Below are 458638 nucleotides of genomic sequence, written 5' to 3' on the forward strand. Positions count from 1 at the left end.
GCCGCGCCAGCGCCTTGGACAGGCTCGACCAGGACAGGCCGACCCGCACCGTGGCATCGGCAAAGTGCTTCGCAAGCAGCCGGGCGGTGCCGAGCGCCCTGTCCTGCTCCTGCGGATGCTGGAGGATCAGGAGCGAGAGCCGGTTCTTGATGGGCGTGACACTGTCGCAGATGCACAGCGGCATCGGCTTCTGGCAGTGCGGGCATTCGGGGATCGGATCGGCCGGCGCGGCGGCTGTGGGGTTCGACATGGTCGCCGCTATACGCTTGAAGCGGCGGTTCAACAACCCGGCCTCGCGTGGACTCGGCAGTGGCTGCCGCCGAATATTCGTCGTCCTCGGCAGACAAAAAGACCGCCCGAAGGCGGTCGTTTCGCGTGCGTGTCGGAGCAATCCGACTACTTCACTGAGGAGCAATGGACACAACAACTGCTCCGGCGGCGTTCTTCCACAGGTAGTTGCCTTCACTGTCCTTACCGGCGTACCAGATCGGAATTCCGAGGCTGGTGTCATAGAACTGATCGCCGATCATGAGATGGCCCGTCGGAGGAGTACCGCCCCGGCCAGTCGCAAACGTATTGGTTGCACCCAATCGAACGCGCCCCGTGTTCGACGTGATGAAGCCCGCGTTTGGCCCGTCGAGGTCGAGGTAGAGTCGGTAACCGGTGACATTGCGGTTGGAATCGAGCTCGGCAGCGAACGCGATTTTGCCGAACGACACCGAGCGGTCCGCATCAACCGGAAACTGCAGGACCTGGCTGATCTGGTTGTAGATCACCGTGTACGACATCTTGGAAGGCGCGGCACACTGTACGATCGCCCCAGCGGCAGCTTGAGCCCGGCGTAACTTGGCTGTCGGGCTCACGGCACGGGGCGTTTGCGCATGAACGCCGTCAACACCGTCTTGAACGGAGCCGGCGTGCAGTGCTGAACCGCAAGCAACAGCGAATAGAGCAGCTTCGATCCGAAATAATAGGCCGGCTCCGCGTCCCACGGGATCACATACAGATCGTATCGGGAGGCGGGAAAATGCCGTTTGAACGCGCCGGCAGTGTTCAGCCGATAGACGGCCGGGAAGACATCCTCGCCCTTGCGGTCGTCCTGGGCCGACTGGATGATGCGGGCATGCAACCGGTCGGGGATCATCCGGTTGGCGAGTGCGATGTATCCATAGCGGTTGGGCGTTCGCGCGCAGATCCAGCCGCCCGGCTTGAGCACGCGGTCGAGTTCACGGGCGGCTCTGGCAGGATCCTGGAGATGCTCGAACACGAAATCCGATACGATCACGTCGATGGATTGATCGGCGATCGGAAGCTCTCCGTCGGGTGTGATCACGAACGCCCGATCCAGCGCCTTGTTGGTCGTGACAGCCGGGTCGACATCCACCCCGACGAGCTCGCGCACCCGTCCCTTCAACGACCGCAGACTGCGCCGGTAGGCAACCGAATCCTCGCTCTGGCCGGCGCCTCGTCCGGCGCCAAAGTCCAGCACGATGGAATCCTGGCCAACCAAGGCCCCGACCCGCTGCCAGAACTGAATCGTGCCATCGACCCGAGAGAATCTGGAGGGTTCTGTGAGGTCGCGCTCACGCGAGGGCGCGGCAGGCGCTTATGACGCGACCTCATTGAAGCCGGATTGAACGAAGGCGCGGGAGGCTATTCGCGGTTTTGCAGCTATGGGGATTGTTCGAGATCGCCATGCCCGATCTGCTGGCTCGGCGCGTGAGGCAGAGACACAGGAGTGCGCATCCTGGAAGAGTTGAGATCAGACGCGCTTCGCCTGAGATCGCGATAGGCCTTTTGCTGCATCGGACGGTTGTTGTCGCGCAGTGTGACAGCACGGATTCGACATCGTCCGCGATGATCGAGACGCTGGGAGCGAAATGACGAATGATGATCGTCGTGCACGACATGACTTGGCTCACGATGTGTCGCATCGGAACGGTGATGTTCGAGGGCTGGGGCGTCTGAAGCTATGTCGAAAGCGCTCAATGATGCGCATGACGCCACCACAATCGGGACAGGCAGGAACCTCGGCCCAGGTTTGAGCCTCCGAATCCACAGGCGACGGCTGGCCATCGTTTGGGGCTGTTCGCTCATGATCGAGAAGTTCGCGGCAAAGGGCGAGCTTGGCAGCGCGATGGCGGTTGGCCATGAAGCCGAAGTGGCGGATGCGGTGGAAGCCGTCAGGCGGCGTATGAAGCAGGAAACGGCGAATGAACTCATCGGGCTTGAGATTCATGATCTTTGTCGCGCTGTTTTGGCGATAGTCCTTCCATGAGAAGGCGACATGATCGTCGTCGAGTGCGACGAGCCGGCTGTTGGCGATCGCGACGCGATGGGTGTAGCGGCCGAGATAGGCCAGGACCTGTGCGGGTCCGCCGAAGGGCCGCTTGGCGTAAACAACCCAGTTGATGCGTCGCATGGCGTCGAGGTGGGCCGCAAAGGCAGCCGGCTCGGCCAGAGCTCCGAGATCGCCGAAGAAACGCAAGGCACCGGAGTTGAAGGCTGCCGACAGACGTTTGAGAAAAAGTGTGCGAAATAGTCTGGACAACGGTTTGACGGCCAGGAAGAAGTTCGGTCGGCAAGCGGTCCAGCGCGCGCCATCGGGCGAGAGGCCGCCACCCGGAACGACGCAATGGACGTGGGGATGATGCATCAGCGTCTGTCCCCAGGTGTGGAGGACGGCGACGCCGCCGATCGCACCGCCGATCGCACCGCCGAGCCGGCGTGGATTGGCGGCGAGCGTCGTCATCGCCTCGGCGGCAGCCTTGAACAGGATGGCATAGACGACGGCCTTGTTCTGGAAAGCGATCGCGGCGATCGGTGCGGGAAGTGTAAAGACGACGTGGAAATAGGGAACCGGAAGCAGGTCGGCTTGACGCGCGGCGAGCCACGCGGCTCGGGCTCTCCCCTGACACTTCGGACAGTGCCGATTGCGGCAGGAATTATAGGCAACGCGTGTCGTGCCGCAGTCGTCGCAAGCCTGCATGTGGCCGCCGAGCGCCTCGGTCCGGCACGCAACGATCGCGCTCATCACGCGCCGCTCGACCCGCCCCAGATGACCGGCATGTACACGGCGATAGGCGTCGCCATGCCGGCGCAGAATATCGGCAATCTCGATGGCGGGCCTGTTGGAGCGGATGTCGGAGCGGGTCATGACCCGCATCCCGCTGCGGGTCATCCAGGTGGCGTCACCTCCAGCGACAGGCGATCGAGCGGGCTCTGCGTCGCTCGGATCGTATCGGTGGCGACCTGCGTGTAGCGCGCTGTCGACGACAAATTATTGTGCCCGAGCAAGACCTGGATGATCCGGATATCGGTTCCGTTCTCGAGAAGATGTGTCGCGAAGCTGTGGCGCAGCGTGTGCAGCGTGACGCGCTTGGTCAGGCCCGCAGCCTTCACCGCCGACCGGCAGGCGGCATGCAGCACGGTCTGATCGATCGGATGATCTTCGTCACGACCAGGGAACAGATAAAGCCGCGGCCGGGCGAGCCGCCAGTAGGTGCGCAGGATGCCCAGCAGCTGGGGCGACAGCATCACGTTGCGATCCTTCGCGCCCTTGCCGTGGCGCACCTGGATGACGCCGCGGGCGCTGTCGATGTCTTCGATCCGCAGTCCCGCAACCTCCGAGGCCCTGAGCCCGGCCGCATAGGCGGTGGTGAGCGCGGCGCGGCTCTTCAGGCTCGATACCGCTTCAAGAAACTGAACCACTTCGTCGGCGCTGAGAACGACCGGCAGCTTGCGCGGTTCTCGCGCATAGGGAATGCGCTCTGGGATGAGCGCCTCGCCGAGCGTGACGCCGTAGAAAAACCGTAGCGCACAGACGATCTGGTTCAGCGCCGGCCATGAGATGCCGGTCGAGACCAAATGCACCTGGAAGGCGCGGACGTCTTCCAGCTCTAACCGGTCAGGCGATCGGCCAAAATAGCGGCTGAACTTCGAAACCGCGCTGATGTAGGATCTTTGCGTCGCCGGCGACAGATTGCGGACGGTCATGTCTTCGATCATGCGGCGGCGAAGAGGGCTCAAATCGGCCATCTCGATACTCCTGTCTGAGGGGGTGGGCTCCAACACCCACATCCTCTCAGCCAGGAGGCGATCTATGCCACCTTGCCCCCTACGCCGCGGCAGCGGCTTCGTTCAATCCACCCGCCGCAATCTCCGGGAAAAAGTGCGATCCGACGGTATTAGCCATTTGGCCAATCACTCCAAAGCAACACGAGCCAGCCGATTTCCGCTCGCCCACAAGGTTTCCCAAGCACGTCACACATTCTCGGGGCGGGATTCCGTTCGAATGCAACAGCTTCGGGCGGCGCGACGAGCGAAGGCCGCGCCCGTCTCCGTTCTGTAACGAGCTTTGTTGACAGAAATGAGAAGTAACAGCCTTTATGAGAACAGATGTTAAGTTGACAACATCAAATGTTAGGGGATTGAGCCGAATGACGGTGTCGGAAGGTGCGCGATACTTGGCCTATTCCGCCGGTGCGGCCAGCGGGCGCGGCTCGGAGCGGCGGCGCAGGCGGTCGATCAGCAGGTAGATCACGGGCGTCGTGTAGAGCGTCAGGATCTGCGAGACGAACAGGCCGCCGATGATGGTGATGCCGAGCGGACGGCGGAGCTCCGTGCCCGGACCGGTCGCGATGACCAGCGGAATGCCGGCGAACAGCGCCGCCATGGTCGTCATCAGGATGGGGCGGAAGCGCGCCTGGCAGGCCTCGAAGATCGCCTCCGCCGAGGACAGGCCGCGCTGGCGTTCGGCATCGAGCGCGAAGTCCACCATCATGATGCCGTTCTTCTTGACGATGCCGATCAACAGGATGATGCCGACGAAGGCGATCACCGTCAGCGGCGTGTTGGTGAGCTGCAAGGCGAGCAGCGCGCCGAGCCCGGCGGATGGCAGCGTCGAGATGATCGTCAGCGGATGGGCGAGGCTCTCATAGAGCACGCCGAGCACGATATACATCGCCACCAGCGCGCCGAGGATCAGCAGCGGCTGGCGGCCGCTGGTCCTGGCGAAATCGCCCGCGTTGCCGTCAAAACTGCCGCGAATGCCTTCCGGCATGTGCAGCTCCTCGATCGCGCGCTGCACGTTCTGGGTCGCGGTCTGGAGCGGCACGTCCGGCATCAGGTTGAACGACACCGTGGTCGAGGGAAACCCCTGCGAATGATAGACCGCCAGCGCAGCGAGCCCGCGCGTCGCATGTACCACGGCCGACAGCGGCACCTGCGCGTCATTGGCACCGGCGACATAGATGCGATCGAGGTTGGATGGGTCGACCTGGAATTTCGGGTCGATCTCCAGCACGGTCATATACTGGTTGCGTTGGGTGTAGATGATCCCGATCTGCCGCTGCGAAAACGCGTTGTTGAGCGCGTTGTCGATGTCCTGGACCCTGACGCCGAGCGCCGAGGCCTTCTGGCGGTCGATCGAGAGCGTGAGCTGAAGCCCGCCGGGATCGCGGTCGCTGGAAATATCTGTGATGCCCTCGACGCTCTCCATGCGCTTGGCCACGATCGGCGCCCACTTCTGGAGCAGGCCGAGGTCGGTGCTGGTCAGCGTGTACTGGTAGTCGGAATCGCTCTGCCGTCCGCCGGCGCGGACGTCCTGGGCGGCGAACATGAACAGACGGATTCCGGGCACCGGGTACAGGGCGCGCCTGAGACGGTCGATCACGACCTGCGTCGAGACGTGGTCACGCTCCTCCGGCGGCTTCAGGCTGATGAACATGGTGCCGCGGTTCGAGGTCGCCCCCCCCGGGCCGCCTCCGCTGCCGACCGTCGAGCCGATGCCGGCCACGGCCGGATCCTGCATCACGATGTCGGCGAGCCGCTGCTGCAGGCCGAGCATGGACTGGAACGAGATGTCGGCCGAGGCGCGCGTCGCGCCGATGACGAAGCCGGAATCGTCGGTCGGGAAATAGCCCTTGGGGACCTTGATGTAGAGCGTCACCGTGAGGCCGATGGTGGCGAAGAACACCAGCAGCGTCAGCAGCGGATATTGCAGCACGGTGCGCAAGCTGCGGGCGTAAAACGTGACGACGCGCGACAGCGAGCCTTCGATCAGCCGATCGAACAGCGTCGCGGTGCCGGACGTGGTCTGCCGGATGTAATGGGCGCAGATCATCGGCGTGACCGTCAGCGACACCAGCGTCGAGACCAGGATCGCAAAGGTCAGCGTCAGCGAGAACTCGCGCAGCAGGCGGCCGACGATGCCGTCCATGAAGATCAGCGGCGTGAAAGCCGCGATCAGCGACAGGCTGATCGAGACCACGGTGAACCCGATCTGCCGGGCGCCAACGAGCGCGGCCTGGAGCGGCCGCATGCCATGCTCGAGATTGCGGTACATGTTCTCGATCATGACGATGGCGTCGTCGACCACGAAGCCGACCGAGATCGCCAGCGCCATCAGCGACAGATTGTCGATCGAGAAGCCCGCGACCCACATCCCGGCACAGGTCCCGGCCAGCGCCAGCGGCACCGAGATGCCAGCCGCGATCGTCGGCGTCAGCCGCCGTAGGAACACGAACACCACGACCATCACGAGGACAGCGGTTGCCAGCAGCGTCCACTGCATGTCGAGCACGCTGGCGCGGATCGTGCTGGTGCGATCGACCAGCGTGGAAATATCGACGCCCGCCGGGATCCATTGTTTTAGCGCCGGGATCAGGGCCTTCACCCGGTCGACGGTGTCGATGACGTTGGCGTCGCCCTGCTTGGTAATCTGGATCAGCACGGCCGGCTGCTTGTTGAACCAGGCGATGGAGCGAGCGTTGCGGACGGAGTCCTCGATGTCGGCGACGTCGGACAGCCGGACGAAATTGCCGTTCGAGCTCTTGATGATGATGTCGCGGAACTCTTTCGCCGTCCGCATCTGCTTGTTCAGCGACAGCGTCTCGCTCTGGCGCTCGCCGTTGAAGATACCGACGGGACCAAGCGGGTTGGCGTTGATGATCGCGGTCCTGACGTCGTCGGTGGCGATGCCGGCGTTGGACAATGCGACGGGGTTGAGCTGCACGCGCACCGCCGGCTGGTCGGCGCCGCTCACCGTCACGTCACCGACACCAGGCACCTGCGAGATGCGCTGCGCGAGCACGGTATCGGCGACGTCGTAGATCGCGCTGGCCGACAGCGTCTTCGAGGTCAGCGCCAGCACGAAAACAGGCGCGCCGGCCGTGTTCGCCTTGCGGAAGCGCGGCAGCGTCGGCAGGTCGCTCGGCAGGTCGATCAGCGCGGCGTTGATCGCCGCCTGCACGTCGCGCGCGGCCTTGTCGATGTTGCGGCCGATGTCGAACTGCAGCTGGATGCTGGTCGTGCCGAGCGACGACGTCGAGGTGATCTGGTTGATGCCCGCGATCTCGCCGAGCCGGCGCTCCAGTGGCGAGGCCACCGTCGCCGCCATCACGGACGGATCGGCGCCGGGCCGGCTGGCCGACACGAAGATGGCGGGGAAGTCGACGTTCGGGACCGAGGCGACGGGAAGGAACTCGTAGGCGACGACACCCAGCAGGAACAACCCGATCGACAGCAGCGTGGTCGCGACCGGCCGGCGGATGAACGGCTCCGAGATCGATGCCATCACTGCATCCCCTCGGTCGCGCCCGCGACCGGCGGGCCGCCGGATTCAGCCGGCGGCAGCGCCTGCTCGAGGCGGCGGTTGATGCGGTCGAGCGCCAGGTAGATCACGGGCGTGGTGTAGAGCGTCAGCAGTTGGCTCAGCAGCAGGCCGCCGATGATGGAGATGCCGAGCGGAAAGCGCAGCTCGGCGCCGGTGCCGCTCTCGATTGCGAGCGGCAGCGCGCCGAACAGCGCCGCCAGCGTCGTCATCATGATCGGACGGAAGCGCAAGAGACAGGCCTGCACGATCGCCTCGTTCGGCGACATCCCCTGCCGGCGCTCGGCCTCGAGCGCGAAGTCGATCATCATGATCGCGTTCTTCTTGACGATGCCCATCAGCAGGATAATGCCGATCAGGCCGATCACCGAGAGGTCCTGCCCGCACAGCATCAGCGCCAGGATCGCGCCGACGCCGGCCGAGGGCAGCGTCGACAGGATGGTGATCGGGTGGATGTAGCTCTCATAGAGCACGCCCAGCACGATGTAGATCGTGATCACGGCGGCGAGCAGCAGCCATGGCTGGCCGGCGAGCGCCTTGGCAAATTCGGCGGCATCGCCGGCATAGACGCCGACGATGCTGTTGGGCATCTCGATCCGGGTCTCGATCGTCTTCACCGCCTCGACGGCGTCGCCGAGCGCTGCGCCCGGGGCGAGGTTGAAGCTGAGCGAGATCGACGGGAATTGCGCCTGATGCGAGATCGCGAGCGGCGCGGTGGTGCGCTTCAGCGTCGCCACGGCGGAGAGCGGCACCTGGGCGTTGGGCGCGCCCACGATGCTGCTCGCCGCGCCCGGCAGATACAGCTTCGACAGGATCGAGGGATCGCGCTGGTACATCGGCAGCGCCTCCAGCACCACGCGGTACTGGTTGGCCTGGCCGTAGATGGTCGAGATCTGCCGCTGCGCGAACGCATCGTTGAGCGTGTCGGTGATTCCTTGCAGGCTCACGCCGAGCTGTCCGGCCCGGGTCCGATCCACGTCGAGCTGCGCCCGCAGGCCGCCCTCCTGCGCCTCCGAGGAGACGTCCCGGAACAGCGGATCGCGCCGCATCTCGGCAACGAGCTTGCGCGCCCATTCCGACACCAGCGTCGCGTCGGTCCCGGTCAGCGTGTACTGGTACTGCGAACGGCTCGACTGGGTCGAGATCTGCACGTCCTGTACCGGCTGGAAATAGACGGTCATGCCGGGGATACCCGATACCCGTTCCTTCAGCCGGGTCACGACCGCGCTGACGTCGTCGCGCCGCTCGCCGCGCGGCTTCAAGGTCATGACCAGGCGCCCGACATTGGTGGTCGGGTTGACCGAGCCCGCCCCGATCACCGAGACCACGCCGACCACGTCAGGGTCGGCCTTGATGGCATCGGCCGCCTCGGCTTGGCGCTTCTGCATCTCGGTGAACGACACGTCGGGTCCCGCCTCCGTCACCGCCGTGATCGAGGCGGTGTCCTGAAGCGGCAAAAAGCCCTTTGGCGCAACGACATAGAGGACGAGGGTCGCGACCAGGGTCGCAAACGTCACGAGCAGCGTGGCGCGCTGGCGTTCCAGGACCCAGAGCAGCGTCCGGTGATAGAACTCGACGGTGCTATCGATGAAGCGGCTGATCGCGGCCAATCCCGGCACCGCCAGTTCCTCATGGGCGTGCTTGAGCAGCCGCGAGCACATCATCGGCGTCAGCGTCAGCGAGACCACGGCCGAGGTCACGACCGCGATCGTCAGCGTTAGCGCGAATTCGCGGAACATGCGCCCGACGAGGCCGGACATGAACAGCAGCGGGATGAACACCGCGATCAACGACACCGTCAGCGAGATCACGGTGAAGCCGATTTCGCTGGCCCCCTTCAGCGAGGCCTCCATCGCGCTATCGCCGTTCTCCATGTGGCGGACGATGTTCTCGATCATGACGATGGCGTCGTCGACGACGAAGCCGGTGCCGATGGTGAGCGCCATCAGCGACAGATTGTCGAGGCTGAAGCCGGCGAAATACATGATGCCGAAGCTGGTGATCAGCGACAGCGGCAGCGCGACGCCGGCGATCAGCGTGGCCCGCAGCGAGCGCAGGAACAACAGCACCACCAGCGTCACCAAGACGACGCTGAGGATCAGGGTGAACTGCACGTCGCGGACCGAGGCGCGGATGGTGACGGTGCGGTCGGAGACGATGGTGAGGTTCACGCCGGCCGGAATGGCGCGCTGGACCTTTGGGATTTCCGCCCGGATCTGGCTGACGACATCGATGACGTTGGCGCCGGGCTGGCGCTGGATGTCGATGATGACCGCCGGCGTGCCCTGGTACCAGCCGCCGGTGCGATCGTTCTCGAGGCCATCCACGATCTGCGCGACGTCGCCGATCGTGACCGGGGAGCCGTTGCGGTAGGCGATGATAACAGGCTTGTAGGCGTCGGCAGCGGTGATCTGGTCGTTGGCGGCGATGAGGTAGGATTGCTGCGCGCCGTCGAGCGAGCCTTTTGGCCCGGAGACGTTGGCATTGGAGATCGCAGTGCGCAGATCCTCCATGGCGATGCCATAGGCGGCAAGGCGCGCCAGATCCGCCTGGATGCGCACGGCCGGCTTCAGCCCACCTAGCACCGAGACCCGGCCGACGCCGGAGATCTGGCTCAGCCGCTGCGCCAGAAGCGTGTCGGCGATGTCGCTCATCGCCCGCAGCGAGATCGTGTCGGAGCGAAGCGCCAGGGTCATCACCGGTGCGTCCGCCGGGTTCACCTTGGCGTAGGTCGGCGGATAGGGCAGCGTCTTGGGCAGCACGCCGGCCGCCGCGTTGATCGCGGCCTGCACGTCCTGAGTCGCGCCGTCGATGTCGCGGTTGAGATCGAACTGGAGCGAGATCTGGCTGACGCCGAACGAGCTCGTCGAGTTCATCGCCGTCAGCGACGGGATCTGGCCGAGCTGCCGTTCCAGCGGCGCGGTGATCAGCGAGGCGATCACGTCGGGGCTGGCGCCCGGCAGCTGCGTCGTCACCTGCACGGTCGGGAAGTCGACCTGCGGCAGCGCCGAGACCGGCAGCGAGAAATAGCCGAGCGCGCCCCCGATCAGCAGGGCGATGCCGAGCAGCGAGGTCGCGATCGGGCGGCGGATGAAGGGTTCGGAGACGCCCATGGGATGTGCCTGCCGCTCAGGCGGCTGTTGTCGAGATCATGGCTGCTTGGCTCCAGGTCCCGATGCCCCCGGCCCCGGCCCCGGTGCCGGTCCGGTCTGCCCCTTCTGGTCGCCTTCGCTGCTGCTCCGTTTGGCGCGGTGCTCGCCGTCCTTGCCCTGTCCGTCCTTTTGCCCGTCCTTGGCCTGCCCATCCTTCTTCTGGCCATCCGGGCCGCGCGTGCGCTTGCGCGGGGCGAGATCGGCCGACGGTGTCTGGTCATCGCGGCCGACGACCACCTTGGACCCGTCGGACAGATTGGCAAAGCCCGTCGTGACGACCTTGTCGGTCGGCGACAAGCCGCTGGCAATGACGGCGTCATGCTCGTTCTGCTGGGTCACGGTCACCGGCTTGGCGGAGACGACATTGTCCTCGCCGATGACGTAGCTGAAGGTGCCGATCGGTCCGCGCTGCACCGCCGATGTCGGCACCACCAGCGCCTGCATCAAGGTCTCGACCTTGAGGCGGACATTGACGAACTGGCCCGGCCAGAGCTGGTAATTGGCGTTGGGGAATTCGGCCTTGAGCTTGAGCGTGCCGGTGGTCTGGTCGACCTGGTTGTCGATGCCGGTGAGCTTGCCGGTGTCGATCACGGTGATGCCGTCATTGCCGAACACGTCGACGGCGAGCGTGCCCTTCGACGCCGCCGCGTTGACGCGCATGATCTGCTGCTGCGGCAGGCTGAACCACACCGCGATCGGCTGCAATTGCGTGATCACCAGGAGGCCAGTGGCGTCGGCGGCGTGGATGATGTTGCCCTGGTCGACCTGGCGCAGGCCGGCGCGGCCCGAAAGCGGCGCCACGATCTTGGTGTAGCTCAACGTCGCCGCCGCATTGTCGATCGCGGCCTGGTCGGCTTTGACCAGCGCCTCGGTCTGCGCGACCGCGGCGCGCTGGGTGTCGGCCTGCTGCTTGGAGCCCGCGTTGGAGGCAGCCAACTGCTCGTAGCGCGTGAGATCGATGCGCTGGTTGGCGAGCTGGGCCTCGTCCTGCGCCTTCTTGGCGACGGCCTGGTCGTACGTCGCCTGGTAGAGCGCGGGATCGATCTCGCCGAGCACGTCGCCCTTCTTGACGTCCTGGCCCTCGGTGAATTTCACGGCGATCAGCTTGCCGTCGACCTGCGAGCGCACGGTCACGGTGTTGAGCGCGCGGATCGCACCCACGCCGTCGAGATAGACCGGGACGTCCTGGATGCGGGGTGTCGCCGCCAGCACCGGCACCGGCAGATCGGGCCGCTGGTTGCGGCCATTCGCCTGCTGCGGCTGCTGGTGCCAGACGGTCCAGCCGAAATAGCCGAGCCCGCCAAGGATGGCGAGCGTGATCAGGGTCATGACGAAGCCGCGGCCGCGCGATTTCTTCGCCGTCCCTTCTTTCGCGCCTTCCTTCGTATCCGGCTTAAAGAGCATTGACCGGTTTCTCCATTCGCGGCTCCCAGCCGCCGCCGAGCGCCTGATACAGGCTGACGATGGCGAGAAGCCGTGCGAGTTGGGCCTGCCACAACGCATCTTCGGCCTGAAATAGTGTCTGCTGGACGTTCAGCACAGTCACGATGTCGGCCGTGCCGGCGCGCAATTGCTGCTCGGCGAGATCGAAGGCGCGCTTCGACGAGGTAACGACATCGCGCTGCAATTGTAGCTTGATCGTGGTCTGCTTGATCGAATACAGCGCGTTGTCGACGTCCGCAAACGACTGGATGATGGTCTTGCGGTAGGTCTGGAGTAACTCGTCCTGCCGCGCCTTGGCGAATTCGAAATTGCCGAGGATCTTGCCGCCGTCGAAGATCGGCTGCGTGGCGCTGCCGACGAGCTGGAAGAAGGCCGCATGCGGCTGGAACAGCGAGACCAGCGCCGAGCTCTGATAGCCGCCATTGCCGGTGAGCTGGATCGTCGGAAAGAACTGCGCGCGGGCATTGCCGATGTTCGCGGTCGCCGAGGCGAGCTGTGCCTCCTGGCGGCGGATGTCGGGCCGCTGCGTCAAAAGCTCCGACGGCAGGCCGGGCGTGACGCGCGGGATGGCGATCTTGTTCAGCGAGCCGCCGAGCACGCGGACGCTCTCCGGCGGCCGCGATACCAGCACGGCGAGTGCGTTGACGTTCTGGTCGAGCGTCTGGCGCAGCGGCGGCACCAGCGCCTTCTGGTTGGCGACCACGCTCTCCTGCTGGGCGACGTCGAGATCGGTCCCGGTGCCGGCCTTGCGGCGCTCGCGGATCGCATCGAGGATGCGCTGCGCGCTGGCGATGTTGCTCTGGGCCGTACGCAGGCGATCCTGCGAGGCCAGCACCTGGAAATAGGCGTTGGCGACGCCGGCGAGCGTCGTCAGGGCGACGACGTCACGATCGAAACGGTTGGCATTCGCCGTCTCTTCCGCCGTTTGCAGCGCATCGCGGTTCTGGCCCCAGAAGTCGAGTTGGTAGCTCGCGCTCAGCGACGCCGAATAGTTGACGACCTCGCGGCCGCCGATGGACAGGCCCGAGGCGCTCGAACCCGAGGTGCGTGAATAGGTTTCCGATCCGCCGCCCGACAGGCTCGGCAGCAGCGCCGCGCCTGCCTGCCGCGCCTGGGCGTCGGCCTGGACGATGCGCGCGACGGCGGCGGCGATGTCGAGATTGACAGTCTGCGCCTCCTCCATCAGTTGCGTCAGCTCCGCGGAGCGAAAGCCGCGCCACCAATCCAGCGACGGCGGCGCATCCGGCTTGCCCGCGTATTTGTACTGCGTGGGAACATCGAGTGCGGGATCGGGCAAATCCTGCGTCAGCACGCAGGCGCCTGAACTGGCGGCAAGGCACGCCACGGCAGCCCATCGCGCCGCGCGCGACGTCCGGAACGTAAGGCCGGGAGATCGCCTCATGGCGACCGCAGGACCATCCTGTGTCACATCCACCCCCCGCCGGGCAGATAGATCCGCCACCGCAGAGCCGGATTAACCGATTCGTGGCGGGACGGCCGGGGGCGTTTATGTAACTCGTTCACAGCCGTGATGCTTTCTGCGGAACCTGAAGTTCATACTAGCGGGGCGCGGAACAGGGGGACAGTCCCGCACCTGCGAAATGCGACCTCGAATGCGTCGATGTCGAACTCACGCAAATACAGAATATGCCTGTGTCCCAGGTCTTTTTTGTATTCCAACCTCGGCCCGAGGCGCATTCAAGCTTACCAAGATTTCATGTGATATTGCCGCCACGCCGACGCCAGGGCTACCGGTCCCGCCAGGCGCTCCACCGAAACCTGCGCCGCGGCGCACCGCAGCTTCCGACCTTGGCTGAGCGCACAGCGCGCTATGATCGGGTGCTGGCCCGCAATTGCGCTGTGCACACGGCGGTGGACTGCCGGAGGTACCCCGCCAGCCCCTTGGCGACCGGCGCAGCGCGCACCTATATCATGCGCATGATTCGACGCTGACCGTTTGCGGGGCGCCCTCGGGTCCAGCGATATGAGGCGTATGGGGGCGTCTGGCTCGCGGTCGGACAGTATCCGTTCAGGTGATGGATCTGCCGATGTCGCATACCATCTCGGTGACGTCAGACACCATAGACACAGTGCTCGCCGATCTGCCGCGCATCGTTCGGCTCGCACTCAGTTTTGGCGCGCGGCTGCGGCGAGGAACGCTCGACGTCACCCTGCCCGACGGACGCGTGATCCGCCTCGGCGGCCAGGAGCCGGGCCCGAATGCGGCGATGCGACTGCACAATTACGGCTTCGCGTCGCGCCTCATCAACGGCGGCGACATCGGCATCGCGGAAGCCTATCTCGCCGGCGACTGGGATACGCCGGACCTGACGCAATTCCTCTACCTGTTCTGCGTCAATCACGATCTGATCCAGGCCATGCTGAACGACAAGCCGCTGATGCGGTTCGTCCAGCTGCTGCAGCACTGGTTCAACCGCAACACCCGCCGTCAGGCGCGGCGCAACATCCATGCCCATTACGACATCGGCAACGCGTTCTATTCGGCCTGGCTCGATCCCGGCATGACCTATTCCTCGGCGCTGTTCGAGGAGAGCACCTCCGATCTCACGGCAGCCCAGACCAACAAATACCGCCGGCTCGCCGAGGCGCTCGACCTGAAGCCGGACCAGACGCTGCTCGAGATCGGCTGCGGTTGGGGCGGCTTCGCCGAGTTCGCCGCAAAGACCTTCGGCACGCGCGTGGTGGGCCTCACGATCTCGACCGAGCAGCGCGATTTTGCGCAGAAGCACATTCACGAGGCGGGCCTTGCCGACAAGGTCGAGATCCGTCTTCAGGATTATCGCGACGAATGCGACCGCTACGACCGCATCGCCTCGATCGAGATGATCGAGGCCGTCGGCGAGCAGTTCTGGCCGAAATATTTCGCCCAGTTGCGGGACCGGCTGCTGCCCGGCGGCCTCGCCGGCATCCAGGCGATCACCATCCAGGACAGGCTGTTCCAGAGCTACCGGCGCGAGGTGGACTTCATCCAGCGCTACGTCTTTCCCGGCGGCATGCTGCCCTCGCCCGCCGTGCTCAAGTCGCTCGGTGACAGGTTCGGCCTGCCCGTCATTCGCGAGCGCATCTTCGGGCAGGATTATGCCAAGACGCTGGCCACCTGGCGGAATAACTTCCAGACGGCCTGGCCGGGCCTCGTGCCGCTCGGCTTCGACGACCGGTTCCGGCGGCTGTGGGAGTATTACCTGTCCTATTGCGAGGCCGGATTCCTGTCCGGAAATATCGACGTCCGGCAAGTCATCTTCGCAAAGCAGCAATAAGGGTTTGCGGGGTCGGCTTGCAAGGGTCGCTTGTAAGGCCCGCCACCCTACTTTAGGGTCGCGCCCACCCTATGATCCAGCCGGTAATTGCCTGACATGACCATCAAAAATGACGTTGTCGAAGCCATCGGCAACACCCCGCTCATCAAGCTCAAGCGCGCCTCCGAACTGACCGGCTGCACCATTCTTGGCAAGGCCGAGTTCATGAATCCGGGCCAGTCGGTGAAGGACCGCGCCGGCAAATGGATGATCCTGGAGGCCGAGAAGCGCGGCGAGCTCAAGCCGGGCGGTCTCGTGGTGGAGGCGACCGCCGGCAACACCGGAATCGGCCTCGCGGTCGTGGCGAGCGCGCGCGGCTACCGCACGCTGATCGTGATCCCGGAGACGCAGAGCCAGGAGAAGGACTTTCTGAAGCTGTGCGGCGCCGAGCTGATCGAGGTGCCGGCCCTGCCCTATGCCAATCCCAACAATTATCAGCATGTCGGCCGCAGGCTCGCCGACGAGCTGCGCAAGACCGAGCCCAATGGCGTGCTGTTCGCAGACCAGTGGAACAACCTCGACAATGCGAAGGCGCATTACGAGTCGACGGGCCCCGAGATCTGGGAGCAGACCGGCGGCAAGGTCGACGGCTTCGTCTGCTCGGTCGGCAGCGGCGGCACGCTCGCCGGCGTCAGCCGCTATCTGAAAGAGAAGAACAAGGACGTCCGGATCGCCTGCGCCGATCCGCATGGTGCCGGCATGTTCGAATATTTCCGGAGCGGCGACGCCAAGGCGACGCCGGGCGGCTCGATCACGGAAGGTATCGGCCTCAACCGTGCGACCGCAATCGTCGAGAGCGCGAAGGTCGATGACGCCTATCTCGTTCCCGACGCGGAAGCCGTCACGGTGATCTACGAGCTGCTCCAGCACGAAGGCCTGTGCCTCGGCGGTTCCACCGGCATCAACATCGCCGGCGCGATACGACTCGCGAAACAGCTCGGGCCCGGCAAGACCATCGTCACCGTGCTCTGCGATTCCGGCAGCCGCTATCAGTCGAAGCTGTTCAATGCCGACTTCATGCGCGCCAAGAACCTGCCGGTGCCGGAATGGCTGGAGAAGCGCAGCAACATCAAGCCGCCGTTCGTCTAGGCCGGGAGGGTTGCGGCCGGCCGGATTACGAAGTCCGGCTCAAGTTGAGCTAAGCCGCGGTGCCGTAGCCGTAGGGTGGGCAAAGCGTCAGCGTGCCCACCATGCTTGCCACGATCGCCGAGGGACGGTGAGCACGGCGCGACGCGCCTTTGCCCACCCGGCGGCAGCTCGCTTCACCGCAAGATCTGGCTCAAAAACAGCTTCGTGCGGGCGTGCTGGGGAGCGGCGAAGAACTCGTTCGGCGTGTTGGCCTCGATGATCTGGCCGGCATCCATGAACACGACGCGGTTGGCGACCTCGCGGGCGAAGCCCATTTCGTGGGTGACGACCAGCATGGTCATGCCCTCCTCGGCGAGGTCGACCATGGTGTCGAGCACTTCCTTGACCATTTCGGGGTCGAGCGCCGAGGTCGGCTCGTCGAACAGCATCACCTTGGGGTTCATCGTCAGCGCGCGTGCGATCGCGACGCGCTGCTGCTGGCCGCCGGACATCTGTCCGGGAAACTTGTTGGCCTGATGCGGGATCTTGACCCGCTCCAGGAATTTCATCGCGTTGACCTCGGCGTCCCTCTTCGGGATGTTGCGCACCCAGATCGGCGCCAGCGTGCAGTTCTCCAGGACGGTCAGATGCGGGAACAGGTTGAAGCTCTGGAACACCATGCCGACCTCGCGGCGGACCGCATCGACGTGCTTCAGGTTCGGCCCGAGCTCGATGCCGTCGACGACGATCTCGCCCTCCTGGAATTCCTCGAGCGCGTTGATGCAGCGGATCAAGGTCGACTTGCCCGAGCCTGAGGGGCCGCAGATCACGATGCGCTCGCCCTTCTTGACCTCGAGGTCGATGTCGCGCAGCACGTGGAACTCGCCGTACCATTTGTTGAGGCCGGAAATCTTGACGATGGGGTCGGACATGATGACCTCGATCAGTTGCGACGGTGAGCGTTGAGGCGGTGCTCGACGAAGAGCGAGTAGCGCGACATTCCAAAGCAGAAGATGAAGTAGATGATCCCGGCGAAGGCAAAGCCGGTGAACGCGGTCGACGGCGTCGACCATTTCGGATCCGAGAACGACGCCCTGAGCGAGCCCAGCAGGTCGAACAGCGCCACGATCGAGACCAGCGACGTGTCCTTGAACAGCGAGATGAAGCTGTTGACGAGGTTCGGAATGACGTGGCGCAGCGCCTGCGGCAGCACGATCAGCGAGGTCGTCTTCCACCAGGACAGGCCCAGGGCGGCGGCCGCCTCGCCCTGCCCGCGCGGGATCGCGGCCAGCCCGCCGCGGACGTTCTCGGCCTGATAGGCGCCCGTGAATAGCGAAATGCCGATCAGCGCGCGTACCAGACCGTCGACCGTGAAATTGCCCGGCAGGAACAAAGGCAGCATGTAGGTCGCGAAGAACAGCACGGTGATCAGCGGCACGCCGCGCCAGAACTCGATGAAGGCGATCGAGAAGATCCGGATCAGCGGAATGGTCGAGCGGCGGCCGAGCGCCAGCGCGATGCCGATCGGCAGCGAGGTGACGATGCCGGTCACGGAGACCACCAGCGTCACCAGAAGCCCGCCCCACAGATTCGTGGTCACGACCGGCAGGCCGCCGTGATCGAGCCCCATCAGCTTGATCACGACCGCGATGCCGACAAAGGTGGCGATGCTGGATGTCAGCGCCCGGCCGCCGGTGCGAACGCCGCCACCGACGACGAAGGCGATCAGGGAGACGACCGCCGCCGTGATGGCGAAATCGGCCCAGACCGACTGGCCCGTTCCCTGGAGCTGGTCACGGAGCCAGGTCAGCGGAAAGATCAGCCAGTAGATCGCGCTGCCGACCAGCACGATGAGATTGCCGGCCAGCCAGAAGAGCGGTGCGATGGCTGAGGTCTTGGCGAGACTGAGCAGAGCCTGCCCGGCGCCGATGATGCTGTCGTCGAACAATTGCAGCAGGCCGGCCGTCCAGCTCAGGCCAAACCCGGTGATCCCGCCGCCGTGCAACAGAAAGAATGCAACGACTGGAAAGGCGAAGAAGAACAGACCGGCGTTCAGTCCCTTCGCCGGCAGGCGCGGAATGAGCAGCGGCAGAAGCAGAGCCGCCGCCAGGATCAGCGAAAGGTTGACCCGCCAGCGTTCGGCCTCGGGATAGAAGCCGTAGATCAATTGCGGCAGCTTGGCCTGGATGAAGGGCCAGCAGGCGCCGACCGTAAAGCCGGCATTCTCGGTCAGGCACGCCGTGCGATCCTTGCCGGTCCAGACCGCATCGACCATCAGGAACTTGACGGCAGGAATGACGGTGAACCAGAGCAGCAAGGCGCCGACGATGGTGAGCAAAATGTTGGTCGGCGAATTGAACAGGCGCGTGCGCATCAGGCCGATGAAGCCCGTGGTCTTGACCGGCGCGGGACGCTCGGTGAGCAGGTCCCGGCGGACATAGGCGGACGAGATGATGTCGCTCATGCGCCCAGACTCCGGCTGACGCGCCAACCGTAGACGCTCATGACGGCGCTCGTGAGCAGCGAGATCAGGAGGTAGACGCCCATCGTCATGGCAATGATCTCGATCGCCTGCCCGGTCTGGCTCAGCGACGTGCCGGCGAACACCGAGACGAGGTCGGGATAGCCGATCGCGACCGCCAGCGAAGAGTTCTTGGTGAGGTTGAGATACTGGTTGGTCAGCGGCGGCACGATCACGCGCATCGCCTGCGGCACGACGATCAGGCGCAACGTAGTGCCGCGGCTCAGCCCCAGCGAGGATCCCGCTTCCATCTGACCGGAGTGGACGGACAGGATGCCGGCGCGCACGATCTCGGCGATGAAGGCCGCGGTATAGGTCGACAGCGCCAGCGTCAGCGCCACGAATTCCGGGATGACTCTTGAGCCGCCGGCAAAATTGAACCCCTTGAGCTGCGGCAGCTCGAAGGTGAAGGGCAGGCCGAACACCAGCACGGCCGCGAGCGGCAGCCCGAACAGCAGGCCCAGCACATAGGGCCAGATCCGGATCATCTGACCGCGCTGAAATAGCGCCCGCCGCGCATAGAAGCGCAAAACCAGCGAAGCGACGATGCCGAGGACCAGCATCGCCAGGAACGGCTCGAAGCCGCCCTCGCCGATCGGGCGCGGAATGACGAGCCCACGGTTGCTGATGAAGGCGATGCCCAGCAGCGAAATGCTCTGCCGGGGATTTGGCAGGGCCGCGAGCACCGCCAGATACCAGAACAGGATCTGGAACAGCACCGGCAGATTGCGGCCGATCTCGACATAGATCTCGCCGACGCGCGACAACAGCCAGTTGGGCGACAGCCGGCACAGCGCGACGATGAAGCCGATCACGGTGGCGAAGAAGATGCCTACCACCGAGACCACGAGCGTGTTCAAAAGCCCGACCACGAACACGCGCAGGAACGTGTCCGAGCCGGTGTAGGAGATCAGGGTCTGGTTGACGTCGAAGCCGGCATTGTTCCGGAGGAAGCCGAAGCCGGCGGCAATGTGCTGGTTTTCGAGGTTGGCCCGGGCGTTGGAAACGATCTCATAGCCAATCCAGCCCAGGATCGCCGCGAAGGCAAACTGGACGGCGACGCCGTTCCAGCCTGCCTTGCCGCCCAGAACGCGCCTGATCTTCAGCGCGATCTGGGCCGGCGGTTTTCGAGCCTCGGTGCTCATCGCCGCGGATCAGGCGGGGTCAGCGGATCGGCGGCGCGTACTGAAGACCGCCCTTATTCCAGAGATTGTTGAGGCCACGGCTGATGCCGAGCGGCGAACCGGCGCCGACGTTGCGATCGAACACCTCGCCGTAATTGCCGGTGGCCTTCACGATCCGCACCACCCAGTCCTTGGTCAGGCCGAGCTGTTCGCCGAAATTGCCGTCGCTGCCAAGCACGCGCTTCAGCTCCGGATTTTCCAGTTTCGCCTTCTCGTCGACGTTCTTCGAGGTCACGCCCAGCTCTTCGGCGGTAACCATGGCGAACAGCGTCCATTTCACGATGTCGAACCACTGGTCGTCGCCGTGACGCACCATCGGCCCGAGCGGCTCCTTCGAGATGATTTCGGGGAGCACCATATGGTCGTTGGGATTGGCAAGCTTGAGGCGGTTGGCGTACAGGCCCGACTGGTCGGTGGTGAAGACGTCGCAGCGCCCGGCTTCATAGGCCTTGACGGTCTCGTCGTTGGTGCCGAACGCGATCACCTCGTACTTCATGTTGTTGGCCTTGAAGTAGTCGGCGAGGTTCTGCTCGGTGGTGGTGCCGGTCTGGACGCAGACCGAGGCGCTGTTGAGCTCGAGCGCCGAATTCACCTTGAGCGACTTCTTCACCATGAAGCCCTGCCCGTCATAATAGGTGACGCCGGTGAAGTTGGCGCCGAGCGAGGTGTCGCGCGAGATGGTCCAGGTGGTGTTGCGCGAGAGCACGTCGATTTCGCCGGATTGCAGCGCCGTGAAACGATCCTTGGCGGACAACGGCACGTACTTGACCTTGGTCGGATCGTTGAAGATCGCCCCGGCGATCGCGCGGCAGAGGTCGACGTCGAGCCCGGTCCAGTTGCCCTTGTCGTCGGGCGAGGAGAAGCCGGGCAGGCCTTGGCTGACGCCGCAGGACAGCATGCCCCGGTCCTTGATGGTCTTGAGCGTTTGCGCATCGGCGGCCTGGGCGGAGAGGCCGGCGGCGACAGCGAGAGTGAGAGCCAGAGTTACGCGTTTCATGGGCTGAAGGCCTTTCAAAGTCGTCTCAAGGTCAGGAATGGCGTCTTTGGGATCGTCTCCGCCAGGGCTAGCCGCATCAAGACTAGCCTTGCAAGAGTCATGCTGGAAAACCTTGCCGAACACTCGCCCATCCCGGGAGGCCATACCTTAATCCCCGCCGCAGGCGTCCGCCGTTATGGCTGTGACGCAAGGTCCGGTCAGACGATGGATCGAAGGTCGCGGCAGCCCCTCAACATGCGGCGACTGAATAGCACCCGCGCATCTCAGAACGACTGGCGAGCCGGGTCAAGGGGTTGACGGGACTCTTCTGTGTTCTGTTATTAACGGCAGCGGCCTTCGGCCGGCCCGCGGGCGCGGCGAGCCCGGTGGAAACGCGCTTTTTGAAAGCAGACGCATGGATTCCCCGCATCCCGCCCAACAGCACGCCGAAACCCGGCTGGTGACCTCCGGCCGCGACACCAAGGCGCAGAAGGGGTTCGTCAATCCGCCGGTGTTTCACGGTTCGACCGTGCTCTATCCGACCGCCGAGGACCTGCACGCCCATCGCGGCGAGTTCCAGTACGGCCGCCACGGTACCCCCACCACCAGGGCGTTCCAGGAGACGCTGATGGCACTGGAGGGGCCGCAATGCGCCGGCGTCGGCATCGTGCCGTCAGGCCTGTCGGCGATCTCCACCACCCTGCTCTCGGTGCTGAAGACCGGCGACCATCTGCTCGTCTGCGACAACGTCTATCGGCCCTCGCGCAATTTCTGCAACGGCATGCTCGCGCGCCTCGGCATCGAGACCACTTATTTCGATCCGCTGATCGGCGCGAGCATCGACAAGCTGTTCAAGCCCAACACCCGCGCGGTGCTGGTGGAGGCGCCGGGCTCGCAGTCGTTCGAGATGCCTGACATCCGCGCCATCGCCGAGGTCGCGCATGCACGCGATGCGCTCGTCATCGACGACAACACCTGGGCGACGCCGCTCTATCATCGCTCGCTCGACCAGGGTGTCGACATCAGCATGCAGGCCGCCACTAAGTATATCGGCGGCCATTCCGACATCATGTTCGGCACCATCTCGGCCAACGCCAAGGCGTGGCCGCAGATTGCCGAAGGCATCCGCCTGCTCGGCGTCTGCGCCGGCCCTGACGACGTCTTCCTGGCGCTGCGCGGCCTGCGCACGCTGTCGGTACGATTGGCGCAGCATCACCGCTCGGGGCTCGACATGGCGCGCTGGCTCGCGGCCCGCCCCGAGGTCGCGCGCGTGCTGCATCCGGCGCTCGAGACCGATCCCGGCCATGCCATCTGGAAGCGCGATTTCACCGGCGCGTCGGGCCTGTTCAGCATCGTGTTGAAGCCGGCGCCGCAGAAGGCCGTCGACACCATGCTCGACACGCTCAAGCTGTTCGGCATGGGCTTCTCCTGGGGCGGCTTCGAGAGCCTCGTGATTCCCTTCGATTGCGACGCCTATCGCACCGCCACGAAGTGGTCGCCGGGCGGCCCGACCCTGCGACTGCACATCGGCCTCGAAAGCGTCGACGATCTCAAGTCCGATCTCGATCGCGGCTTCGCTGCCCTCAAGGCGGCAATGTGAGCCTGCTCACAAGGCATCGCGCCTCGGGACGCGGCAATCGCGCGCCGGCGGACGCGCAAAACGCGCGCCGCGGGAACGCGCAACCGCCGCAAACGTTAACGCGGATGCGCCAACAAAGGGTTTGAACCGCTGACGTTTGGCGCTAGCCTCACCAATCGACTCCAATCCGGACGCGGAGCATGGGAACGTTGGTTCTGCTCGATCTGATGGGCGGCGTGGCGCTGTTGCTGTGGGGCCTGCACATGGTCCACAGCGGGATTCTGCGCGCCTTCGGCCCGGACCTGCGGCGGCTGCTCGGCAAGGCGCTCGGCAACCGATTCAACGCGTTCGCCGCCGGGCTAGGCCTTACCGCGCTGCTCCAGAGCAGCACGGCGACGGCGCTGATCACCAGCTCATTCGCGGCAGAAGGCCTCGTCAGCCTGGCCGCCGCGCTCGCCATCATGTTGGGGGCCAATGTCGGCACGACGCTGATCGTGCAGGTGCTGTCGTTCAACATCGCAGCCGTTGCGCCTGTCCTGTTCGTGCTCGGGCTCGTCGCCTTCCGCTCCGGCCCACGGTCGCGGATCAAGGATATCGGGCGCGTATTCATCGGTCTCGGCTTGATGCTGCTGTCGCTGCACATCCTGCTCGACACGCTGGCTCCGGCGGAGAACGCGCCGGGTGTTCGTGTCATGATGTCCGCGATCACGGGCGATCCCGTGCTCTGCATCGTCATCGCCGCGCTCGTCACCTGGGCGGTGCATTCGAGCGTCGCCAGCGTGCTGCTGATCATGTCGCTGGCCTATTCGCAGTTCATCACACCTTACGCGGCCCTCGCGCTGGTGTTGGGGGCCAATCTCGGCAGCGCCATCAATCCCGTGTTCGAGGGCGCCCGGCGCGACGATCCCGCAAGCTACCGCCTGCCGCTCGGCAATCTCGCCAACCGCGTGATCGGGATCGCGCTGGTGCTACCGTTCCTGAATGGGATCGCTGAGCACATGCACGCCTGGCAGCCTGATCTCGCCAGGATGACGGCGGCCTTCCACATCGCCTTCAACGTAGGCACGGCCGTCATCTTCATCGGCCTGCTCGACATCATGTCCCGGCTCCTGACCCGGCTGCTGCCTGATCGCGTCCGGGAAGACGATCCGGCCCGGCCGCGCTATCTCGACGAGAGCGCGCTGGAGACGCCGTCACTGGCGCTCGCCGACGCCGCGCGTGAGACCTTGCGCATGGGCGATCTGGTCGAGGTCATGCTGCGCAAGGTAATGGCGGCGATGATGACCGGCGACCGCGCGCTGGTCGACCAGGTCACGAAGATGGACAATGTCGTTGACAGCCTCGACGAAGCCATCAAGCTCTATGTGACGAAGCTGATGCGGGGCAGCCTCGACGAGAGCGAGGGCCGGCGCGCGATGGAGATCATCTCCTTCGCCATCAACCTCGAGCATATCGGCGACATCATCGACAAGAGCCTGAGCGAGCTCGCGACCAAGAAGATCAAGCGCCGCTTCCAGTTCTCGGCCGAGGGCGCCGAGGAGCTCGCCGCCTTCCACAAGCGCACGATGGACTCGCTGCGGATCGCCTTCGGCGTCTTCATGTCGGGCGATGCCAACGAAGCGCGCAAGCTGCTGGTGGAGAAGACCACGCTGAAGAACACCGAGCTCGCCGCCGTCGAGCGTCATCTCGACCGCTTGCGCGAGGGCCGCCCCGAGACCATCGAGACCACCTCGCTGCATCTCGACGTGCTGCGCGACCTACGCCGCATCCACTCGCATATCTGCTCGGTCGCCTATCCCGTGCTCGATGCCGCCGGCGAGCCTTATCGCAGGAGCGAGGCGGATGCCGCCCTGCCCGCCTCCGGCGCGGCGTCGGCGTTACCGCGCTAGCGGCGCGTCTCAGCGTTCCAGCGTCCTCGAGGCGCGGCCGCGGTTCTTGATGATCAGCATGATGTTGCGGATATAGATGATGGTCGCGAGCGCCTGTCCGAGGATGATGACGGGCTCGCGCTTCACGACGCCGTAGACCAGCGTCATCAGCCCGCCGCCCATCGAGCAGAACCAGAACGCCATCGGCACCACGCTGTTGCCGGCCCGCTCGCTCGCGATCCACTGCACCAGGAAGCGTGCGGTGAAGAACAGCTGCGCGACGAGGCCGAACGCCAGCCAGAAATCGAACTTGGCGACGAAGACGTCGTAGAGATAGTTATTCAACGCCTGACCGTATTGGATGATCATGCCTTCACCTCAGTCACATCTGGTGTCGGCTTCTTGCGGCGGATCAGCCACCACACGCCGACGAGATCCATGATGCCGATCCACAGCCGGTCGAAGAAACCATAGTTTGACACGCCGGAATGGCGCGGCCGGTCGATCACGTCGACATAGGCGATCTCGTAGCCTTCGCGGCGCACCAGCGCCGGCAGGAAGCGATGCAGCCCGTCGAAATAGGGCATCATCAGGAATACGTCGCGCCGGAACGCCTTCAGGCCGCAACCGGTATCGCGCGTTCCGTCCTTCAGAATCGCATTGCGGACGCCGTTCGCCACGCGCGACTGGAATTTCTTGAAGCCGGTATCCTTGCGTCCGACACGCTGACCGGCAGCGAGACCGACGCGCCCCGCCCCCTTCTCGACCGCCGCGATCAGGTCGGGCAGGAAGGCGGGATTGTTCTGCCCGTCGCCGTCGAGCGTCGCCACGATCGTGCTGCGCGCCGCGCGCACGCCACTGCGCACTGCTGCCGACTGGCCGCCTGATCTGGCATGGCGAAGCTGCCGGAGATTGTCCCGCTGCTGCATGATCGCGCCGAGCCGTTCGCCGGTCGCGTCCGTCGAGCCGTCGTTGACGTAGATGATTTCATAGGCCCAGCGGCCGTCGAGCGCCGCGCCGATCTCCTCGATCAGCGGCGCGATGTTGTCGGCTTCGTTGCGCACGGGAACGACGATGGAAACCGAAGGCTGGGACGACGACAAATCGAAAGCTCGTGGTTGGAATTGGCCTGCCCCGGGGAACCGGCGGTCCCGGCAGGCAGCCGCTTTTATGGGGCGGATGCCCCGTGGGCAACCCTTTTGAGACGGCCCGAGACCGCCCCTGCAAGAGGCACAATGGTGCCGTCGGCGCGGATGGCAAAGCCGAGCCTCCGGGCCGCGAACCAGTAGCGCACTGCCATGGCGCCGACCATGCCGACCAGAGCGCCGGCGACGACGTCACTCGGATGATGCGCGAGCAGCACCAGCCGGGTCAGCAGGATCACGATTGCGTAAGTGAACATGAACACGCGCAGGCGCGGCCACAGCGCCGAGACCGCAAACGCCAGCGCAAACGCCGTCACCGCATGACCCGACGGCAGGCTGGCATAAGCCCCCGCTCCCTCGAACGGGATGAAGTTGAACGGATCGGCCTTGCCACTCACGAACGGACGTCCGCGACCGATGAGATATTTCAGGATCTCGGCAACGAACACGGACAGGGCGACAGACAGAAACATGAACTGCAGCCGCGTACCGAGGCCGAGCAGCAGCCCACGACGGGTGCCGTGCAATCCCGCTGCAACGAGCGCCAGGAGCACCAGCGTCCCCCCGAGCACCGAGAGCACATACTCGTCCTTGCCGAAATCGGTAAGGATACGGATCGGCCACAAGCTCGGCGTGCCGCGCGTCGGCATCAGCTGGATCTCGGTCTGATCGAACGCGAGCATCAGCACGATGATCAAGGTCGCACCGGCCTCACTGAGCCACAGCGAATGCCGCGCCAGCTTTCGCGCGGCTTCGGCGCGGCGCGAATGCGAAGGCGTACGGACGAGCTGCACCAGGGCATGGCCCGACACCGCGAGCAATTGCGCGGGATAGCCCGGGCGTGGCGCGCTGTCGGCCGGCGCCGGCATCTACTCAGTGCCTTCCGAGCGGAAGATCGAGATCGAGATCGCGCGCCCTTGCGAGAAATTATAGCCGTCGATGCGGGTACCTACCTTGTAGCGCAGCCCGATCGCCTCGGCCCGCTGGACGAAGCTGCGCTCCGAGCGCTGCTCGATCAGCGCGAAGCGACAGCTCCCCTGCCGCAGGAAATCCGCCGCGCCCGAGCCGTCGGTGAGCAGCGTCTGCGTGCCCGTCAGGAACACGAGGCTCGGCTCGTGATAGCCGGCGGCGGCTGCCTTCGGCCCGACGCAGGTGACGTTGCGAAGCGCGCGTGCGATCTCGATGCTCGGAAACAGCGGGGTCAGCGACGGCAGCACGATGCCGTAGACCACGACCGCGAGCATCAGCGCTGCGACCAGCGCGTTGAGCAGCGAGCGCTCGGCGCGGTTGGTGTCGAACAGCCACCAGGCGAACAGACCGAAAATGAGCGAGGCCGCAATGAACGGCCAGGCCACGAACGCCGGTTGCCGCGTCAGCATGACCGCGCCGACCACGGCGATGATCGAGGCGGCAGCGGGAATCGCGAACCACCACGCCGAGCCGCGCGCGAGCCACGAGCGCGACAGCACGTTGCGCTCCAGCGCACCGACGGTGAGGATCGCGATCGCCGGATACAGTGGCAGCACGTAATGCGGCAGCTTGGTCAGCACCGCCTCGAACACGATCCAGGACGGGATCAGCCAGGCCAGCAAGAACTGCGCGCCGGGCTCGCGCCGCGCCCGCCACACCGCCGGCGCCGCCATCGCCGCAAGCGGCGCGCCGGGCCAGAATGTGATCCAGAACAGCGCCAGATACAGTCCGGGCGGCGCACCATGGGATTCCTGGGCGCCGATTTTGCTCAGCATGTCGCCGCCGACGGAATCGGCGAAGAAGGCATCGCCCGCGCGCCAGAAGATCGCGACGAACCAGGGCAGCACCAGCACCAGCATCCACATCAGGCCCCAGAGCGGACGCAGCTTCCATAGCCACGAGGCATCGCGGTCCTGGATCGCGAGCGCGACGATGGTCAGGCCTGCGAACATCAGGATCAGCGGGCCCTTGATCAGGATGCCGACCGCGAGCGCGGTCCAGAAGATCGCGGGCCAGCTCCAGGGCGGATGCGTCTCATCCTCTGCGCGCTGCCACGACAGATAGGCGCGCGACATCGCGCCCATCGCGGCGGTCACGCAGAACAGCAGCATCGCATCGGTTTTCGCGAGGCGTGCTTCGACGCCGAGCAGCACCGAGGCGCACATCAGGAGCGCGGCGAGCACCGCGGCGCGCCGCGTGACGAAGCCGAGCGCGGCCCAATAGGTCATGAGCACGGCGCCGATTGCGCCGATCAGTGACGGCAGCCGGTACACCCAGATCCGCAATTCGGCCTTCGGCAGCTTGAGCGCGGATGCGGCTTCAACCGCGGCCGACTGCAACCAGTAGATGCCGACTGGCTTCTTGTAGCGGACGTCTTCCTGGAAGCGGATGTCGACATAATCGCCGCTCTCGACCATCTGCTTGGTGGCCTGCGCAAAGCGCGCCTCGTCGCGGTCAACGGGCGGAATCGTGAAGAAGCCCGGCAGGAATAGCGGCAGCGCACACAGCAGCAGGAAGCCGACCGCGCGGGCGTGACTGGCCGTGGCGTAGTCCAGCATAAGCACGAGCCGGCTGCCCGGATTCACGGGCGCTTTCGGCTCGCGGGGTGCTCCAAAACGGGGGCTGGGATAGGTCTCGGCCATTGGTTCCGCTTACGCTGAAACCGTCATTCGGACAACCGGTTAAGGCGGGGTCATTGAATTCGAATGACAACTGTGTCCGCGGCGCCAGTGGCGTCGATCACGGTGAGCCGCGCAAAGCCCGGACCGGGCGGATCGATCAGGCGCTGGCGGCGCCCGTCGATCTCGCCGAGTGATGTTCCATTAACCATGATGGTCATGGGAAGGACGCCGCCAGCGACCTTCACCGGCATGGCTGCGCTCCCCTCGCCGCCGGAACGGTCGACATCGATCCGCGAGCCGTTCAGCGGGAACTGGATGTGCAGCGCCTGCTCGCTGCCGGTCCGCACAAGGTCCCCGACCGGGCGGAACCGCTTCAGCGGCAATGGCAACTTGGCGTTGCTGGCGACCAGGGTTCCCTTCGGCGGCTTCGGCAACGGGGCCAGCGTCTTGCCGGTGCGGGCGAAGGCATCGAACAGGATCGGGGCTGCGGCCACGCGGCCGATCAGGCCGGGAACCGGCGCGCCGTCGGGCCGGCCGACCCAGACGCCGATGGTCATGCGGCCGTCGAAGCCGACCGACCAGGCGTCGCGATAGCCGTACGAGGTGCCGGTCTTGAACGCGATGCGGTTGTGGGCGGCGTTTTCGGGCGGCGGCGTGCCCAGGAGCACGTTGCCGACCTGCCAGGCCGCGACCTGGTCCAGCAGCCGCAGCGGTTCCCGATCGTCCCGGCCGGTCATGAGGTCGCGCAACGGCATGGTGGTGCCGAGCCGGGCGAAACCCGTATAGAGCTGGGTGAGGTCCTGCAGTGTCACGCCGACGCCGCCGAGTCCCATCGCGAGCCCAGGTGCCTCGTCCTTGGGCAGGACCAGATTGCCGCCGGCCTGCCGCAGCCGCGACGACAGCCGGCTCGCGCCGACGCGGTCGAGCAGCACGATCGCCGGCACGTTCAGCGACAATTGCAGCGCCTTCTTCACCGGCACCGTGCCCTGAAACGTCATGTCGAAATTTTCCGGCGCGTAGGAGCCGAAGCGGACGGGCCGGTCGTCGATCAAGCTGTCGGGGTGGACGAAGCCGTCCTCGAAGGCAAGCCCGTAGATGAAGGGTTTTAGCGTCGACCCCGGCGAACGGACGGCGCGGGTCATGTCGACCTGCCCCGCCCGGCTCTCATCGAAATAATCGGCCGAACCGACGCGGGCGAGCACGTCGCCGCTCTCATTGTCGACCACGATGATGCCGACCGAGATGTTGGGCCCGAGCGCAATGGCGCGGTCGCGCGCCAGTGGCTCCAGCACCTTCTGCAGATTGGCGTCGAGCGTCAGCTTGATGACCGGCGTATCTTTGACGGTTGAGAGTGCAGTGTCGGAGGCATGCGGCGCCAGCACCGGCATCGGCTTGCGCAGCTTGAGCACCGGAACGGCCTTGGCCTGCATCGCGTCGTCGGCGCTGACCACGTGCTCCGAAACCATGCGGTCGAGCACGCGGTCACGGGCTTTACGTGCCGCCTCGGGATAGCGATCGAGCCGGCGCGTCTCCGGCGATTGCGGCAGCGCCACCAGCAGCGCGGCCTCGGCCAGCGAGAGCCGCTTCGGCTCCTTGCCGAGATAGGCGATCGAGGCCGAGCGGATGCCTTCGAGATTGCCGCCGTAGGGCGCGAGCGCGAGATAGAGGTCGAGGATCTCGGCCTTGCTCATGCTGCGCTCGATCTCGATCGCCCGCACGATCTGCCGCAGCTTTGCATAGAGCGAGCGCTGCCGCCGCGGCTCCATCAGCCGCGCCAGCTGCATCGAGATGGTCGAGCCGCCCGAGACGATGTGGCCGCGCGTCGAGAGCTGCAGCGCGGCGCGCCCCAGCGCGAGCGGATCGAGACCGTTATGCGCGTAGAAGCGCTGGTCCTCATAGGCGAGCAGCAGCTTGAGATAGGTCGGATCGACATTGGCCCTGGCATCGACCGGCAGCCGCCAGCGGCCGTCGGCCATGGCATATGCGCGCAGCAGCTTTCCGTTGCGATCGACGATGGTGGTGGAGACCTGGCGCGCCTCGTCGAGCGGCAGCGGGCCGAGCGAGTAGACCCAGGCGACGAAGCCGAAGATGGCGAGGATGAAGGCGAAGGCGGCAGCCGAGAGGACACGATGACCCCAGCTCCGCACTCCGTCATGGCCGGGCTTGTCCCGGCCATCCACGTTCTTTTCTTCGGCACGAAAGTCCGTGGATGCCCGGGACAAGCCCGGGCATGACGACTGAGTATGAGGCGTCACCTCGCTCATCACTTCGCCGCCCGCACCTCGACGTTACCCGTCCCGGTCCGGCCGTAGCGCGAGGGATTGTACATGTCCTCGACATAGGCCTGCGGCAGCACGTATTTGCCGGGCGAAACCGCACGCACGACATAGGCGACGGTGAAGACCGACTTGGAGTCTGAGGCGCGATCGACCGCCGCCGTGAAGCGGTCGTCGCGGAACTCGGTATCTTCAGGCTCCTCGCCGTCCTCGATCCAGTCCAGCGTGCCACTGTCGCCCGACGACACCAGCTTCGGATTGTCGATCTCGAGGCCCGCGGGCAGATAGTCGGACACCATGATGTGGCCGTACTCGGGCTTCGCTTCGGTGATCTTCAGCACCACGGCGAAACGCTGGTTCTGCTTGACCTTGCTGATGTCGGCGGGCTTGCCGTCGAGCGTGAAATAATTGCGCTCGATCTTGAAGCCATTCGATGCAGCCGGCTCCGGCGTGACCGGCGAGCCCGACACCGAGACCACCGCCTGGACCGGCGCATCGCCGGTGTTGGTGATCTTCAGCGGCTTGCCCTCCAGCGTCACGGCTTTGTAGCTGCGGTACAGCGCGGTCTTGACCGGCTGGCCGTCGACGTCCATCGACAGGTTCTCCTTGGCGAGCGCGCGCGCCGCCAGCACCAGCCACGCATTCTCCTGCGTCGAGGTGTAGGGCGTCAGCCCGCGCGCGACTTCGACCCGCGACACCGCCTGCGTCAGCGTCGCCTTCGGCGCATTGCCTTCGCTGGCGAGCGAGACCAGCGCTGCGGCATCGCGCAGCTGCGAGCCGTAGTCGGTGCGGCCGAACTCCAGCACCGGCTTCGGCGCGAGGCCGTCGAGGGCGGCACCGTAGACGCGTTCCGCGCGATTGCGGTCGCCGACCAGCGCGAGCGCGGCCGCAAGCTGCGACTTCGCGATCGGGGTCGCGAGGTTGCTCAACTTGGTGTCGGCGAGATAGCGGAGATCGCCGATCGGCGCCGCCCCATTGCGCGCGAGCACGTAGAGGCCGTAGGCGAGATCGCGCCCGCCGTCCTTCTCCGGCTCGTTGCCGTTCACGACCGAGTTGCGGATACGGTCGAGCGCGTTCTTGAACAGCACGTCCGGCACCGCAAAGCCCTTTTCGCGGGCGCGGGTGAGGAAGTCCGTCACGTAGGCGTCGAGCCAGGCGTCGTCGCCTCCGGCCGACCATAGGCCGAACGAGCCGTTGGAGCCCTGGCGCGCCAGCAGCCGCTCGATCGCATCGCGGATGCGCTGGTCGACCTCGGTGTCCATGGCCAGATGCGCGCCGGCGGCGAGCTCATTGACGTAGAGCAACGGCAAGGCACGGCTCGTGATCTGTTCGGAGCAGCCATAGGGGTAGCGGTCGAGCGCCTTCAGGATCGTTGCAGCGTCGAGCGCCGTCGACAGGCTGGCCGAAACCGAGACGCTGCCGGTGCCCGGGACGAGATCGGAGAACATGTCCGAGGTCAGCGTCAGGCTTTCACCCTTCGCCAGCGTCCGGATCGAACGCCGCGCCAGCACCTGTGTCGCCGCCTTGACGTCGAGCGCATAGTGTCGTGCCAGCGCAAGGCCGTTCGGTCCCTTGATGTCGACGTCGAGCGTCGCCTGCCCCGCCGCGGTTGCGTCGATTGCGAGCGTAAACGCGTTGCGCTGCTTGGCGGCGAGCTTGACCGTAGTTGCGGGATTGCCGGTCATCTTCACCGGGCCGCCGGTCTTCACGTTGATGACGTAGTCGCCGGCCTGGCCCTCGACATTGTCGATCTCGAGGTTGACCGTGCCGTGGTCGCCATTGAGCAGGAAGCGCGGCAAGGTCGTGGTCAGCACCACGGGATCGCGGATCACGACATCCGTGTTGGCGCGGCCGAGCTTGGTCGCGGTCCACGCCACCGCCATCACGCGCGCGGTGCCGGCGAACTCGGGGATATCGAAGCTCACTTCGGCGGTGCCGTCGGCGGCGACCGTGACGATGCCCGAGTAGAGCGCGAGCGGCTTTTGCGCGGGCGGAGAGCCCTGCAATTCGCCGGCGCCGGCATCGCCGCCGGACTTGATCTGTCCGCGCGTGCCCGACATGCCGTCGATCAGTTGCCCATAGAGATCGCGGATTTCCGCGCTCAGGCGGCGCTGGCCGAGATAGTAATCGTCCGGCGCCGGCGGCTTGTAATTGGTCAGGTTGAGGATGCCGACATCGACCGCGGCGATCACGACCTTGGCGTCCTCACCCGGATTGAGCCCGTCGAGCTTGACCGGGATCTTCAACGTCGCATTCGGCCGGACCAGTGCCGGCGGCGTCAGCTTCACCTGGAGCGTGCGGGTCTGCTTGTCGATGCCGAACCATTTCAGGCCGATCGCCCGGCCCGGCATGCGTTGCGCAGCCGCATCGAGCGGGCGGCGCAGCGTCGCCACCACATAGGCGCCGGTGCCCCAGTCCTTGCCGACCGGCAGCCTCACCTGCGCGGTACCTTCCTTGACGTCGATGGTCTGCGTCGTCAGCAGGCGGTCGCCGAGCACGTTGACCGTGAGCTTGCCGGCGCTGCGGACGTTCACCGACACTGTCATGGTGTCGCCGGAGGCGTATTGCGGCTTGTCGATCGAGGTCTCCAGCAGGTCCGGCGTGTCGGCGCTGCCGTCGGAATACCAGCCGACGTCGAACTGCACCGAGGTCACCGGACCGTCGGCATCCTTCGACTTCACATCGAGCCGATAGCGGCCGGGCTGCGGTGCCAGCGAAATCCGCGACGGCTTGTCGGCCGCGATCGTCACGTCGCCGTCCGAAACGCGCGAAGTCGATTTGACCGGCTCGTACTCCCAGTAATTGTTCTGGCGATACCACTGGTAGCGCGACTCCATCTTCAGGAGCTCGTAGCGCAGGCCATCGCGGCGCAGTCTCTCACCCTCGGGCGAGACGAACACGACGTCGAACTCCGCCTTGTCGCCCTCGGCGACGTTCTTGTCGCCGAACAGCGGCTTGATGCCGATCATGGCGTTGGCGGGCGCGACCGGCAGCACGATCTTGCGCTCGACGGCGCGGCCGCCGGTCTCGACCATGCGCACGAAGATCTGCGCCTCCTGCGGGCGCGTCGAGGCAGGCTGCTTGTCCAGCGTCACCGGGAAGGTGGCAACGCCATTGGCGTCGGCCTCCGGCAAATTCTCCAGCGGCGTGCGCTCGTTCGAGGTGGTCTCCTCGTCGGCGACGCCGAACTGGTAGCCGGCAAAGCCCGGGCGCTCGCTCGCGGGCGCGACCAGCATGTCGCCTTCGAGCCGGAGGCCCGAAGCCGGCGCGCCATAGAGGAAATGGCCATCCGCCTTGAGTTCCACCGGAGCGTTAGCTTTGATCAGCTTGTCCTTGGCGGACAAGTCGAATTCGATCCTGTCAGGAACGTAGTCCTCGACCATGAAGGTGGTTTCGCCGACCGACGAGCCCTTCGGATCGGTGAAGGCGCGGACCCGCCAGGTCCCGGTCGGGACGGCCGAATTGAGCGGCACGGACAGCGTGCGGCCGCCGGCGCCCTGGTCGGCCAGCACGGCGCGGCGGAATTCGACGCCGTCGGGGCGCTCGATCACCAGCGTCAGCGGCCCGCCGGCAACGGCGTTGCCCTGCCCGTCGCGCAAAAGCGCGGTGAGATAGACCGTCTCGCTGGAGCGATAGACGCCGCGCTCGGCATAGACGAAGGCATCGGCGCCCGATGGCACCGCCCGGCCCGAAACGCCGCGGTCGGACAGGTCGAAAGCCGAGGTCTTCAGGCTCAGGAAGGCGTAGTCGGCCTTCTCGCCCGTGACCGTCAGCATCGCCGGCGACAGGCCGCCTTCGCCGCGCGCGAGCCCCGCCTCGAACAGCACATGGCCGCTGTCGTCGGTCTTACGGGTCGCCAGGATCTCGTTGTTGCGGGCGACCAGCCGGACCTCGGCTTTGCCGACCGGGTCGGTCGACGCCAGCGAATTGACGAAGACGTGGATGCCGTCATTGCCGGAATAGGCCGTGACCCCGAGGTCGGAGACGATGAACCATTGCGTTGCGAGCTGGTAATCGTCGTCCGAGCCCGGCCCCTTGGCCGCGGCGGTCATCACGTAGACGCCGGGCTGGAGCTCGCCGAGCGCCTGGTCGACCGGGAAAGCGGTGGTGACGTCCTGGTTCAGCGTCATCGCGGTCGCGAGCTCGCCGGTCCAGACCTTGACGCCGCGCTCGCCGCCGAGATCGGCGAGCTGGTATTTCGACAGCGTCTTCTGGAAATCGCTGTCGACCACCGTGTTGATCAGGTTGCGGTCGCCGATCCTGAATACGTTGACGTTGACTGCGGGCGTGTTGACGCTGACCACGGGAATGCCGCGCTGGCCGGTCCGCGGCAGCACATAGGCGCGGCTGGTGAAGCGCACGAACGGCTTGCGGTCGCGGACATAGACGTTGAACTCGGCGGATTTCGGCAGGCCCTCCTTCACGGTGGACGGCAGGCCGGCGCGCAGATTGATGTTGTAGCGCTCGCCGTGCTTCAGCCCGTCGACGCAGAGCTGCTTGCCTTCGGCCGACAGCGCCGGCTTGTCCTGGCCCGCCAGCGCGAGGTACGGCGCGAAATCGGTGCGCTTGGCCAGCTCCTCCGAGAACTGGAAGCAGGCGCGCGGGCTCGCCGAATCCGAGTCCACGGTATAGTCGAGCAGCCGGAAGCCGTGCTCGTCGCGCATCTTCTCGTATTGGCCGCGGACGTCGGCGACCTCGCGCATGTCGAGCGACAGCCGCAGCGCGTCCAGCGCCGGCCGCCACAGCTTGCGTTCGGCCAGCGACTTGCCGAGCACGGCGAGCGCATCCGCCTCCTCGCCCGGATTGCCGGCGCGCTGGTAGGCGATGTAGGCGGCGGTCGAGGCCCGCTCCAGCAGGAACGTCTGCTCGCTCGAGCTTTTCGGCGAGATCTGGAAGATCACCTTGGCGAGCCGCAGCCAGTTGCCGGTATCCTCCGGCGTGGTCGCGGCGATCTGGCCGAGCACCGACAGCCCGGTGCGGAAATCATTGCGCCGGAAGGCGGCGTCGGCGTCGGTGCGCAGCGTCGCGCTGGTCTTGGCGACCGGCCCCGCCTCGCTCTTGATCTGGGCCTCCAGCTTGATCGCGGAATCGGCGAGGTCGTCGCGCTTGAACGCCTTGTCGGCGGCCAGCGCTGCGCTAAGGCCGAGCGCCAGCGTGGCGCAGAGTGTGACGGCGCGAACAAGACCGATCATAATGGACTCCCGGAAATCGCGGCGAACGCCGCGTGAGCATGAAATGCGCGGAAATGTGACGGACTCAAGGCGATGGAACCAAAGGTGCAAATCGTCGCATTCGCCATGACAAGGCAAGCCCTGAGGAGACCGATCGAGATATCACCGCGCACGCCGTCCTGATGGCGCAGCCCTACCTGACCGATCGACCGGCGGCCGTATCCCGGAAGCTGGCCAGCGTTCCCGGCGATGTAATCCATCGTCCAGTCCGCTGCCGCTCAACCCGGCACCCTGACACCCCACCGTTCCGCTTAGTCGCGGCGTTCAGGAAAACGGTTCGGTTCAGACTTGGCGGGGTCGAGGATTTTTTATATCTGGCGTGATAGAAGACCGGCAGGCGGCAGCCGAGGCTGGCATCAAGACGGTCCCATAGCTCAACTGGATAGAGTAGCGGATTTCTACTCCGCGGGTTGCAGGTTCGAGTCCTGCTGGGATCGCCATTCATCACTGGATTGACGAGGCCGATGGAGCCGACTTGCGGTATCGGCCGCCCGCTCACCGGAGACGTCTTCAAGAGCCTCGCTGTTCTCGTCGATCCCGTGGACGATTTCGATTCGCGCTGCCGGAATTTCGGTGCCGCTTGATCGACGTGACGGACGCACAGTTACCAATCCTCATTACTTCACGAATACGTGGGTACCCTCGCCCCGGTCTTTGAACCGGACAGACGAACCCTATCTATGCGCCGGGCGACGTGCGCCCGATAGGGAATTCGATGCTGCCAACCGAGTGGACGAGAATGGCTATCGCATCTGCGGTTGCCGTGATCGCGATGTCGTATTTGGCAATCGACGCTGGCGTCGTGAACTCCAGCGTGATCACACGGCGCATCGAGACGGCGCGGGCTTCCATTGCGGACGCGGCGGCCAGTCAGCATCAACTTGCCTTCGCTATTCAGGCCTGGGCGCGTCCAAGCCGCCAGAAGGCGGACTCGGAGCCACATCTGGAGCACTGCCTGGCGATCGATTGAGTCAGGCGCAGCACCAGATCAGCCGACGCCTAAGCGGCCTTTCTTTTGTTCACGGTCCGACTCCGCTTCGTTCCAAAAGCACGAATCGTCATCGCAAAAATCGGCAGCGCGCATTCATTAATGCCGCGTTTCGCTGGCTCGGTTCGTTCATGCATCCGAGGTCACGAGCACGGGCCGCAATCGGTACGCATCGATCGCGGCGTTCGACAGCAGCAGCCTGCGCCGCTCGCCGCGCAGCATCAACCGGTCGATCCTGTTCAGGATGAAGCGGGCTGAATCATTGGGCTCACCGGTGAGCAGGCCGGATTGGTCGAGATATTTCCAGGCGATCTCGAAAGACTGCGCGCGCAATTCGGGGTCTGTCATAGCCGGCCAACGTCGACGGGGAACGGATGTTCCTAACCGCGCAACGTCAGTCGCAGCGAACCACGGCGCGACGAAATGCGTAGCGCCGCGAACGAGATCACGACCAGCACGCTGGCTGCAACGAAATGGAGTGCTGCCGACCCGCCAGCCCCGGTCGGCTTTGAAGGGCCCCGTGCTTGTCCCCCCGAGCACGGGGCTTTCTCATGCAGGCCAACCAGCGTCCCGACCTCGGCCGGCCATTGACGCGAGATCTCGCCGAGGATGCGATTAGTCCGTCTGCTCGTCGCGCCGGTCGCGGGCGAGCTGATGCCAGGCCAGAGCCAGTTGGATCAGTCTCTGCCGGTCGGCGCCGTCGGCGGACGCCGCGGCCCGCTTCATCGCCGCCTCGGCTTCGTGCTGTGGGTCGTACTTGGGGCACATGAGGCCGAACCTAACCGACCGATATGGACGGACCGATGGCAATTTCGTCCGTATGAATGCGGGGTGGCTTCGCGTCGTCCGAACCCACCCTGACGCATCTGTGAACTGCGTCACAGCCTGCAACCGGCGTCTCGGCTAAACAGAACTCAACCGCTCGCACCACCGCGAGAGGGCATGGGTGGTCCATCATGACACAGGAAGCAGCAGCCGAGGCTCACGTCCCGACACGACGCGCAAGGCCCGACCTGTTCGGCGCCACGTTTCTTGCCACCATCGGTATCGTGATGCTGGCCTGGATCGCAGGCCTGGTCTGGGCCGCGATCGCGTTCTTCAACTGGCTGGTGTGACGCGCGAAGCGATCAGTATCGCGTCAGCAAACAATACGTGCCCAGACAAAAGGAGGCGGGCCTGCGCCCGCCTCCTTGTTTCAGACCTTGCCTGAAGCCTCAGTAACACGCGCGAGGATCGGCCTGCACATACTGGCCGCTCGGATAGCGGTAGTAGCAATTGCCCTGGGCGAAATAATAGCCGGGCCGCGAGGCAGCCGTGGCGCCGGCGATCGCGCCGGTGGCGCCGCCGATCACGGCACCCGCGGCCGCGCCCGAGGCGTTGCCCGAGATCAGGCCGCCCAGCACGCCGCCGACGATGGCGCCGCCAAGTGCGCTTGCGCCGGGATCAGCCGGTGGCGGAGGCGGCGGCGGTTCGTAGGCGATGGGAGGCGGCGCCGGAGCATAGGCCACCGGCATGTCGTCGAAGTAATCCTCGGAGATGTAGGCCGGCGGGCCGGCCATCCGCTGCGGATAATAGTACCAGACGCCGCCGACGTCCCACCACCAGCCGGAGCGGCCGTTGCGGACCTCGTGGCGCCAGCGCCCGCCATCCCAGGCGCGATTGCCGCGATAGGCGTGTCCGCCCCAGTCGCGCTCCGGTGCGGGGCCCCTGGCGTAATTGCGTCCGGGCGGCGGGCCGCCTGCTCCGTGCGGGCCGGGACCGGGGCCGCCGGCGTGGGGCTGGCCGCCGGGCTGTTGCGCGGGCCGGGCCGCCTGCTGCGGCGGGGGGCCCTTGCGCATGTTCTGATTGTTCTGGGGCGGCGCGCCCGCGCCGGGCCCCGCAGGCGTCTGGGCCTGGGGTCTTGGCGGCAATGAGTCCTGTGCCTGCGCCGAAAGCGCGACAAGGGACATGGCCGAAACCAAGGGAATAATGATCTTCATGCGACTGGACGCACTCATGCGTGCTTGACCCCCTACTCTCGCGATTGCCGTGGTGCCTAGCGCGATAGACGATTCGCCTCGCGCCTGGCTGATGCCGGCGGACATAACTGACCTGCTTTGGTCAGCTAAGTCCCGTTACAAATGATTAAGATCACGGCAATTTTCGGCCCTGGGGGCGCGGCGGAACCGTTCTAGCGCGCCGGCTCGATCACATTGCAGTTGGTCCGCCCCGACATCAGGCAGTCCTGCATCTTGCTGGCCGCGGTGAGATCGCGGGCGAGCCACCAGCCGACACCGAGGATCACGAGCGCGATGATCAATCCGGCAATCGCGCCGCGACGGTTGTCGCCGGATTGAGGTTTTGCGAGGGATTTGGGCTTTTTGCCCGGTTCGGGCTTGGACTCAGACTTGGACATGACTGGCCGATCGCAGGGGTGAGCCGGCTTTACCACCTCTGCGACGTCGCGTCACATCCCTCGATCGTTCAGCCCCGGGTCTGCCGGATCGCATCCTTGCGCGAGGTTTCGACCGCCGGTGTGGCCCGCGGTGCGCAGGTCGTCAGCAAGAATGCGGTCTGGGTGCATTCCCAATCCGCGCCGAGGACGGCACTTTCGATCGGCTTCGGGCGGGCGAGCAACAGTGCGACGCCAGCCAAGGCGACCACCGCGACGGCGATCGCGAGCGCCTTCGGGCTCAGTCTTGAGATCATCATGCCCGTGCTCCGTCTCGTACCGGGCGGACGCTAGGCGCCGCTCCGTGTGGTCCTCTATGAAGGACATCACAATTCGGCAGTTTTTCCGGGCTACGAGAGATCGTCGGGGCTGGCGATTTTTCGTCTACCTGATCGGCTGCGATTATGGGTGGCTTCGCGACGCGCGCCGATGTACACGCTTCTGCGTCGCGTGGTGCCTGCTATGCCCAGCCGACGTACCAACAGTCACCGATGTAGGATTGAAAGCGAGGAAGGCAAGGCCCGTGAGTGGATTTAGGGAACCCGGGTTTTCAGACCGGCAAAAGGCGGCGCAGGAAGCGCGCAAAAATCTTTTGAACAAATTCAAGTCGCAGCCCGGGCTGGATGATCCGGCGGTGGCGGCACGTCGTGCTGAGCGCGAGGCGCTCGCGGCCAAGCGCGCAGAGGCAAAGGCCGCGCGCGAAGCCGAGAAGGCCGAGCAGAAGCGTATTGCGGAAGAAGCTGCAGCGGCCGAAGCCGCGCGTATCGCCCGCGAAGCGGAAGAAGCGATCGCCAAGCAGGCTGAAGTCGAGGCCGAGCAAAAGGCCAAGCGCGACGCCCGCTACGCTGCCCGAAAGGCCAAGCGGAAGTAACGTTCGCAAGTCACGTTCAACTCACGTCGCGTTCAAGTGAAGTTGAACTGAAACATCGCTGGGGGCGGTCCATGTGACCGCCCTCGGACTTCCAAGCGCGCGTCTGCCTTCGCAGACGCCGCGACGACGGCGGAAGATCAGTTCTTCTTCATCATCCCGTCGTCTTTCTTCATCCCGTCCTTCGACATGTGGTCCTTCTTCATGCCGTCGTCCTTGGACATGGTGTCCTTCTTCATGCCGTCCTTGGACATCGTGTCCTTCTTCATCATGCCGTCGTCCTTGCCCATCTTGTCCTGGGCAAAAGCGGCCGGCGACAGCGCGAGGCCAAGCGACAGAGCGGCAGCCGAGACGCCGAGCACGATGCGGGTGCGAATGGTCATGAGTGATTTCCCTTCGAGATGGTGTTTGTCAGCGACGGACGCCGCTATCTGATCTCGACGGATTGCCCGCTGGCGTTGTTACGCGCCCACTGACAAAATTTCTGCGGGCCGGCTGCGAGGATGTTCCGTGTGCACTGCAGCAAGGCCGGCACTTGCCCCGGCATTCGGTCTCGAACTATCAGATGAGAGAATATTGGGTGAGAGACCGGCTAGGATGGACCTATGCGCTGGTCTCAAGGACCCAGCCCACCTCACACCAAACAAGAACCGGCCAAGGGCCGTCCAAGGGGATACACCATGCTCACGCGCCGTCATCTGATCGCGACCGCCGTCGCCGCACCCGCCATTCTTCGCTTCGGCACTGGTACCGCGCATGCCGCGACCACGCTGAAGATCTCGCATCAATTCCCGGGAGGGACCATCGACAAGGGCGACTTCCGCGACCGGCTCTGCCGCATGTTCGCGGCTGAAGTCGCCAAGCGCAGCAAAGGCGACATCGCCGCGGAAATCTATCCGAACTCCTCGCTGATCAAGACCAACGCGCAGTTCTCCGCGATGCGCAAGGGCGCGCTCGACATCAGCCTCTATCCGATGCCTTACGCCGGTGGCGAGCTGCCGGAGACCAATATCGGCCTGATGCCGGGCCTCGTGACCACCTACGACCAGGGCATGCGCTGGAAGAAGGCGCCGGTCGGCAAGGCGCTGACCGACTTCCTCGCCGACAAGGGCATCATCCTGCTCACCTGGGTGTGGCAGGCCGGCGGCGTCGCCAGCCGCTCCAAGCCGATCGTCGCTCCTGAAGATGCCAAGGGCATGAAGGTGCGCGGCGGCTCGCGCGAAATGGACATGGTGCTCCAGACCGCCGGCGCCTCGGTGCTCTCGGTGCCGTCGAACGAAATCTACGCGGCGATGCAGACCGGCGCCTGCGATGCCGGCATCACCTCCTCGACCAGCCTGATCTCGTTCCGGCTCGAAGAGGTCGCGAAGTCGCTGACCTCCGGTGCGGGTGCCTCCTACTGGTTCATGCTCGAGCCGCTGATGATGTCGAAGGCGATCTTCGACAAGCTGCCGAAGAACCAGCAGGACGTCCTGCTCGCGGTCGGCACCGAGCTCGAAGCCTTCGGCCGCAAGGGCGCGCAGGACGACGACGTCGAGGTCGCCAAGGTCTACGAGAAGGCCGGCGCCAAGGTCAGTGCGCTCGATGCCGCCACCGTCGGCAAATGGCGCGACATCGCCCGCGACACCGCGTGGAAGGATTACGGCGCCAAGACCGCGACCGCCGCCAACCTGCTCAAGCTCGCCTCCGACGTCGGCGCATGAGCCACGGTCCGCTTCCGGATCGTGACGACCAGGCGAACGCTGCCGCAGGGACCGGCCTTGCGGCGGCGATCGATCGCGGTCTCGCCGTCCTCAACACCATCATCGTCGTGTTCGCAGCGATCGCGCTGATCGCGGCCTGCGCCATCCTGAGCTACAGCGTGCTCAGCCGCGCCCTGTTCAAGGCCGCCAATTACTGGCAGGACGAGGCCGCCGTATTCCTCCTGGTCGGCGCCACCTTCATGACGGCGGCCTATGTGCAGCAGAACCGCGGCCATATCGGCATCGAGGCCTTTGTCGGCCTGCTGTCGCCGCTCGCGAACCGGATCAGGCTCTGGCTGGTCGATGCTGCGACGTTCCTGTTCTGCGCCTTTTTCGCCTGGAAGTCCTGGACGCTGACCCATGAAGCCTATGTCGACGGTCAGGTCTCGAACTCGATGTGGTCGCCGCCGCTCGCCATTCCCTATTCGCTGATGGCGCTCGGGATGAGCCTGCTCTGCATCCAGATCCTCGTGCAGCTTGCGCTGCCTTTCGCAGGAGCCAGGCGTCCATGAGCGTTTTCGGTATCGGCCTCGCCTACGGTATCGCGACGCTGGTCGTGATGTTCTCAGGCATGCCGATCGCGTTCGCGCTCGGCGCGGTCGCGGTCGTGTTCATGGGCATCTACATGCCGGCCGCGTCCCTGGATACGGTGACGCAGAACGTCTACGAGGAAATGGCCTCGATCACGCTGCTGTCGATCCCGCTCTTCATCCTGAAGGGCGCCGCGATCGGCAAATCGCGCGCCGGCCAGGATCTCTATTCGGCCCTGCATGCCTGGCTGCATCGCGTCCCCGGCGGCCTCGGCGTCGCCAACGTGTTCGCCTGCGCGCTGTTTGCGGCGATGGCGGGCTCTAGCCCTGCGACCTGCTCGGCGATCGGATCGGCCGGCATCCCCGAGATGCGCAAGCGCGGCTATTCCGGCGGATTTGCTGCCGGCATCATCGCCGCCGGCGGCACGCTCGGCATTCTGCTGCCGCCCTCGATCACCATGATCCTGTTCGCGGTCGCCGCGGAAAAATCGCTCGGCCGTCTCTTCCTCGCCGGCATCGGGCCCGGCCTGCTGCTGGTGTCCCTGTTCGGCGCCTATGCGGTGATCCGCTTCCGCCAGGAATATGCCGCGGCGCAGGCGATCTTTGAGAAAGGCGGGCCTGAGGCTGCGATCCTGGCCCGCGACGAATACACGCTGGCCGAACGCTTCAGCGTGCTGCCGCGTGTAATCCCCTTCGTGCTGCTGCTCACCGGCGTCATGATCGCCCTCTATGGTGGCTACGCGACGCCGTCGGAAACCGCCGGCCTCGGCGGCCTCCTCGCGCTGGCGCTGATCGCGGCGATCTACAGCGTGTGGCGGCCGAGCGACCTCGCCCCGATCTTGAAGTCGACGATCCGGGAATCGACCATGCTGATGATGATCATCGGCATGTCGCTGCTCTATTCCTACGTGATGAGCTATCTGCACATCTCGCAATCGGTCGCCGAATCCATCGTCGCGATGCACCTGCCGCGCTGGGAGCTGCTGTTCGCGATCCTCGTCATGGTCGTCGTGCTCGGCTTCTTCCTGCCGCCGGTCTCCATTATTCTCATGACCGCGCCGATCATCCTGCCGCCGCTCCGCGCCGCCAATTTCGACATCATCTGGTTCGGCGTAGTCATGACCATCGTGATGGAGATGGGGCTGATCCATCCGCCGGTCGGCCTCAACATCTTCGTCATCCGCAACGTCGCGCCGGATATTCCCCTGCGCGAGGTGATCTGGGGCACCCTGCCTTTCGTGCTGCTGATGATGCTCGCGGTGCTGCTGCTGTGCTTCTTCCCGGGAATCTCGACCGGCCTGCCGGACCTGGTGATGGGGCCGGACGGGAGCAGGTAGAGGCGATCGCAATTGCCGTAGGGTGGGCAAAGGCGCGCAGCGCCGTGCCCACCATCTCTCCTCGATCCCGATAAAAGTGGTGGGCACGCTTCGCTTTGCCCACCCTACGAGCTAACCCTAAGATCTCTACGATTTATCCTTCCGCCGTGACTTCGGCGCGATCGTGCTGCCGGCCACAACCTGCAACAGATCCTTGCGCACGGCCTCGATGTGCCGCTCCAGGAACCGGCAGGCCTCCTCGACCTTCTGCGCGCGGCAGAGCGCGATCAGATGGGCGTGCTCCTTTTCGGCGGTCCCCATCGCCTTGGTGTTGGAGAGCTGGAGGCGCGTGTAGCGGTCGCTGGTCTGGAGCAGTGACAGCACGATCGCGCGCGTACGCGGCTGCGGGGCGTGAACGTAGAGTGCCATGTGAAAATCGGCGTTGAGCTGGCCCCATTCGCTGACATTACGCGCCTTGATCGCCTTCTCGAAGCTCTTGTGGATGTCATCGAGCCCGCTGAAATCATCGGCGGTGAAACGCGGCGCCGATTGCGCCAGGAGGCGTGGCTCCAGGATTCCGCGCAGGTCGAACACATCGTTGATCTCGTCCAGCGACAGCTCCGAGACGATCGCGCCCTTCTGCGGGACGATGCGCACCAGGCCTTCGGCTTCGAGCTGGAACAGCGCTTCGCGCACCGGGATGCGACTGACGCCATAGGCCTCGCCAAGTGCGTCCTGCCGTAGCTGCGATCCGGCCGGATAGGTGCCGTCGAGGATCGCCTGCCTGAGCTGGTCGACGATCGCGGCCGACAGCGTGCGATGCTTCAGAGGCTGTTTCATCTGACCTTCTGTTGTCCTTCCCGACTCATCCGGCCGAAGCGGTCTCTCTCTTGCATGTTGAGGGGCCCAACAAAAGTGTGCGGCCCGGCAAAAGCCAGTGCCCAGCAAAAGCGCGTCCTGCCGCCGAAATGACCGCAATCTCCGTTTGACACGCCAAATGTATAAATTATACATTTGCCGATAGCACGAGATTTCTCAGGGGTCGGGGCCTCTTTCATGATCGAGCAGACGATGCCGGCCACGCGCGCACTCAGCGTTCGACACATGGTCGTCCGCGCGTCCAGTGCCCTGCTCGCCGTCGAGCGCGTCGCGCTGATGGGCCTGATGTACCTGCTCACCGGGCTGATCCTGGTGAACGTCGTCACCCGCTACGCGCGTTTCCCGATCTACTGGATCGATGAATCCGCGGTCTATTGCGTTGTCTGGCTGACCTTCGTCGGCGCCTCGGCGATGACGCGGCTGCGGCTCGATTTCGCCGTCACCATGCTGACGGAACGTCTTTCGCCGCGGCACCAGAAGATCGCAAAGGTGATCTCGACCGGCATGGTCGTCGCGTTCGGAATCGCACTGATCGTGACCTGCGTGCTCTGGATGGACCCGATTGGTCTCGCGCGCGCCGGCTTCGACGGGCGCAAGCTCGCGGCTGAGACCTTCAACTTTCTCTACACCGAGCACACCCAGACGCTGAACTGGCCGACCTGGGTGCTCTATTTGACGCTGCCGATCTTCGCGGTCTCGATGACCATCCACGGCCTCGCCAACCTGCTGGAAGATCTCGAACTGGTCCCGCGCACGCCGCCGAAGGGCTTTGCGCTCTCCGAACTCGACGGGGTCAACTGATGATCACGTCAGCCGCCTTCGTCGCGATCATGCTGGTCGGCGTGCCGATCGGCCTCTGCCTATGCCTCGCCGGCCTCGTCTACATCGCAGCATCCGGCAATCCGGTGCTGTTCCAGTCCTATCCGCTCCAGCTGTTCGGCGGCGTCGACAGCTACGGCCTGATCGCCATTCCGCTCTTCATCCTGATCGGCGAGATCATGAACGGCGGCGGCATCACGCGGCGCATCGTCGACATGGCGATGGCCTTCGTCGGCTCGCTCAAGGGCGGGCTCGCCTACGTCAACATCCTCGCCAACATGTTCATCTCCTCGATCCTGGGATCGGCGACCGCGCAGGTCGCGATCATGGCCCAGATCATGGTGCCGGAGATGGAGAAGAAGGGCTACGACAAGACCTTCGCGGCGGGATTGACCGCCTATGGCGGCATGCTCGGCCCGATCATTCCGCCGTCGGTGATGTTCGTGGTCTACAGCGTGCTCGCGCAGGTCTCGGTCAGCGACATGCTGATCGCCGGCATCGTGCCGGGCGTGATCCTCACGGTGATGTTCTGCCTCGTCATCGCGCTGATGGGATACGTCTACAACTATCCGCGCGCCGATTATCAGACGCCGCGCCAGCGCGTCATGACGATCCTGCGGACGTCACCCACCCTGCTGATCCCGATCGTCATCGTCGGCACTATCCTCAGCGGCCTCGCCAATGCGACGGAATCCGCTGCGGTCGGCGCGGTCGCCGCCGCACTCGTCGGGAAATACTGGACCAGGGAATTCGAGTTCTCGCAGCTGCCGCAGATGATGCTGCGCAGCGCCATCTATTCGGCGATCGTGCTGTTCCTGGTGGCGGCCGCGGCGGTGTTCTCCTGGGTCCTGATCTTCGGCAAGGTGCCGCAGGAAACCGCCGGCTGGATCCAGTCCGCCGCCAAGGACCCGGTCAGCTTCATGCTGATCTGCAACGTCATCCTGCTGATCATCGGCACTGTCATCGACGGCATTCCCGGCCTGATCATGACGGTGCCGATCCTGCTGCCGGTTGCAACCGACGTCTACCACATCGATCCCCGGCATTTCGGCGTGGTCGTCGTGATCAACCTCGTGCTCGGCCTGCTGTCGCCGCCGGTCGGGCTCTGCTTCTTCGTCGCGGCCGCCGTCACCGGCGCCAAGCCCGGCAAGATGTTCATGGTGACGCTGCCCTTCTTCGTCATCTCCTGCGTCCTGCTGGTGCTGCTCTCGCTCTACCCCTCGCTCTCGCTGATCCTCATCAAATAGGCCCGTTCAAAAGGAAGCCCGACCATGCCGCTTTCACGCCGCCGCTTTCTCGCCGCCAGTGCCGCCGCCTCGGTGTTCGCACCGTCGCTGGCGCTTGCCCAGGCCAAGGAATTCCGCCTCGGCCTGATCACGCCCAACGGCCATTCCTGGAACAAGGCGGCGCTCAAGTTCGGCGACGATCTCAAGGCGGCCACCAACGGCCGGCTCACCCTGACCGTGTTCCATTCCGGCCAGCTCGGCAACGAGCCCGCGATGATGCAGCAATTGCAGTCCGGCGCGCTCGACATGGGCTTCATCCAGGCCGCCGAGCTCGGCTCGCGCGTGCCGCACATCGCCGCGATCAATGCGCCCTACATCGTCCGCTCGACGCCTGCGGTCGCGAAATTCGTGCGGCATCCGGCGGCCGTGAAGCTGTTCGATGTGCTGCCGCAGGAGACCGGCACCATCGGCCTCGGCTGGGGCATCACCGGCATGCGCGCGGTGTTCTCGTCCAAGGACCTGAACTCGCTCGCCGACATCAAGGGCATGAAGCTGCGCATCAACCCGACGCCGGTCTATCGCGACTTCTATTCCTCGCTCGGTGCCGCACCGACGCCGATCCCGACGCCGCAGGTGTTCGACGCGATGGCCAACGGCCAGGTCGATGGCCTCGAGGCCGATCTCGAATTCTCCTGGAACCAGCGCTTCGACAAGGTCTCCAAAGTGATCCTGCAGATGAACGCCGTCTTCATGCCGATGGCCGCGGTCGTTTCCGGCCGGGTCTGGCAGACGCTCCCCGCAGCCGACCGCGAGCTGATTGCCAAGACGGTGAAGTCGACGCTGGACGCGCAGATCGACGAGTTGGCCTCCAACGAGCCCGCGCTGATCGAGAATTTCAAGAACGCGCCGATCCCGATCCGCCAGGTCCCGCCCGGCGACACCGAGGCTGTCATCGCCGAGTTCGACAAGATCTGGCTGCCCAAGGCACCTGTTCTCGCCGAGCTGCGCAAGGTCGGCGCGACGCTCTGATCCCATTCGCCATCCTCTTCACCACAGCCGGCGGATCCAGCCCCCCGCCGGCAAACTCACTTGGAGTCACATCATGAGCCGCCGCGTTTCCTGGGAAGGCGTCTTCCCGGCCGTCACCACGCAATTCCACGATGATCTCTCGCTCGACATCGACGCCACCGCCAAGGTCATGGACGGGTTGATCCGCGACGGCGTCTCCGGTCTGATCGTCTGCGGCTCGGTCGGCGAGAACACCTCGCTGGAGCGCAAGGAGAAGGTCGCGATCATGGAGACGGCGAAATCCGTCGCGGCCGGCCGCGTGCCCGTGCTATGCGGCATCGCCGAATTCACCACCGCCTTTGCGGTCGAAACCGCCAAGGAAGCCGCGCGCGTCGGCATCGACGGCGTGATGGTGATGCCGGCGCTGGTCTATTCGTCGAAACCGCACGAGACCGCCGCACATTTCCGCGCGGTTGCCAGCGCGACCGACCTGCCGGTGATGCTCTACAACAACCCGCCGATCTACAAGAACGACGTCACCCCCGACATCCTGGCCTCGCTCGTCGACGTCGAGACCGTGGTCTGCTTCAAGGATTCCTCGGGCGACACGCGGCGCTTCATCGACACCAGGAATATGGTCGGCGACCGCTTCGTGCTGTTCGCAGGGCTCGACGACGTCATCGTCGAGAGCATCGCCATGGGCGCGGTGGGCTGGGTCTCCGGCATGTCCAACGCCTTCCCGCGCGAGGGCGAGACGCTGTTTCGCCTTGCCAAGGCCGGCCGCTTCGCCGAGGCCATGCCGATCTACGAATGGTTCATGCCGCTGCTGCACCTCGACGCACGCCCCGACCTCGTCCAGTGCATCAAGCTGTGCGAGCACATCATGGGCCGCGGCACCGCGCTGACCCGCCCGCCCCGCCTCGCGCTGCTGCCGCAGGAAAAGGCCGAGGTCGAGGCGATGATGGCGAAGGCGCTCAAGAACCGGCCGCGCCTGCCGGATGTCGGGCTGAAGGCGGCGTAGGCGAAGGTCTCGTAGGGTGGGCAAAGCGGAAGCGTGCCCACCATTCGCAAATTCGGTCGCGGAGAGATGGTGGGCACGGCGCTACGCGCCTTTGCCCACCATACGAAGCTAGGAGGCAGCCCGCTTCTTCTTCGCGTTCAGCGCGGAGGCTACGCGGCTCACAGGCGGCTTGCCCAGCACGCCGCTCATCTCGTTCGTGGCCGCCAGCAGCTTGTCCATGTCGACACCGGTCCTGACGCCCATGCCTTCGAGCATGTAGACCACGTCCTCGGTCGCGACATTGCCCGTCGCGCCCGGCGCATAGGGGCAGCCGCCGAGGCCGCCGGCGGCGGAATCGATGACGCGGACGCCCTCCTCCAGGCCGGCATAGAGATTGGCGAGCGCCTGGCCGTAGGTGTCGTGGAAATGCATCGCGAGTTTTGTTGGCGGGATATTGGCGCTAACCGCGCGCAGCATGCCTTATCAGGCGTGCCGACACCGATGGTGTCGCCGAGCGAGATCTCGTAGCAGCCGAGCTCCCACAGCGTGTTGGCGAGATCGGCGACCGCCTTTGGCTTGATCTCGCCGTCGAACGGACAGCCCAGCACGCAGGAGATATAGCCGCGGACTCTGACGCCATCAGCCTTGGCGCGCGCCAGCACCGGCTTGAAGCGCTCGATGGACTCCGCGACCGTGCAGTTGATATTGGCGCGCGAAAACCCTTCCGAGGCCGCCGCGAACACGGAGACGACTTGCGCGCCGGCAGTGCGCGCGGCGTCATAGCCCTTCTCGTTCGGCACCAGCACGTGGAATTCGGCACCCTTGACGTGGCGGACGCCGCGCAGCACGGCGTCCGAGCTCGCCATTTGCGGGATCGCCTTGGGCGAGACGAAGGCGCCGACCTCGACCGTGGTGAGGCCAGCGGTGACGAGCGCCTCGATGAAGGCGATGCGGGCCTCGACGCTGACGGGCGTCTTCTCGTTCTGGAGGCCGTCGCGCGGCCCCATTTCGATGATGCGGACGGGATCGCTCATCTCACTCTCCCGATGGCTCGACCACGGCGAGCTCGACGCCCTCTTGGACGATGTCTCCGACCTTGCATTTGATTGATTTCAGCACGCCGGCGTAGGGCGCGCGCAGCGTCTGCTCCATCTTCATCACTTCCAGGGTGAGGATCGGCGCGCCCTTGTCGAGCTTGTCGCCCTCCTCGGCCAGCACGGCGACGACGGTGCCCGGCAGCGGCGCCGCGATCTTGTCCTCTCCGACATGCTCTTCGCTCTCGCCGCCGAACGGATCGACCCAATGCAGGTCGAAGCGGCCGTTGCGTGTGCGCAAATACAGCTCATGACCGTCGATCACGGCGGCGACCGAGGACTTGACGCCATCGAGCGTCAGATCGAAGCCGCCGTCACGCGGCGCGATCGTGAACGCCAACTCGCGGTCGCCGATCACCAGCGTCGACGGACCGCTGCCGTAGTTCAGCGTGATCTTCTGCTCAGGTCCATGGCCGACGCGGAAGGCAAAGTTGCGCTGGCGGCGACCGACCGGCATCCAGCCAAAGGTCTGCCAGGGCGAACTCGCCTCGTCTTGCGCGGCCTGCCGCTCGTCGTTGATAACAGCGGCGACTGCAGCGCACAGCTCGAGCTCGCCGGGCGCCGGCGAGGCCTGCGTCAAGCCCGCCAGCTCACGCTCGATGAAGCCGGTATCGATCGCATTGGTCCGCACCTTCGGATGCGTCATCAGCGCCGACAGGAACGGGATGTTGGTGACGATGCCGCGGACGTCGGAGTCTTGCAGCCCGCGGTTCAGCCGTTCGATCGCGACGTCCCGCGTCGGCGCCCACGCGATCATTTTTGCGAGCATCGCATCGTAATAGGGCGAGACCGTATCGCCTTCGCGATAGCCGGCGTCGATGCGCAGGCCGCCCGTTTCCGCCGGCAAGCGCCAGGTCGAGATCCTCCCGACCGACGGCATGAAGTTCTTGGTCGGGTTTTCCGCGTAGACGCGCGCCTCGACCGCATGGCCATTGAGCCGGAGCTCGTCCTGCTTCAGCGGCAGTGCCTCGCCGAAGGCGACGCGCAGCTGCCACTCGACCAGATCGATGCCGGTGATCAGCTCGGTCACGGGATGCTCGACCTGAAGACGCGTGTTCATCTCGATGAAGAACACGTCCTTGCCGTCGGAGACGAACTCGATCGTGCCGGCGCCGACATAGTTCACGGCTCCGGCCGCCTTTCGCGCGGCGGCGCAGACGGTCTCGCGCTGGGCGGGATTGAGCGTCGGCGACGGCGCCTCCTCGATCACCTTCTGGTGCCGGCGCTGCAGCGTGCATTCGCGCTCGAACAGCGACAGCAGATTGCCGTGGCTGTCGCCGATGATCTGCACCTCGATGTGACGGGGATTGTCGACATATTTTTCGATCAGCATGCGGTCGTCGCCGAACGCGGCCTTGGCCTCGCGCTTGGCGCTGACAATCGCCGGTCCAAGCTCATCCGCCGAGCGAACGATGCGCATGCCGCGGCCGCCGCCGCCGGCGGACGCCTTCACCAGGATGGGAAAGCCGATCTTGTCCGCGGCCTTCGAAAGCGTCGCATCGTCCTGGGCCTCGCCGTGATAGCCGGGCACCAGCGGCACGCCGGCCTTCTCCATCAGCGCCTTGGAGCCGGACTTCGAGCCCATCGCCGTCATCATCGCGGCGGTCGGGCCGACGAACACCAGGCCCGCCTCCAGGCACGCCCGCGCGAACTCGGCATTTTCGGACAGGAAGCCGTAGCCGGGATGCACGGCCTCGGCGCCGGTCTTGCGCGCGGCCTCGATCAGCCGCTCGGCACTGAGGTAGCTGTCGCGCGCCCGCGCCGGACCGAGCAGCACGGCTTCATCCGCGAGCGCGACATGCATCGCGTCGCGGTCGGCCTCGGAATAGACCGCGACCGTGCGCAGGCCCATGGCTCGCGCGGTGCGGATGACGCGGCAGGCGATCTCGCCGCGGTTGGCGATCAGGAGCGTGCGAAAACGCCGGTAGAGCATTGAACGGTCCATCGCATCACATCCTGAACAGGCCGAATTTGGTAGGCTCGATCGGCGCATTCGACGCCGCGGAAAGGCCGAGGCCGAGCACGAGGCGCGTGTCGGCCGGGTCGATCACGCCGTCGTCCCACAGGCGGGCGGTCGCGTAATACGGATGTCCCTGGCTCTCATATTGCGCGCGGATAGGCTCGCGGAACTTGTCTTCCTCTTCCTTCGACCAGCTATCGCCCTTGGCCTCGATGTTGTCGCGCCGGACCTGGCTCAGCACCATCGAGGCTTGCTCGCCGCCCATCACCGAGATGCGCGCGTTCGGCCACATCCAGAGGAAGCGCGGCGAATAGGCGCGGCCGCACATGCCGTAATTGCCGGCGCCGTAGGAGCCGCCGATCACGACGGTGAATTTTGGCACCGAGGCGGTCGCCACCGCCGTGACGAGCTTGGCTCCGTCACGCGCGATGCCGCCGGCCTCGTACTTCTTGCCGACCATGAAGCCCGTGATGTTCTGCAGGAACACCAGGGGAATGCCGCGCTGGCAGCACAACTCGATGAAATGCGCCCCCTTCAGCGAGCTCTCGCTGAAGAGAATGCCGTTGTTGGCGATGATGCCGACCGGATGGCCCCAGACATGGGCGAAGCCGCACACCAGCGTCGTGCCGTAGAGTTTTTTGAACTCGTCGAACTCCGAGCCGTCGACGATGCGGGCGATGATATCGCGCACGTCAAACGGCTTTCGGCCGTCGACGGGCACCACGCCGTAGATCTCTTCCGCCGCAAACAGCGGATCGCGCGGCTTGTGCATGTTGAGGTTCGGCCGCACCGACGGCTTCAGCGTGCTGACGATGCGCCGGGCGATGCCGATCGCATGGGCGTCGTTCTGGGCGTAGTGGTCGGTCACCCCCGATTGCCGCGAATGCACGTCGGCGCCGCCGAGCTCCTCGGCACTCACCACCTCGCCGGTCGCGGCCTTCACCAGCGGCGGGCCTCCGAGAAAGATGGTGCCCTGGTTGCGGACGATGATGCTCTCGTCCGACATCGCGGGGACATAGGCGCCGCCGGCGGTGCAGGAGCCCATCACGATCGCGATCTGCGGGATGCCCTGCGACGACATCTGGGCCTGGTTGTAGAAGATGCGGCCGAAATGGCGCTCGTCCGGAAAGATTTCGTCCTGAAGCGGCAGGAAGGCGCCGCCGGAATCGACCATGTAGACGCAGGGAAGATTGTTCTGCCGCGCCACGTCCTGCGCGCGCAGATGCTTCTTCACCGTCATCGGATAGTAAGTGCCGCCCTTGATGGTGGCGTCGTTGGCGACGATCACGCATTCGCGGCCCGAGATGCGCCCGACGCCGGTGATGACGCTCGCCGAATGCACGTCACCGCCATAGAGGCCGTACGCCGCCAGCGGCGACAGCTCCATGAACGAGGTGCCGGGATCGACCAGCAGGTCGACGCGCTCGCGCGCCAGCATCTTGCCGCGCGAGGTGTGACGGTTGCGCGAGACCTCGCCGCCGCCGCCGGCGACCTGGCTCAGTTTTTCACGCAAGTCCGCGACAAGCCCGCGCATGGCCTCGGAATTGCGCGCAAAGTCTGATGAAGACGTATCGATGCTGGAATGGAGCGGCATGTTGATTCCAATGAGGTGAAGGTTTCAGGCCGTCTCTGACATCAGCTCGCGGCCGATCAGCATGCGACGCACCTCCGAGGTGCCGGCGCCGATCTCGTAGAGTTTTGCGTCGCGCCAGAGACGTCCGACCGGAAATTCGGAGGTATAACCGACGCCGCCCAGCGCCTGGATCGCCTCGCCCGCCATCCACGTCGCCTTCTCCGCGGAATAGAGGATCGCGGCGGCTGCATCCTTGCGCAGCGTGCGGGCGTGGTCGGCCCGGTCGCAGGCGCGCCCGACCGCATAGACATAGGCGCGCGCCGACTGCCAGGTCGCATACATGTCGGCGAGCTTGCCCTGCATCAGCTGGAAGTCGCCGATCGGCTGGCCGAACTGCTTGCGCTCATGCATGTAGGGCACCACGGCGTCCATGCAGGCCGCCATGATGCCGAGCGGGCCGCCCGACAGCACCGTGCGCTCGTAATCGAGGCCGGACATCAGCACCTTGACGCCCTCGCCGATCTTGCCGAGCACGTTCTCCTCGGGCACCTCGCACTCGTCGAAGAACAGCGGATAGGTGTTGGAGCCGCGCATGCCGAGCTTGTCGAGATGCTGGCCGTGGGTGAAACCCTTGAAGCCCTTTTCGATCAGGAAGGCGGTCATGCCGCGCGGGCCCGCCTCCGGATCGGTCTTGGCATAGACGACCAGCACGTCGGCGTCGCCGCCATTGGTGATCCACATCTTCGAGCCGTTGAGCACGTAGCGGTCGCCGCGCTTGTCGGCGCGCAGCTTCATCGAAACGACGTCGGAGCCCGCGCCGGGCTCGGACATCGCGAGCGCGCCGACATATTCGCCGGAGATCAGTTTTGGCAGATAGCGCGCGCGCTGAGCGTCGTTGCCGTTGCGGCGGATCTGGTTGACGCAGAGGTTGGAATGGGCGCCGTAGGACAGCCCGACGGCGGCCGAGCCCCGCGAAATCTCCTCCATGGCGACGATATGGGCGAGATAGCCCATGCTGGAGCCGCCATATTGCTCCGGCGCGGTCATGCCGAGCAGGCCGAGGTCGCCAAAGCGCTTCCAAAGGTCGGCCGGGAACAGATTGGCCTTCTCGATCTCGGCTGCGCGCGGGGCGATCTCCGCCTCCACGAAGGCGCGCAGCGTGTCGCGCAGCATGCTGATGTCTTCGCCCAGATCGAAATCGATGCTCGGGATGTTCAAGGCGATTCCTCCGTATTCTTGTCGGGTCCGAACCTACCCCCGCCCGGGCGTCCCAGCGGTCGAAAAGGTTGCATTTTCCGCCAAGTTTGGCGAGGATTTTTCATGCCCTTTCAAGCCGCGACCGCGACGCCCCGCCGCGCCATGACCCCAGCCGCCTTCGTCCGCGGCGTGGTTGCCGCTTATGCCGTTTACGGACGGGATCCAGCGGAAGCGCTAGGCAAGGGGCAGGTCGCCGAGGACCTTGTTCGATCCCGGGACGGACGGGTGACGGCGGCCCAGTTCGAGGCGCTGGCCGGCCACGCCATGCGCGAGCTCGACGACGAGGCGCTCGGCTGGTTCTCGCGCCGGCTGCCTTGGGGAACCTATGGCATGCTGTGCCGCGCCTCGATCACGGCCCCCAATCTCGAAGTCGCGCTAAAACGCTGGTGCCGGCATCATCGCCTACTGACCGAGGACGTGCTGTTCAAGCTCTCGCTTGGTGATGAGACCGCGACCATCTCCATTCGCGAGCAGCGCGACCTTGGCCCGTTGCGTGAATTCTGCCTGGTCACCCTGCTCCGCTATGTCCTCGGCTTTTCCTGCTGGGCCGTCGATTCCGCGATCGCGCTGCGTGCGGCCGAGTTTCCCTATTCCGAGCCGGGCCACGTCTCGGTCTATCCGACGATCTTCTGCAGGCATTTGAGCTTTGATGCGGACGGCGCCCGCATCGTCTTCGACAAACATTATCTCTCTCTGCCGCTGACCCGCAGCCCCGCCGATCTCGACAGCATGCTCAAGGGCGCGCTGCGGCTCACCGTGCTGCCCTACCGGCGCGACCGGCTGCTGGTCGAGCGCGTCCGCCGCGTGCTGCGCAATGCACGCGGACGCATTCTCGGCGCCGAGGATGTCGCAAGCGAGCTGGCGCTCTCCACCCGCACCATGCATCGGCGCTTGCGCGAGGAAGCGACCTCGCTACGCGATCTCAAGGAAGAGGCAAAGTTCGAGCTCGCCAAGCAGGAGCTGATGCGCGGCCGGGCGCCCATCAAGCGGATCGCGGAGATCGCCGGCTTCCGCAACGAGAAGAGTTTTTCGCGCGCCTTCCGCACCTGGACCGGCGCCTCCCCGCGCGAGTTTCGCGAGCGCTATCGCTGAGGCGCGGCGTCACCTGCTTGTCATAAATTGACGTCCTCCGAGATCACTCTCGGAGGACGCAATCTCTCGGATCAGGTCGCGATCTCAGGCGTTAGTTCTGCGCGCCCTGGCGAGCCTTGGGCTGCTTCGTCTGCTTCGGCTGGAAGGCGAGCGCATCGTTGCTAGTCTTGGCGCCGCCGGCCTGCGAGCACGTGCCGCCGATGCCACCGGCCGCCTGACGGCAGGCTTCCATCGTCGGATAGCCGCAGCCGTGAGCGGCCTGGGCGCCGTTGGTGATGCAATAATCGTCGGCCTTCGCAGCCGGCGCCGACAGAACAAAAAACGCAGACGCAAACAGCAGAGGCTGCGATCGTCTTCGAAGTCGATGTCATGATGTCTTTTCCTGCTTAGGGTCCCACAAAAGCATCCCCGGCGTGCGACGCAGGCCGAGGTTCACACCCTGCATCTAGGCAGCGCAAAGATGCCGACAATCACGGTTGCGCGCATTGCAGTCCTGCCTAAATCACATGTCACAGTTAGGTGAGTTACTAAGCTATTATAACTATCCGAATCGACCGCACCGCGCGCAAACGCCCCGACTTCGGAATTTCAGTAGAGAGACTTGTACGCCTATCCGACGGGTGCCGCCACTACATCCTGTAACGGCAGCGGCACATCCTTCGCGACGCCCAGCACCGGAAAGCTGCGGACGTTCTTCACATCAGGCATCGCGGCGAAATGCAGCAGCTGCTGGCGCATGCTCTCGACGTTCGGCGCGACGCATTTCAGCAGGTAGTCGGTGTCGCCTGAAATCCGCCAGCACTGCTGGATGCGCGGGATCGCGGCAATCGAGCTCTCGAACGCCTCCAGCACCGGCTGGGCCTGGCTCACGAGCTGGATCGAGACGAACGAAACCACCTCATAGCCGAGCAACCGCTCGTCGATGACGGCGCGGACCGCCCGGATCACGCCGCGGCTGAACAGCAGTTTCAGCCGCCGCAGGCAATTGGGCGCGGACACGCCGACCCGCAGTGCCAGCTCGTTGTTGCGCACCCGACCGTCCTGCTGCAGCTCGGATAAGATCTTCAGATCGACGCCGTCGAGCTGGTCACGCCCGGCCATCCCCCACCTCGCCATGATCCCATCATGACGTCAGCGAAGCACGCGGCGGAATCGCTGCCAAGTGGCGGCAGCGCGGCGCAATAGCTGTCCGTCTATCGGGGTCATCGGACGCGACGTCATGTCTGCGGGCGGGGTACCCCGCCGTCATGCCAGGGCTTGTCGCGGCCATCCGCGCTCTTTCACTCGGCCCCAAAGACGTCGATGTCCGGGCCTTCGCCTCGCCGAAGCGGCTTCGGCCGCGCAGGCGGGACAAGGCCCGGGCCTGACGCGTAAATCACGTCGTATGAAGTCGTAGCAGCGAGCCGCCCCTCAATGCGTCCAGGGCTCGCCGCGCCGGAACGAGAAATTGTCGGCATAGGCGACCGGGCGGCGGATCGAATCCTGCGGCTCGATCACCTGGTAGGCGATACCCTTGCGCTCACAATAGGCGACCGCCTCTTCCTTGCTGTGGAAGCGCAGCGTGATCTGCTGCTTCATGTCGCCGGACGAGATCCATCCCATCAGCGGCTCGACCGAACGCGGCTGCTCCGGCTCGTAATCCAGCTGCCATTCCTTGGTCTTGGACCGGCCGGATTGCATCGCGTTCTTGGCGGGCTTGAAAATGCGTGCGGTCATGGGTGGTCCGGGCCTCTTGGTCTTTTCGTTCGATTTCGATGCGTCACGGTAGCAGTTGGTGGAAACCGCGGGCATAGTATAGAGACACCTTTTGGGAACTGATCGGTGATTCCGGTCCCCCCGGGGGTGCGTTGCCGACGGGTATAGTCATTATGCTGCACCGTGACAATTGCGTACCCGCCTTCCGCGCCGGGATCCCGCCCGGCGGCCCTGTCTCGCCGACACCAGCGTATCCGCCCCCTCCGAAAGCTTCCGTCGCATGGCCTTCCTGAACATCAACGCCACGCTTCCCGAAAAGGGCCGTGACCTCAGGCTCGACCTGTTTCGCGGCATCGCGAACTGGGCGATCTTCCTCGACCATATCCCCGACAACGTGGTGAACTGGATCACCACCCGCAACTACGGCTTTTCCGACGCCGCCGACCTGTTCGTCTTCATCTCCGGCTACACCGCTTCCTTCGTCTATGCGCGAATGATGCTCGAGCGCGGCTTCATCGTCGGCGCCACGAGGCTGACCAAGCGGGTCTGGCAGCTCTACGTCGCCCACATCATCCTGTTCGTGATCTACATCGCCTCGATCAGCTATCTGGCGCTGCGCTTCGGCGACTCTGACATGATCAACGAGTTCAACGTCGCCGGCCTCGTCGACAACGCCACCGAGACGCTGCGCCAGGGCCTGTTCCTGCGCTTCAAGCCGCTCAATCTCGACGTGCTGCCGCTCTACATCGTGCTGATGGGGCTGTTTCCGCCGGTGCTGTGGTTCATGCTGCGCAAGCCCGACCTGACGATGGCGCTGTCCATCGTGCTGTGGCTCGCCGCCCGCCATTACGGCCTGAACCTGACCGCCTATCCGGCCGGCCAGTGGTACTTCAACCCGTATGCCTGGCAGGTGCTGTTCGTGTTCGGCGCCTGGTGCGCGATGGGCGGCGCCCGGCGTTCGGGAGCCGTGATCAATTCGCCGATCACGCTGTGGCTTTGCCTCGGCTATCTCGCCTTCGCGCTGGTCATGACCATGGCCGGCCGCTTCCCCACCCTCGGCGGCATGTTCCCGGGATGGCTGTTCTCGGCCTTCAACCCCAACGACAAGACCAATCTCGCGCCCTACCGCTTCCTCCATTTCGTCGTGATCGTGATCCTGGTGATCCGCTTCGTGCCGAAGGACTGGCCTGGTCTGGAGTGGAAGGTGTTCGATCCCTTGATCGTCTGCGGCCAGCAGTCGCTCGCCGTGTTCTGCGTCGGCGTGTTCCTGTCCTTCGTCGGCCATTTCGAGCTGTCGATGAGCTCGGGCTCGCTGTTCGCGCAGATCTTCGTCAGCATCGCCGGCATCGCGATCATGACGACGGTGGCCTATTACATTTCCTGGTCGAAAAAGCAGGACAAGCCGTTGAAGCCGCCGCCGCCCAAACCTGCGGCCGCCGCCTCGCCCGCAAAGGCCGCCTAGAGCCATTTCCGTTCCGATGAAATCGGAACGGGGTGCTAGCTTCTAGTAGCGGCAGCGGAGCCGGCTCAGGCCGCTTCGCTGTCGTACTCGGTGAACTTCTTGTAGATCCAGTCGCGGCCGTCGTGGCGGCGCCAGACCTTTCCATAGACGATCTGCCCGTTGATCGAGCGGCGCGGCACGATCACGGTCCAGAGGTGCCAGATCTCGGTCCAGCTCGACTGCGGATGGACGGTTCGGACGTTGCGATCGAAAGACATGACGCAAAACTCACAAGATATGAGCGCCGCGACGAACTGTGACCTGTGTGACCACCGATTGCAGGCAGCCCATCGCGAGCCTTGCCGACCTGATATCAGCCAGGAATGCGGCCGCAACAACCACTCGGCCTTAACCTAACCGGTCAACCTTACCCCTCGTGGGTACCCGCCAAGACCCGTTGAAAGCCGGCGCCGATCTTTCTATGATGCGTGCACAATTTGAGAATGAGCGCGCCGTTTCGGACGCGTGGCAATTGCGAACTGATTTTCATTTTTCAAATGACTTGCTGACTGGGGCACCACAATGAATATGCAATGTGGACGTTTGCGCCTGGCGGTGTGCTCGGTGCCGCCTGCGCCGCGTGTCAAGGCAGTCAAGACATCTGTCTCTGAACCGCCGAAGGCGGCCAACGACAATCATCTGGCGTGGCCGTTCCTGCCGTTTCCGCTCGGCTGGTACGCGACGAACTGATCCCCGGAATAGCGCGACGCCGCTCAAGCGGAATATCATCGCTTGGCGGCGTCCGTTTAGGCATTGGGCGCTGAAATCCCCAATGCTCATATGTCTATGGCGACAGCCAAAGGTTCGAAGCAATTTTGCGAATTCTGCGTCGGGCCGGCCGGCGCAATGCCTTGAAAAATCGCGCAGAAGTCGCGTTGGGTGAAGAACAAGCGCCAAGGCTTCAGGCAAGGCTTCAAGCAAGGTTCGCGCGCGCTTCCGGTCGCCATAGGCCCGCCTGCCCATCCCCCGCAATCGCGCCGGCTGAGATGCCCTGCGCGTTGTCGGTCTGTCGCGGCGGCCGTGCAGTTCCCGCCTTTGCAGTCGCAACCAATCACCGCGCCATGAGTTGCAGGTTCTTCCCGTCTGTCCGGGGAAGCTGCGTGGCTGCGATCCATGCCCGCGCGATGTACGGACGGTCATCTCGCCTCACGACCGTGTGAGCTGGAGCGCGGCCGGTGAATTTTCACGAGCGAGCAGAGACCAACGAACAGCAGGCCGCAAGCCAAGGGGATGCAGTGAGTCAAATCGATACGACCGAGAAACTCTCGGGCACACCGGAGACTGAAAGTTCGCTGTTCGCGCTGTGCGGGCTTGGCGTCGCCGGGATCGCAATGCTGGGCTGGATCTGCGCCCTCGCCTGGATCGCCTGGCGCCTGGTCGATTGGCTGTGGTTCTGAAATCGAAACGCCGCCGGCACGCCGACGCACGCCCAAGTTGCATCGGACGTAATTTCGCGGAGATCGCCCCGCTGACCTGACGGTCGGCAGCGGCAGCGGGATGAGCGCGGCGCAATATCGAGAGAATTGAAGGAGCTTCAACCTCGGGACTGGTCGGGGCAGCTGGATTCGAACCAACGACCTGCAGTACCCAAAACATATCAGCTAGTCCCTCACCCGCCCTCGGGCACCATCAAGGGCCCTAAGCCCGCTAGGAAAACCTCTCAGGCCATAACCTACCGCTATCCCTCGCCTGCTGTGATTGGCACCGCGGTGCTTCCCCCGTGCTTCCCGGAGGGCAAATGAGCGGTCAAACCATCACAAAGACCCTGGTCGACGGCCTCGAAAAGGAGGCATCTGAATACACGGTGTGGGACGCAAAGCTCCCCGGCTTCGGTGTGCGGGTCCGTCCCACCGGCGCCAAGTCGTTCATCATCGTTTACCGGGCCGGGACCGGCCGTGGAGCGCCAGTACGGCGCTACACCGTGGCCCCCGTCGGCAAGCTGGCCCCTGAGGGCGCCCGAACGCAAGCCAAGATCCTGCTCGGGAACATAGCTAATGGAGCGGACCCGGCCGCGGAGAAGCGAGCGAATCGCCCCAAGCGGGACCGGCTGACATTCGATGAGCTCGCCCAACTCTACCTGGACCAATACGGGAAGGTCCGGAAATCATCCTGGAAGAACGATGACGGTTACCTCAAAAAGCCCCGAGCGAAGTGGAAGCGGCGAATCGCGGCCGAAATCACTGACGACGACGTGGCGGAGCTCCTCGAGGAGATCGGCGCGACCGCACCCGTGGGGGCGAACCGAACGCAGTCAGTCCTGCACACGCTGTTTTCCTGGGCGAAGGAGCCGGGCCGCAAGCACGTCCCGACCAATCCCGTTGCGGATATGCGCCGGCGCTACCAGGAAACGCCACGCGAGCGCATCCTCAACGATGAGGAGATTCGGACCCTGTGGTGGGGCTTAGATGATCCAGAGCTGCCGGCCGGCCGGCCGATTGCGCTCGCCTTGCGGTTCATTCTGGCAACCATGGTCCGGCCAGGTCAGTCGGCGGGCCTGCTCATTCCGGAATTGGTGGGCTTCACCGGCGAAGAACCACAGTACCACATCCCCAAAAATCGGGTGAAGAAGCGCCGCGAAGTTCGATCCCAACGTCGTCGACCGGAAGGCACTCGAAGCCGCCGTCAACGCGTTGTCCGACACAAGGAAGCCGCGGCGACGCGCCACGCGAACAAAATAGGCGTCAAGCGCCATTCAAAAGGGCCGCAGAGCTACGCTTACACTCGACGTCCTCAGGTCCGCAGATGACCACCAGCGCTCGAGGCGCCATTCCATGGAAACTCCTCGACGGGCGATTCCTCGTCTTCGGGGTCGCCAGCGTCGAGCGGCACCGGTTTGGCCGGGCTCTCCCACATGATGCCAAGCGGCCGGACTGGCACATTCTACAGCCCGACCGCCGCTGCAATCGCTCAAGGCAATGCCGCCGCGCAGAACGATGCGATGATTGCGGCAACCGTGGAGACCGGTCAGCGCAATATGGCCGTCCTTGAGCAATCTGTGATCAAAGACAACACCCTGATGCCGGGTGAATGGTACGGCGGTCAACTGCATATCGCGCCTCCGACCGACCAGGGTGGAGCTCAGAAAAGTTATACGATCGTGATCACGGTCGGTGGAGATCGGCACGTGATCGATGTTGCCCAAGGACCGGCGGGGGCTTGAGTCGATGTGCTCAGTCCTTCGTGACCCCAGCCGAAGTCTTCGATGGCGCCAGATTAGATCTCTGACAATCATGCTTGCAGCAGCCGCTGTGATCTGCACGTCTGTTAAGCCGGCCAAGGCCGACTGCAACTCGGCGATCTCGTCCTATAATTCCGCTCTCAGCGATATTGAGAACTATCTGAGGCGCTACACTCGCTGCCTGAATTCAAGTGACGGAGCGGACGATTGCTCTTCCGAGTTTCGCAGGCTGCGTTCAGCTCAAAGCGATTTCGAAAGCGCGGTATCGGAATATCAATTGTACTGCCGCAGGTAAGATCAGAGCGATGTACGTTGCCCGTTCTCTGCCTCCGACGGGGCATAGCGAGTTGATTTGTGGGCCGTGCATCGAGCCCTAACGGAGCTACCGCGTGAGATTTGAAGCAACCGCGGCCGCTGCCTCGCGCTCTGCACGCAACCAGAATTCAAGGTCCCTGCCCTCCGGGCGCCCGGCGTTCTCCCAAAGCTTGTACGCCCGCCGTCTCGTCTCCTCCACCAAGCTTGCGGCTTTCAGTCTGCGGAGCCTATCGCTGATCTCCCGGGCGAATGCTTCGAGACGCTCTACGGTCGCCCCGTCGGAGATAAGCGAGATAGCCCGTTGGGCCAATACGAGCTGATGCTCAAGCCGTCGCAGTTCGGATAGCTGATCCATCTACCCAGCCCACACAGAACGCCACGAACGTCAAAGAGTGTCCGGTGTCTTAAGCTCGTGGCGGATTCGTTCTTCTTTCAATTGTTGCTCCGCCTCGTACCAGAACTCATCTATACGACCTTCAGGCTTCCCGGCTTCCTCCCAAAGCTTGTAGGCGCGGGCGCGTATCTCGTCTGAATCTACTTGGGGCATGATGTCACCCTCGTTAGTGCACCGCCCTCGATGTTGGAGCTACTAGGGGGGCGTGTTGGCTGCCGAAGTAACTCGATTGACGATGGGGAGTTCCAGATTCCCGGAAGGTGCGCCACTCTAGTCAAAGACATAACTGATCGCAGCGATAACCACCTTAACCATCGCCGCACGTCCGGAGCAGCAAACAAGCAAACGGTTGCTTCGCCACAACAGCAATAGCAAAATCAACGCATTGATGATCACCGCTAATGGACGGCTACACGGTCGTCACCAAGGCGACCAAGGAGTTCATCGACGCCTCGGGCCGCCGCAAGGTCAGTGGGTCAAAACGCGAAGATCCCAGAGTGAGCAAAGTCGGTCCGCTCCACCCCACGAAGCGGACCTCAATGAAAGGCGTCGCCACTTCGCTGATGGGCCAATTCCGGAAGTCGCGACGCTCATTCAATGATCTTGTCAGCACGGACCAGGATCGTTGCCGGCACGGTAATGTTCGAGGCCTTGGCCGTCTTGAGATTGATGACAAGCTCGAACGTGGTCGGCTGCTCGACGGGGATGTCTGCCGGCTTCCCGCCTTTGAGGATGAGGTCGATAATTTCCGCGCCGCGCCGCCATTGCTTGCCATGATCGGTGCCGTAGGACCGCCTGCTTCCGCGAACTCGCGGTAGCCGTAGATAGCGGGCAAACGCAGGCGGGAGGCGGCCGCGGCAATTTCGGTCCGCTGACTAAACGTGAAGGGGTCCTCGAGAATCGCAAGGCCACGCCGGCTCCTGCGACCTTGCTGGCCTCGAGCTGCGGCGCGATCTCCTCGGGCGAGCGCACCTCAAAGGCCCGTAACTCTATTTTCGCGACACGCGCTGCGGTCTCGAGTTCCCTGTAAGCGAGGGCCGCGTACGGCGTGCCCGGATTCAAGACCGCGGCAATCAGCGAGGCGGCAGGGACGATCTCGCGCAACAGCTGAAGCCGGGCGCCCTGTATGCCAGCGGCTAGGTCCGACAGTCCGGTGACGTTACCGCCGGGCCGGGCGAGACTTGCAACGACCCCCGCGCCGACAGGATCGCCGACAGCCATGAATACAACCGGGATGCCGTTTCCGGCTGCCTTGCCTGCCTTGGCGGCAACCGTGCCAAATCCGGTGACAAGCACATCAGGCTTCATCCGAATGAGGTCGGACGCAAGACCTGGCAAGAGTTCCGGCCGGCCTTCTGCCGAGCGATAGACGAAGTGCAGGTTTTTTCCGTCAATGTAACCAAGCTGATCGAGACGGCGCAAAAAATTCGGCGCGAAGCTACGATCCTCACCTGCAAGAAGGGCGAGGTAGGCAACGGTGAATGATTTGACTTTTTGTGCGCTAGCCTTGGGCGCGACGCCGAGGAGCGTGGCACCGGCTAGTATTTTCATCAACGACCTCCGGTGCGTCATGCAAATGCCTCTCGCACCAAGTATTCGAGCTGCAGACCAGACGGATCGCCCACGAATCCTGTTGGCTATCAAATGCGCCTTCTATTCCCGAACAAAAATATGTGACTTAACCTTCCATTCACCGTTGGATTGGTGCTCATAAAGTTTAACTGTACTGCCGGACAGCATGGTCGTTTCCTCCCCCTTTACCAATGAGGCTTTGAAGCGGGACGTCACGTAAGCGTAGTCTCCCATCTGCAAAATCTCTACAAGCTCAAGTTTGTGATCTTTGACGCTCGTGCCTCTTTTGGCAAAAAAGTCGCGTATCGCAGTAGGGCCAGAGACGGGTGCTGCGCCGGGCGGCATTAGACTGGCGTCGGCGGCATACATTGGCAGCAAGGCGTCGAAATTCGGATCGTTGATCGCGGCGTCCCATTGCGCATTGAGTTTCGTCATATCTTCAGTGAGCGGGTCTGCACACACATGGCCGATCGTGGCCAACAAAAGCACCAGCACCACTGACCAGGTTTTGCTCATGACTTTGCTTTCTCTGATCTGACCGTGTCCGCCAGCCTGCGGCTAGCCGGCTCGTTACTGATCAGCGGTTCGTGAAAGCGCGCTTGCCGATGGCATAAAGGCTGCAAATTATTAAATACCGGAGAGTTCGGCGCGTCTCCGTTTTGTGGGCGGCTTCCGGCAAGCTAAAGCTTGGCGGTGCAAGCAAGCTATACGATTATCGAAAGAACGCCTATAGCTGCCTTGGGTCAATCGCGTCAGTTTGGCCCTTACCCGCAAACTTCCAGTCTGCCCCTATCAGACGCAGTGCGTCAACGGCGCCGATGGGCCACAAGGCGACATCCTCCGAGCGGCGGCCTCGATCTCGAAGCGGACACGAGATGCTTCAGTCCGCACGTCTGCTTCGGGGTCAAGAGCGTCGGTGTCGCGGTCGGCTGCAAACTTCCGGTCTGCCCCTATGAACTGACATGTAGCTGCACCGCGTCAACGGAAGCGATGGGCCAAAAGGCGACATGACGGACGCTGACGCCGTGGCATGTAAGGGGGCCGGCTTGGCGGCCCGAATGGAGTTCCGCCAAAGCGGACGTGTCGAGCCGGGGTTCTCAAACAGTATTGATCCATATCAACATGCGCCCCTGTGTCGCACGTTGAGTCCGGAAACTACTCAGTAGGACCAGACGGAGGAATTGCCCATGATAGTCGGAAGTAATTTGTTGCGTAGCTTGCTGGCGGGTGTCGCGGCGGTCGCACTGATGAACGTGCCCGCGTCCGCCCAACAGCAGAAGCGACCGAACGTCGTCATGCTGATGACGGACGATACTGGCTGGAACGATTTCGGCGCCTACAGCGGGGGCGGCAAAGCGCTCGGCCATCCAACGCCAAATATCGACCGGATCGCCAAGGAAGGTGCGACGTTTACGAACTGGTACGGTCAAGCAAGCTGCACAGCAGGCCGCGCCTCATTCATAACTGGGCGTATTCCGATCCGTTCGGCACTATCAATCGTGGTCGCTCCGGGCGACGAAAATGCTCTGAAGAAGGAGACGCCGACAATCGCCGAGTATTTCCAGAAGAGCGGCTATTCGACTTACTTCTCTGGCAAGTGGCATCTCGGTGACAAGCCCGAGTCCTACCCAATCGAACATGGCTTCGATGAGATGAAGGCATTTGCGGCATATTACCCCGGCGTCTACACCTATGCCGACACCTCCAAATGGTTTCATCCCTGGTTTCCCTCGTACAACCCGGAGATTGCAAAAGCATATTTTGACATCGTGAACATGTACGAGTGGGAGGGGGTCGCCGGACAACCGGCGAAGAGAGGCGAGTACATAACGTACGACCGCCTTGCCGACTTCGACGTTCGTCAGGCCGACTACGCAATCGACTACATCAAGAAGCACGCCAAGGATACCAAGCCGTTCTTCATGGATGTCAACTTCATGAAGATGCACAATCCAACAAATGCAGCAGCCAAATTCGCCGGGAAGTCCCGGCTGGGCGATTACTCGGACTCTTTGCTAGAACTGGATGACGACATCGGTCGTATCATGGAAACGATCCGCGCCGAGGCGCCGGATACGATTGTCGTCGTGACGGCCGACAACGGGGCGTGGCAGGATGCCTACCCCGATGCGGGAACGACACCCTTCAGAGGCGAAAAAGGCACGGCGTTTGAAGCTGGTTGGCGCGTACCGGGCTTGATGTGGTGGCCTCAACACATTGCAGCTGGCTCAAGCTACGATGAGATGATGTCGCACATCGATTGCTGGGCTACGCTCGCCAAGATGGTTGGCCTGACCCCACCGCCCCACGGCGCATGGGTCGATAACAGTGGCAAGCCAATGTACTTTGATAGCATCGACAACAGCGAATACATCCTCGGTCACGCGCAGCATTCGGCGCGAAGGTCGTGGATCTATATTGACGGCGAAAATTTCATGGGAGCGCGCGCAGATGTCGCCGGTGATCCAAGCAATCCCGAGTTAAGCATCGCGTGGAAATACCTATGGACGGCCAAGGACACTTGGCTTGGCCCAGAGCAGAACTTGGGCGCGATCGGCGCGATTTACAATCTGACCATGGACCCGTTCGAGAAGTACGACATGGTCTTCAACGGAGCGATGTCGGCACGTATGCCAATGCAGTCTCCGGGGAAGTACGCAGGACAGGACAATGGCTGGGTCTTGGCACTTATCAGCCCGGTCGTGATGGATTTCAACAAATCGATCGTTGAATTTCCCAGCATCAAGCGCAAGCCCGGCGGAGCGTCGAATGATTGGCGGCCCGATTTGCAGCACCCGGAAATCCAGTGCCATTGCTGGATATGAAACACCTGCCGAACATTAAAGGAAGCGGCGGCTAATCGAACGGTCAATATAACAGTCGCGAGTCTTTTCGACGTTAGTCATGAAGACGGTGGGTCATTGGCTTGATCCGCCGCCTTCGTACCCTCGACGGCCTCGTGCGAGGTCTTAGTGTCTGTTCCAAAACATGTTGAGTCGAATGAATCGGTTGTGATTCAAGGTGAGCGGCCTGATTCGATGGGGACGCGCCGCCAATGTGGACTACCGAGAACCGTGCACGCTACGACCGCAGCCGCCTGCGCTATCCGAGCGACTTGACCGACGAGGAGTGGGCGCTGATCGCGCCTCGCATCCCGCCGGCCAAGCGCGGCGGCAACAAGCGTACGGTGGACCTGCGCGAGATTGCCAACGGGCTGATGTACATCCTGAGCACAGGTTGCCAGTGGCGCGCGATCCCCAAGGACCTGCCGCCGCGCTCGACGCTGTATGGCTACTTCGATCTGTGGAGCTGGAACGGCACGCTCGATAAAATTCATCACGCCCTCTATGTCGAATGTCGCGAAAGGGCCGAGCGCGAGGCTTCTCCCACCGCCGCCATCATCGATAGCCAGAGCGTGAAAAGCGCTGAAAAAGGGGGCCTCATGATCTCCATGGCTACGACGCGGGCAAGAAGATCAAGGGCAAGAAGCGGCACATTCTCGTCGACACGCAAGGCCTCTTGATGCACGCCATCGTGCATGCGGCGGACATCCAGGATCGCGACGGCGGCGTGCTCCTGATGGCAACGTTGTTCGGCCTCTATCCCTTTCTTCTGAAGCTCTACGCCGACGGCGGATATCAAGGGCCACATTTCCGGGGATGTCCCGATCGCTGTTGAACTACGTCGGGTCGACGTTGCCGGAATGAATATTACGCAGCCCTCGTGACGTGGGCAACGGACTTGATTGTCATGCGATCGTGGTGAGCTTGAAGGGCCGCACGCAGAACCGACAATTGCTTATGCGCCTTCAATCGTCGGAAGCCCTTGTTGGCCTCGATCATACCGGCCGCGACCCATCGCAAGGCCATACCGGCATCCCGCCAGCGTTTAACGTTGCGCGTGACGCGGCGAATGGTGCCCATCATGTTCTCGGCGATATTGGTACAGGCGAGCGATCGGCGAAGCTCCTTCGGCAACTTCAACCGGACGACAGTCAGGATTTCGTCGAGGCCTTCGAGGATACTGGCCGCAACGCCGGGCCATTGCTGGTCGAGTCGACGCGCGAGATTGCGGATCAATTTTTCAGCCTTGTCGGCGTCATCGAGCTCCCAGGCCTGGCGCAGCACCCGGCGGGTGGCCGCATGATGCTCTTTCGGCAGGCGTTCCATGATGTTGCGCGCCTTGTGGATCTGGCAGCGCTGGATCGCAGCGGCCGAACCGAAGGTGCGGCGGATCGCCTTCGACAACGCCTTCGCGCCGTCGGCGATGAACAGTCTTGGCACCGTCGGGTCGAGCCCGCGCGAGACCAGGTTGTCCAGCAGGGCCTGAACCGTTGCTGCATTCTCGGTCGCCCCTTCCACCAGCGCCAGCGGATGCTTGTTGCCTTCGCCGTCAACCCCGATCGCGGCCACCAGCACGAGATCGTCGTCGAGATGCAGCCCGTCGATTTGGACCACCAGAAGGTCGAGCGCGGACAGATCGGCAGCCATGAAGTCGGCCAGCCGCGCCGCCGACAGAGCCACGAACCTCCGCGAGGCCGCCGACTTCGAAATCCCCGATCCGGGCGGTGCCGGCACGTCACCCTCGGGCAGCCGGACGGCGCGGCCGAACCGGCGCGTCGACACATTGATCGTAAGCGCGAATTTCTCCGCACCTTTTGCTTTTGAGTGCCCTGATGCATGAGGTGTCCACCAAAATAAGTGGACACCTTGTGATGAGCGACGATGATCAGAAACTGCGGGTCAGGCTTGTTGGCCGGAACGGTCGGCGGCGCTACGAGGCAGCATCGAAAGAGCGTCTTGTCACGGCCTGTCTTGAGCCTGGGGTTTCGGTATCGAGGCTTGCACTCGAATATGGGGTCAACGCGAACCTCCTTCGGAAATGGATCAAGAAGCACACCGCGACCAGGTCGCTGCCGCCGTCCTCACGCCCGGCGTTCATCCCGGTTCAGCTTGAGGGGTCCGCCGATCGGGCCTTGTCGCGGCAAGGCAGCGTGGCGGCGGTGGAGTTGCCGTCGACTTGCGATGAAGTGCGAGGGTCGGAACCCAAGGGAGCGCCAGCTTTTTGTTCTCCCGCCAAAGTGAGCGTGTCCTTGCCGAACGGCGTGAAACTCGCACTGGAATGCGGCGATGTGGATGCCTTGACGGCGATCATCGGAGCCCTTGGCCATGTTCAGACTGGGCGGTGACCTGCAGGTCTATCTGCACCGTGAGCCGATCGACTTCCGGGCTGGCATCAACAGCCTTGCGGTTCTGGTCCAGGAGACGATGGCACTCGATCCGTTCGCTCCGGCGGTTTTTGCGTTTTGCAATCGCCGTTGCGACCGGATGAAGCTGCTGTTCTTCGATCGGTCCGGCTTTGTGCTGGTCCTGAAGCGGCTGACCGAGGACAAGTTCCGATGGCCGCGCCGCCAAGAGGCGGTTGTCACGCTGACGACCGAGCAATTGCATTGGATTCTTGACGGCATCGATATCGATGCGATGGTCCGCCATCCGGTGCGGCAATATCAGGTTGCCGGCTGAGCTCTCGAGTTGAGCGGTTGACGCGTCGGTACGGTTCAGATTCAAGAATCCGATGAATCGAACCGGCGATCCGAGTGTTGAGGTGCTGTTGGCGCGCATTGCTGCGCTGCAGGCGGAGAACTGTCAGCTCACGGAGCGCGTCGTCAAGCTCGAGGAAGAACTGGCGCTGGCACGCCTGCATCGTTTTGCGCCGCGCAGCGAAAAGCACGTCGATCGTCTCTTCAATGAAGCCGAGCAGGCCGCCGATGAGGATGACGCCGGCAGTGAAACGAACGATATCGCGGAACTTCCGGACACGGGCTTGCCATCCGTCGAAAGCGCGCCGGGAAAGAAGCGCGGCCGCAGGCCGCTGCCGGCGAACCTGCCGCGCGAGCGCGTCGAGTATGACCTGCTCGACGATCAGAAGGCGTGTCCTTGCTGCCGTGGCCAGATGCATCGCATGGGCGAGGCTGTCACCGAGCAACTCCATATCGAGGTGAAGGCGAAGGTTTTACAGAATGTGCGCTTCAAATATGCGTGTCGCCATTGCGATCGCACCGGGATCAACGCACCTGTCGTGACCGCGCCGATGCCGACGCAGCCCTTGCCGGGCAGCGTTGCCACGGCCTCAACGCTGGCGTTTGCGCTGGTTCATAAATATGTCGATGGGACGCCGCTCTACCGCCTGGCGCAGGCCTTCGGACGCGCTGGAGTTCCTGTCAGCCGTGGCGCTTTGGGCCACTGGGTGATCGGCTCGAGCGAGAAGCATCTGCATCGCATCTACGACGCCCTGAAGCTGCGGCTCAGATCACAACCTCTCATCCATGGCGACGAGACGACGGTTCAGGTCCTCAAGGAGAAGGACAAAGAGGCCACCAGCACATCATACATGTGGGCTTATCGCAGCGGCAGGGACAGTCGCGAGCCGATCGTTCTTCTGGATTATCAGCAGGGCCGCGGTCAAATCCACCCGCAGACCTTCCTTGGCGATTACCGCGGCATCGTGATGAGTGACGGCTATACCGCATGGCGCACGCTGGAAGGGGATGTCCCGATCGCTGTTGAACTACGTCGGGTCGACGTTGCCGGAATGAATATTACGCAGCCCTCGTGACGTGGGCAACGGACTTGATTGTCATGCGATCGTGGTGAGCTTGAAGGGCCGCACGCAGAACCGACAATTGCTTATGCGCCTTCAATCGTCGGAAGCCCTTGTTGGCCTCGATCATACCGGCCGCGACCCATCGCAAGGCCATACCGGCATCCCGCCAGCGTTTAACGTTGCGCGTGACGCGGCGAATGGTGCCCATCATGTTCTCGGCGATATTGGTACAGGCGAGCGATCGGCGAAGCTCCTTCGGCAACTTCAACCGGACGACAGTCAGGATTTCGTCGAGGCCTTCGAGGATACTGGCCGCAACGCCGGGCCATTGCTGGTCGAGTCGACGCGCGAGATTGCGGATCAATTTTTCAGCCTTGTCGGCGTCATCGAGCTCCCAGGCCTGGCGCAGCACCCGGCGGGTGGCCGCATGATGCTCTTTCGGCAGGCGTTCCATGATGTTGCGCGCCTTGTGGATCTGGCAGCGCTGGATCGCAGCGGCCGAACCGAAGGTGCGGCGGATCGCCTTCGACAACGCCTTCGCGCCGTCGGCGATGAACAGTCTTGGCACCGTCGGGTCGAGCCCGCGCGAGACCAGGTTGTCCAGCAGGGCCTGAACCGTTGCTGCATTCTCGGTCGCCCCTTCCACCAGCGCCAGCGGATGCTTGTTGCCTTCGCCGTCAACCCCGATCGCGGCCACCAGCACGAGATCGTCGTCGAGATGCAGCCCGTCGATTTGGACCACCAGAAGGTCGAGCGCGGACAGATCGGCAGCCATGAAGTCGGCCAGCCGCGCCGCCGACAGAGCCACGAACCTCCGCGAGGCCGCCGACTTCGAAATCCCCGATCCGGGCGGTGCCGGCACGTCACCCTCGGGCAGCCGGACGGCGCGGCCGAACCGGCGCGTCGACACATTGATCAGCATCAGGTTCATCGCCCAGCGACCGAGCCAGTCCTCCTGCGCCGCCGTTTCCCAGCTCGGGATCGTGACCTCGCGGCCGTCCATGCCCCGGACCCGCGGGCGATCGACCTCGATCTTGCCGCCGTGGAAACCGATCCGCCCCCGCGTTCGGCCCCAACGGTGCGCCCGCCGCGCCGCATCACGACCGTGGCGCGGCCCGCAGGCCGCTGTCACATCCGCCTCCATCATCGTGCCGAGCGCCTCGATTCCTGCCGCAAGGCAGAACCGATCGAAGCTCGCTCGCACTTCCGCAAATGATTTCTCCACAGCCCCGGTCGCCGGCCAACCAGCCGGTGTGATATCTCTCGTCATGGCGTTGCTCTCCTTTGTGGAATCAGCACCCCGAGCCTACCGGCTCAAGGTGGGCAACGCCGACCTCTTCAGAAATTCAACAGAACCCGGGACATCCCCACATTTCCAGAAGGGGCTGCGTAGCGCTCTGAAGCGCGTGAACCTCGAAATCGTCAAACGCTCCGATCAGGCTCACCGTTTCGTCGTCTTGCCCAAACGCTGGATCGTCGAGCGTACCTTTGCCTGGCTCGGGCGATGCCGAAGACTGTCCAAAGATTGGGAATGCTTCAATCACAGGGCCCTCGCCTTTCTCAAGCTGGCCTCCATCCGACTCATGCTGCGAAAGCTATGCAATCCAAGGTAATCTTTCCGGACAGACTCTTAGAAAGCGCATTGGTCCCCCGAGTTGGGTCAAGCTCGGAAGTCGGCGGGTCCATGGTAGATTGTCTGCTCTGCCACTGTGAGCGGACATCACCGGATCCGCGGTTCAGGTCCGCGAAGGGCCGACAAGCGGCATACCCAGACATCGCAATAAGGAGCCACAAGATCCATTCTCAACCGATAATGAAATAGAGAACGTAGAGCGAGTAGCCGATCACAAGGAGGCCCACTACTACTGAAAGCCAGAATAGAAGTTTATCATCTTTCATTGACGATCTACCGGCGGATCAACCTTTGGCGAGATGGCGAAGCCCAATAGAGCTGATTCCTGACGAACAACTGGAGCAGACAGTCAGATCTCCCCGCTTTGGGTCGAAACAAGCCGAATAGCGGCAGGACCTTCTATGTTGACGCTAACATATTTCTGCGCGGCCGAAATGAGACCTTCCACGGCGGATTTATTGTACGAGGAATGCTTCGGATTTAGGTGCAAGCCAGTTTCTAAGATCATCACTTGGGTAACCCCAGAGGGCAGAATCTCGACGGCAAACGATACAAACGATACGTGGGGAGCCTTGAAAGACATTTGAGCTGCTTTCACTGACGTCGAACGTAGGTCGCGCCCCAGCCAAGGCCGAGTGTGGCGGCGACAAGCGAACCGAAGAGTACGCCCAGTTTCGCCGCCCTCAATAATCCTTGATCGGAGAAGGCGAGCATCGAGATGAAGATCGACATTGTAAAACCGATACCAGCCAGCAAGCCGACCAGACAGACGCCACCCCACGTGACTCCAGGAGCAAGGCGGCACCAGCCCAGTCGTACCGCGACCCAAGTCGCACCGACGACGCCAAGCGGTTTCCCAGCGACCAAGGCAAGCGCAGTGCCCATCATCACCAGGTGGCCCCCTGCGGAGAGATCAGCGCCCGTTAAGCTGACGCCGGCATTCGCCAGCGCGAAGATCGGCATGACGCCGTAAGCCACCCACGGATGCATTGCCATCTGCACCCGCGACACCGGCGGCAATATCTCGCGGTGAGCTATGCGAAGGTCTCGCAGCGGTTGCTCTAACAGGTGCGGATCCCTTGCCTTCACCACATCGCTGCTTCGCAACTGCTTGAGCACTCGCGACACGACTTCCAGCGGGGGCTCCGGCATCGGTATGGCGCGTGCCGGAGTTATCAGCCCGAGCACGACACCTGCAAGGGTTGGATGGATGCCGGCTACCATCAACCCAATCCAAACCAAAGAACCGGGCAGTACGTAAAAGGGCGCAGAACCGATCCCAATCCGCTGACATCCCAAAACCGCGAGAACGCCAATTGACGCGATGATGAAACCACCAAGCTGAAGGCTGGCGGTGTAGAAGATGGCAATGATCAATACCGCGATGATGTCGTCGATGATCGCCAGAGCAAGAAGGAAGACCCGCACATTGACCGGGATCGTTCGTCCAAGCAGCGCGAGCACCCCAACGGCAAAGGCGATGTCTGTCGCGGTTGGCACGGCCCAGCCCTGCGCTCTAGCCGGATCGATGTTGGGGCTCAGATAGATGAGCGCCGGGACGATGACGCCACCAGTCGCCGCGACCAGCGGCAGAATGGCTTGGTCGAGTCTGCTCAGTGCGCCTTCATGGACCTCGCGCCTAATCTCCATGCCCACGACCAGGAAGAAGACGGTCATCAGCGCGTCGTTGACCCAGAAATGCAGCGACCGGGAAAAGACGTATTCGCCGACACCGATTGTGAGCGGAAGGTTCCAAAAGGCGTGATAGCTATGAGCGAACGGAGAGTTGGCCCAGATTAGTGCAGCGGCCGCGGCCGCGAGAAGCACGGCACCGCTGACAGCCTCAACATGCAGGAACCTATGTAGGGTGCTGAGGGCCTGTTCCGCCAGCCGCTGGGCTTTCCGCAGATTGTCGAATGAAGAGCTATCGTTCATGGGCGCACGCTTTCTGCGTGGCGGCCCGACCATCGCTTGACCTGTCGCTGCTCAATGCAGCGAGCACCCGTACGCCGTTATACATCGCGATGGCGACAATTCAACCTCGGAGGAGTGATCGGTCACCAATGTCTGTTCTGGGTCGATATTGTTGCAAAAGTCGATTTTCGCCGATGACCAAAATTCTGCGGGCCGTGGGCGCGACTTTCGCGTACAAGATGCGAGGGACCTCACGGCCTCACGCAAAATTCACAGGCGACTTCGGTAACGCGATTGAGGTCATACGAATCAGCGATCGCTCGCTGCTTAGTGTTTTCGCGAAGAATCTTGATTCCTGCAACTTTCGACTTTTGCAACACAATCGGTCAAAAGCGGCGATGCGCTGGCTGAGCAGAGAATTCCGCTTAAATTCCAAAAGCCGACATCGGCGCCTTTTTGAGCACATGCCCTAGCTGAGCTGTTCGGCCGATTAGCCTCAGAGCTTCGTCTATTGAAAGCATCGTTTGGGGCCAAGCGGACTTTTACCAGACGGCTAACGCTTCAGTACCTGAAGCTCGACAGCGAAATCCGGAGTACGCTTATGCGCTGCGTCTGCGGGACCGCGTTCGACAGCTGGAGGCCGGCGGAGAGCTATCCCCACCGCCAGCACATCTATGCCGCGCAGGCGGCCAATGGGATACGACGATGAAGCACACCGAAGAACGCCCCTATGCGGATCCGGAAGCGGCCGCACGCAAGCTCGTCGAGCTCGCAGCCAACGTCGAGGCTGTCCAGGACGGCCGGATCTATATCGAGAGGATCAACGCACCCTTTTTGTTCAAGCTGAAGGGCAGTGGCAGCGAGTTCGGCGCCGGTCTCAAACACGTTGTCGAGCGCGGCTGGCTCCAGTTGCACGAGAGCGGGACTTACGTGCGCTTGCTAGGCCCTGCCCCACTCGCTCAGTAAATCAGCGTAAGGGACAACCAGCCTGAGAGAAGCGCGCAGAAACCAATTCCCACATAAGGCAATGCAAGGCGCATCGGGACTTCCCTCCGAGACGCGAAATATGCGCTAGCCTCGCACTAAACATGTGCCACGGCTACGAATCTGCGGTTGCACTCGCTGTTGGCCCGGGAACTTTCGGCAACGATGGAACCGCTCGTTGTCGGCTGGCTTGTGTGTGCGGTGGCTGCCTCAGTCCTACGAGGCAACGCCTGTCCGGAGGCCCCAGCATCATTAAGCCCGTGCAGGCGCAGCCTGCTGCCTGTTTTACGATTGAGGGCGGGCGGAGCGTCGCCCTTGTTCAACTTCTCGGCCACAACCTCTGCCGTTGAATGAGAGAGTCCAGTTAAAGGCGTCCCGTCCGGCGTGATTGCAGGCTGATCTATTGAAGTGTCCAGCACTGTGAAGCGGCCGTTCGTGGGATGCTCGTACCGAACGACAAAGCGGTCTGCCATGAGGATCGCCCTTCCCTTCATGGTTGTAAACATACATGAGCGAAGGTCGATGACTAATGGCGGCGGCACCACCGAGGCGGCATTAATTCATCTTTCGGCGCAACTTCTGATGATTTCGCGGAAGTACTCCTAAATATCCGGAGCGCCTCGTCCAAGCGCGACGGCTGAGCTTTCGGCAAACGGGCGGTGGCCTAAATCGAAACTAAACGGCTGTTCCAGCATACTTAAAGAAAGGTGATGGAATTGATGCCGTGCAGTCCAAGAACGAACGCGTTGAGCTGGAAATGCGGATACTCCGCTATCGGCAAATAGCCAGACGTTTTGCCCACGACCCAGAGACCCATGAGCGAATCCAGACGCTCGTTCGGGAACTGGAAGACAAGCTCCGCGAGATCGACGAGTAGGCCGCGTAAGTCGGCGGCCTCCTGTCCATTCGACGATCAAGCCTCGGCCACCGACGTCTAGCACCCCCGCTTGGCGGCTTTCTTCGACGTTTTCGGTTTCTTTACGGCCATGAACTCGCCGGACGTTCTGTCGCGCTTTGTATATCCGATAGCTCCGCCAATTGTCGTTTTGGTCTGCGAGCGTTTCTTCACCGCGCCCTTGCGAGCGTTGTCGCCGGTCCTCCGGTGGTTGCCCTCGTTGTAAAAGGCGCAGGGTGACGAGCGGTTCCAACCCGAGGAACGAATCGGCACATATCAAATTGAATCCCGGTTCCGTTGCGTGAGTTGCTTATGCGTCAGTTCCGACGGCTTTTGTCGATTGCCCCGAACAGCGACGAGACTGTCTACCTCGTCCCAGACAACTTCGGCCGCAATGGCAGCTCCTGGTGCGAACCAGACTTGGAGGGGGCGGTGGAAATCGTCATCCAGGATCTGCTTGCCGGAGAATATCGCCAGCCGAGCCGGGTTGTCGCCTTCAACCCAGCTGAGCGGTGGTCGGAAGATGTTTCCGAAGACATCGCTCGAGAGATCCAGCGTCGTTGCAATCTGCAACTGAGCGACGTGCCGTCGTACCTCCAGGAGTTTGTGGATCGCTACTCACCACAAGACCTGCAGCAATTCAGTCTGCGCCTGGTGTAGCGATGGCCTTCCAGCGGAAAAAGCCGGAAGCGCTGGGCGCCAAGGCGCCCTTCCCGGGCTTCACCGAACCGGCCCTGGCATCTTCGGTCGACCGGGTGCCGTCCGGTGAACGCTGGATTCACGAGATCAAATTCGACGGCTACCGCGTCCAGGTGCATCTCGCCAACGAAGCCGTCACCGTATTCACCCGTCGCGGGCACGACTGGACCAAACGCTTCAAGAAGGTCGCCAACGACGCCTGGCACATCAAGGCAAGCTCGGCCATCATCGATGGCGAGATCGTAGTCCCCGCCAAGGATGGCACCACCGATTACGCAGTGCTGATTAAGGAGCTGCGAGGCAACTCGAACAAGATCGTCCTCGTCGCCTTTGATGTGCTCTATCTTAATGGCCAGGACCTGCGGAAAGTCCCTCTGATCAGCGCAAGGCCGCGCTAAAGAAGATCATCGCGGGCAGCGATGTCCAGTTCAGTGAGAGCTTTGAAATCGACGGCCGCGAGATGTTCACGCACGCCTGCAAGGTCGGGCTCGAAGGCGTGGTGTCGAAGGTACGCGACAGCGTCTACGCGAGCGGCCGGGGCAACAATTGGGTCAAGAAGACCTGCGCGCAACGCGAGACCCTGACAATTGCCGGGTTCGCACTCGACGATGGCAAATGGGACGGAATATACCTCGCACGACGCAAGGGTAACGAATTGATCTATGCGGGCAAGGTCGACCACGGATTCGACAAGAGGTCTGCGGCTGAGCTTCGCAAGCGGCTGCAGCCACTCGTGCGAAAGACCCAACCCTACAGCAAGCGCATCGCCCACAAGGGCGTCTGGGTCGAGCCGCAGCTCCTCGCCGAGATCGAGTACCGGGCCAAGTCCGCCGAGGGCAAGGCGCGGCACCCGTTCTTCAAGGGGCTGCGCGAGGACCTGTAACCGCGCGGCGACCGGTTGCACAATTTTTTTCAGCCCCCTCTTGAAACCAAAACCGGCTTTGCTAATTTTTGTGTCGCCATCTGACGATGGCGTCCGGGCGCCTCATGGGCCCGGGCCAAGAGACGGGCACCGGTTGTGTCCGGTGCCGCTCGTAGACATCTTGCTCTTAGGAGGATTTGGCTATGCGCACCTACGATTTTGCCCCCCTCTGGCGCTCGACCATTGGTTTCGACCGCCTCTTCGACCTCGCAGAAACCGCTCAGCGGGCCAGCGAGGACAATTACCCGCCCTACAACATCGAACGGCTGGCGGAGGATCGCTATCAGATCTCGCTGGCGGTGGCGGGTTTCTCGCCCGACGATATCGTCATCACCGCCGAGCAGAACGTGGTGACGGTTGAAGGCAGCAAATCCGACAAGACCGAACGTGATTTCCTCTATCGCGGTATCTCGCACCGCGCCTTCAAGCGCCAATTCAGCCTCGCCGAATATGTCCAGGTGAAAAGCGCCGCATTCGACAACGGCTTGCTGACCATCGAACTCGTCCGCGAGATTCCGGAAGCCATGAAGCCCCGCCGGATTGCGATCGGCGATGCCTCGACCGGCAGCGTGCGGAAGCTGGAAGCCAAAGCCGCCGCCTAGAGGCTGTTAGGAACCAGCGGCGAGTTTAGCGACGTTTTTGAGCATGATGCATGCGAAAGCGATGAGGTGGAGATCGGCGAGGGTCTGAGCGCATCGCTCGTAGTCTTTGACAAGTCTTCGGAAGCGTGTGGCCCACGCGAAGGATCGTTCGACGACCCATCGCCTTGGGAGCAGCACGAAGCCTCGTTTGGCCTGCGACAGCTTTATGACCTCGAGGGCAATGCCGTGTTCTGCAGCCGCCATTGCAGGCTTGTCGCCTGTGTAGCCCTGGTCAACGAAGGCGACTTCGACGCTCTGACCAGTCTCTGCCTGAATCGTCTTGGCGATCCGGCCAATCTCGGCGCGATCGTCGGTGTTGGCGGGCGTGACATGCAGCGCCAGAAGATGGCCGAGCGTATCGACGGCCAGATGCAGCTTCGAACCTTTTTTGCGCTTGGCTCCGTCGTAGGCGCCGCGGGCGCCACTCTCGGGCGTCGAGCGTAGAGTTCGACTGTCGATGATGGCGGCGGTCGGCTGCGCGGGTCGGCCAGCCGCAAGGCGCAGGATGACGCGCAGATCCTCGGCCAGGGCCTCAAAACAACCCGCGCGCAACCACCGCTGCGCCTGTTGATAGGCGATCTCCCACGGCGGCAAATCGTTCGGCATCCAGCGCCAGGGCGCGCCGGTCTTCACGATATAGCGCAGGCCGTTGAACACCTCGCGAAGCGCATGCGTCCGCTGCGAGGCGTCCTCCGGCAAAAGTGTCAGATACGGCGCAACAAGCGCCCATTCGTCATCGGAAACGTCAGAAGGATAAGGCTCGCGGGGAATCGACATCCCGTAAACCTCAACATCTATGGTTAATCAGTCCCTAACAGCCTCTAGTAGAGGCGCCATGGAGCCGCGCTGCAAGTCGTGCGGCTCCCATCCATTCGTCAATGAAAAGGAGAGGACCATGCGGCCGACGACCGCTGACGACAACGTTTTCGACTTCGACGCGCTGCTTCATCCCGGCACGGTCTTTGAGACCCCCAAAGACGTTCTGGATCACCCTGCCCTGACGCTGGCCGAGAAGCGCGCAATCTTGGCATCATGGGCGTCCGACGCGTCCGCGATCGCCTCTTGCCCGTCGATGCGCGCACCTGCCGGCCTCAAGAAGCCGGTATCGATCGACGAAATCTTGGACGCGTTGCGCGCCCTGGACGGTGGCCCCCGGACGCCACCCGGCGGAAAGCCCTACCGTCTCCGTTCGACCGAACGTGCGGCCGCGGCGTGAAGTTCGGAGCCTCAGATGACAACGGACGAAAAACTAGCGCGGCTTCGCGCCCATCGCAACAACGTCCACCGCTACCGCCGCCTGCTGAGCACTCGGCTCTCAGATCTTGAGCGCGAGTTCTTGATGAAGCGACTCTCGGAGGAGCAAATCGCTATTGATGCGCTATCGACGACGACTTTCCCATTTTCCTTGAATCTCGACGGTCCAATCACCGGTGCAGCATCCAAGGTGGCTTAGCTTCAATGCTGGACCTTATATTGATCGATCGCAATCGTCGTGGTTGGGAATGGCGAGTTTGCGACCAGTCTGGCACTGTCCTGGGTAAGGGTGAAAGGGGATGTCCCGATCGCTGTTGAACTACGTCGGGTCGACGTTGCCGGATTGAATATTACGCAGCCCTCGTGACGTGGGCAACGGACTTGATTGTCATGCGATCGTGGTGAGCTTGAAGGGCCGCACGCAGAACCGACAATTGCTTATGCGCCTTCAATTGCATGTTTCGCGGGATCGTGAGCACGGATTTCAGGGGATCGTGAGCAGAGATTTCAGACGATCGTGAGCACGGATTTCGCGGGATCGTGAGCAGCTTTTCAGCAACTCAGCCCGCTTCGGCCGACAACTCAACCGGCTTAGGAACTGCCTCGTCAGTGAACGAGGAAGGCCGATGCCCACCCAGAGATTGTCGATGCGCCGGATCAAAGAGGTTCTCCGCTTAAAACATGTTCAAGGCTTGCCGGAGCGAGCCATCGCGCGCACCTTGGGCATCAGCAACGGCGCCGTGCACAGCTATCTACGCCGAGCCGGGGCTGCCGGGCTGAAGTGGCCGTTGCCGGCCGGAATGAGCGACGAGGACCTGGAGCTGCTGCTTTTCCCGGCGCCGAGGCCTGCGTCGCAGAGCCCCCAGCGGGCCGTTCCCGACTGGGGCTATGTCGACAAGGAGCTGCGCCGACGCAACGTGACCCGTCGGCTGCTGTGGGACGAGTATCGCGCCACCCATCCCGATGGCTTCGGCTACACCTGGTTCTGCACGACGTACGAGGCCTGGAAGGGGCGAGCCCGGCCTTCGATGCGGCAGACGCATCTGGGCGGCGAGAAGGTTTTCGTGGATTTCGCCGGCGACACCATCGACGTCATCGATCCCTCAAACGGGGAAGTGCAGTCGATGAAGCTGTTCGTCGCGGCGATGGGCGCCTCCAACTATACCTATGCCGAGGCCTGTCCAAGCGAGGGGCTCGCCGACTGGATCCGGGTCCACATCAATCTTTTCGCCTTCCTCGGCGGCGTGCCGACATTCGTAGTCTGCGACAATCTCAAGGCCGCCGTCACCAATCCCGACCGCCACGATCCCGGCCTCAACCGAACCTATGCCGAGATGGCGAGCCATTACGGCACGGCCATTCTCGCAGCCCGGCCGCGGCGCCCAAAAGATAAGGCAAAGGTCGAAGTTGCGGTGCAAGTCGCCCAGCGATGGATTCTGGCGCGGCTGCGCAACCAACGCTTCTTTTCGTTGGCGGAGCTGAACGCAGCCATCAAAACACTCGTCGTCGAACTCAATGCAAGGCAGATGCGCGACTTTGGCGCCAGTCGCGCCGAACTGTTCGCCGAGCTCGACAAGCCCAAGCTTACAAAGCTGCCGGACCAGGCTTACGCTTTCGCACGCTGGAAGCGATGCCGGATCGGCCCCGACTATCATATCGAGATCGATGGACACTGGTATTCCGCGCCGTATCGGCTCATCCGTGAGCTTGTCGACGCACGCATCGATGACAGAACGGTCGAGATCTTCCACAACGGCCGCAGGATCGCCAGCCACGCCCGCGCGCCCAACCGGCGGGGCCACACCACCATCGCCGACCATATGCCCAGCGCCCATCGGCGCTACGGTCAATGGACGCCCGCCGGAGTGATCGTCGCCGGCGAGCGGATCGGTCCGTCGACCGCCGCCTTCTTCCAGGCCGTGATCGCGGCCCGGCCGCATCCCGAGCAAGGCTTTCGCACCTGCCTCGGCATTCTGTCACTGGTCAAAAGCTACAGCGCGGAGCGCGTCGAAGCGGCCTGCCGGCGCGGCATTCTGATCAAGGCGCGATCCGTCGCCTCGATCCGCTCCATCCTCCAGAACGGTCTGGATCGTACCTTTCTCGACGAGCCCTCCGAACACCAACCCCTGCGCCACGGCAACATCCGCGGCCGCGATTATTTTCACTGAAGCCAAGGAGACCTGTATGCTCAACCATCCCACCCACGAACGCCTGATCGAGCTCGGCTTGAGCGGCATGGCCAAGGCCTTCGAGGAGCAGCGACGATCGCCTGATCTCGAAGCCTTGCCGTTCGAAGATCGCATCGGCCTGCTGGTCGACCGGGAAGCGGCGGAACGCGACACCAGGCGGCTCACCACGCGCCTCAAGCTGGCCTCGCTCCGCCAGAATGCCTGCGTGGAGGACGTCGATTTGCGCACGCCGCGGGGTATCGACCGGGCCGTCTTCGCCAAGCTCGCCAGCGGCGACTGGATCGATCGCCACGAGAATTTGCTCATAACCGGGGCGACCGGATTGGGCAAAAGTTGGTTAGCCTGTGCCCTCGGCCACAAGGCCTGCCGAGATAATCGCTCGGTCCTCTATCACCGCGTCCCAAGATTGTTCGAAGCGTTGGGGCTCGCGCGGGGCGATGGACGTTATGCCCGCTTGCTCAAAACCCTTGGCCGCGCCCAGGTTCTGATTTTGGATGATTGGGGATTGTCGGTGCTCACCGCTGCCGAGCGGCGCGATCTACTGGAAATCCTTGACGATCGCCATGGCCGCTCCTCCACCATCGTAACCAGCCAACTCCCTGTGGACACATGGCACGAAGTTATCGGAGATCCCACGCTAGGCGACGCGATTCTGGATCGCCTCGTCCACAACGCTCACCGCCTCCAGCTTGCTGGCGAAAGCATGCGAAAACGCAACGCCAAAACCATCACCCTTGACGAGCAGCCAGAACGCTGACCCTATCACCGCCTCGGCCGGAGCGAGGCTGCTCACGATCGTCTGAATTCGGCGCTCATGATCGCGCGAAATCGCTGCTCACGATCACTGAAATATGCATTCAATCGTCGGAAGCCCTTGTTGGCCTCGATCATACCGGCCGCGACCCATCGCAAGGCCATACCGGCATCCCGCCAGCGTTTAACGTTGCGCGTGACGCGGCGAATGGTGCCCATCATGTTCTCGGCGATATTGGTACAGGCGAGCGATCGGCGAAGCTCCTTCGGCAACTTCAACCGGACGACAGTCAGGATTTCGTCGAGGCCTTCGAGGATACTGGCCGCAACGCCGGGCCATTGCTGGTCGAGTCGACGCGCGAGATTGCGGATCAATTTTTCAGCCTTGTCGGCGTCATCGAGCTCCCAGGCCTGGCGCAGCACCCGGCGGGTGGCCGCATGATGCTCTTTCGGCAGGCGTTCCATGATGTTGCGCGCCTTGTGGATCTGGCAGCGCTGGATCGCAGCGGCCGAACCGAAGGTGCGGCGGATCGCCTTCGACAACGCCTTCGCGCCGTCGGCGATGAACAGTCTTGGCACCGTCGGGTCGAGCCCGCGCGAGACCAGGTTGTCCAGCAGGGCCTGAACCGTTGCTGCATTCTCGGTCGCCCCTTCCACCAGCGCCAGCGGATGCTTGTTGCCTTCGCCGTCAACCCCGATCGCGGCCACCAGCACGAGATCGTCGTCGAGATGCAGCCCGTCGATTTGGACCACCAGAAGGTCGAGCGCGGACAGATCGGCAGCCATGAAGTCGGCCAGCCGCGCCGCCGACAGAGCCACGAACCTCCGCGAGGCCGCCGACTTCGAAATCCCCGATCCGGGCGGTGCCGGCACGTCACCCTCGGGCAGCCGGACGGCGCGGCCGAACCGGCGCGTCGACACATTGATCAGCATCAGGTTCATCGCCCAGCGACCGAGCCAGTCCTCCTGCGCCGCCGTTTCCCAGCTCGGGATCGTGACCTCGCGGCCGTCCATGCCCCGGACCCGCGGGCGATCGACCTCGATCTTGCCGCCGTGGAAACCGATCCGCCCCCGCGTTCGGCCCCAACGGTGCGCCCGCCGCGCCGCATCACGACCGTGGCGCGGCCCGCAGGCCGCTGTCACATCCGCCTCCATCATCGTGCCGAGCGCCTCGATTCCTGCCGCAAGGCAGAACCGATCGAAGCTCGCTCGCACTTCCGCAAATGATTTCTCCACAGCCCCGGTCGCCGGCCAACCAGCCGGTGTGATATCTCTCGTCATGGCGTTGCTCTCCTTTGTGGAATCAGCACCCCGAGCCTACCGGCTCAAGGTGGGCAACGCCGACCTCTTCAGAAATTCAACAGAACCCGGGACATCCCCCCGTGAAAGAACGCGAATGGCCGCGAGATATCGCGGTTATCAGGCGTTGTTTCTATTGCTCGCAAGCGGAGCCCGGTTAATCGATCCGGGGCCGTTGGCGCCATAAGATGAGCTTACGGCTCCTCCCCGGCAATGGCCGAAAGCGGCGGGCCTGCAACAATGTCCTTCCTGACCGGCCCCGGGGCCACCGGGTAGGCGCCACTCCCCTGACGGACTCAGTTTCCGTAATTGGGCCGGTAGCGGACATTGGTGCTCGTGGCAGTGATGTCCGCAAGTGCCCCCCAAAGCAGACATCACCCCTCCGGTACTCGCGTCGCCTCCGTGACACAGAGGCTTGGGCCAAGGCTCCGCAGCGCTGCGATGCCGGTGCGCTCATCGCATGCTTCCAAGCCTCACTAACAGCGTTACGCAATCGCAACACTTCGGCGCACGGCCTGCGCTTCGGCCTGAATTTCGAGCCCGAGCAGCACGATTATCGTGAGGGGCTGGCACTCCACTCAACGTCATCGGACTTCTTCCAAGCGTTCGCCCCAAGAGTTTCACTAACTCGGCGGGTGCTGGTATCAGCGCTGACGATGGCAATCGGTCCGCGCACAGTGTCTTCGTTCCATTAAATGGAACCATCGGTATTCTTTGAAAGTGCGCGAAACATTTTCGCATCCCTGTAACTTAAGCTAAACGTGGGGCCTAATCGAAAGGTCGCGATATGGAACCGACCAATCGAATATCGGACCACATCGACCATAAGACTGCCCGGTCGATCTGTGACGAGGTGGGTGACAGATTGCAACAGAACTTATCTCGAGAAACCTCGCCTCTGCCGCCCTACCTCGTACGTCTAGTCGATGAATTGCGCAAACAGGAGCGTCATCCAATTGATGGCGTCGCAGCGCCCGCTAACCGTTTCCTTCATGCGACGCGGCGGGTGGCCGCGGCCATCTGATTGCGTAAAGAAGAACCGTCGCCGTTCCAAACCGGCGGCGGCTTTTCCGCTAATCTTGTTGCTGAGCCATTCCAGGCTCGGCCGCGCCAGACGCCACGAGAACGTGCTTGTTCAGTGAACGGTCAAGCCGCGCTGTTTCCCCTGTTGGCCCTTATCCGACTAGCTAGGGCGAACTAGTCGTGTCCATCTTGAAAGGGCCAGACTGAACGGACACCGCTTTACCTCCGCGCGGGCTAATTGGGTTCACGACAGCCAAGGCAATTTCCGCCGGTTTTGGGACCGCCTCGGACCAGGGGCGTATCCCGCTGCAACGCGACAGAACTTACAATCGGGGCACTCGCCACCAGGTCGTCCCGTCCCACAGCTTGCGATAATGACCGCCGTCGCAGAATCGAACAACGTAACGGACGCCGCCCCATGTGCATGTCAATCCCTGTGCGACACTGGGTCCGTCGAAATAGTCGGCTGTGTTGTTGAGCAAGACGTCCGGCACCGAGAACCGCCGACGCCGATGTAAGGTTGATCACCGCGTTGGCGCCCGATACCTTGCGGCGCACCTACGGAACAGCATTACGTCTGAGAAATTCAGGGAACGAAACGGCTTATCAGTCTTTCACTGACCATTGGGAGGTGCCCATGACTTCTCTGGCCATCGAAGGCGCATGTGCATTCGCTTGGCGGAACTACTTGCTGCTCCATAGCGGTGTCAGCGAGGACGATAACAGGCGTTCCGCCCTCTTTCGTTACATCACCAGTCTTCGCGATACCGGCGAATATGATTTCGATCTCTTGCAAATAGCGGCAGTCGCATATTTGAAAAAGCTGGATGAACTGCATGACGACCGACGTGCGAGACTGGCGGCAGATCAGGCTTTGGCTGAGCGGTTAGAATCTCGCAGCGCAAAACCCGGCGCTTAGCTTTGGGCTTAGGCAAGTCGACGTGGTGTGATGCCAAAGGTTGTTCAGTAATGGACCTAAAGCATATTTATCGCGACTATATCGACTGCCTGAATGAGCAAGCTTGGTTGCGCTTGGGCACGTTCGTCGCCGACGACGTTATCCATAACGACAATCCCCTTGGCCTGTCCGGGTATCGTGAAATGCTGAAACGGGATTACGCGGCAATTCCCGACCTTCGCTTCAACGTGGAAATGATGATTAGCGAGTATCCCTATCTGGGAAGTCGGCTCCGGTTCGATTGCTCTCCAACAGGCGCATTTCTCGGCTTGCCGGTGAACGGCAGGCGCGTTTCATTCCACGAGAACGTCTTCTACCAATTCGGCAACAACAAGATCGTACGTGTTCGATCGATCATCGATAAGGCAACCTTGGAGGCGCAACTGTAGAAAATTGGACCAAATGGTTGGCGCTCAAACCGGCGGGTATCGAGCACGCCGTGCAGTCACCCCAAATACGAAATGTCCTTCGCTCGCGACGCGAGGGGGATGTCCCGGGTTCTGTTGAATTTCTGAAGAGGTCGGCGTTGCCCACCTTGAGCCGGTAGGCTCGGGGTGCTGATTCCACAAAGGAGAGCAACGCCATGACGAGAGATATCACACCGGCTGGTTGGCCGGCGACCGGGGCTGTGGAGAAATCATTTGCGGAAGTGCGAGCGAGCTTCGATCGGTTCTGCCTTGCGGCAGGAATCGAGGCGCTCGGCACGATGATGGAGGCGGATGTGACAGCGGCCTGCGGGCCGCGCCACGGTCGTGATGCGGCGCGGCGGGCGCACCGTTGGGGCCGAACGCGGGGGCGGATCGGTTTCCACGGCGGCAAGATCGAGGTCGATCGCCCGCGGGTCCGGGGCATGGACGGCCGCGAGGTCACGATCCCGAGCTGGGAAACGGCGGCGCAGGAGGACTGGCTCGGTCGCTGGGCGATGAACCTGATGCTGATCAATGTGTCGACGCGCCGGTTCGGCCGCGCCGTCCGGCTGCCCGAGGGTGACGTGCCGGCACCGCCCGGATCGGGGATTTCGAAGTCGGCGGCCTCGCGGAGGTTCGTGGCTCTGTCGGCGGCGCGGCTGGCCGACTTCATGGCTGCCGATCTGTCCGCGCTCGACCTTCTGGTGGTCCAAATCGACGGGCTGCATCTCGACGACGATCTCGTGCTGGTGGCCGCGATCGGGGTTGACGGCGAAGGCAACAAGCATCCGCTGGCGCTGGTGGAAGGGGCGACCGAGAATGCAGCAACGGTTCAGGCCCTGCTGGACAACCTGGTCTCGCGCGGGCTCGACCCGACGGTGCCAAGACTGTTCATCGCCGACGGCGCGAAGGCGTTGTCGAAGGCGATCCGCCGCACCTTCGGTTCGGCCGCTGCGATCCAGCGCTGCCAGATCCACAAGGCGCGCAACATCATGGAACGCCTGCCGAAAGAGCATCATGCGGCCACCCGCCGGGTGCTGCGCCAGGCCTGGGAGCTCGATGACGCCGACAAGGCTGAAAAATTGATCCGCAATCTCGCGCGTCGACTCGACCAGCAATGGCCCGGCGTTGCGGCCAGTATCCTCGAAGGCCTCGACGAAATCCTGACTGTCGTCCGGTTGAAGTTGCCGAAGGAGCTTCGCCGATCGCTCGCCTGTACCAATATCGCCGAGAACATGATGGGCACCATTCGCCGCGTCACGCGCAACGTTAAACGCTGGCGGGATGCCGGTATGGCCTTGCGATGGGTCGCGGCCGGTATGATCGAGGCCAACAAGGGCTTCCGACGATTGAAGGCGCATAAGCAATTGTCGGTTCTGCGTGCGGCCCTTCAAGCTCACCACGATCGCATGACAATCAAGTCCGTTGCCCACGTCACGAGGGCTGCGTAATATTCATTCCGGCAACGTCGACCCGACGTAGTTCAACAGCGATCGGGACATCCCCGACGCGAGCTCACCCTCCACCTTGTCGATCTCAGCTTGGTTGCGCTCGATGAAGGCAGCGAGCTCATCTCGAGACATCTCAGACAGCGCTTTCTGTTGTAACGACGTCTCCTTCCGGGTAGGAGCAATGTGCCCTGCCCGGTCCAACACTTTAATTGAAAGATCCGCCCGCACACGGGCGCTGACACTCGCATCCTGGAGGAGCGACTTGGCCACGCGATAGGCGAGCGGAGCGCCGACCACCGCGAGATCAAGCTGAATCGATTCCGAGATCGCGGCCGCGACAGCGGGCAGTCGCATTGTTTTATAGACCGACTTCGGATGATAACCGGCGAGCTCAGCCGCTTCTTCGGGCTTTTTCCCGTCGTTGACGATTAAGCGCACCAATGTCCGCTGCTGTTCGCTGAGGTCGTAAGCTGCAATCGACGGCATCCTAAGCCCCTTAGTTTTCACGGGATGCGTTGGCGGCCGCGATAAGACGGCGCAAGTCAATGTTGTACTGCGGCACGTTCGGGTTCTTTACAGGCCGCTCCAGCAGGTATGCTGCGACGTTCGGATCGAACCAAGCCATGTGCATGATCTCATCCGCATTCTGCTTGTTCGAAGGAAGCTGCTCGAGAAGCAACTTAAACCGCTTGATCAAGCCTCCGCCGGCGAGATCGCCCTTGAAGTGGCGAACGGCCAGCTGGGCCCAACCGGGAATGTTGAGTTTCTCGGCCGTATCGCTGCCGACGGTAGCCCGCTTTTCAACCTCCTTGAAGTACGACAGGATCTTGTGAGCTTGCCGGAGGTTATTCATCTCCTCCGGAGAGAACGTCTTCGCGAGCAACGCTTCATTGTCCTTGAACTCCTTCGCCAAGCGGGCGAATTGAACCTCGAGGGTCTCTCCGACTTGCCTTGTCCCCTGTACCTTGTCCGCCAGGACTTCCGAGACGGCGGCTTTCCAGCCACGCTGTGCTTGGGCGTCGTTCCGAACCAACGCGTTGATCTCGTCGAGACGGCGCGACGAGTCGTAGCCGCCCCCAAGGATCTTGGTGGCGGCATCGCGCGGGTCCTCGCGGATCAGAGTGCCAATCACCGATCGATCGACCTCAGCCTCCGTCGCGTTCCGCGCGGTGCGAGCCGCTTCAAGGTCGGCCTTGGCTTGCGCTGACAACTGCTCGCCGCGGCGCGCCTGAGTCACGATGTTGTCGAATTCGGATCTGATCGCTGGGAATTGCGCCATGATGTCCGCATGGCTGTTGGCCCATGCGATTGCTCGGATCGGGTTGATCGTTCCGTCGGCATTAAGGGCTGACGTAGCGAAGCTGGAGCGGTAATAGTCACGCAGCGCGGTTTCAGCCGCCGTCATCGCTGGCGAGCCTTGCAGGGCACGCGGCAAAGTCGCAGCGTTCTCCGCACTGTTCAGGAAGCGGCCGGCGGTCTCGCCCGGAGGCGTTAAGCCGCGGTTGAGCTCGCCGTCGGCGTTCTGGCCGCCACGATCGATCGCCTTAGTGAACTTGGCCATCGCGTCGTTCGGTTCGGGGCGGAAGCGATCCGCGAACTGGCCATAGTTGGCGTTGGCCTCGGCGTAGCCGGGCGCTTCTTCGATCGTGCGATTGACCGCGCGCTTGAGCGCTTGGAGGTTGTCGGCCAAGTCGTAGTTGCCGCTTCGCTGCGCGTTCTCGATCGCGGGGCTGATGAACTTCCGGAGGTCGGCCAGATCGCCGCCGTTGGCCGTGCCGGGGCCGCCAATGTTTTCCTGCGCGGCGACGGGAGGCGTCCACCGAATGGGTTCCGAAACTTGAGGTAGGCCCAAAGCCATCCGCATCCGGTTTTCTTCTAGGGCGCGCTCTTCAGCCTGCCTGTAGGCCACGACATTCTCGAAGGGCTCGTTTTGGCCGAGAGGCCTTGTCGTCGGCGCGCCGGCAGCCTGGTCGACCATCTGCGGCCGCAGTGCATCGAGGCGCCGCATGAAGTCCTCCGGCATCGTTCCGGGTGCCAGACCGTTGGCCTGATTGCGAACGCGGTCGATCGCGCCGAAGATGTCGTCGGCCGGCAGCTCGTGCGAGCGCCCCGGAGCATTGTCGAACAATCGATTCTTCTCGGCGCGCGCCGGGATATAGGTGCGATCGACCAGGGCCTCGTCCAGGCGACGTGAGGCGTTCGCCTTGACCTCGCTGTTGGCGAGCGCGCCGAACGGCTCCCCCTGATCGCCCCGAATTTGATCAACGGCTCGGCTAGCGTCTTCCCTTTGCAGGATGTCGTTTTCCGCTGCGCCCATTCGCTCCTCGCGCGCCTGCGCGGCGCGGCGCATGACCGCGCCAAGATCGGCCCCTGGATCCCGCATGGCTTCGACACGCTCGGCTGCGGCGGCTTTCACATTCTGGTCGCGCTTGATGAAGTCCGGCGCTGACTTCAGGCGCGCGCCCTGCTCCGCGGCAAGGAGACCAGGATCGCCCGACAACAGGCCGGACGTCGGCATGGCCGAGCTTTGCAACGGTGACGCTCCTTCCTCTGTTGGCCGAGCCAAGGCGGCCGCGTTCTCACGTATGTCTTGGGCCAGCGCGCGCGGCGCGCCTGATGCGGAGGCTTGGATCTTAGCGGCGGCGCGATCGACATCAGCGGCACTGTACGGCGCCCTGGTGTTCGGGTTGAGCGGGATCGGCGCTGAGGCGGAGCCAAACGACTTCCCTGCGATGTTTCTGATGAGGCCGGCTAGCCCTTCCGCAGTACCTTGGAGGCTGTTCGCACCAATGGCGCCGACGACGGGCGCGAGCGCGTTGGCGATCGCCTTTGGCCATGTGTCGCCAACAACAGCGTGCTCGGGAACGAAATTGTCAGCCGCGTTCACAGCGACGCCTGCCCCCATGCCCCCGATCGTGTCTCCGACGAGCGTTCGCGCTGGCGCCTCAGTGTATGGCCTAGCCATGTGATCGAGGACGCGGCCGACCACCGTATCCGAACGTGTTGCGGCTTCGGCCACCTGCGGGGCGCGCTGGGCCAGCATGGCGCCCGTACCGACCGCCTGGGTGCCGAACCGGTTGACGTCGTAGGCGAGCTTCTCGCTGCGCGACATGGTCGCCGGATCGATGCCCGGGAGCACCGAAGTGGCCTTCTCGACCAGCTTTGACGCCGGGATCGCGGGCGCGATGTTTGTGCCGAGCAGCTTGTTGATGCCGCCCGTGACGAGGTTCTGCGCGCCGGCCGCGAGGTCGAACGGACCGGTTACGATGTCGGTGAGGCCCTTGCCGACGCCCTGGGCGCCGACGGTGAAGTCGCGGACGGCGCCGCCGACGCTGCTCGGGAGGAGCGACGCGGGACGATCGATCGGCTGTGGCGGCGGCTCGGGGGTGACGTAGAGGCGGCCCGCTGCTGCCGCGTTCTGCGCACCGAGGCCAGGCGTGGCCGGAGCAGCGGGCGCAGGAGTCGGAGCGGCTTGCGCCGGGACGCTCGCGAGCGCGCGCTGGATGTCCGCCGGCGTGAAGTCGTCGGGGAATTCGTGCTGCTGACCTTCGAAGTCGATGATCTGCGGCATCGGCTACTTCGTGAACTGCGGTTCGCCGATCATCGCTGCCAGTGACCGGGGCCGAAATAGACGCGCTGCGTGGTGATCGAGATCGCCTGCTGATTGGTGATGACGCCGCCCGTCGTGATAATGCCTTGGAAGAACTGCCACGAGCCAGAGAACGCGGCCATCTGTACCGCCCATGCCTGCGTCAGCGGAACGTGGTAGGCGTGGATGGTCGCCAACGTCGTACCGGCCGCGATCGTGCCGGGCGTGTTCATCGTGATGTACCCCGCGCCGAGGCCCATTCGGCCGACCGCGCAGGTATTCATATCTTCCGCCGCGCCAGGCAGCGCGAAACCGGTAGCTGGCGTCACTTTCTGCGGCCGCGTGGCCGCGTCGATCACACCGCTCGGAATGAGCGCGTCGACAAACTCTCCCCAAATCGCCAGGTTGAAGTCGTCAGCCGGATGCACCTTGTCGGTCGCGTTAAGCCAGCCGGTAATCAGGCCGTATCGCGCTTCACGAAGCGCCGCGTAGGTGTCGAAGAACATCACGCCGTAGTCGCGGCACGCCTGTTTGATCTGCGCGACGATCGTCTCGCGCCAAGTCTCATTGCGGCTGTTAGTGTCGTCGTAAGCCGTGTTCGGCATCATGTAGACGACTGACGTCTTGTTCGCGTCCCAGGTGCCGCGCAGCAACGCAAAACCGGCGCGAAGGTTGGTGATCGTCTGCGACTGCGAGATCGGCCCCACATAAGGGTCGTTCATGCCGTAGTTGAGGATGTACAGACGGGGAATGTTCGTACCCGTGTACGTCGCTAAATCCGATGGTAGATGGGTGTTCAGCCAGTCGGCGGTTGTGGTGCCCCCGACACCGAGGTTCGTCGGCGTGGAGATGCGGACGCCTTTGCCTATTGCAATTGAGGCGAACAGAATGTCAGGCGACGTGTAAGTCGGTTGCGACAGACTGTTACCGACCATGGTGCTGTCGCCACGCATGATAATCGGCCGCGACAATCCTCCCCCGGTGCGCCATGCGTTGTACCATGCGCTGAGATATTCTTTCCCGAACACCACCCGGCTCGAATCGGTATAGCTCTTGATGCGGGGCGACGAACCGCCTGGCGTACCAGACAAGTTTAGATCGGTCGGCGCCAAGTTGCGAACCGCCGTCGGGACGCTCGAGACATCACTCAGGTTGTTGACGGGCAACAGACCGGTGCCGGCCTCTCCAGTGCGCGTGAATTGAACCGACAGCGCGTCCGCCGCCGAGAACGTACCGTTGCCGGCAACGTAGGCAACTGAAAGCTGAAGCCATGTCGTGTTGTTCGTGACGGCCGCCGTAACCGTGAAAGTCGCAAATGTCGCAGGCGAACCGATCTTCCGGATCGTAATGGTGCCGCGGCTGGTGCCGTTGTTGCTCGCGCCCCAGGTCGCAAGAAATGCTGAAATGTTCGGGTTGCCTACATCCCCGCTCTGCGCTGAGAAGGCAAGCGCCGTCACCAAAGCGACGGTCGCGTTGTTAAATCTCACGCCGCCAGCGCTCGGCGCGGCCATGGTCGTCGAGCTGTCGAACGCGTACAAGTTACCGGCCACTACCGATGCACTGGCTGCGGCAGCGGAAGCCGAGCTCGCCGAGTTGGAAGCGTAGGTCGAGGATGATGTCGCCGAATTCGCCGCCGCGGTGGCCGATCCGGCTGCGGCGGTTGCCGACCCCGCCGCTGCAGTCGCCGATGTCGCAGACGCACTTGCAAACGTCGAGGAATCCACGGCGGAATTAGCCGCCGCGATAGCGTAGTCTTGAGCCTCGGCCATGGTTTCGTTGAGCGCGGTTGTATCGCCGACACCGTTCAAAACGTCATTGGTCAGTTGATCGCGGCTAACGGATTTGTTCGCGAGCGCGCCATCGGCGCGGATCGACGTCTTCAGGAATTCGACGATTTCATTCGTCGAAAGCGCGATCTGACTGAAATCAGCATGAAGCTGACCCGCAGGCAACGGCCGGTTGGGGTTGGCGTTCTGATAGCTGACGTAGTCGTACTGCCGCGTGTATTTTGTGGGGTAGGACATTTCGCCGACGGGGTGAGAGGAAGAGCGCGGTATTGCGCGGTGGGTGCCGTCGGCGAAGCGGCGTTGCGTCCGTGAGATCGATTATGACTCTGGAGTGGTTAGCGAAACATTAGGGACACTTCAGGCCCCGTTTTGCCGCTCCACGAGCTGCGGAAGCGGAATTGTTGTCCGTCTCCGCACGCGGCCCAATCTCCAAGAGCTCTCTCGAGCCCAGTGAGGTTAAATGGCCCTTAGCGGACTTGGCCCGATCCGCCTCCAAAGGTCGGCCTTTGGACCCAAGGCGGACCTCACAGCTCTGAGCAGGCTGATGGAACACCGACCTAGGCAATTGTCCGGCTTTCAGAGCGGCTGATAGCGAGCTCCTTCCCGCGATAGGAGGGGTTGGCGCTTCTCAATCTTCACACTTTATGATTGCAATTCGCCCGTACGGAAGCAATGATCGAATGCCTGACCATGGCTATCTCGCAAGGGAGAGCGGCATGCAGCGCTTATTGGCCGTTATCAGCGACCTTCACATCAGTGACGGAGATCTCGATGACTTCGATGACGAGCTGGAGGCGCATCTGGCGGGTTTCTTGACCGATCTCAAGCAACGGTCCGAACACGTCGAGCTGGTCATAAATGGCGACTTTCTGGACTTTGTGCAGGCATCTCCTTGGACGGGATCGTCACTCGAATCCGAGACGCAAGACGGCATCCCTTTATGCTTCACCGAGCAGCAATCGCTGAACAAGCTTGCCAATATTCAGACGCGACATCGCGGGACATTTGTTGCACTGAAGGACTTTCTCGCGGACGGACGCAATCACCTAGTAATCATGCCGGGCAACCACGATCCGGACTTCTTCTGGCCGCGGGTCCGAGAACGCTTCGCGGAGTTTGTTGGCGTCGATCAAGGCTCCAAGAAGCTCACGTTCTGCCTTGAAAGCCACTATCACCCAAACGGAATGAATTGGCTGCACATCGAACATGGTCATCGATACGACAAGGTCAATTCTTTCCATGTGAACGGGCACGATCGCTGGAGCGCGAACGAGCCGCCCATTCTGAAGGGGAAGGACGGGAATGATCGTTTGTACGAGTGCGTCGGCACGCGCTTTCTGATCAAATATCTCAATGGGCTAGACGCGCGTTACCCCTACGTCGACAACGTCAAGCCGTTCTCCCGTTTCTTTCATATCTTCGGCGCGTCTGCGCTGACACCCGGCTGGGCCCCGCTCGACGCGTCGGTCAGCGTGGCAAAAATGCTCGCGTACGCGATCAAGATCGCGGCGACGCGTAAGGAAGATCTCCTGACGATAGAGGCACCCATCGGCTCCGACAGGCTACAACTGTTGGCCAAGTGGGTGGACGAAGCTACCGCCCCCGAGCTCGAAGTCCTGACGCGCGCCTTGCGTGGAAGCGGCTTCGAGCTTCCGATGAAGCTCGTCACGTTCGTAGCCACACCCGAAAATCTTGAGCTGCTCGCCGAATATCTCACCGAGCACCCCGAACTCGTATCCAGTCTCGGCGAGAAGTCCGCGGCGCTGCTCGGCGCTCAGGAAGGCACGCTGAGCCTGAAGGAGGCGTACAAGGTCAACGAAACCGAAGATCTCTACGTCGGCGCCACAGAGGCGGCCATTGGTGGAGTCAATACGGTGATCATGGGCCATACCCACGAACCGCACGACCGGAAGGTGCCTGGTCTTACCTACTTCAACACCGGATCTTGGACGCGCTACTACCGCTTCGCGCCCGAAGAAAAAACTCGGCCATGGCACATTCTGAAGACCGGCTCTTACGAAAACTTCCCCTACTCTCTTCGCTACGTACAGGTCAAACCAGGCGAAGAGCATGCGACCATGGAGGTCTGGCGCGAGAGGATGGTAACGTGAGGACGGTCCACGTCGAAATCCACGAGCATGGGCCCACTCGGTTCAGGGTACAGTGGAACGAGTGGCAACCGTACACGATCAACAGGCAAGCGGTTTTGGATTATGCCGCCGACATCCGCAAAGTACTTCTCGAGCTCGTGAACCATTGCTTAAAGGACAAGGCCGAAACTGCCGCGCCAATTCTCAAGCAGTTGGCGCGCAAAGGAAACGCGCTTTACAAAACGCTGTTCCTGAGAATGGAAGGCGACGAAGACGCAGCAGGCGTCAAAAAATACTACGCTTCGCTCGGCGAGCCCTTCCGCATCGAATTCAGAGTAGCCGATAGCGTATTGGTACCTTGGGGCCTCATGTACTCCGGAGACCCGGAACTCTTGCCGGACGACTGGCGGGGGATTGAGCAAACAGCATGGTGGCACACCTATCATCAATTCTGGTGCTTCGCCCACGATACGACCGTGCGCTACATCGGAATCAAACCTAGCCAGGTCGGCGATGCATCGTCGCTCGGCATGCTTCGCGTCGCTCATCCATCTGTCTTCGGCAAAGCGAAGGACACCATCTCGTCGGAGGTCGAGAAAAGCTTCTCCGCTTGGTTGGACGAGCGCTACGGTATGCCCATCAACACCGAGCAGGCATTAAAGGATTCATGGCAAGAACGCGCGTCGCAAATCGGCCTTCTGTACTTCTACTGCCATGCAACTCCGAATCAGCTCGCTATTGGAACCGACGACACTATCAACGCCAGCGGGCTTTTTCTGATTTTGGCAGATACCAAGCGAGACAACGAGACGGGCTGCCTCGTTTTCATCAACGGGTGCCGTACGGCTGCAGCCGACCCTGGAGGAACATTCCTGCTGCCGGCAAGCGTGACCGGGCATGTTGGATTTGTGGGCACCGAGACGGATGTTCCGGACGTCTTTGCGTTGCGTTTCAGCACCTCGCTGCTCCACTTGCTATTCAAGGACGGTAAAACGCTCGGAGAGGCGATGAGCCGCCTCTATCGCGATCATTTCCCTCTAAGTCTTGTCTACGGGATCTACGCGCACCCGAATTTTCGGATGTGCCAGGATGGAGCACCAAGCCTCTCAAAGCAAACGAACTTCTCTGACGACGTAGTCGGAAGCGGACGGCTGGAGATACCCCATGGCCAGTGAGAGCCAGCAGCCTTACAAGGGCCTCGCCTCATATACAGAGGACGACGCTCATCTCTTCGCAGGCCGCGATGTCGACATCAGACGATGCGCGACGTTCCTTGCGGACTCTAATACTCGGATTCTCGCTCTTCACGGTCTTACCGGCTGCGGAAAGTCCTCGTTTTTGCGAGCGGGCATCATTCCCTATTTGGAAGATGGGGATACGGGGATCGCATTCGCCCGCAGAGGCAAGACTCGAGACGTTTTCATCAGTTCGACGGCAGATCCTTTGGCTAAGCTAGCTAACGCGGTATTCGAATTCACTTCGAACCCGTTAACTATCCAAACGCCGACCGGAGAACGAAAGCTAAACTTGCGAGCCGCCCTACCGGACCCGGCCGCAGTCAAAGCGGCTGCGTTTGTCCGGTCGGCCGGCCGGGATCCTTCCGTGTTGCTCGGCGTGCTCGAACGGTTAAGCCTCATCGTCCCGCACACGCTGGTCTTGATCATCGATCAAGGAGAAGAGGTCCTAACCTTGGCCAATCCCGCCTTTGAATCCAAGGCTCGCGACGCGTTCTTTGATTTCCTGTCCGCATTCTCGATCGCTAGGTTTGCGATGAAGATCGTGGTCTCCCTCCGCACAGAGTATCTTGGCAGATTCGCCTCGCATCTACGAATGGGCTTCCGTGGCACGGGATTGAGCGACTACTATCTCGGCGAATTGACGAAGTCGCAAATCAAGGAAGCGTTGCAGCGACCTGCACAGCAGTTCGGCTTCACGATCGACGAGGACGTAATAGAAAGCGCGATCGAACAACTCGATAAAGTACCGCTTGGTCGGCTCGGTGCTCTGCAGATTGCGTTCAGCGAGCTCTACTCATTGATGCGATCGCGGCAAGCAAACGAAATCACACTCGCCGATCTGGCCGAGCTCGGGAACGTCGAAGGAACGATCGAACGTTTTGTGCACAAGGCATTACATGACCGCGGCACCGCACTTCGACTCCCTCCTCTCAAAGCTGAGCAGGAGGTGACTTTCTGGAAGGAGGCGCTATGCGACTTACTCCGACTTCAGCCTGATGGCACGGTAACGACCGATATAAAGAGCGAAGCCGACTTGGAGGAGAGGCTTGCAGGCACACTACTGGGCTTCGGAGAGACGACGGGAATACTCGTGACGGCGGGTCTCCTGAAACCGATCAAGGTCGTTGATGGGGAAGGCGGCGTGGTACCTTGTTTTGCAATTGGCCACGACACGGTCGGCCTCGTACTTTGGAACTGGAAGCTTCGCCGCGAACAGCGGTCTAGCCTCTCGGCTCAGGCTCAGGTGGTATCTTCCCGCGAGGAGCCCGATGAAGCTCCGAATTCTCCGGGGCGCGAAATAGCCCTTTGTCTCTCGGGCGGCGGCTATCGCGCCATGCTCTTCGATCTCGGTGCAGTGTGGCGCCTTAACGACCTCGGCTATTTATCTCGGCTAGGACGAGTTTCGGGCGTGGCTGGCGGAGCGGTCGTTGCCGGCGTGCTCGGTATGCATTGGAACGAACTCTCCTTCGTTGACGGCATCGCCGTAAACTTCTCAGACGTGATCGCCAAGCCGCTGCTTGAATTCGCCGACCAGAGTATTGACGTAAGGTCGAGTATGCTCGGCCTTTTGCCGGGACGCAATCCTGCCGACGTGATGGCCGGAAAGATGGCGAGCTTTCTGTTTGGTGAAAAGACTTTGCAAGACTTGCCGGACCAACCTGTTTTCGTGTTCAGCTCCACTAATCTGCAGCGTGTCTCGCTCTTCCGATTCTCCAAGTCCTATATCGGCGACGCCGTAACGGGCATCATTCGTGACTACCCAGAGCTTATCGCGATCGCGGTAGCAGCATCGAACGCCCTACCGCCAACCCTTTCCCCCCTTGTCTTGCACTTGGGCACGGCGAAGTGGGAGCCGCCTAACAGCGCGGAATTCCGGTTCCGTGAGAAGGTCTATTTGGCGACAGGAAGCCTGATCGACAACTTGGGGCTAGAGGCAGCGTGGAGGCGGCATAAGACGATCTTCGTTTGCGACGGCGGCGTAGACTCGCCGGACAACCCCGAACCCAAGGGTGGGATCGCTGGATTTGTCGAGCAAGCCGTTCGAACCGTCGAGGTCCTGGATCATCAGCTTCGCCTTCTACGTCGTCGACAGGTCATAGAAGCGCTCGAAACCAACAACAAGAAAGGTGCATATTGGTCGATCCGAAACTTCGAGAAGTACGGATCAAAGATAAGTCCAACGCGGGCATCGGAGCTTGCCGCCCTCGCGACGCGATTTGCGCCTTTGAACGAGGCGGATAAAAGGGACCTCGTCAACTTTGGATATGACGTGTGCCGGGGCGCCATAGCGGCCCGCTTCGAAAACGAGCCGCCAGCCGAAACCCTGCGATTTCCGTTTCCGTGAAACTCGGCGATCGCAGCGAAAGCGCGCTAAGTAGATTATAGATTATCAGGTGCGCATCAGCGGTTGACTGCGCTCAAGCCTAATCTTACTGCGTCACAAACGGTGGTCTGTGAAATGGGCGAACTTGATTGCACAACAAGGACATCTCGACAACGTTCGGACCAGCCCTTGTTCGAGTCGCCGTCGCATCGTCGTGATCGAATTTGGAATGTGACGTTGGGTCCGTAGCGGCAGAACCGCGGGGTCTGTAATCCGCGGAAACGCGAGCGAGCGGGATCGGCCGGGCGCGCCGAGCGCCTGAGGGGGGAAACGCCTCCCGCTCGGAGATCAGGAATCCGAAGGCTGCAATGCACATCGTTGCGTGATGATGAAAGCCGCGCCAGCCGCGTCCCTCGAAGTGGCCAAGCCCGACCTCCTGCTTGAGTTCCTGATAGTCGCGTTCGATGCGCCAGCGCAATTTAGCCGTCTCTACGAGAGTCCGGAATGCCACATCCTCCGGCAATGTCGAGAGCCAGTATTTGGTAGGCTGGTCCTCGCCTTTCGGCCATTCGATCAGCAACCATTCCTCCAACCGCTGGGTGGTTTGCCAATAATCACGGTGCGCGGCACGGACCCGCACGCGGGCAAAGCGCGAGCTCAGCTTTTCGTTCGTTCCTTGCCGCCACGTGATGGTGCGCCAAGCTTTGGCCGGCAGGCCGATCGCGAGCGCTTTAACGGCGGCCGGCCGACGCTGACGGTTGCGGCGCATCAGTTTCGGGGGACGGCCGCGGCCCGACCATGGCTTCGGCGGCAAGGGACCGGTGCCGGGCGCCCATACCGTTGTGCTCGACAGAAGACCCGCCACATAGGTCAATCCCAGCGCCGTGATCTCCGTGCGCAGATCGCTGTTGTTGCCATAGCCCGCGTCCATCAGCACGACACCACGCGGAAGGCCGGTCGCACAGGCCCACCGCAACTGCTCCAGCGCGATCTCCGGCTTGGTCCGGAAGCCGACTTCGGCAGGAATGCCCACCTTGCGCCGCCGATCGCAATCCTCAGTCCATTCCTTCGGAAGATAAAGGCGGTAGGCAACAGGCAGGCTGGCGTGGTGATTGGCAATCGATAATGACACCGCCACCTGGCAATTATCCTGCTTGCCGAGCTGCCCGCAATATTGCCGTGCAACTCCAACCGAATGTCGCCCCTGCTTGGGAAATCCGGTGTCATCGATGATCCAAGCTTCGATCGGGCCCTGGCGTTCGATCGCCGGCAGGACCATCTCTCGTACCTTGCCCAGCACCTTCTCATCCGACCAGGCGCCGCTGCCGACGAAATGCAGCAGCGATTGATGTTGGGCGGCCGTCCGTTCCGGAGCCGTCATCGCCGCCATTGGCTCCACGCTCTTACGACCGCCACAGGCCATGAGGCCGACGCAATAGTCGCGCAGCGGTGCCTTCCGATCAGCATGACCGATGACGCTGGCAAGCCCTTCCAAATACGTCGCAAATCGCATCTCACTGGTCTTGGTGCCACGCCCGCTCATGTAGCCTCCTCGGCTGATGGTCCATGCTTCAACCATCGCTGATTCCGGCCGGATAAAGCCTGCGGTTTTGTGACTCAGTCGTACTAAGAGTCTGTCCGGAAAGATTACCTTGGATTGCATAGCTTTCGCAGCATGAGTCGGATGGAGGCCAGCTTGAGAAAGGCGAGCGCCCTGTGATTGAAGCATTCCCAATCTTTGGACAGTCTTCGGCATCGCCCGAGCCAGGCAAAGGTACGCTCGACGATCCAGCGTTTGGGCAAGACGACGAAACGGTGAGCCTGATCGGAGCGTTTGACGATTTCGAGGTTCACGCGCTTCAGAGCGCTACGCAGCCCCTTCTGGAAATGTGGCCCTTGATATCCGCCGTCGGCGTAGAGCTTCAGAAGAAAGGGATAGAGGCCGAACAACGTTGCCATCAGGAGCACGCCGCCGTCGCGATCCTGGATGTCCGCCGCATGCACGATGGCGTGCATCAAGAGGCCTTGCGTGTCGACGAGAATGTGCCGCTTCTTGCCCTTGATCTTCTTGCCCGCGTCGTAGCCATGGAGATCATGAGGCCCCCTTTTTCAGCGCTTTTCACGCTCTGGCTATCGATGATGGCGGCGGTGGGAGAAGCCTCGCGCTCGGCCCTTTCGCGACATTCGACATAGAGGGCGTGATGAATTTTATCGAGCGTGCCGTTCCAGCTCCACAGATCGAAGTAGCCATACAGCGTCGAGCGCGGCGGCAGGTCCTTGGGGATCGCGCGCCACTGGCAACCTGTGCTCAGGATGTACATCAGCCCGTTGGCAATCTCGCGCAGGTCCACCGTACGCTTGTTGCCGCCGCGCTTGGCCGGCGGGATGCGAGGCGCGATCAGCGCCCACTCCTCGTCGGTCAAGTCGCTCGGATAGCGCAGGCGGCTGCGGTCGTAGCGTGCACGGTTCTCGGTAGTCCACATTGGCGGCGCGTCCCCATCGAATCAGGCCGCTCACCTTGAATCACAACCGATTCATTCGACTCAACATGTTTTGGAACAGACACTAAGAACTGCACTTTAGAGAACGCGCGGCGCTTAGCGTCGATGCCGGTTTATGCGGTTTTTAACCGCTTTTTGCGGACAGCGCGGGCATGCTGAATCGCGCTTCTGCGCCGCTCTAACCTGACGATTACTTCCCGATGCGCACAAAGCTCGTGAGCACCGGCAGTAGCGGGCGCACGCGCCACAATAAACACGCAGAGAATTTTCCCTGAACTTCTCAAATTTACGAAATTAGTGGAGCGGCTTTGCAGCCTTTGGACTGCGGGCCCGCTCCTCCCCCCGAGGGGTAGGAGCGGGCCGGAGGCGGGTGCCGACCCGGGCCCTCCACGTGCGCATGCCTGCGCGCATAACCCGCGCAAGGCTGCCAGCGATTTGGCTGAGCGCAGCGCGCGCCGAATCGCACTTCGCGTGCCAGCTAAGTCATTGGCGCTACTCGACACTTAGAGTCGCAAAAGCCCCTGCAGCGCATGCATTGGGGATGTCCCGATCGCTGTTGAACTACGTCGGGTCGACGTTGCCGGAATGAATATTACGCAGCCCTCGTGACGTGGGCAACGGACTTGATTGTCATGCGATCGTGGTGAGCTTGAAGGGCCGCACGCAGAACCGACAATTGCTTATGCGCCTTCAATCGTCGGAAGCCCTTGTTGGCCTCGATCATACCGGCCGCGACCCATCGCAAGGCCATACCGGCATCCCGCCAGCGTTTAACGTTGCGCGTGACGCGGCGAATGGTGCCCATCATGTTCTCGGCGATATTGGTACAGGCGAGCGATCGGCGAAGCTCCTTCGGCAACTTCAACCGGACGACAGTCAGGATTTCGTCGAGGCCTTCGAGGATACTGGCCGCAACGCCGGGCCATTGCTGGTCGAGTCGACGCGCGAGATTGCGGATCAATTTTTCAGCCTTGTCGGCGTCATCGAGCTCCCAGGCCTGGCGCAGCACCCGGCGGGTGGCCGCATGATGCTCTTTCGGCAGGCGTTCCATGATGTTGCGCGCCTTGTGGATCTGGCAGCGCTGGATCGCAGCGGCCGAACCGAAGGTGCGGCGGATCGCCTTCGACAACGCCTTCGCGCCGTCGGCGATGAACAGTCTTGGCACCGTCGGGTCGAGCCCGCGCGAGACCAGGTTGTCCAGCAGGGCCTGAACCGTTGCTGCATTCTCGGTCGCCCCTTCCACCAGCGCCAGCGGATGCTTGTTGCCTTCGCCGTCAACCCCGATCGCGGCCACCAGCACGAGATCGTCGTCGAGATGCAGCCCGTCGATTTGGACCACCAGAAGGTCGAGCGCGGACAGATCGGCAGCCATGAAGTCGGCCAGCCGCGCCGCCGACAGAGCCACGAACCTCCGCGAGGCCGCCGACTTCGAAATCCCCGATCCGGGCGGTGCCGGCACGTCACCCTCGGGCAGCCGGACGGCGCGGCCGAACCGGCGCGTCGACACATTGATCAGCATCAGGTTCATCGCCCAGCGACCGAGCCAGTCCTCCTGCGCCGCCGTTTCCCAGCTCGGGATCGTGACCTCGCGGCCGTCCATGCCCCGGACCCGCGGGCGATCGACCTCGATCTTGCCGCCGTGGAAACCGATCCGCCCCCGCGTTCGGCCCCAACGGTGCGCCCGCCGCGCCGCATCACGACCGTGGCGCGGCCCGCAGGCCGCTGTCACATCCGCCTCCATCATCGTGCCGAGCGCCTCGATTCCTGCCGCAAGGCAGAACCGATCGAAGCTCGCTCGCACTTCCGCAAATGATTTCTCCACAGCCCCGGTCGCCGGCCAACCAGCCGGTGTGATATCTCTCGTCATGGCGTTGCTCTCCTTTGTGGAATCAGCACCCCGAGCCTACCGGCTCAAGGTGGGCAACGCCGACCTCTTCAGAAATTCAACAGAACCCGGGACATCCCCCATGCATTTCTTGTATGGTCATGCGCGATTGCGAAACCCGACAAAAGCGCTGAAAGCGATTAAATGCGCAAAGCGATCAAGCGCTCAGCTGTCTGGTTTTACGTATTAGACTTTTCCAGACAAAATATTCGTTGCTGATTTTTCTGCAGGCCGCATCCTGATCGCGGGTCGAAAGCCCGAAACACTAGCCGATAGCCAATCCGGTGAGCGGCAATCACAATTCTTGTCCAGGGGCCGCGCGCGTATGTCCAAGGCGCACGCCCAAAGGCGCGCGGGGCCGTCTAGCCCGATCTATTCACGAGAGCACGGTCGTTCTTGACGTCTGACTGGGGCTGGCGGCTGGCGTGGGTGACCGTCCGGCCTTTTGTCACCGGGTTCTACATCAAGCTGTTTTGTACGCGTTGGAGGAGTGGGGCGGGTGAGCGGGCGCAGGCCCGGTCGGTTACGGGCCGAGCGGGAGCAGCGCGCCGGGCAAGCTGCGGAAGAGGTCGGCTTCGGGGCATGCCGCGGCGAACGCAAGGCGAATGCGGCTCGCGGTTTCGACGACCCGGGCTGCGATTTTCAAGAGACGAAGACGCAGCGTCGCGAACTCGGCGGCGGCCAATTCCCGGACTTTGGGAATGGCGCCGCGCACGGTAAGCATCAACCAATAAGCGGCGGTGTGGAGAACGAGACGGACCTGGTTGGCGAGCGCCGAACGGCAACTGGTGCGATCGGAGGCGAGCTGCGTCTTATGCAGCTTGATCAGATTTTCGGCTTGGCCGCGCGCGCAATACAGGCTGTCGTAGATCCACTCGGCCGAGCCGACATCGAGGCTGGTGACGACGAAGCGGATGTCGAGGCCGAGCATCGTCGCCTCAATACGGGCGACAGTGCGCCGTTCGTGATCCCAGGACTTTGCCTTGTGGCGCGTCTCGGTATAGCCGCGCAGAACAGGCAGGTTCTCGATGGCGCGTCGCGTGCGAATGTCGTCGGCGACCTCGTCGACTTTTCTGGCGAGAGGCTTGGTACCGGACAGACCGAAGATGTAGTCGATGCCGTTGTTCTCGCACCAGGTCATGGCCTCCGGCCGAGCATAGTGCCCGTCGCCACGGAACGTAATTCGCGTGTTGTGCCACCGCGTCCGGATATGCCGTATCAGGCGGCGCAGATGGGCACGCACCTCGACGCCGCCCGGCGTCTTGCCGGGCCGCAGCACGACCGCCACGGGCCGGCTCTTCTCCGTGTCGTAGACGTGGATCGGCAGGAAGCAGCGTTCGTCATAATGAGCGTTGAACAGCGAGAGCTGCTGATGGCCGTGGACGACATCGCAGGTATCATCGATGTCGAGCGTGACGGATGCCGGCTCGCGCGGGTAGCTATCCATCCATGCGTCGACCAAAGTGTAGGTCAGTCGGATCACGTCGCGCAGGCGCGGAGCATTCTCCAGACGCGACAGCGTCGGTTGGGAACACAGATCGCGACCGCTGTCCGGCAGCCGTCCGCAGGCCAGCTTGAATGCGGGATCGGACCGCAGATGATCGAGGTCGTCGGCGTCCTCGTAGCTCGTAGCCGCAGCAGATCGCGAACATGCGCGCGCGGAACATATCGACAAGGCTGTGCACGACCCGCGTCGGATCGCGCCGATCCGGGAACACCCGGGCCAAATTGTCGGCCAAACCGAGACGCCGCTCGGCCATCGCCAGAAGCATCACGCCCCCATTCGAGGTTAGGCGTCCACCATCGAAGGCAGCTGTGACTTTCTTGGCGTGAACGGCTGGAAACGAGAAGGGCAGAATCGTATCATCGGTCATGGCGGGCGTGGCGTTCGCGGTTGAGGTGATGGGGTTGGCTTCGCAACCGAATCCTACGCCGCATCAGCGCTTTACACCACGCTCGCCAGCCTCTCAGGCGCCCTCTCGCGAATAAGGCGGGCTAGTGTCGGTCATTTCGCCCCTGGACTCGCATCTTGCTCGAAAGGCAAAACACTATGCGCAGCTCCACCGCCCTCCGCACCTCGACGAACTCTAATGAGCTTGGCAGCCTCCTCGCTCGCCGCGGGACGGACCTGATCCTGGCCATTGAGGACGGAAACGCCCTGATCCGGTGCCACGTGAGCTCGGCAACCGCCGCGGCCATGCTGGCGCCTCTTAAGGGCAAGGCCGCCGGTCAATTCTGGCCCCTCCCCGGCAACCTGGTCGAAATCGACGCCGCCGTGACCTTGGCTGCCGCGGTGAAAATGTTGGAGGCAAAGGCCACCGCGGAAAGGCGGCCGCACCTGAACTGAAAATAACCGGTCCCGGGCGGTGCAAAAGCCGCCCGACCTGCCTAGAATCGGCGCTCGTGCTTCCCCGGTGCTTCCCCGCGGGTGGCACGGGCGCAATCACGTCAAACAGGGAGACAAAATGTATAGGCAGTTTCAATGGGTTGACTGGTCGGGGCAGCTGGATTCGAACCAACGACCTGCAGTACCCAAAACTGCCGCGCTACCAGGCTGCGCTATACCCCGAATGTCCAGCGAGCCCCGTCGATACACGCTTCCCAAAGCGCCATCAAGCTTTCAAGCCGCCAGCAAGGCGGCAATAACCCCGCCGGGACGCCCTACTTGGTACCGAACAGCGGGTGGCCGACGCGGTCGCCGGGACGGATGCCGTATTTCTGCGCCGTTCCCGCCACCACCTCCAGCACGGCCCGCGCGGGACCCTGGGACGAGATGATCTTGGTCGACAGCGGCTCGGTGTTTTCGGCGATGCGCAGGATGCGGCCGTCGGCGCGGATGAAGATCATGTCGAGCGAGACGTAGGTGTTCTTCATCCACATCGACACTTCCTGCTCGGGCTTGAAGTCGAACAGCATGCCTTTGCCGTCGGCCAGCTCCTTGCGGTACATCAGCCCGGTCTGCTTCTCCTCCTCGGTCGTCGCCATTTCCACCGAGAACACCTGCACGCCGTTCCTGGTGACGATCTCGAGCGGCTGGAAGCTGGCGGCGCGCACCGGCGCGCTCGCGACGGCACAGCCGACGACGAGGATGGCGGCCAGCCAGCCCCTCGCAATGGACCAGACGGCCTTTCGGTCAAAATTCATGGGACGGTACTCAAGGGGGCGTGGGACTGGACCAGTCTTACGCGGCGATCGTGACAAAAGCCAGAGGCGCGCCGGACGGCCTGCGCGCCTCTTGTCACGATTGCGGGAGTTGGCGATCGCCGCTAGTGCGACTGCAATCCCGGCGATCCGGTCTCGGGATGGATCTCGGCCGCCATCATGCCCTTGGAGCCGGGCCCGAAGCGGACCAGGACATATTGGCCGGGCCTGAGCTCGGTCATGCCGAAGCGGCGCAGCGTCTCCATGTGCACGAAGATGTCGGGCGTGCCCTCGCCGCAGGTCAGGAAGCCGAAGCCGCGCAGGCGGTTGAACCATTTGACCTGGGCTCGCTCCAGCCCGCTGGTCGCGGTGACCGTGACATGGGTGCGCGGCGGCAGCATCTGCGCCGGATGGATCGCGGTCGACTCGTCCATCGAAACCACGCGGAAGGCCTGGTAGCCCTTGGCGCGCTGGATGCACTCGACGACGATGCGGGCGCCCTCATAGGCGGTCTGGAAGCCGTCGCGCCTGAGCACGGTGACGTGCAGCAGCACGTCCGGCCAGCCATTGTCGGGAACGATGAAGCCGTAGCCCTTTGAAGCGTCGAACCATTTGATGACGCCGTGAACCTCGACGAGGTTGGCACTGCCTTCACCAAGTCCGCTGAACGGGCTTAGCGCGTTATCGCGACCGCCGCCGTGCTCGCCCACAGCGGGAACTCCGATCTTCTTGGACTCAAATCCGTCCGACGACCCCATAACCCCGGACCCCACACTGCCCATTGCAACCCGCCTCAGCGGCGGCGTCGAATCACGCGTCTTAAGAGAATGTTCTCAATTCGACGCGATGCGAATCTTTCGACTCAAAAGATAACACTCCCGGTTGCGGCGCATAGATAAAAAAATGATTGAACGAAGCCGCTGCCGCGGCGTAGGGGGCAAGGTGGCATAGATCGCCTCCTGGCTGAGAGGATGTGGGTGTTGGAGCCCACCCCCTCAGACAGGAGTATCGAGATGGCCGATTTGAGCCCTCTTCGCCGCCGCATGATCGAAGACATGACCGTCCGCAATCTGTCGCCGGCGACGCAAAGATCCTACATCAGCGCGGTTTCGAAGTTCAGCCGCTATTTTGGCCGATCGCCTGACCGGTTAGAGCTGGAAGACGTCCGCGCCTTCCAGGTGCATTTGGTCTCGACCGGCATCTCATGGCCGGCGCTGAACCAGATCGTCTGTGCGCTACGGTTTTTCTACGGCGTCACGCTCGGCGAGGCGCTCATCCCAGAGCGCATTCCCTATGCGCGAGAACCGCGCAAGCTGCCGGTCGTTCTCAGCGCCGACGAAGTGGTTCAGTTTCTTGAAGCGGTATCGAGCCTGAAGAGCCGCGCCGCGCTCACCACCGCCTATGCGGCCGGGCTCAGGGCCTCGGAGGTTGCGGGACTGCGGATCGAAGACATCGACAGCGCCCGCGGCGTCATCCAGGTGCGCCACGGCAAGGGCGCGAAGGATCGCAACGTGATGCTGTCGCCCCAGCTGCTGGGCATCCTGCGCACCTACTGGCGGCTCGCCCGGCCGCGGCTTTATCTGTTCCCTGGTCGTGACGAAGATCATCCGATCGATCAGACCGTGCTGCATGCCGCCTGCCGGTCGGCGGTGAAGGCTGCGGGCCTGACCAAGCGCGTCACGCTGCACACGCTGCGCCACAGCTTCGCGACACATCTTCTCGAGAACGGAACCGATATCCGGATCATCCAGGTCTTGCTCGGGCACAATAATTTGTCGTCGACAGCGCGCTACACGCAGGTCGCCACCGATACGATCCGAGCGACGCAGAGCCCGCTCGATCGCCTGTCGCTGGAGGTGACGCCACCTGGATGACCCGCAGCGGGATGCGGGTCATGACCCGCTCCGACATCCGCTCCAACAGGCCCGCCATCGAGATTGCCGATATTCTGCGCCGGCATGGCGACGCCTATCGCCGTGTACATGCCGGTCATCTGGGGCGGGTCGAGCGGCGCGTGATGAGCGCGATCGTTGCGTGCCGGACCGAGGCGCTCGGCGGCCACATGCAGGCTTGCGACGACTGCGGCACGACACGCGTTGCCTATAATTCCTGCCGCAATCGGCACTGTCCGAAGTGTCAGGGGAGAGCCCGAGCCGCGTGGCTCGCCGCGCGTCAAGCCGACCTGCTTCCGGTTCCCTATTTCCACGTCGTCTTTACACTTCCCGCACCGATCGCCGCGATCGCTTTCCAGAACAAGGCCGTCGTCTATGCCATCCTGTTCAAGGCTGCCGCCGAGGCGATGACGACGCTCGCCGCCAATCCACGCCGGCTCGGCGGTGCGATCGGCGGCGTCGCCGTCCTCCACACCTGGGGACAGACGCTGATGCATCATCCCCACGTCCATTGCGTCGTTCCGGGTGGCGGCCTCTCGCCCGATGGCGCGCGCTGGACCGCTTGCCGACCGAACTTCTTCCTGGCCGTCAAACCGTTGTCCAGACTATTTCGCACACTTTTTCTCAAACGTCTGTCGGCAGCCTTCAACTCCGGTGCCTTGCGTTTCTTCGGCGATCTCGGAGCTCTGGCCGAGCCGGCTGCCTTTGCGGCCCACCTCGACGCCATGCGACGCATCAACTGGGTTGTTTACGCCAAGCGGCCCTTCGGCGGACCCGCACAGGTCCTGGCCTATCTCGGCCGCTACACCCATCGCGTCGCGATCGCCAACAGCCGGCTCGTCGCACTCGACGACGATCATGTCGCCTTCTCATGGAAGGACTATCGCCAAAACAGCGCGACAAAGATCATGAATCTCAAGCCCGATGAGTTCATTCGCCGTTTCCTGCTTCATACGCCGCCTGACGGCTTCCACCGCATCCGCCACTTCGGCTTCATGGCCAACCGCCATCGCGCTGCCAAGCTCGCCCTTTGCCGCGAACTTCTCGATCATGAGCGAACAGCCCCAAACGATGGCCAGCCGTCGCCTGTGGATTCGGAGGCTCAAACCTGGGCCGAGGTTCCTGCCTGTCCCGATTGTGGTGGCGTCATGCGCATCATTGAGCGCTTTCGACATAGCTTCAGACGCCCCAGCCCTCGAACATCACCGTTCCGATGCGACACATCGTGAGCCAAGTCATGTCGTGCACGACGATCATCATTCGTCATTTCGCTCCCAGCGTCTCGATCATCGCGGACGATGTCGAATCCGTGCTGTCACACTGCGCGACAACAACCGTCCGATGCAGCAAAAGGCCTATCGCGATCTCAGGCGAAGCGCGTCTGATCTCAACTCTTCCAGGATGCGCACTCCTGTGTCTCTGCCTCACGCGCCGAGCCAGCAGATCGGGCATGGCGATCTCGAACAATCCCCATAGCTGCAAAACCGCGAATAGCCTCCCGCGCCTTCGTTCAATCCGGCTTCAATGAGGTCGCGTCATAAGCGCCTGCCGCGCCCTCGCGTGAGCGCGACCTCACAGAACCCTCCAGATTCGCCGGAACCTATGAACAGCTTGCACAGCCGCGAATCAAATTGATGCCTCAATTTCCGACAAAGGGCCCGAGAGTCTCGCCTATGTCGTGGCGGATAACGAGGTCGGCGATGTCGTCCTGATCGGTCGGCTCGCGATTGATGATCACCAGACGTGCACCGGCGTTCTTCGCCATCATCGGAAAGCCCGCCGCCGGCCACACCACGAGCGAGGAGCCGATCGCGATGAAGAGGTCGCAGGCTTGCGACAGCGCGGTCGCGCGCTGCATTTCGTCGTCGGGCATCATCTGGCCGAACGAGATCGTCGCGGTCTTCACCGGCTCGTCGCACGCGGTGCAGTTGGGTGCGCCGCCATCATCGTCGAAGCGGCGCTTCACCCAGTCGAGCTGATAGGCCTGCCCGCATCCGATGCAGCGCGCATAGGTGGTGTTGCCGTGAAGCTCGATGACGTGCTCGGCGGCAAAGCCCGAAGCTTGGTGCAGATTGTCGATGTTCTGGGTGATGACGGCAGGAACCTTGCCGGCGCGGTAGAGCGAGGCGAGCGCACGATGGCCGCGGCCGGGCCTGGCCGCGGCAAAGACAGATTCCATCGCAAAGCGGCGGCGCCAGGATTCGTCGCGAGCTTCCTGGCTGGCGACGAATTCGTCGAACGGGATCGGACGGTTGCGCGTCCAGATTCCGCCCGGTGAGCGGAAATCCGGGATGCCGCATTCGGTGGAGATGCCCGCGCCGGTGAACGGCACGATGGTCCTCGACTCGGCGATCATGTCGCCGAGTCGCTCCACGCCGCTGCGAAGATCCGATGCAATCACTCGCGGCCTCCCGTGTTGGCCTTGCGCTGGCCGCACCATGCGCAAGCGACAAGATCGTTGACGCTGTTATCCACTGCCGCGTGAGAATCGCGCAAGCGCGGTCGGCAATTTTTTCCGACCTTCGCTTATCACAATCCTGCAATGCCTCCTCCCCATTGACGCCCCAATCAGAAGCGCCAATGCATGTGTTAACGCGACTCAACGTGATTGCGGCGGCGGTGCGTGAGTTCGGCCGTGCACACATATTGAAGTGCACAGATACTGACGTGTAGAGGGGATTTGACATGACCGAAGACGAACAACGCAAAATCCGCGAACGCGAAGAGATCGCCGCCCGTGTCGCCGCCTTCCGTGCCACCCAGGAAAGATTCCAGCGCGAGCGCGAAGAGTATTTCGTGTCGACGCTCGACAATGCGCGCAAGGTGGAGCGGCCCTCGCTCTGGCCATAAAGGCACCTCCGATCGCCACGCATGAAAAAAGCCCGGAGCATCGCTCCGGGCTTTTCACTTGGTCAGCCGTTACCAGTGGCGGTAGTAGTGGCGCCGGGGGTAGTACGGTCCATCGCCGTAATAGGCATACGGGCCGGGGCTGGAATAGGCGGGCCCGCCATAATAGCCGTAGCCCAGACCATAATAGCCGTACGGATGGGACGCAGCGACAGCGCCCGCGGTGATCGCGCCGGCGGCGAGGCCGAATGCGAGGCCCGGGCCAATGCCGCGACCGCGCGCCTCTGCAGGCGCAGGTGCCGCGACCGCGGTCACGCCGACGGCTGCGACGGTGGCCAGAACTGCCAATGTCTTCTTCATGACTCTCCTCCTTCGCGTCTCGCGGGGACAACGTCGCCGGCCCGCGATGGTTGCGCGCAGGAGTGGAACCCGGGCGGCAGAAAAATATCGGCACGAGCGGAACGAAAGCCGGTTCGGCGGATTGCATCTGCGAGTGCGGAAGCCTCCGCTATCCGGTTGAGGCGACAGCACGATGCCCCGTCAGCATCTCCGCGATGCTGGCGGGGTTTTTGGTTTCGCGGACAGAAAATGGCGGCAGACATCAATGGCTGCCAATGGGACGGATGCCGTGGAGGACACATTGCCGCTATCCGCTTTGCTGGGGCGCATCCGCAGGCTCGTTCCCAAATCGCGCGACCAGCATTACGACGAGATCGTCCGCAACTTCGGTGTCGGCGCGCTGCGCCCGCCGCCGACGCCGATGAGCGACGGCGAGCTGGCGCGGGCCATCGCCGAGTTCCTCAAAAAGCAGCCATCGAGCGCGTCCGTCGCGACCCTCGGCCGGCGGCTGGACCCCTCCTCTCCGTTGTAAGCGGGTTTGTTTCTGGCGAGCACGGAACAAATGTTTCCCGCGCACGTTGAGTCCCCTTCACGCAAGAAGGGACCCGACCGACATGCCCGCGTGGCTTGAAGTTCTGCTCAACCTGTCCGGCTATGCCGGCTTCGTCGCGCTTGCGAGCCGCGGCACCGCGTGCCCGGGCCATTCCGCCGACGACAGCACCTATGGTGACGAGCGCTAATTGGTGTGGGGCGCCTGGCCTGCCGTGCGCACCAACCTGTCGGCCTTGACCGCGACGCGCGTGTCGTCGAGCTGCGGCCGCAGCGAGAAGCTGATCACCACGAAGGCGAGGCAGAACAGCGAGCCGACGACGGCGACGCGCCGGTAGGTGTGGCGGTCGCCCTGATAAAACGATGGTTCTGAAAAAGGTGTCATGCAAGCTTGCTTCTGGGCAAAGTCGTTTCTTGTCCTTGCCAGACACCTATCCCAAGCAGCCGCAAGCGCAACGCGATTGGGGTTTTAACCTAACCGAATAGGGTTATCGGCTTTGCCGCAAATATTCGTTAGGAGTTTGCGCAAGGCTTGAGACATCTGCCCTTGAGATCCCGGCGCGCCGCTTCAAACCGCCTCCGCACCAAAACTCCTGAACGGGTACGGCTTTGTTCCAGCTTCGCCTGCGTTTCGTTCTCGAAGAACGAATCGGAATCGAAGAAATCGGCGCGGAGCAACTCTTAACAAGTGGTGCGGATCGTCGCGAAATCAAACGCGCGATCGCAACGAAAGCCCGATCACTCCGTGTCGTCGGGCTTCAGTGGCGGAGGCATCTGCGGCACCGAGGGCCTGCCTTTGCGCAGTCGCTTGTGCCTGTCGGACCAGAACACTTTGACGATTTCGGCGAGAATCAGCACGCATCCATGTCGCTCTCCCTCGCTCCATTCCGTAACGAGGACACGAGGGCTGGACCGTGCGAAGCATCACGCTCACGCGCGGCGAGAAGGACTGTCCCGCATCGACACAGAAGGCACGCCTTGTTCTGCATCCGACTCCATTTCGTTCGCAAAGAACGAATCGGAGTCGAGCAAATCAGCGCGGCGCGACTCCTAACGATCGATGAAGGCGCGCGCCGTCACGTCTTCATCGGCAAGATTTTCAACGGCAGACGAGATCGCGCTTACTGGGTCGCCGTCGTAGCCCGCCGGCGCGCCTCACGCCGCGCGCTTGGCGTTGGCCTTCTCGGAAAAGCATTCGAGGATCTGGATGCGGAGCTCTTCAGCGGCCGGCCCCTCGACTTTCCTCAGCTGATTCCAGAGCCTGATCACTTCGCGCTGTTTCTCGACGGTCATGAGTCACCTCCAACGTGATGATCAACTAGAACAAAATGAGAACAAAAAGTCCAGCCCCTCGCGCGCGATTTCCCACGCACATCGCCTCAAGCCTTGCTCGCGCTGCGCGGCCCCCCTGAAAGCTGGGGATTTCCGCGCCCGGCCACTGGCAGCGCCGCCTGACGAACATGCTCCGTCGCCACGGCGGGTTGCTTTTTGGATTTTCAACCTTAAGTTCGAGGCGCTGGCGGCCAGGCGCTGAAATCCCAACGCCGCCGGCCAAGAGAGCCCCGTGCGCAAGCGCGGGGTTTTTCTTTTGGGAACGCGCCGTCGTCCTCCTCGTTAGCCATTCCGGAGCGAGGGACCGTGACCAGGAAATTTTACGCCGTCGAAGTGGTTCGTCAGATCGAGGAGACCGTGGAGATCATGGTCGAGGCCCCCGACGAGACCACGGCGCACGATGCGGCGCTTGCGCACCTCAAGGCGCGCGGCTCCGAATATCAGTGACTCAATCCCAAATGCGAATTCATCGTCTGGCGCGAGCGCCAGATCGATCCGCCGGCGATCATCGATGTGTCGGTGTCGACGGAGTAGCGGCCGGAACGAATGTCCCCGCCCCGCGTTATCAGGTCGAATTCAGTGGTGCTGGCGGCTGTGCGACGCGGCCGTCCAGCTTTGAGAAGCCCCGGTCCCCAACGCCGGGGTTTTTCTTTGCCGCGCGCTCGAACAACAGAGCAAACAACAAAGCAGCCACACGGGCGTTACACCGGGTGGCTGCTTTGACGACTGTCAGCTTCGCGCAAGATTCCGTCGCCGTCATCTCAACCGCCGAACGCCGGAGAACGTTCCGGCGCGCGGCAAATTTCCGTGCGGTCTTTGTTACCGTCAGACCGGCAAATTGTCGTTCAGCCCCGGCGGGACTTCGCCTTGCGCGGCCCGCTCGGCGAGGAGCAACTTTTCGGCCTCATACCAGAAGGTGTCCATTCTTCCCGCGGGCTCGCCGGCTTCCCGCCAGAGATGATAGGCGCGGTCCCGGATCTGTTCCTCGCTCAGACTGGCCATGTGACGTCTCCCTTTGGGAAGCAAAGCGTGACGATGCCCGAGAGTTCCTTGTCCGTGTCTGACACACCAGCCGGCGGTCGTTGCGGCGCTCCGAGAGAGGGAGCCGCCGCGACGATGTCGCGGGTCGCTTAGACCGAGTCCTTGGCCACCTTCAGCGGCGAGGCCTTCACCGACTTGCTCGCCGGCTTCGCCGCGAACTGCATCGGCTCCTTGGTGAAGGGATTGACGCCCATGCGGGCTTCGGTCGCCGGCTTGTTCACGACCGACATCTTGACGAAGCCGGGAATGACGAACTCGCCGGACTCGTTGAGCTCCTTGTAGCCGACCGTTGCCATGTACTCGATGACCGACTTCACGTCGTTCTTCGACAGCTGCGTGCCCTCGGCAATTGCATCAATCAATTGAGTTTTCGTCATCTTCGCCATGTCTGAATTCCTTTTGTGCGGGTGAGCAGATCCTGCTCAGGACGCGGCTGAACCACGCAAGTGTGATGCCGATTCACGCCGGAGGTCATGAAGTCACGGGGCTTAGAACCCATTGAAGCCCAAAACACAAGCATGGCTTCGGCTGGGGTTCCACCCTTTCCCGCGAAAGTGTCGCAGCATGCGCCGCGTTGGCTTTGAACCATTCTGCCGCTGGCGCGTCTAACTAATTGAAGTCCCCAAGCTTCACCCCCATCAGAGAGCCCCGCTTCCCCGGCAGCGCCTTGAAGCTCGTGGACGAGGCCTGGGATAACAGGCTTCGCAACGACGAAGCCAAGCGCTAGGCGCGCTGCGCCGAAATGAGCGGACCTTCACCGGTTATCCCCAGCCAACGCGTCACCTCATCGTGAAACCTGCGGCCCGGCACACCTTGTTGAGACTTCGGTAACCTAACCCATCCACTCTCCCCGCCAGTATCGTTGCGTTGGAGTAAACCCACAGTGCTGAATTTTGACGAGCTGCGTGAACTCGCGGCTGATGTTCGCGTGTTTGTTGACATCGCCGAGGACAAGGCCGAAGCGCTCAAGGCCGTCATCGCGGCCTACGACGTGGTGCTGGCGATCTTCCCCTCGCAGGAAGGCATGGGGGGATGTCCCGATCGCTGTTGAACTACGTCGGGTCGACGTTGCCGGAATGAATATTACGCAGCCCTCGTGACGTGGGCAACGGACTTGATTGTCATGCGATCGTGGTGAGCTTGAAGGGCCGCACGCAGAACCGACAATTGCTTATGCGCCTTCAATCGTCGGAAGCCCTTGTTGGCCTCGATCATACCGGCCGCGACCCATCGCAAGGCCATACCGGCATCCCGCCAGCGTTTAACGTTGCGCGTGACGCGGCGAATGGTGCCCATCATGTTCTCGGCGATATTGGTACAGGCGAGCGATCGGCGAAGCTCCTTCGGCAACTTCAACCGGACGACAGTCAGGATTTCGTCGAGGCCTTCGAGGATACTGGCCGCAACGCCGGGCCATTGCTGGTCGAGTCGACGCGCGAGATTGCGGATCAATTTTTCAGCCTTGTCGGCGTCATCGAGCTCCCAGGCCTGGCGCAGCACCCGGCGGGTGGCCGCATGATGCTCTTTCGGCAGGCGTTCCATGATGTTGCGCGCCTTGTGGATCTGGCAGCGCTGGATCGCAGCGGCCGAACCGAAGGTGCGGCGGATCGCCTTCGACAACGCCTTCGCGCCGTCGGCGATGAACAGTCTTGGCACCGTCGGGTCGAGCCCGCGCGAGACCAGGTTGTCCAGCAGGGCCTGAACCGTTGCTGCATTCTCGGTCGCCCCTTCCACCAGCGCCAGCGGATGCTTGTTGCCTTCGCCGTCAACCCCGATCGCGGCCACCAGCACGAGATCGTCGTCGAGATGCAGCCCGTCGATTTGGACCACCAGAAGGTCGAGCGCGGACAGATCGGCAGCCATGAAGTCGGCCAGCCGCGCCGCCGACAGAGCCACGAACCTCCGCGAGGCCGCCGACTTCGAAATCCCCGATCCGGGCGGTGCCGGCACGTCACCCTCGGGCAGCCGGACGGCGCGGCCGAACCGGCGCGTCGACACATTGATCAGCATCAGGTTCATCGCCCAGCGACCGAGCCAGTCCTCCTGCGCCGCCGTTTCCCAGCTCGGGATCGTGACCTCGCGGCCGTCCATGCCCCGGACCCGCGGGCGATCGACCTCGATCTTGCCGCCGTGGAAACCGATCCGCCCCCGCGTTCGGCCCCAACGGTGCGCCCGCCGCGCCGCATCACGACCGTGGCGCGGCCCGCAGGCCGCTGTCACATCCGCCTCCATCATCGTGCCGAGCGCCTCGATTCCTGCCGCAAGGCAGAACCGATCGAAGCTCGCTCGCACTTCCGCAAATGATTTCTCCACAGCCCCGGTCGCCGGCCAACCAGCCGGTGTGATATCTCTCGTCATGGCGTTGCTCTCCTTTGTGGAATCAGCACCCCGAGCCTACCGGCTCAAGGTGGGCAACGCCGACCTCTTCAGAAATTCAACAGAACCCGGGACATCCCCAGGCATGGGCCTCCACGTCATCAAGGGCAAAGAGATCCTGGACAGGATCGCAAACTCACGGACCCATGCGGTCTACAGCCACACGGCGATCGCGGTTCCCGATCTCGAGCATGCGCAGATGCTCAAATATCTGACGGCGCCTGTCGAACGGCGGATTGCTGCGTAATTGCCGACGGCAAGCGCATCCGCACGATGACCGGCGGATAGGAACGGTCGGCTCTCCCGCACATTGACCCATCTCCAGATGAGGAGATTGCAATGAGCGTTGAAGGAAAAGCCAAGGAAGCCGCCGGCTACGTCAAGGAAGAGCTGTACGAGCACGGCAAATCGCCCGAGAGCCAGAAGAAGGCTCAGGAGGGTCGCGACCTCAGGAACGAAGGCCGTGTCGAAGACGGCAAACCGCCGAAGACGACGAAGCCTGGCACCGGTCACTAGACCGACTTTTTTCAAAACCGCCCCTGGCCATGTCAGGGGCGGCTTTTCATGTGCGCTCCTGCCCCCGGACGCAGCGCTCCCGGCGATGCGAAGCATGGTCCAACAGCGACGAACACGCTGCGGCTACGTCCCATCTCGCATGTCCCTGGTCGCGAAGTGACATCCGAACGCCACCAGCACCAGAGCAAACGTCGAGCCGAGCAGAATTCGTAGAGTCGATCCCGTCTCCTGGCTCACATACCGGACATCGTGCCGGTGGCTGTAACGCTCAGGATGTGCGGCATCAGGCGCCTGGGGTGAGACAGTCAAAAGCACCAGCCACGCGACGGTCCCGCAAAGCGCAGCAATCCTCGCAATCTTTCCGAGCCTTTGAAGCCAGCGCTTCATGCCGCCCTCATCATGGCGTGGATCTCCGCTGCGCTCTTGCCCGGATCGGCCTTCATAAGCTCCAGGAGGTCGCCGCGCGTCTCAACTCTTTGGCCTGGCCAGCAGCCTGAGAGCGCTGAGAACGATGAGAATGGCGAAAGCACCGAGAGCGTAGGTGAGTGCATTCACGAGCCAGGAAATGGCAATCCCTGCGAAGCTGGATCCTCCGACCGCTCCCCAGAACAAATACGCTGCGGTGATGCCGGGCCACTCCAGCGAAAGAAAAGCGAAGTCGGTCAGCGGCTCGATGGCGAGGAGCACCGACGAGATGATCGCCCCGATGGCCAATGCGATGATGAGGTTTGCCTTCACGGAGAGCATCAAAACCCCAGCAGCCCGGCGATGACAGGAATCAGGAAATAGGCGGCGAGCCCGAGAAGGCCGCCCACGACAAGGCGTGCAGCGCGGCCGTGAATCTTCGTATCGAGCCACGCACAAACGGTCACCGCAGCCCGTCTCAGCCAGTCACCGACGAGGCTTCTGACGAGATCAAACAGGAGTTCTGCAACGAAAGCGGCCATGGCGTTTAGTCGCCCTAACTCTGGCGGGGTTCAAGTGCCGAGGGTCTGACCATTGCCGGCGCCGGTTCGATAGGTTGCGGGCAAGGTCACTGCTTGACACTCATAAACAGCCATCATCGCCGAGCCAGCCGCAAGCGGGTTCACTTTTGAGAGAATTCCCTGCATAGTGCGGCATGGCCAAAGCAAAAGTGACCTTCAAAACCGTCCGCCTCTCAGACAGCGACTGGAAGATACTGGCGGACTACCCCGACCACGAACAGCGCGAAATCACCGGATTCGCCAGCAAGGCAGATGCCGACGACTGGATCAACGGCGATCGCAAGATCGCATGGCTCCGTTCCCAAGGTTACGCCAAGTGAACTAGCCAAGTGAACTAGCCAAGTGAGCTAGCCAAGTGACGTAGCTGTCGCCCGCACACCGCGGTCCCCCTTTTTGATGTTGCAGCCGCGTCGTGTCATGTCCTCGCGCGGACAGAAGGTCACGCATGCGCGGCCCGTGCGTTGCCTTCACAACCGCCGCCGTCACCTATAAATTGCCGGACCACATCCCCTGGGGCCCGGTTGACGCGCGAATTGCGGTGACAGTGCACTGAATTCATTCGCGATCACCACCTAGCTGGCTCGCGGCTTCGGTCGGTGCTCGGCGGCCGCGCAATTAAGTGCACTGTCACCGAAATTCCGAAGCCGCGATCCGCGCCGAGTCCACCGGCGCCGGTGACGGGGTGGTAGGCCCATAGGTAGAGTCCCGCAGGCTACTTCGCCGCTTGCGACCAGAAGATGCGGTCGTTAAGCTATTCATGTTCCGCAGGGCGCGGCGTTGGGCTGGGGTGGAGAAGGTGTTCCGTACAGGAGCCCGGATCGATGGCGACCCCCAAGGACGATTCTCAGGTTGCGACTGAGAAAGCGCCGGCCCGGAATCGGCAACCGCTCGACACGCTCGAGCAAATCTCGCGCATATCGGTCCCGCTCCTGATCCCGATCGTGGTGGCGCTCATCGGATATTTCGGCAACGAGATCCTCAATAATCGACAGGGCGAGATCGAGAAAAAGAAGATCGACCTGGAGTACGTCAAGATCGCGAAGGACGTCGCGTCCAGCGTAACACCGGATGCCAACATTGTTATTACGAACTGGGCCTACCGGGTGCTGTTCAAGCTCTCGCCGGTCTCCGTTCCCGACGAAGAAGTCGAAATTCTCTCCAAGCAGCGTGCGCCGCTGCCATCGTCCGTTTCGCCGGCGATACTCGGGGGAACCGGCACGTCCGCTGCGGAATGGCCCTGGCTGGTGTCCGTCTTTGAGGACGGCACGTTCATTTGCAACGGGACCATGATTGCTCCGAAGGCGGTGCTGTCGGCCGCCAACTGCATGTCCGGTGAACGGCGCGGCAAGTTCGAGGTGGCCACCGCGACCGATAATGGACCAAACGTCAGAATTGGCCGGCGGATTCCGGTCACCAAGTTCGTCGTTCATCCCACGTTTTCGGAGGACACCGCGCGGGATGACATCGCCATTCTTGAAATCGGCACGGCATTGCCGCCGCCCTTCATCACGATTGCAACCCAGAAATCGGCTGATCCGAGAATTGGCGAACTGACCCTGGTCGCAGGGTTCGACTTCAAATCGCAACCGGCAAGCCTTCTGCAGAGTCCGGTCCCGATCGCCAACGCGGCAATGTGTGCCGCAATGTATCCAGGCAAGGTCATGCCCGAGGGGACCTTTTGCGCTGGCTTCGAACACGGTGGCGCCGTTGCATGTGCGCACCGGGGTGCCGGAGGACCGGCAGTGCTGCTGAACAGCGCGGGCCGGAAATATCAAGTCGGGATCGTCAGTTTGGGCGAGGATTGCAACAGCCCCAAGGCGGGCCTCGGTGTCTACACTCGCGTGTCGTCCTATGCAGACTGGATCCGGAAAGCCGTGCCTAACCTGCCGGGCGAACAGGTGACCGGAGACAAGCGATAGGCGGAATTGCGGTGACAGTGCATCAAATTCATTCGCCATCGGCACCCTGTTGGCTTGCGGCTTCGGACCGCGTTTGGCGGACAGCATCAATTGAGTGCACTGTCACCGTAATTTCCAACGTCGGGACGCCGACTTATCGCGTAGTCACTGGGCGCCCCTAGGTGAATATCTTGGTCAACACTTGTGCAATCGTGCTGCTTGCAGCCTTCATCCCGATATCGGCCGCGAACGTAACGAGGGTCTTGCCCCATCGCTGAAGTTTGCCGGTGTCCGGCTTTGCAGTTGATGCTTCCGCTTTGAGGACATCAGCGATGTCCCGAAAGCCTTGCTGTTGATCGGGGTTCAGGGCGGCGAACTCTGGGGAGTTTATCGCTTGGTCGATGGCCTCAATTAGCTGATGCTGTTGTTGAACAAATGCCGATTGGGAAAACGTCCCCGCTCCCACCTGCGCCACCGCACCTGGACTATTGGACTGATTGATGACCGCGTTGACCACAGGATCTTTCTTCAACCGCTCACTCCCTTGCATCCCGTGTGAGAAATCGTCCAAAGCTTGCTCGGTCCAGTTTACCACGGACCTTTTCGAGATGGTTGGTGCTAACCTCTCCCAATCCCAGTCGTTCGGCCTTTTCAGTGATCTCCGCCCAGATCAGGTGCTGCACCCGGTCAGCGAAGTTCTTGAGATACACTAAGGCTCCGGGCTCGTGGCCCCCAGTGAACTCAAAGGTGAATTTCGACGCATCCGTGATCGTCGATTTGAGCAGGTTCGTCGCGATGTCCTCAAAGGCAATTAGGGTTGCCCCGCTCTTCAACCTTCCCGCAGCGGCGTGCTTGTTCTGCAGCGCCTTCACTTCGCGTGTTACCGCTTCGTGGACATCGGGTAACCGATTGTCGAGAGAGCGGCCGAGATAGTCCGTATCGAACACCATGTTGTTCTCAAAGAAAAAACGCCCCGGAGAGCACTATTCTAACCAACTCCGTGGGTTATGCTACCGGGCGTAGCTGGCTATCAACTGCTCCCGCTTGCTGACAATTGCGGTGACAGCGCATCAAATTCATTCGGCGTCGCCAACCGCCCTGCGGCTTCGGTCCACGCTTAGAGCCGCCCCGGTCAGTCGCTCGAGGCGGGCGATGAAGCGGTCGTCTCCCAGTGGACGACCGGTACTCTCCGCGGCGCGCTCCTGAGTGAACAGACCTACCTCCGGCGAACTGTCGAGCAGGTCGGCGAACACGAGAAGCGGTCCCTGATCAGCGTCAGCAGGCACTTCAATTCGTCGTGGTCTTGCCGCCGCGCATGGACACGAGCTTGTCCTCACCAAATCCGAGAATGAGCCAAGCGGTCTCATCGAAACCGTCTGCGAGCTTTCCCTCGTGAGAATACACGATCTGAGCAGCTTCCAACTTCGACGGCGGTCCCAACGCCGTGATTACCTCCTGACGCGACATACCTAAATGCAGCTTGCTGTCGAGGACGACGGGCGAGAACTTTTCCGGGATGATGGCGCAATCGGCCGAGACCCCGGCGTCTTTCTCGGTGAGCTCTTCAACGATCTCCGTGACGAGATGGTCCGGGCCGCCCATCTCTCCGCTGGACACCACCCATAATCGATGCTGCGCGCGCCGATAACACAGCCAATAGATGCTATCTCCAGCGTCGCCTTGGTGTCGGATGGTCCCTTCGCCCACGGCTTCGCGAACCGCGCCGAGCCGCGTCTCTTCGAAGCGGCCGGCGAATGCGCCTAGCGAAAAGCGGGTCGCCAATCTCTCTTCGCGACTGTCGGCGGCACGCGCTCGAACGCATGTTCGTCGACTGGGGGCGGCGGTGTCTGCGCGGAGCAGTCGTCCGCGGGGATCGCGAAAAGGAGAAGGAGCAAGAAGAGCGTCTTTCGACCATCAACTCCGAATTGCCTATATATTTCTCGCCTCGGCAGGTCGCGCCTAGGCGTCGAGAGTGCGGGCATCAGTTTCTGGGTGTCGGACACGTCAGTCACCCCAGCTTCCCTTCATTGATCTTGTGCGCAACCTCGCCAACAGAGCTGCCAACGATGACGGCGGTCACGATTGGCCAAAAACCCGCCACCATGACGATAGCACCCCAACGCATGTCTTCGCCGGGCCGTCTGTAGCCATCGTTGATGCCGCCGAGGATCAACCAGATCAGGCAGCCAATTGCATATCGCTTGAACCATTTCACGGCGAAATACCTTCCAGATATGGGCATTAGTGACCGTGACATTGAGGATGGTTCATCGGCAGGACCGGGCTTGCTCATTGACGAGAAGCGCTGAATTCCGCTGACAGCGCATTGAACTCATCTGCGTGTCCCGGCTGACGCTACGGCTTGTCCGTCCATGCTGAGTTGGCTGACCGCACCCACCGTCTCTCCCTCACGCACATTTGCCCCCGCCCCCTGCCCCTCGTCCCACTTTCCTGCTATCTCCTGTCCCCGCCGTTCCGGCCCAAACCAAAACACCTCCGTTCAAGGGAGCAACAACCATGCGATACCTTCACACCATGCTGCGCGTGCGCAATCTCGATGTCGCGCTGAAGTTTTACCAGGATGCGCTGGGACTGAAGGAGGTGCGGCGGATCGAGAACGACAAGGGGCGCTTCACGCTCGTCTTCCTGTGCTCGGCGGACGATCTCGAGGCGCTGAAGAAGCAACCGCAAACGCGCGGCGCGCCGCTGGTCGAGCTCACTTACAATTGGGACGAGGAGAAGTATGGCGAGGATCGCTTCTTCGGCCATCTCGCCTATGAGGTCGACGACATCTACGCAACCTGCGCGCAGCTGATGAAGGCCGGCGTCACCATCAACCGTCCGCCGCGCGACGGCAACATGGCCTTCGTCCGCTCGCCGGATCTGCACTCGATCGAGCTGCTGCAGAAGGGCGAGCCGAAGGCGCCGGCCGAGCCGTGGTCGTCGATGCCGAATACCGGCCACTGGTAGGGCCGCGACGCAGGAACTAGCCCTCGCTACCCGTGTTGTCCCTCCGACATAACGATTGGAGGAGGACGCAATGGGACGAGGACTGTTGCTGTGGATGCTTGGCGTGCCGATCCCGGTGATCATTCTGTTGTGGCTGTTCTTCGGCCACTGATCATCGGGCTCGGTTTGCCGGGTTCGATTTGCCAGGCTCAACTTGCTAGGTTCAACTTGCCAAGTTTGGCTTGCAATGAAAGCTCCGCCGACGGCGGAGCTTTTTGCATGAGGGGCGCGCCGCAATCGCCGTCGCTCCCGCCAGGGAATTCCGCTATCACGCGCGCCAAAGCGAAACGCGGGAGGACTTCATGCCGGACACCAAGCGGACGATCTGGGGCCGCGCCAACTCGGTCAACGTGCAGAAGGTGCTGTGGTGCCTCGCCGAGCTCGACCTGCCCTATGAGCGCATCGACGCCGGCATGAGTTTCGGCAAGACCCGAGAGCCCGACTATCTCGCGATGAACCCCAATTCGCGGATCCCGACGCTGGTCGAGGGCGACTTCGTGCTGTGGGAGTCCAACTCCATCATGCGCTATCTCTGCCTCGCGCATGGCCGCGGCACGCCGCTCTATCCCGAAGCCGCGAAGCTGCGCACCAGCGTCGACCGCTGGCTCGACTGGACGCTGTCGATGGTGCAGCCGGTCGACCGCCCGGTGTTCTGGGGCATCGTGCGCACGGCCCCCGCCGAGCGCGACATGATCCAGGTGCAGCGGGATGCCGATGCCGCCGCCGAGGTCTGGGCCATCGCCGACCGCCTGCTCTCGTCGCGCCGCTTTATGGACGGCGACCAGTTCACGCTGGCCGACATCGCGATCGGCGCCTATGCGCGGCGCTGGCTCGGGGTCGAGGGCATCACCCGTCCGGCGCAACCGCATTTGACCCGCTGGCTCGCCGAGCTCGGTAAACGACCCGGGTTTGCACAGTTCGTCGCACCGCCGATGTCGTGAGCCGGTGGCGCGGCCCAAGCTGCGCTGAGCGCGCGATGAATCGTCGTCACGGCGCACGCATCAAGCGTCGCGCCGGGACTTGACGGCTACTGTGCATGGGGTTGTTTTCGCGTTTTTTGTTTCGGGTGGTGCCTAGCGCCAGCCGCGCTCGACCAGCAGCACGCAGATGATCAGCACCAGCGTCACGGCGGCGGTCGCGAGCTTGGCCGTCCAGCTCAGGCCGCGGCCGACCCACAACAGCAGCGCGCAATACATCACGAAGGGGACGATGATGTCGGGCCGCATGAGATCCGGCGGCATCGGCTTCAGCGCCTGACCGTGGTCTCGACGCTGACCGAGCCGCCGATCTTCACGCAGGTGCCCGTGCTCTCGACCATGACAAAGCGCGGGCCATAGGAGGCGCAGGAGCCGGCCTTCGCCGTGCCGCCCGCGCCTTTCAGCGGCAGAGCCTTGCCGGCCTGCGGCCGCTCGGCAGGCGGAAGGCGGAAGGCCTCGGCCGCGGCCGCGGAGGTGGCCAGCAACGGGATGAGGATGAGGAACGGCGCGCGCATGCATCCGTTCTAGCCCGGACCGGCGCCACGCGCCATCCGGGTCGCCTCGGCCAGGATCAGATGAACTTGACGCCGGCCGATTTGCCGCGGCGCCAGATCACCTGGCAGCTCCGCCCGGTGCGGGCGTCCCGCGCGAACGCCATCCGGATCACGCCCGGGAGCTGGCTCGCGTCCTCGTCCAGCATGATCTTCGCGCCGGTATCGGAGATGTCCTGGACCAGGCAATGCCGCGCCGCGAATCCGCCGTCGAGCGTAATCCAGGCGTGCCGCGACAGCGATTTGCGGGCTGCGCGCTTCTTGGGCTGGGGCATGGACAAATTTCTCCGGTTCCAGCGCTAGCTCAGGGCCCCTAAGAAACCGTTGAAATCGCCCCCGAATGTCACGGGGGTGGAGGCTATCCACCGGTGCCAAAAGACCGTTCCCGAACGGCTTGCCCACGGCGCCAAAGGCCACTATACGTTCGCCCGCTGCAGCCGCCGGGCTCGACTCGGGTGGCCGGCGGTCATGCCGTGAAAAGCGGCGGGGCCTTGTGTTTGCTCCCTTCGTCTATCGGTTAGGACGCCACCCTTTCACGGTGGAGAGAGCGGTTCGATTCCGCTAGGGAGCGCCAACAAAATCAATCACTTACTGCCCTGCCCTACCGCCTTGTCCAACACATGGCCAATATACGCGTGTGGACTCGTACACAGCGCCGGGTCGCGGAGCTGCGCGAGATGGAGCGCCTTTGCTCGGATTGGGCGGACGATGACGTTCTCGTTCTCGCTCGCGACGGACTGAACGCGCTGGCGGCCGACTACCGCGCCGCTGCGGACGCGATGGTTCCCTCAGGTGCTGTTTGGGACCTTTAGGGCGCGGTGAGCGTTGAAGCGGTAGCACCGGGGCAGGATCGCGAACCCCGGAGTTCGGATCATGAGCACGATCCCTGTGGACCTCGAAAGAAAGTTCGAACATCGGTGGGCCGCCAGATTGGCGCGGCCCATTCCGCCGGCTCCATTTGCGCGCCCTGCCTGTCCGAGGTGCAAGGCCCAGATGATGCTCGTCAGCATCGAGCCAAAAAGCCTAAGCGTGGACTTGCACATGTTTCGCTGCGCTGTCTGCAATCACGCACTTACGACATTCGCAACGCATGAAGATCCCATGCATTCCAATGGCCGCTGGCTTCAAGGCGATTTGCGCCCACCGAAGTAACCCGCGCTGCAAGTCGTGACCGAAGGCGAGACGCCGCGGCTGCCGGAAGGTTTCAGGGTCGAGCTCGACAAGGACGGTTGGCGGCACTGACTCGCGCGAAGCGGCGATTGACTCAATGCATCTGCCGCTCTGACTGATCTTCACTAATCCGCCAGCCGCGTAGGGCATGACCATGTCCGATGACTGGACCAAACGAGCGACGAACATCCTTCGAGAACTTCATGCTGCCGAGACGGAGCTAATCGGCAGGGGTGTTATCCTGACCGACGGTAAGGCGGGGACGGTTGATCACGTCTTCCTTGACGAGGTGCACGGGCTCCGGATCTCGATCGGTGGCCACGACGGCAAGTGGCCGATTTCGACTCTGAAGCTTCTAGACTCCGGTTTCGCCAGATAGCTTGTCCGCCCGGTCACCGTCCGCGGTGATCACTCGGTGACCGGGCGCCCAGCGCGGACTTCGAAGGCCTGCTCGCCGGTGCCTGGCCGAATAAGCCAGTCACAGTTTACCTGGAGTGGCAGCCATGATGCAGAACGTTGTAGCCGGCTGCGTCGTAGTGGCTTTGATTATCCTGGCCTTGATTGGCTTCGCCCAAACGCACCATGAATGTTGGCACGGGCACGTGCTCCTAACCCATGAGCCCTGCGGATCCGTCAGCCCTTCAATATAGGAACAACCTTTTCCGCTGATCTAGGCGCGGGACCAAAGCCCCGCCGCTCGTGAAGTTCTGCCAGCACAGGTAAGCTTGCGGACGACTCAGCGCGAAAGCCCCCCTACCGCCCGGTAACCGCCTTCTGGCGCGCAGCGTTCAGGCCTGCCTTTGTCTGTGCAGTTGCGGCACTCGCGGGCTCTCGATTTGGGGGCGGCTCATTGAGGTCTCGGGCCCACGGCGCGCCAGATCGAGCAACTGACTTCGGAGCGGCATGTTCTGAGCTGGAGCAGGCAGAGACGAGAGAGACGACAACAAGGGACATCCCCGTGCGGCCCAACGTTTGAGTGATCCTGTTCATCAGGCAATCAACTTCTGGCGCGGCCTTACTGTTGGCGCCTGCGATCCGCTCTAGCATCGAAATAGATGACCACCGCGAATGTGGCGCCTAGAGCCAAAACGCTGACACAGCCGGTAATCAACGCCACCGCCATCATAGCTGGATCAGTATTTCTACGGCGTCAGGGGTGGGCAATTCACGAATGATTAGCGCATGCAACAAGGCTGGGGCGCGGCGAAATCCGCCGCCCCCGCATGAACCTCCCCGCCCCTGACCGACGACCAATGTCCCGTTGGAACCGGTACAGGCCATGGTGCTGCATAAATCCCCCTCGGACCGCCAGACCGGCGCCGCCTCGCCGGCACCGCCGTCCTGGATGCACCGTACCGCGCCCTACGCGCCGGAGCGGCGCGCCAGAATGCTGGAGCACATGGCGCGCGCCCGATCGCTTCCGCAGTCCCAGGCTGCGACGGTGCCGACGCCGTCGCGCATGCGCGGCATGGACATTCTCGGCGATGCCTTCGGCTACATGGTTTTGTTTGGCATCATCGCCCTGCTGTTCCAGTCGCGCGTTCCGCTCTACCTCGGCGCCTTCCTCTTCCTCACCGACGGCGAGCGCATCGAGCACGCGCTTGGAACGATCGGCATCCGGTTCGAGCCCAACACGATCGGACCCGACATCATCAAGGGCTTCGCCTCCCTGTTCGGATGGTTCGCGCTGCTCGCGTCCTTGCAAGGCCCCGTCCCGGCCTGGCTTGCGGCATGGATGCCGCCGGCCGCATCCTGGTCCGCCATTGCCGGCATCGCCGTCGTGTTCGCGACCGTCGAAGCGTCTGCGGGGCTGGCGATGCGGTACGCATTGCCGTGGTTCGGATTCCAGATCAGACCGGACAGCCTGACCGCGACGACGATCAAGCTCCTCATGGCCCTTGGCCTGCTCGCCTCGCTGGTGCTGCTCGGATCCTCCTGAGCGGCGCGCGATGACGATGTCGTGACACGCCATATCCATTTACCGAAAATTTACCCCTGCTATTTGATCGGCGTATCGTTTGCTTAGACGTTGCGCACTACCGTGAATTTACGGAAACACTCCGAAACACGATTGGGCTCATGTCCGTCTCAGAGTTCCTCAGGCAGCGCGCAGTGGAAGTCAGCGTGAGCGGCAGCTACTCGCTGCCGCGCTGGTACGATTGTGAGGGCCAGCTGCGCACCTTCGCCTGCCGCACCAAGCGTGTCTCCCCGTTCCGCATGATCGTCGACGTGCCTGTTGTCGGCAAGGTCGGCGAGCGCGTGACCTCCTATTTTCAGGACTTTGGCGAATTCCAGTGCACCATCAGCGCGACACTGAAGGCGGGCTTCCTGATGGAACTCGATATGACGCGGGAGCGGCGCGCCTGGATGTCGGAAAAGCTGACCTGGCTGGAGAAGAAGCAGAAGGACGCCAGCATTCTGGAACTGCGCAATGACGCGCGCTTCGTTCCCCAAGTCTCGCACAGCTTTCTGACGCTCGCCGACGGCAGCACCCATCCCTGCTTCATCATCGACGTCTCCACGGCCGGCGTCGCAATATCCTGCGAATACGACCCGCAGATCGGAACCCCGCTTGCGGTCGGCGCCTGCGTCGGGCGCGTCATTCGCAAATTCGACAACGGCTTTGCGGTCAAGTTCGCCGAGAAGCAGCAGCGGGACGACCTCGTCCGCCTGGTCGTCCGTACGCCCATGCTGCAATCGGCCTGAAACGGCCCGATCGATTTTAACTCAATTTTAACTAAATACTGGAGGTGCCGATCCCCGCGCGGTAGGGTGTGACCCAGCACGTCCGCAATCACTGCGGGCCTCGAGTTATTGGAAGTCCTGGAATGTCCATCGCTGAGTTCGCCCCGGCAGAGCCCCCCCAAAACGCGCCCGCCGTCGCAAAGCCGCAGCTCCCGCCCGGCGTCATCACTGAAGGCCCGCTCGTCCAGGCCAAGTTGCGCGAAAGCTATCTCCTCCTCGGCATTCTCTACGTCGGCGCTGTCGCGGGCATCATCTGGGCCATCACGCAAGGCGTCGGCAAGGTGGAGCTGTTTACCTTCGCCTGGATGTTCGCGCTGACCACGTTCGGCATCGGTGCCGGCATGCACCGCCTGTTCGTCCATCGCAGCTTCCGCACCGGCCCGATCATGCGCGTCTTCTTCTGCGCCATCGCCCAGATGGCGGTGCAGGGCTCGATCGCGAAATGGGTCGCCAACCACCGCCGCCATCACCTCTATGCCGACGACGTCGGCGATCCCCACAGCCCGCAATTCGACGGCTTCGGCAATCGCTATGTCAGCGCGCTCAAGGGTTTCCTGCACGCCCAGGGCAGCTGGGTGTTCGACCAGGCGACCACCGACAATGAATACTACGCCAAGGACATCCTCGCCGATCCGATCGCGATGTTCTTCGTGCGCACGCGCTGGGTCTGGTACGGGATGTCCGGTGTCTTCATTCCCGGCGTGATCGGCTACACCTTCGGTGGCGTGCACACCATGATCGGCTGCGTGCTGTTCTCGGGCCTGCTCCGCTGCTACCTGCTGATCCTCACCAGCCAGCTCACCGGCTCGGTCTGCCACGCCTACGGCTACCGCCGCTTCGAGGTCGAGGACGCCTCGACCAACGAGTTCGTGACCACGATCCTCACCTTCGGCGAGGGTCTGCACAACAACCATCACCGCTTCCCGCGGGACGCCTATATCTCGCACGCCTGGTGGGAGATCGATCTCAACGGCCTGATCATTCTGGGCATGGAGAAGATCGGCCTCGTCCACGACGTCTTCCACGCCTCGCACCGTCAGCTCGAGCTGGCGTCCGAAGCGGAGGCGCAGGCAGCCACGACGGCGCGCTAAAGGCGGCAGGCGGCGGCCGTTCCTCCGGCCGCCTTGCCTCCGCTCCGCTGCCCTATCGCGGCCCCATTGCGGGATCAGCTTTTGAGGGTCTGTGCCTCGTGCCGGACCTCATTTGCAGACTTGCGATCGGGGGACCGAATGGCAGTCAACAAGATTAGGATTGATAAGATCACTTGGGACCGGGTTGGCCGGGTCACCGAGCCCGGACGCTACATGTACACCTTTGGCTGGCTGACGATTACGGCCGGCGATCTCGATATCTGGAAGCAATATCCGCAAGCCGCCTTCACGCTGCTCGCGCACCACGCCGAGCCGGACGAGGCCGTCGGCGAGGAATTCCATCTCGGCGCCTTCGACATCGCGCCGGACACCCCACCGCCGTTCACCACGCATTGAAGGGCGGGAACGCCGGCCCAAATCGCCTTGCGGGCTGCGCGCGGCGCAGGTGGCTGCGGGAACACATGGCATGCACGTTGCTTAATCAACGTCATGATACACATCCCCGCCGTCGACCAGGCCTTCCTGCTGCTGCTCATCGTCTTCTGCCTTGGCACGTGCCTCGTACGCGCCTTCTGGGAGCTGGAGCAGGTGCGGGCACGCCGGGTCGCTGCGCCGCCACGTGGGCGCACAAGGAAGCGTGACTAGGCCGGTTGGCCGGCCGCGCGTTGTCCAGGCGGCAGCCGCGCCGCCTCTGGACTCGCGGTTCAGCCACGTGCATCGTGAATCGAAGAAACCTGCGCAGTGCCTTGATCTGACTTGCCAATCGCGATCCGGTGACGAGCGCGAACCGCTCCTGTCGATGACGAATTGGTTCTGTCATGCGCTTGATTGCGCTCGTATTCTACACGTTCGGTGCCGATCCCGATGAACGCCGGCTGTCGCGCCTGTTAAGTGACGCGACAGCAAATGCATGACACATGGTCGCATCGGTAGACGTAGATAAGCAGATCAAGGGAACCTATTTTCGGCGCCGATGTACCTGATTGAAGCTTTGCCCACCGTCATCGGAACTGCCGCCATCGCCCCGGCGCTGCTGATGCTGTGGCTCGTCATTGCCGCCGAGGAGCGTCCGGGACCGCCGGCCCAGGTCTGGACCGCGTTCCTGCTCGGCGCGGCCAGCATTTCGCTGCTGGGCCTTGCTCGCGCGCCCTTCGCCAAGATGGTTGCAGCCCCCGACAACCCCTGGGCGGCGCTCGCCATGCATTCGGTCTTCGGGGTCGCGCTGCCCGAGGAAGCGGTCAAGGTGATCGCCATCGTGCTGGTCTCCTCGACCAAGCGGCGGACCTTCGCCAATCCGATGGATACCGTGGTCTATGGCGCCGCCGTCGGCCTCGGCTTCGCCGCCTACGAGAACCTCGCCTACCTCGTCCAGCACGCCGAGATGTGGCGCTCGCTGGCCGCCCTGCGCAGCGTGCTGACCGTGCCGTTCCACGGCGCGCTCGGAATCATCGCCGGCGCCTACCTGACGATCGCGCGCGCCGGCACGGCGCTGGGTGCCAACCGCCACCATCGCGACTGGGCCCGCCTGTCCAGCCGCCTGCTGATCTTCGCAGGCCCGGTCGCGCTGCATTCGGCCTTCGACTTCCCGCTGCTGACACTGCAGCGGATGCCCGATCTCGATCCGACGCTGCGGATGTGGCTGGGCGGAGCGAGCCTGCTGATCGGCTTCAGCTCGATCGCCTTCGCCATCCGCCTGGTGCGGCGGGTCGCGCGCCATCACGCGCCGAGGACCGATATCGCGCGGGAGCGGCTCAGCCAGTTGCGCCGGATGTGGGCGCTGCTGCTCGCCGGCGGCGGCGTCGGCTTCCTCGGCCTCGCCTTCGTGCTGACCTCGATCCATCACTGGCTGATCAACCCCGAGCGCAATCTGACATTGGCCCTGATCCCGATCGGCTTCGTCTCGATCCTGCTCGGCCTCGCGCTCCTGATCGTCACGATCGCGATCTACATTCTCGGCCGCAACCGCGTTCGCACCAGCGGCGAAGGTTTTTCGTCAGCGCACGGCGGCGGTTGAGCCCCGGGATGGCAAGCGCGGTGTGTGCATACTAGATTGAGCACACATCTTTCGATCTGGAGCCTGCCGATGACATCGCCTGAGGATTTTTCCCGGCTGCAATCCGCCATGAGCGAAACGGTCAAGGCGCATTGGAAGGCTTTCCTGTTCGAAGGCATCCTGCTTGCCGTTCTCGGCGTCGCCGCGCTGATCCTGCCGCCGCTCGCGAGCCTTGCGATCACGATCTTTCTCGGCTGGATGTTCCTGATCAGCGGCATCGGCGGACTGATCGTGACCTATTGGGCGCGCAGCTCGCCGGGTTTCTGGTGGTCGCTGATCTCGGCCGCGCTGGCCGTGCTCGCCGGCATGCTCCTGCTGGCCCGGCCGATGCAGGCCGTGCTGACGCTGACCATCGTGCTCGGCGCCTACTTCCTCGCCGAGGGCGTCGCCACCATCATGTATGCGCTGGAGCACCGCCGCGAGCTGAGCAGCCGCTGGTCCTGGCTCTTGATCTCGGGCCTCGTCGACATCGCGATCGCGTTCATGGTGATCACGGGGCTGCCGAGCTCGGCGGAATGGGCGATCGGCATCCTCGTCGGTATCAATTTGCTGTTCGGCGGCGCCACCCTGATCGGAATGGCGCTGGCAGCACGCAAGAGCAACAGTTGAGGCGCCTCGTGGCCCCTCGCGCCGATTGGGGGGTGACAACCCGCCAATCGCGCGCTATATGAGCGGCCATGATCACCCTCGTCACCAGCTATTTTTGGTACTTTAGCTACGACAGCTCGCTGGCGGCAGGAGGATCGCGCTCAATCTGAATATTGAAGCAAACGTCCGAACAAGCCGCCAGACCTGGCGGCTTTTTTATTGCCGGCAGGTTCAAACAAACAGGAGCCCGCCGTGCTGAGCACGACCGACGATCTTCGTATCCGCGAACTGAAAGAGCTGAGCACACCGGAAGAGGTGATGCGGGAAGTCCCGCGCACGCTCACCGCAACGCGTGTGGTGATGGCGGCGCGCAACGCCATCCATGCCATCCTCAACGGCCAGGACGACCGCCTGCTCGTCGTGGTCGGCCCCTGCTCGGTGCACGATCCCAAGGCCGCGCTCGAATATGCCGAGCGTCTCGCGAGCCTGCGCGAAGACCTTGCCGACCAGCTCGAGATCGTGATGCGGGTCTATTTCGAGAAGCCGCGCACCACCGTCGGCTGGAAGGGCCTGATCAACGATCCTGACCTGGACGGCAGCTTCGACATCAACAAGGGCCTGCGGCTGGCGCGCAACGTGCTGTCCGCGGTAAACAATCTCGGCCTGCCCGCCGGCGCAGAATTTTTGGACATGACGACGCCGCAATACATTGCGGACCTCGTGTCCTGGGCCGCGATCGGCGCGCGCACGACCGAGAGCCAGATCCATCGCGAGCTGGCCTCGGGGCTGTCCTGCCCGGTCGGCTTCAAGAACGGCACCGACGGCAATGTGCGCATCGCGGCGGACGCGGTGAAGTCGGCCTCGCATCCGCATCATTTCATGGCGGTGACCAAGCTCGGCCGTTCGGCGATCGCTTCGACCGCGGGCAACGAGGATTGCCACATCATCCTGCGCGGCGGCAGCCAGCCGAACTACAATGCGGGAAGCGTCGCGGCGGCCTGCAACGATCTGGCCAAATCCGGCGTCGCGCCACTGGTGATGGTGGATGCGAGCCACGCCAATTCGAGCAAGAAGCCGGAAAACCAGCCGCTGGTCATGGCCGACATCGCCGGCCAGATCTCGGGCGGCGAGAACCGTATCATGGGCGTGATGATCGAGAGCAATCTCGTCGCCGGCCGCCAGGACGTGGTGCCGGGCAAACCGCTGACCTACGGCCAGAGCATCACGGACGGATGCATCGACTGGGCGACCACGGCAACCGCGCTCGAGCAACTCGCTGACGCGGTCGAGATCCGGCGCAACACGAAGCGCGCGGGGCTGCACGAACGCTCGGCGTAAGGCCAAAGCCAACGCGGGCGGGGCGAGCTGTCGCGCCCTGCCCGCCGCTAGCCACAAGCTAACAGCCGCGGCAGATGCTCTTGATCTTCTTGTCGAGCGCCGCGTCTTCCTTGTTCACGGGATTATTCGGATCGCTCAGATTCTTCTCGTTCGGCACATCGCCGGCGCGCGGCTGGCGATGACCGATGGGTGCCTGCGGCACCGACCCGGACGTGGCGCCGCCGGATGTCGACCCCTTGGAGCCGCTGGGCTGTGCAACCGCCGCGCCGCCAAGCAAGACCACGAGCGACGCTGCCACCACCATGATCTTCTTCATGTCCGTTCCTCCATTCTCAAACCCACGTTCTCTGCATCGCCGCTCACGTCTCGGGCGGATAGAGATGAACGTCGCCGCAATAATCCACGATACGATAGCGCGTTTCCGTTTCCGCTTCACGCGCGTCGGCTGCGGTATTTTGCACCGCCAACACATAATTCGGCCCCACCGGCGATTTGCCGGCGCCGCCGGGAATGTCGATGACATAATCGGGCTGACACAGTCCTGACACCCGTCCGCGCAACTGCCGCATCAAATCCTGCCCCTGGGCCAACGTCGTTCGCAAATGCACGGTGCCCGGCGCGAGATCGCCGTGATGCAGATAGTAGGGCTTGATCCGGCATTCGACGAAAGCTCGCATCAAATCCGACAAAGCGGCAATGCTGTCGTTGACGCCGCGCAAAAGCACGGACTGACTCACCATGGGAATTCCGGCATCGGCAAGCCGTGCGCAGGCCGCGCGCGCAGGCCCCGTCAACTCGCGCGCATGGTTGGCATGCACCGCGACCCAGGTGGTCGCGCCCTCGACCTTCAACGCAGCCACCATCTCGTCGCTGATCCGCGCGGGATCGGCCACCGGCACGCGGGTGTGAAGGCGGACGATCTTGACGTGATCGATTCCCGCGAGATCGGCCATGATCTCGCTCATCCGGCGCGGCGACAGCATCAAGGGGTCGCCGCCGGTCAGGATCACTTCCCAGATCTCGCTGTGCGAACGGATGTAGTCGATCGCCGCGCGATATGCGCCCTCCGAGAGCGCGTTCTCCTTGCCGGGCCCGACCATTTCGCGGCGGAAGCAGAAGCGGCAATAGACCGCGCAGACGTGAACGAGCTTGAACAGCACGCGGTCGGGATAGCGATGCACAATGCCCTGCACCGGCGAGTGCGGATGATCGCCGATCGGATCGGCGCTCTCGCCTGGCTGCATCTCCAGTTCTGCGGCGGTCGGAACGAATTGCCGCGCGATCGGATCGGCGGGATCGGACGTGTCGATCAGCTCGACCAGCGCCGGCGTGATCGCCACCGCGTAGCGCGCGGCGACACGCTCGAGCGCGGGCAGCGCTTCGGCCGGTGCAAGCTGCGCGGCCACAAGCTCGGCCGGCTCGCGCAGGGTGCGTGCAAGGTTGATCTTCGTCATGTCTCACTTAACGTTTCATTTGCAGGCGGTGTCCACACCACCTGATCGATCCGCGCTGCGCCGCTCGCCAGCATCACCAGCCGGTCGAAGCCGAGCGCGACGCCGCTCGCCTCCGGCATTTGGGCGACCGCGGCCAGAAAATCCTCGTCCAGCGGATAGGCCTCGCCATAGCGGCGCTGCTTCTCCGCCATCGACTCCGTGAAGCGCTTGCGCTGTTCCTCGGCGTCGGTCAACTCGCCAAAGCCGTTGGCGAGTTCGACGCCGCAGGCATAGACCTCGAACCGCTCGGCGACCCGCGGGTCATCGGCCTTCACCCGCGCCAGCGCCGCCTCTGGAGATGGGTATTCGAACAGAATGGTCAAACGCCCCTGCCCCAGATGCGGCTCGACATGCTCGACCAGGACCTTGCTGAAGATGTCGGACCAGGTGTCGTCCTCCGCCACGCGGGCCTTGGCGCCGGCCGCCTGCGCGAGCGCGGCACGGTTACCCTCGCCGCCCGAGATTGTCGACAGCAGGTCGATCCCCGCGAACCGCTCGAAGGCGCCCGCGACCGTCACCAGCTCCGGCTCGGCGAAGGGATCCGCGGTCCGGCCGCGGAAGGAGAAATTCCCGATCCCGGTCGCCTGCGCGGCGCGGGCGATGACGACGACGGTGTCCGCCATAATGGCATCATAGGGGGCGCGAGCCCGGTACCATTCCAGCATGGTGAATTCGGGCAGATGCAGGTCGCCGCGCTCGCGATCACGGAACACCCGTGCGAATTCGAAAATCCGCTCCTCGCCCGCCGCCAGCAGCTTCTTGCAGGCGAATTCCGGCGAGGTCCGCAAGTACCGGCTGGCACGGCTGCCATCGGGCCGCATGATCTCGGTCCGGGGGGCGTGCAGATGGGTTTCGTTGCCCGGGGAGACCTGGAGGACCGAGGTTTCGACCTCAAGGAACCCCTGCTCGGCGAAAAAGCCCCTGAGAGACCCGGTAATGGCCCCCCTGGCCTGGAGGAACGGCCGCCGGTCGAGATGCCGCGAGGGCGACCAGAACGGCGAAATCGGCTTGTCCCCAACCATCAACCGGCCGCCCCGCAGGCCAGCAAAATGCTGGCATTCAACGACAAAATGCGTATGTTGCGGCCCGAAACGGGTGCCGCGGTCTGATTTGAGGCCCCAGGTCCCCCATCAATTTGACCACGTCCTGGCCGGAGCCGGGCCAAGCAAGCAGGAAATATAGCTTTGAGAGTCATCGCCAGTTCTATTCGCAAGGGCAACGTGATCGAGCAAGACGGCAAGCTTTATGTCGTTGTGACCGCCGAGAACATCCATCCCGGCAAGGGCACTCCGGTCAGCCAGATCGAAATGCGCCGAATCTCGGACGGGGTAAAGATCTCCGAGCGCTACAAGACCACCGACCAGGTCGAGAAGGCCACGATCGAAGAGCGCAACTTCACCTTCCTCTATGAAGATGGCGACGGCTTCCATTTCATGAACCCGGAAACCTATGACCAGGTCCAGGTGTCCAAGGACGTCATCGGCGATGCGGCCGCTTATCTCCAGGAGAGTATGACGGTCAAGCTGTCGACGCATGACGTCAACGTGGTGTCGATCGCGTTGCCGCAGCGCGTGACGCTGGAAGTGGTCGAGACCGAGCCCGTGACCAAGGGCCAGACCGCCTCCTCCTCCTACAAGCCCGCGGTGCTCTCCAACGGCCTGCGCACCACTGTGCCGCCGCACATCGCCGTCGGCACCCGTATCGTGGTGATGACCGAAGACGGCTCCTACTCCGAGCGCGCCAAGGACTAAGCGAGGAATCAGAGCAGGTGCCGCCGGGGGCCGAGGCAGTGGTTGGGAAAAGTTTCCGCTTCGTCTCGCTGGTTCTGGCGGCGCTTTCGCTCCTCACCGCCACTCCGCTCGCTGCGGACGAAATCCGCAGCCCTTCGCTCACGGCGCTGCGCGTCGATTGGCGCGCAGCGCTCGACCAGCTCCGCACCGAGGTCAACAGCCGTCCCCCGATCGCGGGCGACTTCATCTTCGCACCCCGCCGTTCGGTGCCACGCTACGATCCGCGCGCGATGCCTGCGCTGGTGCAGCTCAACGCGGTCTCATCGCAATTCTTCACCGGTATCGCCCGCAGCTCCGTGCCCGTGCTTCTACCGTTCGATGCTGCCGCCTATCTCGAGGCGCAGCGCAATCGCGCGCCGGGGACACTCGCGCTCTCGCACTATCAGGCCGATTTCAATCCCGTCGACATGTTTGATGCCGGCCCCTCAGGCTACAGTGCCAGCTTCTCGCTCGAACCCGGTGCCGGCGACGGTATGCCGAGCCGCGTCTACACAAGGCCGGTCGAGGTGCAGATCACGGGCTCGGCACTCGTTTACGACGTCGCCGATCCCGCCGGCGGCAAGGGCGAGCAGGTCAAGCCGCTTGCGGCAACCTATCCGGACCTGCGCAGGTTCATCCGGGAAGGCTATGTGCGCTACGCCTTCACCCGCTTCGGCGTTGCCTATGTCGTCTCCATCCAGTGCCTGGACAGCATCGCAAAGCCGCGGAGGCTCGCCTGCAAGGAAGCCTATCCGGTTGCAGAGCGCTTCCTGAAAGGGCTCCGCATCGCCGGCGGCCAGCGCATGCGGCCGCTCACGGACATGGCCTCCAGCATCATCGATCGTCCTTCAGCGCGGTCGCCGGATTTCACCTACCGACCGAGCGGCGACATCATCCCGAACACCGGCTATCGCAACAAGGCCGGCCATCCGGATGTGATGGCCTATGCGCAGATCCGTTTTCCGCTCGAAAAGGCGCCCGCCTTCGTGCGTTCGCAATCCTACGGCAAGCGCGACAAGAGCGACGGCCCGACGGCCTATCCCTGGCGCGACAATTTCTGCGAGTCCCGCAGTTTCGAGGTCTGGCAGTGCGGCGGCGGTTATGGCCACCAGGGCGAGGACATCCGCGCCGCCGAATGCCCACCGCCCGGCGAAGGCCACGAACCCTGCGATCGCAAGCAGCGCGGCGTCGTCGCGGTGCGCGACGCCATCGTGATCCGCGGCGCCAAGGATCAGGCCGCGACGCTCGAGGTCAACAGCCGCACCGAACATATTCGCTTCCGCTATATGCACATGAACCCGCAGGCGCTGACCGCCGACGGCATGCTCAACGGCCGCATCGTCACCGAAGGCGAGAAGATCGGCGTGGTCTCCAACTATCTCGACCATCCCGCCGGCACATCGATGCATTTGCATTTCGACGTGCAGGTGTTTACCCGCGACGGGTGGATCTGGGTCAGTCCTTACGTCACGCTGGTTTCGGCCTATGAACGCCTGATCCACGCCCGCGGCCGCGAAGTCGGCCCGGAGATCGCCGGCACGCCGCAGCCGGTGGCGCATGCGTTGCCGGAGGACGTGATCAAGCCGGACCTGCGCGAGGGATCGAGCGGCGAGGAGAATTGAGGGGCGAGCTCGCTCATGGGGCCGCTACGGACTACTCCAACAGCGTCGTCAGCTGCGCGCCCTCGTCCGCCACGAACACCGCGATCAATTCCGCCGGCTCGGTCGCGCTGGCATTGGCCGAGACCAGATGCGTCGATCCCGGCGGCTCGAAGAAGGACTGGCCGACACCAAATGTCTCGACAGGGCCGCCGCCAAGCTGGGAACGAATTTCACCCTTGGTGATGTAGGCGGTCACCGAACCGGCGTGACGATGCGGCCGCGAGAATCCGCCGGGACCGTAGAACACACGCACGATGGTGACGCGCTTGCCCGGGACGTTCGGCAACGCGTAGGAGCCGATCGGCTCGACCTTGTCGAGCGGCGAGCTCTCCGCCGCGGTCGCGCAGAGCGGCGCCAACGCGCCGGATACGGCATCCATCGTCACCGGCAACGCCTTGCCGATCGCAAACGCGCAGGCGAGCCCGCCGACGACGGCCAGCGCCATCGAGCGCGATGGCACCGGACGCTGCGCATGGGTTAAACTCATTGCAGTCATGATAACCTCCCCTTGTTTTCTCGTTGTTGCAATCAAGATGCCGCGGCGCTCGCTGCGACCGGCCGCTTCGCCGGCGTCCAGCGATACGCGGCGCCAAAGCGGTTCCAGACGTTGATCGAGGCGACCGCCGAGGTCAGGTACATCAGCTCGGCCTCGGAGAATTCGCCGGAAGCGTCCGCATAGACCTCTTCACTGACGCCATCGGGCAGGAAGGTCAGCGCCTCCGCCCAGGCCAGCGCGGCCCGCTCGCGCGCGGAAAAGACCGGCGCCTCGCGCCAGACCGCGACCAGATTGAGCTTGTCCACGGGCACGCCGATCCGCTCCGACAACAGGACGTGGTGCTGCACGCAGAACGCGCAGCCGTTGATCTGCGAGGCGCGCAGCTTGACCAGCTCGAGCAGCTGCTTGTCGAGGCCCGCCTTGGCCGCCACCTGGCCGAGCGCCAGCACCAGCTCATACGCATCGGGCGCGATCTTCTTGAAATCCTCGTACTCGCTGCGGGCGTGTGACATTGGCGTTCACCTCGTGTATTGTAAGACTGCTTACATCTTATAAGAGCTCTTATATGTCACGCAAGACCGCCGCCATCACGAAATCGAAGGCTCCGCGGAAGCCGACCGCACCTGCCGAAATCGTCGCCGTTCGCGTGCCCGCGCCCGGAGAAGGCAAGCGCGGCGAGCAAGGTTATCTCGGCTATCTGCTGCGACAGGCCCATGCCGCGGTCCGCCTGACGATGGAACGGACGCTCGCCGACCTCGGCGTGACGTCGCCGCAATTTGCCGTGCTGACCATGCTGAACGCCTATCCGGGCCTCTCGGGTGCCGACGTCGCCCGGCTCACCTTCCTGACCCCGCAGACGGTCGGCGTGATCATTCGCAACCTCGATCGCGACGGTGCGATCGCGATGACGCCTCATCCGGTCCACGGCCGGATCCAGCAATGGACGCTGACGCAGCGGGGAACGACGCTGTTGAAGGCTTGCAGGGAGCGCGTGATCGCGCTGGAGAAGCGCCTTGCCGCAAGTCTGGACGCCAAGGCAGAGACCGCGATCCGGCGCTGGCTCGCCGGCATCGCCGCCGATTTGCAGGAGGACTAACCGGCTCTAGTCGCCGCCGCCTCCGTCACCACCGCAGCCGCCGTCGCCTCCATCGGCATCCGAGAAATCGCTGACGACGCCGTCGCCCTGGATGCCACGGCCAAAGTTCTCGGCGATGATCATCAGGATCACGACAAACAGCCCGGCGCCGAACGGCCAGGGATTGCTACGGATGATGTCGAACAGCTCCCGCATGCGCGCATTCTGGGCAGACGGAAGCAAACCGACCGTAAAGCGACAGGCTTGAAATTGGGGATATCCGGGCAAGCGCAGGGACGCTCAGCCGCCCTTCAACGCTTTCTTAACCTCGCCGTCGGGCCAGGCATCGCCTGCCGCGCTCACGCGCACGCGGCTCTGATCGGTGGCATTCACCAGCACATGCGAACTCGTCCGATCACCGCTCGGCTCGAGACGCAAATCGGTTTCGGGCTTCCAGCTCAACGTGGTCGCGAGATCGCCGGGATAGATCCGCCATTGCGATCCGTCGTCGAGTTCGACGACATGACTTTCCGCGTGTGCCCGTATCTTCATTCCACCCCGAATTCTCGATGAGCAGATTGCGTGCAGACGGCGGGCCCCGGCGCTCGGCCGGGGCCCAGCTCCGTCAGTCGTTGTCGTGATGAATCACGGTCTTGCTGCGATTGCCGAATTCATCTTCCTTCTTGATCACCGTGGTGCGGTTGGCAGGCTCGCGCTCCCTGATGACCGTGGTGCGGTCGCGATCGCGGTCCCGCTCACGATATTCGTGGGACTGTCCGACCGTCACGCCGGCTCCGACCGGGCCGACGTGAACGCCGACTTCGTCGGCGAATGCAGGAGCGGCGATGGCCGTGACCATGGCGGCGGCAAACAGATATCTTTTCATCTTCATCCTCCAGTGTATGCGGAGGGAATGCGGGACTGCGACACTTTGTTCCGGCGGAACGCAGCGCGATGGCCTGTTCCCGGTGTTCCAGGAACCGGCCCACAGCGGCCGTGATTCCCGCTAGAATGGGTCCATGAAACAAGCTGATTCCTCGGCCAATCACAGCCGCCGCGCCCTGCTTCGATCCACGCTCGGCGCAGCCGCATTCATCACATTCCCCACGCAGCTTCTCGCCGCGCCTCCGGGCTTCGACGAATGGCGCGAGGGTTTTCGTGCACGCGCCATGGCGAAGGGCATTTCGGCTGCGACCTGGCAGCGCGCGATGGCGCGGGTCGAGCCCGACATGAGCGTGTTCAAGCAGATGCGCAACCAGCCCGAATTCCACGAGCAGGTCTGGCAATACATCAACCGCCGCGTCTCGGACTGGCGCATCATCAATGGCAAGATCGCGCTGAAAAACAACGAGGCGCTGCTCGCGCGCATCGAGCGTGATTTCGGCGTCGAGCGCGGCACGCTGCTGGCGCTGTGGGGCGTGGAGTCCGCCTATGGCGATCCGCTGGTGCAACAAAACCACATGACGCCGGTATTCCCCTCGCTCGCCGCGCTCGCCTGGAACGAGCCGCGCCGCAAAGCCTATTGGGAGACCGAGCTGATCAACGCGCTGCGCATCGTCGACAAGGGCTGGAGCACGCCGGAGCAGATGCAGGGATCCTGGGCCGGCGCGATGGGGCATTCGCAATGGATGCCGGAGGTCTGGCTCAATGTCGGCATCGACTATGACGGCGACGGCAAGGTGTCGCCGTTCGGCAAGCCCGACGATGCACTGGGCTCAACGGCAAAGTACCTGGTCAATCGCGGCAAGTGGCGCCGTGGCGAGCACTGGGGCTACGAGGTGCGCGCGTCCGGCGATATGAGCGGCAACCGGACCTACGCGGCGTGGGCATCGGCCGGCGTCACCCGCGCCGACGGCCAGCCGTTTCCGCAACCGAATGCATCCGCGCAGATGTGGACGCCGGTTGCGGGCGGGCCGACATTCCTGCTGGGACCGAATTTCTATTCGGTGAAGAGCTACAATCCCTCGATGAACTATGCGCTCGCAATCTGCCATCTCGGCGACCGCTGCCTCGGCGCGCCACCCTTCATCCAGCCCTTCCCCGGCTCAGAGCGCGCGCTGACGCTCGCCGAGGTGCAGGAGATGCAGACGCGCCTGACCAAGGCCGGGTTCGACACCGGCGGCACCGACGGCCGCGTCGGCAACGACACCATGAAGGCAATCAAGGATTTTCAGCAGCGCGCGGGGATCACGCCCGCCGATGGCTATGGCGGGCTGAAGGTGCTGGCGAAGCTGCGGCAAGGGTCGTAACTTGCCTCAGTGCCTGTACTGCGGCTCTTCCGCGTCGAGCTGGCGGCGGATCGCGGCGAGATGCAATCGCGCGGATTCGGAATCGCCTTCGCGCATCTGCCTGTAGGTTTCCGCCGCGATCGCGGGATCGACCGGCAGCACTTTTCGTCCCGTCGACATCGCCAGCACCTGCACCTCGGCGGCGCGCTCGAGATAATAGAGATCGTCCCAGGCCTCCGCGATGGTCGGCGCCAGCACCATCACGCCATGATGCTTCATGAAGACGATGTCGGCATCGCCGACAGCGGATGCGATCCTCGCGCCCTCGCGGTTGTCGAGCGCGAGGCCGTTGTAATCGCGGTCCACTGCGGTGCGGCCGTAGAATTTCAGCGCGGTCTGCCCGGCCCAGATCAGGGGATCACCCTCGGTCATCGACAAAGCCGTGGCGTAGGGCATGTGGGTGTGGAAGGCGACCTTCGCGCGCGGCAGGCGCTTGTGCATCTCGGCATGGATGTAGAACGCGGTCGCCTCGGGCGCGCCCTCGCCGTCGAGCACGTTGCCGTGGAAATCGCAGATCAGGAGCTTTGACGCCGTCAGCTCGCGGAAGGCGTAGCCGTATGGATTGACCAGGAAGAGATCGTCATGGCCGGGCACCACGGCCGAGAAATGGTTGCAGATGCCCTCCTCAAAACCATTGCGCGCGGCCATGCGGAAGCAGGCCGCGAGGTCCTCGCGCGCGGTGCGGATCGCGTCGGTGGCGAGATCAGGCCGGTTCGAGCGGAACGGCGCAGGTGCGGATGAGGAGGATTGAAGGCTGTGCGCCATGGCGAAGGAAACCTCTTTCGGTCGGAAGAGGCCCGCGTTGTACAGGGCCGACGCCTCTGCGTCAGCCCCCGCCGGCGCCACCCTGCCCTTCGCGTCTTGCGCGGCGGCTTATTGCCGCCGCGGCACGCCGCCGGCGTTCATGCCGCCATCGATGACGAGCTCGCTGCCGGTGACGTAGCGCGACGCATCGGAGGCCAGATACAGCACGCCGGAGGCGATCTCCGCGGCCTGCCCGGCGCGACCGAGCGGCGTCGCGACCTTGGCCCGCTCCTCGGGGTCGATCGGGGCGTTCTGGCCGGCCCCCGTCGCCCCCGTCGGGATCTTGCCCCAGATCGGGGTGTCGATGATGCCGGGGTGCACGGAGTTGACACGAATGCCGTCGCCGGCCGCCGCACACTCCATCGCGATCGATTTGGCAAACAGCCGCACACCGCCTTTGGTCAGCGAATAGGCCGACAGGCCCGGCGCACCGCGCAAGCCCGCGAGCGAGGACATCATGACGATGGAGCCGCCGCCGGTCTTGCGCATCAGCGGCAGGCAATGCTTCACGGACAGAAACACGCCGTCGAGGTTGATCGCGTTCTGCTTGTGCCAGTCAGCGAGCGTCATATCGACGATCGAGGGTACCGCAATGCCGATGCCGGCATTGGAGACCATGATGTCGAGCCGGCCATAGCGCTTGGCGATCTCGGCGACGATCTCGATCCAGGGCTCCTCGCTGGTGACGTCCTGCTCCAGGAAGATCGCCTTGCCGCCGGCTTTGGTCACGCGCTTGGCGAGCTCGGGGCCGCGCAGCTCGTCGATATCGGTGACGACGACAGTGGCGCCTTCGCGGGCGAACAGCTCGACGATCGCCTCGCCAATACCCGACGCACCGCCCGTCACCAGCGCGACCTTGCCCTCAACCTGCCCTGCCATGTTCACTCCCATTTTTTGTTGTTTGAGCGGCTCATTTTTGACGCATGATCTCCGCGCAAACGCGTACCGCGTTTGTCGCGAGGGATCTTGCGTTATCTAATCACGGATGGCCCCTGGTCCGGTAGCGCGACGTCGACGACGCGGAATTGCACGCGCTCGGCGCCCTGGTACCGGTCGACCGACAACGATCCCGCGACATGCAATTGCTGACCGCGATTGGCGAGAAGTGCATTGCCGAGCTTCTGGCCGACCGAACGGAACGCAATGCCGTTGACGATCGAGCCGTCGCCAGACTTGAAGCGTAGCCTCAAATGCGCCTGTCCGACCTCATCGGCATAGACGAGCTGATGCGACGGCAGCGCCAGCACGACTTCCGGATTGCCGCTGCCGAAGGGACCGGCGCGGTTGAGCGTGGTCGCAAGCTCCGTCGTCACGGCGCGCGCGGACACCGCGCCGTCGACATAGAGCTCGTTGACATGGCGCGCCTCGGCAACGTCTTGCGCCAGCGCATTTTCGAGATAGGCGCGGAATTCGGCGAGCTTCTCTTTCCGCAGCGTCACGCCCGCGGCCATCGCGTGGCCGCCGCCCTTCAGCAAGATACCGTCAGTCACCGCCTGCCGCACCGCCTTGCCGAGATCGACGCCTGCGATGGAGCGGCCCGAGCCGGTGCCGATGCCGCCGGGCTCCAGCGCAATCGCAAAGGCCGGCCGTGAAAACTTCTCCTTCAGGCGGGACGCGACGAGGCCGACCACGCCGGGATGCCAGCCTTCGGAGGCCGTGACGATCACGCCAACCTTGTCCTCGAGCCCGATCGAGGCCAGCGCCTCGGCTTCGGCCTGCGCTTCGGCCGCCTGCTCGATGACGCGGCGCTCGCTGTTGAGGCGATCGAGTTCGGCCGCAATCCGCGCCGCCTCGACGCTGTCGCCTTCGAGCAAGAGCCGCACGCCGAGATCGGCGCGGCCGATGCGGCCGCCGGCATTGACGCGCGGCCCCAGCATGAAGCCGAGATGCCAGGCCTCCGGCGGGCCGTTGAGCCGCGCCACGTCCATCAGCGCGGTGTGGCCGACATGGTCGCGCCGCCGCATCGCGATCAGGCCTTTTGCGACGAAAGCACGATTGAGCCCGATCAGCGGCGCCACATCCGCAACCGTGCCGAGCGCGACGTGATGCAGCATGCCGAGCAGATCGGGCTCGGGCATCTCGCTCGTCCAGAAGCCGCGCTGGCGCAGCTCGCGGTTGACGGCGACCAGCGTCACCAGCACGAGGCCGACGGCGGCGAGATGGCCGAGGCCCGACAGATCGTCGAGCCGGTTCGGATTGACCAGCGCATCGACCTCCGGCAGCTCCGTGCCGGCTTGGTGATGATCGATCACGACCACGGACATGCCGAGGCGCTTGGCTTCAGCGAGCGGCTCGATGCTGGTGGTGCCGCAATCGACGGTGACGAGCAGCGTGGCGCCCTTCGCGGCCAGCGCGCGGATCGCTTCGGTGTTCGGGCCGTAACCTTCGAAAATCCGGTCGGGGATATGGATCAGCGGATCGAGCCCACAATGGCGCAGATGCCAGGCGAGCAGCGCCGCAGAGGTCGCGCCATCGACATCGTAGTCGCCGAAGATCGCAACCTTCTCGCCGCGCACCGCCGAGTCCGCGATCCGCTTCGCGGCGGCCTCCATCTCCGTCACGGTGTACGGGTCCGGCAACAGCTTGCGGATGGTCGGATCGAGGAAGTCGGCGACGGCGTCGATATCGACACCGCGGCCCGCCAGCACCCGCGCCAGCAACTCCGGCAGCTGGTGCCGCTGCACGATGGCGAGCGCCTTGGCCGCCCCGCGCGCATCCAGCCGGTCGAGCCAGAGCTTGTCGGTGAGCGAGCGCGCGACGCCCAGAAACGCCTGGGGCACTTCGACGGGCAAGGCGGTTGCGGGCGGCGTCATGAGTCGAGACTGGCTTGAGGAACCCGGGAATCGGACTGGGCGTTGCGGCGATCGGCCGACAATGACGATTGACCTGGAATCCCCCGGGATTTGCAATGTCCACGCCGCACAAAGCGGTGGATTGCCGCTTTGCTGCGCGGACTGACTATCATTTGGGCATTCCGTGGAACAGCAAATTAAGCGGGCGTTAGGCGGAATCTTCGAAAAAGACTCGTATTCGATCTGTAATTAGTTGTTCCGGGTTCGTTGCAGATCAGGCCTCATTGCCAAGGGAAGCTCCCCGATGTCTGCTGCGCTGGGTCTGAAAGCCAAGCCAATCGCCACCGAACCCGCTGATGACGATTCCGATATCTCCGCACTGATCAATCGCCTGACCGCGGAGGTCAACCAGATCGCAGTCGACAAGACCAAGGCGATCCAGCAGATCACCAACCAGATGAAGATGCTGGCGCTGAACGCGCTGATCGAGAGCTCGCGCGCCGGCGCGCAAGGCGCCGGCTTCGCGGTGGTGGCGCAGGAGGTGCGCGGCGTCGGCCAGCAGGTCGAAACCATCGCGCGCGAGCTCGAAACCCAGCTGACGAAGCGCACCGGTGATCTTGTCGCCTCGATCGACCGCATGAGCCAGCGCTCGCGCGGCGAGCGCATGGTCGACCTGTCGCTCAACGCCATCGAGCTGATCGATCGCAACCTCTATGAACGCACCTGCGATGTGCGCTGGTGGGCGACCGACTCCGCCGTGGTCGATTGCGCGGCCTCGCCCAACGCCGCAGCCGTCTCCCATGCCTCGCAGCGCCTCGGCGTGATCCTCGGCGCCTACACCGTCTATCTCGACCTCTGGCTCTGCGACCTCGACGGCAATGTCATCGCCAACGGCCGCGCCGACCGCTTTCGCGTCGTCGGCCAGAACGTCGCCCACACAAAGTGGTTTCGCGAGGCGCGAACCTTGCGCTCCGGCGACGACTATGTCGCCGGTGACGTCGAGAACCAGCCGCTGCTCGGCAATGCCCAAGTCGCGACCTATTGTGCCAGCGTCCGCGCCGGCGGTCAGGCCAACGGCGCGCCGATCGGCGTGCTCGCCATCCATTTCGACTGGGAGGCACAGGCCCGCGCCATCGTGCAGGGGGTGCGCGTCGGCGACAGCGACAAGGCGCGCGTGCTGCTGGTCGATTTCAATCTGCGTGTCATCGCAGCTTCCGATGGCCAGGGTATTTTGAGCGAGCGCATCTCGATCTCGCTGAACGGCCAGCGATCCGGCTTCTATCACGACCGCGCGGGCGCGCTGGTCGCGTTCCATGCGACGCCAGGCTACGAGACTTATCGCGGCCTCGGCTGGTACGGCGTGATCGTCTGCGGAGCGTGACGACATCATCGCGAGATCTGTGAGCGCGGCAGCGTGACCGTCGAACAATGGTCGCGCCGTGATGCGGTGCGACTTGCAGCCTATCCGAGATAGCCAGACACTCCGTCCCACAACAGCTTCAACGCCGTCACGGCCAGCAAGCCATGGCACGCCCGGTAGATCTGCCGCTGGTCCAGCTTTCCGTGCAGCCGCCAGCCGAGCCAGACGCCGCTGGGAATGGCAAAGAGGCACGCCGCCATCACGATCCAGACGTTGCCCGCCGGCCGCACCAGCAACAGCCAAGGTACCGCCTTGATCGCGTTGCCGACGGTGAAGAACAGGCTCGTCGTTCCCGCGTAGACCTCCTTGCTGAGGCCAAGCGGCAGGAGGTACATCGCCAGCGGCGGTCCGCCGGAATGCGCGACCATGGTCGTGACACCCGAGGCAAAACCGGCAGCAACCGCCTTCGGCGAGGAGCGCGGACGAATGACCACCTTCGGATCACTCACGAGCCATATGCCAACGAAGCTCAACGTCACGACCGCCATCACGATCGCGACGGCGCGATGGTCCAATACGCGGAACAAGAGATAGCCGAGGGCAATGCCGATCACGAGCCCGGGCAACAGCAGCACCAGGTCCGGCTTCGACCATGTCGAGGACTTCCAGTAGCGCAACGCGAACAGGTCCATGGCGATGAAGAGCGGCGCGAGCAGGCCGCCCGCGGTGACCGGATCCATCACGCACGACAGCAACGGAATGCCGACGATGGAGAAGCCGCCGCCGAATGCGCCCTTCATGAAGCAGATCAAGAAGACGCCGGAAAAGGCGATGATCACCGTGGCGACCGTCAAATCCATCTGCGCATCTCCATGACCGTCACGCTCGCGGCTCGGCGCGCGTCACGCCGAACCATCGCGGGCGAGACTTGGCTCAGGTCGCCGTGACGTCGTCATCGGTTGCTGTTGGGCCGGCGTCGGTCGACGTCGCTTGCGAGGTTCGAGGCGGCTCGGCCTTCGGCTGGAAAAAGAGACCGGGCAGCACTGAAGGCAGGCCAAAGGTCATTCCGAGGAATGCCAGAAACACATCAAGATAGCTCACGCTCATTCTGTTGCTCCGCTTTGTCGGGCGCGACCACCTCTCGGTGCATTTGAGGGGCGATGCGGCGCAATATGAACCGGTACATTACTCAGTACAATAAGAACATTGATCTCGGTGCAATTATGCCGCCTCCGCATGAGTAGAGCAGATGCAGCAAACTTCTTGCGTTGGGCTTCAATCCGACCGCGGCAGGCGCGGCGCCCACCCCGTCGCAACGAGTCTTCTGAGCATTTTCCGGCAAGGCAGGCCGGTTACAGGCAAGAGCTTGCCGCATTGCTCGGCTACGCTGCGCTTCGCATCACGTTGGGCGACGTGACGTGATCGGCCCACGGATTGGGATCACTCACGCTCGTCACATGCCGAGGAGACATGCCATGAAGATCGTCGTGATCGGCGGGACCGGATTGATCGGATCCAAGCTCGTGACGAAGTTGAAACAACACGGCTACGAGGCCGTTGCGGCCTCGCCGAAATCAGGCGTGAACACCGTCACCGGGGAAGGCCTCGCAGCAGTGCTGGCTGGCGCGGATGTCGTCGTCGACGTCGCCAACGCGCCGTCCTGGGAGCCCGCCGCCGTGCTCGATTTCTTCCAGCGCTCGAGCACAAACCTCGTCGCGGCAGAGGCGGCCGCGGGCGTGAAGCATCACGTGGCGCTGTCGATCGTGGGGACCGAACGGTCGCCCGACAATTCCTATTTTCGGGCCAAGCTCGCCCAGGAGACCATCATCAAATCCTCGTCGGTCCCCTACTCCATCGTTCGTGCCACCCAGTTCTTCGAATTCCTCGGCGCCATTGCCGAAACGGCCGTGGTCGAAGGAAAGATCGTCGTCCCGTCCGCACTGTTTCAGCCGATCGCCGCCGAAGACGTGGCTGATCGCGTCGCGGAGGTCGCCATGGGCCGGCCGCTCAACGGCACCATCGATATCGCAGGACCCGAGAAGGCCCCCTTCAATGAATTCATTGCGCGGCGCCTCAAGGCGTCCGGCGACGCCCGACCGGTGGTAGGAGACCCGAAGGCACCGTACTACGGCGCCGCCATTGACGACACATCACTGAACCCGCTCGGCGAAGCGCGGCTTGGAAAAACGCCGCTCGCAACGTGGCTCGCAAGACTCTGAGGGGCCGCAAGAGCTTCAATCACGACACCCATTGCAATGAAGGAAATCCCATGCGCAGATTGCTGATCGCAACGGCGGTTTATGCCGCATCAATCCTGACGGGTCATGCGGCCGAACCGGCACCTCTGGCCAAAGTGACGGTCGTGTTCGACCAGGCGCTGCCGAACGTCCCAGGCAAGAGCATGAAGGGCGTGCTGGTCGAGTATGGTCCCGGAGGCTCCTCGCCGGCCCACATGCATCCGCGCTCCGCATTCATCTATGCGACCATCCTGGAAGGAGCGATCCGCAGTCAGGTCAATGACGAGCCCGCCAAGGTCTATCGCAAAGGAGAGAATTTCTTCGAAAAGCCCGGCGACCGTCACGCCATAAGCGCGAATGCCAGCGATACCGAACCTGCGAAGCTGCTGGCCGTCTTCGTCGTGGATTCAGCAGACAAGGAGCTGGTCACGCCGATCACGAAGTAGCGCCGCCTCGTCACGCAGCGCGGCGCGCGGCCATCTCCGCGGCCAGCAGCAACGCGGCGCGGCTGGCGCCGATCGACGCGATGCCTTGCCCCGCGATGTCGTAGGCCGTGCCGTGCGCGGGCGTGCAGATCGGGAATGGGAAGCCACCGAAGGTCTGCCAGGGTCTCGAGGCGCTCGCCGGCGAGCGCATCAGCGACGCCGGGATCGGCGAAATCGCCGCCGCACATGACGACATGGTCCGGCATTATCGCAAGGGCGATCTGATCCAGTATTATCGCGGCAACCGCGCCATTCACGAGGCCATCGTCGTCGCAGCCGAAAATCCCGCGCTGACCGGGCTCTATGCTTCCGTGACCGCGCGCATCCGGCGCGCGCGCTACGTCACGCCGATGACACCGCAGCGCTGGGCGTTCGCCGTGAAGGAGCACGAGGCGATCCTGAACGCGCTGCAGCGGCGTGATGGCGCCGGCCTCTCCCACATCCTGCGTGCGCATCTGCGCCACAAGCGCGAAGAGGTCTTGCAGGCGGGCTTTGCCGAGACGGAAGGAAGCGACCTCGCGCTGCGGATCGCGTGAGGCGGGCTCGCCCGGCGAGCATTCGTTCATTCCGCGTCTGGCCTTGGCGCCTCTTCGCTGCGATAACCGCATCGAAGATCGGTCATAAGATCAGGCGACGCCGCAATGAACAAACCGCTGCCCTCAGACCCCGTCGCGCGTGCGACCTCCGACAGCACGGGAAGCGCGCCGCAAGGCGGCTTTGCCGATCTCGTTCCCGAACTCAGCGTTTCCAGCCTTCAAGCCAGCCTGCCGTTCTGGCGCGACTTGCTCGGCTTCGAGCTCGCTTACGATCGCCCCGATGCGCGATTTGCGTATCTCGCCAGGGGGCGTTTGCAGGTCATGCTCTGCGAATTGAATGGACGCTGGGAGACGGCCGATATGCAGCGGCCATTCGGACGCGGCGTCAATTTCCAGATGGTCGTCGATCGCATTGATCCCATGCTGAGAGCTCTCGGCGATGCCAAATGGCCGCTCTACGAGCAGCCGAACGAAGCCTGGTATCGGGTCGGCGACCAGGAATTCGGCCAGCGCGAATTCCTCGTCCAGGATCCGGACGGTTACCTCGTGCGCTTCGTCGAACGCCTGGGCATGCGCACGCCATCCTGACGCAAAGATTCGTCCAGTCCTGCCGCATCGCGCAATCAGGAGACACAATCGCGACGGTGCACGCTGCCCGGACCATTGAACTGATGCACGCTCTCTGTCGTGTGGGACGTAAGCTGCATTCGGCTCACGAGCCGAACTTGCTCAATTTCGCATTCGCCCGATTATCCTTGCGCCCCTCTGTCAGCTGACGTGGTCGCGCGTTAGACGTGAAGCTCCCCCGCTTCACGCTCCGCGAGCACCTCGGCTCGCCGTTGCGCAGCCAACGGAGACCATCTCATGACCAAACCAAGCATCGTTTTCGCGCACGGCCTCTGGGCTGACGGATCGTGCTTCGGCAAGCTGATCCCGGCGCTGCAAGCCGAAGGCCACGAGGTCATGGCAAGCCAGCACGGGCTCGATTCACTCGCAACCGACGTCGCCTGCGTGACGGCGTGTTTTGGCCGTGTTCCCGGACCCGTGGTCCTCGTCGGCCACTCCTATGGCGGCACACTGATCACGCATGCCGGAACCGATCCGCGGGTCGCCGCGCTGGTCTACATCGCCGCGCTCGCGCCCGCTGCCGACGAAACTTCGCAGAGCCAGATTGCAAAATTTCCGACGACGCAGGTGTTCGGCCACATCGACGCGCCGGCGGGCCGTGTCTGGCTCAAGCCAAGCGGCCTGACGCACTTTGCCGGCGACCTGCCCGAAGCCGAGCAAAAGCTGGTCTACGCAACGCAAGGGGCGCCGGTTGCGGATCTCCTGACCCAAAAGGTCGATGGCACAGCGTGGACCTCGAAGCCGAGCTGGTACATCCTCGCCAGCAAGGACGAGACGGTTCACCCCGATCTGCAACACTTCGTCTCGAAGCGCATGAACGCTACCGTGACCGAAGTGCCTTCGTCCCACGTCCCCATGCTGTCGAAGCCGGATGTGGTGCTGGATGTGATCCGGAAGGCAGCGAATGCGGTCACAGCGAAGTAGCATCGACTGACGTACCATACCGAACCAATGCAGATGACGTTGTCATTCTTCAGATCGGTCCGAGCGGCGCGAGACCGCCCGGACCTTTTGTCCATCGCGAAAACGCCATGCCGATTTCTGCTTTTTCTAATATCAATTAATCCGATTGAAACAGTGCATATTATTCGTTTGTCAAAATCCTCCTTCTGCGTAGCCTGATCCCGCGCCATCGCCCGGCTGCCCGTAAAGGCCGCCCCCGAGAACAGCGAGGCACCGGAGGATTGGATGACGACGACGCTCGACGCATCGGGAATGCCTGCACGTTCGCTGCTGCCCTTCCTTGATCGCGAGCACACGATCGCAAGGCCGGGCTACAGCCGATGGATGGTGCCGCCCGCGGCGCTTTGCGTGCATTTGTGCATCGGGCAGGCCTACGCCTTCAGCGTCTTCAACCTGCCGATGACCAAGCTGATCGGCGTCACCCAATCGGCATCCGGCGACTGGAAGCTCACCGAGCTCGGCTGGATTTTCTCCATCGCGATGGTGTTCCTCGGACTGTCCGCCGCAGTGTTCGGACGCTGGGTCGAGGAAGGCGGCCCGCGCAAGGCGATGTTCACCGCCGGCGTTGCCTGGGCGAGCGCGTTCCTGATCTCGGCCCTCGGCGTCTATCTCCACAATCTCTGGATCATCTATCTCGGCTACGGCGTGATCGGCGGCTGCGCGCTCGGCATCGGCTACATCTCCCCGGTTTCGACGCTCATGAAGTGGTTTCCCGACCGACTGGGCATGGCCACCGGCATGGCGATCATGGGCTTTGGCGGCGGGGCGCTGATCGCCTCCCCCCTCTCCGTCTGGCTGATGAGCAAGTTTGCGACCACGAGCGACGTCGGCGTGCTCGGCGCCTTCATCACGCTCGGCTGTGTCTACTTCGTCTTCATGATGGTCGGCTCCGCCATCGTGCGCGTACCGGCGCCGGGCTGGAAGCCGGAGGGTTATGTGCCGCCTGCCGCCGCCACCAGGCTGATGACCAGGAACGACGTGTTCGTCTACCAGGCGGTCAAGACGCCACAGTTCTGGCTGCTCTGGATCGTGCTGTTCTGCAACACCACCGCCGGCATCGGCGTGCTCGGCCAGGCCTCAGCGATGAGCCAGGAGATGTTCCCCGGCCATATCACCGCGGTCGCGGCCGCAGGTCTCGTCGGCCTGATGAGCCTGTTCAACATGGGCGGACGTTTCAGCTGGGCCTCGCTATCCGACTTCATCGGACGCAAGAGCACCTATTTCGTCTACATGGTGCTCGGAATCGCCCTCTACGTGACCGTGCCCTATGCCGGCGCGAGCGGCAATGTCGTGCTGTTCGTGCTGTGCTTCCTGATCATCGTCAGCATGTATGGCGGCGGCTTTTCCACCGTTCCGGCCTACCTGCGCGACATGTTCGGCACGCGCTATGTCGGCGCCATCCACGGCATTCTGTTGACGGCCTGGTCGATGGCCGGAATCGCCGGGCCTGTGCTGATCAACTACATCCGCGAATACAACGTCACGCACGGCGTGCCGAAGGCCCAGGCTTACAACACGACCATGTACATCATGGCCGGACTGCTCGTGGTCGGCTTCCTCGCCAATCTCTGCGTCCGTGCCGTCGACAAGCGTCATCACATGAAAGACGAGGACAGTTCAGGACTCGAGGCGGCGCGCGCTGCCTGACGTTCGGACGAACACAAGGAGGCGACCATGACCACGACATCACGGAGCGAAGCGTCATTCTCCCAATCGCTGCTGAGCTGGATCGCCTGGCGGGTATCCCGGACGATGGCGGCGATGCGGCCGGTGCATCGAGCCACCGAGATCGCGGCCGCAGCCGCGGCGAGCAACAATCCCTCGGGGGCCTGACATCATGCAGACCGCTCAGACGGCAAAGACCACCCCGCTGCAATTGGCATTGGCCTGGAGCTTTGCGGGCATCCCCCTGCTTGCGGGCGTGATCCAGACCCTGCTTAACGCCATGAAGCTGTTTCAGTAGGCGGCGAATACGTCCCACGAACAAGCGTGCAACGCTTCTCAGCGGCGCGCGACGGTTGATAACCGACGAAGGCTTCGCCATCACCGTGCGCTGGCCGCGGTGATCGCCGCTGCAGTTCTCGCCGTCGGCTTCGACGCGACTGCGGACATCGTCGTCGCGACGCTCGCACTTGGCGCGGTGACGGCGCTCGCCGAGACCCACCTGCACCGGCGCGGATAGATCCAGTCAAACGAGCCGTCAGCGGCGCTTGCGCGTGCCACGCGCCGGCGTTTCCGTCACCCGCCGGGTCTGCTCGGCGGCGAGGTCGCGCATGATCGCTATCGCGCTCTGCACGTGGTCGTCGGGCTGGTCGACCGAATAGATGACATAGGCCGGCATCGAGATTTTCGGCGCTCCCACCACCAGGTGCAGCCGGCGCGCCTTCAGCAGCGGCTCGACGATCCGGTGCGCAAAATAGCCGGAGCCGCCGTTGGCGAGGACGTGCTGCAGCCCGAGCCAGCCGATGTTCGCGGTCAGCGCAGGCCCAGCGAAATTGGGAAAGACGGCGCTGTGGCGCGCGTAGAATTCGGGCCCCCAGTCGACATAGACGTAGCCCTCCTGCGGCTCCGGATCGCTCCTGGGATTGGTCGACACCAGCACGAGCTGCTCCTCGATCAGCAACTCGACCTTGAGGCCGGGGCGGCTTTGCGGGGTGTACATCACGCCGATGTCGATGCGTCCCTCGACCAGCCCCTGCATCAACTCGGGCTCAAGGGCGCTCTCGGCCCGGATGGAGATCTGAGGATTGGCCTCCTGCATGCGCGGCACCCAAAGCAGCAGGAACTCCTCCCACAGGCCGATGCGGCCGCCGACCACCAGCGCCCCGCTAAAGCCCTTGGGGAGGCCGACGTCGTGGCGGGCCTGCTCGACGGTGCGAACAAGCGTCGAGGCATGGCGCTGAAATTGCCGCCCTGCCACCGTAAGCGTCGCGCCGGCCTTGTTGCGCACGAACAACGTGCAACCGAGCAGCTCCTCGAGCGAGTGGATCCGCGTGCTGACGGTGGACTGGCTGACGTGAAGCCGGTCGGCGGCGGTGATGAAATTGCCGGTCGCGACCACGGTCAGGAATGTACGCGCGAGCTCGGTATCCAGGGGCGCACCTCACACATCGACATTGTCGATATGAAAGGCGCTGTCTTGAAGGATGTCAAACAGAAGGAGTGCCGCTTAGCAGCCGAGCTTGTCGGCGACCCCGCCAAAATCCTTGGCGACGATGTCCCAATTGCCGGTCGCCTCGAAATCGACCTTCTGAAGCGGGCCATATTCGGTCGGCCGCGCCACGAACGCGGTCTTCAGTCCGTTCTTCTGGGCGGCGGCGAGATCACCGTTGTGGGCGGCGACCATCATCACCTGCTCCGGCTTGAGGCCGAGCAGGCGCGCGGCGCCGAGATAGGTCTCGGGATCGGGCTTGTAGTGCTCGAACAGCTCGGCCGACATGATGAGGTCCCACGGCAGGCCGGCGAACTTCGCCATGTTGGTGAGCAGCGCGACATTGCCGTTCGACAGCGGCGAGATCACGAATTTGGTCTTGAGGCGCGTCAGGCCGGCGACGCTATCGGCCCAGGGATGCAGACGGTGCCAGCCCTTGGTGATGTAGTCGAGGTCGGCCTCGGTCAAACCCTTGATCGCGAACTTCTCGACCAGCTTGTCCAGCGAGCGGCGGTGCAGGACGTCGAGGATGACATAGCCACGTTCGGGGTGCTTGCGCACGTCATCCATGGCGGCCGTGTACATGCCGCGCCAGCCGTCGACCAAAGCGGTCCAGTCGGCGGAGATGCCGCGGCCCTTGCCCCACCACATGAGGTCGGTGATCAGGCTGGTGCGCCAGTCCACGACGGTGCCGAACACGTCGAAGACCAGGGCTTTGACGGAGGAGAGATCGGACATGTGCGCTTCCTCTTTTGTTGTTCTTGTCATTCCGGGGGGCGCGTCAGCACCAACCCGGAATCCAGAAGTTATGGCGCGAGATTCCGGCTTCTCCGGGCCGCGCGCTTTGCGCGGTCCCGTCGCCCCGGAATGACGAAGCGCGTCAGCCCAGGTAAAACTTCTCCAACTGCCGGTGCTCGGCCTTGATGTAACGCACGGTGCCGGTGACGGAGCGCATCACGACCGTCTCGGTCTCGATCACGCCGTCCTTGCGGAACTTGACGCCCGACAGCAACGAGCCCGTGGTGACGCCGGTGGCGGCGAACAGGCAGTCGCCGCGCGCCATGTCCTCGATGCCGTAGATCATCTTGGGATCGTTGACGCCCATCTTGGCGGCGCGCTCGCGCTTCTCGTCGGAATCGAGGATCAGGCGGCACTGCATCTGGCCACCGATGCAGCGCAGCGCCACGGCCGCGAGCACGCCTTCCGGCGCGCCGCCGGTGCCGAGATACATGTCGACGCCGGTGTTATCGGGGTCGGCGCAGTGGATCACGCCGGCCACGTCGCCGTCGGTGATGAGGCGGACGGCGGCGCCGGTCGAGCGCACACTCTCGATGATGCTGGCATGGCGCGGGCGGTCGAGCACGAGAACGGTGATGCCTTCCGGCTGGACACCCTTGGCCTTGGCGAGGCGGCGGACGTTGTCGGCGGGCGAGGCATCAATTTCGACAACACCCTTGTCGTAGCCGGGACCGATCGCGAGCTTCTCCATGTAGACGTCAGGAGCGTGCAGGAGCGTGCCGCCGTCGGCCATCGCCATGGTGGCAATCGAGCCCGGCATGTTCTTGGCGCACAGCGTGGTGCCTTCGAGCGGGTCGACCGCGATGTCGACCTGCGGGCCGGCGTTCATGCCAACCTTCTCGCCGATGAACAGCATCGGCGCCTCGTCGCGCTCGCCCTCGCCGATCACGATGGTGCCCTCGATCGGCAGCTTGTTGAGCTCGCGCCGCATGGCGTCCACCGCGGCCTGGTCGGCCGCCTTCTCGTTGCCGTGCCCGCGCAGCCGCGCCGAAGACACCGCCGCCCGCTCCGTCACCCGCACGATCTCCAGCGTGAGGATGCGCTCGAGCAACGCGTGCGGCGGGACTGAAATATGGGTCGACATCGGCTAACTCCTTCGGAACAGTTTTGGACGGAGATCTCCGTCCGCATTAACTCGTAACACCCACAGTTCGTTCGAACCGTGTCCTATTGTTTGAGCAAGACCTTGCCGGAAAACCTCTTCACACTTTTCCGGGTCATGCTCAGTTCTTCTCGATCCGGATCACCTGCGGCCGTCCGCTGATCACCTTGTCCTTCTGCACGGCCGCGAGCGCACGTCGCACGGCGTCCTCGTGCGTCGCATAGGTGATCAGGATGACGGGCACGGGCACCGCCTTGCCGCTCGCCGGCGCAGCGCCGCCATTGGGATGACGCTGCACGATCGACTCGATCGAAATCTTCTGCTCCGCGAGCCGGGTCGCGATCGCGGCCGCAGTGCCCGGGAAATCGCACGCCAGCAGGCGGATATAGTAGCCGCCCTCGTGCCGCTCCATCGGCGCCTTCTTGGTGTCACGCAGATGCGAGATCGGCCGGCCGAACGGATTGGCGCGGATGCCGCGCGCAACGTCGGCGATGTCGGCGACGACGGCGGATGCGGTCGCAGCACCGCCGGCACCGGGGCCGACCAGCGTGATCGGAGGGATGCCCTCGCCATCGATCGTGACCGCATTGGTGACACCCATCACCTGCGCGATCGAGGAGGATTTTGGAACCATGGTCGGGTGCACGCGCTGCTCGATGCCCTTGGCGGTGCGAACGGCAACACCGAGCAGCTTGAGCCGGTAACCGAGATCGTCGGCCGCGCGCAGATCTTCCGGCGCGATGGATGAGATACCTTCGACATACACCGCGCTTTGAGCAACTTTCGTGCCGAAAGCGAGGCTGGCGAGAATGGCAAGTTTTTGCGCGGTGTCGTGGCCATCGACGTCGAAGGACGGATTGGCCTCGGCGTAGCCGAGCCGCTGCGCATCCTTGAGGCATTCGGCAAAGGACAGGCCCTCCTGCTCCATCCGCGTCAGGATGTAATTGCAGGTGCCGTTGAGGATGCCGTAGACGCGAGTGACGCCGGTTCCGGCAAGCCCTTCGCGTAACGTTTTGATGACAGGGATCGCTGCGCCGACCGCTGCCTCGAAATTCAGCGCGCCGCCGTGCTTTTCAGCGGCCTTGGCAAGCTTCAGGCCGTGCTTGGCGAGCAGCGCCTTGTTGGCGGTGACGACCGACTTGCCCGCATTCAGTGCCGCTTCGACCGCAGAGAGAGCGGGATCACCGGCGCCGCCCATCAGCTCGACGAAGCAGTCGATGCCGGGATGCGTGGCCAGTGCCATGGGGTCCTTGACCCATTCGACGCCACGCAGATCGACGCCGCGCTTCTTCGCCTTCGAGCGCGCGGTGACGGCGACGACGCGAATGCCGCGGCCGCTGCGGCCCGCGAGCACGCGGGCCTGGGTCTCGATCAAACGGACAACTTCGGCGCCCACGGTGCCGAGCCCCGCTATGCCCACTTTCAGGGGTGCAACCATGATGCTTTAGAAAACCTGCCGAAGAGAAACTTAACGCCGATTGGCGAGCGGAACGACGTTGTGCAACGTTTCGATGCCGCTTTCAAGGAAGCGGCGCACGCCGCGCGCGGCCTGCCTGATCCGTTGCTCGTTTTCCACCATGGCGATGCGGACATATCCTTCACCGTGCTCGCCGAAGCCGACACCGGGCGAGACCGCGACGCCGGATTTCTCCACCATCAGGGTTGCGAACTGCATGCTGCCGACGCTGCGGAAGGCCTCCGGCAGCGGCACCCAGGCGAACATCGAGGCTTCCGGCGGCGGGATCTCCCAGCCGGCGCGTCCGAACGATTCCACCAGCGCGTCGCGGCGCTTGCGGTAGGTGTCGCGCATCTCCTTGATGCAATCGTCGGGGCCGTTCAGCGCGGCAGTCGCGGCGACCTGCACCGGCGTGAAGGCGCCGTAGTCGAGGTAGGATTTGACGCGGGCGAGCGCGGCGATCACGCGGTCGTTGCCGACCGCAAAGCCCATGCGCCAGCCGGCCATCGAATAGGTCTTCGACATCGAGGTGAACTCGACGGTGACGTCGATCGCGCCGGGCACCTGGAGCACCGAGGGCGGCGGGTTGTTCTCGTCGAAATAGACTTCGGCATAGGCGAGATCGGACAGGATCAGGATCTCGTGCTTCTTCGCGAACGCGACGAGGTCCTTGTAGAAGTCGAGGCTCGCGACATAGGCGGTTGGGTTCGAGGGGTAGCAGACGACGAGCGCGAGCGGCTTCGGGATCGAATGCACGATCGCCCGTTCCACCGCCTCGAAGAATTGCGGCGTCGGCTCCGAGGGCACCGAACGGATCACGCCGCCCGCCATCAGGAAGCCGAAGGCATGAATCGGGTAGCTCGGATTCGGGCAGAGGATGACGTCGCCGGGCGCGGTGATCGCCTGCGCCACATTGGCAAAGCCCTCCTTCGAACCGAGTGTCGCCACGACCTGGGTGTCGGGGTTGAGCTTCACGCCGAAGCGGCGGGCGTAATAAGCGGCCTGAGCCCGGCGCAGCCCGGGGATGCCGCGGGAGGCCGAGTAGCGGTCGGTGCGCGGCTTGCCCAGCGTCTCCTTCAGCTTCTCCAGCACATGCGCCGGCGCCGGCAGGTCCGGATTGCCCATGCCGAGGTCGATGATGTCGGCGCCGGCATTCCGCGCGGCCGCCTTGGCCCGGTTGACCTGCTCGAACACGTAAGGCGGAAGGCGGCGGATGCGGTAAAACTCTTCCATGGCTCTCTGGGCTCCGGGCAACCGGTCAGGACAGAATCGACCGGCCATGACAGCCGCTCGGGAAAGCTCTCGCCCCCTCGCGAAAATCACTCAAAATCAAACGCTTAGAGTAATATTCGACGGCAGGAGCTGAAGTCGTTCGCCCTGACTCTCGGCTGAACTGAGGTCTTTTAGCACGGCATGGCGGGGGCGCCAGCGATTACGCCGCGTTACTTGGCGTCTTTTGCGGCAACCGATTGGCGTTCGCGCGCGGCGGCCAGCTCGGCTTCAATCTTGGCGCGCTGGTCCGGCGGGATGATCGCCTGATCACGATCCGGCGGCAGATCGTGCACCGGAAGGTAGGAGCCGGGCTCCCTGGGATGGGCCTGCGCGTCGGTGGGCGTATAGTCAGCCAGCTGACTCGAGCAGCCGCCCAAGGCAAGCGCCGCCATCAGCAGCGCGCCACAGATCGGCAGCGACTTTTGCAGGTCCCTCAACGCCAACACTTGGGAAATCCCCTACTCGTCCCAATGCAAGGCTGCCGGAACTTAACCCGACAACCTGCCCAAGCTCAAACCATTGCTGCCCACAAATGGTACGAGCGAGAATACTTCCAAGGCCCACTGCGGAAGAGGTGCACGCTGATTGTGACAAAACCAAGGGGCTTTGTCGCAGTGCAGCACATGTTGGAGCTTGTTTAACGCCAAACATGCGAGCTTCGCGGTGACGAATACGGAATGAATCGTTACTGTTCTGCTCATGAGTAGCGCCACGACCGACACACCCAAATCCGAATCGAAGTTCGATGCGGAAGCCTTCGCGATGAATGTCGCGCAGGCGATGGAGAGCGGCGGCAAGGCGCTCGCCGCGTATCTCAAGCCACGCGAGAGCGGCGAGGTGCAGGATCGCCCGCCGGCCGAGCTGACGGAAGTGGTCAAGGCCTTCACGTCGGTCGCCGAATACTGGCTGTCGGACACATCCCGCGCGTCGGATCTGCAGACCAAGCTCGCCAAGGATTATCTCGACCTCTGGGGCTCGGCGGCGCGCCGCATGGCCGGCCAGGACGCCCCGCCCGCGATCGCGCCCTCGCCGCGTGACAAGCGCTTTGCCGATCCGGAATGGAAGTCGAACCAGTTCTTCGATTTCATGATGCAGCTCTATCTGCTCACGACCAAATGGGCGCAGGAGCTGGTGCGCGACGCCGACGGGCTCGACCCGCAGACCCGCCGCAAGGCGGAGTTCTACATCCAGCAGATCACCAACGCGATCTCGCCGTCCAACTTCGTGCTGACCAATCCGGAAGTGCTGCGCGAGACGGTCGCCAGCAGCGGCGAGAACCTCACGCGCGGCCTGAAGATGCTGGCCGAGGACATCGCGGCCGGCAAGGGCATGCTGAAGATCCGCCAGTCCAATCCGGACAATCTCGTCGTCGGGGTCAATATGGCGACGACGCCGGGCAAGGTGATCTACCAGAACGAGATGATGCAGCTGATCCAGTATTCGCCGACCACGGAGAACGTGCTGCGCACGCCGCTCCTGATCGTGCCGCCCTGGATCAACAAGTTCTACATCCTCGATCTCAAGCCGGAGAAATCCTACATCAAGTGGTGCGTCGACCAGGGCATCACCGTGTTTGTGATCTCATGGGTCAATCCCGACAAGCGGCTCGGCAACAAGAGCTGGGAAGACTACATGAAGGAAGGCCCGCTCACAGCGATGGACGTGATCGAGAAGGTCACCGGCGAGTTGAAGGTGCACACCGCCGGCTATTGCGTCGGCGGCACCATGCTCGCGACCACGCTGGCCTGGCTCGCCGAGAAGCGCCGCCAGCGCGTCGCGTCGGCGACGTTCTTCGCCGCGCAGGTCGACTTCACCCATGCCGGCGATCTCCTCGTGTTCGTCGACGAGGACCAGATCGCGGCCCTCGAGCAGGACATGAAGGCGGCCGGCGTGCTCGAAGGCTCGAAGATGGCGATGGCCTTCAACATGCTGCGCTCCAACGATCTGATCTGGTCCTATGTCGTCAGCAACTATCTGAAGGGCCAGCAGCCGAGCGCGTTCGACCTCCTGCACTGGAATTCGGATGCGACGCGCATGACCGCATCGAACCACTCCTATTACCTGCGCAATTGCTACCTGGAGAACCGGCTCTCCACCGGCACCATGGTGCTCGACAACACGCTGCTCGACCTCTCCAAGGTCAAGGTGCCCGTCTACAACCTCGCCACCCGCGAGGACCACATCGCGCCGGCCGAATCGGTGCTGTACGGCTCGCAGTTCTTCGGCGGCCCGGTGAAATACGTCCTGTCCGGCTCGGGCCACATCGCCGGCGTGGTCAACCCGCCCGCCTCGAACAAGTACCAGTACTGGACCAACGACAACGTCAAGGATGTCAACGTCGCCGAATGGATGAAGGGCGCGGTGGAGCACAAGGGCTCGTGGTGGCCGGACTGGCGGCAATGGCTGGGCGAGCTCGATCCGGAGGAAGTCCCGGCGCGCGTGGTCGGCAGCGAGGCCCTGCCCCCGATCGAGGACGCGCCCGGCAGCTATGTCAGGGTTCGCGCATAGCGGACTCGCCCGCGCTTTCGTATAGACTCGCTCTCAACGCAGCGAAGACACAGGGGACGGACCATGACGCGCGAATTGTTCTGGCTGACACTGACGGTGATCCTGACCGGGATCCTCTGGATTCCCTACACCATCAACCGCTGCCAGGTTCGGGGGCTCAGTGGCGCCTTGGCCAATCCCTCGCGCGCCGACAAGCCGCAGGCGGAGTGGGCGAACCGCCTGATGTTCGCGCATGACAACGCCGTCGAAAACCTCGTGCTCTTCGCGCCGCTGGTGCTGATCCTGAACGCGATCGACTATTCCTCGAAATGGACCGTGCTCGCCTGTGCGGTCTATTTCTGGTCGCGTGTCGCGCATCTGATCGTCTATGCGCTCGGAATCCCGGTGTTCCGGACTCTCGCCTTCACCGTCGGCTTCCTCGCCCAGGCCGTGCTTGCGCTGGCAATCTTCAAGGTGCTCTAGAAATCGGGTCTCTTAGTGTCCGACCGAAAAATAAGTTGAGTGATATCAGCGAGTTCTGATTCCATCGGTGTTGCGAAGCATCAAAGGGATCGAGAATGTGGACTGATATCACCCGGGCACAGTTTGCCCGAGAGGAGCTGCGTTTGCCAAGCGACTTGACGGATGCGGAATGGGGCGTGCTGGAGAGGTTGCTTCCTGTGCGGGCCAAGCGCGGGCGGCGCCCGAAATGGAGCTATCGCGACATCGTCGAGGCAGTACTCTATCTGCTGCGCGGCGGATTGCCGTGGCGCATGCTGCCGCCCACTCTGTTTCCACCAATGACCACGGTGCAGTACTATTTCTACCAATGGCGCGACAGCGGATTGTGGCAATCGATCAACCACGCACTCCTGATGCTGGCGCGCGAGGCGATCGGCCGGGAGGCCTCGCCGACGGCCGGCGTGATCGACAGCCAATCGGTCAAGACCACGGAAAGTGGCGGCCCTCGCGGCTACGACGCGGGAAAGAAGATCAAGGGTCGAAAGCGCCACATCGTCACCGACACCCAAGGGCTCCTGGTCGGAGCGATCGTTCACGCTGCCGACGTCCAGGATCGTGACGGCACGCCAGATGTCCTGTGCAGCATTCGCTACCGCTTCCCCTGGCTGCGCCATATCTTCGCCGATGGCGGCTATGCCGGCGAAAAGCTCAAGGCGGTGCTGGAAAAGATCGGCCGGTGGACTGTCGAGATCATCAAGCGCTCCGATGCCGCACAGGGCTTCGAGGTGCTTCCGCGCCGCTGGGTGGTCGAACGAACCTTCGCCTGGCTCGGCCGCAACCGCAGATTGGCCAAGGACTTCGAGCGAACCATCGAAAGCGCAACTGCCTGGCTCTTCCTCGCCTCTGTCCAACTCATGACAAGGCGCATCGCAGCGATAAAAACAGCAATGCAATTTTGAGTCAGGCTCTTAGGGATCAGGCCCTGCGTACGACGAGGTTCAGCATGTTGGCTGGCGTCTCGTCGAAACTCTGGATCACGTTGGTGTCCGACGACAGCGTGATCCACGAACCTGCGCTGGCGTAAGTCATCTCGAGCCACTCCCGCGAGACGTAGCTGTAGTACCGCCCGAGGCTGTCTCGCGCGTCGCCCTCGCCCATCTTGTAGCTGGCGTAGAACACGCCTGATGGCTTGAGTGCACGGTGGATCTTTCCAAGGATGCCGGCGAGCTCGTCGCGTGGCACATGCAGCAGACAGGCGCTCGCCCAGACGCCGTCATAGGCCTCGTGCCCATCCAGCTGGTCGAACCGCATCGCCTCGACGGGATGACCAAGCCGGCGCGAGGCGATCCCGGCCATTTCGGGCGAGCCATCGGTCGCACGCACTGAAAAACCTTCGGCGAGCATCACTGCGGAATGATTGCCGGCACCGCAACCGAGCTCGAGGATCGCGCCTCCCGGCGGCAGCAGGGCGAGAAAGCCCCGCAACCGCGTCGATGCGGCCTTCGCCCAGCCGGCATAGGCCTCGGCGTTCTGCCGGTAGAATTGCAAGGTCGCTTCGTCCACCGCAGTACCTCGTGTCATGGAAACAGCGCGATCTGCTCCAACCCCGCCGTCTCGGGCAGCCCGAACATCAGGTTCATGTTCTGGATCGCCTGCCCGGCCGACCCCTTCACCAGATTGTCGAGCGTGGAAATCACGATCGCCCGGTTCTTGATGCGGTCGGCGACGACGCCGATCTGCACATAGTTGGAGCCGCGCACATTCTGGGTCTGCGGCAGCACGCCCTTCCTGGCGACATGCACGAAGGGCTCGTTGGCATAAGCCTGCTCCAGCGCGCTTCGCAGATCGTCCGGCGTCGCGCCGTTGAGCTTGACGTAGGAGGTGCAGAGTTCGCCGCGCGCCATCGGAACAAGATGCGGCGTGAAGTTGATCGTCACTGCGGAACCGGCGGCGACGCCGACCTCCTGCTCGATCTCGGGCGCGTGCCGGTGGGTGCCGACCGAATAGGGCGACAGCCCCTCGCCCGCCTCGCTGAACAACGTGTTCTGTTTCAGCCCGCGGCCGGCGCCGGTGACGCCCGATTTCGCGTCGATGACGATGTCGTCGACGTCGATCAGCTTGGCTTTCGCAAGCGGCACCAGCGCGAGCAGCGCCGCCGTGGGATAGCAGCCGGGACAGGCGACCAGCCGCGCCGACGTGATCTTCTCGCGATAGAATTCGGTGAGACCGTAGACCGCTTCGCCCTGCAGTTCGAGCGCCCGGTGCTCATGGCCGTACCACTGCGCATAGGTGCTCTTGTCCCGCAGCCTGAAATCGGCGGACATGTCGAGGACCTTGATTTTGGGATTTGCCTTGAGGACCGCGGCGATGATTTCCTGCGTGGTGCCGTGCGGCAGTCCGCAGAACACCGCATCGAGCTTGCTCCAGTCGACCTTTTCCCATTCCACGAGTTTCGGCAGGTCCAGCATGAAACAATGCGGAAACACGTCGCCCATCGACTTGCCGGCATGGGTGTTGGCGGTGAGCGCGACGATCTCGGCATTCGGATGCCGGGCCAACAGGCGCACCGCATCGGCCCCGGTGTAACCGGAGGCGCCGAGAATGCCGATCTTCTTCGAGCTCATCACGCGTACCTTTCAGGCGTCATTTGATCGTCTTGCCGGGGTCGAAAGTCGCAGCGTCGCTTCGTCCACCGGGCTGGCCTCCCGAGCAACGTTCGATCAGCTATTGTCGGCAAGGCCCAGCATCAGCCGCATGTTCTGCACGGCCGCACCCGAGGCGCCCTTGCCGAGATTGTCGAGCCGGGCGACCAGTACCGCCTGGTGATATTTGTCGCTGGCGAAGACGTGGAGCTCGAGCGTGTTGGTCTCGTTGAGCGCCTCCGGCTCGAGCTTGCCGCCCTTGGTCGCCTCGTTCTGGAGCGGCATCACCGAGACATATTTCGAGCCGGCGTAACGCTTGGCCAGCGCGGCCTGGAGGTCCGCACCGCCAAGCTTGCCCGGCAGCGCGTCGAGCTGGAGCGGCACCGAGACCAGCATGCCCTGCCGGTAGTTGGCGACCGAGGGAATGAAGATCGGCCGCCGCGTCAGTTTCGAATAGAGCTGCATCTCCGGAAGATGCTTGTGCTCGAAGCCAAGGCCGTAGAGCTCGAAGGACGGCGCGCTGCCGTCTTCGAAGCTCGCGATCATCGACTTGCCGCCGCCGGAATAGCCGCTCACCGCGTTGACGGTGACGGGATAATCGGGCGGCAACAGACCGGCATCGACGATCGGCCGCAGCAGCGCGATCGCACCGGTCGGATAGCAGCCGGGATTGGAGACCTTCTTCGCGGCCTTGATCTTTGCGGCCTGGTCCGACGTCAGCTCCGGAAAGCCGTAGGCCCAGTCGGGCGCGACCCGGTACGCGGTGGAAGCGTCCAGCACCTTCGGCGCCGAAGCGCCCATGCTGTCGACCAGTGCCACTGTTTCCTTCGCGGCCTCGTCAGGCAGGCAGAGGATGACGAGATCGACCTCCTCCATCAGCGCCTTCTTGGCCGCGGGATCCTTGCGCTTGTCGTCGGAGATCGTCTTCACGGTGACGTCGCTCTGGAGCTTCAGCCGCTCGTTGATGCCGAGCCCGGTGGTGCCGGAGCCGCCGTCGACGAAGACGGTGGCGGGCTCCTTGGCGGCGCCGGTGGTCGGGGCCTTGGTGGTTTCCGTGAGGCTCATGGCGCGCTCCTTTCGAGCATGTTGGTTTCGTTCGCGAAGGCCTCCGGCCTCACGTCCTGCATCAATTGTGCAATCTCTCTGGCGTCGGCTGCGGGTTGCGCCCCGAGCGCGTTGGCGATCGCGGTATAGTCGGCGTCCGATTTGTGCTGGTTGAGCTTGAAGCTGCCTTCGACCTCTTCAACCGTCATGACCAGGCCCACGATCCCCTTCTTCAACGCTTCCAGCCGGCCTGCCGTCATCTTCGCCGATGTCCACGGCGCTTTCGGCAACAGCCAGCTCTCGAACTTGTCGCTCAGCGTGTCGATCTGCACCGCCAGCTGATCGTCCGACAAGAGGCGCACCGGCCCGCTCAGATGCACCGACTGGTAGAGCCAGGTCGGCACCTGATCCGGCGAGACGTACCAGTTGGGCGATACATAGGCATCGGGGCCGTTGACCGCGAGCAGCCAGGAGGTCGTCCCATCCGCCAGCTTTAGCAGCGGATTGTGACGGGCGACATGAAAGGCGGCCTGCGGCGTGCCGTCAGCGGCGTAAGTCAGGTAGAACGGCAGCGGCGAGGCGACCGGCTTGTGGCCGTCGAAGGCGCACATCGTGCCGAAGCCGCGCTCCTCGGCGAATTTCAGGCTCGCGGCGCGGTCCTGCTTGAAAAAGGGTGGCGTGTACATCGTGGTCTCCTGCTGGGCCTCCTTGAGAGGCCGCCGGATCAGATCGCGCTGACAGGAGAGAGAATGCCGCGGATAGGATCCAGCGGCAAAGACGATGATCTCAAACGCGATCGACCGCCCAAACCGCTAAAGAGCGGCGGCGGCGACGGGCGAACAGGATGGTCGCGGCGTTGATCATGGCGCGCGGCTATAAGGCCAGAGGGTTTCAGGGTCAAGTCCAAATCGATGGGGCGCGACGGCTGCCGCACCACGTGACGGCAGGATGCCGCACGGATGTCATCGGGTCGCAGCGGAATTTCTCCTAAGCTTGGGGGTTCCCGAGAAAGAAAGGCGCCACAACCCCGCCGGTTCGTGCCTTTCGTTCGCAACCCAGCCCCAGGACATCGCCATGACCGAGATCACCCGTCGCGCAACGCTAGCCGGCGCCGCCGCCTCGGCGCTCCTGCCCTTCGTGAAGACCTCGCCCGCGAGCGCCGCCGCGCCCCAGGCAGCGACCCAGAATGCGAGCTTCTACCGCTACAATGTCGGCACCCACCAGATCACCGTGGTCTGCGACGGCGTCGCGACCGTCAACCTGACGGACAATTACGCGGCCGGCGCCAGCAAGGACGACATCAACAAGATCTTCGCCGAGAACCATCTGCCGACCGACAAGGTCACCCACACCTTCAATCCGGTCGTCGTCAACACCGGGCCGAAGCTCGTCGTGATCGATACCGGTCTCGGGCCCGACCAGTTCACGCAGACCAAGGGCAAGGTCGGCCAGTTCCACAACAACCTTGCGGCGGCCAGCATCGACCGCGCGGCAGTCGACACCGTCATCATCTCGCACTTCCACGGCGACCACATCAACGGCCTGCTCGCGGCCGAGAACAAGCCGGCCTTCCCCAACGCCGAGATCATGGTTCCGGCAGTGGAATGGAAGTTCTGGATGGATGACGGCGAGATGAGCAAGGGTACCGGCAATCCGATCCTTGAGAGCAACTTCAAGAATATCCGCCGCGTGTTCGATGCGCTCGGCCGCAAGGTCACGCAATACGAGTCCGGCAAGGAAGTCGCGCCCGGCATCACGTCGGTGGCGAGCCCGGGCCACACGCCGGGACACAACTCCTTCATCGTCGCGTCAGGCGCGGAAAAGGTACTTGTGCAGGTCGACATCACCGCAGGCGCAGCGTTCCTGTTCGTGAGGCACCCCGAATGGAACATCGCCTCCGACGTCGACAAGCCGCTGGCGCAAGAGACGCGGCGGAAGCTCTACGACATGGCGATTGCAGAGAAGATGCCGATCCAGGCCTTCCATGCCGCCTTCCCCGGTCTCGTCCGCGTCGAGAAGGAGAAGGATGGTTCGGGCTATCGCTGGATTCCGTCGATCTGGAACGCCTCGCTTTAGGCTCTGCCGTATGCGCTGACCGGGCGGCCGAGCTGCCCGGTCAGATCACGCGCCAGATCCATTCCATGATCGTCGCGATCACGTCACCGAACAGCAACAGCGCCGCGGACCAGACCAGCGCCGAGATGAAATTGGCGGCCTGAAAACTCCAATAGGGCATCTCGAAAATGCCGGCTGCGAGCGGCACCGAGGCGCGCAAGGGGCCGAAGAAGCGACCGATGAAGATGCTGGGCACGCCCCAGCTCCGCACGAAGGCTTCGCCCCTGGGCAGCAGTTCCGGGTAACGCGAGAGCGGCCACATCTGCGCGACCTGCTCCTTGTAGCGATAGCCGAACCAGTAGGAGACCCAGTCGCCGAGCGCAGCACCGATGCCGCCGGCGATCCAGACCGGATAGAAGCTGATGCCGCTCGCCCCGATCAGCGCGCCGATCGCAACCAGCGCTCCCCAGGCCGGGATCAGCAGCGAGATGAACGCCAGCGACTCCCCGAAGGCGAGCAGGAACACGATCGGGGCCGCCCAAGCCTGGTGAGCGCGCACGAAATCGGCCAGCGCGTGCGCGTACTGCTCCATTCCAGATTGCCTTCCCGCCCCGTCACGGTCCTGTCAGATAAAAGGACTGGTAAGCCAAGGACTTGTGTGACATCAAGTCACAAAGCCGGGCCTGAGCCGGGCCCAGGTGTCAAATTGCCGGGAATTGGTGGGGCCTGCGGCGTAAAATCGCCGGGATTGGCTCCCACCCACACCCACGCGGCGGACCTGCGGTGACCTTTGCAGGCCAGCCGTGGCATAGTCGGCCGAACCGATTCGCCGCCATCGCGGCCATCAAAGTGCATCAAAATATATGTCCAAGCAGTTGAAGCCAAAAGCAAAAGACGATTTTTTCGGCGGCGATGAGCCGAAGTCGCGCGCGCCCGCCAAGGCGGCTTCGCGCGGAACGGGCGGCGAAGCCGACTACACTGCGGCCGATATCGAGGTGCTCGAAGGCCTGGAACCGGTGCGCCGCCGGCCCGGCATGTATATCGGCGGCACCGATGAGAAGGCGCTGCATCACCTCTTCGCCGAAGTCATCGACAACTCGATGGACGAGGCTCTGGCCGGGCACGCAACCTTCATCGGAGTCGAGCTCAGCGCCGACGGGTTCCTGACCGTCACCGACAACGGCCGCGGCATCCCGATCGATCCGCATCCCAAATTCCCGAAGAAGTCTGCGCTCGAAGTCATCATGTGCACGCTGCATTCGGGCGGCAAGTTCGACTCCAAGGTCTACGAGACTTCCGGCGGTCTGCACGGTGTCGGCATCTCCGTGGTGAACGCCCTATCCTCGCTGCTCGAGGTCGAGGTCGCACGCAGCCAGAAACTCTACCGCATGACGTTCGAGCGCGGGCACCCGAAGGGCAAGCTAGAGGATCTCGGCAAGATCAACAACCGCCGCGGCACCCGCGTGCGCTTCAAGCCCGACACCGACATCTTCGGCGCCAAGGCCGCATTCAAGCCGCAGCGCCTGTTCAAGATGACGCGCTCGAAGGCGTATCTGTTCGGCGGCGTCGAGATCCGCTGGAACTGCGCGCCTGAGCTCCTGAAGGGCGTCGAGGACGTGCCGGCGGAAGCAACGTTCCATTTCCCCGGCGGCCTCAAGGATTACCTCGCCGCTGCGATCCACGCCGACACGCTGGTGCATCCCGACATCTTCTCGGGCAAATCGGGCCGCAACGGCGCGCATGGCGCCTGCGAATGGGCTGTCGCCTGGACCGCGGATGCCGACGGCTTCCTGTCCTCCTATACCAACACGGTGCCGACGCCCGATGGCGGCACGCACGAATCCGGCCTGCGCAGCGCGCTGCTGCGCGGCCTGAAGGATCACGCCGAGCGCGTCGGCCAGGGCAAGCGCGCGTCATCCATTACGTCGGAAGACGTCATGGTGGGCGCGGCCGTGATGCTGTCGGTGTTCGTGCGCGAGCCTGAATTCCAGGGCCAGACCAAGGATCGTCTCGCCACCGCCGAAGCGCAGCGCATCGTCGAACAGGCGATGAAGGATCCGTTCGACCACTGGCTGTCGGGCAATCCGAACATGGCCAATCGGCTGCTCGACTTCGTGATCGACCGCGCCGAGGAGCGGCTGCGCCGTCGCCAAGAAAAGGAAACGGCACGCAAGACCGCCGGCAAGAAGCTTCGCCTGCCCGGCAAGCTCGCCGACTGCACCGATGCCGGCACCGACGGCTCCGAGCTCTTCATCGTCGAGGGTGACTCGGCAGGCGGCAGCGCCAAGCAGGCCCGTGATCGCAAGACGCAAGCGGTGCTGCCGCTGCGCGGCAAGATCCTCAACGTCGCCTCGGCCGGCAAGGACAAGCTGACGGCGAACGCGCAGCTCTCCGACCTCGTGCAGGCGATCGGCTGCGGCCAGCTTTTGCAATATCGCGAAGAGGATCTGCGCTATCAGCGCATCATCATCATGACCGACGCCGACGTCGACGGCGCCCACATCGCCTCGCTCCTGATCACCTTCTTCTACCGGCAGACGCCGCGGCTGATCGACGAGGGCCACCTCTTCCTCGCGGTGCCGCCGCTCTACAAGCTGACCCATGGCTCGAAGTCCGTCTACGCACGCGACGACAAGCACAAGGAGACGCTGCTCAAGAGCGAGTTCAACGCCAACGCCAAGGTCGAGGTGAACCGCTTCAAAGGTCTCGGTGAGATGATGCCGGCGCAGCTCAAGGAAACCACCATGGATCCGCGCAAGCGGACGCTGCTCAAGGTGGTGCTGCTCGCCGACGACCGCGACACCACGGCGGATTCGGTGGAGCGCCTGATGGGCACCAAGGCCGAGGCGCGCTTCGCGTTCATCTCGGACAAGGCGGAGTTCGCGAGCGAGGAGCTGCTGGACGTCTGAGGCAGTCTTCTGACGTCACGCACAAAGCCCCGGCCGACACCGGGGCTTTTTTTGTTTGCGGCTGCTCGCGGAGGCGCCCGACCCAGACCGCGTCCGCTACCCGACTCATCTTGGGGCGGAACGACTCGGCCAACGACTCACCGGCGCCAAGGCTGAGGCAGGATTGCTACCATTTCGGACAGAGCCGGATTTGCTAACGAGAAGTTACCGGAATTCGATCTTCGGAAAATGGCGCAGCATATTGTAATAATAGAGCTATTTTTGATTTCGGCGATCCCGCCCGGATTCCTCGCCGAGCGGCGTTTCCCGGCGACTGTGCCTGTCCGGCAACAGCATTTCGGCGGAAAGCAGCTATAGTCCGGGCATCAGATCAATCGGACTTCAGTGCGCTCGCGCCTGCCGGACAGACCAAAGCTTGGGGATTTTGAAATGAAGAAGATTTTGCTCGCACTGACCGCGGTTGCCGCGATGACCGGTTCGGCGTCGGCGGCCGATCTGGCTGCCCGTCCCTACGTGAAGGCCCCGCTTCCGGCGCCCGTCGCCAACTGGACCGGCTTCTACATCTTCGGCGGTGGTGGTGGTGGCCTCTCGAACTCCGATCAGTCCGTCCAGACCACGGTCGGCGCGGTTCCGCTGACGATCGGCCAGCGCCAGGGTGGCTCGGGCTGGTTCGGCACCGTCGGTCTCGGCTACGACTGGCAGTTCAACAGCACTTGGGTCGCCGGCGTGTTCGCTGACGGTCAGTTCGGCAGCATCCGTGGCACGGTTCAGGATCCCTTCTTCGGCATCACCGGCTCGCTCAAGCTGGAAGACTCCTGGGCCGCTGGTGTGCGCCTCGGCTATCTGGTTGCTCCGAACGTTCTCTCCTACGTCAATGGCGGTTATTCCGGCGCTCACTTCGGCCAGACCAACTTCATGACGCTGGCCGGCGTTCCCGCTGGTGCCCACCTCAACAGCTACAACCGCAATGGCTGGTTCGTTGGCGGCGGCGTCGAGAACAGCCTGAACATCTTCGGCATCTCTTCGCCCGGCTGGTTCATGAAGACCGAATATCGTTCGGCCTTCTACAACGCCAAGACCCAGGACGAACTGATCGACGGCACCAACCTCCCGACCGGCAACAGCATCCGCGCCAACAGCTGGAACCAGACGATCTCGACCTCGCTGGTCTACCGCTTCAACTGGACCGGTCCGGTCGTCGCGAAGTACTGATCTGATCTGATCTGATCTGAAATTCAGACGTCAAAGCCCCGGCATTGTCCGGGGCTTTTTCGTTGCGGCTTCTGTTTTGCGGAGTTCAAGGCTCGATACATCGAGAGCTCCGGTGCGCGGTGCCCCAGCGGGTCGTGCCAGTCCGGAGGCGTCGCTTCAAGCTCTGCGTTCCCAATTCATATGTACCTGACCGGCAACAGCTTTTTGGCTGGAACCGCCTATAGCTTGGTCATCCGATGACTCGAAGTTCAGCGCGCGCGCCGAACAGACCAAGGTTGGGATTTAATCATGAAGAAGTTTTTGCTCGCTCTGACGGCATTGGCGGCGATGACCGGTTCGGCCGCGGCGGCTGACCTTGGGGCCCGCCCCTATGTGAAGGCTCTGGCGCCCGCGCCCGTCCAAAGCTGGACCGGCTTCTACATCTTCGGCGGCGGCGGCGGCGGTCTGTGGTCCGCTGACAGCAACATCCAGAGCACTGGTGTTGCTGGAGGGTTCGGTGCCTTCGGACCGGCGGGCACCGCTATAACCCGCGATACGCGCCTGGGCGGCAGCGGCTGGTTTGGAACCGTCGGCGCCGGTTACGATTGGCAATTCAACGGCCGTTGGGTGGCCGGCGTCTTTGCCGACGGACAGTTCGGTGACATCAGTGGCTCGCTGACCGACCCCGCCTTCTGGCAAACGGAAGGCCGCCAAAAGCTTCGCACCAGCTACACGGCCGGCGCGCGGTTAGGCTATCTCGTTGCGCCCAATGTCCTGTCTTACGTCAACGCCGGTTACTCGGGTTCGGAATGGTCAGGCACGTCTCAGACGTTTCTGGGTGTGGGACCGGGCGCCAGTACCGCGACGCAGACGACCACTGGCTCCTTCCACCGCGATGGCTTTTTCGTTGGCGGTGGCGTCGATGAACAACCTCGACATTTTCGGAATTGCTGCGCCCGGCTGGTTCATGAAAACCGAATACCGTTCGGCGTACTATGACCGCATTTCCCGGCCCACGACGTTTGCTCCGGGCAATAATTTCGGCGCGCCGGCGGTGGGTCTGACGGGCACCGCAATTACCTTCAAGCCCTGGGTCCAGACCATCAGCACGTCGCTGGTCTACCGCTTCAACTGAAGCGCCCCAACTCCTGAGACAGGTCCTGATCCAGTCTGGTTAGACGTCAAAGCCCCGGCATCGTCCGGGGCTTTTTCGTTGCCGGACTGTCAGCGGCCGACGCTCGCCTTCAGAGATCGGTACGCCTCTCCAAGCCGGTTCTCGATCCCCGCCCAGTCGGCCTCAGCGATCGCCTCGCCCCGCGCATCGCGAAACGCCATGGCCTCTGCCGGCGCGATGCCGAACTGCCTGATGCCGGAATCGTCCGCGCTCTTGCCGTAGGTCAGCGCCGTCACGCGTGCGATGGTGAGGCCATAGTCGCGCGGGTCCGCCGCCTCGCGCCGCGCCTGCCACCAGTCAAGCTCGAGACGGGCGGCCTCGTGCGCGTCGAATGCCACAGGCGCGGCCGATGCAAAATCCCGGTAGTATCCAACGAGCGCTGGCAGGGCCGCATCGGCCTCCGGTCGTGACCGCGTCGGCTGGAACGTCCTGGCGGCCCCGGCGGCGCCGAGCGCGATCTGCAAGCTTCTTAGCGGCGAAAAGCCGAACTGCGTCCGCGTCGATTCGTAGAGATGATAGAACAGCGCGGCATAGCGCTTGTCGTAATAGTCGCGCCACATCGCGGTCTCGAGCCGCGCCATCTCGGCCGGATCGAACGCCCGCAGATCCGCACGCCGTGGAATGACGGCATAGGCCGCCACCAGTGCGGCCGCAGCCGCGATGCCAAGGGTGCTACCAAGGATCATCTTCCGCACGGACATGGATCCTCCCAGCGGCCCTGCATCCGCAGCCATTGTATCCAAACCGAAGCTACGGCTAGTCTGGCGGGAAGTTTTCGTGACAAGCGGCGATCGTTGATGCCGTAGGCCACGACAGAAGCAAACCAACGGGGAGGAATGCATGCGCAGATTTCTGCTGATCGCAGGCCTGTTTGCCCTCGCCGTCGGGCTGCTCTGGATCGGACAGGGAACGGGCACCGTCGCCTGGCCGCGGTCGAGCTTCATGGTCAACCAGTTGCAATGGGCCGGCTATGGCGCAGCCATGGCCGGCTTCGGACTGGTCCTGATCTGGCAGAGCAACCAATAGAAGAAACCAGGGAATACAAATATGACATCCAACCGGTTCGATCTCCGCGGCAAAGTCGCGATCGTCACAGGGGGCAATGGCGGCATCGGTCTTGGCCTCGCCCACGGACTCGCCGATGCCGGCACCGATATCGCCGTGGTCGCACGTAACGAAACCAAGTCGGCCGCTGCCGTTGCCGATCTCAAAAAGCGCGGCGTGAAGGCGATTGCCGTCACCACCGACGTCACCGACAAGGCGGCGGTCGCGGCCATGATCGACCGCGTCGTCAAGGAGCTCGGCCGCATCGACATCCTCATCAACAATGCCGGCATGAGCATCCGCAAGCCGCCGCACGAGCTCGAGCTCGACGAGTGGAACAAGGTGATCGACACCAACCTCACCAGCGCTTTCGTGTGCTCGAAGCTGGCCTATCCGGCACTGAAGGCGTCGGGCAACGGCAAGGTGATCAATATCGGCTCGATGATGTCGATCTTCGGCGCGAGCTTCGCCACCGCCTATGCAGCCAGCAAGGGCGGCATCGTGCAGTACACGCGCGCGTGCGCCAATGCGTGGGCGCCCGACAACATCCAGGTCAACGCCATCCTGCCGGGCTGGATCGACACCGACCTCACCCGCGGCGCGCGGCAGCAGGTGTCTGGCTTGCATGAGCGCGTGCTGGCGCGCACGCCCGCGGGACGTTGGGGCGATATCGACGACTTCGCCGGCATCGCCGTGTTCCTCGCCTCGCCCGCCTCGAACTTCGTCACGGGCACTGCGATCCCCGTCGACGGTGGATTCTCCGTGATGGCGTAAGCTTGGCCGCGGCCGACGAAAAAGCCCCGGCAGATGCCGGGGCTTTGAAAGCTCTCACGTTCGAAGAGATCAGTACCTTGCGACAACCGCCGAGGGACCGAAGCGGTAGTTCACGCCGACGCGCACCGCATCAACGACATGGCTGAAACGATACGTCGCGGAGTCCGTGGGGGCAGAAATAGGCAAGCGCTATTTACCTACTGCACCCTTATGCACCGTCACGGCAAGTTTCCAGAGATGATCATCCGCCAGGCCGACCCGCCCGTGGCGGCACCTACACGCGAATCGGCAGAAAAAAGCCCCGGACGAAGCCGGGGCTTTCAGTTGTTGGCAGTACTTTTTTAGCTTCGGTCGTTTGTTGACGTGCTCAGTAGCGCGCGATGACCGGTGCGTCGAACTTGTAGCTCGCGCGCACGACGGCCCACTGGATGTCGCGCGGCTTGGCATCGAAGGTGTAGTTACCCGAGGTGCCGCCGAGCTGATAGGTCTGGCTGCCGAAGGCCGCGTAGTTGTATTCGAGGCCGACGATCCAGTTGCGGGTGATGCCGTATTCCCAGCCGGCGCCGACGGTCCAGCCGTTGGCCCAGTGGGTCTGACCGCCCGAGCCGGTCGAGGGCGCAACGGTGTCGCTGACGTTGAGGCGGTTGTTCACGCCGGCATAGCCGCCCTTGATGTAGAACAAATTGTTCTGCACGGCGAAGCCAGCGCGGCCGACGACGGTCGCGAGCACGTTGGCGCGCCAGGTGAAGATGTCGTCAGCGGCGCCGAAGGCGGTGTTGACGACCGTACCCTTGTTGTCGAGGCCGGAGATCGTGCCTTCCATGCCGAACACGTAGTTGTTGGCCTGCCAGTTGTAGCCGATCTGGGCGCCGCCCATGATGCCGGCGCCACGCTGGCGATAGCCCTGGCCCGGAACGAGATCGCCGAACGGCGCGCCGGTCCCGTTGTTGATGAACTGCTCGTTGGTCCATGCACCACCGATGTGGCCGCCGACATAGAAACCGGTCCAGTTGAACAGCGGCTCCGCATAGGCGGGCGCCTTCATGTAGCGCGCACCGAGATCGGCGGCTGAAGCGGCGCCGGTCGAAACCAGAGCGGTCGTGCAGGCGAAGGCGGCAATCAATTTGTTACGCATGGTACACCCCGTGTCCTTTGATGGGTGCACGGTCACACGCAGGTCTTACTCAAATTTGAATCAAGAAAGTTAAGACGCCGGATTGGCAAGCGGCGCGACGTGAATCCGTTTGCGCTGTTGCGCGCACGCAACGCGCGGCGCGCGATTTAACGCTGCGTTATCCCTACCGACCTCCTGCACTACGATGCCGGCGCGGCCTTGGACTGCACGTGCTCGGGCCGCACGCCGAGCGCAATCAAGCGCGCCGGAATACCCTGGAGCCATGGCAGCGCAGTGATCAGGCGCACGACCAGCGGCACCTTCAGCGGCCGATCGCCGCCCTGCAGGGCGCCGCTGATGATGTTGTTCTGCACGATCATCTGCATGCGCTGAGTCATCTTCACCGGGAATTCGCGGCGTCGGCGCACGGCATCGAGTTCATTCTCGGTTGGGCAGCCCTGCCGAAGCTTGTCGGCCAGCAAATTGGCGGTCGCGACCGCGTCCTGCACGGCGAGATTGACGCCGACGCCGCCGACCGGCGACATCGCATGCGCCGCATCGCCGATGAGAAGCAGGCCCGGCCGCGTCCAGCGCGCCAGGCGGTTGATCGCGACGGTGAGCAGCTTGACGTCGTCAAAGCTCTTCACATCGGCAATGCCGGATCGAAGGATCGGCGCCATCCGCACGACGTCGTCGAGCAGCGCCTGCAATCCCCTCGCCTTCACCGCCTCGTATTGTCCCTTCGCGATGACATAAGCGCATTGCCAATAGTCGCCGCGGTCGAACGTGACCATCATCTTTCCGGGCTCGACGCGCGCGAACAGGTTCTCGGTCTCGTCCGCCTTGCGGCCGACGCGGAACCACAGCACGTCCATCGGCGCGCCGATCTCCTCGACGCGGAGCCCCGCACGCTCGCGCACCGTCGAATGCCGGCCATCGCAGGCAATGGTCAGATCGGCTTCGATGTCGATCGGCCCATCCGGTGTCATCGCGCGCACGCCGGCGATGGTCTCGCCGCGACGGATCAGATCGACGGCTTCCGTATTCATCATCACCTTGAGCGAGGCGAAGCGCTGGCCGGCCTCACGCAGGAAATTCAGGAAGTCCCATTGCGGCATGAAGGCAATGAACGGGTACTTGGTGCGGAGCCGGCGGAGATCGGCGATCCGCACGGGCGTGCCGCCAAACAGGCCGTCCATCATCTGCAGGCGCTGGTGCGGCAGCTTCAGGAACCCATCGATCAGGCCGAGCTCGTCCATCACCTGGAGCGTCGAGGGATGCACGGTGTCGCCGCGAAAGTCGCGGAAGAAATCCGCATGCCTCTCCAGCACCACGACGTCGATGCCGGCGCGTCCCAGGAGATAGCCGAGCATCATGCCGGCCGGCCCGCCGCCGACGATGCAACATCGGGCTCTCACGGAGTGACGCACGGTGTGCTCTGGGGTATCAGATTCCGTCATCAACTCCTCGCTTACAACTTTAGTACTCTGTGCGGTGCAACAAGCCGGAATTGGTTTGCCGCAATGCCGAATGGCCGGTAGCGTTGCTGATAATTTCGATTGATTTCAGGATGATCCCGCGTTGCGCACCATACTGATAGTGCTTGGCATCTGGCTGCTGATCAACGTGCTTTTCGTCGTGATCATGCTGCCGCCGCGCAAGCCGCGGAAGCCGGATCCTCAGGAGGCGGGCACGCTCGCGCCGACACGGATCGACCAGAACGGCTATCCGTTCGAGGAACAGGAGAAGGTCCTGCTTCGCCATGTGGTCATCTCGATCGCCATGGGGACGTTCTTCTCGCTTGCGCCGCCCTTGATGGAAGCGATCGACGCTATCAAGCGCTACATCGGGAAGCGTCGCGGCTAGTTTCCCGCGCCAACTGCGCTCGACGCCCAACAATGGAACCACAGACCGCTCAGTTGTTGCTGCGGTTAGCCGCCCGAAAACTCTTGATTTCCGACACGCTGCCATCGCGGTAGGTCAGTTCCACCGAGACGAACTGCGTCGCCGGGGCAAGCTTCATGTAGAGCGGCATGCCGGCGCTGATCGCACTGGGATCGCGCATGTCGCAGCCCGGCATCTTCAACACCTGGTTCGGAACGGCGGTGTCGATACCGATGCGCACCTCGCGGATGGCGCAGCGGTAGGACACGAGGTGCGTGTAGTAGACGAGCAGCCCGTTGAACTCGCGGAACGACAGCCAGCTCGTCGCGGTCATGTCGAGGGTCTTGCGCTGGTCGCGGATCAGCGCGGCCTCGGGATCAAACCGGATCGGGAATGGCCCCTGCATGTCGCCGGACTGATCGACATAGCGGACCTCGATGGTGCCGGCCTGCGCATCCGGCGGCAATTCGATCGACGGGTTCGGCATCCGCTTGCGCGTGCGCGGATCGAGCGTGTCGATGAAGCCGGTCTCGCGGAAATCGCCATTGCCGGCCATGCGCCAGGAAATGCCGAGCGTCGGGTCGGCGAAGGAGAACACCACGCTCCAGCCGCCATTGTGCCGCGAGAAGCTGGCGATCGGCGCGTTGGTGGTTTCTTCCTTCGGCACGCGCGGTACCGACACCGGCGGAAGAGCCGCGAGCTTCTGCGGCGCCGGATCGGCCGGGCGCGCAGCGGTGGTGGCGTCCTTGGCAACACCGCTGAGGAAGACGTCGTCGACCATCTGGTCGAAATAGACCGGCACCTGCCTGTGCTTGACGGTGTCGGCCATCTCGCTGACGAGACGGCGGGTCCGCTGCGCCACCTGCACCAGATTCTCGCCGGGCTGGAGGAGTTCCTTGGCGAAGGTGCGCGTGAACACCGAATTGGGATTGGCGTCGTCGTTGGAGAGACGATCGAGTGCGGTCTGGCGGGGACCTGCGGAGAACACCGAGAACACGCCTTCGGGCAGCTGCACCATCGGCGCGAGGCCGCCGCCGCCGGCGACCGCGCGGGTGCCTGTGCGCTCGAACGGGTTGTTGCGGCAGGCGTCGAACACCAGGATCGACGTGCGCGCCTTCTTGTTCTGAAGGCGCTCGACGATGCGGTCGGCCAGGATGGAAGCGTCGCGCACCAGCTCTTCCTGCCCTTCGGTCGCCGCCGGCACGTCAGTCGGCAGCAGGTAGTTCTGGCCCGCGATCTCGAAGCCGTGGCCGGCGTAGAAGAAGAATGCGGTGTCGCCGGGCTCGATCGTCCTGTCGAACGCGAGCAGCGTCTCGGAGAATTGCTGCCGGCTCTGGTTCTCGGCGACCATCACCGAGAAGCCGAGCTGCTTCAGTGTATCGCCCATGGTACGGGCGTCGTTGACCGCCTTGAGGAGCTTGGGGACGTTCCTGTAGTCGTTGTTGCCGACGACGAGCGCAACGCGTTTCTCGGCTTGTGCGGGCAGCGCGAAGCCGTTCAGGCTCACCGCAAGGCCAAGGGCCGCCAGAATTCTGAAAAGCCGACGCGTCATCGTAAAATTCCCGTTGCAGAACGGCGCTCCGCCGGCCCCCTCGAACAGCGATCCATTGGAACCCTCTGCCGTTGAGGATAGTCGGTCCAGCCATGTCGACGGTTCAACGCCGAGAGCCCACGGGTTCCGTCATCAGGACTATGGCAGATTCCTCCGGAATCTGCTTTTTCTAGGTAGCTGCGCGCTGCAAGCGGGGGCTGCCGTGTATCGATGGTGTACTGACGAGGTCGAGCCGCATGACCGGTTCGACTATTGGCGCGAGGTCCGGTCCAAGGGCCTGTTCGGCGTCACCGCTGAACTCGAGCGCGAACGCCGCGCGGACTTCTACGGCGAATTCTCGCTGCGCCAGCTCGGCGGCGGTGGCCTCGTCGAGCTGAAGGCGTCGCACTACACGGTCGAGCGCAGCAACTCCGACATCGCCTACGCGCCCGGCGACAGCATCTGCGTCTACCAGCAGCTCGGCAGCGGCGGCTGGTTCGGCGGCATGCGCACCGGCGACTTTGCGATCGCCAACGGCAGCTTCGCCACCAGCCATACTGACCAGCCCTATCGCACCGCGCCGCTCGGCGCAGGCGGCTTCCACCTGCGCATCCTGAAGATCCCCGTGAGCAGCCTCTCCACGCAGGACAGGCGCATGCGCGAGCTTGCGCCCCGGACGTTCAACGATCCCGGCCTGGCGCCCCTGCTCGGCGCCTGCTTCGCCGACCTCGATGAGGCCGCCGCAGGCGATAACGGCGCCACTGATGCGACCTCAGTCGCCCAGACCTCCTTGGATCAGGCCTCCTTGGATCAAGCCTCGCTCGTCCAGGCCTTGGCCCATCTGGCGCTGATCGAGCGCGGCATCGTGCGACCCGGCAGCCGCCGTGGGCAGGCCGCGCTGCGGACCGCCCGGCTCTCACAGGCGCGTCGCCTGATCGCGCGCAATCTGCAAGACCCCGGTCTGGCGCCGGCGATGGTGGCCGACCAGCTCGGTGTGTCCGTGCGTCACCTGCACATGCTGTTCGAAGCCGCGGCGAAGAGCTTTTCGCAGACCGTGACGGACGAACGCCTGAAACAGAGCCGCCGCCTGATGCGTGAGGCGCCGGACCGGCTGATCGCCGATATCGCGACCTCCTGCGGCTTCGAGAGCCTGGCGACCTATTACCGGGTCTTCAACGCCGCCTACGGAATGGCCCCCGGCGATTTCCGGGCCCGGGGGCCTGAAGGGCGTTAGTCGTCCCTCCGGCAGCTATCGCCCGGTTAACGGTGGAGGCGGAAAAGCCCAACCGGGCCCGCTATTTGGGCAAAAACCTCAGGTTTTTTAGGGTCTTCCCGCGCCCGCTCCATTGACTTTGGCCGATTCCCGCCTATGTTCCGGGGCGACGCGGCTCAGATCGAAGACCGATTCTTGAGCCTTGCGCTTTGTTCGCGTGAGTCAGCACCCCCAGCTTCTTTGAGAGCGCGCCGTTTCGGGGTGGAACGCGACAGCCTTAATTACCCTCGATTCCGAACGGCGGTTTCGACCAGAGGCTCAATGTCCTTTTCAAATCTCGGACTGTCCGAAAAAGTCCTCGCCGCAGTGGCGGCCACCGGTTACACCACCCCCACCCCCATTCAGGAACAGGCGATCCCCCACGTCCTTGCACGCAAGGATGTGCTCGGCATCGCCCAGACCGGCACCGGCAAGACCGCGGCCTTCGTGCTGCCGATGCTCACCATCCTCGAAAAGGGTCGCGCCCGCGCGCGCATGCCGCGCACGCTGATCCTGGAGCCGACCCGCGAGCTCGCGGCGCAGGTGAAGGAAAACTTCGACCGCTACGGCGCCGGCCAGAAGCTCAACGTCGCCCTGCTGATCGGCGGCGTATCCTTCGGCGACCAGGATGCCAAGCTGACGCGCGGCGTCGACGTGCTGATCGCCACCCCCGGCCGCCTGCTCGACCACACCGAGCGCGGCGGCCTGCTGCTCACCGGCGTCGAGCTGCTCGTCATCGACGAAGCCGACCGCATGCTGGACATGGGCTTCATTCCCGACATCGAGCGCGTCTGCAAGCTCGTCCCGTTCACGCGGCAGACCCTGTTCTTCACCGCGACCATGCCGCCGGAAATCCGGCGCATCACCGAGACCTTCCTGCATAATCCGCAGAAGGTCGAGGTCTCCAAGCCCGCCACCACCGCCGTGACCGTCACGCAGTGTCAGGTCCCGGCCGGGCGCGAGGCGCATGAGAAGCGTGAATTGCTGCGACGCCTGCTGCGCGAGGCCAAGGATCTCCAGAACGCGATCATCTTCTGCAATCGCAAGCGCGAGGTCGCCGTCGTTCACAAATCACTGCAAAAGCATGGTTTCAGCGTCGGCGCCCTGCATGGCGACATGGACCAGTCGGCCCGCACGGCGGCGCTCGAACAGTTCCGCAAGGGCGAACTGCCGCTGCTGGTCGCCTCCGATGTTGCCGCCCGCGGCCTCGACATCCCTGAGGTCAGCCACGTCTTCAATTTCGACGTCCCCCACCACCCCGACGACTATGTTCACCGCGTCGGCCGCACCGGCCGCGCCGGCCGGTCCGGTATGGCGATCTCGCTCGTGACGCCGCTCGACCAGAAGTCGATGGTGGCGATCGAGAAGCTGATCGGCCAGAGCATTCCGCGCGCCGAGGGCGATTTCGAAGTGCCCGCGGACGCAGGCGAGCAGAGCGCACGTTCGCGCGAACCGCGCGGGCGCGACCGTGAACGTTCCCGCGGCGGACGCGGCAAGCCGCAGCGTGGCCGCGATCGTGAGCGCAGCCACGAGCCCCGCGAACCGCGCGGCGAGGCGAGGCCTTCCGCAGAGACACAGCCCGCTCCTGAAGCGAGACCTGCACGTGAGCCGAGGCCCGCACGGGAGGCGAGGCCTCCGCTGAAGCGAAGCAATCATCCGAGCCGCGCGGTGGATCGCGCCAGCAAGCCAATCCATCGCATGTGCCGTCGATCGGCCGCCCCGAGCCGCGCCGCCAGCGCGAGGCCGATACCGAGCCCGGCGATCACTCGCACCTTCCGGCGTTTCTGCTCCGGCCAGTGCGTTCTCCCGCCGGCGCCTGACGCGCCGGCGCGATTCAGCTCCGGTTGAGCAGAGCCGCTTCACACTTATTCTGATGCATTCGCGAACGTCTGTTTACAGAGCGTTCACGATCGTCCGTTAGCCTGCGAACATAATTTAAGTATTGCTGCGGTCGATGGCGCACCGACCGCTGTGGGGTATGTTCAGTGGTCAAGGTGCTCGACGAACACGAACGCACGATGGCGTTCGCCGAAGTGGCTCTCGGTCAGATCCGCTCGCTTCGACAGACTGCAATTCCCCGCAATTACGAGATCTGGTACGTCTACGCCACCGGCTATAACGCTCCGCTCAACAAGATCATCAACGAGACGCTGGCGCGCCGCGGCAAGCTGACCGAAGGCGATCTCGAGCAGATCTACGAGACCTATCTTTCCCACATCAAGACCACCGACCGCATCGACAAGGTCGGCGCACGCGTCATCGGCGAGATCGACGACGTGATGACGGTGCTGAGCGAAGCGCTCGGGATGACCGGCTCCTACGATGCCAGTCTGTCGGGCGCGACCGAGCAACTGTCGTCGGCCAAGAACCGCGACCAGATCAAGTCGATCGTCGAGACGCTGCTGCGTTCGACCAGCGAGATGCGCGAGACCAACAAGGCGCTGGAAGACCGGCTGACCCTGTCCAAGAACGAGATCAGCAATCTCCAGCAGAGCCTGGAGGCGATCCGCGCCGAGAGCCTGACCGATCCGCTGACGGGATTGGGCAATCGCAAATATTTCGATCGCATGATCGGCATGGCCGTGCAGAGCGCGCTCGCCACGGGCGAGCCGCTGTCGCTGCTGCTGTTCGACATCGATCATTTCAAATCGTTCAACGATTCCTACGGCCATCTCACCGGCGACCAGGTGTTGCGGCTGGTCGGCCTGTCCATGAAGCAGACCATCAAGGGACAGGACATCACCGCGCGCTATGGCGGCGAGGAATTCGCGGTCCTGCTGCCCAACACGGCGCTGCGCCAGGCCCTCACCGTTGCAGATCACATCCGCCGCGCCGTGATGGCGAAGGAATTGAAGAAGAAATCGACCGGCGAGATCCTCGGCCGCGTCACCATCTCCGTCGGCGTCTCCATGCTCAAGCAGGGCGACGACCCCGACGCGCTGATCGAGCGTGCGGATGCCTGCCTCTATGCCGCCAAGCGCAACGGGCGCAACCGCGTGATCTGCGAGGCCGATCCGGAGTTCGCGATCGAGTCGCACAGCCGGGTGGCCTGACGCCGAAGCAGCGCGCCGAAGAAACGGCCGGCGCTTGACATTCCAACCCGCCGAACGACATCTTCCCCGCCGCCCGACTACGAGCGTCGAGAGGACTTGTCGTCTTGCCCAATCCCCATGACTTTCACACACCGCAGCCGTCGTACACCAGGGATGAACTGCTGAGATCGAGCGACGGCGGCTATTTCGGCCCGGGCAACGCGCAATTGCCGGCCCCGCCGATGCTCATGATGGATCGCATCACCGAGATCAGCCTGGACGGCGGCGAGTTCGGCAAGGGCCACATCGTCGGCGAGCTCGACATTGTGCCCGGCCACTGGTTCTTCGATTCCCACTATCGCGGTGACGCGATGATGCCGGGAAGTCTCTGCCTGGATGCGATGTGGCAGATGATCGGCTACTGGCTCGGCTGGTCGGGTTCACCGGGCAAGGGCCGCGCCATCGGCGTCGGCGAGGTCGACGTCACGGGATCCATCACACCCGACACGGGCTGCGTGCGCTACGAGGTCGCCATGCGTATGGTCCGGCGCGGCAAGCTGGTGCTCGGAATTGCCGGCGGTCGTGTGCTTGCCGATGGAGTCTGCGTCTTCATGGCCAAGGACATGAGGGTCGGACTGACCAAGGCGGTGGACTGAGGTCTCGTAGGGTGGGCAAAGGCGCGCAGGCGCCGTGCCCACCATCTCTCCAGCACCTTTATCCTGAACGGTGGGCACGCTTCGCTTTGCCCACCCTACGCACCGTCTTCTTGGCCGCCTTCTTTACCTGCCGCTTCCTCGCAGCGGCCTTCTTCGGCTCGGCCGTCGCCGCAGCTTTCGCCTTCGGCCGCTTCTTCACCTTGGCGCGCTGGGCGGCGGCGAGCGCTGCCCTCGCCCATTGCGCAAGCTCCTCGGAATCGTCGAACAGGCGCGCCGGCAATTCCCAATAGGAATTCACCAGCACGGTTTTGGCGCGGGTCGAATACTGAAACGGCTTCGAGCCTTCCGCTTCAAAGTCCGGGATGGTGACCTCGTCGGCGCGGAAGAACAGGCCCGCGCGCAAGGCGAGCGCGAAGTTGATGCCGTCGGCGGAGATGCCGTAGCCGGAGAACATTTTTCGGATGGTGACGGGGCCGAAATCGGCGAACAGGTCGATCAGGAATTCGCGGTCCATGGCCAAGCTATCTCCCCACGGTCGTCCCCGCGAACGCGGGGACCCATAACCACCGGGAGGAGTTTAGCGAAGACTACCAGCCAGGAAAGCTTGGTACTGATACCGAGCGTCATCGCCAGATCACGCGGTATGGGTCCCCTGAGTTCGCGGGGACAACAGCGACTTACCCGTCGATCTTCGCGGGCCGCAGCTCGACCGACTCGCCGCAGCCGCAGGCGGAGACCTGGTTGGGGTTGTTGAAGACGAACTGGCCCTGCATCTTGTCGGCCTTGTAGTCCATCTCGGTGCCGAGCAGGAACAGCACGGCCTTGGGATCGACCAGGATCTTGACGCCCTTGTCCTCGACGACCTCGTCGGTCGGGCGGACATCATGGGCGTATTCGACCGTGTAGGACTGGCCGGCACAGCCGCCGTTCTTCACGCCGACGCGCAGACCCACGATCTCGGAATCGGCGCGGCTCGTCAGCTCGCTGATGCGCTGGGCCGCGGCATCCGTCAGCCGCATCACCTGCGGGCGCGGCCGCCGGGGCTTTGGTGTCGAAGCTGGTGTTACCTGGGTCATGTTATCTATGTGGTCCGTTGCGGAGCGAATTCAATGCGAGCTGAGACCGTCACCACATGTTGAGCACGAGGCGGGCCTCGTCGCTCATGCGTTCCGGCGACCACGGCGGCTCCCAGACGACCTTAACGTCGACCACGCCGACGCCGGGGACGCTGGCGACCGCGTTCTCGACCATGGTCGGGAGCTCGCCGGCAGCCGGGCAGTTCGGCGTCGTCAGCGTCATCTGGACGTCAACCGAGCGGTCGTCCTTGATCTCGACCTTGTAGATCAGGCCGAGTTCGTAGATGTCGGCCGGGATCTCCGGATCGAACACGGTCTTGAGGCCCGCGATGATCTCGGTGGTGAGACGCTCGGTCTCCTCAGGCGGCAGCGCCGACTGGGTCTCCATCGGATTGGCTTTGACTTCGGCCGTGTCACTCATGCGAACAAATCCCGCGCCTTCAACAGCGCCTGTGCCAGATGATCGACTTCTTCCCGCGTATTATACATGCCGAACGACGCCCGGCAGGTGGCGGTTACATTGAACCGCTCTAAAAGCGGCATCACGCAATGGGTGCCGGCGCGCACGGCGATGCCCTGGCGGTCGATCACGGTGGCGACGTCGTGGGCGTGGGCGCCCTTGAGCTCGAAGGAGATCACCGGGCCCTTGCCCCGGGCGGTGCCGATCAGCCGCAGCGAGTTGATCTCGCGCAGCCGGTCCTGGGCATAGGTGGTGAGATCGTGCTCGTGGGCGGCGATGCGCTCCTTGCCAATCGAATTGACGTAGTCGATGGCCGCGCCAAGGCCCACGGCCTCGACGATCGCGGGCGTGCCGGCCTCGAACTTGTGCGGGGGATCGCCATAGGTGACGATGTCGCGCGAGACCTCACGGATCATCTCGCCGCCGCCGTTATAGGGACGCATCGCGACGAGGTGATCGTACTTGGCCCAGAGGATGCCGATGCCGGTCGGCCCGTAGACCTTGTGGCCGGTAAAGACATAGAAATCGCAGCCGAGATCCTGGACGTCGACAGGCAGATGCACTGCACCCTGGCTGCCGTCGACGAGCACGGGAATGCCGCGGGCGTGGGCGATTTTCACGACGTCCTTGATCGGCACAATGGTGCCGAGCGCGTTCGACATCTGCGTGATCGCGACCAGCTTGGTCTTCGACGTCAGCAGCTTCTCGAACTCGTCGATGAGGAAGTTACCCTCGTCGTCGACCGGTGCCCACTTGATCACGGCGCCATGGCGTTCCCTGAGGAAATGCCACGGCACGATGTTGGAGTGGTGCTCCATGATCGAGATGACGATCTCGTCGCCCTCTTTGATGTTCGGTTCGCCCCAGGACGACGCGACGAGGTTGATCGCCTCCGTCGCGTTGCGGGTGAAGATGACCTCTTCGGTCCGCGGCGCGTTGATGAACTGCGCAACCTTGCTGCGACCGCCCTCATAGGCCTCGGTGGCGGCATTTGCGAGGTAATGCAGGCCGCGATGCACGTTGGCGTATTCGGACGTATAGGCCTGCGTCATGCGGTCGAGCACGGCGCTCGGCTTCTGCGCCGAGGCGGCGTTGTCGAGATAGACCAGCGGCTTGCCGTAGACCTGCATGGCGAGCGCCGGAAAATCCTGGCGCACGCGTGCGACGTCGTAGGCACCGTTCTTGACTGCGGGATGCGTGCTCATTGGCGCCGCTCCAGCCAGCGCTCGGCGATACCAATCACGTGCTCGCGCAAACCGTCATCGGCGATCTGCTCGATCGCTTCGCCCACGAAAGCCTGGATCAGTAGCGCCTGGGCCTGCTTCTCCGGCAGACCGCGCGCCTTCAGGTAGAACAGCAGGCTGTCGTCGAGCGCGCCGGCAGTGGCACCGTGGCCGCAGGAGACGTCATCGGCGAAGATCTCGAGCTCCGGCTTGTTGTCGGCCTCGGCTTCGTCCGAAAGCAGCAGCGCGCGGGTCATCATCTTGCCGTCGGTCTTCTGCGCGTCGGGACGGACGATGATGCGGCCCTGGAACACCGAATGGGCGCGATCGTCGATCACCGCGCGGAAGACCTCGCGGCTGACGCAGTTCGGCACGGCATGATCGACCACCAGCGTGGTGTCGCCGTGCTCGGTTTTCTGGAGCAGGTTCACGCCGTTGACGGAGAGGTCGCTGCCCTCGCCCGCCATCGTGATGAAGCCCTGGAGGCGGCTGACGGCAGCGCCAGTCGTCATGTTGAAGAAATTGAGCTTCGTGTTCGCGCCGACCGTGACGAACTGCGAAGTCACATTCACTGCGTCGGGTGCATCGTCCAACAGGCGGATATGCGCGACGTCGGCATTGTCGCCGACCGAGAGGATGACGGCGTCGTTGACCTGGTAGGCCTTGGCACCGGCCGCAACAAAGCTCTCGATGATGGTAGCGCGAGCGCCGTTCCCGACCGCGATCCGCGAACGGCTGAAAGCCGACGCGGACGAAGCGGTCGCGATGTGGATGATCTGGATCGGCGCGGACAGCTGCGCACCGTCGGCGATCGACAACACGACGCCGTCGGTTGCCAGCGCCGCATTCAGCGCGATCACGGCATCGGTGGCCGCGGTCTTCAGGAGACCTGCGTCCTTCTCCAGCGCTTCCCGCAACATCTTGAGGCCCGCCTCAGAGGCAAGCGCCTTGACGTCGGAGAGATCGGCCGCGAACACGCCGTCGACCAGCACCAGCTTGCGGGCGCCTTCGATCGCATGCGCCTTGACGGCATCCGCGGCACGCTTCAGCGCGGCCGCATCGGGGCTGGCTGCAAGCGGCAGCACCTCGCCGACCAGTGCACGCAGGTCGGTGTATTTCCATTCCTCGATCCGGCGATGCGGCAGGCCGAGACGCTCATAGGTCTCGAACGCCTCGCGGCGTACCGCGATCACAGAAGGCGGACCCGGCAGGCGGCCTTCGGCGCTGGCGAAGAGATCGCTCACCGCGCGGCCGTTTCCGGTCTTTGCCACAGCAACGTTCATCCTAAAATTCCTTACGCGGCATCCTCGAACTGGGCGTAGCCGGACGCTTCCAGCTCCAGCGCCAAGTCCTTGCCGCCGCTCTTCACGACACGGCCCTTCGACATCACGTGCACGACGTCGGGCACGATGTAGTTCAGCAGCCGCTGATAATGGGTGATGACGACCATCGCGCGCTTGGGCGAGCGCAGCGCGTTGACGCCGTCGGCCGCAATGCGCAGCGCGTCGATGTCGAGGCCGGAATCCATCTCGTCGAGGATGCACAGGCTCGGCTCGAACAGCGCCATCTGCAGCACCTCGTTGCGCTTCTTCTCACCGCCGGAGAAGCCGACATTGACGCCGCGCTTGAGCATGTCCTGCGGGATGTTCAGCGACTTCGAGACCTCGCGGACCTTCCTCAGGAAGTCCGGGGTCGAATATTCGCTTTCGCCGCGCGCCTTGCGCTGCGCGTTCAGTGCGGTGCGCAGGAAGGTCATGGTGGCGACGCCGGGAATCTCGACCGGATACTGGAACGCCAGGAACACGCCCTTCGCGGCGCGCTCGTTGGGATCCATCTCCAGCAGGTCCTCGCCCTTGAACAGGATCTGGCCGTCGGTAACCTCGTAGCCGGGCTTGCCGGCGATGACGTGGGAGAGCGTCGATTTGCCGGAGCCGTTCGGCCCCATGATCGCGTGAACCTCGCCCTCGTTCACGGTCAGCGTCAGCCCGTGGAGGATCTCACGCTCCTCGACACGAACCTTCAAATCCTTCACTTCAAGCAAAGCCATCTTGGTGTCCAGTCTATTCAAATGATGCATGGAGCGCCGTAGCGCACCGCGAGGGTCGGCGATTAGCCGACCGACCCTTCAAGCGAGATCGAGATCAGCTTCTGCGCTTCCACCGCGAATTCCATCGGCAGCTGCTGAAGCACGTCCTTGACGAAACCGTTGACGACGAGGCCGACGGCTTCTTCCTGGGTGAGGCCGCGCTGGATGCAATAGAACAGCACGTCCTCGGAGATTTTCGAGGTCGTCGCCTCGTGCTCGAACGTCGCCGAGGAGTTTTTGGCCTCGATATACGGCACGGTGTGCGCGCCGCATTTGTCACCGATCAACAGGGAATCGCACGCCGTGAAGTTGCGCGCGCCGGTCGCTTTCCGGTGCGCGGTGACGAGCCCGCGATAGGTGTTCTGCGACTTGCCGGCGGCGATGCCCTTCGAGATGATCCGGCTCGACGTGTTCTTGCCGAGGTGGATCATCTTGGTGCCCGAATCGACCTGCTGGAAACCGTTCGAGATCGCGATCGAGTAGAACTCACCGCTGGAATTGTCGCCACGCAGGATGCAGCTCGGGTACTTCCAGGTGATGGCGGAGCCGGTCTCGACCTGGGTCCAGGAAATCTTGGACCGGTCGCCACGGCAGTCGCCACGCTTGGTGACGAAATTGTAGATGCCGCCCTTGCCTTCCGAATTGCCGGGATACCAGTTCTGCACCGTCGAGTATTTGATCTCGGCATCATCGTGCGCAACGAGCTCGACCACGGCGGCGTGCAGCTGGTTCTCGTCGCGCTGCGGCGCGGTGCAGCCTTCGAGATAGGAGACGTAGGAGCCCTTGTCGGCGATGATCAGCGTGCGCTCAAACTGGCCGGTGTTGCGTTCGTTGATGCGGAAATAGGTCGACAGCTCCATCGGGCAGCGCACGCCCGGCGGCACATAGACGAACGAGCCGTCGGAGAACACCGCCGAGTTCAGTGTCGCGTAGAAATTGTCCGAGGTCGGAACCACCGAGCCGAGATATTTCTGTACCAGCTCGGGATGCTCGCGGATCGCCTCCGAGATCGGCATGAAGATCACGTCGGCCTTCTTCAACTCCGCCTTGAAGGTGGTCGCAACCGAGACCGAATCGAACACCGCATCGACCGCGATCTTGCGCCGGGCCGGATCCTGATCGCCGGGCTTCGGCTCGACGCCCTCGAGCATCGCGACTTCCCGCAGGGGAATGCCGAGCTTCTCGTAGGTCTTCAGAATTTCGGGGTCGATCTCGTCGAGCGAGGTGACCGTCTTCTTCGGCTTCGGCGCCGCGTAATAATAGAGGTCCTGGAAGTCGATCTTGGGATAGTCGACGCGCGCCCAGGTCGGCTCGGTCATGGTCAACCAGCGCCGATAGGCCTCGAGCCGCCACTGGAGCATCCAGGCGGGTTCGTTCTTCTTCTCGGAGATGAACTTGACGGTCTCTTCCGACAGTCCCTTGGGGGCCTTGTCGGACTCGATCAGGGTCTCAAACCCATAACGATACTGATCGACGTCGATGCGCTTCACGCGCTCGACCGTCTCTTGCACGGCTGGCATTCTATCCTCCGCTCGCGGTTTCAAGGACCGCGGTGGATCACAAACTTGGACGAGTATTACGATGTTTTTCGGCAGAAAGCACGCGCTTAGAACCGTTCAAGCCGTGTTTCGTCGCTTAGGCTTTAAGTAGGGTATTACCAAGCTTTCGCCAAGCCTCTAACGCCCTGTTGATGTCATCTGGTTCCGTGGACCAGCCCAGACTGAGACGCACCGCTCCCTGGGCGACGGTGGCATCATACCCCATCGCCGAAAGCACGTGAGACGGCTGCACCTTGCCTGATGAACAGGCCGAGCCCGAGGACACGGCCACGCCTTCGAGATCGAAGCCGATCACGGCGGTTTCGGCCTTCAGGCCGGTGGCAGTGAAGAGGATGGTATTTGGCAACCGCTTAACGTCATCCGCGAAGACCATCGTGCCTGCGATCCCGCGGATTCCATTTTCCAAGGAATTTCTGAGGGTTGCCATCCGCTCCACATCCTCCGGCAGAGCCTGAAGGGCGGCTCTCACCGCTGCCCCGAATCCGGCGATGCCGGCGACATTCTCGGTTCCCGCGCGCCGGCTCAGCTCCTGCCCCCCGCCCCGCAGCACGGGTTCCAGTCCGGCGATCCCCTCCGCCAGGACCAGCGCGCCGACGCCCTTGGGGCCGCCGATCTTGTGCGCGGAAAAGGTCGCAAGGTCTGAGTCCACAGTCTTGATATCGAACGGGATTTTCCCCAGCGCCTGGATCGCATCGACGTGCAGGAGCCCGCCGGCCTCGTGGACGATCCCGGCAGCCTCTGCGATCGGCTGAATCGCGCCGGTCTCGTTGTTCGCAGCCATGATGGAGACCAGCGCCGGCGGGCCGTCGCCGAGCGACGCCTTCAGGCGGTCGAGGTCGATGACGCCGGCGCGTGTGACAGGGATCTGGTTGACCTTGTCCGCTGGGAACCGGCCGCCTGACAGCACCGAGGCATGCTCGACAGCCGAGACCAACAGGCGTTCGACGAGGCGGCCGGACGACCCCCGCAGACCGGGCGACAGCGCCAGCGCATTGGCCTCGGTTCCGGCTGAGGTGAAGACGACGTTTCTCGGCAATGCACCGACGGCCGCCGCGAGCGTGGCACGGGCTTCCTCGACCAGCCGGCGCGCCTCGCGCCCTTCGGCATGGACCGAGGACGGATTGCCGATCAGCTCCCAGGCCGCAAGCATCGCGGTCCGCGCTTCGGCGCGGAGCGGCGTGGTCGCATTCCAGTCGAGATAGACACGACTCGGCATGAGGTATTATATTGCTCCATGGATCGGGTTGGTGTGCCCGTCCTGGAGCCCGACATGGGCCCCCGTGGAGCACTTGGCAACTCGATTCCGAATCCCCACCGCTCAATGACGCCGCCATGACGCGCTAACATCTTGAGCCCATTGCCGGATGTTCAAGATGCTTGCTTTTTGACCCTCGCCTCATGTTAGAACGCCCGCGTCAGTTCACCGCGCGCCGCTCGCGCACCATCCGAGGGCGCCGCTCCACTCTTCCATTCGCGGTTTGATCGGCACAGCAGTCGATGAAGTCCGCACAATCGGTTGATTGCTGAAGAGCGTCTTCAAGGGATCAATCAAGAGATCATCATGCCTGAAGTCATTTTCACCGGCCCTGCTGGCCGTCTCGAAGGCCGCTATCACCCGGCCAAGCAGAAGAACGCGCCGATCGCGATGATCCTGCATCCGCATCCGCAGTTTCACGGCACGATGAACCACCAGATCGTGTACCAGTGCTACTACGCCTTCGCGCATCGCGGCTTCTCGGTGCTGCGCTTCAACTTCCGCGGCGTCGGCCGCAGCCAGGGCTCGTTCGACCACGGCACCGGCGAATTGTCGGATGCGGCCGCAGCGCTCGACTGGGCGCAGACCATCAATCCCGAAGCACGCGCCTGCTGGGTCGCCGGCTTCTCCTTCGGCGCCTGGATCGGCATGCAGCTTTTGATGCGCCGTCCCGAGGTCGAGGGCTTCATCTCGATCGCACCGCCGGCCAACCTCTACGACTTCTCGTTCCTGGCGCCCTGCCCGTCGTCGGGCCTGATCGTGCATGGCGAGAAGGATGCGGTGGTGCCGCCCAAGGACGTCAACACGCTGGTCGAGAAGCTGAAGACGCAGAAGGGCATCGTGATCGACCAGCAGGTCATCCCCGGCGCCAACCACTTCTTCGACGCCAAGCTCGAGCCGCTGATGGAAACCATCACGGCCTATCTCGACATGCGCCTCGCCAACGTGCGCTAAGGCTTCAAATGGGCTGCTTCGTCGCCTTGCTGCGTGCCGTCAATGTCGGCGGCACCGGCAAGCTGCCGATGAGCGAGCTCAAGGCCATGTGCGAGGAGCTCGGCTTCGCCGCCGTGCGCACCTATATTGCGAGCGGCAACGTCGTCTTCACGAGCCGCAAGTCGGAAGCTGCAATCAAGACCGCCCTCGAAAAGCGCCTGCACGCCTACGCCGGCGCGCCGGTCGGGGTGCTCGTGCGTAGCGCCGCCGAGATGACGCAAATCTCGGCCGACAATCCTTTTCCAAAGGCTGCGCCCAATCGCACCGTCGCGATCTTCCTCGACAGGGCGCCACCTGAAGACGCGCTTACCAGCATCCGCGGCCAGAACAACGAAGAGCTCCGCCTCGGCCGCCGCGAGATTTACGTGCACTATGGCGACGGCATGGGGACGTCGAAGCTCGTCATCCCCGCCGCCAAGACCGGCACCGCGCGCAACATGAATACCGTCGCAACGCTCGCGAAGATGGCCGCGGAGATCTAGGCCAGCTTGAGCGCGGCGATCCCCATCAGCACGAGCGCGATGCCGGCAAGCTTCATCGCGCTCAAGGTCTCGCCGAACAGCACGACACCCAGCAGGAAGGTGCCGGCCGCGCCGATGCCGGTCCACACCGAATAGGCGACGCCGACCTCCAGCACCTGCAAAGCGCGCCCGAGCAGGAAGACGAAGGCGGCGAGCAGCACCAGCGAGGCGATGCTCCAGCCTGGCCGCGTATAGCCCTCCGCATATTTCATCGAGATCGCCCAGCCGACATCGAGCGCACCGGCGATCACCAGCATCAGCCAGGCCATGGATTGCGACATTGGCGTGCGCTCAGGCCGCAAGCTTCAGCAGATGCGCGTCGTGGCGCACCAGGAAGGCACGCAGCAATTGCGGATAGTCCGCGCCGACCGCAGTGCGCACGCTCGGACGTTTCGCAAGCTCCGCGCGCCACGCGCGGACCTTCGGCAGATCGCTGAAGATGCCGTGCTCGGTCAATTCGTCGAACAGGTCGAAATAGCGGAAGATCGGGGCGAAGACCGCATCCACGAGGCTGAACGCATCGCCTGCGAAGTAAGGCCCTGCACCGAGCGCTGCCTCCACGCGCGCGAATTTCGCCGCAACCGCCTGGCGCTTGCTTTCGAACGTCGCCGGATCGGTCGTGGTCTCCAGACCCCAGAGGTCACCGAGGATCGCCGAGCCGAACTCCATCCAGGCGCGATGCTCGGCGCGCTTCAACGGATCCGCCGGGTGCAGCTTGAGGCCTGCCTGCGTCTCCTCGATGTATTCGCAGATCACGTTGCTCTCGAACAGCGCGACCTCGCCCTTCTCCGTCGTCACCACCAGGACCGGCACCTTGCCGAGCGGCGAGAGTTTCAGAAACCAGTCGGGCTTGTTGGCGAGATCGATGTCGATCCGCTCGAACGGCACGCCCTTCTCGTTGAGCGCGATCACGGCGCGCTGCACATACGGGCAAAGCTTGTGGCTGATGAGTTTCAGTGAAGCGGTCATGGCAATGATCCCGGCGGTTTGATGCAACTGCATCCAATATAGATGCAATTGCATTCACCCGTCAAGATCGATGCATTTGCATCGACTAGCCTTTGATCTAAATGCCCGGACCTCAGGGCCGCGCCATCACTCCGCCGGTCATCGGCATCGGCACGCCGGTGGTGGCCGGGTAGGACAGCGGCAGACCCTCGAGGCCGCGGGCGGCAAGGAAGCCGAAGGCCTGCGCCTCGATGGCGTCGGAGGCCCAGCCGAGCGTCTCGGCGGCCTCGACTGTGGCCGAGCCCACCCGCTCCCGCAGCATCCGCAGCATGGTGAGGTTGCGGGCGCCGCCGCCGCAGACGATCCAGCTCCGCGGCCGGCGCGGCAGGAGCGAGATGATCCGGGCGATCGCCGCCGCGGTGAAGGCGGTCAGGGTCGCGGCGCCGTCGGCCGGCGGGACGTCGCCGAGCTTCAGCGCGGCAAAGTCGTTGCGGTCGAGCGATTTCGGCGGCGGAGCTGCGAAGAACGGCAGTTCCAGTGCCCGCGCGATCCAGGCTTCGTCCGCCTTGCCGAGCGCTGCGAACTTTCCTTCCGCATCGAAGGCCTGGTTCATGATGCGGTACATGAAATCGTCGAGCAGCGCGTTGCCCGGTCCGGTGTCGCAGGCGATCAGCGTGTCGTTGCCGTCGATATAGGTGATGTTGGAGACGCCGCCGATATTGACGACGACGATCGGCCCTTCGCGCTCCAGCGAATGGACGAGCGCCCGGTGGTAGACCGGCACGAACGGCGCGCCCTGCCCGCCGGCCTCGACGTCGGCGGCGCGGAAGTCGTGCATCACGGGGATATGGATCGCCCTGGCCAGCGCCGGCGCATCGCCGATCTGGACCGTCAGCCGCTTCTCGGGGCGATGCAGCACCGTCTGGCCGTGGAAGCCGACGATGTCGACGTCCTCCGGCTTCATCCGGTTCTGGGCGATGAAGGCTGCCACGGCCTCGGCGTGGGCCAGCGTCACCGCGCGCTCGGCCTCGGCCAGAACGCCCGGGCGGGCGTCGCGTCGCGGCAGGTGCACGGCCTCGCTCAGCGCCTGGCGCAGCAGATTGCGCTCCGCCGGGCTGTAGGCCCGGTAACCGGACGGCCCGAACGCCTTCACTTGCTTTCCGTCGGTTTCGATCAGCGCGACATCCACCCCGTCCAGCGAGGTGCCGCTCATCAAACCGAGTGCCGTCATCATCATGGATCAGCGTCCTCAAGAGACCCCCTCCGGCATGCCGATCTTGTGCCAGAGGGACACATCTTATAATGCCACAGGCAAAGTGGCGGGTGGCAATCGAGTTCCCACGGGAGACCCTTAAATTGCACCCGAAACAGTAAACCAAGAATTGTCAGGCTCGCCGACAGATGACTGCATTTAAATCGGATTTCCTCAATACCCTGCAGGAACGTGGTTTCATCCACCAGTGCTCCGATTTCGAGGGGCTGGACGCGCTCGCCGCCAAGGGCGAAGCGACCACCTATGTCGGCTACGATTGCACCGCCCGCTCGCTGCACATCGGCAACTACCTGACCATGATGATGCTGCACTGGCTCCAGCAGTCCGGCAACAAGCCGATTACGCTGATGGGCGGCGGCACCACCATGGTCGGCGATCCCTCCGGCAAGGACGAGACCCGCGCGATGCGCACCGTCGCCGAGATCGAGGCCAACAAAGAGTCGATCCGCGGCGTGTTCGCAAAGGTGCTGCGCTACGGCGACGGCAAGAGCGACGCAATCATGCTCGACAATGCGGAGTGGCTGACAAAACTCAACTGGATCGAGATGCTGCGCGACGTCGGCCGGCATTTCTCGGTCAACCGCATGCTGACCATGGACTCCGTGCGGCTGCGCCTCGAGCGCGAGCAGGAGATGAGTTTCATCGAGTTCAACTACATGGTCTGCCAGGCCTACGACTTCGTCGAGCTCGCCAAGCGCACCGGTTGCAAATTGCAGATGGGCGGCTCGGACCAGTGGGGCAACATCATCATGGGCGTCGATCTCGGCCGCCGCATGGGCACCCACCAGCTGTTCGCGCTGACGACGCCGCTGCTGACGACCGCATCCGGCGCCAAGATGGGCAAGACCGCGCAGGGCGCGGTCTGGCTGAACGCCGACCAGTTCTCGCCGTATGATTTCTGGCAATACTGGCGCAACACCGAGGACGCCGACGTCGGCAAATTCCTGAAGCTATTCACGACGCTGCCGATGAGCGAGATCAGGAAGCTCGAGGCGCTCGGCGGCTCGGAGATCAACGAGGCCAAGAAGGTGCTTGCGACCGAGGCGACCGCGCTCTTGCACGGCCGCGACGCGGCAAACCAGGCGGCTGAAACCGCGCGCCGCACCTTCGAGGAAGGCGCGCTGGCCGAAAGCCTGCCGACGGTGGAAATTCCGCGCGGCGAGCTGGACGCCGGCCTCGGCGTGCTCAACGCCTTCGTCAAGGCAGGCCTGGTTGCCTCCAATGGCGAGGCACGGCGCCAGATCAAGGGCGGCGGCCTGCGCGTCAACGACGAGTCCGTCAGCGACGAGAAGATGGCGCTGTCTGCGGCCAATCTGACGCCCGAGGGCGTGATCAAGCTGTCCTTCGGCAAGAAGAAGCACGTCCTGATCCGGCCTGCATAGGCGTATGAGCTTTTGATGCTTGTCAGGGCGCGCCGAAGCGCGCTCCCTGACCGGCAATGGATCAGAACACGCCCAGGGAAGCTTCGAGGGAACAAGACGAACGCACGCAGCGAGATGCGGTGCGCACCGCACTCGTCGTGCTCGCGCTGTGCTTCACGCTCGCCGTCCTCGGCCGCGGCCTCAGCGAGAGCTTCACTGTCTTTCTCAAGCCGATCTCCGAAAACTTCGGCTGGGACCGTGCGCAGGTCGTCTCGATCTACTCACTGACCTGGCTGATCAGCGGGCTGACCGCGCCACTGGTCGGGCGCCTGTTCGACCATTCCGGACCGCGCATCGTCTACGCACTCGGGCTTTTCCTGCTCGGCTCGGCCTTCCTGATCGCGGCGCACGCGCAGGCGCTCTGGCAATTTCAGCTCTCGATCGGCCTCTGCGTCGGCATTGGCGTCGCCTTCATCGGCATTGTGCCGAACTCGATCCTGCTCGGCCGCTGGTTCGGGCCACGGCTGCCGACCGCGATGGCGGTGGTCTATTCGGCAATGGGTGGCGGCGTGCTAGCGCTGCTCCCGACTTCGCAGCTCTTGATCGATCATCTCGGCTGGCGTGAAGCCTATCAGGTCTACGGCTTCGCCGCGCTCGGCCTGCTCGTGCCGCTGCTGCTTCTGCCCTGGCGCATGTTCGCGGTCGGCTCGCCGCATGTCAGCAAGAAGACCGATCCTGATTTCATCGACAACGGCTGGACGCTCGTGAGCGCGATGCGCCACCACGCCTTTTGGGCGCTGTTCTCGACCTTCTTCTTCACCGCGGTCGGCATGTATTCGATCGCGGCACAGATCGTGGCCTATCTCATCGACGCCGGCTTTCCGCCGCTCCAGGCCGCGACCGCCTGGGGTTTTTCGGGCGTGGTGCTGGTGTTCGGCATGCTCGGCGTATCCGCGCTCGACGGGCTGATCGGGCGCCGGCCCTCGGTGCTGCTCAGCTACGCGATCTCGATCATCGGCATCGTCCTGCTCTGGCTCTTGCAGTATTATCCGAACATCATCCTGCTCACCGGCTTCGTCGTCTGTTTCGGCAGCATGATGGGCTCGCGCGGCCCGCTGATCACAGCGACCGCCATGAAGATCTTTCGCGGCAAGCGCGTCGGCACGATCTTCGGCACCATCTCGATCGGCAGCGGATTGGGTTCGGCGTTCGGCTCATGGAGCGGCGGCCTCATCCACGACTTCACGCACGGCTACAATCTCCTGCTCGTCTTCGCACTTGCGAGCGTGATCCTCGGAATGATTCCATTTCTGATTGTCCCCGCCTTGCGGGAGTAGGTCTCCCCGACGTAACCTGCATCCCTCCGCGTCACCGGGAAATTACGGGCGACACACGCTGCACCGCGTGCGAAACCGTCGGGCGCAACCGGAGTTAAGGGACGAACTGCGATATTTTGTCCACATGACAAAAATGTCAGCGCCGAATTGACCCCGGGTGGCTTGCGAGGCTGAACTGAATACGGTCCAAGTCGCCCATTGGATGGAGGGCACAAACCAATGAACTTTCCCTATCTCACTCGCTTTGAACCGGTTCTCCTGAGCCTGTTCCGCTTCATCACCGGCCTGCTGCTGTTTCAATTCGGCGTGGCCAAGCTTTTCAAGTTTCCGCCTTTGCCGATGTTCGCGAAAGTCGAACTGATGTCGCTTTACGGCGCGGCCGGCACGCTTGAACTGGTGCTTGGCGCGCTGTTGATCCTCGGCCTGTTCACCCGCCTCGCCGCTTTCATCCTCTCCGGTGAAATGGCCTTCGCCTACTTCATGGGGCATATGCTCAAGGGCGAGACGCCGGTGCTCCTGCCGCTGCTCAACAACGGCACGCTTGCCATCCTGTTCTGCTTCGCCTGCCTCTATCTCTCGGCGGCCGGCGGCGGCCCGATCAGCGTCGATGCGGCGCTGGGCAACGAACGCGCCTCGACCGGCGGCGCATTTGCGCGACGCTGACGCGCGCAATTGACGCGCAAGTCACGGATGGCACCGGCAGCTTTGCCGGTGTCATCTACCGCGAGCCCAGCACGTTCCAGATCAGGACGAGGGCCGCGACGAGCAGCGCGGACATGATGATGCGGTGAACGAATCGGTTCATTGCCGCTCCCGCCAGGCTCGATGACCACCGAAGTCCAGGATCGATCTTCTCCAGCATGCGCGCTGACGTGCGCCGACGCATGTCGCTTTGCCTGCACGGTTGCGCATCAGGCTGCGAACGGTCACGCGCGCGGCCGGCGGCCGCATGCCTATGTTCATGATTGGTAAGAACTTCATGCTACCGATGCGAGCAATAACAACCATTTCGTAGAGGCTGCGATGAAGCTGCTGAGCCATCTGAAGATCCGCACCAAGCTTACCAGCATGGTCTGTCTTGCGGCTCTCACAGTCACAGCCATCATCGCGGTATCGGCCTTCCTCAGCAAGAGCCGCATGATGGAGGACCGGGTCCAGCAGATGAAGACCGCGGTCGACATGCTCTACAATCTCGCCCAGTCGGTCCAGGACGACGTCACCGCCGGCAAGCTGACGCAGGCCGAGGCCAAGGCCCAGTTCCACATGCGCGGACGGCGCATGACCTTCAACGGCAACCAGGGCTATCCGGTCGTCTACAACGCCGACACGTCCCTCCTCGTCAACGGCGCCAACCAGCAGCTCGAAGGCAAGATCACCGGCGCGATCGACGCCAACGGCGTCCTCATTGCCGACGCGATCCTCAAGGCCGGCGAACAGAATGGCGGCGGCGTGGCCTCCTATCTCTATCCCCGCCCCGGCCAGACCGAAGCGGTGCGCAAGACCGTGTTCGCGCGCAAGTTCGCCCCCTGGAACGCGACGATCAGCTACGGCCTCTATGTCGACGACATCGACGCCGATGTGCGCGCGCTGACGCTCGAGCTTGCCGCGGTCGGCTTCGGCCTGATGCTGCTGATGGCGACGTTGTCGTGGCTGATCGCGCGCGACGTGCTCGGCGCACTCGATCGCCAGAAGACCCGCATGCAAGAGATTGCCGACGGTGCCATCGACAAGCCGGTCGAGGAGACCGGCCGCGGTGACGAGATCGGCCGCATGGCCGAGACCCTCGAAATGCTCAGGCAGACCGCTTTGACGGCGCGCACGCTGGAGTCCGAACAGGTCGCCGCCAAGAGCCGCAGCGAGCAGGAGAAGCGTGACGCGCTGATCTCGCTCGCCGACCGCTTCGATGCGTCCGTCGGCCAGCTCGTCGGCCTGATGGCCTCCGGCTCCGGCGAGCTCGAGACCACCGCCAGGTCGATGTCGTCCACGGCCGAGGGCACCAACCGCCGTGCCGCTGTGGTCGGCTCGGCCGCCACCGAAGCCAGCCAGCGCGTCCAGACGGTCGCGGCTGCCGCCGAAGAGCTCTCCTCCTCCATCACCGAGATCAGCCGCCAGGTCGCGCAATCCGCCGAAGTCACCGGCCGCGCCGTGGACAGCGCGCGCCGCACCGACACCATCGTCCGCGCGCTCTCGGACGGCGCCCAGCAGATCGAGCACGTCGCCGAGCTGATCTCCAGCATCGCGGCGCAGACCAATCTGCTCGCGCTCAATGCCACCATCGAGGCCGCGCGCGCCGGTGAAGCCGGCCGCGGCTTTGCCGTCGTCGCCTCCGAGGTGAAGTCGCTAGCCAGCCAGACCGCGGAAGCCACCCGCGAGATCGGCGACAAGATCGCCCAGATCCAGGGTGCGACCAAGGAGGCGGTGGACGCCATCGGCGGCATCACCGCCACCATCGAGGAAGTCAGCCGTATCGCCACCTCGATCGGCGCGGCCATCGAGGAGCAAAGTGCCGCCACCGCCGAGATCGCCCGCAGCGTCTCGCAGACCGCGGAGGCGACCAAGGAAGTCACCACCAATATCGGCGGCGTCAGCACCGCAGCGAACGAGACCGGCAACGCCGCCGGCATGGTGCTCGCGGCCGCCAGCAATCTCTCCAAGCAGGCCGAGCAGCTCTCAGGCGAAGTCGGGACGTTCCTCGCGGGCGTGCGCGCGGCTTAAGCCGCGCAACGCTACGCTGGTTCTGAACGCGACGAAGCATCGGCGAATCGATGCATCGATCGAACCGACACGCGATCGCACGAACACGATCACGATCCGTTTTTTTGGACACGTCGCCGCAGACCTCGGCGTCTCGTCTGCATATGCGTGTCCACGGCTGCGCGAATTGCGCCACGCCTGAATGCACCATGCGGTGCGTTCAGGAATCATAAGAACTTCCTGATACGGCTGCGCGAGAACAAGCATCTTACAACCGTTCCCGAGGCCGTCATGACGCTGCTCAGTCACCTGAAAATCCGCACCAAGCTTGCCAGCATGGTCTGTCTTGCGGCGCTCACCGTGACCGCCCTCATCGTCGCGTCAGCCTATCTCAGCAAGACCCGCATGCTCGAAGATCGCGGGAGCCAGATGCAGACGGCGGTCGATCTGCTGCACGGCTTCGCGCAATCGCTCCAGGACGACGTCACCGCCGGCAAGATGACGCTCGCCGATGCGCAAGACCAGTTCAAGCTGCGCGGCCGGCGAATGAAGTTCAACGGCGGCCAAGGCTATCCCGTCGTCTATACCGCCGATTCAACAGTGATGATGAATGGCGGCGCGCCTCAGCTCGAGGGCAAGAACAACGGCATCAAGGATGCCAATGGCATCGTGATCGGCGATGCCACGGTGGCCGCAGGCAAGCAGACACCGGAAGGCAGTATCCTGTCCTATCTGTTCCCGCGTCCGGGCGAGACGGTTCCGGTTCGCAAACTGGTGTTCGCCCGCCAGTTCGCCCCCTGGAACGTCGCAATTGCCTACGGTCTCTATGTCGACGACATCGACGCCGACGTGCGCGCGCTGACGCTGGAGCTCGCCGCAATCGGCGTTGGCCTGATGCTGCTGATGGCGACGCTGTCCTGGTTGATCGCCCGCGACGTGCTCGGCGCGCTCAACCGCCAGAAGACCCGCATGCAGGAGATTTCCGAAGGCGCTATCGACAGGCCGGTCGAGGAGACCGATCGCGGCGACGAGATCGGCCGCATGGCCGAGACGCTCGAAGTGCTCAGGCAGACCGCTTTGACGGCGCGCACGCTGGAGGCCGAGCAGGTTGCCGCCAGGACCCGCAATGAGCAGGAGAAACGCGACGCCCTGATCTCGCTCGCCGACCACTTCGATGCCTCCGTCGGCCAGCTCGTCGGCCTGATGGCCTCCGGCTCCGGCGAGCTCGAGACCACCGCCAGGTCGATGTCGTCCACGGCCGAGGGCACCAACCGCCGCGCCGCGGTGGTCGGCTCGGCCGCCACCGAGGCCAGCCAGCGCGTTCAGACCGTTGCCGCCGCGGCCGAGGAGCTCTCCTCCTCCATCACCGAGATCAGCCGTCAGGTCGCGCAGTCCGCCGAGGTGACGGGGCGCGCCGTCGACAGCGCACGCCGCACCGACACCATCGTCCGTGCGCTCTCAGACGGCGCCCAGCAGATCGAGCACGTCGCCGAGCTGATCTCCAGCATCGCGGCGCAGACCAATCTGCTCGCGCTGAATGCCACCATCGAGGCCGCACGCGCCGGTGAAGCCGGCCGCGGCTTTGCCGTCGTCGCCTCCGAGGTGAAGTCGCTCGCCAGCCAGACCGCGGAAGCCACCCGCGAGATCGGCGACAAGATTACCCAGATCCAGGGTGCGACCAAGGAGGCGGTGGATGCCATCGGCGGCATCACCGCCACCATCGAGGAAGTCAGCCGGATCGCCACCTCGATCGGCGCGGCCATCGAGGAGCAAGGCGCCGCCACCGCCGAGATCGCCCGCAGCGTCTCGCAGACCGCTGAAGCGACCAAGGAAGTCACCACGAATATCGGCGGTGTCAGCACCGCAGCGAACGAGACCGGCAACGCCGCCGGCATGGTGCTCGCTGCGGCCAGCAATCTCTCCAAGCAGGCCGAGCAGCTCTCAGGCGAAGTCGGCACCTTCCTGGCGGGCGTGCGCGCGGCGTAAGCTTCCCGACGCCAATCCCTCCACATGCGTCATGGCCGGGCTAAACACTTGTCCCGGCCATTCACGTTTTGCCGCGCGGCAGGAAGGACGTGGATACCCAGGCCTTCGCCGCGCCGAAGCGGCTTCGGCCGCGCAGCCGGGACGAGCACCTGCGAATTTTAGTGGGTTATCGCCGCGCGAGGGTGCAGCCGCTCGAGAGCTGGCGCGCCGATCCGGTCGAGCCGTCGTTCGACTGCGACGGGAATTCCTCGAACGGCGTGTTCTGCTTGCCGGTGTTGAATTCGAAGATCTTGCGGAACACACCCGGCACCATGGCCGAAACCGGATTGACGCGCATCACCGGCGCGGCCGGCGTACCGACGACCTCGTAGGTCACGCCGATCAGGCCTTCCTTGTCGCCACCGCCCAGGAACAACCCGAGCACCGGAATCTGTCCGAACATGTTGTTCAAGCCGTACATCGGCACGAAGGTGCCGCTCATGCAGACCTGGTTGCCGGGATAGTCGATCGAGCCCTCGATGGTGGCGCCGATCATCGGGCCCTTGACGACGCCATCGCGGATCGTCAGCGCGCCGTTCTGGCGCGTGAACTCGGCGCGCAGCGCGCTGAAGGAGACGCCGTTCCCGGTGCCGTTGGGCGCGCCGGCGGCAACGCGTTCGAGCTGCGCCTCGCCCTTCACCGTGAAGTCGCGGACGTTGATGAGGCCCTCGCGCGTGGTGTTCGGCTCCGACGTCGGCGGCTCCATCGCCACCACCATCTGGCCGCCGCTCGCCTTGGTGTAGGTGTCGGTGAAGCGCAGCAACGCGCCGGCATCGTTGGTCTGGAGGTAGATCACCTCGCGATTGCCCTGGGCGCGGCCGCCGCGCAAATCGGCTGCCACCGGCGTGTCGCGGCCGATCTTGCCGTTCAGCGTGAAGGCTTTGACGGTGCCGTTGCGCCGCGACATCTTGCCGTCGACGCTGCGCATCGCCTCGCCGTTGAAGCCCGCGACGGCACCGAGCTTCACGTCGATGTCGAAATCGACGTTCTTCATCTTGTTCTTGGCGTCGTCCTTGGAATTGCCCGAGATCGCCGACTTCAGGAAACCGCGGCCGTCGAACACATCCCCGCGCATCGTGCCCCGCACCACCCCGTCCTGGCCACGCTCCACCTTCAACGAGGCCTTGTCGCCGTCGGACGGGGCGTAGGTCGGGAAGTTCGCGTTCATGAGGTCGCCGTTCGGATCGACTTCAAGCGAGCCCTTGATCGAGGCGCCGCCGCCTTCGACGACGATGTCCTCCAGGCGCGTTGATTGCGCCGTCGGCACCACCTTGAAGCTGGCCTTGGCCGATTTGCCCGGCAGCTTGACCCAGCCGGGCAGGATATTGTCGAGCTTGACCGAGGTCAGGTCCGCCTCGACACCGAGCTTCGTTGTCTGGTCGGGACCTCCGGCGATCTTGCCCGACAGCTTGATCGGCAGCGATCCGCTCACGGCAGGGCTGAGGTCGAATCCGAGACGCGCGCGGCTCGCATCGTCGAGCGTGGCCTGCAATTTGACGTCAGCGTCGCCCTCGGTCGGCTTGCGGTAGTCCAGCGAAGCCGTCTGCCCGTTGATCTTGACGTCGCCCTTGACCTGATAGCCCTGGTTGTTGGCTGATATCTTGAGGTTGTTGGCCTCCAGCTTCTGATTCATCACCAGCTTGTCGGCGGCAAAGCCGCTGAGGTCGGCGCTGACGGCGTAGCTGGTGTCGCCCTTGGTCAGCGCGCCCTTGACCGGCAAGCCGAGCTGGATGTTCGCCGAGAACGTTCCCTTGCTGGTGTTGGGATCGACGAACGTCGCCGACAGATCGCTGAGCCGATCATTGGAAAGGATTTCGGCGGCTGCCGCCACGGGGCCGTCGGCGCGGAACCTGGTCCGCGATGGCGACGGCTTGGGCGCCATATCCGGCACCTCGAAGACGAAGTCGGAGATCGTGACCTTGCGGCCCGCCGGCGTATCGGCAATGCCCTGCCCGATATTCACGGTCGCGGTGCGCCCGGTCACACGCGCCTTCAAATCGGCATCGTGCACCACCGGCATGCCATCCACGGGGCGGACCGCGACGCCACTCGCAACGATGTTGACCGACAGGCCATCGTCGGGAATGGGCGGGCCCTTGCGCGGGAGGTTCTTCGTCGGCGAATTGACGCCGATCTCGATGCGCTGGAGCGTGCCGCGCTCGATCCGCTCGATCACCCATTCGCGCAACTCGGGAACGACGAGCGTCGGCCACATCCGCTTGAGCGCGGAGGCCGACATCGGCGTTCCCGCAAAGCCCAGCGTCAACCGCGGCTCGCCCGAATAGTCGATGGCACCGGTGCCGGCGACGCCGATCTCGCCATTGCTGATATCGGCTTGCGTCAGCAGCATGCGCTTGTGGTCGGTATCGAAGCGGAAGCCGATCGCGATGCGGTTGAAGACCAGCGGGGGCTCGTTGTCGATGCCGCCCAGCAGGATCGAGCCGCCGCTGAAGCCAAGCTGCCAGTCGTTGATGGTGCCGTTGGGCGGCTCGAGATGGGCCAGAAGCGTCAGGCGGTTCGCGCCCGAGAGAATCTTGAACGGAGCGACCAATACCCGCCGGTTCGAATCCCACTCGACGTTGATCTCGGCCGAGTCGATCGCCATCGGATAATCTGGCGTGTCGGTGTCGATGATATTGCCCGCGCCGACCGCGATCTTGCCGCGGAAGAAGGTCGGCACGCCGTCGCGGCCGAGCTCGCCCTTGAGCTCGCCGGTCAGCGGCAGGTCGGCGGTGTAGGTGAAGTCCTTCACCCGGAGCGCCAGCAGGATGTTGGCGGTGGAAAGCTTATCGGCGCGGATGTCGACCGAACGCACACCATTCTCGGCAGGGCCGATCGTGGCGCGCAGCGACCACGGGCGCGCGCCCTCCTCGCCTAGGCTGAGCGCGACGCCGCCATGGCTCGGCCGGCGCAGGCTGAGCGTGATGTTCTCAAAGCTCCATTTGCTGCCGCGCTGCTGATCGTCGACGATCAGATTGCCGTTCTTCAGACCGATCTCGTTGAGGTTCTGGCCGTCGAGGCCGGTCATACTCAGACTGTCGAGCCAGTCGAGGCCCTGAAGAATGCCGCTCGGGGCAGCGGCCTGGGGAGCGGCCTGCGATGCGTCCGGGCTTGCAGGTCCGGTGGCGAATGGCGGCGGCGGGACACCGTTGCGCGGGAATGTCGGCGGCAGGCCCGCTTCCTTCTTGGATGCGACGCCGGTTGCCAGCGGCTTGGCGGTGTCGCCGGCGGACACGGTGACGGTGCCGTCGGGCGCGATGCGGATCGCGAGCTCCGCGTCCACGAGATTGAGGCTCTCGGCGCGCAGGTGCCCCATCAGGAGACCTGCCCCCGACAGCTTCACCTCGGCCTTCGGCGCGGTGGCGACGATGGCGTGGTCGTGGTCGCGGACGACGATGTCGCGGATGCGCACGGCGATGCGGATCCGCCCGGCCCGCTCGATCTGGGTGCCGCCGACCTCCACAGTGTTGCCGTGGCCGATATTGTCCTCGATGGCAGCAGCGAGCCAGGGTGTCGCGATATCGAGATTGATGGGACCTGCACCAAGCCGCCACCACAGCGCGCCGAAACAGCCGATGAAAATGACGGCAAGGGCTCCGACCACGATGGCCAGCCGCTTCAGCCAGCGATCAGCCGCCAGCCAGCGGCGCATTGACGCAAACCCGTCACCGAAACGATGGAAGCCTGAATTGGAACGCGACAACAGCCGGCGCGCCCGATAGCCCGCCGCTGCTTCCTGATCCGGATCCCAGTCGGCGTCGTCCCATTCCTGCGGCTGCTGTTGACCGCCGCGCCGATCGAAATCCCGATTGTAATCCTGGGGCGACGTATTCCTTGCCATTGCCTCTCGATACAGGCGCCCATCGTAGGATTGAGCACCGCCGGGACCGCAGCCGTCCGCGGGAAGCGAAGCTCCCCGCGCCGGCATTGCCGCCATACCTCGAATGTTCCTGCTGTTCGTCATTTCGCCCCGGGCGCGCGTTCAACGAGCAGTGGGGTGGTGCGTGGAATTCCTTGTAACCATACCCCGGCGTCGCCAGACTTGCCCAGACGAGGGCGATTCCGGCACACCGGACGAGAGCTGCAATACCGCTTTGGTTGACCCGCCGAAAGCGACGAAAGGAAGGCGTATGTCCAAGAAATCCCGAAAGAAATCGTCCAAAACGCCCTCCGGCATCGCAACGGCTAAAAAGAAGACCCCGACCAAGCGGGCAACGACTCAAACAAAGTCCGCAAAAACACAGCGGACGCAGGCGAGCAAATCAACCAGGACCGTAGCAAAAGCAGGATCACATAAGGCCGCATCGAAACAGTTAAATTCCTCCAAATCGGCCTCCGCGCCCGCGAAGGCGAAGCCGGCCCTGACCGAAGGCCAGAAGGCGCCCGCCTTCCGGCTGCCCCGCGACGGCGGCGATGTGGTCTCGCTCGCCGACTATGCCGGTCGGAAGCTCGTCCTGTTCTTCTACCCCCGCGCCGACACGCCCGGCTGCACCCGGGAGGCGATCGATTTCACGCGGCTGGCGGACGCTTTCAGCGCTGCCGGCACGGCCCTGCTCGGCATCTCCGCCGATCCGTTAAGGGCCCAGGAGAAGTTCCGCGACAAGCACAGCCTCGGCATGCCCCTCATCTCGGATGAGAAACACGAGATGCTGGAGGCGTACGGCGCGTGGGGCGAAAAATCCATGTATGGCAAGAGCTTCCTCGGAGTTCTTCGCACCACGATACTGCTTGGTGCCGACAGCAAGGTAGCCAGGGTCTGGCGCAATGTCCGCGTCGACGGCCACGCCGACGAGGTGCTGGAAGCGGCAAGAGGCCTTTAACCAATCCGTTAAATTCGAGCGGTTCCGCTTCCGGAAAATTAACCATGACCGGCCCAGATTGCTGCGGCAATTAGGCCGTACGGACTCATCCGACCGGCGCGGGAGTGCCGATGTCGAAAAGTTCTGCCCAATATTCGCAGTACCCCCAACATCACGCGCACGACCACGGACGGCCCCTCCATCGCCGTCCTGCCGCCGCCGTGGCTGCAGCCGCGATCCCCCTTCCCTCGACCGACGACGCCTACACCATCGTGCACCACGGCAAGCAGGTCCGCCTCGGACCGGTGGTGTTCTGGATCGTGGTCGGCACCGTCGTGCTGCTCGGACTCTGGTCGGCCGCGACCGCGACCTATTTCGCCTTCCGCGACGACGTCCTGACCCGGCTGATCGCACGTCAGGCCGAGATGCAGTACGCCTACGAGGATCACATCGCCGAGCTCCGTGCCAAGGTCGACCGCACCACCAGCCGGCAGCTGCTCGACCAGGAACAGTTCGACCAGAAGCTCGACCAGATCATGAAGCGCCAGACGGCGCTGGAGTCCCGCGCCACGGCGCTCGGGGCCATGCCCGACGTGACCGGATCAATCCCCCGCACGGCCCCGCAGCGCGGTGATTCGAGCCAGGGCGCGACGCAGGGCACGCCGAAGCCGTCGCCGATCAGCGACACCGTGATCTTCGTGGCACCGCCCGATCGCGAAGCGCGGCTTGAGTCGCGTGCGCCGACCGTCGCGGCACCGCCGACCAGCCAATTCGCCAAGAACCAGGGTTTCGACAACGTCCTGGTCCGGCTCACGACCTCGCTTGACCAGGTCGAGCGTCGCCAGATGGCGACGCTCAGCGCCGTCGAGGAAGGCATGGATTCACGCATGCGCCGGATGCGCGGCGTCGTCAGCGACCTCGGCCTCAATCTCGCCAGCCTCGAAGCCGCCGTGCCGCGCTCCGCGATGGGCGGTCCTTTCGTGCCCGTCAAGCTGACGGCCAATGCCGGGCCGTTCGAGAAGCAGCTCAACCGCATCAATGTCACCCGCGCCGAGATGGATCGGCTCAATCGCACGCTGGCGCTGGTGCCCTACCGCAAGCCCGTCATCGGCGAGGTCGAATTCACCTCCGGTTTCGGCGTGCGCAGCGATCCCTTCCTCGGCCGGCCCGCGATGCATACCGGGCTCGACTTCCGCGCCGCGACCGGCGATCCCGCCCGCGTCACCGCCAACGGCAAGGTGGTCTCGGCCGGCTGGTCCGGTGGTTACGGCCGCATGGTCGAAGTCGATCACGGCAACGGGCTGTCGACCCGCTACGGCCATCTCTCCGAGATCAACGTGAAGGTCGGCGAGATCGTGAAGCTCGGCCAGGTCATCGGCCTCGTCGGCTCGACCGGCCGTTCCACCGGCCCGCATCTGCATTACGAAACCCGCATCGACGGCGAAGCGGTCGATCCGCAGAAGTTCTTGCGCGCCGGCGTGCGGCTCAGCGCGGGCTAACAAGCCCACGCCACGCGCTTCCAGCGTGGCCGCGTCCTACCGCCGGCCGCCGCCCATCCCGCCTCCGGGACCTCCGAAGCCGCCACCGCCCATTCCACCGCCGGGTCCCATGGGCCCACCGCCGGGCGAACCAAATCCGCCGGGGCCTGACGGGCCGCTCGGGCCCGCCGGTGCGGAGCCGGGATTCGCACTTGGGCCAGGTCCTGCGCCAGATCCCGGGGCAGGTCCACCACCTGGCGCGCCGGGCTGGCCACCGCTCGGGGTGGTGGCGCTGCGGTTCGGATGCAGGATCGAGCCGCCGGGCGACCGATTGGGATTGCCGCCACCGGATGGAGGGGCTCCAGGCCCCTGACCGATGGCCTGAGCCGACTCCACCTGGAAGCCGCGCGAGCGATCGAACACGCCGTTGACCACCATGCGGGCCTCGCCGGCGGCCGGGCCGAAGCGCGAACCGTCACGAGCCACGAAGCCTGAGCCGAGCTGGAGGTTCGATCCCACACGCTGCACATAGGCCTCGATCGAGAGGCGGCTTGCGCCGACGAGATCCGAGAAGTCGTCGATGCGCGTGCGCGCGGCCTGCATCGTGCCCTGGCTCGAACGGCCCTCGATCTGGGCGCGCTGGCCAACCAGCAGCGGATCGACCCCGCTCAGCCTCAGCCCGCCAATATGCAAGCCGTCAGGCCCGCGCTCGACGAGACCGGTGACACGCTCGGTCGCCTCGCGCCGCGGCTCGATCAAGCTTGCGACGATCACGCCGTCGGTCCGGCGCAGGCCGTAGACGGCCACCTGCGTGCCGGCACGAAGCTTGCTCTCCTTGTCGCTTGTGACGATCTTCTGGCCGAGCACCGTCAGCTCGTTGCCCTTCACGGTTTCGATCGGACCTGCGACCTCGCTCGCGATCGTGATGTTGCGCGTCACGAGCGTGCCGTCCGTCTGACGGGTCGCGACCACGCGCGCGAGCTGACCGATGCGCAGAGCCTTGGGGCTCGCGGCCTCGCCGTCGATCCGGACCGGCACGTCGCTCGCATAAGTGACGCGCTCGCCGTTGACGTAGATGCTGCCAAACCGCTGGATCACGCCGACGATGCCGGTGCCGCCGATGCCGTGGTCGTCACCGCGCCTGATTCCGGTGCCGCCGATGCCCTGATCGGTGCCGCGCTTGACCTGCGCGTGGGCCATCGCCGTACCGGCGAGCCAAAATCCTGTCAGCAGCAGACGGCGGGAGATCAGCGGCGGCCGGCTCATGAAGAACCACCCTCCTTGCCGCTTTCCTTGCCGCTGTCCTTGCCGCCTTCCTTGGCCTCTGCCTCGCCATCTGCATCTTCGCTGTAGATGTAGATGCCGAAATTCCAGCGGGCGTCACCGCCCTTGTCCTTGCCGAGCGCGCGGTTGGCCTCGCGGTTGGCGGTCTTCAGCGCGTCCATCGCGAGCTCGCGCGAGCGTGCCTCGAGGCGCTTGGCAAGCTTCGGCGAGATGTTGTTGTAGTGCACCGCGCGCTCGAGGAAGCGCGGCGCCGCCCCTGAGACGTTCTGCGCGGCGGCCGCGATATGGTCGTGCAGATTGCGGCCGAGATAGTGCCATTTGCTGTCGTCCTCGCCGCTCGGGACGAAGGCCGCCTCGACCAGCTCGATCTCGTCGGAATCGTTGATGGTGACGAGCTTGCGGTCGACCCATTCGTCGAGCACCGCGCGCGGCCGCACGTCCTTGGTGACCGAGGCGACCAGCTGCTCGAACGACGGCGCATCGCCCTCGGCCGTGCGCGGCAACGCCAGCGGCTCGCCCTTCGCATCGGTGAATTCGGGCGCGGCAAGCCAGCGCGCGATCACGGCGCTCGTCAGCGACACCGCGGCCGGAGCCTCGTGCACCGGCGCGCCGGCACCGCGCAGCCGCGCCACCTCCTTGCGATGGATCCCGGTGAGCAGGCTGACACGGCTGTCGGTCTGCTCCTTCCCCTCCAGCGCAAAATCGTGCTCGGCGACGTTGACGAACAGCTCACGAAGCAATTGCGCCAATGCCGGAAAAGTCATGCCGCTGCGAATGCAGAGCCGAACGAGCGGGCGCAGCAGCCGCGCCAGCGGCGCGTGCAGCTTCGCGGCAGTCGGCTGCGGAGCCGCTGCTTTGGACCCGGACTTGGCATTCATGTCCGAATTGTACCCGCGCCCCACGTGGGACACAATCCCACTTTTTCCCACTTTCTGATTGACGTGGTAAATGTTCCCACGTACACGAGACACCACTGAGGGCGCGACGTAAAGGGACTCACACCCATGACTGACCGCTTGGTCCGCAATTCCAACTCACTGCGTGCTGTGCCGGCTCCCGACTGGGAGCACGGCGCAATCGAGCCTATGCTGCCGGCGCTGTTGCGCGGCGTGATCTTCATCTCGGTGCTGGCCGCACCGTTCGTCGCGGCCCTTCTCGCAGGCTGACACCATCATGCATCACACCAGCGAAACTCCGCGCCGCCCGTCGGTGCTGCACATCTTCAAGATCTATTATCCCGACCTGTTCGGCGGCACACTGACGGTGATCCGCGACATCTGCGCGAGCCTGAAGGACAGCTTCGCCTCCGCCGTGCTGGTCTGCTCGCAATCGGCCGAGCGGCGCGAGATCGTCGTCAATGACGTGCCGGTCGAGCGCGTCCGCTCCTTCGGCAATGTCCTGTCGCTTCCCGCCGCTCCTACCTATCCCTGGCGGCTCTGGCGCAAGATCGCCGAGCACGATTTGCTCGCGCTCCATGCCCCCTTCCCGCTCGCCGACCTCGTTTTCGCCTTCGGCTTCGGCGCCAATCGGCCGCTGGTGGTGCACTGGCATGCCGACATCGTCACCCATGCCGGCCTGCGCTGGTTCATCGAACCGTTGATGCGGCGGACACTGCGCCGGGCGAAAGCGATCATCGTCTCGGACCACGCGCTGATCGAGAACACGCCGTTGCTGCGGGAATTCGTCGACAAATGCCACGTCGTGCCGTTCGGCATCGACACCTCGGGTTACGACTGGCCGAAGATCGAGCCGCACCACGTGAACGATCGCGGCCGGCTCGTGCTCGCCTGCGGCCGGCTCGTGCCCTACAAGGGCTTTGACGTCCTGATCCGCGCCGCCGTCAACCGCAAGTTCGAGGTCTGGATCATCGGCGAAGGCACCGAGCGGCCGCGGCTCGAGCAGCTGATCCGCGAACTCGGCCTCGGTGACCGCGTCCGCCTGCTCGGTTCGGTGAACGACAGCGAGCGCATCAAGCTGATGTGCCTGTCCGACGTCTTCGTCATGCCGTCAGTCACCAATGCCGAGACCTTTGGCCTGGTCCAGCTCGAGGCCATGGCCGCCGGCCGCCCTGTCGTGAACACGGCGCTCGACACCGCGGTGCCGCGCGTCGCCCGCCACGGCATGGAGGCGATCACAGTGCCGCCGGGCGACGCCGAAAAGCTCGGCGATGCCATCGACACGCTGATCAGCGATCCCGAGCGCCGCCGCCGCATGGGACTGTCAGCCCGGACGCGCGCCCTCACCCGCTATTCCGCCCCAGCCTTCAGGGAAGGCATGCAGGCCGTCTACCGCGACGCCGTCACCGCGTCGTGCATGGAACTCGCAACTGCCGCCGAGCCGCCGCAGGCGACCGGCTGGCTGGACACCGTCCGGATTGCGGCCGCACTGGCCTGGTCGGACATGCGCCACCGCTACGTGCGTTCGCTGCTCGGCCCGTTCTGGATGTCGCTTCAGATGGCGATCGTGGTCGCAGTATTGGGCTCGGTGATCGGCCAGATGTCGAACGCCGACATGCTGGCGCGCCTGCCGATGCTGGCGCTGTCGATGACGGCCTGGACCTTCCTCAACAGCGTCGTGCTCGATGCGACCACGGCGCTTCAGAATTCCGCGAGCCTGATCCGCGACCGGGCGCTGCCGCCGGTGATCTTCCTGCTGCAATGCACCTTCCGCCAGGCGCTGTTCGCGCTGCATAACGCCTGCGTGCCGCTGGTGCTGTGGCTGATCCTCTCGCCCCACGACCTCTCGTACGCGCTGGCGGCGCTGCCCGGCCTCCTGCTGTTCATAGCCTGCACCTTCGCCTTGAGCCTCGTCCTCGGCGCGACGGCAACGCGCTATCGTGACCTCAAGCCGATCATCGAATCCACGCTGATGCTCGCCTTCCTCGCCTCGCCCGTGATCTGGTCCGCCGAGATGATCAATCACCGCTCGACGGTGATGCGGCTCAATCCTCTGACGCATCTGTTCGCGGTGTGGCGCGAGCCACTTGCAGGCGGCCATATCGATCCCGCCAGTATCGTCTACGTCCTCATCACGCTGGCGCTGCTGATCTTTGCGAGCGTGCTGACGCTGGTCCACCTGCGCAAAGCCGCATTCTGGATTTGACGCATGGTCTCGATCAGCCTGCACGACGTCTGTCTCGACTATCCACTCTACGGCGCCTACGACTTCTCGCTGAAGCGGCGGCTACTCGGCCACCTCATCCGCGAACCGGGCGAGATGCGGATCATCCGCGCCGTCGACAGCGTCTCGATCGAGGCCGAAGCCGGCGCCCGTATCGGGCTTGCCGGGCCCAACGGCTCCGGCAAGTCGACGCTGCTGCGCCTGATTGCCGGTGTCTATCCGCCGAGCAGTGGCCGCGTCACGGTCCGGGGCAACGTCGTGCCCCTGCTCGGCCTGAACGCCGGGGTCAATCTGGATTTCGTGGCGGAGGACAACATCGCACTGCTGCTGCGGATCAGCGGTCGCAAGCCCACACGCAGCGTGATCGACGAGATCTGGGCCTTCACCGAGCTCGAAGCGCGCATGCAGCGCCTGCCTTTGCGGATGTTCTCCTCGGGCATGCTGATGCGGGTGTTGTTCGCGACCGCCACCGCTTTCCCGGCCGACATCCTGCTGCTCGACGAATGGCTCAGCGTCGTCGACGAGCATTTTGCGGAGAAGGCCGAGAGGCGGCTGCAAAACCTGGTCTCGCAGGCGGCGATCGTGATCATCGCCTCGCACGACCTGCCGCTGCTGCGCCGCACCTGCTCCAGCATCATCAACCTCGATCACGGCCACATCGCCTCGACCATCGCGGTCGAGCCGCCCGCCACGCACGCCTTTGAGCTCCGAGAGAAACGCGCATGAAACAGAACATCCTGGTCGTGTCCGAGTCGCTCGGACAGCCCAATCACAAGCGCGGCATCTTCCACTTCACCCGGGAATTGGTACGGTCGCTCGCCTCGGAAGGCCACGAACTCACCCTGCTGGTGGAAACCTCGAAGCGTTACCGCAAGCTATGTCGGCGCGAGCGACGCACGAAGCTGTTTCCGGCGCAGTCGCGCAACATCGAACTGCTCGCTCTTTATCGCTTCCTCGACGAGGTCAACGTGAGCGGGCCGGTGATGCTCAGCGGCGCGCGTCGCAGGTTCGACTGGCTCCGCCACAAGGCCACCATGCTGCTGTCGCGGGACAATATCCTCTGCCTGCTGCGCGCGATCGGCCTGCTTGGCCTGCACGCCCGGCTGATCGAGAACCGGACCGCCGCGCTCGAATACATTCCGCCGGATATGCGCCATCTCGAACTGTTCGGCGAATTCCAGCTCGAGCCCGGATTCTTCAACTATCAGGACTCCTCGGCCTTCTTCCTGCTGCCGCCGCCGCGGATCGACGCGCGTGACTATGATCTCATCGTTGTGGACACCCCGACACGGGTCGCGATCAGGCGCAAGCCGAACGCCAAGGTGATCTGCGTCGTCCACGATTTGCTGCCGCTCACCGACCTCAAACTCAGTGACATTGCCACGCGCCAGTTCCTGGCGCGGATCGGCACCAGCCTGCGCCAGGCTGACGAGCTCGCCTTCGTTTCAAACTATAGCATGATGCGGTTCAGGGAACTGTTGCCGCAATTTGCGCACCTGCCGGCGCGGGTCGTGTATCCCCGCACCCGGTTCGACGCCCCGGATGTCCTCCACCTCCCAGCCCTGTCGGGGCGTCCGGGGCGGCCGAACTTCGTCATCATCGTGTCGAACGAGCCGCGCAAGAACGTCGCCACCGTCATTCGTGCCTTCCGCAACGTCCCTCAGGCCGATCTCGTGGTGATCGGTCATGCGGGCCAGATCAGCCGGATGCGCAACCTGCCGCCAAATGTCCGCTTCGCCGGCTATGTCGACGAGCATGAAAAGTCCGCCATGATCGCGGAGGCGCACGGGCTGATCATGCCGAGCCTGGCCGAAGGCTTCGGCATACCGATCATCGAGGCGCTGGCCGCGAACACGCCAGTGCTGTGCTCCGATATCGCGGTGTTCCGTGAGGTCGCGGGCGAGCTCGCCGACTATTTCGATCCGTTCTCGACCGAGGCGATCGCAGCCTCAATCACCCGCGTGCTGACGCGGCAGGAGGAATGCCGCGGCCGCATCCGCGCAAGGAGACACGAGCTCGCCGAGCGCTTCGGCTACGAGACCCAGGCGCGCGACTTCCTCGGGCATGAGATGCCCCGGGAAAGCCTGGCCGCCGCGCAATAAGCGTCGTTGCACATGACTGCTGAAACCGCGGTATGGTCCGGCCCGGTCGGTCGACAAGCCTTGCGCGCCCGATGGCAAGCCATGGGCAAATCGCCCGCTCTGATCGGGGCCGCCGATGGGCTCGCCGTGCTGATCGCGGCGTCGCTGCCCTGGTCGACCACGGCGCCTTCGATCTTCGTCGGGCTCTGGCTGCTGCTGGTGACGCCGACCATCGACTGGCGCGACTATGGACGCCAGCTCGCACGGCCTGCGTTCGCCCTGCCCTTTGTCTTCCTGCTGCTCGCGCTTCTCGGCACGCTCTGGTCGGACGGCGCGTGGGCCGACCGGGTGCATGCGATCAAGCCGGTCGCAAAGCTCGTGCTCATTCCAGCACTGCTCTATCACTTCAGCCGATCCGAACGCGGTTTCTGGGTCTTCCTTGGCTTTCTCGCATCCTGCGCGCTGCTTGCGGTCTACTCCTGGATCGTGCTGCACGATCCCGCCTGGAAACTCACCGCGACCGCGTCGGCCGGCGTTCCCGTCAAGAACTACATCGACCAGAGTCAGGAATTCACGCTGTGCGCCTTTGCGCTCGCACTGCCGGCGTTGACCTTCTGGCACCGCGGAAACGTGGTCACGACAGCCGTCTGTTTGGCCTTGACCCTGCTGTTCGTCACCAACATGGTGTTCGTCGCCTCCGCCCGCACGGCGCTGCTGTGCATCGCGGTGCTGCTCGGACTGTTCGCCTGGAGGCATTTGAGCCGGCGCGCGGCGCTGGTCCTGCTCGCGGGCACGATAGCCGCGAGCGCGCTGGCCTGGACGACCTCGCCCTATCTGCGCCACCGCATTGCGGACATCGCCGTCGAATACCGCCACGGCCATGAGGACATCAGCCGAGCCTCGACCGCCCAACGCCTGACCTATTGGCGCAAGGCGCTTCACGCCTTTGCCGAGGCGCCCCTGACCGGTCACGGCACCGGGTCGATCAAGCGCCAGTTCGAGCGCGACGCCACCGGTGGAAGCCGCCTCGATGCGGAGATCGTCAGCAATCCCCACAACCAGACCCTCAATGTCGCGATGCAATGGGGCGTACTCGGCGTCGTCCTGCTCTACGCCATGTGGATCGCCCACCTTCGCCTGTTCCTGGACGAAGGCCTTGCCGCCTGGATCGGGCTCGTCGCCGTGGTGCAGAACATCGCGAGCTCACTTCTGAACTCGCATTTGTTCGATTTCCACGAAGGCTGGATGTATGTGCTCGGCGGCGGCGTCGCCGGCTGCATGGTGCTGAAGGCAAGAGCCGGACCGCATCTGCACTATGAGGCCAGCATCGAGGGTGAAGCGGTCGATCCGCAGAAATTTCTGCGCGCCGGCGTGCGGCTCAGCGCCGACTAGGCCTTTTACTCCGCCGCCACGCAAGCCGCCTGGGGGGAAGCCAGCGCAAAGACGCCAAAATCGGGCACCACCATTTCGAGTTCGCGGCGATAGCTTTCGTAGCTGAGCGCTCCCGGCCGAATGAAGCCGAGTTGAAGCGTGTGATCGACCACACGCCTGAGAACGATCGGAGCGCTCGCCGGCGTAAACTGGGCGCCACCGGGATTGGACAGCGTCGTGATCAGACCGCGTGCGGGCTCGTTTCTCTTATCGGGACGTGACACCATGATCAGACGTATCGCTCCCTTCTCGAGGGTGACGAAGTTCAGGAACGGGCGTCCATCCGGGATGTAGGGGGATGTCCCGGGTTCTGTTGAATTTCTGAAGAGGTCGGCGTTGCCCACCTTGAGCCGGTAGGCTCGGGGTGCTGATTCCACAAAGGAGAGCAACGCCATGACGAGAGATATCACACCGGCTGGTTGGCCGGCGACCGGGGCTGTGGAGAAATCATTTGCGGAAGTGCGAGCGAGCTTCGATCGGTTCTGCCTTGCGGCAGGAATCGAGGCGCTCGGCACGATGATGGAGGCGGATGTGACAGCGGCCTGCGGGCCGCGCCACGGTCGTGATGCGGCGCGGCGGGCGCACCGTTGGGGCCGAACGCGGGGGCGGATCGGTTTCCACGGCGGCAAGATCGAGGTCGATCGCCCGCGGGTCCGGGGCATGGACGGCCGCGAGGTCACGATCCCGAGCTGGGAAACGGCGGCGCAGGAGGACTGGCTCGGTCGCTGGGCGATGAACCTGATGCTGATCAATGTGTCGACGCGCCGGTTCGGCCGCGCCGTCCGGCTGCCCGAGGGTGACGTGCCGGCACCGCCCGGATCGGGGATTTCGAAGTCGGCGGCCTCGCGGAGGTTCGTGGCTCTGTCGGCGGCGCGGCTGGCCGACTTCATGGCTGCCGATCTGTCCGCGCTCGACCTTCTGGTGGTCCAAATCGACGGGCTGCATCTCGACGACGATCTCGTGCTGGTGGCCGCGATCGGGGTTGACGGCGAAGGCAACAAGCATCCGCTGGCGCTGGTGGAAGGGGCGACCGAGAATGCAGCAACGGTTCAGGCCCTGCTGGACAACCTGGTCTCGCGCGGGCTCGACCCGACGGTGCCAAGACTGTTCATCGCCGACGGCGCGAAGGCGTTGTCGAAGGCGATCCGCCGCACCTTCGGTTCGGCCGCTGCGATCCAGCGCTGCCAGATCCACAAGGCGCGCAACATCATGGAACGCCTGCCGAAAGAGCATCATGCGGCCACCCGCCGGGTGCTGCGCCAGGCCTGGGAGCTCGATGACGCCGACAAGGCTGAAAAATTGATCCGCAATCTCGCGCGTCGACTCGACCAGCAATGGCCCGGCGTTGCGGCCAGTATCCTCGAAGGCCTCGACGAAATCCTGACTGTCGTCCGGTTGAAGTTGCCGAAGGAGCTTCGCCGATCGCTCGCCTGTACCAATATCGCCGAGAACATGATGGGCACCATTCGCCGCGTCACGCGCAACGTTAAACGCTGGCGGGATGCCGGTATGGCCTTGCGATGGGTCGCGGCCGGTATGATCGAGGCCAACAAGGGCTTCCGACGATTGAAGGCGCATAAGCAATTGTCGGTTCTGCGTGCGGCCCTTCAAGCTCACCACGATCGCATGACAATCAAGTCCGTTGCCCACGTCACGAGGGCTGCGTAATATTCATTCCGGCAACGTCGACCCGACGTAGTTCAACAGCGATCGGGACATCCCCGGATGTAGACACGGCCCCTCTGCGTGTGCCCAGCATCAACACGTTCGCGTTCCTCGAACATGAGACAGGACTCGGTTTCGTCCCAATGAATGCCGATGATGTAGGCACTGATGATCTCGGGGTTGGAGAACGCGGGCCTGAAGCAGACGTAATCCCCCTCGAAGGTCTCGACTCCTGCGCGATCGCGGTAGCCAAGATCATCGGCGACGTCGAACCTAGACGTCACTGGCGGAGGTTCGAGTCCGCCGGCAATCGACGGCGCATCGTGCAATGGAAACTCCTTGTGCGGACTGGTGGCTATCCGCTCAGCCGTGACGTTGCGTATGCGCTCGGACTCATTGAAGACCGCGAGGACCATGCCGCCGACGATGAAGCCGGTTAAGCCAGTGCTTAACGCCACCAGTTGGATCGCATCCTGCGGATGTACATAGAACAGAGCCAGTACTTGCTGGCCGATCATATGCGCGACCAGCCACCCCGCACAGGTCAGCGCGGCGCCGTTCGCGAGAGCCCCGAGGGCCGCCACGCGGTACCAGCTCATCCGCGAACATCCCATGTAGGAACAAATGAGCCCGAGGGAAATCGTACAGATGAAAGGCGTGATGACGCCGTATAGCCGCTCGATGAACTGCCTAAGAACGTCCTGATATCCTCCTCCCTGCATCAGGGCGGACACTAGTGGAATGCCGATCCGGAGCGCAATCGACAGCCCCACGACGACGAGACCGGCGACAACCAACTCGGCGATAGGCGGATATCCAGGTGTGTTGCCTTCCTTGCGTCCGATGAAGCGTTGCGCCACGACGATTGCGCCCAGGACTGCGAAGCCGATCGAAGCGCCGAACGTGACCGCAATCGTCAGCACCTTGTCGACGTCGATCGGAAGTGTTCCCGGCATGAACACCATCATGCCAATGCTCCAGGCCGTGACGAGGAAGATCGTTGTCGCCCATTGATCCAGCCCAAAGGTCGGCCCCGGACTGTAGGCGAAGCCCATCCTCGCTAGCCGCTGCAATCGGCCGCTATGGGTCCTTTCGCAAAACAGGACATAGCGAGACACGAGACCGCAAGTGAGGTTGGTGACCTCAGCAATGTTGCGGTTCAAAGCGTCCTTCAATTCCGGGGTTGGAAGCGGCGACGTGAAAAAGGCAAGACCGGCGTGCATCATCTCTTCGTAACGGGCATCCGCACGAGCCGCCACCGCGTCGCCCAATTGTATGATCATGGCGTAGGCGGATCGGCCATAGCCATTTCCGGTGAAGTCGAGTGCCGCGGCATTCTGCCGGGGTCCGACGAACAGGTTGTAAAGGCCGATGGCTCTTGTGAAGCGGTCGGGAAGAGTACCGTCCCTGCTGAAACTCAACGCTTGCGGACCGATATTCTCCGAAACGATTTTGGTCACCTTGCTTCGAAGGTCGTCGCGCGGGACGAAACCCGTGGTTTGCGCGAGTTCAAATGCGAGTCGGTCGGCTTCACGCGGAATCGCGGCCAATCTGACACAAAATGCGCGCGCGGCCCGGTCGATCCGTGCCACCTGCCGGAATTGCGAAGCGACGACGATGATGAGCACGGCCACGATCGGAGCATATTGAGCCAGTTGCGCCTGCGCCTTTGGATCTACCGCCTTCACCTGGCCGACGATGATCGAACCCGATGCTGCCCTGGACGAGTCCGATCATGACGACCAGCCAGAGCGGTATCATCAGGGCGTAGTAGAATATCACCCCCCAGAAGAACAGCGCGAAGGTCGTACCGGACCGATTGGTGGGCGGAGAGTTGAAGCGAGCCCAGGCAACGACAAAGAGTGCCAAGATCGCAATAATCCATTGGCTCTTCGTAACGATCGCTTCAATGATGTCCATGTTACGCGCTCCCACATAGCAGGCGACGCTTGCATGAATGGCTCTGCCCTCGCCGAGGCAGGGCACAATTCAGATCAGGGACATCGTGGAGACGCAGCGCGCGTCGACACAGGTGCCCGAACAATAGGGAAGACTACGCTGGGCCGACCCGGCTGCAATGTGAAGTAGAACACACCCGGGAGGACATTTCTTTAGCGGAGTTGGACACCGCGACCGCTGTTGGTCACATACAACCGAACTACGGACTCCGCTCGTGGCCGACCTCGCCGGTGATGACGTCGCCGAACAGCTCCCAGGCCTGCCCGTTGAAGCGCATCAACTGCATCTGCTCGATCGGAAAGTAGTCGTCGGCGGAGGTGTTGACCATGATCCCGGGCAGCATCAGGTCGGTGTGGAAATTCTTCAGGCTAGTGGCCTGCTTCATCACGTTCTCACGGGTGAGATTGTCACCGCACTGCTTCAACACCTGCGCCATCGCCTCGGCCTGCACATAGCCGTAGATGTTGTTGGCGTTGGCCTTGTCGCCATCGGGATAATATTTGTCCATGAATTCGCGCCACTTCACCACCGCCGGGTCCTTGTCCCAGGTCGGGTCGGTCGGATCCTTCAGATAGACGGTCGAGATGATGTCTTTGGAATAGTCGAGCCCGGCGGGCTTGAGCACCGAGGCGACCGAGGTCGCGGTATTGGCGAGGAAGAACTTTGGTTTCCAGCCGAGCTCGCCGACCTTCCGGATTGCCTGCGCCGAGCCCTTCGGGGCGGCCCATGAGAAGAAAATGTCGGCACCCGAGTCATGCAGCGCCACGATCTGCGAGTCGATCGAGGGATCGCTGACCTCATAGGACTTGTCGGCGATGATCATGCCGGCCTTGTCGCCGAGCCCGTCCTTCAGGCCCTTGAACTGGTCCTTGCCGGCGTCGTCGTTCTGCCAGAACACGGCGACCTTGCTGTTGGGGAAATGATCGCGAATGTATTTTGCGTAGATCCGCCCCTCGCTCTGGTAGTTCGGCTGGAAACCCATGGTCCACGGGAAATTCTTGGGGTCCCCGAACTTGGTGCCGCCGGAGGCGACGAACAGCTGCGGCACCTTCTTGGCGTTCATGTATTTCATGATCGCGGAGTTCGAGGGCGTGCCGAGCGGCTGGAAGATCAGCAGCACCTCGTCGCTCTCGACCAGCTTGCGCGCCTGCGCGATCGCCTTCGGCGGTGAGTAAGCGTCGTCATAGCTGATGAAGTTGATCTTGCGGCCGTTGATTCCGCCCTGGTCGTTGATCATCCTGAAATAGGCGGCCTCGGTCTTGCCGATCACGCCATAGGACGACGCCGGCCCGCTATAGGGCATGATGTTGCCGATCTTGACTTCGGTATCGGTGGCGCCGGGATCGTATTTCTTCTGCGCCAAGGCCGGTGCCGTGACGAGCACGCCGGCAGCAAGAATGGCGAGGGCAGCAAGGCTTTCGCGACGACCCGGCATCGTTCTCTCCCCTATGTTTTGTAGTCTTGTTTTGCGGAGAGTGTCGCAAGGCCGTTCGCCGCTGGCAAGCGCCGCGATTTTCCGCGCCGTGAAACGACGGACCCGGAACCTACGCGATGCGCCGCAGCAGTGTCAGCGCGCGCCCGTCGATCACGAGCAGTGCGCTGCCGATGACGATGGCGCCCGCGATCTCGCGCGCGGAGATCGGCTCACCGAGCACCAGCCATCCCAGAAGGATGGCGGTGACGGGAATGAGCAGCGTCACGAGCATCACATTGGTCGCGCCCGAGCGCCGCAGGATCTGAAAGAAGACGATATAGGCGAGCGCCGTCGAGAGGGCGGCTAGGCCAAGCACCGCGAGCCAGGTCGTCAGGCCCGGCATCGAAAGGTACCACGGCTGCTCCACTGCGCCGGCGACGACCGCCATCATCACCGTCGACGCCATCAGTTGAAACGTGGCCGTTCCCAGCGGAGGCGTGTCCTTCAGCAGCCGCCGCGCGGCCAGCGCCGCAAAGCCATAGCTGAACGCGCCGCCCAGGCAGAGCAGGATGCCGAACCCCTGCCCCGGCCTGGTCTCGATGCCCCATCCCCGCAGGATGATCACGCCGGCGAGGCCGAGCGCCACGCCGGCCACCCGACGGATCTGCAGGGCCTCTTCGCCGGCCGCCGCCATCACCATCACCGTGAAGAGCGGCGTGGTCGCGTTCAGGATCGAGGCCAGTCCGCTCGGAATGAAGGTCTGGCCGAGCACGATCAGCGAGAACGGGATGACGTTGTTGAGCAGCCCGATGGCGACGAACGGCTTCCAGCCCGTCACTCCCTTGGGAAGCCCGATGCCCTGCATCCGGAGCAATGGCAGGAGAATGGCCGCGCCTAGTGCGACGCGCAGGAACACGAGCGTCAGCGGCGGCAATTCCCGCAGCGCCGCGCCATTGAAGAAGAACGATCCGCCCCAGAGAACCGAGAGCACCGCGAGCAGCGACCAGTCTCGCGCGTCGATCCTGTTGTCGTTCAGGGACATGTGTTTCACCTCGACGGCCGAGCCTGCCGCCTAGGACGGCGCGAGACAGTCCGCCACCCGATTTCCGACAAATTTGCTCAGGAGGGGCGCCGCGAGCGAGCTTCACCGGCAATATCGGCGATCACCGCTCCAATCACCAGCGCGCCGCCAATGAGCGCGTGAACGGCGGGCAGTTCGCGAAAAGCGACCCAGATCCAGAACGGCATCAGCGGCGTTTCCAGCGTCGCGATCAGCGAGGCCTGCCCTGATGGCAGCAAGCGCGAGCCGAGCATGTAGAAGGTCAGGCCGAGCGCAACCTGAAGGCAGCCGAACATCGCGAGGATGGCAAGGCCGTTGCCGCCGACATGAGCGATGTCGTGGGCGAAGGGAAGGCTGACCAGGCTCCCCAAGAAGTTCGACAGCGCCGCTGCCGCCACCATCGACGTCTCGCGATGGCGCCGGACCACGACCGTCATGGCGGAGATGGCGAGCACCATCAGGCAGCTTAACGCCACGCCGCCGAGATCGGCGCCGGCCTGAACGCCGCCGACCGTGATCACCACGCCGGCAAAGGCAATCAGGCTCGCGGTCAGCGTACGCCACGTCGCGGCTTCGCCGAGCCACAGCCACGCCAGCGCAGCCGCAACGAAGGGCTGGGTGGCGATCAGCACCGCCACATTCATGACCTTGGTCATCTGAAGCGCGGGAATGAACGAGACCATGCCGACCGCGGACAAGGACGCGACGAGCAGGCCGCCCTTCCCCGGCACGACCAATTGCCACAGCGCAGCGCGGCCCTGCATCACGACAAGAAACACGCTGATCAGGCTGCCCGCGAACAGGCCGCGCCAGAACAGGATGGTCCAGGGATCGAACGGCAAGAGGCGCGTGAAGAACGGCGCCGTGCTCCAGGCAACTGCGGCAGCGATGACGAGGGCAATGCCGAGACCGCGATCCGAACGAGGCTGCCCCATGTTGATGCGCCCAGCTAGGTCGGCTTCTTCGGCCGCGACACCAGCTCGATCATCTTGCCTTCATCGTCGTCGGGCATTGCGGCCTTGGCCTGCGCGTAGGACTCGACCGCGGCGCGCGAGACCAGCGGCTTGTCGGCGAGCAGGCTTTCGGCGAGCTTTACCGCATAGGCGGCATCCTTGTGCCGCAGCGCCGCCGTAAAGGTCGCGCCGCTGAAATCGCGGGCGACCATGCGCTTGGAATGACGCTGCACCTGCGGGCTGGCGGCGACGCCGGCCTGGATCGATTCCAGCACCAGGTTCATGTCGAGCCCGGCCTGTTCGGCGATGGCGAGGCCTTCGGCAAGGCCCGCGATCTGGATCGCACCCAGGAGATTGTTGATGAGCTTGTAGACCGTGCCGGAGCCGACCGCGCCGAAATGGCGGATGGTCGAGCCGATCGGTTCGAGGAACGGCCGCGCACGTTCGAGATCAGCTGCGTCGGCGCCGGCGAGCAGCGTCAGCTTTCCGGCCGCGGCCGCATCCGGCAATCCCGTCACGGGGCAGTCGATGTAGATCAGCCCGCGCGCGTTCAGTTCGCGGCCCATCTCGCGGGCGTGGTCATAGGAGACGGTGGAGCACTCGATCGCAATGGTGCCGGCCTTTGCCGTCTTGGCCGCGCCCTCAGGCCCGAGCCAGACCGCGCGCGAGGCGTCGTCATCGGCGACCATGGTCACGACCGCATCGGCATCGATCGCGGCATCCTCAGGCGACGTCGCCCAATGCGCACCGCGCGCGATCAGGTCGTCCGCTTTTGCCTTGCTGCGATTCCACAGCGTCACCGTGAATCCGGCATCGAGATAGCGGCCGGCCATGCCGTGGCCCATCCGCCCCAACCCGATGAAGGCGACGCGGGACATCAGTCGACGTCCTCGATGTCGGCGCCGGTGGTGCCGAAGGCGCGCTGCGCCAGGGTTGCGGCCATGAAGTCGTCGAGCTCGCCGTTCAGCACGCCCGATGTGTCGGACGTCTGCACGCCGGTGCGCAGGTCCTTCACCATCTGGTAGGGCTGCAGCACGTAGGAGCGGATCTGGTGGCCCCAGCCGATATCGGTCTTGGCGGCCTGGTCGGCGGCGGCCTTCTCCTCGCGCTTCTTCAGCTCGATCTCGTAAAGCCGCGCGCGCAGCATGTCCCAGGCCTGCGCCCGGTTCTTGTGCTGGGAGCGGCCGGCCTGGCAGACCACGGCAACGCCGGTCGGAATATGCGTCAGGCGCACCGCGGATTCGGTCTTGTTGACGTGCTGGCCGCCGGCGCCGCCCGAGCGCATGGTGTCGACGCGGACGTCGGCTTCCTTGATGTCGATCTTGATGCTGTCGTCGATGACGGGGAACACCTGCACGCTCGAAAACGAGGTGTGCCGCCGCGCGTTGGAATCGAACGGCGAGATGCGCACCAACCGGTGCACGCCCGCCTCCGTCTTCAGCCAACCATAGGCGTTGTGGCCCGAGACCTGGATCGTCGCGGACTTGATGCCGGCCTCTTCGCCCTCGGACTCTTCGAGGAATTCGACCTTGAAGCCGTGCGTCTCGGCCCAGCGCGTGTACATGCGCAGCAGCATCTGCGCCCAGTCCTGGCTCTCCGTGCCGCCGGCGCCGGCATGGACTTCGAGATAGGAATCGAAACGATCGGCCTCGCCTGACAGCAGCGCCTCGAGCTCGCGCCGTGCGACTTCCTTCTTGAGGTTCTTCAGCGCGGCTTCGGCCTCAGCAACGACACCCGCATCGCCCTCGGCCTCGCCGAGCTCGATCATGCCGATGTCGTCTTCGAGCTCCTGCTCGACCTTGCCGATGCCCGAGAGCGAATCCTCAAGCGAGGTGCGCTCCTGCATCAGCTTCTGGGCTTTCTGGGGATCGTTCCAGAGGTTGGGATCTTCTGCGAGCTTGTTCAGCTCAGCGAGGCGCGCCGTCGATTTCTCGACGTCAAAGATGCCTCCTCAGCAGCCCGACTGACTGCTTGATCTCTTCTACCAACCGTTCGATTTCGGCGCGCATGTTGTTCTCTGATCTCGCGGAATCCCGCGTGCAATTCAGATCGGGATGTAGCGGCGGCGGCTGCAAAGCGCAACCGCCGGAACCGCGATCGTCCGTCTTATCCGCTAGTACAGCCCGCCGGTGCCCGGCCGCATGAAGAAGCCGGAATCCGGCTGCTGCTGCTGCGACGCCGGCACGCCGCCGCGCCCGTCGGCATCAGCAACGCCGATCACCGAATAGTTGTCCGGCGGCGCCGTGCCCGGCTTGAAGGCTTCCAAAATGGTTCCGCCGGTCTCGCCGGGACCGGCGCGCATGCCGGTCTTGGAGACGACGCGCACGAGCTTGATGCCGGCCGGCACCTTGAACGGAACGGCGGGCTTGTCGGCGAGCGCAAGCTTGAGGAAGTCGCGCGCGATGGGTGCGGCCAGATGGCCGCCGGTCGCGGCGTTGCCCCTACCGAGCGCGCGCGGCTTGTCGTAGCCCATATAGATCGCGACGGCGACGTCGGGCGAGAAGCCGACGAACCAGGCGTCCTTGGCCTCGTTGGTGGTGCCGGTCTTGCCGGCGATCGGCTTGCCGACCTCCTTGACCACGGTTGCGGTACCGGCCTGGACCACGCCTTCCATCAGCTCGGTGATCTGATAGGCGGTCATGGAATCCAGCACCTGCTCGCGGCGGTCGATCAGCTGCGGCTCGACCTGATTCTTCCAGCCGCCCGGCGCGTCGCAGCCGCGGCATTCACGCTGGTCGTGCTTGAAGATGGTGCGGCCGTAACGGTCCTGGATGCGGTCGATCAAGGTCGGCTTCACCCGGCGACCGCCATTGGCGAGCATCGAATAGGCCGTGACCATGCGCATCGCCGTGGTCTCGCCGGCGCCGAGCGCGTAGGACAGATAGTTCGGCAGTTCGTCATAGACGCCGAAGCGGCGCGCATATTCGCCGATCAGGGGCATGCCGATGTCCTGCGCGAGGCGCACCGTCACGGTGTTCAGCGACTGCCGCAGCGCGTTGCGCAGCGTGACGGGTCCCTGGAATTTGCCGGACGAGAAGTTTTCGGGCCGCCACACGCCGGCGCCCTGGCCCTGGTCGATTTCGATGGGCGCGTCGAGCACCACGGTCGAGGGCGTATAACCGTTGTCGAGCGCGGCCGAATAGACGATCGGCTTGAACGACGAGCCCGGCTGCCGGTAGGCCTGCGTGGCGCGGTTGAACTGGCTCTGGTCGAACGAGAAGCCGCCGACCATCGCGAGCACGCGGCCGGTCCAGGGATCCATCGCCACCATCGCACCGGACACTTCGGGGATCTGGCGCAGGCGGTACTGGCCTTCGACCGGCTGTCCCTCCTTGGTGTAGAGCGGATCGGCATAGATTACGTCGCCGGGCTGCAACACCTGCGCCACCGACGTCGGGGTCTTGCCCTTGGCATTGCCCTGGGCCGCCCTCGCCCAGCGCACGCCGTCGACCGTGACGATGCCGGTCTCGCGCTGCTTGCTGATGGCGCCGCCGAGCTCGCGGTTCGGCTGGAAGCCGATGCGCGCCGACTGGTCGCTGGTCTCCAGCACCACCGCCATGCGCCATGGCGAGATGTCGGAAAGCGACTTGATCTCGGCGAGCTTCACGCCCCAATCGCCCGAAATATCGAGCTTGCTCATCGCACCGCGATAGCCCTGCTGCTCATCATAGTTCACGAGGCCGGCGACCATGGCCTTGCGCGCCATGACCTGGATCTTCGGATCGAGCGTGGTGCGGACGGACAGACCGCCTTCGTAGAGCTTCTTCTCGCCGTAGCGCTCGAAGATGTCGCGGCGGACTTCCTCGGCGAAATATTCGCCGGCGAAGGTGTGGGCACCGTTGGAACGGTTGGTGACGGCCAGCGGCTCCTTGCGCGCCTTGTCGGCGTCGGCCTGCTTGATCCAGCCGTTCTCCAGCAGACGGTCGATGACGTAGTTGCGGCGCTCGATGGCGCGGTCGCGGTTGCGCACCGGATGCAGCGTCGCGGGCATCTTCGGCAACGCGGCCAGATAGGACGCTTCAGCGACCGTCAGCTCGTTCACCGACTTGTCGAAATACACCAGCGAAGCGGCCGCGATGCCGTAGGCGCCGAGGCCGAGATAGATCTCGTTCAGGTACAGCTCGAGGATCTTGTCCTTCGAGTAGGTCTTCTCGATGCGCATCGCCAGCAAGGCTTCCTTGATCTTGCGGGCGAAGGAGACCTCGTTGGTCAGAAGGAAGTTCTTGGCGACCTGCTGGGTGATCGTGGAGGCGCCCTGCGGACGCCGGTTCGAGCCGTAGTTCTGGATGAAGAGCACGCCGGCGCGCGCCATGCCGGTGTAGTCGATGCCGCCATGCTCGTAGAAATTCTTGTCCTCGGCCGCGAGGAAGGCGTTGATCACGAGCTTCGGCACCGCCTGGATCGGCAGGTACAGCCGGCGCTCCTTGGCGTATTCGCCGAGCAGCGAGCCGTCGACCGCGTGCACGCGGGTCATCACCGGCGGCTCGTAATCCTGAAGCTGAGAGTAGTCCGGCAAGTCCTTGGAGAAATGCCAGATCAGGCCTGCCACGGCCCCGACACCGACAAGGAACACCACCGTTCCCGCGGCGAACAGGAAGCCCATGAACCGCACCAGCAAGCGCATTATATGTTTATCCGTTCAAACTCTGGATCAGCTCAAGGCACCCAAAACAGGCGCCAACTCCACGTCGCGAATTTACCGGCCTACTCAATTACATCAGTGCCGGACCCAAGACGCTTGCCGAACGGGATTCTCGCCGATTCCGGAACCCCCTGCGGCATTTTTATAAAGCGCCCGCTGTGGCCAAACTAGGGCTTTTGCAACGGGACGGAAAATCCCTCTCAATTCGACGCCTCCCGGTCGTCAATTCGACGATCCCCCGGTCGTCAATTTGACGATCCGGCCGTGGCCATCCGCTTGGTCAGAAACCCGTCGATCGCCTGCGCCATCGAGCCCACGGCCTTGGACCGCCAGCCCTCGGAGACCAGATGCTCGAGGTCGCCCTTGTTGGAGACATAGCCGATCTCGACCAGCACCGACGGCACGTCCGGCGCCTTGAGGACCCGGAAGCCGGCCGACTTCAGGGGATGCTTGTGCATCCGCACCGACGACTTCATTTCGCCCATCAACAGGCGGGCAAAACGGCTTGAAAAGGTACGAGTTTCCCGCTGGGTGAGGTCGATCAGGATGTCCGCGACGTCGGTCGGCTCCTCCGCGAGATTGAAACCGGCGATCGCGTCCGCCCGGTTTTCCGCGTCCGCCAGTCGCTGCGCCTCGGCGTCGGAGGCCTTGTCGGACAGCGTATAGATAGTCGCGCCCTGCGCATCGCCCTCGGCCTTCGGCAGCGCGTCGGCGTGGATCGAGACGAACAAGGCGGCCTTGAGCCCGCGAGCGACTTTGACCCGGTCGTTGAGCGGAATGAAGGTATCGTCGTCCCGTGTCATCACCACGCGGAATTTGCCGGCCTTGTCCAGCCGGTCGCGCAGCGCCAGGCCGAAGGCCAGCACCAGGTTCTTCTCGCTCTCGCCGCCCGACTGCGTGCCGTTGTCGATGCCGCCATGGCCGGGATCGATCACGACGATCGGGCGTCCGTCGACCTTTTGCTGCCCGGCTTCCGGAGTTGCGGCGGCCGGAACCGTTGCCGGCGGCGCGTCGGCGATTGCCGGCCGCAGTTCGGGGCGTTTCTCGGGGACGAGCGACTGCACGAAGGCGGTCCGGTCGACCTCCTCCAGCTCAAGCACGAGCCGGGCCGGCTGGCCATTGGCGGCCTCCAGCACGTAGGACTTGGCGATCTTGGCCGGGCCTGTCAGGTCGAACACGATTCGCGAGCCGCCGGGCATGACCAGCCCGTAGCGGAAGGCCTTGACCAGTCCCCGCCCCTCGACCCCGGTGCCCGCAGGCAGTTGAAAATTGACTTGAGGCACATCGACCGCCACCCGATACGGGTCGGCGAGCGTCACGGCGCGGAAGGTGACGGCCTGATCGATGTCGAGGATGAAGCGGGTCTGCTTGCCATCGCCGGCCAGCCGGGCGGCGGAGGCGGTGGGAAAATTCGCTACCGCAACAGAGGGCTGCGGCTGGCTTTCCGCCGCGCTCAGGCGCCAGGAATCAGCGCATACCAATGCTGCGGCGCACAGAAGCGCGCATCCCAGCAAAACCCTTTGATTTGTGCGGCTCGTCACCGATTCAGTGCCTCCGAGCGGCCCTTCTAACGCAATAGAACCACAGGGTTAATCGTCGCTTAATGACAGATATACGAAACTCCCCGACTGTGACCGCCGTGCGACGCTCCCTTGCACGGTTGGTCCATTCCACGTATGTACGGAGTGCTGACGGCCGATATTTCCGGTTGTGTCGCGTTCAGCCTCCCGGTGCAGCGCCGGAACTCTCAAGGTTTGGGAATTCCAGCGTTTTTCCGTTCCCCTCAAAGACCAGCGCGGTGCGCGGCAGCGAGGTGGAGCGGGTCAAGCCCCGGTGGCGGACGGTCCCTGGTTACCACCGCGTTTCCGGGACGGTTTTGACAGCGACGTGACTCGTTACCCGGTCCCTTAATCCCAAGGGAGCGGTTCGTAATCCCCAAGGCGAGCGCGCTCGCGCCATGCCTGGCCAGCAGCAACTGATTGAGGGGCGGCCCCGCCGCCCAATGTTTCATACGGGCCGACGCTTGATGCGCCAGACTGTGCCGACGAATTCTGAAGGACCGTTCGCGACGCTGCGGAGTGACAATCCCGCGCGCCGCTTCGGCCCTCCAGCTTCCGTTTCGGCAAGGCGCGAGAGACGGCGTTTCGGCCTTCCCCTCACCCCCGAATCAGGTGGACCGTCGCGGCACCCGGCAGCGCTAATCGCGCCCACGGTGAATCGCGCCCGCCGCCGCCAAGAGTTAAGACATGCCCAACAAGATGTTGATCGATGCTACCCACCCGGAGGAGACCCGGGTCGTCGTGGTCCGCGGCAATCGCGTCGAAGAGTTTGATTTCGAGACCGCACAACGCAAGCAACTGCGCGGGAATATCTACCTCGCCAAGGTCACGAGGGTCGAACCCTCGCTCCAGGCCGCCTTCGTCGAATATGGCGGCAACCGCCACGGCTTCCTCGCCTTCAGCGAAATCCATCCCGACTACTACCAGATCCCGGTCGCCGACCGGCAGGCACTGATCGAGGCCGAGGAACAGGCCCATCGCGAAGCCGAGGAAGAGAGCGAGAACCGCTCCCACGGCCGCCGCCGTTCGCGCCACCGCAATTCCCGCCGCCGCAGTCAAGGCGAACGCGTCCGCAGCGACGTCGTCGAGGGCCTCGAGGCCGGCGCCGACCCCGCGGCCCAGCCGGTCGAGGGCGAAGCCCTGCACACCGAGGGCGCGCCGCACGAGGGCGAGCATCTGCACGCCGATGCGGAACATCATGGCGAGCACGACGGCCACGAGCATCAAGACCACGAACATGGCGATCATGATCACCACGATCATGACCACGAAGGACATGGTCACGACCATCATCATGCCAATGATGACGATCACCATCACGCCCACGGTCATGACGACCATGGTCATGACGAGCACGATCATCACGACCATGACCATGCCGACGAGGCGCCCGCGCCTGTCGCTGCCTTCGGCGCCGAGCCCGTGGTCGCGACCGAGACCGCTGCCGAACCGCAGGAGGCTGTCGCCTCCGAGGCCCATGCCGAGGCTCTCGCCGAAGCCGTGACCGCCTCCACCGAACCGGCCGACGCCGTCTACGCTGCTGGCGAAAGCACTGATGCTCGTCATCAGGAGTCCGATGAGGAAGACGACGAGGACGAGGACGGCGAGGAAGCCGAAGAGGAACACGTCGAATCCGTCGGCGGCGACGACGTGATGGAGGAAGTGCCGGAGCGCACCTTCCGCCCGCGCCGCCAGTACAAGATCCAGGAAGTCATCAAGCGCCGCCAGGTGATGCTGGTTCAGGTCGTCAAGGAAGAGCGCGGCAACAAGGGCGCGGCGCTGACGACCTACCTCTCGCTCGCCGGCCGCTATGCCGTGTTGATGCCGAACACCGCGCGCGGCGGCGGCATCAGCCGCAAGATCACCAGCGCCCAGGATCGTTCCCGCCTGAAGGAAGTTGTGCAGGATCTCGACGTGCCCGAGGGCATGGGCATCATCCTGCGCACCGCCGGCGCCGCACGTACCAAGCCCGAGATCAAGCGCGACTTCGAATACCTGATCCGGATGTGGGAGACGGTGCGCGACCTGACGCTGAAGTCGCAGGCCCCGACCCTGGTCTACGAGGAAGGCTCGCTGATCAAGCGCTCGCTACGCGACCTCTACAACAAGGAGATGGACGAGATTTCGGTTGCCGGTGAGTCCGGCTACCGCGAAGCGCGCGATTTCATGAAGATGCTGATGCCCGCCAATGTCAGCGCGGTGAAGCAGTATCGCGACGGCCAGCCGCTGTTCTCGCGCATGGGCGTCGAGAGCCAGCTGGACGCGATGTTCTCTCCGACCGTGCAGTTGCGCTCCGGCGGCTACATCGTGATCAACCAGACCGAGGCGCTGGTCTCGATCGACGTCAACTCCGGACGATCGACCCGCGAGCACCATATCGAGGACACTGCACTCAAGACCAATCTGGAAGCGGCCGAAGAGGTTGCGCGCCAGCTCCGTCTGCGCGACCTCGCCGGCCTGATCGTCATCGACTTCATCGACATGGACGAGAAGCGCAACAACCGTGCGGTCGAGCGCAAGCTGTCCGATTGCCTGCGGCAGGACCGCGCCCGCATCCAGGTCGGCCGCATCTCGCATTTCGGCCTGCTCGAGATGTCGCGCCAGCGCATCCGCGCCAGCGTGCTGGAATCCTCGACCGATCCCTGCCCGCATTGCGGCGGCACCGGCCATGTCCGCTCGGTCTCCTCGGTTGCGCTCCAGCTGCTGCGCGGCCTCGAAGAGATCCTGATGAAGGGCGCGACCCACAATCTCGTGGTCCGCACCCGCACCGACGTCGCGCTCTATGTGCTGAACCACAAGCGCGGCCATCTGCGCGACCTCGAGAACGGCTTCAAGGTCACGCTGGCCGTCATCGCCGACCCCAGCGTCAGCGGACCGCAGGCCTATCTCATCGACCGCGGCGAGCAGGTGCATACGCTGGAAGCAGCGAAGGCGCTGCTGGCGGCACAGGCCGCCGCAAGCCCGCCGCCCATAGTCGAAGAAGTCTATGACGACGAGGAATTCGATCCGGAGCTGGAATCCGAGGTCGAGACCGAAGAAACCGAAGGCCTCGCCGAGGAGCAGGCTGGCGGCGAAGCGGCTTCCGACCAGGATGGCCAGCGCCGCAAGCGCCGCCGGCGTCGGCGCGGCCGCGGTGCCCCGCGCGACGGCGAGTTGCGCGAGGATGGCGCTCCGGCGTCTTCCGAAGCGGCCGTGGCGGCCAGCGAAGGTGAAGAGGACACCGAGTCCGAACAGGACGGCGAGGAAGGTGAGGACCAGGCGGCCCGCAGCGAGCAGCAGGGCAACGGCGATCGCCGTCGCCGGCGTGGTCGTCGCGGTGGACGCCGCCGTCGCGGTGGCAACGAGGAAGGTCTCGCCGGCTCCATCGGCGACGAGCTCGCAGCCAATGCGCCGTCGGAAGCGACCGATGCCGTCGCCGATTTCGACAGCTTTGGCGGCGAGGCTGCGCCCTCGATCGCGCAGGCCGAACACACCACCGCCGAGCCTGAGGTCAGCCAGCCCGAGCCGCGCGCCGAGGTGCAGATTGAGGCGCCGGCCCAGCCTGAGCCCGCTCCTGCCGCCGCGGACGAAGAGCCGGCCGACGACAAGGCTGCCCGTCGCCGCTCCACGGTCCGGGAAAAGGTGAGCTTCCTGTCGAGCAGCGCGAGCGAGCCGGCAACACCGGTTGCGGCAGCGCCGGAGCCGGTTGCCCCGTCCGCACCAGCCGCTGAACCCACGCCGGAGGCGGCAACCGAAACCCCGGCCGCCCCGCGTCGCGCCGGCTGGTGGTCTCGCCGGTTCGGCGGCGGCGAGTAGAGCGAACAAAGCAGTTGAAACCGCCCGGCCAAGCCGGGCGGTTTTGATTTAGCGAGGTCAGTTTCGATGCAAAGCGCAATTGTTCTCGGCGGCGGCATGATCGGCGTGAGCGCGGCGCTGCACCTCCGGCAGCGCGGCTGGTCGGTCACGCTCGTCGACCGCAGGGAACCTGGCCGCGAGACCAGCTACGGCAATGCCGGGATGATCCAGGCCGAAGCCGTGCGCCCCTATCCGATGCCGCGCGACCTCGCTTCGCTCCTGAAGATCGCGACCGGCCGCACCAATGACGTGCGCTACAGCCTGTCGTCGCTTCATCTCCATATCGAGCCCCTGCTCCGCTACTGGTGGCATTCGGCGCCGAAGCGGCATCGCGAGGCGATCGACGCCTGGGCGCGGCTGATCGCCTACGCGACGGCGGAGCACGACATTCTCATTCGCGAAGCCCATGCCGACAATCTGATCCGCCGCGCGGGCTACCGGCATCTGCATCGCGACGCAGCCTCCTTCGATCTCGCCGTCAAGGCGGCGGAAGAAGACCAGCGCGAATTCGGCGTGAGGTTTCGCGCGCTCTCGGGGGCCGAGCTCGCCAAGGCCGAACCGATTCTGCGCGACGACCTGCCCGGCGCGATCCATTGGCTCGACACCTGGACCGTGTCCGATCCCGGCGCACTGGTCACGGCCTATGCCGAGCTGTTCGAGCGCCTCGGCGGCACCATCGTGCTCGGTGATGCCCAGACCTTGCGGCAGACCGCGACCGGCTGGTCGGTCGACACGGACCAGGGAGCCATCGACGCCGCGGCCGCCGTCGTGACGCTCGGGCCCTGGTCGCCCAATCTCCTGCACAAATTCGGCTACCGTATTCCGCTGGTGCGCAAGCGCGGCTACCACATGCATTACAGCGGCGGCGCATCACTCGATCTGCCGCTGGTCGACAAGGCCGGCGGCTATGCCATGGGTCCGATGGCCAAGGGCATCCGCATCACCACAGGCGCGGAATTGACCGGCATGGACGCGCTCGCCACGCCCGTGCAGCTCGCCAGTGCCGAAGCTTCCGCGCGAGAGCTGATCGACCTCGGCAAGCGGGTCGAGCCCGACCCGTGGTTCGGCACCCGCCCCTGCACGCCCGACATGCTGCCGGTGCTCGGGCAAGCTCCGCGTCATCCCGGCCTCTGGATGAATTTCGGCCACGGCCACCAGGGCTTTACGCTTGGACCTGCGACCGGCCGCCTGCTCGCCGAGATGATGAGCGGCGAGACGCCGGCGATCGATCCGACGCCATACCGGCCTGAGCGATTCTAGCTGTCGGCGTCCGCGGCGCGCACCGCGAGCGCGACTGAGATGCGCGAGCCGGCAAATTCCGTCAGTCGGCGCGCTCGGCCAGCAGCTTCCTGATGCGGTCGGCATCTTCGGGCGTCGCCGGATTGTAGACGATCATGCTGAGATCGGAGCGGCCCTCGACATTGAAGCTCGAATATTCGAACGACATCGTGCCGTGAACGGGATGCCGCAGCCGCTTGGTGCCGTCGCCATGATGGCGCACGTCATTGTCGCGCCAGAGCGCCGCGAATTCCGGACTTGTCCGGCAGAGCTCGTCGACGAAATCGGCGACATGCGAGACGGCACCTGCTCGCGCCGCATCTGCCCTGAATGCGGCCACCACGAAGCGTGCCACACTGTCCCAGTCATATTGCGCGGCGCGCACGCGCGGATCGCAGAAGATGAAGCGCAGGATGTTGCGCTGTCCCGGCGGGATCGCGCCGTAGTCGGTCAGCACGACGCTTGCGGCGCGATTCCAGGCGACGACGTCCCAGGTCGCGGTGCGTACCAGCGCCGGGCTGAATGAGAGCGCATCGAGCACGCGTTGCAGCCGCGGCGAGACGCCTTCGCTCGCCTGGTAGTGCACCTCGGGCGGGCGGCCGAGGCCGATCAGGAACAGGTGCTCGCGCTCGACATCGGTCAGCATCAACGCGCGCGCGATCCGGTCGAGCGCGTCGGCCGATGGCGCCCCGCCGCGGCCCTGCTCCAGCCAGGTGTACCAGGTCGAGCTGATATTGGCGCGCTGGGCCACTTCCTCCCGGCGCAGGCCCGGCGTGCGCCTGCGGCTGCCGGAGAAGCCGAACGCGGCTGCATCGAGCCGGGTGCGACGGTCCTTCAGATAGGCCCCAAGCAGGTTCTCGGCGGCAGTGCTCTCGCTCATCCTGTTAGCGATTATACCCTGATAACGCTACTACTTTACCCGGATAACTCTAACGTAGATGGTTCTCTCCACCAACCCCAGGAGAATTCGCATGCGTGTTTTCGTTACCGGTGCCACCGGCTTCGTCGGCTCCGCCGTCGTTCGAGATTTGATGGCCGCCGGCCATAGCGTGCTCGGCCTCGCCCGCTCCGATGCCGGCGCCGCAGCACTCACCGCGATGGGCGCCGAGGTCCATCGTGGGTCGCTGGAGGATCATGCCTCCTTACGCGGCGGCGCCGCCGCTTCGGACGGTGTGCTGCATCTCGGCTTCAACCACGACTTCTCGAAATTCGCCGACAATTGCGAGCTCGACCGCCGCGCGATCCTCGCGCTCGGCGAGGAACTCAAAGGCTCCGACCGCCCTCTCATCGTCACATCCGGTGTAGCGCTGCTGGCGCCCGGACGGCTCGCGACCGAAGACGATGCCGCGGCCCGCCACTTTCCGCGCGTCTCGGAAGCCACTGCCGAAGACCTCGCGGAGCGCGGCGTCCGCACCGGCATCGTGCGGCTGCCGCCCACGACCCACGGTAAGGGCGACCACGGCTTCGTGCCGCGCCTGATCGCGCTCGCCCGGGAGAAAGGCGCCGCTGCCTATATCGGCGAAGGCCAAAACCGCTGGCCGGCCGCGCACCGCCTCGACGCCGCGCGCGTCTATCGTCTCGCGCTGGAGCAAGGCGCGACCGCGCGGCGCTATCATGCGATCGCCGAGGAAGGCGTGCCATTCAAGGCGATTGCAGAGGCGATCGGCCGACGGCTCGGCGTCCCCGTCGTGTCCAAATCGCCTGAGGAAGCGGCCGCGCATTTCGGCTGGTTCGCACAGTTCGCCGGCATCGACGTTCCGACCTCAAGCGCCAAGACGCGCGCTTCGCTCAGCTGGGCGCCGAAAGAAAAAGGGCTGATCGACGATCTCGACCAGCCCCATTATTTCGAGGTCTGACGGCGCCGCCCGCGCCGTCAGATTCCGCTTGCAGATCAGTCCGTCGTGACGGCCGTTTCCATGTCGGTCGGATCGATCTGTCTGGCGAGGTTGGCGTTGAGCTTGTCGCGGTCGAGCTCACCCTCCCACCAGGCGACGATCACGCAGGCCACGCCGTTGCCACAGAGGTTGGTCAGCGCGCGGCACTCGCTCATGAACTTGTCGATGCCGAGCACGATCGCCATGCCCGGCACGAGGCGCGGATCGACCACGGCGAGCGTCGCGGCCAGCGTGATGAAGCCCGCGCCGGTGATGCCGGAGGCACCCTTCGAGGTCAGCATCGCCACCACCAGGATGGTGAGCTGCTGGCCGAAGGTGAGATCGAAGCCAAGCGCCTGCGCGATGAACAGCGTCGCCAGCGTCATGTAGATGTTGGTGCCGTCGAGATTGAACGAATAGCCCGTGGGCACCACGAGGCCGACCACCGACTTCGAGCAGCCGAGGCGCTCGAGTTTCTCCATCAAGGACGGCAGCGCGCTTTCCGAGGACGAGGTGCCGAGCACGATCAGCAGCTCGTCCTTGATGTAGGCGAGGAACTTGAAGATGGAGAAGCCGGCGAGGCGCGCGATGGTTCCGAGCACGACGAATACGAACAGCGCCGCGGTGACGTAGAACGTCGCGATCAGGCCGACCAGGTTGAGGATCGCCCCGGTGCCGAACTTGCCGATGGTGTAGGCCATTGCGCCGAAGGCGCCGATCGGCGCCGCGCGCATCACGATGGAGATAACTCCGAACACCGCATGCGCGGCGTCATCGATGAAGCTGCGGATGGTATGGCCGCGCTCGCCGAGGCCCATGATGGCGAAGCCGAACAGCACCGAGAACAGCAACACCTGCAGGATCTCGCCTTGCGCGAAGGCGCCGACCACGGTGTCGGGGATGATGTGCAGGATGAAGTCGACCGACCTCTGGCCCTCGGCCTGCTTGGCGTAGTTGGCGACGGCCTGCGCGTTGGCGGCGGCGCTGCCGAAGCCCGCACCCGGCCTCACCAGGTTGCCGATGATGAGTCCGATCACCAGCGCGAAGGTCGAGACGACCTCGAAATAGACCAGCGCCTTGACGCCGATGCGGCCGACCTTCTTTGCGTCCTGGATATGCGCGATGCCGGAGACCACGGTGCAGAAGATGATCGGCGCAATCACCATCTTGATCAGCTTGATGAAGCCGTCGCCCATCGCCTTGATCCACTCGTTGGTGGCGAGCGACGGCCACAGCCAGCCGACCAAGGCGCCGAGCACGATGGCGATCAGCACCTGGACGTAGAGAACCTTGTACCAAGGCTTGGCGGCGGCCGGCGCGACCGGCGCCCCCGCCATCGTTGTCGTCGTCATTGTTTCACTCCCCCTCAAACTCAGAGCCAGCCAAGATCAACTTGGCCGGCTCTGTCAATCGGAACTGCTCGGAATGGTGCGCTTTACCCGCGTCGATCGACGATCCGGCGGGCCGCCGGCATCAGCGCGGCGCCCAGCGCGTTCTTGACCACCGATGCCGCAATGAACGGCGCGACGCCGACCGCCCAAGCCTTGGTTGCGCCAAGGCCGATGACGTAGGCCAGCCAGCCGAAGCCGGCGATGAAGATGACGACATGGGCGAGCGCCATTGCTCCAAACAGGAACACGACGTTGCGATCCCAGCCGCGCTCGGCCAGCCAGCCGGTGATGAAGGCAGCCAGCACGAAGCCATACAGGTAGCCGGCAGTCGGGCCGACCAGCGGTGCAATTCCACCGACCGGGCCGGCGAACACCGGCAGCCCCATCGCGCCTTCGGCGAGGTAGGCGATCATGGTTGCGCTGCCAAGGCGCCAGCCATAGGCGGCGCCGATCATCAGCACGACCAGCGTCTGCAGGGTCATGGGCACGTAAGGCAGTGGCAGATTCACCTTGGCTGATAGCGCCATCAAGGCGGTGCCGAGCGCAATCAGCACGACGGCGCGAAGTGCGCCGACGGTTTCACCCGGACGGGTCGGCCACATCAATGCGGCGAGAGGAGAATGCGGCGTGGCGACGGACGGGAGGGAACGGTCAGACAAAGTTGAACTCCGCGGGGCTGGTGTCGAAACGGCTGTCGAAAACTCGCGGCTATTTAAGCCAGTGAGCGATCCGGTCAACTGCCTCCCGCATCTCCGCTGCCGAACGCGCATAGGAGAGCCGTATGAACGAACGACCATGGATCGGATCGAAATCGAGACCCGGCGTGGCCGCAACGTGCGCCTGCTCCAGCATCTGCTTGGCAAACTCGAAACTGTCCGAGGTGAAGTCCGAGACGTCGGCATAGAGATAGAAGGCGCCGTCGGCAGGCAGGAACTTGCTGAGGCCCGCCTTGGGCAATCCCTCGATCAGGATGCGCCGGTTTTCCTGATAGCCGTGCTTGATCTCCTCCATCTCGGCCGCGCCGTCGAAGGCCGCTTCGGCCGCGATTTGCGACAATGACGGCACCGAGATCGACAGGTTCTGCTGCAGCCGCTCGATCGGCCGCACCAGGATCTCGGGCACGACCATCCAGCCGACGCGCCAGCCCGTCATGCAAAAATATTTCGAGAACGAGTTGATCACGAGTGCGTGCTCCGACAGCGCCGCCGCCGTTGCCGCCGGAAACGCGTAGTCGAGCCCGTGATAGATTTCGTCCGAGATGAAGCGGATGCCGGCGTCTTCCGCCGCAGCGATCAGGCCGGCGAGCGCCTCGCGGGACATCATCGTCCCGGTCGGATTGGCCGGGCTGCCGACCAGCACGCCCTTCAGCGGCGCCTTGCGATGCGCGGCCAGCAGCGCCTCGCCGGTCAGCGCATGGCGCGTGTCATTGGTGGTCTCGATCAGCACCGGCTCGCAACCAAGCGCGGTGAGGATGTGACGGTAGGGCGGATAGCCCGGCACCGTCACGGCCACCCGGTCGCCGGGCGCGAACATCGACAGGAAGGCCAGGATGAAACCGCCGGAGGAGCCTGTCGTCACCACGATCCGCTCGGGGCTGACATCGCAGCCATAGGCATCCCGATAGTGGCGCGCGATGCGTTCGCGCAATGAGGGGATGCCGAGCGCGGAGGTGTAATCGATCCGCCCCGCCTCGAGCGCCGCATGGGCGGCCGCGATCGCGGTCTTTGGGGCGCCGGTTGCGGGCTGGCCGACCTCCATGTGGATGACATGGCCGCCTGCCGCCTCGATTCGGGCCGCGGCGGCCATCACGTCCATCACCATGAACGGGGGAACATCGCTGCGGCGGGAGGGCTCGAGCCACTGCCCCACCCGGTTCCTCAATGTCGCATCGTGCATCGAATTCTGCTATTTCGCTGGCGAACCGGTCGGTTCGGTCCGGGAAACGGGGCGCTTGCGCCCCAGACTGGCCGCATTGTACGGCTCATAAGGGCATATCTCGTATCCGGTCCGCCGCCAATCGCCAAAAACCAATCACGAAACTGCTTGATCAAGACCGTTTGACCCAGACCGCCTGATGTTGCTCCAGATCGCATTGCGCAAGAAGGCCTCCACCCTCACCGCCCTCGTCACTGCAGCGGCGATCGCGCTGTTGCCGACGCCGGCCGCGCATGCGCAGGCCAAGGGGCCGCCGATCCTGCGCGACACCGAGACCGAGCAGCTGCTGCGCGAATACACGCGCCCGATCCTGCGCGTTGCCGGTCTGGAAAAGCAGAACATCCAGATGGTGATCATCAACGAAAGCTCGTTCAACGCGTTCGTCGCGGACGGCCGCCGCATCTTTGTCAATTACGGCGCGATCATGCAGTCGGAGACGCCGAACCAGATCATCGGCGTGCTCGCGCACGAGACCGGGCATCTGGCCGGCGGCCATCTGTCCAAGCTGCGCGAACAGCTCGCCAACGCACAGACCCAGATGATCATCGCCATGCTGCTCGGGGCCGGCGCGATTGCCGTGGGTAGCACCCGAGGCAGCAACAGCGCCGGCAACAACGGCCTCGCCAATGCCGGTGCCGCCGCCATCGCTGGACCGCAGGAGATGATCCGCCGCACGCTGCTGTCCTATCAGCGCCAGCAGGAGGAGAACGCCGACCGCGCCGGCGTGAAATTCCTGACCGCGACCCAGCAGTCGCCGAAGGGCATGTACGAGACCTTCAAGCGCTTCACCAGCGAGAGCCTGTTCGCGTCCCGCGGCGCCGATCCCTATCTCCAGTCGCATCCGATGCCCGCCGAGCGTGTCGCATCGCTTCAGGAATTCGCCAGTTCCAGCCCCTATTGGGACAAGAAGGACGATCCCGCGCTCCAGCTCCGCCACGACATGGCGCGCGCCAAGATTTCCGCGTTCATGGAGCGGCCGGAGACGGTCTACCGCCGCTATCCCCAGACGAACGACAGCATGCCGGCGCGCTATGCCCGCGCCATCAGCACCTATCTGCACGGCGATTTACGCAGCGCCCTGGCCCAGATCGACGCGCTGATCCAGGTCCAGCCGAACAACCCGTATTTCTACGAGGTGCGCGGCCAGGCCCTGCTGGAGGGCGGCAAGCCGGCCGAAGCGATCCCTGCCCTGCGCAAGGCGGTGCAGCTGTCCAACAACGCCCCCCTCATCGAGATGTTACTTGGGCAGGCTCTGGTTGGATCGGATAATAAGGCCTACACCGATGATGCTGTTCGGATTCTCCGGGCCGCTGTGGCACGGGAACCGGAGGCCGCGCTCGGCTATATGCAGCTCGCGATGGCCTATGGCCGGAAGGGCGATTATGCCGAGGCGGATCTGGCGTCGGCGCAGGCCGCTTATCTGCGCGGCGACAACAAGACCGCCCGCGAACTCGCCACGCGCGCGAAAACCCGTTTCGCCGTCGGCACGCCCGGATGGGTCAAGGCCGACGACATCGTGGCGGCCAAGCCGCCGCGCAACTAACGCGACCAAGACGACGCCTGACACCACGACGTCACGACACCGAGCTTAAGTCCGCCGGGACGTTTTCCGAAACCAGCTTTCGATAAGAGGATTTGCCTATGCCTTCGCTGCGCCTGCTTGCTCCCGCGCTGTTCGCGCTCGCCATGTTCGGCGCAGCCGTTCCCGCGTCGGCCGACAGCTTCTCGGATGCCCAGCGCACCGACATCGAGGCGATCATCAAGAATTATCTCGTCACCCATCCCGAGGTGCTCGAGGAAGCGATGACCGAACTCACCAAGCGCCAGGCCGCGGCCGAAACGCAGAAGCATGAAGCCAGCATCGCGCAGAACTCCGATGCGATCTTCAACTCGCCGCGCCAGGTCGTGCTCGGCAACAAGGACGGCGATGTCACCTTCGTCGAGTTCTTCGATTACAATTGCGGCTACTGCAAGCGCGCGATGGGCGACATGCTCGACCTCATGAAGGCCGATCCGAAGCTGAAGGTCGTGCTGAAGGAGTTTCCGGTGCTGAGCCAGGGCTCGGTCGAAGCGGCGCAGGTCGCGGTCGCCGTGCGCATGCAGGATCCCACCGGCAAGAAGTATCTCGACTTCCACCAGAAGCTGCTCGGCGGCCGTGGCGCCGCCGACAAGGCGCGCGCGCTGCAGGCGGCCAAGGAAGCCGGCCTCGATACCGCGAAGATCGAGAAGGACATCGGCAGCCCCGAGGTGCGCGCCACCATCGAGGAGAATTTCAAGCTCGCCGAAGCGATGGGCATGAACGGCACGCCGAGCTACGTGATCGGCAAGCAGATCGTGATCGGCGCCGTCGGCCTCGAAGGCCTGAAGGAAAAGATCGGCGTTGCCCGTTGCGGCAAGGCGACTTGCTAACAAGGCGACCTGCTGATCCCGCATTTCACAATCTGCGCATGCGACGAGGCCGGCTGAACAGCCGGCCTTTTTCGTTGACCGCAGCTTTGCGCGAATTCTGGCGCGAATCCGGCGCGCGCATTCATCTCGCGTTTAAGAAACAAATACCCCGGAACCGCCGATGTTCCGGAACAACTCAAATCTCCTTTCGTTGGTGGCGCGGGCAATGACGCAAAGAAACACGTGAGGAGAAATTTGATGTCTAACCGCTTTATGATCTCGGTCGCCGCGCTCGCGCTCGTCGCAGGCACCGGGCTGGCGAACGCACAGGGCACCATGAACCGCGATAGCGGTGGCGGGGCCGGCGCGCAGCCGACGCAACATTCGCAACCCGCCGGTGGCGCAGCTGAACGTGGCGCGATGGGCAAGGAAGCCGCTCCCGAGAGGGGCACCGTCGGCCAGGCTGGCGGCGCCATGAAGCCCGGCGGAGCAGCCGAGGAGAAGTCGTCTGGCGCGACGGAGAAATCCGGTGCGATGGAAAAGTCAGGCGGGATGGAAAAATCCGGCACGATGAACAAGAACGCGGCTGACGAGAAGGCCGGCGCGACGAAGGGTGAGCACGCCCAGGGCGCGCAGGACAAGTCCAAGAGCACGATGGACGAGTCCCAGATGGACAAGTCCAAGAGCACCGAGACTGACACCAAGAGCGGCAACATGAACGCCCAGACCAAGGGCGCGGACAGCAAGGCTGCCGACACCAAGTCTCAGACCACGACCGGCGCCGCGCCTGCGACCGCTGCGGCACCGCCTGCCGAGAAGCGGACCGAGATCTCAACGGCGATCAAGTCGACCAAGATCGAAGAGACCACGAACGTCAACTTCAACATCTCGGTCGGCGCCGCGATCCCGGCATCCGTTCGCTTCCATCCGCTGCCGCCCCGGATCGTGGAAATCTATCCGGAGTGGCGCGGCTATGACGTGATCTACGTCCGCGGACAGTACATCATCGTCCGTCCGCAGACGCGCGAGATCGTGTACATCATCGAAGGCTAAGCCGCTTGGCTGACGCCCGATAAGCCCTTGCCGAGAGATCGGCAGGGGCTTTTGGCCTATTGGGCGGCCTCCCCTGCCTATCCCGCCCGGCAGCCACGATTAGAACTGGTTAACAAGCAATTTCCGTAGCTTCCGCACAGGTTTTTGCCCCCCGGATGAGCTGTTTGAAGCCCCCTGGGAGGTCCTTCAAGGCTTCCCCTAGGGCGCTTTGTTACCTATAACCCCCGCCACGCCGAAGCACCTCTTGCGGGATTGGAATGGCCGAACCAGCAACCGACACGATCCTCGTTCTCAACGGGCCGAACCTCAACATGTTGGGGACGCGCGAGCCCGAGAAGTATGGCCACGCGACGCTGGCCGACGTCGAAACGCTGTGCCGCGAAGCGGCGGCGGCGTACGGCCTCAAGGCCGACTGCCGGCAGTCCAACCGCGAAGGCGAGTTGATCGACTTCATCCACGAGGCGCATGCCCGCAAGATGAAGGGCATCATCATCAATGCCGGCGGCTATTCGCACACCTCGATCGCGCTGCACGACGCGCTGCTCGCGGTGCAGATCCCGACCGTCGAAGTGCACGTGACCAACATCTACGCCCGCGAGAGCTTCCGTCACCATTCCTACACCGCGCGCGCGGCCTTCGCCTCGCTCTGCGGTTTCGGCATCGAGGGCTACCGCCTCGCGATCCAGGGCCTTGCCGCCAAGCTCGGCATCAAGCCCAAAGCCTGACGCTCCCTCTTCACACAGAACATTCGGATCAGAACATGGCGCGCCAGCCAGACGACAAACAGCCGTAAAGTTTTCCAGCGAGGATTCCGCGCTCGTCCGCGAGCTCGCACTTCTGCTCGATGAGACCAGCCTCACCGAGATCGAGATCGAACGGGCCGGCCTTCGCCTGCGCGTCGCCCGCAACATCAGCGTAGCCGCCACCATGCCGATGCAGATGGCGGCCGGTCCCGCCGTCCTGCCGGCGGCCGCAGCTGCCGCCGCGCCAGCCGCGGCCGACCTGTCGAAGCATCCGGGCGCGGTGATCTCGCCGATGGTCGGCACCGCCTATTGGGCGCCGGAGCCCGGCGCCAAGCCGTTCATCGAGGTCGGCAGCAAGGTCTCGGTCGGCCAGACGCTGCTGATCATCGAAGCCATGAAGACCATGAACCAGATCCCCTCGCCGCGCGCCGGCACGGTGACGCAGATTCTGGTCGAAGACGGCCAGCCGGTCGAGTACGGCGAGCCGCTCGTCATCATAGAGTAATGGTCGTGGGCGGTCAGCCGCCCTAGCCGCCTCCCGCGCGCCAGTCCCTTAAGGACACCATGTTCGACAAGATCCTCATAGCCAATCGCGGCGAGATCGCCCTTCGCATCCTGCGCGCCTGCAAGGAGCTCGGGATCGCGACCGTCGCCGTGCACTCCACTGCCGATGCCGACGCCATGCATGTGCGCCTGTCGGACGAGAGCGTCTGCATCGGGCCGCCGCCGTCCAAGGACAGCTATCTCAACGTGCCCGCGCTGCTCGCGGCCTGCGAGATCACCGGCGCGGATGCCGTGCATCCCGGCTACGGCTTCCTCTCCGAGAACGCGCGCTTCGCCGAAATCCTTGGCGAGCACAATCTGCATTTCATCGGCCCCAAGGCCGAGCACATCCGCCTGATGGGCGACAAGATCGAGGCCAAGAAGACGGCCAGGAAGCTCGGCATTCCCGTGGTGCCCGGCTCGGACGGCGCGGTCGGCCTCGAGGACGACGCGATGGCGATCGCCAGGAAGATCGGCTTCCCCGTGCTGGTCAAGGCAGCCGCCGGCGGCGGCGGCCGCGGCATGAAGGTCGCGCAGAGCGAGGCCGACCTCCAGGTGGCGCTGTCGACGGCAGCCAACGAGGCCAAGTCCGCCTTCGGTGACGCGTCCGTCTATCTCGAAAAATACCTCCAGAAGCCGCGCCACATCGAGATCCAGATCCTCGGTGACGGCCGCGGCGGCGCGATCCATCTCGGCGAGCGCGATTGCTCGCTGCAGCGCCGCCACCAGAAGGTCTGGGAGGAAGGTCCCTCGCCCGTCCTTGCCGCCGCTGCACGCGCCAAGATCGGCGAAACCTGCGCCAAGGCGATGCGCGAGATGAAATATCTCGGCGTCGGCACCATCGAATTCCTGTTCGAGGACGGCGAGTTCTACTTCATCGAGATGAATACCCGCATCCAGGTCGAGCATCCCGTCACCGAGAGCATCACCGACATCGACCTCGTGCTGGAGCAGATCCGCATCGCTGCCGGCGGCGATCTGCCGGCCAAGCAAAGCGAGATTCAGATCATCGGCCACGCGATCGAGTGCCGTATCAACGCCGAGAACCCGCAGAGCTTCCGTCCCTCGCCGGGCCGCATCACGCAATATCACCAGCCCGGCGGGCTCGGCGTGCGCATCGATTCCGCGGTCTATCAGGGCTACACCATCCCGCCCTATTACGACTCCCTCGTCGGCAAGCTCATCGTCCACGGCAAGACCCGCGCCGAATGCCTGATGCGGCTGCGCCGGGCACTGGACGAGATGGTGGTCGAGGGTATCGAGACGACGCTGCCGCTGTTCCGCGACCTGGTGCGCCAGGACGACATCATCAACGGCGACTATCACATCCACTGGCTGGAACAGTACCTCGCGGGCAAGGAACCGGTCGCGGGGTGACCCCTCTCCTCCCGTGGAACCCTTTGGCCCCCATCGCGTTCTGGACGGGGACAGTTCCGAGGGGGCCTTTTGAGTTCCGTTGACGTGACGAAGCGAGACCGTCGTGACGACTGAAGCGCAACGACGGCGCTCCATGTGGCAGATCCTGCTGTTCTCGGCGGGTCTTCTGGTGTTGACCGTGATCAGCGCCGGCTCCGTCTACCTGGTCAACAAGGCCAGAGACGATAGCAAATGGGTGATCCACACCATCGAGGCGGAGAACCAGATCAACGCTCTGCTGCTGGAAATCCGGCGTGCCGAGAGCGCCGCCCGCGGCTATCTCCTGACCCAAGGGGCGGATTTCAAGGCCGACCATGAGAAAGCCGTGGCAGCGATCATACCTGCCCTCGACAAGCTCACGCGCCTGACCCGCGATAATCCGGACCAACGCGGCAACATCGAGAAGCTGAGCGCGGCGATCGAAATCCGGCTGGGGCAATTCAAGCAGGAGTTGGACTTCATCGGCCAGAATCGGCCGGACAAGGCCATAGCGCAGGTCCGCGAGGCCGCCTCCACCGACACCACGGCCGAGATCAGCAAAGTCGCCGTCTCCATGATCCAGGAGGAGGAGCGTCTGTTCCGGCTCCGATCGGCCAATTCCGACCGCAGCCAGACGCTGGCGGCCTCGATGACCGGCATCGGTTCGGGCCTCGTGGTGCTGCTGACCCTGATCTCGATCTGGCTGGTGCGGCGCTCGGTGCTGGCCCGCGACGAGGCCGAGACGCGCCTGCGCGACGCCTACGCCAACCTCGAGACCGTGGTCGACGAACGCACGGCAGACCTGCGCGAGGCCAACAACGAGATTCAGCGCTTTGCCTATATCGTCAGCCACGACCTTCGTTCGCCACTCGTCAACATCATGGGCTTCACCAGCGAACTCGAAGAGCTCAGCGGCGACATTTTCCGCCGTATCGGCGGCCTTACCCATGTCCCGGCCGATGGCCCGCCGCTAGCTGACGGCGAGGTCACGCTCGAAGGCCCCGACAAGCAGCTTTCAACGGATTTTTCCGAAGCGCTCGGCTTCATCAAGTCGTCGATCGCCAAGATGGACCGCCTGATCTCGGCGATCCTCAACCTCACCCGCGAGGGCCGGCGCGAATTCGTGCCCGAAAAGATCGACACCCGCGAGTTGATCGAAGCCATCGTCTCGACGCTGGCGCATCAGTCCGCCGAAGCGCAGGCCGAGATCCATGTCGCGCCGCTGCCGGATCTCGTCAGCGACCGCCTTGCGCTGGAGCAGATCTTCTCCAATCTGATCGACAATGCCATCAAATATCTCAAGGCCGGCGCCCCCGGCGAGATCAGAATCCGCGGGCGCACCAAGCTTGGCTACGCTATCTTCGAGATCAGCGATAACGGCCGCGGGATCGATCCGAAAGATCACCAGCGGATTTTCGACCTGTTTCGCCGGGCGGGAACCCAGGACAAGCCTGGTCAGGGCATCGGTCTTGCGCATGTGCGTGCACTTGTGCGCCGCCTCGGCGGTACCATGTCGGTATCATCGGAACTGAATACCGGCAGCACCTTCACAATCACGCTGCCCATCACCTGGAACACGAGCAACCGGAACGCCGACCAATGACTCAACCCGTCACCATCATCATGATCGAGGACGACGAGGGCCACGCCCGGCTGATCGAGCGCAACATCCGCCGATCCGGCGTCAACAACGAGATCATTCCCTTCGCCAACGGCACGGACGCGATGAAGCACCTGTTCGGCGCCGACGGCAGCGGGCTCGTGCAGAAGGGCAATGCGCTCCTGATCCTGCTCGATCTCAATCTCCCCGACATGACCGGGATCGACATCCTGAAGCAGATCAAGGAGAACAAATATCTGAAGGCCTCGCCCGTGGTGGTGCTGACCACCACCGACGACAGCCAGGAAATCAAGCGCTGCTACGAGCTCGGCTGCAACGTCTACATCACCAAGCCCGTGAACTACGAGAATTTCGCCAATGCCATCCGGCAGCTCGGCCTGTTCTTCTCGGTCATCCAGGTCCCGCCCGCCGCCTCATGAACCAGCACCCGCCTACACTGCTCTACATCGACGACGACGCGGCGCTGGCCCGCCTGGTCGAGCGCGGCCTGACGCGGCGCGGCTACAAGGTCATTCATGCCGCGAGCGGCGAGGAAGGCCTGGAGCGTATCCGTCGCGCGGGGACCCAAAACAGCGCCGACGGCTGCATCGACGTCGTGGCGCTCGACCAGTACATGCCCGGCCTCGACGGGCTGGAGACGCTCGAGCAGATCATGGCGATCGCAGGCGCTCCGCCCGTGGTGTTCGTCACCGCATCGCAGGATTCCAGCATCGCGGTCACCGCGCTGAAGGCGGGCGCGGCCGATTATCTCGTCAAGGACGTCAAGGGCGACTTCATCCCCCTGCTCCACGTCGCCGCCGACGGCGCGCTACGCTAGGCCGAATTGCAGAAGGCGCGCGAGGAAGCCGAGGCCGAGATCCACGCATCGCGCGACCGCTACGCCGCGCTCGCTGCCGAACGTGAGCTGCTGCTGCGCGAGGTCAATCACCGCGTCGGCAACTCGCTCCAGATCATCGCCTCGCTGCTGCATCTCCAGGCGAACTCCGCAGGCCAGGAAGAGGTCAAGGCGGCGCTGACCAACGCGATGGGCCGCGTCGCCGCGGTCGCGCAGGTGCACCGCCGGCTCTACACCTCGCAGGACCTGAAGAGCGTGGTGCTCAACCAGTATCTGGATTCGCTGCTCGAGGATCTCAGGCGCTCGGCCGAAGGCAACCGGATGTCGCGGCTGACGGTGAAGGTCGAGCCGATCGAGATCGATCCGGACCGCGCCGTCGCCGTCGGCATCATCGTCAACGAGCTGGTGATGAACGCGGTGAAATACGCCTATCCCGACGGCGCCGGCCCCATCCATGTCGAGCTGACCTCGCAGGGCGAGGATCTGCTGCTGGCGATCACCGACAACGGCGTCGGCGACAAGGTCAAGGCGGATCCACGCTCGACCGGCATGGGCCAGCGCATCGTCGCGGCGATGGCCACCAAGCTCGACGCCACCGTCGAGCGCGACCCCGCCCATTCCGGAACTCGCGTCATGCTGAGGTTCCGCCGCACGCCCGCGGCCCCCGACAAGACCAACAACGCCGCCGCAGGCTGACCCTCGCCCCCTTCGCAACACCTCCACGATCCTGCTATTGTTGCGCCATGACTTCGCGCGACTCCGCTTCGTCTGAAATCACGCCGGCCGTGCTGTTGCGTGCCTATGCCTGCGGCATTTTTCCGATGGCCGAGAGCGCCGACGATCCGACACTGTTCTGGGTCGAGCCGGAATTGCGCGGCGTGATCCCGCTCGAGGGATTTCGCGTGGCCTCGCGGCTCGCGCGCACCGTCCGTACGGACGCCTTTCGCGTCACCGTCAACACCGCGTTCAAGGCAACGATCGCCGGCTGCGCGGCGCCGCAGGCGGGACGCGAGGACACCTGGATCAACAAGCGGATCCGCGACCTCTATGGCGGCCTCTACGAGCTCGGCCATTGCCACAGCGTCGAGGCCTGGCAGGGCGACGACCTCGTCGGCGGGCTCTACGGCGTGAGCCTCGGACGCGCCTTCTTCGGCGAGAGCATGTTTCACACCGCGCGCGATGCCTCGAAGGTCGCGCTGGTGCATCTGGTCGCGCGGCTGATCCATGGCGGCTTCGAGCTGCTCGACACGCAATACGTCACCGAGCACTTGAAGAGTTTTGGCGCGGTCGAGATTTCGCGTCGGCGCTACACCGCACTGCTCGACAAGGCCCTCGCCGGCGACCCCGGCGATTTCCTGAGGCTGTCAGCCGGTGACGCGATCCCGGGCGCGCGCGCGCTCGACATCGTCGCCTCCCGGCCATAATCGGTGATGGGGCCTAGCGCCCGAACCCGGGGATTTGGTCTAACGCCCAAACCCCGGGATACCGAACAGGCCCGGCCGCTGCTCCGGCGGCGGCGGGGGTGGCGGCGCCGGCTGCTGCTGCTGGATCGGCGGCAAGGGCTGCGGCGGGCGCTGCTGCACGGCCTGCTTGGGTGGCGCCGCCTTCTTCTGCGCGGGCGGCGGAGCCGGCGGCTTTGCCGCGGCCGGATCGGGCGCCGCGGTTGCAATGGTCTGCTGCGGCTCTTTGCAGTCGGTGAGCCAGATGTCGTAGATCGGATGCTCGACGCCGTGCAGGCCGGGGCTTGCCGCATACATCCAGCCCGAGAAGATGCGCTTCACCTCGCCCTGCAAGGTGATCTCGTCGACCTCGACGAAGGCGTCGGTATTGGTGGCCTCCGTCGCCGGCCGCGTGTAGCAGGCGTCGGTCTTGACCCGCAGCGCGCCGAACTGGACGGTCTCGCCGATGTCCTCGTCGAAATTGATGATGCGCCCGGTGATCTTGTCGAGGCCGGAGAAGGTCGCCTTCTTGTTCACGATCTTCTGGGCCGGCGGCTCGGTCACGACCTCGTCGCCCGGCTGGAGGCTAGCCGGGGTCTGCGGGACAGTGCCGCCCGGCCCGCCCTTCTGCTGGGGCTGGCGCTGACCGGGCGCACCCGGGGCGGCTTGCGGATTGGGCGGAGCGACCGCCACGGACGGCGGCTGGTTCGGCGGAGCGACGGTTGAGCCCGGCGGCGGCGCCAGGGGCTGGGACTCGACCGGCCCCGGCATCACGTTACCTTGCCGGCCCGGCGGCGGCGCCATCGGGCGCGACGGCAGCACGCGGCCCTGCGGCGGCAGCTCGGGGACCTCTTCGTCGTCATCGGGGATCTGAGGCTGCGGCTGACCACGCGGAATCGAACCCGGCGGCCGCGGCGGCGGGTCGGAGAAGATCGTGCCGATCTGCGCCTGCGCGGGCGTCGCAACCGTCAATGCGGTGGCGGCCAGAAGCGCCGCAAGACCTGGCAGGGCAAGTCTTGTAAGGGTAAAGGTTCGAACCATCTTCTCGCGCGGCTTCAACAGCGAATCGGGCTTGCTGGACATTCTACAGGGGATACCGCCGCTCGCAGGCCATCCGGTTAACACGGCGAATACGGCGGGGGAAGGGCGGCATCCCTGCCCTGCCCGCCGCCGGCTGGCCAGACCGGCGACCGGATGGGATAGTTCACCGGCCCCTCCCCGGGGCTGAGGCGGGCAGCGCCCCCGGAAACGACGTCCAACGACAACAGAAAGCCCAAGGTCGCTCCCATGCCCGTCGTGCTCGATCCCGATGCCGCCGCTGTCTACAAGGCGTTCCAGGACGCCGGCCGCCCCGCCTACGAGACCCTGACCGCACCGGAAGCCCGCGCCTATTACGGGCAGGCCCGCTTCGCCACCAACCCCGAGCCGCCGGAACTGGCGCGCGTCGCCGCGCTGGCGATCCCGGCGACGCACGGCGAAATCCCCGCCCGCATCTACGTGCCGAAGGATCCGCGCCTTCAGGACGGGTTGTCGCCGGCGCTGGTGTTCTTCCATGGCGGCGGCTGGGTGATCGGCGATCTCGGCTCCCACGACGTCGTCTGCCGCCAGCTCGCCGTTTCAGGCGCGCTGATCGTGATCTCGGTCGATTACCGCCTCGCGCCCGAGCACAAGTTTCCCGCCGCCGCCGATGACGCGATCGCCGCCACAAAATGGATCGCCGCGAATGCGCGCGAACTCGGCATCGATGCCTCGCGCCTTTCGATCGGCGGCGACAGCGCCGGCGGCAATCTCGCCGCCGTGGTCGCACTCACCGCACGCGACGGCAATGGTCCGAAGATCGCGGGCCAGGTCCTGATCTACCCCGCGACCGATTTCGCCATGACGCACGGCTCCCACAGCGAGCCCGAGACCAGCGTGCTGCTGACGCATTCGGTGATCCGCTGGTTCCGCGATCACTATCTCAACGGCACAGCCGACATCCACGACTGGCGCGCCTCGCCGGCACGCGCGAAAAGCCTCGCCGGTTTGCCGCCGACCTATGTGCTCACGGCCGGCGCCGATCCGCTGCGCGACGAAGGCGACGACTATGCCGAGCGCCTCAGGCAAGCCGGCGTGCCCGTCGCCTACAAGCATTATCCCGGCCAATTCCACGGCTTCTTCACCATGGGCAAGCTGCTGCCGCTGGCCAATGTCGCGGTGCGCGAGATCGGCGCCTGGTTGAAGGAGCTGGGCTGACGCCTCGGGGATGTCCCGATCGCTGTTGAACTACGTCGGGTCGACGTTGCCGGAATGAATATTACGCAGCCCTCGTGACGTGGGCAACGGACTTGATTGTCATGCGATCGTGGTGAGCTTGAAGGGCCGCACGCAGAACCGACAATTGCTTATGCGCCTTCAATCGTCGGAAGCCCTTGTTGGCCTCGATCATACCGGCCGCGACCCATCGCAAGGCCATACCGGCATCCCGCCAGCGTTTAACGTTGCGCGTGACGCGGCGAATGGTGCCCATCATGTTCTCGGCGATATTGGTACAGGCGAGCGATCGGCGAAGCTCCTTCGGCAACTTCAACCGGACGACAGTCAGGATTTCGTCGAGGCCTTCGAGGATACTGGCCGCAACGCCGGGCCATTGCTGGTCGAGTCGACGCGCGAGATTGCGGATCAATTTTTCAGCCTTGTCGGCGTCATCGAGCTCCCAGGCCTGGCGCAGCACCCGGCGGGTGGCCGCATGATGCTCTTTCGGCAGGCGTTCCATGATGTTGCGCGCCTTGTGGATCTGGCAGCGCTGGATCGCAGCGGCCGAACCGAAGGTGCGGCGGATCGCCTTCGACAACGCCTTCGCGCCGTCGGCGATGAACAGTCTTGGCACCGTCGGGTCGAGCCCGCGCGAGACCAGGTTGTCCAGCAGGGCCTGAACCGTTGCTGCATTCTCGGTCGCCCCTTCCACCAGCGCCAGCGGATGCTTGTTGCCTTCGCCGTCAACCCCGATCGCGGCCACCAGCACGAGATCGTCGTCGAGATGCAGCCCGTCGATTTGGACCACCAGAAGGTCGAGCGCGGACAGATCGGCAGCCATGAAGTCGGCCAGCCGCGCCGCCGACAGAGCCACGAACCTCCGCGAGGCCGCCGACTTCGAAATCCCCGATCCGGGCGGTGCCGGCACGTCACCCTCGGGCAGCCGGACGGCGCGGCCGAACCGGCGCGTCGACACATTGATCAGCATCAGGTTCATCGCCCAGCGACCGAGCCAGTCCTCCTGCGCCGCCGTTTCCCAGCTCGGGATCGTGACCTCGCGGCCGTCCATGCCCCGGACCCGCGGGCGATCGACCTCGATCTTGCCGCCGTGGAAACCGATCCGCCCCCGCGTTCGGCCCCAACGGTGCGCCCGCCGCGCCGCATCACGACCGTGGCGCGGCCCGCAGGCCGCTGTCACATCCGCCTCCATCATCGTGCCGAGCGCCTCGATTCCTGCCGCAAGGCAGAACCGATCGAAGCTCGCTCGCACTTCCGCAAATGATTTCTCCACAGCCCCGGTCGCCGGCCAACCAGCCGGTGTGATATCTCTCGTCATGGCGTTGCTCTCCTTTGTGGAATCAGCACCCCGAGCCTACCGGCTCAAGGTGGGCAACGCCGACCTCTTCAGAAATTCAACAGAACCCGGGACATCCCCGACGCCTCCCATGCCCTTCGTTCTTCAAACCGTCTTCGCCCTCCCCCTGCGCGCGCTGACATGGCTCGGCAGCCAGGGCACCCGCGGGGTCGCGGCGGTCGTGTTCGTCGCCGCCGCCGTGCCGCCGCTCGGCGCGCTGCTGCGGCCCTACATCACCGAAGCGATCCTCGTCCTGCTCTGCATCTCCTTCATGCGAGTCGATCTCGCGGCGCTGTACGGTCACCTACGCCGCCCGGCGCTGATTGCGACCGCAACCGCCTGGACTACGATGGGCGTGCCGCTGATCGTCGGACTGATCATCTATGCAACAGGGCTCAACGACCGCTCGCCCGGCCTTTCCGTTGCCCTGATGCTCCAGAGCATGGCCTCGCCCATGATGGCGTCTCCGGCGCTCGCCGCGCTGATGGGCCTCGATGCCACGCTCGTGCTGGTCACGCTGGTGACCTCCACCGCGCTGGTCCCCTTCACAGCGTCGCTGTTCGCAAGCCTGTTCCTCGACGGCATGCTCAGCGTCACGCCGGCGACGCTCGGCCTGAAGCTGCTCGGCATCCTCGCGGCGTCGCTGCTGGCCGCAACCATCATCCGTTGGGTGTTCGGCGCAAAAGCGATCCAGCGCCACAGGAAGCCGATCGACGGCTTCAACATCATCATCCTCCTGATCTTCGCCGCCGCGATCATGGGCGATGTTGTGAACGATCTGGTGGCGCAGCCGGTGTTCACCATCAGCCTGGCGGCTCTGTCCTTCGCGATCTATTTCACGCTGCTCGCCGTCACCACGCTGCTGTTCCGCCGCATCGGCTATGAGCGCGCGCTGGCGCTCGGGCTGATGGTGTCACAGCGCAATCTGGGCCTGATGCTGGCCGCGACCGCCGGCGCGCTGCCGCCAACCACCTGGCTCTATTTCGCGATGACGCAGTTTCCGATCCATCTTGCGCCCTACATGCTGACGCCGATTGCACGCCGCCTGGTGGCCCGCGCGGATGGCAACGGCGAGGCCGCTGCAGGCAAGGCGACCTAGGCCGCAGTCATAGCGGCGTCGCAGCCGGCTTTGAGGCCCTGAAGAGATAGCGGTTGGTGCTGAAGAAGTATTGTCCCGCCCCGCTGAGATGCTCGAACTCGCTGTGCCATGCTTCGAGATCACCGGCTGAAACGTCGTTCCTGCGGGCGACGAAGTCCCGAATGCCCTGGGCCAGCCCCTTGCTGTAGCTATCGTCATCGTACTGCAAATTCAGGATTGGAAAGACCGACGCACCGTCCAGGTGAAGTCGTGCATTCACCAATCTGTGGGCCATCGACCTCGGGAGGCGCGGGTGAGCGCAGTGCGCTTCCCATGATTTCATCACCGCGGCCATACGTTCCGGGCTTTCGGAATGCCACACCACCGCGTCCCAATCCGTTGCGACAAAAATCGTGCGGCCCCCCGGCTTGAGCACGCGAAACGTCTCTGCGAGGACGCGGTCAACATCAGGCACGTACTCGGCAACCTGCGTGCACACGACGACATCGAACGACGCATCAGGTTGACCCAATTCCGTGGCGTTGCCGATCGCATATGAAATCCAGGCGGAAGCCTTCTGCCGGTTGCAGACCTCGATCAGGTCAGTCGACACATCGATACCGAGGACAGCACCATCAGGCCCAACGATCTGCGCCATGCTTTCGCAGAGATAGCCGGGACCACATCCGATATCGAGAACGCTCTCGCCGGCGGACAGATTGAGCTGCCGAATGGTCTCCGCGCGCTGGGCGGTCACGTCCCCCGTGAGATAGATTCTCTGGAGCCGTTTCGCGTTCTCGTTGCTGTACTCCATCCCGCCCATCTTCGCCTCCACGCTCGAGTGCCAGGTGAGATTCCCTAACCCGCCCGCGCCGCGCGCCGCAGCGCCTGCGGCGGCTGGCCGAAGGCGCGGATGAAGGCGCGCCGCATGCGCTCGGGGTCGCCAAATCCGGTCGCCTCCGCGACGAGCTCGATCGCCTCGCGCGAGGACTGCACGCGCTCGCGCGCGACCTCGATCCGTAAGCGCTCGATCGCCTTCGACGGCGTCGTGCCGGTCTCGGCGGCAAAGGCGCGGGCAAAATGCCGTGCGCTCATGCCGGCACGATCGGCGAGATCTTCGACCGTCAGCCGGGCATCGAGGTTCTCGCGCGCCCAGGACAGCAGCGCGCCGAACCGGCCGTTCGGTGTCTTCAATTCCAGCAGTGAGGAGAACTGCGACTGGCCGCCGCTGCGGCGATGATACAGCACGAGCTGGCGGGCGGCCTGTTGCGCGATCTCCTCGCCATGGTCCTCGGTGACCATCGCGAGCGCGAGGTCGATGCCCGCCGTGATGCCCGCCGACGTCCACACATTGCCGTCATGCGTGAAGATCTGGTCCGGCTCGAACTTCACCTTGGGATAGCGCGCGACGAAATCCCGTGTGCGGCCCCAATGCGTGGTGGCGCGTCGTCCATCGAGCAGGCCCGCCTCGGCCAGCACATAGGCGCCCGAGCAGACGCTGGCGACCCGCACACCGCGTCGCGCCAGCCGCTGCACGAAGGCGCGCGTGACCTCGCAGCGTGCGGCGTCCGTTACGCCTGCGCCACCTGCGATGACCAGGGTGGTGATCGCGTTCGCCGACTTGAAGTCGCGCGCCATCATTTCCACGCCGGACGAGCTGCGCACGGGCCCCGCGTTCAGTGCCAGCACGCGGATTCCGGTGCTCGTCTTGCCGGTGGCGCGCGCCGCGATCTCGAACACCGAGATCGGGCCGGCCGCATCGAGCAACTGGAAATCGGGGAAGATCAGGATGCCGATCATGGTTATGTCCGAAAGCGAGGGAATTACGCCATTTTGGACAGAAGGGCATCATGAGAGGCTGCGTCCGTCAAGCTCATCTTTGGAGGACCTGCCCATGTCGTCACCGCTCCAGATCGGTCTTTTGGTGTTTCCGCGCGTCACCCAGCTCGACTTCACCGGTCCCTTGCAGGTGTTCTCCTCCGTCCCCGGCGCGAAGCTGCACCTGATCTGGAAACGGATCGAGCCGGTGCCGAGCGATTCCGTGCTGACGCTGACGCCGACCACGACATTCGCCGACTGTCCGCAGCTCGACGTGATCTGCGTGCCCGGCGGCGGCGGCACCAACGACCTGCTCAATGACGAAGAGGTGCTGGATTTCCTGCGCAGGCAGGCCGAAGGCGCCAAGTACGTCACCTCGGTCTGCACGGGGGCGCTGGCGCTCGGCGCTGCCGGCCTGCTCAAGGGCTACCGCGCTGCCACCCATTGGAGCGCGATGGAGATGCTCGGCCAGTTCGGCGCGACGCCGACCAAGACGCGCGTCTGCATCGACCGCAACCGCGTCACCGGCGGCGGCGTCACCGCCGGGATCGATTTCGCGCTGACGCTGGTGTCGATCCTGGTCGACCGCACCACGGCGGAAGCGATCCAGCTCCAGATCGAATACAACCCGGCCCCGCCGTTCAATTCAGGCTCGCCCGACACCGCGCCGGCCGAAGTGCTGGCCTTGCTGAGAGAGCGCGGCGCCGCAAACCAGGCCCGCCGCCTCGAGGCGGTCAAGCGCGCGGCTGAGCGGGTGTAGAGCAGAGGTTTTGCTCACGCGCCCCGAACGCAGCGCAGCACTTCCCGGGCAATGCAAAGCATCGTCCGGAAGCTCCGCACTGCTGACATGACGCTGTCAGGAGCCTGTCGCGACAATCTGGATCGCGCCCAACGCCCACGGACGCTTCCCGGTCGCGTGCGCACAGGAGGATCTGACCATGGCGCGATACCGGCTGCACTGCATCGGAGCTTCGGGCAATTCGTTCAAGGTCGCGCTATTCCTCAACTGCGCCGGGCTCGACTGGGAGCCGGTCGGCCTCGACTTCGCCGGCGGCGAGACCCGCACGCCTGACTGGCGGGCCGCCACCAATGTCATGGGCGAAGTCCCTGTCCTCGAGGTCGATGGCCGGCACATGAGCCAGTCCGGTGCGATCCTGCTGTGGCTCGCCGGGACCCACGGCGTGTTCGGTCCGACGCCCGAGGAGACGTTCGAAGCCACGCGCTGGCTGCTGTTCGACAACCACAAGTTCACCGCGAACTTTGCCCAGCACCGGTTTCAACGCTGCTTCATGCCGGAGCCCGCCCATCCCGCTGTGCTCGCTTACTTGCGCGCGCGGACCGACAGCGCCTTCTCGATCGTCGACAGACACCTCTCCCACCGCAGCTTCATGCTGGGCGATCGGCCGACGATCGTCGATTTCTCAATGTTGGGCTATCTGTACTATCCGACCGAGGAGACGGGCTTTGATCTTGCCGCGACTTTCCCGGCGATTGATGCCTGGCGCCGGCGTGTCGCCGAACTGCCGGGCTGGAAGCCGCCCTATGAGATGATGCCGGTCGGCAACTCACCGACGCTCCATCTCTGAGAAGCGAGCAGAGCAACAGATCAAAGAAAAAGGCCGCTCGGTTTCCCAAGCGGCTTTTCCTGTCTTACGGTGGCTGCACATTCCATCGGGCGATTTCGAACTTCCAGACCGGGGGCCTATCTCCCGATCGAGTCCTCGTCGGCGGCCGCTGCATCTCGGGACAGTCGCGAACTGTTGCCCGAACCGAACGCGATGGTCTCCCATCTCCGTAAGATGGGACCATTGAGCCGCATCGCTCGCGTAGCTGCAACGCCCGCGCAGGCGCTGTCCCCGCTGTTCCCGTTGTCCACAGCAAGGTGAGGCGGATGCTGATGCATCCGCCCCCACGGCAAGGATTCGGACGGAGATCGGAAAGCTAGCCGGGCGTCCAGGGCTGGTAGTCGCCGGTCGCCTTGGGACGCTTGCCGCTGGCAAGCGTCGAGCCGGAGGGCCGATAGGCGTTCGGCGTGCCGGTGGGGTTCGGCTGGTGCGGTTTTTGCCACTCGCGCGGCTGGTAGTTCTCTTCGGTCGGCGGCACATCGACGACGTGATGCATCCAGCCGTGCCAACCCGTCGGGATGCGGCTTGCCTCGGCGTAGCCGTTATAAATGACCCAGCGCCGCTCGAATCCGAGCGTCGGATCAATCGCCCCGCCGCGGGTCCGATAATAGCGGTTTCCCTGCTCGTCCTGGCCGACCAGCTCGCCGTACCGCTTGGTCCAGAGCTGGGTGCCAAAGGTCTGGCCACTCCACCAGGTGAAGAACTTGAGGAAGAACTGTTTCATACGGCTAGGGCCCTGCTTCGTGAGGCCCTGATGCCATCCGGGCGGCGAAATGTCCAGTTCCGCGGGGGCGGCGGTGCCCCCCGCAAAATGTGGTGCCCGGCGCAAGCACTGCCGCAAATCGGACGCGATCCGTTCATGCCGGGTACAGCGGCCGCATGGAAACCTGCGCCACACGCGCACACCGGCGTGAACCCTGGAACCGCGGGCCCTTCAAGAGGTTTGCTTCAGGGAATAAGGAGTTTGAACATGAAAAGTCTGAGAATTTTGAGCGTCGCGGCAGCGGTCGCGTTGGTCCTTCCGTTGGCGACGCCGAGCTTCGCCCAGGGCCGTGGCGGCCACGGCGGTGGCGGCGGTGGTCATTTTGGCGGTGGTGGCGGCGCCCATTTCGGCGGTGGCGGCGCCCGCATGGGCGGCGGCAGCTTTGGCGGCGCGCGGTTCGGTGGCGGCGGCGGCAATTTCGCTGCCGGAGCCATGCGCCCGAGCGCCGGCCTAGCCATGCGTCCGACCGCAGGAGCCACGTTTAGTGGTGGCGGCGGCCGTCCCCTCGCAGTCGCGGGTAACAACTGGCGCGGCGGCGGTGGCAACTGGCACGGTGGCGGCTGGCGTCGTCATGGTGGCGGTTTCTGGCCGGGCGTCGCAGCCGGTGCTGCGATCGGCGGGCTCGGCTCCTACGCCTACTACGGTGGCGGGTACTACAACGATCCCTACTACTATGGCGACGACAGCTATTATGACGAACCGTCGGTCGCGGTGGTGCCGGATAGCGGTGGTGACTCGTCGGCTTATTGCGCGCAGCGATACAGATCATACGATCCGGGTTCGGGCACGTATCTTGGCTATGACGGCCAGCGTCATCCCTGCCCGTAAGCAGATCGACAACGCTTGATGGAAGAGGCGTCGCATCGGTGCGGCGCCTCTTTCGTTTGTCGCGCGCTCATCGCCAGTTTCGCGCGCAGCCCGCGCATCGCGTGCGACGATCTATACATGCGAGGCGCGAGGGACCTCTATTCACCGCACCGTGCATATCTACAATGATCCAATCCCAAATTGACCCGTCCCGCGATTCGCCTATATCACCGATGAATGTTGGGACTTCGATCTACTGGGAAATGTCATGCCGCGTATCCTCGTGGTAGATGACGATCCGATGGTCGGCGCGACCATCGAGGTCCTGCTCCAACGTCAGGGCTTCGATGTCACGATGGCTGACGGCGGCGAAACGGGACTGGCTGCGCTCGAAGCGCAGACGTTTGACGTGATGCTGGTCGACATCTTCATGCCGCACATGCGCGGCTTCGAATCCATCCGCATCTTTCACGAGCGCGCGCCGGCGATCCCTCTGATCGCGATGTCCGGCTACGCCTTCGCCTCGTCCGCCTCGCCCTCCCCCGATTTCCTCCGCATGGCACTGGAACTCGGCGCGACACGCTGCCTGCGCAAGCCGTTCACGCCGGACGCACTCCTGACCACGATCCGAGAATGCCTTGGCGAGGCCGCGCAGCCGAAGGACAAGAAAGAAGCCCCTTGATCCCAACGCAGCGCGTCATTCTCGGTGCTGGACTTGCAATCCTCCTGATCATCACCGCCGCCTCGATCGGACTCGACGTCAAGTCGCGGTACGATGCCGCCTGGGTCAATCACACCATCGAGACGCAGAAGAAGATCTCCGATCTGCGCGTGCTGATGCGGCGCGCCGAGAGCGCCGCGCGCGGCTACGAGATCTATCGCAACCCGAGCTTCAGCGACGAGTTTCAGGCGGTGCACGCCCAGATCGCGCCGGCGCTCGCTGATCTCAAGCGCAGCCTGCGTGACAATCCCGATCAGGTCGCGCTCATCGAGGGCACCGAGCCGCTGGCGCTGCGCCGGGTCGAGATCGCCGCAGAGGTGATGCGCCTCCGCGCCGAGAACGACCAGGCCGGCGTTGCCGCGCTCCAGGGCAAGGGCGAGGGTCGCGGCCTGATGGACACGGTGATGGGCAATCTCGATCAGCTGAGCGCGGAGGAAGAGCGATTGCTCGCCGCCCGCGCCCAGAGTTCCCGGCGCACCGGCATCGTCCTGCTCGGCATCGACGTGATCGGCGCGCTGGTGATCCTGCTGCTGGTCGCAATGCTGATGCGCGAGAGCCAGCGCACCACGGTCGCGCTGAAGAGCACGCTGCTGGAGACCACGGCGGCGAAGGAGCAACTCGAGGCGGCCGTCGCCGAGCGCACCGAGCATCTCGTCAACGCGCATGACGAGCTGCGGCTGTCGGTCAACGTGCTCCAGAGCACGTTCCACAGCATGGCCGAGGCTGTGCTGGTGATCGACGCCGAGGGCACTGTCCTTCTGTCCAATCCGGCCGCGGAGCGCATCTTGCTGCATCGCGCCGGCATGAGCCTGCGCAATCTGCGCGCCCTGTCCGACGTGTTTCACGGCGACGGCGTCACGCCGCTCAGGGCGGACGAACTGCCCTCGACGCGCGTGCTGCGCGGCGAGCAGTTCGAGAATCTGGAGATGATCGTCCGCCCGCATAACGGCAACGATCCCCGCCATCTGATGATCAGCGGCCGGCCGATGCGCGACGGACAAGGCAACGTCTCCGGCGCCGTGCTGGTCTATCACGACGCGACCACGTCGCGCGAAACCGAGCGGCAGCTGCACCAGTCGCAGAAGCTGGATGCGATCGGCAAGCTGACCGGCGGCGTCGCGCACGACTTCAACAACATGCTCACGGTGATATCAGGCAATACCGAGACGCTGGTGGCGAGCCTGAAGCAGCAGCCCGAGCTCCAGCGCGTGGCCCGCCTGATCGACGATGCCGCCGAGCGCTGCGCCGAGCTGATCCAGCATCTGCTCGCCTTTGCACGAAGGCAGCCGCTCCAACCGCGCAATGTCGAGATCAACGGCGCGATCGCCGATATCGCCAAGCTGCTGCGCCCCACCCTCGGCGAGCAGATCCAGATCGAGACCGTGCTGGAACAGGGACCGATGACCGCGCACATCGATCCGTCCCGCCTCACCAATGCCGTGCTCAACATGGCGATCAACGCCCGCGACGCCATGCCGAACGGCGGCAAGCTGCTGCTCGAGACCCACCACGTCGTGCTCGACGAGGCCTATGCGCAGGCCCACGCGGAGGTGCAGCCCGGCCCCTACGTGATGCTCGCGGTCAGCGACACCGGCACCGGCATGTCAGCGGACATCCAGCAGAAGGCCTTCGAGCCGTTCTTCACCACCAAGGAGGTCGGCAAGGGCTCGGGCCTCGGCCTCTCCATGGTCTACGGCTTCGTCAAGCAGTCCGGCGGCCACATCAAGATCTACAGCGAGGAAGGCCACGGCACCACGATCAAGCTCTATCTGCCGCCGGGCGACGGCATGACGGACGCGGCGGCCCCAGTGGCGCCGCAGGCCGAAGGCGGCGCCGAGACCATTTTCGTGGTCGAGGACGACACGCTGGTGCGCAACTTCGTCACCGCGCAGCTGCAGAGCCTCGGCTACGACACGGTCGCCGCGCCCGACAGCCGGGCCGCGCTGGACATGATCGAGGCCGGCCAGGACTTCGACCTCCTGTTCACCGACGTCGTCATCCCCGGCGGTATGAGCGGGCGCGAGCTCGCCGAAGAGGTGGCCAAGCGCCGGCCGGGCGTGAGGGTGCTGTACACCTCCGGCTACACCGACAACGCCATCGTCCACCACGGCAAGCTCGACGACGGCGTGCTGCTGCTGACAAAACCCTACCGCCGCAACCAGCTCGCCGAGATGATCAGGAAGGCGCTGAACGGCGGCGGGATGACGGCGGGCTAGAGCATTTTCTCACGGCTTCGAAAGCGCGCGGATTGTCTGTGCGCTGACTGAGAACTGCACTGAATTACGAATGCTCGCTGACGTCATCCGCGGTCTCGCGGCGGGTGTCGATGTTGTTTCCGGGTGACAGGCGACCGAAATCAAACGGTATTCCTGGCAGGCAAGACCATTCTCGTTGAGCCGCTTCGGCGAGCGAATATGTTGCGGTCTGTTTCTGAGGATTTCACCTCGGAATGGCCTGCGGGTCGGTGCCAAGGCTGCCGGTAATACAATTGATAATTGAATCGAGAATTGGTTCTTGTCCGACCCGGCGCCGTTTCAGGCTCCCTACATTGTTGGCGAGCACGGCTGTCGCACTGGCGCTGACGATCGTGTCGGTGCGCGCCGACGGCGGCGCTGGCGGAGCCGGTGGCAATGGCACGGGCGGCGGCGGTGGCGCGGCCGGTACCAGCGCCTCTCCTAACGGTGGGAATGGCGGTGACAACGCGACCGGACAAGGCGCGGGCGGCGGCGGCGGCGCTGCCGCAGGCGGCACCGGAGGCTCCGGGGGCACGGCGACCTCGGGCGGCGACGGCGGACTTGGCGGTGACGGCGGCAGCGTTGCCGGTGGCAACGGCGGCAATGGCGGCAACGGCAACTCAGCCCTGACTGCGGGTAGTGGCGGTGGCGGCGGCGGTGGCGGCGAAGGTGCACTCGGTGCCGGCTCCGGTGGAGCGGGTGGCGCCGGCGGTCACGGCGGCGCCAGCGCGAGCGGCGCCGATGGTTCTGCTGTCATTGGTGGCCTTGATGCCAGCGCGGGAACGGGCAGCGGCGGCGTCGGTGGCGGCGGTGGTGCGGGTGGCGCCGGCGTGCAGGTCAGCGTCGGCGGCAGCACCCTTTCGATAGCGGCGACCGGCGGCGCGGGTGGGGTTGGTGGCAGTGGCGGCGCCGGCGGGAGCGGCGGCAATGGAGCCAGTGCTCTCTCCCTGGGCGTCGCTGGTGTGACCGGCGGGACCGGTGGCAACGTCCTCGGCAGCGGGGGCGCTGCCGGCGGCGGCGGCAATGGCGGCACCGCCGTGCAGGTCACCAGCGCAGGCACCACGACGGTCCAGCAAACGGTCGCCGGCGGCGATGGCGGCAGCGGCGGGCGCGGCGGTACAGCGGGTCACGGCGGGAGCGGTGGTGCGGGCGCTTCCGGCGCCAATGTTCTCGGCGCGCTCGATGGCGGGACCGGTGGAAACGGCGGCAATAGCGGGGTTGGTGCCGGCGGCAATGGTGCGATCGGCGGCAGCGGTGGCGACGGCATCCAGGTCACGGGTGGCGGCACCGTGACGATTTTGCAAAGCGTCACGGCAGGTACCGGCGGCAGCGGTGGCGCTGGCGGTGCAGGCAGCGCCGGCGGCATGGCCGGCAACGGCGGCAACGCGGGATCCAGCATCGGGCTCGGCGTAGCCGGCGGGCGCGGTGGCAATGGTGGCACCGGCGGCAGCGCCAGCGCCCACGCAGGCGATGGCGCCAATGGTGCCGACAGTGGCGTTGGTCTGCAGGTGACGAGCGGTGGCACGCTCTCAATTTCCCAAACGATCATGGGAGGCGCCGGTGGCAATGGCGGCGCTGGCGGCAACGGCGCCAATGGCGGCGCAAGCGGGATCGGCGGCGCCGGCGGCACAGGCGACAATGGCGCCAACGGGTCCTCCGGCTCCGGCTTTCTCAATGGCAACAACGGTCTGGTTGGTGGCGCTGGCGGCAACGGCGGGAATGGTGGCGCCGGCGGAAATGGCGGCATTGGCGGTAGCGGATCCAGCGGCGGCGATGGTGTCCAGCTCACGAACGGCGGGACCGTTACAGTTTCGGGCAACATCGCTGGTGGCGCCGGCGGGATTGGCGGCTCCGGCGGCAATGCCGGCAACGGCGCCGCCGGGGGCAACGGCAGTGACGCCGGCACAGCGGGCACCGGCGGTGCTGGCGCGAGTGCCCTTCTCCCGGCCGTCGCTGGCGGCAGCGGCGGCAGCGGCGCCGCCGGCGGAATGGGTGGCAACGGCGGGAGCGGAGGAAGCGCCGGCGATGCCGGCGTAGGTGGTCATGGCGGCGCCGGCGGCGCCGGCGTGACCATTTCAAACGGTGGCACGCTGACCAATCAAGGCATCATCACCGGCGGCGATGGCGGCCGCGGCGGCACCGCAGGCAGTGGCGGCAACGGCGGCGCCGGTGGCAATGCGGGCAACGGCGGTGTCGGCGGCGTTGGCGGCGTTGGCGGCGTTGGCGGCGCTGGCGGCAACGGCACCGCTGGCGTCAACGTGGTCGGCTCGACCGATGGCGGCAATGGCGGCTATGGTGGCACCGGCGGCGTTGGCGCCGCCTTCTCCAACGGCGGCACGCTGATCAATCGCGGCACGATCACCGGCGGCAATGGCGGCATCGCCGGGGCCGCGGGCATGGGTGGCCTCGGCGGCACCGCGGGCAGCGCCGGCAGCGGTGGTGTCGGCGGCTCCGGCGGCGTCGGCGGTGCCGGGGCCTTGGCCGCCAGCGGCGGCACGAACGGCACCACGGGGACGAACGGCTTCTCCGGCGTGAGCGGCAGCGCCGGCGCGAGCGGTAGCTCCGGCAGCAGCACCGTCACCGCCGGGGTCTCCGGCGCGGTCGGTGCAGGCGGCGCCGGCGTCATCGGCACCAATCTCAGCATCATCAACAGCGGATCGATTTCAGGCGGTCTCGCCGGCGACGGCGTCACGCGTGCCAACGCCATCACCTTCACCGGCGGCGCGAACACGCTGCAGCTTCAGGCCGGCTACAGCTTCAGCGGCAACGTCGTCGATCAGACGGGCAACGGCGCCTTGCAGTTCGGCGGCAACACCAACCCCACTGCTTCTTTCGACGTTTCGCTGATCGGCGCCGCTGCGCAGTATCGGGGCTTCGCGAGCTTCGAGAAGACGGGCGCTTCGACCTGGACGCTAAGCGGCACCAATAGCGCTGCATTGCCGTGGTCGATCGCCGCCGGCACGCTGCTGGTGAACGGCTCGCTGGCCAATTCGACCATGACCGTGAACGCCGGCGGCACGCTTGGCGGCACGGGCACTATCGGCGCAGCGACGATCAATGCCGGTGGCACGTTCATGCCTGGAGCCGTCAACACGCCCGGGACGTCGACGATGGTCGCCGGCAATCTGGCCTTCCAATCGGGCGCGCTCTACGTCGTTGCGGTCAATCCATCGACGTCGAGCTTCGCCAATGTCACGGGCGCGGCGACGTTGACGGGCGCGACCGTGGTCGCGAATTTCCTGCCCGGCAGCTATGTCTCGAAGACATACACGATCCTGACCGCAGCCGGCGGACGTGGCGGCACGACGTTCGCGGGCATCACCAATGTCGGACTGCCGACGGGCGCGAGCGATACGCTGAGCTATGACGCCAACAACGCCTATCTGAACCTGACGGCCGCCTTCACCAATTACACCGGCCTCAACGTCAACCAGCAGAACGTCGCCAACGCGCTGACCTACGCCTTCAACAACAACGGCGGCCTTCCGATGGGCTTCTTTGGGCTCAGTCCTGCCGGCTTGACCCAGGTCTCCGGCGAGAGCGCCACCGGCTCCCAGCAGACGACGTTCAACGCGATGAACCAGTTCATCGGCGTGATAACGGATCCATTCATCTCCGGTCGCGGAGGTCCCGTCAGCGCCGGCGGCCCGCCGAATGCGTATGCCGAGGACAGCTCGGCCTACGCGGCACGCGGTCGAACTGTTGGCGAGCGCGACGCTTATGCGGCGATGTCCACCAAGGCGCTGGCAGCTCCGACCTTCGAACAACGTTGGAGCGTGTGGGCCGCCGGCTTCGGCGGGTCGCAGACCACGGCCGGCAACACCATCATCGGCTCGAACAACAGCGCGAGCAGCATCTACGGCATCGCGGTCGGTGCGGACTATCGGGTCTCGCCGGACACGCTCGCGGGATTTGCGCTGGCGGGCGGCCGCACCGGCTTCAACGTCAACGGCCTCGGCTATGGCAGCTCCGACCTGTTCCAGGCCGGCGCCTTCGTTCGCCATAATATCGGTGCGGCCTACATCACTGCTGCGCTGGCTTATGGCTGGCAGGACATCACGACCAACCGCATCGTCACGGTCGCCGGCATCGACCACCTGCGCGCCGAGTTCAATGCGAACGCGTATTCGGGTCGCGTGGAGAGTGGCTACCGCTTCGTCATGCCGACCTTGGGTGGTCTCGGCATCACTCCCTACACCGCAGGACAATTCACCACATTCGACCTGCCGGCCTATGCCGAAACTGTCGTCGCCGGTTCGCCGTTGTTTGCACAGAACTATGCCGCCAAGCGCGTGACCGACACGCGCAGCGAGCTCGGCATTCGCACCGACAAATATTCGCCATGCAGAACGGCATCGTCACGCTGCGCGGCCGCCTTGCATGGGCGCATGATTTTAATCCGGATCGTTCGATTGCCCCGACCTTCCAGTCGCTGCCGGGTGCAAGCTTCGTCGTCAACGGTGCGGCGCAGGCGCCCGACTCCGCGCTGACCACAGCCTCGGCCGAATGGCAATGGACCAACGGCTGGTCTGCCGCCGCGACGTTCGAGGGCGAGTTCTCGAATGTCACGCAAAGCTATGCCGGCAAGGGCGCGATCCGCTACGCATGGTGATGCTTGGTTCTCGAGCTAGCGCGTCGCCAGCACCACGGCCGCCAGCGTAAAGATCAGCGCGGCGATCTGGCCCGGCCCCAGCGGCTCGCCCAGCGCCAGCGCGGAGGCGACCACGCCAATCACCGGCACGGCCATGGTGCCGATCGCGGCGACCGAGGCCGGCAGCCGCGCCAGTGCCGCGAACCAGCTGACATAGGCAATGCAGAACTGCACCACGGTGGAATAGACCAGCAGCCACCAGCCGACCGGCGTCACCAGCGAAAGATGCGTGGTCTCGACCAAGAGGCCGATGATCGAGATCGGCAGGCAGCCGATCCCGATCTGCCAGGCCGCGGCCGTGATCGGCGGCAGATGGATCGGGTACTTCTTCGAGAACACCGTGCCGACGGCGAAGCCGAGCGCGCCGGCCAGCGCCATGATGATGCCAGGCAGCTTCTCCACGCTCGCGGCAAAGCCGTTGCCGCCCATGATCGAGGCCAGGCCGACGAAAGCCATCACCAGCCCCAGCGTGCGCAGCAGGGTCGGCCGCTCGCCCAGCACCGGCCAGGCGATCAGCGAGGCCCAGACCGGCATGGTGTAGGCGATCAGCGCCGCCTCGCTCGCCGGCAGCCAGAGCAGCGCCAGGCCCATCAGCACCATCCAGCCGGTGACGTTGAGGACGGCGGCGGTCAGTAAGCGCGGCCAGATCCCCGGCCCCACCTTGAGGCTCTGCCGGCGGATCAGCGCGAGGGCGGCGAGCAGCACCGCGCCCAGCACGCCGGTCACCCCGCGCAGCGTCAGCGGCGGCAGCTCGGACAGCAGGAACTTCGTCACCGGCCAGTTGAAGCCCCAGCCGATCGAGGTGATGGCGAGGAACATCAGGCCGGCCGGGGCGATGCGCGGTCGCGCATCCCGGCGAGTCGAATCAAGCATGTGGGGTACCCGGCAAAATCGCGGTCAGCTTGGCGCGGATTCGCACGCGCCACCACCACCCCGACGGGCATGCCTGCCCTCACCTTCCGTAGCCCTACGTGAGTCCCGCCGAGGCAACCCCGGTCCCGAAAAATATACCTGCCCTGTGAACAGTGGGGTGAAGGGTCCGTATCGTCACGGGATGCAAATTTTTTTGGTTGGGAATCCCTGAGGACTCACTGATACTTGGCTCAACAAAAGGCGCGGGCTTGCCCCCTGTTATCCCCCGCAATCCACCATATTTAGTATTTGATTCAGGAACTCGCACTAGCTCTTGACGGGCGCAACGGAGAGTCCTAGCTTTCGGTCCGTTCGGCGCGAGTGAGTTTGCGTCCCGCCGGCACTCCCCCAAAGGGTCTCGCAAATCGTCACTCCGCCAAGCCAGCCAAAGGCCGCGGATGAGGGCTTGTCTGCCCTCGAAATGCAGACCTTCGGGCGCCAGAACGGGCCGGCAACAGGCTCGGATGGCATTGGTTGAAGTGGCGTGTGGGGCGTTGAACGCATGTCGCGCACATCCCCTTGGGGCGGATGGGTGTGGACATGCCGGCGGATGAGAACCATCGCGCCGGGAGAAACTGGGCCGGATCCACCGGCTGAACTGCGAAGCCTTTGGGTCGATGAGGCCCTCGGAGGAATCGCGAACCGAAATAGCGACCCGGGCGCCTTGCGGAGGCAGTCCGGCAGATAAAAGGACGGGGCAAGACCATGCGGATTGAGCGGCGCCACACCACTTCGGGACAGTCACCTTACGCCGGGATCGATTTCCGGCTGACCACGTCGGAGATCCGGAATCCCGACGGCTCGGTCGTGTTCAAGCTTGAGAACGTCGAGGTGCCGACCGACTGGTCGCAGGTCGCCTCCGACGTGCTCGCCCAGAAGTACTTTCGCAAAGCCGGCGTCGCCGCGCGCCTGAAGAAGGTCGAGGAGGAGTCCGTCCCCTCCTTCCTGTGGCGCTCCGTGCCCGACACCGAGGCGCTCGCCGCTCTCCCCGAGAAAGAGCGCTTCGTCAGCGAGCTCTCGGCCAAGCAGGTGTTCGATCGTCTGGCCGGCTGCTGGACCTATTGGGGCTGGAAGGGCAACTACTTCTCCTCCGACGAGGACGCCCAGACCTTCTATGACGAGATCCGCTACATGCTCGCCATGCAGATGGTCGCGCCGAACTCGCCGCAATGGTTCAACACCGGCCTGCACTGGGCCTATGGCATCGACGGCCCCGGCCAGGGCCATTATTACGTCGACCCCTTCACCGGCAAGCTGACCAAGTCCAAGTCCGCCTACGAGCACCCGCAGCCGCACGCCTGCTTCATCCAGGGCGTCGGTGACGACCTCGTCAACGAGGGCGGCATCATGGACCTCTGGGTCCGCGAAGCCCGCCTGTTCAAGTATGGCTCCGGCACCGGCTCCAACTTCTCGCGCCTGCGCGGCGAAGGCGAGAAGCTCTCCGGCGGCGGCCGCTCGAGCGGCCTGATGAGCTTCCTCAAGATCGGCGACCGCGCAGCCGGCGCGATCAAGTCGGGCGGCACCACGCGCCGCGCGGCCAAGATGGTCGTCGTCGACGTCGATCACCCCGACATCGAGACCTATATCGACTGGAAGGTGAAGGAGGAGCAGAAGGTCGCCGCTCTCGTCACCGGCTCCAAGATCAACCAGAAGCACCTCAAGGCGGTGCTGAAGGCCTGCGTGAACTGCGAAGGCTCGGGCGACGATTGCTTCGATCCCGAGAAGAACCCGGCGCTCCGCCGCGAGATCAAGCTCGCGCGCCGCAGCCTCGTGCCTGACAATTACATCAAGCGCGTGATGCAGTTCGCCAAGCAGGGCTACAAGGACATCCAGTTCGACGTCTATGACACCGACTGGGATTCGGAAGCCTACCTCACGGTGTCGGGCCAGAACTCCAACAACTCGGTCTCGCTGAAGGACGACTTCCTCCGCGCCGTGGAAACGGATGGCGACTGGAATCTCGTCGGACGCACCACCAAGAAGATCACCAAGACGCTGAAGGCGCGCGACCTCTGGGAGAAGATCGGCTACGCCGCCTGGGCGTCGGCCGACCCGGGCCTGCACTTCAACACCACCATGAACGACTGGCACACCTGCAAGGCGTCCGGCGACATCCGCGCGTCCAATCCGTGCTCGGAATACATGTTCCTGGACGACACGGCGTGCAACCTCGCCTCCGCCAACCTGCTGACCTTCTACAACACCGAGACCAAGCAGTTCGACGTCGCCGGGTACGAGCACCTCTGCCAGCTCTGGACCATCGTGCTCGAAATCTCCGTGATGATGGCGCAGTTCCCGTCGCGCGCGATCGCCGAACTCTCCTACGAGTTCCGCACGCTCGGCCTCGGCTACGCCAACATCGGCGGCCTGCTGATGACCATGGGCCTGTCCTATGACAGCAAGGAAGGCCGCGCGCTCTGCGGCGCCCTCACCGCTGTGATGACCGGCATCACCTACAAGACCTCGGCGGAGATGGCTGCTGAACTGGGCACCTTCCCCGGTTACAAGAAGAACGCCGCGCACATGCTGCGCGTGATCCGCAATCACCGCCGCGCCGCCCACGGCCAGTCCAACGGCTACGAGGCGCTCTCAGTGAACCCGGTGCCGATGGACCTCGTGTCCTGCCCGCAGGCTGACATCGTCACGCGTGCCCAGGCCGCCTGGGATGCGGCGCTCGAGCTCGGCGAGAAGCACGGCTATCGCAACGCCCAGACCACGGTGATCGCGCCGACCGGCACCATCGGCCTCGTCATGGATTGCGACACCACCGGCATCGAGCCCGACTTCGCGCTGGTGAAATTCAAGAAGCTCGCCGGCGGCGGCTACTTCAAGATCATCAACCGCGCGGTCCCCGCGGCGCTGCGCGCGCTCGGCTATCGCGAGAGCGAGATCGCGGAGATCGAGGCCTACGCCGTCGGCCACGGCTCGCTCTCCAACGCGCCGGCCATCAACGCCTCGACGCTGAAGGCCAAGGGCTTTACCGATGAAGCCATCGCCAAGGTCGAGAAGGCCCTGCCGACCGCCTTCGACATCAAGTTCGCCTTCAACAAGTGGACCTTTGGCGAGGACTTCATCCGCGACCAGCTCGGCATCGGTGCCGAGGCGATCGCGGCCCCCGGCTTCGACCTGCTCCAGGCCGTCGGCTTCACCAAGCGTGAGATCGAGGCGGCCAACGTCCACATCTGCGGCGCGATGACGGTGGAAGGTGCCCCGCACCTGAAGGCCGAGCACTATTCGGTGTTCGACTGCGCCAATCCCTGCGGCAAGATCGGCAAGCGCTATCTGTCGGTCGAGAGCCACATCCGCATGATGGCGGCGGCGCAGCCCTTCATCTCGGGTGCGATCTCCAAGACCATCAACATGCCGAACGACGCGACGGTGGAGGACTGCAAGTCCGCCTACATGCTGTCGTGGAAGCTCGCGCTGAAGGCCAACGCGCTCTATCGCGACGGCTCCAAGCTCTCCCAGCCGCTCAACTCGCAGCTCATCGCCGACGATGAGGACGAGGAGGATGCGGTCGAGAGCCTCTACGAGAAGCCGATGGCGGCGCGTGCCACCCAGGTCTCGGAAAAGATCGTCGAGAAGCTGGTCGAGCGCATCATCGTGATGCGCGAGCGCGAGAAGATGCCGGATCGCCGCAAGGGCTACACCCAGAAGGCGGTCGTCGGTGGCCACAAGGTCTACTTGCGCACCGGCGAATACGATGACGGCCGTCTCGGCGAGATCTTCATCGACATGCACAAGGAAGGCGCAGCACTCCGCTCCTTCATCAACAACTTCGCCATCGCGGTGTCGCTGGGCCTCCAGTACGGCGTGCCGCTCGACGAATATGTCGACGCCTTCACCTTCACCCGTTTCGAGCCGGCGGGCCCCGTGCAGGGCAACGACAGCATCAAGTACGCGACCTCGATCCTCGACTACGTCTTCCGCGAACTCGCGGTGAGCTACATGTCGCGCTTCGATCTCGCCCATGTCGATCCGACCGAGTCGAACTTCGACGCGCTCGGCAAGGGCGTCGAGGAAGGCAAGGAGCCGGACGAGACCCAGCACGCGACCAAGCTGGTCTCGCGCGGCCTCACCCGCTCCCGCACCGACAACCTCGTCGTGATGCGCGGCGGCTCGGCCGCGATCGCCCCGGGCAACGACAGTGCCCCGACCGGCGGCAGCAAGGTCACCGCTCTCGCCTCCCACGGCGCGTCGGCCCGCGCCGGCGACGCCATCGAAGGCGCCGTCGCCCTGAAGCAGGAAACCAGCCACGACCTGTCGCCTACCGAGAAGCTCGAGGCGCTCCAGTGGAGCAAGGCCGGCAGCACCGCACAGACGCTCGTCCCCTCCAAGGCAGAGCGCCGCGCGGAAGCCAAGGCCAAGGGCTACGAAGGCGAGATGTGCAGCGAGTGCGGCAACTTCACGCTGGTGCGGAATGGGACGTGCATGAAGTGCGATACTTGCGGAAGCACGACGGGGTGCAGCTGATACTCAGCTGCTGCCATTGAAGACGACCCTCGTCCCTGTGACTTTTAATCATGGGGTCGAGGGTTCGAGTCCCTCCGCGCTAACCAAGCAAAACAAGATTTTTTGCGATTTTTACTGCCGGACTATTTGGCGCTGAGGGCACGATAGGGGTCCTGGCCCGCCCTTGGTATTTCGGGCTGCATGGTATGGGTGAAGCCAAGCGAAAGCTAAGAACGTTGCGAGCCCTGTTGACCGGGAATCCCGGCTGCATTTACTGCGCTGGAGCCCGACTTGCGACCACAATCGAACACATGCCCCCGATCCAGATTTTCGAAGGGCGCCAACGACCGAGAGGGTTGGAATTCCCGGCCTGCGACGTGTGCAACAGCCAGACCGGTCATGCGGACCTTGTTGCGTCTTTGCTCGCCCGTAGCTTCCCGGTGGCGGATACGTCAGTGCAGCGCCGCGATTTCCTAAAAATACTTTCAGCGATCTCCAACAACATGCCGGCTCTCTTGACAGAAATGCACATTCCGCGCGCAGCGGAAAAACTGGCACGGAAACGGCACGGCCTCCCCGACGATATGCACCCTCTCCGCGCGAGCGGCCCGCTGTTGAACCGGTACATTCTGACCTTTGCGGCCAAGCTCGGTTTTGCGTTGCATTTCGAGGTCATGAACGAAGCGGTTCCGGTCGCCGGCGGCGTGCAGGTTATGTGGTTCTCGAATCTGCAAGCGATGAAAGATGATATCCCGCGAGAATTGTTTGACCTGCTGCCGGGCCCGAAAAGCTTGCAGCAAGGCCGCAAGGGCGTTGGCGATCAATTCAAATATTCGATCGCGACAGGCGAGCAAGGCCATATGCTCTACTTCGCTTCCTTCAATTTCTCTTTTGCGGTTGCCGGACTAACCGCAGTCGATCGGTCGATTTGGCTTGAAGGGTATGCGGACAAATTTCCGGTTTATGTTCCTGGCGACTTCAGCCCGCAGAATTAATTCCGAATTAGAATTACGGCGACCGTGCGCTAAATTTATCGCCATCGCCCCCTGCCGGTCTTGCCTCGTCGCTTCACGTTTGGTGGACCGTGTCAGTTAAGTGCACTGTCATCGTATTTAAAGCTCGTACTTCAGCGGTGGCTGCGGTCGGTACAGTACAACGGCTAAGTAAGCCAATGCGGTAAGTTGTGCGGCCGCAAGCAGGACAAGGAGACCATCAGTATAAAAGGGAAGGTATTGCATCACATCGCGCACAGAACCACTACTGCTCACCCTCTTCCCGATCGCGAAACAAGAGCGTTCGGAACAGGGGACTTGGAATTACGGTGACAGTGCACTCAACTTTTAGCTCGCAGGATGGGTAGAGCACTTGCGAAACCCATCGTGCCATGACGGCTATTGATGGGTTTCGCTTCGCCCAGAGACCTCACGGCTCATCATTCGCCGGAGCGTTGCGGCGTGATTGCCTTGCCGCTTGCCTTGCGTCTTTTCTGGCAACCCAGTGCGCGCGAAATCGCTTCGCGGCATGAAACGCCCGCGGCGCCACGACCTGAAACGCCATGGAGGCAACGCCGGCGACAAATCCCTTCACCACGTCAAAAGCGAAATCGGGTCCAAAATACTCCCACATGACCCTGCATCCTTCTTCGCGAAGGCACCGCCGGGCAGTCGTGGGCTGACATGAAAAATGGAAAGGCCCCGTCCGTCACCGGCGGGGCCTCAAGAAAATCCCTGCACGCGCCGTTGCGCGCACGCGAAATCTCTCGGTTCACCCGCTCATGGTGGACACGATGAAAGAGCTGCAAAGCATGGCCGTGCGATTGAAAACGCCCATAGCGATCATCCCGAAATTGCCAGATGCCGACCCGCCGGTGCGCATCGCCGAGCAAGCGCACGAGGGTATAGTGTCGGCGCTAAAGAAGCAGACCCGAGGGCTGCCGTCTGTGTGCCATTTCACAATTGGCGGAAGACTTTTATAAGGCATGATGAGCAAGCGTGGCCCGCAGGAAGGACCGCCATGAACGGCAATCGCTACTACGGGGTTCGGGTCGAGGGCGCCAAATACGGCGTGGGTTTTGGCTCCGCACTCGCCATCGCAATCTCCTACACCAACAATCATTCGATCCTGTGGGCGATCATCCACGGCATCTTGGGCTGGCTCTACGTGGTCTATGTCGCCCTGTTCGGGTGACGACGAACGCGCGAGGACCAGGACGCCCGCTATTGCGAGCCACCGGGTCCGCGCGGAGCGCGGCCCGATGACAGGCTCTGCGACGCAGTCCAGGCCGTCACCCGCGAATTGCGCCTTGCCGATGCCCGGCAAAATCTCACCACATGGCCGCCACGCAAGCGACAACCCACAATCGCGATTTCAGCGCAAACACGACGGAGGCTTGCGGCTTCAGCGATATTCAGGAGTTATTTGCAATGTTGAGTGCGGGCGAAAATAAGACAACGGGAAAATCCGGCCGGCGCGGCGCGAAGAAGAAGGCCGGGCAACGGACCAGGGCCGGCGAGCAACACGCAGCTGCAGCCCATCAACTGCCGGATGCCTCGGCGGAGATCAGCCAAGAGACTAAGCAAGAGAACAGGCAAGAGGCCGAGCAAGAGATAAGGCAAGAGACGAGCCGAGAGATCAGTGCTCAGGTACCCTCGGCTGCAGCCTTGCCAGGCGAGGCTTCCGGGATGGAGATCGCTGCAAGCGCGCCCGTCGCACCGGTGGAACCCTCCCAGGCCAGCCCGCAGGCGATTGCCGATGCCTATAGCGACTACACGAGGACGTCGCTTGAGCACGCCTGGACCTTCCTGGGAAAGCTCGCGGCGGCGCGCTCACCCGTCGAGGCCTTTGAGCTTCAGATGGAGTACGCGAAACAGGTGTGCGGATCGTTGATCGCCGAATCCCAGAAGATCGCCGAGTTGCATGGACAATTGACCAGACAAAGGGTCATGCATTTTGAGGGATTCGTGGCCAAGCTCACCCAGACGACGCTCGAAATTCGCGCGACACGTCACTAACGACAACTGCGTATTCCGACACAGCGGGGGGGAGCGAGCGTAGCCCGGATGGAGCGACTTGTCCGCCGTAGCTCGAAGAGCGAAGGCGGAAGCGAAATCCGGGCTACCTGCCGCGGTCTCGGCATCGGCTAACGCATGATCCGGAAAAGTGCGAAGCGGTTTTCCGAAAAGATCATGCTCAAACAACAACCTAAAGCGCGATGACGATTCATCCCAATCTCATCGCGCTTTAGCCGGTTGTCTTGGCCCGCTGCACTTCGTGCGGGTGGCGACGATCGCCGCGCCGATTTGACTTGCGAACGTAGGTGACGAGTGCCTCGGGGTTCTCGAGCTTGATCTTCAGCGCCGCGACCAATGCGTCCTCGGCTTCGATCGTGAGCACCTTGGCACGCACCCCGAGCTTCAACCCGACAGTATATGACGTCATGGCAGACTCCACGGGTCCAGGCTTCCACCGTACCTCAATCGGCGTCTCTTCGGAACAGCCCTGCTCAACACATCCCCTTTCGCCGCCGAATAAAGCCGGATCACGACCGCTCTATCAGGATCGGTGAACCGAGCTCTTCGAAATGAAAGAGCTGAAAGACCCGCTGGCCGTTGAAGTCGAGCACTCTCAAATCATCGGTTTCGTGCAGATTGCTTTCGACTGCGTGAAAGTGCCCGCCGTAGCGCTCTCTGGCGAGCGACAAGGGAACCTCGAACGCGACGAACTTGCCGATGCCTTTTTGCCTGAGCACCCCAAGGAGCTTCTGGTCGTCCAGGGACTGGTGCGAGGTGAGAATGAGCAGCGGACCGCTCGCCGTGAGCAGCAGAAGCGATTTCATTGGATCCTCCTTTGCGCCCCTCCCTACCTGATCTTCGCCGGGACTCCTTCAGGCGCTCCAGCTCCGTACGAACCTGCGCCTCCATGGCGTCTTGCAATGCGAGTATGCCCCTGCTGGACAATTCTGCGGAGGCCTTTCTGTCCAGATTCTGCTTCCAATCCCGGATGGCTTGCTTGGTGGCCTTTTGGGCCTCCGACGTCGTCTTAACGTACTCCGTCAATGGGAGTGCGGCAGTCCGATCGTCGGAAGGATAGGCCTCACCGTTGTCCAACACAACGCGCGAGCGAAGGAGAAATTATGGCGGGCTACGGTTGCTGAAGCAGCCGGGCGCTGCTCCCCGGGGCATCCCTGCGACGTGCTGTGCTATCGCGGGAGGAAGCGCCATGAGGGTCTCCACCGCGACACTCGCCCTGCTTCTTTCAGGTCCGGCCGCGGCCCCAGGAGTGCCAGACATGCTCAATGGCCGACGCCTGCATGACGCCCGACTGGATGGAGCGCGCATCGGTGCCTGAAGCGAACGACCCCAAGCCTGATACCGACAAGCCTGAGGCCCAAAAGCCTGAGGCCGCCAAGCCGGACGAGGTGCGCGCCGATGGCGGGCTGGCGCGGGCCTATGACCAGATCAAGAGCGCAGAGCAAGACCTTGCGCGGCTGGACCGGCTGGTTTCCGGAATGGAACGCGGCAACGAAGTCCCGCGGGCCTCGCAGGCCAGCGCCGGAGCGAAGGCAGCCGAGGGTCCCAAGGACAAGGTGCCGGCACCGGTTAGCAAGGTGGGCAATCAAGGCCTGAAGGGAGATCGGACCATGCTGCGTGCCCTGGTTGGCCTCGTGTTGGCGATCGGCCTTCTCGGCGCCGCCTTCGCTTCGCAATATCGCGATGAGGCCAAGTCGATGACCAGGTCCATCATGGCGCGATGGGCTCCGCCGGCCGCGAGCGAACCCGCGCGAGCGTCCGTGGTCGAAAGTCCGGCGCAACCGCCGGCCGTGCAACTGGCTGCTGCGGATGGGCCCAGTCCGGTGCCCGCGCCGCCGCTCGGCAAGGAAACGGAAAGCGCTCCAAGAGCTGAGGCTCCAAAACCTGACGCTGCAAGACCTGACGCGCCAAGAACCGGCGCCACGGCGCCTGATCCGTCATCGTCCGATCTCGCGCAATCGCTCAAGACCATCACCAGCGAGCTTGCGAGCATCAACGGAAAGCTCGAGCAACTGAAAAGCCGCAACGAGCAGACGCTGCGCGAGCAGGCCGACACCATTCAACAGCTCAAGGCGGCGCAGGAGAAGGATGCCGCGGACAATGCGCGCCTCGCCGCACAGGTCCAGGCGCTGCAAACGCAACTGACGACGTCAGCCGCGCCTGCACCCGCGAAACCGGTCGTGCGGAGCGCGACGAGCAACGAGACGGCTGCGCCTGCACGGCCGCACGTGCAAGCGACCGCCCCCCGGCGGCCCAGGCCGCCGCGAGGACGCTGGATGCCCCCGCCCTATATGGCCGACCCCTACGATCCGGATTGGTAAGCCGTCAGCGTTCTCGGCCAAGAGGCTTGGTGCCAAGAGCCTTGGTGCTATGCTGCGCGGTGATCGGCCGGCAGGCCCTCGGCCAGATCTGTGCGACGTCACGACGGGCCTCGGCATGAAGGAGCGAGCCCATGACCAGGCACCTTTCACGCGTCCTGTTGACCCCAATGATGCTTTTGTTTGCAGTCTGCGCGGCCAGCGCCGCAGACGGCTGCGGCACCGGTTGCCACGCCACCGTTTCCGGCGCGTGCGTGGTCGATGGCTGGGCAACGGGTGCGCGGGTCTGGAATCAATGTCCGGCCACGTCGCGTGCGCGTCCGCCTTGCGGCGGTTCGGATTACGTCTGGGACTCTCGCAAACGGGCTTGTTTCCCGTCGACGCGCGATTGGCTTTGAAGCCCAGCCCGCAGGATCGGGGCGCGCGAGCGCTCACCCCATCCTGCGAACGACGCTCTACGCCCGCCTCACCGTACCTCGCACACCGACACCTTGGCTTCGATCCCGGTCGGCTCGAGCTCTTCCGTCGCAAGCTCCTCGCTGCAGTACTCGCCGACCGAGACGTCCTTCATCCTGCGCTTGACCTGCTCGCACGTCTTGCGGACGTCTTCCGTGAAGAGCGCGCATTCCTCGATGCGCTTGAAGATCTTCCGCCCCTCGTCGCGATACCCCGCTGCCGTCTCGCGCATGAAGGCGATCGCATCATGGACCTGGGCTGTCAGCGCCTCGCATTTTCGCGCGGCATCGATCAGCTCGGCGCCCATGGCCTCGATCTCCTTTGCAGCGGACTCATAGTCACGAATGACCGCCTCTGCACTGAGCGCGCCCACCCGCGTGACCCCCTCGGTGTGCTCGACGTAATCGGGCAGCGCAATTGAAGCAATCGAGCTTCCCGTGCGCACCGATGCAATGTCCGCCTCGAGCTGGACCAGGTTTACGCCTTCACGTCTGCGCAATTGTTCGACACTTGCCATGATCGACCCTCCCAATACGCTCCCCGTACCCCAAACGGCACTGAGTGTATTACGTGGATAAGCGACCTTCTAATCAGATATGCAGTTGACAGTCGCAGCTTTGCCATTTTTGTGCAGTTGCCGCCGCGGCACGCAGCGATGATGGATGTCATCCCCATCAACTTCGTCAGGTGATGGATTTCGCAAAGCCTCAACTCATCCACGCGCTTCCACCAGACCCATGCCAAGGAAAAGCAAGAGCCGCCTCCCCCGCCTTCGCAGCGTCCGGCGGGGCGCCCGGTGGGTGCGAAAGAGGTTCGCGCGCGCACCGAGCGTGGTTCGGATCGCGGGTAGCGTGGCGATCCTGCTTGCGGTCGCAGCGCTTGTGAACATCGTCTATCACGTCATCCGCAAGCCGACCGAGCTGTTCGTCCTTGTCGGCAACGCGCTGGACAAGGAACCGGCCGAGAACTGGCGGCAATACGGGCCGCTGTTCCGAAGCTTTTCCACCGCGACGATCACGCCGGAATTGCTGGCGGCGCTGGCGCAGGTCGAGAGTTCGGGCAATCCGGTGGCGCGCACCTACTGGCGCTGGCGATTGAGCCTCAATCCGCTCGCGATCTACCGGCCCGCCTCCAGCGCCGTCGGCCTCTACCAGATGACCGATCCAGCCTTCGCCGACGCCGCACGGTTCTGTGTCCGCGGCAACGCGGTCACGGAGACCGGCTGCGGGTTCACTGGCCTCTATAGCCGCGCGATCCCGAGCCACGCCATCGAGCTTGCATCGGTGTACCTGGACCGCAACGTGGCTGACGTTCTCGCCCGCGCGGGCGATGTGAAGGCAAGCCGCGAGCAGAAGCAGGATCTGGCCGCCTTCATCCATCTCTGCGGCGCAGGCCCCGCCACAGCCTACGCGCGCCGCAAGTTTCAGATGATCGCCGACGAACGCTGCGGCGATCACTCGGTTGCAAGCTATATCGCCAGGGTCAACGCGATGAAGCGGCAGTTCCTGCGACTATCGGCGGATGACCCGTAGGGTGGGTTTGCCTGCAGCGCGAAGCGCAGTGCATCAGCCTAGACATTCATTGTCGCGAGGGCGCGCGCTTCAGCGGGCTGGCCGGCGCTTTGAGGCGCGTTGATATCCTTCCAACACTCATCGCTTTCCCAACGCGCGCTTATGCGAGGCTTGCCGCGAAGAAGGCGCAACCAGTGCCTTGCCAGCCACGAATATCATGCGTTTTGGCAAAGGCTCAACCCGTCCCTATATGCGGGTGCTTTCCGCCGCGCGCTTCGCCCTACCTGATCTTCGCCAGGCACTCCTTCAGCCGCTCCAGCTCGGAACGAACCTGCGCCTCCATCGCGTCCTGCAATGCGAGTATGCCCCTGCTGGACAATTCGGCGGAGGCCTTTCGGTCCAGATTCTGCTTCCAGTCCCGGATTGCTTGCTTCGTGGCCCTTTGGGCCTCCAACGTTGCCTTAGAGTACTCCTTCATGCAGGCGTCGGCCATTGAGCATGTCTGGCACTCCTGGGCGGCGGCCGGGCTTGAAAGAAGCAGGGCGAGTATCGCGGTAGGGACTCTCATGCTGATTCCTCCCGCCCAGGAGCATAGCACGTCTCGGGGATGCCTCGAGGAGCAGCGCGCAGGATGGGTGGAGCGCTTGCGAAACCCATCGTGCCGCGACAGCTATCGATGGGCTTCGCTTCTCGTCTATTCCGCTCCGCGTCCGTCGATGGCCTTTACCACCAGTACGGCCACCGCCATCCCTCATAGCGGACCCATGACGACACATAGGGCGGGCCGTTCGGATCGACCCGGTCGTCTTCAGGGCGATAACGATATCGTGGAACAATGTAGTAATCCCACGGCGTCGGCCTGAGCACGGGCGCCGTGACGATAAGCCTCTGCTGTGGTTCGCGAACCACTTGGGCCTTCCGCGTCCGGGCCTCAGCGCCCGATATCCCGAGGTTGCACAGCACCAGGGCCGTTCCGAGCGCACACGCGGCGGTGATGATCTTCATGCGTTGGTCTCCTTCCCTGGAAGAGTGCAAAAGGACGCAAGGCAAGGCAAGCTAAATTCGCTCGCGCTACGTGCGCGCGCGGCGCAGAGCCTCCTCCAGCTTTTTCCTTTGCTTGTCCCACCGGCCCTGCTCGGCCTCGGCGCGTTCGTCGAGCGCGGCACGCTCGGCTTCGATCGCCTCCGCCTTCGCGGCGTGCTCCCGCCTCGCCGCGTCCAGCGCCGCCTGGGCCATGGCGACCGCCTTGTCGCGGCGCGCGCGCTCCTTGGCGAGGGCGACCTCTTCCTTGCGTCGCTCGGCGTCTCGCCGCCGCTCTTCCTTCTCGAACGCCGCGGCGGCTTTGCGCGCGTCTTGATCGTCAATCTTGCGTGACTGTTTTGTTACGCCCTCGGCCGGACGCTGCTTCGACTTGGATTTGGACTCGGGCTTGGACTTGGAGTTGGGTTTGGGTTTTCGCTTGGCCTCATCGTCGGCGAGATCGGTCGGCAGCGCGGCGCTCTCGGTGAACGGGCCGCCGGAGCCGACCGGGCGCCGGAGCACGACGCCCGGGCTTGCCATGGTCGCCGCGACGATGTCGGGGTCGTCGGTCTCCTTCGCGGCGCCCTGATGGAAGAGGTTGGAGCTGGCGCCCCAGGCCTCCAGCGCCGCCTTCATCGAGGGTGCGGCGACCGCCTGGTCGTAGAAGCCGAGCGAGGTCTGGTAGGTCTTCAGTTTTCTTTGCGGTTTTCTTGTCGCTTCGCTTTTCGGTTTTTTCGGCATGTCGCCCCGCGGCCCCGGCGACGCACCTGTCCGTCGCACCGGCGCCACCATGCCATAGTGCCCCTGTTTCGCCCGACGAGTCAAATTTTATTCGGGATCACCGAAATCGATGCGAGGCAAGCAACGACCGGGATTGCCGACGGAGCAGCACAATATTCGGTCCCGCAGACCCCTGAAATCACGCGAGTTTTCTACGGTGCGTGGGGTTGTTTTCGACATTTTTGTTGGCCGCGCAGTTCCGCGAGTGTCTCCCTACGCCGCGTCGACGTCCTCAGGCGCCGGACCTGCCACGAGCCCGTCGAGGCCGACCATCAGCAAATCGGCAATGTGCATCAGCTGGTAGAGCGGAATGTCGGCCTCGCCGTTTTCGGCCAGCGCCAGGAAGGCGGGCGTGACGCCGATGCGCTCGGCGAGCTGGACTTCGGTGTAGCCGCGGGTCTCGCGCGCCGCTCTGACGCGCGCACCGATCCCGAGCCGATGCCGGGACTGCTCGTCCGCGGTCATCATGACGGCCTGCTCGTCCGGGCTCGCATAACCCTCGGCGAACGCGGTGCCGATCAGTCTGCCCTTGCGCCAGGCGACGCGGCAGTCCTTGCGCAATCCGCTGCTGAAGACCAACGTGAACTGCTCGGCGACCCAGAGCGACGAGTTGAGCTGCAGGCGGGCGCCGGTGCCGGAGACATCGCGGATCGTGCAGGGCACGCTGATGAGGCTGCCGCTGCCGTTGTCGAACTCGACAATCCCGGTTCGCAACGTCTGATGTCTGGCAGCGGCACGATGCTCGCTCATGACCTGGACTCCCAAAGCTTGCGGCAGCGTCGAACGGCGGATCCGACGTATCCGTATGATCAGGACATGGATACCGCGGAATTTTTCCCGAACTCCTAATCTTACTGCGTCACAAACGGTGGTCTGTGAAATGGGCGAACTTGATTGCACAACAAGGACATCTCGACAACGTTCGGACCAGCCCTTGTTCGAGTCGCCGTCGCATCGTCGTGATCGAATTTGGAATGTGACGTTGGGTCCGTAGCGGCAGAACCGCGGGGTCTGTAATCCGCGGAAACGCGAGCGAGCGGGATCGGCCGGGCGCGCCGAGCGCCTGAGGGGGGAAACGCCTCCCGCTCGGAGATCAGGAATCCGAAGGCTGCAATGCACATCGTTGCGTGATGATGAAAGCCGCGCCAGCCGCGTCCCTCGAAGTGGCCAAGCCCGACCTCCTGCTTGAGTTCCTGATAGTCGCGTTCGATGCGCCAGCGCAATTTAGCCGTCTCTACGAGAGTCCGGAATGCCACATCCTCCGGCAATGTCGAGAGCCAGTATTTGGTAGGCTGGTCCTCGCCTTTCGGCCATTCGATCAGCAACCATTCCTCCAACCGCTGGGTGGTTTGCCAATAATCACGGTGCGCGGCACGGACCCGCACGCGGGCAAAGCGCGAGCTCAGCTTTTCGTTCGTTCCTTGCCGCCACGTGATGGTGCGCCAAGCTTTGGCCGGCAGGCCGATCGCGAGCGCTTTAACGGCGGCCGGCCGACGCTGACGGTTGCGGCGCATCAGTTTCGGGGGACGGCCGCGGCCCGACCATGGCTTCGGCGGCAAGGGACCGGTGCCGGGCGCCCATACCGTTGTGCTCGACAGAAGACCCGCCACATAGGTCAATCCCAGCGCCGTGATCTCCGTGCGCAGATCGCTGTTGTTGCCATAGCCCGCGTCCATCAGCACGACACCACGCGGAAGGCCGGTCGCACAGGCCCACCGCAACTGCTCCAGCGCGATCTCCGGCTTGGTCCGGAAGCCGACTTCGGCAGGAATGCCCACCTTGCGCCGCCGATCGCAATCCTCAGTCCATTCCTTCGGAAGATAAAGGCGGTAGGCAACAGGCAGGCTGGCGTGGTGATTGGCAATCGATAATGACACCGCCACCTGGCAATTATCCTGCTTGCCGAGCTGCCCGCAATATTGCCGTGCAACTCCAACCGAATGTCGCCCCTGCTTGGGAAATCCGGTGTCATCGATGATCCAAGCTTCGATCGGGCCCTGGCGTTCGATCGCCGGCAGGACCATCTCTCGTACCTTGCCCAGCACCTTCTCATCCGACCAGGCGCCGCTGCCGACGAAATGCAGCAGCGATTGATGTTGGGCGGCCGTCCGTTCCGGAGCCGTCATCGCCGCCATTGGCTCCACGCTCTTACGACCGCCACAGGCCATGAGGCCGACGCAATAGTCGCGCAGCGGTGCCTTCCGATCAGCATGACCGATGACGCTGGCAAGCCCTTCCAAATACGTCGCAAATCGCATCTCACTGGTCTTGGTGCCACGCCCGCTCATGTAGCCTCCTCGGCTGATGGTCCATGCTTCAACCATCGCTGATTCCGGCCGGATAAAGCCTGCGGTTTTGTGACTCAGTCGTACTAATCTTACTGCGTCATAAATTTCGATAGCCACTTTGACTTGAGAGTGCCCTGATGCAACAAGGGCATCGAGATAGTGTGACGACGAGCGCAGCGCTCAATCTTCGTCGGACGGTCGCAATCGAATTCGGAACGTGTCGTTCAGGCCGCAATGGCGGATCCCCTCGGCCGATAGGTTGCGGGAATAGCAGCTTCCTTGAAGATTTTGGTGGAGGCTGCTTCTGAGGGGGGAATCGTCTCTCGCTCGGAGACTAGAAAACCGTAGGCGGCAATGCACAATGTTGCGTGGTGGTGGAAGCCACGCCAGCTTCGTCCCTCGAAGTGACCAAGGCCAACCTCCTGTTTGAGTTCGTGGTAGTCGCGCTCGATGCGCCAGCGCAGCTTGGCAATATCGACCAGCTGACGAAATCCAATGTTGGCTGCAAGCGTTGAAAACCAATATTTGGTTGGTGCTGCCTCGCCCTCTGGCCACTCGATCAGCAGCCATTCCTCGGGCCGGCTTTCGGCGAGCCAGTAATCTCGATGTGCCGGACGGACGCGCACACGGGCAAACCGCGAAGACAACGGTTCTGCCGTACCCTCACGCCACGTGATCTTGTGCCAAGCATGTGCTGGCAGACCGATCGCAAGCTTCTTGACCGAAATCGGTCGGTGTTTGCTGTCACGCCGTAGCAGTTTCGGAGGTCGTCCGTTCCCCGACCATGCCTTCGGCGGCCGCGGTCCGGTTCCGGGCGCCCATACCGAGGTTTGTGGCAAGATGCCGGCCACGTAGCTCAGGCCCAGTTCGGTAATACTCCCACGCAGAGCGGTGTCGGTGCCGTAGCCGGCGTCCATCAGGACCACGCCGCGCGGCAAGCCCACCGCACAGGCCCAGCGCAAATGATCAAGTGCAATTGCCGGCTTGGTCTTGAAGGTGATTTCCTTGGGGACTCCGGCTTTGCGCCGACGTGTACGGTCCGTCACCCACTCCTTTGGGAGATAGAGCCGATAGGCCACCGGCAAGCTCGCATGATGGTTCGCAAGCGAAAGAGATACGGCCACCTGACAATTGTCTTGCTTGCCCAACTGGCCGCAATATTGCCGCGCAACGCCGACTGAATGCCGCCCCTTCTTGGGAAAGCCCGTATCATCAATGATCCACGCTTCGATCGGCCCGCAGCGTTCGATGCCCGGCAGCACTAACTCACGGACCTTGGCCAACACCTGCTGATCCGACCAGTCACCTTGACCGACTAAATGCAACAACGACTGATGTTGCGCTGCTGTCCGCTCAGGTGCCGTGATTGCCGCCATCGGCTCGACGCTCTTGCGATCGCATGGCATCATCAGCCCGGTACAGTAGTCGCGCAGCGGTTTGGCGCGTCCTGCATGGCCGATCACACTCGCAAGGCCCTCAATATATGCCGAAAACCGCGACGCTACGTCTCCCGATTTTGTCAGACTCATCTCAGCCCCCGCATGACGAAAAGTGAGTCTTCTCAAATATATGATTCCTGTCGACAAGGGCCGCGACACTCTGACTCAGTAAGACTAGAACGACTGAGTCACAAAACCGCAGGCTTTATCCGGCCGGAATCAGCGATGGTTGAAGCATGGACCATCAGCCGAGGAGGCTACATGAGCGGGCGTGGCACCAAGACCAGTGAGATGCGATTTGCGACGTATTTGGAAGGGCTTGCCAGCGTCATCGGTCATGCTGATCGGAAGGCACCGCTGCGCGACTATTGCGTCGGCCTCATGGCCTGTGGCGGTCGTAAGAGCGTGGAGCCAATGGCGGCGATGACGGCTCCGGAACGGACGGCCGCCCAACATCAATCGCTGCTGCATTTCGTCGGCAGCGGCGCCTGGTCGGATGAGAAGGTGCTGGGCAAGGTACGAGAGATGGTCCTGCCGGCGATCGAACGCCAGGGCCCGATCGAAGCTTGGATCATCGATGACACCGGATTTCCCAAGCAGGGGCGACATTCGGTTGGAGTTGCACGGCAATATTGCGGGCAGCTCGGCAAGCAGGATAATTGCCAGGTGGCGGTGTCATTATCGATTGCCAATCACCACGCCAGCCTGCCTGTTGCCTACCGCCTTTATCTTCCGAAGGAATGGACTGAGGATTGCGATCGGCGGCGCAAGGTGGGCATTCCTGCCGAAGTCGGCTTCCGGACCAAGCCGGAGATCGCGCTGGAGCAGTTGCGGTGGGCCTGTGCGACCGGCCTTCCGCGTGGTGTCGTGCTGATGGACGCGGGCTATGGCAACAACAGCGATCTGCGCACGGAGATCACGGCGCTGGGATTGACCTATGTGGCGGGTCTTCTGTCGAGCACAACGGTATGGGCGCCCGGCACCGGTCCCTTGCCGCCGAAGCCATGGTCGGGCCGCGGCCGTCCCCCGAAACTGATGCGCCGCAACCGTCAGCGTCGGCCGGCCGCCGTTAAAGCGCTCGCGATCGGCCTGCCGGCCAAAGCTTGGCGCACCATCACGTGGCGGCAAGGAACGAACGAAAAGCTGAGCTCGCGCTTTGCCCGCGTGCGGGTCCGTGCCGCGCACCGTGATTATTGGCAAACCACCCAGCGGTTGGAGGAATGGTTGCTGATCGAATGGCCGAAAGGCGAGGACCAGCCTACCAAATACTGGCTCTCGACATTGCCGGAGGATGTGGCATTCCGGACTCTCGTAGAGACGGCTAAATTGCGCTGGCGCATCGAACGCGACTATCAGGAACTCAAGCAGGAGGTCGGGCTTGGCCACTTCGAGGGACGCGGCTGGCGCGGCTTTCATCATCACGCAACGATGTGCATTGCAGCCTTCGGATTCCTGATCTCCGAGCGGGAGGCGTTTCCCCCCTCAGGCGCTCGGCGCGCCCGGCCGATCCCGCTCGCTCGCGTTTCCGCGGATTACAGACCCCGCGGTTCTGCCGCTACGGACCCAACGTCACATTCCAAATTCGATCACGACGATGCGACGGCGACTCGAACAAGGGCTGGTCCGAACGTTGTCGAGATGTCCTTGTTGTGCAATCAAGTTCGCCCATTTCACAGACCACCGTTTGTGACGCAGTAAGACTAAGAGTCTGTCCGGAAAGATTACCTTGGATTGCATAGCTTTCGCAGCATGAGTCGGATGGAGGCCAGCTTGAGAAAGGCGAGCGCCCTGTGATTGAAGCATTCCCAATCTTTGGACAGTCTTCGGCATCGCCCGAGCCAGGCAAAGGTACGCTCGACGATCCAGCGTTTGGGCAAGACGACGAAACGGTGAGCCTGATCGGAGCGTTTGACGATTTCGAGGTTCACGCGCTTCAGAGCGCTACGCAGCCCCTTCTGGAAATGTGGCCCTTGATATCCGCCGTCGGCGTAGAGCTTCAGAAGAAAGGGATAGAGGCCGAACAACGTTGCCATCAGGAGCACGCCGCCGTCGCGATCCTGGATGTCCGCCGCATGCACGATGGCGTGCATCAAGAGGCCTTGCGTGTCGACGAGAATGTGCCGCTTCTTGCCCTTGATCTTCTTGCCCGCGTCGTAGCCATGGAGATCATGAGGCCCCCTTTTTCAGCGCTTTTCACGCTCTGGCTATCGATGATGGCGGCGGTGGGAGAAGCCTCGCGCTCGGCCCTTTCGCGACATTCGACATAGAGGGCGTGATGAATTTTATCGAGCGTGCCGTTCCAGCTCCACAGATCGAAGTAGCCATACAGCGTCGAGCGCGGCGGCAGGTCCTTGGGGATCGCGCGCCACTGGCAACCTGTGCTCAGGATGTACATCAGCCCGTTGGCAATCTCGCGCAGGTCCACCGTACGCTTGTTGCCGCCGCGCTTGGCCGGCGGGATGCGAGGCGCGATCAGCGCCCACTCCTCGTCGGTCAAGTCGCTCGGATAGCGCAGGCGGCTGCGGTCGTAGCGTGCACGGTTCTCGGTAGTCCACATTGGCGGCGCGTCCCCATCGAATCAGGCCGCTCACCTTGAATCACAACCGATTCATTCGACTCAACATGTTTTGGAACAGACACTAAGGCTCCGGCACTTCAACCGGGACCGGACGCCATGGTAAAGGATTTGCTCCCAATCCATCTTTTCCGGCGGAATGCGTGCGGCGCGCCCGTGAGAGCGTTTTCGAGCGAAGTGGATACCGGTTCGCGTAAAGAAAACGCGCCAAAACAAAAACCTGGAGCCTTTCCCGTTCCGATTCCATCGGAACGGGAAAGGCTCTAGGGGGTGACGAGGCAAGCAATGACCGAATCGATGAAATGCCCGAACTGTAAGTCGGAGCACGCCTATCAGGACCGCGATCTCTGGGTCTGTCCGGAATGCGCCCATGAATGGCGCGCTGGGGGCGATGCGGCCGCGCCGGCTCCGCAGGAGGCCGGGGTGCGCGATGCGCATGGCAATGCGCTCGCCGATGGCGACAGCGTCATCGTGATGAAGGACCTCAAGGTCAAGGGGTCGTCGTCGGTCGTCAAGGGCGGCACGAAGGTCAGGAACATCCGCCTCCAGGACGCCACCGACGGCCACAACATCGCCTGCAAGATCGACGGCATCGGCGCGATGAATTTGAAATCGGAGTTCGTGAAGAAGGCCTGAGCCGCCCGCGTCCGCTCGCGCTATTCCTCCAGCAGCGCGTCATACCCCTTCGCGCTGAACGCCAGAAGACAAAACCCGTGCCCGAACGGATCGGCCAGCATGGCGATCCGGCCATAGGGCGCATCGCACGCGGGCGCCTCGAGGATCGCACCGGCGGCAAGTGCGCGCGCGACGGCGGCATCGACGTCGTCAACGACGACGTCGATATGCAGCGGCGTCCAGTGCCGCTCGTAGCGGCGGCGGTCGCTGCCCGCGCCCGGTGTGCCGGCCTGCTTGGTCAGAAGATACAGCGGCGCGGGCCAGCCCAGCAGCTCGACGAAGTCGGTGCCGAAACGGCGGCCGACCGTGAGGCCGAAGGCGGCGGTGTAGAAGGTGGTCGCTTGCGCTGCGTCGGGAACGTCGATGTTGAGCAGGATGGTCATGACGGGCAGCGTAACCCGGACGGAGCGGACGCATAATCCGGAATCTTGCCGCACCTCCGGTCGCGCTATGCGATCACCGCTGCCGCTGCGCCAGATAGAACCCGCACAGCACCGTGACCAGACCCGCCACCTGCAACATCGTCGGCGGCTCGCCGAGCAGCAGCCAACCGACCAGGAGCGTCAGCGCCGGCACGCAGGCCGGGATCACGGCGGCGCGGGCGACGCCGAGGCGCTGGACCGAGACGGCGAACAGATAAAGCGCGGCGGGGCCGGCGAGCACGCCCTGCGCCAGCGCCTGAATGGCATTCTCGGTCACACCGATCGCCGCGACATGGGCGAGACCGACGGTGGCGAGATAGATCGGCAACAGCAGCAGCGACAGCACGTTGATGACGAGCGCGGCCGACACGGCGGAGACGCGCCAGTGCCGCAGCAGCGCGCCAAAACCGGCGAACATGAATCCGGTGAGCACGAAGGTCAGATCGCCGAGCACACCATCAGACCCGATATGGCCGATCGATTCCGCGCCGATCACGCAGAGGCCGCCGACGATGACCAGGGCGCCGGCAAGGCGCGACGCGGAGATGTGCTCCTTCAGCACGACTGCCGCGAGCAGGAGGCCGCCGAGCGTCGCGCAGGAGGGCTGGATCACGCTGCCGTGGCCGAGCGGCACGAACAGGAATCCAGTGTAGGAGATCAGCGACATCACGGGACCGCCGAGCACCATCAGCACAAGGCCCCTGCCCCAGCCGATGCCGCAGAGATCACCGATGCCGGCGCGCGCGACCAGCGGCAGGAACGCGATGCCCGACCAGACATAGCGATGCACGAGCAGATCGACCGGGGTGAAACCGACCTTGAGGCCGTGCCGCGTGCCGGCAAAGCCCAGCGCCCAGAACAGCGCAGCCGACAGGCCGCAGATGACGCCGAGTAACGCCGGCGCCGCATCGTTCTTCTGAATGAGAGCGTCAGCGCCGCTCGTTCGCTGATCCATCGACAAGCCTTATGTCAGCGCGTGAGCCGCCTCAACCCACGCCGTTGCAGGTCTGGCACGCAGCGTAGCCCAACCATCATGCCTCCTCGCCGAACACCATCTGCCATCCGTTGCGCGTGTCCATGTATTCCCGCACTTCGCGAATACGGTCCCCGGCCACCGTGAACACGAAGCAATAGTCGTTCTCGTAGGGCTTGCCGCCCGCAAGCGTGGCACGCATCCGCTCCTCCACGATCACGACATCGCCGTCGGCGTAGACGCCGCGGAAGGCGATATCGATCTCGGAAAACATCCTGTGCATCTCCTGCGCGATGAAGCGCGCGATCGCTTGCGCGCCCACCATGTGATCGGTGTGATCGAGCGCGACGGCGGTGGCGTTGCCCTTCGGCGCGATCCATTCGGCATCGTCGGTGAACAGTGCGGCGATGCGGCCGGCATCGCGCGACGAGAAGGTCTTCCAGGCGTTGAGAACGATGTCTTTCGGGCTGGTCACGGCGCGCTCCAGAACTGGCATTGAGGGGGCTTGCATCGAGGGCCGCCTTCTAGGCCACCATGCGCGTTGCGGCTCGCCACAATCGGACTCGGTCATCCCGCGGCCCTTCCGCCCGCGCGGGCATGCGCTATCATCCGGCCATGCTGAGTTTTGACGACTGCAACGCCGCGCGCCTGCGCAGGGATCCCCGCTATGACGGCCGCTTCTTCACCGCAGTGAAGACCACGGGCATCTATTGCCGCCCGGTCTGTCCGGCCAAGCAGCCGCTGACGCGCAACGTCGTCTATTACCCCACGGCGGCCGCGGCCGAAGCCTCGGGATTCCGGCCCTGCCTGCGCTGCCGTCCCGAAACCGCGCCGTTCTGCCCGGCCTGGAACGGCACGCGTTCGACGGTCGCGCGCGCGGTGAAGCTGATCAACGAGGGCGCGCTCGATGAAGATTCGGTGGTGACGCTCGCGATGCGGCTCGGCATCTCCTCGCGTCACCTGGCGCGCTTGTTCGAGCGCCATGTCGGCGCGACGCCGCAGCAGCTTGCCAAGACGCTGCGCGTCCAGCGCGCAAAACGCCTGCTCGATGCTGGTGAACACACCATGACCGACATCGCGTTTCAGGCCGGCTTCGGCAGCTTGCGCAGATTCAACGCCGCGTTCGCCGAGCTCTATGGAAGATCGCCGTCCAGCCTGCGCTCATCGAAGCATGCGTAGCCCGCATCGAGCTGCGCAAGTTCGCTCAGAAAAATCCGGGGCTGAGATCGAGCCCATAGGTCAGGCTCAGCACGAACACGAACAGCGCGGCGGCTGCGAACAATGCAATATGTCTGAGAATAAACGCGCGCGGCGAGGTGGTGGCAATAACTGCTTTTTGCGCAACGGGCATGACGGCTCCATTATGAAAACGGTTTTTGGCCGCCACTAAGCGGCGCCCGCATCAGGCGCCGCGATCTGCAAAGCAACTATTAAAGAGATCACACTCGTCTTGAACGGCCGTCCACAATCGGCGCGCGACGGCGGTTTTTCTTGCCGCGACTTTCTCAACCCGCGCACGGCCGCGCCAGAACGTGGCTCGCTTCTCAAAAAAAAGACCGCGCTCCTGAAAGGGAACGCGGTCCATGCAGGCTCGGGAGGAGACGAGCCTGTTTCATGTCTTCAAGCGATTGAGATCAGCGGGCCGTGCCCGTCGTGACGTCCGCGGTCTTGACCTTGCGCGGCGTCAGCACGCGGGCCTGGTGGACCGAAGCGACCGTGGTCGGCACGGTTGCCTGCTGCTCGACATGCGCGGCACCAAGCACGCGCACCTGCAGGGGGGAGACCGGGAAACCGTTGGCCTCATAGGTCGGCAGCTCGGCGGCGAAGGCCGCAGTGCTGCCCGCGATCGTCAGGATGGCGGCGGCGATCGACAGAGTCTTCTTGTTCATTGGTGATGCTCCTGAGTGGAAGGTTCGGAGCACATTTAAGCGCGTTTTGCTGCATTGCGACATGCTCTGTTGCATTGCAATAGCGCGCCCTCTGCATGGCAATATGTTTAATGCGCACAAGCGCTTGGTCGAATCCCCGCCGGACGCGACATGACGCTTTTATGGGCGGCGGTCAGGCACCGAGCACATGCCCCGCGTCCACGCGGCTTATTTCAACGCCGTCGCCAGCGATTGCAGCTTTGCGACGAGATTGGTGCCGAGCGCATAGATGATCTCGATGATCGCCAGCGCGATACCGGCTGCAATCAGACCGTATTCGATCGCGGTGGCGCCGGATTCATCGGCGGCAAATTCGATCAACAGGCATTTCAATTTCACAACTCGCATCCTTCCAACTCTACCGCACGTTGCCGGCACGGGAGAGATACCAAGTCGCAATCCAAGATTGAGTAAATTCAATCCCTTCAATTTGATGACAATGAATGGCTGCCGCTTTTCAGCCACTTGCCGCCCCTGAAACCGCAGGGAATTCGCGTTGCGCCTCTGCAACACCCGCCCGAAAAGACCCATTTCGCCCATTTGCGCCATTGCGCCGCCACACCATCCTCCGAACAATTGACGCGTCGCGTGCCTGGCTGTGCAAGATTGGTTCGAACAGAACCGTTTGGAGGCAGGGATCATGAATGATCGGCGGTCTCTTCTGGTGGCGGTCTCGTGCCCCTCGGCCGTTCTCGCCGGCTGGCTGGTGCTCTCCCTGTCCGCCTACGCTCCGGCCCTCATCGAGAAAAGCAGCGCCAATGCTGCCGCCGTGTCGCGCGCGAAAGATCTTGGCCGGCTCGAGCTCGCCGACGTCCCGCATGCCGCGGCCATCGAGGATGGCATCGCCCTGACCGCCGATATCGCGGCCGCTGTCGCTGCGACGCCGAATCCGGATCCGGCCCCCGAGGCCGCAACAGCCGAGACGCCCGCCGCCGTCATCAAGCTCGCCTCGGCCGATCCGGCCCTGATCTTGCCGGCGGAAGCGCCGCCGGCGCTACAGATTTCGCCTGGACCGGCGCCCGTCCTCAGCGAGGCTGCACCAGCAGAGGCCGCACCGGCGCCGGAGCCCGTGGTCAAACTCGCCTCCGCCGATCCCACCGAGATCGTGACGACAGATGAGCTGTCGCCCGCGGCGATCGCGACCGGCCCAGCGCCTGCCGCGAGCAAGCCGTCGCCGCCGGCCGACACCGTCGCCGTGCTCGATGAGTGCTTTGTCATGGACGCCTGCATCGACCGCTATCTGTGGACGCTCTATCAGCGCACCGCGAAGGAGGATTCGATCAAGGTCGAGGACCGCCGCCCCGTCACCATCAAGCGCAGGGGCAAGATGGTCACGGTGATGCGCAGCTTCACAAAGCTGGTCGATCAGGATTTTGGCTGGAAGGATCCGAAAGCGGCCGATCGCGCCAGCATGCCGATGATGGATTACGTCATCGGCGGCATGGACAAGAGCTTCAAGCGAAAGCTGTTTCGCATGCTGCTCGCAGCCGAGGCCGCCGGCCTGTCGCCGGGCATCACCAGCGCGTTCCGCGACGACTACCGCCAGTCGATCGCGAGCGGCCTGAAGGCCGCCTCCGACCGCTCCTATCATGGCGGCAGCACGCGCGGTGGCTACGGCCACGGCATGGCGGCCGACATCGTCAGCACCCAGGGCAACAACCGCGCGCAGCGCTGGGTCTCGACCGAAATCCTGTGGAAGTGGGTTGACGCCAACGGCAAGGCATTCGGCATTGGCCGGCCCTATCTCGGCCGCGATCCGCCGCATGTCGGCCCGGTCGACGGCCAGGAATACATCTCGAAGCGTGGCACGGGAGATCGCAAGGAAGCGACCAACGTGAGGTCCAAGAAGGTGATGCGGGCCGCGGCCCACGCAAAGCTGCGAAAGACACACGCCGCGCGCGAGCAGAAGAGTTTGGCCAAGCCGCAGAAGTCGGCGCAATCGGCCGGCAAGCGCGCGACCTGACCCTGTTACGGCTTCCGCCCGGGGATCGGCAGCGGTACGAGGCGCATCTCGGCGGTGCCTGCGTCTTGCGTGCGCACCAGCACCGCAAAGATGGTTTCGACCGCAAGCCGCACCGCCGCCTGCATCGCCTTGCCCTTGGCCAGATGCGCCGCAATCAGGCCGGTAAGGAGATCGCCGGTGCCTGAGGGGCGGATCGGCAACCGCGGCGTCGCAAAGCGCGACAGCTGGCCGTCGGCGCACAGGATCGTCTCCACCTGCCCTTCTGCCGTGTCGGCGAGCGTGCAGCCAGTAGCGACGACATCGATGCGACGTTGCCCCGCCAGCGCCGCGCAGGCCGTGCGCAGGCTCTGAGTGTCCGCGATCGTGACGCCCGACAGCAGCTCGAGCTCGAACTGGTTCGGCGTGGTCAGGTTGGCGGCCGGCAGCAGCCGGTGCTGCACCACGTCCAGAATGCCGTCGGCAACATAGACGCGGCCGTCATCGCCGATCACGGGATCGCAGAGATAGACCAGCTTCGAATTCCGCGTCAGCGCCCGCTCGACGAAGTCGGCGGTCACAGCCGCGTTGCCAGGCGAGCCGAGATAGCCGGTGACGAGCACCGCGGCCTCATCGACGAGGTCGCGCTCCTCGACGCCTTTGAGGAGATCGGCGACGAGCTCGGTCTCCAGCACCCGCCCGCGCAACGTCGGATAACGCGGATGGTTCGACAGCAGCGTCGTCGGCACCGCCGCGACGTTCACGCCCTCCGCCTGCATGGCAAAGGCCGCCGCGCTGTTGCCGACATGGCCGTGAACCACCTGGCTTTGAATGGAGATGACGAGCATTGAGAGGTCCGTAGGGTCAAATACTGGATGACGCAAGGTAGCCCGGATCGAGCGAAGCGTAAGCCGGGGTCTGAGATTCCAGCATGATTCCCGGATTGCGCGGAGCCTGTCATCGGGCGGCCGCTTCGCGCCGACCCGTTGGCTCCATCCGGGCTACGGGACAACGCCATACCCCAGCCCCGGCCGCAGCGCCTGCATCTTCCGCGCCAGCCGCCGGTGCCCCGTCTCCTCCGACCGCGCCAGCCGGTCGGCGACCGCGATATGGTCCGCATCGCTCTTGTGCTGATTGAGCTTGGCCTGCCCCTCGACGGTGTCGACCACGAGATCGACGACCCGGATCGCAGCCAGCATGCTCTCGCGCTTGCCCGGCTCCATTTGCGCGAGGTCCCAGGGCTGCTTCGGCAACCGTGCCTCGGACACCGCAAGCAGCGCATCGCCATGCCCGCGGTTCTCGTCCAGTTCGCGCAGATGCGCCACGCCCGACAGGTGCACGGCCTCGTAGAGCCAGGTCGAGACATTGTCGCGCGAAGAGTACCAGTCGTTGGAGATGTAGGCGTCGTCGCCGGCAACGATCAGCAGGAAGCGCCGCGTGCCGTCTGCGAGCGACACGAGCGGATTCTTGGCGGTGAAATGGATCTGCACGATCACCTGCCCGTTGCGCTCGACCAGCACGAACGGCACATGCGAGGCCCGCGGACCGTGCTCGTCCGCCGCGACGATCATGCCGAAGCCGCGTTGCCCGGCAAATTCCAGCGCACGCTGCTCCTCGATGCGAAACTGGGGGCGAAGCACATGCATGGCACGGGTCTCAATGGCTCGAATAGGGAATGGCGAGCGAAGGCTAACCCACCAGCCGGCAAGATCTGAAGAATAATCGGCCCGCAAACGCCGATGTCAGCAATGCCTCAGCGCCGCGCCAGCGTCGCAAGATAGGCGCAGAACATGTCGGCCATGGCATCGGCATAGGCTGCGATCTCCGTCTCGCTCCGCGTCTCTTCCGAAAAACTCTTGCCGACCTCGCTCAGCGTCGCCGTGATCAGCTCGCCGGCAAGGATACGCGTCGTATCCGAGGCTTTCGGCAGCGCCTCCCGCATGAACCCGGCGACGATCCCCTCGCCGGCTGCCCGGGCGTCCTGCGCCTCGGGCGCGTCGCGATACAGCGGTGCAGCGTCACTGAGCGCGACGCGGATGGCGGCCTCCTCGCACTCGGAACGAATAAAGGCATGGACCAGCGCGCGCAGCCGCGTCGGCGGCGGCTTCGTCGGGTCCGCCAAAATGCCGCGCAGAAGCTCGCTTGTGCTCCGCCACTCATCGCTCTGGAGACGGAACAGAATCGCCGCCTTGTTCGGAAAGTATTGGTAGAGCGATCCGACGCTCACACCGGCCCGCTCGGCCACCCGTGCCGTGGTGAAACGCTGCGCCCCTTCCTTTGCCAGGACCTGAACAGCGGCATCCAGAATGGCGGCCACCAGCCCGCTCGATCGGGCCTGTTGCGGCTGTTTTCGTGAGGAAATTGAACGGCTTCGGCGATCGGCCATGGCGTGCTCGGGCAATGCGAATAGGAAATGCGACGAATTAGTCGTATCTCAATCCCTGCGCAAGCACGCGCTTCTTCGCGAACTCCGGAGACATCAAATGACCACCCCGACCATCACAACGCTTGCGCCGCTGCTGGATCGCCTGTTTGACGAGGCTGAAGCGGCCAGGGGCGCAACACATGCCGCCGTCGCCGATTTGTCCGACGCAGACCGGGCGCGGATGATGCGGAGCAAGACCGATTACCGCGACCTCTACGGACGCTTGAAGGACGCACCGCTCGCGGTCTCGCGCGAGACAGGTCACCTGCTCTACATGCTGGCGCGCAGTTCGCGCGCCAAGGCGATCGTCGAGTTCGGGACCTCCTTCGGCATCTCGACCCTGCACCTTGCCGCAGGCTTGCGCGACAATGGCGGCGGCCGCCTCATCACCAGCGAGTTCGAGCCGTCCAAGGCGGCGCGGGCGCGGGACAATCTTTCGGCTGGTGGGCTGATCGATCTCGTCGAAATCCGCGAGGGCGATGCGCTGAAGACGCTCAGCGCCGATCTGCCCGACACGATCGACCTCGTGCTGCTCGACGGCGCCAAGGCGCTCTACCCGGAGATCCTCGATCTGGTCGAAGGCCATCTCGAGCCGGGCGCGATCATCGTCGCCGACAATGCCGACGACAGCCCTGACTACCTCGCGCGCGTACGCGGGCCCGCAAGCGGCTACATGTCCACGCCCTTCGCCGAAGACGTCGAGCTCTCCGTGCGGATCAGCTGACGTTGCATAAAATCGACACTCTGAGCCGTCGTGCGATCTGTCGCGCGGCGACTTCGTCTTCTCGGCGAAACAGCCAAAACTCCGGCAAACCGCCGCCAACAGGCTCCGCCCTGTCGCAGGCTCGTCACTCACACGTGATACCTCCACCCGCCAAAAGCCATGTTTCGCGTGCTAAACATACCTACCGCGCGGTATCTTTCGCGTCCCCATCCCGAGCCGGCCATGACCTCCGCCTTCAATGCCTACGCAGCGCTTGCCCTCGCCATCGTCTTCGAGGTGACCGCGTCCGCCTTCCTGCAGCAGTCCGCGCAGTTCACGCGGCCATGGCCGACGCTGGCCATGGTGCTGTTCTACGTCGCCTCGTTCTACGCGCTGTCGGTGGCGATCCGGGTCATTCCGCTCAGCATCGCCTATGCGATCTGGGGCGGCGTCGGCATCATCCTGACCGCCACCGTCTCCTTCGTGCTGTTCCGCCAGATGCTGGACGCCGCGGCCTTCGTCGGCATCGGGCTGATCGTGTCAGGGGTCGTGGTCATCAACCTGTTCTCGCAAACGACGGCGCATTGATGCCGGCCAGCGCCTACTCCCGCGCCAAGCAGCCCGAGCAGGTCCGGCGCGCCCTGCTCGACCATGCCGCGGCGATCGCCATGGATCACGGCGTATCGGGGATCACGGTGCAGGCGGTGGCGGCGGCGGCCGGCGTCACCAAGGGCGGGCTGTTTCATCATTTCGGCAGCAAGCAGGCGCTGATCGAGGGCCTGTTCGCCGATCTCCTCGGCCGCGTCGATGCCGAGATCGACGCCGCTATCGAAGCCGACCCGAAGCCGCGCGGCAGCTTTACGCGGGCCTATGTCAATGCGGTCTTCACCGGCAAGGCCTTCGGCTTTGCGACGCCCTGGGCGGCGCTGAGCATGGTCGTGGTCACAGATCCGTCCCTGCGCCGGCTCTGGAACGACTGGATGAAGGCGCGCCTGAAGCGTCACGGTACGACCGACACAGCGCCCGAACTCCACGTCGTACGCCTCGCCGCCGACGGCGCCTGGCTGTCCTACATCACGACGGGACAGACGCGCATGGGCGCGGACTTGCGTGCCGTGCACGACCGCCTGATCGCACAGACCTATCGGCGCGGATAACCGGAACGACGGCTATTGGCTCTGCACTGCCTTGGGCGGACGCGGCGCGGATTTGGCCGGCTTTGCACCGGACTTGGCCGCCGCGCGCGGCGGCGGTTCGTCGACGGACACCAGATAGGCGGCGAGCGCCTTGGCGGAGTCGGCGCTGGTTACGTAATGGTCCTTCAGGAACCAGGCGAGCGTCAGGCTAAAGCGCCCTTTCGCCAATCCCCGCGGGCTGCGATGGCAGGTCGCGCAGCCGTCCGCGAAGAGCTTTGCGGCCGGCTTGCCGGCATCGAGGTTTTGCGCGGACGCGACCGTCACCGTCAGCGCCGCGGCTGCGAGAGTCACCAAAGGCGCGATCACGTCGCGCCCCGGTCGAAACAGCGAAATCAATGTCGTCCCCTAGAGCGTTTTCGAGCGAAGTGGATTCCGGTTCGCGTAAAGAAAACGCGTCAAAAGAAGAATCGGCCCCGTCGCGCGGTCACGCCGCCGATAGCTGATCGAATTCGGGCGGAGTGTAGGCCTTGCCGTCCGGGTCGGTGATGACGACCTTCCATCCCTCGCTCGCCCATACTTTTGCCTTCGCCACGATGAGCAACCGGCTCTCGCGGGCAAAACTGCACTTCTCATTGTCGCGTTCTGCGACCATCTTATAGGCCAATGCGCATCCCCTTGCGTCGTCCTGCACCCGCTCCCTCGTGGCAGCGGGCTTTGGCGGCAATTCGCCGGGAGCGTGGCAATTTGGTGCCATCGACGGCAGCATTGTGCCCTGATTCCAACTGAGCGACGGAGATTGATCGTGCGCAGCATCAGAAATGCGATTCTGCTTGTCGCGGGCTTGCCTGGCGTGGCGCTGCTTGCCACCGCACCTGCGCGGGCGCAGACCTACGATCCGCGCTATCCCGTCTGCATCGAGATCTACACCATCGACGGCAGCAGCATCGATTGCAGCTTCACGTCGATCGCGCAGTGCGCCGCGACTGCTTCCGGGCAGTCCGCCCAGTGCTACGCCAACCCTTATGCCCTGCGGAGCCGGCCACCGGGCCCGGGTCCATCGCCGCCGCGACGGAACCGTTAAGGGTATCGCGATCCGCTTAGTGGACGCGAATGATATGGGGACGCCCGAGATCGATCAGCCCCTGCACCGCCGAGAGACGGTCGTCCAGCGCTGCGATGGTCAGCAACAGGTTGTTGCGGCGCTCGTCGAGCATGCCCATCTCGGCACCGGTGAGCTTCGTGCTCGTCCGCTCCTTGTGAATCCCGTCGAGGGATTTGCGCAGCCCGGCGATCAGGCTGGACAGTTGTTTGGCCTCCTTGGTCATCGACCGCTTCGCGACATTTTGGCGGCGCGTCTCCGCCTGGCTCTGTCTCATCGTCATCCTCCCGTTGCCCCGCTGCCCCGAGTGGATGCTTACAGCTTTGAGTACACATATTACGATCGATGAAATCTGCCCGCGAAGAACTTTCTTAAATTGGACAAGCCGGGAACCTGACTCGAACCAAACGGAAAGCCCGGCGCGAGGACCGGGCTTTCGTTGGCAACGCCAGGGCTGTTTGAGCGTCAGCTCGCTTGCAGCATGAACGCGTCGAAGTACGCCGCGAGCGCAGAAAAAGCGTCGATCGGAAGAACCTGCGCGACATATTGGTCGGGGCGCACCACGACGATGCAGCCAGCCCTCCGATCGATACCGCGCATGGTGAAAACGTCCTGGCCGCTCTTGAGGTCCGGACAGAACATCTTCTCGTAGTCGATCAAGCCGTGTCGCCCCTTGCGCGGCAGCAGCAGCGCCGGCATCGCCTCCACGGCGAGCGCGCGATGATCCTGCTGGAAGACGGCACGCAGGTCGATCACGCTGTCGATGTCGGCTCCAGCGGGCGTATGGCGACGGACCGGCGATTCACGGGCCTCTGCGAGAAAATCACACAGCGCGCGGATCGCCGATCCCGCGGCGGCGGGATCCTCCGCGGGCGAAAACGCGTAGACGCGGAAGCGGCCATCGGCCTGCGCGGCATGGCCGAGATGCACCGGCTTGGCGTCCGCAAGCCGGATCACCGGCGCGGAATGGAAGCGCGTGCCGATGACGAGGCCTTCGGCAAGATGCTGGTGTGATGTCGCGCCAGTGAGGGGCGACGGCCGGTAATGCGTCGCCGTGCCCGCGGTATAGCGCCCGTGCCTGACGAAATAGTCCTGCGTCCTGGCCGCATCGGCACCACCGGCCTTGGCGGCGGAGGCGAGAATGCCCGCCCATTCGCGGTCGAAATCGATCAGCTCCTTCGCCACCGCCTGGCGCTCGGCCGAATAGGAATGCAAGAGGCCCGGTGCACACTGCCCCCGGAGGACGGCGGCGAGCTTCCAGCCGAGATTGAAAGCGTCCTGCATCGAGACGTTCATGCCCTGCCCCGCCTTCGGGCTGTGGGTATGGCAGGCATCGCCGGCGATGAAGATGCGCGGGAGGCGCGAGGCGATCTCGGCCTCCGGAACGTCGTCGAACTTGTCGGTCAGGCGCTGGCCGATCTCGTAGACCGACCACCAGGCGATCTCCTTCACATCCAACGTGTGCGGCTTCAGGATCCGCCGCGCTTTCGCGATCACGTCATCGGCGGTGATGTTTCGATTGGCGACGCGCTCGCCGACATCGAGCTTTGCGAGCTCGACATAGAGGCGGACCATGTAGCCGCCTTCGCGCGGAATGATCAGCAGGCTGCCGTCCTTCGCCGACTGGATCAGGGCCTTGAAGCGGATGTCGGGAAAATCGGTCACCGCCAGCACGTCCATCACGCCCCAGGCGTGGTTGGCGGAATCGCCATGCAGTTCGCGGCCGATCGATTTGCGCACCGTGCTGCGCGCGCCGTCGCAGCCGACGACGTAGCGCGCCCTGATCGTCTCCACCTTCCCCTCATTGCCGGCATCGCCTCGCTCGAGCCGCACCGTCACGGCATGGTCGGCGGGACCTGCCGCCGGATCGACCTCGAGGTCGAGCAGGCGCCGGTTGTAATAGGGCTCGAGCTTGGCCGGCGAATTGCGCATGACATCGAGAAAGCCGTCATGGATGCGCGCCTGGTTGAGGATGACATGCGGGAATTCAGACAGCCCGTCCTCGACATCCTGCACACGCCCGCTGCGGACGATCGTCTCGGGCTTCCGTTCGTCCGGCTTCCAGAACGTGGTCTCGTTAACCCAATAGGCTTCCTTCAGCACGCGCGCGCTAAACCCATAGGCGTGGAACATCTCCATGGTGCGGCAGGCGATGCCGTCGGCCTGCCCGACCAGCAATTGGCCCGGCTTCTGCTCGACAATGCAGGTCTTGATGTCGCCGAACTGCGCAAGCTGGGCCGCGAGCGTCAGGCCCGCAGGGCCGCAGCCGACGATGAGGACATCGACCTCTTCAGGCACGACCCCGGCTGCGCCCGAAGCCAGAATGCGTTCGGCGGGATCGGCGATTTCAGGATCGCCCGGCTGAAATCCATTGAGATGGAATTGCATGAGCACCTCTCCCGTCAACGTCTTCTTCGATATTGCTCAGTATGCTGACTATCAGTATACTTGTCAACGATCCGCGCCTTCCCTGCCGCAACGGAGAATTCGGTGAAAGACAACAACGACATGCCCGGGCATCTGGCGCGCCGGTTCCAGCAGATCGCGGTGGCGGTGTTTCTGGCCGAGGTTGGGGAAGCCGGTTTCGACCTGACGCCGGTGCAATACGCGGCACTTGCGACCATCAAGGGCAATCCGGGGCTCGACCAGGTGACGCTGGCAGGATTGATCGCCTACGACCGCACCACCATCACCGGCGTCATCGACCGCCTCGTCCAGAAAGGCCTTGCCGAGCGCCGCGCCTCCAGCCGCGACCGCCGCGCCCGCGAGCTTGAGATCACCGACGAGGGCCGACGCACGCTGCGCAAGATCACGCCGGCCGTGGAGTCCGCCCAGCGCGTCATGCTGCGCGGCCTCAGCGCGAAGGAAGGTGAAGAGCTAATGCGGCTGCTGCGCAAGGCCATTGCCGCCGGCAACGAGCTCAGCCGCGCCCCGCTGCGCGAGCTGGAGGCATGAACCCCGTATTTCTATCCGTAATTGTCGCAGTGCCGCGAAACCAGGAACTAACCTTCGGCTGCTACGGTCGGCAATATTCGGCGTTTAACGCGCGATTTACTTTGCCGCCCGGGAGTTTCGGATGTTCAGGTTCCTCATTGCGGCGACGGCCATCGCGCTCTCGGCCGGTCCTGCGCTTGCCAACGGCCATGGCGGCGGCGACCCTGCTCCGCCGAAGCCCGAGGCCACGACCGCACCGGCGAAGGTGGTCCTGACCAAGCAGGGTCCCACGCTCGTCGACCTCAAGGGCATGACGCTCTACACTTACGAGCGCGACACCACCGGCAAGACGTCGAACTGCAACGGCAAGTGCACCGAGAGCTGGGTACCGTTATCCGCTACGGTCGACGCCAAGCCCATCGGCGACTTCACCGTGATCAGTCGCAACGACGGAAGCAAGATGTGGGCGTACCGCTATCGTCCGCTCTACACCTCGCCGGCCGACAAGGCGCCAGGCGACGCCAACGGCAATGCCACGACGTTGCAATGGCGCGTCGCCCGGCCTGAGAACTAGGTCTCAACCCTGCCCACGACGAAAGTCTCGTGAGCAGTGGAATGACCGATCGCACTGCGCCTACCCGCGCCAGCTAGACCCCGCGTCGACCCGTGCATTCTGCCCGGGCGGCAACACCACCACCGTGGCATTCAGCTTCACCCGGTCGAACAGATCGATCACGTCCTCGTTGCGCATCCGAATGCAGCCGGACGAGATCGCCTGCCCGATATATTCCGGCTGGTTGGTGCCGTGGATACGGTAGAGCGTGTCCTTGTTGCCGAGGTAGAGATAGATGCCCCGCGCGCCCAGCGGATTGGCGGGGCCACCGGCGACGCGCGCCGGATACGGTCCTAGCCGCGCCTGGATCTCCGCTGTCGGAACCCAGTCGGGCCATTCCGCCAGACGGCCAACGCGCGCGACGCCGGAGAAGGCCATGGCTTCCTCGCCGACCGCGACGCCGTAGCGGATCGCCTTGCCTTCGGGCAGCACGAAATAGAGGTAGCGCGCATCGGTATCGACCAGGATCGTGCCCGGCTGCTCCTTGCGCGGGTAGTCGACGATATGACGGAGATATTGCTCAGGCACGTTCGCCTGCGCGTAGGGCGTGTGCGCAAGCAACTGCCGGTCGCGCGGCGTCATGCTCGCATCCGTCGATGGAGAAAGCGTCGTCTGCATGCAGCCGGCGAGCGGAAGCATGGCCATGACGAACAATACGATTAGAGATTTTGGCACCACCGGCCCCCCGATAGCGGATAGCAGCGCCCCCAGCCCCACTACATGCTGCCCAAATCGTGCTGAAAAAAAGGCAGTGGCCTGGTTCCATCACCACAAACGGCGGAGAAGCGTCGCACAGTCTCCATCCCCTCGCCTTGCTTTGGTCAAACCCGGCTGGACTCGTGGGTCATCGTGCTGACTCATCGGATTTGGGATGGGTTCACCTCGACAGATCGGCTCGCGCCAATGCGGACGCCCATACATTAAACACTCGGACTTCAAAGGAGCTGCGATGCTCGCGACGCTGAACTCTAGGCAAATCGTCGATGAGATCGTGAAGGACACGGTCAAGGACAACGATCCGCACGACGCCGTTGAGATTTCACCCGACATGGTGCTGGCTTCGCGCCCCATCAGTGGTGCGCCCGCGTTGGCCCCTGAGATCGCGACCCGGCCGGAGCCGAAAATAGATCCGAAGTTCGCGCCGGAGCCCACCATCAATCCGGAGCCGAAATTCAGTCCCGTCCTGGAGCCGCAGACGACAGCGCCCTCGGTCGACACCGCCGTGCGCGTCGCCGCCAGCGATGGTCGCAACCGGCAGAAGCGATCCTCCGCCGGCAAATGGCTGCGCGGCGCGTTCGTCATGATCTTGTTTGCGGGCGGTAGCGCGGCCGCCACTGTCGCCTGGGAGAAACATGGCGACACGGCCAGGCAGATGCTCGCCGAATGGACACCTGCATTGACTGCGTTGACCTCGCTGCTGCCTTCGACATCGCGAACGGCGGCACCGGTGACCGCCGCGCCGGTCACCGCCGCACAACCCGCGCCGCCCGCGGAGCCAGTCGCAACGGATCAAGCGGCGGATCAAGCTGCTCAACCTGCGACGCCGCCTCCGGTTCAGGTTGCAGCAGCAGCACCGGTCGCAACGCAGCCCGATCCCGCGCAGTCGGTCCAATCGATGACGCGCGATCTCGCAGCGATGGCGCAGCAGATCGAAGCGCTCAAGGCCAACATTGCCGAGCTGAAGGCCGGGCAGGAGCAGATGGCGCGCGAGATGGCAAAACCACCCGCGCCAAAGCCGGTGGCTGAGGCCAAGCCGGTCGATCCGCGCGCGCGCGTGTCCACGCTCCCGCCGCGATCTCCGGCGCCTCCGGTTCGCAAGCCGAAGCCGGTCGTGTCGCAAACCTACATGCCGGCCTATTCGCCCGCGCCGCCTGCACCTTCGCAGGCTGCCGCGGTCGCGCCGACGGCAGCACCGGTCGCCACGACGCAAGCCGTTGCTGATGACGACGGACCTGTCGTGCGTCCGCCGATGCCGCTGCGCTAGATCAGGCGCCGACGCAGCGTCGCTGTCGCGACGTCGTCCAAGCTGTCCGAGTCGATGCGACGCGTTGAGTCCGGGCAATTACGGAGACCGATATTTCGATCGTCTTCCGTCAAGAGAAAAGGCCGTCGGGATTTATGCCGCCGGCCTTCTCTTGCCGCTGCCGGTTCCCGGAGCCCGGTTCTGCTGCAATTTCATGCCTTATGATCACGTCGACATATTTAATAAAATCTTAACGCCCGCGATTGCTGCACATGATTTCTGCGCCATAAGCACAGAGATTGCGCGACCTGTTCATTCGAAAATATCGACTCAGTGGTATCGTCGGGGATGTGTTGAGACTTCCACTGAAGCTCACGTCGTCACACCGGGGAAATCGAATGCCCTACTATTCCTTCGATCTCGTGGTTGGTGAAGAGTTCAAGAACCAGGGTGGAATCATCCTCGAAGACATCGAGGTCGCTTCCGATCGCGCCGTTCAATTGGCTACCGAGCTGTCGCAGGTGAAGCCGGAGCTGCAACGGAAGGGTTGCGCGGTGCGCGTCACCGATCGCGATCACAACGAGGTCTATCGCACGCCGCTCGATCCCGTGCCGGCCTGGCGACGCTAGGCCACAGCGTTTTCGAGCGATTTGGAAACCGGTTCGCGCAAAAGGCGCGTCGAACCGTGACTCAAAAGCATCGTTCCGAGTCATCGGAACGGGGCCTTAGTCGTCCAGCTCCGGCGGCTCGAACCAGTTCGTCAGCGACAATCCGCCGTCGACGACGAAGGCTGCGCCGGTGACGTAACCCGAGAGCTTGTTCGACAGCACCGCAAGCGCCATCGGCGCGAGGTCCTTGGCCTCGCCGAGACGCCCGAGCGGAATGTGCTTCGCCAGCGAGGCGTCGGCAACGAACCCGCCCGCTGCGATCGCGCCGGGCACCAGCGCGTTGACGCGGATGTCGTGACGCCCGAGCGTCTTCGCGAGTTCCTTCACCAGCATCGCCATCCCCGCCTTCGCCGTCGAATAATGCGGCAAGTTGCGCGGCGTGCCCGCGTGCAGCGAGGTGAGAAACAGGAACGAGCCGGGCCGTTTCGCCGCGATCAGCCGCTTTGCCAGCCCGCGCGCCAGATGGAATCCGGCATCGAGATTGACGGCATGCATCTCCTGCCAGGTCTTGCGGTCGACCGCGAACGCATGATCGGCCTCCCGCCGCGGCGGCGATGCGCTGTGCACGAAATGCGAGACCTCGCCGAGCGCCTCTGCGGCGGCCAGCAGGGCATCGCAAGCGTCTGACCTGGCGAGATCGCCGACCCACGGCACCGCCAGTTCAGGCCTGCCGCTCGCGCTGATCGCCGCATTCACCCGTTCCAGGCTCATATCGGCGAAGACGGTCCGAACGCCTTCGCCGACCAGCGCCTGCGCAATCGCGCGGCCGATGCCGTTGCCTGCGCCGGTGACGAGCGCCGTGTCGCGTGCGGGGTCGAACGGCGTGCTCAACAGGCTCATGTCGCTCTCCGTGGCCAGGACGGGGTGACGATAGCGCACCGCACCGGGGAGCGACAAATACGTCCCGGCACCATTGCGGAGTGGCTTGCCGGACGCTAGCCTCCCAAAAAAACGGAGGAGATACCAAGGATGCGCACCGGTTTCCTGATCGCAGGTCTGTTACTGCTCGCCGCGCCGGCCCAAGCGGCGGACCGTGCACGCTCGACCTATGTGACGATGGTCTTGCAGGCCTTCGCCGCCAAGGTGGAATGTCCGAACACCGATCTCGTCTATCAGGACCTCGTGCAGAAGGCGCAGCAGATGCAGCTGCCGGACGGCACCACCGAGAAGGTGCGCAAGGCGATCGCCTGGATGCACACCGGCGGCAAGATGGGCGAGAAGCAGGACGACGATTTGATGGCCGAGGTCGCGGTCGCGACGCAGGCGACCGACATGGACCAGCGCCGCCTCGGCATGCCGGGCTGGTGCGAGGCCCAGAAGACCAACCTCGCCGGCCTGATCCGCAGCAAGGGCGGCTAGGCGCTCTCGCGGCGTTAAGCACACCGCGGCGGAACCGTCGCGGCGGCTAACTATCGTCATAATCCTCGACACCATGCGGCCTCTTCGAATTCGAACAGGAGAGCCCACATGCGGAGTATCCATTTCGTTTTCGCCGGCGCATTTGCGGCCGCCACGGTGCTGACCGCGCCCGCCCTGGCGAAGAACTCCGATGCCCAGAAAGGCGAGGAAAAATCCACCTCGTCATCCTGCAGTGCTTACCAGCAGGCACCCGACGGCTCGTGGGAACCGCTGCCCTGCAAAGAGACAGGCGAGCGTCCCCAGCCGCAGACACAAAATCGCACTACGCAGCCGGGCGCCGACCGCGGGGAGCGCTGAGCGCGCTGGCCGCGGATCAGCTCTGGTGCGGGCCGCGGATGATCTTCATGGCGTCCTCGATGTGACGCCACTCCTTGGCCTCATCGGCCTCGCCGCGGCCCTCACAGGCCTGCGCCTGCTCGGCGGCCTTCGCAATCGCAGCGAAACCATGTTTTTCCAGCATCTGGCGCGCGATGGTGTGGACCTGGATCTCGGATATCATGGGCGCTCTCCTGTTCAGGAAACCGCAGCGCCTGGCTTGGCGCTCCGCGGCCTCTGACAACGATTTCGCCGCAGGTCCCGTTCCGCCCACGACCGATCACATCGGCAGGCCTGGAATTTGACGTGACGAGCAAGCAAGACAAAGGCGGTCCGCTATGCCCAGCGGACCGCCTTCTCACCCACCCCAAATTTGCAGTGTACCGGCCAGATCCCCTACCCGACCGCCGCGCGCTTGCGCTCCAAATCGTTCGGCACCTCGATATCGACCTCCAGGGTCGATACCTCGTCGCCGCGCTCGAGCCGGACGATGACCTTGGTCGGGTCCAGCGTGACGTGCCTGGACACGACAGCAAGAATTTCCTCGCGCAGCACGCCGAGCAGATCGGGCTGGCCGCGCAATCCGCGTTCATGGGCAAGCAGGATCTGCAATCGCTCGCGAGCGACCGGGGCAGAGGCCTTCTTGCCGCGGAGAAGCCGAAGCAGACCCATGCTCATGCAGCCCTCCGTCGCAGCAGACGATCCATGAAGCGCCTGCGCTCGGCCGGAACCTGCATCGCCACGGTGTCGCCGCACAGCCGCCGCGCCGCGTCGATATAGGCCCGTGCGGGTGCACCGTCCACGTTCGACAGCGTCACCGGCGTGCCGACATTGGAGGCCTTCAACACGTCCTGGCTCTCGGGGATGATGCCGAGCAAGGGCGTTGCGAGGATTTCGAGGATGTCGTCGATGGTCAGCATCTCGCCGCGCGCGGCGCGCGAGGCATCGTAGCGGGTGATGAGAATGTGCTTCTGGACGTGCTCGCCCTTCTCGGCCCGCACCGTCTTGGAATCGAGCATGCCGATGATGCGGTCGGAATCGCGCACCGAGGAGACTTCCGGATTGGTGACGATCACGGCTTCATCCGCAAAGCGCATCGCCATGGAGGCGCCGCGCTCGATGCCGGCCGGGCTGTCGCAGATCACCCAGTCGAAGCGGTCGCGCAAATCGTCGATGACCTTGCCGACGCCCTCTTCCGTCAACGCGTCCTTGTCGCGGGTTTGCGAGGCCGGCAGCAGCCAGAGATTCTCCAGCCGCTTGTCGCGGATCAGCGCCTGCGGCAGCTTTGCGACACCCTGCACCACGTTGATGAGATCGAACACGACGCGGCGTTCGGCGCCCATGACGAGGTCGAGGTTGCGCAGGCCGACGTCGAAATCGACGACGACGACCTTGTCGCCGCGTTGCGCCAGCGCAGCCCCCAACGCGGCGGTCGTCGTGGTCTTGCCGACCCCGCCCTTGCCTGATGTCACGACCAGTACCTTACTCATCTGAAATGTCTCCTTTGCTGGTCAGTTCAGTGCTGTAATTCGCATGGTATTCCCCTGCAGCCAGGCCTGCGCCGGCTTGCCGCGCAAAGCGGCGTCGATGTCGTCCGCAGTCTGGTAAAATCCATCAATTGCAAGCAGTTCAGCCTCGATCTTCTGACAATAGATGCGGGCGCTCGTGTGCCCATTGACCCCCGCCATGGCACGGCCGCGGAGCGCGCCGTAGATGTGGATGGAACCGCCGGCGACGACTTCGGCGCCGGAGCCGACCGAGCCCAGAATGGTGACGTCGCCCTCCGGGAAGATCACGGTCTGGCCCGAGCGCACCGGGCTATCGAGCAGGAGCGAGGTCGGCTTGGTTACGGCCTTCGCCTCGGCCTTCTTCGGCGCGCTCGGCTCGACCACGCAGCTGCGCCCTCCCGAGAGCAGCGGCGGCATGGTCGGCGTCAGCCGGCCCTCCTCCACCCCCTCGATCCCGAGCACCCGGATGTTGCGATCCTGGAGGCTCGTGAGCAGATGGGCGATGCCGGACTGGCTGAGATCGACCGAGGACAGATCGATCACCACGGGCCGGCCGGCGAAGAAACCCGGCGAGCGCGCAATCGTGGCGTCGATCTCCTGCAGCCAGTCCTGGATCGGAACCGTCGGCACGAACACGAAGGCCACGTAGGAGCGCCCGCGCAGGCGAACCATTTGGCGTTGGACTTTTGCTGCAGCCTCCATAGCGGCCGACTCGATCCCTGTTATTGAATGGTTAACGATGCGGCGGATTTGGTTAACGGCGGGTTAATTTATCCTTGGGCACGTGGGGGTGTGGACGGGCTGGGCCTGCGGAAGGGCTTGGGCGAGCGCTTCCGCGCAACACACCGCTGTCATGCCCCGGCTTGACCGGGGCATCCAGTACGCCGCGGCTTATCCGCATCATGGCACGGCCTCTGGAATACTGGATCGCCCGCCTACGCGGGCGATGACACTGAGAATGTCGAGACAGTGGGCCCTCACGCCGTCCATTTTGATCGCGGGACCGATCATCCGGATTGACACGGTCATGGCATCTGGCTTCGATCCGCCTCCCCCGTGGACGGAGCCGATCATGTCAATTCAGTCTTCCATCAGGCGCAAGACCGCGCCGGACATCCGTGCACGCAAGCGGGGCGAACCGATCGTGATGCTGACGTCCTATCACGCGCATACGGCCGCACTGGTGGATCGGCATTGCGATGTCATTCTGGTCGGCGATTCCCTTGGCAACGTCATGCACGGCTTCGAGACGACGGTGCCTGTTACGCTCGATATGATGATCCTCCAGGGCGCCGCGGTGATGCGCGGCTCGAAGCAGGCGCTGGTCGTGGTCGATATGCCGTTCGGATCGTATGAAGCCTCCAGGGAGCAGGCGTTCGACTCCGCAGTACGGATATTGAAGGAAACGCAATGCGGCGCGGTGAAGCTTGAAGGCGGCGTTCGCATGGCGGAGACGATCGCATTCCTGTCCGGGCGCGGCATCCCGGTGATGGGTCATATTGGCCTCACGCCGCAATCCATCAACACGCTCGGTTCGTTTCGTGCCCAGGGGCGCAACGAGGTGGACTGGGGCCCGATCGAGGACGATGCGAAGGCCGTCGCCGATGCCGGTGCATTCTCGGTCGTCGTCGAAGCCGTGGCCGAACCGTTGGCGCGCAGGATTACCGAGACGATTGCGATCCCCACCATAGGCATCGGCGCGAGCGCTGCCTGCGACGGTCAGGTGCTCGTGCTCGAGGACATGCTCGGGCTGTCGCCACGAACCCCGAAATTCGTCCGGCGCTACGGCAATCTTGGTCCAGCCATCGAAGCGGCGATCGAAGGGTATGCCGCCGACGTGCGGTCACGCGCATTTCCCGGGCCCGAACACGTCTACGAGATGAAGAAGAGCTGAGGATAGCACCGTAGCCCGGATGGAGCGCAGCGAAATCCGGGACAGCGCATCCTCAGCGGCAGGTTTCCCGGATTGCGCTTCGCTCCATCCGGGCTACAAGCGGAAGCGTACGGGTGCCCTACTTCTTCACCTTGCTGGCATCCATCTTGACGGCGGGATCCAGCATCTTCGTCGTGAACGCCGTCGACACGTCGAACGGTTTCTCCATTCCGAGATAGGTCTGGACCAGCTCATAGTCCTTCTTCATCCGCTCGCCGTCGATCCAGCCGAGACCCTTGGTGGTCGTGAACTCGTCGGTCATCAAATACTTGATGCGCTCCCACTGGCGTTCCTGGTTCTCCTTGTCGAGACCGGAGACCTGGTCGAGCAGCGCCTTCAGGCACGGCGTGACGTCGGCGACGCAGGCCGCAAAGGCCTTCTGCGAGATGCGCACGAATTCCTCGACTAGCTTGGGATTCTTCTGCAGATAGGCGCCGTTGACGATCAGCGAATTGCCGTAGGGGTTGAGCCCGATGTCCTTCCAGTTGACGAAGCCGAGATCGGGCCCGAACTCGATCACCTTGAGATCGTGCTCGTTGTAGAAGTCGCTGATGATGTCGACGGTATGGCTCTTCAGCGCGGCGATCTTCGCGGTCGGCCCGATATTGACGAAGCTGACGGCATCAGGCGCGATGCCTGCGGCCTTGGCAAAAGCCGGCCACATCACGCGCGAGGCGTCGCCGGGCGGGTTGCCGATCTTGTGGCTCGGAAAATCCTTGACGCCATTCACGCCGTAGCTCTTCAGCCAATAAAACGTCTGGCCGGTGTTGGCGTAGATGCTCATCAGCGCGACGTCATCGGCGCCCTTGCTCTTGGCGACCAGCATGGTGGCGAGATCGGCGATGCCGAACGGCGAGCCGCCGGAGCCGACCTTGGCGGCGGAGACGCCGGAGCCCTTGCCGACCTCGATGGTGAGGTCGATGCCGGCCTTCTCGTACCAGCCCTGCGCCTTGGCGTAATAGAACGGCGAATGGTCGGCCGTCGGCGTCCAGTTCAGGATCAGGTTGACCGCCTCGCCCGCGCTCGCCGGCACCGCCGGCACGCCGAGCATCAGGGCCAAGGCCAAAGCCGAGCCCGCAGCCTGCAAACGCTTCATCGCATCCCTCCTCATTGCCGCGACCCGGCTTGTCGCTCTCCCCATGTGAGGATACCAATGCAACAAGCCGCCCTCGACTTGTCAACTGTCTGGTTGGAAATGCCCGCAAAACGTTCAGGCGACACCGTGCCGCAGCGGCGCGATCCCGTCGCCACCCGCAAGAAGCTGCTCACCGCGGCGCGCCTGGAGTTCGCCCGGCACGGCTTTGCCGGCGCCCGCGTCGACGAGATCGCGGAGCGCGCCGGCGTCAACAAGCAGCTCGTCTACCACTACTTCGGCGACAAGGACGCGCTCTATCTCGCTGTGCTCGAATGGGTCTACGCCGACATCCGCGAGCAGGAGCGCCAGCTCAACCTCGAAGGCCTGCCGCCGGAAAAGGCGATCCGGAAGCTGATCGAGGCCTCGTTCGATTACCTCGCAACAAACCCCGATTTTATCGTGCTCCTGAACGACGAGAACCGCGGTGGCGCCCGCCACGTCCGGGGCTCGACCCGGCTGGAGGCGATGCATTCGCCGCTGGTGAAGAGCGTCTCCCACATCCTCCACGAGGGCGTTCGCACCGGCGTGTTCCGCAAGGGGATCGATCCGATCCAGCTCTATATCTCCATCGCCGGCCTCAGCTATTTCTATCTCTCCAACACGCCGACGCTGTCGGCGATCTTCGGCAAGGACCTGTCGAGCCGGGCGGCAAGGCGCGCCCGCCGCAGGCATGTCGTGGACCTCTTGCTGCATTCGCTCCGGCCCTAATCAACCAACTGGTTGAAACTTTCCGCAAGGCCGGTTAGGCTGACGAACAGCGGCAAGGTGGCCGCAGTGACAGGGAGCAACCGGTGACCGGAGACGGCGCACGCACCTCGCGCAGCTTTGCGATCATCCTGATCGTGCATCTCGCCGTGCTCGTGCTCTGGCAGGTCGCGGTCGATGCCTTCCACGTGCCGAAATTCATCCTGCCCTCCCCGCTCGCGACGGTGCAGACGCTGGGCACCGCGAGCTATGCCTGGGGCGCCAACACGCTGGTCACGGCGATCGAGATCCTCGGCGGCTTCGCGCTCGGCGCGTTCGTCGGCGTCGCGCTGGCCGTGATCTTCAGCTGGGCACCGCTGCTGAGCCTCGTGCTGCTGCCGCTGTTCGTGACGATGAACATGATCCCGAAGGTCGCGCTCGGCCCGCTCTTCATCGTCTGGTTCTCCTACGGCATCGTGCCGAACATTTTGATCGCCTTCAGCATCTGCTTCTTCCCGATCCTCATGACCACCGCGCGCGGCCTGCGCGAGGTCGAGCCGGACCTGCTCGACCTCGTCAAATCGCTGCGGGGCTCGCGCTGGACGCTGTTCCGCAAGATCCAGTTGCCGGGATCGCTGCCTTACGTGTTCTCCGGCATGAAGGTCGGCGCCATCCTCGCGGTGGCCGGCGCCATCGTCGGCGAGTTCATCGCCTCCGAGCGCGGGCTCGGCTATCTCATGATCCAGGTTCAGTCGTCGCTCGACACGCCCGCGATGGTGATGGCCGTCGTGCTGCTGACCCTGCTCGGCGTCGCTCTCTACGGCCTGGTCCTCGCCCTCGAACGCAGGTTCGTGGTCGGCGATGCCAGGCAAACTTGAAACGGCAGAACTAACGACAAGGACCGATCCATGCTGCTCACCCGCCAGACGCTGCCGAAGACGATCCCGGATATCGCAGCCCTCGACGATCTCCTGTGCCGGCCGACCCAGGCGCTGATCGACGACCTCAAGAAGGTCGAGGGCGACATCATGATCCTCGGCGTCGCCGGCAAGATGGGACCGACGCTGGCGGGGCTCGCGAAAGCCGCCGCCCCCGATCGCCGCGTCATCGGCGTCGCCCGCTTCAGCGATGCGAGCGTCAAGGACTGGCTGCACGCGCGCGGCGTCGAGACGATCAGTTGCGACCTGATGGACGAGAGCGCGATTCAGGCCCTGCCGAAGGCACCCAACATAGTCTTCATGGCCGGCCGCAAGTTCGGCGCCGAGGGTGACCTGTCGCTGACCTGGGCGATGAACGCGCATGTGCCGGCCCTCGTCGCGCAGGCCTTCCCGACGTCGCGCATCGTGGCGTTCTCGACTGGCTGCATCTATCCCTTCGTCCCCGTCGACGGCAAAGGCGCGACCGAGGACATGGCACCGAACCCGCCCGGCGAATACGCCCAGTCCTGCGTCGGCCGCGAGCGCATGTTCGAGTATTTTTCGCGCAAGTTTGAAACGCCGGGCCGCCTGTTCCGGCTCAATTACGCGATCGACATGCGCTATGGCGTGCTGCACGACATCGCGACAAAGGTGCTCACGGGCACCCCGATCGACGTCGGTCTCGGCCACGTCAATTTCATCTGGCAGGGCGATGCGTCCGCGCAGGCGCTGCGGTGCCTTGCGCATTGCACCGCGCCGACCTCGCCGATCAATGTCAGCGGCCACGAGATTTTGGCGGTGCGAGATCTCGCAGCAAAATTCGGCGCGCGCTTCGGCCGCGCGCCGGTGCTGACAGGCAAGGAAGAGCCGACGGCTTGGCTCACCGACACGTCCAGGGCGGTCGAGCTGTTCGGCCTGCCCGTGGTCGACACCGAGCAGTTGATCGCCTGGACCGCGGACTGGGTGTCCCGCGCCATGCCAAGCCTCGGCAAGCCCACCAAATACGAGGTGCGCGATGGACGCTACTGACGGTTCGCCCATCCTCAAGCTCGGCGTCGACGACGCGATCGCCGGGCTGGTGCTGTCGACGGAAGCGCACTGGAACCAGACCGAGGAGGACTGGCGAATCTTCCTGCACGAGGGCGTGGTGTTCGGTATTCGCGACGGCCTACGGCTGGTCGCGACCGCGGCGCTGCTGCCCTATTCCGGCAACAACGCCTGGATCAGCATGGTGCTGGTATCAGGCACGCATCGCCGCCGCGGCCTCGCCACCCGGCTCGTCGATGCCTGCCTGGAAACCGCGCGCAAGAACGGCCTGACGAGCTGGCTCGACGCGACGCCCGACGGGGCCGCCGTCTACGGGCCGCTCGGATTCACGCCGACGCTGCAATTGCGCCGGCTGAAGCTGGTGAAATCCGGGCGAGCCGAAGCCCCACCGCCTTCATCGGCGACCATCGATGCGCTGCGGGCGCGGGACCGGCGCGCCACCGGTTTCGACCGCACCGCGCTCCTCGCCGCCATCGCCCTGCGCTCCGGCTCGCGCATCGTCGCCGCGCATGGCGCTATCGCGCTGGTTCGCGACGGCCGAACCGCGCGCCATATCGGGCCGTTGCTTGCCAACAATGCCGCGCCAGCGCTGGCCCTGGTTCATGCGATCGTGCACTCCGAGACCGGCCCGATTCTGATCGATGCCGTTGCATCGCAAGCCGCATTCCTGGACGGGTTGACCGCCTCGGGCTGGACCATCGAGCGGCCGTTCCAGCGCATGCGGTTCGGCTCCGCCACCACCGCTGCCAAGAAAACGCCATTCGCCGTCGCCGGCCCTGAATTCGGATAGGACATCATGCACCACAGCCAGATCAACAGCGACGTCCGCAAGCTGATCGCCGACGGCACCGTGCTGCCGGCGCATCCCCTCGCGCTCACGGCGGAGCGCCAGCTCGACAAAACGCATCAGCGCGCGCTGACGCGCTACTACATCGACGCCGGCTCGGGCGGCCTTGCGGTCGGCGTCCACACCACGCAATTCGCGATCCGCGACGTCGGTCTCTATCGCCCGGTGCTCGAGCTCGCCGCCGAGACCGCTGCGAACTGGACCAAGCGTCCGCTGGCGATGGTCGCGGGCCTCGCCGGCCCGACCCGGCAGGCAACGGCTGAGGCCCGCACCGCGCGCGATATCGGCTATCACGCAGGGCTCCTCAGCCTCGCCGCGATGAAGAGCGCCTCCGAGGATGAGATCATTGCGCATTGCACGGCGGTCGCCGCCGAGATCCCGCTGGTCGGCTTCTATCTCCAGCCGGCCGTCGGCGGGGTCATCCTGTCGAGCCGGTTCTGGCAACGCTTCGCCGCGATCGACAATGTAGTCGCGATCAAGATCGCGCCGTTCAACCGCTATCGCACACTCGACGTGCTGCGCGGCGTCGCCGCGGCGGGTGCGCTCGACCGCGTCGCGCTCTACACCGGCAATGACGACCACATCCTGCTCGACCTGATGCTGCCGTTCGACCTGCGCGACAAGGGCGTCACCACGCGCACCTATTTTAGGGGCGGCCTGCTCGGCCATTGGTCGGTGTGGACCGCGAGCGCCATCAAACAGTTCGAGCGCTGCAAGGCGGCGCGGCACAAGGAGGCCGTGCCGGCCGATCTGCTCGCCCTCGATGCCCGCGTCACCGACTGCAACAGCGCCTTCTTCGACGTCGCCAATAATTTTCACGGCTGCATCGCCGGTTGCCACGAGGTGCTGCGGCGTCAGGGCCTGATGCAGGGCCTGTGGTGCCTCGACCCGAACGAGGGCCTCAGCCCCGGCCAGAAGGAGGAGATCGACCGCGTCTATCGCGAGCACGCCGACCTCAGCGACGATGCGTTCGTCGCCCCCAATCTGGACAAATGGCTGGCATGAGCGCCGAGCCCTTCATCAGCCTGAGCGGCGTCCGAAAGGTCTATCGCAGCGGCGGCGCCGAGTTCCTGGCGGTGTCCGACGTCACGATGGACGTGCAGGAAGGTGAGCTCGTCTCGCTGGTCGGCCCCTCCGGCTGCGGCAAGACCACGGTGATGAAGATTTTGGCCGGCCTGCACAGCTCCGACGGCGGCACCATCAGAATTGGCAATGCCAAAAGCCCGTTCGATCCGACCCGCGACATCGGCATGGTGTTCCAGCAAGCGCTGCTGCTGAAGTGGCGCACCATCCTGGACAACGTGCTGTTGCCGGCCGAGATCGTTGGCCTGCCGATCAAGGCCGCGCGCGAGCGGGCGCGCGATCTGCTCAACCTGGTCGGGCTTGCCGGCTACGAGCAGAGATATCCGCAGCAGCTCTCAGGCGGCATGCAGCAGCGCACCGCGATCGCGCGGGCCTTCATTCACGATCCAAAACTGATCCTGATGGACGAGCCGTTCGGGGCGCTGGACGCCTTGACGCGCGAGCAGATGAATCTGGAGATGCTGCGGATCTGGCGCGAGAGCGGCAAGACCATCATCTTCGTCACGCACTCGATCCAGGAAGCCGTGTTCCTGTCCTCGCATTGCGCCGTGTTGACGGCGGGCCCGGCGAAGATGGCCGACTACTTCCCGATCGACCTGCCGTTCCCGCGCGACCTGCCGCTGAAGACCACGGATGCGTTCGGCGCTTATGCAAGGCGGATCTACGCGAAGCTGGGGCTGGGTGCGGCATAAGGCGCCACACGACAGGTGCCGTAGGGTGGGCAAAGCGACTTGTCCGCCGTAGCTCGAAGAGCGAAGGCGGAAGCGTGCCCACCATTGCACGTGACGCAAAGAACGTGGGCACGGCGCAAGTGCGCCTTTGCCCACCCTACGAGAGCGGGGCGCGGCGTAACCACCGCGCCCCCTTCACACTCAGGTCTTGTTGCGCATCTTGCTGAGCAGATAGTTGTCGTAGAAGTTTTCCGCGATCTGCGTGTAGAACAGCAGCTCCTTCATATAGGCGTCGTGGCTCTCCTTGGTGCGCTTGAACAGATCGCTCTTGCCGGCGAGCTCGTTCAGGTGCTCCTGGGTCGCGTTGTAGCAGGCTTCCAGCACCGGCTGCGGGAACGCCTTCAGCTCCGCGCCGTTGGCGATCAGGCGCTTCAGCGCCGCCGGATTCACGCTGTCGTATTTCTCCAGCATCCAGGCGCCGGCCGCCGAGGCGGCCTGATTGACGATCGCCTGGTACTGCTTCGGCAAGCTCGCCCACTTCTCGTCATTGACGATCATGTGCAGCATCGCGCCGCCTTCCCACCAGCCGGGGAAGTAATAGTACTTGGCGACCTTCTGGAAACCGAGCTTCTCGTCGTCATAGGGACCGACGAATTCAGCGGCGTCGATCGAGCCCTTCTCCAGCGCCGCATAGACGTCGCCGCCGGCGAGTTGCTGCGGCACGATGCCGAGCCTGGCCAGCACATGGCCGCCCATGCCGGCGATGCGGAATTTGAGGCCCTTGAGATCGTCGACGGTCTTGATCTCCTTGCGGAACCAGCCACCCATCTGGGTGCCGGAATTGCCGCAGAGGATGGCGTGCGTCTTGAACGGCTTCAGCGCCTCGTTGGTGAGTTCGGCGCCGCCGCCGAAATACCACCAGGATTCCTGGTGGCGATGGTTCATGCCGAACGGCGCGCCGGTGGCGTAAGCCAGCGCCGGCTCCTTGCCGATGTAGAAATACAGCGGCGTCTGCGCCATCTCGACGGACGCGACGCTGACGGCATCGAGCGCCTGGAGGCCCGGAACGAGCTCGCCGGCCGCAAAGGTCTGGATCTGGAATTTGTTGTCGGTGGCTTCCGCGACGTATTTCGCAAAGGTCTGCGCTGTGCCGTAGATGGTGTCGAGCGACTTCGGGAAGCTCGAGGTCAAGCGCCATTTGATCTCGGGCGCGCCTTGCGCAATCGCAGGTGCAGCAACCAGCGTCGTCGCGCCGGCGACCGCGCCGCCCTTGAGGAATGTACGGCGTTTCATGTTGGGGTCTCTCCCTGCAAGTAAGTTTCAAACATATCGGGGTCTGGCCACGGTCTTCGCGGACCGTTTGCCCGTTCCTATAGCGGAGTTCAAGCCGGGAGCGGAAGGCCTGCCGGCGTCCGTAGCCCGGATGGAGCGCAGCGCAATCCGGGCTACGAGAGCGCGTTGAAAGGCCGCTCAGAGCAGCTTCGCGCTCACGAACAGCGCGCGCACGGCGTTGGTCGCCTGCACCGCGAGCATGGCGTTGTCGGCGGCGCCTTCGAGCGCCGCGACCGCCTCTTCATGGAGCGAGCGGAATTCCATCCACTCGACCGATTTGAAGTTGGTGAGGAATTGATAGGCCTGGCCAACGGTCGCAATCGCCAGCGTGTCGCCGTTCAGCTTGATCTTGAACGTCGTACGCAGCGGGGTCTCGGAACTCTGGGGATCACTCATGGGCTGCTTCTGGACGAGGTCGGCTTAACGAAGGGGAAACGGCAGCCACGCAGTCCAGCAAATATCAGGAGTCGGTACTCGCGCGCTGCGAGACGGTCGCCGATCCGCGCAGGTTCGGCACGACGACCAGGCGGTTGAACTCGCCATTGTCCCAGGCCTTCAGGAAGCGATCATAGTCCTTGATCGAGACGCAGCCATTGGAGTCGCCGCGTGGCCCGAGCATGTAGTTGTGGGTGAGCAGGCCGACGCGGCCGAGCGCACTGGTGCCGTCAGTGGGCGTCAAGCGCAGGGCACGGACGCCGTGGAACAGCTTTTCGCGCGGCTTCAAATCATAGGTCGCCGGCGGGGTCGCGCCAACCATGCGCTGGTCGACATGGTCGGGGTCGTCCATCAGCGCGCCCATGCCCGAATGCGCTTCCAGCGCGATGCCGCTCGGCAGGTAAAGCGCCTTGGCCTTGATGTCATACACCGCCGTGCGTGAATCGTAGCCGAGCGCGGCGAGATCAGGCGCCCTGCTGAGCAGGCCGTCGCCGGGAGTCAGTGACGCCAGCTTGATCTTGTCGGTGAATTTCTCGAAGAAGTTGCGGTTGTCGACCCTGGGGTTGGTCTCGGCATAGGCCTGGCTCGAGGCGATCTGGGACGCGAGGTCTGCCTGGGCCGGGCGCGAGCGCGGCACCGGGATGGCGTCGGCGCGCTGCGACGGCCTCGTCTCGTCAACCACGTGCCGGTCGTCATCGGTCAGGGTCGAGCCGGTCAGGGTCGAGCGCCAGTCGTCGCCCTGGAGTTTTTGGGCCAGCATCGCCTTGGCGTCGCGCAGCTTGAGCTGGACCACGCTCACCGCGGAGCGCTCCAGCGTCCGCAGGCCGAAGTCACGGGCCGGCGGGCTGCTGGATACTGAAGCGAAACGGTCGTCAAACGAAGGGCCATTGGCCGGAGGCAGTGCGGTGGCCGGAGGCAGTGAGGCAGTGACCAGCGGCGCCGAATCGCCCATGTCCGCGACCCAGGCGGCAGCTCCCAGTGCCAGCGCGACGGCTGCCAAGGACAGCAGTATCGTCTCCGCTCGCCCAATACGGCGGCGCGACAACAGCCTTTCGGCGCTTGCGCGGTCGGAAACCATCAGATCCCCAAATCAACCCCCGGAGGGGCCCAACCCCCGCCCGGAGACTCTATACCAGCTATCGCATTGGGAGCCAAAACTTAGGCATAATCGCGGCCGGCAAGCCCCCCTTGAGGTATCCAATGACCAATCCTTTCGACCTAGAGCGCTTTGTCAGGGCCCAGGACCCGGTTTTTCGCGACGTCCAGGGGGAGCTGGCCCGGGGCCGGAAACAGACTCACTGGATGTGGTTCGTCTTCCCGCAGATCGCCGGCCTCGGCTTCAGCGCCATGTCGCAGCGCTACGCCATCGGCTCGCGCGCGGAGGCCAGAGCCTACCTCGCCCACCCCGTGCTCGGTCCGCGACTCGTTGAATGCACCACGCTCGTGCTTGCCGTCGAGGGACGAACCATCAACGCGATCCTCGGCGCGCCCGATGACGCCAAATTCCGCTCGTCGATGACGTTGTTCGGCGCGGTCTCCGACGAACCCGTCTTCGACCAGGCGCTCGCCCGATATTTCGCAGGCGAGCGCGACAGTGCCACGCTGGAGGTTCTCGCCAGGCTCGATCGGTCGGCGCGCTAGCGCGACCTACGCCTAGACGAATGGACGCATGCAGGCGGGGCATGGCGGCCGGCAGCGTAAACTCCGGATTAACACCGGCTGCCTATCGTTTGCGCAGAATAATTTTCTTCCCCGCGCCAATTGCCGGACAGATCATGAAAATCGGTACGCTGCTGACCACCGCCATCGTCTCGCTCTCGACAGTCGGCGGCGGCCTCGCCGTCTACGTCGCCGTGACGAAGTACCAGACGATGGACAGGATCGCCGAAGCGCAGGGACGCCTCGCGATCGTCCGCGCGGCCAGCGACATCCCGCGCTACCTCAACCCCGAGCGCGGCTTCGCCACCAACATCCTCTACGGGCCCGCGACGGTCGATCCGGCGCAGCTCACCGAGCACGACAAGCTGCGCAAGCAGACCGACGGCGCCCGCGACAGGATGAACGCGCTGCGCAAGGAGCTGCCCGGCCCGTTCGACGACGGCGCCACCATCGGCAGCAACATCGACGCGATCAATTCGAAATTCACCGCGCTCCGCGAGGCCATCGACAAGGCGATCGCGGGACCTGCGGATGCCCGCAAGGACGCCGCCAAAAAGGTCGTCGCCGACAATGCCGTGCTCAATGCCGGCGTCACCGCCCTGCTCAACGAGCAGGTCCGCCGCATGGCGATCCTGAACGGCGACGCCTATCGCCAGTCCAACTACGCCAACATCGCCATGACGCTGCGCGACGTCGGCGGCCTCAATTCCAGCGTGCACAAGAACCTCGTCGGCGCGAAGAAAGTGGCCAACGACGCCGAGAAGGCCGACATGGCCCGCATGCAGGGCCGCAACGACCAGATCGTGATGTCGCTGATGGAATTGCGTGGCAATGCGGCAACTCCGGCTAACGTCGCCGCGGCGCTGGAGACGATGAACGCGAACTATGTCGAGGAATTCGGCCGCGAGATGAAGCTCGTCAAGGACGGCGCCGTCAGCGGCAAATACGAGCACGATGTCGAGACCTTCTACGTGGCGTCCCAGAAGGGCCTCGGGTCCATCATCGGCGTCCGCGACGCCTTTTACGACAACGCCGAGCAGATCCTCGCCGGCGCTTCCTCCGCCGCGCGCACCAGCTTCACCATCGCCCTCGCCGGCCTCCTCGCCGTGCTGATCGCCAGCGCCGGCCTGATCGTGATGGTCCGCCGCCGCGTCTGCGCCCCGATCGTCAGCCTGACGACGCGGATGTCGCGCCTTGCCGACGGCGAGGTTGCGGACGAGATCCCCGGCGCCGAGCGTTCCGACGAGATCGGGGCGATGGCCTCCGCCGTCCAGGTGTTCAAGGACAACATGATCCGGGCCGACCGGCTCGCAGCCGAGAAGCAGGCCGAGAACGACGGCAAGATGCGCCGCGCCCAGGCGCTCGACGGGCTCACCCGCGCATTCGAAGCCAAGGTCACCGAGCTCGTCGGCGGCCTCTCCCGCGCCTCCTCCACCATGGAAAGCACGGCGCAATCGATGACCTCGACGGCGGCCCAGACCAACAGCCAGGCCGCGGTCGTCGCCGCCGCCTCGCAGCAGACCTCGACCAACGTGCAGACGGTCGCGAGCGCGACCGAAGAGCTGACCTCCTCGATCTCCGAGATCGGCCGTCAGGTGGCACAAAGCACCGAGATCGCGGCCCGCGCCGTCGACAATGCCCGCCGCACCGGCGACACCGCGCGCGCTCTCGCCGAGGGTGCCCAGAAGATCGGCGACGTCGTTACGCTGATCCAGAGCATTGCCGAGCAGACCAATCTGCTGGCGCTCAACGCGACCATCGAAGCCGCCCGCGCCGGCGACGCCGGCCGCGGCTTTGCGGTCGTCGCATCCGAGGTGAAGTCGCTGGCGGGCCAAACCGCCAAGGCCACCACCGAAATCTCCGAGCAGATCACCGCGATCCAGTCCGCAAGCGACGAGACCGTGAACGCGATCCGCAACGTCGCCGACGTCATCGCCGAGATCGACCAGATCGGCACCGCGATTGCGGCAGCGATCGAGGAACAGGGCTCGGCAACCCGGGAGATCTCCCGCAGCGTGCAGGAGGCCGCGCGCGGCACCCAGGAGGTCAACACCAACATATCGGGCGTGCAGCGCGCCGCCGACGACACCGGTGCGGCCGCGAGGGAGGTGCTGGGCGCGGCCGAGCAGCTCTCGACCCAGTCGCGCGATCTCGCCGGCCAGTTCGACCGCTTCCTCGGCGAGGTCAGGGCCGCGTAACTACACCCGGATTCGTAGCCCGGATGGAGCGAAGCGTAATCCGGGATTCGCGCCGCCGATGAACCGGCCCCGGATTGCGCTTCGCTCCATCCGGGCTACGGGACGTCAATAAGGCGGCGCCTTGCGCGTCCGCTGCGCCTTGGCGGCCTCGATCCACCACAGCAGGTCATCGGCAAAGCGCGGGAACGAGCGCTCGAGTGCCTTGCCGCCCTCGCCGATCGGCTCGCTCTCGGCCGACAGCGTCTTCGCGATCGGGCCGACGCCGATGGTGCTCGACACCACGACCATGCCCATCTCCGACAGCGTGCCATGCCAGGCGGTCGAGGCGCGTGCGCCGGACAGTCGGCCGGCGGAGTAGCTCACGATCGCGGCCGGGCGCCAGAACCACTCTTCCAGGAAGTGATCGGTGAGGTTCTTCAATCCCGGCTGGATGCCCCAATTGTATTCGCCGGTGACGAAGACAAAACCGTCGGCGCCGCGGATCTGCCCCGCCAGCTTCTCGAGCACCTCGGGTGCCGTCCCCTTGGGATATTCCTTGTACATGCGATCGAGCATCGGCAGGCCGATCGCCTTGGCGTCGATGAACTCGACCTCCTCGCCGCGCTGGCGCAGGCGATCGATGACGAAATTCGCAAGGCGGACACCCATGCGGTCGGAACGGTAGGAGCCGTAGAGGACGAGGATGCGATTGCTCATGGCCGGGACGCTAGCACGAAACGGCGGTACGGCCTCAACCGATTTGCCGCGCTACCGTTGTCGTCCGAGCTCCAGCGTTTGCGACGGCGTCTCGCCGAACTGGTCGCGATAGCTTCTGGAGAAGTCGCTGAGATGCCAGAAGCCGAACGCCAGTGCGACGGCCTTGACGCTGTCGGCACCGGCGAGCAGGCGCTGACGCACCAGCCACAACCGGCGCAGGCGCAAATAGCGATGCAGGCTCATGCCGCGATAGCGGCGGACGACGTCGTGCAGGGTGCGGACGGACAGGTTGAGCTTGCGCGCAATCTCCTCGCTGTAGATCGGCTGCGAGAGGTCGTCGGACAGAAGCGCGCGGATCTCCCGGAATATCCTGAAATTGCGCTCGTCATTGGGACGCAGGGTCCATCGCGCGGCAACGACGCTTTCGAATGCGTCGTCGACGGCGCCAAGCAGGGACTCCTTCATGGCTGCAGCCTTCAGCGGCACGTCCGCGGCTCCGATCGGCTCCGACGCAGCAGCCAGCACCTCCCGGACCAGGCTGCGCAGCCGGTTCAGGCTCGCGGCCGTCGTTTCAAATATCTTGAAGCTGGATGTCGCGTGCGGCCAGCCGCGATCCGTCACCCCCGGCCTGAACACCACCGAGGCAATTTGCCGCTCCACCTCCTCGATGGTGGTGTAGGCGGCGCCGCCGCTGCCGATGACGATGACCGGTCGGGCCCGCTGCGAGCCGTTGAAGCGGATGGGCACGTTGAGCTCATCCATCGTGAATCCGATGGCGGTGCAATTCTCGACGAGCTGCGCGTCGACGACGCGGGGAAACGCCCGCGTGAAATTCACGTCGCAACCGGGCAGCGACAGAATGGTCTGCTCGGCCGAAATCCTCCGTACGAAGGGCGTGAACTCGAAATTCAGGCCTCGTATGGCATTTCGAAATTCATCGACGTCGGAGAAGCGAAATACCCTGGGCGCAATGCTGTTCATGGCAATGTGAAACGTCGCGTCGTAACCAACGCGCGTCCGGCGGCGATGCCGGCCCGAGTTTCCCCCTTTCGGTTGTCCCGTTCGACCGAAAGAATCATCCTAATTCGTCTCGTTCAGTTGGCGAGGGTCCCGTTCAAAGGACAAGTCGCCGCATCGAGTCTCGCCGAATTTCGATAGCGTTTCCAGCGCCGCCAGCGGTGCGCTGATACCCCGTCGATCAAGCTCTAAATTTCAAATTAACGCATGTCAGGCGGAATGAAGGTCATTGGATAGTCGCGATTTTTTTGAATCAGGCCCCTGCCATGATGGCAAATTTGCCTGCTGATATTCTGGTTGAGCTGGAACAGGCGGTCGCTAGTTGCCCGCCGGACCGCTGTGCACGCATCCTCTCGGGCATTGTGCAGTTGCTCACCGGTAGCCTCGACCGGCCTCAGGAATTGCTCGCTGGGGTGGTTGACGGCGTTCTGCTGCGATTGACGGAACGCGTCGAGGCCAAGGCGCTCGTTCAACTCAGCACGGCGCTTGCCGAGTTCAAGGTCGCCCCGCCCGAGACATTGCTGCGCCTTGCCTCACACGCCGATCCGGACGTGGCCTGTCCTGTCCTCGTCAAATCGCAGGCATTCTCCGCCACCGATCTCGCGGCGATCGCGGCCTCGTGCGGCGAGCGGCAGCAACGCGCGATCGCCGCGCGCAACTCGATCGAGCCAGAAGTGGCCGAGGCGCTGATCAAACGCGGCGGCCCGATCTGCCTTGCGCTGATCAAGAACCCGGGAACCCAATTCTCCGAGGCAGCTTACGCCGCGCTGATCGCCAGGGCTGATCCAGACGGCGAGATTGCCAAGGCGCTGGTGCTGCGGCCCGGCACGCCCGACCTGGTCGTCCGGAAGCTGCTCTCCGTGTCACCGGCCCCGAAGGCGCCGGCCAAGGCCAACGCATCTACCACTCCGCCCGCACAACACGCCGCGCCCGTTCCGCCCAAGCTGCCCTGCCCGGCCGACTATGCGAGCGCGAGGCCGGAGATCGTCGCCCTCAGCCGCGTCGGCAAGCTCAACGATTCCACCGTCAACCGCTTCACGATCCGCGGCGAGACGGCCAATCTGTTCACGGCGCTCTCGGTGCTCTCCGGCGCGCCGATCGAGATCGTGGAGCATGTCATGACCGATGACGATTGCGAGGGCCTCGTCATGGCCTGCCGGGCCGCACGGCTGAACTGGGCCACTACGCTCGCGATCCTGAGCAACCGCAGCGGCTCACGGCTCTCTTTCGTCGAACGCGAACGGGCGCAGCAGATTTTCGAAACGCTTCTCTTGTCGACCAGCCAATGGACAGTGCGCTGGGGGGAAATTGCAGCGAGTGCCAACCCAAGCGATGCGGGACATCGCGGCACAAAAATGGGGGTTAGCCGATGAGGTTCGACGGTCGAAAGGCGCTTCGCGTACGGATGGATCACAAGCAGGCCGTCAATCTGATGGGCTCCGACGGCACCTGGCGACGCAGTTGCTTCCTGCTCGACGTGTCGCAAAGTGGCGCCAAGATCGAGGTCGAAGGGACGCTCGACGTGCTCCAGGCCAAGGAATTCTTCATGCTGCTGTCGTCGACGGGGCTTGCCTACCGGCGGTGCGAACTGGTGTGGATCGACGGCACCATGGCCGGCGTGCACTTCATCACCGCAGACGGCAAGAAGAAGCCGGCGAGCGCAAAGGCGGCCGCCGCGCCAAACTCCACGCCGAGCAAATAGGCTCCAGAATTCATCGAGCTCATTCAATGTCATCATAGTCCGGTCCGCCGTGCAGAGTGCCCGAACCATATCCAGCCCCGTCAAAAGCGAAGGCGGCATCCGAACGACGGAAGCGGTTCGCCCGTTTGTGCATGTGCTGGCCGATTCGTCCGACAAACTGGCGGGGGTCTGCTCGGCCCTCGAACGGCAATTTACCGTCGCCGGCGAACGACTCGATGCGGAAGCCAGGCTGTCACAAGTGCCATTCGCGGTCGTCGTTCGCGCGGAGCTGCGTGACGTCGGCACCATCGCGGCCATCAAGAAGCGCGCCGGCAAGCTGGCGAAAGCCACGAAGCGCATCTTCCTCGTCGAGCACTCGTCTCACGTCGGCATCTCGCAGGCCTACGCACTCGGCGCCACCCTCGTTCTTCCCGAGGCTCTCAACAAGAGCAAGCTGCTGGCAGCGCTGGCTGACCCGGCCTCTGCTGGCTCAAGTGACGCACCGCAACCGGACAACGCCGTCGAAGCCGCGGCAACCGCCATCGCTTCGATGTTCACGGCCGTCACGCTCGGCGAGCCCCTCGACGTCGACGGCACGAAGGAAGCGGGCCGCAGGATCGCCGACCGCATCACCGAGCACGGCCTGTCCGAATGGCTTGCCACGGTGCGGCGTCACCATGAGGGAACCTACCAGCATTGCCTGCTCGTGACCGGCGTGGCGATCGACTTCGGACTGAGCCTCGGCGTCGGGCGAACCGATCTCGAGCGGCTGTATTCCGCAGCCATGTTCCACGACATCGGCAAGGCGCAGATTCCGCTTGCGATCCTCGACAAGCCCGGCCGCCTCGACACCGACGAACGCGCCATGATCGAGAAGCATCCGGCGGCGGGTTACGAGTTTCTGAAGGATCACGAGAAAATCTCGCCCGAGATTCTCGACGCCGTGCGGCATCATCACGAATATCTCGACGGAAGCGGTTATCCCGACGCGCTGTGCGGCGAGAGCATCAACGACATCGTCCGCATTCTGACGATCTCGGACATCTTCGCCGCGCTGATCGAACACCGGCACTACAAGCCGACGATGCCGCGCACCGAGGCCTACAACATTCTTTGCGGGATGACCGGAAAACTCGAGAAGGCCCTCGTAACCTCGTTCAAGGAGGTTGCGCTCACGCGATGACCGCGCAGGCTGGGCGATCCCGCAGCGAGGACCTCGTCACGAACCGCGCTTAGTGCGTGGCCCGGTATTTGGCGCGGTGCGGAATCGACCGGGAGGCCAGTCCTTCCGCAAGCAGCTTCATGTCCTCGCGTCTGCCACTCCGGATCAGCTTGCCGAGCTCATCGGGTGTGAAGGGCAGATTTGGATCATCATCAATCGGATACCGCGGTCGCGGACCGAAGAACCGTCGAACCAGGCTAGCCAGCCGCCGCATGTCGATTCCCTCGCGCCAGCAACAAACCTTTCACTCCGCGTATTGTTCCTCCCGCGCGATCGAGATTGCAAGAGGCCACCAACGGCTCAACATCAAAAAACTGAGCGGGCGCTGCGCGCCCCCTGTGGGATATAAACGGGTAATCGCTAGACTGCGGCCGGAAGGGAGCGGCCGATACGATTTTGGTGGCACGTGACCCCGTCAAAAAACATGGTCCATGGGCTGTTGCGCACTTGAGAGTGGTGACGCCATCTCGGCGATCCCGTTTAGGAATTTGAATAAATTGCGCAGCCCAGCCCTTCCGCCGGAGCCAGGAGGAGCTACAGATGAACCCCAAAAGATCGAAGTCGAAGGACGGCGGTAACATGCCGATGGTGCACCCGAACGCGGCTGCCATCGACGTTGGCGCCACCATGCATATGGCGGCCGTTAGGGCAGATCGCGCACCGGAGCCAGTCCACAGTTTCGGTACCTTCACGGCCGATCTGCATCGGCTGGTTGACTGGTTTACGGAATGCGGCGTCGAGACCGTCGCCATGGAATCGACCAGCGTCTACTGGATTCCGATTTTCGAGCTTCTCGATGCCCGGGGATTTACCGTGTTCCTTGTCAACGCGCGCGATGCCAAGCACGTGCCGGGGCGTAAGACCGATGTCAGCGATGCGCAATGGTTGCAGCGACTCCATTCATTCGGGTTGCTGCGGGCCAGCTTTCAGCCCAAAGGGCAGATTGCCGAACTGCGAGCCTACGTGCGTCAGCGCGAGCGTCTGCTGGAGTACGCGGCCGCACACATCCAGCATATGCAGAAGGCCTTGACGGAGATGAATCTTCAGCTCCACCACGTCGTCGCCGACATCACCGGCGCGACCGGCTTGCGTATCATACGCGCGATCCTTGCCGGCGAGCGCGATCCCGAGGCGCTGGCGTGCTTGCGCCACTACAGTTGCCACTCCAGTGCCGAGACGATTGCGAAGGCGCTCACCGGGAGCTACCGCGCCGAGCATCTGTTTGCGCTCGAGCAGGCACTTGCCCTTTACGACACCTACCACGAGAAGGCATCTGCCTGCGACGCCCGGATCGAAGCCGTGTTGAAGGAACTGAGCAACCATCGCGGTCGTGGCCATGGACCAGCACCGCGGGCCTCGCTGCGTCGGAATCGGACCGATCAGGCGAACGCTCTAGCTTTCGACGTCCGCGAGGCGCTGTTCGCGTTGCTGGGAAAAGACATCACCACGATCGACGGCCTCGGTCCTTACCTCTCGCTGAAGCTGATCGCTGAATGCGGGGACGACCTCTCCTCGTGGCCAAGTGCAAAGCATTTTACCTCCTGGCTAGGACTGGCGCCGAGCAACAAGGTCTCCGGCGGCAAAAGGCTCTCGTCCCGAACGCGCCGATCCGGCGGCCGGGCGGCGGCGCTTCTGCGCCTTGCTGCCGTCACCGTCGGACGCACCGATACTGCGCTCGGCGCCTTTTACAGGCGACTTTCATCGCGCATCGGTAAGGCCAAGGCAGTGACCGCCACGGCCCGCAAGATCGCAGTTCTGTTCTACAATGCTGTGCGATACGGAATGGACTATGTCGATCCCGGGGCCTCTTCCTACGAGACGCGCTACCGGACGCGAGTGGTCAACAATTTGCATCGGCGTGCCAAGGCATTCGGCTTCGTTCTCCAGCCCTTGGAGCCGACCGTCGGCGATGCCGTTTCTTAGGAATCGACGAGAGAATAATCTCCCCTCCTCCACCTCAGCCGGCTCTCCGCGTTAGTCGGCTCGCAGCGTCAGCCGGCTGTGCGCATCAGTGACTTCCCGCGCTAGTCGGCAAAGCCGACATAACGCACGAAATCGTCGTTGCCCTCGCGATCGGAGCGCACGGCGTTCGCGGCGAAGCTGTCGTCGGGATACCCCATCGCCACACATGTCATGATGACCTCGTCTTCCGGAATCTTCGCGACCTCGCGCACGATGTCGGAGCGCATGATGCCCTGCCCGTTGATCACCGAACCGAGACCGCGGTCCCAGGCCGCGAGCACGATGCCGTAGCAGAGCGCACCGAGATCGAAATGGCAGACCGCGCCGGGATCCAGCACGCGGTCATAGGTCAGCACCAGCGAGACCGGCGCGTCGAACTGGCGGAAGCCGCGCAGCACCCAGTCCTGCCGCATCGGCTTGTCGTCGCGCTCGATCCCCATCGCGCCGAACAGCTTCTTGGCGATGTCGACCTGCCGGGTGCGATGAATGCCCTGGTATTCGCCATGACTGATGATATCGCGCTTGACCTTGGCGCCGCCGACCATCTCCTCCATGTTGCGGCGGCGCAACTCTTCAAGCGGAGGGCCTGTGAGCACATGCACATGCCAGGGCTGGGTGTTCATCGACGACGGCGCGCGCTTGGCGCTCTCGATGATCGCCTCGATCACCGCGCGCGGCACCGGCCGCTGCTTGAAACCGCGCACGCTGCGGCGCGACTGGACCAGCGTTTCGAATTCCAACTCTTGACCTCCCTGACCGTTCATTCCGCGGCATTGCAATTGTAACGCGTAACCGGTTGCCGATGCGGTACGCCAAATCTATGCTACCCCGCAAGCAAGACCAAGAACCCAGCGAGGACCTGCAAATGCCCGCACCGCTCGATCCCGTCATCGCCCAGATCATTCCGCTGCTGCCGCTGCGCGATCCCACCACGATGACGCCACAGAGCGCGCGCGATGCCTTGCGCGCACTGGCTGCCTCGCGTGCGGATGTGCCGCCGCCCCCCGTCGACACGGTGCAGGATATCAAGGTGAAAGGCGGCGCCGGGCCGCTCGATTCACGTGTCTATCGCGTCGGCCCCAATCCTGCGCCAACCGTAGTCTTCTTCCACGGCGGCGGCTGGGTCGCGGGCGACCTCGAAACCCACGACCGGCAGGCGCGCAATCTCGCGATCGAAACCGGCGCGGTCGTCGTCTCCGTCGATTATCGGCGCCCGCCGGAAACGCGCTTTCCCGGCGCCTTCGAGGACGCGTTCGCCGCCGCAAGTGACATCTTCAACCGCGTCGCGGAATTTGGCGGCGATGCAAAGCGTCTCGGCGTTGCCGGCGACAGCGCCGGCGGCAATCTCGCAGCCGCCACCGCGATCGCCTGCCGCGACGCCGGCATCACGCTGGCCGCACAATTGCTGGTCTATCCCGTGACCGACGTCGTCGGGGGCTATGCGGATGCGCGCGAGAACGCGCCCTATCCGTCACGCACCGAGAATGCCGACGGCTATTTTCTGACACGCGCGACGATGGAATGGTTTTGCGGCCACTATCTCGCCGATCCCAAGGATGCCGCCGACTGGCGGGTCTCGCCGCTCCGCGCCGCTTCGCTCAAAGGGCTCGCGCCCGCGATCGTGACCACCGCATGGTTCGATCCGTTGCGCGACGAAGGCGCGGCCTATGCACGGGCGCTGGAGGCCGCCGGCGTCCGCGTCAAGCACCATGAGGGCCCCGGCCTGATCCACGGCTATTTCGGCCTTGGCGATGCTTCCGCGGCCGCGAAGGCCGAGGCGCAACGCGCACGGGCCGATTTCAAGACACTGCTCGCGCGCGGAATCTGAACCGCAGATGAATGGAAAAATCCGCGACATCGGTCGTGGCGCGCATCGATCCTGCTTGATTGCGCCACGATTCGCGGTTCCAATCCGCTTGGTAATTTTGTCCTAGGGAGACACCCATGATGAAGCGGATTTTTCTCGCAGCGATCGTCGCCACCTTTGCAGCGGGCTCGGCCCTCGCGGACGACACCTGCGAGAGCAAGGCGGTCGGCAAGGACGGCAAGGCGCTCGCCGGCGCCGCCAAGACCTCGTTCATGAAGAAGTGCAAGGCCGACGCTTGCACGCCCAAGGCCGTCAGCGCCGACGGCAAGCCACTCGCCGGTGCCGCCAAGAACAGCTTCATGAAGAAGTGCGAGGTCGGCGCCTGATCGCTGCTGGTTCGCCACTGCTGCACGGACACTCTGCAACTCCGTCGTGCCCGGGCCTGTCCCGGGCATCCACATATGTGTGTCCGTGCGGCACAGATCAGATGGCCGGGCCAAGTCGAAAGCACGAACGTCCTCTGGTAACATCGTCGTCAAGCCGTTCGAATTAACCACCAATTCGATCCAATTTTAATAAGACAACAACGCTGCTTGTTAGCGTGAGCCGCACAGATCAACGTGCGGGAATTGCCGTTTTCCGGATATCGGCGGGACCGGGAAAGTGACTTCGTCGAGTGCGATCGTCTTTCATTGGGAGCATCTCGCCATGATCGAACGTCGTGCAATGAAGCGCATACCGATCAACCGGGCCGCGCGGCTATCGTTTGGTGAAATTCACGGGACTCATCCGTGCCTGGTGCGCGATATCAACGCCTTGGGTGCCCGCATTTCCACGCCGTACTACATATTTGCCGACGAGTTTGTGTTGTCGTTCGACGGCCATTCCGGAATTTTCTACTGCCGCGTCGTATGGAAAAAGGAGACGCTCTGCGGCGTTTTATTCCTCCTGCGTCGTCGCGCGCCAAAGGCAGCGAACGATTCCGGCGCGCCCGCAAATGTGGTGCGACTTGATCGCCGGCTCGTGTGCCGCGGCGGGGTCTTTAGCCCGGAAGTATCGACCTGACTCCTCGCCCGCGCGGGTGCATATTGCAGCGGTAGGGCGTCGCGAGGTGACCGAATGAAACGCCGCAATTTTGTCGCGCTTCTCGGCGCTGCGGTGACCGTCATGCCCCTCGCGGCCCACGCGCAGCAACCCGCGGTGCCGCGGGTTGGCTATGTCTGGGGTGGCGTTCGCGGGACGGACTTGTACTACCAGACCGGCTTCCGTCGGGGACTTGCGGACCTGGGATATGTCGTGGGGCGCAACCTGCTGCTCGAAGAACGCTACGCCGACGGAGAGCCGGAGCGCGTTCCCGCATTGATCGCTGAACTCCTCACACTCAACGTCGATGTTCTCGTGACTCCAGGCACACCAATTTCGCAGGCTGCGCAACGTGCAACGTCCACGGTGCCGATCGTCTGCATGAGCGGAGATCCGGTCAGAGCCGGTCTTGTGGCAAGCCTTGCCCGACCAGGCGGCAATATCACCGGGCTGTCGCAGCTCTCGGGCGAATACGGTGTCAAGTGGGTGGAACTGCTGAAGGAGGCGGCACCGAAAGTGCACCGTGTCGCAGTGTTGTGGAATCCTGACAATCCGACGACCGCCAACCAAGTCGAACTCATGCAGAAAGCGGCGCCCGGTCTCGGTATCGAGCTGACGGCTCTCTCGATACGGCGCGCGGACATCGACAACAGCTTCGCCGCGCTTGGGGAGAGAGGCTTCGATGGTCTCGTCGTCACCGATGATCCATCGCTGATACCCCTCGTTCCCCGCCTGATCGAGTTCACTGCAGAGCGGCGCTTGCCGGCGATCTATCCATTCCGCGACTCGGCTCAGAGAGGAGGACTGATGTCGTACTCGGCCAACCTTTTCAAACTATGGCAACGCGCTGCAGGCTATGTTGATCGCATTCTAAAAGGGGCCCGTCCGGCGGAGCTTCCCGTCCAGCAGACGACGGATGTGACCCTGAATATCAACCTCAAGACCGCCAAGGCCCTCGGTCTCGACATTCCCATGACGCTGTCCGCCCGAGCCGACGAGGTGATCGAATAGCAACGGAAATGCTGCGCGCGAAAATTGCGCTTGGCAGACTGTCGCCGGGCGCATCAGTACGGGGTTGATGAACGCAAGCGGCTGCCTGCCCCCCTCGGCTGCGGTCGCTGCCAATAGGGGTTGTCCACGCACATCGCGGAAAGTCCGATCGCAGACGCTCGGCATTGATCCCATGACGTATAAGCGCATTCGAAATAGGTGCTGCCACCCCACTCCCATCTCTGAAGGCAGACGGGGTGGCTGGGATCGTAAGTTTGGGCTGTAGCCGAGGCGATCGCCAGGATCGCCGCACTGCCCAGGATTAGCCAACGGAGCATCCACATCGCCGCCTCCTCCAAATGGATCATCCAAGCTTTCCGGTTCGACGGCCGCTCATGTGGAGACAGGAGATGCCTTGCGACGCTTCATAGCTCCTGCGTCGTCGCTCGACGAAAGCGGGGAACGATTCCGTCGCGCCCATATCGGCACCTCAGCGCTCGCCCCGGGCCGGCGGACATAACTCATCCGATAAGTGGCCCTGAGCCTTGCTCGGAAAGACCCTGCGGCCGCCATCCTGCAATATCACTGGTCTTTCCGCATTGCTCGCAATTCAGGTGAGAGCATCCCCTAGCTCGTCCCCGCTGAACGTTCTCGCGGGAGGCTTCACATCCGCAGCGCGGGCAAGCTAGCGCCGCGCGCCCGCATCCAGGGCTTGCGAGCAAGAAACTGGCGAAGTTCGATACGCGGTCGACGATCCTTCTGATTAATTTGGATTATCCAAACGACGGCCCCGGACTTGGGTTGAGTGTGAGGTTCCGGGACCGTCATCGAGGCGCGGACCGCAGCCCACCCGCGCACTGCCAGTAACGTGGATGTCCGCGCGACGAACAATTGTCTTCTGGTACAATCCCACTGCGCGTCATCATGCCCGCTAGCGGGCATTGCGGTGCTCGGAGCCGATAGCCAATCCTGGCCCGTCAGCGAAACATCGATGCCTCTCAACCAGGTCCGCCTGATGGGCCGCAGCGCACTGGATATCTCGCGCCGAACTCTTCGCATTTGCCCTGTACCAAAGACCTTTGATCTGGATCAAGGAGTCGAACTATCGATGCAATCTCAACTTGGGCGATAGGCGCCGTTCGGAACCATCGACGCCTGTCACATCAAATTCGCGAATTAGGGGGCAACCAACAGACCTGCAACGTAGTGGAGAGACCGCCATGGCCGTCAATCTCATTTCAGCTGCACAACAGCTCCTGACCCCTGAAGTCATTGCGCAGATTTCCTCCTTTCTTGGGATGGACCGAAGCGCGACGCAGAAGGCCGCAATAGCGGCCATCCCGACCATACTGGCCAGCCTGTCGGATCTGGTCGGAACCCCGGCCGGTGCCAATCAACTGTCAAAACTGCTGTCACAACAGCAAGGCACCAATCCCATGGATATGTTGCGCAACGCCGGCGCCCCGGACCTGGCTCAGACGGGTTCGAGCATGTTGTCCGGACTGCTTGGAGGCCGAACCATGGATACCATGGCCCAGGCGATCGGCGGCTTCGCGGGAATGGGCGATGGCGGCGGCAAGTCGTTACTCGCCGTGGTCGGGCCGCTAGTCCTGGGTATGCTCGGCAAGCAGCAGCATGACGCCGGGATGGATGCAAACGGACTGGCATCGCTTCTGCGCTCGCAGAAAGATCAGATCATGGCGGCGATTCCATCGGGCCTCAGTGATCAACTCGGCGCCGCGGGCCTGATCGACAAGGCACGCAGTGGAATGGCCACTGCCGCCGCCACAGGGAGCCGGATCGCCGGCGTTTCCGGCGCTACTGGCGCGAGCCAGGCCGCCATGGCCGCCGGCCGGACGCAATGGCCATATTGGCTCGCCGCGCTCGTTATCGTTGCCGGACTTGCCATATATGCGCTTCAGCGTCCGACCGAGCAGACGGTCGCTCAGAGTACAAACGTTGCGCGGCCCTCAACCGGAACTGTGGGCATGGCGCCCGCGGATCTGACCGTTGACGGCGTGAATCTGGCGAACCAGGTCAATTCGTCCCTTGGTACGCTGCAGGCTCAACTGCCGACCATCACCGATGAAGCTAGCGCGCAGGCGGCCCTGCCGAAGATCAACGACGCCATCTCACAGCTGGATGGCGTCACGGCGCGAGCTGCCAAGCTTTCTCCGGAAGCACGACGCGCGCTTGCCAAGCTGATCGTCGCGGCGGCGCCGGCCATCAATCAGATGTGCGACAAGGTCTCGGCGACACCGGCCGGCACGATCGCAAAGCCCGTGATCGACAATCTTCGTGCCAAGCTCGACCAGTTGGCGAAAGCCTGAAAGCCACAGACGTCACACGCAATAAACTCGCCACACTTCAGGACGGGACGTGTTTCCCAGCCTCCCGTCCTGCAAGATGAAAGGAGAAGACTCCATGGCCGACAAGACCAATTTCACCAAGGATGAATGGGCGCTCCTCCTGAGAAGCCCGATGAATGCTGGAATGGCCATTACGGCTGCCGAACCGAGCGGATTGTTCGGCCTTCTGAAGGAATCATTTGCCGGCGGCACCGCGCTCGCCCAGGCGGCCACCGATCCCAATGCCAACCCCTTGGTAAAGGCTGTGGTCGCCGACTTCCAGACGAGCGACGGCCGGGCGGCGGCTCATGACGGGTTGAAGGCAGAGCTCGGCAAGAGCACGCCGGCCGAGATCAAGACCAAGACGATCGCATCGTTGCATGAAGTCACGGCGCTGCTTGCTGCGAAAGCACCGGGTGATGCCGCGGCTTTCAAGGGCTGGCTGCGTCAGATTAGTCAAAAGACGGCTGAGGCTGCATCAGAAGGCGGCGGGTGGTTCGGTGGGGGTGTTCAGGTCAGCGACGCCGAGAAAGCAACCCTCGGCGAAATCTCCAGCGCGCTTGGCATCTGATCTCGGTGGGCCGCACGGCCCACCTCTACGCGCCCTGCACCATTGGTTGCTGGATGCCAGAGCTGCTGGCTTCCCCAAGGCCAGCGGCTTTTTCTTCGCGGCGATGTGCGGGCAGTTGGGCAAATTCTCGTTGCGCGTCGGCTGGGCGCTGACCGAAGTAGCAACTCCGCTGCCTTCCACGGCAACGTTGACATATGTCAAAGCCCACAATTCCTGGAACCGAACTACTCCAACCAGCTGACGCGCTGGGGGGCCATCATGAAACGATGGAGCGGTCAACCTGCACTGCTCGCTGCTACCGCGATTGCTGCATCATGCATCGCATTCGATGGTGGAATTGAATCTGCGCATGCGAAGTTCGGTCGAATAACGAAGTCGGCGATTGTCCCTGGCGCAACGCCGCGGGAAGTGCATGACCACACCCGCGACGCAAATGGTTCGCCAAACGCCAACGACCTTCCCTCGCTTGCCACGAAATCACCCCGACGGCGTCAGCGCGCAGCAGGGCAAGGCCCGAAAGCTCACGGCGACATTCGGCGAGCAACGCATCGGAAGAGTAACCATCAGCATGCATTTCATAAAAAGCATCCCAGAAGGGAAACCCCATTGTTCGGGCTTGCGAGTTTCTACTCGGAAGACCAGATGACCGCGAGCGGCGAGAGATTCAACAAGCATGCGCTGCATGCGGCGCATCCGTCCTTGCCGTTCGGAACACGCCTGCGCGTGACCAATGTCTTGAACAAAAAGTCCGTGATCGTGAGAGTCAACGACCGTGGTCCATTTGTTCATGGACGCATCATCGACGGTACATCGGGTGCGGCCCAAGCCCTTGGAATGATCAAGATCGGCGTGGTCAATGTCACCCTTGAAATCGTTCGATAATGGCCGCTCATTTCATATATCGACGGCGGCCGGGCCGTGATCAATACGGCGGGAAAGGACTGATTTGGGCGTACACGGCCTAATCCCGCTTGAACCGATAGTCGAACGCCCCATCCAGCGGCCTGATCAGCCCGACCGTCGGCGCCGGAAAATGGATCGGCAGGATCAGCGTGTCGGTGTCCGCAACGGAGGCGAAGAACTTTCGCCGCGAGACCGCCGACTGCCTGGCATCCCAATCTGGCTTCGCCGACCAGTCCGGCTCGCGGCACTGGATCTGGTGATGCATGAGATCGCCCGCGACCACCGCGCGGCTACCCCTCGAAAAGATGTTCACGCAGCAATGACAGGGTGAGTGCCCCGGCGTCGGCGTCAGCGTGACTGTGTCATCGAGCGCGTAGTCGTCGTCCACCAGCAGCGCCTGCCCGGCCTCGACGATCGGCAGGCAGTTGTCGCGGAAGACGGTGCCGGGCGGGTTACTGCCTTTGGCATTCTCCGCCTCCCAGGCCGCGTACTCGCCCTTGTGAAAGACGTATTTCGCATTCGGAAACGTCGGCACCCAGCGGCCATCGCGCAAGGTCGTATTCCAGCCGGTGTGATCGATGTGCAGATGCGTGCAGAAGACGTAGTCGATCTGCTCGAAAGAGATGCCGAGCGCGAACAATTCGTTGCGCCAGCGCTCCTTGCCGGGAAAGTCGAACGGCGGCGGATGGCCCTTGTCCTCGCCTGTGCAGGTGTCGACCAGAATGGTGTAGCGCGGCGTGCGCACCACAAATGTCTGGTAGGTGATGACCATCATGCCGCGCGCGGCATCGAACACCTCCGGCTCCATCGTCGGCAGATGACGGGCGAACACGCCCTCGTCATAGGCCGGGAAGAAATCCTGCGGCCGCCGCCACGGCCCTTCCCGCTCGATCACCGCATCGATGGTGATGTCGCCGATCCGCAGTTGCTTCATGGTTGCTTCGCTCCTTTTTTGAGGAAGCGTAGCGGGCGACATAGGACCGTTCAAGCCGCGAGGCGTACAGGCCTCCCATGCACCCCGATTGCCGCAAATCAACCTCAAACGCCGCCGACGATAACCCTGGAATGGGGAATATCTGGTGGGCAGGAAACTCAGAGTCGTCACGGCAGTCCTGATTGCCGTGGCCGCGGGCGTCTACATCAACAACACCGATCTGCTGGCGCCGCATCGCGACGGCAAACCGGTGCTGCTCGCGCATCGCGGTATGGCACAACGGTTTGACGAGCGCGATGTGAGGAACGACACCTGCACCGCCGCGCGAATGTTGCCGCCGGCGCATGACTACCTCGAGAACACCCTCCGTTCGATGCATGCGAGCTTCGACGCCGGCGCCGATGCGGTCGAGCTCGACGTGCACCCGACGACCGACGGCGAATTCGCCGTTTTCCATGACTGGACTCTCGGCTGCCGTACCGACGGCCAGGGCGTCACGCGCGCGCAGAGCATGGCTAATCTGAAGATGCTCGATATCGGCTACGGCTACACCGCCGACGGCGGCAAGACCTTCCCGTTTCGCGGCAAGGGCATCGGAATGATGCCGACATTGTCGGAGGTGTTCGCCGCCTTCCCTGACAAGAAACTCCTGATCAACGTGAAGAGCCGAGACCCAAACGAAGGCGAGAAACTTGCCGCCGTGCTGAACGCGCTCCCGGCCGAGCGGCGCCGGACGATCATGGTCTATGGCGGCGACGAGCCCATCGACGTGATCCGTGGCCTCACCCCTGATGTCCGCACCATTTCGCGCGGGGCCATCCGGAGCTGCCTGATCCGCTATATCGGCTATGGCTGGACCGGCCTGATGCCAGCCGCCTGCCGCAACGCGATGGTGCTGGTACCGATCAACGCCGCGCCCTGGCTATGGGGCTGGCCCGATCGCTTCCTCAATCGCATGACCGACGCCAACAGCGCGGTCTTCGTGCTCAGCCCCTACAGCGGCGGCGAGTTCTCCACCGGCATCGATACGCCCGAATTGTTCGCCCGGCTGCCGCAAGCCTATTCCGGCGGGATCTGGACCAACGAGATCGAGGCGATCGCCACGATCTCGCGCAAGAGCAAAAACTAGCTCCGCAGCCCCGGCGCCTCCTGCCCGGTCCGCGCGACATATTCCGTGTAGCCGCCGCCGAACTGGTGGATGCCCTCCGGCGTCAGTTCCAGCACGCGGTTCGACAGCGTCGCCAGGAAGTGGCGGTCATGCGAGACGAACAGCATGGTGCCCTCGAAATCCGCCAGCGCCGTGATCAGCATCTCCTTGGTGGCGAGGTCGAGATGGTTGGTCGGCTCGTCCAGCACCAAAAAGTTCGGCGGATCGAACAGCATCATTGCCATCACCAGGCGCGCCTTCTCGCCGCCCGACAGCACGCGGCAGCGCTTCTCGACATCGTCGCCGGAGAAGCCGAAACAGCCGGCGAGCGCGCGCAACGAGCCCTGCCCCGCGGTCGGAAACTGATCCTCCAGCGACTGAAACACAGTGCGTTCGCCATCGAGCAGGTCCATCGCGTGCTGGGCGAAATAGCCCATCTTGACGCTGCCGCCGACCGCCACCGTGCCCTCGTCCGGCTCGCTCGCACCGGCGATGAGCTTGAGCAGCGTCGACTTGCCGGCGCCGTTGACGCCCATCACACACCAGCGCTCCCTGCGGCGGATCATGAAATCGAGCCCGTCATAGATGCGCTTGCTGCCGTAACCCTTGTGAACGTTCTTGAGCGCCACGACGTCCTCGCCCGAGCGCGGCGCCGGCGGAAAATCGAACGCCACGGTCTGGCGGCGGCGCGGCGGCTCCACCCGTTCGATCTTGTCGAGCTTCTTCACCCGGCTCTGCACCTGGGCCGCATGAGACGCGCGCGCCTTGAAACGCTCGATGAACTTGATCTCCTTGGCGAGCATGGCCTGCTGGCGCTCGAACTGCGCCTGCTGCTGCTTCTCGTTCTGCGCCCGCTGCTGTTCGTAGAACTCGTAGTCGCCGGTATAGGTCGTGAGCGAGCCGGAATCGATCTCGATCACCTTGGAGATCACGCGGTTGATGAACTCGCGATCATGCGAGGTCATCAGCAGCGTGCCTTCGAAATCGTGCAGGAATTTTTCCAGCCAGATCAGGCTTTCGAGATCGAGATGGTTGCTCGGCTCGTCGAGCAGCATGACGTCGGGGCGCATCAAAAGAATACGCGCCAGCGCCACGCGCATCTTCCAGCCGCCGGAAAGCTTGCCGACGTCGCCGTCCATCATCTCCTGGCTGAAGCCGAGGCCGGACAGCGCCTCGCGCGCGCGGCCGTCGAGCGCATAGCCGTCGAGTTCCTCGAACGCGTGCTGCACCTCGCCATAGCGCGCGATGATCTCGTCCATCTGGTCGGCCTTGTCGGGGTCGGCCATCGCGGCCTCGAGCTCGCGCAACTCGGCTGCGACCTCGCTCACGGGACCTGCGCCATCCATCACCTCGGCCACGGCGCTGCGGCCAGACATCTCGCCGACGTCCTGGTTGAAATAGCCGATGGTAATGCCACGATCGGTTGAAACCTGCCCTTCATCGGGCAGTTCCTCACCGGCCATCATCCGGAACAGCGTGGTCTTTCCCGCGCCGTTCGGGCCGACGAGGCCGATCTTCTCGCCCTTGTTGAGGGCGGCGGAAGCTTCGATGAACAGGATCTGGTGGCCGGCTTGCTTGCTGACGTTGTCGAGGCGGATCATGGGGTCTTTTTGGGGGGAATGTTGCGTTGCAGCGTCATAGGCCATACGGGCCGCCAGGGGAAGCCCGGCCGGGCCCGGATTCCACCCCGCCAGACGCCAGCTTCCTGTAATTCATCCCAACGCGACGCTTCGCGCCCGCTGCCTGCCGTCTCGCTGTCCGCTTCCAGCCGAAGCGCGCTGTCCGAGCGGCAAGGCGCGACGTCCGCCAATGTCCCATATAGCGGACTTGCCGCTACCGCCCGTCAGGCGTCGGCTTGTGACCCATAGCGGTCATGGGACCTTCTTTTGCCCGCCTGCATCCGGGAGCCTTTCTCGCAATGATGCTGTTCCCAGCATAGGCGATGCTGTCAACGTGCACGCCGTCGCCAATTGCTCGGGGTGTCCCCGGTCAGCTTCCTGAAGGCGGCGGCGAACGCGGTCTGGGAAGAATAGCCGAGCGCGACCGCGATCGAGATGACCGACGCGTCGGTGCCGCGCAGCATGTTTTTGGCCTCCTCGAGCCGTTGCTGGCGCCGCCAGGCATGTGGGGAAAGCCCGGTGCTTTCCTTGAAGGCGCGGCAGAAGTGGAATCGCGAAAGACCGGCATCAGAAGCGAGCGCCGCGAGCGATACGTCAGCGTCGATGTCCGAGTGCAGGCGCTCGATGGCGCGGCGCAATACGACCGGTGAGAGGCCGCCCCGCGTCGGCTGGAACGTGGACGGCGCGCCGACATGCGCCGCCAGCAGGCGCGTGGCCAAGAGGTCCATCAGCTGATGCCTGAACAGTGTATCCACGACGACATTGCCTACCACGGCGTCGATCGCGGTCAGGAGCAATCGGGATGTAATGGGGTCCGGATGCGCCGTTCGCTCCAGCAGATCGGTCGAGGTGGCGTTGTCGACCTCGCCTGCAACCCGCTCGAGCGTGGCGTGCGGAAGATAGAGTTGGATGACATCGACAGGTTTCGGAATATCCCACCGGGAGCTCGATCCTTCGGGGATGATGATCACGACTCCGGGACGAAACGTACCGATCGCAACCGCGCGTCCCATCCGCCGCTCCATGCGCTGCACCGTGCCGTTGTAAGCCATGATGACGTGATGGCTCATGGGCGCGACGACGTCGTGCAGCGGGTCATGCTTCCAGTGGGCGATTCCGGCGCCGGAGGAATCCAAAGCCATGTGAAATGGCGTGGTCCCGAGCACCCGCGCCATTTCTGCACCGGCGGGAGGGCGCTCGGCATGAGCCGGAGTGACCTGGCACGTCTCAGGCGCAACTGACGCGTCCTCCAGGTAAGCGCACAAGATATGCTTGTTCATGAACGTATCCTCGCACTCGGGAGGCGATGCAGGTGGTAAGCCGTGCCTCGGCTCGGCCAGGTTTGTTGCGTTGATTGCGAACGTCAGTGCGCGTCGAGTGCAGGCGGGCCAACCATTTCTCGAACCCTCGTTCCCGAAGGGTGAGAAAATGTGTACTGTTTCGAACGGAAAAGACCTTGCAGCCGGCCTGAATTGCGATCGAGTTTTCCTTGGCTTCTTGTCCAGGAAGGATCACAAGTGTCGTTTCTATTTGAAGATTATTGTCTCGATGCCAACCGGCGCGAGCTCAAGCGAGGCTCCGAGCTCATCCCCATCGGACCGAAGGTGTTCGACCTGCTGCTCTTCCTGGTCCGAAACCGGGAACAGGTCGTGACAAGGGACGATCTTCTGAAGGCGGTGTGGGAAGGACGGATCGTGTCCGAATCCACGCTGACCAGCCACGTCAATGCCGTGCGCAAGGCAATCGGGGATACCGGCAAGGAGCAACGCCTGATCCGGACGGTTTCTCGCAGAGGCTTCCGGTTTGTTGGCGAGATCACCGAGGAAGAATTGCCCGCGCGAGCCTCGGTCACAGACCCAGGTACGGATCTTGGCGTTCAACATGTAAAGAACATTCAGGAGCCAATCAGGGCCTTTGAGGTCGATGCGCCGACGGAAACGCGAGAGGCTGCGCCAGTTTTTGCTGCCGAGGCCGGAAGTCCGCCTCCGCTGCCCGACAGGCCTTCCATTGCGGTGCTTCCGTTTCAGAATATGTCTGGCGATGTCGAACAGGAATACTTTGCCGATGGAATGGCCGAGGACATCATCACGGCGCTGTCCCGTTTCAAGGCGCCATTTGTCATCGCCCGAAACTCCAGCTTCACCTACAAGGCGCGCGCTGTCGACGTGAAGCAGGTGGGGCGCGAGCTTGGGGTGCGCTACGTGTTGGAAGGGAGCGTTCGCAAGGCGGCAAACCGAGTGCGCATTACGGGACAACTCGTCGATACCGCTACTGGAGCACATATTTGGGCCGATCGGTTTGATGGCGAGCTCGGCGACATCTTCGATTTGCAGGACCAGGTGACTGAAAGCGTTGTCGGGGCGATCGCGCCTGCGGTGGAGAAAGCTGAGATCGAGCGCGCCAAACGCAAGCCGACCGCTAGCCCGCCTTATTCGCGAGAGGGCGCCTGAGAGGCTGGCGAGCGTGGTGTAAAGCGCTGATGCGGCGTAGGATTCGGTTGCGAAGCCAACCCCATCACCTCAACCGCGAACGCCACGCCCGCCATGACCGATGATACGATTCTGCCCTTCTCGTTTCCAGCCGTTCACGCCAAGAAAGTCACAGCTGCCTTCGATGGTGGACGCCTAACCTCGAATGGGGGCGTGATGCTTCTGGCGATGGCCGAGCGGCGTCTCGGTTTGGCCGACAATTTGGCCCGGGTGTTCCCGGATCGGCGCGATCCGACGCGGGTCGTGCACAGCCTTGTCGATATGTTCCGCGCGCGCATGTTCGCGATCTGCTGCGGCTACGAGGACGCCGACGACCTCGATCATCTGCGGTCCGATCCCGCATTCAAGCTGGCCTGCGGACGGCTGCCGGACAGCGGTCGCGATCTGTGTTCCCAACCGACGCTGTCGCGTCTGGAGAATGCTCCGCGCCTGCGCGACGTGATCCGACTGACCTACACTTTGGTCGACGCATGGATGGATAGCTACCCGCGCGAGCCGGCATCCGTCACGCTCGACATCGATGATACCTGCGATGTCGTCCACGGCCATCAGCAGCTCTCGCTGTTCAACGCTCATTATGACGAACGCTGCTTCCTGCCGATCCACGTCTACGACACGGAGAAGAGCCGGCCCGTGGCGGTCGTGCTGCGGCCCGGCAAGACGCCGGGCGGCGTCGAGGTGCGTGCCCATCTGCGCCGCCTGATACGGCATATCCGGACGCGGTGGCACAAGACGCGAATTACGTTCCGTGGCGACGGGCACTATGCTCGGCCGGAGGCCATGACCTGGTGCGAGAACAACGGCATCGACTACATCTTCGGTCTGTCCGGTACCAAGCCTCTCGCCAGAAAAGTCGACGAGGTCGCCGACGACATTCGCACGCGACGCGCCATCGAGAACCTGCCTGTTCTGCGCGGCTATACCGAGACGCGCCACAAGGCAAAGTCCTGGGATCACGAACGGCGCACTGTCGCCCGTATTGAGGCGACGATGCTCGGCCTCGACATCCGCTTCGTCGTCACCAGCCTCGATGTCGGCTCGGCCGAGTGGATCTACGACAGCCTGTATTGCGCGCGCGGCCAAGCCGAAAATCTGATCAAGCTGCATAAGACGCAGCTCGCCTCCGATCGCACCAGTTGCCGTTCGGCGCTCGCCAACCAGGTCCGTCTCGTTCTCCACACCGCCGCTTATTGGTTGATGCTTACCGTGCGCGGCGCCATTCCCAAAGTCCGGGAATTGGCCGCCGCCGAGTTCGCGACGCTGCGTCTTCGTCTCTTGAAAATCGCAGCCCGGGTCGTCGAAACCGCGAGCCGCATTCGCCTTGCGTTCGCCGCGGCATGCCCCGAAGCCGACCTCTTCCGCAGCTTGCCCGGCGCGCTGCTCCCGCTCGGCCCGTAACCGACCGGGCCTGCGCCCGCTCACCCGCCCCACTCCTCCAACGCGTACAAAACAGCTTGATGTAGAACCCGGTGACAAAAGGCCGGACGGTCACCCACGCCAGCCGCCAGCCCCAGTCAGACGTCAAGAACGACCGTGCTCTCGTGAATAGATCGGGCTAGTCTCGACGCCTATGCCCACTATTTGTGCGGTCTGGCCCGGCTTCATCAGTTTGGTAACCGGCAAGCGAACGACGAGGCATTGCGTCTGTTCAACCGCGCGATAGAGCTCGACCCGGAATTTGCCACCGCCTACGGTCGCGCAGCCTTTTGCTACCTCATTGCCAGGATCAATGGCTGGATTCCGGACACGGCGAACGCGATTGCCGAAGTGAAGAAGCTCACCCAACGGGCAGTTGAGTTGGGCAAGGATGACGCGAACGCGCTCTCCGCTGGCGGGAATGCGTTAGCGTTTGTTGTTGGGGATCTCGGGGTAGGTGCCGGCTTAGTTGATCGCGCGATCGCGCTTAATTCCAATTTGGCTGAGGCATGGAATTTCGGCGGCTGGGTAAAACTCTGGCTCGGCGAGCCGGAATCGGCGATCGAGCGCTTCGCACGAGCCATTCGCCTGAGCCCACTTGATCCGTGGCTGATGGGCATGCGAGCCGGGACCGCGTATGCACATTTCTTTTTGGACCGCTATGACGAAGCGGCATCATGGGCGGCAATGGCATTGCAGTGCAGTCCGGACTATCGACCTGGATTACGTATCACCGCCGCAAGCAACGCAATGGCCGGTCGGCCGGAGCAAGCACACAAGGCCGTGGCTCGGCTGAGAGAACTCAGCCCCACGCTGCGCCTTTCCAATCTCAAAGATGTGCTTGGCCCTTATCGACGTGCTGAGGACGTCGCGCGATATGAGGAAGGATTGCGGCAAGCAGGGCTGCCCGAATGACCATCTCGGCCAAGGTACTCGCCTTGGCAACGCGGTGATCGAATAAGCGCAACTTCCGCTAATGGCGCAAAGCGGACGCTTTGTAGTCTTTGCTCAGATGTCGACTTGTGCCCCGGAGCAGACGTCGATCCCTGGCGATCATGACTTGCCGCAGTTACCCCCGTTGACTAGCTTAGCTGCTGGCAAAATGCCCTGTCGTGAAATTTGCAAGACCGATTTGATAGACTCTGTTTGAACAACATGGGTGTCTTCATGGTTCGGCTTCCGGTTATTTTCTTGCTAGGAATTTTCTGTGCGTCACTGAGCAGTTTGAGCGCTTTCGGACAGAGTTGCGGTACAACGCCGCTCGACGTGCAAATCCTCGGTTCTGGTGGCCCCAGAATGAATCCCACTCGGGCATCGACGAGTTATCTGGTCTGGATCGAGGGGCGCGCAAGAATACTCATCGACATGGGCGGTGGTGCTCAACACCGCTTTGGTGAATCGCAAGCCAAACTCGAAGACTTGTGGATGGTCGGAATAAGCCATCTTCATCCAGATCACGTTTCCGACTTGCCAGCGTTCCTTTGGCTGAGCCACGAGGTCCGCAAGGAACCTCTCAAGGTTTTCGGTCCTACAGGCAACGATGCGGCCCCTGACTTTGCGATTTTCCTCAACAGGCTTTTTGACGAGAAGACTGGCGCATTTCCAGTGCTCGGATCGGCGTTAGGCGGCTCATACGGGGGCAGCGGCGTGCGGCCCGATATGGGGCGCGTTGTGGCGGGTGGCGTTCGACTTGATGTCGGAGTGATTGACGCTGTCAAAAGCGATCCATCCGTGGTTTTGCAGCGCGAGGGAACGACAGTCACGGCACGGAAAATCCCGCATGGAAATATGCCAACCTTGGCCTATCGCGTGCAGACCGGAAATGTGTCGATCGTGTTTAGCTCCGACCAAAACGGCACCGATCCAGGCTTCGTCGAATTCGCAAAGGGCGCGAACCTCCTGATCATGCATCTTGCAATCCCGCCCGGTGCGAATGTTCCCTTGCACGCAACACCGGCAGTCGTCGGACGCGTTGCCCAAGAGGCTGCGGTCAAGCAGCTCATCGTCAGTCATTTCGGTCTGTTTGAACTCGATGCGGCCATCGCTGATTTGCGAACTGCCTACAACGGGCCGCTCATCGTCGGAGCAGACATGCAGTGTACGCCAGTGCTGTGAGACCCACGGTCGTTCGCTGGTTGATGTCCGGTTATGGCCCACAGCGGACCTGCCGCTGCCACCCGTCAGGCGTCAGCCTGTGCCCCCTTGGTTGACTTTGCTCAGTGTGTATCCCGCACCGGCAACTGCCCCCTTGAGCAAAACCAGCTGTGGCTCTTCCACCGGTTGTTGAAAATCGCGGGAGCAACCAATTTACGGATTGTTAGCAGATTCTATCTTAGATAGTTCAAGAAGACAACAACAACCATACCGGGTTCCATTACCCGACCAAATCCATGAATGCATCTGCTTTCCTGATCGCGACGGCCTTTGGCCGCAGCATTCCTTGCTGTGGAGTACAAGTGGTACTACCAGCCCGACATGTTCAATCCGGATGTCGTGCTCAGCATCTTCTCTAACGAGCACATGAAAGCTCGCGCAGCAGTTCGGCACGTGCTGATCGATCCGGACTCGGCCAAATTCAGCGCATTGCGTTCAGTCGAAGCCGACGCGGCGCGATATGTCTGCGGCGCCGTCAACGCCAGAGACAAATCCGGCCAATCCATCGATGCCGCTTTCGTCTACACTGTGGCCGTTGACTTTGCCCGCATCGACGACGACGGCCGGATCACGCAGCTGCGCTCGGGATTTCGGCCTTGCCCCACTGAAAATGACAAGGTCGCGCAGCAGAAGCCTGCTCTTTCGCCTGGCATGCTGTCCGTTGCGCAAACCGTTCAGAAGGTTGCTCCGCAGGCCAGCACCTCAACTGTGTCAGGTCTGACGACGCGTGCACCTGCGGCAGGCGCAACGGCGTCCGGCGGGACCATGGAACAGCAGCTCCGCGAGCTGGGCGCACGGACTGTCCCGCCTCAATCGGCCAATGGAGCCCAGGCAAACTTGCCGGGAGAGCGTGGGACCGGCAAGGAGAGTGAGTGGCGAGCCGATCAGCCTCCCGTCGCATGGCCCAAATTCCCTCCGGATCACCCGTTGGCGAGGTCAACCCGGAAACGGAGCCCCTCCGAAGCACTCGCCTTGGCGAAAGGCGTCGAGGAACGCTGGAACCAAGCCAAGTCGTCCGGCAACGTCGCGATGCGTCCCTCGTCGGAAGAAATCAAAGAGGCGTGTCGCGCCTTGCTTGCGATCGATCCCACAGACAGCGAATATCGAAAAGCCTGGGCAACTTTCGTGCACCTGCAAGACATCGACCGCGATGTTGCGATGAAATGAAGCGGGAGTGGTAAGAACTGGCCTCCCCGCCTCTGGCCCAAGGACGACATCCGTCCAGACCACTTCGATGTCACTTTTGGCGCAAGCCGGCGCGGCTACTATGAGTGCACGTCCTAGGCCCGCCGCATCAGCTTGAGCGAGGCTGCAAGGCGCAGGCTGCGCTTGCCGGCGAGCGCGATGCCTTCGAGCTCACCGCTATCCGCCGTGCAGGTTCCGGAGAAGCCGATCCCGACCTCATAGCCGCCAAACACGGGGTTTTCGCCCTTCGCCGGCGTGTGCTCCTGGTTCAGCATCTCGCCCTTCCAGCGGCCGTCCGCCGAGGAATAGGAGCCGAGATAGTAGAAGAACGCATCGCCGCCGAGGATGCGGCCGTCGATCAGGAGCATCACGCCCGATAATCCGGCATCGACACCGTCAAGCGCGCGCAGGCTCATCCCATAGAGTCCGTTGGCGATGCCGCCCGGACCGACCGCACCACTCGGAGGCAACCCCTCGTCGTCGAGCCGGGTGAGATTGGCCCAGAATTTTGCGCCCGGCATGGTGTCCGCGCCACCCTCGAGACGGATCTGGTTGCCGGTGAGCCGCCCGCGCGCACCGATCGAGGCGTTATCGGCTCCCATCAGCGGCTTGTGATTGGGATCCTCGTTGTGCCGTTCGGTGATCACCTCGGCGACGATCTCGCCGTCGCGCTCGACATAGGTTCCAAGGTGCGCGAAGGCCGAATTGCCGCCCAGCATCTTGCCGTCATGCAGGCACATGATGCTGCGGCCGAACGCATCGTTGACGCCGTATTCAACCTTGTAGAGTCCGTCCAGCAATTCAATAAGCCCACAAAATCAGAAAAAGAATCGCGGGCTACCTAGGCCGTGATCCCATAAATCAGCCGATCGGTCAGCTTGCCAGAGTCCGCTATGCCCCGATAGCTACCAAATTCCGCAGCACAGCGAAATGATGCGAAGGGCCAAAACCGGAAATCGTCACCTCACCACGCATACCGCACCACGCCCTTGCCGGCGTAGCTCTTGGTGAGCTGAGAGAACTCGCCCTCGAAGGCGGCAGCGGCGGACCAGCCGTTCAGCCATTTCTTTTCGACGGAGGCGGTGACGAGCGCGGAGTCGCTGGCTTGCGCGGCGCCGCCAACGACAAAGGATGCGCCCGGCAATGTCTGGAACGTCGCTCCGATATTGCGGCCGGGGTTGAAATCATGCGCCCATGCCAGGCGCCCTCGCAGCGTCAAGATACCGTCCGGCATCGCATATGATTTGTCGCTGCGAAGGCCGAGTTCGCTGCGCGTATCAGTGACACTCTTTGACGTGTACGCGAGCGCAAAGGTGTTGGCGCCGGTTACCGCCTGCTCGGCATAGGCCGGCAGATCGAAGGTGGTGAATTGGCCTGCGGCATAAGGCGTGATGCCCACCCCGCCCATCCATGGCGTGACGAAGCGATAACCACCTTCGACGCGACCCGACCACGCATTGGCGTTGAACTGCGCGCGCAACTGGTCGATGCCGGCCACCGTCACGGTGCGGTTGGTGGTGATGTCCTGCCAGCCATAGGCCAGTGCGCCGGAGAGATACGCCGCACCGGCATTGTGCCGGATGAAGGCGCCGGCCTGGAACAGATCAGATCGGCCAGAACCGCCATTGACGACGCTGAAGTTCGTGCCACCGCCCGCCAGTGCAAAGCCTGCCAGCGTATTCGGCGAGATACGGTAATCGGCGCCGACCGCGGTGCCTGCGATGCGGCTGGTCGTGTTGTTGGTGCCGAGTGTCGTGTTGCCGTCCGTGGTCTGCGCGCCGCCATAGCCCGCCGCCCACACGCTCCAGCGCTGCGCGAACGGATCGGCCATGACGGCCGCCTTGGTGAACATCGCATAGGCGTCGCGCGCCGCACCGAAGCGCGGTCTGTCCTGCGAAGCGTAGGCCGATGCGCCCGCCGATGACCCCGCTGAAACGCCATCGCCGCGGCCGTCGATGAAGGGATCGGTCAGCAATCCCATGAACTGGTTCATCGCGTTGAAGGTCGTCTCTGCGAGCCGGTCGCGGTCTCGCCGGAGATCTGGGTCAGTCCCGCCGGCGTCAGCCCGCCGAACGCCAGCGGAATACTGCCGTTGGAGTTGAAGAAATTGACGATCGGGTCGGCGATGTTCCGTTGGTTGTTGTTGAGAGCCGTCCCGGGCGGCGGCACGAAACTGAGAACGAGATTGAGATACGCATTGTTGGCGTCATAGCTCAGGCTCGACGCGAAGCCACCCGGCAAGTTGGTGTTGACGATCGAGCCGAACGTGCTGGTGCCGATACCGCCGGCGGCGTTGAGAATGGTGTATTGCTTTGCGACATAGGCCCCGGCTGCGAAAGATGCCTTGACGGTGGCGCCGCCGAACGTCGCCACGCCGGTGACGTTGGTGCGGTCGGCCGCCGAAGGCGACACCTCGACCATGTAGCTCGATGCGGCCGTCAACACGAGATTGCCCTGCACGGTCAACGTACCGATCGAATTGCCGGGCGCCAGCGTGCCGCCATTGATGGTCGTGTTGCCGACCGTGCCGTTGCCGCCGAGCGTACCGCCGGCATTCACCGTCACCGCGCTGGCCGTGCTCGTGCCGTTGACCGAGAGCAGGCCGCTGTTGACCGTGGTCGCGCCTGTGAAGGTGTTGGTGCCCGTCACATTGGTCGCGCCGCTATTCACCGTCAGCGTCATGCCGCCGCCGAGGCTGTTCAGCGTGCCGCCGCTTGAGGTCACTGCGCCGGTCAACGCGCCGTTGGCCAACGTGCCGCCCGATAGCGAAACGATATTGATCGTTTGTGCCAGCAAACCGAGATCGAGCGTGCCGCCGGTGTTGATTGTCGTCGCGCTCGTAGCGCTGAATGTGTTCGCCGCAGCGCCCCTTAGCGTGCCGGCATTGATCGTCGTAGCTCCGGTATAAGTGTTGGCGCCAGAAAAGCTGAGCGTGCCGATGCCGCTCTTGGTAATGGCGCTCGATCCACCGGTGCCGCCGAGGCCGTCCGAGGCCGCGGCGCCGCCGGAACCGTTCTGATCGGCGATGGCGTCCGACACCGTGTAGCTGCCGCTGCCACCGAAGGTCAGCGTCGAGCCCTGCACGAAGAAGCCCGTGCCTAAGGCCGAGCCCGCACCGCCGCCATTGGAGCCGGTGCCGCCGGCTACGCTGCCGCCCGAGGTCGAGCCGTTGCCGTTGATGGTGAGCGAGCCGCCCTTGACCACGAACACCGCCCCGCCCATGCCGCCGCCGCCGCCGTTCCCGCCACTGGCGCCGTCGCCGCCGCCAAAGCCACCCGCCCCAACGGTCCCGCCGCCTCCGCCGCCACCGCCAAACCCACCCGCGCCGCCGCCGCCACCGCCGCCGCCAAAGCCGCCCGCACCGCCGCCGCCGCCGCCACCGAAGCCACCGGCGCCGCCAGGGCCGCTGAAACCACCACCGCCGCCGCCGAAACCACCGCCGCCGCCGCCGTTCAAGCCGGTGCCGCCGCCGCCGCCGAAACCACCCGCCCCGCCGGTCGAGCCGGAACTGCTTGCGCCGCCGAAGCCGCCACCCCCGCCCGCATTTCCGATACCGCCGCCGCCGCCGCCATTGGCACCACCCGTGGTGCCACCACCAAATCCGGCGCCGCCGGCGCCGTTGAGGCCGGCTATCGACAGGAGGCCCGCGGTGCCGTTCGTGCCGTTTCCGCCGGCGCCGCTATAGCCGCCGCCGCCGGCAGCGGCAACGGAACCGCCGAAAATGCCGCCGCCGCCGGGGCCGCCGCCGCCGAAGATGCCGCCGCCGCCGCTGCCGCCGCCGCTGCCACCGCTGCCACCGAGGCCGCCGCCGCCGCGAAACGTGTTGGTTGTTGCGTTGCCGCCCTTCGCGTTGTTGTTGGCGAAGCTGACATTGCTCAGCGTCACGTCGGCCGACTGGTTGACGAACAGCGCGCCGCCCGCCCCCATGCCGCCGCCGGCGCCGTTGCCGCCGCCCTGGGCGAGGCCCGCGGACAGGATGACGTTGCTGATCGCCACCTGAGGGCGGTCCGCGATGATCGAGCCCGCCACCCCCGCGCTGGTCTGCGTCGCGGTGTCGACGCCGACCATGAAGATGCGCTGCGAATTGTTGCCGCTGATGGTGAACCCGTTGCCGTTGATGGTCACCGAGTTGAAGATCGGCGACAGCGGCCCTGACAGCGTGACATTGGTCTGCAGGTTGATGATGAAGCCGCCGGGGGGCGTGGAAGCATTGATCTGCGCGAGCGCGGCGCTAAGCGTGCCGGCGCCGCCAGTCGAGCCCCCCGAGGTGGTGCCGGTGTCGTTGGCGACCGTGACGTTGATCACCGTCTGGGCCTGCGCTCCGGTCGCGAGCGCGCCGAGCAAGACGCCGGCGAACAGCGCCGCGCGCGTCATCGCCGCGCGCATGGTCGCCGCGCGCATGGTCGCCGCAAAGCGGCTAATCGATCGCTTGCGCCCAACAACGGCCGCGCCGGTTTCCAGCGCGCCTTCAGATGCTACAAAATAAGACAACCCAAATCTCCCCGCAGCCCAGATAGCGACGTTTGAAATTCCGTTGCGCCTTTGCGGCGCCCGTCGCGCATGGACCCATTAAGCGGGGCTCTGCGGTATCAGGTTTAGCGGGGGAACATCGCGGAGTCCGACCAATATCGGTCATCCGACAAAGTGCGCGCCATATTTGGCCGATTGCGTCATTAATATCACAGAAGGAACGCGGACAGGATATGAACGTCACCAGTTGGCTAAGAGGCGAGGTCCGTTGCGGGTCATTCGCGACGGGGTCGAACCAGTTAGCGGCGCCTCGCAGGGCCAATGCGGCTTGATGGTATCACCGCGGACATGATTCAAGCTCCGAAACTGGAGCCTCGAATCATGCACTACGAACTCAGACGCACCGAGGTCATCCGGCTTTTCAGCGCAGGGCCGGGAGCGGAGCCCACTCGCCGCATGATGCCATCATGCCCCTGTTTTGCCCGACGGGTCAATTGATTTTCGTAAAATACGAACTTAGTGATTTCGACGACTTGGCTACTGTGCATGGGGTTGTTTTTGACTTTTTGTTTCGTGCGATCCCGGGCGGTCCTCCTCATGTTGTGGTTCAACGGCCCGTGCCGGAGCTGGTTCATCCTTGAGGCCCCTTCGAACCCGCCGGAGTGAGCGCACGACAAAGCGGCATGAACCAGACAGAGCCTTCAGCCGAAGCGCAGATCGCAGCGATCATCGCCAGCGCTGCAAAGCAGCCGCTGCTCGATGCGGCCTTCGAGCTCAGGTGCCGGCGCTACCGGCTCGACACACTCGACGGACGCCCGACCGACGAAGAGGTGCGCGTCTATCGCACCCTCACCCCGCAGCAGATGGCCGAGAAATACCGCTACGACCGCGACCACGCCCATGAGGGACCGATGTTCGGTTATGTGAAGCGCGCCCATCCACGCGCCGATGGCGCAGCAATCCGGCAGGCCATCATCACCGCCGTGAAGTTCGAAGATGCCACCTTCGAGCACTTCAACTGGATAGGCGATTTCTGGGAGTGCGTCGTGCGCGCCGTCGCGCGCGCGGCCGCTCAATATCCGGACTTTCTCGATACGACTTATCGCGACGCCCGCAACAACGTCGCCTACTACTACAAGTGAGCTAGAAGCACAGCGTGGTGACGAGCTTGCCCTGCTTGTCCTTGATCGCATAGGGGCAGCGCAGCCGCTCCAGCGCCTTCTTGGCATCCTCGTCGCCGAGCGCAGCAGCGCGCTCGTAGTAGGTCTTTGCGGCGTCCTTGTCCTTGGCACCGCCGCGGCCTTCCTGCGCGAAGGCGCCCATCCGCTCCAGCGCGCCGGGATGGTTTTGCGCCGCCGCCTTCTCGAACATCGCGCGCGCCGCGACGTCGTCCTTCTCGCCGCCGTTGCCGTTGGAGAGCATCAGGCCAAGCTGGTACTGCGCCTCCGCGTTGGTCTCGGCCGCCCTGCCGAGCAGCGCGCGCGCCTGTGCGGGATCGGCCGGCGCAGCACCGCCGGCGCCGCCGAGCGCGGCAAGATTGCTGACACCGCGAGGATTGCCGGCCTGCGCCGCCCGCTCGAACAGCTTGCGTGCTTGTGCTTCGTCTTTCGCGACACCGGAGCCGGTGCCGTAGGCGACGCCGAGCTCGACCATCGCCGCGCTCGATCCCTTGTCGGCCGCCTTGCGCCAGGCGGCGATCGCCTCCGCCGTCTGCCGCTTGGCGGCATAGGCGCGGCCGAGCGCGAACATCGCGCGCCGCGACGACGGTGCGGCCTGCTTGCAGAATTTGACGGCGGTCGCAATGTCGGATGCAGCAAGCTCCGTCACGCCCTTCACATCGGCCGGCTTGTCGGGATCGCTGGGATCGGCGGCCACCCGGTCGCACAGGACGAGATCGGCCGATTGCGCGTGCGCCGATAACGGCGCTGCAAGCGTGAGGAGGATGGCAAGGAGACAAGTCCGCATGGGCACCACGTTGCGTCTCTGCTCCGGCAAATTCAAGGCTCGAGTCCCGATTGGCGCAGCACCGGGACGACCTCTGGCGATGCCAGATAGCGCAGCAGACGATCGGCCGCTTCGGCATGTCTGGCATTGGCCATGCGGCCGGCGGAAAACACGGCCGGTGTCTGCAAATCGTGCGGGATCGGGCCGACGACCTCGATGCCCTCGACCTGCTTCAGCTCGCTGATCTGCTGCACGGCGAGGTCAGCCTCGCCGCTGATGAGCCGCTCCGCCGTAAAGCCCTGCTCGACGATGGTGGCCTTGGCGTTGATCTCGGCTGCGATGCCCCATCGCTGGATCAATTGGGCGAAATAGACACCGCTCGCGCCCAGCCGCGAATAGGCGACGGATCGCGCCGCGAGCAGCGACTTGCGGAGCGCGGCTTCGCCGCCGATATCGGGATGCGCCTGCCCTGCCCGCACGGCAATGCCGACGAAGGAGCGCGCCAGATCGGCTGCGCTATCTGCGGCCACGCGGCCCTCGCCGATCATCTCGTCGAGCCCCTCACGGGTGAGGATGATGAGATCGGCGGCCTCGCCGTCGCGTAGCCGTTTCAGCAATGCCAGGGTTGGCGCGAAGTCGGCATCGACATGGATGCCGTGGGCGGCCTCGAAGGCGGAGGACAGGCTGCGCATCGCGCCCATCAGGCCGAGCGTCGAGAGCATGCGAATTTTTTCCATGGGCTATTCCTGTCGCGATCAGGCGCGGTGCATCAGCTTGAGCGCGGCGGTCAGGCGCAGGCTGCGCTTGCCGGCGAGCGCCGTTGCCTCCAGCACCGCCTGCTCCGCGTCATAGGTGCCGGAGAAACCGATGCCGACCTCACGGCCGCCGAAGATCGGATCGTCCTTGGCCGGCGTGTGCTCCTGGTTGAGGATCTGACCCTTCCAGCGCCCCTTGGCCGCGGTGTAGCTGCCGAGATAGTAGAACGAGGCATCGCCGCCGAGGATGCGGCCCTGGTTGAGCAACATCACGCCGGTCAGGCCGCCATCGACGCCGTCGAGCATGCGAAGGTGGATCGAATAGAGCCCGTCGGCGATGCCGGCCTCCCCGACGCCGCCCGCGATCGGCACCTCGTCTTCGGTGATCGGCGTCATCACCGACTGGAAGGGCACGCCGGGCAGCTCTTTCAGCTCGCCCTTGAAGCGATAGAGATCGCCGTCGGCCCAGCCTTTCGCAAGCAAGGTCGCATCGTCGGTGCCGGCCATGGCGCGGTAGTTCGGGTCCGGGTTGTGGCGGACCGTCTTGATGACGATGTCGACGCCGGCTTCGGTCCTCGCATAGGTGCCGATATGAGCGAAGGCCGAATTGCCGCCGAGCATCTTGCCATTGCCGACATGCATCACGCTCCGGCCGACCGCGTCGCCGAGCTGAAATCGCACCTTGTAGAAGCCTTCAAACACCAGCCGTGTCCCCGGCCCCGCGCATCCCGGGGCATTCTATCCCGGTTTCGCCGGCGATGGACAGACTTCAAGCCGGCATGGCCGGCAGACCCACAACAACGGCTGTCATCGGAATGCAAAAATCCGCCGGAGCCTTTTCGGCTCCGACGGATTGAAGACCAACCCGGGCCAGCCCCCCGGCCCGGGCCGGGAGGATCTTAGAGTCTGTCCGGAAAGATTACCTTGGATTGCATAGCTTTCGCAGCATGAGTCGGATGGAGGCCAGCTTGAGAAAGGCGAGCGCCCTGTGATTGAAGCATTCCCAATCTTTGGACAGTCTTCGGCATCGCCCGAGCCAGGCAAAGGTACGCTCGACGATCCAGCGTTTGGGCAAGACGACGAAACGGTGAGCCTGATCGGAGCGTTTGACGATTTCGAGGTTCACGCGCTTCAGAGCGCTACGCAGCCCCTTCTGGAAATGTGGCCCTTGATATCCGCCGTCGGCGTAGAGCTTCAGAAGAAAGGGATAGAGGCCGAACAACGTTGCCATCAGGAGCACGCCGCCGTCGCGATCCTGGATGTCCGCCGCATGCACGATGGCGTGCATCAAGAGGCCTTGCGTGTCGACGAGAATGTGCCGCTTCTTGCCCTTGATCTTCTTGCCCGCGTCGTAGCCATGGAGATCATGAGGCCCCCTTTTTCAGCGCTTTTCACGCTCTGGCTATCGATGATGGCGGCGGTGGGAGAAGCCTCGCGCTCGGCCCTTTCGCGACATTCGACATAGAGGGCGTGATGAATTTTATCGAGCGTGCCGTTCCAGCTCCACAGATCGAAGTAGCCATACAGCGTCGAGCGCGGCGGCAGGTCCTTGGGGATCGCGCGCCACTGGCAACCTGTGCTCAGGATGTACATCAGCCCGTTGGCAATCTCGCGCAGGTCCACCGTACGCTTGTTGCCGCCGCGCTTGGCCGGCGGGATGCGAGGCGCGATCAGCGCCCACTCCTCGTCGGTCAAGTCGCTCGGATAGCGCAGGCGGCTGCGGTCGTAGCGTGCACGGTTCTCGGTAGTCCACATTGGCGGCGCGTCCCCATCGAATCAGGCCGCTCACCTTGAATCACAACCGATTCATTCGACTCAACATGTTTTGGAACAGACACTTAGGCCGCGGCCTTCTTGTCGGCCGGCACGGACGCGATCGTCTTCAGGATCTGCGAAGCGATCTGGTATGGGTCGCCCTGCGAGTTCGGACGGCGGTCTTCCAGATAGCCCTTGTAGCCGTTGTTGACGAAGGAGTGCGGAACGCGGATCGACGCGCCGCGATCGGCAACGCCGTAGCTGAACTTGTTCCACGGCGCGGTCTCGTGCTTGCCGGTCAGACGCTTGTCGTTGTCCGGGCCGTAGACGGCGATGTGGTCCATCAGGTTCTTGTCGAAGGCCGCCATCAGCGCCTCGAAGTACTCCTTGCCGCCGACCGTACGCATGTACTCGGTGGAGAAGTTGGCGTGCATGCCCGAGCCGTTCCAGTCGGTGTCGCCGAGCGGCTTGCAGTGGAACTCGATGTCGATGCCGTACTTTTCGGTCAGGCGCAGCATCAGGTAGCGGGCCATCCACATTTCGTCAGCGGCCTTCTTGGAGCCCTTGCCGAAGATCTGGAATTCCCACTGGCCCTTCGCGACTTCCGCGTTGATGCCTTCATGGTTGATGCCGGCAGCCAGGCAGAGGTCGAGATGCTCTTCGACGATCTTGCGGGCGACGTCGCCGACGTTCGAGAAGCCGACGCCGGTGTAGTACGGGCCCTGCGGCGCCGGATAGCCGGAGGCCGGGAAGCCGAGCGGACGGCCGTCCTTGTAGAAGAAGTATTCCTGCTCGAAGCCGAACCATGCGCCGGCGTCATCGAGGATGGTGGCGCGCTTGTTGGAGGCGTGCGGGGTCTTGCCATCGGGCATCATGACTTCGCACATCACGAGCACGCCGTTGGTGCGCGCGGCGTCCGGGAACACGGCGACCGGCTTCAGCACACAATCGGAGCTGTGGCCTTCGGCCTGCTGCGTGGAGGAGCCATCGAAGCCCCAGAGCGGAAGCTGCTCGAGCGTCGGGAACGACGCGAATTCCTTGATCTGTGTTTTGCCGCGCAAGTTCGGAGTCGGCGTATATCCGTCGAGCCAAATGTACTCGAGCTTATACTTGGTCATTGAGCCTCTCTGTAGATGATGCGAAAGGTGGGGTTGAGAGCCCCCGCACGTTTGTACCCGGCCATCATCGGCCGACCCTCTACAAGCATTTTGCGTGCCAAAAGGCCGCAGCGCGGGAGGTTTTCCACCGCGGCCGGGATCGGCCCCCGACGGCAAACCGTCCCCGGCGGCGTGCGTCATAGCCGCGCACCTTCGCGTGAAGCTGCACTGCAAAAATCCCGCGGAAAACGCCTGATTCTGGAGCAGACGCACCGTTGCCGGAGGTTGCCGATGAAACGCGCATCAACGTCCAGCAACTTTCGCAAAGTCCTGCGCCTCTGCCTAGCAACCTTTGGAATGGCCCAGGCGTTAGCCACCGACACGGTGCCTTAGGGGGGTGCAGAGGGTCACCTGCCTACAGATTGGGCAGCAACTGATTTCCTTTTCAGCACTTTCCAATTCGGGATGCGCGGCCGATATGGGGAATCCAGTAACCACAATCGAACGAGTCGGGCGCACCATGGAGGCCAAGGCGCTTCGACCCAGGAGCAATCGCAATGATGAATAATGGTCTGAATCACGGATCTGCAACGATCTACCAATTCCCTGTCGGGGGCCGCGCGGCTCTCGCCGGACGCCGCTATGGCGACACCCGTCTTCCCGCCGATCATGCTTCGCTTCCTGCGAACGTCTCGATCTGCAGCGACAGCTGGTACCACCAGGATGCGGTCGACGAAGCAAAGCCCAAATGGGAACGCTAATGTTTGTGTTTGGTATGATACCGCCGCGCGCGCGCAAGCGTCCGACGGAAGTTTGAAAAAGGGTCGAAACAACGAGGTTTCGGCCCTTTTTGATTCCTGCTGGACTTCCGGTTAGAGCGCGGGCTTTTCGATCACCGTGCAGGAAGTGACCGGCCGCTTCAGATGCTGGACCGTGGTCGCTCCGGTCTTGCCGATCCTCAGTGTGATCCCTGCCCCCGAATAGCGGGTGCCAGAAAGCGCCAGCCGCTTCTTCAGCGTGACAGGTTCGCCGTCGATCTGGAGGAAGGCGCGTTTGTCATCGTCATAAAATCCCACGATGAACTGCGTACCATCGGCGCAGCGATAGGTCCGGAACGTCTGCGCGTCCGCCTGTCCCGCACCGATAATTCCGCCCGACAGCATGGTGATCGCCAAAACAATGGCCTTGTGCCGGCTCATGATTGCCCCCTTGAATGCACTCAAGGACGCCGTAGTGCGTCCAGTGGAAACATAACCCAAGCTGATCTCATGCCAGATTCCCCTGCCCGCCACCTCGCCCTGCAAGGCGCCAGCAATTTTCGCGACCTCGGCGGCTATCCGACTTCGGATGGCCGCACCACGCGCTGGCGCCACATCTTCCGCTCCAACCATCTCGGCCAGCTCACGCCCGCCGACGTCGAGATCGTCCGTGCGCTGGGCGTGCGCAGCGCCTTCGATTTTCGCGGCGTCGAGGAGCGCGCGGCCGGCGTCTGCGTCGTGAACGAGATCACCGTGCATTCGCTGCCGATCGAGCCGACGGTCGTCGCCGCGCTGCGCGCCGAGCTTGCTGAGGGCAGGCTCACCGCGCCGGTCGCGCTCGAGCTCATGCGGGAGTCCTACCGCAACTATGTCCGCCACAACACGCACAGTTTTCGCGCGCTGTTCGGCCATCTCCTGGAAGACCGCGCGCCGCTGGTGATCCACTGCACCGCCGGCAAGGACCGCACCGGCTTTGCAAGCGCGCTGATCCTGCATGCGCTCGGCGTGACCGACGAGGTCATTGCCGAGGACTACCTGTTGACCAACCAGCACTACAAGCGGGACGCATCGAACGCTTCCGATCTTCCCGCCGACGTCCTCGATACGATCGGCAGCGTCGAAGCCTCATATCTTGGTGCTGCCTTCGAGGCCGTCTCCAACGAATATGGCGATCTCGAAACCTACTTGCGCGACGGCCTCAAGCTCGGCACACCGGAGCAAACGGCGCTGAAGGCGCGCTATCTGCAATCGTAAGCGGCCGTGCCGGGAGAACGACGATGCAAGGCAAGGTTCTGATCGTGACGGGCGCGCTCGGCGCACTTGGCAAGGTTGTCGCCGAGACAGCGTTGGCGCGCGGCGCGCGTGTGGCCGGCATCGATCACGCACCCTCGCAGATGTCGGCAACGCCCGAGCGCATCGAGATCGGCGGCGTCGATCTGTCCGACCCAGCGCAAGCGAAGACGGCGGTCGAGGCGGCGGCAAAGCAGTTCGGCAGGCTGGATGCGCTGATCAACATCGCCGGCGGCTTCGCGTTCGAGACCGTGGGCGACGGCGACATCAAGACGTGGCAGCGCATGCATGCGCTCAACGTGCTGACGGCCCTCAACACCTCGCACGCGGCGCTGCCGCATCTCGCCGCATCCGGGGCCGGCCGCATCGTCAATATCGGCGCCATGGGCGCGCTTCAGGCAGGTTCCGGCATGGGCCCCTATGCGGCGTCGAAAGCCGGCGTGCATCGCCTCACCGAGGCGCTTGCCAACGAGTGGAAGGGCAAGGTGACCGTGAATGCGGTGCTGCCGTCGATCATCGACACCAAGGCCAACCGCGCCGACATGCCGAAAGCGGATTTCTCCAAATGGGTGACACCGCAGGAACTCGCCGAGGTGATCCTCTTCCTCGCCAGCGAGGCCGCGAGCGGCGTCACCGGCGCGCTGATCCCGGTGAGCGGCCGGGTTTAGTCCGGCACCAATAGCCGCAGATCGCCTTTGAAGCGGATGCTCTGCTTGCCGGCGAGCGCGATGCCTTCGCCATAGGCGGTCTCGCCTGTGTAGGTGCCGCTGAAGCCAATAGTCACGACCTTGCGGCCCCACACCGGGCGCTCGTCGAACGAGGGCGAATGCTCCTCGTTGGTCAACTCGCCCTTCCACTTGCCGTCGGCCGAGGTGTAGCTGCCATAGGCGAAGAAAAATGAATCGCCGCCTCGCATGGTGCCGTCGCGCAGGACCATGACGCCCTGATTGCCGCCCTGGACGGCATCCAGCATCTCGATGCGAATGTGATAGAGGCCATTCCTGATCGTCATCTTCGTAAAGCGCCCGACTGTCCCGGTCGCAGGATAACCGCACCATCGGTTCCCGATCAAATGGCGCAGAGCCACAACTGCGTTCCGGGCTAAACTGGCCGCAACTGATTCTCGGATCGGAACGCAAGACCCGGACGCTTTCCTTGGAAACCGCGCTTTATCTGCCCGTCAAACGCTTCCTCGAAGAGCTCGGCTTCACGGTCAAGGGCGAGATCGGCGGCTGCGACCTCGTCGGCCTCAGCGCGGGCGATCCGCCTGTCGTGGTGATTGGTGAGCTCAAGCTCGCCTTCAATCTCGAGCTGATCCTCCAGGCGGTTGACCGCGCACCGGCCGGCGACGAGGTCTGGATCGCTGCAAAGATGTCGATCCGCGGCAAGGGACGCGAGAGCGATGCGCGTTATCGCAATCTGTGCCGCCGCCTCGGCTTCGGTATGCTTGGGGTGACTGAGCGTGGCCAGGTCGAGGTGCTGGTGAAGCCACCGACGGCAGCGCCGCGCCGCGAGCCGAAAAAGCGCTCTCGCCTCGTCGCCGAACATCAGCGCCGCCAGGGCGATCCCGTGCTCGGCGGCAGCACCCGCGCGCCGATCATGACGGCCTATCGCCAGCAGGCGCTGGCCTGTGCGTCGGAACTCGTCGGTGGGCCACGAAAGGTGCGCGAATTGCGCAAGCGCTGTCCCGATGCCGGCAAGATCTTGCTTAACAATGTGTATGGCTGGTTCGAACGTGCAGACCGGGGAATCTACGGGCTCACCGAGGCCGGACACGCGGCGCTGAAACGCTGGCCGCAGGCACCGATGAAAGAAACGCCCCGCGAGGCATCCCTGCCCTAGCGGCAATCACGTCGGGAGACATCGCATGATCGTTGTGACTGGCAGCGTAACGGTCCGCACCGAGACGTTCGACGAGGCGCGCCGCCTGAGCCTCGAGCATGTTCATCGGTCGCGACAGGAACCCGGCTGCATCTCCCATGGAGTGCATGTCGACTGCGAGAATCCGCTCAGGCTGGTGTTCTTCGAGCAATGGGCCGACCGCGCCGCGCTCGCCGCCCACTTTGCGGTACCTGCATCCGGTGAGTTCGTACGCACCTTGCGCTCGCTGGCCACAGGGCCGACCACGCTCGACCTCTAAGAGGCCAGCAGGCTCGAAAAGCTGTGAGCGCATAGCTGTGATGCCACACCAAATTCATATTGCAATGCAACATCTCCGGCACTAGGTATCCCGGCATCAAACCGAGGCCGTTATGAGCGCAGACTGGAACACCAAATATGGCACGCGGCGCGTGCGCCACGATCCGCCGACCCTGGACGAGGCGATCTTCGCCGCCGTCGGCATCACCGACGATCATGAGCAGCAGGCCGAGATCGCGGCAGCGCTGATGGGCATGCCGCTCGAAATCGTGCAGGCCGAGGTGAAGAAGCAGACCCGCACCAACGGCCGCATCACCGCCACGCGCGTGATCGCAGGCGAACAGGGTGCGCAGCGCTCGGTGGTGGTCGAACGCCGTGTCGTCCGCCGCTTCGGCAACGACAAGCGCACCGGTACCTGAGCGCTCAATTCCCCATCCCAAATACGAAAGCGGACCGGTTTTGCCGGTCCGCTTTTTTGATTCCAGTCCGCGTTGGGATTTAGGCGGCGCGATTGCCGTACATGCTGGAGATGATCTTCCAGCAGGTCGAATTGAAGCTGAGAAGAGCGCGACCGGCCGTGAAGGGCGAGGCCGCGAGTTCAGCGAGCTCGGCCTCGGGCGTCTTGGCGAGATCGATCGTGCCGGTCGATTCGCCATGACGGAATTGCAGATTCGCTCCAAATTTCCTGGCGAGCGCCCGCATGGCGTGATTCTCGGCACCGGTGGTGATGCGCAGGCGCTTGTAGCCTTTCCAGCGCGCTTCCGCGATCAGCCGGCTGAACAAGATCGTGCCGACGTTCTGGCGCCGTGCCGAGGCTTCCACGCTGAAGGCGACCTCGGGCAACGAATCGTCCTCCGGCGGATGCAGCTCGGCCGCACCGCGGACTACGCCGTCGACGATGTAGGCGACAATCACGGTGCCGTCCTCGGCGCAGCGGGCGGCGTAACGCTCGATGAAGCTGTCGTCGAGAAAGCCGTTGAAACGGTCGTGCCGGCTTGCGGACTCAAGCCGCAGGAGGTGATCGCGCAGAAGCGGCAATTCTTCCTGCTGGCTCAAGGTCCGCACATAGCCCGGAACGGGCGTCGTGCGGGTCGTGTCTTCAAGTACCACGTCAAAACTCCTCTTGGTGTCCCTCGAGGAGGCGTTCGAATCCCTAGGTCCCCAATATTGTGCGTCGCAGCATATTTTTCAAGACGGGAACCTGCCCAAGTTTCAGGCATCGAAAGCGACCTATTCGTTAATAAAATCAAGCCCCCGTGGTCATACGAGGACCAGCTGAGTCCTGGGTCACCACGGCAACCAGCTTGCCGTCCTCGGTCTCCAGCCGGGTGCTCCAGACCTGGGTCCGCCGTCCCCGATGGACCGGTGTAGCCGTGGCGATAACCGTGGTTCCCTCCTTCGCCCCGCCGATGAAGTTGGTCTTGCTCTCGAGCGTCGTGGTGCCCTTGGCATCCTCCGGCAGATTGATTACGGTCGCGGCGGCACCGACGGAATCGGCGAGCGCCATCACCGCCCCGCGGTGGATGGTGTGGTGGAGCGTGCAGAGGTCGGGCCTGACCGTCATCCGTGCCACCACGCGGTCCTTCTCGGCCTCGACGAACTCGACGCCCTTGAGCTCGGCAAACGGCATCTTCATCGCTTTAAGTTTCTCGAGCGGCGTCATCGGATCTCCTCCCAATTCTTTGTTGTTTCAGCGTGAATTGCTTCGGGCGGCAAAGCAATGACGTCCGAGGTAATGGCCCTGCTGACATCGGCGACGGCATTTGCGCATATGCTCTTCCCATGCGCCACTTCCCGCCCCGCCGCATCGTCTGCCTGACCGAAGAGACGGTCGAAACGCTGTACCTGCTCGGCCAGCAGGACCGCATCGTCGGTGTCTCCGGCTACGCCGTCCGCCCGCCTCAGGTGCGGCGGGAGAAGCCGCGGGTGTCGGCCTTCGTCTCCGCGGACATCCCGAAGATCCTGGCGCTGGAACCGGAGCTGGTGCTGGCCTTCTCCGACCTCCAGGCCGGCATCGTCGCCGATCTCGTGCGCGCGGGCGTGGACGTCCATGTTTTCAATCAGCGCGACATCGCCGGGATTTTGGCGATGATCCGGACACTTGGTGCGCTGGTCGGCGCCGCTGAACGCGCCGAAGGCCTTGCCCGTGATCTCGAACGGCGCCTCGCAGAGATAGCGGCAACGATCCGTTGATCTCCGGCATCGGCTGGGTGTGCGAGTTGATCGAGATCGCCGGCGGCGAGGATGTGTTTCCGGAGTTGCGACATCGGCAGGCGGCAAAGGATCGCATCGTCTCGGCGGAGGCGGTACGCGCGGCAGCGCCCGACGTGATCCTTGCCTCCTGGTGCGGCAAGAAAGTTGTCCCTGCCCGCATCCGCGCGCGCGATTGCTGGAACGAGATCCCCGCCGTGCGCGACGACCGCATCGTCGAGATCAAGTCGCCGATCATCTTGCAGCCGGGGCCGGCGGCGCTGACGGATGGGCTAGATGCGATCGTGACGGCGTTGTGGGGTGGACTCAAATAGCTTGATCGCAGCTTTCGTGTCCCGGACGCGCTGCAACGCGTCAGCGTTGCTGCGCAGAGCCGGGACCCATCTCGATACGGAGTTCAGTGCAGCGTGGGCCCCGGCTCTGCAGCGCACCGCACCGGACGATGCTTCGCATCGCCGGGGGCGCTGCGCCGCGTCCGGGGCACGAGACCTTCTTCAGGTCACCGCGTTCACGACCTGATATTCCGGCCGACGCCAGACCTCGCCTGCAATCACCTCCTCGATGATCTCGGCTGCTCGCATGATCTCGCTCTCCCCAATGTAGAGCGGTGTAATCCCGAACCTCATGATGTCAGGCGCGCGGAAATCGCCGATGAGGCCACGGGCGATCAGGGCCTGCATGGTGGCGTAGCCGCCGTCGAACGCGAAGGAGACTTGTGAGCCGCGGTGCTCGTGCGCGCGCGGGGTGACGAGCTTGAGCTCGGGGCAGCGGCGTTCGACCTCGGCGATCAGGAGATCGCCGAGTGCCAGCGAGCGCGCACGAACCTCACGAATGTCGACCCTGTCCCAGATGTCGAGCGAGGCCTCCAGCGCCGCCATTGCGAGCACCGGCGGAGTGCCGACGCGCATGCGCTCGACCCCGCCGGCCGCCGCGTAGCCAAGCTCGAACGCAAACGGCTTTGCGTGACCCATCCACCCCGACAGCGCGGCGCGCACGCCGTCGGCGTGGCGCGGGGCGACGTAGAGGAAGGCCGGCGCCCCGGGGCCGGCGTTGATGTATTTGTAGGTGCAGCCGGCGGCGAAATCGGCGCCGCAGCCAGCGAGATCGACCGGCAGCGCGCCGGCCGAATGCGCGAGGTCCCAGACCGTGACGATGCCGAGCGCATGCGCCTTCGCCGTCAGCGTCGCCATGTCGTGGCGCCGTCCGGTGCGATAGTCGACCTCGGTGATGTAGAGGACCGCGATCTCCTCCGACAACGCGGCCTCGATCTCCTCCGGCGCCACCAGGCGCAATTGATGGCCGCGGCCGAGCGTCGCGATCAGGCCCTCGGCCATGTAGAGATCGGTGGGAAAATTGCCGGTATCCGACAGGACCACCTTGCGCGATGCGTTCATGTCGAGCGCGGCGGCGAGTGCCTGGTAGACCTTGAGCGACAGCGTGTCTCCGACCATCACGGAGCCGGCTTCCGCACCGACCAATCGCGCGATGCGATCGCCGACATGGCGCGGCTGGGCATACCAGCCCGCACTATTCCAGGCGCGGATCAGCTCGATGCCCCACTCGGCCGTGATGACGTTGCCGACGCGCTCGGCGACGCCCAGCGGCAGCGCGCCGAGCGAATTGCCGTCGAGATAGATCACGCCCTCGGGCAAATGGAACAAGGCCCTGGTGTCGTCATAGACGCGGAGCTTGGTCATGGGATCTCTACAGAATCGTACGGACGCGCCAGAGCTCGGGGAACAGCTCGACCTCCAGCATGCGCTTGAGATAGCTGACGCCACCGGTGCCGCCGGTGCCGCGCTTGAAGCCGATGACGCGCTCGACCGTCGTGACGTGGTTGAAGCGCCAGCGCCGGAAGTAGTCCTCGAAATCGACCAGCTTCTCGGCAAGCTCGTAGAGCATCCAATGCGTCTCCGGCGCTTCGTAGACGATCCGCCAGGCCTGGAGCACGCCCTCGTTGAAGCTGTGGGTCTCGCGAACGTCGCGCGCCAGCACGGACGCGGGCATCTTGAGCCCGCTGCGGTCGGCGAGCCGCAGCGCCTCGTCGTACAGGCTCGGCGTGGCAAGCTCGCCTTCGAGCAGCCTGGTCGTTTCCACATCGTGCGCGTGCGGCTTGAGCATGGCGTGGTTGCGGTTGCCGACCAGAAATTCGATCAGCCGGTACTGACGCGACTGGAAGCCCGAGGACTGGCCAAGCTGCGAGCGGAAACGCGTATACTCGCTGGGAGTCATGGTGCGCAGTACGTCCCAGGCGCCGTTGAGCTGCTCGAAGATGCGCGACATCCGCGCCAGCATCTTCATCGCGGGCTGCACTTCGTCCCTGGCGATGGCGCGGCGCGCGGCGCTGAGCTCGTGGATGGCAAGCCGCATCCACAGCTCCGTGGTCTGATGCTGGATGATGAACAGCATCTCGTCATGGGCCTCCGAGAGCGGATGCTGCGCGCCGAGGATCGCATCCAGCGCCAGATAGTCGCCGTAGGACATGCGCCGGGCGAAATCGGTCTCGGCGCCTTCGCTCGTGGGATCGTAATCGCTGGACGTCATGGCAGGCCCTTTCGATCGATCGATCCTCGCCGCGTCAGTCGAGGCCGATCAGGCGCGCGGTGATCGGGGACGACGGATCCTTCAGTCCGTCGATCACCGTAAAATGGTTGAGCCCGGGATCGACGACGAGGCGCGTCGGCACGTCGAAGCCGGTCCAGACATTGGCGATCAGATCGGACTGACGCATGAATTCGGGCCGCTCGCCGCCGCCGACCCAGGCCGTGACCGGCGAATGTCCCCGCGGCAGGTGCAGCGCCGCGCTTTCAAGCGTCGCCTCCTCCATGGTCATGCGCAGCGTGTCGTTCATCTTCGTCTTCAGCAGCGGTCGCAGATCATGCAGCCCGCTGATCGAGAGCGTGCCGGCGATGCGGTTGTAGACGGCAGGCTCGAGCCGGCTGTCGTTGCACAGCATGCGCGTGACGAGATGGCCGCCGGCGGAATGGCCGGCGAGCCGGATCGGGCCGGAGACGAGCGAAGCCGCCTTGGCGATCGCGGCGGTGATCTCTGCGGTAATGTCGGAGATGCGCGCGGCCGGCGTCAGCGTGTAGCTCGGCAGCGCCACCGTCCAGCCGTGATGCCGCGCGCCTTCGGCCACATCGGTCCAGGTCGACTTGTCGAAGCGCATCCAGTAGCCGCCGTGCACGAAGACGACGAGGCCCTTGCTGTCGCCGTCTGGCAGGATCAGGTCGAGACGCTGGCGCTCGCCCGGGCCGTAGGCGACGTCCGCGCGGAAGTCTTTCAGGCCGGCGCGGTAAGCCGCCGCCCGCTCCGCCCATTGGGCCGGCATCTTGTCCGAGCCCGGGATATGGGCCGAATTGGCATAAGCATCATCCCAATCGCGCATCGTGACACCCTAGGATTCGGCCGTCGAACTGGGCGCCAGTCTGCCACCAGTCAGGACGGCGTCCTAGTCTTTCTTTTAAGCTTAAAGCATTTGGACGCGCCCGTGTTTCGGGCAGCGGCCGTCCCGGCCGAGATGCCGTAGGGTGGGCCAAGCGACTTGTCCGCCGTAGCTCGAAGAGCGAAGGCGGAAGCGTGCCCATCCTTTCGTGCAAGATCGAAGAGAGATGGTGGGCACGGCGCAAGCGCGCCTTTGCCCACCCTACAGGACCGTCCGCCCGTCATTGCGAGCGCAGCGAAGCAATCCAGTCTGCTTCCGCAGCGACGGTCTGGATTGCTTCGTCGCAAGGGCTCCTCGCAATGACGGCGGAGAGACCTACGCCTTCTCCACCCCGCACCAATCCGCGATGAACAGGGCCATCGCCTTGGTCGACTTCTTCAGCGACTCCAGGTCGACGAATTCGTTGAAGCCGTGCATCTCGCCGCCGCTCGCGCCGAAGCAGAGGCTTGGGATACCGTGATTGAGACCGTAGAAGCGGGTGTCGGTGAGTGCGGTGAAGACGAGGTCTTCGATTTCGCCGCCATAGACGGTGCTGAAGGCCTTGCCGAACGCAGCCTCCGGCGCCGCGGAGTCGGTCAGTTCATACCCCTCCGACAGGAAGCCCGACCATTCGACCTCCGGCGGATTGTTGGCAAGGAAGCGGTGGTTGCGCGCAGCAGCCGCAACGCAGGCCATGATCTCCTTCTGGTGATCGGCGATCGACCAGCCCGGCAGGACCGCGATACGGCAATCGACGTCGCACCATGCCGGCACGCTGGAGGCCCAGTCGCCGCCCTTGATGATGCCGGGGTTGAAGTTGATGGGATGGTTCAGCGTCTTGAAGTGCCGATCAGCTTTCGCGCGCTCGTTCCATTCGATCTCGAGTTTCTGCAGCGCCTGGATCAAATGATAGGCCGCCATGATTGCGTTGGCGCCGGAGCCGGCGAAGGCAACGTGGGTCGGATGGCCCTTCACGCGCAGGCGAAACCAGATCACGCCGACCTGCGAGCGCACAATCTTGCCGCCGGTCGGCTCCGGGATGAAGCAGGCGTCGGCACGATAGCCGCGCTGCAATGTCGAGAGCGCGCCGACGCCGGTGCTCTCCTCCTCGATCACGGACTGGAAGTGGATCCGCGCCGTCGGCCTGAAACCCGCAGCCTTGATCGCATCCAGCGCGTAGAGCGCGCCGATCGTACCCGACTTCATGTCGCAGGCGCCGCGGCCGAACATCATCCCGTCCTTGATGACCGGCGAGAATGGCGGCGTGTCCCACAGTTCCAGCGGCCCCGCGGGCACCACGTCGCAGTGCCCCTGGAGGATCAGCGATTTGCCGCCGTTCGTTTGCGGGCGGTAGGTGCCCACTACCGTGCGCGCCTTGGAGAAATCGTGCTCGATCGGACCGAAACCACGCAGATCCCTGAGGTCATCGACATCGATGTGCCAGTCGTCGACCTCGTAGCCGCGTTCGCGCAGGAGGTCGCCGATCATGTCCTGGCACGGCCCCTCGGCCCCGCGGGTCGAAGGGATCGCAACGAAATCGCTTGTGGTCGCAAGCTGGGCTTCGAAGCCGACATCGACGGCGTCAAGAATCCTCTGCTGCGTTTCGGCATTCATCGGGCAACTCCAGGCATCCAATTGGTCAATGGTGCGCGCAAGCTAGCCGATTTCAGCCGTTCGGGTACTCCACAAAATAAGCATCCCGCAATGCATCTTCGAGCAGCCGGCCTTCCGAATAGCCATTCAGCGTCGCAGGCCGGGTTACGCCATCCAGCAGGCGCGGGCACGGCTCCGGCGCGCCCAAGACGGTGCGCACGGGGATGCGCTCGGCATAGATCGGCAATTCGTAGTCCTCGTCGTCGTCAGCCACACCCTTGGCGCGGACTTTGGCCGAGGCCTCCTCGATCTCCATCGCGATGAAGGAGGTCGCCTTGATCTCCTGCGTGTTGCTCTGACGCAGGGTCGCGGTGCGGTCCGGGAAGAAGCGATCGACCATCGCGATCACCGCCCGCTCCTTTTCCTCGGGATCGGTGACGAGATAGGCAGTGCCGAACGCCATCACGGCGCGGTAGTCGGCGGAATGGTTGAAGCCGCAGCGCGCCAGCACGAGGCTGTCGAGATGGGCAACCGTGAGGCAGACGCGCTCGCCCCTGGTCTGGTTGCGCAGCATGCGGCTCGCGCTCGAGCCGTGCCAATAGAGTTTGGTCCCTTCGCGCCAGAAAAAGGTCGGCGTGCAATAGGGCTGGCCGTCGATGACATAGGAGACGTGGCAGAGCATCGAGGAATCCAGGATGCGGTGAACCGTGTCGTGATCGTAGAAGCCGCGGTCGTGACGGCGCTTGACCTGATTGCGCGCTGACGTCGGATAGGAATTCTGGCTTTCAGTCTGGCTCACGGCCGCTCCTGTCGGGCTTGGAACAATTCCAGGAGAGTTGTAGCCGCGGATTTGGTCTGCGATAGTGCCAATTCCATGCGAAAAATTCCGACCAATTTAGTCCCCTCGCCCGCCAAGGCCGAACTGCCGCTCGACCTGACCGGCCCGCACATCACCGCGGGCGCGTCATCGGCGCACCGGCTGTACCAGACGCTGTGCGAGATGATTGTCGGCGGCCTGGTCAAACCCGGTGAGCCGCTGCCGCCGTCGCGGACACTGGCCAAGCAGACCGGCTTCCGCCGCAACGCCGTCGTCACTGCCTATGAACGGCTGATCGCTGACGGCTTTGCCGCTGCGACCGTCGGCTCCGGCACCTTCGTTGCAGCGCGGATACCGGCGCGCGCCGCCGAACCGAAGAAGCCGAAGACCGTGGTCGAAGCGCCGCGACAGGGCGCATTCTCGCTCGGCTGTACCCATATCGACGAGCGCGCGCTGCAGCGCTTCCGTGCCTTCCTCGGGCGGCGCATGCGCGCGTTCGGGTCCGAGCATCTGCACTATGGCGATCCGCGCGGCAGCCGCGAGCTGCGCGCGGCGATCGCCGATCATCTGCTGTCGGCACGTGGACTGCGCTGTGACCCCGATCAGATCATGCTGACCTCGGGCACGCTGCACGCGTTGCGCATCGTGCTGAGCGCGATCCTGAAGCCCAACGATCAGGTCTGGTGCGAGGACCCGGGTTACCCCGCTGCGCGAAACACCATTTCGCATTGCGGTTATCGCGCCGTGCCCGTTCCCGTCGACGAGCACGGGATACGTGTCGCCAAGGGCCGCACCGCCGCATCGTCCGCACGCGCGGCCTATGTGACGCCGTCGCACCAGTTTCCGCTGGGCGTGCAGATGTCGATGCCGCGACGGCTGGAGCTGCTGGATTGGGCGAAGCAGGCCGGCGCCTTCGTGCTGGAGGACGATTACGACAGCGAGTTCCGCTATGACGGCGCGCCGTTGATGTCGCTTGCCGGCATCGATCATCTCCAGCGCGTGATCTATATGGGCACGTTCGCCAAGACGCTGTTTCCGGGCCTGCGCATCGGCTATTGCGCGCTGCCCGAGCGGCTGATCGCGGACGTCACGGCCGCGCGCGCCGCGCTCGACCGCTTTCCCGGCACGCTGATGGAGGGCGCGGTGGCCGACATGCTCAATTCCGGCGCGTTCGCCGCCAACCTGAACCGGGTACGAAAGCTCTATCGCGAGGCGCGCGACGCGCTGGCTGAGACCCTGGAAACAGCATCCGACGGCGCGTTGTCGGTGCCTGTGCCGTCGCAAGGGCTGCACCTCGTCGCCCGGTTCGATCCATCGGTCGAGCTGTCGGCGGCGGCAGAAGCGAAGCAGGCGGCAGGCGCGGAAGGCTGGCTACTGGCCGACACCTATTCGCGCGCGCGTCCCCTGCCCGGGTTCGTGCTGGGATTTTCCGGCCACGCGGTTCCGCAACTCGTGGCCCCCGCCGAACGGCTCGCGCTGGAGTCGCGTGGCGCCTTGCGCGCGAGGAGCAAATCGGCCGGCCCGGCGGGCGTGACGAACGTTCACTATGAGAATCGCCTGCCGCTCCCTACATTGCGGCATCGATGCCGGGACCTCACATCATGCTGCTGCACCGCGCGACCTGCCTCTCGCTGCTGATCTCGGTCGCCCTCGCGACGGCGGCGCATGCCGTCACTGTCGGACGTGAACAGGACATCACCGATCTCAAGCTCGGCCAGCGCGTGCAAGTGGATGACGGAACCTGCCCCGCCGGGCAGGTCAAGGAAGTGCGCGGTGCGAGAATGACCGACAAGGGCGTGGCGCGGACCATCGCCTGCGTTCCGCGCTTCGGTCCGAAATCGAAGTGATGGTTACGACTTCGCCGGGTCGAACATGCACTGCAAGGTCGGTTTGGCGATCTTGGTGAAGGTCGAGCCGATCTCGCCCTGCTTGGACGCGGGCACCCAATCAGTCTCGATCGTTGGCACGCCGGTCTCGCTGATGCCGCGCAACAGCGCCTCGCGCAGATCGCGGTCCTCGACGGCAGCAACGGCGTGATCATGCAGGCAGCCGCAGACCTCCTCGGGATGCTCCCAGCGCCCGAGCATCCGCGGCGCACACTGACGCATGAACTCGCTGCGGGGATCCGGTAGCCTCGAAGGAGCGCGAACCTGCGCGTGGGCAGCGCTGATCGTCAGAAGCGAAACGAACGCTGCGGCGCAGAATCGGACAATCATGATGGCCTTTATCGGCTGGTTTTTCTTGTGATTTTTCGTTTGATTTTCTTGGCTGTCGATCAGAAACGCGCAGCGACCACGATCGGCTGCGGCGCCGTGGTGGTGACCGGCGAGCCGCTGTACTGGAAGGTGCCGACACCCGGGAGATTGCCGTCCGGCGCCCCCGCGAACGAAGAGCCGGCGAGCACGAAAGCGAAGGCAAGGATGAAGCTGAGCGTGCGCATGATCTCGTGTCCCAATTCCTTGGCCGGCGGTGCGTCGTCGTTGTGAAGCTGATAACCATGCGTCGTTTCGCGCGTGATGCGCCAAAAGCGGAAAATGGTTTCGTCTTTGTGAGAATTGTTTCGTCACGCGCCAGGCGACGAAACATTCAGCGGAAAATCCCAGTCTTTTCAAATGGGTCGCGCCGCGCCTGAAAGTGGCCTTGCAGGCTCTGTTCGCGCTTGGAAGCAGGCCCACACTGCGCGCCGTCACACGCGCGCCTTCCGCACTTCACATGCATTTTACGTTTTTCTGCTGAAGAGAAGCCCGAACGAGGGCTGGGTTCCGTCGAACCGGCGGCGATTCGACTGCGACCCAAGCCATCGAAACCGAGAAGTCCGGAACCACCGGGCGCGTTCAGTTGAGGGATGCCATCATGACGGCGCAAGATCGCGCAACGCCGCGCGACGCGGACCTACGGACGGACCGCGCCGACCAACCCAGCCGGGTCGCTTCAATCGGGGCAATGTCGCTGCAGTCGGGCCGCGGCCACGAGGCCGCGCCACAAGCATTCGTGCGGCTGACCGGCTCGCATCTCGCAAAACCGCGCGCCAGCCGCACTCTCGTCACTGGGTGAACGCAAGAGTGTCACTGAGTGAACGCACGCGCGTCACTGAGTGAAGAACTCGCCGCACTTCTGGACGTTGGCGTCAGCCGGTCCCCACGGCATGACCGGTACCGTCGAGGTCGAGTTCTTCGGCGAGCCTTCGATCAGCCGGTCCGAATAGACCATGTAGACCAGCACATTCCGCTTGGCGTCACAGCCGCGCACGATCTGCATCTTCTTGAAGAACAGCGAGCGGCGCTGGCGGAACATGTCGTCGCCCTGCTCCATCTTGTTCTTGAACTTGATCGGACCGACTTGGCGGCAGGCCAGCGAGATATCCGAGGCCTCCTCGGCAAGGCCGAGCCAGCCCTTGAAGCCGCCCTTCTCCGGCACCGTGAAATGACACGCCACGCCCTCGACCTCGGGGTCGTCGAGGCCGTAGGTCGCGAGCTTGTCATTCGGGCTCATCCATTTGAACACCGTCGAGCGGCGGAAGATCAGATCCGGCTCGTCGGCGGCGATTGCAGAACTCGCTGGGACAGCGAGCAACAGGAGGAATAAAGCAAGGCCTTTCAAGCGGATGCCGGAAAGACCGGGGAAACGAGATGACATGAAGTTCTCCGGTAACAAGTCCCCGCAATGTAGGCATGCGACAGCCGGTCAGGAAGACGACCGGCAGCCGTCGCGGCCGCCGTTTACCGCTCCGTGAGGCTTTTTTGCTACGTCATGGACAAAATTCGCTGACGGCAGAACTGCCGTGCTAGTGAACGCGTATCCCCTCTGCGAGACTAATTTCTGAGTTGGATTGTGGATTCGAGGAATGAATAGCGTGAACGGGGCCAGTTTTTCTGCCAGGCCGACCCGGCTGTGGCAGGTCGCCATTTTGACGGCGGCGGGTGCGATTGGCTTGACCAGCCAGGCGGACGCGGCGTTCTACTACTGGAGCGACTACTCCGACGGGTCCTACGCCGCCCGGCAGGAGCGCTATCCCGACATTCCCCGGCAGAAGCCCCAGAAGCGCAGTACGGCTGGCAAGAAAGCGGTCGTCGCCGAGAAGGAAGCCGGCACGAAGCCGCAAGGTCCGCTCGTGATCGTCGTGTCGATCGATCGGCAGAAGGTGACGGTCTACGACACCAACGGCGTGTTCGCGGAATCCGCGGTGTCGACAGGCATGAAGGGCCACTCGACGCCGATGGGCGTCTTCAGCGTGATCCAGAAGCACAAATTCCACCAGTCCAACATCTATAGCGGCGCGCCGATGCCGTACATGCAGCGGATCACCTGGTCCGGCATCGCCATGCATGCCGGCGTGCTGCCGGGCTATCCGGCCTCGCACGGTTGCATCCGCATGCCGATGGCGTTCGCGGTGAAGATGTGGAACTGGACCAGGATGGGCGCGCGCGTGATCGTCTCGCCCGGCCAGATGTCGCCGCAAAGTTTCTCGCATCCCCTGCTCGCCTCGGTGCGCGTGCCGCCGCAGCCTGCCGTCAGCCTGGAGCCGCAGACCAATGTCGGCGACAAGGCCGACAAGGGCGCCGCACCAACCAAAGTCAGCGAAGCAAAACCCGTAGAGACGAAGACCGCCAGCGCGGAGAGCGCGCTCGAGCTGCGTTCGTCGCTCGGCCATACCGTGATGTCGGATGTGACCACCGGCAATGCACCGGTGCGCGCGGAAGCAGCCGCTCCCCCCGACAAGGTTGAGGCCAAGTCTGAAAAGACCGCCGAGGCATCTGCCCCGGTCAAGCCGCAGTCGGAAGAAGCCGCCAAGCCTGCAAGCACCGACGCAAAGCCCGTCGAGGCCGCAGAAGCGCCCAAGGCTGAAGCCGCCGAGCCCGCGAAGAAGCCCGATGCGCCCGCTGCCGCACCGGCGCTCACCGCCTCGCCCGACGCCAAGAAGGACGAGACCCGCGTCGCTGATCCTGCGCCTGCCGCGAAGCCGGAGACGCCCAAACGCGCCGGCCAGATCGCGGTGTTCATCAGCCGCAAGGATTCCAAGCTCTACGTGCGGCAGAACTTTGCGCCGCTGTTCGAGGTTCCCGTCACGATCGCTGCGAGCGACCGGCCGCTCGGCACCCACGTCTTCACCGCCGAGGTCGACAAGACCGACACCAACGCACTGCATTGGTCGGTGGTATCGCTGCCGGTCTCTGCCCGCGCCGCCGCGCGCGAAGATGACAGCCGCGTGACACTCCGCCAGCGTGGCGCCGCCGTGATCCCCGTCGCCGCCAAGCCCGTTACAGCCAAGCCCGTGGTCATGCCGGACAGCCCGGCCGAGGCACTCGACCGTATCTCGATCCCTGCGGACACCATGGCGAAGATCAACGAGATGCTGACATCGGGCGGCTCGATCATCGTCTCCGACCAGGGCATCAACCAGGGCGAGACCGGCGAAGGCACCGACTTCATCGTCCGCCTGTACTAGAGCGCTTTCGAGCGAAGTGGCGCCGCCCCGCGTCCGATAACGCGGTGTTGACCAGGCGCGTCGCGCCGACGCAATAAGGTGCGTCCCGGATCACGTCGGGGGACGTTGCCATGCTGAACCGCAGGACCATGCTCGCCGCGCTGGTCGCGACTACCGCGTCTGCTGGACGCAGCCGTGCCGATGGCGGCATGAGCCGAATCTCGGCCTATGCCTTCTCCTTCCCTGCATTATCAGGCGACGACATCCGCCTTGCCGCGTTCACGGGCAAGCCGCTGCTGGTGGTCAACACTGCTTCGCTCTGCGCGCTACACTCCGCAATACGCCGGCCTGCAAGAGCTCTGGAGCGAGTTTCGCGAGCGCGGGCTCACCGTGATCGGCGTGCCCTCCAACGATTTCGGTGGCCAGGAGCCCGGCGGCACCAGCGAGATCACGGAGACTGCACACCACCAATACGGCGTTACCTTCCCGATCGCGGCCAAGGCCGTGGTGCTCGGCGCCAAGGCGCATCCGTTCTACAAATGGGCGGCCGAGGCGCGCCCCCGCGACGTTCCGCGCTGGAACTTCCACAAATACCTGATCGGGCGCGACGGCTACATTGCCGAGGTGTATCCGTCTGCGGTCGATCCGACGGACACACGGGTCAAGACGGCGATTGCGAAGGCGCTGGCCGACAGCTGACACCCGCAAGCCCGCATCCGGTTGGGCACAATTGTGGCGGGGTGCCAAACAGCCGTTGCAATGACGAGGGCCCACCATCTAGGCTAGGACTATCAAGGGGCAGGATGGTTTTGCCAGAGGCGAAAAGCTGCGGCGGAACAACGGGATCAATCTCGAGGACAACACCATGCGTGTGGCGGCAGGACTGATTTTGGCAAGCGCGATGTCGGTTGCGATGGCAGGCGCAGCGTGGTCGCAGACCCCGGCCGCAAAGCCCGCAGCCGCCACACAGGCGGCACCTGCTGCAGCCCCCGCCGCAGCATCGGCGCCCGCTCCCGCGGCGGCAGCCGCTGCGCCGACGCAAGCGGCCTTCCCGCCCCCGCCCAAACAGGCGCCCCAGCCCGCCCGCGCGGCCTGCAACACGCCCGGCGCGCTCGGCGTCGCCCGCACGGTTGAGATCGACACCACGGGTGGTCCGGGCTTCGGCTTCGAGCATTTCAAGGAGCTCGACTTCCTGCGCGACAAGGAGGTCGTGCTGACCTTCGACGACGGCCCCTGGCCGAAGAACACGCCCGCCGTGTTGAAGGCTCTCGCCGACGAATGCACCACCGGCATCTTCTTCTCGATCGGCAAGCACGCGACCTATGAGCCGGAGATCCTGAAGCAGGTCTATGCGGCCGGCCACACCGTCGGCGCCCACACCTGGTCGCACGCCAACCTCAACAACAAGAAGCTCACGGAAGCGCAGCGCAAGGAAGAGATCGAGAAGGGATTCTCCGCAGTGAAGTGGGCGCTCGGCGGCATCTCGCCCTCGCCGTTCTTCCGCTTCCCGGCGCTCCAGCACCCGCCGGAGATGGTCACCTATCTCGGCAACCGCAACGTCGCGATCTTCTCCTGCGACATCGACTCCTTCGACTTCAAGGCCTCGAAGCCCGAGAAGGTGATCGAGACCGTCATGAAGAAGCTCGACAGCAAGGGCAAGGGCATCATCCTGATGCACGATTTCCAGAAGCACACCGCCGAAGCCCTGCCCGAGTTGCTGAAGCGGCTGAAAGCCGGCGGCTACAAGGTCGTGGCGATGCGCGCCAAGTTCCCGGCCTCGACGCTGCCGGAATACGACCAGGAGCTGCTCAAGGACGTCAAGCTGCCGACGGTGAGCACGCGCCCGGTCAATTCCGTCGTGACGACGGTCTCGGAATAGACCGCAATTGTCTTTCCGGTTTGAAGGTTACGTCATCATATCGGCGGACGGCATGCTTGCCGATCCGTCGCACATCATGCCCTCAACGTTGGTGTTCGAAGGCGACAAGCGCTTTTTCGAGCAAGCGCTCGATCGAGCCGCGGTCGTCGTGCACGGCGGACACTCGCACGAGCAGCAGCCGAATTCGCCGAAGCGCAAGCGGCTGATCCTCACCCGCAAGATCAAGGCACTCACCGTCGACCCGGAGATGCCGAACGCGACGCTGTGGAATCCCGAGCATGCGAGCTTCGAGGAGGCCTGCGCTTTCGCCGATGTCGCCTCCGGCACGGTCGCAATCATCGGCGGCCCCGTCGTGTTCGACATGTTCATGGACCGCTACGACACGTTCTGGCTGTCGGAAGCACCGCATGTGCGGTTGCCCGGCGGCGAAGGCTGCTTTGTCGGCGTGCCGGAGCGGACGCCGCATGAGGTGCTGGCGTCACACGGGATGAAGCCGGGGTCGCCGTATCTGCTCGACGCGGCGCATGACGTCACGGTGACGCCGTGGCGTCGAGTCTAGCGCAGGCGATCTGCGCTACGGCGTCGGAAGGTGATAGGCCAGCACGCCGCGCAGCGTGTGCACCGTGCCGCCCGCGCTCAGGCTGGTCATGAAATCAGACGCCAGATCGTCTCGCGCCCCGAGATGGGTGACGCGATATTCGGCGCGGGCGGAGATGCTGTCGGACGAGCCATCAACTCGCTTTACACGTCGCCGTAGGCCGTCTCGGCTGAGCGCGTAGCGCGGCCGTAGCCCATGATCATGAACAGCGCGCCGATGATCGAGAGATTCTTCAGCGCATCGACCACCATCCTGGCGTTGTCGGGCGCGGCCTGATTCCAGAAATCGGAGAACAGGACGGTCGAAACCGCGATGTAGATGATCATGAGCAATGCGAAAAAGCGCGCGCCGAAGTTCAGCGCAATCATCAGGCCTGCAATGATCTCAAGCCCGCCGCCCGCGATCGCCAGCAGTTGCGGCGTGGTCATGGCGGTCGCCGTCTCGATCTGCTTGGTGTAGGACTCGATGACCTCAGGCACCACCACCTTGGTGGCGATGAAATCGGCCGTAGCCTGGAGGGGAAAGAACTTGGTCGCGCCCGTGTAGATGAACAGCACGGCGAACAGGATTCGCCCGAAAGTCACGAACGCTGGCATGATCGGCCTCTTGGCTCAGGCTTTTTGAAAAAGGCGTCTTGACGAGAGTACCGGGCGATTATGAAGAGTCGTGCGCCGGTTTACAAACGGGGAAATGGCGAACTGCGAGCAATTCAAAGTTGGCGGCACGGGCGGTGCACCTTCTCCCCTTGTGGGGGAAGGTGGCATAGGCGGCCTGCGGCCGCCGTTCTTAAGAACGCCGAAACGAAGCTTCGGCTATGGCGCCGGATGAGGGGTATCTATTCGCGAGCTCAATAGCGGTGGGACTCCTGGATAGAGACCCCTCACCCGTCTCGCCGCTAACGCCGCGATCCACCCTCTCCCACAGGGGGAGAGGGTAAGACGGCATCTTACGTAAACAACGTCGGCTGCTGCCGTGCAGCGCGCTCCTGCGCTTCCACGACCGCAACGGCCGTCATGTTGAGGATGCCGCGCGCGGTCACCGAGGGCGTGAGGATATGGGCGGGGCGCGCCGGGCCGATCAGGATCGGGCCGACAGGGAGCGCATCCGCCAGCGACTTGATCATCTGATAGGCGATGTTGGCGGTGTCGAGGCTCGGCATGATCATGATGTTGGCCTCGCCCTCGAGCTTGGAGTGCGGCAGCACCATTTTCCGCGCAGCAGCTGAAAGTGCCGTGTCGCCCTGCATCTCGCCGTCGGCCTCGATCTCCGGATGCTTCTCCTTCAACAGCTGGGTCGCCCGGCGCATCTTGCGCGAGGACTCGGTGTCGTAGCTGCCGAAATCCGAGTGCGAGACGAAGGCGATCTTCGGCTTGATGTTGAAGCGCTGGACGTGGACCGCCGCCAGCGAGGCTATCTCGGCGAGCTCCTCGGCGCTCGGATTGGGCCGAACCTGCGTGTCGGCGATGAAGAAGGCGCCCTTGCTGGTGATCAGCAGCGCCAGTGCCGCATAGTCGATGATCCCCGCGGAGAAGCCGATGATCTCGCGGACATGGCGGAGGTGGTGCATGTAGCGGCCTTCGACGCCGCAAAGCATGGCATCCGCCTCCCCGCGCATGACCGCGAGCGCGGCGATAACCGTGTTGTTGGTGCGCACCACCGTGCGCGCCGCATCCGGCGTCACGCCGCGGCGGCCGGCGACCTCGACATAGGACTGCACATAGGAGCGATAGCGCGGATCGTCCTCGGGATTGACGAGGTCGAAATCCTTGCCTGCCTTGATCGACAGGCCGAAGCGCTTGATGCGCGCCTCGACGACCGACGGACGCCCGACCAGGATCGGCGTCGCCAGCTTCTCCTCCAGCACCACTTGCGTGGCGCGCAGCACGCGCTCGTCCTCGCCTTCGGCGTAGATCACGCGCACCGGCTGGGTCTTGGCCTTGGCGAACATCGGCTTCATGACGAGGCCGGAGCGGAAGGCGAAGCGCTCGAGCAGCGCGGTGTATTCGTCAAAGTTGGTGATGGGGCGCGTCGCGACGCCCGACTCCATCGCCGCCTTGGCGACGGCGGGCGCGATGCGCAGAATCAACCTGGGATCAAAGGGGCTCGGGATCAGCGAGCCCGGGCCGAAGCCCTGCGTTTCGCCGGTGTCAAAGCCCTGCGCGACCGCATCCGACGGCGCCTCGCGCGCGAGCTGCGCGATGGCCTCGACCGCGGCGTGCTTCATCTCCTCGTTGATGGCGCTGGCGCCGACGTCGAGCGCGCCGCGGAAGATGAAGGGGAAGCAGAGGACGTTGTTGACCTGGTTCGGATAGTCGGAGCGGCCGGTGCAGATCATGGCGTCGGGGCGCACCTTCCGCGCCTCCTCCGGCATGATCTCCGGGGTCGGATTGGCGAGCGCCATGATCAGGGGCTTGTCGCCCATCGCCCTGGCCATCTCCGGCTTGAGCACGCCCGGTGCCGACAGGCCGATGAAGATGTCGGCGCCGCCGATGACGTCGCCCAGCGTGCGCTTGTCGGTCTTCTGCGCATAGACCGCCTTCCAGCGGTCCATCGTGGTGTTGCGGCCCTCATGCACGAGGCCGTCGATGTCGCAGACCCAGATGTTCTTGCGCTGCGCGCCCATCGATACCAGGAGGTTAAGCGTCGCGATCGCGGCGGCCCCCGCCCCCGACGCCACGATCTTGACGTCGGACAGCTTCTTGCCGTTCAGCCTCAGGCCATTGGTGATGGCGGCGGCGACGATGATGGCGGTACCGTGCTGATCGTCATGGAAGACCGGGATCTTCATGCGCTCCTTCAGCTGCGCCTCGATCTCGAAGCATTCCGGTCCGCGGATGTCCTCGAGATTGATGCCGCCGAAGGTCGGCTCGAGCGCCGCCACTGTCTCGACCACGCGCTCGATGGTGTCGGCGGCGATCTCGATGTCGAACACGTCGATACCGGCGAACTTCTTGAACAGAACCGCCTTGCCCTCCATCACCGGCTTGGAGGCCAGCGGGCCGATATTGCCGAGGCCGAGCACCGCGGTGCCGTTCGAGACCACCGCGACCAGATTGGCGCGGGTGGTGAGCGTGGCGGCCTCCGCCGGGTTCTTGGCGATCTCGGTGCAGGCGGCAGCAACGCCCGGAGAATAGGCAAGCGCGAGGTCGCGCTGGTTGGCGAGCGGCTTGCTCGCCTGATCTCGAGCTTTCCGGGGCGCGGCAGACGGTGATAGGCCAGCGCCGCCTGGTGGAGATCATCAGAATAAGACGACATGCGGTGTCTCGCCTCGCGTTACCGGCTTCAAAATGCCTCATCCGGAGCCGCCGCCCAAGCGGACGGTATTTCCGGGTCATGGAAACGGGATGAAGCACGGCGGGCGCCCCGGTGGCAACATCCGATTACGGCCCCGTCAACAGGGCGCATGGTCAAATACCTGATAGCGCTAGCTTTCCCTAGACCGCGCGGCATTTCCCGAATATGGCAGGTTGCGCAGTGCAAAACGGGCAACTGGAGCTGGGAATGAAGCGGATCCTGATCGGCCTGATCGTGGCAGCCGTGCTTGCCGCGGGCGGATGGTTCGGCTTCAACTTCTATGTCCAGCACCGCGCGACCAGCGAGGTCGAGGCGGCGTTCGAGCAGATGCGCCAACAGGGCGGCAAGGCGAGCCACGGCAAGATCACGTTCGAGCTCGCGACCCGGACGCTGACGATCGAGGATATCGCGGTCACTCCCGGCAACCTGCCGCAGGCGCAGATCAAGATCGCCGGCATCAAAGGAACGGGCGTTCGCCTGGTCGACGATATCAGGTTTTCGGCCGACAGCATCGACATCACCGGTGTTGAGGTCGCACTGGGCCATGCTCCCCCGGCAAAACTGAAAGTCTCCTACAAGATCCCGCAATTGACGATGCGCGACTACGCCGGTCCCGTTCACGCCGCAGCTGGGCCAGCGGACAACTCCCCGATCGAGATGTACCGCTATGCGCTCAGCCAGTACACGGGCGTCACGGCCTCGTCGCTTACGGCCCCGACACTGACGATGAGTTTCGATTCCGGCAACGCTGCCGCCGGCAGCGGCGAGTTCACCTATACCGGGCTGGCGATCCAGAACCTCAAGCACGGCAAGATCGATGCGATGAAGGCCGACCGCGCCGTCATCTCGGTCGAGGTGAAGCAGCCAGGCAAGCCGGACAAGCTGACAGGCGAGCTGTCGAACATCATCGTCAACGATTTCGATGCCACCGCGATCCTCGCGGCGCTCGATCCGCAGACGAGCGGCGACGACAACTATCGCCGGGTCTACCGGCAAGTCTCGGCAGGCCCGTACACGCTCAAATCGGCACAGGCGATGCGCGTCGATATCGACGGCTTCGCCATCGAGGACATCGCCGTGCAGCCGTCGAAATTCCGGCTGGCCGACGTGCTCGCCGCGCTGCCGCAGGATCAATCGGCGCCCCAGACGCCAGCGCAGGCGCGCGACCTGCTGGAGAAGATCGCCGGGGTCTACGAGGGTATTCGCATCGGCAAGGCCGAGATGGGCAAGACGTCGATCGGGACGCCGCAGGGAACAGCCAAGATCAATGCGGTCAGGTACCGCGAGGGCGAGTTCGCCGTCGAGGGCGTCGATACGCCGTCGCCGCAAGGGCAGTTCAAGATGGAGCGCTTCGCGCTCAAATCGTTCAGCATTACGAACCTGATGCGCTGGGCCGCTGGCCTCAGCAATCCCGGGCAGGCGCCCTCGCCCGACCAGATGCTGGGCTTGTTCCGGGTGCTCGAAGGTGCCGAGATCAAGGGCGTGGTCTCGCCCTTCAAGAACACGCGGCAGCTCGTCACCATCGACACGATCAGCCTGAATTGGGGCCAGCTGGTCGGATCGATCCCGAGCAAGGCCAATCTGGTCGTGAAGATGGTCACGCCGACCGATCCCTCCAATCCGGCGCAGCGGCCGCTGATCATGGCGGGCGTGGACAAGCTGGCGATCGACCTCGATCTCGGCGCCGCCTGGACGGAGTCCTCGGGCGCGTTTGCGCTTGCGCCCGCCACCATTGATCTCGGCAACCTCGCCAAGGCGCAGGCCCGCTTCGCGCTCGCCAATGTGCCGCGCGGCCTGTTCACCATGACCGACCCGATGGAGGCTATGAGTGAGATGGCGCAGGTCGAGACCGGCACGCTCGAACTCTCCCTGCGTGACAGCGGCGTAGTCGATCTCGTCGTGGCGCAGTTCTCGCGCATGCAAAATGTCAGCCGCGACGCCGCCCGCAGTACCATCGCCGAGATGATCCGCGCGCAGGGCGAGAAGGTCACGGCCGCCAATCTCGATGCCAAAGCGGCGGTCGATGCACTCGCCGGCTTCGTCGAGACCTCAGGTCAGACGCTGACGATCAAGCTGACCCCGCTCGGCAAGGTGCCGGTGCTTCAGCTCATGGACGCACTGAACAGCGAGCCGATCGTCGCGCTGGCGCAGTTCAGGATCGAGGCGTCGACGGGGCTGTAGGCGACGGCGGTGGTCTTGTGTTCCGGACGCGCTGCAGCGTTCTTACGCTGCTGCGCAGAGCCGGGACCCAGAAGCGCCGCTGCTCGCCGAGACGTGGGCCCCGGCTCCGCAGCGCACCGCCGAAGTCGCGCTGCGCTGCGTCCGGGGTACGGGACCGAAAACCGGCTCAGATCACTTCTGCGGCAGATTCACCCGCACATGCAGCTCGCGGAGCTGCTTGGTGCTGGGCTCCGACGGCGCGCCCATCAGCAGATCAATGGCCTGCTGGTTCATCGGGAAAAGCGAGATCTCGCGCAGATTATTGGTGCCGCACAGAAGCATCACGATGCGGTCGACGCCCGCGGCCATGCCGCCATGCGGCGGCGCGCCGTATTGGAAGGCGCGGTACATGCCGCCGAAGCGGTCGACCACTTCCTGCTCGCCGTAACCCGCGATCTCGAACGCCTTCACCATCGCTTCCGGCACGTGGTTGCGGATGCCGCCCGAGGCGATCTCGTAGCCGTTGCAGGTGATGTCGTACTGGAACGCCTTGATGGTCAGCGGGTCCTGGCCCTTCAACGCGTCGAGACCGCCCTGCGGCATCGAGAACGGGTTGTGCGAGAAGTCGACTTTCTTGTCGTCCTCGTTGTACTCGTACATCGGGAAGTCGACGATCCAGGCGAGCTCGAACCGCTCCTTGTCGGTGAGGTTCAATTCCTCGCCGACCTTGTTGCGGGCAAGACCTGAGAATTTCCAGAACTTGTCGGGGTCGCCGGCGACGAAGAAGGCGGCATCGCCTTCCTTGACGCCGATCTGCGCGCGGATCGCAGCCGTACGCTCTGGCCCAATGTTGTTCGCGAGCGGACCCGCGCCCTCGCCGCCCTCGCGCCACATGATGTAGCCGAGACCGGGTTGGCCTTCACCCTGCGCCCACGAGTTCATGCGGTCGCAGAACGCGCGGCTGCCACCGCCCGGCGCCGGGATCGCCCAGACCTGGTTCTTGGGGTCTTCGAGCATGCGCGCAAAGACCTTGAAGCCGGAGCCGCGGAAATGCTCGGAGACGTCCTGCATCTCGATCGGGTTGCGCAGGTCCGGCTTGTCGCTGCCGTATTTGCGTAGCGCTTCGGCGAACGGGATACGGCGCCAGTTCTTGCTCACCGGCTTGCCCTTGGCGAACTCCTCGAACACGCCGGTGATCACGGGCTCCATCGCCGCGAACACGTCCTCCTGCGTGACAAAGCTCATCTCGACGTCGAGCTGGTAGAACTCGCCCGGCAGACGGTCGGCGCGCGGGTCCTCGTCGCGGAAGCAGGGCGCGATCTGGAAATAGCGGTCGAAGCCCGACATCATCAGCAGCTGCTTGTACTGCTGCGGCGCCTGCGGCAGCGCATAGAACTTGCCGGGATGGATGCGCGAGGGCACCAGGAAGTCACGCGCGCCTTCCGGCGAGGACGCAGTCAGGATCGGGGTGTTGAACTCGAAGAACCCCTGCCCCTCCATGCGCCGACGCATCGACTTGATGATTTCGACGCGCGTCATGATGTTCTGGTGCAGCTTCTCGCGGCGCAAATCGAGGAAGCGGTACTTCAGGCGGATGTCCTCAGGGTATTCCTGATCGCCGAACACCGGCAGCGGCAGGTCGCCGGCCGGACCGAGCACCTCAATCTCGCTGACATAGATCTCGATCTTGCCGGTCGGCAGATCGTCATTGTCGGTCCCCTCGGGGCGGCGGCGGACCTTGCCGTCCATCTTGACCACGAATTCCGACCGGAGCTTTTCGGCCAGCGCGAACGCCGGCGAGTCCGGATCGACCACGCACTGGGTCAGGCCGTAATGGTCGCGCAGGTCGATGAACAGCACGCCGCCATGGTCGCGAACGCGATGGACCCAGCCCGAGAGGCGAACTGTTTCGCCGATGTTGCTCTCGCGGAGCGCGCCGCATGTATGTGACCGGTAGCGATGCATGGTCGTCCCAAAATCAATGTCGGAGGGGTCGAATCGGACGGCCTGAAACGACCGGTCCGAAGTTGCGGCAGGGTTTACCCGACGAGGCCGGAGGCGGCAACCAAGGGAACGGGCTGTTTTGGGGCCGAAGCGCCCATTTTTGGCCGATTGGGCCTCAAGCCTTTGCCATCAGGCGTTCCCCGCCTATCTTTACCTCCATGACCGTCCATTTCCCCTTCCAGAACTCGTATTCGGCACTGCCGGACAGCTTCTTTGCCCGGGTCGCGCCGACCCCTGTGGCCGCCCCCCGGCTGATCAAGCTGAACCGGCCGCTGGCGGTCCAGCTCGGGCTCGACCCTGACCTGCTAGAGACCCCTGAGGGTGCCGAAATCCTGGCCGGGAAAACGGTTCCCGCTGGCGCCGACCCAATCGCCATGGCCTATGCCGGCCACCAGTTCGGGCAATTCGTGCCCCAGCTCGGCGACGGCCGAGCGATCCTGCTCGGCGAGGTCATCGACAGAGACGGCATCCGCCGCGACATCCAGCTCAAGGGCTCGGGTCCCACCCCGTTCTCCCGCCGCGGCGACGGCCGTGCTGCGTTGGGTCCGGTGCTGCGTGAATACATCGTCAGCGAAGCCATGTTTGCGCTCGGCATCCCGACCACGCGCTCGCTCGCCGCGGTCGTCACCGGCGAGCACGTCATCCGCGAGACCGCGCTGCCCGGCGCTGTGCTGACGCGCGTCGCCGCGAGCCACATCCGCGTCGGCACCTTCCAGTTCTTCGCCGTCCGCCGCGACACCGGCGCCATCCGCCGGCTCGCCGACCACGTCATCGCCCGCCACTATCCGGATCTGCTCCATGCAGAGCGCCCCTATCACGCCCTGCTCGCCGGCGTCGTCGCGCGTCAGGCCGATCTCATCGCGCGCTGGTTGCTGGTCGGCTTCATCCACGGCGTGATGAACACCGACAACTCTTCGATCTCGGGCGAGACCATCGATTACGGCCCCTGCGCCTTCATGGATGCCTACAACCCCGCGCAGGTGTTTTCGTCGATCGACGAGATGGGCCGCTATGCCTATGCCAACCAGCCGCGCATCGCGCTGTGGAATCTGACCCGGCTCGCCGAATGCCTGCTGCCGCTGTTCTCCGACGATCAGGAGAAGGCGGTCGCGGAAGCCCAGGACATTCTCGGCGCTTTCTCCGAGACGTTCAGCACCGCCTATCAAGCAGGCCTGCGCAAGAAGGTCGGCCTGTTCACGGAACGCGACGGCGACGAGGCGCTGATCCAGGACCTGCTGGACGCCATGGCCAAGAACCAGGCCGACTTCACCCTCACCTTCCGCAAGCTCGGTGACGCCGCAGGCGACGAGGCCGCCGCTGCCGACGTCCGCGCGCAGTTCATGGACCCCTCAGCCCTCGACGACTGGGCCAGACGCTGGCGCGAGCGCACCGCGCTGGAGCCGCAGGCCGCAGCCGAGCGGCAGGCCGCCATGCACGCCGTCAACCCGATCTTCATCCCGCGCAACCACCGCGTCGAGGCCGTGATCCAGGCCGCGGTGAACAACGACGACTACGCGCCGTTCGAAGAGCTGGTGAAGGTGCTGGCCAAGCCGTTCGAGGAGCAGCCGGACTATGCCGCCTACGCCGATCCGCCGCTGCCGGACCAGCGAGTGCTGCAGACGTTCTGCGGGACATAGCAACAAACTCGGTGCGTAGGGTGGATTAGCCGAAGGCGTAATCCACCGCTTCTCTCAACCAGACGAGAGTACAGAGGTGGATTACGCTTCGCTAATCCACCCTACGAGCTAACGCGATCGTCACGCCCGCTCACCGAATTCGCCCGCGATCTTGGCGTCACCGCCCGAATCCTCGGGAAATAATCCAGCCCGCACATCGCGGTGAAATGACGAGTACCGCCAATCGCAAACCTTCGAGACATGACCGTGCTTGACGGGATTGTAATAGCAATATTCGACGTGGCGGGCGTAGTCGGCCTCGTCACGGATCAGATGCTCCCAGAACCGGCGTTGCCAGATGCCGCGTTCGTTCCGCGCCGCACGGACAACGCTCAGCCGCTCATTCGCTGGGAGTGCTTTGGCAAATCGCGTCTTGATCAGCCTCTAGCGGACCGAAAAATTGGCATCGTCCGGTGGCAGCTTCCAGATCGCGTGGAGATGATCCGGTAAAACTACGAAAGCATCGATCTCGAAAGGATGGCTCCGGCGCGTTGCGGCGACCGCGTCCCGTAAGATTTCGATGTGGTGGGTCAAAAGAGCTTTCCGCCGATCGAGCAGGTTCACGGTGAAGAACCAGCCCCCTCCGGGGATGAATGCGCGGCGGTAGTCGGACATATCACCGATAACACAACTTGAAGTTGGCTCACAGTGGTGGATTACGCCTTCGGCTAATCCACCCTACGCACCTTCTTACTTCGTCGCCTTCCTGATCCCGCCGAACGACGCCGCGTCGAACTTCTGCGGATCGACGGGATCGTAGCGGGACCACTCCATGTCGGGCACGTTGGCATACCGCTCGGCCCAGGCCTTGTTCGTCGTCGTCGTGCCGGGCGCGACGGGGCGGATCTCGAAATGCAGCACTTTGTTCGGGCCGATCTCGCCGATCGTGTCCTTTGCCTTGACGCTCGCGCCCACCGCAAGCGCCTCTCCCTTCGGCCCGACAATGCGGCCAAGCTGGACGTAGCGCGTGTAGACGACGCCGCCATTGGGATAGGTGTGCTTGAGCACGACATAGCGGCCGCAACCGCCGATCACGGGCAGGTCGGCCGGCGCCTGCTCGCTGGTCTCGATCTTGACGACGACGCCGTCCGCCATCGCCGCCACCGGGCCGCCTGCCTTGTCGGAGGTGAAATCGACGCCGGGATGCTCGTCCTGGGTCCAGCATCCACAGGAGGTCATCGTCTTGTCTGCAGGCTTGTCGGCGCGCGGAAAGCTGCGCGGGGTGAGGAATTCATTGACCAGCAGTCCCGGCCCTTCGGGGGACGTGAAGGCATGGATCGCATAGAGCGAGAGCTTGTCCCCGACCGGCACCTCCGCCGGCAAGAAGCCGTAGACCACATCCTGGATGAAGACCTTGAGCTCGCGCCCCTTGGCGGACCGGACCGTGATGCAGTTGGTCGCCTGCAAGGCGTCGGCGTCGGTCTTGGGCATGCAGCTCATGATCAGCGATCGCTTGAGCGCGCCACTTGCGCACGGCTCCCCGTGGGAGGCCAGCGTGACGTCGAGCTTCAGCGGCGACATCGGGTAGACGTCGAGGCCGGTGGCCGGTCGGCGCCGCGCCAGGAACTCGTCGAGATCGGTCTCCTTGTAACGGGCGAAATTGAATTCGGCGCGCGCCGCATCGGGGACGGCGCAGAGGACGACAAGCAGCAGGGAGACGGCAAGCAAACCCAGCTTGGGGACGACACGCGGCGGCAACATTCGGAGGTCTCGTGATGCAAATTCGGTGAGCAGCATGAGCAAACCACGACCACATCTTCGCGGCAAGGTAGACCGCATCTTGCGCCTCAATCGTGAGAGGTCATTCGGCCCCAGAGTACGCTCGCCCAGTCGTCCCAAGCATGTCCACATCTTCCACGCGCCGTAGGAACCGCTGTCATCAAACTGAAACACTGGCGCTCTAACGGCCTGTCAGGGACGTCCTGCCGGAGGCGCCCATCCTCCAACAGTCCTGACGCGCCATGCCCTTCAAATTCATCCACATCACCGACACGCATCTCGCGAACCCCGGACTGAAGCTCTATGGCCTCGATCCGCGCGCCCGGCTGGACGCGGCGGTTGCCGACATCAACAAGCACCAGTCCGATGCTGCCTTCGCGGTCGTGACGGGCGATCTCACCCATTGGGGCGAGGCTGAATCCTACGCCAATTTTGCCGACGCGATGGCCGCGCTGAAAATTCCGTACATCGCCATGGTCGGCAATCACGACAAGCGCGTGGCCTGCCTCGACGGCCTGAAGGCCGCGCCGCGCGACCCGGACGGCTTCGTCCAGGGCACCCGCACCACCGAGCACGGCCTGTTCGTGTTCCTGGACACGCTGGACGAGACCAGCCACGCCGGCGAGATGTGCGCCAAGCGCCTCGGCTGGCTCGCGAGCACGCTGGCGGCCGCGCCCGCCGACATGCCGTTCGTCGTCTTCATGCATCATCCGCCCTTCCCGGTCGGCGTCCACGCGATGGACGAGATCGCACTAGCGCAGAGCGCCGAATTCGCCGAGGTGATCGCGCCCTATCGCGCGCGCATCCGCCATCTCTTCTTCGGCCACGTGCACCGGCCGATCTTCGGCAGCTACGGCAAGATCCCGTTCTCGACGCTCCGCGGCACCAACCACCAGGTCTGGTTCGAGCTTGACGCTGCCGCGACCGACCATCTCGCCAGCCATGAGCCGCCAGCCTATGGCGTGGTGCTGATCGACGGCGAGAACCTGGTCGTGCACAGCCACGACTTCCTCGACACCAGTCTGCGCTTCCCCTTCGAGCCACCGGCGGGAATGGACGGCCGCGACTATGCGCTCAAGTTCGCGGCGCGGTGAAATGAGCCTCGCTGAACCCGCGGCTCTTCCGGTCGCGGCATCGGCGGCACCGCGTCTGCGCGTCCTGAAGCGGTTTCTTGGCCGATTCAAAGCCTCGCTGCCCGCCTATCTGCTGCTGTTGCCCTCGCTGGTCTTCCTCGCACTGTTCACCTATGGCGCGATGGGCCGCGTGCTGATCGACGCGCTCTACCAGCGCGCGACGCCGAAGGCACCGGTCCGCTTCGTCGGCCTCGGCAATGTCAGTGCGGTGCTAGCCGACCCCGCCCTCACCGGCGCGGTCGTCAACAATCTCGTCTACGCCATCGGCACAGCGATCCCGAGCATCGGACTTGCACTGCTGTTCGCGCTGGCGCTGTCGCGCACCAATGCGGTGAGCAGCGCGCTGCGCGCCGCGCTGTTCCTTCCGGTGCTGATCCCGATGGTCGCGGCCTCCGCGCTGTTCCTGTTCATCTTCCTGCCCAATGTCGGCCTGCTCGACTACTACATCGGCCGCCTGCTTCCGGTGGTGCCGAACTGGCTCGGCGACCCCGACATCGCGCTCTATGCGATCATGGTGATCACCATCTGGAAGAACGCCGGCTACTACATGTTGTTCTTCCTCGCCGGCCTGCAGGCCGTGCCCGAGGATGTCATGGAAGCCGCGCATCTCGATGGCGCCGGCCCGTTCATGCGGCTGCGCTACATCATCCTGCCCGAGCTGCTACATCATCCTGCCCGAGCTCAAGCCCACCTTCCTGTTCGTCATCGTCATCGCCGCACTCAACGCGGTCACGCAGGTCGACCACGTCTTCGTCATGACCAAGGGCGGTCCGTCGAACTCGACCAATCTCGTGCTGTTCTACATCTACCAGCAGGCGGTCGAGCATTACGACATCGGCAAGGCCTCGGCGGCGACGCTGCTGACGCTTGCCGCGCTGATGGGCCTCACCGCGCTCTCCTTCCGGACGATGGCCAATCGTGAGGGCGGAGCATGACGCTGATCGACTGGCTGCTTAGGGACGCCCCGCTCGCCACCCGCCGCGAGATCACGCCCAAGCTCGGTTTCGTGTTGACGATCTTGCTCGCCATCGTCTGGCTGATCCCGTTCCTGTGGATGGGCGTGGCGACGCTGCGCCCGGCGTCCGACGGCATCAACGTGATGGCCGAGCTGATCCCGAGCCTCAAGCCCACGCTCGACAATGTCAGGGATGCCTGGGAGATCGGCGATTTCCCGCGCTACACCCTCAACACCACGATCATCTGCACCGGCATCCTGCTGGTGCAGTTCGTCACGATCACGCTGGCGGGCTTTGCCTTTGCGCGGCTCGAATTCGCCGGCAAGACGCTGATCTTCTATTTGTTCCTGATGCAGCTGATGCTGGTGCCGGTGCTGCTGATCGTGCCGAATTTGAGCCTGGTGGCGCAGCTCGGGCTCTACGACACGCTCGCCGGCGTGATGATGCCGTTCTTCGCCTCGGCCTTCGGCACCTTCCTGATGCGACAGGCTTTTGAAGCCATTCCGACCGAGCTGGAAGACGCCGCCCTGATCGACGGCGCCAGCCTTCTCCAGCGCATCCGCCACATCTACGTGCCGCTGTCCATGCCGAGCTTCTCGGCCTTCGCCATCATCTCCGTCACCAGCCACTGGAACGACTTCCTTTGGCCGCTGATGGTGATCAATTCGCCGGACAAGCGGCCGCTCACGGTCGGCCTGTCCGTCTTCACCGCAACGGCCGAAGGCACGCAGGCCTGGGGCCCGATCGCCGCCGGCACGCTGATGGTGATCGCACCGCTGCTGATCACCTTCCTGATCTTCCAGAAGCGCTTCATCAGTTCTTTCGTCACCTCAGGCATCAAATAGGAGATTTTTCGATGCTGTTTACCCGCAGGCTCATGCTTGGCCTTGCCATGGCTGGCACTATGGCAGGCGCCCTCGCCGTCCCGGCAATGGCCGAAGGTCCGACCGAGATCGACCTGTTCTTCCCCGTTCCCGTCGACGGCAAGCTCGCCCGCGACATGGGCACCTTGATCAAGGAGTTCAACGAAACCCATCCGGCGATCAAGGCGACCGCGGTCTACACCGGCTCCTATGACGACACGCTGATCAAGACGCGCGCCGCCATCAAGGCCGGCAAGCCGCCGTCAGCCGTGATCATGTCGGCGAACTTCCTGCTCGACATGCAGATCGAGAACGAGCTCACCAATCTCGACGGCCTGATCGCCGCCGACGGCACCACCAAGGAAAAGTTCTTGGGCCAGTTCTTCCCGGCGCTGCAGGGCAACGCGGTGATCGACCGCTCGGTCTACGGCGTGCCGTTCCACAATTCGACGCCGCTGCTCTACATCAACGCCGACAAGGCCAAGGAAGCGGGCCTTGATCCCAACAAGCCGCCGCAGACCTGGGCCGAGCTCACCGACTGGGCCAAGAAGCTCACCAAGCGCGAGGGCGACAAGGTGACCCAATGGGGCATCGCGATCCCCTGCGCCTATGACTATTGCGGCTGGATGATGGAAACGCTCACCATGACCAATGGCGGGCGCTACTACAACGAGGAATTCGGCGGCGAAGTCTATTACGACACGCCCTCGATGCTGGGCGCGCTGACCTGGTGGAACGACCTCGTCTACAAGCACAAGGTCCACGCCCCCGGCGCGACGCCCGGACCTGCCGTCAGCACTTCCTTCATCTCCGGCAATGCCGCGATGATGATGCTGTCCACGGGCTCGCTGACCTATGTGCGCGACAACGCCAAGTTCAACTACAAGGTCGCGTTCATCCCGCGCAACGTCCGCAACGCCGTGCCGATCGGCGGCGCCTCGCTGATCGTTCCGGCCGGCCTCGAAGCCGACAAGCAGAAGGCCGCCTGGACCCTGATCAAGTGGATGACCTCGCCCGAGAAGAGCGCCTGGTGGAGCCGCGCCACCGGCTATTTCGCGCCCAACATGGCCGCCTACAAGACGCCTGACATGGTCGACTTCCTCAACAAGAACCCGGACGCCAAGACCGCCGTCGAGCAGCTCGACGTCGCAAAACCCTGGTTCGCGACCTACAAGACCGTGCCGGTCCGCAAGACGCTGGAGGACGAGGTCATGCTGGTCCTCAACGGCAAGAAGCAGCCGAAGGAAGCGCTGGTCGCCGCCCAGAAGGCCGCCGACGAGACGCTGAAGCCGTACAACGCAGAGACCTCGCGGAGTCCCCGAGAATGAAGGCAAAGCCCTGGAGGATCGCGCGGCCCGGCCCGCTGTTCGCCGGACGCGCATACATGAATTTGCCCGGGTTCGCCTTCACCCAAGTCAGCAATTCCTGCGCGGTCTTCGGCGGGCTCGGCACCTTCGCCGGATTGTAGATCAGCACCGGTCCACCGGCATTGCCGACTGACGGAATGAGGACGCCCTTGCCCTCGTCGTAAAGCGCCTTGCCCGCATCGGTGAGGCCGTCGCGCGGAAAGGCCTTCTGATAATCGGGGATGGCGATGAGCTGGCCGTTCTGGGCCAGCAGTGCGCCGCCATCCTGCCCGGTCAGCACCAGGTTGATATCGAGGCGGCCGGCATCCTGCTGCGCCTTGATCTTGGCCGGAAGCTCCGGCGCGGGCGCGCGCTGGATTCTGATCTCGCTGACCTTGTCCGGATTCGCCTTCTTGTAGTTCTCGATGATGGTCTGCACCGAGGCCAGGTCACCGCCGGTATCGATGATCGAAAGACTGACCGGAGCGGCCAGGGCTCCGCTGCAAAGACACGCCCCCAACAGGGCGGCGACCATTGGGGTTGCTGACCTCGGTTTCATTCTCGCCTCCCACGCGCTTTATTTTTTGCGCAACTTGTTATTTATTTGTAAGGCAAGCATCGACGAAATCTTCGCTGGTTGTCAAGCGGTCTGTTCTGGAGCTGTTTTGAACTGGCGGCCGAGCGCCTTGTGCACGGACTGAACTGTCAAAAACTTGTTTGGAAGCCGAACGCAAAACCGGGCGGAGCCGGACTTGAAAAAGCCTGCGATGAAATCCGTGGAGTTGCCGCTGTCGTCCTCGACGGGTCGATTGAGCGACCGGATCTACGACCATGTGCTGGGTCAGATCGCGATCGGCATCCTTCCCGTGAACTGCCGGCTACCGCCCGAGAATGGCCTTGCCGAACTCCTCGGCGTTTCACGGCCCGTCGTTCGCGAGGCGCTGACGCGATTGCGCGATGACGGGCTGATCGCATCACGCCAGGGTGCGGGCTGGTTCGTGACGCGGCGCCCGGACGCCAATGCCTTCGACTTCGCGCCTGTCAGCAGCATCCCCGACATCCAGCGCTGCTTCGTGTTCCGGATGGCCGTCGAGGGCGATGCCGCGGCCCTCGCCGCACGCAACCGGGACCGGCAAAGCCTGCGCCGCATTCAGCAGGTCCTGACCAGGCTGGATACGATGGTCGCCCAAGGGCGCGAGGGCGGCCTTGGTGTCGAGGAAGATCTCCTCTTCCACCGCACGATTGCGGAGGCGAGCGGCAACCGGTTCTTTGTCGAGACGCTGACCTCGTTGAGGGAGCAGATCGCCATTGGCGTCAATCTCAACCGCAACCTGTCCCTCATTCAACCGCGTGGTCGCATCCTCAGGGGGCAGCAGGAGCATCGCCGCGTGTTCGAGGCCATCGAGGCACAAGACGAGGACGGCGCCCGCCGCGCCATGCGGACGCATGTCGAAAATGCCCGCAAGAGAATATTCGAGGGGGGCTGATCGCCGCGACGTGAGCCACTCGCCGCGCGCGGTTAGATCGTCACCACGATCTTGCCGAACTGATTGTTCGACTCCAGGAAGCGATGCGCCTCGACGATCTCCTCGAACCGGAACGTTCTGGCGATCACCGGCTTCAAGCTGCCGTCTGACAACCCGTCGAGGATGAACGCCTTTGCTTTCGCAAGGCGCACGGGATCGCGGATGATCTCGTGCACGAGGTAGCCGCGCAGGACCAGGCTCTTGGTCAACACGTTGAAGAGCGGGAACGGCGTCGGCGCGGAGCTCAGCCCGCCATACTCGATCAGGATACCGCCCGGTGACATCGCCGCAGTCAGCGGCTCGAATGCGGGACCGCCGACGGCGTCAAACACCACGCGGACGCCGCTTGCACCGGCAATCTCCGCGAGCCTCGCTCCGATGTCCTCCTCGTCCGAGGCGATCACGTGGGCGGCGCCGGCCTCGCGCAAGGCGCGCCGCTTGGCCGAGGTCCGCGTCAGGGCGACCGGGACAGCGCCGATCCGGTTCGCGATCTGGATGGCCGCAAGCCCGACGCTGCTCGATGCCGCCGTGATGGCGACGACATCCCCTCGCCCAGGTCCGGCGATGTCGACCAGCGCACCGTAGGCCGTCAGATACTGCATCCACACCGCAGCCGCCGCCTCGAAGCCAAGCTCGGGCGGATGCTTCACGACGAGCTCGGCTGGAAACGTCGCGAGTTCGGCATAGGCCGGCCATCGCACCATCGACAGCGGCGGCACGATGCTGACCGCGTCGCCCGGCGCAAAGTCGGCCACGCCTTCGCCGACGGCCTCGATGATGCCCGCCGCCTCCAGGCCAAGGCCGGACGGAAATGTCGCGGTCTCGATATAGCTGCCCGTCCGCAACAGCGCCTCCGCACGGTTGAGACCGAGCGCCCTGACCCGGATCTGCACCTCGCCCTTCGCCGGCGGTGGGACGTCAATGGTCTCGATGCACAGCACTTCCGGACCGCCATGCCGGTGAAAGCGAACGACGCGCGCCATGGATAAACTCCAAAACAATTGAACTGAATGGAGCTATGCCGATCCCACCGGAGTGGATAAATGGCCCGAATACGCGAACAGTCGAAACCAGGAGTTTTCAATCATGGACCGCCTGACCAGCATGGCCGTGTTCGTCCGGGCCGTCGATCTCGGCTCGTTCGCAGCCGCGGCCGACGCCCTGGAGATGTCGGGGCCGATGGTCGGCAAGCATGTGCGCTTCCTCGAAGAGCGCCTCGGCGTCCGCCTCCTCAACCGCACCACGCGGCGCCAGAGCCTGACCGAGGCTGGCCAGGCCTATTACGAGCGCTGCCGCGCGGTACTCAGCGAGGCCGAAGCCGCCGACGCCGTCGTGGCCGATGAACTCTCCGCGCCGCGCGGAAGGCTGCGCGTGACCATGCCTGCCCTGCTCGGACGGCACTGCATCGCCCCTCTGTTGATGAAGCTCGCGCGAAAATATCCGCATCTCGAGTTCGACCTCTCCTTCGGCGATCCCATCGCTGACATCATCGAGGCCGGCTACGATCTTGCGATCCGGACCGGCGATCTCGACGACCAGTCCGGTCTGATCACGCGGCGCATCGCAAGCCAGCGCATGGTGGTGTGCGGCGCGCGGTCCTATTTGCGCGCCAACGGCAAACCGAAATCGCTCGACGATCTCGCCGCGCATCAGGCGATCATCTATCGCCGCTCTGGACGCGTCCGGCCGTGGCTATTTCCGCAAGCCGACCAGCCGGCACGCGAGATCATGCCGTCAGGCAGGCTGAGGCTCGACGATATGGAGGCGATCGCGGACGCCGCCGCGCAAGGCATGGGTCTCGCCTGGCTGCCTTGTTGGCTGGTCCGCGAGCGTCTCAACGGCGGCGCGCTGGTCGGCCTCTTCGAAGGCCAGCCCCAATTCCTCTACGAATGCCACGCGCTGTGGCCCCGTTCGCCCCGGATTCCGCCAAAAGTCCGTGCCGCTGTGGACGCGCTCGCCGCCGCTTTGCCGAAGCTCATGACGTGATGGTCGAGCCTGCCCCGTTAACCCCCCGTCCACCATCCGGCTTGCCGGGCGGCCGGTAACCACGAGCATTAACAGACCCTCAACGTACCCCCGACAAATCTATCAATGTTTCTGGAGATTTCGCCGTGGATCTGTTGGTTTTCGAGTTCCTGGGGCTGGCGCTGGTCGCCATGTGCGTGGTCGTGGCGGCGCTGCCCTGCGCGCGCAAATCCTCGCACCGGATCCGTTACGAATAGGAATTTCGTCGGAAAGAGACGATTCCGGCCCGATGCAAGGCTCGAATTCGCTTAGAGCCCCTTGACATCACAGCGCTTTCGGCAGAACGGCTGATACCAAGTGTCATGGGCCGTTCATGGATTTGATTACCACCACCGCTGACCTCGCGGCTGCCTGCAGCCGGCTGGCCAAGCACCCCGTTATTACAGTCGATACCGAGTTCCTGCGCGAAACCACCTACTACCCGCTGCTGTGCGTGGTGCAGATGGCCAGCCCCGAGGAAGCGATCGTCATCGACACCCTGGCCGAGGGCATCGACCTCAAGCCGTTCTTCGACCTGATGGGCAACGAGGGCGTGCTGAAGGTATTCCATGCCGCCCGCCAGGACATCGAGATCATCTGGCACCAGGCCAACATCATCCCGCACCCGGTGTTCGACACCCAGGTCGCGGCCATGGTGCTCGGCTACGGCGACAGCATCGCCTATGACGCGCTGGTCGAGAAGGTCACGGGCCACCGCCCGGACAAGACCCACCGCTTCACCGACTGGTCGCGCCGGCCGCTGACGAAAGAGCAGATGCACTACGCGGTGTCCGACGTCACGCACCTGCGCGACGTGTTCGCCGCGCTCGATGCCGACCTCAAGAAGCGGCGCCGCAGCGAGTGGGTCTCCATCGAGATGGAGGTTTTGACCTCGCCCCGCACTTACGACTTCCACCCCGAGCGCGCCTGGGAACGGCTGAAGACGCGGGTCCGCAAGCCCAAGGACCTCGCGGTCCTGATGGAGGTCGCGGCCTGGCGCGAGCAGGAAGCGCAGAGCCGCGACGTGCCGCGCGGCCGCGTGCTGCGCGATGAAGCCATCAGCGACATCGCGACCCACGCGCCGAACACGCTGGAGAAGCTCGCCCATCTGCGCTCGGTGCCGAAGGGGTTCGAGAAATCCAAATGGGGCGCGGACATCGTCGCCGCGGTCGAGCGCGGGCTGGCGCGGGACTTTGCGACGCTGCCGAAGCTGGAGAAGCCGCGCAACAACAACAATGGCGCCGCCATCGTCGAGCTGTTGAAGGTGCTGCTGCGCATGACCGCGGAGCGCCACGCGGTCGCCAGCAAGGTGATCGCCACTGTCGACGATCTCGAAGAGATCGCAGCGGACGACGAGGCCGACGTGCCGGCCTTGCGCGGCTGGCGCCGCGAGTTGTTCGGCGACGCCGCCTTGAAGCTCAAGCGCGGCGAGCTGGCGCTCGCGATCGAGAAAGGCCGCGTGATCGGGGTCCAACGGGTGGAGCCGGTTAAACCGTCATCCTGAGTCGCGAGGCGTGAGCCTCGAAGGATGAGCGGCCCCCGCTGCGGCCAGTCGGCCGTCGCCCTTCGAGGCTCGCCGAAGAGGCGAGCACCTCAGGGTGACGGTGATAAATCGAGGCTCACTGCATCAACGCCGTCATTGCGAGCGAAGCGAAGCAATCCAGAATCTTTCCGCGGAGACGGTCTGGATTGCTTCGTCGCCCGCGCAAAATTGCTTCGCAATTTTGTTGCGGGCTCCTCGCAATGACGAGGAGAGAGCCTACGCCGGCGTCAGCTTCGCCACTTCCGGCTTCATGTCGTTCAGCACGCCCGTAATGGCCGCGATCAGCTCGTCGATCTGGGCCTTGGTGACGATCAGCGGCGGGCAGATGGCGATGGCATCCAGCATGTTGCGCGAGATCACGCCGCGCTCCTGGAGCATGCGGCTGGCGATGCCGCCGACGGCGCCGGGCGTGCTGGCGGCGGTCTTGCGTCCCTTGTCTAGCACGAGCTCGATCGCCGCGATCATGCCGACGCCGCGGACCTCGCCGACCAGCGGATCGCTGGTGAGCTCGCGCAGCTTGCCCTGCATGTAGCCGCCGAGCTCGGCGGCGTGCGCGACCAGGCCGCGCTCCTCGATGATCTTGAGGTTCTCCAGCGCGATGGCCGAGCCGACGGGATGGCCGCCCGCGGTGAAACCGTGGCCGAGCACGCCGATCTTGTTGCTCTCGTCCGCGATCGGCTCGAACATGCGATCGTTCAGGATGATCGCCGACAGCGGGAAATAGCTCGAGGTGATCTGCTTGGAGACCACCATCACGTCCGGCTTGATGCCATAGGTCTCGCAGCCGAACATCTTGCCGGTACGGCCGAAGCCGCAGATGACCTCATCTGCGACCAGCAGAATGTCGTACTTCTTCAGGACGGCCTGGATCTTGTCCCAATAGGTCGCCGGCGGCACGACGACGCCGCCCGCGCCCATCACCGGCTCGCCGAAGAAGGCCGCGATCGTATCCGGGCCCTCCTTCTGGATCAGCGCGTCGAGCTCCTCGGCCCGGCGCGTCGCGAACGCCTCCTCGCTCTCACCGGGCGCGCCGTCCTTGTAGAAATGCGGCGAGCCCGTGTGCAGGATGTTGGGCAGCGGCAGGTCGAACGAGCGGTGGTTGTTCGGCAGGCCGGTGAGGCTTGCCGAGGCAATGGTGACGCCGTGATAGGCGCGCATCCGGCTGATGATCTTCTTGCGCTGGGGCTGGCCGAGCGCGTTGGAGCGATAGGCGATCAGCTTGAGAACGGTGTCGTTAGCCTCCGACCCGGAATTGGTGAAGAACACCTTGCTCATCGGCACCGGCGCGAGCGCCACCAGCTTCTCGGCGAGGTCGATCGAGGGCCCGTGCGATTTGGCGGAGAACGTATGGTAGAACGGCAGCGCCAGCATCTGCTTGTGCGCCGCCTCGACCAGCCGCTTCTCGTTGAAGCCGAGCCCGACGCTCCACAAGCCGGCCATGGCCTCGAAATAGCGCTTGCCCGACGCGTCGAACACGTAAGGACCCTCGCCGCGCTCGATCACCAGCGGACCGGCCTGCTGATGCGCGCGCGCGTTGGTATAGGAATGGAGCTGGTAGGCCACATCCCGGGCCTCTTGCGAATTGGGCAGCATGGACATTGCGGGATTCCTCAACGGTGCGTCATTGGAGGTCACGACGCAGACCTGTCCAAACGACGAGCTTGTCCAAAGAAAACGTCGACATCTTGGCTATTGCGGCAGGCCGCAACTTGCAACGTCATTTCGTTGGCAACAAGCGCACACGAGCGTTGCAGGAAAGCAGCGCTGGCACTTCGGCAGGATATATCGCCTCGGCTAGCCTCGCCGTGCCAGCACGAAGGCCGCCGCCGCGGCGATCAATGCCGGGACGGCCGCAACGCCAAACAGCGGCTGCGGTCCCATGTCGCGGGCCAGCATCACGCCGCCGATCAGAGGCCCCACGATCGAGCCGATGCGGCCGATGCCCAGCGCCCAGCCCACGCCGGTCGATCTGATCGCCGTCGGATAGAAGGTCGCCGTCAGCGCGTTCGAGGCGATCTGTCCCCCGACGATGCAAAATCCCGACGCGAAGATCGCGATCGTGACCAGCACGATCGAATGGCTGGCCATGCCGACGGCCGCAACCGCGACCGCCGCCGCGAGATAGGTCAGCGACAGCGCGCGAAACGAGAAGCGGTCGATGAATTGGCCGAGCGTGAACGTGCCGACCACGCCGCCGACCTGGAGCATCGCACCAATCGCGGCCGCCCCCGAAACCGACACGCCGAGATCGTTCAGCACGGTGGGCAGCCAGTTCGACAGCAAATACAGGTCGAGCAGGCTCATGAAGAACACGACCCAGAGCAGAACCGTCACCGATGCGCGGCCCTCTGCAAACAAATGCGCGACGCGCAATCCCGACAATTTGGGCTCCTGGACCACGAATTTGGCATTGCCGGCGAAGGATACCCCCGGGGCTATCTTTTGCAGGAGGTTCGCCACCTCGCGGTCGCGGCCACCCATCATCGCCAGGAACCGGATCGACTCGGGCAACGCCTTGAAGAGGAAAGGCAGAAGCAGCAGCGGCACGAGGCCGCCGACGAGGAACACCGAGCGCCAGCCGAAAGCGGGGATCATGGCGGCTGCCAGCAGCCCGCCCAGGGCCGCACCGATCGAAAAGCCTGCGAACATGATCATGACCATGGTGGCGCGGCGGCGATGCGGGCTGAACTCGGAGGTCAGCGCAATCGCATTGGGCATTGCACCGCCGAGACCAAGACCGGTCAGAACGCGCAACGCGATCAGCCAGGTCGTGTCCACCGCGAACACGGTGAGCAGCGTCCCGATGCCGAACACCAGCACGCTTGCGAGGATGATGCGGCGGCGACCGATCCTGTCGGCCATCGGACCGAAGATCAGGGCGCCGATCATGAGACCCAGAAGCCCCGCGCTGAACACCGGTCCGAGGCTCCCGCGTGCCAGCTTCCATTCCTGCGCGACTGCAGGCGCGACATAACCGATGGCCTGGGTGTCGAAGCCGTCGATGAACAGCACCGCGGCGCAGACGAGCAGAACCCGGATCTGAAAGGCGCCAACCGGCTGACGATCGACATAGGCGGGAACGTCGACCGTGCCCGACACGATCTCATCCGTAGCTGTGACGGCCATGCCCAACCCCTCCCCCGGCAGCTCATGCACTATTATTCTTCTTAAAATCTCTTATAGTGAGATTATAGCGAAGGCAAGCCACTACCGTGCCACCGTTTGCGGTCGGCGCGAATGCGGGTATCACGGCCAATACGCGAAGCTGGATCGAATCTCACTTGGTCAAAGCAAACAGTCAGGATCGAGTCCTTGCCGTGCTCGATCTCTTCACCGAGGCACGGCCGCAATGGTCGCCCGAAGAGCTCATGAAGGAGCTCGGCTACACGAGGCCGACGCTGTATCGCTATCTGAAGAGCTTGAAGGACAGCGGCTTCGTGATGCCGACGCGCGGTGGCCGGTTCGCGCTTGGCCCGCGCGTGGTGGAGATGGACTATCTCAGCCGCCGCTCCGATCCGCTGATCGCAGCAGCCACCCCGCATCTGGAGCGGCTGTCGGCCGCGCACCCCTGTACGGCCCTGGTCGTGCGCTGGTATGGGGAAAAGATGCTGTGCGTGGCTTCAATCGCCTCCGTCGTGAATCCCGTGAGCAGCTATCCGCGCGGCCGACCGATGGCGATGGGACGCGGCGCAATCGCGCGCTCGATCATGTCTTTTCTGCCCAAGCAACGCGTGATGCCACTGGTGACGCGCTATGCCGCCGATCTGCGCAGCGTCGGCGTCGGCGACACGTCCGACGAAATCCTGGCAGCGCTGAAGCGCGTGCGGCGCGCCGGCGTCGCCGTTGCCTTTGGCGAAGTGACACCGGGCGCGGTCGGGATCGCCGCGCCGATCCTCGATGCGGGCTACCCGATCGCGAGCCTCTGCATCACGATCGCCGGACCACATGCCAAGGGCGAGTTGATCGATCGCATCAGCGCGGAGGTCCGCGAAGCGGCCCGGCAGATCTCCGAGGCTGCGACATAATAATCTCATTATTTGAGATTTTACTTGACGAGATCTGTACGACATCTCATGAGGACGAGCGATCGCGCCTCGCGCGATGACAATCGTGGGGAAGCGATGTGAGGCAGGCTTCAGCGGATAGCGACGCGCCCGTCGTGATCGTCGGCGGCGGACCGGTCGGGATGGGTCTGGCGATCGGCCTTGGCCAGCGCGGCATCAAGACCATCGTCGTGGAACGCCACGAACAGCCGCAGCCGATCCCCAAGGGACAGAACCTCACGCAGCGGACGATGGAGCATTTCCATTTCTGGGGCGCGGAGGCAGCGCTGCGCGCGGCCCGCACCATTCCTCCGTACGGCATCGGCGGAATGACCAGCTACGGGACGCTGCTCAGCGGCCACAATTACAACTGGCTGCAGCGCGAGCTCGTCCGCCCCTTCTATTTCACCGACAACGAACGCCTGCCGCAATACGCGACCGAAGCCGTGTTGCGGCAACGGGCGGCACAGCTTCCCTCCATTGACCTGCAATACGGCTGGACCTGCCGGGATGTCCGGCCTGACGCCGAGGGCGTGGGCCTCGACATCGAAAATCGCGACGGGATGATACAGAGCCTTCGCGCCGACTACGTGATCGGCTGCGATGGCAGCCGATCGATCGTGCGCGAACGCGCCGGCATCACCCAGACCCGCTCCGACCACGATCGGCTGATGGTGCTGCTGGTGTTTCGCTCCGTCGAATTGCATCGACTGCTCGAGGCCTTTCCAGGCAAGTCGTTCTACAGCGTGTTGCATCCGGACCTCGAGGGCTATTGGAAGTTCTTCGGCCGGGTCGATCTCGGCAGCACCTGGTTCTTCCATGCCCCCGTTCCCGCGGACACCACCGCCGACAATTTCGATTTCCGACGCTTGCTGCACGATGCCGCCGGCGCACAATTCGACATCGAGTTCGAGCACATCGGATTCTGGGATCTTCGCTTCACGGTCGCGGACAGCTACCGCGCCGGCCGCGTCTTCGTCGCCGGAGATGCCGCGCACAGCCATCCGCCCTACGGCGGCTATGGCATCAACACCGGCTTCGAGGACGCCGCAAATCTGGCGTGGAAGCTCGCCGCGACGCTGCAAGGCTGGGCGCCAGCCGGTCTGCTCGACAGCTACGATGCCGAGCGGCGTCCGGTGTTTGCGTCCACTGCGCGCGATTTCATCGAGACGCCGATCTTCCGCGACCGCGATTTTCTTCGCCGGCACGATCCAGCGCGCGATCGGGCGGATTTCGAGGCCGCCTGGCACGAGCGGCACTCCGGCGCGCGCGCCGAGGTCAACGCCTTCGAGCCGAATTACGAGGGGTCACCAATCGTCTTTGGTCCGGCCGGCGCTGTCTGCAGCGCGATCGGCTCGCACGCCTATCCGGCGCGCGCAGGTCATCATCTCACCCCGCAACCTCTGTCGTCAGGCAAAAACGTGTTCGAGGAATTGGGCGACGGCTTCACCTTGATCGATCTGACGGACGGCGCCGCGGCAACAGCTCTCGAGCAAGCCGCCGCGCGGCTTGGCATCCCGCTGACGGTGATCAGGGACACCGCATCAGGCGGACGCGAGAAATACGAGGCGCGGCTGATCCTGGTGCGGCCCGATCAATTCGTCGCCTACGCGGGCGACAACGCTGATGACGCATCCGATATCCTGATGCGCGCCATCGGCCGATCCTGAGAGAAACGCTTTCGCCGCAGGCCCGAAACCCTACGCCGCGCCGTCGTCATCCTCTTCGTCGGCAGCGCGAGCGGCTTCCCTCACCTCCACCAGCGCCATCGAGAGCAGATAGACCGTCGTGGGCAAGCCGACGCTGCGCGCCGTCTCCACAGCACGCGACAAATCGCTTGCCAGCTCCTTGAGCTCGTCCCCCCGTGACAATGTCCCACCCCATCCATCCGCCGACCACGGCCGCCTAGACCGCGATGGCGCCGCTGGTTCTGATCAGTTCGGCGCTGGCATGGACTGTAGCAAAATTCCCGATCACATTCACCACCGACTGTTTGTAGACGGCGGCATCGCCCGTGCCCGGCTGCCGGCAGGCCACGGCGTCAGCGACGATCTGGTAGCGATGGCTGCGGTGAAACCCGTCGACGGCGGTGGCCAGGATGGTTTCGTCCAGGGAAAAGCCGACCAGAATGCAGCGCACATTGCGGATATTGGACATGTAGTCCACGAACCGCGAAGAGCTGTAGGCCGACGGCAACGGGTGCTCGAAAGTCATTTCGCCGGGTCGCGGCTTCGCCTCCGCGATCCAATCGGTCAGCCTGGATGCCGGATTGAACCACGCCGCCTGGGCGATGCGCTTCAGATGCATCACCGGCCAGAGATTGGTGCGCCACAGTGTCAGGAGCTCCAGGCAGCGCACGGTGGCGGCTTCGCCGTCGAGGATGACATGGCGACGCCCGGGGGTCAGATATTCGACCTGGAGATCCGCACAGACCAGGATCGACGGATCATCGGTAATGGAAGCCAGCATTGTCTTGCGCAGAGCTGCACCAATTTCAGTGATCGGCGAGTGCGAGGTCCCGTAGCGGCGAGGTCACCGCCCGCCCCGCGGATGCGTCGAGCACGCCGGGCCGGTCCCAATCGCCCTCGGGGCGAATGATCACATAGGGATCGCTGTCCAGCGTGATGGCGTCCGGCCCCGGCTCGATCTCCAGCAGCATCTCCGTGTAGGAGAAATCCGAGAAGGTGATCTTGCGGTTGTGACCGAGCGGCTTGGCGCCGAAATGAGCCCAGAAATCGACCAGCCGGTCCTGCGCCTGGCCGTAGATCTTGCGAAAGCCCTTGCGCTTCACATAGTCGACGCTCGCCTGGACCAGCTTGAACGAGACGCGCGAGCGCCGATATTGATGACGCACCGCGAGCCGCTCCACCTTGGCGAAATCCCCGAAGAAGCGTACCCGCAGGCAACCCGCAGGCTCGTTGCCGACGTAACCGATGAAGTGCGCTGCGACCATGTCGTTGCCGTCGAACTCCTCGTCGAACGGACAATCCTGCTCGGCGAGATAGACCGCCGCGCGAATGGCGGTGACCAGCATGAGGTCGTTGGGATCGCGCGCGAGGCGAATGGTGATGGCGCGGGAGTCGGGCTTGGCGAGGGGAATCCTAGTGCCGTGCATCTGCAAAACTCCTTGTTTGGATGATCGCGCCCGGCATCCGCATCGGCTGCCGATGCCAGGGCCGCTCGTAACACCAGAGATCGGGCTGGAAGCTCGGGACGGGGTCGAATCCCGTCGCCTTCATGATGTCGCGTCCGGCCACGGTTGACGGCTGCGCATAGCAATCCGCGCCGCGAAACCTTACCTGACGTAGATGAGCCGCGGCCTTGCCGAGACCGGCGATACCGCGGCCCGTCGCCGCGATCGCCCAGATGTAGATCGCTGCAACGTCTTCCTTCGCGGAAGCGAGATAGCGCGTCTCGGGTGCGGTCAGGCAGATCTCGTCGAGCAGCAGCGCATCATGTCCGCGGTCGTTGAGGAACAAGAAGGCCATGCCGCCGACCAGATTGCCCTTGCGACTGAACGTCAGGATGCTCTGAGGATCGAACGTGAAATATCGTGCAAGCTCTGCCGTTCCGATCTGCACACCCGGCACCAGCCGGTGCGCCATGTCGGAAAGCGCAGCAATTTCGGAAGATTGCGCACATCGGACATCGACGTCCGGACTGAGCGGCAATGCATCGAAATCATGCCTTGCGGCAAAGGAGCCCCTTTCCATACTCATGTCACCCCTCTATCGTCCGAGGATTTAGTGCCCCGCTATGACGATGACCTTAGCGGTTGGGGATCTGGCGTATGCAGCAGTTATTGCACCGGGGTGCTGCTTTGATGCAGCACCGTGAAGAAGCCCTGGACGCGTCCTGGGACGATTTGAAACTCTTTTTAGCGTGCGCAAAATATAAAAGTTTCCGCAACGCGGCCGAAGAACTCGGCCTCACCTCCACCACGCTGATGCGCAGGATCGACCGGCTCGAAGAGAGCATCGACTGCAAGCTGTTCCTGCGCGACCAGAGCGGACTGACGCTCAGCGATGAAGGCGCCGCGATGATCGCCGACGTTGCGCATATGGAGCGTCATGCCTTCAACGTCTTCCGGCGTGCCTCGCGATCGTCGAACGACACGTCAGGCACCGTGCGCGTCGCGGTGACGGAAGGCCCCGGCAATTTCTGGATCCTGCCGCGGCTGATCGATTTCCAGAAGACCTATCGCAAGATCACCGTCGATCTGCGCTGCGCGATGGAGCAGGCCGACGTCGCCCGGCTTGAATCCGACATCGCGATCCAGCTCGAGCCGCCGACCAATCCCGACCTGATCGTCGCCAAGCTCGGCCGCCTGCACATCTATCCCTTCGTCTCCAGGGAATACGAGAACCTCTACGGCGTGCCGGCGTCCCTCGCCGAGTTGAAGAACCATCGCATCATCAAGCAGAGCGCGCCGCAGGTCGACGACGGCGCCTACGCCCGCGTGCTTGGACTGAAGTCGCTCGAAGGCATCGTCGGGATCAAGACCAACTCCTCGGTCGGCGTGCTCTATGCGGTGGAGCGCGGCGCCGGCATCGGCTTCCTGCCGACCGTGTCGATCGCGCTCGGCGCACCGCTCGTTGCCGTCGATCTCGGTGTCAGCCACCACGCCGATCTCTGGCTCACCTATCACAAGGAATTCCGCAACTCCGAGCGCCACAAGATCGTGGTCGACTGGCTGAAGAAGATCTTCGATGCCAAGACCTATCCCTGCTTCCGCGACGAGTTCATCCATCCGAATGCGCTGGTGCCAATGATGACGGCCGCGCGCGAGGGCTTTGGGCTAACGGGTTATGTCGCGGCAACGCCAACTTAGGCGAAGGGGGCACTTCGCCCTCACCATCTGTATTCGAAGCCGACCGTGCCTTGGTGCGACGTCAGCTCGTTGCGGAACTTACCATCATAGTTGATGTAGAGCCGCGCGACGCTGGTGAGGCTGAGCGAGGCCGAGGCGCCGGCATCCATGCCGTAACGGCTCTCCCCGATGCCGGGAACGACGATGCTCTGGGTGCCCAGGCTGACCTGCACCGATCCCAGGTTCTGGTAGAAATTGTCGACGAACTTGCCGTAGGCCGACAGGTCCAGGATCTTCTGGTCGTAGATGAAGTAGCGCCCGATCTCCGCGCCGATCATTACGCGTGCGCGTGAGAGTGCCGAGGAGCCGACGTTCAATGGATCGAGCCCTCCGGCCTCCTGGAACGCAGCGCTGGTGGCGCGCACATATTCGAGCGCGCCCTTGGGCACGATGCGCATCTGGTCCTTGGTCCAGTAGTAGCTGATCTCGGTCAGGCCACCGTCGATCGCAGCACGATAACCCGCGGTCGCAAGACCAACGCCGGTGTCCCTGCTGGAACGGACCTTGCCGAAACCGTGCACCACCGCGAACGCCCAGGTCCACGGTCCCTTGTCGACCGAGCCGTTGAAACCGATTTGCGTCAGGTCGAGCGTCGCCGATTGGAGCGCCAGCGGCACGTCGATGTCGGTATGGCTCTGGTCGACGGAGAAGCCGAGATTGACGCCCGGCGCGACCCGCGCGCCGAAGCCGGCGACACCGCCAAACGTCTTGCGCTTGTCGCCAAGGAAATCGCCCTGCGCGTCGGTCCGGACCGAGATGCCATAGCCTTCGAACCAGGTGCGGTAGAGCGGATCCTCCGTGCTCGCCGAGGCGCCGCCCCCACCGGGATTGGTGCGCGATGCACGGTTGACGCCGCTAGAGGCCTGGTTGCCGAGCCGCTCCAGGAAATTGGAGCCAAGATTGAGCGCACTGTTGCCGGCCGACTGGTCGTAATTGGTCGCGGTCGGCATGGGGGTCGGTGACGGCGCGGGTGTCGGGGTCGGGGTCGGCGTGGGCGTCGGGCTCTGCGCAAACGCTGATGTCGCCGACATCATCACGACGAGTCCAAACGCCATGACGAGCGCAGCCGCGATCCGGCGGACACGGCCCAGCCCGACCGTCTGCCGTGTCCCGGAGAGCTGCAGGGCGCAGCGCATAACGACCAATCCCGAAGCAAAGTGGCGGAGCGCAAAAATGCAACACGAACGGCGCGCGCTTGCGGCGATTTGTGCCGAACTGCCACGCAGGGTCAACCGGTTGGCGCGCTGGAGCGGGGCTATTGCCTCGATTGTGGTTCCCTTGCCACAGGTCGCAAATAGCAGACAGCGACACCCGCCGCGATCTTGAAAGCCGTGCACCGCTTGCTAACGCGCGAATTTCATGTTGCAATATTGGACACAATCGGAATTGGCCGCTCGGCTGTGCGTTTCGCGACATTGAGACTCGAACAGACTACCGGAAGCCCGTTTGTGGCGTGGCACGCGAAACTGCGGCCGCGTCTTTTTTGTATCTAGTGGAGGAGATGAGCGATGCCGCAAAAGGGCACCGTCAAATGGTTCAACCCGACCAAGGGCTATGGGTTCATCAAGCCGAACGGCAGCGATAAGGACGTGTTCGTCCATATCTCGGCCGTCGAGCGTGCCGGACTCTCGACCCTTAATGAGAACCAGGTGGTTGAATACGACCTCGTGGAGAACCGCGGCAAAGCATCCGCGGAGAACCTCAAGGTCTCCTGATTTCTCTCAAAGCCTCGCGCGAGAGATCATGACGATGCCCCCGGCTCTGCCGGGGGATTTTGTTTGCGAAGACGAAACACGGTGCGACGGCGCTTCAGCGCACCACCGGCGATACCAGGAAATTCTCCGAGGGCCCGCTTCCGTCCGTCCTGCACACATCGCCCTCGATCCGGACCTTGCCGGTCGCAAGCAGCCGCAGCGCTTCGGGATAGATGCGATGCTCCACCTCGAGAATGCGCTCCGACAGCGTAGCGCCCGTGTCGTGGTCGCTGACGGGAACCGCGCCCTGCATCACGATCGGGCCGGCATCGGTCTCGGGGATGACGAAGTGCACTGTCGCACCAGACAGTTTGACGCCGGCGCGCAAAGCCTGACCGTGCGGGTCCAAACCCGGGAACGACGGCAGCAGCGAGGGATGGATGTTGAGCATCCGACCGTACCAGGCCTTGGTGAACTCGGCCGTGAACAGGCGCATGAAGCCACCGAGACAGATCAGCTCGATGCCGTGCTGGTCGAGCGCGGCCTGCAGCAGCTTTTCGAAGCCGGCCCGGTCCTTGCCGAACGGTTTGCTCTCGATCACCAGCGTGTTCACGCCGCTCGCCTTGGCGCGTTCGAGCCCTAGAGCGTCGGCCTTGTTCGAGATGACGAGCGAGATTTCCGCCGGAAAATCCGGTGCAGCAGCGGCCCTGATCAGCGCGGACATGTTGGAGCCGCGGCCGGAGATCAGGATGGCGACGCGGCGCTTCATCACAGCGCCAGTCATCACTGTGCCAGTCATCACTGTGCCAGTCATCACTGTGCCAGTCATCACTGTGCCAGGTCGAGGTGGCCGTTATAGACGACGCGGTGCTCGCCCTCGACCGGAATCACGGTACCGAGCTGCGCCACCGTCTCACCGGCATCGCTGAAGACCTGCACGACCTGATCGACCTTGTCGGGCTCGACGATCGCGATCATGCCGATGCCGCAGTTGAAGGTGCGCAGCATCTCGAGCTCGGCGATGCCGGCTTGGGCAGCCAGCCATTTGAACACCGGCAGCAGCGGCAGGCGCGCCAGATCGATGCCGACGCCGAGATCTTTCGGCAGGACGCGCGGAATGTTGTCGGTGAAACCGCCGCCGGTGATGTGGGCAAGCCCCTTCACCGCGCCGGTCTCGCGGATCGCACGCAGGCAGGATTTGACGTAGAGCCGCGTCGGCGTCAGCAGCGCGCCGCCGAGCGTCATGACCGGCGCGAACGGGGCCGGCGCCTCGAAGCTGAGGCCGGACTGCTCGACGATCTTGCGCACCAGCGAGAAGCCGTTGGAGTGCACGCCAGACGAGGCAAGGCCGATCACTGCATCGCCCGCGGCGATGTCCTTCCGCGGCAACAAGGTACCGCGCTCGGCGGCGCCGACGGCAAAGCCGCCGAGGTCGTAGTCGCCGTCCTTGTAGAGGCCGGGCATCTCGGCGGTCTCGCCCCCGATCAGGGCGCAGCCGGATTCGCGGCAGCCTTCGGCGACACCGGCGACGATCGAGGCGGTCGCCTCCGGGTCGAGCTTGCCGCAGGCGAAATAGTCGAGGAAGAACAACGGCTCGGCGCCCTGCACCACGAGGTCGTTGACGCTCATGGCGACGAGGTCGATGCCGATCCCGCCATGCAGGCCGGTCTCGATCGCGATCTTGACCTTGGTGCCGACCCCGTCGGTGGCGGCAACCAGGACGGGGTCCTTGAAACCGGCCGCCTTGAGGTCGAACAGGCCGCCGAATCCGCCTATCTCGGCGTCGGCGCCTGGCCGCGCGGTGGCGCGCACCATCGGCTTGATCAGATCGACCAGGCGGTTGCCCGCGTCGATATCGACGCCTGAATCGGCGTAAGTGAGGCCGTTTTTGCGGTCGGTCATGCCCGATTTCCAGTGGGTTTGCGGCTGGTTACGTCGAATTCCGGGGACGCGCAATGGCAAGCGTGGCGCCCCACCCTATACTATGTAGATATCAACCGGTTCAGCCTTCAAACGGGCCGGATTCGAGATCAGGCCGGGTGCCAGGAAGCGCCGCGTGAGTATTCCGAATATCATTACCCTGGGCCGCATCATGCTGGTCCCAATCATCGTCTGGGCCATCGTGTCGAGCCAAATGGAGGTTGCGTTCGCCGTCTTCCTCATTGCCGGCGTGAGCGACGCGGTCGACGGCTTCCTCGCCAAGCGCTTCAACATGACGAGCGAGCTCGGCGCCCTGCTCGATCCGCTCGCGGACAAGGCGCTGCTGGTCTCGATCTATCTGGCACTGGGGATCTGGGGCGACATCCCGCGCTGGATCGTGATCCTGGTGGTGTCGCGCGACATCATGATCGTCGCCGCCGTGATCGTGTCCTGGCTGTTCGACAAGCCGGTCGAGATGAAGCCGTCGAAGGTGTCGAAGCTCAACACCGCCGCCCAGGTGGCCTACGCGGCGCTGGTGCTGGCCTCCCTCGCTTTCGGCTTCAAACCGGCGCCCTATGATATGATCCTGATGGGCCTCGTCACGGTCTTCACGCTCTCTTCCGTGTCGCTCTATCTCGTCGAATGGCTGCGGCACATGAGCACGATCGAGGCCAAGTAGCACGATCGAGGCCAAATGAGCCGGGATGCGGCCCCGCAAAAGGCCAACTCCCGCTCGATGAAGTCGAATCTCTTCAAACGAAGCCGGCGTGCCGGCACGGAGCACAGCAAGCGTGGCAGGCCGCGTTCACCCCCGACAATTGGCATTCTCGCTTCCGCACGCGGAGAGCCTCAGCCGGGATAATTTCCTCGAAGGCCCCGCCAACGAAGCCGGTCTTGCCCTCATCGATGCCTGGCCGGAATGGCCGAACCGGATCATGTGGCTGGCCGGCCCGGAAGGAAGCGGCAAGAGCCATCTCGCCGCGATCTGGGCCGAGGCTTCCGGCGCCCGCTCGACCACAGCCAATGGGCTGACCGCCGAAAACGTCCCGGGCGCGCTCGCCACCGGCGCGCTGGTGGTCGAGGATCTCAAGGCAAAAGAGTTCGACGAGCGGGCCCTGTTTCATCTGATGAACCTCGCCCGCGAGGATGGGGCCTACCTGCTCTTCACCGGCCGCGAGGTACCGGCGTCGCTCGAGATCGAGCTGCGCGACCTGCGCTCGCGGCTGCGCGCGGTGCCTGTGATCTCGCTGCTGCCCCCCGACGACCAGCTCTTCCGCGGCCTGATCGTCAAGTTCTGCGCCGACCGCCAGCTCGCCGTGGATGAGAGCGTGGTCAGCTACCTCGCCACCCGCCTGGAGCGGTCCTCGGCCGCCGCACGGGAGGCCGTGCAGCTGCTCGACAGCGAGGCCCTGCGCCTCGGTCGCCCCGTCACGCGGGCGCTGGCTGCCGAGCTGCTTCGGGACGCCTGACCCCTCCACCCTGGCTCCAAGGCCGCTTGACGCGGCGCAGAGGCGGAACATCAATGTCATCGAAACGTCATCGGACTAACACATGCTCCCGCCGGTTTTGCGCATAAGTCGCAAATTGGGGCGAACTGGATGGATCGACTTCTGATGGACTCTGCGCAAGCTGTTGAAATTAAAGAAAAAGCTCCGGAGACCGAGGGGCTGCCGGCGATTGCCTCAAGTCCCGAGCGCTTCATCAATCGCGAGCTCTCCTGGCTGCACTTCAACCGCCGCGTCCTCGAGGAAGCGGTCAATCCCAGCCACCCCATGCTGGAGCGGGTGCGATTCCTGTCGATTTCAGCGAATAACCTCGACGAATTCTTCATGGTCCGCGTCGCCGGCATCAAGGCCCAGATCCGCGAGGGCATCGCCGAGCGCAGCCCCGACGGCCTGACGCCGTCCGAGCAGCTCGCGCTGATCAACCGCACCGTCTCGCAGCTTGCCTCTGACCAGCAGGCGATCTGGCGCGACCTGCGCGGCACGCTGGCCGACGTCGGCATCGTGCTGGTCGACGGCAAGGACGTCACCAAGGCGGAACGGACCTGGATCGAGGACTACTTCCTCAACAACGTGTTTCCGCTGTTGACCCCGCTCGCCATCGACCCGGCTCACCCCTTCCCGTTCATTCCGAGCCTCGGCTTCACCATCGCGCTCCAGCTCACGCGCGCCGCCGACGGCAAGCAGATGAACGCGCTGATTCGTATGCCCGGCAAGATCGACCGCTTCATCCGGTTGCCGGCCGAGGGCAAGGTCGTGCGGCTGATCTCGCTCGAGCAGGCGACCGGGCTGTTCATCAACCGCCTGTTCCCCGGCTACAATCTCCACGGCCAGGGCGCCTTCCGCATCATCCGCGACTCCGAGCTCGAAATCGAGGAAGAGGCCGAAGACCTCGTCCGCCTGTTCGAGACCGCTCTGAAGCGCCGCCGCCGCGGGTCCGTGATCCGGCTCGAGATCGACGGCAAGATGCCGGAGGAGCTGCGCAGCTTCGTGCAGCATGCGCTGTCGGCCGCCGACGACGAGGTCTTCCTGGTCGACGGCGTGCTCGCCATGAACGAGCTCTCGCAGCTCACCCGCCTCGACCGGCCCGATCTCGAATTCACCCCTTACGTGCCGCGCCATCCCGAGCGCGTGCGCGAGCATGGCGGCGACATCTTTGCTGCGATCCGGCAGAAGGACCTCGTCGTCCACCATCCCTACGAATCCTTCGACGTGGTCGTGCAGTTCCTGCAGCAGGCCGCCCGCGATCCCGATGTCGTCGCGATCAAGCAGACGCTGTACCGCACCTCCAACAACTCGCCGATCGTGCGCACGCTGGCGGAAGCCGCCGAAGCCGGCAAGTCCGTCACCGCGCTGATCGAATTGAAGGCGCGCTTCGACGAGGAGGCCAACATCCGCTGGGCGCGCGACCTCGAACGCGCCGGCGTGCAGGTCGTCTACGGCTTCCTCGAACTGAAGACGCACGCGAAGCTCTCGATGGTGGTGCGCCGCGAGGGCGGCGGCCTCACCACTTACGTCCACACCGGCACCGGCAATTATCACCCCGTCACCGCACGTATCTACACCGACCTCTCCTACTTCACCTCGGATCCGACCATCGGCCGCGACGCGGCGCGCGTGTTCAACTTCATCACCGGTTATGCCGCGCCGAGCGATCTGGAAAAGATGGCGGTGTCGCCGCTGACGTTGCGCAAGCGCATCATCGAGCACATCCAGGGCGAGACCGCGCATGCGCGGCATGGCCGACCCGGCGCGGTCTGGATGAAGATGAATGCGCTGGTCGACCCCGACATCATCGACGCGCTCTACGAGGCCTCACAAGCCGGCGTCCAGGTCGAGCTCGTGGTGCGCGGCATCTGCTGCCTCAGGCCCGGCATTCCAGGCCTGTCGGAGAACATCCGCGTCAAGTCGATCATCGGGCGCTTCCTGGAACACGGCCGAATCTACTGCTTCGGCATGGGCCAGGGCCTGCCGAGCGCGAAAGCGGCTGTGTATATCTCCTCGGCCGACATGATGCCACGCAACCTCGACCGCCGCGTCGAGGTGCTGTGTCCGCTGCAAAATCCCACGGTGCATCAGCAGGTTCTCGAACAGATCATGGTCGCGAATCTGAAGGACAATGAGCAGAGCTGGCAATTGTTGCCCGACGGGTCCTCGACGCGTATGAAGACCGCGAAGGGCGAGGAGCCTTTCAACGTCCACAACTACTTCATGACAAATCCGAGTCTATCTGGCCGTGGAAAGTCGCTCAAGGAATCCTCGCCGCGCCGTCTCACGCGCCGTAATGAACGTCATCAATCTTGATCCGGGATCGAGGACGTGAAGCGGCCGCGTAAGCGCGGCTCGAGCGTCGCGGTCATCGATATCGGTTCCAACTCGGTCCGTCTCGTCGTCTACGAGGGACTGACGCGGAGCCTCATTCCGATCTTCAACGAGAAGACGCTGTGCGGCCTCGGGCGCGAGGTGCAGAGCACGGGCCTGCTTGCGCCCGATGCCGTCGACAAGGCGCTGACCTCGCTGAAGCGGTTCCGGGCCCTGTGCCGCGTCATGCAGGTCGGTCGCGTGTTTGCGATTGCGACCGCAGCCTGCCGCGATGCCTCCAACGGCCCCGACTTCATCGCGAAAGCCGAGCGCATCTGCGCCGTGAAGATCGAAATCCTGTCGGGCCCGCGCGAGGCACGGCTGTCGGCGCTCGGCGTGATCTCCGGCATCCATCATCCCGACGGCATCGTCGGCGATCTCGGCGGCGGCTCGCTCGAGCTGATCGATGTGCGCAAGAACAGCGTGCGCAGCGGCGTGACGCTGCCGCTCGGCGGCCTCGCGCTCCAGGACCTCGCGCACAAATCGCTCAAGCGCGCCGACCGCATCGTGCGCGAGGAGCTCGACGAGGTGCCGCAGCTCACCGCCGGCCGCGGCCGCACCTTCTACGCCGTCGGCGGCACTTGGCGCGCGCTTGCGCGCATCCACATCATCCAGAGCGGCTATCCGCTCCAGGTGATGCACGGCTACTCCATTTCCGCAGCTGAAGCGCTCGACTTTTCGCGTCGTCTCCGCCGGCTTGCGGCCGCCGACATGCTGGCCGACATCGAGATCGTCGCGGATGCCAGGCGCCCGCTCCTCACCTATGCGGCGCTGGTGCTCGAGCACATCATCCGCGTGGCGAAACCCAAGTCCATCGTGTTCTCGACCTTCGGCGTGCGCGAGGGCCTCTTGCACGAGAAACTGTCGGAATCCGAGCGCAACAAGGACGGGCTGATCTGCGCCGCGGAAGAGCTCAATCAGCTGCTGTCGCGTTCGGCAAAGCACGCCCGCGAGCTGATCGCCTGGACCGACCGCCTCGCGCGCGTGGTGAAGCTGCGCGAGACCGAAGAGGACCGCCGCTTGCGCCACACCGCGTGCCTGCTCTCCGACATCGGCTGGCGCGTGCATCCCGACCATCGCGGCGAGCAGACGCTGAGCCTGGTCGTCAACGGCAATTTCGGCGCAATCACCCACACCGAGCGCGCCTTCGTCGGCCTGTCCGTGTTCTACCGCTATGCGGGCCTGAGCGAGGAGAACCAGCCGCCGGTGACCATGCAGGAGCTGCTGACACCGGCCCAGCTCGAACGCGCCCGTCTGCTGGGCGCGGCGTTCCGCGTCGCCCATCTGATCTCGGCGGCACGCCCGGGTGTGCTGCCGGCCACGCATTTCCGCAGCCAGGGCCGCAATCTGATGCTGGTGTTCGAGCACCGGCTCGTCGACCTCGTCGCCGACCGCGTCGGCAGCCGCTTCCGCGCCCTCGCCCGCCTGATCGGCCGCTCCGGCTCGATCGTGCGACGCTAGACCGGCGAGCCGGTCCTGATCCTTCCCGGACGTTTCTTGAGCCACATGATCGCGCCGCTGATGAACAGGGCGAGAGGTGCGAAGCCGGCTGCGAACACCAACAGGCGCCCGATCAGCCCGAACGTCGCGCCGTTATGGATCCAGAGCTGTTCGGCCAGATAGCGATCCCCCATCGACATCGCGGCCGAAGTGCGATCGTGCACCACCGCGCCACTCCATGGATCGAGCCAGATCGCTCCCCGGGCACGTACCGCGGGATCGGCACCCTCCGCCCGGAACTGCACCCGCCAGGTGTTGCGCGTTTCGGTGGGCGGGTTCAGCATGGCAACCGCTATGCCCGGCTTGGCCGATTGCGCGTTCCGCATGATCGCATCAGGTGATAGCGGCGGTGTCCCTGCGGGGGGCGGCGCTTCGATCCGCGGCGACGGATCGGCTGTCGGTTGCGACACAAGGCCAACGATGGGACGCACGACGTCGGGAAAAATGATCCCGACGCCGGTCATCGAGATCACCGTGAGCGCGAGCAGCGCCCAAAAGCCGGCCGTGCCGTGGACGTCGAAAACAAATCGAAGCAGCGAAACGTCCCTGCGGACCGACACCGATCGCCAGAATCGACCCGGCCTCGGCCACCACAAGATGAGGCCTGACATGGCCAGGCCGAGCAGCATGAACCCGGCAACGCCGACCAGCTCTTTGCCCCACCACTCGTAGAGCAGCAGCGTGTAGTGCAGACGATAAACCTTGAGGGAGAACGCGTTGATGTAGTCACGCCGCCCGAGCACCTTCCCGTTCGAAGGATCGACCATGGTCGTCCAGCGATTCGGGTAGCGGCCTTTCGCAGTTTCATGCGCATGTATCACGACCCAGACCGGCCAGGTCCGATCCGGCGCGAGGATCGTGGCAATCGGCGCGGGATCCGCTGCCGCGGCCGCGCGCATCACCTCGCTCAACGTAGCCTCTCGTTCCCGACCGGCGGGAGTGTAAAGCGCCGGGTTCAGGGCGGCGTCGATTTCCCGATAGAAGACGATGAAGCTTCCCGTGAGGCCGATCAGCACCACGACGATGCCGCCGAGCAATCCGAGCCATCGATGAGCCCACAGAAGCCCACGCCGTGCGCGTCCGGTGAGGTTCGGGGCCGGCAACATCGCCGTTGCACGCGTCAAAGCCGACCCGCCTCAGAAATCCGTCGACATCGACAATAGCAGGGTTCGCGGTACACCTTGCGACAATGCGGAGAAGCTCGCCACGCCAGCCCAGTAATTGGTATCGAACACGTTCTGAACCAGGGCCCGAAGCGTCACCGGCCGGTTGTTGATCCGCGTGTTGTAGCGGGCACCCAGGTCGAGCCTCGTCCAGGCCGGAACGACCTGCGTGTTCGCCGCATCCAGATATTGGTGTCCCATATAGATGGTGTTTGCGACCAACGTCAGTCCGGGTGCGAACGGCGTGTCCCATTCGGCGGACAGGTTTGCCTGCACCTGAGGCACACCGATCGGCGTCTTGCCGAGATTGGTTGGCGTGCTTGTCTTTGTCAGCTCCGCATCGATCAACGTCACGCCGCCAAGGACTCGTATGCCCGGCTGCACCTCTCCGAATACGGTGAACTCCAGGCCGCGATTGCGCTGTTCGGCGTCGGCCCGGAAGATCTTGTCGACACCCAATTGTCCCGACGGCTTGGTGATCTGGAACACGCTGATCGTGGTGGCCAGCATTCCGAAGTCGACCTTGACGCCTGCCTCGTGCTGCTTGCTGAAGTAAGGCGCAAGAACTTCCCCCTGATTGCTCGCGGTCGTCGGTGCGACGTCGCCCTTGCTGAGCCCTTCGATGTAGTTGGTGTAGAGCGAAACGTTGCTCCAGGGCTTGACGACGAGGCCGACCATCGGCGTGAGCGCCGTCTGGTCATAGGAGGACGTGACCGCTCCCGTGGTGGTATTGAAGTTGTTGGACTTCACCCCCTGCTGGCGCACGCCGACGGTCAGCTGAAGGCGCTCCTGAAAAACCGACAAAGTGTCAGCCAGCGCCAAGCCGGTCAATTCGGTATCCGAAAGCTTCGGAACAGTCGCGGGAGCAGCAACGAGCTGCTCAGGACGGGCGATCGGCGCATAGATGTTGGACAGAACCGGCGTCCCGGACACAGAGCCCCGTGAGATCTGATCCGTGTAGTAGCTGCCCTGGAAACTCACGGCGTGACTGATCGCGCCAGTTTCAAACCGGGCGCGCACACCGGCGTCGGCGACATTCCTGTCGATATCGAATTTGAAGCGTCCCGGTGTCGACGTGGTGTTGCCGGCCGCGTTCAGGATCGTCGGCGTGCCGAACAAGCGATCGACCTGGGTCCTGCCGCCACCGCCGTCGGCGAACACCGTCACGGAATCCGTCACATCGTATTCGGCGCGCGCCAGCAGCGAGTTGTCATGAACCTTGGCCCATTCCCAGGCCTGCGTGACATTGCGCCTCCCGACCGGCGCGGTCGGGACAGCTACGCCTGTTGCGACCAGAAACGGTCTCGTGGGCGCGTCGAACTTTTCTTCCTGATCGATGAAGTCGAGCGATGCTCTGAATTTCTCACCGCGATAATCGAATGCGGCGGCGCCGACATGCGCCTGCCGGTTCTGGTTGTCCAGCGGCGTATCACCATTGTGATAGCTGCCATTGACGCGAATTCCGAATTCGCGGTTCTCGCCGAACCGTCGGCTGACGTCGAGATGCGTGCCGAACTGGCTGTTCGTCGCGTAGTCGGTCGTAACCCGTGTGAGATCGACATCAGAGGCACGCTTCGGGACGATATTGATGGTGCCCCCGACGCTGCTGTTCGGGGCCATCCCGTAAAGTAGCGCGGTCGGGCCCTTGATGATCTCGATCCGTTCGACGTAGTCGGTGAAGACACGGTAGTTCGGTGCAACACCGTAGACACCGTTGAAGGCAATTTCTCCGACATTCCCCTCGCCGATCGGAAAGCCGCGGATGAAGAAGGAGTCGAGAATGCCGCCGGTCTGGCCGGTGAAACGGACCGAAGGGTCGTTGCTGACGACGTCGGCTATCGTGCTGGCCTGTTGATCTTCGATTTTCTTCGCCGTGTAACTGGTGATGTTGAACGGCGTGTCCATGAAATCCCTGTTGCCCAGCAAGCCGATCTGGCCTCCGCGGGCGACCTGCCCACCTGAGTAGGAGGGCGGGAGTGCGCCGGGCCTTGCGGCAGCGGGGTTCGCTTCCGCTTGCATCCTGGCCCGCTCATTCGCGGGCGCGCTTTGACGGCCCGCCCTTCGACTTGGGTTCAAACGCGGGCGTGCACGCTGCTTCGGCACGTCGGCAGTGACGGTCACCGCCGGCAAGGCTGTCGCCGTCTCCGGCGCAGCGCTTTGCGCGCTGGTGCGGTGAAGGAAGCCGTCGCTGAAAAAGGCGATGGAGACCAGAGAGGCCGCGAAGGCAGTCGGTCTGGAGAACTTCGGATGTGATTTGACGGTAGCGGCAAGAATAGCAACAGGGCGGCAGGTGGCTCTCGAAGACATCTCTCAACAGCTTCCGGTTTGACAGGAATAAATACCGGAGCGACGTGCCGCGGCATGGCCGCCAAGTCAATAAAAACGCCTTTATTTTCAGTAGTTTATAATAAGTCAAAGTCTAAATCGCGCAGAGGTTGAGAGCGCTGTGGGTCATCCCACGAAGTGCCCGGCCGCGCTGTGTGCGTGACCGCCTGACGCGCGAGTCCGCCATGAGGCGGCAATGCTCGCCGGCGTGCGGAGCTATGATGACCGGTTCAGTGGGGACGGCGACTGCCGGAACCCCTGTCGGAATGATCGCGCGCAAGACCTCTCCCCGCCGGGAAGAGGCAAGCAAAACCAGATCATGCCGTAGAGATTACTCCGCCGAGGCCTTGGCGTGGCGCTCTGAGGACTCCAGCGCGGCCGCGCTCAGGCTGCGCCGGCGCCAGATGCTGCCGACGACCAGCACGACGACGACGCCGAGAGCTGCGCAGAGATATTCGCCGCCTCCGCCGCCATGGGCGAATTGGGGCGGGATACGAAGTGCGCCGAGCATGCTGTCCAGCGAGGCACCGAGCGGGCCGTCGAACAGCGTGTGCAGCTTCGGCGCGATGCCGGGATCGGTCGCGATCACCTCGCCCGAGATCCAGCCGAGCAGTGCTGCACCCGCCCAGACCAGGACCGGCAGCTTTGCCAGCAGCGCCATGATCAGGGCCGCACCGGCGACGATCAGCGGCACGCTGATGGCGAGGCCGAGGATCAGCAGCGGCACGCTGCCATTGGCGGCGGCGGCCACCGCAATGACGTTGTCGAGACTCATGACAATGTCCGCGACGACGACGATCTGCACCGCCTGCCACAGATGCGAGGCGGACTCGACGCCCTCCTCGTCCTCGTTCTCCGGCACCAGGAGCTTCGCCGCGATCACGATCAGCGCGAGACCGCCGACGAGCTTGAGATACGGCAGCTCCATCAGGCTCGCGACGATGCCGGTGAAGATGATCCGCAGCAGCACGGCTGCGCCGGCGCCGAAGATCATGCCCCACAGCCGGTGCCGCGGCTTGAGGCCGCGGCAGGCGAGCGCAATCACCAGCGCATTGTCGCCGGAGAGCAGGATGTTGATCCAGATGATCTTGCCGACCGCAATCCAGAAGGTCGGTTCGGCCATCTCGTTGCGAAACTGGGTGAAGAATGCCCCGATCGTAGCGGGATCGAAGATCTGCCAGAGCCAGTTCACAATACGTCCTTTCGCCCCGTCGATATTAACCTATCGGCTGATCAGCCGACGATCTCGTTGCCCGAGAAGAACTGCGCGATTTCGATCGCGGCGGTCTCCGGCGCATCCGAGCCGTGAGCGGAATTCTCGCCGATCGACTTTGCGTAGAGCTTGCGGATGGTGCCGTCGGCGGCCTTGGACGGATCGGTCGCACCCATCGCGTCGCGGTACTTGGCAATGGCGCCCTCGGCTTCCAGCACCTGGACCACCACCGGGCCCGAGGTCATGAACTCGACGAGCTCGCCGAAGAACGGGCGCGCCTTGTGCACGGCATAAAAGGTCTCGGCCTGTTCCTTGGTCATGCGGATGCGCTTCTGCGCGACGATGCGCAGGCCCGCCTTCTCGATCACGGCGTTGACCGCACCGGTCAGGTTACGCGCGGTCGCATCGGGCTTGATGATCGAGAAAGTGCGTTCGATGGCCATAATCTTGTCCTTGAGAAGAAAGCGGTGGTTCGGAGTTGCCGGGCTTATATCGGCGCCTTTGCCGGACGGCAAGCGACCGCCAAAACCGCCCCCGGACGCTTCGCCGCAGGCTGCCCCGCCGGATCTAGTCATGGATTACCGAGATTTCACCCAGATGAACCCAATCTGAAGGCTCCGTTCAGGGCTTGGTTCAGCTTCGCCAGCGTAAGGTCGGGCCTATCGAAACCGAAAGCCCGATCATCAGGCAGACCGTTTCGGCGGCCTTTCCATCGACGCGATAGCCCCGCGCCGGCAGTCTTTAGGAGATCACCATGTTGAGGAAACTTTCGCTTGCCGCTGTCGCCGCGGTTGCGCTGGGTGCCGCGCTGGCGCCGACCTCCGCCTCCGCTCACTGGCATGGCGGCTGGGGCTGGCACGGCGGCGGCGGTGGCTGGCATCACGGCTGGGGTGGACCGCGCTTCTATGCCGGCGGCCCCGTCTCCTACGGTTATGGCGGCTGCTACGTGCGCCGGCTGGTCCCGACCCCCTGGGGACCCCGCTGGCGGCTGATCAACCGCTGCTACTGAGCCCGTCAGCACCTTCCTGAGGTACCTAGGCCCCCCAGGTACCTTCCAAGCGAAGCCCCGGCGTTCCCCTGCGCCGGGGCTTTGTATCTGGGCGGCTATTGCCCGGCTTCATGCAATTTTTACTAGAGTGCCGGGCAATGTCCGCGAGCGGCGAAACCATTTGGGGGGCCAAGGACTTGGTACCGTGTCATCACTTTGAGAACACGGAACCCCACAATGGCTGGCCTTTTTGCCAACGACAGCGAACAGATCGACCGGCGCACCAGCCGCTCGATTTGCGATGCGGTGGGCGAACGGCTTCAGCAGAGCCTGCGCCCCGAACCACGGCTCCCGACGCATCTCGAACAGCTCCTCGACGAGTTGAAGCAGCGCGACCGCGATTCGCACTGACGTGAGGCTCACGCAAAAACGGGTTGCGTTCGACGCGCCTTGCGGTGACAAGGTCGCATGCTTGCGATCACCGACCTCTCCATCCGCCTTGCCGGACGCCTTCTGATTGACCAGAGTTCCGTGCAGATCACGCCCGGCGCGCGCGTCGGCATGGTCGGGCGCAACGGCACCGGCAAGTCGACCCTGTTCAAGGTGATCCGCGGCGAACTGGCGGCCGAGCACGGCACGGTCACCCTCCCGCCACGCTGGCGCGTCGGCAGCCTCGCGCAGGAGGCCCCGAACGGCCCGGAAAGCCTGATCTCCGTCGTGCTCAAGGCCGACCTCGAACGCGACGCGCTGCTTCACGAAGCGGAGAGCGCGACCGACCCGCACCGGATCGCCGAGATCCAGACCCGCCTCGTCGACATCGACGCCCATTCGGCGCCGAGCCGTGCGGCCGCGATCCTGTCCGGCCTCGGCTTCTCCGCCACCGACCAGCTCCGCCCTTGCGCCGAATTCTCCGGCGGCTGGCGCATGCGCGTCGCGCTCGCCGCCACGCTGTTCGCCGCCCCCGACCTCCTGCTCCTCGACGAGCCCACCAACTATCTCGACCTCGAAGGCACGCTGTGGCTCGAGGATCACCTTGCGCATTATCCGCGCACGGTGATCGTGATCAGCCATGACCGCGACCTGCTGGAAAGCTCGGTCGACCAGATCCTGCATCTGGAGCGCGGCAAGCTCACGCTCTACAAAGGCACCTATTCCTCCTTCGAGGAGCAACGGGCCATGCGCGAGCTGCTCGATGCCAAAGCGGTCAAACGCCAGGAGGCCGAGCGCGCGCGGCTGCAGGCCTTCGTCGACCGCTTCAAGGCGAAAGCCTCGAAAGCCCGCCAGGCGCAATCTCGCGTAAAAATGCTGGAGCGGCTGAAGCCGATCACGGCGCTGGTCACCCAGGACGTGCGCGAAATCAGCTTTCCCGCGCCGGAGAAAATCCTGTCGCCGCCGATCATCGCCGCCGACAACGTCGTGGTCGGCTACGATCCGAACACGCCCGTGCTTAACCGCGTCACCTTGCGCGTCGACAATGACGACCGCATCGCGCTCCTTGGTTCCAACGGCAACGGCAAGTCGACGCTGGTGAAACTGCTCGCGGGCCGCCTCGCACCGTTCTCGGGCAAGGTGACGCGTGCCGACAAGCTCTCGATTGCCTATTTCGCCCAGCACCAGCTCGACGAATTGAACGAGGATGCCTCGACCTACGACCACGTCCGCAAGCTTATGGGTGAAGCGCCCGAGGCCAAGGTGCGCGCACGCGCCGGCGCCATCGGATTCTCCGGCAAGGCGGCCGATACCAAGGTCGGGAAACTGTCTGGCGGCGAGAAGGCGCGCTTGCTGCTGGGGCTGGCGACCTTCTTCGGCCCCAACATGATCATTCTGGACGAGCCGACCAACCATCTCGACATCGACAGCCGCGCTGCGCTTGCGGAGGCGATCAACGAATTCCCCGGCGCCGTCATCATGGTTTCGCACGACCGCTATCTGATTGAGTCCTGCGCCGACCAACTCTGGATCGTCGCCGACCGGACCGTGACCAATTACGACGGCGACCTCGACGAGTACCGACGCCTGGTGCTGTCGGCGCGCAACGGCGAGCCCGCCCCGCGCGAGCGTAGCGCCGCGAGCGAGAAGCCGCAGCGCCCGAGATCGGACAATCGCGGTTCGCTGAAGAAGCGCATCGCGGAAGCCGAGAACGAGATCGCCCGCGTCAGCGAGATCATCACCAAGATCGACACTGCGCTCGCCCTGCCCGACATCTTCACCCGGGATCCCAAGCAGGCCGCGCAACTGTCGAAGGCGCGCGCCAACGCCGCCGACGCGCTGGCGCGTGCGGAGGAACAGTGGCTGGAGGCGAGCACGCAGTTCGACGAGGCGGCGGGCTAGACTCAAAATCTGAAAAACAACCCCATGCACAGTAGCGTGGCTGGTGCGGCCGGAGCGTCGGCGAGACCACTCAAGCCTTTGAAACGCCTAGCTTAATCAGCAAACATCAGCGTTCCCGCATGATCTCGTGCCGGTAGCGCTGCAATGGCGATAACAGGTAGCTCAAAATGGTGCGCGAGCCGGTCCTGATCTCCACTGTCACGGCCATTCCCGGTGACAGGCTGACGAGGCGATCGTCCACCTGCATTTGCGTGCGATCGAGCGAGATGCGTGCGCTGTAGCTCAGCTCCTGCCCGTTGGGCTCGCTGCTGTCGCGCGGCGTCCCGAGCGCGCGGTCGCTTCCCGGCGGACGGTCGCGGATGATGGCGTCCTGCGAGACGCTCAGCACCCGTCCCTCCAGCAGGCCGTAGCGGGTGAAGTTGCAAGGTGTCGATCTTGACGGCGGCGTCCTGCCCGACCTCGACGAAGCCGATGTCGCGGTTGGAGATCATCGCCTCGACCTCGAGCCGCGTAGCCGATGGCACGATCACCAGCAGCGATTGCGCGGGCGTGACCACGCCGCCCACGGTGTGGACCGCAAGCTGCTGCACGACGCCGTCGACCGGCGAGGTCAGCTGCTGGAGCCGGGTCCGCTGCTGCGCCTTGATCAGATCCCGCGCGACGCCATTGGCTTTCTGCTCGCTCTTGGCGAGTTCGTCGGACAGGCTCTTGCGATACTCCGCCACGGCCTGGGTGCGGGTCTCCCGGATCGCGGCGACGGCCGCCTCGGCTTCCTTCAGATGGCTGCTCTGGACGCGAAGCTCCTCCTGCTGCTCGATCAGAAGCTGAAGGGTCTCGTAATAGGTCAGCTTCGAGCCGATTTCCTTCTCCATCAGAATCTTGCGGATATCGACGCGCTGCTGGGTGACGGGGAGCAACGCATCCAGCTTGTGGATCGTCGCCGCAATGGTCTGATGCTCGGCCTCCTTCTGCGCCTGCTGGCGCGCAAGCGACGCTAATTTGGCGCGATGCTCGCTGACTTGATTGGCAAGAAGCTGCCGCTGTGTCGCGACCAGCGAGGGATCGGCATCCGCAGGCGGGACGAGATCGGTGGAGGCATCTTCGCCGCTTGCCAGTGCGGCGCGGAGACGCGCCATATTGAGCCGTTCGGCCATGAGATCGTCGTGCAGGTGATCGCGCTCCGCGGCATTCACGGTCGGATCGAGCTCGATCAGCACGTCGCCCGATTTGACCGCCTGCCCGTCCTGCACGTGGATGGCGCGCACCACCCCGGTCTCGAACGGCTGGACCACCTTGCTTCGCCCGCTCGACACCACCTTCCCGGTTGCGGACGCCACGATATCGATCGTGCCCCATGCCGACCACGCGAGTGCCGCGCAGACAAGGAGCATCAGGGCGATCGCGATGGCCCGGTCGATCGGTGACGGTGGTGCCTCGGCAATCTCCAGCGCCGCGGGCAGGAAAGCGATCTCTTCCCTGCGCCGCCCCTTCGCTTTCCGGAAGGGAACGACGGTCTGCTCCGGCCGCGGGGCCGGCGCCGCGCTAGCCGACCTCATAGATCCCTCCCTGGAGACGATGCAGGGCCGCGTATCGGCCACCGGTCTTGATCAACGCGTCATGCGTGCCGTCCTCGACCAGACGGCCGCGCTCCAGCGTGAAGATGCGATCGGCGCCGCGAACGGTGGACAGCCGATGCGCGATGATCAGGACGGTGCGGCCCCTCGCGATCTCCTTCATGTTCTCATGGATGATCCGCTCGCTTTCATAGTCGAGCGCGCTGGTCGCTTCATCGAAGATCAGGATGCGGGGATTGGTCACCAATGCGCGGGCGATCGCGATGCGCTGGCGCTGCCCGCCCGAGAGCGTCGAGCCGCGCTCGCCGACGACCGTGTCGTAGCCTTCGGGAAGCTCCAGAATGAAATCATGCGCGCCCGCAAGTTTTGCTGCGTCCATGACGCGGTCCATCAGCAGGGTCGGATCGGCCAGCGCGATGTTGTCGCGCACCGAGCGGTTGAACAGCATGTTGTCCTGGAGCACCACGCCGATCTGACGGCGGAGCCAGGCCGGATCGGTCATCACAAGATCCATTCCGTCGATCAGCACGCGGCCGCCTTGCGGAACGTAGAGCCGCTGCACCAGCTTGGCGAACGTGCTCTTGCCCGAGCCCGACGATCCGACGATGCCGACGGTTTGCCCGGCCGGAACATCGAACGAGACGTCATGCAGGATTTCCGGCCCATCGAGCCGGTAGCGGAACAACACGTGCTCGAACCGGATATTGCCCCGGATCGGCGGCAGCCCCGCACGCGCCGCCGAATAAGCCGGCTCTGCCGCGCTGTTGAGGATGTCGCCAAGCCGCGCGATCGAGAGCCGCGCCTGATGAAAATCCTGCCAGACCTGGGCCAGCCGCAGCACGGGCGCCGAAACGCGCCCCGCAAAAATGTTGAAGGCTACGAGCTCGCCGACGGTCAATGCGTCGCCGATCACGAGGCGCGCGCCGACATAGAGAATGGCGGCGGTCACGACCTTGCTGACGAACTGGACGAGCTGGCTTGCGGTGTTGCCAAGGCTGGTGACACCAAAACTCGCCGAGACATAGCCGGCGAGCTGTTCTTCCCACCGGCGCTGCATCTGCGGCTCGACCGCCATCGCCTTCAGCGTCTCGATGCCGCTGACGCTCTCGACCAGAAAAGCCTGGTTCTCGGCGCCGCGGCGGAATTTCTCGTCCAGCCTGCGGCGAAACAGCGGCGTCGCCACCGCCGAGATCGCGATGTAGAACGGGAACGATGCCAGCACGATGCAGCTCATCAACGGCGAATAGGCGAACATCACCGCCAGGAATACCGAGGTGAAGAACAGGTCGATGAGCAGCGTCAGCGACGATGAGGTGATGAAATTGCGGATGTTCTCGAGCTCGCGAACCCGCGCCACGGAATCGCCGACGCGCCGCGCCTGAAACCAGGCCATCGGCAATGCCAGAAGGTGGTGGAACAGCCGCGCCCCCAGCTCCACGTCGATGCGATTGGTTGTATGCGCAAACAGATAATTGCGCAGGATACCCAGCACCGTATCGAACAGCGAGACGACGACGAGACCGATGACGAGCACGTCGAGCGTCGACAGCGAACGGTGCACCAGCACCTTGTCGATCACGACCTGGAAGAACAGCGGCGAGACCAGCGCGAAGAGCTGGAGGAAGAACGAGGCGGCCAGCACCTCGCCGAACAGCCGCCGGTATTTGCCGATCGCGCCGATGAACCAGGTGATATCGAAATGGCGCCCGAGGTCGGAGAGCCCGGCGCGCCGGGCCATCAGGATCAGTCCGCCGTCCCAGATCGCGCACAGCTCGTCGCGCTCCATCAGCACCGGGCGCTGTGCCTGCGGCGATTGCACCAGCACCTTGTCGGCCGAGGCTTTCGCGATGACCATGAAGCTGCCGTCGCGCAGCATCGCGATCGCCGGCAGCGGGCTGCCCGACAGACGACTCCACTGCGTTCGATAGGTTCGTGCCTTGAGGCCGAGAGATTTGGCGCAGCGGATGATCTCCGCTGCGCCAAAGATGGCCGTTCCGGTCCGGTGCCTGAGCTGGTCACGGTCGGCCGCAACACCCTGCAAATGCAGCAAGGTGAGCAGCGCGTCCAACCCCGTATCGGTCGAGACCGCGTTCGTGGTCATGGGCGTTCTCCGGGCCGGAGCCTAGCGTCAGGCGTGTTGCGGCGGTGCGAGGGTCTGGCTCTGTGCCGCGTGCGGATCGGGCAATGGCATCTCGCCGTGACCGTCACCCGCCGGAACGAGGTTTGCCGCCATGGCCTGGTTGAGCAGCATCGCGGCCGCCATCGCCCCGCCCCCGTTGATGACGACGTTGTTGCCGGGGCCACCGTCGAGGACGTCCTGTCCGCCGCCACCGATCAGCACGTCGTCACCCGCACCGCCCGCGAGCGTGTCGTTGCCGGGGCTGCCGATCAGGACGTCATCGCCATTTCCGCCATTGGCGACGAGCTGGATGCCGCCGTGCAGACCGGAGGCCGTGATGACGTCGTCGCCATCGAGCCCGTTGATCACGATCCTGTCGCCCGTGCCGGCATCGGTGATGTTGATGTCCTGGCCAAGCCCCGACACCGTAATGATGCCGTCGTGCTCGGTCACCGTGATGACGTCGCTGCCGCTGGTTCCGTTGATCGTCACCGTATCCGCGGCGCCGTCATTGGCGCCGAGGTCGAGGTTGACCTGATTCACGCCGGTCCCGGAGAGGTCGCCGATCGTGATGTTGTCGGCACCACCGAGGGCGTTGAAGTTGATATGCTCGACGCCGTTCAGGTCCATCGCGATGGCAGCAACATCGCGGGTGAACAGCACCCGGCCGCCATTGGCCGAGATGTTGATGTTCTCGTTGATGTTGGCGCCGTTGAACAGCAGCGTATCGGTGCCCTTGCCGCCTTCGACAATGTCGCTGCCGTCGCCGGGATTCCAGACGAAGGTATCATCGCCAGCGCCGAGATTGGCAACGTCGTTGCCACGGCCGCCGTTCACGATGTCATTGCCGGCACTGCCGGTGATGGTGTCGTTGCCGTCGCCTCCGTTGATGTTGAGGCTGAACGGCTGCCCCGCCTTGATGGACGAGGCATTGATGACGTCGTTACCGCCACCGCCGTTGACGGTCAGGACGTCACCGGCATCGGCGTGAGCGATGGTCACCTGTGCCGCAAGGCCGTTGACAACGATCGATCCGCCAGAGGTCGTGATCGAGATGTTGTCATCGCCTGCGGTGCCGTTCACGGTCACACGATCTGCCGCACCGTCACCACTCTGGCTGCCGGGGCCGGCACTGAGGTCGATCGCCACCTGCGTGACGCCGGTGCCGGAGAGATCGTTGACGGTGATGTTGTCGGCGCCGCCGGCGGCAGCGATCTGCACATGCTCGACGCCGTTGAGATCCATCGTGATGGCGCCGACGTCGCGGGTGAGAAGCGCGCGGCCGCCATTCGCCGAGATCGACATGTTCTCGGCGACGTTGGAGCCGTTGAACACCAGCGTATCCGTTCCCGCGCCACCTTCGACGGTGTCGCTACCATCACCGGGATTCCACGTGAAGAGGTCGTCGCCTGCGCCGAGAAGCGCGACGTCGTTGCCGCGGCCACCGGTGACCTTGTCGTTTCCGTCGCCGCCGATCAGGGTGTCGGCGCCCTGACTGCCGGTGATGGTATCGTTGCCCGCGCCGCCGTCGATGGTCAGCCCAATCGCCGCAGCAAGTAGCGATGCATCGATGACGTCGTTGCCGCCGAGCGCCTGGATCACCAGCCGGTCGTTGGCAGCTTCCGCATTCGCGATCGTCACGACTTCGGGCAGGCCCGTCACCGTCACGGTCGTCCCGTTGGACGTGACCTCGATGTGCTGGCCGACGTTAGTGCCGTTGACGGTCACCGTGTCGGCCGCGCCGTCGCCTTGCGTGCCGCCGGGAACGGCTCCGAGATCGACCAGCACCTGCTTGACGCCGGTCCCGGAGAGATCGCCGACGGTGATGTTGTCGGCGCCGCCGCGTGCATCGAATTCGATCTGCTCGATGCTGTTGAGGTCCATCGTGATGTTGGCGACGTCGCGGGTGAAGCGCACCCGGCCACCATTGGCCGAGATGTCGATGGTCTCGTTGATGTTGGCGCCGTTGAACAGCAGCTTGTCGTTGCCCGATCCGCCTTCGACCGTGTCGCTGCCGTCGCCGGGATTCCAGATGAAGGTGTCGTCGCCCGTCCCCAATTGCGCGACGTCGTTGCCGCGTCCGCCATTGACGATGTCGTCGCCGCTGCCGCCGATCAGGAGGTCGTTGCCGTCGCCGCCGTCGAGCGTCAGCGAGATCAGGCTGGCGAGTCCATTGCTTGCGGTGATGACGTCGTCGCCGCCGCCGGCGTGCAGCACGAGATTCTCCGTCGTGCCGATGTCGAGCGAAAATGGCGCCGCGCCCGTCCCATCGAATCGCACGCGCGTGCCGTTCGCCGTGATCGTGAACGTCTCCGGGTCATTGCTTCCGTTGACCTGCGCGGTGTCGTTGCCGTCACCGCCCTCGAACAGGTTGGTGCCGCCCCCCGGATTCCAGATCATGAGGTCGTTGCCCGCTTCGCCGAACAACTGGTTGTCGCCGCTGCCGCCGTCCAGCGTGTCGTTGCCCGCGCCGCCGAACAGCAGATCGTTGCCGCCGCCGCCCTTGATCGTATCGTCGCCGGCCTGCCCAAACAGCAAATCGGCACCCGAGCCGCCCGTGATCCTGTCATTGCCGTCGCCGCCGAAAATGTGCACCGCGGGCATCGGGCCGTTGGATTCGTTAACGGTGATCGTGTCGTCGCCGCCCTGACCGAAGATGTCGATCTCATTGGTGTTGGCCACAGTGGGATCGCCACCGATCGTCTTCACCTGCCCGTTATTGATGAGAATGCGGCCCGACTTGTCGCGGCTGATCACGACGCCGTTATTGGCGCTGTCGCCGAAAATGGTGAGCTGGCCCGTAACCGGGGAGAAAACAGAGGTAGTAGACATTCAAATATTCCTTCGATCGATCTAGCCCCTCCCCTCGATGCGTAGCAGTGGTGCGGATGTCTTACTTGAAGCACTGCTTTAGACGCGCGTGATTATTCTGGAGATTTCCTCCAGTTTTCCTCCGGGCTGGTTTCGACAGCGGATGCAAACGCTCTCACATCACGAATTGCCGATCACGTATAACGGCAGCGTGACTTTCGAAGGCGCGCGCGAATCCCACCACCGCATTGATGCGCGCGCAGAAGCCACAGCTCGAAGCGACGACACATTCGTTTTGATGAGATGGCGAATTCGATCGGTGCTCTCGTGCGCCGGACACAGCGCAGCACGATAGTGGTGCGCTGCTGAGCCGGGGCTCATGATCGAGAGAGACTGGATCGAGAGAGACTTGATCGAGAGAGACTTGATCGAGAGAGACCTGGTCCCGGCTCTGCGCAGCAGCCCATAGCGCGTCGAAGACGCGCGTGGACGCGCTGATGGCGCTGCAGCGCGTCCGGGACGCGAGAGTTCGCCTTACGCCGACTTCTTCTTCGGCTTCGGCTTGGTCGCCTTCGGCATGACAGGCGCTTCCGGCGTACCCTCGATCGAGGACAGACGGCCGGACGTGAAGGTGTAGGTGCCCGCGCGCGGACCTGTGCTCCAGGTCACCACGGCAACGCGCCGGCCGGCGGCATCACTGGAGAGATTGACGGTCGAGGGCGCCCCGATGCCGCGCACCACGTCGCATTCGGTGTGACCGAGCGCGACCGTGCCGCCCATGGGCGCCGGCGCCGTCGGCGAAGCATTGGCGTCAGCCGGCCCGGGCGGCGGCGTCATGCCGGGACAGGCGCCGTCGGCGCTGACCAGATCCTCGGCCGTCACGGGCTTGTCGGGGGTCAACGGCGGCGATTCGATTGAGATGCTCTTGATGAACAGGCGGCTCGGCGTGTTGAACCACTGGGCATCCTTGGACAACAGATCGGTCCCCGAGCAGCCCGCGAGCAGCGGTGCTACGGCAGCCAACGCAACTATGAGCGAGCTGGGAAGCTTTTGATGTCGCACGATAAACTAAATTCCCCGCATGAAGGACCGGCCTTAAGCGATTGTCCCAACATCACTTTGCGGCACGAAGGTGACAGAAGCCAGCATCGCCCGAAAAGTGCAAATTATCATTAATTGCAAACGACCGCTAATTCCGGCGCTGCCAACGGCCCCGTTCGTCGGCCTGCCAATAGGTGACATCAAATCCCCGCGCCTTGCAATCCGTCCAGGCGCTCCGGGCAAACGCCAGCGCGTCCGGATCGTCGCCGTTGAACAGCAACACCATGCGCTCATAGCCCTGCGCGTCCTGCGGCAGCGCGGCGTTGTCGACCAGGAAGCGGACATTGGCGCCGTTGGGATTGTCCTCCTCGATCGCCAGCACGATCGGCTGATCAGCGGCATCGTTCACGCGCCATGTCGCGTGCGGCAGGAAGGAATCGTCGCGATAGGTCCATAGATGCGCGTCGAGCGCGTCGGCGCGCTCTGGCGAGGTCGACTGCACCACGACGCGCCAGCCGCGCTCGAGCGATTTCTCGAGAAGCGGCGGCAACACGTTCTCCACCGTCATGTTTTGCAGATGGTAGAAAAGGACTTCGGTCATCTCAGATCATTTGCGCTCGTAGTGGTCGGCGACCAGACGGTCGAGCAAACGGACACCGTAGCCGCTTCCCCAGCTCTGGTTGATATCGGTCTTCGGCGCGCCCATCGCGGTGCCGGCGATGTCGAGATGCGCCCAGGGCGTGCCGTCGACGAAGCGTTGGAGGAACTGCGCCGCGGTGATCGAGCCGCCATGGCGGCCGCCGGTGTTCTTCATGTCGGCGAACTGGGAATCGATCAGCTTGTCGTATTCGGGGCCAAGCGGCATGCGCCAGACCTTCTCCCCGCTCTCGATGCCGGCCGCGAGCAGACGGTCGGCGAGCTCGTCATTGTTGGAGAACATGCCGGCATGCTCGGTGCCGAGCGCGACCATGATCGCGCCGGTCAGCGTCGCCAGATCCACCATGAATTTCGGCTTGGCCTTTTTCGCGACGTACCAGAGCACGTCGGCCAGCACGAGGCGGCCTTCGGCGTCGGTGTTGATGATCTCGATGGTCTGGCCCGACATCGAGGTGACGATGTCGCCCGGCCGCTGCGCATTGCCGTCGGGCATGTTCTCAACGAGGCCAATGGCGCCGACCACGTTGGCCTTGGCCTTGCGCGCGGCGAGCGCGTGCATCAGGCCGACGACGCAGGCGGCACCGCCCATGTCGCCCTTCATGTCCTCCATGCTGCCGGCCGGCTTGATCGAAATGCCGCCGGTGTCGAAGCAGACGCCCTTGCCGACGAAGGCGACCGGAGCCTCGCCCTTCTTGCCGCCGTCCCAGCGCATGATCACGGTGCGGCTCGGCCGCGACGAGCCCTGGCCGACGCCGAGCAGCGCGCCCATGCCGAGCTTGTCCATCGCCTTGACGTCGAGCACCTCGACCTTGACGCCGAGCTTGCGGAGCAGCCCCGCGCGGCGCGCGAACTCCTCGGGGAAAAGCACGTTCGGCGGCTCGTTGACGAGGTCGCGCGCGATGATCACGCCGTCGACGACATGGCCGGCCGAGGCAAACGCCTTCTTCGCCGCGGTGGCATCGCCGACCGCAAGCGAGACGTCGGCGCGCAAGCCGCCCTCCTCGCCGTCTTTCTTTTTCGTCTTGTAGCGATCGAACTTGTAGGCGCGCAGCCGCAGGCCCGAGGCGATCGCAACCGCCTGCTCGCTGGTCATGGCGCCATCAGGAAGTTCCGCGATGATGGTCATGGCAGCGGCAGCGGCCGAAAGCTTGCTCGCCGCCACGCCGCCGAATTTGAGGAAGTCGTTCGCCTTCAGGCTCGCCGCCTTGCCGGCGCCGATCACGACCAGGCGGGTGGCCTTCACCCCCTCCGGCGCCAGGATGTCCAGCGCGGCGCCGCTTTTGCCCTTGAAGCCGGCGGCGGAGGCCGCCCGTTTGACCAGCTCAGTGGCGCCGCCGAGCGCCTTGGCCGTCGCCGGACCGAGCTTCAGAGTGTCGTCGCAGAACACGACCAGGATGCCACGGGCGGCAGCGGACAACGGAACAAAGCCGACCTTGATGGCATCGGACATGGGTAACTCCTTCAAAACATCGGGCTTTTCGTCGCTGGGCGGACCCGGCCACTGGCCGGAGCTGAACGACGATTCACTGGACTTTCCCCACTATGGGCCACTGGCGCGGTGGCTGCCAAGCACCCCCGTGGCCGCCGGGCCACAACGAGGGAAATATTAACCATATATTGACGGCGCCACGGGGCAGCCATTTTGTTGATGGATCAAAGGGATGGTAGTGAGAGAGTAAGCCGGTGGTAGAGGTGGTTGGCCGACCTTGGGGATCCCCTGATCGGGGATTGGTTGGGCAGCCGGACTTCCGGCCTGCATTGGGGCGCTGGTGGGGATTCGTGCGGTAGCGCATGGGGTCAATCGATAGGTATATCTTCCGCACGACGCTGGCGTCGTTTGCGCTGGTCCTGGTCAGCCTCACCGGCGTGATCTGGATTACGCAGGCGTTGCGCGGCATCGACCTGATGACGAGCCAGGGTCAGACCATCCTGACCTTCCTCGGCATCACCAGCCTCGTCGTGCCGGCACTGGTCCTGATCATCTCGCCGATCGCGCTGATGATCGCGATCTCGCACACGCTGAACAAGCTCGCGACCGATTCCGAGATCATCGTGATGAATGCCGCCGGCTTCTCGCCGTTCCGGCTGTTCTATCCGTTCTTCTACGCCACCTGTGTCGTGGCGCTGCTGGTCGCCTTCATCGCGGCCTATCTCGCCCCCGACGGCATGCGGCGGATCAAGCAGTGGGACGCCGAGATCACCGCCGACGTGCTCACCAACATCCTCCAGCCCGGCCGCTTCGCCCAGCTCGACAAGAACCTGACGATCCGGATCCGCGAACGCCAGCCCGGTGGCATCCTCGCCGGGATCTTCATCGACGATCGCCGCGATCCCAACGAGCGCGTCTCGATCGTCGCCGAGCATGGCGAGGTCGTGAAGAACGACAACGGCTCGTTCCTGGTGCTCAAGGACGGCAATCTGCAGCGCTTCGAGGCCGGCAAGCGCGATCCCGCGCTGGTGGCGTTCGGCCGCTACGGCTTCGACATGTCGAAATTCTCGGGCCAGGGTCACGACGTCACCCTCGGCATCCGCGAGCGCTATCTCTGGGAGCTGTTCTCCCCGTCCGAGGACGATCCGGTCTACAAGCAGATTCCCGGCCAGTTCCGCTCGGCTCTGCACGACAGCCTGCTGGCGCCGATCTATCCCTTCGCCTTTGCCGTGCTGACCTTCGCCTTCCTCGGCGCGCCGCGCACCACGCGCCAAAGCCGCAACTTCTCGATCGGCGGCTCGGTGATCGCCGTGTTCGGCCTGCGCATGGCAGGATTCGCCTGCTCGGTGATGGCGGTGAAATCGCCTGGCCCGGTGCTGTTCCAGTACGCGATGGTCCTTGGCGCCATCGGCGTCGGGCTGTGGTTGATCATCGGCGGCATCGTGGTCGAGCCGCCGCCCCGCCTCATGGAGGCCATCAACAGGTCGAACGCGCGCATCGCGCGGCTGTTCAGACGGCCGGCCGCCGCATGAGCATGCTCACCAACACACTCGGGCGCTATTTCGCCGGACGCTTCGTCGTCGCGGCGCTCGGCGTGTTCGCGGGCATCTTCCTGCTGCTGGTGCTGGTCGACTACATCGAGATGGTGCGCAAGACCTCAGGGCTCGCATCCGCCTCCGCGATCATGGTGGCCGAGACCTCGCTGTTCCGGGTCCCGCAATTGCTCGAGAAGCTGACGCCGTTCTGCATGCTGATCGGCGCCATGACCTGCTATCTCGCCCTCTCCCGCCGGCTCGAGCTCGTGGTCGCGCGCGCCGCCGGAATCTCCGCGTGGCAATTCATCTCGCCGGCTCTCGGCAGCGCGCTCCTGATCGGGGTGATCGCCACCGTCGCCTACAATCCGATGTCGGCGAACCTGCGCGAGCTGTCCAAGCGCATGGAAGCCGAGCTGTTCGGCTCGGCCCCCGGCGGCGGCGTCCAGGACGCCTCCGGCTTCTGGCTCAACGAGGTCACCAATGACGGCCAGATCATCATCAACGCGGCGCGCAGCGAACAGCAGGGCGTCCGGTTGACTGGCCTGACCCTGTTCCGATTCGATACGGACTGGCATTTCAAGGAGCGGATCGAGGCGCGCGAGGCGGCGCTGGAGTCCGGTCACTGGCTGTTCAAATCGGTGCGCCGCTTCTCGCTGGATTCGCCGCCGATCGACCAGGCGACGTTGGAGATTCCGACGACGCTGACCGAAGCCCAGATCCGCAACAGCTTTTCCACACCCGAGACTGTGTCCTTTTGGCAACTACCGAGCTACATCCGCTCCTCGGAGAGCTCGGGCTTCGCGACAGCCGGCTATCGACTCCAGTATCACAAGCTCCTGGCACAGCCGTTTTTGCTGGCCGCCATGGTGATGCTGGCGGCTTCCGTGTCGTTGCGTTTCTTCCGGATGGGCGGCGTGCAGAAGATGGTTTTGAGTGGCGTGGGCGCAGGCTTTCTGCTCTACGTTTTGTCGAAAGTGACTGAAGACTTGAGCAAGGCTGAGTTGATGCATCCGATCGCTGCGGCGTGGTTGCCCGCGGTGGTGGGCGGCCTCACCGGCTTTTTGGCCTTGTTGTATCAGGAGGACGGTTAGTGACTGCCGTCCATCGAGGGCTCGTGTCTCGTTTGACGCAGCGTACTGTGGTGCGCGCGAACGGATACGGCTTGTCCATTCGCAGGCTCCTGCTGGCTGTCGCCGCCGTGGCGTCGCTCGGCGGGCTGATGGACGTTGCGGCCGTGACGCCAGCCTCCGCTCAGAGCTTCACCTACAATCCGCTGCCGCCGCGTGCGAAGCCGCCGAAGGTCGCCAACGACAACCAGATGCTGGTTCAGGCGACCGAGGTCGACTACGACTACAACAATTCGCGCGTCTCCGCGGTCGGTAACGTCCAGCTGTTCTACAACGGCACCAGCGTCGAGGCCGACAAGGTCATCTACGACCAGAAGACCAAGCGGCTGCATGCCGAAGGCAACGTCCGCATGACGGATGCCGACGGCAAGATCACCTATGCCGAGATCCTGGATCTCTCCGACGACTACCGCGACGGTTTCGTCGATTCGCTGCGCGTGGACACCGCCGACCAGACCCGCATGGCGGCGAGCCGCGCCGACCGCTCCAGCGGCAACTACACGGTGTTCGAGAACGGCGTCTACACGGCCTGCGCGCCGTGTAAGGACGATCCGAAGAAGCCGCCGCTGTGGCAGGTCAAGGGTGCGCGCATCATCCACGACCAGCAGGAGAAGATGCTGTATTTCGAGACGGCACAGCTCGAATTCTTCGGCGTGCCGATCGCCTACATGCCCTATTTCTCGACGCCCGACCCGACCGTGAAGCGCAAGACCGGCTTCCTGATGCCGGGCTTCACGTCGAACACGCCGTTCGGCTACGGTGTCGAAGTTCCGTTCTACTGGGCGATCGCGCCCGATATGGACATGACCTTCAGCCCGCGCATCACCTCCAAGCAGGGCGTGCTGTTCCAGGCCGAGTACCGCCAGCGCCTGATGGACGGCGCCTACCAGATCCGAGTCTACGGCATCGACCAACTCGACCCCGGCGCACTCGCCGGCCAGCCCGGCGACCGCCAGTTCCGCGGCGCCGTCGACACCAAGGGTCAGTTCGCGCTGAACGACAAGTGGGTCTGGGGCTGGGACGGCGTCGTCATGTCCGACTACTACTTCTTCTCGGACTACCGCTTGTCGCAATACCGCGATCCGCTGGGCTCGTTCCTGTATCTGCCGACCGACGCATTGTCGCAGCTCTATCTGACCGGCGTCGGCAATCGCAGCTTCTTCGATGCGCGCACGATGTACTGGCTGAGCTACTCGGGCAACCAGAGCCAGGTGCCGATCGTCTATCCCGTGATCGACTATTCGAACGTGCTCAACTATCCGGTGTTCGGCGGCGAGTTCAGCTACAAGACCAACTTCACCAACCTGTCGCGTGACACGGCGGTGTTCGATCCGATCACCACGCTCGCCAATACCGCCAGCCTGTGCACGACGACGTCGGCCGATCCGCTCGCGCGCACGCCGTCGCAGTGCTTGCTGCGCGGCGTCCCCGGCACCTACACCCGCCTCACGGCGGAAGCGCAGTGGCGCAAGTCCTACACCGACCCGTTCGGCGAGATCTGGACACCGTTCGCCAGCCTCCGCGCCGACGCGATCAACGCCTCGATCTCCAACCAGCCGGGCGTGTCGAACTACCTGCCGGTCGGCGACACCCAGGCGTTCCGCCTGATGCCGACCGTCGGCCTCGAATACCGCTATCCCTTCATCAACGTTCAGCCCTGGGGCTCGACCACCATCGAGCCGATCGCGCAGGTCATCATCCGGCCGAACGAGCCCTATGCCGGCAAGTTCCCGAACGAGGACGCCCAGAGCATGGTGTTCGACACCTCGAACCTGTTCAGCGTCGACAAGTTCTCCGGTTACGACCGCGTCGAGGGCGGCGGCCGCGCCAATGTCGGCGTGCAGTCCACCACGCAGTTCGACAAGGGCGGCGCCGTCAAGGTGCTGTTCGGCCAGTCCTACCAGCTGTTCGGCCTGAACTCCTACACGGTCCAGGACACCATCAACACCGGCCTTGATTCCGGCCTCGACAAGCCGCGCTCGGATTACGTGGCGAGCGCCAGCTACTCGCCCAACAGCACCTACACGTTCAGCGTCCGCTCCCGCATGGACGAGCAGACCTGGAACGTGCAGCGCTTCGAGGCGGAAGGCCGCGCCAACTTCAATCGCTGGTCGGTCAGCATGATGTACGGCAATTACGCCGAGCAGCCGGAGCTCGGCTATCTGACGCGGCGCGAGGGCATCCTGACCTCAGGCTCGATCAAGGTCGCGGCCAATTGGGTGGTGACCGGCTCGGCGCGCTGGGACCTCGAGGCCAACAAGATCAACCAGTATGTGCTCGGAGCGGGCTATGTCGACGATTGCTTCGTGCTCGGCGTGAACTATGTAACTTCGTATAGTTACTCTGCGGGCACGGCGCCGCCCGTGCTGAACCACGCGTTCATGTTCCAGATCGGCCTGCGCACGCTGGCGACCTCGACGGGGTCCAGCTCGTCCGCCGGCTACCAATGAACCGTCTGAAATGACGGCCGGGCTCTCCCGAGAGCGAGCTCATCCCGGCTGACATGCGAGCGATAATCATGACGACCCAATTGCCTGTTTTTCGCCTCCTCCTCGCCATCGGTGCCGGGCTGATCCTCACCGGCCTGCCCGCGCCGTCGCGCGCGCAGAACATCGTCGTGATGGTCAACGGCGACCCGATCACCGATTTCGACATCGAGCAGCGCTCCAAGCTCGACCAGCTGACGACGCAGAAGACCCCGAGCCGGCAGGAGGTCATCAACGAGCTGATCGACGACAAGGTGAAGCTCAAGGAAGGCAAGAAATACGGCGTCGCCCCCGGCATCTCCGACATCAACCAGTCCTACGAGGGCATGGCGCAGCGCATGCGCATCACGCCGGATCAGCTCACCAAGTCGCTCGAGGTCAAGGGCGTCCGCCCCGAGACGCTGAAGGGCCGCATGAAGGCCGAGATGGTCTGGACCAGCCTCGTACGCGGCCGCTTCAAGGAGAAGCTGATGGTCGGCGAGCGCGACGTCGCGCAGGCCGTGCAGGCCCAGACCGGCGACAAGCTCCAGATCGAGGGCACCGAGTACAAGATGCAGCCGATCGTGCTGATCGTGCCGCGCGGCTCGTCCCCGGCGTTCCTGGAGACGCGGCAGAAGGAAGCCGAGACCTATCGCTCGCGTGTCGGAAGCTGCGAGGAAGCCAATTCGCTGTTCCGCTCAACGCCGAACGCCACCATCCGCGACACCGTCACCAAGACCACCGCGGAACTGCCCGAGGCGCTTCGCAAGGTGCTCGACGACACCCAGATCGGCCACCTGACCGCGCCGGAGGTCACCAAGGCGGGCATCGAGATGGTCGTGCTGTGCTCGCGCAAGCCGACCATGATCGACACGCCGAAAAAGCGCGAGGTCCGCGAGAAGATGTATTCGGAGAAATACGAGAAGACCCAGAAGGCCTATCTCGATGATCTCCGGAAAGCGGCGATGATCGAATATCGCAACCGCTGATGGCCAACTTCGCCTTAGAACCTTCCATCAAGCCTTCGAAGCCCCTCGCCCTGACCCTGGGAGAGCCCGCCGGCATCGGCCCCGACATCACGATCGCAGCCTGGCTCAGACGCCGCGAACTGAACCTGCCCGCCTTCTATCTGCTCGGCGACGAGGCCTTCGTCGCTCGCCGCGCCAAGGCCCTCGGCGCCGATATCCGGATTGCCTCGGTAAGCGCCGGCGAGGCCGCAGCCGCGTTCACCGAGGCCCTGCCCGTGGTCGCAACGGGCGCGAGTGCAACAGCCGAGCCCGGCAAGCCCGATGAAGCGAGCGCGCCGGCCGCGCTCGCTTCGATCCGGCAGGCGGTCGCCGACGTCCGTGAAGGCCGCGCCGGCGCCGTCGTCACCAACCCGATCGCCAAGAGCGTGCTCTACCGCTCAGGCTTCCGCCATCCCGGCCACACCGAATACCTCGCCGAGCTCGCCGCAGAGAACGGCCGCGTGCCGCAGCCGGTGATGATGCTGTGGTCGCCGCGGCTCGCCGTGGTGCCCGTGACCATTCACGTCTCCTTGCGCGATGCGCTGGCCCAGCTCACCAGCGAGCTCATTGTCTCGACCGTGCGCATCGTCGCGACCGAGCTGAAATCCCGCTTCGGCATCGAAAGGCCGCGCATCGCGATCTCCGGCCTCAACCCGCATGCCGGAGAGGACGGCTCGCTCGGCCACGAGGAGCAGACCGTGATTGCACCAGCGCTCAAGGCGTTGCGTAGCGACGGCATCGAGGCGAAGGGACCGCTCCCTGCCGACACCATGTTCCACGAGGCCGCACGCAGCACCTATGACTGCGCCGTCTGCATGTACCACGACCAGGCGCTGATCCCGATCAAGACGGTCGCCTTCGACGACGCGGTCAATGTCACGCTCGGCCTGCCCTTCATCCGCACCTCGCCCGATCACGGCACCGCGTTCGACATTGCCGGCACGGCCAAGGCCAATCCGGCAAGCCTGATCGCGGCGCTCAAGCTCGCAAGCCGCATGGCGGCTGCGCAAAGCTGATGAGCGCGATCGACGACCTCCCGCCGCTTCGCGAGGTCATTCGCCAGCACGCACTGTCGGCACGCAAATCGCTGGGGCAGAACTTCCTGCTCGACCTCAATCTCACCGCGCGCATCGCGCGTGCGGCCGCGCCGCTCGAGGACTCCACCATCGTCGAGATCGGTCCCGGCCCGGGCGGGTTGACGCGCGCGTTGCTCGCGCTCGGCGCCAAACGCGTCATCGCCATCGAGCATGACGAGCGCGCGATCCCTGCCTTGCAGGATATTTCCGCGCGCTACCCTGATAGGCTCGAGATCGTGCATGGCGATGCCATGACCTTCGACCCGCGTCCGCTGCTCAATGGCGAAAGAGCAAAGATCGTCGCTAACCTGCCTTACAACATCGCGACCCAGCTCCTAATCGGCTGGCTCACCACCGACTCCTGGCCGCCCTGGTACGACATGATGGTCCTGATGTTCCAGCGCGAGGTCGGCGAGCGGATCGTGGCGCGCGAGGACGAGGAGGCCTATGGCCGCCTCGGCGTGCTCGCCAACTGGCGCTGCGAGACGAAGATCCTGTTCGACATTTCGCCCTCCGCCTTCGTGCCGCCGCCGAAGGTCACCTCCTCCGTCGTGCGGCTGGTGCCGCGCGCAGAGCCTCTGCCTTGCGATCGCAAGCTGCTCGAACAGGTCGCAGCCGCCGCTTTCGGGCAGCGCCGAAAAATGCTGCGGCAAAGCCTGAAATCGCTTCAAGCGGATCCCGCTCGCCTTGCCGCCGCCGCAGGTGTCGATGCGACGCGCCGTGCCGAGACCATTCCGATATCAGGCTTTGTTGCCATGGCACGTGAATTGGCGGATATACGAAAGCAAGCTGGATAACAGGAATTTCGGAGGAAGGAATATGGCGTTGATGCGTCGGCAGTCCCTGGTCAAATTCGATGCGCCCTTGTGCGAGACCATCGTCGACACGCCGAAGCCGCAGGGCGCCGAGGTGCTGGTGCGCATCGAGCGCTGCGGCCTCTGCCATTCCGACCTGCACATCCAGGACGGTTATGCCGATCTCGGCGGCGGCAAGAAGCTCGACACCACGCGCGGCATGACGCTGCCGTTCACGCTCGGCCACGAGATCGCGGGCGTGGTCGACGAAGTCGGCTCGGACGTGCCGGCGAACCTTGTCGGAGCCAAGAAGGCGGTGTTCCCGTGGATCGGCTGCGGCCAGTGCCGCGACTGCGCCAATGGCGACGAAAACCTTTGCGCGAAACAGCGCTTCCTCGGCGTCTCCATCGACGGCGGCTTCGCCACCCACGTGCTGGTGCCCGACGCGAAGTACCTGCTCGACTACGATCCCCTGCCCGTCAACCAGGCCGCGACCCTGATGTGCTCCGGCGTGACCGCCTACGGCGCGCTCAAGCGCCTGGTCGACCGCCCGCGCCAGCGCAATCTGCTGCTGATCGGTCTCGGTGGCGTCGGCATGATGGGCCTGTCGTTCGCGCAGGCGATGTTCAAGCAGCCGATCACGGTGGCCGATCTCTCGCCGGCCGCACGCGAGACCGCGCTGAAGAACGGCGCAGCCGTCGCCTACGATCCGTCCGAGCCCGACGTGATCAAGCGCATCCTGAAGGAAACCGAGGGCGGCTTCGACGAGGTGGTCGATTTTGCTGGCAATGAGAAGTCGATGGCCTTTGCCGTGGCGGTCGCCGCGCGCGGCGGCAAGGTCGTCGTCTCCGGCCTGATGGGCGGCCAGTTCACCCTGCCGATGGTACAATGGGTCTACAAGCGCCTGACCGTCGAGGGCTTCATGGTCGGCACGCTCACCGAAGCCCAGGAGCTGATGGCGCTCGCCCGCGCCGGCAAGATCAAGCCGACGCCGATGCGCGAGGAGCCGATGGGCGACGTCCAGAAATGGATCGACGAATTGCGCGCCGGCAAGGTCGTCGGCCGCATCGTGCTGAAGAACTGACGCGCAGGAAAATCCAGGCAGGCTTAGCGGCGAGATGAGATCTCGCCGCCGCGTTTTCCTCCGCCGAATTAACCCGGAATTGACGCAAGCCCCGGTTCCAAATAGGGGAACCGGCACGTCGCGAACTAAAGTCCTCGCCAGCATCCTCTTTGGAATTCTGGTGAGGCCATACAGACCATCCGCCGCTTCCTGGCCGATGAAACCGGCGCCACTGCGATCGAGTACGGCCTGATCGCAGCCGGCATCGCGCTCGCGATCATCGCCGTGGTCAACAATCTCGGCTCGTCGTTGAAGTTGAAGTTCGGCTCGATCAGCACCTCGCTGAAGTAGCGAGAATCCAGCCCGCGCGCTGAAGGCACGTCGCCGCGCGGAACGGCTGCGGCCACACCGCGTTGGCAGCGCATGTCCATTCGTTGCACCGTCGAAAGCGCATTCTTCATCGCCTGGAGCTTCCTGGAGCAGAGCGGCGAGCTCGGACCTCCGGACGAGACCGCGAACACCATTCTGGATGCCATCGAAGCGCAGCTCAGGACCGGTGAGCGCCGGCAGTTGATGCTCGCCAACAAGGCGATCGGCGCCTACCGCAAGCAGGTGGCCCAAAGCCGCCTCCTGGCCGAACGCCAGATCCGTCTCGGATAAGAGCCCGCGGCGCCCCACAAGCGCTGGCTCATTTGGAAATTCCGTAGTTCTCCGGATGAGAACAAAGTTCGCAGCGTGTCCTGCGGGCAACGCCGGACGGCGCGACGCCTCGCTGCTGCGAACTTTTCGGTTTCCCGCAAACACTTGTGTTCACTTTGGAACTGTCGGTTCCTGCGCGGAAACGTAGGGTTTTTCCCAGAGACGCCGATTCCCGGCCAACGAAGAGCCCAGAGACAAGAAGAGTGACCGGCCGGCCCAGGAACGATCTGCTGCGAAGGCTCAGCGCCCAGGATTTCGAGCTGCTCGCGCCGCACCTGCAATCGGTCGAGGTCGCCGCGAACCACGTTCTGCATCACGCCGGCGACGGCATCTCCGTGGTCCACTTCCCCTGCGGCCCTGCGTTCGTGTCGTTCGCGGTGCCGGTTGAGGATGACCGCGAGGTCGAAAGTCTCCTGGTGGGCCGCGAGGGCGGGGTCGGTCTTTCCGCAGGCCGCAGCCCGTCCCCGGCCTTTTCCCGCGTCGTCGTGAAGGTCGGCGGCACGCTGGTCCGCCTGCCGCTGCGCGCGCTCGAGCAGGCGCAGCAGCGATCGCCCAGCATGCATGAGATCTTTTCGCGCTACGCAGCCTGCCAGTTCGCACAGCTGCTCCAGACAGCGGCCTGCAACGCGGCGCATTCGATCGAACAACGCGCGGCGAAATGGATCATCGCGGCCCGAGAGCATATCGGCAGCGACGAAATCCGCCTCACCCATGAGCAGCTCGCCGGCATGCTCGGCGTCTCCCGCAGCTATGCCAGCCGCGTCATCCAGACGTTCAAGGCCAGGCGCATCCTCGCGACCCGCCGCGGCGCCATCCTGATCCTCGATGCGCCGGCGCTCGAGACAAGCGCCTGCACCTGCAACGGTGCGGTGAAGAAGCACTTTCGCGAAGTGCTGGGACGCGCGGCGGGCTAGAACGATCCGCGCAGCCGGAACATATTCGCGTGGCCTGCATTGCCCGACATGGCGCGGTACTTCTTTCATTTCGAGGGCCAGCAACCTCACACCGACACGACCGGTGAAACGCTCCTCGACGACGATGCCGCCTGGCGCGAAGCCGTCCGCCTCTCCCGCGACGTCGAGCATGCGCTGCGCCCCGGCGACAGCTGGACGCTCAGCGTGTTTGACGGAAGCGAGCCTGTCTTCGTGCTTGCAATGGTGACACGGCGGTTTCGCTGACGGCCCTTGCCGTCGCCTCCGCACCGATCACATCAGACCACCAGTTGGAACGCCGCGAATGTCCCGTGCGTTGGCACCTCGTGAGGCAACGACGGAGTCAAAGCCCATGACGAAGCCGCTGACGAAAACGGTCAAGCCTGTTCCCGCGGAGAACCAGAGCCACAAGGGTCCCGGCAGCGCGCCGTCAATTCCGCTCGACACCACCAAGGGCCATCGCGACGACGAGAAGCAGAACATTCGCGAACAGGCCGAGCACGGCAACATCACCCAGAACACCACGAACAGGCGCATGGGCTAAAAGACCAGGGGGATCGAAGAGAGGAGACACGAACTTGGTCGATCTCGGCAAATGGTACGATCCGATATCCGAGCGCTGGATCGCACCACGTGAATCACGACTGGAGGAAAAGTCCTCTCATGCAAGCGAGAACCACGTCCTTGAGCTGCAGCGGACCATCGAAGTTCAGCGCATCTGGCGCGCACTTGTCGATTGCTGCGCCCGCGACTGATGCTCTTGCGTGCACGCCGCGGCGGAGTAACCGCCGCCGGCCGCGCCGTTGTATCCCCGCATGAACGATCCCGCATCACCCGCAGGGCCGTCGCAACCGCGATGCGCTATCTGTCGACCATCGTCGGCTGCGCCTGCCTGCTGCTGGCCGCGATCTGCATCGCCATCGCCTGTCAGGTCTTCATCTAGACCGGCGTGTTCGCGCAGTCCTACGCGATGGTGGGGCTGATCGGCACTGCGCTGGGGTGTCTAGCGCTGACGCTGGCGCGGGTCTGGAAGTAAACACCGATCCATCCCTCATCATTCCGGCGTGCGTGGCCCGGGGTGGATGCCCGGGACAAGCCCGGGCATGACGGCCTGTAACGCTCCCATGCGATTGCCCTGCACAGAATGTCGCACCGCTTTTCGCCGGGGCGCCGGGCTGGTAGATTGGCGTCATTGCCTTGAAGAATTTTCGCTTTGGGGGTTTTCATGCGCGCGAGGATTTTCAATCGCGTCGTGGGGCTGGCGACGCTGGCCGCAGCCCTGCTTATCGCCGGGGCGGCGCCGGCCTCGGCCGAGAAGCGCATTGCGCTGGTAGTCGGCAACTCCGCCTACAAGAACATCACGCCGCTCGACAACCCGTCCAAGGACGCGAGCCTGATGGCGGAGACGCTTGCCGCGCTCGGCTTCACACTGGTCGGCGGGCGCGCCCAGCTCGATCTCGACAAGGGCGCGATGGACATCGCGGTGCAGAGCTTTGGCCGGCAGGTCCAGGGCGCCGACGTCGCGCTGTTCTATTATGCCGGTCACGGCGTGCAGGTCGCCGGCTCCAACTATCTCGTGCCTGTCGGCGCCAATCCGACGCGCGAGGCCGATGTCGATTTCCAGATGACCGACGTCAACCTCGTGCTGCGGCAGATGCAGGGATCGGGTACGCGCCTCAACCTCGTGATCCTCGACGCCTGCCGCAACAACCCGTTTGGCTCGCGCGGCCTGCGATCCTCCGACGGCGGCCTTGCGCAGATGCGCGCGCCGGAGGGCACGCTGATCTCCTACGCGACGCAGCCCGGCAACGTCGCGCAGGACGGCAGCGACGGCCACAGCCCCTACACCAAGGCGCTGGCGGCAACGGTCCGGACCGCGGGCCTCGACGTGTTCCAGACCTTCAACCAGGTCGGCCTCGCCGTGAAGCGCGCCACATCAGGCGCGCAGCAGCCCTGGGTGTCGTCCTCGCCGATCGACGGCACCTTCTATTCGTGCCGCCGACGCAAAGCCCGCCGCCGCAGGTCGCCGCGATGCAGCCCGATCCGCTGCCGGCGGATCGGCTGCGCGCCGATCCCGATCGCGTGCCGCAGCGCGATGCCGCGCTGCTGAGCGAATTGAGCGAGCGGCTCTACGAGCTCAATTTCGATCCTGACACGCCCGATGGACTGACCCGTGCGATCACCAAGCTCCAGCAGCGGATCTCGATGGCGCCGACGGGCGAGGCAACCGAAGGCCTGCTGCTGCGGATGCGCAAGATGGAGGATCTGAAGCCGTGGGGCTCGATCGTGTACGGTCCCGACAGCAGCAAATGGGGCATATCGTGGAACCACGCCTCGCGGCGCGCGGCGGTGGCGGATGCGCGCGGCAATTGCGCCGGCGCCCAATGTCCGATCGAGCTCTCCTTCTACGGCAACCGCTGCGGCGCGTTCGCGATATCAGACAAATCCTGGTCGCTGGTCCAGCGCGACAGCATCCAGCACGCCAGGGATGCCGCGCTTGACGAATGCGGCAAGGCTGGCAAAGCTTGCCGCATTATCGGATCCGTCTGCGCCGACGGCTCCGGCCGCTGATACCTTTTTCATTTCGGATTGTTTCCTCATGCCCAATGCCGTCGTCCGTACGATCGCCCTTGCGTCCCTCCTCAACCTCGCCCTCGCCTCGTCGTCCGCCTTCGCGCAGTCCGGCAGCGCCGGCGGCTCCATCGGCAACGACGAAAAGTCGCTGTCCGGCTCGCGCCAGGATACTTCTTCAGGCCGCTCGGCCGAACCGGCCGCGCCCTCACGCCGGAGCAAGCCGGCGACCGAGGAACGCTCGTCGCCTCGGCGAAGCGGAGGTGGCGGTGGAGGTGGCGGCGGTGGTTTCGACGGTGCCTGGGCGGTCGTCAGCGTTGGTTGCGGCGGCAGCACGAGCGGCGCTGTCGTCGTGAGCTCGGGCAAGATCATCGGCGAAGGCGTTCGCGGAACCGTCAGCACGGGCGGCTCGGTCAGCACGTTCGGCCAGGGCCAAGGCGTGACCTTTACCAGCACGGGCCGGCTCTCGGGCCGCAGTGGTTCCGGAACGTGGCGCCGCTCCGACGGCTGCGGCGGAACCTGGAGTTCGGCGAAGCAATAGCCCTCGAAAACGCCTGAATTCGCGGCGGAACGAACACCGCGCAGGCCCGATTCAAGCCACATCCTCTCCGGATTTGCGGCTCATTGCCACCCAAGTCTTTGATGACAAAGGGAAGGTAAAGAGTTGCGTTATGCGTAATCGGGAGACCAGGATGGGCAACCGCACCGCGAAGTTCATATCTGCGCTTGTCGGCAGCATCATCGCCGGCGCACCACTGGCCGCCGTGTCGCAGAATGCGCCGGAGGCAACGAGCTCGGCAAATGCCGCCAGCGACTGCCTCGCCTCGCCAAAGGGCGTCGCGCCGCAGGGGCAGCATTGGTACTATCGCCTGGAGCGCGGGAGCAAGCGGCAATGCTGGTATCTGCGCGCCGAAGGCAGCAAGGACAGCGCCAAGGCCGTGCAGACCGCGCAGGCTGCGCCCGATGCACCGACGGCAGATTCAGCAGCGCCGCAGCAGCACCCGGTGCAGGACGCACGCGCCGAATATCTGACGCCGCAGGGCAATACCGCGCCGACGACGCCGAATGCGCCCGCACCAGCGAAACCGGCGCCGATGCAACAAGCTGCCACTCCCTCCGCCGACAGCAACGCGCAACAGCCCCCGGTCGCCACGCGCTGGCCCGATGCCTCCGCCGCGGCTCCGTCGCCCGCACCGCAGGCTGCGCCCGCTCCTGTCGCCTCGCCCGCACCGCCGAGCGTGAAGCCGTCAAAATCCCCTGCCCCGGTCGCGCTTGCCGCAGCAGATGCCACCACCGATAAAGCGACCGGCTCGCTCCAGACGCTGCTGCTCGTGATCGGTGGCGCGCTGGCGCTCGCCGGCCTCCTCGCCAGCATCATCTATCGCTTCGCAGGCGGACGACGCGTCCGCGTCCAGGATCGTCGCGTCAATTGGGACAATCGGGAGCCGCACGACGACGGTCGCGCGCCCTGGCTCGAGGCGATGCCGACTGCCGCGCCGCGTGCGCAGCAGCCGCGCCCGGTGGATTTCGATGCCGCCCGTCCCCAGGCGGCCGCGCGTCCCCAAGCTGCCCAGCGCGAAGCCACCCAGCGCGAAGCCGCGCAGCTCGAGGCGATCGATCACGCGATCGATGCCGTCGATCAGCGCGCGCCCCAAGCCAGCAACGAGGTCGCGGAGCTCGACGAGGCCAACATGTTCAACGGAGAGTTCGAGATCGAGGCATCCGCCCCCCGGCTCGCGGCCAACGACATCAATGACAAGGGGTCGGCCGATCGCGATGACGATGTGCAGATCGAGGATGCCGTCGACGTCGACGTGATCACGGCGATGCTGGAACGGCTGGCGCAGGAAGGACCGCGCCTCGCGAAGCCTAACCTTGAAGCTGGCCTTGCAAACCTCGTACGAAACCAACGAGGCCAGTCCGCCGCTCGCGCTTGAGGCGCTCGGCCTTCAGGATCGACTGCACTTCGGCAAACGCCTCGTCGACCGCGTGGTTGATGACGATGTAGTCGTACTCGGCCCAGTGGCTCATCTCGTGGCTGGCGCGGCTCATGCGCTTGCGGATCACCTCGTCGGAATCCTGCGCGCGCGAATGCAGCCGCTTCTCGAGATCGGCGGCCGAGGGCGGTAAAATGAACACGCTCACGACGTCCGCGCGCGCCTTCTCGCGAAGCTGCTGCGTGCCCTGCCAGTCGATGTCGAACAGCACATCCTGCCCGGCCGACAGCGCCGCCTCGACCGGCGCACGCGGCGTGCCGTAGCTGTTGTCGAACACCGTCGCCCATTCCAGCAGCTCGTCGCCCTTCACCATCGCGTCGAACCTGGCCTTGTCGACGAACAGATAGTCGCGGCCGTCGACCTCGCCGGGCCGCATCGCCCGCGTGGTCGCGGAGACTGACATGCGAAGGCCGGGCATCCGCTCGATCAGCAGACGCGACAGCGTCGTCTTGCCCGCGCCTGACGGCGAGGACAGCACGAACATCAAACCACGCCGCTCGACACCGTCAGTTCCGTGACCGCCCGTCGTCATCGATCACTCCAGATTTTGGACCTGTTCGCGGAATTGCTCGACCACGTTCTTCATGGCCAGGCCCGTATTGGTCAGCTCGATGTCGTTCGACTTCGAGCAGCAGGTGTTGACCTCGCGGTGAAACTCCTGCGCCAGGAAGTCGAGCTTGCGGCCGATCGGGCCGCCCTTGCCGATCAGCTCGCGCGCCTGCGCGATGTGGGAGGCGATGCGGTCGAGCTCCTCGCGGATGTCGGCCCTGGTGGCGATCAGGATCGCCTCCTGCATCAGGCGGTCGGAATCGAAACGGTCGGAGGTGTCGAGCAGGGTTGCGATCTGCTCGGCGAGCCTCGCCTTGATCGCCTCGGGCTTGCGGCCAGGCGCAGCTTCCGCCTTCCTCGCCAGCACTTCGACCTCGTCGACCCGCTGGGTCAGGATCTGCCCGAGCGACGTGCCCTCGCGCTTGCGCATCTCGACGAGATCGGCGAGCGCCTTGTCGAAGGCTTCCGCGGCGGCGGCACGCGCGGCCTTGTCCTCCTCCTCGTCACCCTCGGGCTCGGCGACCTCGACGACGCCCTTGATGGCGAGCAGGCCGTCGACGCTCGGCGCGACCGCGTCGACCTTGCCGGCGATCATCGCGGCCGCCTTCAGGACGGCATTGAGCACGTCCTCGTTGACGCGGACGGAGGCTGCGGCGTTGGCCCGCTTGACGTTGAGATTGGCATAGACGGTGCCGCGCGACAGAAGCTCGCCGGCGCGCTTCTTGGCGTGGGCCTCGAGCTCGTCGAACCCCTGCGGCAACCGCACCCTGAGGTCAAAGCCCTTGGCGTTGACCGACTTCAATTCCCATTCGAACGTATACGGCCCGCTAGCGCCGTGGCTTCGGGCAAAGCCGGTCATGGACGACAGCGCCATCAGGTCAATTTCTCCGGAAACTCAGGATTCGCGAGGCCCATCAGGCCACGCGAATCTTAAGACTATTTTGCAGGAAAGTGGAATCCGCAAAGTCCCGCAGGCAGGTCTGCGCGAACTAGCGCTGGACCACCGGCGGCGACGGCTGCACCGCGCCCTGGCGGGCGGGCGCGGGACCAGCGGGGCGAGCGGCTGGCGGCTTTTTCTGCTGATTGGGCCGCGTCGGCGTGGTCGCGGTCGGCGGATCCGCGGCAGCGCCGGGCGCGGCGGCCGCCGGCGGCTGCGCATCCTCGGCCGGCTCGACCGTGTCGTTCTGGATCTGCTTCTCCATCGCGCGCAGCTTGGCGACGTTCTTCTGGTGCGCGTCGTAGGTTTCGGTGAAGGCATGCCCGCCGGTGCCGTCGGCGACGAAATAGAGGTCGCGGGTGCGAGCCGGGTTGGCGGTGGCTTCCAGCGAGGCGCGGCCGGGGTTGGAGATCGGACCGGGCGGCAGTCCCTCGATCACATAGGTGTTGTAGGGCGAAGGCTGCGTGATCTCGCTGCGCTTGATCGGACGGCCGAGCGTACCCTTGCCGCCGACAAGGCCGTAGATGATGGTCGGATCGGACTGCAGCTTGATTTTCTGCTTGAGCCGGTTGGCGAATACGGCGGCGACACGGCTGCGCTCGTCCGGCTTGCCGGTTTCCTTCTCGACGATCGAGGCCAGCGTCACCAGTTGCTCCGGCGATTTCACCGGAATGTCCTGGCTGCGGCGCTCCCAGATCTCGGCCAGCACGCGCTTGTGCGCCTGTTGCATGCGCTGGATCACCTGATCGCGCGGGGTCCCGCGCGGGAACTTGTAGGTCTCTGGCAGCAGCGTGCCTTCGCGCGGCAATTCGCGGACGCTGCCGGTGAAGATGTCGTTGTCGGACAGCCGCGCCACAATCTGCTCCGAGGTCAGGCCTTCCGGGATCGTGACGGAATGCTGCACCACCTTGCCCTCGACGATGGTGGCGATGACGTCGCGCAAGGAGGCGTTCTTCTGGAACGAATACTCACCCGGCTTCAGGTCCGAGCTCGCCTTCAGCGCGGCGACGCTGGCGATGAACACCCACGGATTGACGTCGGCCACGCCTTCCCGGTTCAGCGTCTCGGCGATGTCGCGCTTGCCGGCCCGCTGCGGGATGTTGACGATCTTGTCTTCCTTCAGCGGCCCCGGCGCCTCGAGCAATTGCCGGCCGTAATAGTAGACGCCGCCGGCGCCGAGCATGGCGATCAGCAGAAGGGTGATGATGGCGTTGCCGACGATCACGAAGGGATTGCGCGCCCGGTCCGATCGCCTCGGCGGCGGCGGAACCTGCTCGGGCTCCAGCGCTGCCCGCGGACTCCGGGGCGAAATGGGCGGCCTTTCACTCATCGAAGCAACCTGAATCCTGCCGGTTCAATCGCGGCCAGACAATCGCTTGTCGAGCCAATGCACGCGCCCACGGGGTATGACTATCGCCGAATACGGCAAAACGGTGGATTCGTTTCAAACGCAAACTAATGAACCAGGCGGCGGAAGATCACCGACGCGTTGGTACCGCCAAAACCGAAAGAATTCGACAACGCGACGTTGACCTCGCGCTTCTTCGCAATGTGCGGCACGAGATCGATCGCAGTCTCGACCGACGGATTGTCCAGGTTGATGGTCGGCGGCACGACATTATCGCGAATCGCGAGAATGGCGAAGATTGCCTCGATCGCGCCGGCGGCACCGAGGAGATGGCCGGTCGAGGATTTGGTCGAGGACATCGCGACCTTGGAAGCGGTGTTGCCGAGCAGCCGCTCGACCGCACCGAGCTCGATCTCGTCGCCGAGCGGTGTCGAGGTGCCGTGGGCGTTGATGTAGTCGAGATCGGATGCCGTGAGGCCGGCGCGCTTGAGCGCTGCCGCCATGCTGCGGAAGCCGCCATCGCCATCGGGCGACGGCGAGGTGATGTGATAGGCATCGCCCGAAAGGCCGTAGCCGATCACCTCGGCGTAGATCTTGGCGCCGCGGCGCTGAGCGTGCTCGAGTTCTTCCAGGACGAGGACACCGGCGCCCTCGCCCATCACGAAGCCGTCGCGGTCCTTGTCGTAGGGACGCGATGCCTTCTCGGGCGTTTCGTTGAAGCCGGTCGAGAGCGCGCGCGCGGCGTTGAAGCCGGCAATGCCGATACGGCTGATCGGCGACTCGGCGCCACCGGCAACCATGACGTCGGCATCGGCCAGCGCAATCAGACGGGCGGCGTCGCCCACCGCATGTGCACCGGTCGAGCAGGCCGTGACCACCGAATGGTTCGGCCCCTTCAGGCCGTGCGCGATCGAGACGTAGCCGGAGGCAAGATTGATGAGGCGGCCCGGAATGAAGAACGGCGACACCCGGCGCGGTCCGCGCTCCTTCAGGAGGATCGCGGTTTCGGCAATGCCGGTGAGGCCGCCGATGCCGGAACCGATCATGGTGCCGGTCGCACACTTGTCCTCTTCGGTCTCGGGATGCCAGTTGGCATCATCGAGCGCCTGGCCGGCTGCGGCCATGCCGAAGATGATGAAGTCGTCGACCTTGCGCTGGTCCTTCGGCTCCATCCAGGTATCGGGATTGAAAGTATCGTTCGTGCCGTCGCCGCGCACGACGGTGCAGGCGTATTTGGTCTGAAGATCGGAGACATCGAAGCTCTCGATCCTGCGTGCGCCGCTTTCGCCGTTGAGGATGCGTTTCCAGGTCGGTTCGACGCCGCAGCCGAGCGGCGACACCATGCCGAGACCAGTGACGACAACCCGCCTCATGTTCGAAAACTCCGCATCGAAAGATTCACGGCCAATAACAAGAAACCGGCTGACCGCTGGTCAGCGGCCCGTCCGGTTTCAATGTTGTCCCCGCGAAAATGAAGAGCCTTAGCTCTTCGCGTTCTTCTCGAGAAACTTCGTGGCGTCGCCGACGGTGAGAATCGTCTCCGCGGCGTCGTCCGGAATCTCGCAACCGAATTCTTCTTCGAACGCCATCACCAGCTCGACGGTGTCCAGACTGTCGGCGCCGAGGTCGTCGATGAAGCTCGCAGCGTCGACAACCTTCTCGGGTTCAACACCAAGGTGTTCGACCACGATCTTCTTAACCCGCTCGCCAATGTCACTCATTGCATAACCTCGTGTTGTTCCCTGTAGACCCGACCCCCCGGGACGATACGAGCCGTCGTGGTCGTTGACTGCCTTCGCTTACGAACTTTGATTGGCCCCATCTTAACCGATGCAGGCCCGGCGAGACGGCCAAGGCTCCGCATCGCCAATATACAGGGTTTCAAAAACCTGCAATGGCGTTCTTTGCCCATCCGTTGAGCGTCCGGTTATCATACTTCAACTGCCTTGACTACAAGCCTCATTTCGCACCGGAAACGGCCGTTTGCCGCATCCCGCACCGCCCTTGTGGGCAGTGCGGAAGGAGACGTCAGATCATGGCCATGCCGCCGTTGACGTGGATGGTTTGTCCCGTGACGTAGGCCGCTTCGTTCGAACTCAGGTAGACGGCGGCGGCTGCGATGTCCTCCGGCGTCCCCAGGCGGGCAGCCGGAACCTTGGCCAGAATCGTCTCGCGCTGCTTGTCGTTGAGCGCATCGGTCATCGGCGTCTTGATGAAGCCCGGCGCGATGCAGTTCGCGGTCACGCCGCGCTTGGCGTATTCGGCACCGAGCGTCTTGATCATGCCGATCAGGCCGGCCTTCGATGCCGTGTAGTTGCCCTGCCCGGGATTGCCGGTGACGCCGACGATCGACGTGATGGCAATGATACGGCCGAAGCGCTTGCGCATCATCAGCTTGGTCGCGGCGCGCGCCAGGCGGAAGGTCGAGGTCAGATTGATGTTGATGACCTCCTCCCAGTCCTCGTCACGGAGCTGGACGAAGAGATTGTCGCGGGTGATGCCGGCATTGGCGACGAGAATGTCGACCTGCCCCATCGCGGCTTCCGCGGCGGGCACCAGCGCCTCGACCTCGTCGGCCTTGGAGAGATTGCAGGGCAGCACGTGGGTACGCTCGCCGAGCTTGCCGGCGAGCTCATCCAGCACTTCCTTGCGCGTTCCGGAGATCGCAACGGTAGCACCCTGCGCGTGCAGCGCCTGCGCGATCGCGCCGCCGATGCCGCCGGTCGCGCCGGTGACGAGCGCCTTTTTGCCAGTCAGATCGAACATTGAAAAACTCCTTCAGGCCTGCTTCGCAGCGGCCAATGCATCCTTGGCGGCGGCAATGTCGTTGGGACCACCGACCGACACGCCGACGGCGCCATCCGCAATGCGCTTGACGAGACCAGACAGCACCTTGCCAGCGCCGATCTCGAAGAAGCGGTTGACGCCCTGCCCTGCCATATAGGCAACCGACTCGCGCCAGCGCACCGTGCCGGTGACCTGCTCGACCAGGCGGCGACGGATCTCGTCGGGATCGCTGATGGCGCTCGCCAGCACGTTCGACACCAGCGGCGCCGCCGGCGCCCTGATCGTGACCTTCGCCAGCGCCTCCGCCATGGCGTCGGCGGCGGGCTGCATCAACTTGCAATGGAACGGTGCGGACACCGGCAGCAGCATTGCGCGCTTAGCGCCCTTGGTCTTGGCAATCTCGACGGCGCGATCGACCGCAGCCTTGTCGCCGGAGACGACCACCTGCCCGCCGCCATTGTCGTTGGCGGCCTGGCAGACCTGGCCCTGTGCCGCCTCGCCTGCGACCTCCATGGCGGCCTCGTAGTCGAGACCAAGGAGAGCGGCCATCGCGCCGGCGCCGACCGGCACGGCTTTTTGCATTGCGAGACCGCGGGTGCGAAGCAACCGCGCGGTATCCGAGATCGTCAGGCTGCCGGCCGCAGCCAGCGCCGAATATTCACCGAGCGAGTGGCCGGCGACGAAGGCCGCATCCCGTCCCACGGAAAACCCGGCTTCGGCCTCCAGCACGCGCAGGGTGGCGACAGAGACCGCCATCAGCGCCGGCTGGGCGTTTTGGGTGAGCTGGAGAGTTTCTGCCGGACCATCCCAGATGATCGCCGTCAGCTTCTCCCCAAGCGCGGCATCGACCTCGTCGAACACGGCGCGCGCCACCGGAAAGGCGTCGGCCAGGGCCTTGCCCATGCCAACCGCCTGGGACCCCTGCCCTGGAAATGTGAATGCTGCCGTCATCGGCGCTCCCTGCTTGTCGGGCGTGATCCCTGCGAGAACCGGCAGCCGATGACGCACGGCCTTAGGCCATGGTTCCGGATCATGCTCCAAAGGGGGCCGTAGACACTGTCCGGGGCCGGAATGTCAAGCCAAGATAGGAACTTCGCCCGGGATTCAACGGGGAATGCTGGCCCTAGAATCCACCATTGGTCTGATTGGCGTCGACCGCCGCCCCTGCCTGCGCGCGGCGCGCGCTGTTCACGAGTTGCCCCGGCCGGTCATCCCGGTCCGGTTTCGCGGTCGCCAACCGCAGCACCGCGGCGTAGCCCGGCTGCACCTCCATGCGATCTGCGTGCCGGCTCGCACTCAGCAGCCGATGCACCTTCGGCAGATTGTAGCAGGGCACGTAGAACAAGAGATGATGCTCGAGGTGATAGTTCACGTAGTACGGCGCGATGAACAGCCGCTCGAGGAAATTCGCATGCGTGGTGCGGGTGTTGCGCAAGGGATCGCTGCTGTCGGGCACGACAGCGTGCTCGGCGATGTTGCGGATGCGGGTGATGACCATCATCCAGGTCAACAGCGGCACCAGCCATAGCAGCGGATAGGCCCACCACACGCCGGCTGCCGCGAGCGCTGCGAACATCGCGGCATTGGCGAGGCATTGCGGGCCGAGTTTCTCCCAGAAATGCGCCGCGCGCTGCCGCAACGTCCAGTCCTTCGGCCCGAGCGCATTGAGCAGTTGCGCCTTGCGCTGCTGGTAGCCGGTCTGCCCGGTGATGTCGCGAATGAACTTGCGGCGATAGCTCAGCCTGGTGATCGGAAACGGCGCCGACAGTACGAGATCGGGGTCGTCCTCCTGCTGGGTGCG

Annotated in this window: 427 protein-coding genes, 3 tRNA genes and 27 pseudogenes (2 of these 457 running past the window's edge); 229 read left to right on the forward strand and 228 right to left on the reverse strand. The window is 64.1% G+C overall.

Translation table 11 applies throughout. The annotated features are described in order from the left end of the window. The 9 genes from HAP41_RS25555 to HAP41_RS25595 form a co-directional block, all read right to left on the reverse strand. On the reverse strand, positions 1-250 hold the start of the coding sequence (locus tag HAP41_RS25555) for a tRNA-uridine aminocarboxypropyltransferase (protein ID WP_063983412.1). The gene continues 485 nt to the left of window position 1, outside the view; 250 of the gene's 735 nt are visible here — the first part of the coding sequence; the start codon lies at positions 248-250; its stop codon lies off the left edge, out of view. Positions 251-401: 151 nt separating this feature from the next. After that, positions 402-776: a hypothetical protein gene (locus HAP41_RS25560; RefSeq protein WP_208012672.1), complete on the reverse strand. Its 375-nt coding sequence runs from the start codon at positions 774-776 to the stop codon at positions 402-404. An 83-nt stretch (positions 777-859) separates the two neighbouring features. After that, entirely contained in the window at positions 860-1489 is a 630-nt protein-coding gene (locus HAP41_RS25565) for a class I SAM-dependent methyltransferase (protein ID WP_166096517.1), read from the reverse strand. A 429-nt stretch (positions 1490-1918) separates the two neighbouring features. Then, positions 1919-3157 carry an IS91 family transposase gene (locus HAP41_RS25570; protein WP_166096516.1) on the reverse strand — a complete coding sequence of 413 codons (1239 nt, stop codon included), beginning with the start codon at positions 3155-3157 and terminating at the stop codon, positions 1919-1921. A gap of 20 nt (positions 3158-3177) precedes the next feature. Then, a complete protein-coding gene (locus tag HAP41_RS25575) occupies positions 3178-4038 on the reverse strand; it encodes a tyrosine-type recombinase/integrase (RefSeq protein WP_029085027.1) in 861 nt (286 codons plus the stop codon). A 433-nt stretch (positions 4039-4471) separates the two neighbouring features. Further along, positions 4472-7576 carry an efflux RND transporter permease subunit gene (locus HAP41_RS25580; RefSeq protein WP_135213591.1) on the reverse strand — a complete coding sequence of 1035 codons (3105 nt, stop codon included), beginning with the start codon at positions 7574-7576 and terminating at the stop codon, positions 4472-4474. Next, on the reverse strand, positions 7576-10725 hold the full coding sequence (locus HAP41_RS25585) for an efflux RND transporter permease subunit (RefSeq protein ID WP_166096515.1): 3150 nt from the start codon (positions 10723-10725) through the stop codon (positions 7576-7578). The genes HAP41_RS25580 and HAP41_RS25585 overlap by 1 nt, the downstream gene beginning before the upstream one ends. A gap of 36 nt (positions 10726-10761) precedes the next feature. Further along, on the reverse strand, positions 10762-12168 hold the full coding sequence (locus HAP41_RS25590; protein WP_166096514.1) for an efflux RND transporter periplasmic adaptor subunit: 1407 nt from the start codon (positions 12166-12168) through the stop codon (positions 10762-10764). Then, a complete protein-coding gene (locus tag HAP41_RS25595) occupies positions 12158-13609 on the reverse strand; it encodes an efflux transporter outer membrane subunit (protein WP_175618078.1) in 1452 nt (483 codons plus the stop codon). Before HAP41_RS25595 ends, HAP41_RS25590 begins: the two co-directional genes overlap by 11 nt. A 646-nt stretch (positions 13610-14255) precedes the next feature. Here HAP41_RS25595 and HAP41_RS25600 point away from each other — a divergent pair. Together HAP41_RS25600 and HAP41_RS25605 are read left to right on the forward strand one after the other, a co-directional pair. Next, complete coding sequence (locus HAP41_RS25600) at positions 14256-15485, forward strand: SAM-dependent methyltransferase (protein WP_166096513.1); 1230 nt, start codon at positions 14256-14258, stop codon at positions 15483-15485. Between the two features lie 96 nt (positions 15486-15581). Then, on the forward strand, positions 15582-16613 hold the full coding sequence (locus tag HAP41_RS25605; protein ID WP_248577116.1) for a cysteine synthase A: 1032 nt from the start codon (positions 15582-15584) through the stop codon (positions 16611-16613). Positions 16614-16786: 173 nt separating this feature from the next. Here the strand turns inward: HAP41_RS25605 and HAP41_RS25610 are convergent, their stop codons facing one another. From HAP41_RS25610 to HAP41_RS25625, 4 genes are read right to left on the reverse strand one after another with little or no spacing between them, the layout of a single operon-like run. Next, the gene (locus HAP41_RS25610) at positions 16787-17524 is read right to left on the reverse strand and encodes an amino acid ABC transporter ATP-binding protein (protein ID WP_063983419.1); all 738 of its coding nucleotides are present in this window, start codon (positions 17522-17524) and stop codon (positions 16787-16789) included. 11 nt (positions 17525-17535) lie between these two features. Then, entirely contained in the window at positions 17536-19056 is a 1521-nt protein-coding gene (locus HAP41_RS25615; protein ID WP_166096512.1) for an amino acid ABC transporter permease, read from the reverse strand. Further along, positions 19053-20258 (reverse strand): amino acid ABC transporter permease, encoded by a 1206-nt coding sequence (locus HAP41_RS25620; protein WP_063983421.1) that lies wholly within the window; start codon positions 20256-20258, stop codon positions 19053-19055. Before HAP41_RS25620 ends, HAP41_RS25615 begins: the two co-directional genes overlap by 4 nt. 19 nt (positions 20259-20277) lie before the next feature. Continuing rightward, positions 20278-21294 carry an amino acid ABC transporter substrate-binding protein gene (locus HAP41_RS25625; RefSeq protein ID WP_085401451.1) on the reverse strand — a complete coding sequence of 339 codons (1017 nt, stop codon included), beginning with the start codon at positions 21292-21294 and terminating at the stop codon, positions 20278-20280. A gap of 394 nt (positions 21295-21688) precedes the next feature. Here HAP41_RS25625 and metC point away from each other — a divergent pair, with 394 nt between their 5' ends. Both metC and HAP41_RS25635 read left to right on the forward strand, forming a co-directional pair. Beyond that, positions 21689-22873, forward strand: a complete 1185-nt coding sequence (metC, locus tag HAP41_RS25630; RefSeq protein ID WP_166096511.1) for a cystathionine beta-lyase — start codon at positions 21689-21691, stop codon at positions 22871-22873. Positions 22874-23052: 179 nt separating this feature from the next. After that, positions 23053-24741, forward strand: coding sequence for a Na/Pi cotransporter family protein (locus HAP41_RS25635; RefSeq protein ID WP_135213581.1), 1689 nt, complete (start codon positions 23053-23055; stop codon positions 24739-24741). 9 nt (positions 24742-24750) lie between these two features. Here HAP41_RS25635 and HAP41_RS25640 read toward each other — a convergent pair whose 3' ends face one another. From HAP41_RS25640 to HAP41_RS25670, 7 genes are all read right to left on the reverse strand, one after another. Continuing rightward, positions 24751-25089, reverse strand: a complete 339-nt coding sequence (locus HAP41_RS25640) for a lipid-A-disaccharide synthase N-terminal domain-containing protein (RefSeq protein WP_071914138.1) — start codon at positions 25087-25089, stop codon at positions 24751-24753. Then, the gene (locus HAP41_RS25645) at positions 25086-25823 is read right to left on the reverse strand and encodes a glycosyltransferase family 2 protein (protein WP_135213580.1); all 738 of its coding nucleotides are present in this window, start codon (positions 25821-25823) and stop codon (positions 25086-25088) included. Before HAP41_RS25645 ends, HAP41_RS25640 begins: the two co-directional genes overlap by 4 nt. 65 nt (positions 25824-25888) lie before the next feature. Next, a complete protein-coding gene (locus HAP41_RS25650) occupies positions 25889-26734 on the reverse strand; it encodes a phosphatase PAP2 family protein (RefSeq protein ID WP_166096510.1) in 846 nt (281 codons plus the stop codon). Further along, on the reverse strand, positions 26735-28477 hold the full coding sequence (locus HAP41_RS25655; RefSeq protein WP_166096509.1) for an ArnT family glycosyltransferase: 1743 nt from the start codon (positions 28475-28477) through the stop codon (positions 26735-26737). Between the two features lie 50 nt (positions 28478-28527). Beyond that, positions 28528-30636 (reverse strand): penicillin-binding protein 1C, encoded by a 2109-nt coding sequence (pbpC, locus tag HAP41_RS25660; protein ID WP_166096508.1) that lies wholly within the window; start codon positions 30634-30636, stop codon positions 28528-28530. Between the two features lie 83 nt (positions 30637-30719). Then, entirely contained in the window at positions 30720-35924 is a 5205-nt protein-coding gene (locus HAP41_RS25665; protein ID WP_166096507.1) for an alpha-2-macroglobulin family protein, read from the reverse strand. Beyond that, positions 35921-36163, reverse strand: a complete 243-nt coding sequence (locus HAP41_RS25670; RefSeq protein WP_166096506.1) for a hypothetical protein — start codon at positions 36161-36163, stop codon at positions 35921-35923. The genes HAP41_RS25665 and HAP41_RS25670 overlap by 4 nt, the downstream gene beginning before the upstream one ends. 163 nt (positions 36164-36326) lie before the next feature. Here HAP41_RS25670 and HAP41_RS25675 point away from each other — a divergent pair. Next, positions 36327-36403, forward strand: a tRNA-Arg gene (locus HAP41_RS25675). 275 nt (positions 36404-36678) lie between these two features. Next, a complete protein-coding gene (locus HAP41_RS25680; RefSeq protein ID WP_063983430.1) occupies positions 36679-36933 on the forward strand; it encodes a hypothetical protein in 255 nt (84 codons plus the stop codon). Between the two features lie 147 nt (positions 36934-37080). Here the strand turns inward: HAP41_RS25680 and HAP41_RS25685 are convergent, their stop codons facing one another. Further along, entirely contained in the window at positions 37081-37299 is a 219-nt protein-coding gene (locus HAP41_RS25685; protein ID WP_063983431.1) for a hypothetical protein, read from the reverse strand. A gap of 608 nt (positions 37300-37907) precedes the next feature. Between HAP41_RS25685 and HAP41_RS25690 the strand changes: the two genes are divergently transcribed. Further along, positions 37908-38066, forward strand: a complete 159-nt coding sequence (locus tag HAP41_RS25690) for a hypothetical protein (RefSeq protein ID WP_028161343.1) — start codon at positions 37908-37910, stop codon at positions 38064-38066. Positions 38067-38165: 99 nt separating this feature from the next. On the opposite strand, the gene HAP41_RS25695 is transcribed toward HAP41_RS25690, so the two are convergent. The 3 genes from HAP41_RS25695 to HAP41_RS25705 form a co-directional block, all read right to left on the reverse strand. Next, positions 38166-38948, reverse strand: a complete 783-nt coding sequence (locus HAP41_RS25695; protein WP_166096505.1) for a hypothetical protein — start codon at positions 38946-38948, stop codon at positions 38166-38168. 173 nt (positions 38949-39121) lie between these two features. Then, a complete protein-coding gene (locus HAP41_RS25700; protein WP_166096504.1) occupies positions 39122-39346 on the reverse strand; it encodes a hypothetical protein in 225 nt (74 codons plus the stop codon). 68 nt (positions 39347-39414) lie between these two features. Further along, the gene (locus HAP41_RS25705; protein ID WP_028150973.1) at positions 39415-39642 is read right to left on the reverse strand and encodes a hypothetical protein; all 228 of its coding nucleotides are present in this window, start codon (positions 39640-39642) and stop codon (positions 39415-39417) included. 263 nt (positions 39643-39905) lie between these two features. Here HAP41_RS25705 and HAP41_RS25710 point away from each other — a divergent pair, with 263 nt between their 5' ends. Next, positions 39906-40253, forward strand: a complete 348-nt coding sequence (locus HAP41_RS25710) for a DUF6481 family protein (protein WP_071914157.1) — start codon at positions 39906-39908, stop codon at positions 40251-40253. Between the two features lie 137 nt (positions 40254-40390). On the opposite strand, the gene HAP41_RS25715 is transcribed toward HAP41_RS25710, so the two are convergent. Beyond that, a complete protein-coding gene (locus tag HAP41_RS25715; RefSeq protein WP_028150975.1) occupies positions 40391-40633 on the reverse strand; it encodes a pentapeptide MXKDX repeat protein in 243 nt (80 codons plus the stop codon). Between the two features lie 297 nt (positions 40634-40930). On the opposite strand from HAP41_RS25715, the gene HAP41_RS25720 reads away from it, so the two are divergent. The 3 genes from HAP41_RS25720 to HAP41_RS25730 are packed head-to-tail and all read left to right on the forward strand — an operon-like array spanning position 40931 to position 43859. Beyond that, a complete protein-coding gene (locus HAP41_RS25720) occupies positions 40931-41953 on the forward strand; it encodes a TRAP transporter substrate-binding protein (RefSeq protein WP_063983435.1) in 1023 nt (340 codons plus the stop codon). After that, entirely contained in the window at positions 41950-42504 is a 555-nt protein-coding gene (locus tag HAP41_RS25725; protein ID WP_063983436.1) for a TRAP transporter small permease, read from the forward strand. The genes HAP41_RS25720 and HAP41_RS25725 overlap by 4 nt, the downstream gene beginning before the upstream one ends. Then, the gene (locus HAP41_RS25730) at positions 42501-43859 is read left to right on the forward strand and encodes a TRAP transporter large permease (RefSeq protein WP_063983437.1); all 1359 of its coding nucleotides are present in this window, start codon (positions 42501-42503) and stop codon (positions 43857-43859) included. Before HAP41_RS25725 ends, HAP41_RS25730 begins: the two co-directional genes overlap by 4 nt. 126 nt (positions 43860-43985) lie before the next feature. Here HAP41_RS25730 and HAP41_RS25735 read toward each other — a convergent pair whose 3' ends face one another. Next, a complete protein-coding gene (locus HAP41_RS25735; RefSeq protein ID WP_166096503.1) occupies positions 43986-44678 on the reverse strand; it encodes a GntR family transcriptional regulator in 693 nt (230 codons plus the stop codon). Positions 44679-44909: 231 nt separating this feature from the next. Here HAP41_RS25735 and HAP41_RS25740 point away from each other — a divergent pair, with 231 nt between their 5' ends. The 4 genes from HAP41_RS25740 to HAP41_RS25755 all read left to right on the forward strand — a co-directional run bounded on the left by HAP41_RS25740 (position 44910) and on the right by HAP41_RS25755 (position 48791). Beyond that, positions 44910-45518, forward strand: a complete 609-nt coding sequence (locus HAP41_RS25740) for a TRAP transporter small permease (protein ID WP_135213851.1) — start codon at positions 44910-44912, stop codon at positions 45516-45518. Beyond that, positions 45518-46783: a TRAP transporter large permease gene (locus HAP41_RS25745; RefSeq protein WP_063983439.1), complete on the forward strand. Its 1266-nt coding sequence runs from the start codon at positions 45518-45520 to the stop codon at positions 46781-46783. Before HAP41_RS25740 ends, HAP41_RS25745 begins: the two co-directional genes overlap by 1 nt. Before the next feature lie 24 nt (positions 46784-46807). After that, positions 46808-47791 carry a TRAP transporter substrate-binding protein gene (locus HAP41_RS25750; protein ID WP_038936090.1) on the forward strand — a complete coding sequence of 328 codons (984 nt, stop codon included), beginning with the start codon at positions 46808-46810 and terminating at the stop codon, positions 47789-47791. 73 nt (positions 47792-47864) lie between these two features. Beyond that, entirely contained in the window at positions 47865-48791 is a 927-nt protein-coding gene (locus HAP41_RS25755) for a dihydrodipicolinate synthase family protein (protein ID WP_166096502.1), read from the forward strand. Positions 48792-48899: 108 nt separating this feature from the next. On the opposite strand, the pseudogene HAP41_RS25760 reads toward HAP41_RS25755, so the two are convergent. From HAP41_RS25760 to HAP41_RS25775, 4 genes and pseudogenes are all read right to left on the reverse strand, one after another. Next, positions 48900-49804: pseudogene (locus HAP41_RS25760) on the reverse strand (hydroxymethylglutaryl-CoA lyase). A 1-nt stretch (position 49805) separates the two neighbouring features. Next, a complete protein-coding gene (locus tag HAP41_RS25765) occupies positions 49806-51809 on the reverse strand; it encodes an acetyl/propionyl/methylcrotonyl-CoA carboxylase subunit alpha (RefSeq protein WP_166096501.1) in 2004 nt (667 codons plus the stop codon). 4 nt (positions 51810-51813) lie between these two features. Then, the gene (locus HAP41_RS25770; RefSeq protein WP_166096500.1) at positions 51814-53418 is read right to left on the reverse strand and encodes a carboxyl transferase domain-containing protein; all 1605 of its coding nucleotides are present in this window, start codon (positions 53416-53418) and stop codon (positions 51814-51816) included. Positions 53419-53442: 24 nt separating this feature from the next. After that, positions 53443-54570 carry an isovaleryl-CoA dehydrogenase gene (locus tag HAP41_RS25775; RefSeq protein ID WP_283018864.1) on the reverse strand — a complete coding sequence of 376 codons (1128 nt, stop codon included), beginning with the start codon at positions 54568-54570 and terminating at the stop codon, positions 53443-53445. Positions 54571-54717: 147 nt separating this feature from the next. Here HAP41_RS25775 and HAP41_RS25780 point away from each other — a divergent pair, with 147 nt between their 5' ends. Beyond that, a complete protein-coding gene (locus HAP41_RS25780) occupies positions 54718-55746 on the forward strand; it encodes an AraC family transcriptional regulator (RefSeq protein WP_166096498.1) in 1029 nt (342 codons plus the stop codon). Positions 55747-55837: 91 nt separating this feature from the next. On the opposite strand, the gene HAP41_RS25785 is transcribed toward HAP41_RS25780, so the two are convergent. The 3 genes from HAP41_RS25785 to HAP41_RS25795 form a co-directional block, all read right to left on the reverse strand. Then, entirely contained in the window at positions 55838-56086 is a 249-nt protein-coding gene (locus HAP41_RS25785) for a DUF3551 domain-containing protein (protein WP_321576684.1), read from the reverse strand. A 269-nt stretch (positions 56087-56355) separates the two neighbouring features. Then, positions 56356-56847 carry an Lrp/AsnC family transcriptional regulator gene (locus HAP41_RS25790; RefSeq protein ID WP_135213563.1) on the reverse strand — a complete coding sequence of 164 codons (492 nt, stop codon included), beginning with the start codon at positions 56845-56847 and terminating at the stop codon, positions 56356-56358. Positions 56848-57156: 309 nt separating this feature from the next. Then, positions 57157-57462, reverse strand: a complete 306-nt coding sequence (locus HAP41_RS25795; RefSeq protein WP_166096497.1) for an ETC complex I subunit — start codon at positions 57460-57462, stop codon at positions 57157-57159. A 259-nt stretch (positions 57463-57721) separates the two neighbouring features. On the opposite strand from HAP41_RS25795, the gene HAP41_RS25800 reads away from it, so the two are divergent. After that, positions 57722-58903 (forward strand): OpgC domain-containing protein, encoded by a 1182-nt coding sequence (locus HAP41_RS25800; RefSeq protein ID WP_063983449.1) that lies wholly within the window; start codon positions 57722-57724, stop codon positions 58901-58903. A 65-nt stretch (positions 58904-58968) separates the two neighbouring features. Here HAP41_RS25800 and HAP41_RS25805 read toward each other — a convergent pair whose 3' ends face one another. Continuing rightward, the gene (locus HAP41_RS25805; RefSeq protein WP_166096496.1) at positions 58969-59160 is read right to left on the reverse strand and encodes a hypothetical protein; all 192 of its coding nucleotides are present in this window, start codon (positions 59158-59160) and stop codon (positions 58969-58971) included. 957 nt (positions 59161-60117) lie between these two features. On the opposite strand from HAP41_RS25805, the gene HAP41_RS25810 reads away from it, so the two are divergent. From HAP41_RS25810 to HAP41_RS25820, 3 genes are all read left to right on the forward strand, one after another. Next, a complete protein-coding gene (locus HAP41_RS25810) occupies positions 60118-60339 on the forward strand; it encodes an RNA-binding protein (protein ID WP_166096495.1) in 222 nt (73 codons plus the stop codon). Positions 60340-60680: 341 nt separating this feature from the next. Beyond that, positions 60681-61688 (forward strand): tyrosine-type recombinase/integrase, encoded by a 1008-nt coding sequence (locus HAP41_RS25815; RefSeq protein WP_224580742.1) that lies wholly within the window; start codon positions 60681-60683, stop codon positions 61686-61688. Between the two features lie 87 nt (positions 61689-61775). Continuing rightward, complete coding sequence (locus HAP41_RS25820) at positions 61776-62102, forward strand: hypothetical protein (protein ID WP_166096494.1); 327 nt, start codon at positions 61776-61778, stop codon at positions 62100-62102. Between the two features lie 400 nt (positions 62103-62502). Here HAP41_RS25820 and HAP41_RS50560 read toward each other — a convergent pair whose 3' ends face one another. Next, positions 62503-62790 carry a DUF2934 domain-containing protein gene (locus tag HAP41_RS50560; protein WP_166096493.1) on the reverse strand — a complete coding sequence of 96 codons (288 nt, stop codon included), beginning with the start codon at positions 62788-62790 and terminating at the stop codon, positions 62503-62505. Between the two features lie 30 nt (positions 62791-62820). Beyond that, entirely contained in the window at positions 62821-62982 is a 162-nt protein-coding gene (locus HAP41_RS25825) for a DUF2934 domain-containing protein (protein WP_166096492.1), read from the reverse strand. A 251-nt stretch (positions 62983-63233) separates the two neighbouring features. Here HAP41_RS25825 and HAP41_RS25830 point away from each other — a divergent pair. Further along, positions 63234-63308: pseudogene (locus HAP41_RS25830) on the forward strand (LabA-like NYN domain-containing protein); the annotation flags it as partial. A gap of 111 nt (positions 63309-63419) precedes the next feature. Here HAP41_RS25830 and HAP41_RS50760 read toward each other — a convergent pair. From HAP41_RS50760 to HAP41_RS25840, 3 genes and pseudogenes are all read right to left on the reverse strand, one after another. Next, entirely contained in the window at positions 63420-63575 is a 156-nt protein-coding gene (locus HAP41_RS50760; RefSeq protein ID WP_414643393.1) for an ABC transporter substrate binding protein, read from the reverse strand. A gap of 256 nt (positions 63576-63831) precedes the next feature. Next, a pseudogene (locus HAP41_RS50765) lies at positions 63832-64401 on the reverse strand (ABC transporter substrate binding protein); the annotation flags it as partial. An 81-nt stretch (positions 64402-64482) separates the two neighbouring features. Beyond that, positions 64483-64917 carry a YybH family protein gene (locus HAP41_RS25840; RefSeq protein WP_166096490.1) on the reverse strand — a complete coding sequence of 145 codons (435 nt, stop codon included), beginning with the start codon at positions 64915-64917 and terminating at the stop codon, positions 64483-64485. 671 nt (positions 64918-65588) lie between these two features. Here HAP41_RS25840 and HAP41_RS25845 point away from each other — a divergent pair. Together HAP41_RS25845 and HAP41_RS25850 are read left to right on the forward strand one after the other, a co-directional pair. Continuing rightward, complete coding sequence (locus HAP41_RS25845) at positions 65589-67226, forward strand: arylsulfatase (RefSeq protein WP_206706235.1); 1638 nt, start codon at positions 65589-65591, stop codon at positions 67224-67226. 230 nt (positions 67227-67456) lie between these two features. Continuing rightward, positions 67457-68058: pseudogene (locus HAP41_RS25850) on the forward strand (IS5 family transposase); the annotation flags it as partial. 53 nt (positions 68059-68111) lie between these two features. Here the strand turns inward: HAP41_RS25850 and HAP41_RS25855 are convergent. Continuing rightward, positions 68112-69038: pseudogene (locus tag HAP41_RS25855) on the reverse strand (IS256 family transposase); the annotation flags it as partial. A 77-nt stretch (positions 69039-69115) separates the two neighbouring features. Between HAP41_RS25855 and tnpA the strand changes: the two are divergent. From tnpA to tnpC, 3 genes and pseudogenes are all read left to right on the forward strand, one after another. Beyond that, a complete protein-coding gene (gene tnpA / locus HAP41_RS25860; RefSeq protein WP_166096489.1) occupies positions 69116-69589 on the forward strand; it encodes an IS66-like element accessory protein TnpA in 474 nt (157 codons plus the stop codon). Then, complete coding sequence (tnpB, locus tag HAP41_RS25865; protein ID WP_148750250.1) at positions 69570-69923, forward strand: IS66 family insertion sequence element accessory protein TnpB; 354 nt, start codon at positions 69570-69572, stop codon at positions 69921-69923. The genes tnpA and tnpB overlap by 20 nt, the downstream gene beginning before the upstream one ends. A gap of 52 nt (positions 69924-69975) precedes the next feature. Continuing rightward, positions 69976-70947, forward strand: a pseudogene (gene tnpC, locus HAP41_RS25870) (IS66 family transposase); the annotation flags it as partial. Between the two features lie 52 nt (positions 70948-70999). Here the strand turns inward: tnpC and HAP41_RS25875 are convergent. Continuing rightward, positions 71000-72274, reverse strand: coding sequence for an IS256 family transposase (locus HAP41_RS25875; RefSeq protein ID WP_166064748.1), 1275 nt, complete (start codon positions 72272-72274; stop codon positions 71000-71002). 139 nt (positions 72275-72413) lie between these two features. Between HAP41_RS25875 and HAP41_RS25880 the strand changes: the two are divergent. Further along, positions 72414-72617: pseudogene (locus tag HAP41_RS25880) on the forward strand (transposase); the annotation flags it as partial. 614 nt (positions 72618-73231) lie between these two features. On the opposite strand, the gene nhaA reads toward HAP41_RS25880, so the two are convergent. Continuing rightward, positions 73232-74572: a Na+/H+ antiporter NhaA gene (gene nhaA / locus HAP41_RS25885; protein ID WP_166096488.1), complete on the reverse strand. Its 1341-nt coding sequence runs from the start codon at positions 74570-74572 to the stop codon at positions 73232-73234. 684 nt (positions 74573-75256) lie between these two features. Here nhaA and HAP41_RS25890 point away from each other — a divergent pair. The 5 genes and pseudogenes from HAP41_RS25890 (at position 75257) to hspD (ending at position 78653) form a co-directional block, all read left to right on the forward strand. Further along, complete coding sequence (locus tag HAP41_RS25890) at positions 75257-75517, forward strand: hypothetical protein (RefSeq protein WP_166096487.1); 261 nt, start codon at positions 75257-75259, stop codon at positions 75515-75517. Positions 75518-76259: 742 nt separating this feature from the next. Beyond that, the gene (locus HAP41_RS25895; RefSeq protein ID WP_166096486.1) at positions 76260-76412 is read left to right on the forward strand and encodes a hypothetical protein; all 153 of its coding nucleotides are present in this window, start codon (positions 76260-76262) and stop codon (positions 76410-76412) included. Positions 76413-76862: 450 nt separating this feature from the next. Further along, positions 76863-77090 (forward strand): hypothetical protein, encoded by a 228-nt coding sequence (locus HAP41_RS25900; protein ID WP_224580741.1) that lies wholly within the window; start codon positions 76863-76865, stop codon positions 77088-77090. A gap of 2 nt (positions 77091-77092) precedes the next feature. Then, positions 77093-78012 (forward strand): annotated as a pseudogene (gene ligD, locus HAP41_RS25905) (non-homologous end-joining DNA ligase). A 182-nt stretch (positions 78013-78194) separates the two neighbouring features. Then, positions 78195-78653 (forward strand): small heat shock protein HspD, encoded by a 459-nt coding sequence (gene hspD, locus HAP41_RS25910; RefSeq protein WP_166096484.1) that lies wholly within the window; start codon positions 78195-78197, stop codon positions 78651-78653. A 6-nt stretch (positions 78654-78659) separates the two neighbouring features. Here hspD and HAP41_RS25915 read toward each other — a convergent pair whose 3' ends face one another. Further along, positions 78660-79469: an IS5 family transposase gene (locus HAP41_RS25915; protein WP_166078165.1), complete on the reverse strand. Its 810-nt coding sequence runs from the start codon at positions 79467-79469 to the stop codon at positions 78660-78662. 118 nt (positions 79470-79587) lie between these two features. On the opposite strand from HAP41_RS25915, the gene HAP41_RS25920 reads away from it, so the two are divergent. From HAP41_RS25920 to istB, 4 genes are all read left to right on the forward strand, one after another. Continuing rightward, positions 79588-79908: a hypothetical protein gene (locus HAP41_RS25920; RefSeq protein WP_063979757.1), complete on the forward strand. Its 321-nt coding sequence runs from the start codon at positions 79588-79590 to the stop codon at positions 79906-79908. Positions 79909-79923: 15 nt separating this feature from the next. Beyond that, entirely contained in the window at positions 79924-80145 is a 222-nt protein-coding gene (locus HAP41_RS25925) for a hypothetical protein (protein ID WP_166096483.1), read from the forward strand. Between the two features lie 427 nt (positions 80146-80572). Further along, complete coding sequence (istA, locus tag HAP41_RS25930; protein ID WP_166063394.1) at positions 80573-82114, forward strand: IS21 family transposase; 1542 nt, start codon at positions 80573-80575, stop codon at positions 82112-82114. A gap of 16 nt (positions 82115-82130) precedes the next feature. Continuing rightward, positions 82131-82892 carry an IS21-like element helper ATPase IstB gene (istB, locus tag HAP41_RS25935; RefSeq protein ID WP_166063422.1) on the forward strand — a complete coding sequence of 254 codons (762 nt, stop codon included), beginning with the start codon at positions 82131-82133 and terminating at the stop codon, positions 82890-82892. A 92-nt stretch (positions 82893-82984) separates the two neighbouring features. On the opposite strand, the pseudogene HAP41_RS25940 reads toward istB, so the two are convergent. Further along, a pseudogene (locus HAP41_RS25940) lies at positions 82985-84169 on the reverse strand (IS256 family transposase); the annotation flags it as partial. Between the two features lie 1561 nt (positions 84170-85730). Here HAP41_RS25940 and HAP41_RS25950 point away from each other — a divergent pair. The 3 genes from HAP41_RS25950 to HAP41_RS25960 all read left to right on the forward strand — a co-directional run bounded on the left by HAP41_RS25950 (position 85731) and on the right by HAP41_RS25960 (position 88026). Continuing rightward, on the forward strand, positions 85731-86129 hold the full coding sequence (locus HAP41_RS25950) for a hypothetical protein (protein ID WP_224580739.1): 399 nt from the start codon (positions 85731-85733) through the stop codon (positions 86127-86129). 50 nt (positions 86130-86179) lie between these two features. After that, positions 86180-86557, forward strand: coding sequence for an ester cyclase (locus HAP41_RS25955; protein ID WP_166096481.1), 378 nt, complete (start codon positions 86180-86182; stop codon positions 86555-86557). A 194-nt stretch (positions 86558-86751) separates the two neighbouring features. Next, positions 86752-88026 carry an IS256 family transposase gene (locus tag HAP41_RS25960; protein ID WP_166064748.1) on the forward strand — a complete coding sequence of 425 codons (1275 nt, stop codon included), beginning with the start codon at positions 86752-86754 and terminating at the stop codon, positions 88024-88026. Between the two features lie 3 nt (positions 88027-88029). Here HAP41_RS25960 and HAP41_RS25965 read toward each other — a convergent pair whose 3' ends face one another. The 3 genes from HAP41_RS25965 to HAP41_RS25975 are packed head-to-tail and all read right to left on the reverse strand — an operon-like array spanning position 88030 to position 93639. Beyond that, a complete protein-coding gene (locus tag HAP41_RS25965) occupies positions 88030-88512 on the reverse strand; it encodes a hypothetical protein (RefSeq protein ID WP_166096480.1) in 483 nt (160 codons plus the stop codon). A 10-nt stretch (positions 88513-88522) separates the two neighbouring features. Then, complete coding sequence (locus tag HAP41_RS25970; protein WP_166096479.1) at positions 88523-91597, reverse strand: hypothetical protein; 3075 nt, start codon at positions 91595-91597, stop codon at positions 88523-88525. Positions 91598-91626: 29 nt separating this feature from the next. Next, positions 91627-93639: an SGNH/GDSL hydrolase family protein gene (locus HAP41_RS25975; protein ID WP_166096478.1), complete on the reverse strand. Its 2013-nt coding sequence runs from the start codon at positions 93637-93639 to the stop codon at positions 91627-91629. Positions 93640-94118: 479 nt separating this feature from the next. Here HAP41_RS25975 and HAP41_RS25980 point away from each other — a divergent pair, with 479 nt between their 5' ends. The 3 genes from HAP41_RS25980 to HAP41_RS25990 are packed head-to-tail and all read left to right on the forward strand — an operon-like array spanning position 94119 to position 99074. Then, entirely contained in the window at positions 94119-95513 is a 1395-nt protein-coding gene (locus HAP41_RS25980) for a metallophosphoesterase family protein (protein ID WP_166096477.1), read from the forward strand. After that, the gene (locus tag HAP41_RS25985) at positions 95510-96667 is read left to right on the forward strand and encodes a hypothetical protein (RefSeq protein ID WP_166096476.1); all 1158 of its coding nucleotides are present in this window, start codon (positions 95510-95512) and stop codon (positions 96665-96667) included. Before HAP41_RS25980 ends, HAP41_RS25985 begins: the two co-directional genes overlap by 4 nt. Then, entirely contained in the window at positions 96657-99074 is a 2418-nt protein-coding gene (locus HAP41_RS25990; protein WP_166096475.1) for an nSTAND1 domain-containing NTPase, read from the forward strand. Before HAP41_RS25985 ends, HAP41_RS25990 begins: the two co-directional genes overlap by 11 nt. Positions 99075-99159: 85 nt before the next feature. Here HAP41_RS25990 and HAP41_RS25995 read toward each other — a convergent pair whose 3' ends face one another. The 4 genes and pseudogenes from HAP41_RS25995 to HAP41_RS26010 form a co-directional block, all read right to left on the reverse strand. Next, a complete protein-coding gene (locus tag HAP41_RS25995; protein WP_166105276.1) occupies positions 99160-100596 on the reverse strand; it encodes an IS701 family transposase in 1437 nt (478 codons plus the stop codon). 104 nt (positions 100597-100700) lie between these two features. Further along, positions 100701-101536: pseudogene (locus HAP41_RS26000) on the reverse strand (IS5 family transposase). 610 nt (positions 101537-102146) lie between these two features. Then, entirely contained in the window at positions 102147-103421 is a 1275-nt protein-coding gene (locus tag HAP41_RS26005) for an IS256 family transposase (protein WP_166064748.1), read from the reverse strand. Positions 103422-103962: 541 nt separating this feature from the next. Further along, positions 103963-105313: pseudogene (locus tag HAP41_RS26010) on the reverse strand (IS1380 family transposase). 176 nt (positions 105314-105489) lie between these two features. Between HAP41_RS26010 and HAP41_RS26015 the strand changes: the two are divergent. Then, a complete protein-coding gene (locus HAP41_RS26015; RefSeq protein ID WP_166096474.1) occupies positions 105490-105786 on the forward strand; it encodes a hypothetical protein in 297 nt (98 codons plus the stop codon). A 145-nt stretch (positions 105787-105931) separates the two neighbouring features. On the opposite strand, the gene HAP41_RS26020 is transcribed toward HAP41_RS26015, so the two are convergent. From HAP41_RS26020 to HAP41_RS26030, 3 genes are all read right to left on the reverse strand, one after another. Continuing rightward, a tRNA-Pro gene (locus HAP41_RS26020) sits at positions 105932-106008 on the reverse strand. Between the two features lie 92 nt (positions 106009-106100). Beyond that, on the reverse strand, positions 106101-106583 hold the full coding sequence (locus HAP41_RS26025) for a DUF192 domain-containing protein (protein WP_038936099.1): 483 nt from the start codon (positions 106581-106583) through the stop codon (positions 106101-106103). 122 nt (positions 106584-106705) lie between these two features. Further along, positions 106706-107338: a cold-shock protein gene (locus HAP41_RS26030; RefSeq protein ID WP_028150990.1), complete on the reverse strand. Its 633-nt coding sequence runs from the start codon at positions 107336-107338 to the stop codon at positions 106706-106708. Positions 107339-107593: 255 nt separating this feature from the next. Here HAP41_RS26030 and HAP41_RS26035 point away from each other — a divergent pair, with 255 nt between their 5' ends. After that, positions 107594-108454 (forward strand): tyrosine-type recombinase/integrase, encoded by an 861-nt coding sequence (locus HAP41_RS26035; protein WP_029085027.1) that lies wholly within the window; start codon positions 107594-107596, stop codon positions 108452-108454. A gap of 20 nt (positions 108455-108474) precedes the next feature. Further along, complete coding sequence (locus HAP41_RS26040; protein ID WP_166053869.1) at positions 108475-109701, forward strand: IS91 family transposase; 1227 nt, start codon at positions 108475-108477, stop codon at positions 109699-109701. A gap of 410 nt (positions 109702-110111) precedes the next feature. Here HAP41_RS26040 and HAP41_RS26045 read toward each other — a convergent pair whose 3' ends face one another. Beyond that, on the reverse strand, positions 110112-110873 hold the full coding sequence (locus tag HAP41_RS26045) for an SIR2 family NAD-dependent protein deacylase (RefSeq protein ID WP_166096473.1): 762 nt from the start codon (positions 110871-110873) through the stop codon (positions 110112-110114). A 284-nt stretch (positions 110874-111157) separates the two neighbouring features. Between HAP41_RS26045 and HAP41_RS26050 the strand changes: the two genes are divergently transcribed. Beyond that, positions 111158-111322, forward strand: a complete 165-nt coding sequence (locus HAP41_RS26050) for a hypothetical protein (protein ID WP_166096472.1) — start codon at positions 111158-111160, stop codon at positions 111320-111322. A 69-nt stretch (positions 111323-111391) separates the two neighbouring features. On the opposite strand, the gene HAP41_RS26055 is transcribed toward HAP41_RS26050, so the two are convergent. Then, positions 111392-111679 (reverse strand): hypothetical protein, encoded by a 288-nt coding sequence (locus tag HAP41_RS26055; RefSeq protein WP_166096471.1) that lies wholly within the window; start codon positions 111677-111679, stop codon positions 111392-111394. Positions 111680-111923: 244 nt separating this feature from the next. Between HAP41_RS26055 and HAP41_RS26060 the strand changes: the two genes are divergently transcribed. Continuing rightward, positions 111924-112190 carry a hypothetical protein gene (locus HAP41_RS26060; protein WP_175618075.1) on the forward strand — a complete coding sequence of 89 codons (267 nt, stop codon included), beginning with the start codon at positions 111924-111926 and terminating at the stop codon, positions 112188-112190. 82 nt (positions 112191-112272) lie between these two features. Next, entirely contained in the window at positions 112273-112398 is a 126-nt protein-coding gene (locus tag HAP41_RS50085; protein ID WP_256478250.1) for a hypothetical protein, read from the forward strand. On the opposite strand, the gene HAP41_RS26065 is transcribed toward HAP41_RS50085, so the two are convergent. Then, positions 112395-112592: a hypothetical protein gene (locus tag HAP41_RS26065; RefSeq protein WP_166096470.1), complete on the reverse strand. Its 198-nt coding sequence runs from the start codon at positions 112590-112592 to the stop codon at positions 112395-112397. The two genes, HAP41_RS50085 and HAP41_RS26065, sit on opposite strands and share 4 nt — an antisense overlap. A gap of 770 nt (positions 112593-113362) precedes the next feature. After that, on the reverse strand, positions 113363-113500 hold the full coding sequence (locus HAP41_RS26070) for a hypothetical protein (protein WP_166096469.1): 138 nt from the start codon (positions 113498-113500) through the stop codon (positions 113363-113365). A 345-nt stretch (positions 113501-113845) separates the two neighbouring features. Here HAP41_RS26070 and HAP41_RS26075 point away from each other — a divergent pair, with 345 nt between their 5' ends. Next, the gene (locus HAP41_RS26075; RefSeq protein ID WP_175617939.1) at positions 113846-113986 is read left to right on the forward strand and encodes a hypothetical protein; all 141 of its coding nucleotides are present in this window, start codon (positions 113846-113848) and stop codon (positions 113984-113986) included. Between the two features lie 378 nt (positions 113987-114364). Here HAP41_RS26075 and HAP41_RS26080 read toward each other — a convergent pair whose 3' ends face one another. Further along, positions 114365-114541, reverse strand: a complete 177-nt coding sequence (locus HAP41_RS26080; RefSeq protein WP_084795141.1) for a DUF2934 domain-containing protein — start codon at positions 114539-114541, stop codon at positions 114365-114367. Positions 114542-114669: 128 nt separating this feature from the next. Next, a complete protein-coding gene (locus HAP41_RS26085; RefSeq protein ID WP_007591377.1) occupies positions 114670-114966 on the reverse strand; it encodes an HU family DNA-binding protein in 297 nt (98 codons plus the stop codon). A gap of 497 nt (positions 114967-115463) precedes the next feature. On the opposite strand from HAP41_RS26085, the gene HAP41_RS26090 reads away from it, so the two are divergent. Further along, positions 115464-115631, forward strand: a complete 168-nt coding sequence (locus HAP41_RS26090) for a hypothetical protein (protein WP_166049795.1) — start codon at positions 115464-115466, stop codon at positions 115629-115631. Between the two features lie 32 nt (positions 115632-115663). Here HAP41_RS26090 and HAP41_RS26095 read toward each other — a convergent pair whose 3' ends face one another. Then, complete coding sequence (locus HAP41_RS26095; RefSeq protein ID WP_166064748.1) at positions 115664-116938, reverse strand: IS256 family transposase; 1275 nt, start codon at positions 116936-116938, stop codon at positions 115664-115666. Between HAP41_RS26095 and HAP41_RS26100 the strand changes: the two genes are divergently transcribed. Both HAP41_RS26100 and HAP41_RS26105 read left to right on the forward strand, forming a co-directional pair. Beyond that, positions 116937-117203 (forward strand): hypothetical protein, encoded by a 267-nt coding sequence (locus tag HAP41_RS26100; protein WP_166049715.1) that lies wholly within the window; start codon positions 116937-116939, stop codon positions 117201-117203. The genes HAP41_RS26095 and HAP41_RS26100 overlap by 2 nt on opposite strands. 92 nt (positions 117204-117295) lie before the next feature. Further along, positions 117296-117472 carry a hypothetical protein gene (locus HAP41_RS26105; RefSeq protein ID WP_014495468.1) on the forward strand — a complete coding sequence of 59 codons (177 nt, stop codon included), beginning with the start codon at positions 117296-117298 and terminating at the stop codon, positions 117470-117472. A gap of 468 nt (positions 117473-117940) precedes the next feature. Here the strand turns inward: HAP41_RS26105 and HAP41_RS26110 are convergent, their stop codons facing one another. Beyond that, positions 117941-118219 (reverse strand): hypothetical protein, encoded by a 279-nt coding sequence (locus HAP41_RS26110; protein ID WP_166096467.1) that lies wholly within the window; start codon positions 118217-118219, stop codon positions 117941-117943. Next, positions 118219-118419 carry a hypothetical protein gene (locus HAP41_RS26115; RefSeq protein ID WP_166096466.1) on the reverse strand — a complete coding sequence of 67 codons (201 nt, stop codon included), beginning with the start codon at positions 118417-118419 and terminating at the stop codon, positions 118219-118221. The genes HAP41_RS26110 and HAP41_RS26115 overlap by 1 nt, the downstream gene beginning before the upstream one ends. Positions 118420-118592: 173 nt before the next feature. On the opposite strand from HAP41_RS26115, the gene HAP41_RS26120 reads away from it, so the two are divergent. Further along, positions 118593-118778 (forward strand): hypothetical protein, encoded by a 186-nt coding sequence (locus tag HAP41_RS26120; protein ID WP_028151001.1) that lies wholly within the window; start codon positions 118593-118595, stop codon positions 118776-118778. Between the two features lie 501 nt (positions 118779-119279). Beyond that, a complete protein-coding gene (locus HAP41_RS26125) occupies positions 119280-120377 on the forward strand; it encodes a S1 family peptidase (RefSeq protein ID WP_166096465.1) in 1098 nt (365 codons plus the stop codon). Positions 120378-120534: 157 nt separating this feature from the next. Here the strand turns inward: HAP41_RS26125 and HAP41_RS26130 are convergent, their stop codons facing one another. From HAP41_RS26130 to HAP41_RS26145, 4 genes are all read right to left on the reverse strand, one after another. Next, on the reverse strand, positions 120535-120888 hold the full coding sequence (locus HAP41_RS26130) for a hypothetical protein (RefSeq protein WP_166096464.1): 354 nt from the start codon (positions 120886-120888) through the stop codon (positions 120535-120537). A 4-nt stretch (positions 120889-120892) separates the two neighbouring features. Next, positions 120893-121306, reverse strand: coding sequence for a hypothetical protein (locus tag HAP41_RS26135; protein WP_166096463.1), 414 nt, complete (start codon positions 121304-121306; stop codon positions 120893-120895). A gap of 337 nt (positions 121307-121643) precedes the next feature. Continuing rightward, positions 121644-122138 (reverse strand): hypothetical protein, encoded by a 495-nt coding sequence (locus HAP41_RS26140; RefSeq protein ID WP_166096462.1) that lies wholly within the window; start codon positions 122136-122138, stop codon positions 121644-121646. Positions 122139-122364: 226 nt separating this feature from the next. Then, positions 122365-122571 (reverse strand): hypothetical protein, encoded by a 207-nt coding sequence (locus HAP41_RS26145; RefSeq protein WP_028151003.1) that lies wholly within the window; start codon positions 122569-122571, stop codon positions 122365-122367. Between the two features lie 302 nt (positions 122572-122873). Between HAP41_RS26145 and HAP41_RS26150 the strand changes: the two genes are divergently transcribed. Together HAP41_RS26150 and HAP41_RS26155 are read left to right on the forward strand one after the other, a co-directional pair. Next, positions 122874-123326: a VOC family protein gene (locus tag HAP41_RS26150; RefSeq protein WP_014495478.1), complete on the forward strand. Its 453-nt coding sequence runs from the start codon at positions 122874-122876 to the stop codon at positions 123324-123326. A gap of 341 nt (positions 123327-123667) precedes the next feature. Continuing rightward, positions 123668-124306, forward strand: a complete 639-nt coding sequence (locus HAP41_RS26155) for a glutathione S-transferase family protein (protein ID WP_166096461.1) — start codon at positions 123668-123670, stop codon at positions 124304-124306. Between the two features lie 132 nt (positions 124307-124438). Here HAP41_RS26155 and HAP41_RS26160 read toward each other — a convergent pair whose 3' ends face one another. The 3 genes from HAP41_RS26160 to HAP41_RS26170 are packed head-to-tail and all read right to left on the reverse strand — an operon-like array spanning position 124439 to position 125168. Continuing rightward, complete coding sequence (locus tag HAP41_RS26160) at positions 124439-124606, reverse strand: hypothetical protein (protein WP_014495480.1); 168 nt, start codon at positions 124604-124606, stop codon at positions 124439-124441. A gap of 5 nt (positions 124607-124611) precedes the next feature. Beyond that, the gene (locus tag HAP41_RS26165; protein WP_166096460.1) at positions 124612-124857 is read right to left on the reverse strand and encodes a hypothetical protein; all 246 of its coding nucleotides are present in this window, start codon (positions 124855-124857) and stop codon (positions 124612-124614) included. Positions 124858-124913: 56 nt separating this feature from the next. Further along, on the reverse strand, positions 124914-125168 hold the full coding sequence (locus HAP41_RS26170) for a PilZ domain-containing protein (RefSeq protein ID WP_071914215.1): 255 nt from the start codon (positions 125166-125168) through the stop codon (positions 124914-124916). Positions 125169-125392: 224 nt separating this feature from the next. Here HAP41_RS26170 and HAP41_RS26175 point away from each other — a divergent pair. From HAP41_RS26175 to HAP41_RS26225, 11 genes are all read left to right on the forward strand, one after another. Next, positions 125393-125467 (forward strand) — tRNA-Glu (locus HAP41_RS26175). A gap of 61 nt (positions 125468-125528) precedes the next feature. After that, positions 125529-125705, forward strand: coding sequence for a hypothetical protein (locus HAP41_RS26180; RefSeq protein ID WP_166096459.1), 177 nt, complete (start codon positions 125529-125531; stop codon positions 125703-125705). A 506-nt stretch (positions 125706-126211) separates the two neighbouring features. Then, positions 126212-126442, forward strand: coding sequence for a photosystem reaction center subunit H (locus tag HAP41_RS26185; RefSeq protein WP_081369264.1), 231 nt, complete (start codon positions 126212-126214; stop codon positions 126440-126442). A gap of 900 nt (positions 126443-127342) precedes the next feature. Next, positions 127343-128002 (forward strand): hypothetical protein, encoded by a 660-nt coding sequence (locus HAP41_RS26190; protein ID WP_166096458.1) that lies wholly within the window; start codon positions 127343-127345, stop codon positions 128000-128002. A gap of 140 nt (positions 128003-128142) precedes the next feature. Continuing rightward, the gene (locus HAP41_RS26195; RefSeq protein ID WP_166096457.1) at positions 128143-128769 is read left to right on the forward strand and encodes a PilZ domain-containing protein; all 627 of its coding nucleotides are present in this window, start codon (positions 128143-128145) and stop codon (positions 128767-128769) included. 122 nt (positions 128770-128891) lie between these two features. Further along, positions 128892-129899 carry an acyl-CoA desaturase gene (locus HAP41_RS26200; RefSeq protein ID WP_176400467.1) on the forward strand — a complete coding sequence of 336 codons (1008 nt, stop codon included), beginning with the start codon at positions 128892-128894 and terminating at the stop codon, positions 129897-129899. A 138-nt stretch (positions 129900-130037) separates the two neighbouring features. Beyond that, positions 130038-130295 (forward strand): hypothetical protein, encoded by a 258-nt coding sequence (locus tag HAP41_RS26205; protein ID WP_063983473.1) that lies wholly within the window; start codon positions 130038-130040, stop codon positions 130293-130295. Positions 130296-130388: 93 nt separating this feature from the next. Continuing rightward, entirely contained in the window at positions 130389-130544 is a 156-nt protein-coding gene (locus HAP41_RS26210; protein WP_166096456.1) for a hypothetical protein, read from the forward strand. A gap of 328 nt (positions 130545-130872) precedes the next feature. Further along, the gene (locus HAP41_RS26215; protein WP_014495490.1) at positions 130873-131913 is read left to right on the forward strand and encodes a PrsW family glutamic-type intramembrane protease; all 1041 of its coding nucleotides are present in this window, start codon (positions 130873-130875) and stop codon (positions 131911-131913) included. Between the two features lie 69 nt (positions 131914-131982). Then, entirely contained in the window at positions 131983-132561 is a 579-nt protein-coding gene (locus HAP41_RS26220; RefSeq protein ID WP_063983474.1) for an HdeD family acid-resistance protein, read from the forward strand. 231 nt (positions 132562-132792) lie between these two features. After that, positions 132793-133878, forward strand: coding sequence for a 3-deoxy-7-phosphoheptulonate synthase (locus tag HAP41_RS26225; protein ID WP_166096455.1), 1086 nt, complete (start codon positions 132793-132795; stop codon positions 133876-133878). Between the two features lie 58 nt (positions 133879-133936). On the opposite strand, the gene HAP41_RS26230 is transcribed toward HAP41_RS26225, so the two are convergent. Genes HAP41_RS26230 through epmA form a run of 3 tightly spaced genes read right to left on the reverse strand, consistent with a single transcriptional unit; the run spans position 133937 to position 136393 of the window. Continuing rightward, a complete protein-coding gene (locus tag HAP41_RS26230) occupies positions 133937-134194 on the reverse strand; it encodes a hypothetical protein (RefSeq protein ID WP_085401231.1) in 258 nt (85 codons plus the stop codon). 43 nt (positions 134195-134237) lie between these two features. Next, the gene (locus HAP41_RS26235; RefSeq protein ID WP_166096454.1) at positions 134238-135332 is read right to left on the reverse strand and encodes a lysine-2,3-aminomutase-like protein; all 1095 of its coding nucleotides are present in this window, start codon (positions 135330-135332) and stop codon (positions 134238-134240) included. After that, a complete protein-coding gene (gene epmA, locus HAP41_RS26240) occupies positions 135329-136393 on the reverse strand; it encodes an EF-P lysine aminoacylase EpmA (RefSeq protein WP_166096453.1) in 1065 nt (354 codons plus the stop codon). The genes HAP41_RS26235 and epmA overlap by 4 nt, the downstream gene beginning before the upstream one ends. Positions 136394-136555: 162 nt before the next feature. On the opposite strand from epmA, the gene efp reads away from it, so the two are divergent. Continuing rightward, positions 136556-137122 carry an elongation factor P gene (gene efp / locus HAP41_RS26245; protein ID WP_063983478.1) on the forward strand — a complete coding sequence of 189 codons (567 nt, stop codon included), beginning with the start codon at positions 136556-136558 and terminating at the stop codon, positions 137120-137122. A 17-nt stretch (positions 137123-137139) separates the two neighbouring features. After that, positions 137140-138762 (forward strand): M23 family peptidase, encoded by a 1623-nt coding sequence (locus HAP41_RS26250; protein ID WP_166096452.1) that lies wholly within the window; start codon positions 137140-137142, stop codon positions 138760-138762. Positions 138763-138793: 31 nt separating this feature from the next. Here the strand turns inward: HAP41_RS26250 and HAP41_RS26255 are convergent, their stop codons facing one another. Then, positions 138794-139297 carry a cupin domain-containing protein gene (locus HAP41_RS26255; protein ID WP_166096451.1) on the reverse strand — a complete coding sequence of 168 codons (504 nt, stop codon included), beginning with the start codon at positions 139295-139297 and terminating at the stop codon, positions 138794-138796. Positions 139298-139329: 32 nt separating this feature from the next. Further along, positions 139330-139809, reverse strand: a complete 480-nt coding sequence (locus HAP41_RS26260; protein ID WP_085401226.1) for a carboxymuconolactone decarboxylase family protein — start codon at positions 139807-139809, stop codon at positions 139330-139332. A gap of 53 nt (positions 139810-139862) precedes the next feature. On the opposite strand from HAP41_RS26260, the gene HAP41_RS26265 reads away from it, so the two are divergent. Beyond that, entirely contained in the window at positions 139863-140393 is a 531-nt protein-coding gene (locus HAP41_RS26265) for a MarR family winged helix-turn-helix transcriptional regulator (RefSeq protein WP_085401225.1), read from the forward strand. Between the two features lie 6 nt (positions 140394-140399). Here HAP41_RS26265 and HAP41_RS26270 read toward each other — a convergent pair whose 3' ends face one another. The 3 genes from HAP41_RS26270 to HAP41_RS26280 all read right to left on the reverse strand — a co-directional run bounded on the left by HAP41_RS26270 (position 140400) and on the right by HAP41_RS26280 (position 141258). Next, positions 140400-140588 carry a hypothetical protein gene (locus tag HAP41_RS26270; RefSeq protein WP_166096450.1) on the reverse strand — a complete coding sequence of 63 codons (189 nt, stop codon included), beginning with the start codon at positions 140586-140588 and terminating at the stop codon, positions 140400-140402. Between the two features lie 84 nt (positions 140589-140672). Continuing rightward, positions 140673-140924, reverse strand: a complete 252-nt coding sequence (locus HAP41_RS26275; RefSeq protein WP_063983484.1) for a hypothetical protein — start codon at positions 140922-140924, stop codon at positions 140673-140675. A gap of 73 nt (positions 140925-140997) precedes the next feature. Beyond that, positions 140998-141258 (reverse strand): hypothetical protein, encoded by a 261-nt coding sequence (locus HAP41_RS26280; RefSeq protein WP_028151025.1) that lies wholly within the window; start codon positions 141256-141258, stop codon positions 140998-141000. A 133-nt stretch (positions 141259-141391) separates the two neighbouring features. Here HAP41_RS26280 and HAP41_RS26285 point away from each other — a divergent pair, with 133 nt between their 5' ends. Next, positions 141392-142621, forward strand: a complete 1230-nt coding sequence (locus tag HAP41_RS26285) for a lytic murein transglycosylase (RefSeq protein ID WP_166096449.1) — start codon at positions 141392-141394, stop codon at positions 142619-142621. 6 nt (positions 142622-142627) lie between these two features. On the opposite strand, the gene HAP41_RS26290 is transcribed toward HAP41_RS26285, so the two are convergent. The 3 genes from HAP41_RS26290 to recJ form a co-directional block, all read right to left on the reverse strand. Continuing rightward, the gene (locus HAP41_RS26290) at positions 142628-143425 is read right to left on the reverse strand and encodes an aldolase (protein WP_071914263.1); all 798 of its coding nucleotides are present in this window, start codon (positions 143423-143425) and stop codon (positions 142628-142630) included. A 108-nt stretch (positions 143426-143533) separates the two neighbouring features. After that, positions 143534-144343, reverse strand: a complete 810-nt coding sequence (locus HAP41_RS26295) for an SDR family NAD(P)-dependent oxidoreductase (RefSeq protein WP_071917473.1) — start codon at positions 144341-144343, stop codon at positions 143534-143536. Between the two features lie 92 nt (positions 144344-144435). Next, positions 144436-146277: a single-stranded-DNA-specific exonuclease RecJ gene (gene recJ, locus HAP41_RS26300; protein ID WP_166096448.1), complete on the reverse strand. Its 1842-nt coding sequence runs from the start codon at positions 146275-146277 to the stop codon at positions 144436-144438. Positions 146278-146560: 283 nt separating this feature from the next. Between recJ and HAP41_RS26305 the strand changes: the two genes are divergently transcribed. Further along, entirely contained in the window at positions 146561-147637 is a 1077-nt protein-coding gene (locus HAP41_RS26305) for a methyl-accepting chemotaxis protein (RefSeq protein WP_166096447.1), read from the forward strand. Between the two features lie 80 nt (positions 147638-147717). Here HAP41_RS26305 and HAP41_RS26310 read toward each other — a convergent pair whose 3' ends face one another. After that, a complete protein-coding gene (locus tag HAP41_RS26310; RefSeq protein WP_166096446.1) occupies positions 147718-148476 on the reverse strand; it encodes a sulfite exporter TauE/SafE family protein in 759 nt (252 codons plus the stop codon). Positions 148477-148549: 73 nt separating this feature from the next. Further along, complete coding sequence (locus HAP41_RS26315) at positions 148550-148723, reverse strand: hypothetical protein (RefSeq protein ID WP_166096445.1); 174 nt, start codon at positions 148721-148723, stop codon at positions 148550-148552. 368 nt (positions 148724-149091) lie between these two features. On the opposite strand from HAP41_RS26315, the gene HAP41_RS26320 reads away from it, so the two are divergent. Beyond that, positions 149092-149835 (forward strand): SDR family oxidoreductase, encoded by a 744-nt coding sequence (locus HAP41_RS26320; protein WP_166096444.1) that lies wholly within the window; start codon positions 149092-149094, stop codon positions 149833-149835. A 50-nt stretch (positions 149836-149885) separates the two neighbouring features. After that, positions 149886-150299 (forward strand): cupin domain-containing protein, encoded by a 414-nt coding sequence (locus HAP41_RS26325; RefSeq protein ID WP_014495512.1) that lies wholly within the window; start codon positions 149886-149888, stop codon positions 150297-150299. A 10-nt stretch (positions 150300-150309) separates the two neighbouring features. Here HAP41_RS26325 and HAP41_RS26330 read toward each other — a convergent pair. Continuing rightward, a pseudogene (locus HAP41_RS26330) lies at positions 150310-150447 on the reverse strand (4-hydroxythreonine-4-phosphate dehydrogenase PdxA); the annotation flags it as partial. Here HAP41_RS26330 and HAP41_RS26335 point away from each other — a divergent pair. From HAP41_RS26335 to HAP41_RS50090, 6 genes are all read left to right on the forward strand, one after another. After that, entirely contained in the window at positions 150422-150874 is a 453-nt protein-coding gene (locus HAP41_RS26335) for a GntR family transcriptional regulator (RefSeq protein ID WP_224580737.1), read from the forward strand. The pseudogene HAP41_RS26330 and the gene HAP41_RS26335 overlap by 26 nt on opposite strands. Before the next feature lie 105 nt (positions 150875-150979). Further along, complete coding sequence (locus tag HAP41_RS26340) at positions 150980-151462, forward strand: bleomycin resistance protein (protein ID WP_166096443.1); 483 nt, start codon at positions 150980-150982, stop codon at positions 151460-151462. A gap of 276 nt (positions 151463-151738) precedes the next feature. After that, the gene (locus HAP41_RS26345; protein ID WP_166096442.1) at positions 151739-152425 is read left to right on the forward strand and encodes an alpha/beta fold hydrolase; all 687 of its coding nucleotides are present in this window, start codon (positions 151739-151741) and stop codon (positions 152423-152425) included. Positions 152426-152689: 264 nt separating this feature from the next. After that, the gene (locus tag HAP41_RS26350) at positions 152690-154111 is read left to right on the forward strand and encodes an L-lactate MFS transporter (protein WP_166096441.1); all 1422 of its coding nucleotides are present in this window, start codon (positions 152690-152692) and stop codon (positions 154109-154111) included. 27 nt (positions 154112-154138) lie between these two features. Then, a complete protein-coding gene (locus HAP41_RS26355; RefSeq protein WP_157790313.1) occupies positions 154139-154297 on the forward strand; it encodes a hypothetical protein in 159 nt (52 codons plus the stop codon). A gap of 4 nt (positions 154298-154301) precedes the next feature. After that, the gene (locus tag HAP41_RS50090) at positions 154302-154427 is read left to right on the forward strand and encodes an MFS transporter small subunit (RefSeq protein ID WP_014495518.1); all 126 of its coding nucleotides are present in this window, start codon (positions 154302-154304) and stop codon (positions 154425-154427) included. 237 nt (positions 154428-154664) lie between these two features. Here the strand turns inward: HAP41_RS50090 and HAP41_RS26360 are convergent, their stop codons facing one another. The 6 genes from HAP41_RS26360 to HAP41_RS26385 all read right to left on the reverse strand — a co-directional run bounded on the left by HAP41_RS26360 (position 154665) and on the right by HAP41_RS26385 (position 160689). Then, positions 154665-155558, reverse strand: coding sequence for a LysR family transcriptional regulator (locus HAP41_RS26360; RefSeq protein ID WP_166105783.1), 894 nt, complete (start codon positions 155556-155558; stop codon positions 154665-154667). Between the two features lie 75 nt (positions 155559-155633). Continuing rightward, complete coding sequence (locus HAP41_RS26365) at positions 155634-156353, reverse strand: haloacid dehalogenase type II (protein ID WP_166096440.1); 720 nt, start codon at positions 156351-156353, stop codon at positions 155634-155636. Positions 156354-156495: 142 nt separating this feature from the next. Next, a complete protein-coding gene (gene glpX, locus HAP41_RS26370) occupies positions 156496-157497 on the reverse strand; it encodes a class II fructose-bisphosphatase (RefSeq protein ID WP_063983497.1) in 1002 nt (333 codons plus the stop codon). Positions 157498-157636: 139 nt separating this feature from the next. Beyond that, entirely contained in the window at positions 157637-158953 is a 1317-nt protein-coding gene (locus HAP41_RS26375; RefSeq protein ID WP_166096439.1) for a homoserine dehydrogenase, read from the reverse strand. Positions 158954-158983: 30 nt separating this feature from the next. Next, positions 158984-160204 carry an LL-diaminopimelate aminotransferase gene (locus tag HAP41_RS26380; RefSeq protein ID WP_014495524.1) on the reverse strand — a complete coding sequence of 407 codons (1221 nt, stop codon included), beginning with the start codon at positions 160202-160204 and terminating at the stop codon, positions 158984-158986. A gap of 209 nt (positions 160205-160413) precedes the next feature. After that, positions 160414-160689: a hypothetical protein gene (locus tag HAP41_RS26385; protein WP_135213523.1), complete on the reverse strand. Its 276-nt coding sequence runs from the start codon at positions 160687-160689 to the stop codon at positions 160414-160416. Positions 160690-160942: 253 nt separating this feature from the next. Between HAP41_RS26385 and HAP41_RS26390 the strand changes: the two genes are divergently transcribed. The 3 genes from HAP41_RS26390 (at position 160943) to HAP41_RS26400 (ending at position 164151) form a co-directional block, all read left to right on the forward strand. Further along, on the forward strand, positions 160943-162751 hold the full coding sequence (locus HAP41_RS26390; RefSeq protein ID WP_166096438.1) for a PHA/PHB synthase family protein: 1809 nt from the start codon (positions 160943-160945) through the stop codon (positions 162749-162751). A gap of 63 nt (positions 162752-162814) precedes the next feature. Continuing rightward, entirely contained in the window at positions 162815-163213 is a 399-nt protein-coding gene (locus HAP41_RS26395; RefSeq protein ID WP_063983501.1) for an MAPEG family protein, read from the forward strand. Positions 163214-163308: 95 nt separating this feature from the next. Next, positions 163309-164151, forward strand: coding sequence for an IS5 family transposase (locus HAP41_RS26400; RefSeq protein WP_166060442.1), 843 nt, complete (start codon positions 163309-163311; stop codon positions 164149-164151). A 16-nt stretch (positions 164152-164167) separates the two neighbouring features. On the opposite strand, the gene HAP41_RS26405 is transcribed toward HAP41_RS26400, so the two are convergent. The 4 genes from HAP41_RS26405 to HAP41_RS26420 all read right to left on the reverse strand — a co-directional run bounded on the left by HAP41_RS26405 (position 164168) and on the right by HAP41_RS26420 (position 167564). Next, positions 164168-164755: a class I SAM-dependent methyltransferase gene (locus HAP41_RS26405; protein WP_085401209.1), complete on the reverse strand. Its 588-nt coding sequence runs from the start codon at positions 164753-164755 to the stop codon at positions 164168-164170. A gap of 14 nt (positions 164756-164769) precedes the next feature. After that, positions 164770-165816: an N-acetyl-gamma-glutamyl-phosphate reductase gene (gene argC / locus HAP41_RS26410; RefSeq protein WP_166096437.1), complete on the reverse strand. Its 1047-nt coding sequence runs from the start codon at positions 165814-165816 to the stop codon at positions 164770-164772. Between the two features lie 96 nt (positions 165817-165912). Next, entirely contained in the window at positions 165913-166899 is a 987-nt protein-coding gene (gene argC, locus HAP41_RS26415) for an N-acetyl-gamma-glutamyl-phosphate reductase (RefSeq protein ID WP_166096436.1), read from the reverse strand. Then, positions 166896-167564, reverse strand: coding sequence for an FMN-binding negative transcriptional regulator (locus tag HAP41_RS26420; RefSeq protein ID WP_166096435.1), 669 nt, complete (start codon positions 167562-167564; stop codon positions 166896-166898). The genes argC (HAP41_RS26415) and HAP41_RS26420 overlap by 4 nt, the downstream gene beginning before the upstream one ends. Positions 167565-167952: 388 nt before the next feature. Between HAP41_RS26420 and HAP41_RS26425 the strand changes: the two genes are divergently transcribed. Further along, complete coding sequence (locus tag HAP41_RS26425) at positions 167953-168954, forward strand: MBL fold metallo-hydrolase (RefSeq protein WP_166096434.1); 1002 nt, start codon at positions 167953-167955, stop codon at positions 168952-168954. 40 nt (positions 168955-168994) lie between these two features. Here the strand turns inward: HAP41_RS26425 and HAP41_RS26430 are convergent, their stop codons facing one another. Continuing rightward, a complete protein-coding gene (locus HAP41_RS26430) occupies positions 168995-169525 on the reverse strand; it encodes a DedA family protein (protein WP_041958275.1) in 531 nt (176 codons plus the stop codon). A 271-nt stretch (positions 169526-169796) separates the two neighbouring features. Between HAP41_RS26430 and parE the strand changes: the two genes are divergently transcribed. From parE to HAP41_RS26445, 3 genes and pseudogenes are all read left to right on the forward strand, one after another. Further along, positions 169797-171842 (forward strand): DNA topoisomerase IV subunit B, encoded by a 2046-nt coding sequence (gene parE, locus HAP41_RS26435; protein ID WP_166096433.1) that lies wholly within the window; start codon positions 169797-169799, stop codon positions 171840-171842. A gap of 429 nt (positions 171843-172271) precedes the next feature. Further along, on the forward strand, positions 172272-173054 hold the full coding sequence (locus tag HAP41_RS26440; protein WP_166096432.1) for an outer membrane protein: 783 nt from the start codon (positions 172272-172274) through the stop codon (positions 173052-173054). 288 nt (positions 173055-173342) lie between these two features. Then, positions 173343-174168: pseudogene (locus HAP41_RS26445) on the forward strand (outer membrane protein). An 89-nt stretch (positions 174169-174257) separates the two neighbouring features. Here HAP41_RS26445 and HAP41_RS26450 read toward each other — a convergent pair. Next, a complete protein-coding gene (locus HAP41_RS26450) occupies positions 174258-174908 on the reverse strand; it encodes a hypothetical protein (protein ID WP_166096431.1) in 651 nt (216 codons plus the stop codon). Positions 174909-175047: 139 nt separating this feature from the next. Here HAP41_RS26450 and HAP41_RS26455 point away from each other — a divergent pair, with 139 nt between their 5' ends. Then, entirely contained in the window at positions 175048-175233 is a 186-nt protein-coding gene (locus tag HAP41_RS26455) for a hypothetical protein (protein WP_007609848.1), read from the forward strand. Between the two features lie 21 nt (positions 175234-175254). Then, a complete protein-coding gene (locus HAP41_RS26460) occupies positions 175255-176025 on the forward strand; it encodes an SDR family NAD(P)-dependent oxidoreductase (protein ID WP_166096430.1) in 771 nt (256 codons plus the stop codon). A 367-nt stretch (positions 176026-176392) separates the two neighbouring features. Here HAP41_RS26460 and HAP41_RS26465 read toward each other — a convergent pair whose 3' ends face one another. Together HAP41_RS26465 and HAP41_RS26470 are read right to left on the reverse strand one after the other, a co-directional pair. Further along, entirely contained in the window at positions 176393-177160 is a 768-nt protein-coding gene (locus HAP41_RS26465) for an outer membrane protein (RefSeq protein WP_071914298.1), read from the reverse strand. Between the two features lie 179 nt (positions 177161-177339). Then, positions 177340-178599 (reverse strand): FAD-dependent oxidoreductase, encoded by a 1260-nt coding sequence (locus tag HAP41_RS26470; protein ID WP_166096429.1) that lies wholly within the window; start codon positions 178597-178599, stop codon positions 177340-177342. 121 nt (positions 178600-178720) lie between these two features. Between HAP41_RS26470 and HAP41_RS26475 the strand changes: the two genes are divergently transcribed. Beyond that, positions 178721-179005, forward strand: a complete 285-nt coding sequence (locus HAP41_RS26475; RefSeq protein WP_166096428.1) for a hypothetical protein — start codon at positions 178721-178723, stop codon at positions 179003-179005. A gap of 49 nt (positions 179006-179054) precedes the next feature. Here the strand turns inward: HAP41_RS26475 and HAP41_RS26480 are convergent, their stop codons facing one another. Then, a complete protein-coding gene (locus HAP41_RS26480; RefSeq protein ID WP_166096427.1) occupies positions 179055-180575 on the reverse strand; it encodes a caspase family protein in 1521 nt (506 codons plus the stop codon). 202 nt (positions 180576-180777) lie between these two features. Between HAP41_RS26480 and HAP41_RS26485 the strand changes: the two genes are divergently transcribed. The 4 genes and pseudogenes from HAP41_RS26485 (at position 180778) to fabA (ending at position 185494) form a co-directional block, all read left to right on the forward strand. Then, positions 180778-181788: a helix-turn-helix domain-containing protein gene (locus HAP41_RS26485; RefSeq protein WP_166096426.1), complete on the forward strand. Its 1011-nt coding sequence runs from the start codon at positions 180778-180780 to the stop codon at positions 181786-181788. Positions 181789-182088: 300 nt separating this feature from the next. Next, a pseudogene (locus HAP41_RS26490) lies at positions 182089-183626 on the forward strand (DEAD/DEAH box helicase). A gap of 165 nt (positions 183627-183791) precedes the next feature. Beyond that, the gene (locus HAP41_RS26495) at positions 183792-184859 is read left to right on the forward strand and encodes a GGDEF domain-containing protein (RefSeq protein WP_166096425.1); all 1068 of its coding nucleotides are present in this window, start codon (positions 183792-183794) and stop codon (positions 184857-184859) included. 104 nt (positions 184860-184963) lie between these two features. Further along, positions 184964-185494 carry a bifunctional 3-hydroxydecanoyl-ACP dehydratase/trans-2-decenoyl-ACP isomerase gene (fabA, locus tag HAP41_RS26500; protein WP_135213512.1) on the forward strand — a complete coding sequence of 177 codons (531 nt, stop codon included), beginning with the start codon at positions 184964-184966 and terminating at the stop codon, positions 185492-185494. Positions 185495-185552: 58 nt separating this feature from the next. Here the strand turns inward: fabA and HAP41_RS26505 are convergent, their stop codons facing one another. The 8 genes from HAP41_RS26505 to HAP41_RS26540 all read right to left on the reverse strand — a co-directional run bounded on the left by HAP41_RS26505 (position 185553) and on the right by HAP41_RS26540 (position 193114). Then, complete coding sequence (locus tag HAP41_RS26505) at positions 185553-186008, reverse strand: TfoX/Sxy family protein (RefSeq protein ID WP_166096424.1); 456 nt, start codon at positions 186006-186008, stop codon at positions 185553-185555. A gap of 163 nt (positions 186009-186171) precedes the next feature. After that, the gene (locus tag HAP41_RS26510) at positions 186172-186570 is read right to left on the reverse strand and encodes a HesB/IscA family protein (protein WP_166096423.1); all 399 of its coding nucleotides are present in this window, start codon (positions 186568-186570) and stop codon (positions 186172-186174) included. Positions 186571-186619: 49 nt separating this feature from the next. Next, the gene (locus HAP41_RS26515) at positions 186620-186991 is read right to left on the reverse strand and encodes an SUF system Fe-S cluster assembly protein (RefSeq protein WP_014495549.1); all 372 of its coding nucleotides are present in this window, start codon (positions 186989-186991) and stop codon (positions 186620-186622) included. Then, complete coding sequence (locus HAP41_RS26520; RefSeq protein ID WP_166096422.1) at positions 186988-188235, reverse strand: cysteine desulfurase; 1248 nt, start codon at positions 188233-188235, stop codon at positions 186988-186990. The genes HAP41_RS26515 and HAP41_RS26520 overlap by 4 nt, the downstream gene beginning before the upstream one ends. Then, complete coding sequence (gene sufD / locus HAP41_RS26525; RefSeq protein ID WP_166096421.1) at positions 188232-189536, reverse strand: Fe-S cluster assembly protein SufD; 1305 nt, start codon at positions 189534-189536, stop codon at positions 188232-188234. The genes HAP41_RS26520 and sufD overlap by 4 nt, the downstream gene beginning before the upstream one ends. Before the next feature lie 11 nt (positions 189537-189547). Next, a complete protein-coding gene (sufC, locus tag HAP41_RS26530) occupies positions 189548-190300 on the reverse strand; it encodes a Fe-S cluster assembly ATPase SufC (RefSeq protein ID WP_028161255.1) in 753 nt (250 codons plus the stop codon). 62 nt (positions 190301-190362) lie between these two features. After that, on the reverse strand, positions 190363-191859 hold the full coding sequence (gene sufB, locus HAP41_RS26535) for a Fe-S cluster assembly protein SufB (protein ID WP_166096420.1): 1497 nt from the start codon (positions 191857-191859) through the stop codon (positions 190363-190365). Positions 191860-191974: 115 nt separating this feature from the next. After that, positions 191975-193114, reverse strand: coding sequence for a cysteine desulfurase family protein (locus tag HAP41_RS26540; RefSeq protein WP_166096419.1), 1140 nt, complete (start codon positions 193112-193114; stop codon positions 191975-191977). A 345-nt stretch (positions 193115-193459) separates the two neighbouring features. Here HAP41_RS26540 and HAP41_RS26545 point away from each other — a divergent pair, with 345 nt between their 5' ends. Then, positions 193460-194107, forward strand: a complete 648-nt coding sequence (locus tag HAP41_RS26545) for an alpha/beta hydrolase (protein WP_014495555.1) — start codon at positions 193460-193462, stop codon at positions 194105-194107. Between the two features lie 8 nt (positions 194108-194115). Then, positions 194116-194628, forward strand: a complete 513-nt coding sequence (locus HAP41_RS26550) for a DUF1697 domain-containing protein (RefSeq protein WP_166096418.1) — start codon at positions 194116-194118, stop codon at positions 194626-194628. Here the strand turns inward: HAP41_RS26550 and HAP41_RS26555 are convergent. The 3 genes from HAP41_RS26555 to HAP41_RS26565 all read right to left on the reverse strand — a co-directional run bounded on the left by HAP41_RS26555 (position 194625) and on the right by HAP41_RS26565 (position 196852). Continuing rightward, positions 194625-194948 (reverse strand): DMT family transporter, encoded by a 324-nt coding sequence (locus HAP41_RS26555; protein WP_166096417.1) that lies wholly within the window; start codon positions 194946-194948, stop codon positions 194625-194627. The two genes, HAP41_RS26550 and HAP41_RS26555, sit on opposite strands and share 4 nt — an antisense overlap. A 10-nt stretch (positions 194949-194958) precedes the next feature. Next, positions 194959-195636, reverse strand: a complete 678-nt coding sequence (locus HAP41_RS26560; RefSeq protein WP_166096416.1) for a glutathione S-transferase family protein — start codon at positions 195634-195636, stop codon at positions 194959-194961. Between the two features lie 112 nt (positions 195637-195748). Further along, a complete protein-coding gene (locus HAP41_RS26565) occupies positions 195749-196852 on the reverse strand; it encodes an anhydro-N-acetylmuramic acid kinase (protein WP_166096415.1) in 1104 nt (367 codons plus the stop codon). A 164-nt stretch (positions 196853-197016) separates the two neighbouring features. On the opposite strand from HAP41_RS26565, the gene tyrS reads away from it, so the two are divergent. The 3 genes from tyrS to HAP41_RS26580 all read left to right on the forward strand — a co-directional run bounded on the left by tyrS (position 197017) and on the right by HAP41_RS26580 (position 200249). Continuing rightward, the gene (gene tyrS / locus HAP41_RS26570) at positions 197017-198270 is read left to right on the forward strand and encodes a tyrosine--tRNA ligase (RefSeq protein ID WP_135213502.1); all 1254 of its coding nucleotides are present in this window, start codon (positions 197017-197019) and stop codon (positions 198268-198270) included. Between the two features lie 56 nt (positions 198271-198326). Next, positions 198327-199586: an MFS transporter gene (locus HAP41_RS26575; protein ID WP_166096414.1), complete on the forward strand. Its 1260-nt coding sequence runs from the start codon at positions 198327-198329 to the stop codon at positions 199584-199586. A gap of 219 nt (positions 199587-199805) precedes the next feature. After that, complete coding sequence (locus HAP41_RS26580) at positions 199806-200249, forward strand: DoxX family protein (protein ID WP_135213500.1); 444 nt, start codon at positions 199806-199808, stop codon at positions 200247-200249. A 55-nt stretch (positions 200250-200304) separates the two neighbouring features. Here the strand turns inward: HAP41_RS26580 and HAP41_RS26585 are convergent, their stop codons facing one another. After that, a complete protein-coding gene (locus HAP41_RS26585) occupies positions 200305-200448 on the reverse strand; it encodes a hypothetical protein (RefSeq protein WP_166096413.1) in 144 nt (47 codons plus the stop codon). A 161-nt stretch (positions 200449-200609) separates the two neighbouring features. Between HAP41_RS26585 and HAP41_RS26590 the strand changes: the two genes are divergently transcribed. Together HAP41_RS26590 and HAP41_RS26595 are read left to right on the forward strand one after the other, a co-directional pair. After that, positions 200610-202301 (forward strand): methyl-accepting chemotaxis protein, encoded by a 1692-nt coding sequence (locus tag HAP41_RS26590; RefSeq protein WP_166096412.1) that lies wholly within the window; start codon positions 200610-200612, stop codon positions 202299-202301. A gap of 270 nt (positions 202302-202571) precedes the next feature. Then, positions 202572-204266, forward strand: coding sequence for a methyl-accepting chemotaxis protein (locus HAP41_RS26595; protein WP_166096411.1), 1695 nt, complete (start codon positions 202572-202574; stop codon positions 204264-204266). Positions 204267-204432: 166 nt separating this feature from the next. Here the strand turns inward: HAP41_RS26595 and HAP41_RS26600 are convergent, their stop codons facing one another. Further along, a complete protein-coding gene (locus HAP41_RS26600; RefSeq protein ID WP_166105781.1) occupies positions 204433-208233 on the reverse strand; it encodes a DUF3971 domain-containing protein in 3801 nt (1266 codons plus the stop codon). Between the two features lie 202 nt (positions 208234-208435). Here HAP41_RS26600 and HAP41_RS26605 point away from each other — a divergent pair, with 202 nt between their 5' ends. Both HAP41_RS26605 and HAP41_RS26610 read left to right on the forward strand, forming a co-directional pair. Beyond that, positions 208436-209125, forward strand: coding sequence for a peroxiredoxin (locus HAP41_RS26605; RefSeq protein WP_166096410.1), 690 nt, complete (start codon positions 208436-208438; stop codon positions 209123-209125). A gap of 110 nt (positions 209126-209235) precedes the next feature. After that, positions 209236-210603, forward strand: coding sequence for a M23 family metallopeptidase (locus HAP41_RS26610; protein ID WP_175618073.1), 1368 nt, complete (start codon positions 209236-209238; stop codon positions 210601-210603). Between the two features lie 36 nt (positions 210604-210639). Here HAP41_RS26610 and HAP41_RS26615 read toward each other — a convergent pair whose 3' ends face one another. Both HAP41_RS26615 and HAP41_RS26620 read right to left on the reverse strand, forming a co-directional pair. Further along, the gene (locus tag HAP41_RS26615) at positions 210640-211848 is read right to left on the reverse strand and encodes a DUF5666 domain-containing protein (RefSeq protein ID WP_166096408.1); all 1209 of its coding nucleotides are present in this window, start codon (positions 211846-211848) and stop codon (positions 210640-210642) included. Further along, on the reverse strand, positions 211845-212744 hold the full coding sequence (locus tag HAP41_RS26620) for a DUF6502 family protein (protein WP_166096407.1): 900 nt from the start codon (positions 212742-212744) through the stop codon (positions 211845-211847). Before HAP41_RS26620 ends, HAP41_RS26615 begins: the two co-directional genes overlap by 4 nt. A gap of 126 nt (positions 212745-212870) precedes the next feature. Between HAP41_RS26620 and HAP41_RS26625 the strand changes: the two genes are divergently transcribed. From HAP41_RS26625 to HAP41_RS26645, 5 genes are read left to right on the forward strand one after another with little or no spacing between them, the layout of a single operon-like run. Beyond that, the gene (locus HAP41_RS26625) at positions 212871-213032 is read left to right on the forward strand and encodes a hypothetical protein (protein WP_166096406.1); all 162 of its coding nucleotides are present in this window, start codon (positions 212871-212873) and stop codon (positions 213030-213032) included. A gap of 7 nt (positions 213033-213039) precedes the next feature. Further along, a complete protein-coding gene (locus HAP41_RS26630; protein ID WP_166096405.1) occupies positions 213040-214968 on the forward strand; it encodes a glycosyltransferase in 1929 nt (642 codons plus the stop codon). Positions 214969-214971: 3 nt separating this feature from the next. Further along, entirely contained in the window at positions 214972-215712 is a 741-nt protein-coding gene (locus tag HAP41_RS26635) for an ABC transporter ATP-binding protein (protein WP_166096404.1), read from the forward strand. Then, positions 215709-217088 carry a glycosyltransferase family 4 protein gene (locus tag HAP41_RS26640; RefSeq protein WP_166096403.1) on the forward strand — a complete coding sequence of 460 codons (1380 nt, stop codon included), beginning with the start codon at positions 215709-215711 and terminating at the stop codon, positions 217086-217088. The genes HAP41_RS26635 and HAP41_RS26640 overlap by 4 nt, the downstream gene beginning before the upstream one ends. A 12-nt stretch (positions 217089-217100) precedes the next feature. Further along, positions 217101-218459: an O-antigen ligase family protein gene (locus HAP41_RS26645; RefSeq protein ID WP_166096402.1), complete on the forward strand. Its 1359-nt coding sequence runs from the start codon at positions 217101-217103 to the stop codon at positions 218457-218459. A 5-nt stretch (positions 218460-218464) separates the two neighbouring features. On the opposite strand, the gene HAP41_RS26650 is transcribed toward HAP41_RS26645, so the two are convergent. After that, complete coding sequence (locus HAP41_RS26650; protein ID WP_166096401.1) at positions 218465-218893, reverse strand: hypothetical protein; 429 nt, start codon at positions 218891-218893, stop codon at positions 218465-218467. On the opposite strand from HAP41_RS26650, the gene HAP41_RS26655 reads away from it, so the two are divergent. Continuing rightward, entirely contained in the window at positions 218892-220166 is a 1275-nt protein-coding gene (locus HAP41_RS26655; RefSeq protein WP_166064748.1) for an IS256 family transposase, read from the forward strand. The two genes, HAP41_RS26650 and HAP41_RS26655, sit on opposite strands and share 2 nt — an antisense overlap. A 32-nt stretch (positions 220167-220198) precedes the next feature. On the opposite strand, the gene HAP41_RS26660 is transcribed toward HAP41_RS26655, so the two are convergent. From HAP41_RS26660 to HAP41_RS50380, 10 genes are all read right to left on the reverse strand, one after another. Continuing rightward, positions 220199-221791: a hypothetical protein gene (locus HAP41_RS26660; protein ID WP_248577117.1), complete on the reverse strand. Its 1593-nt coding sequence runs from the start codon at positions 221789-221791 to the stop codon at positions 220199-220201. After that, entirely contained in the window at positions 221694-222083 is a 390-nt protein-coding gene (locus tag HAP41_RS26665; protein ID WP_248577118.1) for a hypothetical protein, read from the reverse strand. Before HAP41_RS26665 ends, HAP41_RS26660 begins: the two co-directional genes overlap by 98 nt. Before the next feature lie 238 nt (positions 222084-222321). Beyond that, positions 222322-223557, reverse strand: a complete 1236-nt coding sequence (locus HAP41_RS26670; RefSeq protein ID WP_166096399.1) for an ABC transporter substrate-binding protein — start codon at positions 223555-223557, stop codon at positions 222322-222324. Between the two features lie 109 nt (positions 223558-223666). Then, positions 223667-224578 carry a DMT family transporter gene (locus HAP41_RS26675; RefSeq protein WP_135213490.1) on the reverse strand — a complete coding sequence of 304 codons (912 nt, stop codon included), beginning with the start codon at positions 224576-224578 and terminating at the stop codon, positions 223667-223669. Between the two features lie 77 nt (positions 224579-224655). Continuing rightward, a complete protein-coding gene (locus HAP41_RS26680) occupies positions 224656-225531 on the reverse strand; it encodes a DMT family transporter (protein WP_135213489.1) in 876 nt (291 codons plus the stop codon). 14 nt (positions 225532-225545) lie between these two features. Beyond that, the gene (locus HAP41_RS26685; RefSeq protein ID WP_166096398.1) at positions 225546-226427 is read right to left on the reverse strand and encodes an NAD(P)-dependent oxidoreductase; all 882 of its coding nucleotides are present in this window, start codon (positions 226425-226427) and stop codon (positions 225546-225548) included. Beyond that, positions 226427-227558 (reverse strand): peptide chain release factor 2 gene (gene prfB / locus HAP41_RS26690; protein ID WP_135213487.1). Its coding sequence is split into 2 segments (ribosomal slippage): positions 226427-227488 and positions 227490-227558, totalling 1131 coding nucleotides; the frame shifts between segments, so codons are not numbered across the junction. Before prfB ends, HAP41_RS26685 begins: the two co-directional genes overlap by 1 nt. 104 nt (positions 227559-227662) lie before the next feature. Next, on the reverse strand, positions 227663-230173 hold the full coding sequence (locus tag HAP41_RS26695) for a penicillin-binding protein 1A (RefSeq protein WP_071914354.1): 2511 nt from the start codon (positions 230171-230173) through the stop codon (positions 227663-227665). Between the two features lie 263 nt (positions 230174-230436). Next, complete coding sequence (locus HAP41_RS26700) at positions 230437-231732, reverse strand: N-acetylmuramoyl-L-alanine amidase (protein ID WP_166096397.1); 1296 nt, start codon at positions 231730-231732, stop codon at positions 230437-230439. A 615-nt stretch (positions 231733-232347) separates the two neighbouring features. Continuing rightward, positions 232348-233229 (reverse strand): hypothetical protein, encoded by an 882-nt coding sequence (locus tag HAP41_RS50380; protein WP_321576420.1) that lies wholly within the window; start codon positions 233227-233229, stop codon positions 232348-232350. On the opposite strand from HAP41_RS50380, the gene HAP41_RS26705 reads away from it, so the two are divergent. Continuing rightward, positions 233173-235545, forward strand: coding sequence for an Rne/Rng family ribonuclease (locus HAP41_RS26705; protein ID WP_321576653.1), 2373 nt, complete (start codon positions 233173-233175; stop codon positions 235543-235545). The two genes, HAP41_RS50380 and HAP41_RS26705, sit on opposite strands and share 57 nt — an antisense overlap. A 66-nt stretch (positions 235546-235611) precedes the next feature. Next, entirely contained in the window at positions 235612-236844 is a 1233-nt protein-coding gene (locus HAP41_RS26710; protein WP_166096395.1) for an NAD(P)/FAD-dependent oxidoreductase, read from the forward strand. Between the two features lie 61 nt (positions 236845-236905). On the opposite strand, the gene HAP41_RS26715 is transcribed toward HAP41_RS26710, so the two are convergent. Next, complete coding sequence (locus tag HAP41_RS26715) at positions 236906-237742, reverse strand: helix-turn-helix transcriptional regulator (RefSeq protein WP_166096394.1); 837 nt, start codon at positions 237740-237742, stop codon at positions 236906-236908. 91 nt (positions 237743-237833) lie between these two features. Between HAP41_RS26715 and HAP41_RS26720 the strand changes: the two genes are divergently transcribed. Then, positions 237834-238718: an SDR family oxidoreductase gene (locus HAP41_RS26720; protein ID WP_166096393.1), complete on the forward strand. Its 885-nt coding sequence runs from the start codon at positions 237834-237836 to the stop codon at positions 238716-238718. 35 nt (positions 238719-238753) lie between these two features. Here HAP41_RS26720 and HAP41_RS26725 read toward each other — a convergent pair whose 3' ends face one another. The 3 genes from HAP41_RS26725 to HAP41_RS26735 form a co-directional block, all read right to left on the reverse strand. Continuing rightward, positions 238754-240088, reverse strand: a complete 1335-nt coding sequence (locus HAP41_RS26725; RefSeq protein WP_166096392.1) for a dicarboxylate/amino acid:cation symporter — start codon at positions 240086-240088, stop codon at positions 238754-238756. Positions 240089-240171: 83 nt separating this feature from the next. Further along, the gene (locus HAP41_RS26730; protein ID WP_063983547.1) at positions 240172-240729 is read right to left on the reverse strand and encodes a biotin transporter BioY; all 558 of its coding nucleotides are present in this window, start codon (positions 240727-240729) and stop codon (positions 240172-240174) included. A 106-nt stretch (positions 240730-240835) separates the two neighbouring features. Beyond that, complete coding sequence (locus HAP41_RS26735; protein ID WP_063983548.1) at positions 240836-242023, reverse strand: pyridoxal phosphate-dependent aminotransferase; 1188 nt, start codon at positions 242021-242023, stop codon at positions 240836-240838. Between the two features lie 178 nt (positions 242024-242201). Here HAP41_RS26735 and HAP41_RS26740 point away from each other — a divergent pair, with 178 nt between their 5' ends. From HAP41_RS26740 to aat, 10 genes and pseudogenes are all read left to right on the forward strand, one after another. Continuing rightward, on the forward strand, positions 242202-243605 hold the full coding sequence (locus tag HAP41_RS26740; protein WP_071914367.1) for a M48 family metalloprotease: 1404 nt from the start codon (positions 242202-242204) through the stop codon (positions 243603-243605). A gap of 98 nt (positions 243606-243703) precedes the next feature. Further along, positions 243704-244471: a DsbA family protein gene (locus HAP41_RS26745; RefSeq protein ID WP_135213478.1), complete on the forward strand. Its 768-nt coding sequence runs from the start codon at positions 243704-243706 to the stop codon at positions 244469-244471. 237 nt (positions 244472-244708) lie between these two features. After that, a complete protein-coding gene (locus tag HAP41_RS26750) occupies positions 244709-245503 on the forward strand; it encodes a DUF1236 domain-containing protein (protein WP_166096391.1) in 795 nt (264 codons plus the stop codon). Positions 245504-245760: 257 nt separating this feature from the next. After that, on the forward strand, positions 245761-246228 hold the full coding sequence (gene aroQ / locus HAP41_RS26755; RefSeq protein ID WP_166096390.1) for a type II 3-dehydroquinate dehydratase: 468 nt from the start codon (positions 245761-245763) through the stop codon (positions 246226-246228). A 35-nt stretch (positions 246229-246263) separates the two neighbouring features. Next, positions 246264-246751 (forward strand): annotated as a pseudogene (gene accB, locus HAP41_RS26760) (acetyl-CoA carboxylase biotin carboxyl carrier protein). 59 nt (positions 246752-246810) lie between these two features. Continuing rightward, a complete protein-coding gene (gene accC / locus HAP41_RS26765; protein ID WP_166096389.1) occupies positions 246811-248166 on the forward strand; it encodes an acetyl-CoA carboxylase biotin carboxylase subunit in 1356 nt (451 codons plus the stop codon). Between the two features lie 103 nt (positions 248167-248269). Further along, positions 248270-249787, forward strand: a complete 1518-nt coding sequence (locus tag HAP41_RS26770) for a sensor histidine kinase (protein WP_166096388.1) — start codon at positions 248270-248272, stop codon at positions 249785-249787. Beyond that, positions 249784-250224 carry a response regulator gene (locus HAP41_RS26775; protein WP_166096387.1) on the forward strand — a complete coding sequence of 147 codons (441 nt, stop codon included), beginning with the start codon at positions 249784-249786 and terminating at the stop codon, positions 250222-250224. The genes HAP41_RS26770 and HAP41_RS26775 overlap by 4 nt, the downstream gene beginning before the upstream one ends. Continuing rightward, positions 250221-251336, forward strand: a pseudogene (locus HAP41_RS26780) (sensor histidine kinase). Before HAP41_RS26775 ends, HAP41_RS26780 begins: the two are co-directional and overlap by 4 nt. Before the next feature lie 47 nt (positions 251337-251383). Beyond that, positions 251384-252064, forward strand: coding sequence for a leucyl/phenylalanyl-tRNA--protein transferase (aat, locus tag HAP41_RS26785; RefSeq protein ID WP_166096386.1), 681 nt, complete (start codon positions 251384-251386; stop codon positions 252062-252064). A 39-nt stretch (positions 252065-252103) separates the two neighbouring features. Here aat and HAP41_RS26790 read toward each other — a convergent pair whose 3' ends face one another. Continuing rightward, positions 252104-253162 carry a DUF2155 domain-containing protein gene (locus HAP41_RS26790; RefSeq protein ID WP_166096385.1) on the reverse strand — a complete coding sequence of 353 codons (1059 nt, stop codon included), beginning with the start codon at positions 253160-253162 and terminating at the stop codon, positions 252104-252106. 204 nt (positions 253163-253366) lie between these two features. Between HAP41_RS26790 and HAP41_RS26795 the strand changes: the two genes are divergently transcribed. Then, the gene (locus tag HAP41_RS26795; RefSeq protein ID WP_166096384.1) at positions 253367-254314 is read left to right on the forward strand and encodes a LipP1 family hormone-sensitive lipase; all 948 of its coding nucleotides are present in this window, start codon (positions 253367-253369) and stop codon (positions 254312-254314) included. Between the two features lie 61 nt (positions 254315-254375). Here the strand turns inward: HAP41_RS26795 and HAP41_RS26800 are convergent, their stop codons facing one another. Then, positions 254376-255650, reverse strand: a complete 1275-nt coding sequence (locus tag HAP41_RS26800; RefSeq protein ID WP_166064748.1) for an IS256 family transposase — start codon at positions 255648-255650, stop codon at positions 254376-254378. A 109-nt stretch (positions 255651-255759) separates the two neighbouring features. On the opposite strand from HAP41_RS26800, the gene HAP41_RS26805 reads away from it, so the two are divergent. Then, positions 255760-256767 (forward strand): Na+-dependent transporter, encoded by a 1008-nt coding sequence (locus HAP41_RS26805; RefSeq protein ID WP_166096383.1) that lies wholly within the window; start codon positions 255760-255762, stop codon positions 256765-256767. Positions 256768-256774: 7 nt separating this feature from the next. Here the strand turns inward: HAP41_RS26805 and HAP41_RS26810 are convergent, their stop codons facing one another. Together HAP41_RS26810 and HAP41_RS26815 are read right to left on the reverse strand one after the other, a co-directional pair. Further along, a complete protein-coding gene (locus tag HAP41_RS26810) occupies positions 256775-257569 on the reverse strand; it encodes a methyltransferase domain-containing protein (protein ID WP_085401110.1) in 795 nt (264 codons plus the stop codon). A 35-nt stretch (positions 257570-257604) separates the two neighbouring features. After that, positions 257605-258546, reverse strand: a complete 942-nt coding sequence (locus tag HAP41_RS26815) for a GlxA family transcriptional regulator (RefSeq protein WP_166096382.1) — start codon at positions 258544-258546, stop codon at positions 257605-257607. A 94-nt stretch (positions 258547-258640) separates the two neighbouring features. On the opposite strand from HAP41_RS26815, the gene HAP41_RS26820 reads away from it, so the two are divergent. Both HAP41_RS26820 and HAP41_RS26825 read left to right on the forward strand, forming a co-directional pair. After that, positions 258641-259324, forward strand: a complete 684-nt coding sequence (locus tag HAP41_RS26820; RefSeq protein WP_166096381.1) for a DJ-1/PfpI family protein — start codon at positions 258641-258643, stop codon at positions 259322-259324. Between the two features lie 178 nt (positions 259325-259502). Next, positions 259503-260150, forward strand: a complete 648-nt coding sequence (locus HAP41_RS26825; RefSeq protein ID WP_166096380.1) for a glutathione S-transferase family protein — start codon at positions 259503-259505, stop codon at positions 260148-260150. A 355-nt stretch (positions 260151-260505) separates the two neighbouring features. Here the strand turns inward: HAP41_RS26825 and HAP41_RS26830 are convergent, their stop codons facing one another. Then, positions 260506-260913, reverse strand: a complete 408-nt coding sequence (locus HAP41_RS26830) for an NADH:ubiquinone oxidoreductase subunit NDUFA12 (RefSeq protein WP_028148726.1) — start codon at positions 260911-260913, stop codon at positions 260506-260508. Positions 260914-261159: 246 nt separating this feature from the next. On the opposite strand from HAP41_RS26830, the gene HAP41_RS26835 reads away from it, so the two are divergent. The 4 genes from HAP41_RS26835 to HAP41_RS26855 all read left to right on the forward strand — a co-directional run bounded on the left by HAP41_RS26835 (position 261160) and on the right by HAP41_RS26855 (position 269326). After that, positions 261160-261780, forward strand: a complete 621-nt coding sequence (locus tag HAP41_RS26835) for a BA14K family protein (RefSeq protein WP_166096379.1) — start codon at positions 261160-261162, stop codon at positions 261778-261780. Positions 261781-262027: 247 nt separating this feature from the next. Further along, positions 262028-262441, forward strand: a complete 414-nt coding sequence (locus HAP41_RS26840) for a response regulator (RefSeq protein WP_028148724.1) — start codon at positions 262028-262030, stop codon at positions 262439-262441. Further along, on the forward strand, positions 262438-264696 hold the full coding sequence (locus tag HAP41_RS26845; RefSeq protein ID WP_166096378.1) for a CHASE3 domain-containing protein: 2259 nt from the start codon (positions 262438-262440) through the stop codon (positions 264694-264696). The genes HAP41_RS26840 and HAP41_RS26845 overlap by 4 nt, the downstream gene beginning before the upstream one ends. 4360 nt (positions 264697-269056) lie before the next feature. Beyond that, entirely contained in the window at positions 269057-269326 is a 270-nt protein-coding gene (locus HAP41_RS26855) for an autotransporter outer membrane beta-barrel domain-containing protein (protein WP_166096377.1), read from the forward strand. 15 nt (positions 269327-269341) lie between these two features. On the opposite strand, the gene HAP41_RS26860 is transcribed toward HAP41_RS26855, so the two are convergent. Further along, positions 269342-270238, reverse strand: a complete 897-nt coding sequence (locus HAP41_RS26860) for a DMT family transporter (RefSeq protein WP_166096376.1) — start codon at positions 270236-270238, stop codon at positions 269342-269344. A gap of 744 nt (positions 270239-270982) precedes the next feature. On the opposite strand from HAP41_RS26860, the gene HAP41_RS26865 reads away from it, so the two are divergent. From HAP41_RS26865 to HAP41_RS26885, 5 genes are all read left to right on the forward strand, one after another. Then, entirely contained in the window at positions 270983-274750 is a 3768-nt protein-coding gene (locus HAP41_RS26865) for a vitamin B12-dependent ribonucleotide reductase (RefSeq protein ID WP_166096375.1), read from the forward strand. 290 nt (positions 274751-275040) lie between these two features. Further along, positions 275041-275724 (forward strand): hypothetical protein, encoded by a 684-nt coding sequence (locus tag HAP41_RS26870; protein ID WP_166096374.1) that lies wholly within the window; start codon positions 275041-275043, stop codon positions 275722-275724. 791 nt (positions 275725-276515) lie between these two features. Further along, positions 276516-276704 carry a hypothetical protein gene (locus HAP41_RS26875; protein ID WP_166096373.1) on the forward strand — a complete coding sequence of 63 codons (189 nt, stop codon included), beginning with the start codon at positions 276516-276518 and terminating at the stop codon, positions 276702-276704. 38 nt (positions 276705-276742) lie between these two features. After that, positions 276743-276916, forward strand: a complete 174-nt coding sequence (locus HAP41_RS26880; RefSeq protein ID WP_166096372.1) for a hypothetical protein — start codon at positions 276743-276745, stop codon at positions 276914-276916. A 143-nt stretch (positions 276917-277059) separates the two neighbouring features. Beyond that, on the forward strand, positions 277060-277740 hold the full coding sequence (locus HAP41_RS26885; RefSeq protein ID WP_224580736.1) for a phasin family protein: 681 nt from the start codon (positions 277060-277062) through the stop codon (positions 277738-277740). A gap of 229 nt (positions 277741-277969) precedes the next feature. Here HAP41_RS26885 and HAP41_RS26890 read toward each other — a convergent pair whose 3' ends face one another. Continuing rightward, the gene (locus tag HAP41_RS26890; RefSeq protein ID WP_014495617.1) at positions 277970-278167 is read right to left on the reverse strand and encodes a hypothetical protein; all 198 of its coding nucleotides are present in this window, start codon (positions 278165-278167) and stop codon (positions 277970-277972) included. Between the two features lie 100 nt (positions 278168-278267). After that, complete coding sequence (locus HAP41_RS26895) at positions 278268-278564, reverse strand: hypothetical protein (RefSeq protein WP_014495618.1); 297 nt, start codon at positions 278562-278564, stop codon at positions 278268-278270. 489 nt (positions 278565-279053) lie between these two features. Here HAP41_RS26895 and HAP41_RS26900 point away from each other — a divergent pair, with 489 nt between their 5' ends. Both HAP41_RS26900 and HAP41_RS50770 read left to right on the forward strand, forming a co-directional pair. Beyond that, the gene (locus HAP41_RS26900) at positions 279054-280079 is read left to right on the forward strand and encodes a hypothetical protein (protein WP_166105777.1); all 1026 of its coding nucleotides are present in this window, start codon (positions 279054-279056) and stop codon (positions 280077-280079) included. A gap of 170 nt (positions 280080-280249) precedes the next feature. Continuing rightward, a complete protein-coding gene (locus HAP41_RS50770) occupies positions 280250-280474 on the forward strand; it encodes a GCG_CRPN prefix-to-repeats domain-containing protein (RefSeq protein WP_371498184.1) in 225 nt (74 codons plus the stop codon). Positions 280475-280542: 68 nt separating this feature from the next. On the opposite strand, the gene HAP41_RS26905 is transcribed toward HAP41_RS50770, so the two are convergent. Then, positions 280543-281049: a hypothetical protein gene (locus tag HAP41_RS26905; RefSeq protein ID WP_071914417.1), complete on the reverse strand. Its 507-nt coding sequence runs from the start codon at positions 281047-281049 to the stop codon at positions 280543-280545. Positions 281050-281269: 220 nt separating this feature from the next. Here HAP41_RS26905 and HAP41_RS26910 point away from each other — a divergent pair, with 220 nt between their 5' ends. Continuing rightward, positions 281270-282064 carry a transglycosylase SLT domain-containing protein gene (locus HAP41_RS26910; protein WP_166096371.1) on the forward strand — a complete coding sequence of 265 codons (795 nt, stop codon included), beginning with the start codon at positions 281270-281272 and terminating at the stop codon, positions 282062-282064. Between the two features lie 702 nt (positions 282065-282766). Here the strand turns inward: HAP41_RS26910 and HAP41_RS26915 are convergent. The 5 genes from HAP41_RS26915 to HAP41_RS26935 all read right to left on the reverse strand — a co-directional run bounded on the left by HAP41_RS26915 (position 282767) and on the right by HAP41_RS26935 (position 287660). Beyond that, positions 282767-283048 carry a hypothetical protein gene (locus HAP41_RS26915; protein ID WP_071914421.1) on the reverse strand — a complete coding sequence of 94 codons (282 nt, stop codon included), beginning with the start codon at positions 283046-283048 and terminating at the stop codon, positions 282767-282769. A gap of 66 nt (positions 283049-283114) precedes the next feature. Then, positions 283115-283804 carry a cell envelope biogenesis protein TolA gene (locus HAP41_RS26920; protein WP_135216148.1) on the reverse strand — a complete coding sequence of 230 codons (690 nt, stop codon included), beginning with the start codon at positions 283802-283804 and terminating at the stop codon, positions 283115-283117. 252 nt (positions 283805-284056) lie between these two features. Next, the gene (locus HAP41_RS26925; protein ID WP_166096370.1) at positions 284057-284593 is read right to left on the reverse strand and encodes a helix-turn-helix domain-containing protein; all 537 of its coding nucleotides are present in this window, start codon (positions 284591-284593) and stop codon (positions 284057-284059) included. A gap of 101 nt (positions 284594-284694) precedes the next feature. Continuing rightward, entirely contained in the window at positions 284695-286131 is a 1437-nt protein-coding gene (locus HAP41_RS26930) for an IS701 family transposase (protein WP_166105276.1), read from the reverse strand. Positions 286132-286355: 224 nt separating this feature from the next. Further along, complete coding sequence (locus HAP41_RS26935) at positions 286356-287660, reverse strand: IS701 family transposase (RefSeq protein WP_166065882.1); 1305 nt, start codon at positions 287658-287660, stop codon at positions 286356-286358. Between the two features lie 171 nt (positions 287661-287831). Here HAP41_RS26935 and HAP41_RS26940 point away from each other — a divergent pair, with 171 nt between their 5' ends. Further along, positions 287832-289268, forward strand: coding sequence for an IS701 family transposase (locus tag HAP41_RS26940; protein ID WP_166105276.1), 1437 nt, complete (start codon positions 287832-287834; stop codon positions 289266-289268). Between the two features lie 23 nt (positions 289269-289291). On the opposite strand, the pseudogene HAP41_RS26945 reads toward HAP41_RS26940, so the two are convergent. Then, positions 289292-290127 (reverse strand): annotated as a pseudogene (locus HAP41_RS26945) (IS5 family transposase). 303 nt (positions 290128-290430) lie between these two features. Here HAP41_RS26945 and HAP41_RS26950 point away from each other — a divergent pair. Then, entirely contained in the window at positions 290431-290781 is a 351-nt protein-coding gene (locus tag HAP41_RS26950; protein WP_135216146.1) for a zinc ribbon domain-containing protein YjdM, read from the forward strand. 20 nt (positions 290782-290801) lie between these two features. On the opposite strand, the gene HAP41_RS26955 is transcribed toward HAP41_RS26950, so the two are convergent. From HAP41_RS26955 to HAP41_RS26965, 3 genes are all read right to left on the reverse strand, one after another. Next, positions 290802-291203 (reverse strand): VOC family protein, encoded by a 402-nt coding sequence (locus tag HAP41_RS26955; RefSeq protein ID WP_028161191.1) that lies wholly within the window; start codon positions 291201-291203, stop codon positions 290802-290804. 73 nt (positions 291204-291276) lie between these two features. Further along, positions 291277-292197, reverse strand: coding sequence for a DMT family transporter (locus tag HAP41_RS26960; protein WP_135216145.1), 921 nt, complete (start codon positions 292195-292197; stop codon positions 291277-291279). A 76-nt stretch (positions 292198-292273) separates the two neighbouring features. Next, entirely contained in the window at positions 292274-292690 is a 417-nt protein-coding gene (locus HAP41_RS26965; protein ID WP_224580735.1) for a nuclear transport factor 2 family protein, read from the reverse strand. A 122-nt stretch (positions 292691-292812) separates the two neighbouring features. Between HAP41_RS26965 and HAP41_RS26970 the strand changes: the two genes are divergently transcribed. Next, positions 292813-293394, forward strand: coding sequence for a bifunctional transcriptional activator/DNA repair enzyme AdaA (locus HAP41_RS26970; RefSeq protein WP_028151760.1), 582 nt, complete (start codon positions 292813-292815; stop codon positions 293392-293394). A 25-nt stretch (positions 293395-293419) separates the two neighbouring features. Here the strand turns inward: HAP41_RS26970 and HAP41_RS26975 are convergent, their stop codons facing one another. The 3 genes from HAP41_RS26975 to HAP41_RS26985 all read right to left on the reverse strand — a co-directional run bounded on the left by HAP41_RS26975 (position 293420) and on the right by HAP41_RS26985 (position 294476). Beyond that, positions 293420-293566 (reverse strand): hypothetical protein, encoded by a 147-nt coding sequence (locus tag HAP41_RS26975; protein WP_166096368.1) that lies wholly within the window; start codon positions 293564-293566, stop codon positions 293420-293422. A gap of 283 nt (positions 293567-293849) precedes the next feature. Beyond that, positions 293850-294104: a hypothetical protein gene (locus HAP41_RS26980; RefSeq protein ID WP_028161188.1), complete on the reverse strand. Its 255-nt coding sequence runs from the start codon at positions 294102-294104 to the stop codon at positions 293850-293852. Between the two features lie 207 nt (positions 294105-294311). Beyond that, complete coding sequence (locus HAP41_RS26985; protein WP_166105775.1) at positions 294312-294476, reverse strand: Flp family type IVb pilin; 165 nt, start codon at positions 294474-294476, stop codon at positions 294312-294314. 307 nt (positions 294477-294783) lie between these two features. Between HAP41_RS26985 and HAP41_RS26990 the strand changes: the two genes are divergently transcribed. Next, the gene (locus tag HAP41_RS26990) at positions 294784-296106 is read left to right on the forward strand and encodes a M15 family metallopeptidase domain-containing protein (RefSeq protein ID WP_166096367.1); all 1323 of its coding nucleotides are present in this window, start codon (positions 294784-294786) and stop codon (positions 296104-296106) included. Between the two features lie 5 nt (positions 296107-296111). Here the strand turns inward: HAP41_RS26990 and pdxY are convergent, their stop codons facing one another. The 3 genes from pdxY to HAP41_RS27005 all read right to left on the reverse strand — a co-directional run bounded on the left by pdxY (position 296112) and on the right by HAP41_RS27005 (position 298468). Then, on the reverse strand, positions 296112-296930 hold the full coding sequence (gene pdxY, locus HAP41_RS26995; RefSeq protein ID WP_135216142.1) for a pyridoxal kinase: 819 nt from the start codon (positions 296928-296930) through the stop codon (positions 296112-296114). Between the two features lie 153 nt (positions 296931-297083). Next, positions 297084-297728 carry an FMN-binding negative transcriptional regulator gene (locus tag HAP41_RS27000; protein ID WP_135216141.1) on the reverse strand — a complete coding sequence of 215 codons (645 nt, stop codon included), beginning with the start codon at positions 297726-297728 and terminating at the stop codon, positions 297084-297086. Between the two features lie 107 nt (positions 297729-297835). Then, complete coding sequence (locus tag HAP41_RS27005; protein ID WP_166096366.1) at positions 297836-298468, reverse strand: TetR/AcrR family transcriptional regulator; 633 nt, start codon at positions 298466-298468, stop codon at positions 297836-297838. Between the two features lie 97 nt (positions 298469-298565). Between HAP41_RS27005 and HAP41_RS27010 the strand changes: the two genes are divergently transcribed. The 3 genes from HAP41_RS27010 to HAP41_RS27020 all read left to right on the forward strand — a co-directional run bounded on the left by HAP41_RS27010 (position 298566) and on the right by HAP41_RS27020 (position 300367). After that, entirely contained in the window at positions 298566-299231 is a 666-nt protein-coding gene (locus HAP41_RS27010; RefSeq protein WP_166096365.1) for an O-methyltransferase, read from the forward strand. A gap of 222 nt (positions 299232-299453) precedes the next feature. Then, entirely contained in the window at positions 299454-299798 is a 345-nt protein-coding gene (locus HAP41_RS27015) for a DMT family transporter (protein WP_014495640.1), read from the forward strand. Then, positions 299798-300367: a TetR/AcrR family transcriptional regulator gene (locus HAP41_RS27020; RefSeq protein ID WP_135216139.1), complete on the forward strand. Its 570-nt coding sequence runs from the start codon at positions 299798-299800 to the stop codon at positions 300365-300367. Before HAP41_RS27015 ends, HAP41_RS27020 begins: the two co-directional genes overlap by 1 nt. Positions 300368-300379: 12 nt before the next feature. Here HAP41_RS27020 and HAP41_RS27025 read toward each other — a convergent pair whose 3' ends face one another. Both HAP41_RS27025 and HAP41_RS27030 read right to left on the reverse strand, forming a co-directional pair. Next, positions 300380-300697: a hypothetical protein gene (locus tag HAP41_RS27025; RefSeq protein ID WP_224580734.1), complete on the reverse strand. Its 318-nt coding sequence runs from the start codon at positions 300695-300697 to the stop codon at positions 300380-300382. A gap of 133 nt (positions 300698-300830) precedes the next feature. After that, positions 300831-301037, reverse strand: a complete 207-nt coding sequence (locus HAP41_RS27030; protein ID WP_166096363.1) for a hypothetical protein — start codon at positions 301035-301037, stop codon at positions 300831-300833. A 111-nt stretch (positions 301038-301148) separates the two neighbouring features. On the opposite strand from HAP41_RS27030, the gene HAP41_RS27035 reads away from it, so the two are divergent. Beyond that, positions 301149-301427, forward strand: coding sequence for a DUF3551 domain-containing protein (locus tag HAP41_RS27035; protein WP_176400468.1), 279 nt, complete (start codon positions 301149-301151; stop codon positions 301425-301427). Positions 301428-301443: 16 nt separating this feature from the next. Here HAP41_RS27035 and HAP41_RS27040 read toward each other — a convergent pair whose 3' ends face one another. Then, positions 301444-301671, reverse strand: coding sequence for a hypothetical protein (locus HAP41_RS27040; protein WP_224580733.1), 228 nt, complete (start codon positions 301669-301671; stop codon positions 301444-301446). A gap of 239 nt (positions 301672-301910) precedes the next feature. Further along, positions 301911-303833, reverse strand: coding sequence for an FAD-binding monooxygenase (locus HAP41_RS27045; protein ID WP_166096362.1), 1923 nt, complete (start codon positions 303831-303833; stop codon positions 301911-301913). Between the two features lie 102 nt (positions 303834-303935). Between HAP41_RS27045 and HAP41_RS27050 the strand changes: the two genes are divergently transcribed. Together HAP41_RS27050 and HAP41_RS27055 are read left to right on the forward strand one after the other, a co-directional pair. Further along, positions 303936-304400 carry a MarR family winged helix-turn-helix transcriptional regulator gene (locus tag HAP41_RS27050; protein ID WP_063986404.1) on the forward strand — a complete coding sequence of 155 codons (465 nt, stop codon included), beginning with the start codon at positions 303936-303938 and terminating at the stop codon, positions 304398-304400. A gap of 121 nt (positions 304401-304521) precedes the next feature. Further along, positions 304522-304953, forward strand: a complete 432-nt coding sequence (locus HAP41_RS27055; protein ID WP_063983587.1) for a COG4315 family predicted lipoprotein — start codon at positions 304522-304524, stop codon at positions 304951-304953. 60 nt (positions 304954-305013) lie between these two features. Here HAP41_RS27055 and HAP41_RS27060 read toward each other — a convergent pair whose 3' ends face one another. Further along, on the reverse strand, positions 305014-305631 hold the full coding sequence (locus HAP41_RS27060) for a L,D-transpeptidase (RefSeq protein ID WP_166105773.1): 618 nt from the start codon (positions 305629-305631) through the stop codon (positions 305014-305016). A 310-nt stretch (positions 305632-305941) separates the two neighbouring features. Between HAP41_RS27060 and HAP41_RS27065 the strand changes: the two genes are divergently transcribed. Together HAP41_RS27065 and HAP41_RS27070 are read left to right on the forward strand one after the other, a co-directional pair. Continuing rightward, positions 305942-306976: a hypothetical protein gene (locus HAP41_RS27065; RefSeq protein WP_166096361.1), complete on the forward strand. Its 1035-nt coding sequence runs from the start codon at positions 305942-305944 to the stop codon at positions 306974-306976. A gap of 377 nt (positions 306977-307353) precedes the next feature. Next, positions 307354-307584 (forward strand): DUF6894 family protein, encoded by a 231-nt coding sequence (locus HAP41_RS27070; RefSeq protein WP_027530842.1) that lies wholly within the window; start codon positions 307354-307356, stop codon positions 307582-307584. Positions 307585-307680: 96 nt separating this feature from the next. Here the strand turns inward: HAP41_RS27070 and HAP41_RS27075 are convergent, their stop codons facing one another. After that, a complete protein-coding gene (locus tag HAP41_RS27075) occupies positions 307681-308463 on the reverse strand; it encodes an SDR family NAD(P)-dependent oxidoreductase (RefSeq protein WP_166096360.1) in 783 nt (260 codons plus the stop codon). Positions 308464-308592: 129 nt separating this feature from the next. Between HAP41_RS27075 and HAP41_RS27080 the strand changes: the two genes are divergently transcribed. Together HAP41_RS27080 and HAP41_RS27085 are read left to right on the forward strand one after the other, a co-directional pair. Next, positions 308593-308982 carry a hypothetical protein gene (locus tag HAP41_RS27080; RefSeq protein ID WP_063983589.1) on the forward strand — a complete coding sequence of 130 codons (390 nt, stop codon included), beginning with the start codon at positions 308593-308595 and terminating at the stop codon, positions 308980-308982. Positions 308983-309090: 108 nt separating this feature from the next. Next, entirely contained in the window at positions 309091-309339 is a 249-nt protein-coding gene (locus HAP41_RS27085; RefSeq protein WP_085399032.1) for a hypothetical protein, read from the forward strand. A gap of 16 nt (positions 309340-309355) precedes the next feature. Here the strand turns inward: HAP41_RS27085 and HAP41_RS27090 are convergent, their stop codons facing one another. The 4 genes from HAP41_RS27090 to minC form a co-directional block, all read right to left on the reverse strand. Beyond that, positions 309356-309541, reverse strand: a complete 186-nt coding sequence (locus tag HAP41_RS27090) for a hypothetical protein (protein ID WP_028161169.1) — start codon at positions 309539-309541, stop codon at positions 309356-309358. Positions 309542-309753: 212 nt separating this feature from the next. Then, positions 309754-310035 (reverse strand): cell division topological specificity factor MinE, encoded by a 282-nt coding sequence (gene minE, locus HAP41_RS27095; RefSeq protein WP_063983590.1) that lies wholly within the window; start codon positions 310033-310035, stop codon positions 309754-309756. Then, positions 310032-310847 (reverse strand): septum site-determining protein MinD, encoded by an 816-nt coding sequence (gene minD, locus HAP41_RS27100; RefSeq protein ID WP_063983591.1) that lies wholly within the window; start codon positions 310845-310847, stop codon positions 310032-310034. The genes minE and minD overlap by 4 nt, the downstream gene beginning before the upstream one ends. 21 nt (positions 310848-310868) lie before the next feature. Further along, positions 310869-311567 carry a septum site-determining protein MinC gene (gene minC, locus HAP41_RS27105; RefSeq protein WP_063983592.1) on the reverse strand — a complete coding sequence of 233 codons (699 nt, stop codon included), beginning with the start codon at positions 311565-311567 and terminating at the stop codon, positions 310869-310871. 370 nt (positions 311568-311937) lie between these two features. Between minC and panB the strand changes: the two genes are divergently transcribed. Beyond that, positions 311938-312759 (forward strand): 3-methyl-2-oxobutanoate hydroxymethyltransferase, encoded by an 822-nt coding sequence (gene panB / locus HAP41_RS27110; protein ID WP_166105770.1) that lies wholly within the window; start codon positions 311938-311940, stop codon positions 312757-312759. Between the two features lie 118 nt (positions 312760-312877). Here panB and HAP41_RS27115 read toward each other — a convergent pair whose 3' ends face one another. After that, positions 312878-313894, reverse strand: coding sequence for an ABC transporter substrate-binding protein (locus HAP41_RS27115; protein WP_166096359.1), 1017 nt, complete (start codon positions 313892-313894; stop codon positions 312878-312880). Between the two features lie 99 nt (positions 313895-313993). Between HAP41_RS27115 and HAP41_RS27120 the strand changes: the two genes are divergently transcribed. The 6 genes from HAP41_RS27120 to HAP41_RS27145 all read left to right on the forward strand — a co-directional run bounded on the left by HAP41_RS27120 (position 313994) and on the right by HAP41_RS27145 (position 319203). Beyond that, positions 313994-314641, forward strand: a complete 648-nt coding sequence (locus HAP41_RS27120) for a TetR/AcrR family transcriptional regulator (protein ID WP_063983595.1) — start codon at positions 313994-313996, stop codon at positions 314639-314641. Positions 314642-314724: 83 nt separating this feature from the next. Next, positions 314725-315495, forward strand: a complete 771-nt coding sequence (locus HAP41_RS27125; protein WP_166096358.1) for an ABC transporter permease — start codon at positions 314725-314727, stop codon at positions 315493-315495. A gap of 30 nt (positions 315496-315525) precedes the next feature. Further along, positions 315526-316563, forward strand: a complete 1038-nt coding sequence (locus HAP41_RS27130) for an NAD-dependent epimerase/dehydratase family protein (RefSeq protein ID WP_166096357.1) — start codon at positions 315526-315528, stop codon at positions 316561-316563. After that, entirely contained in the window at positions 316550-317371 is an 822-nt protein-coding gene (locus HAP41_RS27135; protein ID WP_166096352.1) for a GNAT family N-acetyltransferase, read from the forward strand. The genes HAP41_RS27130 and HAP41_RS27135 overlap by 14 nt, the downstream gene beginning before the upstream one ends. 6 nt (positions 317372-317377) lie before the next feature. Continuing rightward, complete coding sequence (locus tag HAP41_RS27140; RefSeq protein WP_166096349.1) at positions 317378-318433, forward strand: dihydrodipicolinate synthase family protein; 1056 nt, start codon at positions 317378-317380, stop codon at positions 318431-318433. Further along, positions 318421-319203 (forward strand): ABC transporter ATP-binding protein, encoded by a 783-nt coding sequence (locus HAP41_RS27145; protein WP_166096345.1) that lies wholly within the window; start codon positions 318421-318423, stop codon positions 319201-319203. The genes HAP41_RS27140 and HAP41_RS27145 overlap by 13 nt, the downstream gene beginning before the upstream one ends. A 180-nt stretch (positions 319204-319383) precedes the next feature. Here the strand turns inward: HAP41_RS27145 and HAP41_RS27150 are convergent, their stop codons facing one another. The 3 genes from HAP41_RS27150 to HAP41_RS27160 form a co-directional block, all read right to left on the reverse strand. Then, positions 319384-320475 (reverse strand): TRAP transporter substrate-binding protein, encoded by a 1092-nt coding sequence (locus HAP41_RS27150; protein ID WP_166096343.1) that lies wholly within the window; start codon positions 320473-320475, stop codon positions 319384-319386. Positions 320476-320652: 177 nt separating this feature from the next. After that, a complete protein-coding gene (locus tag HAP41_RS27155) occupies positions 320653-320910 on the reverse strand; it encodes a hypothetical protein (RefSeq protein ID WP_014495671.1) in 258 nt (85 codons plus the stop codon). Between the two features lie 64 nt (positions 320911-320974). After that, the gene (locus HAP41_RS27160; protein ID WP_166105768.1) at positions 320975-321958 is read right to left on the reverse strand and encodes a DUF2778 domain-containing protein; all 984 of its coding nucleotides are present in this window, start codon (positions 321956-321958) and stop codon (positions 320975-320977) included. A 191-nt stretch (positions 321959-322149) separates the two neighbouring features. Here HAP41_RS27160 and HAP41_RS27165 point away from each other — a divergent pair, with 191 nt between their 5' ends. Together HAP41_RS27165 and HAP41_RS27170 are read left to right on the forward strand one after the other, a co-directional pair. Next, positions 322150-322590, forward strand: coding sequence for a DUF1810 domain-containing protein (locus HAP41_RS27165; RefSeq protein WP_166096340.1), 441 nt, complete (start codon positions 322150-322152; stop codon positions 322588-322590). A gap of 134 nt (positions 322591-322724) precedes the next feature. Then, positions 322725-324806 (forward strand): methyl-accepting chemotaxis protein, encoded by a 2082-nt coding sequence (locus HAP41_RS27170; RefSeq protein WP_166096336.1) that lies wholly within the window; start codon positions 322725-322727, stop codon positions 324804-324806. Positions 324807-324911: 105 nt separating this feature from the next. On the opposite strand, the gene HAP41_RS27175 is transcribed toward HAP41_RS27170, so the two are convergent. Further along, positions 324912-325502, reverse strand: coding sequence for an NADPH-dependent FMN reductase (locus tag HAP41_RS27175; protein WP_166096332.1), 591 nt, complete (start codon positions 325500-325502; stop codon positions 324912-324914). A gap of 51 nt (positions 325503-325553) precedes the next feature. Next, on the reverse strand, positions 325554-326483 hold the full coding sequence (locus tag HAP41_RS27180) for an AraC family transcriptional regulator (protein ID WP_166096330.1): 930 nt from the start codon (positions 326481-326483) through the stop codon (positions 325554-325556). Between the two features lie 302 nt (positions 326484-326785). Here HAP41_RS27180 and HAP41_RS27185 point away from each other — a divergent pair, with 302 nt between their 5' ends. From HAP41_RS27185 to HAP41_RS27200, 4 genes are all read left to right on the forward strand, one after another. After that, positions 326786-327892, forward strand: a complete 1107-nt coding sequence (locus HAP41_RS27185; RefSeq protein WP_166096327.1) for a DUF2336 domain-containing protein — start codon at positions 326786-326788, stop codon at positions 327890-327892. Then, positions 327889-328221, forward strand: coding sequence for a PilZ domain-containing protein (locus HAP41_RS27190; RefSeq protein ID WP_028152715.1), 333 nt, complete (start codon positions 327889-327891; stop codon positions 328219-328221). Before HAP41_RS27185 ends, HAP41_RS27190 begins: the two co-directional genes overlap by 4 nt. A 49-nt stretch (positions 328222-328270) precedes the next feature. Further along, positions 328271-329383, forward strand: a complete 1113-nt coding sequence (locus HAP41_RS27195; protein ID WP_166096323.1) for an HD-GYP domain-containing protein — start codon at positions 328271-328273, stop codon at positions 329381-329383. Positions 329384-329962: 579 nt separating this feature from the next. Then, on the forward strand, positions 329963-331345 hold the full coding sequence (locus HAP41_RS27200) for an IS110 family RNA-guided transposase (protein WP_166096318.1): 1383 nt from the start codon (positions 329963-329965) through the stop codon (positions 331343-331345). Between the two features lie 101 nt (positions 331346-331446). Here HAP41_RS27200 and HAP41_RS27205 read toward each other — a convergent pair whose 3' ends face one another. After that, the gene (locus HAP41_RS27205; protein WP_166096314.1) at positions 331447-332124 is read right to left on the reverse strand and encodes a nitroreductase; all 678 of its coding nucleotides are present in this window, start codon (positions 332122-332124) and stop codon (positions 331447-331449) included. Positions 332125-332249: 125 nt separating this feature from the next. On the opposite strand from HAP41_RS27205, the gene HAP41_RS27210 reads away from it, so the two are divergent. The 4 genes from HAP41_RS27210 to HAP41_RS27225 all read left to right on the forward strand — a co-directional run bounded on the left by HAP41_RS27210 (position 332250) and on the right by HAP41_RS27225 (position 335285). After that, positions 332250-333212: an alpha/beta hydrolase gene (locus HAP41_RS27210; protein WP_166096310.1), complete on the forward strand. Its 963-nt coding sequence runs from the start codon at positions 332250-332252 to the stop codon at positions 333210-333212. Positions 333213-333328: 116 nt separating this feature from the next. Beyond that, on the forward strand, positions 333329-333577 hold the full coding sequence (locus tag HAP41_RS27215) for a hypothetical protein (RefSeq protein WP_135216116.1): 249 nt from the start codon (positions 333329-333331) through the stop codon (positions 333575-333577). Between the two features lie 322 nt (positions 333578-333899). Beyond that, a complete protein-coding gene (locus HAP41_RS27220) occupies positions 333900-334256 on the forward strand; it encodes a PilZ domain-containing protein (RefSeq protein ID WP_085399213.1) in 357 nt (118 codons plus the stop codon). A gap of 54 nt (positions 334257-334310) precedes the next feature. Further along, the gene (locus tag HAP41_RS27225; protein ID WP_166096306.1) at positions 334311-335285 is read left to right on the forward strand and encodes an ABC transporter substrate-binding protein; all 975 of its coding nucleotides are present in this window, start codon (positions 334311-334313) and stop codon (positions 335283-335285) included. A 53-nt stretch (positions 335286-335338) separates the two neighbouring features. Here HAP41_RS27225 and HAP41_RS27230 read toward each other — a convergent pair whose 3' ends face one another. Then, entirely contained in the window at positions 335339-335632 is a 294-nt protein-coding gene (locus HAP41_RS27230) for a DUF3551 domain-containing protein (RefSeq protein WP_321576654.1), read from the reverse strand. 852 nt (positions 335633-336484) lie between these two features. Between HAP41_RS27230 and HAP41_RS27235 the strand changes: the two genes are divergently transcribed. From HAP41_RS27235 to HAP41_RS27245, 3 genes are all read left to right on the forward strand, one after another. Beyond that, on the forward strand, positions 336485-337594 hold the full coding sequence (locus HAP41_RS27235; RefSeq protein ID WP_166096304.1) for a DUF937 domain-containing protein: 1110 nt from the start codon (positions 336485-336487) through the stop codon (positions 337592-337594). A 94-nt stretch (positions 337595-337688) separates the two neighbouring features. Further along, positions 337689-338183: an alpha/beta hydrolase family protein gene (locus HAP41_RS27240; protein ID WP_071914510.1), complete on the forward strand. Its 495-nt coding sequence runs from the start codon at positions 337689-337691 to the stop codon at positions 338181-338183. Positions 338184-338441: 258 nt separating this feature from the next. Continuing rightward, a complete protein-coding gene (locus HAP41_RS27245) occupies positions 338442-339065 on the forward strand; it encodes a septal ring lytic transglycosylase RlpA family protein (RefSeq protein ID WP_224580730.1) in 624 nt (207 codons plus the stop codon). A gap of 79 nt (positions 339066-339144) precedes the next feature. On the opposite strand, the gene HAP41_RS27250 is transcribed toward HAP41_RS27245, so the two are convergent. Continuing rightward, positions 339145-340020, reverse strand: coding sequence for an MBL fold metallo-hydrolase (locus HAP41_RS27250; RefSeq protein ID WP_166096301.1), 876 nt, complete (start codon positions 340018-340020; stop codon positions 339145-339147). A 145-nt stretch (positions 340021-340165) separates the two neighbouring features. Here HAP41_RS27250 and HAP41_RS27255 point away from each other — a divergent pair, with 145 nt between their 5' ends. Beyond that, positions 340166-341149, forward strand: a complete 984-nt coding sequence (locus tag HAP41_RS27255; protein ID WP_166096296.1) for a glycerophosphodiester phosphodiesterase family protein — start codon at positions 340166-340168, stop codon at positions 341147-341149. Here HAP41_RS27255 and HAP41_RS27260 read toward each other — a convergent pair. Next, positions 341146-342768, reverse strand: a complete 1623-nt coding sequence (locus HAP41_RS27260) for an ABC-F family ATP-binding cassette domain-containing protein (protein ID WP_166096294.1) — start codon at positions 342766-342768, stop codon at positions 341146-341148. The two genes, HAP41_RS27255 and HAP41_RS27260, sit on opposite strands and share 4 nt — an antisense overlap. A gap of 347 nt (positions 342769-343115) precedes the next feature. Further along, positions 343116-344066 (reverse strand): AraC family transcriptional regulator, encoded by a 951-nt coding sequence (locus tag HAP41_RS27265; protein WP_166096291.1) that lies wholly within the window; start codon positions 344064-344066, stop codon positions 343116-343118. A gap of 237 nt (positions 344067-344303) precedes the next feature. Here HAP41_RS27265 and HAP41_RS27270 point away from each other — a divergent pair. The 5 genes and pseudogenes from HAP41_RS27270 to HAP41_RS27290 form a co-directional block, all read left to right on the forward strand. After that, a pseudogene (locus HAP41_RS27270) lies at positions 344304-345209 on the forward strand (winged helix-turn-helix domain-containing protein); the annotation flags it as partial. Positions 345210-345329: 120 nt separating this feature from the next. Then, a complete protein-coding gene (locus HAP41_RS27275) occupies positions 345330-346673 on the forward strand; it encodes an IS1380 family transposase (RefSeq protein WP_166065068.1) in 1344 nt (447 codons plus the stop codon). Positions 346674-346913: 240 nt separating this feature from the next. Beyond that, entirely contained in the window at positions 346914-347606 is a 693-nt protein-coding gene (locus tag HAP41_RS27280) for a tetratricopeptide repeat protein (protein WP_248577119.1), read from the forward strand. Positions 347607-347846: 240 nt separating this feature from the next. After that, positions 347847-348806: an MBL fold metallo-hydrolase gene (locus tag HAP41_RS27285; RefSeq protein ID WP_224581010.1), complete on the forward strand. Its 960-nt coding sequence runs from the start codon at positions 347847-347849 to the stop codon at positions 348804-348806. A 309-nt stretch (positions 348807-349115) separates the two neighbouring features. Beyond that, the gene (locus HAP41_RS27290; RefSeq protein ID WP_321576655.1) at positions 349116-350012 is read left to right on the forward strand and encodes a hypothetical protein; all 897 of its coding nucleotides are present in this window, start codon (positions 349116-349118) and stop codon (positions 350010-350012) included. 113 nt (positions 350013-350125) lie between these two features. Here the strand turns inward: HAP41_RS27290 and HAP41_RS27295 are convergent, their stop codons facing one another. The 3 genes from HAP41_RS27295 to HAP41_RS50230 form a co-directional block, all read right to left on the reverse strand. Beyond that, positions 350126-350830, reverse strand: a complete 705-nt coding sequence (locus HAP41_RS27295; RefSeq protein ID WP_166096283.1) for a hypothetical protein — start codon at positions 350828-350830, stop codon at positions 350126-350128. Positions 350831-350994: 164 nt separating this feature from the next. Continuing rightward, entirely contained in the window at positions 350995-352023 is a 1029-nt protein-coding gene (locus tag HAP41_RS27300; protein WP_224580728.1) for an autotransporter outer membrane beta-barrel domain-containing protein, read from the reverse strand. Continuing rightward, positions 352020-354521: a beta strand repeat-containing protein gene (locus tag HAP41_RS50230; RefSeq protein WP_264302880.1), complete on the reverse strand. Its 2502-nt coding sequence runs from the start codon at positions 354519-354521 to the stop codon at positions 352020-352022. Before HAP41_RS50230 ends, HAP41_RS27300 begins: the two co-directional genes overlap by 4 nt. A gap of 662 nt (positions 354522-355183) precedes the next feature. Here HAP41_RS50230 and HAP41_RS27310 point away from each other — a divergent pair. Next, a complete protein-coding gene (locus HAP41_RS27310; RefSeq protein WP_166096275.1) occupies positions 355184-355642 on the forward strand; it encodes a hypothetical protein in 459 nt (152 codons plus the stop codon). A gap of 1 nt (position 355643) precedes the next feature. On the opposite strand, the gene HAP41_RS27315 is transcribed toward HAP41_RS27310, so the two are convergent. The 5 genes and pseudogenes from HAP41_RS27315 to HAP41_RS27335 all read right to left on the reverse strand — a co-directional run bounded on the left by HAP41_RS27315 (position 355644) and on the right by HAP41_RS27335 (position 360072). Continuing rightward, on the reverse strand, positions 355644-356465 hold the full coding sequence (locus HAP41_RS27315) for a tetratricopeptide repeat protein (protein WP_166096272.1): 822 nt from the start codon (positions 356463-356465) through the stop codon (positions 355644-355646). A 32-nt stretch (positions 356466-356497) separates the two neighbouring features. Beyond that, on the reverse strand, positions 356498-357181 hold the full coding sequence (locus HAP41_RS27320; RefSeq protein WP_166096268.1) for a substrate-binding domain-containing protein: 684 nt from the start codon (positions 357179-357181) through the stop codon (positions 356498-356500). A gap of 18 nt (positions 357182-357199) precedes the next feature. Continuing rightward, the gene (locus HAP41_RS27325) at positions 357200-357901 is read right to left on the reverse strand and encodes a GrlR family regulatory protein (protein WP_166096256.1); all 702 of its coding nucleotides are present in this window, start codon (positions 357899-357901) and stop codon (positions 357200-357202) included. A gap of 217 nt (positions 357902-358118) precedes the next feature. Further along, positions 358119-358954, reverse strand: a pseudogene (locus HAP41_RS27330) (IS5 family transposase). An 83-nt stretch (positions 358955-359037) separates the two neighbouring features. Beyond that, positions 359038-360072 (reverse strand): glutamine synthetase beta-grasp domain-containing protein, encoded by a 1035-nt coding sequence (locus HAP41_RS27335; RefSeq protein ID WP_038943077.1) that lies wholly within the window; start codon positions 360070-360072, stop codon positions 359038-359040. A 536-nt stretch (positions 360073-360608) separates the two neighbouring features. Here HAP41_RS27335 and HAP41_RS27340 point away from each other — a divergent pair. Beyond that, on the forward strand, positions 360609-360812 hold the full coding sequence (locus HAP41_RS27340) for a DUF2735 domain-containing protein (RefSeq protein ID WP_028147811.1): 204 nt from the start codon (positions 360609-360611) through the stop codon (positions 360810-360812). A gap of 111 nt (positions 360813-360923) precedes the next feature. Here HAP41_RS27340 and HAP41_RS27345 read toward each other — a convergent pair whose 3' ends face one another. Further along, on the reverse strand, positions 360924-361250 hold the full coding sequence (locus HAP41_RS27345) for an MliC family protein (RefSeq protein ID WP_166105761.1): 327 nt from the start codon (positions 361248-361250) through the stop codon (positions 360924-360926). Between the two features lie 69 nt (positions 361251-361319). Between HAP41_RS27345 and HAP41_RS27350 the strand changes: the two genes are divergently transcribed. Further along, positions 361320-362063, forward strand: coding sequence for a tyrosine-protein phosphatase (locus tag HAP41_RS27350; RefSeq protein ID WP_166096246.1), 744 nt, complete (start codon positions 361320-361322; stop codon positions 362061-362063). A gap of 23 nt (positions 362064-362086) precedes the next feature. Further along, entirely contained in the window at positions 362087-362767 is a 681-nt protein-coding gene (locus HAP41_RS27355; RefSeq protein ID WP_166096238.1) for an SDR family oxidoreductase, read from the forward strand. Here the strand turns inward: HAP41_RS27355 and HAP41_RS27360 are convergent. Continuing rightward, the gene (locus HAP41_RS27360; RefSeq protein WP_063983630.1) at positions 362764-363111 is read right to left on the reverse strand and encodes a GrlR family regulatory protein; all 348 of its coding nucleotides are present in this window, start codon (positions 363109-363111) and stop codon (positions 362764-362766) included. The two genes, HAP41_RS27355 and HAP41_RS27360, sit on opposite strands and share 4 nt — an antisense overlap. A gap of 143 nt (positions 363112-363254) precedes the next feature. On the opposite strand from HAP41_RS27360, the gene HAP41_RS27365 reads away from it, so the two are divergent. The 3 genes from HAP41_RS27365 (at position 363255) to HAP41_RS27375 (ending at position 364657) form a co-directional block, all read left to right on the forward strand. Continuing rightward, a complete protein-coding gene (locus HAP41_RS27365; RefSeq protein ID WP_166096230.1) occupies positions 363255-363941 on the forward strand; it encodes a DUF2161 domain-containing phosphodiesterase in 687 nt (228 codons plus the stop codon). A 25-nt stretch (positions 363942-363966) separates the two neighbouring features. After that, entirely contained in the window at positions 363967-364239 is a 273-nt protein-coding gene (locus tag HAP41_RS27370; RefSeq protein WP_166096221.1) for a putative quinol monooxygenase, read from the forward strand. A 112-nt stretch (positions 364240-364351) separates the two neighbouring features. Further along, positions 364352-364657 carry a hypothetical protein gene (locus HAP41_RS27375; RefSeq protein WP_166096216.1) on the forward strand — a complete coding sequence of 102 codons (306 nt, stop codon included), beginning with the start codon at positions 364352-364354 and terminating at the stop codon, positions 364655-364657. Positions 364658-364736: 79 nt separating this feature from the next. Here HAP41_RS27375 and HAP41_RS27380 read toward each other — a convergent pair whose 3' ends face one another. Then, entirely contained in the window at positions 364737-365348 is a 612-nt protein-coding gene (locus tag HAP41_RS27380) for a GNAT family N-acetyltransferase (RefSeq protein ID WP_166096210.1), read from the reverse strand. Positions 365349-365498: 150 nt separating this feature from the next. Continuing rightward, a pseudogene (locus tag HAP41_RS27385) lies at positions 365499-365901 on the reverse strand (PaaI family thioesterase). 119 nt (positions 365902-366020) lie between these two features. Between HAP41_RS27385 and HAP41_RS27390 the strand changes: the two are divergent. Beyond that, a pseudogene (locus HAP41_RS27390) lies at positions 366021-366763 on the forward strand (cobalamin-binding protein). A gap of 180 nt (positions 366764-366943) precedes the next feature. Here the strand turns inward: HAP41_RS27390 and kynU are convergent. The 5 genes from kynU to HAP41_RS27415 all read right to left on the reverse strand — a co-directional run bounded on the left by kynU (position 366944) and on the right by HAP41_RS27415 (position 372265). Further along, a complete protein-coding gene (gene kynU, locus HAP41_RS27395; RefSeq protein ID WP_166096203.1) occupies positions 366944-368146 on the reverse strand; it encodes a kynureninase in 1203 nt (400 codons plus the stop codon). 7 nt (positions 368147-368153) lie between these two features. Next, positions 368154-368993, reverse strand: a complete 840-nt coding sequence (kynA, locus tag HAP41_RS27400; RefSeq protein ID WP_166096202.1) for a tryptophan 2,3-dioxygenase — start codon at positions 368991-368993, stop codon at positions 368154-368156. 34 nt (positions 368994-369027) lie between these two features. Continuing rightward, entirely contained in the window at positions 369028-369837 is an 810-nt protein-coding gene (locus tag HAP41_RS27405; protein ID WP_166096197.1) for a hormone-sensitive lipase, read from the reverse strand. 372 nt (positions 369838-370209) lie between these two features. Beyond that, positions 370210-371487, reverse strand: a complete 1278-nt coding sequence (locus tag HAP41_RS27410) for an ArgE/DapE family deacylase (RefSeq protein ID WP_166096194.1) — start codon at positions 371485-371487, stop codon at positions 370210-370212. A 52-nt stretch (positions 371488-371539) separates the two neighbouring features. Then, positions 371540-372265 (reverse strand): pyridoxamine 5'-phosphate oxidase family protein, encoded by a 726-nt coding sequence (locus HAP41_RS27415; protein ID WP_071914547.1) that lies wholly within the window; start codon positions 372263-372265, stop codon positions 371540-371542. A 75-nt stretch (positions 372266-372340) separates the two neighbouring features. On the opposite strand from HAP41_RS27415, the gene pdxR reads away from it, so the two are divergent. Then, positions 372341-373921 (forward strand): MocR-like pyridoxine biosynthesis transcription factor PdxR, encoded by a 1581-nt coding sequence (gene pdxR, locus HAP41_RS27420; protein WP_224580727.1) that lies wholly within the window; start codon positions 372341-372343, stop codon positions 373919-373921. Next, the gene (locus HAP41_RS27425) at positions 373885-374130 is read left to right on the forward strand and encodes a DUF6719 family protein (protein WP_166096189.1); all 246 of its coding nucleotides are present in this window, start codon (positions 373885-373887) and stop codon (positions 374128-374130) included. Before pdxR ends, HAP41_RS27425 begins: the two co-directional genes overlap by 37 nt. 3 nt (positions 374131-374133) lie before the next feature. Here the strand turns inward: HAP41_RS27425 and HAP41_RS27430 are convergent, their stop codons facing one another. From HAP41_RS27430 to HAP41_RS27440, 3 genes are all read right to left on the reverse strand, one after another. Further along, positions 374134-374499: a hypothetical protein gene (locus HAP41_RS27430; RefSeq protein ID WP_063983641.1), complete on the reverse strand. Its 366-nt coding sequence runs from the start codon at positions 374497-374499 to the stop codon at positions 374134-374136. Positions 374500-374558: 59 nt separating this feature from the next. Continuing rightward, positions 374559-374723 carry a hypothetical protein gene (locus tag HAP41_RS27435; protein WP_166096179.1) on the reverse strand — a complete coding sequence of 55 codons (165 nt, stop codon included), beginning with the start codon at positions 374721-374723 and terminating at the stop codon, positions 374559-374561. Between the two features lie 647 nt (positions 374724-375370). Further along, positions 375371-375919: a CreA family protein gene (locus HAP41_RS27440; RefSeq protein ID WP_166096174.1), complete on the reverse strand. Its 549-nt coding sequence runs from the start codon at positions 375917-375919 to the stop codon at positions 375371-375373. A 208-nt stretch (positions 375920-376127) separates the two neighbouring features. Here HAP41_RS27440 and HAP41_RS27445 point away from each other — a divergent pair, with 208 nt between their 5' ends. The 4 genes and pseudogenes from HAP41_RS27445 (at position 376128) to HAP41_RS27460 (ending at position 380146) form a co-directional block, all read left to right on the forward strand. Continuing rightward, the gene (locus tag HAP41_RS27445) at positions 376128-377729 is read left to right on the forward strand and encodes a L,D-transpeptidase (RefSeq protein ID WP_166096169.1); all 1602 of its coding nucleotides are present in this window, start codon (positions 376128-376130) and stop codon (positions 377727-377729) included. Positions 377730-377839: 110 nt separating this feature from the next. Continuing rightward, positions 377840-378407, forward strand: a pseudogene (locus HAP41_RS27450) (glutathione peroxidase). Positions 378408-378573: 166 nt separating this feature from the next. Next, positions 378574-379587, forward strand: coding sequence for a polysaccharide deacetylase family protein (locus HAP41_RS27455; RefSeq protein WP_166096166.1), 1014 nt, complete (start codon positions 378574-378576; stop codon positions 379585-379587). Between the two features lie 7 nt (positions 379588-379594). Next, a complete protein-coding gene (locus tag HAP41_RS27460) occupies positions 379595-380146 on the forward strand; it encodes a dihydrofolate reductase family protein (RefSeq protein WP_166096162.1) in 552 nt (183 codons plus the stop codon). Between the two features lie 182 nt (positions 380147-380328). Here HAP41_RS27460 and HAP41_RS27465 read toward each other — a convergent pair whose 3' ends face one another. Then, positions 380329-380781, reverse strand: a complete 453-nt coding sequence (locus HAP41_RS27465; protein WP_063983645.1) for a DoxX family protein — start codon at positions 380779-380781, stop codon at positions 380329-380331. 350 nt (positions 380782-381131) lie between these two features. Beyond that, positions 381132-383440 (reverse strand): annotated as a pseudogene (locus tag HAP41_RS27470) (NADP-dependent malic enzyme). A 246-nt stretch (positions 383441-383686) separates the two neighbouring features. On the opposite strand from HAP41_RS27470, the gene HAP41_RS27475 reads away from it, so the two are divergent. After that, positions 383687-385660, forward strand: coding sequence for an aq_1923 C-terminal domain (locus HAP41_RS27475; protein WP_166096153.1), 1974 nt, complete (start codon positions 383687-383689; stop codon positions 385658-385660). A gap of 171 nt (positions 385661-385831) precedes the next feature. Here HAP41_RS27475 and aspS read toward each other — a convergent pair whose 3' ends face one another. Further along, positions 385832-387604, reverse strand: coding sequence for an aspartate--tRNA ligase (aspS, locus tag HAP41_RS27480; protein ID WP_166096148.1), 1773 nt, complete (start codon positions 387602-387604; stop codon positions 385832-385834). Positions 387605-387801: 197 nt separating this feature from the next. Here aspS and HAP41_RS27485 point away from each other — a divergent pair, with 197 nt between their 5' ends. Beyond that, entirely contained in the window at positions 387802-389280 is a 1479-nt protein-coding gene (locus tag HAP41_RS27485) for a protein adenylyltransferase SelO (protein WP_135215316.1), read from the forward strand. 120 nt (positions 389281-389400) lie between these two features. Here HAP41_RS27485 and HAP41_RS27490 read toward each other — a convergent pair. Together HAP41_RS27490 and HAP41_RS27495 are read right to left on the reverse strand one after the other, a co-directional pair. After that, positions 389401-389934 (reverse strand): annotated as a pseudogene (locus HAP41_RS27490) (REP-associated tyrosine transposase). 75 nt (positions 389935-390009) lie between these two features. Further along, positions 390010-391020: a M23 family metallopeptidase gene (locus tag HAP41_RS27495; RefSeq protein ID WP_166096144.1), complete on the reverse strand. Its 1011-nt coding sequence runs from the start codon at positions 391018-391020 to the stop codon at positions 390010-390012. Positions 391021-391280: 260 nt separating this feature from the next. On the opposite strand from HAP41_RS27495, the gene HAP41_RS27500 reads away from it, so the two are divergent. From HAP41_RS27500 to HAP41_RS27515, 4 genes and pseudogenes are all read left to right on the forward strand, one after another. Beyond that, complete coding sequence (locus tag HAP41_RS27500; RefSeq protein ID WP_166096141.1) at positions 391281-392132, forward strand: phosphodiesterase; 852 nt, start codon at positions 391281-391283, stop codon at positions 392130-392132. A gap of 1 nt (position 392133) precedes the next feature. Next, positions 392134-393106 (forward strand): annotated as a pseudogene (locus tag HAP41_RS27505) (carbohydrate ABC transporter permease). Further along, positions 393103-393972, forward strand: coding sequence for a carbohydrate ABC transporter permease (locus HAP41_RS27510; protein ID WP_166096137.1), 870 nt, complete (start codon positions 393103-393105; stop codon positions 393970-393972). The pseudogene HAP41_RS27505 and the gene HAP41_RS27510 overlap by 4 nt, the downstream one beginning before the upstream one ends. Positions 393973-393983: 11 nt before the next feature. Next, positions 393984-395318, forward strand: coding sequence for an ABC transporter substrate-binding protein (locus HAP41_RS27515; RefSeq protein ID WP_166096133.1), 1335 nt, complete (start codon positions 393984-393986; stop codon positions 395316-395318). Here the strand turns inward: HAP41_RS27515 and HAP41_RS27520 are convergent. After that, on the reverse strand, positions 395212-395895 hold the full coding sequence (locus HAP41_RS27520) for an extracellular solute-binding protein (RefSeq protein ID WP_166096127.1): 684 nt from the start codon (positions 395893-395895) through the stop codon (positions 395212-395214). The genes HAP41_RS27515 and HAP41_RS27520 overlap by 107 nt on opposite strands. A gap of 217 nt (positions 395896-396112) precedes the next feature. Here HAP41_RS27520 and HAP41_RS27525 point away from each other — a divergent pair, with 217 nt between their 5' ends. After that, on the forward strand, positions 396113-396823 hold the full coding sequence (locus tag HAP41_RS27525) for a FadR/GntR family transcriptional regulator (protein WP_206706236.1): 711 nt from the start codon (positions 396113-396115) through the stop codon (positions 396821-396823). Between the two features lie 32 nt (positions 396824-396855). Here HAP41_RS27525 and HAP41_RS27530 read toward each other — a convergent pair whose 3' ends face one another. Then, positions 396856-397845 carry a zinc-dependent alcohol dehydrogenase family protein gene (locus tag HAP41_RS27530; RefSeq protein ID WP_166096120.1) on the reverse strand — a complete coding sequence of 330 codons (990 nt, stop codon included), beginning with the start codon at positions 397843-397845 and terminating at the stop codon, positions 396856-396858. A gap of 103 nt (positions 397846-397948) precedes the next feature. On the opposite strand from HAP41_RS27530, the gene HAP41_RS27535 reads away from it, so the two are divergent. Further along, entirely contained in the window at positions 397949-398848 is a 900-nt protein-coding gene (locus HAP41_RS27535) for a LysR family transcriptional regulator (RefSeq protein ID WP_166096115.1), read from the forward strand. Between the two features lie 352 nt (positions 398849-399200). Next, positions 399201-400370: a ribonuclease D gene (gene rnd / locus HAP41_RS27540; RefSeq protein ID WP_063983660.1), complete on the forward strand. Its 1170-nt coding sequence runs from the start codon at positions 399201-399203 to the stop codon at positions 400368-400370. 255 nt (positions 400371-400625) lie between these two features. On the opposite strand, the gene HAP41_RS27545 is transcribed toward rnd, so the two are convergent. Beyond that, positions 400626-402008, reverse strand: a complete 1383-nt coding sequence (locus tag HAP41_RS27545; RefSeq protein WP_071914591.1) for an aspartate aminotransferase family protein — start codon at positions 402006-402008, stop codon at positions 400626-400628. A gap of 195 nt (positions 402009-402203) precedes the next feature. Beyond that, positions 402204-403535: an MFS transporter gene (locus tag HAP41_RS27550; protein WP_166096108.1), complete on the reverse strand. Its 1332-nt coding sequence runs from the start codon at positions 403533-403535 to the stop codon at positions 402204-402206. Between the two features lie 191 nt (positions 403536-403726). Here HAP41_RS27550 and HAP41_RS27555 point away from each other — a divergent pair, with 191 nt between their 5' ends. Both HAP41_RS27555 and HAP41_RS27560 read left to right on the forward strand, forming a co-directional pair. Beyond that, positions 403727-404434 (forward strand): IclR family transcriptional regulator, encoded by a 708-nt coding sequence (locus tag HAP41_RS27555; protein ID WP_224580726.1) that lies wholly within the window; start codon positions 403727-403729, stop codon positions 404432-404434. Between the two features lie 161 nt (positions 404435-404595). Next, the gene (locus HAP41_RS27560) at positions 404596-406122 is read left to right on the forward strand and encodes an FAD-dependent monooxygenase (RefSeq protein ID WP_175618390.1); all 1527 of its coding nucleotides are present in this window, start codon (positions 404596-404598) and stop codon (positions 406120-406122) included. Between the two features lie 30 nt (positions 406123-406152). On the opposite strand, the gene HAP41_RS27565 is transcribed toward HAP41_RS27560, so the two are convergent. Genes HAP41_RS27565 through HAP41_RS27580 form a run of 4 tightly spaced genes read right to left on the reverse strand, consistent with a single transcriptional unit; the run spans position 406153 to position 408171 of the window. Then, the gene (locus HAP41_RS27565) at positions 406153-406323 is read right to left on the reverse strand and encodes a hypothetical protein (protein WP_166096098.1); all 171 of its coding nucleotides are present in this window, start codon (positions 406321-406323) and stop codon (positions 406153-406155) included. Positions 406324-406357: 34 nt separating this feature from the next. Beyond that, positions 406358-406921, reverse strand: coding sequence for an isochorismatase family protein (locus HAP41_RS27570; RefSeq protein WP_063983663.1), 564 nt, complete (start codon positions 406919-406921; stop codon positions 406358-406360). A gap of 25 nt (positions 406922-406946) precedes the next feature. Beyond that, positions 406947-407567, reverse strand: coding sequence for a GNAT family N-acetyltransferase (locus HAP41_RS27575; RefSeq protein ID WP_063983664.1), 621 nt, complete (start codon positions 407565-407567; stop codon positions 406947-406949). Continuing rightward, positions 407554-408171 carry a hypothetical protein gene (locus HAP41_RS27580; protein WP_063983665.1) on the reverse strand — a complete coding sequence of 206 codons (618 nt, stop codon included), beginning with the start codon at positions 408169-408171 and terminating at the stop codon, positions 407554-407556. Before HAP41_RS27580 ends, HAP41_RS27575 begins: the two co-directional genes overlap by 14 nt. 71 nt (positions 408172-408242) lie before the next feature. Here HAP41_RS27580 and HAP41_RS27585 point away from each other — a divergent pair, with 71 nt between their 5' ends. Further along, on the forward strand, positions 408243-409283 hold the full coding sequence (locus HAP41_RS27585) for a LysR family transcriptional regulator (protein ID WP_071914600.1): 1041 nt from the start codon (positions 408243-408245) through the stop codon (positions 409281-409283). Positions 409284-409303: 20 nt separating this feature from the next. Here the strand turns inward: HAP41_RS27585 and HAP41_RS27590 are convergent, their stop codons facing one another. Further along, on the reverse strand, positions 409304-410458 hold the full coding sequence (locus HAP41_RS27590) for an autotransporter outer membrane beta-barrel domain-containing protein (protein WP_166096091.1): 1155 nt from the start codon (positions 410456-410458) through the stop codon (positions 409304-409306). 372 nt (positions 410459-410830) lie between these two features. Between HAP41_RS27590 and HAP41_RS27595 the strand changes: the two genes are divergently transcribed. Further along, positions 410831-411037 (forward strand): cold-shock protein, encoded by a 207-nt coding sequence (locus HAP41_RS27595; protein ID WP_007591938.1) that lies wholly within the window; start codon positions 410831-410833, stop codon positions 411035-411037. A 94-nt stretch (positions 411038-411131) separates the two neighbouring features. Here the strand turns inward: HAP41_RS27595 and purN are convergent, their stop codons facing one another. Together purN and purM are read right to left on the reverse strand one after the other, a co-directional pair. Next, positions 411132-411785: a phosphoribosylglycinamide formyltransferase gene (purN, locus tag HAP41_RS27600; RefSeq protein ID WP_166105757.1), complete on the reverse strand. Its 654-nt coding sequence runs from the start codon at positions 411783-411785 to the stop codon at positions 411132-411134. Positions 411786-411844: 59 nt separating this feature from the next. After that, positions 411845-412918: a phosphoribosylformylglycinamidine cyclo-ligase gene (purM, locus tag HAP41_RS27605; RefSeq protein ID WP_166096086.1), complete on the reverse strand. Its 1074-nt coding sequence runs from the start codon at positions 412916-412918 to the stop codon at positions 411845-411847. A gap of 154 nt (positions 412919-413072) precedes the next feature. Here purM and HAP41_RS27610 point away from each other — a divergent pair, with 154 nt between their 5' ends. From HAP41_RS27610 to ppx, 4 genes are all read left to right on the forward strand, one after another. Continuing rightward, positions 413073-413615, forward strand: coding sequence for a CDP-alcohol phosphatidyltransferase family protein (locus HAP41_RS27610; protein WP_063983669.1), 543 nt, complete (start codon positions 413073-413075; stop codon positions 413613-413615). Between the two features lie 112 nt (positions 413616-413727). Then, positions 413728-414405, forward strand: coding sequence for a P-loop NTPase family protein (locus HAP41_RS27615; protein WP_166096084.1), 678 nt, complete (start codon positions 413728-413730; stop codon positions 414403-414405). A gap of 144 nt (positions 414406-414549) precedes the next feature. Continuing rightward, the gene (locus tag HAP41_RS27620) at positions 414550-416742 is read left to right on the forward strand and encodes an RNA degradosome polyphosphate kinase (protein ID WP_063983670.1); all 2193 of its coding nucleotides are present in this window, start codon (positions 414550-414552) and stop codon (positions 416740-416742) included. 15 nt (positions 416743-416757) lie between these two features. After that, positions 416758-418260 carry an exopolyphosphatase gene (ppx, locus tag HAP41_RS27625; protein WP_041957841.1) on the forward strand — a complete coding sequence of 501 codons (1503 nt, stop codon included), beginning with the start codon at positions 416758-416760 and terminating at the stop codon, positions 418258-418260. On the opposite strand, the gene HAP41_RS27630 is transcribed toward ppx, so the two are convergent. From HAP41_RS27630 to ndk, 4 genes are all read right to left on the reverse strand, one after another. Beyond that, positions 418257-419336: a PepSY-associated TM helix domain-containing protein gene (locus tag HAP41_RS27630; protein ID WP_248577120.1), complete on the reverse strand. Its 1080-nt coding sequence runs from the start codon at positions 419334-419336 to the stop codon at positions 418257-418259. The two genes, ppx and HAP41_RS27630, sit on opposite strands and share 4 nt — an antisense overlap. Positions 419337-419435: 99 nt before the next feature. Continuing rightward, complete coding sequence (locus tag HAP41_RS27635; protein ID WP_166105754.1) at positions 419436-421481, reverse strand: TonB-dependent receptor; 2046 nt, start codon at positions 421479-421481, stop codon at positions 419436-419438. A 637-nt stretch (positions 421482-422118) separates the two neighbouring features. Continuing rightward, a complete protein-coding gene (locus HAP41_RS27640) occupies positions 422119-422979 on the reverse strand; it encodes a TerC family protein (RefSeq protein WP_028157536.1) in 861 nt (286 codons plus the stop codon). 41 nt (positions 422980-423020) lie between these two features. Beyond that, positions 423021-423443, reverse strand: coding sequence for a nucleoside-diphosphate kinase (gene ndk / locus HAP41_RS27645; RefSeq protein WP_027535388.1), 423 nt, complete (start codon positions 423441-423443; stop codon positions 423021-423023). Positions 423444-423754: 311 nt separating this feature from the next. On the opposite strand from ndk, the gene HAP41_RS27650 reads away from it, so the two are divergent. The 3 genes from HAP41_RS27650 (at position 423755) to HAP41_RS27660 (ending at position 426319) form a co-directional block, all read left to right on the forward strand. Next, on the forward strand, positions 423755-424009 hold the full coding sequence (locus HAP41_RS27650; RefSeq protein ID WP_014495771.1) for a hypothetical protein: 255 nt from the start codon (positions 423755-423757) through the stop codon (positions 424007-424009). Positions 424010-424225: 216 nt separating this feature from the next. Beyond that, positions 424226-424399, forward strand: a complete 174-nt coding sequence (locus tag HAP41_RS27655; RefSeq protein ID WP_166096073.1) for a hypothetical protein — start codon at positions 424226-424228, stop codon at positions 424397-424399. Between the two features lie 57 nt (positions 424400-424456). Continuing rightward, positions 424457-426319, forward strand: coding sequence for an ABC-F family ATP-binding cassette domain-containing protein (locus tag HAP41_RS27660; RefSeq protein WP_166096070.1), 1863 nt, complete (start codon positions 424457-424459; stop codon positions 426317-426319). 106 nt (positions 426320-426425) lie between these two features. On the opposite strand, the pseudogene HAP41_RS27665 reads toward HAP41_RS27660, so the two are convergent. The 6 genes and pseudogenes from HAP41_RS27665 to HAP41_RS27690 form a co-directional block, all read right to left on the reverse strand. Further along, a pseudogene (locus HAP41_RS27665) lies at positions 426426-427875 on the reverse strand (HlyD family type I secretion periplasmic adaptor subunit). After that, the gene (locus tag HAP41_RS27670) at positions 427862-429994 is read right to left on the reverse strand and encodes a type I secretion system permease/ATPase (protein WP_166096065.1); all 2133 of its coding nucleotides are present in this window, start codon (positions 429992-429994) and stop codon (positions 427862-427864) included. The pseudogene HAP41_RS27665 and the gene HAP41_RS27670 overlap by 14 nt, the downstream one beginning before the upstream one ends. Before the next feature lie 27 nt (positions 429995-430021). Next, positions 430022-432844, reverse strand: a complete 2823-nt coding sequence (locus HAP41_RS27675; RefSeq protein ID WP_166096060.1) for a beta strand repeat-containing protein — start codon at positions 432842-432844, stop codon at positions 430022-430024. Positions 432845-433357: 513 nt separating this feature from the next. Further along, entirely contained in the window at positions 433358-433846 is a 489-nt protein-coding gene (locus HAP41_RS27680) for a hypothetical protein (protein WP_175618072.1), read from the reverse strand. 166 nt (positions 433847-434012) lie between these two features. Further along, positions 434013-434465, reverse strand: a complete 453-nt coding sequence (locus HAP41_RS27685) for a DNA polymerase III subunit chi (RefSeq protein WP_014495779.1) — start codon at positions 434463-434465, stop codon at positions 434013-434015. A 6-nt stretch (positions 434466-434471) separates the two neighbouring features. Continuing rightward, positions 434472-435971 (reverse strand): leucyl aminopeptidase, encoded by a 1500-nt coding sequence (locus tag HAP41_RS27690; protein WP_166096052.1) that lies wholly within the window; start codon positions 435969-435971, stop codon positions 434472-434474. Between the two features lie 341 nt (positions 435972-436312). Here HAP41_RS27690 and lptF point away from each other — a divergent pair, with 341 nt between their 5' ends. The 17 genes and pseudogenes from lptF (at position 436313) to HAP41_RS27775 (ending at position 451156) form a co-directional block, all read left to right on the forward strand. Next, on the forward strand, positions 436313-437482 hold the full coding sequence (gene lptF / locus HAP41_RS27695) for an LPS export ABC transporter permease LptF (RefSeq protein ID WP_135215292.1): 1170 nt from the start codon (positions 436313-436315) through the stop codon (positions 437480-437482). Then, positions 437479-438576: an LPS export ABC transporter permease LptG gene (gene lptG, locus HAP41_RS27700; protein ID WP_166096048.1), complete on the forward strand. Its 1098-nt coding sequence runs from the start codon at positions 437479-437481 to the stop codon at positions 438574-438576. Before lptF ends, lptG begins: the two co-directional genes overlap by 4 nt. Beyond that, entirely contained in the window at positions 438576-441062 is a 2487-nt protein-coding gene (locus HAP41_RS27705; protein WP_166096043.1) for an LPS-assembly protein LptD, read from the forward strand. The genes lptG and HAP41_RS27705 overlap by 1 nt, the downstream gene beginning before the upstream one ends. A gap of 68 nt (positions 441063-441130) precedes the next feature. Next, positions 441131-442066 (forward strand): peptidylprolyl isomerase family protein, encoded by a 936-nt coding sequence (locus HAP41_RS27710; RefSeq protein ID WP_166096038.1) that lies wholly within the window; start codon positions 441131-441133, stop codon positions 442064-442066. Then, the gene (gene pdxA / locus HAP41_RS27715) at positions 442066-443100 is read left to right on the forward strand and encodes a 4-hydroxythreonine-4-phosphate dehydrogenase PdxA (RefSeq protein WP_166096031.1); all 1035 of its coding nucleotides are present in this window, start codon (positions 442066-442068) and stop codon (positions 443098-443100) included. The genes HAP41_RS27710 and pdxA overlap by 1 nt, the downstream gene beginning before the upstream one ends. Then, positions 443100-443957 carry a 16S rRNA (adenine(1518)-N(6)/adenine(1519)-N(6))-dimethyltransferase RsmA gene (gene rsmA, locus HAP41_RS27720; RefSeq protein WP_166096026.1) on the forward strand — a complete coding sequence of 286 codons (858 nt, stop codon included), beginning with the start codon at positions 443100-443102 and terminating at the stop codon, positions 443955-443957. The genes pdxA and rsmA overlap by 1 nt, the downstream gene beginning before the upstream one ends. Positions 443958-443979: 22 nt before the next feature. Further along, positions 443980-445038 (forward strand): alcohol dehydrogenase, encoded by a 1059-nt coding sequence (locus HAP41_RS27725; protein ID WP_166096014.1) that lies wholly within the window; start codon positions 443980-443982, stop codon positions 445036-445038. 168 nt (positions 445039-445206) lie between these two features. After that, entirely contained in the window at positions 445207-445368 is a 162-nt protein-coding gene (locus HAP41_RS27730; protein ID WP_028147743.1) for a Flp family type IVb pilin, read from the forward strand. Positions 445369-445440: 72 nt separating this feature from the next. Then, positions 445441-445677 (forward strand): hypothetical protein, encoded by a 237-nt coding sequence (locus HAP41_RS27735; RefSeq protein ID WP_028157550.1) that lies wholly within the window; start codon positions 445441-445443, stop codon positions 445675-445677. A 242-nt stretch (positions 445678-445919) separates the two neighbouring features. Next, positions 445920-446630 carry a Crp/Fnr family transcriptional regulator gene (locus HAP41_RS27740; protein ID WP_166096002.1) on the forward strand — a complete coding sequence of 237 codons (711 nt, stop codon included), beginning with the start codon at positions 445920-445922 and terminating at the stop codon, positions 446628-446630. A 48-nt stretch (positions 446631-446678) separates the two neighbouring features. Then, positions 446679-446894, forward strand: a complete 216-nt coding sequence (locus HAP41_RS27745; RefSeq protein ID WP_063983687.1) for a DUF6894 family protein — start codon at positions 446679-446681, stop codon at positions 446892-446894. Between the two features lie 106 nt (positions 446895-447000). Next, positions 447001-447192 carry a hypothetical protein gene (locus HAP41_RS27750; RefSeq protein ID WP_166095997.1) on the forward strand — a complete coding sequence of 64 codons (192 nt, stop codon included), beginning with the start codon at positions 447001-447003 and terminating at the stop codon, positions 447190-447192. A gap of 34 nt (positions 447193-447226) precedes the next feature. Next, complete coding sequence (locus tag HAP41_RS27755; protein ID WP_166095994.1) at positions 447227-447403, forward strand: hypothetical protein; 177 nt, start codon at positions 447227-447229, stop codon at positions 447401-447403. Further along, positions 447403-447591, forward strand: a complete 189-nt coding sequence (locus HAP41_RS27760; protein WP_224580725.1) for a hypothetical protein — start codon at positions 447403-447405, stop codon at positions 447589-447591. Before HAP41_RS27755 ends, HAP41_RS27760 begins: the two co-directional genes overlap by 1 nt. Before the next feature lie 282 nt (positions 447592-447873). Beyond that, positions 447874-449219: pseudogene (locus HAP41_RS27765) on the forward strand (caspase family protein). Between the two features lie 28 nt (positions 449220-449247). After that, positions 449248-449760 carry a hypothetical protein gene (locus HAP41_RS27770; protein WP_063983692.1) on the forward strand — a complete coding sequence of 171 codons (513 nt, stop codon included), beginning with the start codon at positions 449248-449250 and terminating at the stop codon, positions 449758-449760. 151 nt (positions 449761-449911) lie between these two features. Further along, the gene (locus HAP41_RS27775) at positions 449912-451156 is read left to right on the forward strand and encodes a hypothetical protein (RefSeq protein ID WP_166095988.1); all 1245 of its coding nucleotides are present in this window, start codon (positions 449912-449914) and stop codon (positions 451154-451156) included. On the opposite strand, the gene gmk is transcribed toward HAP41_RS27775, so the two are convergent. The 8 genes from gmk to HAP41_RS27815 form a co-directional block, all read right to left on the reverse strand. Continuing rightward, positions 451089-451748 carry a guanylate kinase gene (gene gmk, locus HAP41_RS27780; RefSeq protein WP_166095982.1) on the reverse strand — a complete coding sequence of 220 codons (660 nt, stop codon included), beginning with the start codon at positions 451746-451748 and terminating at the stop codon, positions 451089-451091. The two genes, HAP41_RS27775 and gmk, sit on opposite strands and share 68 nt — an antisense overlap. Before the next feature lie 3 nt (positions 451749-451751). Next, complete coding sequence (locus HAP41_RS27785) at positions 451752-452639, reverse strand: YicC/YloC family endoribonuclease (RefSeq protein ID WP_063983695.1); 888 nt, start codon at positions 452637-452639, stop codon at positions 451752-451754. A gap of 115 nt (positions 452640-452754) precedes the next feature. Further along, on the reverse strand, positions 452755-454032 hold the full coding sequence (gene mltG, locus HAP41_RS27790) for an endolytic transglycosylase MltG (protein ID WP_071914663.1): 1278 nt from the start codon (positions 454030-454032) through the stop codon (positions 452755-452757). A 125-nt stretch (positions 454033-454157) separates the two neighbouring features. Further along, complete coding sequence (gene fabF / locus HAP41_RS27795; RefSeq protein ID WP_166095975.1) at positions 454158-455423, reverse strand: beta-ketoacyl-ACP synthase II; 1266 nt, start codon at positions 455421-455423, stop codon at positions 454158-454160. 108 nt (positions 455424-455531) lie between these two features. After that, the gene (locus HAP41_RS27800) at positions 455532-455771 is read right to left on the reverse strand and encodes an acyl carrier protein (protein ID WP_008130699.1); all 240 of its coding nucleotides are present in this window, start codon (positions 455769-455771) and stop codon (positions 455532-455534) included. Between the two features lie 307 nt (positions 455772-456078). Further along, positions 456079-456816: a 3-oxoacyl-[acyl-carrier-protein] reductase gene (gene fabG / locus HAP41_RS27805; RefSeq protein WP_028147729.1), complete on the reverse strand. Its 738-nt coding sequence runs from the start codon at positions 456814-456816 to the stop codon at positions 456079-456081. Positions 456817-456828: 12 nt separating this feature from the next. Beyond that, complete coding sequence (fabD, locus tag HAP41_RS27810; protein WP_135215282.1) at positions 456829-457788, reverse strand: ACP S-malonyltransferase; 960 nt, start codon at positions 457786-457788, stop codon at positions 456829-456831. Positions 457789-457960: 172 nt separating this feature from the next. After that, on the reverse strand, positions 457961-458638 hold the 3' portion of the coding sequence (locus tag HAP41_RS27815) for a fatty acid desaturase family protein (protein WP_166095972.1). 348 nt of this gene lie beyond the right edge of the window; 678 of the gene's 1026 nt are visible here — the last part of the coding sequence; its start codon lies off the right edge, out of view; the stop codon is at positions 457961-457963.

Source organism: Bradyrhizobium barranii subsp. apii (genome assembly GCF_011516635.5).
Lineage (GTDB): Bacteria > Pseudomonadota > Alphaproteobacteria > Rhizobiales > Xanthobacteraceae > Bradyrhizobium > Bradyrhizobium barranii.

Coding starts and splice junctions, on each gene's coding strand:
- HAP41_RS25575 (WP_029085027.1), bottom strand. CDS start 4,038: ATGGCCGATTTGAGCCCTCTTCGCCGCCGCATGATCGAAGACATGACC.
- HAP41_RS27065 (WP_166096361.1), top strand. CDS start 305,942: ATGCTCGCGACGCTGAACTCTAGGCAAATCGTCGATGAGATCGTGAAG.
- HAP41_RS27590 (WP_166096091.1), bottom strand. CDS start 410,458: ATGCGCTGCGCCCTGCAGCTCTCCGGGACACGGCAGACGGTCGGGCTG.
- HAP41_RS26970 (WP_028151760.1), top strand. CDS start 292,813: ATGCGCTATCATCCGGCCATGCTGAGTTTTGACGACTGCAACGCCGCG.
- HAP41_RS25770 (WP_166096500.1), bottom strand. CDS start 53,418: ATGCCGCTCCATTCCAGCATCGATACGTCTTCATCAGACTTTGCGCGC.
- HAP41_RS27130 (WP_166096357.1), top strand. CDS start 315,526: ATGCTGCTCACCCGCCAGACGCTGCCGAAGACGATCCCGGATATCGCA.
- HAP41_RS27150 (WP_166096343.1), bottom strand. CDS start 320,475: ATGAAACGCCGTACATTCCTCAAGGGCGGCGCGGTCGCCGGCGCGACG.
- parE (WP_166096433.1), top strand. CDS start 169,797: ATGTCCAAGCAGTTGAAGCCAAAAGCAAAAGACGATTTTTTCGGCGGC.
- HAP41_RS25890 (WP_166096487.1), top strand. CDS start 75,257: ATGAAGCACACCGAAGAACGCCCCTATGCGGATCCGGAAGCGGCCGCA.
- HAP41_RS25730 (WP_063983437.1), top strand. CDS start 42,501: ATGAGCGTTTTCGGTATCGGCCTCGCCTACGGTATCGCGACGCTGGTC.
- HAP41_RS26895 (WP_014495618.1), bottom strand. CDS start 278,564: ATGAAATCGCTTCTGCTGCTCACGGCGAGCGGTCCGCTGCTCATTCTC.
- HAP41_RS25605 (WP_248577116.1), top strand. CDS start 15,582: ATGACCATCAAAAATGACGTTGTCGAAGCCATCGGCAACACCCCGCTC.
- HAP41_RS26070 (WP_166096469.1), bottom strand. CDS start 113,500: ATGACCGTCGAGAAACAGCGCGAAGTGATCAGGCTCTGGAATCAGCTG.
- HAP41_RS27800 (WP_008130699.1), bottom strand. CDS start 455,771: ATGAGTGACATTGGCGAGCGGGTTAAGAAGATCGTGGTCGAACACCTT.
- HAP41_RS26925 (WP_166096370.1), bottom strand. CDS start 284,593: ATGAGCGAGCATCGTGCCGCTGCCAGACATCAGACGTTGCGAACCGGG.
- HAP41_RS25580 (WP_135213591.1), bottom strand. CDS start 7,576: ATGGCATCGATCTCGGAGCCGTTCATCCGCCGGCCGGTCGCGACCACG.
- HAP41_RS26860 (WP_166096376.1), bottom strand. CDS start 270,238: ATGCTTGATTCGACTCGCCGGGATGCGCGACCGCGCATCGCCCCGGCC.
- HAP41_RS27685 (WP_014495779.1), bottom strand. CDS start 434,465: ATGACCGAAGTCCTTTTCTACCATCTGCAAAACATGACGGTGGAGAAC.
- HAP41_RS27785 (WP_063983695.1), bottom strand. CDS start 452,639: ATGGCGCTGTCGTCCATGACCGGCTTTGCCCGAAGCCACGGCGCTAGC.
- tyrS (WP_135213502.1), top strand. CDS start 197,017: ATGACTGCATTTAAATCGGATTTCCTCAATACCCTGCAGGAACGTGGT.
- HAP41_RS26480 (WP_166096427.1), bottom strand. CDS start 180,575: ATGACGCGTCGGCTTTTCAGAATTCTGGCGGCCCTTGGCCTTGCGGTG.
- HAP41_RS25600 (WP_166096513.1), top strand. CDS start 14,256: ATGTCGCATACCATCTCGGTGACGTCAGACACCATAGACACAGTGCTC.
- HAP41_RS25805 (WP_166096496.1), bottom strand. CDS start 59,160: ATGTCTTTCGATCGCAACGTCCGAACCGTCCATCCGCAGTCGAGCTGG.
- HAP41_RS26420 (WP_166096435.1), bottom strand. CDS start 167,564: ATGTACACGCCACCCTTTTTCAAGCAGGACCGCGCCGCGAGCCTGAAA.
- HAP41_RS26430 (WP_041958275.1), bottom strand. CDS start 169,525: ATGGAGCAGTACGCGCACGCGCTGGCCGATTTCGTGCGCGCTCACCAG.
- HAP41_RS26955 (WP_028161191.1), bottom strand. CDS start 291,203: ATGACCATCCTGCTCAACATCGACGTTCCCGACGCAGCGCAAGCGACC.
- HAP41_RS50085 (WP_256478250.1), top strand. CDS start 112,273: ATGCCCGCGTGGCTTGAAGTTCTGCTCAACCTGTCCGGCTATGCCGGC.
- HAP41_RS26450 (WP_166096431.1), bottom strand. CDS start 174,908: ATGTCCGTGCGGAAGATGATCCTTGGTAGCACCCTTGGCATCGCGGCT.
- HAP41_RS25980 (WP_166096477.1), top strand. CDS start 94,119: ATGCAGCGCTTATTGGCCGTTATCAGCGACCTTCACATCAGTGACGGA.
- kynU (WP_166096203.1), bottom strand. CDS start 368,146: ATGACCAAGCTCCGCGTCTATGACGACACCAGGGCCTTGTTCCATTTG.
- tnpB (WP_148750250.1), top strand. CDS start 69,570: ATGTTCAGACTGGGCGGTGACCTGCAGGTCTATCTGCACCGTGAGCCG.
- HAP41_RS26585 (WP_166096413.1), bottom strand. CDS start 200,448: ATGCTGGAGAAGATCGATCCTGGACTTCGGTGGTCATCGAGCCTGGCG.
- HAP41_RS26825 (WP_166096380.1), top strand. CDS start 259,503: ATGGCGCGATACCGGCTGCACTGCATCGGAGCTTCGGGCAATTCGTTC.
- HAP41_RS27265 (WP_166096291.1), bottom strand. CDS start 344,066: ATGAACAAGCATATCTTGTGCGCTTACCTGGAGGACGCGTCAGTTGCG.
- HAP41_RS27230 (WP_321576654.1), bottom strand. CDS start 335,632: ATGATCCATTTGGAGGAGGCGGCGATGTGGATGCTCCGTTGGCTAATC.
- HAP41_RS26720 (WP_166096393.1), top strand. CDS start 237,834: ATGCGTGTTTTCGTTACCGGTGCCACCGGCTTCGTCGGCTCCGCCGTC.
- HAP41_RS25840 (WP_166096490.1), bottom strand. CDS start 64,917: ATGAGCAAAACCTGGTCAGTGGTGCTGGTGCTTTTGTTGGCCACGATC.
- HAP41_RS26210 (WP_166096456.1), top strand. CDS start 130,389: ATGATACACATCCCCGCCGTCGACCAGGCCTTCCTGCTGCTGCTCATC.
- ndk (WP_027535388.1), bottom strand. CDS start 423,443: ATGGCCATCGAACGCACTTTCTCGATCATCAAGCCCGATGCGACCGCG.
- HAP41_RS27115 (WP_166096359.1), bottom strand. CDS start 313,894: ATGAAGCGTTTGCAGGCTGCGGGCTCGGCTTTGGCCTTGGCCCTGATG.
- HAP41_RS25795 (WP_166096497.1), bottom strand. CDS start 57,462: ATGACCGCACGCATTTTCAAGCCCGCCAAGAACGCGATGCAATCCGGC.
- HAP41_RS27345 (WP_166105761.1), bottom strand. CDS start 361,250: ATGAGCCGGCACAAGGCCATTGTTTTGGCGATCACCATGCTGTCGGGC.
- HAP41_RS27360 (WP_063983630.1), bottom strand. CDS start 363,111: ATGACGATCAGGAATGGCCTCTATCACATTCGCATCGAGATGCTGGAT.
- HAP41_RS25640 (WP_071914138.1), bottom strand. CDS start 25,089: ATGATCATCCAATACGGTCAGGCGTTGAATAACTATCTCTACGACGTC.
- HAP41_RS26960 (WP_135216145.1), bottom strand. CDS start 292,197: ATGGATCAGCGAACGAGCGGCGCTGACGCTCTCATTCAGAAGAACGAT.
- HAP41_RS26185 (WP_081369264.1), top strand. CDS start 126,212: ATGACCATGTCCGATGACTGGACCAAACGAGCGACGAACATCCTTCGA.
- HAP41_RS50770 (WP_371498184.1), top strand. CDS start 280,250: ATGCTTTTGTTTGCAGTCTGCGCGGCCAGCGCCGCAGACGGCTGCGGC.
- HAP41_RS26665 (WP_248577118.1), bottom strand. CDS start 222,083: ATGGACATCATTGAAGCGATCGTTACGAAGAGCCAATGGATTATTGCG.
- HAP41_RS26005 (WP_166064748.1), bottom strand. CDS start 103,421: ATGACGAGAGATATCACACCGGCTGGTTGGCCGGCGACCGGGGCTGTG.
- HAP41_RS27530 (WP_166096120.1), bottom strand. CDS start 397,845: ATGGCGCGCGTCGTTCGCTTTCACCGGCATGGCGGTCCGGAAGTGCTG.
- HAP41_RS26470 (WP_166096429.1), bottom strand. CDS start 178,599: ATGACGGAATCTGATACCCCAGAGCACACCGTGCGTCACTCCGTGAGA.
- HAP41_RS26580 (WP_135213500.1), top strand. CDS start 199,806: ATGAACTTTCCCTATCTCACTCGCTTTGAACCGGTTCTCCTGAGCCTG.
- HAP41_RS26600 (WP_166105781.1), bottom strand. CDS start 208,233: ATGCCGGCGCGGGGAGCTTCGCTTCCCGCGGACGGCTGCGGTCCCGGC.
- purM (WP_166096086.1), bottom strand. CDS start 412,918: ATGACCGACCGCAAAAACGGCCTCACTTACGCCGATTCAGGCGTCGAT.
- pdxR (WP_224580727.1), top strand. CDS start 372,341: ATGCGAAAAATTCCGACCAATTTAGTCCCCTCGCCCGCCAAGGCCGAA.
- HAP41_RS27340 (WP_028147811.1), top strand. CDS start 360,609: ATGATGAATAATGGTCTGAATCACGGATCTGCAACGATCTACCAATTC.
- HAP41_RS26015 (WP_166096474.1), top strand. CDS start 105,490: ATGCGCAGCTCCACCGCCCTCCGCACCTCGACGAACTCTAATGAGCTT.
- HAP41_RS26305 (WP_166096447.1), top strand. CDS start 146,561: ATGTCTGCTGCGCTGGGTCTGAAAGCCAAGCCAATCGCCACCGAACCC.
- HAP41_RS26910 (WP_166096371.1), top strand. CDS start 281,270: ATGCCAAGGAAAAGCAAGAGCCGCCTCCCCCGCCTTCGCAGCGTCCGG.
- HAP41_RS26055 (WP_166096471.1), bottom strand. CDS start 111,679: ATGAAGAAGACATTGGCAGTTCTGGCCACCGTCGCAGCCGTCGGCGTG.
- HAP41_RS27145 (WP_166096345.1), top strand. CDS start 318,421: ATGGCTGGCATGAGCGCCGAGCCCTTCATCAGCCTGAGCGGCGTCCGA.
- HAP41_RS27635 (WP_166105754.1), bottom strand. CDS start 421,481: ATGCAAGCGGAAGCGAACCCCGCTGCCGCAAGGCCCGGCGCACTCCCG.
- HAP41_RS25690 (WP_028161343.1), top strand. CDS start 37,908: ATGACACAGGAAGCAGCAGCCGAGGCTCACGTCCCGACACGACGCGCA.
- HAP41_RS26715 (WP_166096394.1), bottom strand. CDS start 237,742: ATGAGCGAGAGCACTGCCGCCGAGAACCTGCTTGGGGCCTATCTGAAG.
- HAP41_RS25965 (WP_166096480.1), bottom strand. CDS start 88,512: ATGCCGTCGATTGCAGCTTACGACCTCAGCGAACAGCAGCGGACATTG.
- HAP41_RS26280 (WP_028151025.1), bottom strand. CDS start 141,258: ATGAAAAGATATCTGTTTGCCGCCGCCATGGTCACGGCCATCGCCGCT.
- HAP41_RS27520 (WP_166096127.1), bottom strand. CDS start 395,895: ATGAAACCGAGGTCAGCAACCCCAATGGTCGCCGCCCTGTTGGGGGCG.
- HAP41_RS26685 (WP_166096398.1), bottom strand. CDS start 226,427: ATGTCCCGCGTCGCCTTCATCGGGTTGGGGCGGATGGGCCACGGCATG.
- minD (WP_063983591.1), bottom strand. CDS start 310,847: ATGAGTAAGGTACTGGTCGTGACATCAGGCAAGGGCGGGGTCGGCAAG.
- HAP41_RS26800 (WP_166064748.1), bottom strand. CDS start 255,650: ATGACGAGAGATATCACACCGGCTGGTTGGCCGGCGACCGGGGCTGTG.
- HAP41_RS25620 (WP_063983421.1), bottom strand. CDS start 20,258: ATGAGCACCGAGGCTCGAAAACCGCCGGCCCAGATCGCGCTGAAGATC.
- HAP41_RS26950 (WP_135216146.1), top strand. CDS start 290,431: ATGACCGAATCGATGAAATGCCCGAACTGTAAGTCGGAGCACGCCTAT.
- HAP41_RS26060 (WP_175618075.1), top strand. CDS start 111,924: ATGGCTGCCAATGGGACGGATGCCGTGGAGGACACATTGCCGCTATCC.
- HAP41_RS26595 (WP_166096411.1), top strand. CDS start 202,572: ATGACGCTGCTCAGTCACCTGAAAATCCGCACCAAGCTTGCCAGCATG.
- HAP41_RS25715 (WP_028150975.1), bottom strand. CDS start 40,633: ATGACCATTCGCACCCGCATCGTGCTCGGCGTCTCGGCTGCCGCTCTG.
- HAP41_RS26380 (WP_014495524.1), bottom strand. CDS start 160,204: ATGGAAGAGTTTTACCGCATCCGCCGCCTTCCGCCTTACGTGTTCGAG.
- HAP41_RS27190 (WP_028152715.1), top strand. CDS start 327,889: ATGAGGTTCGACGGTCGAAAGGCGCTTCGCGTACGGATGGATCACAAG.
- HAP41_RS27260 (WP_166096294.1), bottom strand. CDS start 342,768: ATGATCCGCCTCGACAACGTCAGCAAGCAAGCCGGCCACCAGATCCTG.
- HAP41_RS26645 (WP_166096402.1), top strand. CDS start 217,101: ATGACTGCTGAAACCGCGGTATGGTCCGGCCCGGTCGGTCGACAAGCC.
- HAP41_RS26190 (WP_166096458.1), top strand. CDS start 127,343: ATGGTGCTGCATAAATCCCCCTCGGACCGCCAGACCGGCGCCGCCTCG.
- panB (WP_166105770.1), top strand. CDS start 311,938: ATGTCAATTCAGTCTTCCATCAGGCGCAAGACCGCGCCGGACATCCGT.
- epmA (WP_166096453.1), bottom strand. CDS start 136,393: ATGGTTGGGGACAAGCCGATTTCGCCGTTCTGGTCGCCCTCGCGGCAT.
- HAP41_RS25700 (WP_166096504.1), bottom strand. CDS start 39,346: ATGTCCAAGTCTGAGTCCAAGCCCGAACCGGGCAAAAAGCCCAAATCC.
- HAP41_RS26880 (WP_166096372.1), top strand. CDS start 276,743: ATGAACGGCAATCGCTACTACGGGGTTCGGGTCGAGGGCGCCAAATAC.
- sufC (WP_028161255.1), bottom strand. CDS start 190,300: ATGGCTTTGCTTGAAGTGAAGGATTTGAAGGTTCGTGTCGAGGAGCGT.
- HAP41_RS26555 (WP_166096417.1), bottom strand. CDS start 194,948: ATGTCGCAATCCATGGCCTGGCTGATGCTGGTGATCGCCGGTGCGCTC.
- sufD (WP_166096421.1), bottom strand. CDS start 189,536: ATGAACGTTGCTGTGGCAAAGACCGGAAACGGCCGCGCGGTGAGCGAT.
- HAP41_RS26155 (WP_166096461.1), top strand. CDS start 123,668: ATGCCGGACACCAAGCGGACGATCTGGGGCCGCGCCAACTCGGTCAAC.
- HAP41_RS26295 (WP_071917473.1), bottom strand. CDS start 144,343: ATGGCAGGGCAGGTTGAGGGCAAGGTCGCGCTGGTGACGGGCGGTGCG.
- HAP41_RS26545 (WP_014495555.1), top strand. CDS start 193,460: ATGCCTGAAGTCATTTTCACCGGCCCTGCTGGCCGTCTCGAAGGCCGC.
- gmk (WP_166095982.1), bottom strand. CDS start 451,748: ATGACGACGGGCGGTCACGGAACTGACGGTGTCGAGCGGCGTGGTTTG.
- HAP41_RS27725 (WP_166096014.1), top strand. CDS start 443,980: ATGGCGTTGATGCGTCGGCAGTCCCTGGTCAAATTCGATGCGCCCTTG.
- pdxA (WP_166096031.1), top strand. CDS start 442,066: ATGGCCAACTTCGCCTTAGAACCTTCCATCAAGCCTTCGAAGCCCCTC.
- HAP41_RS25670 (WP_166096506.1), bottom strand. CDS start 36,163: ATGGATTACATCGCCGGGAACGCTGGCCAGCTTCCGGGATACGGCCGC.
- metC (WP_166096511.1), top strand. CDS start 21,689: ATGGATTCCCCGCATCCCGCCCAACAGCACGCCGAAACCCGGCTGGTG.
- HAP41_RS26820 (WP_166096381.1), top strand. CDS start 258,641: ATGTCGTCACCGCTCCAGATCGGTCTTTTGGTGTTTCCGCGCGTCACC.
- HAP41_RS26455 (WP_007609848.1), top strand. CDS start 175,048: ATGCGCAGATTTCTGCTGATCGCAGGCCTGTTTGCCCTCGCCGTCGGG.
- HAP41_RS26935 (WP_166065882.1), bottom strand. CDS start 287,660: ATGAGTCTGACAAAATCGGGAGACGTAGCGTCGCGGTTTTCGGCATAT.
- HAP41_RS27595 (WP_007591938.1), top strand. CDS start 410,831: ATGCCGCAAAAGGGCACCGTCAAATGGTTCAACCCGACCAAGGGCTAT.
- HAP41_RS27405 (WP_166096197.1), bottom strand. CDS start 369,837: ATGCGCGATTGGGATGATGCTTATGCCAATTCGGCCCATATCCCGGGC.
- HAP41_RS27510 (WP_166096137.1), top strand. CDS start 393,103: ATGACGCTGATCGACTGGCTGCTTAGGGACGCCCCGCTCGCCACCCGC.
- HAP41_RS25845 (WP_206706235.1), top strand. CDS start 65,589: ATGATAGTCGGAAGTAATTTGTTGCGTAGCTTGCTGGCGGGTGTCGCG.
- HAP41_RS26035 (WP_029085027.1), top strand. CDS start 107,594: ATGGCCGATTTGAGCCCTCTTCGCCGCCGCATGATCGAAGACATGACC.
- HAP41_RS26840 (WP_028148724.1), top strand. CDS start 262,028: ATGCCGCGTATCCTCGTGGTAGATGACGATCCGATGGTCGGCGCGACC.
- HAP41_RS25750 (WP_038936090.1), top strand. CDS start 46,808: ATGCCGCTTTCACGCCGCCGCTTTCTCGCCGCCAGTGCCGCCGCCTCG.
- HAP41_RS26030 (WP_028150990.1), bottom strand. CDS start 107,338: ATGGGGTCGTCGGACGGATTTGAGTCCAAGAAGATCGGAGTTCCCGCT.
- HAP41_RS26105 (WP_014495468.1), top strand. CDS start 117,296: ATGAGCGTTGAAGGAAAAGCCAAGGAAGCCGCCGGCTACGTCAAGGAA.
- HAP41_RS26680 (WP_135213489.1), bottom strand. CDS start 225,531: ATGGGGCAGCCTCGTTCGGATCGCGGTCTCGGCATTGCCCTCGTCATC.
- HAP41_RS25790 (WP_135213563.1), bottom strand. CDS start 56,847: ATGGCCGGGCGTGACCAGCTCGACGGCGTCGATCTGAAGATCTTATCC.
- HAP41_RS26835 (WP_166096379.1), top strand. CDS start 261,160: ATGAAAAGTCTGAGAATTTTGAGCGTCGCGGCAGCGGTCGCGTTGGTC.
- HAP41_RS27440 (WP_166096174.1), bottom strand. CDS start 375,919: ATGTCATCTCGTTTCCCCGGTCTTTCCGGCATCCGCTTGAAAGGCCTT.
- HAP41_RS26590 (WP_166096412.1), top strand. CDS start 200,610: ATGAAGCTGCTGAGCCATCTGAAGATCCGCACCAAGCTTACCAGCATG.
- HAP41_RS26085 (WP_007591377.1), bottom strand. CDS start 114,966: ATGGCGAAGATGACGAAAACTCAATTGATTGATGCAATTGCCGAGGGC.
- HAP41_RS26320 (WP_166096444.1), top strand. CDS start 149,092: ATGAAGATCGTCGTGATCGGCGGGACCGGATTGATCGGATCCAAGCTC.
- HAP41_RS27180 (WP_166096330.1), bottom strand. CDS start 326,483: ATGAACAGCATTGCGCCCAGGGTATTTCGCTTCTCCGACGTCGATGAA.
- HAP41_RS27435 (WP_166096179.1), bottom strand. CDS start 374,723: ATGCGCACGCTCAGCTTCATCCTTGCCTTCGCTTTCGTGCTCGCCGGC.
- rsmA (WP_166096026.1), top strand. CDS start 443,100: ATGAGCGCGATCGACGACCTCCCGCCGCTTCGCGAGGTCATTCGCCAG.
- HAP41_RS25705 (WP_028150973.1), bottom strand. CDS start 39,642: ATGATGATCTCAAGACTGAGCCCGAAGGCGCTCGCGATCGCCGTCGCG.
- HAP41_RS27170 (WP_166096336.1), top strand. CDS start 322,725: ATGAAAATCGGTACGCTGCTGACCACCGCCATCGTCTCGCTCTCGACA.
- HAP41_RS26165 (WP_166096460.1), bottom strand. CDS start 124,857: ATGCGCGCGCCGTTCCTCATCCTCATCCCGTTGCTGGCCACCTCCGCG.
- HAP41_RS26565 (WP_166096415.1), bottom strand. CDS start 196,852: ATGATGATGACGGCACTCGGTTTGATGAGCGGCACCTCGCTGGACGGG.
- tnpA (WP_166096489.1), top strand. CDS start 69,116: ATGAGCGACGATGATCAGAAACTGCGGGTCAGGCTTGTTGGCCGGAAC.
- HAP41_RS26195 (WP_166096457.1), top strand. CDS start 128,143: ATGTCCGTCTCAGAGTTCCTCAGGCAGCGCGCAGTGGAAGTCAGCGTG.
- HAP41_RS25570 (WP_166096516.1), bottom strand. CDS start 3,157: ATGACCCGCTCCGACATCCGCTCCAACAGGCCCGCCATCGAGATTGCC.
- HAP41_RS27710 (WP_166096038.1), top strand. CDS start 441,131: ATGACGACCCAATTGCCTGTTTTTCGCCTCCTCCTCGCCATCGGTGCC.
- accC (WP_166096389.1), top strand. CDS start 246,811: ATGTTCGACAAGATCCTCATAGCCAATCGCGGCGAGATCGCCCTTCGC.
- HAP41_RS25815 (WP_224580742.1), top strand. CDS start 60,681: ATGAGCGGTCAAACCATCACAAAGACCCTGGTCGACGGCCTCGAAAAG.
- HAP41_RS27355 (WP_166096238.1), top strand. CDS start 362,087: ATGCAAGGCAAGGTTCTGATCGTGACGGGCGCGCTCGGCGCACTTGGC.
- HAP41_RS27090 (WP_028161169.1), bottom strand. CDS start 309,541: ATGATATCCGAGATCCAGGTCCACACCATCGCGCGCCAGATGCTGGAA.
- HAP41_RS27675 (WP_166096060.1), bottom strand. CDS start 432,844: ATGTCTACTACCTCTGTTTTCTCCCCGGTTACGGGCCAGCTCACCATT.
- HAP41_RS26205 (WP_063983473.1), top strand. CDS start 130,038: ATGGCAGTCAACAAGATTAGGATTGATAAGATCACTTGGGACCGGGTT.
- HAP41_RS27535 (WP_166096115.1), top strand. CDS start 397,949: ATGGACCGCCTGACCAGCATGGCCGTGTTCGTCCGGGCCGTCGATCTC.
- HAP41_RS27080 (WP_063983589.1), top strand. CDS start 308,593: ATGCGCACCGGTTTCCTGATCGCAGGTCTGTTACTGCTCGCCGCGCCG.
- minE (WP_063983590.1), bottom strand. CDS start 310,035: ATGAGCATGGGTCTGCTTCGGCTTCTCCGCGGCAAGAAGGCCTCTGCC.
- HAP41_RS27220 (WP_085399213.1), top strand. CDS start 333,900: ATGATCGAACGTCGTGCAATGAAGCGCATACCGATCAACCGGGCCGCG.
- HAP41_RS27120 (WP_063983595.1), top strand. CDS start 313,994: ATGCCCGCAAAACGTTCAGGCGACACCGTGCCGCAGCGGCGCGATCCC.
- mltG (WP_071914663.1), bottom strand. CDS start 454,032: ATGAGTGAAAGGCCGCCCATTTCGCCCCGGAGTCCGCGGGCAGCGCTG.
- HAP41_RS27055 (WP_063983587.1), top strand. CDS start 304,522: ATGTTCAGGTTCCTCATTGCGGCGACGGCCATCGCGCTCTCGGCCGGT.
- HAP41_RS26375 (WP_166096439.1), bottom strand. CDS start 158,953: ATGGTTGCACCCCTGAAAGTGGGCATAGCGGGGCTCGGCACCGTGGGC.
- HAP41_RS26730 (WP_063983547.1), bottom strand. CDS start 240,729: ATGTGGCCGACCCGTCCGGGTGAAACCGTCGGCGCACTTCGCGCCGTC.
- HAP41_RS25915 (WP_166078165.1), bottom strand. CDS start 79,469: ATGTCGATTCCCCGCGAGCCTTATCCTTCTGACGTTTCCGATGACGAA.
- HAP41_RS26550 (WP_166096418.1), top strand. CDS start 194,116: ATGGGCTGCTTCGTCGCCTTGCTGCGTGCCGTCAATGTCGGCGGCACC.
- HAP41_RS27140 (WP_166096349.1), top strand. CDS start 317,378: ATGCACCACAGCCAGATCAACAGCGACGTCCGCAAGCTGATCGCCGAC.
- HAP41_RS25990 (WP_166096475.1), top strand. CDS start 96,657: ATGGCCAGTGAGAGCCAGCAGCCTTACAAGGGCCTCGCCTCATATACA.
- HAP41_RS25695 (WP_166096505.1), bottom strand. CDS start 38,948: ATGAGTGCGTCCAGTCGCATGAAGATCATTATTCCCTTGGTTTCGGCC.
- HAP41_RS26255 (WP_166096451.1), bottom strand. CDS start 139,297: ATGACTGCAATGAGTTTAACCCATGCGCAGCGTCCGGTGCCATCGCGC.
- HAP41_RS27240 (WP_071914510.1), top strand. CDS start 337,689: ATGGCCGACAAGACCAATTTCACCAAGGATGAATGGGCGCTCCTCCTG.
- HAP41_RS27770 (WP_063983692.1), top strand. CDS start 449,248: ATGCCCAATGCCGTCGTCCGTACGATCGCCCTTGCGTCCCTCCTCAAC.
- HAP41_RS27245 (WP_224580730.1), top strand. CDS start 338,442: ATGAAACGATGGAGCGGTCAACCTGCACTGCTCGCTGCTACCGCGATT.
- nhaA (WP_166096488.1), bottom strand. CDS start 74,572: ATGAACGATAGCTCTTCATTCGACAATCTGCGGAAAGCCCAGCGGCTG.
- fabG (WP_028147729.1), bottom strand. CDS start 456,816: ATGTTCGATCTGACTGGCAAAAAGGCGCTCGTCACCGGCGCGACCGGC.
- HAP41_RS25780 (WP_166096498.1), top strand. CDS start 54,718: ATGCCCTTTCAAGCCGCGACCGCGACGCCCCGCCGCGCCATGACCCCA.
- lptF (WP_135215292.1), top strand. CDS start 436,313: ATGGGGTCAATCGATAGGTATATCTTCCGCACGACGCTGGCGTCGTTT.
- purN (WP_166105757.1), bottom strand. CDS start 411,785: ATGAAGCGCCGCGTCGCCATCCTGATCTCCGGCCGCGGCTCCAACATG.
- HAP41_RS26740 (WP_071914367.1), top strand. CDS start 242,202: ATGTTGCTCCAGATCGCATTGCGCAAGAAGGCCTCCACCCTCACCGCC.
- HAP41_RS26610 (WP_175618073.1), top strand. CDS start 209,236: ATGTCGAAAAGTTCTGCCCAATATTCGCAGTACCCCCAACATCACGCG.
- HAP41_RS26285 (WP_166096449.1), top strand. CDS start 141,392: ATGAAACAAGCTGATTCCTCGGCCAATCACAGCCGCCGCGCCCTGCTT.
- HAP41_RS26310 (WP_166096446.1), bottom strand. CDS start 148,476: ATGGATTTGACGGTCGCCACGGTGATCATCGCCTTTTCCGGCGTCTTC.
- HAP41_RS25735 (WP_166096503.1), bottom strand. CDS start 44,678: ATGAAACAGCCTCTGAAGCATCGCACGCTGTCGGCCGCGATCGTCGAC.
- HAP41_RS26290 (WP_071914263.1), bottom strand. CDS start 143,425: ATGGCGCACAGCCTTCAATCCTCCTCATCCGCACCTGCGCCGTTCCGC.
- HAP41_RS25960 (WP_166064748.1), top strand. CDS start 86,752: ATGACGAGAGATATCACACCGGCTGGTTGGCCGGCGACCGGGGCTGTG.
- HAP41_RS26635 (WP_166096404.1), top strand. CDS start 214,972: ATGGTCTCGATCAGCCTGCACGACGTCTGTCTCGACTATCCACTCTAC.
- HAP41_RS26115 (WP_166096466.1), bottom strand. CDS start 118,419: ATGGCCGCTTTCGTTGCAGAACTCCTGTTTGATCTCGTCAGAAGCCTC.
- HAP41_RS25615 (WP_166096512.1), bottom strand. CDS start 19,056: ATGAGCGACATCATCTCGTCCGCCTATGTCCGCCGGGACCTGCTCACC.
- HAP41_RS26870 (WP_166096374.1), top strand. CDS start 275,041: ATGCCCCCGATCCAGATTTTCGAAGGGCGCCAACGACCGAGAGGGTTG.
- HAP41_RS26275 (WP_063983484.1), bottom strand. CDS start 140,924: ATGAAGATACGGGCACACGCGGAAAGTCATGTCGTCGAACTCGACGAC.
- HAP41_RS25655 (WP_166096509.1), bottom strand. CDS start 28,477: ATGGCCGAGACCTATCCCAGCCCCCGTTTTGGAGCACCCCGCGAGCCG.
- HAP41_RS25995 (WP_166105276.1), bottom strand. CDS start 100,596: ATGAGCGGGCGTGGCACCAAGACCAGTGAGATGCGATTTGCGACGTAT.
- HAP41_RS27485 (WP_135215316.1), top strand. CDS start 387,802: ATGACCGTCCATTTCCCCTTCCAGAACTCGTATTCGGCACTGCCGGAC.
- HAP41_RS25825 (WP_166096492.1), bottom strand. CDS start 62,982: ATGCCCCAAGTAGATTCAGACGAGATACGCGCCCGCGCCTACAAGCTT.
- HAP41_RS27410 (WP_166096194.1), bottom strand. CDS start 371,487: ATGAATGCCGAAACGCAGCAGAGGATTCTTGACGCCGTCGATGTCGGC.
- HAP41_RS26810 (WP_085401110.1), bottom strand. CDS start 257,569: ATGGGCGGGATGGAGTACAGCAACGAGAACGCGAAACGGCTCCAGAGA.
- HAP41_RS26050 (WP_166096472.1), top strand. CDS start 111,158: ATGACCGAAGACGAACAACGCAAAATCCGCGAACGCGAAGAGATCGCC.
- HAP41_RS26270 (WP_166096450.1), bottom strand. CDS start 140,588: ATGCGGGAGCTGTTCGACATCATCCGTAGCAATCCCTGGCCGTTCGGC.
- HAP41_RS26325 (WP_014495512.1), top strand. CDS start 149,886: ATGCGCAGATTGCTGATCGCAACGGCGGTTTATGCCGCATCAATCCTG.
- HAP41_RS26345 (WP_166096442.1), top strand. CDS start 151,739: ATGACCAAACCAAGCATCGTTTTCGCGCACGGCCTCTGGGCTGACGGA.
- HAP41_RS25755 (WP_166096502.1), top strand. CDS start 47,865: ATGAGCCGCCGCGTTTCCTGGGAAGGCGTCTTCCCGGCCGTCACCACG.
- HAP41_RS27285 (WP_224581010.1), top strand. CDS start 347,847: ATGGGTGTCTTCATGGTTCGGCTTCCGGTTATTTTCTTGCTAGGAATT.
- HAP41_RS27005 (WP_166096366.1), bottom strand. CDS start 298,468: ATGGCCGATCGCCGAAGCCGTTCAATTTCCTCACGAAAACAGCCGCAA.
- fabD (WP_135215282.1), bottom strand. CDS start 457,788: ATGACGGCAGCATTCACATTTCCAGGGCAGGGGTCCCAGGCGGTTGGC.
- minC (WP_063983592.1), bottom strand. CDS start 311,567: ATGGAGGCTGCAGCAAAAGTCCAACGCCAAATGGTTCGCCTGCGCGGG.
- HAP41_RS26465 (WP_071914298.1), bottom strand. CDS start 177,160: ATGCGTAACAAATTGATTGCCGCCTTCGCCTGCACGACCGCTCTGGTT.
- HAP41_RS25975 (WP_166096478.1), bottom strand. CDS start 93,639: ATGTCCTACCCCACAAAATACACGCGGCAGTACGACTACGTCAGCTAT.
- HAP41_RS26100 (WP_166049715.1), top strand. CDS start 116,937: ATGGCGTTGCTCTCCTTTGTGGAATCAGCACCCCGAGCCTACCGGCTC.
- HAP41_RS27465 (WP_063983645.1), bottom strand. CDS start 380,781: ATGCCAGCGTTCGTGACTTTCGGGCGAATCCTGTTCGCCGTGCTGTTC.
- HAP41_RS27335 (WP_038943077.1), bottom strand. CDS start 360,072: ATGACCAAGTATAAGCTCGAGTACATTTGGCTCGACGGATATACGCCG.
- HAP41_RS26560 (WP_166096416.1), bottom strand. CDS start 195,636: ATGACCGCTTCACTGAAACTCATCAGCCACAAGCTTTGCCCGTATGTG.
- HAP41_RS25875 (WP_166064748.1), bottom strand. CDS start 72,274: ATGACGAGAGATATCACACCGGCTGGTTGGCCGGCGACCGGGGCTGTG.
- HAP41_RS27135 (WP_166096352.1), top strand. CDS start 316,550: ATGGACGCTACTGACGGTTCGCCCATCCTCAAGCTCGGCGTCGACGAC.
- hspD (WP_166096484.1), top strand. CDS start 78,195: ATGCGCACCTACGATTTTGCCCCCCTCTGGCGCTCGACCATTGGTTTC.
- HAP41_RS26170 (WP_071914215.1), bottom strand. CDS start 125,168: ATGCCCCAGCCCAAGAAGCGCGCAGCCCGCAAATCGCTGTCGCGGCAC.
- HAP41_RS27175 (WP_166096332.1), bottom strand. CDS start 325,502: ATGAGCAATCGCATCCTCGTCCTCTACGGCTCCTACCGTTCCGACCGC.
- argC (WP_166096437.1), bottom strand. CDS start 165,816: ATGAGCTCGAAGAAGATCGGCATTCTCGGCGCCTCCGGTTACACCGGG.
- HAP41_RS26815 (WP_166096382.1), bottom strand. CDS start 258,546: ATGATCGGCATCCTGATCTTCCCCGATTTCCAGTTGCTCGATGCGGCC.
- HAP41_RS27155 (WP_014495671.1), bottom strand. CDS start 320,910: ATGAGTGATCCCCAGAGTTCCGAGACCCCGCTGCGTACGACGTTCAAG.
- HAP41_RS26125 (WP_166096465.1), top strand. CDS start 119,280: ATGGCGACCCCCAAGGACGATTCTCAGGTTGCGACTGAGAAAGCGCCG.
- HAP41_RS27350 (WP_166096246.1), top strand. CDS start 361,320: ATGCCAGATTCCCCTGCCCGCCACCTCGCCCTGCAAGGCGCCAGCAAT.
- HAP41_RS26630 (WP_166096405.1), top strand. CDS start 213,040: ATGCATCACACCAGCGAAACTCCGCGCCGCCCGTCGGTGCTGCACATC.
- HAP41_RS27000 (WP_135216141.1), bottom strand. CDS start 297,728: ATGCATGTGCTTCGCCCCCAGTTTCGCATCGAGGAGCAGCGTGCGCTG.
- HAP41_RS27690 (WP_166096052.1), bottom strand. CDS start 435,971: ATGTCCGATGCCATCAAGGTCGGCTTTGTTCCGTTGTCCGCTGCCGCC.
- HAP41_RS27310 (WP_166096275.1), top strand. CDS start 355,184: ATGAACCAGACAGAGCCTTCAGCCGAAGCGCAGATCGCAGCGATCATC.
- HAP41_RS27250 (WP_166096301.1), bottom strand. CDS start 340,020: ATGAAGCAACTGCGGATCGGCGACATCACCATCGATGCGGTGATCGAG.
- HAP41_RS25955 (WP_166096481.1), top strand. CDS start 86,180: ATGGACCTAAAGCATATTTATCGCGACTATATCGACTGCCTGAATGAG.
- HAP41_RS26990 (WP_166096367.1), top strand. CDS start 294,784: ATGAATGATCGGCGGTCTCTTCTGGTGGCGGTCTCGTGCCCCTCGGCC.
- HAP41_RS25625 (WP_085401451.1), bottom strand. CDS start 21,294: ATGAAACGCGTAACTCTGGCTCTCACTCTCGCTGTCGCCGCCGGCCTC.
- HAP41_RS27670 (WP_166096065.1), bottom strand. CDS start 429,994: ATGACCACGAACGCGGTCTCGACCGATACGGGGTTGGACGCGCTGCTC.
- rnd (WP_063983660.1), top strand. CDS start 399,201: ATGGATTTGATTACCACCACCGCTGACCTCGCGGCTGCCTGCAGCCGG.
- HAP41_RS26440 (WP_166096432.1), top strand. CDS start 172,272: ATGAAGAAGATTTTGCTCGCACTGACCGCGGTTGCCGCGATGACCGGT.
- aroQ (WP_166096390.1), top strand. CDS start 245,761: ATGGCCGAACCAGCAACCGACACGATCCTCGTTCTCAACGGGCCGAAC.
- HAP41_RS27430 (WP_063983641.1), bottom strand. CDS start 374,499: ATGATTGTCCGATTCTGCGCCGCAGCGTTCGTTTCGCTTCTGACGATC.
- HAP41_RS27020 (WP_135216139.1), top strand. CDS start 299,798: ATGCCGGCCAGCGCCTACTCCCGCGCCAAGCAGCCCGAGCAGGTCCGG.
- fabF (WP_166095975.1), bottom strand. CDS start 455,423: ATGAGGCGGGTTGTCGTCACTGGTCTCGGCATGGTGTCGCCGCTCGGC.
- HAP41_RS26350 (WP_166096441.1), top strand. CDS start 152,690: ATGACGACGACGCTCGACGCATCGGGAATGCCTGCACGTTCGCTGCTG.
- HAP41_RS26025 (WP_038936099.1), bottom strand. CDS start 106,583: ATGAATTTTGACCGAAAGGCCGTCTGGTCCATTGCGAGGGGCTGGCTG.
- HAP41_RS27225 (WP_166096306.1), top strand. CDS start 334,311: ATGAAACGCCGCAATTTTGTCGCGCTTCTCGGCGCTGCGGTGACCGTC.
- HAP41_RS26095 (WP_166064748.1), bottom strand. CDS start 116,938: ATGACGAGAGATATCACACCGGCTGGTTGGCCGGCGACCGGGGCTGTG.
- HAP41_RS26150 (WP_014495478.1), top strand. CDS start 122,874: ATGCGATACCTTCACACCATGCTGCGCGTGCGCAATCTCGATGTCGCG.
- HAP41_RS27655 (WP_166096073.1), top strand. CDS start 424,226: ATGGCTGGCCTTTTTGCCAACGACAGCGAACAGATCGACCGGCGCACC.
- HAP41_RS27275 (WP_166065068.1), top strand. CDS start 345,330: ATGACCGATGATACGATTCTGCCCTTCTCGTTTCCAGCCGTTCACGCC.
- HAP41_RS25665 (WP_166096507.1), bottom strand. CDS start 35,924: ATGATCGGTCTTGTTCGCGCCGTCACACTCTGCGCCACGCTGGCGCTC.
- HAP41_RS26265 (WP_085401225.1), top strand. CDS start 139,863: ATGTCACGCAAGACCGCCGCCATCACGAAATCGAAGGCTCCGCGGAAG.
- HAP41_RS25635 (WP_135213581.1), top strand. CDS start 23,053: ATGGGAACGTTGGTTCTGCTCGATCTGATGGGCGGCGTGGCGCTGTTG.
- HAP41_RS27650 (WP_014495771.1), top strand. CDS start 423,755: ATGTTGAGGAAACTTTCGCTTGCCGCTGTCGCCGCGGTTGCGCTGGGT.
- HAP41_RS27185 (WP_166096327.1), top strand. CDS start 326,786: ATGATGGCAAATTTGCCTGCTGATATTCTGGTTGAGCTGGAACAGGCG.
- HAP41_RS27660 (WP_166096070.1), top strand. CDS start 424,457: ATGCTTGCGATCACCGACCTCTCCATCCGCCTTGCCGGACGCCTTCTG.
- HAP41_RS26735 (WP_063983548.1), bottom strand. CDS start 242,023: ATGCACGATGCGACATTGAGGAACCGGGTGGGGCAGTGGCTCGAGCCC.
- HAP41_RS26805 (WP_166096383.1), top strand. CDS start 255,760: ATGCCCTTCGTTCTTCAAACCGTCTTCGCCCTCCCCCTGCGCGCGCTG.
- HAP41_RS26655 (WP_166064748.1), top strand. CDS start 218,892: ATGACGAGAGATATCACACCGGCTGGTTGGCCGGCGACCGGGGCTGTG.
- HAP41_RS27515 (WP_166096133.1), top strand. CDS start 393,984: ATGCTGTTTACCCGCAGGCTCATGCTTGGCCTTGCCATGGCTGGCACT.
- HAP41_RS27575 (WP_063983664.1), bottom strand. CDS start 407,567: ATGCACGGCACTAGGATTCCCCTCGCCAAGCCCGACTCCCGCGCCATC.
- HAP41_RS26235 (WP_166096454.1), bottom strand. CDS start 135,332: ATGACGAAGATCAACCTTGCACGCACCCTGCGCGAGCCGGCCGAGCTT.
- HAP41_RS27545 (WP_071914591.1), bottom strand. CDS start 402,008: ATGTCCATGCTGCCCAATTCGCAAGAGGCCCGGGATGTGGCCTACCAG.
- HAP41_RS27580 (WP_063983665.1), bottom strand. CDS start 408,171: ATGAGTATGGAAAGGGGCTCCTTTGCCGCAAGGCATGATTTCGATGCA.
- HAP41_RS27495 (WP_166096144.1), bottom strand. CDS start 391,020: ATGTTGCCGCCGCGTGTCGTCCCCAAGCTGGGTTTGCTTGCCGTCTCC.
- HAP41_RS26340 (WP_166096443.1), top strand. CDS start 150,980: ATGAACAAACCGCTGCCCTCAGACCCCGTCGCGCGTGCGACCTCCGAC.
- HAP41_RS27745 (WP_063983687.1), top strand. CDS start 446,679: ATGGCGCGGTACTTCTTTCATTTCGAGGGCCAGCAACCTCACACCGAC.
- HAP41_RS27425 (WP_166096189.1), top strand. CDS start 373,885: ATGCTGCTGCACCGCGCGACCTGCCTCTCGCTGCTGATCTCGGTCGCC.
- HAP41_RS25720 (WP_063983435.1), top strand. CDS start 40,931: ATGCTCACGCGCCGTCATCTGATCGCGACCGCCGTCGCCGCACCCGCC.
- HAP41_RS27085 (WP_085399032.1), top strand. CDS start 309,091: ATGCGGAGTATCCATTTCGTTTTCGCCGGCGCATTTGCGGCCGCCACG.
- HAP41_RS27010 (WP_166096365.1), top strand. CDS start 298,566: ATGACCACCCCGACCATCACAACGCTTGCGCCGCTGCTGGATCGCCTG.
- HAP41_RS27560 (WP_175618390.1), top strand. CDS start 404,596: ATGGGTCTGGCGATCGGCCTTGGCCAGCGCGGCATCAAGACCATCGTC.
- pdxY (WP_135216142.1), bottom strand. CDS start 296,930: ATGCTCGTCATCTCCATTCAAAGCCAGGTGGTTCACGGCCATGTCGGC.
- HAP41_RS25680 (WP_063983430.1), top strand. CDS start 36,679: ATGCTGCCAACCGAGTGGACGAGAATGGCTATCGCATCTGCGGTTGCC.
- HAP41_RS26575 (WP_166096414.1), top strand. CDS start 198,327: ATGGATCAGAACACGCCCAGGGAAGCTTCGAGGGAACAAGACGAACGC.
- HAP41_RS25725 (WP_063983436.1), top strand. CDS start 41,950: ATGAGCCACGGTCCGCTTCCGGATCGTGACGACCAGGCGAACGCTGCC.
- HAP41_RS25610 (WP_063983419.1), bottom strand. CDS start 17,524: ATGTCCGACCCCATCGTCAAGATTTCCGGCCTCAACAAATGGTACGGC.
- HAP41_RS25650 (WP_166096510.1), bottom strand. CDS start 26,734: ATGCCGGCGCCGGCCGACAGCGCGCCACGCCCGGGCTATCCCGCGCAA.
- HAP41_RS26215 (WP_014495490.1), top strand. CDS start 130,873: ATGTACCTGATTGAAGCTTTGCCCACCGTCATCGGAACTGCCGCCATC.
- HAP41_RS25800 (WP_063983449.1), top strand. CDS start 57,722: ATGGCCTTCCTGAACATCAACGCCACGCTTCCCGAAAAGGGCCGTGAC.
- HAP41_RS26120 (WP_028151001.1), top strand. CDS start 118,593: ATGGCCAAAGCAAAAGTGACCTTCAAAACCGTCCGCCTCTCAGACAGC.
- HAP41_RS26315 (WP_166096445.1), bottom strand. CDS start 148,723: ATGAGCGTGAGCTATCTTGATGTGTTTCTGGCATTCCTCGGAATGACC.
- HAP41_RS25765 (WP_166096501.1), bottom strand. CDS start 51,809: ATGGACCGTTCAATGCTCTACCGGCGTTTTCGCACGCTCCTGATCGCC.
- HAP41_RS27315 (WP_166096272.1), bottom strand. CDS start 356,465: ATGCGGACTTGTCTCCTTGCCATCCTCCTCACGCTTGCAGCGCCGTTA.
- HAP41_RS25595 (WP_175618078.1), bottom strand. CDS start 13,609: ATGAGGCGATCTCCCGGCCTTACGTTCCGGACGTCGCGCGCGGCGCGA.
- HAP41_RS26200 (WP_176400467.1), top strand. CDS start 128,892: ATGTCCATCGCTGAGTTCGCCCCGGCAGAGCCCCCCCAAAACGCGCCC.
- HAP41_RS26065 (WP_166096470.1), bottom strand. CDS start 112,592: ATGACACCTTTTTCAGAACCATCGTTTTATCAGGGCGACCGCCACACC.
- HAP41_RS26905 (WP_071914417.1), bottom strand. CDS start 281,049: ATGGCAAGTGTCGAACAATTGCGCAGACGTGAAGGCGTAAACCTGGTC.
- HAP41_RS26460 (WP_166096430.1), top strand. CDS start 175,255: ATGACATCCAACCGGTTCGATCTCCGCGGCAAAGTCGCGATCGTCACA.
- HAP41_RS25920 (WP_063979757.1), top strand. CDS start 79,588: ATGCGGCCGACGACCGCTGACGACAACGTTTTCGACTTCGACGCGCTG.
- HAP41_RS26725 (WP_166096392.1), bottom strand. CDS start 240,088: ATGACGACGACAACGATGGCGGGGGCGCCGGTCGCGCCGGCCGCCGCC.
- HAP41_RS25925 (WP_166096483.1), top strand. CDS start 79,924: ATGACAACGGACGAAAAACTAGCGCGGCTTCGCGCCCATCGCAACAAC.
- HAP41_RS27210 (WP_166096310.1), top strand. CDS start 332,250: ATGCCCGCACCGCTCGATCCCGTCATCGCCCAGATCATTCCGCTGCTG.
- aspS (WP_166096148.1), bottom strand. CDS start 387,604: ATGCATCGCTACCGGTCACATACATGCGGCGCGCTCCGCGAGAGCAAC.
- HAP41_RS27300 (WP_224580728.1), bottom strand. CDS start 352,023: ATGAACCAGTTCATGGGATTGCTGACCGATCCCTTCATCGACGGCCGC.
- sufB (WP_166096420.1), bottom strand. CDS start 191,859: ATGCCAGCCGTGCAAGAGACGGTCGAGCGCGTGAAGCGCATCGACGTC.
- HAP41_RS27235 (WP_166096304.1), top strand. CDS start 336,485: ATGGCCGTCAATCTCATTTCAGCTGCACAACAGCTCCTGACCCCTGAA.
- HAP41_RS25685 (WP_063983431.1), bottom strand. CDS start 37,299: ATGACAGACCCCGAATTGCGCGCGCAGTCTTTCGAGATCGCCTGGAAA.
- HAP41_RS26900 (WP_166105777.1), top strand. CDS start 279,054: ATGGAGCGCGCATCGGTGCCTGAAGCGAACGACCCCAAGCCTGATACC.
- HAP41_RS26505 (WP_166096424.1), bottom strand. CDS start 186,008: ATGGACCGCGAATTCCTGATCGACCTGTTCGCCGATTTCGGCCCCGTC.
- HAP41_RS26040 (WP_166053869.1), top strand. CDS start 108,475: ATGACCCGCTCCGACATCCGCTCCAACAGGCCCGCCATCGAGATTGCC.
- HAP41_RS26980 (WP_028161188.1), bottom strand. CDS start 294,104: ATGAACAAGAAGACTCTGTCGATCGCCGCCGCCATCCTGACGATCGCG.
- HAP41_RS26425 (WP_166096434.1), top strand. CDS start 167,953: ATGACCGAGATCACCCGTCGCGCAACGCTAGCCGGCGCCGCCGCCTCG.
- HAP41_RS50560 (WP_166096493.1), bottom strand. CDS start 62,790: ATGGATCAGCTATCCGAACTGCGACGGCTTGAGCATCAGCTCGTATTG.
- HAP41_RS25970 (WP_166096479.1), bottom strand. CDS start 91,597: ATGCCGCAGATCATCGACTTCGAAGGTCAGCAGCACGAATTCCCCGAC.
- HAP41_RS50380 (WP_321576420.1), bottom strand. CDS start 233,229: ATGGGCCTCGGAGGCGACAGCCTCCTGCGGTTCGGCAGCGGTCTCGGT.
- istB (WP_166063422.1), top strand. CDS start 82,131: ATGCTCAACCATCCCACCCACGAACGCCTGATCGAGCTCGGCTTGAGC.
- HAP41_RS26750 (WP_166096391.1), top strand. CDS start 244,709: ATGTCTAACCGCTTTATGATCTCGGTCGCCGCGCTCGCGCTCGTCGCA.
- HAP41_RS27620 (WP_063983670.1), top strand. CDS start 414,550: ATGGACTCTGCGCAAGCTGTTGAAATTAAAGAAAAAGCTCCGGAGACC.
- HAP41_RS26260 (WP_085401226.1), bottom strand. CDS start 139,809: ATGTCACACGCCCGCAGCGAGTACGAGGATTTCAAGAAGATCGCGCCC.
- HAP41_RS26775 (WP_166096387.1), top strand. CDS start 249,784: ATGACTCAACCCGTCACCATCATCATGATCGAGGACGACGAGGGCCAC.
- HAP41_RS26625 (WP_166096406.1), top strand. CDS start 212,871: ATGACTGACCGCTTGGTCCGCAATTCCAACTCACTGCGTGCTGTGCCG.
- HAP41_RS27040 (WP_224580733.1), bottom strand. CDS start 301,671: ATGACCAAGGAGGCCAAACAACTGTCCAGCCTGATCGCCGGGCTGCGC.
- HAP41_RS26080 (WP_084795141.1), bottom strand. CDS start 114,541: ATGGCCAGTCTGAGCGAGGAACAGATCCGGGACCGCGCCTATCATCTC.
- HAP41_RS26390 (WP_166096438.1), top strand. CDS start 160,943: ATGAGTAGCGCCACGACCGACACACCCAAATCCGAATCGAAGTTCGAT.
- HAP41_RS27760 (WP_224580725.1), top strand. CDS start 447,403: ATGCTCTTGCGTGCACGCCGCGGCGGAGTAACCGCCGCCGGCCGCGCC.
- HAP41_RS27320 (WP_166096268.1), bottom strand. CDS start 357,181: ATGGAAAAAATTCGCATGCTCTCGACGCTCGGCCTGATGGGCGCGATG.
- HAP41_RS26520 (WP_166096422.1), bottom strand. CDS start 188,235: ATGAGCACGCATCCCGCAGTCAAGAACGGTGCCTACGACGTCGCACGC.
- aat (WP_166096386.1), top strand. CDS start 251,384: ATGACTTCGCGCGACTCCGCTTCGTCTGAAATCACGCCGGCCGTGCTG.
- HAP41_RS26745 (WP_135213478.1), top strand. CDS start 243,704: ATGCCTTCGCTGCGCCTGCTTGCTCCCGCGCTGTTCGCGCTCGCCATG.
- HAP41_RS26675 (WP_135213490.1), bottom strand. CDS start 224,578: ATGTCCCTGAACGACAACAGGATCGACGCGCGAGACTGGTCGCTGCTC.
- HAP41_RS26875 (WP_166096373.1), top strand. CDS start 276,516: ATGAAAGAGCTGCAAAGCATGGCCGTGCGATTGAAAACGCCCATAGCG.
- HAP41_RS26230 (WP_085401231.1), bottom strand. CDS start 134,194: ATGAAGAAGATCATGGTGGTGGCAGCGTCGCTCGTGGTCTTGCTTGGC.
- HAP41_RS26940 (WP_166105276.1), top strand. CDS start 287,832: ATGAGCGGGCGTGGCACCAAGACCAGTGAGATGCGATTTGCGACGTAT.
- HAP41_RS26515 (WP_014495549.1), bottom strand. CDS start 186,991: ATGAGTGACACGGCCGAAGTCAAAGCCAATCCGATGGAGACCCAGTCG.
- HAP41_RS26830 (WP_028148726.1), bottom strand. CDS start 260,913: ATGAAACAGTTCTTCCTCAAGTTCTTCACCTGGTGGAGTGGCCAGACC.
- HAP41_RS26915 (WP_071914421.1), bottom strand. CDS start 283,048: ATGAAGATCATCACCGCCGCGTGTGCGCTCGGAACGGCCCTGGTGCTG.
- HAP41_RS26865 (WP_166096375.1), top strand. CDS start 270,983: ATGCGGATTGAGCGGCGCCACACCACTTCGGGACAGTCACCTTACGCC.
- HAP41_RS25585 (WP_166096515.1), bottom strand. CDS start 10,725: ATGGGCGTCTCCGAACCCTTCATCCGCCGCCCGATCGCGACCTCGCTG.
- HAP41_RS27455 (WP_166096166.1), top strand. CDS start 378,574: ATGCGTGTGGCGGCAGGACTGATTTTGGCAAGCGCGATGTCGGTTGCG.
- HAP41_RS26795 (WP_166096384.1), top strand. CDS start 253,367: ATGCCCGTCGTGCTCGATCCCGATGCCGCCGCTGTCTACAAGGCGTTC.
- HAP41_RS27060 (WP_166105773.1), bottom strand. CDS start 305,631: ATGCTTCCGCTCGCCGGCTGCATGCAGACGACGCTTTCTCCATCGACG.
- HAP41_RS26930 (WP_166105276.1), bottom strand. CDS start 286,131: ATGAGCGGGCGTGGCACCAAGACCAGTGAGATGCGATTTGCGACGTAT.
- HAP41_RS26135 (WP_166096463.1), bottom strand. CDS start 121,306: ATGGTGTTCGATACGGACTATCTCGGCCGCTCTCTCGACAATCGGTTA.
- HAP41_RS26670 (WP_166096399.1), bottom strand. CDS start 223,557: ATGCCGGGTCGTCGCGAAAGCCTTGCTGCCCTCGCCATTCTTGCTGCC.
- HAP41_RS27370 (WP_166096221.1), top strand. CDS start 363,967: ATGATCGTTGTGACTGGCAGCGTAACGGTCCGCACCGAGACGTTCGAC.
- HAP41_RS26920 (WP_135216148.1), bottom strand. CDS start 283,804: ATGCCGAAAAAACCGAAAAGCGAAGCGACAAGAAAACCGCAAAGAAAA.
- HAP41_RS26855 (WP_166096377.1), top strand. CDS start 269,057: ATGCAGAACGGCATCGTCACGCTGCGCGGCCGCCTTGCATGGGCGCAT.
- HAP41_RS27070 (WP_027530842.1), top strand. CDS start 307,354: ATGCCCTACTATTCCTTCGATCTCGTGGTTGGTGAAGAGTTCAAGAAC.
- HAP41_RS27475 (WP_166096153.1), top strand. CDS start 383,687: ATGAAGCGGATCCTGATCGGCCTGATCGTGGCAGCCGTGCTTGCCGCG.
- HAP41_RS26885 (WP_224580736.1), top strand. CDS start 277,060: ATGGCCGCCACGCAAGCGACAACCCACAATCGCGATTTCAGCGCAAAC.
- HAP41_RS26620 (WP_166096407.1), bottom strand. CDS start 212,744: ATGAATGCCAAGTCCGGGTCCAAAGCAGCGGCTCCGCAGCCGACTGCC.
- HAP41_RS26650 (WP_166096401.1), bottom strand. CDS start 218,893: ATGGCGTTGCTCTCCTTTGTGGAATCAGCACCCCGAGCCTACCGGCTC.
- HAP41_RS26510 (WP_166096423.1), bottom strand. CDS start 186,570: ATGACCCAGGTAACACCAGCTTCGACACCAAAGCCCCGGCGGCCGCGC.
- HAP41_RS26395 (WP_063983501.1), top strand. CDS start 162,815: ATGACGCGCGAATTGTTCTGGCTGACACTGACGGTGATCCTGACCGGG.
- HAP41_RS25740 (WP_135213851.1), top strand. CDS start 44,910: ATGCCGGCCACGCGCGCACTCAGCGTTCGACACATGGTCGTCCGCGCG.
- HAP41_RS27750 (WP_166095997.1), top strand. CDS start 447,001: ATGACGAAGCCGCTGACGAAAACGGTCAAGCCTGTTCCCGCGGAGAAC.
- HAP41_RS50090 (WP_014495518.1), top strand. CDS start 154,302: ATGCAGACCGCTCAGACGGCAAAGACCACCCCGCTGCAATTGGCATTG.
- HAP41_RS27550 (WP_166096108.1), bottom strand. CDS start 403,535: ATGGCCGTCACAGCTACGGATGAGATCGTGTCGGGCACGGTCGACGTT.
- lptG (WP_166096048.1), top strand. CDS start 437,479: ATGAGCATGCTCACCAACACACTCGGGCGCTATTTCGCCGGACGCTTC.
- istA (WP_166063394.1), top strand. CDS start 80,573: ATGCCCACCCAGAGATTGTCGATGCGCCGGATCAAAGAGGTTCTCCGC.
- argC (WP_166096436.1), bottom strand. CDS start 166,899: ATGAGCCTCACGGAAACCACCAAGGCCCCGACCACCGGCGCCGCCAAG.
- HAP41_RS27200 (WP_166096318.1), top strand. CDS start 329,963: ATGAACCCCAAAAGATCGAAGTCGAAGGACGGCGGTAACATGCCGATG.
- HAP41_RS26400 (WP_166060442.1), top strand. CDS start 163,309: ATGTGGACTGATATCACCCGGGCACAGTTTGCCCGAGAGGAGCTGCGT.
- HAP41_RS26640 (WP_166096403.1), top strand. CDS start 215,709: ATGAAACAGAACATCCTGGTCGTGTCCGAGTCGCTCGGACAGCCCAAT.
- HAP41_RS26160 (WP_014495480.1), bottom strand. CDS start 124,606: ATGCCGCCGGATCTCATGCGGCCCGACATCATCGTCCCCTTCGTGATG.
- HAP41_RS26790 (WP_166096385.1), bottom strand. CDS start 253,162: ATGTCCAGCAAGCCCGATTCGCTGTTGAAGCCGCGCGAGAAGATGGTT.
- HAP41_RS26365 (WP_166096440.1), bottom strand. CDS start 156,353: ATGTCCGATCTCTCCTCCGTCAAAGCCCTGGTCTTCGACGTGTTCGGC.
- HAP41_RS26710 (WP_166096395.1), top strand. CDS start 235,612: ATGCAAAGCGCAATTGTTCTCGGCGGCGGCATGATCGGCGTGAGCGCG.
- HAP41_RS26605 (WP_166096410.1), top strand. CDS start 208,436: ATGTCCAAGAAATCCCGAAAGAAATCGTCCAAAACGCCCTCCGGCATC.
- HAP41_RS27775 (WP_166095988.1), top strand. CDS start 449,912: ATGGGCAACCGCACCGCGAAGTTCATATCTGCGCTTGTCGGCAGCATC.
- glpX (WP_063983497.1), bottom strand. CDS start 157,497: ATGTCGACCCATATTTCAGTCCCGCCGCACGCGTTGCTCGAGCGCATC.
- HAP41_RS25590 (WP_166096514.1), bottom strand. CDS start 12,168: ATGCTCTTTAAGCCGGATACGAAGGAAGGCGCGAAAGAAGGGACGGCG.
- HAP41_RS26355 (WP_157790313.1), top strand. CDS start 154,139: ATGACCACGACATCACGGAGCGAAGCGTCATTCTCCCAATCGCTGCTG.
- HAP41_RS25745 (WP_063983439.1), top strand. CDS start 45,518: ATGATCACGTCAGCCGCCTTCGTCGCGATCATGCTGGTCGGCGTGCCG.
- HAP41_RS26695 (WP_071914354.1), bottom strand. CDS start 230,173: ATGCGCTTGCTGGTGCGGTTCATGGGCTTCCTGTTCGCCGCGGGAACG.
- HAP41_RS26110 (WP_166096467.1), bottom strand. CDS start 118,219: ATGCTCTCCGTGAAGGCAAACCTCATCATCGCATTGGCCATCGGGGCG.
- HAP41_RS27500 (WP_166096141.1), top strand. CDS start 391,281: ATGCCCTTCAAATTCATCCACATCACCGACACGCATCTCGCGAACCCC.
- recJ (WP_166096448.1), bottom strand. CDS start 146,277: ATGACGCCGCCCGCAACCGCCTTGCCCGTCGAAGTGCCCCAGGCGTTT.
- HAP41_RS25775 (WP_283018864.1), bottom strand. CDS start 54,570: ATGCTGCGCGACACGCTGCGCGCCTTCGTGGAGGCGGAGATCGCCCCG.
- HAP41_RS27075 (WP_166096360.1), bottom strand. CDS start 308,463: ATGAGCCTGTTGAGCACGCCGTTCGACCCCGCACGCGACACGGCGCTC.
- HAP41_RS27165 (WP_166096340.1), top strand. CDS start 322,150: ATGACCAATCCTTTCGACCTAGAGCGCTTTGTCAGGGCCCAGGACCCG.
- HAP41_RS27015 (WP_014495640.1), top strand. CDS start 299,454: ATGACCTCCGCCTTCAATGCCTACGCAGCGCTTGCCCTCGCCATCGTC.
- HAP41_RS27045 (WP_166096362.1), bottom strand. CDS start 303,833: ATGCAATTCCATCTCAATGGATTTCAGCCGGGCGATCCTGAAATCGCC.
- HAP41_RS26890 (WP_014495617.1), bottom strand. CDS start 278,167: ATGACGTCATATACTGTCGGGTTGAAGCTCGGGGTGCGTGCCAAGGTG.
- kynA (WP_166096202.1), bottom strand. CDS start 368,993: ATGACGTCCAGCGATTACGATCCCACGAGCGAAGGCGCCGAGACCGAT.
- HAP41_RS26615 (WP_166096408.1), bottom strand. CDS start 211,848: ATGAGCCGGCCGCCGCTGATCTCCCGCCGTCTGCTGCTGACAGGATTT.
- HAP41_RS27570 (WP_063983663.1), bottom strand. CDS start 406,921: ATGCTGGCTTCCATTACCGATGATCCGTCGATCCTGGTCTGTGCGGAT.
- HAP41_RS27735 (WP_028157550.1), top strand. CDS start 445,441: ATGTCCATTCGTTGCACCGTCGAAAGCGCATTCTTCATCGCCTGGAGC.
- HAP41_RS26540 (WP_166096419.1), bottom strand. CDS start 193,114: ATGCCGAGTCGTGTCTATCTCGACTGGAATGCGACCACGCCGCTCCGC.
- HAP41_RS27215 (WP_135216116.1), top strand. CDS start 333,329: ATGATGAAGCGGATTTTTCTCGCAGCGATCGTCGCCACCTTTGCAGCG.
- HAP41_RS27375 (WP_166096216.1), top strand. CDS start 364,352: ATGAGCGCAGACTGGAACACCAAATATGGCACGCGGCGCGTGCGCCAC.
- HAP41_RS26975 (WP_166096368.1), bottom strand. CDS start 293,566: ATGCCCGTTGCGCAAAAAGCAGTTATTGCCACCACCTCGCCGCGCGCG.
- HAP41_RS26220 (WP_063983474.1), top strand. CDS start 131,983: ATGACATCGCCTGAGGATTTTTCCCGGCTGCAATCCGCCATGAGCGAA.
- HAP41_RS27585 (WP_071914600.1), top strand. CDS start 408,243: ATGCAGCAGTTATTGCACCGGGGTGCTGCTTTGATGCAGCACCGTGAA.
- HAP41_RS27445 (WP_166096169.1), top strand. CDS start 376,128: ATGAATAGCGTGAACGGGGCCAGTTTTTCTGCCAGGCCGACCCGGCTG.